Annotated in this window: 347 protein-coding genes, 3 tRNA genes and 1 pseudogene (1 of these 351 cut by a window edge); 183 read left to right on the top strand and 168 right to left on the bottom strand. The window is 35.2% G+C overall.

Annotated features, from left to right (window positions below; all coding sequences use genetic code 11):
• The first annotated feature begins 236 nt into the window (after positions 1–236).
• The 9 genes from IEV84_RS04130 to IEV84_RS04090 all read left to right on the top strand — a co-directional run bounded on the left by IEV84_RS04130 (position 237) and on the right by IEV84_RS04090 (position 7,161).
• Positions 237–1,064 carry a hypothetical protein gene (locus tag IEV84_RS04130; protein ID WP_188492689.1) on the top strand — a complete coding sequence of 276 codons (828 nt, stop codon included), beginning with the start codon at positions 237–239 and terminating at the stop codon, positions 1,062–1,064.
• Positions 1,065–1,106: 42 nt separating this feature from the next.
• A complete protein-coding gene (locus IEV84_RS04125; protein WP_188492687.1) occupies positions 1,107–2,216 on the top strand; it encodes a helix-turn-helix domain-containing protein in 1,110 nt (369 codons plus the stop codon).
• A 115-nt stretch (positions 2,217–2,331) separates the two neighbouring features.
• Positions 2,332–2,670 carry a hypothetical protein gene (locus IEV84_RS04120; protein ID WP_188492685.1) on the top strand — a complete coding sequence of 113 codons (339 nt, stop codon included), beginning with the start codon at positions 2,332–2,334 and terminating at the stop codon, positions 2,668–2,670.
• Positions 2,671–2,765: 95 nt separating this feature from the next.
• A complete protein-coding gene (locus tag IEV84_RS04115) occupies positions 2,766–3,116 on the top strand; it encodes a hypothetical protein (protein WP_188492683.1) in 351 nt (116 codons plus the stop codon).
• Between the two features lie 51 nt (positions 3,117–3,167).
• Positions 3,168–3,824, top strand: coding sequence for a DUF6134 family protein (locus IEV84_RS04110; protein ID WP_188492681.1), 657 nt, complete (start codon positions 3,168–3,170; stop codon positions 3,822–3,824).
• A 3-nt stretch (positions 3,825–3,827) separates the two neighbouring features.
• A complete protein-coding gene (locus IEV84_RS04105) occupies positions 3,828–4,556 on the top strand; it encodes a CPBP family intramembrane glutamic endopeptidase (RefSeq protein ID WP_188492679.1) in 729 nt (242 codons plus the stop codon).
• Positions 4,513–5,508 carry an NAD-dependent epimerase/dehydratase family protein gene (locus IEV84_RS04100; RefSeq protein ID WP_188492677.1) on the top strand — a complete coding sequence of 332 codons (996 nt, stop codon included), beginning with the start codon at positions 4,513–4,515 and terminating at the stop codon, positions 5,506–5,508. The genes IEV84_RS04105 and IEV84_RS04100 overlap by 44 nt, the downstream gene beginning before the upstream one ends.
• The gene (locus IEV84_RS04095) at positions 5,498–6,346 is read left to right on the top strand and encodes an SDR family NAD(P)-dependent oxidoreductase (RefSeq protein ID WP_188492675.1); all 849 of its coding nucleotides are present in this window, start codon (positions 5,498–5,500) and stop codon (positions 6,344–6,346) included. The genes IEV84_RS04100 and IEV84_RS04095 overlap by 11 nt, the downstream gene beginning before the upstream one ends.
• A gap of 11 nt (positions 6,347–6,357) precedes the next feature.
• Complete coding sequence (locus IEV84_RS04090) at positions 6,358–7,161, top strand: hypothetical protein (protein ID WP_188492673.1); 804 nt, start codon at positions 6,358–6,360, stop codon at positions 7,159–7,161.
• On the opposite strand, the gene recO is transcribed toward IEV84_RS04090, so the two are convergent.
• Together recO and gdhA are read right to left on the bottom strand one after the other, a co-directional pair.
• A complete protein-coding gene (gene recO, locus IEV84_RS04085; protein ID WP_188492672.1) occupies positions 7,101–7,814 on the bottom strand; it encodes a DNA repair protein RecO in 714 nt (237 codons plus the stop codon). The genes IEV84_RS04090 and recO overlap by 61 nt on opposite strands.
• A gap of 230 nt (positions 7,815–8,044) precedes the next feature.
• Positions 8,045–9,388, bottom strand: coding sequence for an NADP-specific glutamate dehydrogenase (gdhA, locus tag IEV84_RS04080; RefSeq protein WP_188492670.1), 1,344 nt, complete (start codon positions 9,386–9,388; stop codon positions 8,045–8,047).
• 249 nt (positions 9,389–9,637) lie between these two features.
• Between gdhA and IEV84_RS04075 the strand changes: the two genes are divergently transcribed.
• Positions 9,638–10,444 carry a THC0290_0291 family protein gene (locus tag IEV84_RS04075; protein WP_188492668.1) on the top strand — a complete coding sequence of 269 codons (807 nt, stop codon included), beginning with the start codon at positions 9,638–9,640 and terminating at the stop codon, positions 10,442–10,444.
• Positions 10,445–10,452: 8 nt separating this feature from the next.
• Complete coding sequence (locus IEV84_RS04070; protein ID WP_188492666.1) at positions 10,453–11,193, top strand: DUF3298 and DUF4163 domain-containing protein; 741 nt, start codon at positions 10,453–10,455, stop codon at positions 11,191–11,193.
• A gap of 55 nt (positions 11,194–11,248) precedes the next feature.
• Here the strand turns inward: IEV84_RS04070 and IEV84_RS04065 are convergent, their stop codons facing one another.
• Positions 11,249–11,704: a DinB family protein gene (locus IEV84_RS04065; protein ID WP_188492664.1), complete on the bottom strand. Its 456-nt coding sequence runs from the start codon at positions 11,702–11,704 to the stop codon at positions 11,249–11,251.
• Between the two features lie 81 nt (positions 11,705–11,785).
• On the opposite strand from IEV84_RS04065, the gene IEV84_RS04060 reads away from it, so the two are divergent.
• From IEV84_RS04060 to nadD, 4 genes are all read left to right on the top strand, one after another.
• Positions 11,786–12,142 carry an arsenate reductase family protein gene (locus tag IEV84_RS04060; RefSeq protein ID WP_188492662.1) on the top strand — a complete coding sequence of 119 codons (357 nt, stop codon included), beginning with the start codon at positions 11,786–11,788 and terminating at the stop codon, positions 12,140–12,142.
• A 181-nt stretch (positions 12,143–12,323) separates the two neighbouring features.
• A complete protein-coding gene (locus tag IEV84_RS04055) occupies positions 12,324–13,184 on the top strand; it encodes a YicC/YloC family endoribonuclease (RefSeq protein WP_188492660.1) in 861 nt (286 codons plus the stop codon).
• A 104-nt stretch (positions 13,185–13,288) separates the two neighbouring features.
• Positions 13,289–13,861, top strand: a complete 573-nt coding sequence (gmk, locus tag IEV84_RS04050) for a guanylate kinase (RefSeq protein WP_188492658.1) — start codon at positions 13,289–13,291, stop codon at positions 13,859–13,861.
• A gap of 100 nt (positions 13,862–13,961) precedes the next feature.
• Positions 13,962–14,555: a nicotinate (nicotinamide) nucleotide adenylyltransferase gene (gene nadD, locus IEV84_RS04045; RefSeq protein WP_188492656.1), complete on the top strand. Its 594-nt coding sequence runs from the start codon at positions 13,962–13,964 to the stop codon at positions 14,553–14,555.
• Between the two features lies 1 nt (position 14,556).
• Here nadD and IEV84_RS04040 read toward each other — a convergent pair whose 3' ends face one another.
• Positions 14,557–15,453 carry a LysR family transcriptional regulator gene (locus tag IEV84_RS04040; protein WP_188492654.1) on the bottom strand — a complete coding sequence of 299 codons (897 nt, stop codon included), beginning with the start codon at positions 15,451–15,453 and terminating at the stop codon, positions 14,557–14,559.
• An 85-nt stretch (positions 15,454–15,538) separates the two neighbouring features.
• Here IEV84_RS04040 and IEV84_RS04035 point away from each other — a divergent pair, with 85 nt between their 5' ends.
• The 3 genes from IEV84_RS04035 to IEV84_RS04025 all read left to right on the top strand — a co-directional run bounded on the left by IEV84_RS04035 (position 15,539) and on the right by IEV84_RS04025 (position 18,714).
• Entirely contained in the window at positions 15,539–16,288 is a 750-nt protein-coding gene (locus tag IEV84_RS04035) for a type 1 glutamine amidotransferase domain-containing protein (protein ID WP_188492652.1), read from the top strand.
• Position 16,289: 1 nt separating this feature from the next.
• A complete protein-coding gene (locus IEV84_RS04030) occupies positions 16,290–17,447 on the top strand; it encodes an iron-containing alcohol dehydrogenase (protein WP_188492650.1) in 1,158 nt (385 codons plus the stop codon).
• Positions 17,448–17,718: 271 nt separating this feature from the next.
• Positions 17,719–18,714 carry an NAD(P)H-dependent glycerol-3-phosphate dehydrogenase gene (locus IEV84_RS04025; RefSeq protein WP_188492648.1) on the top strand — a complete coding sequence of 332 codons (996 nt, stop codon included), beginning with the start codon at positions 17,719–17,721 and terminating at the stop codon, positions 18,712–18,714.
• Between the two features lie 183 nt (positions 18,715–18,897).
• Here IEV84_RS04025 and IEV84_RS04020 read toward each other — a convergent pair whose 3' ends face one another.
• The 5 genes from IEV84_RS04020 to IEV84_RS04000 all read right to left on the bottom strand — a co-directional run bounded on the left by IEV84_RS04020 (position 18,898) and on the right by IEV84_RS04000 (position 21,796).
• Complete coding sequence (locus IEV84_RS04020) at positions 18,898–19,212, bottom strand: GIY-YIG nuclease family protein (RefSeq protein ID WP_188492646.1); 315 nt, start codon at positions 19,210–19,212, stop codon at positions 18,898–18,900.
• Between the two features lie 188 nt (positions 19,213–19,400).
• Complete coding sequence (locus tag IEV84_RS04015; RefSeq protein ID WP_188492644.1) at positions 19,401–19,619, bottom strand: hypothetical protein; 219 nt, start codon at positions 19,617–19,619, stop codon at positions 19,401–19,403.
• A gap of 168 nt (positions 19,620–19,787) precedes the next feature.
• Entirely contained in the window at positions 19,788–20,195 is a 408-nt protein-coding gene (locus tag IEV84_RS04010) for a hypothetical protein (protein WP_188492642.1), read from the bottom strand.
• A gap of 114 nt (positions 20,196–20,309) precedes the next feature.
• Positions 20,310–21,329: a phenylalanine--tRNA ligase subunit alpha gene (gene pheS / locus IEV84_RS04005; protein WP_188492640.1), complete on the bottom strand. Its 1,020-nt coding sequence runs from the start codon at positions 21,327–21,329 to the stop codon at positions 20,310–20,312.
• A gap of 110 nt (positions 21,330–21,439) precedes the next feature.
• The gene (locus IEV84_RS04000) at positions 21,440–21,796 is read right to left on the bottom strand and encodes a hypothetical protein (protein ID WP_188492639.1); all 357 of its coding nucleotides are present in this window, start codon (positions 21,794–21,796) and stop codon (positions 21,440–21,442) included.
• Positions 21,797–21,939: 143 nt separating this feature from the next.
• Here IEV84_RS04000 and IEV84_RS03995 point away from each other — a divergent pair, with 143 nt between their 5' ends.
• Positions 21,940–22,449: a CvpA family protein gene (locus IEV84_RS03995; protein ID WP_188492637.1), complete on the top strand. Its 510-nt coding sequence runs from the start codon at positions 21,940–21,942 to the stop codon at positions 22,447–22,449.
• 137 nt (positions 22,450–22,586) lie between these two features.
• On the opposite strand, the gene IEV84_RS03990 is transcribed toward IEV84_RS03995, so the two are convergent.
• From IEV84_RS03990 to IEV84_RS03825, 34 genes are all read right to left on the bottom strand, one after another.
• Positions 22,587–24,476, bottom strand: coding sequence for a peptidase U32 family protein (locus IEV84_RS03990; protein ID WP_188492988.1), 1,890 nt, complete (start codon positions 24,474–24,476; stop codon positions 22,587–22,589).
• A 293-nt stretch (positions 24,477–24,769) separates the two neighbouring features.
• Positions 24,770–27,205 carry a glycoside hydrolase family 2 TIM barrel-domain containing protein gene (locus IEV84_RS03985; RefSeq protein WP_188492635.1) on the bottom strand — a complete coding sequence of 812 codons (2,436 nt, stop codon included), beginning with the start codon at positions 27,203–27,205 and terminating at the stop codon, positions 24,770–24,772.
• 82 nt (positions 27,206–27,287) lie between these two features.
• A complete protein-coding gene (locus tag IEV84_RS03980) occupies positions 27,288–30,779 on the bottom strand; it encodes a malectin domain-containing carbohydrate-binding protein (protein ID WP_188492633.1) in 3,492 nt (1,163 codons plus the stop codon).
• Between the two features lie 105 nt (positions 30,780–30,884).
• Entirely contained in the window at positions 30,885–33,617 is a 2,733-nt protein-coding gene (locus IEV84_RS03975) for an alpha-d-galacturonidase (protein WP_188492631.1), read from the bottom strand.
• 133 nt (positions 33,618–33,750) lie between these two features.
• On the bottom strand, positions 33,751–34,644 hold the full coding sequence (locus IEV84_RS03970; RefSeq protein WP_188492630.1) for a sugar phosphate isomerase/epimerase family protein: 894 nt from the start codon (positions 34,642–34,644) through the stop codon (positions 33,751–33,753).
• 163 nt (positions 34,645–34,807) lie between these two features.
• Positions 34,808–35,953: a sialidase family protein gene (locus tag IEV84_RS03965; RefSeq protein WP_188492627.1), complete on the bottom strand. Its 1,146-nt coding sequence runs from the start codon at positions 35,951–35,953 to the stop codon at positions 34,808–34,810.
• A 41-nt stretch (positions 35,954–35,994) separates the two neighbouring features.
• Positions 35,995–38,748, bottom strand: coding sequence for a glycoside hydrolase family 78 protein (locus tag IEV84_RS03960; RefSeq protein WP_188492625.1), 2,754 nt, complete (start codon positions 38,746–38,748; stop codon positions 35,995–35,997).
• 140 nt (positions 38,749–38,888) lie between these two features.
• The gene (locus tag IEV84_RS03955) at positions 38,889–40,454 is read right to left on the bottom strand and encodes an MGH1-like glycoside hydrolase domain-containing protein (protein ID WP_188492623.1); all 1,566 of its coding nucleotides are present in this window, start codon (positions 40,452–40,454) and stop codon (positions 38,889–38,891) included.
• Positions 40,455–40,578: 124 nt separating this feature from the next.
• The gene (locus IEV84_RS03950; RefSeq protein ID WP_188492621.1) at positions 40,579–43,056 is read right to left on the bottom strand and encodes a glycoside hydrolase family 95 protein; all 2,478 of its coding nucleotides are present in this window, start codon (positions 43,054–43,056) and stop codon (positions 40,579–40,581) included.
• 98 nt (positions 43,057–43,154) lie between these two features.
• Positions 43,155–44,567 carry an alpha/beta hydrolase family protein gene (locus IEV84_RS03945; RefSeq protein WP_188492619.1) on the bottom strand — a complete coding sequence of 471 codons (1,413 nt, stop codon included), beginning with the start codon at positions 44,565–44,567 and terminating at the stop codon, positions 43,155–43,157.
• 41 nt (positions 44,568–44,608) lie between these two features.
• Positions 44,609–47,404, bottom strand: coding sequence for a glycoside hydrolase family 78 protein (locus IEV84_RS03940; RefSeq protein ID WP_188492617.1), 2,796 nt, complete (start codon positions 47,402–47,404; stop codon positions 44,609–44,611).
• Positions 47,405–47,527: 123 nt separating this feature from the next.
• Positions 47,528–49,402 (bottom strand): sialidase/neuraminidase family protein, encoded by a 1,875-nt coding sequence (locus IEV84_RS03935; protein WP_188492615.1) that lies wholly within the window; start codon positions 49,400–49,402, stop codon positions 47,528–47,530.
• Between the two features lie 85 nt (positions 49,403–49,487).
• The gene (locus IEV84_RS03930) at positions 49,488–50,402 is read right to left on the bottom strand and encodes a glycoside hydrolase family 43 protein (protein WP_188492613.1); all 915 of its coding nucleotides are present in this window, start codon (positions 50,400–50,402) and stop codon (positions 49,488–49,490) included.
• A gap of 165 nt (positions 50,403–50,567) precedes the next feature.
• Entirely contained in the window at positions 50,568–52,145 is a 1,578-nt protein-coding gene (locus tag IEV84_RS03925; RefSeq protein ID WP_188492611.1) for a glycoside hydrolase family 28 protein, read from the bottom strand.
• A 107-nt stretch (positions 52,146–52,252) separates the two neighbouring features.
• Positions 52,253–53,656: a glycoside hydrolase family 140 protein gene (locus tag IEV84_RS03920; protein WP_188492609.1), complete on the bottom strand. Its 1,404-nt coding sequence runs from the start codon at positions 53,654–53,656 to the stop codon at positions 52,253–52,255.
• A gap of 3 nt (positions 53,657–53,659) precedes the next feature.
• Entirely contained in the window at positions 53,660–56,818 is a 3,159-nt protein-coding gene (locus IEV84_RS03915; protein ID WP_188492607.1) for a DUF6298 domain-containing protein, read from the bottom strand.
• A 60-nt stretch (positions 56,819–56,878) separates the two neighbouring features.
• Positions 56,879–57,526, bottom strand: a complete 648-nt coding sequence (locus IEV84_RS03910; RefSeq protein ID WP_188492605.1) for a DUF3826 domain-containing protein — start codon at positions 57,524–57,526, stop codon at positions 56,879–56,881.
• Entirely contained in the window at positions 57,526–59,211 is a 1,686-nt protein-coding gene (locus IEV84_RS03905) for a thrombospondin type 3 repeat-containing protein (RefSeq protein WP_188492603.1), read from the bottom strand. Before IEV84_RS03905 ends, IEV84_RS03910 begins: the two co-directional genes overlap by 1 nt.
• 160 nt (positions 59,212–59,371) lie before the next feature.
• On the bottom strand, positions 59,372–60,040 hold the full coding sequence (locus tag IEV84_RS03900) for a DUF3826 domain-containing protein (protein ID WP_229732588.1): 669 nt from the start codon (positions 60,038–60,040) through the stop codon (positions 59,372–59,374).
• A gap of 189 nt (positions 60,041–60,229) precedes the next feature.
• Positions 60,230–61,948 carry a polysaccharide lyase gene (locus IEV84_RS03895; protein ID WP_188492601.1) on the bottom strand — a complete coding sequence of 573 codons (1,719 nt, stop codon included), beginning with the start codon at positions 61,946–61,948 and terminating at the stop codon, positions 60,230–60,232.
• A gap of 124 nt (positions 61,949–62,072) precedes the next feature.
• Complete coding sequence (locus tag IEV84_RS03890; protein ID WP_188492599.1) at positions 62,073–64,067, bottom strand: RagB/SusD family nutrient uptake outer membrane protein; 1,995 nt, start codon at positions 64,065–64,067, stop codon at positions 62,073–62,075.
• Between the two features lie 19 nt (positions 64,068–64,086).
• Positions 64,087–67,440: a SusC/RagA family TonB-linked outer membrane protein gene (locus IEV84_RS03885; RefSeq protein WP_188492597.1), complete on the bottom strand. Its 3,354-nt coding sequence runs from the start codon at positions 67,438–67,440 to the stop codon at positions 64,087–64,089.
• Positions 67,441–67,793: 353 nt separating this feature from the next.
• Positions 67,794–69,812, bottom strand: a complete 2,019-nt coding sequence (locus IEV84_RS03880) for an aceric acid hydrolase (protein WP_188492595.1) — start codon at positions 69,810–69,812, stop codon at positions 67,794–67,796.
• A 110-nt stretch (positions 69,813–69,922) separates the two neighbouring features.
• Positions 69,923–72,391 carry a pectate lyase family protein gene (locus IEV84_RS03875; RefSeq protein ID WP_188492593.1) on the bottom strand — a complete coding sequence of 823 codons (2,469 nt, stop codon included), beginning with the start codon at positions 72,389–72,391 and terminating at the stop codon, positions 69,923–69,925.
• 61 nt (positions 72,392–72,452) lie between these two features.
• Positions 72,453–74,783 (bottom strand): DUF5703 domain-containing protein, encoded by a 2,331-nt coding sequence (locus IEV84_RS03870; RefSeq protein WP_188492590.1) that lies wholly within the window; start codon positions 74,781–74,783, stop codon positions 72,453–72,455.
• Between the two features lie 159 nt (positions 74,784–74,942).
• Positions 74,943–76,367 (bottom strand): sialate O-acetylesterase, encoded by a 1,425-nt coding sequence (locus tag IEV84_RS03865; RefSeq protein ID WP_188492588.1) that lies wholly within the window; start codon positions 76,365–76,367, stop codon positions 74,943–74,945.
• An 84-nt stretch (positions 76,368–76,451) separates the two neighbouring features.
• Positions 76,452–79,877, bottom strand: coding sequence for a glycosyl hydrolase (locus IEV84_RS03860; protein WP_188492586.1), 3,426 nt, complete (start codon positions 79,875–79,877; stop codon positions 76,452–76,454).
• 59 nt (positions 79,878–79,936) lie between these two features.
• On the bottom strand, positions 79,937–83,239 hold the full coding sequence (locus IEV84_RS03855) for a glycoside hydrolase family 2 TIM barrel-domain containing protein (RefSeq protein ID WP_188492584.1): 3,303 nt from the start codon (positions 83,237–83,239) through the stop codon (positions 79,937–79,939).
• A 79-nt stretch (positions 83,240–83,318) separates the two neighbouring features.
• Positions 83,319–84,449, bottom strand: coding sequence for a glycoside hydrolase family protein (locus tag IEV84_RS03850; protein ID WP_188492582.1), 1,131 nt, complete (start codon positions 84,447–84,449; stop codon positions 83,319–83,321).
• 57 nt (positions 84,450–84,506) lie between these two features.
• The gene (locus IEV84_RS03845) at positions 84,507–86,189 is read right to left on the bottom strand and encodes a glycoside hydrolase family protein (protein ID WP_188492580.1); all 1,683 of its coding nucleotides are present in this window, start codon (positions 86,187–86,189) and stop codon (positions 84,507–84,509) included.
• A gap of 137 nt (positions 86,190–86,326) precedes the next feature.
• Positions 86,327–88,507: an alpha-L-rhamnosidase-related protein gene (locus IEV84_RS03840; RefSeq protein ID WP_188492578.1), complete on the bottom strand. Its 2,181-nt coding sequence runs from the start codon at positions 88,505–88,507 to the stop codon at positions 86,327–86,329.
• A gap of 1 nt (position 88,508) precedes the next feature.
• Positions 88,509–90,092 (bottom strand): sodium:solute symporter, encoded by a 1,584-nt coding sequence (locus IEV84_RS03835; RefSeq protein ID WP_188492576.1) that lies wholly within the window; start codon positions 90,090–90,092, stop codon positions 88,509–88,511.
• Positions 90,089–91,153 (bottom strand): Gfo/Idh/MocA family protein, encoded by a 1,065-nt coding sequence (locus IEV84_RS03830; protein ID WP_188492574.1) that lies wholly within the window; start codon positions 91,151–91,153, stop codon positions 90,089–90,091. Before IEV84_RS03830 ends, IEV84_RS03835 begins: the two co-directional genes overlap by 4 nt.
• A gap of 247 nt (positions 91,154–91,400) precedes the next feature.
• Entirely contained in the window at positions 91,401–93,914 is a 2,514-nt protein-coding gene (locus IEV84_RS03825; protein WP_188492573.1) for an L-rhamnose mutarotase, read from the bottom strand.
• A gap of 285 nt (positions 93,915–94,199) precedes the next feature.
• Between IEV84_RS03825 and IEV84_RS03820 the strand changes: the two genes are divergently transcribed.
• Complete coding sequence (locus IEV84_RS03820; RefSeq protein WP_188492571.1) at positions 94,200–95,150, top strand: helix-turn-helix domain-containing protein; 951 nt, start codon at positions 94,200–94,202, stop codon at positions 95,148–95,150.
• 165 nt (positions 95,151–95,315) lie between these two features.
• On the opposite strand, the gene IEV84_RS03815 is transcribed toward IEV84_RS03820, so the two are convergent.
• Positions 95,316–96,272: an HU domain-containing protein gene (locus IEV84_RS03815; RefSeq protein WP_188492569.1), complete on the bottom strand. Its 957-nt coding sequence runs from the start codon at positions 96,270–96,272 to the stop codon at positions 95,316–95,318.
• 102 nt (positions 96,273–96,374) lie between these two features.
• Here IEV84_RS03815 and dprA point away from each other — a divergent pair, with 102 nt between their 5' ends.
• Complete coding sequence (gene dprA, locus IEV84_RS03810) at positions 96,375–97,475, top strand: DNA-processing protein DprA (RefSeq protein ID WP_188492567.1); 1,101 nt, start codon at positions 96,375–96,377, stop codon at positions 97,473–97,475.
• 67 nt (positions 97,476–97,542) lie between these two features.
• On the opposite strand, the gene trpS is transcribed toward dprA, so the two are convergent.
• Together trpS and IEV84_RS03800 are read right to left on the bottom strand one after the other, a co-directional pair.
• Positions 97,543–98,520 (bottom strand): tryptophan--tRNA ligase, encoded by a 978-nt coding sequence (trpS, locus tag IEV84_RS03805; RefSeq protein WP_188492565.1) that lies wholly within the window; start codon positions 98,518–98,520, stop codon positions 97,543–97,545.
• 129 nt (positions 98,521–98,649) lie between these two features.
• Complete coding sequence (locus IEV84_RS03800; protein ID WP_188492563.1) at positions 98,650–99,015, bottom strand: GxxExxY protein; 366 nt, start codon at positions 99,013–99,015, stop codon at positions 98,650–98,652.
• Positions 99,016–99,143: 128 nt separating this feature from the next.
• Between IEV84_RS03800 and IEV84_RS03795 the strand changes: the two genes are divergently transcribed.
• On the top strand, positions 99,144–99,905 hold the full coding sequence (locus IEV84_RS03795; protein WP_188492561.1) for a lysophospholipid acyltransferase family protein: 762 nt from the start codon (positions 99,144–99,146) through the stop codon (positions 99,903–99,905).
• 52 nt (positions 99,906–99,957) lie between these two features.
• On the opposite strand, the gene IEV84_RS03790 is transcribed toward IEV84_RS03795, so the two are convergent.
• The 6 genes from IEV84_RS03790 to IEV84_RS03765 all read right to left on the bottom strand — a co-directional run bounded on the left by IEV84_RS03790 (position 99,958) and on the right by IEV84_RS03765 (position 104,509).
• Positions 99,958–100,404, bottom strand: a complete 447-nt coding sequence (locus IEV84_RS03790; protein WP_188492559.1) for a hypothetical protein — start codon at positions 100,402–100,404, stop codon at positions 99,958–99,960.
• 248 nt (positions 100,405–100,652) lie between these two features.
• Positions 100,653–101,060 carry a hypothetical protein gene (locus IEV84_RS03785; RefSeq protein ID WP_188492557.1) on the bottom strand — a complete coding sequence of 136 codons (408 nt, stop codon included), beginning with the start codon at positions 101,058–101,060 and terminating at the stop codon, positions 100,653–100,655.
• A 147-nt stretch (positions 101,061–101,207) separates the two neighbouring features.
• Positions 101,208–102,215 (bottom strand): recombinase RecA, encoded by a 1,008-nt coding sequence (gene recA, locus IEV84_RS03780; RefSeq protein ID WP_188492984.1) that lies wholly within the window; start codon positions 102,213–102,215, stop codon positions 101,208–101,210.
• A gap of 180 nt (positions 102,216–102,395) precedes the next feature.
• Positions 102,396–102,905 carry an acyl-CoA thioesterase gene (locus IEV84_RS03775; RefSeq protein ID WP_188492555.1) on the bottom strand — a complete coding sequence of 170 codons (510 nt, stop codon included), beginning with the start codon at positions 102,903–102,905 and terminating at the stop codon, positions 102,396–102,398.
• 66 nt (positions 102,906–102,971) lie between these two features.
• Positions 102,972–103,355, bottom strand: coding sequence for a DoxX family protein (locus IEV84_RS03770; protein WP_188492553.1), 384 nt, complete (start codon positions 103,353–103,355; stop codon positions 102,972–102,974).
• Positions 103,356–103,360: 5 nt separating this feature from the next.
• Positions 103,361–104,509 carry a DNA polymerase III subunit gene (locus tag IEV84_RS03765; RefSeq protein ID WP_188492551.1) on the bottom strand — a complete coding sequence of 383 codons (1,149 nt, stop codon included), beginning with the start codon at positions 104,507–104,509 and terminating at the stop codon, positions 103,361–103,363.
• A gap of 584 nt (positions 104,510–105,093) precedes the next feature.
• Between IEV84_RS03765 and IEV84_RS03760 the strand changes: the two genes are divergently transcribed.
• The 3 genes from IEV84_RS03760 to IEV84_RS03750 are packed head-to-tail and all read left to right on the top strand — an operon-like array spanning position 105,094 to position 109,044.
• On the top strand, positions 105,094–105,780 hold the full coding sequence (locus IEV84_RS03760; RefSeq protein WP_188492549.1) for a hydrolase: 687 nt from the start codon (positions 105,094–105,096) through the stop codon (positions 105,778–105,780).
• A gap of 53 nt (positions 105,781–105,833) precedes the next feature.
• A complete protein-coding gene (locus tag IEV84_RS03755) occupies positions 105,834–107,621 on the top strand; it encodes an amidohydrolase (protein ID WP_188492547.1) in 1,788 nt (595 codons plus the stop codon).
• A gap of 58 nt (positions 107,622–107,679) precedes the next feature.
• Complete coding sequence (locus tag IEV84_RS03750) at positions 107,680–109,044, top strand: alginate export family protein (protein WP_188492545.1); 1,365 nt, start codon at positions 107,680–107,682, stop codon at positions 109,042–109,044.
• A gap of 94 nt (positions 109,045–109,138) precedes the next feature.
• On the opposite strand, the gene IEV84_RS03745 is transcribed toward IEV84_RS03750, so the two are convergent.
• From IEV84_RS03745 to IEV84_RS03730, 4 genes are read right to left on the bottom strand one after another with little or no spacing between them, the layout of a single operon-like run.
• Positions 109,139–111,661 (bottom strand): glycoside hydrolase family 95 protein, encoded by a 2,523-nt coding sequence (locus IEV84_RS03745; RefSeq protein ID WP_188492543.1) that lies wholly within the window; start codon positions 111,659–111,661, stop codon positions 109,139–109,141.
• Positions 111,662–111,717: 56 nt separating this feature from the next.
• A complete protein-coding gene (locus tag IEV84_RS03740) occupies positions 111,718–112,062 on the bottom strand; it encodes an L-rhamnose mutarotase (RefSeq protein ID WP_188492541.1) in 345 nt (114 codons plus the stop codon).
• 20 nt (positions 112,063–112,082) lie between these two features.
• Positions 112,083–113,993: a glycoside hydrolase family 97 protein gene (locus IEV84_RS03735; protein ID WP_188492539.1), complete on the bottom strand. Its 1,911-nt coding sequence runs from the start codon at positions 113,991–113,993 to the stop codon at positions 112,083–112,085.
• A gap of 46 nt (positions 113,994–114,039) precedes the next feature.
• Complete coding sequence (locus tag IEV84_RS03730) at positions 114,040–115,686, bottom strand: alpha-L-fucosidase (protein WP_188492538.1); 1,647 nt, start codon at positions 115,684–115,686, stop codon at positions 114,040–114,042.
• Positions 115,687–115,926: 240 nt separating this feature from the next.
• On the opposite strand from IEV84_RS03730, the gene IEV84_RS03725 reads away from it, so the two are divergent.
• From IEV84_RS03725 to IEV84_RS03655, 15 genes are all read left to right on the top strand, one after another.
• Positions 115,927–116,811 (top strand): helix-turn-helix domain-containing protein, encoded by an 885-nt coding sequence (locus IEV84_RS03725; protein ID WP_188492536.1) that lies wholly within the window; start codon positions 115,927–115,929, stop codon positions 116,809–116,811.
• A gap of 357 nt (positions 116,812–117,168) precedes the next feature.
• Positions 117,169–117,612: a hypothetical protein gene (locus IEV84_RS03720; protein ID WP_188492534.1), complete on the top strand. Its 444-nt coding sequence runs from the start codon at positions 117,169–117,171 to the stop codon at positions 117,610–117,612.
• A gap of 106 nt (positions 117,613–117,718) precedes the next feature.
• On the top strand, positions 117,719–119,008 hold the full coding sequence (locus IEV84_RS03715; protein ID WP_188492532.1) for a beta-helix domain-containing protein: 1,290 nt from the start codon (positions 117,719–117,721) through the stop codon (positions 119,006–119,008).
• Between the two features lie 73 nt (positions 119,009–119,081).
• The gene (locus IEV84_RS03710) at positions 119,082–120,527 is read left to right on the top strand and encodes a T9SS type B sorting domain-containing protein (RefSeq protein WP_188492530.1); all 1,446 of its coding nucleotides are present in this window, start codon (positions 119,082–119,084) and stop codon (positions 120,525–120,527) included.
• A gap of 3 nt (positions 120,528–120,530) precedes the next feature.
• Positions 120,531–123,512, top strand: coding sequence for a PorP/SprF family type IX secretion system membrane protein (locus IEV84_RS03705; protein ID WP_188492528.1), 2,982 nt, complete (start codon positions 120,531–120,533; stop codon positions 123,510–123,512).
• A gap of 245 nt (positions 123,513–123,757) precedes the next feature.
• Positions 123,758–137,719 carry a T9SS type B sorting domain-containing protein gene (locus IEV84_RS03700; protein ID WP_188492526.1) on the top strand — a complete coding sequence of 4,654 codons (13,962 nt, stop codon included), beginning with the start codon at positions 123,758–123,760 and terminating at the stop codon, positions 137,717–137,719.
• A 42-nt stretch (positions 137,720–137,761) separates the two neighbouring features.
• Positions 137,762–138,736 carry a PorP/SprF family type IX secretion system membrane protein gene (locus tag IEV84_RS03695; protein WP_188492524.1) on the top strand — a complete coding sequence of 325 codons (975 nt, stop codon included), beginning with the start codon at positions 137,762–137,764 and terminating at the stop codon, positions 138,734–138,736.
• A gap of 117 nt (positions 138,737–138,853) precedes the next feature.
• On the top strand, positions 138,854–139,912 hold the full coding sequence (locus IEV84_RS03690; protein ID WP_188492522.1) for a sensor histidine kinase: 1,059 nt from the start codon (positions 138,854–138,856) through the stop codon (positions 139,910–139,912).
• A complete protein-coding gene (locus IEV84_RS03685) occupies positions 139,906–140,595 on the top strand; it encodes a LytR/AlgR family response regulator transcription factor (RefSeq protein WP_188492520.1) in 690 nt (229 codons plus the stop codon). The genes IEV84_RS03690 and IEV84_RS03685 overlap by 7 nt, the downstream gene beginning before the upstream one ends.
• Before the next feature lie 134 nt (positions 140,596–140,729).
• Positions 140,730–141,488: a dioxygenase family protein gene (locus IEV84_RS03680; protein WP_188492518.1), complete on the top strand. Its 759-nt coding sequence runs from the start codon at positions 140,730–140,732 to the stop codon at positions 141,486–141,488.
• A 17-nt stretch (positions 141,489–141,505) separates the two neighbouring features.
• Positions 141,506–142,189, top strand: coding sequence for a pirin family protein (locus IEV84_RS03675; RefSeq protein WP_188492516.1), 684 nt, complete (start codon positions 141,506–141,508; stop codon positions 142,187–142,189).
• Positions 142,186–142,686: a hypothetical protein gene (locus IEV84_RS03670; RefSeq protein ID WP_188492514.1), complete on the top strand. Its 501-nt coding sequence runs from the start codon at positions 142,186–142,188 to the stop codon at positions 142,684–142,686. Before IEV84_RS03675 ends, IEV84_RS03670 begins: the two co-directional genes overlap by 4 nt.
• 211 nt (positions 142,687–142,897) lie before the next feature.
• Complete coding sequence (locus IEV84_RS03665) at positions 142,898–144,085, top strand: phosphoglycerate kinase (protein WP_188492512.1); 1,188 nt, start codon at positions 142,898–142,900, stop codon at positions 144,083–144,085.
• A gap of 109 nt (positions 144,086–144,194) precedes the next feature.
• Positions 144,195–146,183: a LysM peptidoglycan-binding domain-containing protein gene (locus IEV84_RS03660; RefSeq protein WP_188492510.1), complete on the top strand. Its 1,989-nt coding sequence runs from the start codon at positions 144,195–144,197 to the stop codon at positions 146,181–146,183.
• 171 nt (positions 146,184–146,354) lie between these two features.
• Positions 146,355–147,374 (top strand): DUF4837 family protein, encoded by a 1,020-nt coding sequence (locus IEV84_RS03655; RefSeq protein ID WP_188492508.1) that lies wholly within the window; start codon positions 146,355–146,357, stop codon positions 147,372–147,374.
• 3 nt (positions 147,375–147,377) lie between these two features.
• Here IEV84_RS03655 and IEV84_RS03650 read toward each other — a convergent pair whose 3' ends face one another.
• The 3 genes from IEV84_RS03650 to rnpA all read right to left on the bottom strand — a co-directional run bounded on the left by IEV84_RS03650 (position 147,378) and on the right by rnpA (position 150,292).
• Positions 147,378–148,181, bottom strand: a complete 804-nt coding sequence (locus IEV84_RS03650) for an OmpA family protein (protein WP_188492506.1) — start codon at positions 148,179–148,181, stop codon at positions 147,378–147,380.
• Complete coding sequence (locus IEV84_RS03645) at positions 148,181–149,815, bottom strand: S41 family peptidase (RefSeq protein WP_188492504.1); 1,635 nt, start codon at positions 149,813–149,815, stop codon at positions 148,181–148,183. Before IEV84_RS03645 ends, IEV84_RS03650 begins: the two co-directional genes overlap by 1 nt.
• Before the next feature lie 66 nt (positions 149,816–149,881).
• Positions 149,882–150,292 (bottom strand): ribonuclease P protein component, encoded by a 411-nt coding sequence (gene rnpA / locus IEV84_RS03640; RefSeq protein ID WP_188492502.1) that lies wholly within the window; start codon positions 150,290–150,292, stop codon positions 149,882–149,884.
• A gap of 123 nt (positions 150,293–150,415) precedes the next feature.
• On the opposite strand from rnpA, the gene IEV84_RS03635 reads away from it, so the two are divergent.
• The 7 genes from IEV84_RS03635 (at position 150,416) to IEV84_RS03605 (ending at position 159,485) form a co-directional block, all read left to right on the top strand.
• Entirely contained in the window at positions 150,416–151,150 is a 735-nt protein-coding gene (locus tag IEV84_RS03635) for a lysophospholipid acyltransferase family protein (protein ID WP_188492500.1), read from the top strand.
• A gap of 14 nt (positions 151,151–151,164) precedes the next feature.
• Positions 151,165–152,151, top strand: a complete 987-nt coding sequence (locus tag IEV84_RS03630; RefSeq protein WP_188492499.1) for an acyl-ACP desaturase — start codon at positions 151,165–151,167, stop codon at positions 152,149–152,151.
• Between the two features lie 166 nt (positions 152,152–152,317).
• Entirely contained in the window at positions 152,318–152,971 is a 654-nt protein-coding gene (locus IEV84_RS03625; RefSeq protein ID WP_188492497.1) for an HD domain-containing protein, read from the top strand.
• A 135-nt stretch (positions 152,972–153,106) separates the two neighbouring features.
• Positions 153,107–153,535 (top strand): hypothetical protein, encoded by a 429-nt coding sequence (locus IEV84_RS03620; RefSeq protein WP_188492495.1) that lies wholly within the window; start codon positions 153,107–153,109, stop codon positions 153,533–153,535.
• Positions 153,536–153,692: 157 nt separating this feature from the next.
• Complete coding sequence (locus IEV84_RS03615) at positions 153,693–154,775, top strand: efflux RND transporter periplasmic adaptor subunit (RefSeq protein ID WP_188492493.1); 1,083 nt, start codon at positions 153,693–153,695, stop codon at positions 154,773–154,775.
• Between the two features lie 23 nt (positions 154,776–154,798).
• Complete coding sequence (locus tag IEV84_RS03610) at positions 154,799–158,041, top strand: efflux RND transporter permease subunit (RefSeq protein ID WP_188492490.1); 3,243 nt, start codon at positions 154,799–154,801, stop codon at positions 158,039–158,041.
• Entirely contained in the window at positions 158,034–159,485 is a 1,452-nt protein-coding gene (locus IEV84_RS03605) for a TolC family protein (protein ID WP_188492488.1), read from the top strand. Before IEV84_RS03610 ends, IEV84_RS03605 begins: the two co-directional genes overlap by 8 nt.
• A gap of 143 nt (positions 159,486–159,628) precedes the next feature.
• Here IEV84_RS03605 and IEV84_RS03600 read toward each other — a convergent pair whose 3' ends face one another.
• The 8 genes from IEV84_RS03600 to IEV84_RS03565 form a co-directional block, all read right to left on the bottom strand.
• Positions 159,629–160,027, bottom strand: a complete 399-nt coding sequence (locus IEV84_RS03600) for a hypothetical protein (RefSeq protein WP_188492486.1) — start codon at positions 160,025–160,027, stop codon at positions 159,629–159,631.
• A gap of 64 nt (positions 160,028–160,091) precedes the next feature.
• Positions 160,092–160,874 carry an enoyl-CoA hydratase/isomerase family protein gene (locus tag IEV84_RS03595; protein ID WP_188492484.1) on the bottom strand — a complete coding sequence of 261 codons (783 nt, stop codon included), beginning with the start codon at positions 160,872–160,874 and terminating at the stop codon, positions 160,092–160,094.
• A 9-nt stretch (positions 160,875–160,883) separates the two neighbouring features.
• Entirely contained in the window at positions 160,884–162,299 is a 1,416-nt protein-coding gene (locus IEV84_RS03590; protein ID WP_188492982.1) for a sensor histidine kinase, read from the bottom strand.
• A 122-nt stretch (positions 162,300–162,421) separates the two neighbouring features.
• Entirely contained in the window at positions 162,422–162,979 is a 558-nt protein-coding gene (locus tag IEV84_RS03585; protein ID WP_188492483.1) for a CopD family protein, read from the bottom strand.
• Positions 162,980–162,994: 15 nt separating this feature from the next.
• Positions 162,995–164,008, bottom strand: coding sequence for a ferrochelatase (hemH, locus tag IEV84_RS03580; protein WP_188492480.1), 1,014 nt, complete (start codon positions 164,006–164,008; stop codon positions 162,995–162,997).
• A 146-nt stretch (positions 164,009–164,154) separates the two neighbouring features.
• The gene (locus IEV84_RS03575) at positions 164,155–165,021 is read right to left on the bottom strand and encodes a helix-turn-helix domain-containing protein (protein ID WP_188492479.1); all 867 of its coding nucleotides are present in this window, start codon (positions 165,019–165,021) and stop codon (positions 164,155–164,157) included.
• A 136-nt stretch (positions 165,022–165,157) separates the two neighbouring features.
• Entirely contained in the window at positions 165,158–165,697 is a 540-nt protein-coding gene (locus tag IEV84_RS03570) for a YceI family protein (RefSeq protein WP_188492477.1), read from the bottom strand.
• 16 nt (positions 165,698–165,713) lie between these two features.
• The gene (locus tag IEV84_RS03565; protein ID WP_188492475.1) at positions 165,714–166,082 is read right to left on the bottom strand and encodes a hypothetical protein; all 369 of its coding nucleotides are present in this window, start codon (positions 166,080–166,082) and stop codon (positions 165,714–165,716) included.
• A 148-nt stretch (positions 166,083–166,230) separates the two neighbouring features.
• Between IEV84_RS03565 and IEV84_RS03560 the strand changes: the two genes are divergently transcribed.
• From IEV84_RS03560 to IEV84_RS03495, 14 genes are all read left to right on the top strand, one after another.
• Complete coding sequence (locus IEV84_RS03560; protein WP_188492474.1) at positions 166,231–166,620, top strand: OB-fold protein; 390 nt, start codon at positions 166,231–166,233, stop codon at positions 166,618–166,620.
• Positions 166,621–166,655: 35 nt separating this feature from the next.
• Positions 166,656–167,495 (top strand): DUF5777 family beta-barrel protein, encoded by an 840-nt coding sequence (locus IEV84_RS03555; RefSeq protein ID WP_188492472.1) that lies wholly within the window; start codon positions 166,656–166,658, stop codon positions 167,493–167,495.
• Positions 167,496–167,630: 135 nt separating this feature from the next.
• Positions 167,631–168,059: a hypothetical protein gene (locus IEV84_RS03550; RefSeq protein ID WP_229732586.1), complete on the top strand. Its 429-nt coding sequence runs from the start codon at positions 167,631–167,633 to the stop codon at positions 168,057–168,059.
• Between the two features lie 18 nt (positions 168,060–168,077).
• A complete protein-coding gene (locus IEV84_RS03545; RefSeq protein ID WP_188492470.1) occupies positions 168,078–168,659 on the top strand; it encodes a globin family protein in 582 nt (193 codons plus the stop codon).
• Between the two features lie 393 nt (positions 168,660–169,052).
• Positions 169,053–170,309, top strand: coding sequence for a glutamyl-tRNA reductase (gene hemA, locus IEV84_RS03540; RefSeq protein ID WP_188492468.1), 1,257 nt, complete (start codon positions 169,053–169,055; stop codon positions 170,307–170,309).
• Between the two features lie 60 nt (positions 170,310–170,369).
• On the top strand, positions 170,370–170,777 hold the full coding sequence (locus tag IEV84_RS03535; RefSeq protein WP_188492466.1) for a GxxExxY protein: 408 nt from the start codon (positions 170,370–170,372) through the stop codon (positions 170,775–170,777).
• A gap of 76 nt (positions 170,778–170,853) precedes the next feature.
• Entirely contained in the window at positions 170,854–171,780 is a 927-nt protein-coding gene (gene hemC / locus IEV84_RS03530) for a hydroxymethylbilane synthase (RefSeq protein ID WP_188492464.1), read from the top strand.
• On the top strand, positions 171,780–172,448 hold the full coding sequence (locus tag IEV84_RS03525) for a uroporphyrinogen-III synthase (RefSeq protein WP_188492462.1): 669 nt from the start codon (positions 171,780–171,782) through the stop codon (positions 172,446–172,448). The genes hemC and IEV84_RS03525 overlap by 1 nt, the downstream gene beginning before the upstream one ends.
• A 41-nt stretch (positions 172,449–172,489) precedes the next feature.
• Complete coding sequence (gene hemE, locus IEV84_RS03520; RefSeq protein ID WP_188492460.1) at positions 172,490–173,515, top strand: uroporphyrinogen decarboxylase; 1,026 nt, start codon at positions 172,490–172,492, stop codon at positions 173,513–173,515.
• Positions 173,516–173,565: 50 nt separating this feature from the next.
• Positions 173,566–173,940 carry a hypothetical protein gene (locus tag IEV84_RS03515; RefSeq protein ID WP_188492458.1) on the top strand — a complete coding sequence of 125 codons (375 nt, stop codon included), beginning with the start codon at positions 173,566–173,568 and terminating at the stop codon, positions 173,938–173,940.
• Positions 173,940–174,848 carry an oxygen-dependent coproporphyrinogen oxidase gene (gene hemF / locus IEV84_RS03510; protein ID WP_188492456.1) on the top strand — a complete coding sequence of 303 codons (909 nt, stop codon included), beginning with the start codon at positions 173,940–173,942 and terminating at the stop codon, positions 174,846–174,848. Before IEV84_RS03515 ends, hemF begins: the two co-directional genes overlap by 1 nt.
• Before the next feature lie 114 nt (positions 174,849–174,962).
• Positions 174,963–175,421 (top strand): IS200/IS605 family transposase, encoded by a 459-nt coding sequence (gene tnpA / locus IEV84_RS03505; protein WP_188492454.1) that lies wholly within the window; start codon positions 174,963–174,965, stop codon positions 175,419–175,421.
• An 84-nt stretch (positions 175,422–175,505) separates the two neighbouring features.
• On the top strand, positions 175,506–176,501 hold the full coding sequence (gene hemB, locus IEV84_RS03500; RefSeq protein ID WP_188492452.1) for a porphobilinogen synthase: 996 nt from the start codon (positions 175,506–175,508) through the stop codon (positions 176,499–176,501).
• Positions 176,502–176,563: 62 nt separating this feature from the next.
• A complete protein-coding gene (locus IEV84_RS03495) occupies positions 176,564–176,962 on the top strand; it encodes a c-type cytochrome (protein ID WP_188492450.1) in 399 nt (132 codons plus the stop codon).
• Between the two features lie 112 nt (positions 176,963–177,074).
• On the opposite strand, the gene IEV84_RS03490 is transcribed toward IEV84_RS03495, so the two are convergent.
• A complete protein-coding gene (locus IEV84_RS03490) occupies positions 177,075–177,782 on the bottom strand; it encodes a class I SAM-dependent methyltransferase (protein WP_188492448.1) in 708 nt (235 codons plus the stop codon).
• Positions 177,783–177,873: 91 nt separating this feature from the next.
• On the opposite strand from IEV84_RS03490, the gene IEV84_RS03485 reads away from it, so the two are divergent.
• The 9 genes from IEV84_RS03485 (at position 177,874) to IEV84_RS03445 (ending at position 186,690) form a co-directional block, all read left to right on the top strand.
• Positions 177,874–178,767, top strand: a complete 894-nt coding sequence (locus tag IEV84_RS03485) for a LysR family transcriptional regulator (protein WP_188492447.1) — start codon at positions 177,874–177,876, stop codon at positions 178,765–178,767.
• Entirely contained in the window at positions 178,757–179,245 is a 489-nt protein-coding gene (locus IEV84_RS03480; protein ID WP_188492445.1) for a methylated-DNA--[protein]-cysteine S-methyltransferase, read from the top strand. The genes IEV84_RS03485 and IEV84_RS03480 overlap by 11 nt, the downstream gene beginning before the upstream one ends.
• Positions 179,246–179,411: 166 nt before the next feature.
• Positions 179,412–180,569, top strand: a complete 1,158-nt coding sequence (locus IEV84_RS03475) for a serine hydrolase domain-containing protein (protein WP_188492443.1) — start codon at positions 179,412–179,414, stop codon at positions 180,567–180,569.
• A gap of 7 nt (positions 180,570–180,576) precedes the next feature.
• Positions 180,577–181,290: a 3'-5' exonuclease gene (locus tag IEV84_RS03470; protein ID WP_188492441.1), complete on the top strand. Its 714-nt coding sequence runs from the start codon at positions 180,577–180,579 to the stop codon at positions 181,288–181,290.
• Positions 181,291–181,358: 68 nt separating this feature from the next.
• Complete coding sequence (locus tag IEV84_RS03465; RefSeq protein ID WP_188492439.1) at positions 181,359–182,435, top strand: winged helix DNA-binding domain-containing protein; 1,077 nt, start codon at positions 181,359–181,361, stop codon at positions 182,433–182,435.
• Between the two features lie 100 nt (positions 182,436–182,535).
• Positions 182,536–183,975, top strand: a complete 1,440-nt coding sequence (locus tag IEV84_RS03460; RefSeq protein WP_188492437.1) for a spore maturation protein — start codon at positions 182,536–182,538, stop codon at positions 183,973–183,975.
• A 96-nt stretch (positions 183,976–184,071) separates the two neighbouring features.
• Entirely contained in the window at positions 184,072–184,257 is a 186-nt protein-coding gene (locus IEV84_RS03455; RefSeq protein ID WP_188492435.1) for a hypothetical protein, read from the top strand.
• 118 nt (positions 184,258–184,375) lie between these two features.
• Positions 184,376–184,840 (top strand): FKBP-type peptidyl-prolyl cis-trans isomerase, encoded by a 465-nt coding sequence (locus IEV84_RS03450; protein WP_188492433.1) that lies wholly within the window; start codon positions 184,376–184,378, stop codon positions 184,838–184,840.
• A 248-nt stretch (positions 184,841–185,088) separates the two neighbouring features.
• Entirely contained in the window at positions 185,089–186,690 is a 1,602-nt protein-coding gene (locus tag IEV84_RS03445; protein ID WP_188492431.1) for a fumarate hydratase, read from the top strand.
• Between the two features lie 96 nt (positions 186,691–186,786).
• Here IEV84_RS03445 and IEV84_RS03440 read toward each other — a convergent pair whose 3' ends face one another.
• The 6 genes from IEV84_RS03440 to IEV84_RS03415 all read right to left on the bottom strand — a co-directional run bounded on the left by IEV84_RS03440 (position 186,787) and on the right by IEV84_RS03415 (position 194,232).
• Complete coding sequence (locus IEV84_RS03440) at positions 186,787–187,446, bottom strand: CoA transferase subunit B (RefSeq protein WP_188492429.1); 660 nt, start codon at positions 187,444–187,446, stop codon at positions 186,787–186,789.
• A gap of 128 nt (positions 187,447–187,574) precedes the next feature.
• Positions 187,575–188,276: a CoA transferase subunit A gene (locus tag IEV84_RS03435; protein ID WP_188492427.1), complete on the bottom strand. Its 702-nt coding sequence runs from the start codon at positions 188,274–188,276 to the stop codon at positions 187,575–187,577.
• A 121-nt stretch (positions 188,277–188,397) separates the two neighbouring features.
• Entirely contained in the window at positions 188,398–190,704 is a 2,307-nt protein-coding gene (locus tag IEV84_RS03430) for a penicillin-binding protein 1A (RefSeq protein WP_188492425.1), read from the bottom strand.
• A 6-nt stretch (positions 190,705–190,710) separates the two neighbouring features.
• Positions 190,711–191,190, bottom strand: a complete 480-nt coding sequence (locus tag IEV84_RS03425) for a gliding motility lipoprotein GldH (protein WP_188492423.1) — start codon at positions 191,188–191,190, stop codon at positions 190,711–190,713.
• A complete protein-coding gene (locus tag IEV84_RS03420) occupies positions 191,174–192,475 on the bottom strand; it encodes a PSP1 domain-containing protein (RefSeq protein ID WP_188492421.1) in 1,302 nt (433 codons plus the stop codon). Before IEV84_RS03420 ends, IEV84_RS03425 begins: the two co-directional genes overlap by 17 nt.
• Positions 192,476–192,738: 263 nt before the next feature.
• Positions 192,739–194,232 carry a S41 family peptidase gene (locus tag IEV84_RS03415; RefSeq protein WP_188492419.1) on the bottom strand — a complete coding sequence of 498 codons (1,494 nt, stop codon included), beginning with the start codon at positions 194,230–194,232 and terminating at the stop codon, positions 192,739–192,741.
• A gap of 51 nt (positions 194,233–194,283) precedes the next feature.
• Between IEV84_RS03415 and IEV84_RS03410 the strand changes: the two genes are divergently transcribed.
• A complete protein-coding gene (locus tag IEV84_RS03410; RefSeq protein WP_188492417.1) occupies positions 194,284–194,664 on the top strand; it encodes a hypothetical protein in 381 nt (126 codons plus the stop codon).
• Positions 194,665–194,743: 79 nt separating this feature from the next.
• On the opposite strand, the gene trhO is transcribed toward IEV84_RS03410, so the two are convergent.
• The 7 genes from trhO to IEV84_RS03375 all read right to left on the bottom strand — a co-directional run bounded on the left by trhO (position 194,744) and on the right by IEV84_RS03375 (position 206,174).
• Positions 194,744–196,102 (bottom strand): oxygen-dependent tRNA uridine(34) hydroxylase TrhO, encoded by a 1,359-nt coding sequence (trhO, locus tag IEV84_RS03405; RefSeq protein ID WP_188492415.1) that lies wholly within the window; start codon positions 196,100–196,102, stop codon positions 194,744–194,746.
• 104 nt (positions 196,103–196,206) lie between these two features.
• Positions 196,207–198,477 (bottom strand): helix-turn-helix domain-containing protein, encoded by a 2,271-nt coding sequence (locus IEV84_RS03400; protein ID WP_188492413.1) that lies wholly within the window; start codon positions 198,475–198,477, stop codon positions 196,207–196,209.
• Between the two features lie 116 nt (positions 198,478–198,593).
• Positions 198,594–199,160, bottom strand: coding sequence for an OmpH/Skp family outer membrane protein (locus IEV84_RS03395; RefSeq protein WP_188492411.1), 567 nt, complete (start codon positions 199,158–199,160; stop codon positions 198,594–198,596).
• 248 nt (positions 199,161–199,408) lie between these two features.
• A complete protein-coding gene (locus IEV84_RS03390) occupies positions 199,409–200,257 on the bottom strand; it encodes a class I SAM-dependent methyltransferase (protein WP_188492409.1) in 849 nt (282 codons plus the stop codon).
• 218 nt (positions 200,258–200,475) lie between these two features.
• Complete coding sequence (gene mnmG, locus IEV84_RS03385; protein ID WP_188492407.1) at positions 200,476–202,347, bottom strand: tRNA uridine-5-carboxymethylaminomethyl(34) synthesis enzyme MnmG; 1,872 nt, start codon at positions 202,345–202,347, stop codon at positions 200,476–200,478.
• A 120-nt stretch (positions 202,348–202,467) separates the two neighbouring features.
• Positions 202,468–202,887: an rRNA maturation RNase YbeY gene (gene ybeY, locus IEV84_RS03380; protein WP_188492405.1), complete on the bottom strand. Its 420-nt coding sequence runs from the start codon at positions 202,885–202,887 to the stop codon at positions 202,468–202,470.
• Complete coding sequence (locus IEV84_RS03375; protein ID WP_188492397.1) at positions 202,884–206,174, bottom strand: DUF4175 family protein; 3,291 nt, start codon at positions 206,172–206,174, stop codon at positions 202,884–202,886. The genes ybeY and IEV84_RS03375 overlap by 4 nt, the downstream gene beginning before the upstream one ends.
• Before the next feature lie 168 nt (positions 206,175–206,342).
• Between IEV84_RS03375 and gltX the strand changes: the two genes are divergently transcribed.
• Entirely contained in the window at positions 206,343–207,848 is a 1,506-nt protein-coding gene (gene gltX, locus IEV84_RS03370; protein ID WP_188492395.1) for a glutamate--tRNA ligase, read from the top strand.
• Positions 207,849–207,891: 43 nt separating this feature from the next.
• Here gltX and IEV84_RS03365 read toward each other — a convergent pair whose 3' ends face one another.
• A complete protein-coding gene (locus IEV84_RS03365) occupies positions 207,892–208,533 on the bottom strand; it encodes a PorT family protein (RefSeq protein WP_188492393.1) in 642 nt (213 codons plus the stop codon).
• Between the two features lie 77 nt (positions 208,534–208,610).
• Between IEV84_RS03365 and IEV84_RS03360 the strand changes: the two genes are divergently transcribed.
• On the top strand, positions 208,611–209,591 hold the full coding sequence (locus IEV84_RS03360; RefSeq protein WP_188492391.1) for an SPFH domain-containing protein: 981 nt from the start codon (positions 208,611–208,613) through the stop codon (positions 209,589–209,591).
• A gap of 20 nt (positions 209,592–209,611) precedes the next feature.
• On the opposite strand, the gene IEV84_RS03355 is transcribed toward IEV84_RS03360, so the two are convergent.
• From IEV84_RS03355 to IEV84_RS03340, 4 genes are all read right to left on the bottom strand, one after another.
• Positions 209,612–209,866, bottom strand: coding sequence for a DUF6327 family protein (locus IEV84_RS03355; protein WP_188492389.1), 255 nt, complete (start codon positions 209,864–209,866; stop codon positions 209,612–209,614).
• 4 nt (positions 209,867–209,870) lie between these two features.
• Positions 209,871–210,221, bottom strand: coding sequence for a competence protein (locus tag IEV84_RS03350; protein WP_188492387.1), 351 nt, complete (start codon positions 210,219–210,221; stop codon positions 209,871–209,873).
• A 29-nt stretch (positions 210,222–210,250) separates the two neighbouring features.
• Positions 210,251–210,553: a YtxH domain-containing protein gene (locus IEV84_RS03345; RefSeq protein ID WP_188492385.1), complete on the bottom strand. Its 303-nt coding sequence runs from the start codon at positions 210,551–210,553 to the stop codon at positions 210,251–210,253.
• Positions 210,554–210,969: 416 nt separating this feature from the next.
• On the bottom strand, positions 210,970–213,087 hold the full coding sequence (locus IEV84_RS03340; protein WP_188492383.1) for a glutamine--tRNA ligase/YqeY domain fusion protein: 2,118 nt from the start codon (positions 213,085–213,087) through the stop codon (positions 210,970–210,972).
• Positions 213,088–213,214: 127 nt separating this feature from the next.
• Between IEV84_RS03340 and folB the strand changes: the two genes are divergently transcribed.
• Positions 213,215–213,574: a dihydroneopterin aldolase gene (gene folB, locus IEV84_RS03335; RefSeq protein WP_188492381.1), complete on the top strand. Its 360-nt coding sequence runs from the start codon at positions 213,215–213,217 to the stop codon at positions 213,572–213,574.
• A gap of 106 nt (positions 213,575–213,680) precedes the next feature.
• Positions 213,681–213,751, top strand: a tRNA-Cys gene (locus IEV84_RS03330).
• 162 nt (positions 213,752–213,913) lie between these two features.
• On the opposite strand, the gene IEV84_RS03325 is transcribed toward IEV84_RS03330, so the two are convergent.
• Genes IEV84_RS03325 through rnr form a run of 3 tightly spaced genes read right to left on the bottom strand, consistent with a single transcriptional unit; the run spans position 213,914 to position 217,501 of the window.
• Positions 213,914–214,591, bottom strand: coding sequence for a LysE family translocator (locus IEV84_RS03325; protein ID WP_188492379.1), 678 nt, complete (start codon positions 214,589–214,591; stop codon positions 213,914–213,916).
• Between the two features lie 37 nt (positions 214,592–214,628).
• Positions 214,629–215,297 carry a head GIN domain-containing protein gene (locus tag IEV84_RS03320; protein WP_188492378.1) on the bottom strand — a complete coding sequence of 223 codons (669 nt, stop codon included), beginning with the start codon at positions 215,295–215,297 and terminating at the stop codon, positions 214,629–214,631.
• 11 nt (positions 215,298–215,308) lie between these two features.
• A complete protein-coding gene (rnr, locus tag IEV84_RS03315; RefSeq protein WP_188492376.1) occupies positions 215,309–217,501 on the bottom strand; it encodes a ribonuclease R in 2,193 nt (730 codons plus the stop codon).
• Positions 217,502–217,618: 117 nt separating this feature from the next.
• On the opposite strand from rnr, the gene IEV84_RS03310 reads away from it, so the two are divergent.
• The 3 genes from IEV84_RS03310 to IEV84_RS03300 all read left to right on the top strand — a co-directional run bounded on the left by IEV84_RS03310 (position 217,619) and on the right by IEV84_RS03300 (position 220,296).
• The gene (locus IEV84_RS03310) at positions 217,619–217,858 is read left to right on the top strand and encodes a putative signal transducing protein (RefSeq protein WP_188492374.1); all 240 of its coding nucleotides are present in this window, start codon (positions 217,619–217,621) and stop codon (positions 217,856–217,858) included.
• Between the two features lie 669 nt (positions 217,859–218,527).
• Positions 218,528–218,959 carry a ribose 5-phosphate isomerase B gene (gene rpiB / locus IEV84_RS03305; protein ID WP_188492372.1) on the top strand — a complete coding sequence of 144 codons (432 nt, stop codon included), beginning with the start codon at positions 218,528–218,530 and terminating at the stop codon, positions 218,957–218,959.
• A gap of 197 nt (positions 218,960–219,156) precedes the next feature.
• Positions 219,157–220,296 carry an ATP-binding protein gene (locus tag IEV84_RS03300; RefSeq protein ID WP_188492370.1) on the top strand — a complete coding sequence of 380 codons (1,140 nt, stop codon included), beginning with the start codon at positions 219,157–219,159 and terminating at the stop codon, positions 220,294–220,296.
• Here IEV84_RS03300 and IEV84_RS03295 read toward each other — a convergent pair.
• Positions 220,279–220,563: a DUF1294 domain-containing protein gene (locus IEV84_RS03295; protein ID WP_188492369.1), complete on the bottom strand. Its 285-nt coding sequence runs from the start codon at positions 220,561–220,563 to the stop codon at positions 220,279–220,281. The genes IEV84_RS03300 and IEV84_RS03295 overlap by 18 nt on opposite strands.
• A 54-nt stretch (positions 220,564–220,617) precedes the next feature.
• On the opposite strand from IEV84_RS03295, the gene IEV84_RS03290 reads away from it, so the two are divergent.
• Positions 220,618–222,741: a Tex family protein gene (locus tag IEV84_RS03290; protein WP_188492367.1), complete on the top strand. Its 2,124-nt coding sequence runs from the start codon at positions 220,618–220,620 to the stop codon at positions 222,739–222,741.
• A gap of 75 nt (positions 222,742–222,816) precedes the next feature.
• Here IEV84_RS03290 and IEV84_RS03285 read toward each other — a convergent pair whose 3' ends face one another.
• On the bottom strand, positions 222,817–223,005 hold the full coding sequence (locus tag IEV84_RS03285) for a twin-arginine translocase TatA/TatE family subunit (protein WP_188492365.1): 189 nt from the start codon (positions 223,003–223,005) through the stop codon (positions 222,817–222,819).
• Between the two features lie 212 nt (positions 223,006–223,217).
• On the opposite strand from IEV84_RS03285, the gene IEV84_RS03280 reads away from it, so the two are divergent.
• The 5 genes from IEV84_RS03280 to IEV84_RS03260 all read left to right on the top strand — a co-directional run bounded on the left by IEV84_RS03280 (position 223,218) and on the right by IEV84_RS03260 (position 228,959).
• Entirely contained in the window at positions 223,218–223,718 is a 501-nt protein-coding gene (locus IEV84_RS03280; protein ID WP_188492363.1) for a peptidase, read from the top strand.
• Between the two features lie 60 nt (positions 223,719–223,778).
• Complete coding sequence (locus IEV84_RS03275; protein WP_188492361.1) at positions 223,779–225,281, top strand: GH3 auxin-responsive promoter family protein; 1,503 nt, start codon at positions 223,779–223,781, stop codon at positions 225,279–225,281.
• The gene (locus IEV84_RS03270; RefSeq protein WP_188492359.1) at positions 225,278–226,957 is read left to right on the top strand and encodes a DUF6909 family protein; all 1,680 of its coding nucleotides are present in this window, start codon (positions 225,278–225,280) and stop codon (positions 226,955–226,957) included. The genes IEV84_RS03275 and IEV84_RS03270 overlap by 4 nt, the downstream gene beginning before the upstream one ends.
• A 46-nt stretch (positions 226,958–227,003) precedes the next feature.
• Complete coding sequence (locus tag IEV84_RS03265; protein ID WP_188492357.1) at positions 227,004–227,987, top strand: UDP-glucuronic acid decarboxylase family protein; 984 nt, start codon at positions 227,004–227,006, stop codon at positions 227,985–227,987.
• Positions 227,988–228,191: 204 nt separating this feature from the next.
• Positions 228,192–228,959 (top strand): glycosyltransferase family 2 protein, encoded by a 768-nt coding sequence (locus tag IEV84_RS03260; protein WP_188492355.1) that lies wholly within the window; start codon positions 228,192–228,194, stop codon positions 228,957–228,959.
• Here IEV84_RS03260 and IEV84_RS03255 read toward each other — a convergent pair whose 3' ends face one another.
• Positions 228,960–229,487 (bottom strand): ORF6N domain-containing protein, encoded by a 528-nt coding sequence (locus tag IEV84_RS03255; protein ID WP_188492353.1) that lies wholly within the window; start codon positions 229,485–229,487, stop codon positions 228,960–228,962. It abuts the gene before it with no gap.
• 42 nt (positions 229,488–229,529) lie between these two features.
• Positions 229,530–230,840 (bottom strand): phenylacetate--CoA ligase family protein, encoded by a 1,311-nt coding sequence (locus IEV84_RS03250; RefSeq protein WP_188492351.1) that lies wholly within the window; start codon positions 230,838–230,840, stop codon positions 229,530–229,532.
• Positions 230,841–230,991: 151 nt separating this feature from the next.
• Between IEV84_RS03250 and purD the strand changes: the two genes are divergently transcribed.
• Positions 230,992–232,266, top strand: coding sequence for a phosphoribosylamine--glycine ligase (purD, locus tag IEV84_RS03245; protein ID WP_188492349.1), 1,275 nt, complete (start codon positions 230,992–230,994; stop codon positions 232,264–232,266).
• 79 nt (positions 232,267–232,345) lie between these two features.
• Here the strand turns inward: purD and IEV84_RS03240 are convergent, their stop codons facing one another.
• Entirely contained in the window at positions 232,346–232,576 is a 231-nt protein-coding gene (locus IEV84_RS03240; protein ID WP_188492347.1) for a DUF6341 family protein, read from the bottom strand.
• Between the two features lie 135 nt (positions 232,577–232,711).
• Here IEV84_RS03240 and IEV84_RS03235 point away from each other — a divergent pair, with 135 nt between their 5' ends.
• Positions 232,712–233,641, top strand: a complete 930-nt coding sequence (locus IEV84_RS03235; RefSeq protein ID WP_188492345.1) for a DUF6427 family protein — start codon at positions 232,712–232,714, stop codon at positions 233,639–233,641.
• On the opposite strand, the gene upp is transcribed toward IEV84_RS03235, so the two are convergent.
• Complete coding sequence (upp, locus tag IEV84_RS03230) at positions 233,636–234,289, bottom strand: uracil phosphoribosyltransferase (RefSeq protein ID WP_188492343.1); 654 nt, start codon at positions 234,287–234,289, stop codon at positions 233,636–233,638. The two genes, IEV84_RS03235 and upp, sit on opposite strands and share 6 nt — an antisense overlap.
• 98 nt (positions 234,290–234,387) lie before the next feature.
• Here upp and IEV84_RS03225 point away from each other — a divergent pair, with 98 nt between their 5' ends.
• The 4 genes from IEV84_RS03225 to IEV84_RS03210 all read left to right on the top strand — a co-directional run bounded on the left by IEV84_RS03225 (position 234,388) and on the right by IEV84_RS03210 (position 239,889).
• Positions 234,388–234,993, top strand: coding sequence for a DUF4254 domain-containing protein (locus IEV84_RS03225; RefSeq protein WP_188492341.1), 606 nt, complete (start codon positions 234,388–234,390; stop codon positions 234,991–234,993).
• A 43-nt stretch (positions 234,994–235,036) separates the two neighbouring features.
• Positions 235,037–236,044 carry a glycosyltransferase family 9 protein gene (locus IEV84_RS03220; RefSeq protein WP_188492339.1) on the top strand — a complete coding sequence of 336 codons (1,008 nt, stop codon included), beginning with the start codon at positions 235,037–235,039 and terminating at the stop codon, positions 236,042–236,044.
• Between the two features lie 231 nt (positions 236,045–236,275).
• On the top strand, positions 236,276–239,056 hold the full coding sequence (locus IEV84_RS03215; protein WP_188492337.1) for an outer membrane beta-barrel family protein: 2,781 nt from the start codon (positions 236,276–236,278) through the stop codon (positions 239,054–239,056).
• A gap of 71 nt (positions 239,057–239,127) precedes the next feature.
• Positions 239,128–239,889, top strand: coding sequence for a GLPGLI family protein (locus IEV84_RS03210; protein ID WP_188492335.1), 762 nt, complete (start codon positions 239,128–239,130; stop codon positions 239,887–239,889).
• Positions 239,890–239,929: 40 nt separating this feature from the next.
• Here IEV84_RS03210 and IEV84_RS03205 read toward each other — a convergent pair whose 3' ends face one another.
• The 4 genes from IEV84_RS03205 to IEV84_RS03190 form a co-directional block, all read right to left on the bottom strand.
• On the bottom strand, positions 239,930–240,238 hold the full coding sequence (locus tag IEV84_RS03205) for a hypothetical protein (protein ID WP_188492332.1): 309 nt from the start codon (positions 240,236–240,238) through the stop codon (positions 239,930–239,932).
• Positions 240,239–240,307: 69 nt separating this feature from the next.
• Positions 240,308–240,607, bottom strand: coding sequence for a helix-turn-helix domain-containing protein (locus IEV84_RS03200; protein WP_188492330.1), 300 nt, complete (start codon positions 240,605–240,607; stop codon positions 240,308–240,310).
• Positions 240,591–240,980, bottom strand: a complete 390-nt coding sequence (locus IEV84_RS03195; RefSeq protein WP_306451640.1) for a type II toxin-antitoxin system RelE/ParE family toxin — start codon at positions 240,978–240,980, stop codon at positions 240,591–240,593. Before IEV84_RS03195 ends, IEV84_RS03200 begins: the two co-directional genes overlap by 17 nt.
• A gap of 131 nt (positions 240,981–241,111) precedes the next feature.
• Complete coding sequence (locus IEV84_RS03190; protein ID WP_188492329.1) at positions 241,112–242,161, bottom strand: ferredoxin--NADP reductase; 1,050 nt, start codon at positions 242,159–242,161, stop codon at positions 241,112–241,114.
• 127 nt (positions 242,162–242,288) lie between these two features.
• Between IEV84_RS03190 and IEV84_RS03185 the strand changes: the two genes are divergently transcribed.
• The 18 genes from IEV84_RS03185 (at position 242,289) to IEV84_RS03100 (ending at position 259,708) form a co-directional block, all read left to right on the top strand.
• Positions 242,289–242,624: a PadR family transcriptional regulator gene (locus tag IEV84_RS03185; protein WP_026712854.1), complete on the top strand. Its 336-nt coding sequence runs from the start codon at positions 242,289–242,291 to the stop codon at positions 242,622–242,624.
• Positions 242,625–242,634: 10 nt separating this feature from the next.
• Positions 242,635–243,306, top strand: a complete 672-nt coding sequence (locus IEV84_RS03180) for a hypothetical protein (protein WP_188492327.1) — start codon at positions 242,635–242,637, stop codon at positions 243,304–243,306.
• 160 nt (positions 243,307–243,466) lie between these two features.
• Complete coding sequence (gene porW, locus IEV84_RS03175) at positions 243,467–246,094, top strand: type IX secretion system periplasmic lipoprotein PorW/SprE (protein WP_188492325.1); 2,628 nt, start codon at positions 243,467–243,469, stop codon at positions 246,092–246,094.
• Between the two features lie 5 nt (positions 246,095–246,099).
• On the top strand, positions 246,100–246,492 hold the full coding sequence (locus IEV84_RS03170) for a bactofilin family protein (protein ID WP_188492323.1): 393 nt from the start codon (positions 246,100–246,102) through the stop codon (positions 246,490–246,492).
• A complete protein-coding gene (locus tag IEV84_RS03165) occupies positions 246,470–246,700 on the top strand; it encodes an AtpZ/AtpI family protein (protein WP_188492975.1) in 231 nt (76 codons plus the stop codon). Before IEV84_RS03170 ends, IEV84_RS03165 begins: the two co-directional genes overlap by 23 nt.
• A 622-nt stretch (positions 246,701–247,322) precedes the next feature.
• On the top strand, positions 247,323–248,486 hold the full coding sequence (atpB, locus tag IEV84_RS03160) for a F0F1 ATP synthase subunit A (RefSeq protein ID WP_188492321.1): 1,164 nt from the start codon (positions 247,323–247,325) through the stop codon (positions 248,484–248,486).
• 100 nt (positions 248,487–248,586) lie between these two features.
• The gene (gene atpE, locus IEV84_RS03155; RefSeq protein WP_026712861.1) at positions 248,587–248,778 is read left to right on the top strand and encodes an ATP synthase F0 subunit C; all 192 of its coding nucleotides are present in this window, start codon (positions 248,587–248,589) and stop codon (positions 248,776–248,778) included.
• Between the two features lie 122 nt (positions 248,779–248,900).
• On the top strand, positions 248,901–249,401 hold the full coding sequence (locus tag IEV84_RS03150) for a F0F1 ATP synthase subunit B (protein ID WP_071184333.1): 501 nt from the start codon (positions 248,901–248,903) through the stop codon (positions 249,399–249,401).
• A gap of 4 nt (positions 249,402–249,405) precedes the next feature.
• Complete coding sequence (atpH, locus tag IEV84_RS03145) at positions 249,406–249,939, top strand: ATP synthase F1 subunit delta (RefSeq protein WP_188492319.1); 534 nt, start codon at positions 249,406–249,408, stop codon at positions 249,937–249,939.
• A 37-nt stretch (positions 249,940–249,976) separates the two neighbouring features.
• Positions 249,977–251,554: a F0F1 ATP synthase subunit alpha gene (gene atpA, locus IEV84_RS03140; protein WP_188492317.1), complete on the top strand. Its 1,578-nt coding sequence runs from the start codon at positions 249,977–249,979 to the stop codon at positions 251,552–251,554.
• 81 nt (positions 251,555–251,635) lie between these two features.
• Positions 251,636–252,496, top strand: coding sequence for an ATP synthase F1 subunit gamma (gene atpG, locus IEV84_RS03135; protein ID WP_188492315.1), 861 nt, complete (start codon positions 251,636–251,638; stop codon positions 252,494–252,496).
• A gap of 204 nt (positions 252,497–252,700) precedes the next feature.
• Entirely contained in the window at positions 252,701–254,176 is a 1,476-nt protein-coding gene (locus IEV84_RS03130) for a lipopolysaccharide biosynthesis protein (RefSeq protein WP_188492314.1), read from the top strand.
• Between the two features lie 33 nt (positions 254,177–254,209).
• On the top strand, positions 254,210–254,644 hold the full coding sequence (gene dut, locus IEV84_RS03125) for a dUTP diphosphatase (protein WP_188492312.1): 435 nt from the start codon (positions 254,210–254,212) through the stop codon (positions 254,642–254,644).
• A gap of 91 nt (positions 254,645–254,735) precedes the next feature.
• Complete coding sequence (locus tag IEV84_RS03120) at positions 254,736–255,050, top strand: GIY-YIG nuclease family protein (RefSeq protein ID WP_229732584.1); 315 nt, start codon at positions 254,736–254,738, stop codon at positions 255,048–255,050.
• Between the two features lie 40 nt (positions 255,051–255,090).
• Complete coding sequence (locus tag IEV84_RS03115; protein WP_188492310.1) at positions 255,091–256,101, top strand: sugar phosphate nucleotidyltransferase; 1,011 nt, start codon at positions 255,091–255,093, stop codon at positions 256,099–256,101.
• A gap of 135 nt (positions 256,102–256,236) precedes the next feature.
• On the top strand, positions 256,237–257,595 hold the full coding sequence (locus IEV84_RS03110; RefSeq protein WP_188492308.1) for a tetratricopeptide repeat protein: 1,359 nt from the start codon (positions 256,237–256,239) through the stop codon (positions 257,593–257,595).
• Positions 257,588–258,367, top strand: a complete 780-nt coding sequence (gene lolB1, locus IEV84_RS03105) for a lipoprotein insertase outer membrane protein LolB1 (RefSeq protein ID WP_188492306.1) — start codon at positions 257,588–257,590, stop codon at positions 258,365–258,367. The genes IEV84_RS03110 and lolB1 overlap by 8 nt, the downstream gene beginning before the upstream one ends.
• A 24-nt stretch (positions 258,368–258,391) precedes the next feature.
• A complete protein-coding gene (locus tag IEV84_RS03100) occupies positions 258,392–259,708 on the top strand; it encodes a murein hydrolase activator EnvC family protein (protein ID WP_188492304.1) in 1,317 nt (438 codons plus the stop codon).
• An 81-nt stretch (positions 259,709–259,789) separates the two neighbouring features.
• Here IEV84_RS03100 and IEV84_RS03095 read toward each other — a convergent pair whose 3' ends face one another.
• From IEV84_RS03095 to IEV84_RS03065, 7 genes are all read right to left on the bottom strand, one after another.
• Positions 259,790–260,725, bottom strand: coding sequence for a transglutaminase family protein (locus IEV84_RS03095; protein WP_188492302.1), 936 nt, complete (start codon positions 260,723–260,725; stop codon positions 259,790–259,792).
• 5 nt (positions 260,726–260,730) lie between these two features.
• The gene (locus IEV84_RS03090) at positions 260,731–261,684 is read right to left on the bottom strand and encodes an alpha-E domain-containing protein (protein ID WP_188492300.1); all 954 of its coding nucleotides are present in this window, start codon (positions 261,682–261,684) and stop codon (positions 260,731–260,733) included.
• 41 nt (positions 261,685–261,725) lie between these two features.
• Entirely contained in the window at positions 261,726–263,162 is a 1,437-nt protein-coding gene (locus tag IEV84_RS03085; protein WP_188492299.1) for a circularly permuted type 2 ATP-grasp protein, read from the bottom strand.
• A gap of 449 nt (positions 263,163–263,611) precedes the next feature.
• Positions 263,612–264,466 carry a polysaccharide deacetylase family protein gene (locus tag IEV84_RS03080; RefSeq protein WP_188492297.1) on the bottom strand — a complete coding sequence of 285 codons (855 nt, stop codon included), beginning with the start codon at positions 264,464–264,466 and terminating at the stop codon, positions 263,612–263,614.
• Between the two features lie 8 nt (positions 264,467–264,474).
• Positions 264,475–265,503 (bottom strand): hypothetical protein, encoded by a 1,029-nt coding sequence (locus IEV84_RS03075; RefSeq protein ID WP_188492295.1) that lies wholly within the window; start codon positions 265,501–265,503, stop codon positions 264,475–264,477.
• A 167-nt stretch (positions 265,504–265,670) separates the two neighbouring features.
• The gene (locus IEV84_RS03070; RefSeq protein ID WP_229732582.1) at positions 265,671–266,126 is read right to left on the bottom strand and encodes a c-type cytochrome; all 456 of its coding nucleotides are present in this window, start codon (positions 266,124–266,126) and stop codon (positions 265,671–265,673) included.
• Positions 266,127–266,129: 3 nt separating this feature from the next.
• Positions 266,130–267,248: a PQQ-dependent sugar dehydrogenase gene (locus IEV84_RS03065; RefSeq protein WP_188492293.1), complete on the bottom strand. Its 1,119-nt coding sequence runs from the start codon at positions 267,246–267,248 to the stop codon at positions 266,130–266,132.
• A gap of 168 nt (positions 267,249–267,416) precedes the next feature.
• Here IEV84_RS03065 and IEV84_RS03060 point away from each other — a divergent pair, with 168 nt between their 5' ends.
• The 4 genes from IEV84_RS03060 to IEV84_RS03045 all read left to right on the top strand — a co-directional run bounded on the left by IEV84_RS03060 (position 267,417) and on the right by IEV84_RS03045 (position 274,132).
• The gene (locus IEV84_RS03060; protein ID WP_188492291.1) at positions 267,417–267,803 is read left to right on the top strand and encodes an NUDIX domain-containing protein; all 387 of its coding nucleotides are present in this window, start codon (positions 267,417–267,419) and stop codon (positions 267,801–267,803) included.
• A complete protein-coding gene (locus IEV84_RS03055) occupies positions 267,800–270,952 on the top strand; it encodes a DEAD/DEAH box helicase (protein WP_188492289.1) in 3,153 nt (1,050 codons plus the stop codon). Before IEV84_RS03060 ends, IEV84_RS03055 begins: the two co-directional genes overlap by 4 nt.
• A 672-nt stretch (positions 270,953–271,624) precedes the next feature.
• Positions 271,625–273,181, top strand: coding sequence for a sodium:solute symporter family protein (locus IEV84_RS03050; protein WP_188492287.1), 1,557 nt, complete (start codon positions 271,625–271,627; stop codon positions 273,179–273,181).
• 30 nt (positions 273,182–273,211) lie between these two features.
• The gene (locus IEV84_RS03045; RefSeq protein WP_188492286.1) at positions 273,212–274,132 is read left to right on the top strand and encodes a dihydrodipicolinate synthase family protein; all 921 of its coding nucleotides are present in this window, start codon (positions 273,212–273,214) and stop codon (positions 274,130–274,132) included.
• A 400-nt stretch (positions 274,133–274,532) separates the two neighbouring features.
• On the opposite strand, the gene IEV84_RS03040 is transcribed toward IEV84_RS03045, so the two are convergent.
• On the bottom strand, positions 274,533–275,402 hold the full coding sequence (locus tag IEV84_RS03040) for an AraC family transcriptional regulator (protein WP_188492284.1): 870 nt from the start codon (positions 275,400–275,402) through the stop codon (positions 274,533–274,535).
• Between the two features lie 262 nt (positions 275,403–275,664).
• On the opposite strand from IEV84_RS03040, the gene IEV84_RS03035 reads away from it, so the two are divergent.
• From IEV84_RS03035 to IEV84_RS02995, 9 genes are all read left to right on the top strand, one after another.
• Entirely contained in the window at positions 275,665–277,263 is a 1,599-nt protein-coding gene (locus tag IEV84_RS03035; protein WP_188492282.1) for a fucose isomerase, read from the top strand.
• A gap of 337 nt (positions 277,264–277,600) precedes the next feature.
• A complete protein-coding gene (locus IEV84_RS03030) occupies positions 277,601–278,749 on the top strand; it encodes an ABC transporter substrate-binding protein (RefSeq protein WP_188492280.1) in 1,149 nt (382 codons plus the stop codon).
• Positions 278,746–279,882, top strand: coding sequence for a CaiB/BaiF CoA transferase family protein (locus IEV84_RS03025; RefSeq protein WP_188492278.1), 1,137 nt, complete (start codon positions 278,746–278,748; stop codon positions 279,880–279,882). Before IEV84_RS03030 ends, IEV84_RS03025 begins: the two co-directional genes overlap by 4 nt.
• Positions 279,883–279,885: 3 nt before the next feature.
• A complete protein-coding gene (locus IEV84_RS03020; RefSeq protein WP_188492276.1) occupies positions 279,886–281,025 on the top strand; it encodes a CaiB/BaiF CoA transferase family protein in 1,140 nt (379 codons plus the stop codon).
• A complete protein-coding gene (locus IEV84_RS03015) occupies positions 281,025–282,254 on the top strand; it encodes an ABC transporter substrate-binding protein (protein WP_188492274.1) in 1,230 nt (409 codons plus the stop codon). The genes IEV84_RS03020 and IEV84_RS03015 overlap by 1 nt, the downstream gene beginning before the upstream one ends.
• Before the next feature lie 2 nt (positions 282,255–282,256).
• The gene (locus tag IEV84_RS03010; RefSeq protein ID WP_188492272.1) at positions 282,257–283,324 is read left to right on the top strand and encodes a Gfo/Idh/MocA family protein; all 1,068 of its coding nucleotides are present in this window, start codon (positions 282,257–282,259) and stop codon (positions 283,322–283,324) included.
• Positions 283,325–283,431: 107 nt separating this feature from the next.
• Positions 283,432–283,875, top strand: a complete 444-nt coding sequence (locus IEV84_RS03005) for a MaoC/PaaZ C-terminal domain-containing protein (protein WP_188492270.1) — start codon at positions 283,432–283,434, stop codon at positions 283,873–283,875.
• A gap of 20 nt (positions 283,876–283,895) precedes the next feature.
• Complete coding sequence (gene fucP, locus IEV84_RS03000; protein ID WP_188492268.1) at positions 283,896–285,197, top strand: L-fucose:H+ symporter permease; 1,302 nt, start codon at positions 283,896–283,898, stop codon at positions 285,195–285,197.
• Between the two features lie 151 nt (positions 285,198–285,348).
• A complete protein-coding gene (locus IEV84_RS02995) occupies positions 285,349–287,775 on the top strand; it encodes a DUF4982 domain-containing protein (RefSeq protein ID WP_188492266.1) in 2,427 nt (808 codons plus the stop codon).
• Positions 287,776–287,842: 67 nt separating this feature from the next.
• Here the strand turns inward: IEV84_RS02995 and IEV84_RS02990 are convergent, their stop codons facing one another.
• Positions 287,843–288,388, bottom strand: a complete 546-nt coding sequence (locus IEV84_RS02990) for a hypothetical protein (RefSeq protein WP_188492265.1) — start codon at positions 288,386–288,388, stop codon at positions 287,843–287,845.
• 211 nt (positions 288,389–288,599) lie between these two features.
• Here IEV84_RS02990 and IEV84_RS02985 point away from each other — a divergent pair, with 211 nt between their 5' ends.
• From IEV84_RS02985 to IEV84_RS02935, 11 genes are all read left to right on the top strand, one after another.
• Complete coding sequence (locus tag IEV84_RS02985) at positions 288,600–290,279, top strand: glycoside hydrolase family 28 protein (RefSeq protein WP_188492262.1); 1,680 nt, start codon at positions 288,600–288,602, stop codon at positions 290,277–290,279.
• 123 nt (positions 290,280–290,402) lie between these two features.
• Entirely contained in the window at positions 290,403–291,590 is a 1,188-nt protein-coding gene (gene pelA, locus IEV84_RS02980; RefSeq protein WP_188492261.1) for a pectate lyase, read from the top strand.
• 460 nt (positions 291,591–292,050) lie between these two features.
• Positions 292,051–294,030, top strand: coding sequence for a glycoside hydrolase family 97 protein (locus IEV84_RS02975; protein WP_188492259.1), 1,980 nt, complete (start codon positions 292,051–292,053; stop codon positions 294,028–294,030).
• 347 nt (positions 294,031–294,377) lie between these two features.
• A complete protein-coding gene (locus IEV84_RS02970; protein WP_188492257.1) occupies positions 294,378–295,661 on the top strand; it encodes a PAS domain-containing sensor histidine kinase in 1,284 nt (427 codons plus the stop codon).
• Entirely contained in the window at positions 295,658–296,089 is a 432-nt protein-coding gene (locus tag IEV84_RS02965) for a response regulator (RefSeq protein ID WP_188492255.1), read from the top strand. The genes IEV84_RS02970 and IEV84_RS02965 overlap by 4 nt, the downstream gene beginning before the upstream one ends.
• A 216-nt stretch (positions 296,090–296,305) precedes the next feature.
• Entirely contained in the window at positions 296,306–296,920 is a 615-nt protein-coding gene (locus IEV84_RS02960; protein ID WP_188492253.1) for an RNA polymerase sigma factor, read from the top strand.
• Between the two features lie 60 nt (positions 296,921–296,980).
• Positions 296,981–298,150 carry a FecR family protein gene (locus IEV84_RS02955; RefSeq protein WP_188492251.1) on the top strand — a complete coding sequence of 390 codons (1,170 nt, stop codon included), beginning with the start codon at positions 296,981–296,983 and terminating at the stop codon, positions 298,148–298,150.
• Positions 298,151–298,334: 184 nt separating this feature from the next.
• A complete protein-coding gene (locus tag IEV84_RS02950) occupies positions 298,335–301,619 on the top strand; it encodes a SusC/RagA family TonB-linked outer membrane protein (protein WP_229732581.1) in 3,285 nt (1,094 codons plus the stop codon).
• Between the two features lie 16 nt (positions 301,620–301,635).
• Positions 301,636–303,234 (top strand): RagB/SusD family nutrient uptake outer membrane protein, encoded by a 1,599-nt coding sequence (locus IEV84_RS02945; protein ID WP_188492249.1) that lies wholly within the window; start codon positions 301,636–301,638, stop codon positions 303,232–303,234.
• Positions 303,235–303,358: 124 nt separating this feature from the next.
• A complete protein-coding gene (locus tag IEV84_RS02940; protein WP_188492247.1) occupies positions 303,359–305,356 on the top strand; it encodes a glycoside hydrolase family 127 protein in 1,998 nt (665 codons plus the stop codon).
• A gap of 228 nt (positions 305,357–305,584) precedes the next feature.
• Entirely contained in the window at positions 305,585–306,412 is an 828-nt protein-coding gene (locus IEV84_RS02935; protein ID WP_188492245.1) for an SMP-30/gluconolactonase/LRE family protein, read from the top strand.
• 282 nt (positions 306,413–306,694) lie between these two features.
• Here the strand turns inward: IEV84_RS02935 and IEV84_RS02930 are convergent, their stop codons facing one another.
• The gene (locus IEV84_RS02930; protein WP_188492243.1) at positions 306,695–309,310 is read right to left on the bottom strand and encodes a glycoside hydrolase family 3 C-terminal domain-containing protein; all 2,616 of its coding nucleotides are present in this window, start codon (positions 309,308–309,310) and stop codon (positions 306,695–306,697) included.
• A gap of 280 nt (positions 309,311–309,590) precedes the next feature.
• Between IEV84_RS02930 and IEV84_RS02925 the strand changes: the two genes are divergently transcribed.
• The 21 genes and pseudogenes from IEV84_RS02925 to IEV84_RS02825 all read left to right on the top strand — a co-directional run bounded on the left by IEV84_RS02925 (position 309,591) and on the right by IEV84_RS02825 (position 358,452).
• A complete protein-coding gene (locus IEV84_RS02925; protein WP_188492241.1) occupies positions 309,591–313,940 on the top strand; it encodes a two-component regulator propeller domain-containing protein in 4,350 nt (1,449 codons plus the stop codon).
• 647 nt (positions 313,941–314,587) lie between these two features.
• On the top strand, positions 314,588–315,424 hold the full coding sequence (locus tag IEV84_RS02920) for a hypothetical protein (protein WP_188492239.1): 837 nt from the start codon (positions 314,588–314,590) through the stop codon (positions 315,422–315,424).
• Between the two features lie 41 nt (positions 315,425–315,465).
• The gene (locus IEV84_RS02915; protein WP_229732580.1) at positions 315,466–318,687 is read left to right on the top strand and encodes a SusC/RagA family TonB-linked outer membrane protein; all 3,222 of its coding nucleotides are present in this window, start codon (positions 315,466–315,468) and stop codon (positions 318,685–318,687) included.
• A 20-nt stretch (positions 318,688–318,707) separates the two neighbouring features.
• Entirely contained in the window at positions 318,708–320,603 is a 1,896-nt protein-coding gene (locus tag IEV84_RS02910; RefSeq protein ID WP_188492237.1) for a RagB/SusD family nutrient uptake outer membrane protein, read from the top strand.
• A 12-nt stretch (positions 320,604–320,615) separates the two neighbouring features.
• Positions 320,616–322,265: a DUF5123 domain-containing protein gene (locus tag IEV84_RS02905; RefSeq protein ID WP_188492235.1), complete on the top strand. Its 1,650-nt coding sequence runs from the start codon at positions 320,616–320,618 to the stop codon at positions 322,263–322,265.
• 96 nt (positions 322,266–322,361) lie between these two features.
• Positions 322,362–324,050 carry a glycoside hydrolase family 43 protein gene (locus IEV84_RS02900; protein WP_188492233.1) on the top strand — a complete coding sequence of 563 codons (1,689 nt, stop codon included), beginning with the start codon at positions 322,362–322,364 and terminating at the stop codon, positions 324,048–324,050.
• Positions 324,051–324,065: 15 nt separating this feature from the next.
• The gene (locus IEV84_RS02895; protein ID WP_229732579.1) at positions 324,066–325,292 is read left to right on the top strand and encodes a glycoside hydrolase family 88/105 protein; all 1,227 of its coding nucleotides are present in this window, start codon (positions 324,066–324,068) and stop codon (positions 325,290–325,292) included.
• A 195-nt stretch (positions 325,293–325,487) separates the two neighbouring features.
• A complete protein-coding gene (locus tag IEV84_RS02890; protein ID WP_229732578.1) occupies positions 325,488–327,164 on the top strand; it encodes a glycoside hydrolase family 28 protein in 1,677 nt (558 codons plus the stop codon).
• Positions 327,165–327,341: 177 nt separating this feature from the next.
• On the top strand, positions 327,342–334,391 hold the full coding sequence (locus IEV84_RS02885; protein ID WP_188492231.1) for a pectinesterase family protein: 7,050 nt from the start codon (positions 327,342–327,344) through the stop codon (positions 334,389–334,391).
• 76 nt (positions 334,392–334,467) lie between these two features.
• Positions 334,468–335,112 carry a hypothetical protein gene (locus tag IEV84_RS02880; RefSeq protein ID WP_188492229.1) on the top strand — a complete coding sequence of 215 codons (645 nt, stop codon included), beginning with the start codon at positions 334,468–334,470 and terminating at the stop codon, positions 335,110–335,112.
• Between the two features lie 260 nt (positions 335,113–335,372).
• Positions 335,373–340,826, top strand: coding sequence for a putative Ig domain-containing protein (locus IEV84_RS02875; protein WP_188492227.1), 5,454 nt, complete (start codon positions 335,373–335,375; stop codon positions 340,824–340,826).
• A 41-nt stretch (positions 340,827–340,867) separates the two neighbouring features.
• Complete coding sequence (locus IEV84_RS02870) at positions 340,868–341,740, top strand: PorP/SprF family type IX secretion system membrane protein (protein ID WP_188492225.1); 873 nt, start codon at positions 340,868–340,870, stop codon at positions 341,738–341,740.
• Positions 341,741–342,180: 440 nt separating this feature from the next.
• Positions 342,181–343,869, top strand: a complete 1,689-nt coding sequence (locus IEV84_RS02865) for a sodium/sugar symporter (RefSeq protein WP_188492223.1) — start codon at positions 342,181–342,183, stop codon at positions 343,867–343,869.
• A gap of 115 nt (positions 343,870–343,984) precedes the next feature.
• Positions 343,985–344,956, top strand: coding sequence for a pectinesterase family protein (locus tag IEV84_RS02860; protein ID WP_188492221.1), 972 nt, complete (start codon positions 343,985–343,987; stop codon positions 344,954–344,956).
• Positions 344,957–345,005: 49 nt separating this feature from the next.
• Positions 345,006–346,571 (top strand): glycoside hydrolase family 28 protein, encoded by a 1,566-nt coding sequence (locus IEV84_RS02855; protein ID WP_188492218.1) that lies wholly within the window; start codon positions 345,006–345,008, stop codon positions 346,569–346,571.
• 11 nt (positions 346,572–346,582) lie between these two features.
• Positions 346,583–347,500 (top strand): alpha/beta hydrolase, encoded by a 918-nt coding sequence (locus IEV84_RS02850; protein ID WP_188492217.1) that lies wholly within the window; start codon positions 346,583–346,585, stop codon positions 347,498–347,500.
• A 104-nt stretch (positions 347,501–347,604) separates the two neighbouring features.
• Positions 347,605–348,628 (top strand): annotated as a pseudogene (gene porV, locus IEV84_RS02845) (type IX secretion system outer membrane channel protein PorV).
• A gap of 761 nt (positions 348,629–349,389) precedes the next feature.
• Complete coding sequence (locus IEV84_RS02840) at positions 349,390–350,889, top strand: pectate lyase family protein (RefSeq protein WP_188492215.1); 1,500 nt, start codon at positions 349,390–349,392, stop codon at positions 350,887–350,889.
• Between the two features lie 494 nt (positions 350,890–351,383).
• A complete protein-coding gene (locus tag IEV84_RS02835; protein WP_188492213.1) occupies positions 351,384–355,952 on the top strand; it encodes a pectinesterase family protein in 4,569 nt (1,522 codons plus the stop codon).
• 5 nt (positions 355,953–355,957) lie between these two features.
• Positions 355,958–356,650 (top strand): glycoside hydrolase family 78 protein, encoded by a 693-nt coding sequence (locus tag IEV84_RS02830; protein WP_188492211.1) that lies wholly within the window; start codon positions 355,958–355,960, stop codon positions 356,648–356,650.
• 122 nt (positions 356,651–356,772) lie between these two features.
• Positions 356,773–358,452, top strand: a complete 1,680-nt coding sequence (locus IEV84_RS02825; RefSeq protein WP_188492209.1) for a rhamnogalacturonan acetylesterase — start codon at positions 356,773–356,775, stop codon at positions 358,450–358,452.
• 346 nt (positions 358,453–358,798) lie between these two features.
• Here the strand turns inward: IEV84_RS02825 and IEV84_RS02820 are convergent.
• The 4 genes from IEV84_RS02820 to rseP form a co-directional block, all read right to left on the bottom strand.
• A tRNA-Asn gene (locus IEV84_RS02820) sits at positions 358,799–358,875 on the bottom strand.
• Between the two features lie 327 nt (positions 358,876–359,202).
• On the bottom strand, positions 359,203–359,514 hold the full coding sequence (locus IEV84_RS02815; RefSeq protein ID WP_229732577.1) for a GIY-YIG nuclease family protein: 312 nt from the start codon (positions 359,512–359,514) through the stop codon (positions 359,203–359,205).
• Positions 359,515–359,554: 40 nt separating this feature from the next.
• A tRNA-Asn gene (locus IEV84_RS02810) sits at positions 359,555–359,628 on the bottom strand.
• A 134-nt stretch (positions 359,629–359,762) separates the two neighbouring features.
• Positions 359,763–361,106: an RIP metalloprotease RseP gene (gene rseP / locus IEV84_RS02805; RefSeq protein WP_188492207.1), complete on the bottom strand. Its 1,344-nt coding sequence runs from the start codon at positions 361,104–361,106 to the stop codon at positions 359,763–359,765.
• A 152-nt stretch (positions 361,107–361,258) separates the two neighbouring features.
• Between rseP and IEV84_RS02800 the strand changes: the two genes are divergently transcribed.
• From IEV84_RS02800 to IEV84_RS02790, 3 genes are all read left to right on the top strand, one after another.
• The gene (locus IEV84_RS02800; protein WP_188492205.1) at positions 361,259–362,332 is read left to right on the top strand and encodes an NADH:flavin oxidoreductase/NADH oxidase; all 1,074 of its coding nucleotides are present in this window, start codon (positions 361,259–361,261) and stop codon (positions 362,330–362,332) included.
• Positions 362,333–362,442: 110 nt separating this feature from the next.
• Positions 362,443–363,483, top strand: coding sequence for a Gfo/Idh/MocA family protein (locus tag IEV84_RS02795; RefSeq protein ID WP_188492203.1), 1,041 nt, complete (start codon positions 362,443–362,445; stop codon positions 363,481–363,483).
• A 237-nt stretch (positions 363,484–363,720) separates the two neighbouring features.
• Positions 363,721–364,935, top strand: coding sequence for an MFS transporter (locus tag IEV84_RS02790; RefSeq protein ID WP_188492201.1), 1,215 nt, complete (start codon positions 363,721–363,723; stop codon positions 364,933–364,935).
• A gap of 23 nt (positions 364,936–364,958) precedes the next feature.
• On the opposite strand, the gene IEV84_RS02785 is transcribed toward IEV84_RS02790, so the two are convergent.
• From IEV84_RS02785 to IEV84_RS02765, 5 genes are all read right to left on the bottom strand, one after another.
• Positions 364,959–365,585, bottom strand: coding sequence for a hypothetical protein (locus IEV84_RS02785; RefSeq protein ID WP_188492199.1), 627 nt, complete (start codon positions 365,583–365,585; stop codon positions 364,959–364,961).
• Positions 365,586–365,671: 86 nt separating this feature from the next.
• Positions 365,672–367,546, bottom strand: coding sequence for a M1 family metallopeptidase (locus IEV84_RS02780; RefSeq protein ID WP_188492197.1), 1,875 nt, complete (start codon positions 367,544–367,546; stop codon positions 365,672–365,674).
• 90 nt (positions 367,547–367,636) lie between these two features.
• The gene (locus IEV84_RS02775) at positions 367,637–369,259 is read right to left on the bottom strand and encodes a S8 family peptidase (RefSeq protein WP_188492195.1); all 1,623 of its coding nucleotides are present in this window, start codon (positions 369,257–369,259) and stop codon (positions 367,637–367,639) included.
• A gap of 155 nt (positions 369,260–369,414) precedes the next feature.
• Complete coding sequence (locus tag IEV84_RS02770; protein ID WP_188492193.1) at positions 369,415–370,044, bottom strand: MCP four helix bundle domain-containing protein; 630 nt, start codon at positions 370,042–370,044, stop codon at positions 369,415–369,417.
• Between the two features lie 123 nt (positions 370,045–370,167).
• Positions 370,168–370,743 (bottom strand): porin family protein, encoded by a 576-nt coding sequence (locus IEV84_RS02765; RefSeq protein WP_188492192.1) that lies wholly within the window; start codon positions 370,741–370,743, stop codon positions 370,168–370,170.
• 276 nt (positions 370,744–371,019) lie between these two features.
• Here IEV84_RS02765 and IEV84_RS02760 point away from each other — a divergent pair, with 276 nt between their 5' ends.
• On the top strand, positions 371,020–372,981 hold the full coding sequence (locus IEV84_RS02760; protein WP_188492190.1) for a transglycosylase domain-containing protein: 1,962 nt from the start codon (positions 371,020–371,022) through the stop codon (positions 372,979–372,981).
• Positions 372,982–373,139: 158 nt separating this feature from the next.
• Here the strand turns inward: IEV84_RS02760 and IEV84_RS02755 are convergent, their stop codons facing one another.
• The 3 genes from IEV84_RS02755 to IEV84_RS02745 all read right to left on the bottom strand — a co-directional run bounded on the left by IEV84_RS02755 (position 373,140) and on the right by IEV84_RS02745 (position 376,106).
• Positions 373,140–374,177, bottom strand: coding sequence for an aldo/keto reductase (locus IEV84_RS02755; protein WP_188492188.1), 1,038 nt, complete (start codon positions 374,175–374,177; stop codon positions 373,140–373,142).
• Positions 374,178–374,331: 154 nt separating this feature from the next.
• Positions 374,332–375,273, bottom strand: a complete 942-nt coding sequence (locus IEV84_RS02750) for an OmpA/MotB family protein (protein ID WP_188492186.1) — start codon at positions 375,271–375,273, stop codon at positions 374,332–374,334.
• Between the two features lie 68 nt (positions 375,274–375,341).
• The gene (locus tag IEV84_RS02745) at positions 375,342–376,106 is read right to left on the bottom strand and encodes an exodeoxyribonuclease III (protein WP_188492184.1); all 765 of its coding nucleotides are present in this window, start codon (positions 376,104–376,106) and stop codon (positions 375,342–375,344) included.
• Positions 376,107–376,247: 141 nt separating this feature from the next.
• Between IEV84_RS02745 and IEV84_RS02740 the strand changes: the two genes are divergently transcribed.
• Positions 376,248–378,053: a GNAT family N-acyltransferase gene (locus tag IEV84_RS02740; protein WP_188492182.1), complete on the top strand. Its 1,806-nt coding sequence runs from the start codon at positions 376,248–376,250 to the stop codon at positions 378,051–378,053.
• 133 nt (positions 378,054–378,186) lie between these two features.
• On the opposite strand, the gene IEV84_RS02735 is transcribed toward IEV84_RS02740, so the two are convergent.
• The 7 genes from IEV84_RS02735 to metG form a co-directional block, all read right to left on the bottom strand.
• Positions 378,187–378,372 (bottom strand): hypothetical protein, encoded by a 186-nt coding sequence (locus tag IEV84_RS02735; protein ID WP_128193136.1) that lies wholly within the window; start codon positions 378,370–378,372, stop codon positions 378,187–378,189.
• A gap of 80 nt (positions 378,373–378,452) precedes the next feature.
• Positions 378,453–378,971, bottom strand: a complete 519-nt coding sequence (locus IEV84_RS02730) for a ferritin (protein WP_188492180.1) — start codon at positions 378,969–378,971, stop codon at positions 378,453–378,455.
• A 141-nt stretch (positions 378,972–379,112) separates the two neighbouring features.
• Positions 379,113–380,615 (bottom strand): hypothetical protein, encoded by a 1,503-nt coding sequence (locus IEV84_RS02725; protein WP_188492178.1) that lies wholly within the window; start codon positions 380,613–380,615, stop codon positions 379,113–379,115.
• 33 nt (positions 380,616–380,648) lie between these two features.
• Entirely contained in the window at positions 380,649–381,338 is a 690-nt protein-coding gene (locus IEV84_RS02720) for an HAD family hydrolase (protein ID WP_188492160.1), read from the bottom strand.
• Positions 381,339–381,449: 111 nt separating this feature from the next.
• Complete coding sequence (locus IEV84_RS02715) at positions 381,450–382,085, bottom strand: hypothetical protein (RefSeq protein WP_188492158.1); 636 nt, start codon at positions 382,083–382,085, stop codon at positions 381,450–381,452.
• Between the two features lie 110 nt (positions 382,086–382,195).
• Complete coding sequence (locus IEV84_RS02710; protein ID WP_188492156.1) at positions 382,196–383,074, bottom strand: DMT family transporter; 879 nt, start codon at positions 383,072–383,074, stop codon at positions 382,196–382,198.
• A 139-nt stretch (positions 383,075–383,213) separates the two neighbouring features.
• A complete protein-coding gene (gene metG / locus IEV84_RS02705; protein ID WP_188492155.1) occupies positions 383,214–385,271 on the bottom strand; it encodes a methionine--tRNA ligase in 2,058 nt (685 codons plus the stop codon).
• Positions 385,272–385,544: 273 nt separating this feature from the next.
• On the opposite strand from metG, the gene IEV84_RS16465 reads away from it, so the two are divergent.
• The 6 genes from IEV84_RS16465 (at position 385,545) to IEV84_RS02680 (ending at position 391,875) form a co-directional block, all read left to right on the top strand.
• Positions 385,545–385,916, top strand: coding sequence for a DUF1016 N-terminal domain-containing protein (locus IEV84_RS16465; protein WP_229732576.1), 372 nt, complete (start codon positions 385,545–385,547; stop codon positions 385,914–385,916).
• Positions 385,917–385,939: 23 nt separating this feature from the next.
• On the top strand, positions 385,940–386,560 hold the full coding sequence (locus tag IEV84_RS16460; protein WP_229732575.1) for a PDDEXK nuclease domain-containing protein: 621 nt from the start codon (positions 385,940–385,942) through the stop codon (positions 386,558–386,560).
• A 50-nt stretch (positions 386,561–386,610) separates the two neighbouring features.
• Positions 386,611–386,784 (top strand): hypothetical protein, encoded by a 174-nt coding sequence (locus tag IEV84_RS02695; protein ID WP_188492153.1) that lies wholly within the window; start codon positions 386,611–386,613, stop codon positions 386,782–386,784.
• Between the two features lie 392 nt (positions 386,785–387,176).
• On the top strand, positions 387,177–389,981 hold the full coding sequence (locus IEV84_RS02690) for a peptidase associated domain and porin domain-containing protein (protein WP_306451626.1): 2,805 nt from the start codon (positions 387,177–387,179) through the stop codon (positions 389,979–389,981).
• A gap of 18 nt (positions 389,982–389,999) precedes the next feature.
• Complete coding sequence (locus IEV84_RS02685) at positions 390,000–391,337, top strand: DUF5689 domain-containing protein (protein ID WP_188492149.1); 1,338 nt, start codon at positions 390,000–390,002, stop codon at positions 391,335–391,337.
• A gap of 49 nt (positions 391,338–391,386) precedes the next feature.
• Complete coding sequence (locus tag IEV84_RS02680; RefSeq protein WP_188492147.1) at positions 391,387–391,875, top strand: FKBP-type peptidyl-prolyl cis-trans isomerase; 489 nt, start codon at positions 391,387–391,389, stop codon at positions 391,873–391,875.
• 91 nt (positions 391,876–391,966) lie between these two features.
• On the opposite strand, the gene IEV84_RS02675 is transcribed toward IEV84_RS02680, so the two are convergent.
• The gene (locus IEV84_RS02675) at positions 391,967–393,700 is read right to left on the bottom strand and encodes a glycoside hydrolase family 13 protein (RefSeq protein WP_188492145.1); all 1,734 of its coding nucleotides are present in this window, start codon (positions 393,698–393,700) and stop codon (positions 391,967–391,969) included.
• Between the two features lie 327 nt (positions 393,701–394,027).
• On the opposite strand from IEV84_RS02675, the gene hflX reads away from it, so the two are divergent.
• Entirely contained in the window at positions 394,028–395,257 is a 1,230-nt protein-coding gene (gene hflX / locus IEV84_RS02670) for a GTPase HflX (RefSeq protein ID WP_188492143.1), read from the top strand.
• A gap of 79 nt (positions 395,258–395,336) precedes the next feature.
• Here the strand turns inward: hflX and IEV84_RS02665 are convergent, their stop codons facing one another.
• The 10 genes from IEV84_RS02665 to IEV84_RS02620 form a co-directional block, all read right to left on the bottom strand.
• On the bottom strand, positions 395,337–396,188 hold the full coding sequence (locus tag IEV84_RS02665; RefSeq protein ID WP_188492141.1) for a DUF3078 domain-containing protein: 852 nt from the start codon (positions 396,186–396,188) through the stop codon (positions 395,337–395,339).
• A gap of 78 nt (positions 396,189–396,266) precedes the next feature.
• Positions 396,267–396,779, bottom strand: a complete 513-nt coding sequence (locus tag IEV84_RS02660) for a DUF2480 family protein (protein ID WP_188492139.1) — start codon at positions 396,777–396,779, stop codon at positions 396,267–396,269.
• An 88-nt stretch (positions 396,780–396,867) separates the two neighbouring features.
• Positions 396,868–397,191, bottom strand: coding sequence for an SUF system Fe-S cluster assembly protein (locus IEV84_RS02655; protein ID WP_188492137.1), 324 nt, complete (start codon positions 397,189–397,191; stop codon positions 396,868–396,870).
• Between the two features lie 163 nt (positions 397,192–397,354).
• Positions 397,355–397,774, bottom strand: a complete 420-nt coding sequence (locus tag IEV84_RS02650) for a SufE family protein (RefSeq protein WP_188492135.1) — start codon at positions 397,772–397,774, stop codon at positions 397,355–397,357.
• Positions 397,764–398,201: a hypothetical protein gene (locus IEV84_RS02645; protein WP_188492133.1), complete on the bottom strand. Its 438-nt coding sequence runs from the start codon at positions 398,199–398,201 to the stop codon at positions 397,764–397,766. The genes IEV84_RS02650 and IEV84_RS02645 overlap by 11 nt, the downstream gene beginning before the upstream one ends.
• A 9-nt stretch (positions 398,202–398,210) precedes the next feature.
• Positions 398,211–399,425, bottom strand: coding sequence for an aminotransferase class V-fold PLP-dependent enzyme (locus tag IEV84_RS02640; protein ID WP_188492132.1), 1,215 nt, complete (start codon positions 399,423–399,425; stop codon positions 398,211–398,213).
• A gap of 244 nt (positions 399,426–399,669) precedes the next feature.
• The gene (gene sufD / locus IEV84_RS02635) at positions 399,670–400,986 is read right to left on the bottom strand and encodes a Fe-S cluster assembly protein SufD (RefSeq protein WP_188492130.1); all 1,317 of its coding nucleotides are present in this window, start codon (positions 400,984–400,986) and stop codon (positions 399,670–399,672) included.
• Between the two features lie 77 nt (positions 400,987–401,063).
• Entirely contained in the window at positions 401,064–401,810 is a 747-nt protein-coding gene (gene sufC, locus IEV84_RS02630; RefSeq protein ID WP_188492128.1) for a Fe-S cluster assembly ATPase SufC, read from the bottom strand.
• 35 nt (positions 401,811–401,845) lie between these two features.
• A complete protein-coding gene (gene sufB / locus IEV84_RS02625) occupies positions 401,846–403,294 on the bottom strand; it encodes a Fe-S cluster assembly protein SufB (RefSeq protein WP_188492126.1) in 1,449 nt (482 codons plus the stop codon).
• Positions 403,295–403,404: 110 nt separating this feature from the next.
• The gene (locus IEV84_RS02620) at positions 403,405–403,734 is read right to left on the bottom strand and encodes a HesB/IscA family protein (RefSeq protein ID WP_188492124.1); all 330 of its coding nucleotides are present in this window, start codon (positions 403,732–403,734) and stop codon (positions 403,405–403,407) included.
• A 175-nt stretch (positions 403,735–403,909) separates the two neighbouring features.
• Here IEV84_RS02620 and IEV84_RS02615 point away from each other — a divergent pair, with 175 nt between their 5' ends.
• The 5 genes from IEV84_RS02615 to IEV84_RS02595 all read left to right on the top strand — a co-directional run bounded on the left by IEV84_RS02615 (position 403,910) and on the right by IEV84_RS02595 (position 409,060).
• Positions 403,910–404,869 carry a YjgN family protein gene (locus IEV84_RS02615; protein ID WP_188492122.1) on the top strand — a complete coding sequence of 320 codons (960 nt, stop codon included), beginning with the start codon at positions 403,910–403,912 and terminating at the stop codon, positions 404,867–404,869.
• 4 nt (positions 404,870–404,873) lie between these two features.
• The gene (locus tag IEV84_RS02610; RefSeq protein ID WP_188492120.1) at positions 404,874–405,941 is read left to right on the top strand and encodes a M48 family metallopeptidase; all 1,068 of its coding nucleotides are present in this window, start codon (positions 404,874–404,876) and stop codon (positions 405,939–405,941) included.
• A gap of 89 nt (positions 405,942–406,030) precedes the next feature.
• Positions 406,031–406,888, top strand: a complete 858-nt coding sequence (locus IEV84_RS02605; protein ID WP_188492118.1) for an MBL fold metallo-hydrolase — start codon at positions 406,031–406,033, stop codon at positions 406,886–406,888.
• Positions 406,889–407,042: 154 nt separating this feature from the next.
• Entirely contained in the window at positions 407,043–407,921 is an 879-nt protein-coding gene (locus IEV84_RS02600) for an AraC family transcriptional regulator (RefSeq protein WP_188492117.1), read from the top strand.
• Between the two features lie 86 nt (positions 407,922–408,007).
• The gene (locus IEV84_RS02595) at positions 408,008–409,060 is read left to right on the top strand and encodes an alpha/beta hydrolase (protein ID WP_188492115.1); all 1,053 of its coding nucleotides are present in this window, start codon (positions 408,008–408,010) and stop codon (positions 409,058–409,060) included.
• Positions 409,061–409,165: 105 nt separating this feature from the next.
• Here the strand turns inward: IEV84_RS02595 and IEV84_RS02590 are convergent, their stop codons facing one another.
• From IEV84_RS02590 to IEV84_RS02575, 4 genes are read right to left on the bottom strand one after another with little or no spacing between them, the layout of a single operon-like run.
• The gene (locus IEV84_RS02590; protein ID WP_188492113.1) at positions 409,166–411,568 is read right to left on the bottom strand and encodes a M20/M25/M40 family metallo-hydrolase; all 2,403 of its coding nucleotides are present in this window, start codon (positions 411,566–411,568) and stop codon (positions 409,166–409,168) included.
• 24 nt (positions 411,569–411,592) lie between these two features.
• Positions 411,593–411,943 (bottom strand): hypothetical protein, encoded by a 351-nt coding sequence (locus IEV84_RS02585; protein WP_188492111.1) that lies wholly within the window; start codon positions 411,941–411,943, stop codon positions 411,593–411,595.
• Positions 411,944–411,948: 5 nt separating this feature from the next.
• Complete coding sequence (locus IEV84_RS02580; RefSeq protein WP_188492109.1) at positions 411,949–412,500, bottom strand: YfiT family bacillithiol transferase; 552 nt, start codon at positions 412,498–412,500, stop codon at positions 411,949–411,951.
• 2 nt (positions 412,501–412,502) lie between these two features.
• On the bottom strand, positions 412,503–414,032 hold the full coding sequence (locus IEV84_RS02575) for a carbon-nitrogen hydrolase family protein (protein ID WP_188492107.1): 1,530 nt from the start codon (positions 414,030–414,032) through the stop codon (positions 412,503–412,505).
• Between the two features lie 197 nt (positions 414,033–414,229).
• Here IEV84_RS02575 and IEV84_RS02570 point away from each other — a divergent pair, with 197 nt between their 5' ends.
• A complete protein-coding gene (locus tag IEV84_RS02570; protein WP_188492105.1) occupies positions 414,230–414,565 on the top strand; it encodes a single-stranded DNA-binding protein in 336 nt (111 codons plus the stop codon).
• A 92-nt stretch (positions 414,566–414,657) separates the two neighbouring features.
• On the opposite strand, the gene IEV84_RS02565 is transcribed toward IEV84_RS02570, so the two are convergent.
• Both IEV84_RS02565 and IEV84_RS02560 read right to left on the bottom strand, forming a co-directional pair.
• Positions 414,658–414,939 carry a TM2 domain-containing protein gene (locus IEV84_RS02565; RefSeq protein WP_188492103.1) on the bottom strand — a complete coding sequence of 94 codons (282 nt, stop codon included), beginning with the start codon at positions 414,937–414,939 and terminating at the stop codon, positions 414,658–414,660.
• 81 nt (positions 414,940–415,020) lie between these two features.
• Positions 415,021–415,968, bottom strand: a complete 948-nt coding sequence (locus IEV84_RS02560) for a 2-hydroxyacid dehydrogenase (RefSeq protein WP_188492101.1) — start codon at positions 415,966–415,968, stop codon at positions 415,021–415,023.
• Positions 415,969–416,572: 604 nt separating this feature from the next.
• Here IEV84_RS02560 and IEV84_RS02555 point away from each other — a divergent pair.
• Positions 416,573–417,628, top strand: a complete 1,056-nt coding sequence (locus IEV84_RS02555) for a glycoside hydrolase family 43 protein (protein ID WP_188492099.1) — start codon at positions 416,573–416,575, stop codon at positions 417,626–417,628.
• Positions 417,629–417,735: 107 nt separating this feature from the next.
• Here the strand turns inward: IEV84_RS02555 and IEV84_RS02550 are convergent, their stop codons facing one another.
• From IEV84_RS02550 to IEV84_RS02495, 12 genes are all read right to left on the bottom strand, one after another.
• Complete coding sequence (locus tag IEV84_RS02550; RefSeq protein ID WP_188492097.1) at positions 417,736–418,332, bottom strand: hypothetical protein; 597 nt, start codon at positions 418,330–418,332, stop codon at positions 417,736–417,738.
• Positions 418,333–418,579: 247 nt separating this feature from the next.
• Positions 418,580–419,359, bottom strand: a complete 780-nt coding sequence (gene proC / locus IEV84_RS02545) for a pyrroline-5-carboxylate reductase (protein WP_188492095.1) — start codon at positions 419,357–419,359, stop codon at positions 418,580–418,582.
• A gap of 28 nt (positions 419,360–419,387) precedes the next feature.
• Complete coding sequence (mgtE, locus tag IEV84_RS02540) at positions 419,388–420,740, bottom strand: magnesium transporter (protein ID WP_188492093.1); 1,353 nt, start codon at positions 420,738–420,740, stop codon at positions 419,388–419,390.
• Entirely contained in the window at positions 420,730–421,509 is a 780-nt protein-coding gene (rsmA, locus tag IEV84_RS02535) for a 16S rRNA (adenine(1518)-N(6)/adenine(1519)-N(6))-dimethyltransferase RsmA (protein WP_188492091.1), read from the bottom strand. Before rsmA ends, mgtE begins: the two co-directional genes overlap by 11 nt.
• Before the next feature lie 67 nt (positions 421,510–421,576).
• Complete coding sequence (locus IEV84_RS02530) at positions 421,577–421,888, bottom strand: DUF4286 family protein (protein WP_188492089.1); 312 nt, start codon at positions 421,886–421,888, stop codon at positions 421,577–421,579.
• A gap of 109 nt (positions 421,889–421,997) precedes the next feature.
• On the bottom strand, positions 421,998–423,806 hold the full coding sequence (locus IEV84_RS02525) for a tetratricopeptide repeat protein (protein ID WP_188492087.1): 1,809 nt from the start codon (positions 423,804–423,806) through the stop codon (positions 421,998–422,000).
• 99 nt (positions 423,807–423,905) lie between these two features.
• Positions 423,906–425,177: a serine--tRNA ligase gene (gene serS / locus IEV84_RS02520; protein WP_188492085.1), complete on the bottom strand. Its 1,272-nt coding sequence runs from the start codon at positions 425,175–425,177 to the stop codon at positions 423,906–423,908.
• 294 nt (positions 425,178–425,471) lie between these two features.
• A complete protein-coding gene (locus IEV84_RS02515) occupies positions 425,472–426,863 on the bottom strand; it encodes a sensor histidine kinase (protein ID WP_188492083.1) in 1,392 nt (463 codons plus the stop codon).
• A 131-nt stretch (positions 426,864–426,994) separates the two neighbouring features.
• On the bottom strand, positions 426,995–427,534 hold the full coding sequence (locus IEV84_RS02510) for a DMP19 family protein (RefSeq protein ID WP_188492081.1): 540 nt from the start codon (positions 427,532–427,534) through the stop codon (positions 426,995–426,997).
• 439 nt (positions 427,535–427,973) lie between these two features.
• The gene (locus tag IEV84_RS02505; protein ID WP_188492079.1) at positions 427,974–428,597 is read right to left on the bottom strand and encodes a hypothetical protein; all 624 of its coding nucleotides are present in this window, start codon (positions 428,595–428,597) and stop codon (positions 427,974–427,976) included.
• Positions 428,598–428,601: 4 nt separating this feature from the next.
• Positions 428,602–435,204 (bottom strand): RHS repeat-associated core domain-containing protein, encoded by a 6,603-nt coding sequence (locus IEV84_RS02500; RefSeq protein WP_188492077.1) that lies wholly within the window; start codon positions 435,202–435,204, stop codon positions 428,602–428,604.
• Between the two features lie 3 nt (positions 435,205–435,207).
• Complete coding sequence (locus IEV84_RS02495; protein ID WP_188492075.1) at positions 435,208–435,660, bottom strand: T9SS type A sorting domain-containing protein; 453 nt, start codon at positions 435,658–435,660, stop codon at positions 435,208–435,210.
• Between the two features lie 363 nt (positions 435,661–436,023).
• On the opposite strand from IEV84_RS02495, the gene IEV84_RS02490 reads away from it, so the two are divergent.
• The 4 genes from IEV84_RS02490 to IEV84_RS02475 all read left to right on the top strand — a co-directional run bounded on the left by IEV84_RS02490 (position 436,024) and on the right by IEV84_RS02475 (position 443,175).
• Entirely contained in the window at positions 436,024–436,671 is a 648-nt protein-coding gene (locus IEV84_RS02490) for a hypothetical protein (protein WP_229732574.1), read from the top strand.
• Positions 436,664–440,038 (top strand): transcription-repair coupling factor, encoded by a 3,375-nt coding sequence (mfd, locus tag IEV84_RS02485; protein ID WP_188492073.1) that lies wholly within the window; start codon positions 436,664–436,666, stop codon positions 440,036–440,038. Before IEV84_RS02490 ends, mfd begins: the two co-directional genes overlap by 8 nt.
• A 174-nt stretch (positions 440,039–440,212) precedes the next feature.
• Positions 440,213–442,297: an ATP-binding protein gene (locus IEV84_RS02480; protein ID WP_188492071.1), complete on the top strand. Its 2,085-nt coding sequence runs from the start codon at positions 440,213–440,215 to the stop codon at positions 442,295–442,297.
• A gap of 20 nt (positions 442,298–442,317) precedes the next feature.
• A complete protein-coding gene (locus IEV84_RS02475; protein ID WP_188492069.1) occupies positions 442,318–443,175 on the top strand; it encodes a TorF family putative porin in 858 nt (285 codons plus the stop codon).
• Positions 443,176–443,244: 69 nt separating this feature from the next.
• On the opposite strand, the gene IEV84_RS02470 is transcribed toward IEV84_RS02475, so the two are convergent.
• The 3 genes from IEV84_RS02470 to IEV84_RS02460 form a co-directional block, all read right to left on the bottom strand.
• Positions 443,245–443,901, bottom strand: a complete 657-nt coding sequence (locus IEV84_RS02470) for an aspartate kinase (protein WP_071184243.1) — start codon at positions 443,899–443,901, stop codon at positions 443,245–443,247.
• Positions 443,902–444,018: 117 nt separating this feature from the next.
• Positions 444,019–444,378: a YraN family protein gene (locus IEV84_RS02465; RefSeq protein WP_188492067.1), complete on the bottom strand. Its 360-nt coding sequence runs from the start codon at positions 444,376–444,378 to the stop codon at positions 444,019–444,021.
• Positions 444,379–444,481: 103 nt separating this feature from the next.
• Positions 444,482–445,381: a S66 peptidase family protein gene (locus tag IEV84_RS02460; RefSeq protein WP_188492065.1), complete on the bottom strand. Its 900-nt coding sequence runs from the start codon at positions 445,379–445,381 to the stop codon at positions 444,482–444,484.
• Positions 445,382–445,614: 233 nt separating this feature from the next.
• Between IEV84_RS02460 and IEV84_RS02455 the strand changes: the two genes are divergently transcribed.
• The 3 genes from IEV84_RS02455 to amaB all read left to right on the top strand — a co-directional run bounded on the left by IEV84_RS02455 (position 445,615) and on the right by amaB (position 449,150).
• Positions 445,615–446,712, top strand: a complete 1,098-nt coding sequence (locus IEV84_RS02455) for an endonuclease/exonuclease/phosphatase family protein (RefSeq protein ID WP_188492064.1) — start codon at positions 445,615–445,617, stop codon at positions 446,710–446,712.
• Positions 446,713–446,948: 236 nt separating this feature from the next.
• Positions 446,949–447,488 carry a 3-hydroxyanthranilate 3,4-dioxygenase gene (locus IEV84_RS02450; RefSeq protein WP_188492062.1) on the top strand — a complete coding sequence of 180 codons (540 nt, stop codon included), beginning with the start codon at positions 446,949–446,951 and terminating at the stop codon, positions 447,486–447,488.
• Between the two features lie 108 nt (positions 447,489–447,596).
• Complete coding sequence (amaB, locus tag IEV84_RS02445) at positions 447,597–449,150, top strand: L-piperidine-6-carboxylate dehydrogenase (protein ID WP_188492060.1); 1,554 nt, start codon at positions 447,597–447,599, stop codon at positions 449,148–449,150.
• A 25-nt stretch (positions 449,151–449,175) separates the two neighbouring features.
• Here amaB and IEV84_RS02440 read toward each other — a convergent pair whose 3' ends face one another.
• The 7 genes from IEV84_RS02440 to IEV84_RS02410 all read right to left on the bottom strand — a co-directional run bounded on the left by IEV84_RS02440 (position 449,176) and on the right by IEV84_RS02410 (position 456,399).
• Complete coding sequence (locus IEV84_RS02440; protein WP_188492058.1) at positions 449,176–449,556, bottom strand: YegP family protein; 381 nt, start codon at positions 449,554–449,556, stop codon at positions 449,176–449,178.
• Positions 449,549–450,703, bottom strand: a complete 1,155-nt coding sequence (locus IEV84_RS02435) for a PAS domain-containing sensor histidine kinase (RefSeq protein ID WP_188492056.1) — start codon at positions 450,701–450,703, stop codon at positions 449,549–449,551. The genes IEV84_RS02440 and IEV84_RS02435 overlap by 8 nt, the downstream gene beginning before the upstream one ends.
• A 364-nt stretch (positions 450,704–451,067) precedes the next feature.
• A complete protein-coding gene (locus IEV84_RS02430; protein WP_188492054.1) occupies positions 451,068–451,718 on the bottom strand; it encodes a response regulator in 651 nt (216 codons plus the stop codon).
• A 19-nt stretch (positions 451,719–451,737) separates the two neighbouring features.
• Positions 451,738–453,444, bottom strand: a complete 1,707-nt coding sequence (locus tag IEV84_RS02425; protein WP_188492052.1) for a sensor histidine kinase — start codon at positions 453,442–453,444, stop codon at positions 451,738–451,740.
• 446 nt (positions 453,445–453,890) lie between these two features.
• Entirely contained in the window at positions 453,891–454,388 is a 498-nt protein-coding gene (locus IEV84_RS02420; protein WP_188492050.1) for a DUF6646 family protein, read from the bottom strand.
• A gap of 25 nt (positions 454,389–454,413) precedes the next feature.
• On the bottom strand, positions 454,414–455,139 hold the full coding sequence (locus IEV84_RS02415; protein WP_188492048.1) for a metallophosphoesterase: 726 nt from the start codon (positions 455,137–455,139) through the stop codon (positions 454,414–454,416).
• A gap of 120 nt (positions 455,140–455,259) precedes the next feature.
• Positions 455,260–456,399, bottom strand: a complete 1,140-nt coding sequence (locus tag IEV84_RS02410) for an ATP-binding protein (protein ID WP_188492046.1) — start codon at positions 456,397–456,399, stop codon at positions 455,260–455,262.
• A gap of 108 nt (positions 456,400–456,507) precedes the next feature.
• Here IEV84_RS02410 and IEV84_RS02405 point away from each other — a divergent pair, with 108 nt between their 5' ends.
• Positions 456,508–457,332 (top strand): DUF4382 domain-containing protein, encoded by an 825-nt coding sequence (locus IEV84_RS02405; RefSeq protein WP_188492044.1) that lies wholly within the window; start codon positions 456,508–456,510, stop codon positions 457,330–457,332.
• Positions 457,333–457,396: 64 nt separating this feature from the next.
• Here the strand turns inward: IEV84_RS02405 and IEV84_RS02400 are convergent, their stop codons facing one another.
• Positions 457,397–458,149, bottom strand: coding sequence for an SDR family NAD(P)-dependent oxidoreductase (locus IEV84_RS02400; RefSeq protein WP_188492042.1), 753 nt, complete (start codon positions 458,147–458,149; stop codon positions 457,397–457,399).
• Between the two features lie 382 nt (positions 458,150–458,531).
• Between IEV84_RS02400 and IEV84_RS02395 the strand changes: the two genes are divergently transcribed.
• The 3 genes from IEV84_RS02395 to IEV84_RS02385 all read left to right on the top strand — a co-directional run.
• Positions 458,532–459,536: an AAA family ATPase gene (locus IEV84_RS02395; protein ID WP_188492040.1), complete on the top strand. Its 1,005-nt coding sequence runs from the start codon at positions 458,532–458,534 to the stop codon at positions 459,534–459,536.
• Positions 459,537–459,625: 89 nt separating this feature from the next.
• Positions 459,626–460,489 carry a DUF58 domain-containing protein gene (locus IEV84_RS02390; RefSeq protein ID WP_188492038.1) on the top strand — a complete coding sequence of 288 codons (864 nt, stop codon included), beginning with the start codon at positions 459,626–459,628 and terminating at the stop codon, positions 460,487–460,489.
• A gap of 57 nt (positions 460,490–460,546) precedes the next feature.
• Positions 460,547–461,373, top strand: partial view of a BatD family protein gene (locus IEV84_RS02385; RefSeq protein WP_188492036.1) — the 5' portion only. Its footprint extends 805 nt past the window's final position; only the first 827 of its 1,632 coding nucleotides appear in the window; its start codon is at positions 460,547–460,549; the stop codon falls past the right edge of the window.

Below are 461,373 nucleotides of genomic sequence, written 5' to 3'. Positions count from 1 at the left end.
GTTTCCTGTTCAACAAAAAGAACCCATAGCATGAAACGGAACAAAAACACCTCTTTAATTCAAATCGAGTTTTAAACATAAAATATTAAAATTCAATTTATTATGATTAAATTTGATATAAGTTCCAAATAATTTAAAAAACCTGCAAACAATGTGTTATTTAAGATAATTTCTTCAAATCTCCCATAAAAAGACAATGGATTAAAAAGAATTTTATAACAAATAAAACTCAAATCATGTTACAATGTTTATTAATCATATTGTTCGCAACCTCTCTTTATTCACAGTCTTACCTTGAAGCTTTACATATTAAATACACTAATGCGTTTCAAAATCAGCTATACAAAAACTCCGTAATCAACACTTTTGAAATTAGCAGCGAACTTCCAATTGAAATTAACAAAGACCGCTATTTATTTTTGAGTCTGTCTTACAGCAACCATCAAATCAAATTGGATAATACCGAATTACAATTAGCCACAATCCATTCTTTACGCATACCGATTGGAGTGATTGCACCGATAGGAAATTCAAAATGGTCTCTCACAGCATTAGGCATACTGGGGTCAAACGGAGTCGAATTATTTAAGGAAAATAGTTTCCAATTTGGAACCATCCTTTTTACCACTTTTTCTAAAAATCCCAATAAAAAAATCCGACTAGGCGTTTATGCCAATAAAGAGTTCTTTGGCTGGTTTGTAATTCCCGTTGCCGGGGTAAATTGGCAAATAAATGATTCCAATGCTATTTTTGGATTATTACCCGGCCGACTAACATTTGAACATCAATGGAATTCAAAATTATATGGCGGACTGACTTTTCGTGCCCCAATGAACAGCTACCGAATAAACGACCAAGACTATATCACCCTATACGACAACCAACTTTCTTTGTTTTTAGATTATTACCTGACAAAGCCTATCTGCATTACCTTTGAATCAGGATGGGGGCTTTTTAGAAAAATCAGAACGAGTACAATAGAAAACAACATCAAAACTAATGAAACCAGTAAAATAGATGGCGCTTTTATCCGATTATGCGCTGCTTATCGATTAAAAATATAGCCTAAAACCAAGAGTAGTATTGACTAACAAATCTTTCAAAAAATGAAACAAGTATTTGATTTTGTGATGATATCAGGGGTACTGCTTGGAATTATTTTCATAATTACAACGCTGTGCTTTAAAAAGAAAACAGATAAGGCTATCCTTTATCTCAATCTTGTTATTGCCTTTTTGATACTTAACAATCTTCAGGCTTTTTCATTGGAAACATTTCTAATTGACGCTCCCTTTTTTATAAAAAGACTACAAATTCCCTGGTATGTTTTAATAGTACCCTCCTTTTATGTTTTTTTGACCTATTATCTAAAAATTGAAAAAAAAATTTCCTCATACGTGTACATCTCCTTTTCGATTTTTATAATCGAAATATTGATTCGAATTGCATTGTACCCCCATTATTATCATTTGGGGCAAAATATGTTTATTGCAAAATATGTACAGACAGAAGAAATCATCAATGCTTTGTACTCTATTTTTCTTTTTGTAAAAACACTGTTAATACTATTTAAATACACTGATTTATACCAACAAATATTAGTTTTTGACAATTTAAAATGGTTGCGAAATTTAATGTTTTTAGGAGTCATTATCATTCTCATGTGGGTTTGTGCCATTTTACTAAATCTGGACAAAACCTTAAATCCACAGGTGTTCATATATTATCCTTTACGCCTCAGTACTACTACATTGTTATACTGGATAAGCTATCAGGGCTTTTACAATTATTCTTTAATGACAGAACGTATTGAATTACGAAAAGCAATCTTAATTGAAGAAAAAAACAAAGAAGCTGCCCTTAATAACAATAACAACCATGCTAACGACAGCAAATTCAAACCTATTAAGGACTATATTGTAAAAAACAAACGCTATATTGATCCTAATTTTAGTCTGGAAAAACTGGCTGCTGAGATGAATATCAGCACCAGTAAATTATCCCACCTAATCAATCAGGAAAGTGGTTATAATTTTTCGGATTACATCAATTATTTAAGGGTTGAAAAAGCCAAAAAATATTTAACTAACCCTAATTATTCAGCTTATACAAATGTTGCTATTGGACTGGAATGCGGTTTTAATTCTAAATCAACTTTTTATACTGCTTTTAAAAAATTCACTTCCCAAACTCCTTCAGAGTATAAAGAAATGTAGGATTTAGTAGTCCTATATTTTTCAATTTATCCGGATTTCTGCAAAATAGACAATCTGGGATAACGCTTCTTTTTACCCACCATAATTTTGATATAGAAATTAAAACACCAAGATTATGAAAACTTCAATTATTTATCTTATCGCAATCTCTTTCTTATTCCAAAGTTGCTACACTTATAAAGCAATCGATTTGAAAGACGACGCTCTATTTTCAGGAAGCAATTACAAAATATCGCAAGCTGATAAATCCGAAAAAGTAAAACTACTATTCGTAAATGACAGCACTCTGGTTGTATCTAAAAACGATGTCCTAAAAAACATTCCGCTATCAAAAATTACAGAAATCAAAGAGGAAAAATTCTCAACTCCAAAAACCTTAGGACTACTGGCTACATTAGGATTAACTACATTAATTGTAGTTGGAACTATTGCAATGAGTGATTTTATGGAATGAGTGATTTTGACATAAGCAATTTTACAATTCCATCAGACTAAAGACTGGTAATCATATTAATACTTATTATTTTTTTCACTATTAAATTCAAGATCATGAAAACTCTTACTCCATCTTTAATCCTAATTTCTTTCTTGTTCAAAAGTTGTCATACTCACACAACTAATAATCCGAAAGAAACCTCATCATTTACAGATAAAAACCTCATCACAAAGCAAATACCTCTGTTTGAAGAAAACAAACTACAATCTGTAAATCACCGCTCCCTTGTTGTGCTCAATCACAATATTCAAAAAGACATTCTAATTACCGAAATCAAAACACAAAACACCATAACATCCGAAGAAATTATAGCCATAACTTCTTCTTCCCTATCTATTATTATCCCAATAACTACCTTAAACAGCGATTTTGTTTTTAATGATTACAGCTTTTCTAAAAATTAAATTCCGGCAATCATGTTAACGCTCATCATTTTTTCAATCTTAAAAAAATGTATGCCCCAAAATTTAACAGCTCCTTTTATAAAAACAGTCACTCATTTAAAAGTTTTTATTACCAAGATTCTAATTCATTTTTCCATAAAACTAATCACTTTTTTACCAATCATTTCCTTTGCTCAAAACTCACAACTTGATTACAATATAATATTTAACGGAGCGAATATTGGATGGCTAAAACTCGAAAAAAATGAAGTCGGGAACAAATCGAATCTTCAGTTAACTTCTGAAATTAAAACCAACATCCTGTTTCCTATCAAAGTGTTTTCTAAAGAAACATCTACTTATGAGAACGGCAAACTGATTTATTCATCACAATTGAGAAAAACGAACGGAAAAACAAAAATTGACAAAGAAATTAAACTCAATGAAAACCAATATGAAATCATTGAAAACAACAAAAAAACCAAACTCTCCTGTCCTGTGATCGACACAAACCTGCTGAGTTTGTTTTTTCAGGAACCTAAATACACTAAAGAAGTTTATTGCGACAATCAACAACGTTTTATAAAACCTATAAAAATGGAAGATGGTAGTTACAAAATGAAATTTCCTAATGGCAATTGCAACAGCTATTATTACAAAGAAGGAATCTGCATTAAAGTTAAGGTTGAACATAAGTTTTATGAAGCCGAAATAATTATCAAACGTTAAGCCATGCAAACCACAACTTTTTTACTGTACCTCAGCAGTTCTATTTTATTTTTTATTTTGAATTGGAAACAAATAAAAAAAAGAAGCCAAAGACTCATTGATGAAAACGGAAATTTCACTTCCAAACCAATGCAGCTGATAAGCAATCAGCTTTTCGGAGCCATTTTACTCGGAATTACCGCTGTAATTACATCAAAAAACGCAATTTTAAATACCTTAATTGATTTTGAAACAATTACAGCAAAAATATTGGTATCCTACCTGATAGTATTTGCCTTAATCCTTTTTCTGGCACTCAATCAAAGTAAAAATACATTTAAAAACAGAAATCAATCCCCAGAAAATGCAACACAGTTGTCAGTACTGTTTTTCTGTTCCTATTTTATAAGCCGGGCACTTTTTCTTTTTGCTTACGAATTATGGCTGAGAGGAAATTTACTCTTTGAAACCGCCAACAACTTTGGAATTCCTTTAGCGATTTTATCCAATGTATTGCTTTATGTTTTGCTGCATATTTTCAACAACAAAAAAGAACTGCTGGCCTGTATTCCTTTCGGAATTGCCGTATGTATATTCAACTTAGTCTTTCATGCTGTATGGCCGGCCATAATCCTGCACATAAGCTTTTCATTAGCTTACGAAATTAACTTTTACCGATTGAATTTAGTTCACTCCAAAACTCAAAGTCATGAAAATTTTAATCACGGGAGCTACGGGGCAAATAGGTCATAAACTGGCACTTACCCTAGCCGAACAAAATAACAAAATACACATATTGGTAAGAAACCCAAAATCTCCCAATATTCCTGTACATAAAAACATCCGCGTTTTTCAGGGCGACATAACTGATGTACAATCTATTTCTAATGCAATTCAAGGGTGTAATCAGGTGTACCACACTGCTGCTTTGGTAAAAATATTCAATACCGATGCGAGTCAATTTTATAAAATAAATGTAGAAGGTACCTATAATTTACTTGAAAAATCATTAGAATTTGGCATACAAAAATTTCTCTTTACCAGTAGCTGCAGTGTAATTGGACCATCAAACGGGAGATCGTTAACCGAAAATGATTCGCGAACAACTCCTTTTATCTGCGATTATGACAGCACCAAATATGAAGCAGAAAATTTGGTAAGAGAATATGCTTCCAAAGGTCTTCATACCATAATTGTAGCTCCGTCAAAAATCTACGGCTACAGTTGCACCGAAACAAAATGTATCAGTATGAATATTGTAATTCATAATTTCTTAAATGGTAAACCTACTTTTATCCCAAAACCGAGTCATCTGATAGCCAATTATTGTTTTATTGACGATGTAATTGAAGGTCACATTCTTGCTTTAAACAAAGGAAAATCAGGAGAAAATTACATTCTGGGAGGAGAAAATATTTCGTATAAAGATTTTTTCAACACCGTAAAAAATATTTCCGGGGTCAAAACCAAAATCATCGAAATCCCTAAAATCATTCTGAAAATCATTTCATTAATGCAATGGATCCGATTTTACACTACACACAAAGAACCTTTTGTTACCAATGAAAGTATCCAACAAATTTTTTGCAACAAACTCTTTAGCAGCAACAAAGCCATTCAGTTTTTAGGATATAAAATCACTCCTTTTGAAGAAGCCCTGAAACAAACTATTCCTCATCTAAAAAATCAACGTCATGAATACTAAACTTTACACCCTGATAACCGGCTCTAGCGAAGGATTCGGAAAAGCATTAGCCATTGAATGCGCCAAAAGAAAAATGAACTTAATTCTGGTTTCATTACCCAATTCGGGACTCAGCCAACTGACTGAATCTATAATCCAAAACTATAAAGTTGATGTGGTTCCTATTGAAAAGGACCTTTCGATTGAAGAAAATTGCGTATCACTTTTCAAAGAAGTAGAACAAATGAATCTCTCTGTTAATATACTCATCAACAATGTCGGCCTGGGGAGCACTATGTTTTTCAAAGAAGGATCTATCGATTTCTATCAAAAACAGGTCAAATTAAATGTAATGGTAGCTACATTACTCAGCAGTTTGTTTTTGGAAATGCTAAAAACCCATCAGCCTTCACATATTTTAAATGTAAGCAGCCTGAGCTGTTTCTTTTATCTGGCTAAAAAACAGGTGTATGGCGCTACAAAATCCTATGTTTATTCTTTTTCAAAAAGCCTGCGTGCCGAATTAAAATCAGACCATATCAATGTGAGTGTCATTTGCCCCGGAGGCATGAATACAAACCCAACAACCATAATGACTAATCAGTCTAATCATTGGTTGGCACGCCAATCTATTATGAACCCTGATAAAGTTGCAGCTATAGCCATCAGGGAATTATTAAATCAGAAAGAAATAATTATTCCGGGATTCATGAACAAGCTTTTTTTATTAATCGATAAATTACTCCCTGATTTTATTATCAAAATGATCGCCAACAATCATGTCAACAAGTTCAAATCTTACAATATCGGAAATAAAAATCACGGGCAACAACTCATAAGCCAAGCTTCCCAACCTTAAAAACTAACATCATGAAAACTATTTTACTCATTATCGTAATCCTCAGTTTAGGATGCAGCCCTGAATACTATGTTCCCAATTCACAAAATATACCCATAATGCAAGCCAAGGGACAAACTAACTTTGGAGTTGCTTACAACAAAAGTGAATATACCAATGGATTTGAAATCCAAACCGCTCATGCTATAAGCGATCACATAGCTTTACAGTTCAATGGAGATTGGGTAAAAAATGGTAATGGCGGATACTTAAGTGATTCCTCAGATGACTACAAAGCAACGGGAAGAATGCTGGAAATAGGTGCCGGCTATTTCAACAAAGTTGCTCCTCATTTTGTATTTGAAACCTATGGCTTACTTTGTTTTGGAAAACTTGAATTAAAAAATTACACTAACGAAAGCGGATATGATAATTTTTCGGCCAAATTTAATCGTGTAGGAATTCAGCCCAGTATCAGTTACAGTCGGAAATATTTTTCCACCTCTCTTTCTTCAAGACTTGTCCATTTAAAATACAAAGACATCAATGGCGATGACAACGCAACTAATTATGATGTTGCCTATTTAAAAACAAACAATGCTTTTTGGTTGTTTGAACCGGCACTCACTATTCGGGCTGGATTAGAAAATTTCAAACTTCAGCTTCAATATGTTTACAGTTTGAATCTTACGGATTCCTCATTCCCTCAGCAAAAAGATATTATCTCTTTAGGTCTCAAAATAAATTTAAACCCATCTAAAGCAACAAAAACAACTCAGGCAAAAACCTCCTTTAAAACCTCCAGTGACTTTGGTTTTTTAAAACCATCTAAATGATACGCATAATAATCAATAAAAATTTTCAAAAGCAATTGCCTTTCGATAACATGAAATACCTTCTGGTCGTTATCAAATTTTATAGCAATCAGTTTTTTGAACAATTGAGTTTCGTGTTCGCTTAAGGAATTTGTTCCTGAAAAAGGAGTAAAAACACCTTCATTCATTTCGAAAAAAGGCATATCCACATCAGAAGTATCAGGATAAAAACCGAGATACTTGGTCATTTCGAGCATTAGAATCAGATGAAAATTAGCAATTTCATCATGATTATCCAGCCAATGTAAGGCCGTTTCTAAAAAAGTAAAAAGCGACTCGTTTCTTTCTTCTTCGTGTATCGAATGATGTAAAATTTCAGAAAGAAACAGCACAATAGTACTCTTGTAAATATCCGAATGTATCGACTGAAATGGCGCTGCAATTTTAATTTCTTTAAAATGCTCCATCGTGCCTTTGTTCTTATGCGTCGCTTCTATTTCCAGAATAGTCATGGGTTGGAAATAAGCCATTTTTTGATTACTCTTTCTATTCGAAAAAGCATCACGAACAAAATAGGTTTTCAATCCATGCGACAACGTAAAGCATTTTACTATCAGGCTTTTTTCCTGATACTTTAAAGCCGAAATAACGATTGCCTTGGTTTTAATTTGCATGGATTTGATTTGAAATAAAAAGCAAAGATAGTACTTAGTCCTTAGTTTGAACACTACTAAGCCCGTAGTGCATTATATAAATATCTTTATAACCACCCCGCCCCTTGGGCACCCCTCCAAAGGAGGGGAATTTCGATCGCCATTCCCCTCTTTTAGAGGGGTGGTCGAAGACCGGGGTGTTTTTATTAGTTTTATATCATTAACTATAATGCTCTAAGGTTTACTAAAAACTAAACCACACCCTGCGCCAGCATGGCGTCGGCTACTTTTACAAAACCCGCTATATTGGCTCCTTTTACATAATCCACATAACCGTCGGCATCAGCACCATATTTTACGCAGGCTGCATGAATGTTGAGCATAATTTTCCTTAATTTTTCATCTACTTCTTCGGCAGTCCAACTCAATCGCAAGGAATTTTGCGACATTTCTAAGCCTGAAGTAGCCACTCCACCCGCATTAGATGCTTTTCCGGGTGCAAATAAAATTTTAGCATCATGAAAAACAACAACGGCCTCATAGGTTGAAGGCATATTAGCACCTTCGGCAACACAAATACAACCGTTAGCCACTAAAGTTTTAGCACTTTCTTCATCCAATTCGTTTTGAGTGGCACAAGGCAAAGCAATATCACATTTTTGCTCCCAGGGTTTGGCTCCGGCAATGTATTTTGCATTGGGATACCTGATAACATATTCACTAATTCGGGTTCGTAATTCATTTTTTAAATACATAACATGAGCCAACTTTTCAGCATCGATTCCGTCTGCATCATAAATGTAACCTCCCGAATCTGACATTGTAATTACTTTGGCTCCTAACTGAGTCGCTTTTTGAACGGCGTATTGCGCCACATTTCCTGAACCGGAAACCGTAACAATCTTAGCTTTCATATCATCCCCTTTAGTAGCCAGCATACTTTGTGCAAAATAAACCACTCCGTATCCTGTGGCTTCAGGTCTGATTAGCGAACCCCCAAAAGAAACGCCTTTACCGGTTAACACACCTGTAAATTCATTTCGAAGTCGCTTGTATTGCCCAAAAAGATACCCTACTTCTCTTCCTCCAACTCCAATATCTCCCGCCGGAACATCAATATCAGCTCCAATATATTTAGACAATTCAATCATAAAACTTTGGCAAAAACGCATGACCTCATTATCGGATTTTCCTTTTGGATCAAAATCCGAACCTCCTTTTCCCCCGCCCATAGGCAAAGTGGTCAAACTATTTTTAAAGGTTTGTTCGAAAGCCAGAAATTTCAAAACACTTAAATTCACCGTTGGATGAAAACGCAGTCCGCCTTTGTAAGGCCCGATAGCCGAGTTCATCTGGATACGGTAACCTCTGTTGACCTGAATTTCTCCTTTATCATCAATCCATGCCACCCGAAAAATAACAATTCTGTCCGCTTCTACCATTCGTTCTAAAAGCATCTTATTTTGATATTTTGCATTTTGCTCAATAAAGGGAATGACTGTTTCAGCCACTTCTAAAACTGCTTGTAAAAATTCAGGTTCGTTAGGATTTTTTAAAGTAACCCCATTTATAAAATCTTGAATCGCTTGAGACATAGTAATTTGGATTTTTTTAGTTAAAAAAACGTTTTGCTCCTTATACAAATATACATTTTATAGAAAAACACCGCTGATAATTAACTTAAAAAAAGAAAGAATTAACTTGTTTATTATAAGTAATGAATTCAAAATTTCATCCGGAAAACAGCCCGAAATCCGAAAGGAATTTTAGCCTAATTAGTTTACTATTATTTGAATAAGGAAATAATGTTTTTATATCTTTGTTCCTACTCGAATGCTACAACAATGCTCAGGAATAATTGGCTGACTTTATTTTCACTATTTCTATTACTTGGTTTTTCCAATAGCATCACTGCGCAACTTGGTTTTTCGCATGAAATAGGAGCTATTGCAGGTCCTGTTGCTTTTCAGTCTGATTATGGAGTACGCCACGACTTTGAGACTAACGCAGGAAATTCAGGAATTGGAGTTGGAATTATCCACTACATCAACTTCTCTTACACGGCAGAATGTGACTGTTACAGTCCTGAAACTTATTTTAACGATCACTTTAAATTAAGAAGCGAACTGTCTTACAACAAAACCAATTTTGAGCATTTTGGCGAATGGGTGAAAAAAAATTCCCTCGAAGCCATGCAATTACGAGAAATGAAAGGAAATAGCACTGTAACTAATTTAGGAATGCAATTAGAATATTTCCCTTTAAGTATCCGGGACTTCTCAGCAAGAATTGGAAGTCTTGGCCCTTTTGTAAGTCTTGGCGCCCAATTTAGTTATTACAACACCGAAGCTTATTCTACCATGGGACCTTTGGGAACACCTTTAACTACCTATCCCAAATACCTGACTCCAACAGATAATCGCCAATATGGTTTTTCCACCGAAGGCGGCAGCGTTTGGTCTGTTGTATCCAGTGTAGGAACGCGTTACAAACTAACTCCTCTGAGTGATTTAATGGTCGATTTGCGTTTTCAATATTATTTCTCTGACTGGGTTGACGGTTTAAAACCAAATCCGGATTTATACAAAGAAAACAAAGCCAATGACTGGTTAGTTTGGCTCAATGTAGGCTATATTTATTACTTACAATAACAGACGAAATGAAATACAGCATCGTTTTTATATTATTCTTATTGTGCATCAGTTGTTCCCAAGAACTCACTTTTGAAGTACAATCTTTTGAAAAAAAGACAACATTAGACTGCACCAAAAACTGTCCGACAATTCAATTAAAAATTCCTGTTGCCCAAAATAAGAACAGCATTGCCGACAGCATCAACAACAGCGTTTTTGCTGCTGTTAAATCAATAGTTAATTTTGAAGAAAAACCCAACAATTCAAAAGACTATAACCAACTGGCTGCTTCTTTTATCCAGGCATACGAAAAAATAAAAAAAGATTTTCCTCAGGATCATTTTGGCTGGGAAGCTACCATCGAAGGAAAAGTAAAATACCGTTCGGAAAATATTTTAAATATCGAAATCCAGCATTATACCTTTACCGGTGGAGCTCATGGCTATGGAGGCTTGCGTTCTTTGCTATTTGACCCAAAAACAGGCAAACAGATTCCAAACGAAAAATTATTTAAAAACTGGAAACTCTTTAAAGTTTTTGCAGAAACAAAATTCAGAAATCAATATAAGATTCCGAGAGACCAAGCCATAAACAGTACCGGAATGCAGTTTGAAGATGACGTTTTTCAGATAGCACAAAACATCTTTTTTACTAACGAAGGCATTCTACTGCATTACAATCCCTACGAAATTGCATCTTATGCCGACGGATCGAGAGATTTGCTGATTAAATACGAAGAAGCTAACGACTATCTGGTTACAAAATAAGAAGAGCCTCCAAACGGAAGCTCTTCAATTATCGATAATTTTTACTTTCGAAGTACTAAACCAATTTTCGAATAGCTAAAATTACTCCTATATGAATTCCTTCGTGGAAATTATTAAATCGCATCGAATCCTCATTGTTTTTTAATACAAATCCTGTAGATGTTGGGTATTCTGAAAAATTTTGGAACAAATTATTCTCAACATCTTTCTCTGTTTGCTCAATGGTCGAATGCAATAAAGACAAAATTTCATCAACTTCTTCCTGAGTAGCCACATGCTCGGTTTGCGTTCCTTTTTTGTATTTTTCGATCAATTCCTCAGAAACCATCACGGGTAAACCAGCCAGTTTATACACCAATAATTGTTGCGTAACCACAATATGCGCCACATTCCAAATTAAATTGTTTTTAAAACCTGCAGGTACTTTGTTCAATTGCTCTAAAGTATATCCCTGAATCAATTTAGAAACCATATTTCTACTGGTTTTTGTAATCTCTAAAATCTCTTTCATTGTATTGAATTTGTAAAATTTCGCGTAAAAATACACATTTAACGTCGTAAATGATTTTTCTTTGCATAAAGAAATAAAATTATGGCTAACAAAATATACTATCTCGCTTCCTGCGATACCTGTCGAAAAATCATCAAATCATTGCCGGAAAACAACAATCTTGTTTTTCATGACATCAAACAGAATCCAATCACCGAAGCAGAATTAGAAGAAATGTACCAGCTTTCGGGAAGTTACGAAGCACTTTTTAGCAAAAAAGCTCAATTGTACAAATCGATGGGTTTAAAAGACCAATCTCTAACCGAAGTCGATTTTAAAAAATACATTCTGGAACATTACACCTTCCTGAGCCGTCCCGTGTTTATTATTGATGGAAAAATTTTCATTGGTAACAGCCAGCAAAATATTCTTCAGGTAATGAAAGCATTGGAAAAATAATATACTCAATAAAGACAATTTCAAAGTTTTAAACCATTAAGGATTTCAGAGTATTAAAACTTATTTTCCTTAATTTCTTAATGGTGAAATTTAGATTATAAAAATGGTTTTTTCCGGCTGCCTGTTAAAGACTGCCTACTGAATACTTTTTCCTATCTTTGAGCACTTTTTAAGAAACAATATGATACAATCCATGACCGGTTTTGGTAAAGCCACTTTGCAATTACCAACAAAAAAAATAACAGTCGAAGTCAAATCTTTAAATAGTAAAGGCTTAGACTTAAATGTGCGAATGCCTTCGCTTTACCGCGAAATGGAACTGGGATTGCGTACACAAATTTCGGCAACATTAGAAAGAGGAAAAGTAGATTTTTCTATTTTTATCGAAAGTACTGCCGAGCAAACTTCGACGAAAGTCAATGTCCCAATCGTAAAAGCTTACATCAGTCAATTAAGAGAAGTCTATGCCAATGCCGATGAAACCGAATTGATGAAAATGGCCGTGCGTATGCCCGATACCATGAAAGTAGAAAGAGAAGAAATTGACGAAAACGAATGGAATCAGATAAAAGAAGTTATCAACGAGAGTTTGAACAACATTCTTTCTTTTAGAAAAGACGAAGGTGTTTCTCTTGAAAAAGAATTTCAGTTGCGAATCAGCAATATTCGTCAATATATGAATGATGCTCTGGCTCTTGATCCGGAACGTGTTCAAAACATCAAAGACCGTTTGCAAACTGCTATAGACGAATTAAAAGTAAACGTTGACGAAAACCGTTTTGAGCAGGAATTAATCTATTATCTTGAAAAATTAGATATCACCGAAGAAAAAGTGCGTTTGACTAACCATTTGGATTATTTCCTGGAAACCATAAAAGGAACGGAAGCCAATGGTAGAAAATTAGGTTTCATCACTCAGGAAATGGGACGTGAAATCAATACCATGGGATCAAAATCCAATCACGCACAAATGCAAAAATTAGTCGTTATGATGAAAGACGAATTAGAAAAAATTAAAGAACAGGTTTTAAACGTGTTGTAATATATAGCCACGAATACACGAATTAAAATCAATTTGGTTTTATTATTGAAAAAATCATTCGTGAAGTAGTGGCAAAAAAACTGAACTCAATTATTCAGCAGACAATGAAAAAAGGAAAATTAATCGTATTCTCAGCGCCGTCAGGTTCGGGAAAAACAACTATAGTTAGGCATTTATTGAAACAGCCAGACTTAAATCTGGAGTTTTCAATTTCGGCTGCAACACGCGCAGCCAGAGGTGAAGAAGTAAATGGCAAGGATTATTATTTTATCTCTTTGGAAGAATTTAAAAACCATATCAAACACGAAGATTTTGTAGAATGGGAAGAGGTTTACAGAGATAACTTTTACGGAACTTTAAAAAGCGAAGTAGAACGCATCTGGGCTTTGGGTAAAAACGTAATTTTTGACATTGATGTTGCCGGAGGATTGCGTATCAAACACAAATTCCCGGAAGAAACTTTGGCCGTTTTTGTAAAACCACCAAGTGTTGACGAACTCAAAAGACGTTTGAAAGAACGCTCTACCGAAAGCGAAGACAAAATCAATATGCGTATTGCCAAAGCGCACGTAGAACTGGCTACCGCTCCGCAATTTGATGTCATTATTAAAAATTATGATTTGGAAGTGGCTTTGAAAGAAGCAACTCAATTAGTGAGTGATTTTGTAAACAAATAGAGTTATTACACAAAGATTCGCTAAGAGAAACACAGAGATACACAAAAAATTTTGTGAATCTTCCTGAAAATCTTTGCGAATCTTTGCGAAACAAAATGATATGAAAATCGGACTGTATTTTGGCACTTTTAACCCCATTCATATTGGGCATTTGATTATTGCTAATCACATGGCGGAGCATACTAACCTGGATCAGGTGTGGATGGTGGTTACGCCACACAATCCGTTGAAGAAGAAAAGTACTTTGCTTGATGATTACCATCGCCTGCAAATGGTGTATCTCGCCACAGAGGATTATCCTAAAATCAAACCATCCGATATTGAATTCAAACTGCCGCAACCCAATTATACCGTAACTACTTTAGTGCATCTGGAGGAAAAATATCCGCATCATGAATTCTCTTTGATCATGGGCGAAGACAATCTGAAATCATTGCATAAATGGAAAAACTACGAAACCATTCTGGCACATCACGAAATTTACGTTTATCCACGAATTTCAACAGAAGAAGAGAATTTAGTCCCGACTTTTGGGGACAAAAATCATCCCAAAATTCACCTTATTGACGCTCCTGTGGTAGAAATTTCTTCGACTTTTATTCGGGAAAACATCAAGTTAGGTAAAAATATCCGCCCTTTGGTTCCCTCTAAAGTTTGGGCATATATTGACCATAATTTGTTTTATAAAAAGTAAACTAGCTTAATACTTCTTTTAATTCTTGAGAAATTATCTCAAAAAAAGCGTTCAGATTATTATTTTTAGCTGTTAATAAAAAAACATCAACTTCCGGCATCTTATCATTTTCCCATAACAATTTTAATTTATTTTCTTTAATAAACTGTTTAGCATTACAATTCCAGGTTATTGCAACACCTGAATTTTTTGACAGTATTTCAAGCATTTCGTAGGCTGAAGGAATAATATAATTAGGTATCATCGAGGGTCTTTTTTTATTAAATGCGTGTAACCAAAAGGATTTTATGTGTGGTATTCTTGCATCATGACTGTACCATTTTTGCTCATTTAACCACTGCTCTATTTCAATGAGGTCATTAGAATGCAATTTCTGATTGAATTCTGTTATGTCCTGTTGGACGGAAGTCATCATAACTAATTTCATTTTCCCAACTAGTTCATAAACCGTATCGAAAGTATCAAATCGCTTAGAAACAATGGCAAAATCAAGTTTTTTAGAATCTATCAATTCAAAAAGCATTTCATTTTCAGAGAATGTAAAATCTATAAAATCAAACTTTGAAATTAAGCCATTACCCAAACTGTTAAAAAGATTCTTTGAAATACCAATAGATATTAATCGATTCGAATTCTGAACTTTAGACCTAAATCCATTTTCAACATTTTCCAAACGATCCAATGCGTCAATAATTAAATTGTTGAGTAACTTGGCATATTCTGTCGCTTCAACTCCTTTTGATTTTCGATTAAATAATTTATAACCCACATGAGCTTCCAGCATAGAAATTTGCTGACTAACTGCTGGCTGACTGATGAACAATTCTTTGGCAGCCACTGAAAAATTACCATTTTTATACACTGATTTAAAAGTTCTGTACCATTCCAGATTAACCATGATATAAATATTTTTATCACAAACATAGTTTAATTTATTTTTACAAATATCACTTTGGTTGTAAATTCGCCTAAAAATTAATCTTATGAAAAAAATAGCATTACTTGCAATTGTAGCATTCACCGTATTGAACAGTTCTGTTTCAGCTCAAAAAAAAGTATTATTTGTAGTTACCAGTCACGATAAACTAGGAAACACAGGAGAAAAAACCGGATTTTGGACCGAAGAATTGGCTGCCCCATATTATGAATTAGCCGATAAAGGAATTCAAATTGACATTGCGACTCCGCTGGGCGGACAACCGCCAATTGACCCAAGAAGTGCTGATCCTGCATCGGCTACTGAAGACACTAAAAGATTTGATGCCGACACTGCGTTATTAAATAAATTAAAACATACGCTAAAATTAGCTAATGTTAAAGAGTCTGATTACGACGCTGTTTTCTACCCTGGCGGACACGGACCATTATGGGATTTGACAAAAGACAGAAATTCGATTGCATTGATTGCATCCTTCTACAATCATAACAAACCGATTGCTTTTGTTTGTCACGCTCCCGCGGTACTAAAAGATGTAAAAATAAACGAGGAATATTTAGTCAAAGGAAAAAAACTGACCGGCTTTTCAAACACCGAAGAAGCTGCGGTAGGATTGACTAATGTCGTTCCTTTTTTACTGGAAGAAGTACTTCAGGCACACGGTGGTATTTATTCTAAAACCGAAAACTGGCAGCCGTATGCTGTCGAAGACGGATTGTTAATCACCGGTCAAAATCCGGCTTCATCCAAACTGGTAGCACAAAAATTATTACAACAATTAAACACTCAAAAATAAGATGTTAAACTTCGAATTATACAACCCAACTAAATTAGTTTTTGGTAAAGGACAAATCAATAAACTATCCGAATTAGTTCCGCAAGGTGCTAAAATATTATTGGCTTACGGTGGCGGAAGCATTTTCAAAAACGGAATTCACCAACAAGTAATCGACAACTTAAAAGGTTTTGAAATTGTGGAATTTGGAGGTATTGAACCTAATCCGCATTTTGAAACTCTGATGAAAGCGGTTGAAATTATAAAAACTGAAAACATCAATTTTATTCTGGCTGTTGGTGGCGGATCAGTAATTGACGGCGTGAAATTCATTTCGGCAGCAGTTAATTTTGATGGAAATCCAATTGATATTTTGCAAAAACATATTCTGATAAAAGAAAATGCGATGCCTTTTGGAACAATTCTAACACTTCCTGCAACGGGAAGCGAAATGAATTCCGGATATGTGGTTACAATTGAGGCTACTCAAGAAAAATTAGCTTCAGGTGGAAGTGCTTTATTCCCGCAATTCTCGATTTGTGACCCCACAGTTATTGAATCTTTACCAAAAAGACAATTGCAAAACGGAGTTGTAGATGCTTTTACCCACGTTATGGAGCAATATTTGACCTATCCGCACGACGGTTATTTACAGGATCGAATTGCCGAAGGAATTTTACAAACACTGATCGAAGTTGGTCCAAAAGTGGTTGAAAATCCTTCCGATTATGCCCTGGCTTCCAACTTCATGTGGAGCTGTACGATGGCTTTAAACGGATTAATCGCAAAAGGAGTTCCAACTGACTGGGCAACCCACATGATTGGTCATGAATTAACAGCTTTGTACGGAATTGATCACGCCCGAACATTGGCTATTATTGGCCCTAATTTGTACCGGGTTTTATTCGAAACCAAAAAAGAAAAATTAGCGCAATACGGAAAACGTATTTTTAATTTGGAAGGAACGGTTGACGAAATTGCCAACGAAGCCATCAACAAAACCGTGGCATTTTTCCACACCATGGGAATCGACACTAAATTGTCACAATACACCGAAAACTACAACAAAACAGCCGATTTTATCGTGAACCGTTTTGACGAAAGAGGCTGGAAAGCTATGGGAGAAAGACAAAATATTACGCTTGAAAAGCTAAAAGCAATTGTAGAAATGAGTTACTAAACAACTCGTTTCTACTAAATAACAAAAAAGGCGTCTCGAATTCTATTCTTAGACGCCTTTTTAAATAACACCAAAACTAAATTAACTAATTCTAACTATATTAAAAAACACAAATTCCTAATACATAAAAAGTTAGAACTCCAAACATCTCTTTTTTATTGTGTGATACACTTAAAAAATTTAAAATATTTTTTGCCCAATTTCAGACTAAATCAATAAGCCTTTCTTCATTACTGGATTTTTAAGTACTTTTGATTAAATTTTTAAAAAAATGAATCAAAATATAAAGTTTGCAGTAATTGGCGGTGGAAGCTGGGCAACGGCTATTACAAAAATGCTTTGTGGAAATCTTGATGAAGTTTCCTGGTATATGCGTAATGAATCGGCAATTGAGCACTTAAAAAACCACAAACACAACCCAAACTACATCAGCTCTGTAGAATTTGACACCAAAAAACTCAAACTAACTAACGATATCAACGAGGCTGTTGCCTATGCTGACTACATCATTTTTGCGATTCCTTCTGCCTTTTTAGACGCCGAATTACAAAAACTGACCGTTTCGCTAAAAGATAAAATCATTTTCTCTGCCATTAAAGGAATTGTTCCGGAAACAAGTTTAATTGTGGGTGAACATTTTCATTTTCAATACGACATTCCTTATTACAATATTGGCGTAATCACCGGTCCCTGCCACGCCGAAGAAGTCGCTTTAGAGCGTTTGTCTTATCTGACGATTGCTTGTGGCGACGCCGAAAAAGCAAAAATTGTAGCTAAAAATCTTGCTGGGAACTACATCAAAACAAAAATTACCGATGACATTATCGGGACTGAATATGCTGCGATGCTGAAAAACATTTACGCCATTGCAGCCGGAATTGCTCATGGTTTAGGCTATGGCGATAATTTCCAATCAGTGTTGATGAGTAACGCGATTCGCGAAATGAAGAAATTCATCCGAAAAGTCCACAAGATGAAACGCAACATCAATGATTCAGCTTATCTGGGGGATTTGTTGGTGACAGGATATTCTGTTTTTTCAAGAAACAGAATGTTCGGAAATATGATTGGGAAAGGTTACACCGTAAAAAGTGCGATGATGGAGATGAGTATGGTTGCCGAAGGTTATTATGCCGCTAAAAGTGCTTACAAACTTAATCAGGGTTATGGTGCCAAAACGCCAATTATAGACGCCGTTCATGAAATTTTGTACCAAGGTAAAAACGCCAGAACCGTATTTAAAAAACTGACTGAGAAACTGGATTAATGTCATTGCTTCGTTCCGATAGCTATCGGAACGAAGCAATCACATAACGAGAGTAACCGCAAATTTTAAATGTGAGTTTGCGGTTATTGTTTTTTAATAACAAACCCAATTCTTTTTCTACTTCTAAATCAGTTAACCCACAACTTGTCATTCCGACGAAGGAGGAATCTCCACAATCAAAGTTTATACAAATAGATAATTAAGAAACTCTAAATCAGGATTGATTGTTTTTATTAAATCCATCTTTTTCTCTCTACGCCAACCTTTAATTTCTTTTTCTCTGGCTATTGCTTCTTGAATCCAGGTAAATTTTTCAAAGTACAATAAATAATGAACATGGTATTTTGAAGCAAAAGTTTTATTGTCGAATTCTATGTTGTCTTTATGTTGCTGCAATCTAATTTTCAGATGATTTGTCACACCCGTATAAAAAACCGTCTTAGCTTTATTTGTAATAATGTATATATAATAGGTGTGATAACCTTCCTGAAATTGCATAACTGATCTTTGGGTTAATTACTTTGCTGAGATTCCTCCTTCGTCGGAATGACAAAACTGTGTGCATTTATTACTTAATGACGTCTTTTGCACATAGTGAGAGTTTGTTTTAACAATCTTTACGAGCCTTAAAATACATCCCAAAACTTCGGGACTGTCTGTGCAAACCTTGTGGTAAATCTGAGCTTCTACTCTAAAAACCTTCCTTCTTCTGAAATATTAAGTGAATTACTTAAAGTAAGAATAAATGAATCTCTTTCCGTTTCATCTTCAAATTTACAACTTATTATTTTTCCAAAATGACTATCTTCAATTTCATAATTTATTTTTGGCTCAATCAAATTTATAAATTCTGCGATTTTTTGAGTTGTATAATTGGAATCTGACTTAAAACTATATTCTATCATAACCTCTTTTTATTAGTTATTACAAATATAGATATTTTTTATTAAAAAAAAATATTAATAACAAAAATCTATAATATGTGATTTAAAACGGTTATTTATCAAATAAAAAAACCGCAAATTCGCATTTATAATTTGCGAATTTGCGGTAAATATTTTTTAGCTAAAAGCTTATCGAACGATTACTCCATCCACAAACAAAATAGGCACTTCTTCAGTGTTATTTTCATTAATGGAATTGGCTTTAAAAATAAATTTCTTGTCGTATAATGTGTTTCCAATGAAATAAGTCAGCATGAATTCGTTATTCAAAGCCAAAAGACTTTTTTCAATCATTTCTATTTTTATCACTGAAACGGCCGGAACTTCCACAAAAGCATGACGCAGAATAGAAGTTTTTCTCATTTCGCCATCGATAGTTCCAAAAGCTTTAGAAACCACCATCGCACTTTCGATATTGAAATCACTGTCGTTAACTAAATAAGCATACCACACTTTCTCCATAAAATCGTCGCTCCATTCCTGAACAGCGGCAATAAATACGTTTTCTACTTCGGGGATTGTAATATCTTTTTTCATGATAGTAAAAAACTTTGTCAACGTTTAAAACATTGACAAAGTTGAAAGATTTATTAAAATTATTTATTCCAATATTCTACCTCGTTGCCCCTCCTTTGGAGGGATTGGGGAGGATTATATTATCGATTTAAACTGCTCTAAGAAACGTACATCGTTTTCATAAAACATACGGATATCACCTATTTGGTACAACAACATCGCAATACGCTCTACTCCCATTCCAAAAGCAAAACCGTTGTATTCGTCAGGATTGATGCCGCAGTTTTTCAAAACATTTGGATCTACCATTCCGCAACCACCAATTTCTAACCAACCGGTTCCTTTGGTAATTCTGTAATCGGTTTCGGTTTTTAATCCCCAGTAAATATCAATTTCGGCACTTGGCTCCGTAAATGGGAAATAAGAAGGACGCAAACGGATTTTAGATTTCCCGAACATCTCTTTAGTGAAATACAATAAGGTTTGTTTCAAATCAGCGAAAGAAACCTCTTTGTCAATATACAAACCTTCCACTTGGTGAAAAATACAGTGCGAACGTGAAGAAACGGCTTCATTACGGAAAACGCGTCCCGGAGAAATCGTTCGAATAGGCGGTTTATTGTTTTCCATATAACGCACCTGCACCGACGAAGTATGCGTACGCAACAAAATATCAGGATTTGTCTGAATGAAAAAAGTATCCTGCATATCACGCGCCGGATGGTATTCTGGCAGGTTCAACGCAGTAAAGTTATGCCAGTCATCCTCAATTTCCGGACCTTCAGAAACATTGAATCCAATGGTAGAAAAAATATCAATAATTTGGTTTTTCACAATCGAAATCGGATGACGTGAACCAATAGTTACCGGCTCGGCAGTACGGGTCAAATCGCCATAAATCCCTTTGGATTCTTCCTTGCTTTCTAAAGCTTCCTGAATGGATTTTACCTTATCCTCAGCTGAAGTTTTCAGCAGGTTAATTACCTGACCAAATTCTTTCTTTTGCTCATTAGGCACATTCTTAAATTCAGCAAAAAATTCTTTTAGAATTCCTTTACTTCCTAAAAATTTAATTCTAAATGATTCTAATTCGGCAGTATCCTGAGTTGAAAAAGCTTGTGCTTCACCAATATATTCTTTTATCTTATCTATCATTTTCGTCCAATAATTGAGAGTGCAAATTTAAGTAAAAGTTGTGAGTTATGAGTTATGAGTTATGAGTTTTTAAAGCAAATCTAAAATCTAAAATCGTTACTCTGCAATCATCAATCAATAAGTTCTTTTTCGATAAAATAACTCACTATTGCCTCTTTCATCAAAACGGTTTGTTCTCCTGCTTTTAAAGACGGTAATGCTTCTTTTACTTTGTAATGTGGCCAACCTTCTTCATCAAAAAAGTCGAATTCATAAAAACCATAAGGCTCTAACAAGCGACAAATGGCAATGTGCATCAGGTTTAGCTTTTCGTCTTTTTTATATTCACGATGTACCTGACCCAATTCCTGAACTCCAATTAGAAAAATAATGGCATCCAAATCCAAATCTTCGCCCTGCGAAAACTGATTAGAAAGTATATCGACGAGCTTTTCCCAGCGCTCTTTAAGTTGTGTGTCTCTTGACATTTTTTTTAGATTTCTGATTTTAGATTTCTGATTTTAGATTTAGAATTTTCAATCTAAAGTCTAAAATCTTAACTCTAAGATTTTAGGGCAAAGATACCAACATAATTCTTTTATCTTTGCTCTTTATTATTTTCTATTTTATTATGGGTTTTTTAGATATTATTTTGGGCGCTTTATTGGCATTTGCCTTATACAAAGGAACGGTAAACGGTCTTTTTATTGAAATCGCATCATTTTTCTCCTTACTTTTCGGTGTTTATTTAGCCGTAAAATTCTCGGTTATTACGAAAGACATTCTTTCGGGATTTGTACATTGGAATCCTAACACTATTCAGGTTACTGCCTTTATACTTACTTTTATTTTAGTTGTAATTGGCATTCACTTTCTAGCAAAAATACTTACCGGAATAGTGGATTTTGCTTTTTTAGGATGGATAAACAAACTAGGCGGCGGGTTATTCCGAACCCTCAAAACAGTATTAATCGTTGGAATTGTTTTTTCTGTTTTCGAAAAAATAAATTACAATCATTTTTTTGCTAAAAAAGAAACATTGGACCAATCAACTTTTTACTATCCCATCCAAAAAACGGCAGCTTTTATGTATCCGTGTATTACCGAATGGTATGGAACAATAAAAAAAGAACAACAATAAACTATTGAAACAATTCAAGTTAGTTATATTTTCTGTAAAATTCACAACAAAAAAAGCCGCAATATAGCGGCTTTTATAAGTTTACAATACTTTTTGTTATGGCTTCGACAAGCTCAGCCTGACACAAACTAAGAGTATTATCTTCTTTTCACATAATCCAATTGTTCGTCCTGATCGATAATTTCAAATTCGGCGTCTTTTTCCCAAATTTCCATCTCACAAGGTTTGCAGTTGAATTTCAGTTTGTATTCGTTTTCTCCGTGTTTCAGTGTTAGCGGTTCAGCCACTTTTTCTCCCATGGTTTCACGTTGGAAACGGGCACATTTGCCCAACTCATATTTCACGCAATATTTAGTCGTCATCACACGTGCTTTCCCCGGATCCCATTGCAATTCGAATGCTTTTTCAATCTCGGTTACGCCGTGTCTTTTATAAAAAGCACGAGCCAATTTATTCGAAACATTAAAAGTAAAATCTAATTTTTCGGTTGGATAAGGATGATCTGTCGGCACGATTTGGAATTCTTCTCGGTGGTATTCGTTGATTCGAATATCAATCAATTGTTCCAAAGCAATTCTTCTAACTTCATTTACTTTCGAAATTGGTAAAAACCAATTCTTAGAAAATTCCACTTCGATAGCATCCACAATAAAAGGTGTATTTCCTGTTTTGGCTAAGTTTTTCGAAATATTCGGAATTACAGACTCCTCGCTTTTAGCCATTTCTTTTTCGGTAACTAAAGTCGCCACGCTTTGGTGTCCGTCTTCATCGTTAACAATCAATTGGAAACCTTCAGCAGTTTCAACAAATCGCATTTCAACTCCAATCTTTCTAACTGCAGCATTTTCTTTTTCAACAATTCGGTTGAATTCCGCATCCGAATTACGATAAATCATCGTTCCTACCGGAATATTTTTGAATGTATTTGGCACTACAATATCATTGACGATAATGTTAATTTGTACCCCATCAGCAATACCTTCAGCATTGATAAAATACAATCCGTCACCGTTGTTCAGCTTTTCGAAATTTTCAATTACATAACCATTGGCTTTGATTTCGGTTACTTTACCAATGTGCTGTCCTTGTGATTTTGGACTTTCCCAGTTCCCGATTTTCTCTTTTCGCTGATTTACAAAATAATCAGTATAGCCTCTATTAAAACTTCTGTCCATTTCCGGTTCGAAATTATAGAAAGTTCTTCCAGAAGAAGCTTTTTGGAACGAATCATTATTTTCTAAGAAAGCATCGAGTTTTTTTCTTAAAAACGAAGTGTTATTTTTTACGTAAACAATATCTTTTAATCGCCCTTCAATTTTAAACGAAGTAATTCCCGCCTCAATCAAATTAGGCAATTGGTCACTTAAGTCCAAATCTTTAATCGAAAGCAAATGACTTTCGGTCAACAAAGTCGTTCCGTTTCCATCAATCAGGTTATACGGCAAACGACAGTTTTGCGCACAAGAACCGCGGTTAGCACTGCGTTCTCCTCCGGCAATACTCATATAACAATTCCCGCTAAAAGAAACGCAAAGCGCCCCCGAAACGAAGAATTCCAATTCTACATCAGTAGCTGCGGCAATATCTCTCACCTGATCCAAATTCAATTCTCTGGCCAAAACCACACGTTGCATCCCTACATCTTTCAGGAATTTTACGTGTTTTGGTTCACGGTTATTCGCTTGTGTACTGGCGTGAATAACAATCGGTGGCAAATCCATTTCCATAATGGCCATGTCCTGCACAATCAGCGCATCGACACCAATATCGTATAATTGATAGATTAACTTTTTACAATCTTCTAATTCGTTGTCGTATAAAATGGTATTGATCACCACAAAAACCTGAGCCTTAAACAAATGGGCATATTTCACCATTTCGGCAATATCTTCAACAGAATTGGTTGCATTGGTACGCGCTCCATAATGTGGTGCTCCAATATATACAGCATCTGCACCCGCATTGATAGCGGCAATTCCCTGAACCAGATTCTTAGCCGGAGCCAGAATTTCAACTTTCTTTTTCATCATACCTTTACCTTAATTCCTCATTTTCCGGAATCAGGCTGCAAAAGTATAAAATAGTTCTCAAAAAATCAGGGGTTTAGAAATATTAAGATTTAAATAGATTGAAAAACAGCTATTTGCACAAAAAAACAAGCAGTGTGTCATTCCGACGAAGGAGGAATCTCATGACGAGAATAAATAATGAGATTCCTCGCACCTCGGAATGACAAGTTTGCGGTTATTCTCTTCTTAACTCTAACAAAAAAGCACGAACATAAATCCGTGCTTTTAAAAATTAAGTAAATTGAGAAAGATTACTCCACTTTAATAGTCACAGTTCCTAAACTGATATTCCCTGCTGTGGTAGCTTCCAATGTTATGTTCTCTGCTTTTTTATTGGATTGTAAAATTACTAAGCATTTTCCATTGTATAATTTGCGATAATCAGCTTTGAAAGGTTCCAAACTGGCCTGGTAACCATTGTCCACTCCTACAATTTTAGCTCCACCGGAAACTTTAAAATTAATTAGGTTATCGGCAGTAGGCAAAGCGTTTCCGTCTTTATCCTGTAAAGAAACTGTAACGTAAGCCAAATCGTAACCATCATTTTTAATTGCAGTTTTATCTACTTTTAAATTAATTTTTGCTGCTTCGCCTGCGGTATGAATTTCAGTTTCCTTCACTATTGTACCTGCTTTTCTGGAAACGGCTTTTAGCGTTCCTGCTTCAAAAGGCACTTTCCACGCAATATGCAATTCGTCTCCTTTTTTAGATTTCGAACCTAATGATTTTCCGTTTAGGAATAATTCTACCTCATCTGCATTGTTGTAATACGCCCAAACATCAATTAGCTGTCCTGCTTTCCAGTTCCAATGTGGCAATAAATGCAACACATTCTTATCGCTCCATTCGCTTTGGTACATATAATACACATCTTTCGGGAAACCTGCTAAATCTACAATCCCAAAATACGAACTGCGCGCCGGATAAGGATACGGATCCGGTTCGCCAATGTAATCAAAACCGGTCCAAACGAATGTTCCCGCTATAAAATCATATTTTTTTGCTGCTTTCCAGTTTTCCTCATGCGTTGTTCCCCAATAAGAAGCGATATTATCATAAGCCGTAACCGTTAAATCAGAATTCCCGTCAAAGGTTTCTCCGTATTTTTTGGGCCAAAATCTAATTTCATCGGTTGGCATATCATAATGTCCGCGCGTTGCATAAGCCGAAACACTCTCGGAAGCAACGATTTTTTGCCCTTTAAAACGCTCCGGAAATGTAGCATAATCGGCATGTTTGTAATTAAACCCTAAAAGATCTAAAGCTCCCGATTGATAGATAAAATTCTTCTGTGGCTCATTCTCTGTTAAAGCCGAAGTTACCGGTCTGGTTTTGTCTAAGGATTTTACAATTTGAGCTAATTCTCTGGCAATACGAACACCGGTACTGTCAAACTGCTCACGAATTTCGTTACCAATACTCCACATCATCACCGATGGATGGTTACGGTCTCTTTTGATGAAATCTTCAAGATCCTGTTTGTGCCACGCATCCCAATCTTTGTGGTAATCGTTGGTTACTTTTTTCTTTTTCCAGACATCAGTAAATTCATCCTGAACAATAAAACCCATTTCGTCGCATAGTTTCATCATCTCCAATGAATGCGGATTATGAGACATTCGGATGGCATTCGTACCCATTTCTTTCAGCAAAGTCAATTTTCTTCTGATAGCGTGAATGTTCTCCACCGCTCCCAAAGCACCATTGTCGTGATGCAGACAAACGCCTAATATTTTCGTTGGTTTTCCGTTTAATGAAAAGCCTTTTTCGGCATCGAAATTGAAATAACGAACTCCAAGCGGTGTTTCATAAGTATCAACTACAGTCGAACCATCATAAACCTTTGTTACAATCTTGTATAAATACGGATTCTCAGTATTCCAAAGAATTGGGTTTTCTATCTTAGTGTTTTGTTTAACTTGTAAAATTGAATTTGCTGGGATATTTCCATCAGAGATTGCTTTTGCAACTTCAACATTATTTTTATCTAAAATTGTCGAGACTAACTTAAAAAGTTTATTGATACCCAAACCATTTTTCACGTCAACACCAATATCAACAATAGCTTTTTCTTTGGTGATTCCACGCGTAGTTACATACGTTCCCCATTGAGCTACGTGCAGTTTTTCGCTTGCCACCAATCGTACATTTCTGTAAATCCCGGAACCGGTGTACCATCTTGAATTGGGTTGTGCATCGTTATCAACTTTTACAGCGATGATGTTTTTCTGAGTTCCAAAATGTAGATAAGGAGTTAATTCGTAGGCAAATGAAATGTATCCGTTTGGTCTAATTCCCAATGAATGTCCGTTGATAAATACTTCGCTGTTTTTGAAAACACCGTCAAATTCAACCGAAATCGATTTGTTTGAAAAATTTTCAGGCAATGTAAACACTTTGCGGTACCAGCCTTTTCCTGCCGGTAAAAATCCCTGCGCCTGTTTGGTTTTACTGTCTTTATCGAAAGTACCTTCAATACTCCAATCATGCGGCAAGTCTAATGCACGCCAATCATTAGCATTGAAATCAGCCTGTATAGCGGTGGGATAATCACCCAATTTAAAATTCCAATCCGGATTGAAATCGGTAACTATTCGGCTTTCTTTTTTTGTTGACGCACAGGCAACCAGGAACAACAACACAATTGCTATTCCTCCTTTTTGTAAAACACTTTTATCTAAATTCATATATCTATTTTTTACCGCAAATTCGCAAATTTAATATTTCGTCTTTCGATTAATAATTTGCGAATTTGCGGTCGATTTAATTTTATTGAAACTCAAAAGACTCCAAACGCAATCCTTTCATGTTGTCCGATTCGATTCTGACTTTATATTTTCCTGCATTGATATAACCTCCCGAAGTGGTATTTAAAAGCTTCCATTTTTCGGTTGGCGCCGGAAATTCTATCACATCATTTCGCAACAGGATTCCGTAAGCATCCTCAATAATCAGCTTTACTTTTATCGGTTCGATATTCATGTTCATGTATCTAAAACGCATTAAATACACATTGGCAACGCCCGGATTGACTTCAAATTCGATGCTGTTTGGATTACTTTTGGTAAATTCAACATAATCGCTGGATTTGAAATTGCCTTTTACAATTCCGTCTCCCTTTGTTTTTGCGGCTTCGGCTTCCAGTTTTAACGAAGGACGGTCATCCTTATTTTTCCCCATATCCGATGTTGGAACTACCACAATAGTAAACGCAGCAGTACCATCGCCTTTATTACCAAAAAACACTTTTTCACCTTTTTTCACTTCTTTTTCGAAAATAGAAAAAACAACTCCTTTGCTGTTTTTAGCCGTTGCTTCTGCTTTTTTATAATCAGCAAGCCAAGGTAAAGTTTCTTTTATATTCGAATCTACCAAAACTGATACTGTTGCATTTTCTTTCGAAACAAAAGAACCTGTTGTATTGTTTTTATCTGCAAAACGAATATAATCGGCAGCATACAAACTCGCTGGTAATTGCGTAAACGTTACATCTGAATTTGAATATTGTTTCGAATTCAGGTTCAGCCAGGAACCAATTTCAAATGACACATTTGCCGTAACATCCAGAATATTCTTTGGCGAAGGCGCTGCCCCTTTCACCGATTTGTCTTTGGAAGCAATGGCAATTGCCGAAATAATTCCTTCTCCAGAAGTCACTTTTGGAAAAGAAATCACCAGCTGACCGTTTTTGCTTTTTACCACAAAGGTTTTCTTTACCGCTTTCGCAAAACCAACTTCATTCCAAATATCGAAATCTTTGAGAACTACTTGGTCATTAATTGCCACATCAAAAACGCGCCAGTCTTTGCAATCCAATCCGCCTCCGGTTCCGTACCAAGGCTCAGAGAAATACAAATCAACCAAATATTCACCATCAGGAACAGGAAATTCGTATTTTAACTTATTCATTCCGTAACGGAAATTCTGAAATAAAGCATCATTTTGAGTGCCATCCACTAAGTCAGAAGTACTGCGCTGACTCGCAAAATAAGCCGGTACATTTTTAAAATTATCTGTCCAGGACAAAGAACCCCAAGTATTAGCTTCGGTTTTATGTACATCGGCTAACCATAAATTTCCTGCTTTATCTTTAAAATCAGCACCACCACAATTCACGCGGTAGATGTAATTGTAATTGGCTTTTGACCAAACTACCTCTTCTTTCGAACTTAACGATTTCAAATGAGGCGCTTCAGGCAGATTGTTCAGCACAATATAATCCTGAGCTACTTTTTCCCCATCCACATAACCCACGGCGTACAATACATTGTAAGCAATATTGACATTATTCCACTGAAAATGCTGCCCTCTTCCCGGATTTTTCAGTTTCCCTAAAGACTGATTATTGACATCATTGAATAATTCAACCTCATCACAATTGGAATACACATCGATTCCGTTTTTGATTCCGGCAGACTCCCAACGGTTTGGCCAGGTATGCGAAACGATATACACCATCGGATTAGTTTTCTTCGACGCATAATTAGCGCGGTACATATAATAAGCATCCAAAGGCTCTCCCCAAATGCTGAAAAGTCCTTTATAATTTACCGGTCCAACCTGGTCAATGGCTCTAAATCCTTCCCCATTTTGTTCCCGTCCCGGATTTTCATGCGAACTGAACAACCAATTGAATTGTCCCGCCACCTTATCTTTTACCGATTCAGCTTCGCGAACTTTAATCTCCATTAATTGCGAAAAACGGTTTTCGCTCAGAATTCCTTTTTGGTCAAATTCGCCTTCGGTATGCAAATCGTGCGAACGCCAGGCACCATATTCCCCATTCAGTAATTGCTCTGAAAGCTCCACATGATAATTAAACGGATTTCCACCATAAGTTCCGGACCAGTTTTGTACCACATTCCAGTCGGTTCCTTCACCGCCGTTGCAAGTGGTAACTTTTCGCTGCGATGAAGCCGTTGGATCCATTTCGCGAATAATCTTTGTACATTCTTCGGCAAATTCCTTCGGAATGGTACTTTCATTTTGCAATCCCCACAACACTACCGATGGATTATTTCTTCTTTCTTTAATCCATTCGCGCAATAAGGTTTTGAAATTAGCTTTAAATTCAGGCGTATCATACCAAACGTGAGCCGAAAACTGACTCCAGAACAAAATACCACTTTCGTCTAAAAGTTGCTGGTATTTCAAATTGTGCGGTTGGTGCGCTTCTCTAAAAGAATTGAATCCTGCCGCTTTGATTTGTTCGATTCTGGCTTTGATTTGGGTATCTGAAAAAGCATGACTTTGACCAATCTGGTGTTCGTATTCGCAAGTTCCATTGATAAATACAGCTTGATCATTAATAAAAAATCGCTTGTCATCTCCCGCTCTATCAATAGGCCAGGAAACCCAACGGATTCCATAAGGCGTAGTGATTTTATCTACAACCTTATTTTTTTCCAAAATAGTAGTCGAAAGGCTGTACAAATACGGACTTTCAGGCGACCATAAATTAGGATTTGAAATCTTAGGTAATGTCTGCTGAATCTCTTTAGTTGCTGCCGAAAGCAAAACTGAATTCTTAGCCGAAGCTACTTCTTTTCCGTTTTTATCCAAAAGCGAACTAATCACCGTAATGTTTCTATCCGACAGACTGTAATTTTGAATTTCAGTGGTCGTATGTAAAATGGCCTGTTCCTTATTAACTGATTTGTCATTCCAAATATGAACTCCAAAAGGAGCCACACGAACCTCATTGGTAATCACTAAAGTTACCGGACGGAAAATCCCCATTGGTTGTGAACCTTCTGAAAATCCCCATTCGCCAGAACAACCACCACAGACCCAAGGCAAATCGGAAATAAAAGCAGGATGAGCCGCTTTGACCACAATTCGGTTGTTCGCATCATATTTTACCGCATCAGTTATGTCTAAGGTAAAAGTAGTCCGGCCGCCTTTATGCTGCCCTACTTCTTTTCCATTCACCCAAACCGTGGCATAACTGTTCACACCTTCAAAAAACAAAAAGTATCTTTTCCCTTGCTGCTGTTTTCCAATTTTTAAGTTTTTAGAATACCAGGCTGTTCCGTGCAAATTGCCATGTTTCATTTGACGAAAGCCCTCATACTGATCCCAGTTGTGAGGCACATTAACATCCTTCCAATTGGCATCCGAATGATTCACAAAATCCTGCTCTGAACTTGGATTGGAATCCACCATCGTAGTTTTCCAATTGGCATTCAAAGAAATTTCTTCACGGGTTTGCGCCCATGAAAAAGAGGTAATTAAAAATAATATGTATAGTAATTTCTTCATTTTTTTTAAACCATAGAAGGCATATAAGTTCATTGAAGTTGGAATATTTTTATTATTTCAAATATCACACTTCGACAGGCTCAGTGTGACATATCGTAATTCATTTTAATAAAACAACCAATCTACAGCTTCTTTTTCACCTGCATCAATAAAACCTACATCACGACTTGTAATAGTTTGGTTGGCATCGATAAAACCTAAAATCAGCACTCTTCCTTTGCCTAAATCCAGTTTGTGCTCTCCTGGCTGAAAGGTGTAAGTATGAATATTAATTCGTGGCAATTCTTTCAAATTCATTGCACTCGCCAAAACAACCTCAGCCTGACCATAAGCATTTCCAGCCGCATCTGTTTCTAAACTTGGCGGAAATAAAAACCTTTTTTGATCCGAATTGAAATAACCCACCACCAGTTTTACGGCTTTGGTATTTTTAAATTTCAAATGCGTTCCTTTTTCATTTTGAGAAGTTTCGTCAAAAGCAATTCCCTTGAGATTTTGTAATTCAGGAGCTACTTTTGTCAATTCAGAAATTGGTGTTCCATATACTTTTGTTCCATTTTTCACCGCATAAGTTCCTTTGTTTTCACTCAACAGAGTCACGTCGGCTGTTTTCCACGGTTTGCCTTCTTTAGTTGCGATTTTACCGTCTTTTGATGTTTTCAAAAGTTCTAAATTTCTCTTGAAATTAGCCAACTCCCTTTCGTAATGCGGTAATAATTCCGCCCAGGTTTTATTGTTTCCGTCGTCACCTCCAATTGGAATACGGCGTTGTGCGGTTTGCATACTATTGGCATACCAATAATGATCTTTGGTTAAATTCACCAATGATTCATAGTGTTCAATACTTTTTTCCAAATGTGGCAATGCCTTATCCAAATCGGCTATTTCATTAGAATAACTGTAACGCAACACTAAAACAGCCGCTTTTACTTTTTCTGAAAAGAAATCGGCAAAAGCTTTGTAAGCGTGCATATCGTTTTTAAGACGCAGGAATTCTTCTTTATCTTTGGTTACTTTCACCTCTGCTTTATCAATCGCTTCAACAGCTAAACGTCCGTGTTCTGTAATTTCGGCAATAATTTGCGTAGGCAATTCACCCACATGTGGTTCTTTGTTCCATTCTTTTTTAGCGTATTCCAAAAGCAATTCGCCTACAGGTCCGCAAGATTCATGGAATCCCGGGTACACGCGCCATTTAGCCGGATTGACTAATTGACTTTCGAACATCCCTAATAATAACGTTTGACGATTTCCTTCAGTAATTCCAAAACGTCTCAATGTTTTTGGAGCGATTTCTCCTGCCTCTTCGTATGCTTTTAAGATATTATTAGCTGCTTCTGCATCTGTTCCAAATTTGGCTGCCAAATCATTATCCCAATATTTAACCTCATCCTTTCTGTCTCTTTTACTGTCCCAGGCATATCTTGCCCAGGCTTTGTACCAAATCCAGTCGCGATCCATTTCTAATAAACGCTCACCCGATTTCGTTTTATCTGCCGAATAAGGCCAATCCCAATAGGATGCCTGCGGATACAAATGCAGTGCATTAGCTCCGTGAATGTTGTGCATAGCCTGAACCGTTTTCTGGATAAAATCCGGAGAACCGTAACGGAAAGGTTCCAAATTTGCCAGAATATGTACGTTTGAAATGTGAACCGAATTCAAAGAACTCAGCTTTTTATGGATTTCACCCCAGGGACCACGTGGCGTATAAGTTGTTAATGACTCCCCATTGTACTTGTGCATGGTGTATAAATTTTTATACAACGGCAATGATTTTTCCATTACCAAAGGTGCATCTGTATCATGAGCACGAACAATAATTGGCGGTTCATTCGTTTTTCCTATCGCTTTCAAACCATCCTGAACCCCCGGAATAATGGTTTTGGTAAACCATTCTACGTCGTCCTCAACTGTATTGATGGCTTCTCCTAAACATACCAACAAACCTACGTTTGGATATTTTTCAATAAATGCTGTGATTGATTTTTTTGTGTAATCGGCAATTTCAGGAGTAATCGGGCGGGAACGATCCTGTGTTTTAATGTTATAATGCTCCGCAAATGGTTTGGAAACAAGAATATTATAAAACATCTGGATGACCCAAATTCCTCTTTTATTGGCTTCTACGGTAAGGAATTTATAGATTTCTTCGTTCTTTTTAAAATCTTCTTCACTTACTTCCAAAGCAAATGGATAATCTTTTAGTTTTACCAAAGAAGCAAAAGGATGTCCGTTCCATAAATACAAAGAATTCATTCGGTTATCAACCATCATATCCAGGTATTTTATCCAAAGCGATTTATCATAAAACCAAGGAAAAGACTCAGGTGTATACGGATATTCGTAAACATCTCTTCCGGGAAGATAGACTGGTTTTTGAATCCCAACACAAGTTCCTCTCAACACCATTTCCGGACTGTCCTGAATATTGATTTCTGAAGGGATTTCACCCAAAGTATTAATTCGGTCAGCCAATTCTAATGCTCCGTACAAAGCTCCGGTAGCATCGGTTCCTTCTACATAAATAGTATTTTTTTGAGTACTGATTTGAAAACCTTCTTTTTTAGTCAGATTCGAATCGTTGATTTTAGCTGTTTTCGAATTGGCTTTCCAAAAATCAGTTCCTTTTTCGCCAATGACAATTACTTTATCTTTTGATTTTTTAGGCGCTTTATCCGCAAAAACTACTTTGAATCCTTTTATTTTTGCTATTTCCGATAGTTTTTCGGCTCCAAATTGCGCTCGGGGTGCATTGGCATCACGAACAATCGTAAGGCTTTGCGCCGTTGCAAAAGAGACGTAAAAACTTAAAAAAAGTAAACTTATATATTTCATTGTATTTTTTATTTTTTGACCACAAATTGCACAAATTAGCACAAATTATAATCTTGATTTTTTGCCACAGATTTTAAAGATTTTCACAGATTATAGAAATCCTTTTAATCTTTAAAATCTGTGGCTAAATAATTTAATTCTGAAAAATTTTCTTCAAATAGGCCACATTTGCCCCGTAATTCCCTTTTACATTATGTACATCAGTAGTGTCTCGAGAGCGCTCTACAATCAACCAGCCTTTCCAATTCATTTTATCCAAAGCAGCTTTGATTTTAGGCATATTTATCTTTTTGTCATTCTGTAGCCAAAAACCATCGGTGTTCGATGCATGAATTTGAGCCAAATTCTTTTTTCCTAAAATTTGTAATTCTGTCGCAATGTCTTTTCTATTTTCTATTGCATTGGAAAAATTGAACGAACTCTTAATGCGATTACAGTTTACCTCTTTCAAAAATGCTTTTTCGGCGGTGGCATCCAACGTGGTTTCAACAGCGATAACACCACCTATTTTAGCTACCTGTTTTCCTGCCCATTGCAGACGTTCGATAATAACAGGGCGCAATTCGGGATTTTTCTTCAAATCGCATTGATTTCCCAATGGCAAATAAGCCACTTTTACATTCATAGTTTTCATGGCATCGATACAATCCTGAACCATTTTTTTTACGGTTTCACGCTTCGCAAATGATTGTCCGTAAAAACCAGACATCGCAATAGACGAAATCCCTACATTAAATTCCTTAGACTTATCCTTGAATTTCTTCACCTCAACAGGATTAGCTAATTTACTGTCAAAAGTTTCACGATTACCTAGACCTCCCATGTCTAATTCAATTCCATCGGCATTCAGTTGGCTCGCTAATTCAAATGCTCCCAACTTCTGTCTTTTTAAAATCATCCAGTCGCAAACTGCCACTTTGTAATTTTGCTTTTTTGATGACTGAGCAGAAATTGAATTTGTAAACGTTGCTGCAAAAACAACCAACGTCGCAATAATTAAGTTCTTTAGAAAATTAATTGACTTCATAATTTATTACGTTTTTTTGCCACAGATTAAAGGATTTCCACAAATTAGAAATCTGCTTTATCTGCAAAATCTGCGTGCTTATTTTTTTTTCACGCAGATTTATAATGATTTATGCAGATTAAAAAAAATCCTTTTTAATCCTATAATCTGTGGCAAATTTTTTTTACTCTTCCTCAGCCTTAACCGCTTTTACTTCAACACCTTCTTGTCCAGGCCAGATTCCGTTCTTGATAGGAATAGCTTTCAATTTTGTTGGATCGATTTTTACATATTTCAATCGTTCTCTTCTCCAGGTATAAACTACATGCACCATTCCGTCAGAAGACTGAATCATTGACGGATACGAATACTGACTGATTTTCGAATCTTCTAAAACCAATGCTGCTTTCCAATTGATTCCGTCATTAGAAATTGAAACGTTCAATGGTGTTCTTGGTCCTTTAGCTTCCGTTCCCGGAGGCAAAACGTGATTGTAAACCAATAGGTGTTTTCCGTTTTTCAAAGTCACCGCATCGGTTCCTGAATTATTTTGCGGCAATCCAATTAACTCTAAATCAGACCAAGTTTTTCCGTTGTCTTTAGAAAATGTACTAAAAACAGCTCTATTTCTGGTTCTTCCAATAGCCTGAATACTTCCGTCTTTGTGGAATAAAATACTTGGTTGAATCGCATTGATTTTTTGTTTTCCTCTTGATAAAGTATCGCCCATAACCCATGTTTTTCCAAAATCAGGAGTCGATTCCATACGCAATCTCCATCCGTCACCTTCAATACTTGATGGAAGCAATAATGTTCCATTGCTTAACAAAACCGGTTTGTTTTTGATAGGTCCTAAAAAGCCGTCAGGCATTTTTTCTGCTTCTGACCAGGTTTTTCCACCATCTTTAGATCTTCTTAGCATACCCCACCATTCGGATGGTTTTGGTCCAATTTTATAAAACAACATCAAATCGCCACCCGGAATTTGGTAGAGAACCGGATTCCATGTTGGTAATCTTGGTCCTTCTTTCATTACACCATCGGCAACCTGAATTCCTTCCGTCCATTTATCGCTTCCTTTTGGTTTACGAGCTACATAAATACAAACATCCGGATGTCTTTCGTGTGTTCCTCCAAACCAGGATGCTACTAAATCACCATTCGTTGCTTCAACAATAGTTACCGCATGACAGGAAGGATAAGGTGCTTTATCATAAATAAATTCATCTACTAAGATGCCTTCTTTCCAGGTTTTATTTTTTAAAGAAACGCTGCAACTTCCTAATGTTATTATTCCAATCAGCATTAATGCTATTTTTAATCCTTTCATTATTATTTTTATTTATGTTATGTATTTATTAATTCGTATTTCTAGTTTACTTTCAATGTATAATTTCCTGATGGCAAGGTTAAAACATGTTGGTTTCCTTCCATTTTATGAGCAATCGAAGTTTTATCTAATTTTGATTTATTGACGCTGATTTTTTTAGAATCTGCTGTTGGCAAATACACCAAAGCAGTAGTATTTGCCGGAATTGTAATATTCCATTCTAAACCACTCTTTTCCTTTTTCCAATTACTTTTTATCAATCCATGAACTGATTCATAAGACGCATTTACAAAAGTCAATCCAGCGTTGAAATCAGGTTTCATGATGATTTGTTTGAAGCCCGGAGTTTCAGGATTGCTCTTGATTCCCGCCATATTTTCATAGTACCAAATCAGTAAATCGCCCAAAAGCATCACGTGGTTTTGCGAATTCATCGATGGATCAGCAGTATTTCCGTTCCATAATTCCCAAATAGTGGTAGCACCGTTTTCGACCATGAAACCCCAACTTGGATAGGTTTTATTTGAAGCCAGTTTATAAGCCAAACCCCCTCTTCCAAAATTCGTCAGCGTTCGCATCAAAAACTGCGTTCCGATAACACCCGTACTAATATGACCCTGCTTAGTTACTTCAACTTCGTGAACCATACTTTGGAAAACTTTATCTTTTAAATTTTCAGGAACCATCCCGAAAGCCAAAGGCAGTACGTTTGCCGTTACGGTATTGTTAGCGTAGTAGTTTTTCTCGGTATTCAAAAATTTGGCATTGAAAGCTTTCTTGATTCTGCTTGCCAAATCATCATAATGGGCAATATCGGCATCGGCTTTTGCGATTACGGCAAACTTTTTCATAATGCCCAACAGCTGATAATAGAAAGCGCTCGACAACAATTGACCATCAGTCAAACGCGCAGGATCTTTGGAACGAATCAATTCCAATGATTCCGGCGGAACGCACCAGTCACCGTATTTGTCCTTGTCCATTAAATCATTTTGAAGATAATTTTCCTCCATATACACCATCCATTTTTTCATGGTAGGGTATTGTTTTTTAATCACTTCCGCATCGCCAAATTGTTGGTACAACATATCACCCACCGTGATGTAGGTTCCCGGCCAGGTCACATTGTCACCGTAATAACGCCAGAAAGCCGGTGCCACATCGGGCAATCCCCCGTCCTGTGTTTGGGAATATTTGATATCGTCCAGCCATTTGGCATACAAAGTCTGGTTATTGAACAAAAAACTTTCGCCATAAGCACCTGTTGTCCTGTCTCCCAACCAAGGCTGACGCTCGTTTCGCTGTGGACAGTCAATCGGCATTCCTTTGTAATTTCCGCTAATGCCCCACCAGGCATTTTTGAAAATCTGGTTCATTGTTGCATCCGAAGATTCAAAAGTCCCCGTGGTTTTCATATCGTCATACACCACTTTCCCAACAAAATTTTCTAAAGTTGGTTTGGTCGGAAAACCTGAAATTTCTACAAATCGGAAACCGTGAAATATAAAACGTGGTTCCCAGACTTCTTCGCCTTCACCTTTTAGCGTGTACACATCGGTAGTTTTGGCGTCACGCAAATTGGCAATGTACAGCGAACCATCTGCCTGCAAGGATTCGGCAAATTTCATTGTAACCTGATCGCCACTTTTTCCTTTGACTTTCAGTTGCAGCCAGCCTACCATATTCTGACCCATATCGAGAATATAAGTTCCTTTGGCAGTTTGCTTGATCGAAATCGGTTTTACTTCGCCTTTGATTTTCATATTCGGTGTCATCTGCGCTTCATAAAAACCGCCCGGTTCCTGCACGTATCTGGCATTTACCCAATTTTTATCATCAAAATTAGTCGTTGCCCAGCCTTTCATTTCCTTGCGGGCATCGTATTCTTCACCGTCGTATTCGTTGTTGGACAAAATCGGTCCGTCAGTGGTTAATTTCCAGGTGTCGTCTGTTCTGATGACTTCTTTGCTTCCGTCTGTATATTCTACAAACAACTGCAAAGCCATTTTTGGCAAACCAAATGATTTGATTTTATACGGTTTGTAATCCTGACGCATTGCAAAAAAACGTCCGTTTCCTAAAATCGTTCCCAGCATATTTTTGCCTTCCTTCAATTGCGAAGTCACATCAAAAACATTGTATTTTACGTTTTTGGTATAATCCGTCGGAACGGGAGCCAATACCTGATCGCCAATTTTATTCCCGTTGATATACAACTCATACAAACCCATTCCCATGATGTAAACTTTAGCATTTTTGACCTGCTTTTTTACATCAATTTCTTTTCTTAAATAACGGGCTGATAATTTCGAATATTGAGAAATGCTATCATCTTTCGACAATTTTTCATAACCAATCCAGCGTGTCGATTTCCAGTCGGCATAGGTTAAAATCCCAATGCTGAAATGAGCTTTCTCATTAGATTTTACTTCGCCTTTATTCGTAAAAACAATTACTTTCCAAAACGCATTATCTCTATCTCTAAGTTTTTTTCCGTTGTAAATAACATTGACAGATTCATCACTTGCTACTTTCCCGCTATCCCATAAATCAGCTTTATTCGCGTTCAGGTTTTCCAAAGTCGAAGCGACCAAAATTTGATAGGCCGTTTGTTTTACATCATTGACATCTGCTTTTATTTGCCAGCTCAAACGCGGTTGCAAAACATCAATTCCTTCCGGATTGTTAAGCATTTCGCATTGCAAATTTGTGACACTAATTTTATTTTGGGCTTGCGCCAAAGAAAAACAGAGTGATGCAATAAGAAGGAATGTATGTAGAATTATTTTTTTCATAGTTTTTTATTTACTACGGCTTGAAAATTTTCAAGTATTTGTTCTTTTTCTATAAATTATATTCATTTTTAATCTGCCGAATCTGCTAAAATCTGCGTGCTAATTTTTTCACGCAGATTCCGCAGATCTTCGCAGATTTACTATTCAATCACTAATTTTTCTAATTTTTCAGAAACAGCAATTTCCTTTCCATTTTTAAAAATTCTGAAACCTTTTCCCTTACCATATTTTTCTCCGGTTTTGTCCCAAAGAATCGTAATAATATTTCCGTGATATAACACATTATCCAGACAGAACCAATCCCATTTTTCTTGTGGAATCAACGGATTCACTTCAATTTTTTCATCGGCTCTTGGGCGTAAACCCACCAATCCTGTAATCATCAAATCGTTAAAAGTCGAATGGTTGTAATAACGGCTTCGCTCTCTGTCTCCCATTAACCAATAGCCTGTCGTTTCGTCCAGATACTCGCCAATATAAGGTCGGCCACGATAGTATTGCGATTCAACATACAAATTCATCTGTTTGAAATAATCGGTTTTGGCAACAAAGTTTTGGTTGTAATTATTCAAAACATTAGCCAGAGCCGTCAACGTCTGTGAAGTAGCAAAAGGCCAGATCGCTCCGTCCCATTCGCAGGTTCCGGTTCCGTGAGTCCTGAAACGTGGACTTCTTCTTTCAGCTGTTGTCAAACCAAAAGGAGCCGAAAACCCTTTTTCATCCTTAATTTGTTCCCAGGCTTTTTCAAAACCTTTATTTTGCTCTGGCAAATTAAAATACCAAGGAATAAATCCGATAGCTTCTCTCACCTGCGCCAAAGTATCTTTTTCAGTAAAGGTTTCGAAAAATTCACTTTTCTTATTCCACAATTTGGTTTCTATCAATTGTTTCAGGACATCAGCTTTGGCTTTGAATTTGGCTTCCGCTTCTTTATCGCCTTTCATTTCGGCCATTTTCGAAATCGCCATCGCATTGCCGTACATATAGCTGTTAATTGTTGGGCGTGCATTTTGTACTTTACGTCCGCCACTCAGCGATTCTTCCATTCCGTCCTTTACATCGTGTTGCCAAAACAAACCATCCTTGCGCTGACGGTCTTTTTCCCAAACGGCATAATCCGTCACCATATCCGGATACATATCCAATAAGAATTTTTCATCTTTGTTCACCAAATAGCGATTGTACAAAGCATCGGCAGTCCAGCTACTGAATTTGTACAATTTGTTCATCGGTTTCCCATCATTGCCACGGTACCAGATTTTCACATCCTGTTCAATGTATTTTGGATCGTGAACCCAACGAAATTCGTTGATGTGATGCCCAACAGCACAAGCAATTAAATTGTATTTATCGGCATAGGAACGATCGACCAAAAACTCGGTAATTCCATAACCAAGAGGCGTTTTCTTGATGTGTTTTCGAGCCGTCCACCAACGGTAATAATAGATTTCCTCAAAATTTTGCTGCGGACATTCGAACAACGGAATATTCTTTTCCATCCATGCCCACGCACTATCATTCGGAATCGCAAATTTCAGATTCTCGTCTTCCATCGTGTTGAAATAATCCACATAATGTTTGAAATTATCGGATTTCAACACAGCTCCTTTTCCTTTTGAGGAATATCCCACACCCGATTTACAACTGCTTAATGAAGCAACCAAAACTGTAAAAGCTATTATTTTGTATTTAAAATTTGTCAACATTTTAATTTATTTTTTCATTTTATTATTCCCCTCTTTTTAAGAGGGGGGGCTGAAAGCCGGGGTGTTTTTTCCCACCCCATCCTTCGGGCACCCCTCCAATGGAGGGGAATATTCTGTTGAATTATTAATTCCCGTAAAATGTATAGGTTTCCCCCGCTTTCATCTCCACATCGTATTCATTGTACTTTGGCAATTGCACTTTAGGCAATTTCGCTTCTTTAGAAATGATTGGTTTCTTCACCTCAACATCATAAAACAACGGATTCGGGTTTTTCCCTTTTGCTTTTTTAAGCGTAATTCCTTTTTCAGCTTTCAAAGTGTTTTCCAGTTTCAATCGGCAGTTTCCTCTTAATTTTGAATACACTTTCAAAGTCGAAACTTTGTTATTTTTCCATTCCATGTCGATTACAAATCCACCACGGGCTACTAATCCTTTTATCGAGCCGTTTTTCCAAACGGTTGGCAAAGCTGGCAATAAATGAATCGCTCCTTCCTGAGATTGCATCAGCATTTCGGCAATTCCGGCGGTGCAACCAAAATTCCCATCAATCTGAAATGGCTGGTGTGCGTCCAACATATTCGGATAAGTTCCGCCACCTTTTCTTTGATCTGCGGTTACCAAATGCAGTTGATCCTGAATTAATTTGTAAGCGTGATTTCCGTCTAATAAACGAGCCCATAAATTCACTTTCCAACCCATTGACCAACCAGTTGATTCATCGGTTCTGTAAATCAACGATTGTTTCGCTGCTTCAAACAGTTCAGGTGTTTTGATTGGCGAAATTTGGTTACTAGGAAACAAGCCGTACAAATGTGAAACGTGACGGTGATTGTCTTTTGGATTATCCCAATCTTCCTGCCATTCCTGTAGCTGATTGTGTTTTCCCACTTTCATCGGAGGCATTTTAGCCAGAGCTTCTTTCAGTTCTTTAATAAAAGCTGCATCAGGCGAAACTAAAGCCGAAGCTTTCATCACATTGGTAAACAAATCAAAAACCAATTGGTTATCCATTGTCGTTCCCGAAGCAATAGTCGATTTTCCGTCCTCGCCGGCATGCACATTTTCAGGCGAAGAAGAAGGCACTACAACCAAATAATTGGTATTCGGGTCGACAACCATAAAGTCTAAAAAGAACTGTGCTGCACCTTTCATTATCGGATAAATCTCTGCCAAATATTTTTTGTCGCCAGTGTACAAATAACGTTCCCACAAATCCTGACAAACCCAGGCACCGCCTGTAGGCCACATTCCTGAAGCTGCCTGATCTACCGGTCCTGTAATGCGCCAAATATCGGTATTGTGGTGTAAGACCCAACCGCGGGCGTTGTACATGGTTTTAGCTGTTTCGGCACCAGTAACACTCAATTCTTTTGCCATTTGGATAAAAGGCTCGTGCATTTCAGAAAGATTGGTAAGCTCGGCCGGCCAGTAATTCATTTCGGCATTGATATTTGTTGTGTATTTACTATCCCAGGGCGGCGAAACCATATCGTTCCAAATCCCTTGCAAATTTGCTGGTTGCCCACCCGGTTGCGAAGACGAAATCAACAAATAACGACCAAACTGAAAATACATGGCTGCCAGTTGCGGATCAAATACTTTAGCAAAATCACGAATGCGCTCATCGGTAGGTTTCTTTACATTTTCATTTGAACCCAAATCCAAACTCACCCGATTAAAATATTTTTGATAAAAAGCTACATGGTTCTTTTTGATTGTTTCGAAAGATTTTGGCAAAGCAGCCACTAAATAGGATTTGCATTTTGGCGTTTGGTTTTCGTCCAAAGTTTTATAATCCACAAAATTAGTTGCTATTGAAATGTACAAAGTCGCTTCATCGGCGCCATTGATACTTATAACTCCGTTTTTAGAAGTTACTTTTCCGCCTTTGTTTTGAACTGCCAGACGGCCTTCAAATTTTACTTTTCCTTTTACACCTTCAAAATTAGTTCCCGTTCCGGTCATCACAATTTCGTTCTCATCCGAGAAAGAAAGTGTTTTATCAATCGGGCTGTTCATCATCACATTACAAGTAATTTTCCCGGCTTTGCTTGCCGATAACTTTACTGCAATCACCTGATCGGCAAAAGCGGTCAATACTTCCCTTTTATAAGTAACACCATCCACCTCATATTGTACCGAAGCCGTAGCATTGGCAATATCTAAATCACGGTAGTAATTTTTATAATCATTATGCCCGTTGAACGAAATGTACACGCTCCCAAAAGTCTGATACGGCATACCATCATTGGTTTGCGACATGATATCACGGGTTGCCAAATCCTGCGCTTCTTTGTATTTTCCTTCGAAAATTAATTTTCGAACAATTGGCAAAGCCTTAATCGATTTATCATGCGCATTGGTATTAGGAGAACCCGCCCAAATGGTTTCTTCATTCAATTGCAAACGCTCAACTGAAGGGTCGCCAAAAACCATCGCTCCCAAACGTCCATTACCCAATGGCAAAGCTTCGTTCCAGATTGCAGCAGGTTTATTGTACCATAATTTTAAATTGTTTTTAGTTTGTGCCAAAATATTGTGGCTTCCTAAAACGATTAGAATCCCAACACCAATTTGTTGTATTTTATTTTTTAACTTCATATAGTTGTTTTTTTAGCCACAGATTAGAAAGATTAAAAGGATTTTCTAATAATCACTTTACTTAATCTGTGATAATCATTTTAATCTGTGGCAAAATTCTATTTTTTAACCTCGTAAACCTTACCATTTTTTTCTCCGAACAATTCATATAATTTGTTGATGTCTTTCAAAGCATTTTTAGGCAAATTTTCACCTTTAGCTCCAAAAACATACATCTTTTCATAAGGCTCAATCACACAAGTCGATTCGTCAATTTCTCCTTTTTCATTTTGCACTTTTTTCAAATCCAATCCCAAATACTTTGCCATAAAAGGATACATTGCCATACGTTTGGACTCGCCATAATTATGCCCTTCTTTAGGGAAATGAGCATTTTCGACCAAGCTTTGTTTTCCATACAAACCATAAGTTTTTTGGATAAACGGAAATTCTAATTCCGGCACAGTCGCTGTCCAATCTCCACCATCGGAAACAATCAATTGTGGTTTAGGAGCCGCCATTGCTGCAATTTCAGCATTATTAGTTCCGTTGCCGCAAAGATGCAAACCACGACCGCTTTCGCATGGACAACCACCCACAAAATGAGAAGAAGTCATCACCACCGGAATCGAAACAGTAATTCTGTCATCAATCGCAGCCAAAAACATGGTTTGAGAGCCACCGCCTGAACCACCGGTAACTCCTACTCGATTTTTGTCAATATACTTTTGCGAAAACATGTAATCTAATAATCGCTCGGCACTTAAAACCTGAATGGTTTGTGCAATGCTGTTTCTATGCAAAGTGGCATCAAACTGTAAAGTAGATTCTCCCCAGGCAAACAAATCAAAATCGACTACAACCGCTCCCATTTTAGCCAAAACAGCGCAACGCAATTGCTGGTCTTTTCGATATCTTCCATCCCCGAAATGCCCATTAGGCGTAATCACCACAGGGACTTTTCCTTTTAAAGGATACGGTTTATAAATAGAGCCTGTTGCATAAACTCCCGGTATGATTTCCAATCCAATATTTTCTACACTGTAATCTTTATAAATTCTTTTTGAAGTCAAAATTGGTTTTGTCTTTGGCATTGCCGGAGCTTTGTCTAAACCAATCGAACTGATAATACATTGTTTTAATTCGGCTTTTCTGGTTTCCCAGGCTTTTAGATTAGGATACAAATCAGCCAAATATTCCAAACGTTCTTTGCCCACAGTTACCGATCTTCTGGCATATTCAAATTTTCGAATCACATAAGTCGAATCGTTTTCTTTGAAATAAGTCAACTCAAAAGGAGACAAAACCGCTGTCAATGAAACTTCTAAATTCCCCTGACGGATTCTCCAATCGGCATAATCCAATTCTTTATCTTTAAGCAAACCATCTTTATCATTGATAGTCACTTTAAAAATAGAAGCAATCGTACTGATTGTTTTTGCTATTGGCGCTCTGTAATTGTTATCTGATGTCTGAGCCTCCATTTTTGGCACAGCCAAAAACAAAAACACCATCAGCAACAGCCTTTTCATTTGATTCCGTTTCATCCTTAAATTTATCATTTTATTTTCATTTACAAAGCACACTCTAACACATATATACCTGAACCTAAGACAAATGAAGGTTTTTCTTCATTATCCAAAACTTTCAGAACGTTTTTAGAATCGCTTAGTATATTTCCATTTACTTTGATAACAGCGTTCTTTTTTACCGGCATTTTTATTGTTGCCGTAGTATTAACAGGAATTTCAACTTTCAGAATTAATCTTCCATCTTTCTTTTCCCAAGACGAAGCAATTTTTCCATAAATCGATTGGTAATCCGCTTTCGCAAAAGTCATATCGCCTACCAACTCCGGTTGGATAAAGAAATGCTTAAACCCCGGATTTTCAACATCCGGAACAATCCCTACCAGACTTTTATAAAACCATTCTTCGATTTGTCCCATCATAAAATGGTTCCATGAATTTCCTTTTCTTGGATCCCATTGTTCTGTGAGAGTGGTCAAACCAAATTTGATTTGAAAACCATAACCCGGTGCATCATAATGATTGTTCATTTTGTACATCGTTTCGTTTTCGCCATTTTGTGCCAATGTCTGAAACAAATAACGGTTCCCTACATCTCCGGTTGTCAATCGGTCGCCTTTGGCTTTGATATCGGCCAACAAATTTTGCATTACCGCTTGTTTGTATTGTGGTTCTACGATATCCATAAAAATCGGAACGGCGTTACTAAACTGACTTCCCGTACCGTATTGTTTGGTTTCCGCATTAAAAAATTTATCGTTAAATGCCTTTTTAATTTCCGAAGTCAGGGTTTCATATTTCGCAATATCTTCCGTTTTATTCAGCAATTTCGCCGCTTTGGCAAGCAAACTTGCTCCATAGAAATAATGGCTTGTCGCCGAAAGTGCAATCGGACTATTTTTAGAATACCCCGCTGCGTGTGTCCCGTAATCATACCAATCGCCCAATCCGTGTGACACGATATGGCCTGTGGCTTTTGTGCCTAAATAATCTACATACTTTTTCATTACGGGATAATAGTTCTCCAACAAAGAAACGTCGCCATAATATTCGTAATACATCCAAGGCAAAATCACTCCCGTCACACCCCATTCAGGCGAATCGGTAAAATCACCTCCAAAGACAACATATTCAGGAACAATCGTTGGAATTAAACCATTGTCACGTTGTGAATCTGAAATATTCTGCATGGTAGCCGGAATGAAACTTTCCAGATTGTAATTAAAAAACAATCCTGGTCCGTTTAAATGAATTTCCTCAATCCAACCCAATTTTTCACGTTGCGGACAATCGGTGAAAACACTTTGAAAATTACTTTTTATAGCATTATTAATCAGCCAGTGTGTTTTGTTGAAAATGTCATTAGAACATTCAAAAGTTCCCGCTTCGCCAGACGAATTGTAAATGAAATTTGATTTCAAATCAACCAATGTCGGAAGATTTTTGTCCTTGTCTTCTTTGTAATTGATGTTCTCAATCTGAACGTATTGATAACCATAATAACTAAAATTAGGTCGCCATTCTTCGATGCCTTCGCCTTTTAAAGTGTAATCATAATAATACGGCTTCCCTGTTTTTCCCTGACCCACAGTTCCGTCTTCATTCAGGCTTTCGCCCACCCAAACACGAACCGTTTGTCCTTTTTTTCCTTTCACTTTAATAGTTGGAAAACCGGAAAGATTTTGCCCCATATTAAAAATATAAAAGTTAGGTTTCAGTTCTTTTGCTTCCTTAACCTCATATTGTTTTTGAACAATAATTGGTGATGCCGTTTGTGCTCTCAAAATTCCTTTAGGCGCTTCCTGAACAACCACTTTTTTCCAATTGGAATCATTGAAACCTTTGTTGTTCCAACCTTTTTGTTCCAAATTAGCATTGTAATCTTCGCCTCCAAAAATGCTGTTATAGGTAATCGGGCTTTTGCTGTATTTCCAGCTTTCGTCTGATTTAATAATTGCTGAAGAACCATCTTTATAAATCACTTTCATTTTGAAAAATAAAGTCGGTGGTCCAAAACTCACATAAAACTTCGAATAGCGTTCGGCAAGCGTGTTATACATTCCATTACCCAACAAAACTCCAATTACATTTTCACCTTTTTGCAATTGCGAAGCATTTAATTCGTAAGTATTGTAATTGACGGTTTTGTCATAATCGGTCCACAAAGGTGCAAACTCGCTGTTGCCAATTTTCTTTCCGTTTATCGTCAATTCATAATGTCCCAAACCGGAAATGTAAACTACAGCTTCCTTGATTTCTTTTTTAACTTCAAAAGGTTTGCGAATCATAATACTTCTGCGTGACAACGAATCAGCAGCGTTGATTAGCGATGCTTTTTTCTCTTTGTTGAAAGTTGCCGTATGGTAATTTCGGCCTTCCGGTAAATGACTATCTGCCTTTGTAATCGCCCCAATCCAAATAGGATTTAAATCTTTTACGAAAGGTGCTATTCTAAAAGAAGCCGGACTGCTCCATCCTGAAGCAACACCATCCTGATTCCAGACTTTGACTTTCCAGAAATATTTCGTTTCGTTCTTTAAAGAAGATTCGCCGAAGTCAATTTGCAGATTTTTAGTTGAAATTACTTTTCCGCTGTTCCAGATATCGCCATTGTCTTTTTTCAGTTTTTCTTCAGAAGAAGCTACCAAAATCTGGTAAGCTGATTGGGATACGTTGTTTTCTTTTGAAACCAATTGCCAGCTTAATCTTGGTTGATTAGTATTTATCGCCAATGGATTTTCATTCATTTCACAAGTTAAATGACCAGCAGTAATCTGTCCGTTAGTTATGGAAACGATTAGAAGTGAAAATAAGAAAAATATGTTTTTTATATATTTCATAATTTTTAGTTGCACGCAGATCTTGCAGATTTACGCCGATTTATTTTTGTAGATCTTTAATTAAGACATTAATATCATTAGGTGCATTCAGCTAAATTTCCTTAATTTCTTAATGGTAAAAAACTATAACTTTTTTGTGACCAATGATTTAATATTAAAAACAGCATCCGGGATTTCCATACCTGTGTTTTTTAAATCATCATAATCTTCTGTATCAGGCGCTGTATCCGGATTTGGATTGTAACGTTGTTCCCCGGTTCTAAACATGATGCGTTCAAAACCATCAACTGGAGCATAAAAAATACGTGTTGATTCTTTACCATCATTTACTTTTACTGTGTAAGAACGTGTTTTTACATCTAACTTAACCGTAACGGTATATTCTTTCCCAGCTTCGTATTTGGCAACACCGCCAGAGCGGGCACCATTTTTTGCCGTTATTTCTCCATTCGAATCAAATACTAATCGTACCGCAGGAAGTCCTTGACGGTTTTGAAATTCAACTTGTAATACACCGTGATTATTTTGTTCCGGTTTTACTGTAAACGTAGCTTCCATTTTTTGAGCAAAAGGAATCACTCGCTCCACACGGGAATAATCAAACATGTCGTGGTCTCTTAAAGTCAGCCATTTTACGCCATCGGCTTTCTTTTCAATTTTAGCCGAAGCCCAAGAAAGATCATAGGTATTCCACATCTTCAATTCTTCGCCATTAGCCAAATTATTGAAAACATCGTTTACATTTTCTTTCACAACTGAAGTCACCGGAACTGGAATCGAAGCCACCCAAATGTCTTCTTTGTTCACGCTATAACCTACCCAAATTTTTCCATCAGGCGGTGTTCCGTTATCTTCGGTAATTCCGCGAACATATTGCGGACCAGCTGATTTATAGTTTCCTCCGTATCGCATTGGGCTGATTTCTCCATGAACCAATAATAAATCTTTATAATTTAACCCATCGTCAGAAGTTGAAATAGCCAATGGCCAACGATATTCAGACGGATTGTACAAGGTAGCATAACGATTATCCGATGTTTTTTGTCCCCAGATTTTAGCATTACTGTTCACAAAACCGGGTGCGCGTAAAGGTGTATATCCCCAGGTTTTCCCGCCATCTTTACTCACCGAAGTTAAAGCGTGTTTCCATAAACCTACTACGTTTCCATTTGGCAAATGGTAATAACTAAAAGCTTTATACGGTTTTTGTAACGGAATCAATTCGTCATCGCGATCGGCTTCTTCCACCCATTGTTGTAAAACCAGTGGTTTAGAAAGGATTTCGGCACAAGCTTTCTTCAAATATTTGTCATTTGACTGCGTATAAAATGGAAATGCCGATTTAGATTTATCCCAGGTTTTATTGTATCGAATGAAATAAATAGGACCAAAACTTCCGTCTTTCTTGATCTCACGAATCACACGACCGATTCCTTTTCCGTCATTCGGATCGTCTTTTTCATCCATCGCAATGCCATAATATCCTAAGGCGTACAATTTTTTATCCGAAGAAGTATAAAATCCCATACGCTGGTGCATGATGGCATCCAAATTTTTAGCTACACCTTCCACACCTTCTTTTTTCCAACCGTCAGGAATGCGATAGATAGGAAAAATCACCTTAGGCTTTGTCCAGATATTTCCATCTTTAGAAGTCATAATCAGCGTTTGACTTGGCGGAATATGTTCTCCCGATGGATCACTCAGATAATGCAAATAAAAAGTATTATTCCAATAGGCCATCATCGGCTGGTGATTGTAAGTCCAGCCAAAACCGTCGGCTTTTTCAGGATGTTCACGGCTGGCACGCATAATTTGCGTAGCATGAACTCCCACTGCCGGACTCAATTGCCCATGATGATAATCGATATTAGAAAGGGTTTTTCCAACATATTTTACCGTATCGTTTTGTGCAACAACAGATTGGATTGCTCCGCAAGTCAACAAAATTGTTGTTGCCGTTGCAATATTGCTTTTTATGTTTTGAAATAAAATCATTGTTATTTAATTTTTTTTGCCACAGATTTCACGGATTTTAAAGATTTCTAATCCTTTTAATCTGTAAAATCTGTGGCATTGTATTTTACTTTTTTTCTATTAGCTTTTTCAACTTTTTCTTTGAAATAGTTGTAATCGTTCCGTGCTTGTGTCCTTCCGGAAGTTGAATTTTTGAACTTACGTTTTCAAAATTCTTGAAATCCGAAGTACGGATTGCCTGATAATTTTTGGCTCCGTAATTATCATAATAAATCAACCAATCATTATCTTTCTTTAAAACTGTAGGTCCTTCAGAAAGATAAGCTGTTAATGGTTCAGAGATATTTTCGAATGGCCCTAAAGGTGTTTTTCCAAAAGCCACTTTTATGTTTCGCATTGGTCGGGTGTTGTCTTTTAAAACCAAAACATAATCGTTTTTAGCTCGCTTTAAAAGTACACAATCAATCACACTGAAACCAGGTTCGAAAAACAATTTGGTATCCGAAAACGTTTTGAAATCTTTAGTCGTAACATAATACATACGATGATTGTTTTTCTCTTCTTCCTGTCCTTTTGCATATCGAAACGGAATGGTAGAAGCCCAAATAATGATGTATTGATCCTGCTCATCATCATAGAAAATTTCAGGTGCCCAGACATTCACCACTTCTGGTTCGTTTTTCATCACGTGAATGTATTGTTGCTCTGACCAATGAATTAAATCCTTGGAACTGGCATAGCCAAAACCGTCTCCACCTTTCCAATCGGTAGTCCAAACCATGTGATACACATCATTTTTACCTTTTACAATGGAAGGATCTCTCATGATTTTACTTTTCCCAGCTTCGGGTTTTAAATAAGGACCGCCCAAATCTTTCCAATGGTAACCATCTTCGCTGGAAGCCAGATATAAACCTGCTGTTGCCGGTTCCCTGAAAGAAGTGAACAGATAAGCTTGTTTCGAATTGGAACAACTCAAAACAGATAAGCTAACTATTAGTATAAGTATTATTTTTTTCATTACTAATTTCTGTATTAATACATTTGGAATGACTAAAAAAAGGTTCAATTTATTCTCCAAAACTATCCGTTTGTCATTTCGAGGAACGAGAAATCACATAATGTGAGTACTTAATGAGATTCCTCCTTCGTCGGAATGACAAATATTATGTCTAAAAAACATTTCTTATTCAACAACAGCACCATCACTCAAAGCAGCTCCTTTATTGACTACTTTCTTCACATTATTAAAAACGTTGTTTTTCAAATAGATTCCTTTAGTTTTAGCACCATCAGCTTCTAAGAAAACATCCGTAGCAAACATTGGGAAGTTATTATTAATCATCACATTAGAAACATCCGTTAATTTAATCAATGGTGTATTGACAATCGGTTTCATGGTAGCTACATTATCCAAAATCAAATTATTGGAAATTTCAATTTTAAATGAAGCTCCCATAGTAGTAGTGATTTTTGCATCATGAAATTCTACATTATCAGCGGTGTTCAATGAAAATCCATCTTCTGCCTGAATGTTGATATTGGAAAAAGAAACATTTTGAACCGGCATTTCAGTAATTCCATTAATCGTTCCTGCTTTTTTAACCTTCGTTCCGGTTAAATTACTAATATGGATGTTTCTAAAAATAGGTGTTCTTTCCGAAACCGGTTCTTCTTTGCTTGATTTATCGTAGAACAAATCCATTATAATAGCATTTTCTTTGATGTTGTTCATCACAATATTATCCACACGGATATCTTCAACAACCCCACCACGACCACGAGCCGATTTCAAACGGATTCCTCTGTCGGTACCATCGAAAACACAGTTGGAAATCGTAATTTTTTTAATTCCGCCCGACATTTCGCTTCCAATCACCACTCCACCATGACCACTTAACATTGTACAATTGGTAATCGTAACATTTTCAGTCGCCATGCCATATTTTCTACCATCGGCATCTCTTCCTGATTTGATGGTAATACAGTCGTCACCCACACTAATATGACAATTAGAAATATGAACATTTTTGCAGGAAGACGGATTGATTCCGTCGGTATTAGGCGAATGCGGGTTGTTAATCGTAATTCCTGTAATGGTAACATTATCGCAAAACTCCGGATTTATGGTCCAAAAAGGAGAATTTTTGAACGTAACTCCTTCGATCAATATATTTTTACAATTCAGCACCTGGAAAAAAGAAGGTCTGAAAAAATGCTTATCAATAGTTCTTTTGTAATAAGCCTCATACTCAATTCCTTTATTTTGTTCAACCCACATAGTTTGGTATTTAGTCTCCGGAATTGGACCTTTGGCACTTTCAATTCGGTACACTTCATTCCACCAGGCTTTCCCCTGTCCGTCGATAACACCATTTCCTTTGATACTAATATTTTCGGCATCTTTAGCGTAAAATAATGGTGAAAACGTTTTCATCATAATTCCCTCGTAACGCATTTCTACATAAGGGAGATAATGATCAAAATTATCAGAGAATTTTAAAACAGCCCCTGCATCTACATAAATACAGATATTACTTTTTAATTTTAAAGCTCCTGTTAAATATTCTCCGGCAGGGAAATAGATAGTTCCGCCTCCATTTTTAGAAGCTATATCAATGGCTTTTTGGATGGCTTCAGTACAAAGAAGGCCTTTGTTGTTTCCGCCTGCATTCAGAATGTTGATCCAACCTTCATTTTTAGCATTGGCAACATTGAATCCGATAAGAAAACAAAGTACCAGTAGTATATTTTTAATTCTCATAGTATGACTTTTAAATATGTGTTCTAACAAAAACTCTTCAGGAACCTCACCCAATCCCTTTCCAAAGGCAAGGGAATCGAAACCGAAAAAATATCGTTTATATAGCTTTATTTTGATTTTAAAATTAATACCCAGTCATTTCCGTCTTCTTTTTTGCCGGAAGACTGGAATTCTTTAATTCCTTTATTTTCAAAAGTTCCTATTTTAGTTTTTTGTCCGTTTCTTGGATTGTACCAAGTTGCCGTTACTTTATTTCCTGCAATTTTACCCATATTCACGGCGATTTTTCTGCCTGTGTATGTGTAAATAAAAGCGTAATTTTTCCCTCTGGTTGCTATCAGATAATCGTATTTCTCTCCTTGATTAGCAACTAATGATTGATCCGGAACACGTTCTAAATAAGGAAATTCCAGCATTAATTTTTTGATGTACACCATTTGTCCCGCTCCCGGTGCATTAATAGCTGATGTCCATAATTCTTTATTGCCGTAGGCTGGGTTGTCTCCTTTTCTAAACATTTGCATTACGGCATTGTGTCCGTAAGTATAACCTGCACCACCTGCAAAAACAGACCAATATCCATAACGTCTTACGTCACCGGCATTCCATTTTGGTTGTAAGGTATCGTGCAAACCGTGTGGAATTCCTTCATAAGATGGCTCTCCGTCTAATGTTGGTTTTGTTGGTTTTAAATCCCAATCTCTATGCACAAATTTGTAATTGTCTTCTTTGAAAGCCGTTTTTACCGTATCCTGATCGTATCTTCTGTGACCGGATTGGAACATATTGAAATCCAGCCAACTTGCATTATGATAATTTTCAGAAGAATCCGTGCGACCAAATGGATGGAAAGTCACTAATTGATCCGGATTATTCGTCTTTAAAATATTCCCTATAGCATTCCAGATATCTGTGAATTTATCGCCATAAGTATCACCTCCGTTAAGCCAAATCACATTGGTTCTGTTTTTATATCTATCGGCTAAAAATTTTGCATATTTTTCAACCTGAGCCAAAGTTACTTTGCTGTCTTTACTGCTAATATTAGTTCCCCAAACCGGTACCATGGCAACATAGATTCCGTTTTTTTGAGCCACATCCAAAGTATAGTCAACATGATCCCAATAATCATATTCTTCCTTATTATTGAAATCATTGCCTGGAGTGGTTATTGGTCTTGAGACATCATCATTGACCAAAGCTTTATCGCCATATACATTCACTGCATTGATGTTGTGCAAAACCATCACCTGAACTACATTGAATCCTTTTGCCTTTCGATCCTGCAAATACTGAACAATGCCGTCTCTGTCTAATTTTCCAAAGGCTAACCAGCCTGTATCACCCAACCAGAAAAATGGTTTTCCATCTTCAGTAACAAAGTAATGTTGGTTCTTAGAAACTTGAAGTTTTTGTAAAGGTTTCACCGATTTCTGTGCCTGAGCAGAAACTGTTACCAAACTCAATCCTACAAGAGTAATTATTCTTCCAATCGTCTTAGCTAATTTCATTTTTTATTTCTTTTTAATATATGCTACAATTTTAGTTTCTTTTGCCTGCGGTGCTGTTAAAGTAGCAATGTTTTTCCCCTGAATTGTTTCTTTGGAAATAACATTTCCGTTTTCAGGATTAATCCAAAACACCTCATAAGTACCTGAATATTTTGCTAAATCAACAGACGTTTTATTGGTTTTTGACAGATAAAAAAGGTATCCTTTGCCTTCCTCTTTTAAAGTCCAAACAGCACTATCGTAATTTTCATCCTGAGCAGTTTTCATGTTTACCAGTGATTCATAAAAACCCGGAACAGTAATTTTAGGAAGCGCAGGTAATGAACCTCCTGCCATTAAAACTGACCAACCCAATCTATTAGCTCCCGGAGTGTTATAAATTACGGCTTTATCAACATATTTATCACGGTATTCACGAACTGCTCTGTAAGTTTGTACCTCGGTTTCTTTGCCCACTTTCATTTGTCGGGCGTGCTGTCTTGGTGCTAAATTTTTACCCCCTTCCGGAGCATACAGGCTTCCGTCTTCTTTGTAATACCAATATCTGATATCAATTACGTCAACTGCAGCGGCTCTTTTTGAATCATTCAAGATGGCATCCTGAACATCTTTAGTAGCACTCAAAGCTATTTTAGATTTACCGGAATGTGTTTTTTGATAATTAGCTGCTACATCTATCCAAAATTGCATAAACGTTAACGGTCCGGTATATTCGGCACTGGTAAACTGCAATACATTGGAATTATCTTTAAAATTGTCTAAACTTTTTTCGATAAAACCCTGATGTAATTTTTTGATATTTTCGTTTTTAACATCATAAAATTGTTCTGCAATAAAGATTCTCTTATCCCCCATATAAGGCGGCGGTTCAGGAAGACCTGTATTGTTGATATTATTGGCCGGACGCCAAGGTGAGCTGGACCAGTGTGCTCCTGCCTCTAAAATATTATGCTGAAAATACTGTTGGTTCATCAATATTTTATTTTGTTGAGCCGCCAAATCAGCAAAAGTTTTCAAACGCTCCCAATACCAGGTATTGAATCTCGTTAAATCGTATTTACTCAAATGATCCCAAGCCGTTCCCTGACCGGTTCTGTCGAATGGCTGTTCGTAAAACGGAGCCCAGACATCGGCATCCATTCTTCGAATGCGTTCGTGATCGGCCATACGTTGTTCGTACCATAAACCATAATTATGATCCAAAGCCACTTTGTTATTATCCACTAAAAACTGAACCGTTTCTGATAAACTATCAGTATACCCCAATCCGTAATGTCCCGGTACAAAACGGGTAATATGTGGTCTTGATTTTGCAATTTCAGATTCACGCAAACTTCCTCTCCACCAAGGCACATCGATAGTTTCGCCTGTAAGCAATCCTTTATCCGAAACTAAAAGTCCGTTTTTAATGGTTATTGTTGCAGCAACTTCGGTTGATTTAGCTCCTGACTTTACTTCATTAAAAACTTTTGCTTTTGAGGGATTCACAGCAATTGGATTTCTAACCGCGGCCTCAATAATCCATTGCTTTAAAGTAGTTTGTGGCTTTCTCGATTCGGCTGTTAAAATTGCGGCTTGTTGAACTGTTGGGCTCGAAGAAGGTTCAGTACCCAAATCTAAAATTTGAGCGGGCATTGGTAATTTACCCAAACGTTGTTCCAATAAAGCATAATACAAACTTCTAGGCGAAATGTGATTGTTTACATCAGCCCAATGACCGTTTCCAGCCCATTGTGCCCAAACTCCAAAAGCCCAGTTGTCAGCCGTAGGCGGACTGTAATTTTCAATTTTTGAAGCCGAAGATTCCCAGATGACACTATTAGCAGCGTTCCATCCCAGTCCGCGGGCATCTTGCTCTTTGTTTTTAAAACTAATGGCATTTCCGTCAATTAATACTACGTCAAAAAGTATTCCTGTAGCCCAACTTCCTATAGAACCACTGAAACTATATGGCAAATAGGATTGGCATTGTAAAAAGACATTTGGTCCTGCTGTAGCATAACCGCCAACCGCAAAATCATTATAACCATATTCCGAATAGCAACGTTGAAATAAAGTTTGTTGCCCTTCGGTATAAAACGTATTTCTTCTATGTGCTGCGATTTCCGAAATGGGATTCAACGAAATACAATCTTCAACGGTGATTCTTTTTACCGATTTCAAAATCGAAACGGCGCCACCGGCAAATTGTTCAAAATTAATTTGTCTTACCCAAATATCCTCTGCATTTTGAATCGAAATTCCATGCCAGCGATGTTGTTCGTCTTTTGGATTTGTTGTGTCAAATTCCGATTTTAAAGTCAAATTTTCAACACCCACATTATGAATTCGTCCAGACCAATTGTAAACCACCACTTCTGATTGCGATAATTTTTCGTCTAAAGCATTCGTCAATGGAGCATCAATAGTAATTTTGTTACCCTGTACCTGAGTTACTTCCCTATCGGCACGAATGACAAAATCATCTTTTTTCCAACCAATCCATCCTGTTTCAGCTCCAAAATCAACCATGCCTAGTTTATCAATCCATTGTTGGGTGATAGGAGTATTCACTAAAATACGATCGCCTTTTTTAATATTCGCAGTATTTTTTAAAGCTAATGTAGTCGCACCTAAAGCTGTAAATTCATCGGCTAATTGAAATTTATCTTTTAGGACACGATTGTTTATTCCTGAAATATTGACAATAGCTTCTCTATTCGTTCCGGTTCCTAATAAAACTGTTCCGTTATTTCCGGCTCCGCTTCCTCTTAAAACAATTCCGCTTTCTTTTAGTTCCAAAACACCAGAAACCTTAAAAATTCCTTTGTCCAGAAGTACGGTTCCTCTAAAACCGTTGGCATCGGGTTTGAGTGTGGCCACATAATCTATTGCTGCCTGAATTGTCGCTGTAGCATCTCCTGAAATGTGTGATACATAAGCTTTAACAGCTATGCCAGGAATTGCTTCTGCTCCCGCACGATAGCCTGCGAAAGAAAAGTCAGGAATTTGATTTCCTGAATTGTCCTGAGTTCGGACTACTTTTGATGTTTTATCTTTAACTATCGTTGGAAAACTATTTTGCGCAAAACTATTTTTGAAACTAAAGAACAAAACAAAACAGGAAATAATCATTACATCCTGTTTTGATAGTATTCTGTATTTGAGTTTTATAAAATTCACGTTAAAGTGGTTTTAATATTTGATTTAAAAGAACTATTTTGATAATTCTTTTTTCTCTAATTACTTTTTTTCCCAAGCTTTGCTGGTATGATGCAATTCTATTCCTTGCGAAGCCAGAATGTTATTTATTTTTCCTCTGTACTTGGCAAACCATTGAAACTGCCATTTATGAGTTCCCACATTCATAGCATTTTCTCTTGCCTCCACCAAATGATCATAAATCATCTTTTTTTGCTCTTCATTGAGATTCTGAAACATGTCCAGAAAGTTAGCATAGGTTTTTGGCATTACCTGATAAGTCATTGCGTCTTTGACTTGAACTATTTGCGATTCGGTCAGTTTTTTAGACAGTTTATCCAAATAGTCATCATGCAATTTACTAATCGAAACCTTGTATTTTGTCCAAACTTCCTCTGATTTTATTTTCTGTTTCTCCTGATCAGCGATTGTTTTTTTTAGCTTCTCTAATTGAGCATCTCTTTTAGCTTCAATTTTTTCAATATGAACATACTGTTTAAGAACAATTCCTTTGATTTCCTTTTTATCAGCATCGTTTATATCCAATTGGGATACAATAGCCGAAGCCCGTTCATCAATATCATTGATATAATCCTTAACCTCATGCTGTTGTGCATTGGCAACAAAACAAATACACATTAAAAATAACAGCTGTAATTTATTGATTTTTTTCAACATAAATACATCCATTAGTTTAACAATGAATGATTTAAAGTTTCCTTGTTATTCACCGGATTAGTCCAATCTGTTTTTTGAGTAGGATCGATTCCGTTAAAATATTTTTCAATATTAGTGTAACCGTCTCCATTCAAATCGTTATTAGCATCAGAAGCATCCTTAGGATTCAAACCAAATTTCTTTTCCCAGGCATCTGGAATTCCGTCATTATCTGAATCTTTGTAGGCTTTCCCTTTGTAATTAGGATAACCACCTACCTGATCCGGATGTGTTATAATTCCTTTTTTATAAGAATCAGCAGGCAATCTTCTTTTGATGAATGCTGCACCTATGCTGTTTTCTAAACCGTCTTTGTACTCAATCGTTCCTGTACGAACTTGTTTAATCACCCTTTCATCAACGGCATCTCTTTTTGGCAACGTAGCTCCTACATTGTTCAACACAAATTCATAAGCTGCTTCTGCACTCATTATTGTAATCTGCGGCATCGGGAATGCTTTATTTTGTTTGATATAAGCCAATTTATCTTTGGATTCTTCAAAAGAAAGATTCTCTAATTGAATCCCGCCGTTCCAGTTGTCTTTAGTCACTTCAGGAACACCATCAATATAATTTCCGTTGACATAAGCACGTCCAAAAGTTTTTGGAACCATATAACCTGATTCCGGTTTTAAGATTCGGTAACGGATTGGCTCATCTTTAGGAGTGATAGGGCCCGGCTTGAAATAATTGTTAATGATATTAAACATCGAACGATAATCGCCTCCATCCAAAGAACGATTCCACCAGTTGAAAACGACATTGTTGACAAAATTAAAATCGCCATACATCCCGATAGAACAGTTTCTGGAGATATTATTAGCCCAAAGATTACGCATAAAAGTACTGTTCAATCCACCAATGGTACTTCCGAAAGCATGATTGTAAGTATCTAAGCCTTCTGACGAAATGGTATTTTGAATGGTAATATTACAAGCCGGTAATTTCTCCAATTTAGATGTTGGATTAGCCTGAAACTGGTGGCGGTACAACGAAATATTTTCGTCTAATCCCCAACTTACCGAACAATGATCGATAATAACATTCCCAATTACATTTCCACCCAGCGCATCATCTCTGCGAGTTACCTCGGTAGCTCCTCTTCTAAAACGCATGTGCCTGATAACAACATCATGAGTATCTATCAATAATGATTCTCCGGCAATACAAATTCCGTCACCGGGAGCCGTTTGGCCTGCTATGGTAACATAAGGAGCCTGCATGGTGATTGGTTTCTTTAATTGGATAATTCCCGAAACATTAAAAACAATGGTTCTTGCTCCAACAGCTTCACAAGCTTCTCTAAAAGTTCCCGCACCACTATCTTCCAAACTTGTAACTACAAATATTTTTCCGCCTCTGCCTCCCGGGGTAAATGCTCCACCACCTTCGGCTCCTGGAAAAGCAGGAATACTGGCATGTACAAAATCTTTTGGGTAAGATGCCCAAGGCAAATAAGGACGACCTTGCAGTGTCTCTTTTTTTATTACTTCAGCATTATCAGCCCAAATTTTGGCCAATCTTGCTTCTTCCTGTGCTAAAACAGCATCGGTTTTGTCCTGAACTTCTTTTGGAATATCCGGATATTGAGCGTAAATAGCCGCAGAACTTAATAAAATAATTCCAAGGCTGAAAACCGTTTTTATAGTGTATTTCATTTGAGGATTTTTTAGGATTATTGCTAATTGAGTACAATAAATGGAATAAGATAAACAATAAGATTTTGTCATTCCAAAGCATTAGGAATCACAGCAGGTACTCACGTTATGTGATTCCTCCTTCGTCGGATTGACCAAAAATCGATTAAATCAATTTAAACTATTTTTTGTTTTTCTGTCTTTCTTCCAAACGTTTGTGCCAATCAGCACTTTCTTTGTTTAAGTCGTAACCCTGTTTAGAAAGATAATTATTGATTCTTCCTTTGTATTTACCAAACCAGGCGTGCTTTTCCTTAGAAGTTCCTCCATCCATAGCGTGCTCTCTGGCTTCCACCAAAGCATCGTAGATGTATTTTTTTTGCTCAACAGTTAAATTAGGCAACATATCGTTGTAACCTGAAACGGTAATTGGCAATACGCCATAAGTCATTCCGTCTTTTACCTGAACAATCTGGCTGTTCGTTAGTTTTTTGCTTAGTTTTTTCAGATAGGATTTATGAAGCGACAGGATTTTTTTATCGGCATCATTTTTTAGTTTATCAACTTGCTTTTGTTGTTGTTCTTTATCGCTAACTGCTTTTTTAACTGCTTCAATTTTTGCATCACGGGATTCATGAATAGTATTCAAAGAACGATACTGCTCAGCAATTATATCTCTAACAGCTAATTGATCTTCTTTTGAATTTAATTTCAAATCGTCAACAATTTTTTGTGCTCTTTCATTGGTCACTTTTACATATTCCGGATCAAATCCCTTTTGTGCCAAAAGGATATTGGAACCCAAAAAAAGGAATAAAGCAACTGCTACTAATTTTTTGTACATTTTCATCTGTTTGGATTTTAATTTTTTTAATGATGACAGATTTATCGCCTTTTTTAAATCATTGCTATTTGCTCGCGCAAAGATTTTAATACTGGCGATTTCATCTTCTTTGTTTTTAAAACTTTAATATTATAAAGCAAAATTCTTGCTTCATCGGTTACAGACGAAGCAAGAAGTGTGCCATTTACAATTAAATTATTTCTTATATTCAGCTAATCCTTGTTCGATTTTAGCCAAAGTATCTTCATTATTATCCAAGTTTTTCCAATCTACTTTTTTAGTAGGATCTATGCCATTAATGTACTTTTCAATGTTAGTATATCCATCACCGTTCAAGTCTAAATTAGCATCAGAAGCATCTTTTGGATTCAAACCAAATTTCTTTTCCCAAGCATCAGGAATTCCATCATTATCCGAATCTTTATACGCTTTTCCTTTGTATTCAGGATAACCGCCTACCTGAGAAATATCAGTTATGATTCCTAATTTATACGAATCCTGACCTAAACGACGGTGTTCAAACTGATAGAACGATTTTGGATCCAAACCTTCGGCATATTCAGGCTTTCCTGTTTTTACCACTCTTACAATTCGCGTATCAACTTTGTCTCTGATTGGCAATGTAGCACCTACATTTTTAAGTACATAATCATAACTTTCGTTAGCCGACATGAATTTTTTCAACCATGGCATTGGCATCGGTTGTTTTACTCTCATCTTAGCAAAATAAGTCGAAGCTTCTTCATAACTCATTGCTTCTCCTTTTTTATTTTCTAATTGTACTCCGCCATTCCAGTTATCTTTAGAAACTTTTTCGTTTCCTTCTACCACATTTCCTTCTACAAAAGCACGGCCAAAAACCACATAAGGCAATTTACTTCTTCCTGATTCCGGTTTTAAAATTCGGTAGCTAATTGGTTCATTCAAATTAGTAGCCGGTCCCGGTTTGAAATAGTTGTTGATAATGTTGTATTGCGCTGTATAATCACCTCCATCAATAGAACGGTTTACCCAGTTAAAAATGACATTATTAGCAAAATTAAAAATACCATTCCAACCAATTGATGGATTTCTACCCGTATTAGAAGACCATAAGTTTTTAACAAAAGAACAATTTTCACCACCTAATGTACTACCAAAAGCATGGTTATAAGTATCTAAACCTTCCGCAAACAAACTGTTTTGAATAGTAACATTTACTGTTGGGAATTTTTTCTCAGCAATACCTGTTCCATCATCATACATGTGTCGGTAAAAAGACATGTTTTCGTCTAATCCCCAGGTAGCCGAAACGTGGTCGATAATAATATTTCCAACCGGATTTCCTCCAATAGCATCATCGCGACGACCTACAAAAGTTTCTCCTCTGCGGAAACGCATGTGACGAATCACAACATCATGAGTATCAATCCAAATGGTTTCTCCGGCTACACAAATTCCGTCTCCGGGAGCTGTTTGACCTGCAATAGTAACATAAGGCGCACGAACAATTAACGGACTTTTTAATTTAATAATCCCCGAAACATTAAAAACAATGATTCTGGCTCCACCTTGCTCCAAAGCTTCACGCAAAGTTCCTTTTCCTCTGTCTTCCAAACTGCTAACGGTATAAATCTTACCGCCACGTCCACCAAAACTATACATTCCTCCTCCTTCAGCACCTGGAAAAGCAGGAATGGATGCCTGTGGTAAATCAGTAGGTCTGGATGCCCATGGGACAAAAGGTTTTCCTTCTCTTTCTTGCTGTTCTACAATTACTTTTGCTTTTTCCCAAGCCTCATTAGAAAGCTTTTCCGCTTCTGCCTTAATCGCATTTTCTCTTGCCTGAACCTCAGGAGATATTTTTGGATATTGTGCAAAACAATTCGCACTTCCCAAAACTAAAAAAGCCAATAAAAAATTTAATTTGTTCATTTTAAAATTATTCTTAATTAATAAAAAAATTGGGTTAGAATTGCTATTAATTAGATTAAAGTTTGGTTTTGTAAAAGAAGAAATGCCTGATTTATTTCAGGCATTTCTTTTGTTTTAAAATTTATTATTCTTGGTAATCAAAAGTTCCTAGATTACCAGAAGCATCATTCCAGCCCTTAGTTTGAGTCAACCATGGATTTTGAGACAAAACTGTAAGATTAAGTCCCATAATGTAATAATGTGATTTCCAATCAATATTAGTTGCCACATTACCTACTTGATCCATTGGTGCTGGAGGAGAACGTAATTCAAAATTATTTGTATAAAAAGTTGCCAAAGCCGCAATTTGAGTAGCAAAATTTGCAGCATCCGGATCTACTGAAATCGAAGCACGTGCAGCAGTCAATGGATCTGTATTAGCAGCACTAGTCCCAAGTTTATAATGTAAATAGTTACCTATACGTTGCGTACCATTTATTACAGGAATACCAAGCTTAGTATTTGTATTATCATTTATAGCAGCATCATCACTATACAACATCCAACGTTGTATATCATAAAAACGTTTCCCTTCATAAGCTAATTCTACTCTACGCTCATACAAACAAGCTTCTAAAGCAGCATATTTAGTTGCTAATGTACCAATACCATAATTGTTAGCAGCAGGAATTCCTACACGGTTTCTAATCTTACCTAAATACTCTAAAGTTTTTGAAATATCATTTTTAGCTGCATAACATTCAGCAATATTCAACAACAATTCGGCATAACGGTATTCAATAATATCGGTACCTGAAAACTGGAAATTAGAAGCATTACTAACAGTAGGGCTTGACATTTTACGAACAAAAGCTGGACTTGACACATCATTACCCATACTATAAGCTACACCTGTAGTTGCATTAGTTGACCAACGGTATGCCCATACTGTCGGCTGAGTAGTATTTCCAAGGGTATTATTATAAGGCCATACACAACCAGAAAAACCAAATGTTCTGTAAAAACGAGGATCACGATCCTTAAAGAAAAGGAATGGATCATAATTAGTCCCAGCCACAGGTCTTGCTCCGGTATTTGTTGGAAATAAATCAATCATACTTTTTGGAACATCAACACCTCCACTACCTTGACCACCTTGACTAGCCAAACGAATTGTTCTCTCCCAAGAATTATTTGAAAACAATGACCCTGTATTACCATCAGATAAAAGTTTAATAGTAATTGCCTCTTTGTTAAAAGCATTATTATTAATATAAAACATTTCACCCCATTGTTTTGCATTTGTTCCATACAAGCCATAACCATCTTGGGTTAACTGAGTTTCAGCTGCTAATCCGGCTGCTAAAGCAGCATCCCAACGACTATTATCAGTGTCCCAGTTTTTATTAAACAAAGGACTCGCATAAGTCAATAATACACGAGATTTTTGAGCCATTGCTGCACCTTTTGTAAAGCGTCCATAATTAGCATTATCCCAGTTTGGAGGCAATAAAGCAGCCGCCTGATCTAAATCAGCAACTATCTGATTCACCACTTGCGTCACCGTAGCTCTAGGCAATTTGATAGATTCATCAGTATTTGTAGCGACCTGAACCTTTGTTACAATAGGCACTCCACCAAAAGTACGCATTAAATCAAAATATTGTATTGCTCTTAAATAATACAACTGACCTTTAATTCTATCACGGAAAAGCTGTGGCAAATTACTCCCTAAGACATCAATATTTTCTAACATAGCATTACAATCTCTAATTCTATTGTAAGGCACATTATCAAAAGCATCTCTCAAGGCTGGTCCATAATAACCTGAACCATCTTGTGCATTTACCAAAGTAACATTAGGATTAATTAGATTTGAAATCCCCCCTACTTCTTCTGTATATGAAGTTTCAGTTGTAGTAAAAGAACCTACTCTGATTGCTGTAGGTGTTTTATATCCGTCAAAAAAATCATAATATAAATTATTCACATACTGAGTGACACGATCTTCACCTTGATAAAACTCTTCGTCATAATACTTATATTGCTTTTTATCTTCTAAAAAATCATCACTACAAGAAGAAGTCCCCAGAACCAGCAAAAGCGATAGTACTATATATTTATTAATTTTTGTTTTCATAATTGCAATTAAATTAAAATTAGAATGAAACATTCATACTCAATGACCAAGTTCTTAGTGTAGGATATTTTGTAGATGAATCATCGTACATATTACGGTATTTATCAGGATATGGATTATATAAATCCCATAGATTCTGACCTGTAATACCAAAATTAAGTCCATCAATTTTTATAGATTTAAGCGCCTCTTTTGGAATAGCGAAACCTACTGTTAAATTTCTCACCACACATCTGAATGTATTCAACTGCCAGAAATCGGATGGTGCAAAAATATAATCTTGTTGCCCCATATTAGGGTATTTACCGTCAGGATTATCAGTAGCATCATACATATCAGTCCAAAAACTTTCATGCGCCCAATCATTGTGGGCAGAAGAAGTTCCTTGTTTTACCATATCTAAACTATTGTAACCACCCCAAGAAGTTGCAATTTGGGTTCTCATATAAAAACTTTTGTATTTCATTCCTAAGTTTGTTGTAAACCCATAAGTCCTGTTTTGATTGACTAACTTTTGATAGTCATCATTTCTAGTAATTTTTCCATCAGCTGGACGTCTTTGACCGGTAGCTGCATCAAAAGCACCTCCAACATCTTCATATGCAAGCATCCCTTTTCTCATATTGGTTACACTTGTAATATTCATATAATTTGGAGTTCCCCCAACTGCCGTAGCACGCTCTGTTAGATATTGCCAATAGTTAGCAACATCTTCATCTGTACGCAAAATACCGTCTCCAGTTGAAGTTTCTTTCCACGTTTTGAATCCCCAAACTGGAGTTATTAATGAGTTACCTGCAACCCTAGGATTAGTCGAAGGATCAGTCAAAGCTGCCTCAGGATACTTTTTAATTTCATTATTAGAAAAACCAAAGTTCACTCCTACATTATAACTGAAATCATCTTTTATATTGTCTCTCCAATTTACACTGAACTCACTTCCCCACGTATTCAGTGCTGCATAATTTGACTCAGCTGTTGCACCTCCTACAGAAATAGGAGTACCGGCCTGACTGGCTAAAGTAACCAGCATATCTGTTTTCTTATCAAAATAATAATCTGCAGTAATTTGCAACCTATTATCTAATAGAGCTAAATCAATACCGTAGTTATGTTTTATCGTAGAGTCCCATCTTACATCTCTATTAGGAGTGACTCTAGGCGTTATACCTGTTCCCAAAGTACCTCCGGCTGATCCAAACTGAGCTCCTTTATCAACAATTGGCTCCCATAATTGTAACCAACGCCACATCTGTAAATTATCATTTCCTGTTTTACCAATAGAGTAACGTAATTTCAAATTATCTATCCATGATACATTATCTGCAAACCAATTTTCTTTTGAGACAACCCAACCCACTTGTGCACCTGGGAAAAAGCCCCAATAATTTTCTGGAGCAAATTTTGTAGAAGCATCACTTCTAAAAATCAATGATAACAAATACTTATCTTTATAACTATAGTTCAAACGCCCTAAATAAGATAGTGTTCCAGCCTCTCCCTTGTCGGAAAGTGAATTTGAACTCAGAGGCCCTGCAGAAGTACTGGAACCTAAATAATCTTTACCAGTTCCTTCATAAGCTAAACGTACTGTTTTAAAATCTGACTCCGAACGCTCCATACCCACCATAGCGTCTACAGAGTGATCTCCAAAAGTTCTTGAATAATTAGCAAAAATATTAGCTTGCTCTAAATTAGTCAAATCAGTATTATAATACACTCTTGATCCACGAATGTTAGTCTCAGGATTACCGCTATTCGCATAAGTAGAATTAGGATTCAAAAGATGATTACCCTCTAAATGATGATTTGTAATTCTAAGCAAGTCATAAGGTAACTGAACTTGTTCAGTATTGGCACTAGATTGACTTCTGGCATAACTTCCTTTAACCGACATCCCTTTAACAAAAGGCACTTTATAAGTCAAATTCAAATTCACATTGTATGAGAATTCCTGATCGATTTGTTTACCAGCTTCCTGTGCAGCAAAGTAATTCCACCCTGCAATAGTTGTATTTGCATTAGCACTACCTAAGTTACGATCTGTACGAGGGAATGGAGACATCCAATACTCTCTTCCATTATAAGTTGTTTGCCAAGGCACATATTTAGGCATATGCAATAAATACATGTAATCTGCTTGTTCACCTCCTCCTAGTGATCCAAAACTACTATCATTCAAGTTTGCCGAAGCTTTTGAAAATGATTTTTGCAAATCTAATGTACTAACAGCAATAGAAGCTGAAAAATCCAAACTGTTACTTACTTTTACATTAGTTCCTGTACGGAAATTCCATTTATTATAATCCTGTTCTCCTAAGTTAGCTCCCTGAGTAAAATAAGTTAATCCTGCAAAATAAGTAGCCTTATCTGTTCCACCACTCACATTCAACACATGTCTTTGTTGTGTAGCCGGTCTCCATGCTTCTTTCAACCAATCATAATCTAAACCCTTCATTTGTTCTAACTCATCAGCAGAAAAATAATTAGCCGGAGTTGGATTCAAATTAGAATTTAAAAATCTATTTTTCCAAATTCCATGCTCATAAGCACTCATCGTTTTTACATGACTAATAGCATCGTTAACTGCAAATTGAGAATAATAAGTAAATTTAGCCTTTCCTTCCTTACCTCTTTTAGTTTTCACAATTATTGCTCCTTGTGAAGCTCTAGAACCATAAATTGCAGCAGAACCGTCTTTTAAAATAGTAATACTTTCAATTTCTGATGGATCTAATCTATTAAAAGTTTCTTGTGTTGGTTTTCCTGTCTCCGGATCAATCTGAACCATATCATCGATTACAATTAATGGAACATTTGAATGCCCATCTTTAGAAAACCCGTAACTTTGACGAATTTGAATATCTGCGGCTCCACCCGGACGACTCGATCCATTAGCACTACTAACTGACAGTCCAGGAATCAAACCTCTCAATGATTCTGACAAATTAGACACTGGTAAATCCTGAACTGTTTCCGGATTAATTGTTGCAATAGCACCTGTTAAATTTGCTTTCTTCTGAGTACCATAACCTACTACAACTACCTCATTCAAAGTCGAAGTATCATCTAACATAGTTATATTAATTGTTGTAGCTGTACCAACAGTTCTTTCCTGGGTTTTCATACCAACAAAAGTGAACTGCAATATCGCTCCTTTAGGAACTTGAATTTTATAGTTACCATCAATATCAGTCAAAACAGCGTGTTTTGTTCCTTTTTCGACAACATTAAGGCCTATAACTCCCAGCCCATCTTTATCCACCACCTTTCCAGTGATTGCAGTCCTTTCGGCTGCATTTTGAGCAAAACCATTCAGACACATAATACTGAACAGTAATACACTAAACACCATTTTAAATGCTTGTTTCATAAGTGTGTTTCTTTTTGGTTAAAAAATTAATTATTTAAGTTTGGTTTATTATTTCTGTTTGTTACTGAGAAATCGAAAGTAAAATTTTGCATGCTGTTTATTTTTTAAAAGGTTTACTATTTTAAGAGTAAAACAAATTTGTAAACGTTTACATTTTTTAAAAACCACTTAACATTTAATCATTACTACAAGCTAAGTAAATAGAATGTAAACGTTTACATTTATCAAAAGTAATAAAATTTTATTACACCACTCCTTTTTATCTATTTTTTTTTAAGTTTATTTTAAGTTTTCGTGTTTTTTTTATGTTAAAATTTCATTATCACAATATTTCGCCCTTTTTAACAAGTCTTTTAATGTGAAAACCATACGCTCATTTCTTTGGCTGTTCCATTCCCCCAGGAAAAATACGGAACTAATCGTAAGAAAATTTTCTCTTTACTCTGATTTAAAGGCTGATACAGTTTCTTATTCCATGAATTATTGTCTAAAAAACCTTCAGTTGTTATCGCAATCAGACTTCTATTGCTCTTTTGGATGGGCTCAATTTTAAAATCAGAATTGGTATTCAGCACGATATTATTAATTGAAGCCTCCTTAGAAATCCCGTCTGACTCTAAACAATACACCAATGGTCCGCGCTTAACGGCTAGCTGATTTTTAGTTTCTTCTACTAAAGGATTAGCTTCAATCAATTGCACCGGCATCGGAATATTCAAGGCAATAACATCTCCCTTCTTCCATTTACGATTAAGGCTTACATAAGATCCGGAAATAACATTACTTTCCACCTTTTGATTATTAACTAAAATTGTAGCTCCATTGCTCCATCCCGGAATTCTTAAAAATAAAGCATAATCCTCTTTTGGAGCTTTATCAATCGTAATTGTAATCGCCCCATCCCAAGGATAATTGGTTTGCTGGTGTAATTGAATAGCAGCACCATCTTTAGTCGTTGTATTCAAATTATTACTTCCGTAAAGATTCACATACAAACCTTCTTTAGACAAACTATAGGCATAATTACTCACTTCAGGAATAGTTCGGGTTACATTAGGAGCACAACAATTGGACAAAGCAATGTAGCCTTCCCGTTCGTTACTCCATCTTTGTTCGAAAGGCAAATCGACTGAAACGTTTAGCGGATTGTTATAACAAAACTTATTTCCCTCCAAATTAATTCCGGACAAAACGCTATTATATAAAGCCAATTCTAAAACATCAGTATATTTTGCATCAGCTGTGATTTGAAACATTCTCCAGTTCCACAATACATTACCAATATTAGCACAGGTTTCGGTATGGGCTGTAGCATTAGGTAACTGATACGGACGCCCATAAGCCTGGTGAATTTTTTGCACTACGCTTGGATCATAAGAAGTTCCGTCAGGAGAAACGCCATCATACAAAGCACCACAAGCACCTGTAATATACATTTTACGATAAGCTACATCATCCCAGATTGACTCTAAATTATCCAATAGTTTTTTTTCTCCTGTTTCGGCATACAAATCGGCAACTCCGGCATACAAGTAATTCGCTCTTACCGCATGTCCCATGGCAGTGGTTTGTTGTCTGAACGGAATTCGATCCTGATTATCATCGGTTCCATCTGCTGTAGTTCCTTTAATATCAATTAAATTTTTAGCCAGCTCCAGGTATTTTGGATTCTTTGTAGTACGATACATTTCGACAATTCCCATGTAATGTGAAGGACAAATCGCATTTCGGGCTAATTCAGGCGAAGCTTTTTTATAGAAATCATATAAAAAGTCAGCTACTCCTTTGGCGACATTCAAAAAATTGGTTTTACCGGTAGCACGATAGTGCACACAGGCCGCAGTCATTAAATGTCCCATGTTGTATTTTTCAAAACCCAATTGTTTTTTCACTTCTTCAGGTCCTAAAGTTCCCCAACGCTGGTCAATTAAAACCGGAGTATGTAAATAGCCGTCCTTGCGTTGCACTTTTGCAAACATAGCAATGGCTTCATCCATTTGCTTATCCAATTTTTTGTCTTTGGTTACGGCATAAGTCGCCGCTAAGCCTTCAAAAATCTTATAAAAATCTCCATCATGAAAAGAAGGCCCTTTGAAAGTTCCTTTTCTGTCTCCGGCAGCTATTTCAAAATTGGCGTAAGCATGTGAAACTTCATCATTATGATACAAGTCCCACATAAAAGGCAGGGTTTCCTTGTTCTCGACGTTCAATTGTTCTTTCCAAAATCCATTAGTCCAGTTTACATCCTGCAAACCTACACTTCTCAATTTAGAATAAGGACTCGCCGAATTATCTACCAAACCTTTGTTTTGGGCAAACGCGATTGAACCAGTAATAAATAAAATTGACGATAGGATAATATATCTATTCATTTTTTATGTTTTTATTTTATCTGTATAAATCTGCTAAATCTGCGTGAAATAATATGGCACGCAGATTAAAACAGATTCTAGCAGATTTTTATCTTAATAAATGTTTTTCTTTATTTTACAAAAAAATTAACTGTACGGTTCATTGTATCTCCATCAACATCTTTAACTGAAATTACCAATGAAGCAAATCCTTTTTGGTTTGCTGTAAACTCCAATTCTTTTCCTTTTAAAACAGCTTTTCCATTGTTTACTTCTGAAAAAGAATATATTGGTTTTTTCTCATATCCTTTAAAATAATCCGCAACAGAGAAAGTCAATTTTTCTCCCGCATTCACAAAATAATGTGGCTGTGCCATCCAGTTTAAATAATCTTCTAATTGGGTGTAACCATTTCCGGTTCCCGCATTTGCATCAGCGAAATCTACCTGAGCCGAATTTGGATCCAAACCTTTTGACTCTTCCCACCAGTTTGGCAATCCGTCCTGATCGGTATCCCAATTAGCATCACGGGTTTCATTTGGATAGTTTTCCCAGCTTCCGGCATCATCCTGATGATCAATCATTCCACCTAAACCGCTTTTACTTCCTTTATATGTATAAGCTCCTTTTAAAGTTTCTTTGATAATTCTTTGATCATGGATATCAAATACCGGCTGATTAGCTCCTACATCAGACAATACATTTTTATAAGCTGCTTCTGCAGATTGTGTGTTTACATGTGATTCGAAGAACGGTTTTGGTAAAAACACATCATAATCAACTATTGCTTTATTAGACACGGTAAACTTTCTTCCTTTTTCCTGATTTTTAACATCAAAATAGCCAGGCATTACATTTCCATCAAAATAATATTGTTGTTTTCCTTTCCCTACACCTTCTATTTGGGCATTTAAAGCCACAAATATTTTAGTGGCAATTCCCGGTTTATAATAATTATTGACAAAGTTTACCTGATTAGCTCCTCCATCGGTAGCACGTCCACCCCAATTGTACACCACATTATTACGGATATCAATTTTTCCTCCATAATAACCATCACCATTTAATCCGCCACCGATACTCCAGTTACGACCGTAATTATGCGCTAATAAATTATGATGAAAACTACCTACATCACCACCAATAGTTGCTGCATAACCGTGCATTTTTCCGGCTGCATATTTATCATGACCTGCCACATTCAAGGCTTCAGCAATTAAAGTACGTTGTAAACTAATATTATGTGCTCCTCTTGAACTGAATGATTCATCAATAGTCCAGCTAATAGAACAGTGGTCAATAATACTATGATTAGCACCTGTTAATCCCATTCCGTCATACGTAGTTCCTGCTCCGATTCGCACTCTTAAAAATCGGATAATACCATCATTTCCGGTCAAGCCAATAGGCGCTCGGCTAATCATGATTCCTTTTCCGGGAGCCGTTTGCCCTGCAATAGTTACGTTAGGCTGACTCACCACCAAACGGGATTTCAACTGGATATTTCCGGAAACATTAAAAACAATAGTCTTAGGTCCTACTTGCTGATCTACGGCATCACGCAAACTTCCGGGTCCGCTGTCATTCAAATTAGTTACTGCAATTACTTTTCCACCTCTTCCGCCAATGGCAAAACGGCCATAACCTTCGGCACCCGGGAAAGCAATTTGTGCCGGTTTAAAAAACCATACTTTTCCCTTAGTCACTTCTTTAGCACCGTCAATTTCATCAACTCTCCAGTAATAATTTTTCAAATTACTTAATGAAGCCTTATCAACAATTGCTTCATTCTTTGTTAAATTGCCTTTGAATTCCGGTGAATTATGATTGGCTTCGGCAACTTTCTGTTCATTTTCTCCAAAATAAAAATCACGAGAAACAGTTCCTTCAGGTGAATTCCATGTTAATTTGAAATTATCATCTAAAATCACGTGTTGGTCATTATTAGCCGGACTTGGTGTATTAGCCTGCTTTTTTAAGTTTGGCAAATCCAATTCGAAACCATTAATGACTACTTTCTGTATTTTCCCTGCAGCTTTTGTATCAGCTTCAAATCGAATAACTACCTCTTTTCCGGCTTCGGCAGTAAAATTAACATAAGCAGTAGCTGCCTGAATACTTGCTGTCACTCTGTTTGTAGGCTGAATTGTTTGTGAAAGCACACCGTTTACATACACTTTTACAGGAGCATAATTAGCCAGCTCAGGGCTATCAAAAGTATTGCTAAAAACCAACAAACTGTGTTGTCCTTTTGACAATCCGCTAATAAGCATTTCAAGATTTTTGTCAGCAACTATACCATCACTTGTTAAACGAGCATAAAATGGCGCCTGCATTCCTGTTTTGTACCAACTAGAATTAATCGCTCCGTTCACCGCTACTTTTATATCTCCAAAAGCTTTTTCAAAATGAGTTCCTTCGCTTATTGGCCAGGAAATATAATTAGGATCATTTACTTCTAAAGTCCTGCGTGATGCTAAGTCAAAATCTACTTTTAATGATTTTGTAGCCGAATTTACATTCTGATTTTGCGCGCTCAAAATCGATGTAAACGTTATCATTGTTCCTGCACAAAAAACAAGTTGTTTAACTAAATTCATATAATTATTTATTTTAGGGTTTTATATAAATCGTCTCATTTCAAAGTGACGACAACATATTCTATTTTAAATTTTCTTTTTCGGTCAGACTTTTTCCTAACAGATTAACAATGTCTTTTTCTCGCTCTTTTGGGAAAACTTTCAACAAAGTTACCTTTCCTTTTTCCAATTGCACTTCAACAGTTGTATTTTTTGGTGCATGCAATTTAAAATGTACATCCCAATGTGCTGGCCATGCCGGGAAAAGATAAATAGCATCTCCGTTGGTTTGCAGTACCATTTCCTGCATTCCTATCATTCCTGAACCTCCCCAGTTATGATCCGGAACCCAATCAAATCCCGGTCCCCAAAAAGTTGGAAATCGTCTATCAGCATTTGCCATTTTCAACAAATTATACTTAGCTGCTTCATCAGTCAAACCTAATCGGGCTGCAAAAATATTATCCTGTTTCCAGCCTACATGACTTCTAAATTTCAAAGCATCTGTATCGTACTTCCATGTATTTACAGCCGTTTGTAAATCCGGTTTTCCAATACCATAAATTCCCCACGGATAAACAGGATACAACTGCGGCACTTCGGTATTATTGATTCTTTCCCATGTTTTGGCCGGAGCCAATGTTTTGTGTCCATCAAATTCTCTGAAATTCAATGGTGGAATTCGGGTTTGAAATCCTTTCAAATACTCCAAATCTTCTTTTGACAATTCGTTTTCCGATAGTACCAAAAACTGTTCCGTAATTACTTTTAAGGCTGAAATTGTACTATTAGCATTATTAGCCATTTTATACGTTTCAACTGCCGAACCCGGAAACAATACCAAATGCCCGTTTCCATCCAACGCTTTTCTACCTCTCTGCTTTGCTAAATACTGATAATGTTCATCGAAAAAACGAAGACAACTAATGATAAACGGATTGTATTTTTGAATGTCTGCTCCCGCAAATTCTTTTTGTTGCAACATCATTTTACAAAACTCAAAAACCGTATCCCATTCGTATTCCAACCAGGCATTGTATTCCATTCCCGGATCATAATCTGCAGGGCGTTTCCATTCGTATTCGGCTGGATTTGGTAATCCAAAATTTTCCAATTGTTCTGTAAAGGAAGCGCCTCCATGTTTCCAATAAACTTCCGAACGCAATTCGGCATTTTTTTGCAGACTCAAATAATAATCCAATTGCGATGGCATCATATCAAAATCACCAGCTTTCACCATTGGATGATAAACTAGTCGCTGATTTTGAGCTGTCATCGTTCCGCCTCCCCAATTTCTAAAATCAGGAGTAAAATTCAACTCTTTATTAGTATGCACCGGATCAACCGTAAACAGTCCGCCGTTGAATTTCGTTGGATATTTTCCATACGCATTACAGCCCAACATATAACGGAATAACTGATAGTTTTGTCCTATTTGGTAAATCGAATCTTTTTCCGTTTTGGATTTTTGCGTGTAAATAAAACTGCGATTCCAGAAATTATTCCACCAGTTAATCGTTTTTTTCTCCGTCTTATTTTCTATTTTTTTATAACTCGAAATCTGATTTTTCAATTCTTTATTCCACAAAGTTGCATCTGCGGATTGATTGGTATGCAATTGGATTTGGAACTGATGTTTTTTAGCAGCTCTTATAGTCGAAAGAACAAATCCTTTAAAATCCGTATCCTGATAGATTCCGTTGTAAGTTCCGTTTGCTTTTAAATTATTTCCAAAAAGCTGTCCTCCAAAAGTGAGATTGGCAATAGGATTCAACATTTGGTCTTTAACCGATTCCATTTTTTGCTGCTTAACCGTTACATCAAAAACAGTATTGGCTCTGTTTCTATGATAAAACTGAATGGCATTATTTTCAAAAGAAATCGAATCCTTGTAGGTAATAATATCGCCTTGCGGAGCCCATTTGTATGAATTGGCATTGTTAGCCTTTCCTTTAGAATCCCTGTTTTTATATCTCCAACTTTCATAAGAAACTTTCATTTCGGTTGGAACTTTACTGTTCACATCAACATGAATCACCGGATTGAAAACGTCAACCCATAATTTTACAGTTGATCCGTTTTGCGAAACGGTAATAAATCCGTCTTTCAAAACCAATTCCTGTTTGAAACCCTCATTATCTTTAAAAGGATTCGGACTAAGACTCATCTTTACACGACCTAATTTTAGTAAAGTATTGTGTTCATCAAAAGTTCCGCTTCTGGAAAAATAGAAATACAAATCCCCTTTTTCTACCCAAACATTCGCACCAATATCACCGCCACCTAAAGGCATAGATTCTGAGGAATTTTTGCTTTGTGTATTCCAAACCTGATTGTAATTTTCAAGCATGGGAATTTGCGCTTTGACACAAAGCGTTAAGAAAAAAGCAAATAGGAATATTGTATTTTTCATTGTTTTTTATTTAACCATATAAGTCATAAAAGTTTTTCGTTCTAACCTAAGTTACTTTTCTAGTTCATTTAAGTCAAAACTTATATTAACTTCTCTATTAAACTTTTTACACTTACACCTTATATGACTTATATGGTAAAAAATTATATATTAATTATTTTACCAACTATCCGTTCTAAAAGAAGAAACTGGCAAACCACCCGCACTAAACAATTCGGCTTTTGCAAAATCTTTAAACAAATAACGAACAGCAACAGGCTTCGTCACTTTATCCGAAGTCAAAACCACTGATTTTCTTCTGACAACCGTTTTTGCAGGATGGAAAATCTTGTCTTCTCCTGCCAATTCGAATCCTAAAACTTCCTTATCATACGATGTAATTCCGTTTTCGACATTATCAAAAGAAACCGTTACCGCACCGTCTTTTATTTCCATCGATTTGTATTTTGGACTTTCAAATTCAAATCCTTCTACACCATACGTTTTTGCCAAAGCCTGAAACGCTAATCGGTTTCCACCTTTTTCTTTATCCATTGGATGAATATTATTGAATTCACCAACATCCATCAAAACCGCCATTCCTGAATTCGGAATTACTGATGCGGCTTTCAATTGAGCTTCTCTCAAATAAGCCGAATTGTATTCTTCTTTATTGTCTTTTGGATGAAATTGAGCATAATTAAATGGGGCGATTTGCGCATAATAAAACGGAAATTCACCCTGATTCCAAAGAGTTCTCCAGCTTGAAACCATTTTATTCATTAAAGCCATATATTCTGAAGCTCTTTCATAATTTGATTCTCCTTGATACCAAATACAACCTTTAATTCCGTAACCAATAACTGGCGACAACATTCCGTTAAACAAAGTCGTTGGCACTCGGTTTGGGTCTTTTACCAGTTCTTCTTTTGTTGTTGGAATTTTTGCACTTGCAAAATCTTTCAGCATTTCCTGATTCATCCAGGCTTCCATACTCGATCCGCCATAAGAAACATGAATTAATCCCACCGGAACATTCAATACTTCCTGCAAAAGTGTTCCAAAATACCAAGCTGTCGCACTAAAATTAGCCGTCGATTTTGGTGAAGCTACTTCCCATTTTCCTTCAAAATCGTCTTTTGGTTCTAAAACTGTAGCACGCGGAATGGTAATCAATCGAATGTTTTGATTCGCTGATCTTACAATAATTTCGTTGCCGTTTTTAATTGGCTGTCCCTGAAATCCTTTCAAAGGCATTTCCATGTTCGATTGTCCGGAACACAGCCAAACTTCACCAATTAATATATTTTTAATTGATTTGTTTTCCTTCCCGTTCGAAACCGAAATTTCATAAGGACCACCGGCAACCGGAGTTTTTAAAGCAATTTTCCATTTTCCTGCATCATCGGCTTTTACTTGATAGGTTTTAGAATCCCATGAAGTTTTGATTTTTATCTTTTGATTTTTATCAGCCCAACCCCAAATTGGAGCATTGCTTTGCTGCTGCAGCATCATATTATCCGAAAACAAAGCCGGCAATTTGATTGTAGCATTCACTTGAAAGCTTGTTAAAATCACTAAAAATGCAATAATTGAATTCTTCATTTCTTTTCTGTTTTTTTGCCACAGATTAAAAGATTTTAAAGGATTTTTAAATCTGTGTTAATCCTCTTAATCTGTGACTAAATTTTATTTATTTTCTTGTTCTAAAGTCACCGGTCCTAACAAACCTGCTTTTAATAAATTCTCAGTTTCAACTAACCTGTAAGGCGCCGTTGTCCATGTTAGTCGTTCCTTTTCCGGTAATTTTTGATCACCAATCAATCGGTTTGCCCAGGTATTTGTAACTTTAATTACTATTTTGTTTTTGCCTTTTTGTAATGCTTTCGAAATATCAGTACGATATGGGAAAGTCCAGATTGTTCCACAATCTATTCCGTTCACACTCACTTCAGCCAAATTTGCTATCGAACCTAAATTCAGATAAACAGCAGTATTTGTGTTTTGATTCCAAGTAAACTCTTTGCTATACACCGCTGTTCCTGAATAATATTTAATATTTTCATTTGCCGATGTACTCCAGTCAAACAATTTGTTAATCTTCAATTCTTTTTCAGGTCCTTTGAAACCAGCATCAAATTGTAATTTCCAATTTTCATCTAAAGTTTGAACGGCTTTTAAATCAAACCAATTCGTTCCTTTCGCAACACTATTTTCTCTACTTCCATTTTTAAAAATCACAAAACAAGACTCATTTTTATCCAGCTGCAACGGTATAATTGTTCGACCGTTTTCCACTTTCCATTCTTGTAACGCAATAGTTTTGTCTGTTACAGGATTGTACATTTCCGGTTTTTTACCGTTTTCGCGAAAAGACACCATAATCATTCTTTTTTCTTCCAACTGATTCGAAAGGAAATAAACTTCTTCATCAGCACTTCGTCGGTGTGTCCAGGCAATTGTTCCTCTGTCATTATGCTTCAAATCCGAAAACAATACATCTGGTGCAATTCCAATTTTTGTAAAATCAGCACCTAAAAACGGAAGTTCAATAACTGTACCTTTTCCTAATTTCCAGGAAACAGATCCATTTTCGTTTTTAGTTAGTTCCTTTCCTTCAGTCCACAATTCATCAACAATTGTCTGCCATTTTTTAACTTCTAAATCCGATTGAAAACTTGGCGTATCAATTGGTTTTTCGTCAATAAAAACGGTGGCTCCTTCTTTTACCAATTGCAATATTTTTTCGGCTACAGCCAAAGACATAATTTTATTCGGTGCCATTCTTCGGCTTCCCGGAAACAATAAAGCCGCATATTCAATGCCTCCTCCAAAATCAACTTTACCATTCACCACTTTAGCTCTGTTCAACAACACATCAGCATTAAAAGAGTCGTATTGATAGCCATTCATTGGGTTTACCCATTGTGATAAATCGGTATTGTTTTTAGAATAAGTCACTTCCTTAGGCATTTTGGCTGCTGGTTGCCCCACATTTTCCAATCGCATTTTTTCACTTGCCACTCGCTCTTCTCCAAAAACATTCGGAATAAAAGGAAACAAACGGTCTGGGACTAACGAACGCGAAGGCAAATCTTCGCCAATAAAAACCGCTAAATCTATCACAGGTTTTCCTTTTTGCAATTGCAACTGCACTCTTTGGCAATAGTCAAACCATGCTTTTCCTTGTTTCCACCAGGTTTGGTCTCTCTGGAAAAAAGTTCCAATATCGTCCAAAGTCATTCCCGGTTTTCTGTCCGTCCAAGGATTATGAACAAAAACATGATAGAAAAAACGATTAATTCCTAGTGCATAATTTCTATCGGCCAAGGTTTTCAAATTCCCCGGATGTTCATCCCAATCCATTCGCAAAGCCGTAAAAGCTTCCGCCTGAATAATGTCTTTTCCATAAATATGTCCGCCTGAAATGGCATCCAGCATATCAAAAGGTTTGTCGTGCGTAGGACTTTTTAACCAAAATTCCCCACTCGGATAATCGACATGTTTAAAATGCAATAATCCGTCGCTCATCATCGTTGGCGCCACATTCTCAGAACTGAATTTTACATTTGCTTTTTTAGCAATATCAGCAAGAGTCACATAAAAATTATCCGCTATTAATTCGGAGATTGTTTTTCGAACATCGTATAAAACTTTTTCAGAAGTCGAAACACTTTCGATAGGAATTCCTGCCATTACCGGCAAATAATCTACTATATTATAACCACGACGTTTTAAAAACTCAGCCTGAAAAACGGAAGACCAATTCTGGCTACCGCATTCCCAACTGTCCAAATGTAAAATCTCCAATACTCTTGAGGCCAATTCAGGACCGGCAATACGAATGGCTTCGCCAAACCAGTGATCCAATTGGTAACGAACTAACTCAGGATTGAATTTATCCACTTCCAAGCCTTTTCCCGCTCCTCCGGTTGCATTTTCATGTCCGGTTGAAGTATGTCCCATTCGGATAATTTTCCATTTTCCTTTTGGAGCTTTCCATGTTAAATTTCCGTTGGCATCAACAAATTTAGAAATATTGATAATACCGGATTTTTTGAACGCATCCGAATTTGGAATTTGTTCTTCGGTGATTGTTGGACTCAATCGCCATACCGCTCCCGATTTTCCTTCATAATTATCAATTAGCGACTGGTTCGAAAGTGTAATTTTACTCACTTTCAAATTATTCTGTTTCCATTTGGCAAAATCCAAATCTTCGGCTCCGGGTTCTGTCCCAGTAACATCATACACGAATCGGAAATATTTTGCCGTAACGGGTTTAATTGTATGTGTATGGTGCACATCCATATCCTGCCAGCCGTGACGCGGTGGAATCATTCGTTCGTGAAACTTAAAACTCACTCCGTCATTACTTACTTCAACAATTAAACGCTGTGCCTGAAAATCCCTTCCTTTGGTTTCAATAACAATCGATTTGCACGTAAATGGTTTTTCGAATTCGTATTGAATCCAACCGTTTTCGCCCAATCTAAAATTATCCTCTTTTTTTGCATCGGCTAAAAACGAAGCATCGCTGTTATTAGAAGTCGTAACCTTTGGCAGCTGTTGTTGCGAAGTAATTGTGTTTTCTTTTATCGGAATGGCAAAAGTCGCAATGTCTTTATAATACTCTTTATAGTGTTCCGGAGTGGCTAACTGAATATTTTGTTTTTTACCACCAAGGATTTCTGTTGTTGACCAGACTACTTTTTGCATCGACATTTCAGGCGTTATCCAAGGTCCTCCGGCAACAGCAAAACCATCAGCAGCATGAAAAGCAAGTTTTAAGCCCAGACGATCGGCTTCTACAAATGCCCATTTTACCATATCCCAAAATTCAGGACTCAACTGTAAAACCGGCGGATCAATCAATGGCGGATTTGCCGGACCTTTAATCGTCATCAAATAAGCACCTGCAATTCCGGCTTGTTTCATCGCTTCTAAATCGGCAGTGATTCCTTCTTTAGAATAAGCCGATTTCATCCAATACCAATACACCCAGGTTTTTGAGGATTCTAGTGTGGATTGAAATGATTCTTTTTTATGGACTTCCTGTGCGGAAAGCATTCCCACAAGAAATAAAAAAAGAAAGAGGTACTTTTTTTGAAACATTGTTGTTATTGTTTTGTCATTTGGAGTTCCGATAAATATCGAAACTCGCAATGACCTCATTAATACTTAAATTTCTTCAAATTAGTTTCTAATCCGTTTTTTGAATCTGAAAAAGGCATCAAATAAAAACTATAATTATAATCCTGTGCTTTAATTTGATATTTTTCCAAAGGAGCTGCTACCGGTGACCAACTGTCGTTTCCTCCCACTCCCATTTGCAATAAATCAATATTCAATGTTAAAAAACCGGGATTTTCTAACTCATACGTACGTTTTGCCTCGTTTAGGTTTTGCTGTGTAAACGGCCAGGCACTCATCTGTAACAATTGATTTTTATGCGAAATCAGTAATCCTTTATTTTGATTTACTGTAGATAATGCCATCCAACGCACTTCCATTCGATTCCCATTTTCCTGCGGTTTTTGATAAGGCTCAATAAATTTCTCAATTGGCAATGAATAACGCCCCACGGTAAAGCCAAAACTGCGGTCACAATAATTTTCTAATTCGCCTTTTCCATACCAGGAAATTTGATTGAAAGCATTCGGAACTCCCATTTGCATACCTACTTTCGGAATATTTGGTAATGGATTTTTAATTTGTAATTGGTAATCTACCTGAATCGTTCCGTTGGACTGAATCAAATAATCCACACGCACCGAAGCAGAATCTTTGACCACTTCGTAATCACTACTGATTTTGATTTGGTTCGCACTGCTTTCTGAACTCACTTTGGTCAGTTTCGGAACTGCTGTGTACCATTGTTTCAACAGCTTATTCGGTTTCCAGCCTTTTCGGTCGTTATCAGTCATCGGACGGGTAAAATTCGGTAACAAAGGCGCAAAAACCTGTTGTTCCTTTTTGTAAATATACGAAGTCAAAGCACCGTTAGACTTATCAATTGTAATTGTAAAATCAACTCCCGAAACTTTAAAATCAGAAGCAGATTCCATCAGTTTTGGACTTCCTTTTAAAGATAACACCGGACTTTGACTTTTTTGCAACAAAAATTGATCTGTGGCGACTGCATAGCCTTTCTTCTCCCAAAATTCCTCTTTCGAAAGTTGGAATTCGATATTCAGAAAATATTCTGAATCCGATTTCATCTTCGGAAGGTATTTTTTAATATCCAACGTAAAATCATTTCCGGCCGGAATATCAATTGGTTTCAATACTTCGGTTTTAATGACAATTCCGTTTTCCAAGACCTTTATCACCGGAATAAAATCGCTTAAATTTTGAACAACAGATCGGTTGTGGATTTTTATTGAAGTTCCGTTTTCTAAGGTTGAAACAGCGGGTTGGTAAATCCATTTGTTTTCATACATCGCAGCTTTGGCTCTTCCATCAGCCGAAACCAATCCGTTGATATTAAAATTACCATCGTGTTTTTTCTCGCCAAAATCACCACCGTAACCTAAATATTCTCTACCGGTTTTAACATCTTTTCGAAGTAAGCCCTGGTCTTTTAAATCCCAGATACAGCCACCTATAACACGAGGCGTATTGCGGAATTCATCCCAAAGTTCTTTTAAATTACCCGTAGAATTCCCCATAGAATGCGAATATTCGACAAACAAAATCGGACGGGTATCTTTATTTTGCTCCACTAAAAATTTAGGTGTAAAAACACCCGGATAAAAACGGCTTACCATATCTACATAAGGCTCATCCTGTGGATTTTCAAAACGGTGGGAATGATCCACTGTTTTTGGATAACGCGAATCTAACGGATCAATATACCCGTCTAAACGTGGATTTCCCTGTGCCGGTTCGTAATGTACTGGACGCGTAATGTCGTAATCGTGTGTCCAGCCCGCCATTGCAGCATGATTGGGTCCTTTACCTGCTTCGTTACCCAAACTCCACATCACAATACTTGGGTGGTTTTTGTCACGATGCACCATTCGGGTCATACGCTCCAGGTAAGCATACGTCCATTGCTGGTCGTTACTTAAAAAACCGCCTAAACCATGGGTTTCCAAATTGGCTTCGTCCATTACCATCAAACCGTATTTATCACATAATTCATAAAAATAAGGATCATCCGGAAAATGAGCCGTCCGTACAAAATTGAAGTTATATTTTTTCATCAGCTTTACATCTTCTTCCAAATCCTGATGATTGACTGCTTCGCCACGGGTTGGATGATGCCCGTGATGATTAACCCCGTACACATAGGTTTCTTTGCCATTGATAAGCATTTTACCGTTTTCTTTCGAAAATTCAATTGACCGGAAACCTAATTTACAGCTTTTTACTTCGCTAATTGTTCCGTCAGGATTTTTTAACGTCATCACCAAGGTGTACAGATTCGGTTTTTCGGCGCTCCATTTCAATGGATTTTTAATGTTTTCCTGAAAAAACCCAAAACGCACTTTATCCAAACGAGGTGAAACTTCGCTGATAATATCAATGGCTTTTCTGCTTAAAGCTTTTTCAAATAAAGGTTTATTTTGAGCATCATACAATTGTACTTCAAAAGTGTGATTTTTAATGGTATCTCCCGTTTGATTGTCTAAACGTGGACGCAATTGAAAAACGGCATCCTGATATTTTTTATCCAATTTGGTTTGGTAAAAGAAATCGGCAATACGCAATTTGGGTTCTGCCATAATAAATACCTCGCGCTGAATCCCGCTCAAACGCCAATGATCCTGGTCTTCTAAATAAGAACCATCGCTGTAACGAAAAACACGAACCGATAAAATATTTTCTCCCTTTTTTAGATAAGGTGTAATATTGAATTCCGAAGAATTAAAACTATCTTCTCCATAACCCACAAATTCACCGTTAATCCAAACCTGAAATGCCGAACTTACGCCACCAAAATGAAGCGAAACAGTCATCCCATCCCAATTTTCGGGTACGGTAAATTTGCGTTGGTACGAACCAACAGGATTATCATCCTGAGGTACAAAAGGTGGATTTACCGGTCGGAACGAATACACAGCACTTTTATAAATAGCCATTCCATAACCTTTCATTTCCCAATTGGAAGGCACTTCGATTTTGTCCCATCCTTTTACTTCATTTTTATAAAAATCCTGAGGCGCTTCCTGAAAGTTTTTGGCAAATTTAAAGTCCCAGTCACCATTCAGCATTTTGATTCGGCTTTTTTCACGTTTCCCTTCTAAAGCATCGGCAACCGTAGCATAAGAATAAGCCGTAGCTCTTGCAGGCTCTCTGTTGATACTGGTTATCATAGGATTTTCCCATGGTGTATCAACATATTTTTGTTGCACTCTGGGTACTCCAGCGGGTTCTCCCGTAACCAGTTGAGCTTGGCTAATACCAATACCAAACAAACAGCATACTATCGAAAATCGAAACCTTAAAAAATTATGAATTGACTTAAACATTGATTTTATTTTTTAGTGTTCTTGTCATTCCGACAAAGGAGGAATCACAAAATTTGTCTTAATTCTTAATACTTGGTACTTAGTTCTTCTTAACTTTCACCGGTGGAGCAACAAAATTCATTTGGCTTTTCCCTAAATCTTTCGAAGTAGCTACTGCAATTCCTCGCTGTTCCGCTTTATTTACTGCACAATAAAAATGATATACTACTCCGTCGTGTTTTACCACAAATGATTTATGGGCAAACATATTATCATACGGTTCAGAAGATTCAATTAAATTATCGCCTTTCCATTCTTTCCAGTTCACCAAATCGTTGGAAACTGCAAATCTGTTAAACGCTCCCTGATTCCAATCTCTCCAGAAAGCACCAAAATAAAACATCACCCAAGTATCATTAACTCTTTGTATATAGGCATCGCCAGTAATTCCTCTATGGTGATTCAACAATGCTTTTTTTCCGTAACGTTTCCAGGTTTTCATATCGTTAGAAACTGCCATCCCAATACGTTCTGCACCTTTAGCCGGATTCAAACTATCGCCACGGGCATTATAATACATGATAAATTTACTTCCGGTAATGCGTTCTTTGTCTTCAATAACCGAGTTTTTATACATCGTACTGTTATCCCAAAAACTTACATCAGTATCTTTTGGTGTTAAAACCGGTTTCGGCAAACGTTCAAATTCGTGTGCTTTTGTTGGAGACTCTTTCGTATAAGCCATCCCGATTGATAAAACCCCAGCTTCATATCCTGTGGTATTTCCACCAAAATAACTCATCCAATATTTTCCATCATATTTATTCCATTTGTAGCTTCCGCCCCAAGTCGGATCCTGCAATGAAATATATCCTGCTTTTTGGTTCACGTCCCACTCCTTTTCATCTTTTGAAAATGACATTACTTTTCCTAAATGTTTCCAATTCAATAAATCATCACTTTCAGCCAACCAGGTTTCGTAACCTCTTCCATCATAAATCAAATAAGTCATAAACCATTTTCCGTCTTTTCGAAAAACCGAAGGACAGTCCATTTTATAAGAGTTATCCGTTGGCACCATCACCAAACCGTATTTGTAGGGCGTTTTTATTTCATTATAAATTTCATTCATTACCGCATCGGTGATTTCCCTTTTCTTGTATTTTGTGGCGCAACTGGCTAACAAAATTGTTGCCATTGCAATAACGAAATATTGTACTGAATTCTTCATTTCCTACTTTTTTGGACAATTCTTTTGTCTCTTATCTTTGTTCTTTTCTCTCTATTCTTATTTCAATTCTTTCAATCGGGCATCCATCACCTCACGATTCAATTTTAATTTCACCATCCCAGTCGGGTGAAAACGTCGTTTCAAATCGATAGCGTTATACACAATCGTATACACATCATTTCCTTCAGGAATCAGGCACAAAGGCGTACGCATGATGTCCCACCATTTGTCTACTTTGGTTTCAATAGGCCAATAACGAGCTTCCGACCAATTGACTCCGTCCTTAGACAAAGAATAGCCCATCATATTAGGCAAATGATGTCCCCAACCGTCGGGACCTCCATCAAAAACAGCAATGTATATGCCATTTGGTAGCTGACTCACAATTGGATTTTCCACAAACATGGGGTGAATGGATTTTATAGGTTCCAAACCTTTGTTCATTCGTATCCAAGGGCCTTCCAAACTATTGGATTCGGCCAAAGCCACAAACCAGCCTTTTCCGGATTTTTTAGGATAATCTTTCCAACTTTCAAAAGGATAAGCACCGCTGTAAAATCCATAAAATTTATCCCCCACTCGGTATGGAAAGAAAGAAGCTACTCCCTGACGTCCTTCCCAAGGTTGCGAATCCAATCCTGGTTCCATGATGATGCCGATATCTTTATATGGTCCAGCAATTCCGTCAATCCCTTCTACCGTTGACTCGCAACGCCAAATACGACCAAAAGAGTGATTTGGCTCAATTTCTTTATGAACAGTATAAGCCAAATAATAACCATACCATTTGTTTGCTTTTGCATTGAAAACCGGCATATACGACCAAATGGCTGCACGACGGTCATTCATCGGATTATCATCTTCGGTAATGGCATAGGTTCCGCTGGCCTGTAAAATGGTTGATTCGCGTTTCCAATGAATGGCATCTTTACTGGTCCAATGTCCGATTTTAGTTTTTACACGGTCATAATAATAAGGCACTCCCATTTCACCGGCTCTTTCGGTTGGAAACATATGGTAAGTATCGCCCACTTTTACCACACGACCGCCTTCAAAACCACCTTGAATGCCGTCCACCCCTGGAAAACCTTCGTCAATAACCGGTTTATTTTCTCCACCGATAATTTCGAATAATGGTTTCTCATCTGAAAATCCTTCGACGATAAAAGTTGGATTCCACAGTTTACCATCTGGAAATTCGGCGTTTCTGAATGTTAAATTTTGATTGCTTTTCACAGCGCCTAAAAGCACAAACAATCCTTTTGCATTTGGTAAAATAGTGTGAGTCCCTTTTGCGAAAGCGACAGCATACACATTTACCGGTGGTAAGCCTGTAATAGTAACTCCATTTTCTAGGACTAATTTAGCTTTATCGGAACTAGCAATTTGCAAATAATCTTTATTGTCTTTTTCCTGAAAAACACCAATAAGCAATTGCACATTTTCCTTGAATTTCAATTTCAAAGGAGCGTTGGTTCCGCTTTTATAACTATCCAAAGGCAATTCGACTCCTTTCAAACCTTCTAATTCTGAAGCTAGACGAACAATATTGCTTTTACTATTCGAAAAAACATGCGCGTATTGCGTGGTTTTGAAAGTTTTGTAATTGGATTTTATTACTTCAAAAGAGGCAGCTTGCCAAGCTTTATTTTGTGCTCTTGCAAATTGAGTACAGATTGCAAATAGCACTAAAAAAGCAGTCATTAATTTGAAATTGTATGTAGTGTTTTTTGAAAACATTTGTTTTTATTTTTAAAAAGGCTTCTAATTACTGAAATTAACCTCAATTTTGTCATTCCGACGAAGGAGGAATCTCCGCAACGTGAGTAACCAACGAAGATTCCTCCTTCGTCGGAATGACAAACTATGTGTAAATATTAAATCGCTTTATAACTCACTTTATACTCAACATTTGGTTTAACCGTTAATTGATATTTGTTTTTTGCTAACTCAACAATCGTTCCTGAATTGGTTTTTGGCTTGCTTTTACTATCAATAATTAATTTTCCTTCACCTTCAGCAGCTTTTACCTTTATTTCAGATTTGCTTACATACAATGCAACTTCGCCTTTTGGTGTTGGAACTTTACCTTGCATCCATTGTAATCCGCCTAAATTTGGTTTGATTTCGTACTCAGCATAACCAGGCGCAGTTGGTTTTACACCCAAATAGTATTTCCCTAACAAATAAATTGGACTGGAACCCCAGGCGTGGCAAAGACTTTTTCCATAAGGGCGTCCATACATTTCTAAATGTGCTGCCCCTTTTTTGGTTGGGTTGTATTCTTCCCAAAAAGAAGTTGCTCCTTCGTTTAACATTCCGCCCCAATAGTCTTTCATTTCTTTCAAAACATAATCCTGTTCACCCATAGCGCATAAGGCTTCCAACTCGTAAAAACGCATATATGGTGTAGTGATTTGAAGAACATCTTTGTTGAGTAACACCTTATTTTTTATACTTTGTTTTTGTTCTTCATCAAAATAATTGAAGAAAATACCGAACATATTAGCGTATCTGGTTACAATATCCTGAATTTTACCATCGATACGCTGGTGCTTCATGACGTTTTCTTTTTTGTCCCAAAACACCTCAAACAATCTGGTTTTAAGATCATCAGCTAATTTATCATATTGCTTTTGATCCTCATTTTGACCGGCAATTTTGGCACTCACCGCCATAGCTTCCAGACTTCTGGCCAAAAGCATTTGTTCAAAACTCACTTCGCCGGTTTTTGGCAATCCGTTTGCCCAATCAATAAAAACCCAGTCGCCTTCTAATGGTTCCAGGAATCCGTTTTTGTTTCTTCTCTCTAAGCAGAATTCCATCAGTGATTTCATTCTTGGATAGAAGGTTTTGATAAATTTGGTATCGCCGGTATGCAAATAATAATCGTAAACACCTACAAACCAATATAAGGAATAATCCATGATGATATTGATATGCGCCGTCACCGGTTCTTTGCCACGAAGAGCCAACAAAGTACGTTCTACTGAAGCCGAATCAAAGAATAAATAATAATTCATTAGATAACTTTGATAAGCATCGCCAGACCAAACCCAACGATCACGCTTAATTCCGTCTATAAAAAATTCGCGTGAGGTTAAATGCATGGTGTAAGCCGAGACATCCCAAATTTTATTCAATTCCTGGTCCGAAGATTTGAATGCCCCGCGATATTCTAATGGCAAATATTCATAATCCATTGAAATGGAATCGTATTTTAAAGCAGGATCTGCTTGTACCTGAACATAGCGGAATGCTTTGGATCCAGTATGTGTATAGGTTTCGGCTTGCTTTCCATCAAATGATAAATGATCTAAGGTTTCACATTTGGCTGTATCCAAGGCTTCCTCACGGGACTCGCCATAATATAAGGCTATTTTTCCTTTGCCTTTTAGACCGTGAATTTTGATATAACCAAAAGTTTCTTTACCAAAATCCACCAATTGACCGGCAGCAGTTTTCTCTGTTTTTTTGGCATTCCAAGGAGTCGTAGCCAATCTAAAACCAGAAGGCTTATTTTCTGGCGCATCAAAATTCCAGGAACCCACAGGCACCCATGGTGTACCGGATTGTTGTGCTTTTCCATTTTCATCAATCCAAAGTTTATCTTCATTAGTAACCTTCCATGAAGAATCGGATTTGACAAACTTACCAGCAATATAAATAGCCGGCAACACTTCCTGATTGTATACTTTAAAGGAAATCTTGTGTTTCCCCGCAGGAATTTTTAATGATTTTGGCTGTCCGTAAATTTGAACACCATCTAAAAGTAATTGAAAAGGTCCTTCGGTGAAGATTTTCACCTCATCTGCTTCCGGAATATCAACTTCTGTTTGAAAAGTTACCAGAGCATACGGGCTGTAATATTGCCAAAGCGGTGGAAATACTGCTTCGCGTTCCGTACGTCGTACCTGCATTTTATTGCTCAACCAAACTTCAAAATCGCCTGGATACCAAATCCAGGTTTGAGCTGAAGCCGCTTCTGACAAAAAGAATAAGGCAAAAACGCAAACAATCGTTTTAAAACTCTGACGTAAAGAAGAAAATAGGTTCATATTAATTAAAATTAAAAATGAGATATAAAACGATAATTGTTACTCCTAATAAACCAAACAACAACTTCACTTTTTTGCTGGTTTTAGGAACATCAGTTTCGCTTACAAAAGTAGTTTCAGGATTTTTATCCAATAACGAAATCATAATTGCCGATACCAATAAAACTAAAAAGATGTAGAATGAAATTAGTAAAAAGTGGGGCCAAATTGCGTATTCATCTGCCGGAAAAATCCATAAATACAAAACCCCAACGAACAAACTAAAGGCTGAACCCCAAGACAAAGTTCCATTTACCGCTTTTTTGGTAGTACGTTTCCAAAAAATACTCAATAAAAACACCACAGATAATGAAGGTGCTAAGAAACCTAAAACAGCCTGAAAAATATTGAATAAATTCTGTCCTTTGATATTATCGATAGCTATTGCAATCAAAATAGAAAACACGCATCCGGCAGCAATTGTCAAACGTCCAATTTTGATTTGATCTTTAATAGTTGCCTCCGGATTGATTTTTTTCACATAAATATCATTGGTAAACACCGTACTCAAAGCATTCAAAGAAGAACCAATCGTCGCTACTAATACGGCAATCATCACACAAATAACTAAACCGTTCATTCCGCTTGGGAATAAATTCGTAACCATAGTCATATAAGCCAAATCTGAATTTTCTCCTAACTCAGGATACAACACAGCACACAAAATCCCCGGTAAAATAAATAACGGCAACGCCATTACTTTCAACCAACCGATAAAATTCACTCCTAATTGTCCTTGTTCCAAATTTTTGGCTCCCAATACACTTTGTACCATCGATTGGTCAGTACAAAAGAAAGCTACCGCTGCGACTGGATAACCTAATAAAATGGCTGGCCACGGATAATGGGCATCATCTGCAGGACGCACTAAATTCCAAAAATTCGAAGGCGTCTTAGCAATCAATGCATCAATTCCACCTACTTGTTGTAAACCTAAATACGATAAGGTTAGCGAAACCACAATTAGCAAAATCATCTGAAACACATTTACCTTAGCAATCGCTTTTAATCCTCCTGCATAAGTAAAAATCCCAGAAAAAATAACTAAAACGGTTACACTTTGCCACATTGGAATTCCTAAAATTTGGCGGACTAAAACTCCTCCACTAAATAATCCTAATGACAACCAGCTTACCAAAATTTTCACCATGGCATACCAGGCCAAAATAGTCTGCGTACTATCGCCATAGCGTTTTCCCATATATTCGGGCATTGTACTTACTTTGCTGGCAATATATTTTGGTGCAAAAACAATAGCTAACAATAATAAAAACACAAAAGCATACCATTCAAAATTTCCGGCTACAATTCCTGTAGTGTAACCAATACTTGCAAAAGCCAATAATGACGAAGGCCCCACATTAGTTCCCCACATATTGAATCCGATGTTGTACCAGTTCAATGAATTTCCGGCCATGAATAGGGTTTCGTTCTTCTTACTTTGTTTGACACTAACAATGTATCCAATAACTAATAATATCACTAAATAAACAGCAACAATTATAAAGTCTAAAGCAGTTAATTTATCGTAGATACTGTTATTCATAGGTTGTATTCTTTTAAAATATCAGCAATTTTTACTGGCATTCCTGTTTGTAATGTTCTGTCCATTGCCTGCAATAAAGCTACGGTTCCAATTCCTTCTTTCATATCCGGATAAGCAGTAAAACCTTGTTCAATACTATCAGCAAAATACTCTAAATAGTTTTGGTATTCCCCTCCATGATGACTTTGTCCCTCAAAACGGAAATAATATTTTAAAGTCGCATCACCCCAAGTGATTACTTTTTCTTCACCGGTTTTGTCGGTCACCGCATAACGCAATTCGTGATAATCAGCTTGACTGGCACCTTCAGTAGCTCTCAAAATAGTGCTCATTCCGCTGTCTCTTTGAGCTGGCTGTGTTGGCGAAGTATAAACACCACTCACTCTGGCAATTCTTCCGTCAGTCGCTTTGAAGATAAAATGCATTGTATCTTCATTCTTCAATCCCGCCGATTTTCCGTTGCTGCTAATCATTCCGTAACCCATCACTTCTTCGATATTGGGCAAATACCATCTGATAAAATCTACTGGATGGCTCAAACCACCGTACAACCATTTGAAAGATTGTAACAAAGACCATTCTTTCTTCAAAAACCATCTGTGGTCAGCGTGATATTGCGCTTCAATCGTGATCAAATCACCTATTAAACCAGCTTCATAATCGGCTCTTTGTCTTTTTGCTGGTTCAAAAAATCTGGAACTTTGTCCGATGAAAACCTTTTTCCCAGTTTTCTCGCTCAGTTCCAATAATTCCTTCGCATCCGAAAGATCATCAATAAAAGGCTTGGTACAAACTACGTGTTTTCCATGCAACAACGCTTGTTTTACATGTTCAGCATGCAAATGATCCGGCGTGTAAATAGCAATGATATCAATAGCCTCGTCTTTTAACAAATCGTCATAATTTGTAGTGTAGTGCGGAAAATCAAATTCCTTTGCTCTTTGTTTGCACAATTCTTCATTTCTGTCACATACTTTTACCAGTTCTACTTTGCTGCTTTCTATCGCTGCCGACATGGTACTACGTCCTTCTCCAAGACCTAAAATGGCTATTTTTAACATTGATTTATTTTATTAATTAATTTTTTAAACCATTAAGAGATTAAGTTTATTTAGATTTTTCAGCCTTAATTTTCTCAATTACTTAATGGTCAAATTTTAAATTCTTACTGTTTATTTTATGTTTTTTCAAGAAAACCTAAAGGTTTTTTAAGCTGTCGGATTTCAATTTTCAGCCACAGATTAAAAGATTTTAAAGGATTTTTTTAATCTGTGTTAATCCATTTAATCTGTGGCTAAATATTTTAATCTATTTTTTTTCTTCAAGTTTTTTCAAAAAATTCCAAACTTCTCCGGGTTTTGTTCCTTCAACTCCAGTTTGGTATTTTTTCATTATCGCATTCCATTCATCGACACGTGGATTGTTTTCGGTCGTTTTTGGATTTAACTTATCCAAACTTTCTCCTTTTGGAATACTAATCACCAACATTAATTGTCTTCCGTTTTTGAAAACCTGCAATTGTTGGAAATCGGCATTACAAAAACCTTTGGCTACTTCCGGCCATTTTTCAAATTGGGTTTTATGGTAATCCAGATATTCCTGTTGCATTTTTGGATCTTCAACCAAATTAGCGGTCAAAACAATATTTTCCCATTCCGAAGCTGGTTTTACTCCCGGACATCTTTCAAAATTTTGAAAATCATAAACCGGATTTTCATAAATTTTTATTTGCAATGCCGGGAAAGCCAAAGCCAGTTTCTTTTTGGTTCTTTCCGGCTGATTCATCAATCCGTAAATCACCAAATGATTTTCCCATTGGTACAACTCTTCACCTACAATTCGGAAACCTTTTATAGTCGATTTGATTTTTTCGATATCAAAATCTTTTCCAACTAATTCAATCGCAACCGACTTAGGCATTTCCTGTAATCCCCAGGTTTCGTCAACAACCACTTCCTTTTTCAAATTAGCATAAGGAGCGCGAACACCTGCATTTTCCTTGATTTTTGGATCAACAAAAGCATAATTATCTTTCCAGATATTTCCTGCAGGTCCATTGTTGTTTTTTAAGATTTTCTGAATCGGAATCCAGTTGTTTTGAATAGTAAAATGCTGTGATCCTTCATCGGTGTACAAATACAACCATAAAAACGGATCGTGTGCATACGGACTGAAATACACTTTGTCAATGTAGTTCTCTTCAATTCGGCTGTCTGCCTGAGAAGAAAGCGTATAAATTCCCGCCACATCATGCAGATGTTTGGCATAATGATGGATTTTATTGGCCAATATTTTATTGTTGCGCATCACATTTTCAGTATGCGTCCAACCCCATCCCATCGAAATCCCGCTGTAAGCCACATCCGAAATCTCGTTGTGTTCAATGGTCAGACCTTTAACAAAACCGGCTGCAATTCCTAAACATCCCCAATCTTCATTGGCAACATTGGTAATCATATTATCAGCCACCAATTCGTCAGAACAAACTTCTCTTTCGTCTTTTACAACCAATGGTAAATGGGCTTCAAAAGGCTCTTCGGAGAAAACGCCCAGATTAATTCCGTTTCCGCCAATGTCTTTAAATAAATTTCCCTGAACACGATTGTGGTTAGTTCCCTTATTGAAATCTAAACCAGTAGAAGACAAATGCTCAAAACTACAACTTTCAAACGCTGTATTATTGGCAAAATTCACTTCAACAGCAGCACGTGGTCTTCCCACCCAAGCCTGATTTTCTAAATTAGCCTGATTTGGCGTTCCCGGAACTTTTAACTTATAAGCATCCAGCAAATACATTCCCGCCTGCAATGGCACATGACCTTGTTGGGAAGGACGCAACCAATTACTGTATTGAAACGAAATTCCTTTGAATTTAAAATAACTTACTGGCGAATCGATGGTACCTTTTACATCCACTAAATTCTCTAATACAGGTGCAGTAACTTTGGCGGAAGCCATATTTTCCCCTGCTCTTGGGATATAATAGATTTTGGCTTTTTTTCTATCCAAAAACCACTCTCCTGCCTCGTTCAATAATGACATCCCATTATTCAGGAAGAATGCCGAATTTCCGTTATTCTTAGAAATCCACGGCGCAGGCCACGGATGCTCACTCTGAATACGGCTTTCCGGCTTTTCGAATGAAAGTCGGGCGCTGTCTTTGACAACTTCGATATTTTTAATACGTAAATTAGCAATAGCCCACCATTGTACGATGAACATTTCCATTCCCGGCTCAAACTTAACCGACTTATCTTTAAAAGGAATCCAGCAAGTCTCCGTTTCCTTATCCCAGGACAAAATGCGATCCATTTTGTCTCCGGCAGTACTTTTAGCACGCACCGCTTTTACATCGTTTACCCAAAGTTGGCGGTAATTGATTACTTCGCCTGCAATTTGAGGAGCATCGGCTACCCAAACAGCTCCGGCTTTTAGTCCATTGATTGTCGTAGTTGTTTTTTTCCAGTTTTTAATTTGAATCCCTCCGTGAAATATTGGTTTTGCATTCGCATCGGCTTCAATAGTAGTAGGACTATCTGCAGTTCCTGAATCTTCAGGTCTTACAAATAAAGGTTCGTCAAAATAATAAGTTCCGTCTTTTATAATAATATGAATTCCACCTTTTACCGAAGCATCTTTCAATCGACGCAGTTCTCTGGCTTTTCTCAACGCCATGTGTACCGTTGCCAGCGGACTGGCTTTTGTACCTTCATTAGCATCATTTCCGTTTGTAGCTACCCAAATGTCAGCAGCCTGCATTGAAAACGCAGTGAAAAACACCACTAAAAAAGTCAATAAAGAATGTCGATTTTTTAGAAACATAAAATATATTTTAAATTATAAATTGAATTCTGGTTCTCCTCAATTATAATACCATATTAGTCTTCGAAAGAAACAAAATGTAAACGTTATCATTTTTGAAATAAAAAAAAAGTCTGTCGACTCTAATTATACTCTTGATAATAAATTAATTGGGCTGGGCAAGATACCTATTTTAATACAAAAAAAATCATATTTTTAAACAACGGTCGATTCTATAAAAAAGGATAAAATTCTAATAAATAAATTTAATAATTATCTTTATACCAATTTAATATAAAATATTTTATGAATTCCTTTTTATTACCAAAAAGCTTAAGCGAAAAAGACGAACATGGTAATTATGGTGTTTGGTGGCACGAAAACAATCCCGGACCTTTAAAAAAACTGCCTTTTATACGTCAGTTTGGTAGCATGAAATTTTCCAAAGTCCGCATAGACGACACCATGCGACCTCATTTGAATGACGGAATCGAAATCCACTATGTCAACAGCGGAAAATACGACTGGGTAATCGAAGGCAAAGAAATCGAATTGCTACCTGAGAATTTATCGGTTACCGCGCCCTGGCATGAAAACGGCAGTATTTCAGGAATTATGGATATTGGTCAGATCAACTGGATTATTATCAAACCATCTGAATTCTCAAAAGAAACTGCTTTGGACTTTGGTAACTGGAGTAAATTATCTAAAAAATTCCAGCAAAGTTTGGGAGAAATGATTGGCGATGCCAGCAATTCAGTATTAGAAAAAGCGAAGAATTTTAAAAAATATTTTGACGAATTAAGAAATGAATTAGCTTATCAGGAAGAAGGTTTTGAAATAAAAGTCCAAAACATTCTGGAGAATCTTTTCATCGATTTACACCGACAGCTTTCAAATAAAATCCAAAAAAGTCAGGAAGACGACAGCTTTATTGAAAAACTGACCCAATTGCTTCAAAACGACTTAACTAAAAAATGGCATATTGAAGATTTGGCTTCAGAATTTAATATGGGAAAAACCAAATTTACCTATGAAGTAAAAAAACTTACCGGTTTCCCGCCTAACAGTTTTATTATAAGTTTAAAACTGGAAAAAGCTATCGAATTGATTCAGAATAACAAAAATAGCAGCATGGCAGATATTGCTTTTGTATGCGGATTTTCGTCATTACAGCATTTTACCTCAACTTTTTCACAGCGTAACGGAATCAGCCCGAGGAAATTCCAAATTCAACAGCAGAAAAAAAGGAAATAACAGAAGAACATATCCCAAAATTGTCATTCCGACGAAGGAGGAATCTCATCAAGTATTATTTTATTTTTATTATGTAATTCCTCCTTCGTCGGAATGACAAACTGAACGGTATTCGTTTGCTCTAAAAGCAAAAAAACCTATTCTGTTACGAATAAGTTTTCTAAATTATAATGATTCCACCAGCAACCAGGCTTCTGGATTTTCTGATTCACGAACTTCATTTTTAAGTTTCTGAGCTTCGGAATAGGTAGCAAAACTACCATAAAGTACCGGATAAAGACCGTGTTTGTTTATTTCTAACCTTCTGGCTTTGTATCCTTCTTTCACCAATTTCTTATACACCTGCTGCGCATTTGCTTCATCTCTAAAAGCACCTGCCACCACATGATAAGGCATTTTTACTTCCTCTAGCTCTTTTTTATCTGATTTTACAGAAAGCGTTACAGGAGCCATTGGACTTTTGATAAAAAAAGTCGCTTCCTGAATTTTAGACTCTACTTTTTTCTGAACCGCTTTTTCAACTAAAACCGTTTGCGTTTCAATTTGATTATTCCAAACAGAGTAAGCTGCCGTACCCGCTAAACCTAATCCTAAAATAAAAATAGCTGCGTATTTCAAATACGAACGTCCACTTCTTTCTTCGCTAACTAAAGAAACAACTTCTCTTTCTTCGACAATTTCTTCCTGTACTTCCAAAGATTCTCTTTTAACCGCCGGAGCAATAAAAGAGGATAATCCAAAAGAAGAAGTCAAATAATTCTTTTGATCAGAAGGGGTGAAAATCAGATTATCGGTAGCATTCAAAACAAAACTACCTACATTTTTAACCATTAAGGCTCTGTTTTGTTCCAATTCTTTTTTCCAGTTCAACACCTGATATTGAATAGCACTAATAGCATATTCATAAGATGTTTTTTCAGCTCTGGCAATATGATTCGCTAATAAACCATCATTGTTTTTAATATTGGTGTTAAAAGAAATCAATTTTTTAGGCGGATAAAAAGAATTCGCATTCTCAACCCATTGTGCCGATTGGATTTCAGTCAAAAAAGCGCCAAAACCAGGAACGGTAACGCATTGATAACGATATAATAGTTGGCTTATGTAATGTTCTATATTCATACATACAAAGTTATACATCCAATATAGTTATCAAAATTTTATTCACAATTTTTATTAACAATCCGGAAGAAAATTTATACATTTCAATTTCAAATATTTAGCATGGAAGTATCTGAATTATTTTACACACTAGCCTTACTAAAAGTAGAAGGTGTAGGCGATATTATGGCCAAGAAATTAATGAATCACTGTGGTTCGGCAGAAGCAGTTTTCAAAACAAAATCCCAACAGTTGGCAGCCATTGATGGTGTTGGCACCATGCTACTTAAAAATTTGAAAGACCAAAGCTTTTTTGATAAAGCGAATAAAGAACTGGAATTTATTCAAAACAACAACATTAATACAGCCTATTTTCAGGAGGAAAACTATCCCGACAAACTTAAACATTGCGTTGATGCACCGGTTTTGCTTTTCACAGCAGGAAATATCGATTTAAAAAACCGAAAGATTATCAGCATTGTGGGAACGCGCCAAATAACTTCGTATGGAACGGAATTTTGTAAAAAGTTGATTGAAGATTTGATACCACTCAATCCGGTTATCGTCAGTGGATTTGCTTATGGAGTTGATATTGTTGCGCATCAATTAGCAATGGAAAACAATCTCCAAACCATTGGTGTTTTAGCTCATGGCTTAAATCAAATTTACCCAAAAAACCACAAGAAATACATGGCTAAGATGGAACAAAACGGCGGTTTTATGACAGAATTTTGGAGTTCAGCCAATCCGGACAAAGAAAATTTCGTCAAGCGAAACCGCATTGTAGCCGGAATGGCAGAAGCTACCATAGTTATCGAATCGGCGGAAAGAGGCGGATCCTTAATTACCGCCAATATGGCCAACGATTACAACCGGGATGTATTTGCGGTTCCGGGTCGCACGACCGACAAATACAGCACAGGCTGCAACAACCTTATCAAAACCCAAAAAGCAAACGTACTCACCAGTGCCGCCGATTTAATTTACATGTTGAATTGGGACATTAAAGAAGAACCCAAAGCCGTCCAAAAACAATTGTTTGTATCCCTCGACAATGACGAACAAAAAATTTACGATTACCTAATCAAAACAGGCAAAGAATTAATGGATATTATCGCCTTAGAATGCGAATTTCCTATTTATAGGGTTTCCAGCATTTTATTGAACATGGAATTAAAAGGTGTGATTAGACCTTTGCCTGGGAAATTGTTTGAGGCGATATAACTAAAAAGACAAACCCGACAGGTTTCAGAAACCTGTCGGGTTTATTATTCTTCAATTTTTCTAAAATTTATCTTGCTTCGAAACCTAATTTTTCTCTTACTCTTCCTAAAACCCCATTGGCCACAGCAGAAGCTTTCTCAGCTCCTATTTTCAACAAAGCATCTACTTCCTGAAGATTATTAATGTAGTAATGGTACTTTTCTCTTTCGGTTTTGAAAGTTTCACAAATTAATTCAAACAAGGCTTGTTTGGCGTGACCGTAACCGTATTTTCCCCCTAGATAATTAGCACGCATTTGTGCAATTTGCTCTTCATTGGCTAACAAAGAATAAATAGCAAAGGCATTACAAGTATCCGGGTTTTTTGGTGCTTCCAGTGGAGTACTGTCGGTTTCGATGCTCATTACCTGTTTGCGTAAGGCTTTATCTTCAAGGAAAATATTAATGATATTATTAGCCGATTTACTCATTTTCCCTCCATTCGTACCCGGAATCAACATACTATCATCCTGAATTTTGGCCTCTGGCAAAACGAAGGTTTCCCCCATTTGATGATTAAAACGGGAAGCCACATCACGCGTCATTTCCAAATGTTGCAATTGGTCTTTTCCAACCGGAACAAACTCGGCATCATACAATAAAATATCAGCCGCCATCAGCATTGGATAGGAAAACAATCCTGCATTGACATCATCTAATCGATCGGCTTTATCTTTGAACGAATGCGCCAAAGTCAATCTTTGGTAAGGGAAAAAACAGCTCAAATACCAAGACAACTCTGCTGTTTGTGGCACATCCGACTGTCTGTAAAAAACTACTTTGTTCACATCTAAACCAAAAGCCAACCAAGCCGCAGCTACGCTATACGTATTATTTCTCAACGTCTCCCCATTTTTTATTTGGGTAACCGAATGCAAATCGGCGATAAAAAGAAAGGATTCATTTTCAGAATTATTTGATAATTGAATTGCCGGAATGATTGCTCCAAGTAAGTTTCCTAAATGCGGAGTTCCAGTACTTTGAACTCCCGTAAGTATTTTTGCCATTATATATTTTTCTCTAGCTGAAATTTTAAACCGCAAAGGTTGCAAAGTTTTCGCTAAGTTCGAAATGTTATTTTATTTTAACGCAAAGAAAGCAAAGTTTTTCTCAAAGTTTAAAGTTTTACAAATTATTTACAACTCGTCTGATTCCGTTTTTAGAAGCACTTCGTTAAAATTTATAAGCAATCCTAATTTATAATTCCCCAGTCTTAAATAAGTTAAAGTTTGTGCTAAATGAATCACAGTCAAAGACTCCACACTTTTTAGTTCCACAATTAGTTTATTTTCAACAAACAAATCAACCCGATATCCGCAATCTAATTTTACCTCTTCAAAAATTACCGGCATTGATTTCTCTTTTTCAACAAAAAGCCCAGCTTTATTTATTTTATAAAACAAACATTCCTTATAAGTATTCTCAAGCAAACCTGGTCCAAGTGCTTTATGAACTTCAATTGCTAAACCAATAACTTTTTTTGAAATTTCATTTTCTGTCATAATCACTTTTTTACTTTATGTATTAAACCTACAAAAATTAATTATCTATAATTAAAATTAGGTGCTTAACTTTTATTCTTTGCGAAAATCTTTGCTTTCTTTGCGGTTAAAAAAGTAAATTTGAAAACATGAAAAGCATCAAAATAATTTTTTGGATTTTATGGCGCATATGGTTTTATATCCTAATGGCTGTTCCTATTTTCATTATGTTTCCGTTTTTAATACTTTCTATTCTTTCTGAAAAAGGCTATCCTTACTTTTTTATTATGGCTCGAATTTGGGCTAAATTCATCCTCTTTGGTATGGGGTTTTATTATAAAGTAGATAGCGAACAACAAATTGACTCTCACAAAAGCTACATGATTGTAGCCAATCACACTTCGATGACCGACATCATGCTAATGTTAGCCATTGTTAAAAATCCTTTTGTATTTGTTGGCAAACAGGAACTGGCTAAAATCCCCATTTTTGGTTTTTTCTACAAAAGAACCTGCATTTTAGTCGATCGGAAAAATTCTCAAAGTCGTATGGCCGTTTTCACCAAAGCCCATAAACGAATTGAACGCGGACTCAGTGTGTGTATCTTCCCCGAAGGCGGCGTTCCCGATGACGAAGCGATTCTTTTAGATCATTTTAAAGAAGGCGCTTTTAAATTGGCCGTACAACATCAAATCCCGATTTTACCCATTAGTTTTGGAGACAATAAAGAACGATTCCCTTATACTTTTTTTGCCGGAAGTCCGGGAATCATGCGGGTGAAAATCCACAAACCGGTTGAAACCTTCGGAAAAAATGAATCGCACAGAAAAGAAATCAGGGAAGCAGTCAGAACGACTATTTACACACAATTACTTGAATTTGAAAGCGAAAAAAAAACTGAAACCGCTTAAAACAAAAAAATCACCCGTTCAAGGTGATTTTTTTTTGTACTTTATCAAATGATTAAGAGTTAGTAACAACAATATCGACTTCTTCAAAGAGGTCTTCTTCTTTATTTCCATCTCCATCAGCATCATCCTCATCGCTTCCTTTGTAAAATTTAAACGTATAAGTACCCGCTTCCTGAGGAACAAAATTAAAATAAGCGTCCGATAATGGCGGTAGTTCTTCGGCACAAACGTCGCCTACTTTTGTATTAGCATTAATACCTATTGTTCTGGTAAATGAATCTGCTCCGGTACCATAAACATAATATACTCCTCCGTAATTGTAACAAACCGTGGGTCTTTGGTACTTCAACTCAATTTTGTGAGACACTCCTACTTTGAAAGTTGAAGGCATAGTATAACTTTCAACAGGTAAAACATAAAAATTATACCTATCCGGATCATCTAAACTACAACTTAACAATGTGGTCATCAAGACTAAAAATAATGCGATCTTTTTCATGTTTTTTTATTTTATAATTAACTATTTTATTATTGGTTCTTCCTATAAAGAGTACAACAGATAAAAAAGGTTGCTTTAGAAAACGGTTTTTTTTCAAAAAAAATTGCATCTAAATTCATTTGAGGCAAAAAAGGACAAAAAAACAAACGAAATTTAATCTTTCAGCATTGATTATTTTAACATAAGAGTCTAAAGAAAACATAAAAGAGGTTGTCTCATTTTTAATGAAACAACCTCTTTTATAAAATTTAGGAAGCCACGCTCACAACTATGGTTTGAGTTACAAACTCTGTTGCTGATTTTTTGAACTTCAAGATATAAGTTCCGGCCGCAGTAGCTTTGAACTTGTATGAAGTTTTTTTAGTAGCTGCAGTTGTCCCACAATTACTTCCTTCGTATTTAGTTTGTACTTCAATTGTTTTGGTGTTTGCTGCAGTAGTTTCAATAAACTTATTGAAAACACCACAATTGTTTTCTACTGCATAAGTCACTTCAAGTGTGATTTCCTGATTTACAGTTGCAGTAGTTGCTCCGGTTACAACAGACACAAACGCCGTTTTAGTTTCCACTGATGGTTCGTCGTCATTATCACAAGAAACAAATCCTGCTGATACGAACAATACTAATGCAACTACTTTCAATTTCAAATTTTTCATTTTATAAATTTTATAAGTTAATAATTACTTACAAGATGGTTGTAAAATGAAAAGGTTGCTTACAAAAAAACTTCAGACTCTAATTTTTTGTAAAAAAAATGCCCGCCAAATTGACGAGCATTTTGATTTATAACACAATACGAATTTTTAATTCTCTGCCAATTCTTTAATTCTGGCTTTGATTTTTTCTTCTAATTCCTCTGCTAATTCCGGATTGTCTTTGATTAATGTTTTCACAGCATCACGACCTTGTCCTAATTTCGTTTCACCATAGCTAAACCATGATCCTGATTTTTTCACAATTTCGAATTCTACAGCTAAATCTAAGATTTCTCCTGTTTTAGAAACTCCTTCGCCATACATGATATCAAATTCGGCTACTTTAAACGGCGGCGCTACTTTGTTTTTAACAATCTTAACTTTAGTTCTGTTTCCAATAACATTCTCTCCATCTTTAATTTGAGAAGAACGACGAATATCTAAACGCACCGAAGCATAAAACTTCAACGCATTACCACCTGTAGTCGTTTCAGGATTCCCAAACATTACCCCTATTTTCTCTCTCAACTGGTTGATGAAGAATACAGTACAGTTGGTTTTACTAATCGTCCCTGTTAATTTTCTCAAAGCCTGAGACATCAAACGTGCATGAAGACCCATTTTAGAATCTCCCATTTCGCCTTCAATTTCGCTTTTTGGAGTCAAAGCAGCAACCGAGTCAATAACCACAATATCAATAGCTCCCGAACGAATCAGGTTTTCAGCAATTTCTAAAGCCTGCTCACCATTGTCAGGCTGTGAGATAATTAAGTTTTCGATATCTACATTTAATTTCTCTGCATAGTTTCTGTCGAATGCGTGTTCCGCATCAATAAAAGCAGCTATTCCACCTGCTTTTTGCGCTTCGGCAATAGCGTGAAGCGTTAAAGTAGTTTTACCTGAAGATTCCGGACCGTAGATCTCAATAATTCTACCTTTTGGATATCCACCTACTCCCAGTGCTAAATCCACACCTAAAGATCCCGAAGAAATTACCTCAACTTCTTCAATGGCCTTATCTCCCATTTTCATAACCGTCCCTTTTCCATAGGTTTTATCCAGTTTATCAAGGGTAAGTTGTAACGCTTTTAATTTGGCTTCTTTCTCTGTACTCATCTTCTCTTTTAGCTTTTCTTTCATTAAGTTAATATTGTTTTTATAGCTAGTAGAAATTAAAAAAAGCTATTTGCTTCCTCTAATTCCTATTACATATCATTTTTTGTGTTCGTAAAAATACTTCTTTTTTTGATGCAAATTTTTCGTTTAAAAAGATTTTATAACCAAAAAAAACAAAGTTTACATAAACAATGCTTTCAGCTCCGTAGCTTCTTCGGGTTTCATTTTTCCTGCCAATACCAAACTCAGCTGTTTGCGTCTTAAAGCCGCATCATACCGTTGTTTTTCTAAATCGGTTTCAGGAATGATTTGGGCAACTTCTACGGGCGTTCCTTTTTCGTCAACGGCAACAAAAGTATAAATGGCCTCATTAGCCTTGGTTTTAACTCCCGAGTTCCTGTCTTCAACCCAAACATCAATATAAACCTCCATCGAAGTTTTAAACGCTCTGGAAACCTTAGCCTCAATAGTTACCACACTTCCCAGTAAAATCGCTTTAGTAAAAGCCACATGATTCACCGAAGCCGTAACCGAAATATTTCTCGAATGACGCTGCGCCGCAATACTGGCCGCGCGATCCATTCGGGCTAATAATTCACCTCCAAAAAGATTATTAATATGATTGGTCTCACTTGGCAAAACCAAATCAGTCAAAACAGTTAAAGATTCTGAAGGATGTTTTGGAGTCATCTGATTCTAGATTTTATTATTGAAATTGATATTGCAATTGTCATTGATTTTTGTCATTGACATTGCCTAACTCAACCAATACACCGCCATTACTGCAGGAATAAAATAAATAACGATGGTTCTGGCACCATCGTAATCCTTGGCTAATCGCTGGCCAAAAAGCATCATCAACAAAGTAATCGCCGAAAATAACGCCCCGTAATAACCAAAAAGTCTTCCCTTATTTACTAATAATTCGATGCAACCCACAAAACACAAAATAGTCGAAATCAGTTCCATTACAACCAAATTGATTAAGGCTAATTTCACGTGGTTTTTCAATCTGGTTTTCGCAAAATGCTCTTTTAACCAGTTTACATTATCTTCCCAATAAAACAATTTTTCGTAACTGGACTGCAAAAAGGTAATTCCGAAAAATACAAGCAATAAAAGCGAAGCCGGATTATTCATAATCGTTATTTTTTGTGAATTAAACGTGTGAGTTTGATTGATAAATCGGTTAAAATTATTTTAGCATTTCCGTTGCGCTCAATATGGTACATGGCATCCGAAAGTTCTTTAAAGATATCCTGAATATTGTTACCATTGACAAATGGGGCAAAATTTTCCAACTTGAATTTATCGACTTTTGGTTCGAAATATACTAAAGTTGGCGTTTCGTAATTAATCAACAATGCCTGACGGAACATTTCCATACAGAACTGCAAGAATTTCTTTTGGGCTTCTCTTCCCAAAGCAGCAATTTTTTCACTCCAAAGAATCAAATCCTGAATAGCTGCTGCATCTTTTTTGGCTTTAAAAGCCGCACGAACCCAGGTTACAAACCATTGTTCAAACGGATGTTCCTCGTCATTATCATGCAATAAATGCAAAGCCGCATTGAAATTTCCCTGTGCCTGATGGGCTAATTTTGTTGCTAATTTTAAATCAATTTGTTCACGGGCAACCAAAGCTTCAGCAATAACCGCTTCACTCAAACCATTAAAATGCAATACCTGGCAACGCGAACGAATGGTTTGAATGATATCTTCTTCATTTTCGGAAATCAGAATAAATATTGTTTTTTCAGGTGGTTCTTCCAGTAATTTCAGTAATTTATTGGAAGCGGCGATATTCAATTTATCAGCCATCCAGACAATCATGATTTTATAACCGCCTTCATAAGCTTTTAAAGAGAGTGATTTCAGGATTTCCTGAGCATCATCAACACGAATTTCTCCCTGCTTGTTTTGCACCCCTAAAACGGCATACCAGTCAAACAAGCCTCCATAGGGATTTTGAAGTACAAACTCCCTCCAGTCGGCAATAAAATCAATACTCTTAGGATTTTTCTTTACCTCATCGGTGGTAACGGTAGGATAAGCAAAATGCAAATCGGGATGAGACAGTTTTTGAAACTTTATGTTACAGGCATGATTTTCTCCATTGTTTTCCCCGTTTTGATTACCACACAAAATGTATTGCGCATAAGCAATGGCCATGGCTAAAGTCCCACTACCTTCGGGACCTACAAACAATTGTGCGTGGGGAATTCGTCCCAAATCAGCGCTTCGGCTCAAATGGTTTTTAATGTGTTCCTGCCCTAAAATTTCAGAAAATTGCATAAGGCAAAGATAGCAGAAAATGGATAAGTCTAAAATTTTAGATTATAAAGTTTCTGGTCTAATAGAGTAAAATGATCTTAGCATTTTCATCTGAAAAAACGCATCATACTATCCTAGTTTTATTTCATAATCTAGATTAAGTTTAAAACAAATGCTAACCAACTAATTTTGGATTTAGAAATTAGGAATGATAAAAACAATATTTTGACAATTGGAAAAAACATCAATTCTAAGCAGAATTCATTTCATAATCTAGGTTAAGTTTTAATCAACAAGCAACCAACTAATTTTGGATTTTGAAAATGTGAATGATGAAAAACAAAAAATAGATTAACAAAAAATTAAACGGATTTTTATTTCATAATCTAGATTAAGTTTCAAACAACAACTCATCAACTAATTTTGGATTTTGAAAATAAGAATGATAAAAAACAGAATTTTCAATAAGAATAAAAACATTCTTGTTCTGGAATAAAACAAAACAGAACAAGCAACAAAAATGAAAGTGTGTACGGGAAAAGCTAGCTTCTCAAACTCAATTTATAAACAAATAATAATTAACAACAATTTTAAATTTTAACAACATGAAAAAAATAATCTTATCCCTAGTTTTAGCTGTAACGTCTTTATCAGCATTTGCTCAAAAACCAAGTCCAAACTTATTAAACCCTACAAACCATACTTTGGTGTTAATAGATCATGAAGGTCAAATGGCATTTGCTACAAAAAGTATCGATGCTATCGATTTAAGAAACAATACAGGCTTAGTTGCCGGTGCATCAAAAATTTTCAATGTACCTACTGTGGTAACAACCGTTGCTGAACACTCTTTTAGCGGCCCTGTTTTTCCGGAAATTTTAGAAGCCTATCCAGACAGAACAAAATATATTGACAGAACAACAATGAATACCTGGGAAGACGTAAACGCTCACAAAGCAATTACCGAAAAAGGTAAAAAGAAGATTGTTTTTGCAGGTTTATGGACAAGTGTTTGTATTGTAGGACCAACATTATCTGCAATAAGCGAAGGATATGAAGTGTATGTAATCACAGATGCAAGTGGCGATATTTCTACAGAAGCGCACAATCAGGCAATTACAAGAATGGTGCAGGTAGGCGCAAAACCTATTACATCTTTACAATATTTATTAGAATTACAAAGAGACTGGTCTAGAAAAGAAACTTACAAAGCTGTTAACGATTTAGCTGTAAAATACGGTGGGGCTTACGGTATTGGAATCCAATACGCAAGGGAAATGTTAAAACACTAAATAAAACCCTGAAGGCGGACTTCATGTCCGCCTTTTTTATAAAATAGCTAAAAATGAAAACAAGAACTAAAATAATCACTTTACTACTTACAATATTAAGTGGTTTAGCTTTCTCACAAAAAAAGACAACTCCTTCACTTATTATTTTTAATGCCAAAATTCATACTCTGGACAATCAAAATTCTATTGTACAAGCTTTAGCGGTAAGCGATGGTAAAATTTTAAAATTGGGCAAAAATGAAACTATTTTAAAATTAAAATCAGCTCAAACAAAAGTAGTTGACGCTAAAGGAAAAACTATTATTCCCGGATTATTTGACAGTCATTCGCATGTAATTCGCGGTGGAAGATTTTTTAACACTGAATTGCGTTGGGACGGTGTTCGTTCGCTAAAACGTGCATTGCAAATGTTAAAAGAACAAGCACAAAGAACTCCTGATGGACAATGGGTTCGCGTAATTGGGGGATGGAACGCTTATCAGTTTGAAGAAAAAAGATTACCAACATTAGCAGAAATCAATGAAGCAACTGGAAATGTTCCGGCATTTATCCTTCATTTATACGGTCATGCTTATTTAAACAAAGCAGGATTAGCCAAATTAAAAATTGACGGAAATACCCCAAATCCTAATGGCGGTCTTATTGAAAAAGACATACAGGGAAATCCAACCGGATTATTGGTTGCAGAGCCTAATGCTTATATTTTATATTCGAATATTGCTAAACTTCCGGAATTATCTGCTGAAGAAAAAATCAATTCGACCCAACAATTTTTGACAGAAAACAACCGCTTTGGAGTTACTGCTGTGATGGATGCAGGCGGCGGATTTCAAAATTATCCGGATGATTACGGAATTACCGGAAAATTAGCTTCTGAAAACAAACTTACGGTTCGTTTGCCATTTTATCTTTATCCGCAAAAACCGGGGCAGGAACTAAATGATTTTACCAAATGGATTAGCGAAGTAGAAATTGGCAGTCACGACGATGATCACGGAGATCATTTGGAATATCATGTTCAGGGTGGCGGAGAAAGTCTTGTAGCATCAGCGGCAGATTTTGAAAATTTCGAAAAACCAAGACCTGAATTATCTCCTGCAATGGAAGGACAAATGAAAGAAGTTTTAAGTAAATTGGTTAAAAACAAATGGCCATTTAGAATTCATGCTACTTACAACGAAACCATTACACGATTTTTAAATGTAATTGAAGAAGTAAATAAAGAAACTCCTTTAAACGGTTTAACATGGTTTTTTGATCACGCTGAAACTATTACAGTTGAAAATTTAAAAAGAGTAAAAAACTTAGGCGGCGGAATTGCAATTCAACACCGAATGGCTTTTCAGGGTGAAGCATTTATTAAAAGATATGGTAAAAAAGCTGCTGAAAACACACCTCCGGTAAAAGATATGATTGAAATGGGAATTCCGGTTGGAATGGGTTCTGATGCAACCCGCGTTAGCTCCTACAATCCGTGGATTGGTTTGTATTGGTTGTCTACCGGAAGAACTGTTGGAGGAACAAAACATCAGGGCGAGAGAAATATTTTAGACCGAACATCTGCATTGAAATTGTATACACAAGGAAGTGCAAAACTGGTAAAACTGGAAAGCGACAGAGGAATATTAAAAGAAAATTATCTTGCAGATTTTGCTATCTTATCGGATGATTATTTTAGTACAGCCGATGAAAAAATACTGGATATAACTTCTGATTTGACAGTTGTAAACGGACAAATTGTTTATGCTGACAGTATTTTTAAAGGATTAATAAATCCGCTTCCAAAAGCAATTCCGGATTGGTCTCCAATAAATTTCTTTGGCGGATACCAAAAAAACTAATCTTAATAATTCAATTCATCATCAAATTGGATAACACTTTCATTTGACAGAAAAAATCATGAAAAAACTAATTCTCCTGTTTCTTATTACAATTCAATTTGGATTAGCACAAAACCGTCTGGATTTTAAATCACTACGCTACGACGAAGATTATTCTAAAATCGAAAATGATTCTGACAGCACATTTTTAGACAGAATAAAATATATTCCATTGACAAAAGATGAGAATTTAAAGTTGTCTTTAGGAGGAGAATTACGTTCCCAATATCAATATTTCAACAATGAAAATTGGGGCGATGTGCCAAATGATTCTGATGGATTTTTATTAAACAGAGCTCTTTTTCATTTGGATACAAAATATAAAAAAAGCTTTCGACTGTTTGCACAAATTCAAAGCAGCACCGCAATTAGTCGAATTGATCCGAGTCCGGTTGACAAAAACGAACTGGATATTCACCAGCTTTTTATGGATTTTAACTTCCAATTGAATGAAAATGATTTTACTTTCAGAGTAGGAAGACAGGAATTTATGTACGGATCGCAGCGTTTGGTTGCTGTGCGTGAAGGTCCAAACAGCCGACAAGCTTTTGATGCTGTCAAAATGATTTGGAAACATAAAAATCTAAAAAGTGATGTATTTTACAGCCAGTTTGTAAAAAATACTTTTGGAAACTTTAATGACCGATTGAACCCAAACACTATATTTTACGGTGTTAACAATGTAATTAATAAAATCCCGCTGATTCAAAATATTGATTTATATTATTTAGGATTAGATAAAAAAACAGCTTCATTCAACAGTATTTCCGGAGAAGAAAAAAGACATTCCATTGGAACCCGAATCTGGAGTAAAAACAAAAACTGGAATTATGATTTTGAAACGGTTTACCAATTCGGATCAATAGAAAATCAATCCATTCAGGCCTGGACCGCTTCGTTATATACGAATTATCAGTTTAACCAATTAAAATTCAAACCTAAATTAGGCTTAAAAACGGAGTTAATTTCGGGAGATAAATCTACTGATGACAATAAGCTTCAAACCTTCAATCCGTTATTTCCACGTGGCGCCTATTTTGGTTTGGCTGCTATTTTAGGACCATCAAATCTATATGATATTCATCCTTCGATTGAATTAGCAATCAATGATAGAATGAGTTTTGCCGCAGATTATGATTTCTTTTGGCGTTTTAGTAAAAGTGATGGGATTTATCAGCCAAATACAACTTTGATTTATTCTTCAGCAAATTCTACGCAAAGATATATTGGTTCACAATTAGGAGCATCGATAGATTATGATATTCAAAAATGGTTTTCGCTAAAGATTGAAGCAACCTGGTTCAAAGCAGGAAGTTATTTAAAAGAGGTAAGTACCGGAAAAGATATTTTTTTCACGGCAGCTACACTAGCTTATTATTTTTAATGTAAAACAAAAACCTATTGCAAACTGTAAAAAGCAACAATAGGTTTTTTTACAAATAAAGCATTAATTCACAGAAAATTATATTAATAACTCGTTATAATTTTTCTATTTTATAAGTTTTACCTTTAGTTGTTTTGAACGAAATTTGATATCCGTTATCTGCTTTTTGTGAAACGATATTTGAATTTTTGATTTTTACAGGAACGTTAGTTCTGATAATACATTCGGTTCCGTTTAATGATTTTACAGTTGCATTGTTTAACTGTTGTTTGGCCCAATTCATAGCTATTTCAAATCCACCTCTGGCAACAAGTCCTTTTACTTGACCTTCGCTCCAGGCTTTAGGTAAGGCAGGCAATAATTGAATATAATTGGATTGACTTTGCAAAAGCATTTCAGCCATACCAGCAGTTCCTGCAAAATTTCCATCAATTTGAAATGGCGGATGTGCATCAAAAAAGTTAGGATACGTACCTCCGGCACGTGAATTACCACTTGACGCATCAACATAATTTAAAAGCTGTCTGATCAGGTTATAAGCGTGATCGCCGTCTTGCAATCTTGCCCACCAGTTAATTTTCCATCCTTTACTCCAGCCCGTTCCTTCATCTCCGCGAACTTCAAGCGATTTTTTGGCAGCATTAAAAAAGTTGGTTGTTAAAGGAGTTATTTCTCTTCCCGGATGCAAACCAAACAGATGAGAAGCATGACGATGGTGAATATCTGTTTCTTCGAAATCCTTGTACCATTCCATTAATGTTCCGTTTTTACCAATTTGCAAAGGATATAGCTTCGCTCGTTTTGCAATTAAAAGTTCTCTAAAAGATTTATCAGTTCCTAAAGTTTCAGATGCTTCAATTAAATTATCAAATAAATCTCTGATGATAGACATATCCATCGTGGTAGCAACAGATACAGATTGTTCTTTTCCTTGTTTGTCTTTAAATTTATTTTCAGGAGAAGTCGAAGGAGCAGTAACCAAATAGCCATTTTTGTCCTCAACCAACCAGTCTAAAGAAAATAATGCAGCTTCTTTCATAACCGGATAGGCTTTTTCAGCAAGAAATTTTTTGTCTCCTGTAAAACGGTAATGTTCGTAAAGATGCTGTGAAAGCCAGTTTCCGCCCATCCACCAGTTCGCCCAAACAGGATCTCCATCGCCTTTATCACCAACAGGATTACTCAATGCCCAAAGGTCAGAATTGTGATGTGCTACCCAACCATTGGCATTATAAAATTCACGTGCAGTAACTTTTCCGGTTTTAGCCAGATTTTGAATCCAGTCTAAAAGTGGTTGGTGCATTTCAGACAGGTTCGTTACTTCTGCCGGCCAATAATTCATCTGAGTGTTTATGTTAATTGTATAATTTGAACTCCATGGTGCACGAAGTTTTTGGTTCCAAATTCCTTGTAAGTTAGCCGGAGGCCCGCCTGGACGAGATGAAGAAATAAGCAAATATCTTCCGTACTGAAAATACAAAGTCTCTATTTCAGGATCATAAGCACCATCAGAGTAGGCTTTCAATCTTTCGTTAGAAGCTAATTTAGTTTTAGCCGGATTATTGACCGTATCTTTTACAGCAAAAGAAACTCTGTCAAAATACTTTTTGTAATCAGTTGTATGTTTACTAAATAATTGAGCATACGTTTTTTTAATCGCTTTATTAATTCGTTCTGAAGCAATTTTATTTTCGTCTTTTCCATCTTTATCCGGACATTTATCATATCCGTTAAAACTGGTTGCTGCAGCGATATAAAGTACCACTTCGCTGGCATTTTTAATTGTAATTTCCGAATTATTTACTGAAACACTTCCGCCCTGATTAATTGCTTTAATACGGTATTGATAACGCATTCCATCGCATCCGCTAGGATCTTCATAAGTAATTGGTTCTTTTCCTTTCGGATTATAATAAGACGGATTTACATTAGCAGGCGCTTTTCCGCTAACAATAAGTTCGTTGTCATCTTTCGCTGAAGTGGTATATTTCAATAAACTTTTCGAAGAAATAGAAAAATTAAGAGCTGCTTTTTGGTTGGCCGAAATTCGAACCAACATTACATTATCCGGCGCAGAAGTGAAAATTTCCCGAATGTACTCAACACCGTTAATGGTGAATTTTGTGGTTGCAATTGCGTTCTGAATATCTAAATCACGGTAGTAAGCAGTAGGTTTTGCATTATTGAAATCCTGTTTGATAATAATATCTCCTAAAGGCAAGTACGACTGTGAATACAATCCTTGCATTTTTCGTGTAAGCTGATTGGCTTTCGAATAATCTTCATCCTGAAATAAAGCTTCTCTGATTTTGGGTAAAAAACTACTGGATTCCGGATTGACATTCGTTTTTACAGGGCCGCCGCTCCACAATGTACTTTCGTTGAGTTGTAGCAATTCTTCTTCGACACCGCCAAATATCATGGCACCAATTTTTCCGTTTCCTACCGGCAAAGCTTCCACCCATTTCTCCGAAGGTTTGTCGTACCATAATTTTAGGTTTTGTGTATTAGAATCGGTTTTGTTTTGCGCATCAGAAAAAGGAATAAATAAAATCTGGATAGCAATTAACGAAACAATTTTTAATTGGTTTGGTTTGTTTTTTTGAAAAATATACATAAAAAAGTTTGGTTTAAAAATAGAAAAAAATAATAAAATTATCAGGAGTTATTAATTTAAGGCAATTTATAAATCTGCTCCATCGGCAGCCATTTTTCACCTTCTTTTGCTCCCGGTGGTGCCAGCTGAAATTGCCACATTAATTTTTCCCATTCCTGAACTTTTGGGTTCGCCGCATCCATCATTTGTTTACGTTCCGGAGTAAAAGTTTCATCCACTTCCATAATCATAAACAAGCGATTTGCCAATATGTAAATTTCCAAATCAATAATTCCGGAATCCCTGATGCTTTTAGTAATTTCAGGCCAGGCATTTTCCTTAGCATGATACCGTTTATATTCTTCTATCAGTTTTGGATCATCAACTAAATCACAGACATAACACAATCTCTTTGCATTCATAAAATTCAATTTTACTACATTTATTTTTCCAAAACAGCTACAAATCCGCCTCTTGGAAGACATTCCACATTTACAACATCCCCTCTTTTTACTTTTATTACTTCAACAGCAAATGATTTGTCGTTTACTCCATCCTTGATGAGCTTTAATTTATAATCAGCCTTATCTAAAAAACCAAAATCAATTTTTAATGTTTGTTTTTCATCCTTACCATTAAGTCCCCCTAAATACCTTTGATTTCCTTTTTTTCGAGCCATAATAACTTTCTCTCCGGGATATCCATCCAAAAGTTTGGTCTCATCCCAAGTTACAGGAACATTTTTTAGGAATTCTTTAGGCTCTTTTGGCAAATTATTATATGCTTCAGGTCTATCCGCAAAATGCTGAAAACCGGATTCAAAAACCACCGACAAAGCCAGTTCATGCGCATAAGAAGTAATATGAGGATGCTGCGAATTTGAAAAAGTTACCGGAGTATAATCCATTGAACCAATAACATTTCGGGTAAAAGGAAGCGTCGCATTATGTGCCGCAGCCTTATTGGTAAGTGTTGGTTTATTGTTATACCATTCCGCACCGTAAACTGCTTCAGTTGTCATCAAATTGGGATAGGTTCTAGCCCATCCTCGCGGAGCTGTTGCCCCATGAAAATTAACCATTATCTGGTATTTTGCAGCATCTTTTAAAATATCAATATAATATTTCATCATATCTTGTTGATCGCCATTAAAAAAATCAACTTTGATACCATACACTCCAATTTCTTTAAGCCAAGCCAATTCTTTAGCTCTTTTTTCAGCTGTTAACATACGGTCATTAGGAGTTGGTTCAAGCCAAGATGTGCCTGAATTATACCACATCAAAGTTTTAATTCCTTTGCTTTTGGCATAATTTACAGCATCAACCAAATTTCCACCGTTGCTCATCACGTCCCATTCCCAGTCAATCAAAGTATAAGGCCATTTCATTACGACAGCTAAGTCAGTATATTCTGCGACCTTTTTATAGTCTTTTGATCCGTGATTATTAGCCCAATAATTCCAGGAAACGGCTCCCGGTTTTATCCAATTGGTTTCTTTTAACTGATTTGGTTCACTAACATCGGTAATTAAAGTCGATTCGACTACATCAGACAATTCACCAATGATTAAAGTATGCCATTGTGAATTCCAAGGTAAAGTTGTTTTAACTCCAGTTTGCTTAAAATCATCTCTTGGCGAAGGATAAGTCACTTTGTACTCATTTGGATTCTTCAAATTACTCAATCTGGCAGCACAATTATTTGCTGTAATATTAGCTTCAGAAATCAACATCCAAACAGGATTATTATTTACCTTAAACAAGGCAGGAAATCCCCATTCCTGTTTTTTATTATCTGTTTTGCCGCTATCTGAAAAAGGAAAAAATCCTTCATAAGAATCTATGAACTCTTGTAACCAACGATTAGTATTCGAAGGAAAAACATAAGTAGTAGTTTCATCAATGACATTTACTAATGAATTCGTTTTGTCGGTGAATTCATAACGAAATGCAACACCATCATTATAAACCCTAAAAACAATATTTAGGGGTTTATTATTCGAATTTACATATTGAAAAGTCTTCTCATTACCCAAATTTGTACACAGTTTTCGCTTACCGGAAATCATTTCATATTTTTGGTTCACCTCTTTTGATTGTGATTCACCAATGAATTTTAGATTATCCGTAAACTGCTGATCCTCTCTGGTAATTCCCATTGGAGAATTGGGTAATACTTCGACATATTCCGTTTTGTTTTTATACAAAATCTTAAAATATACTTGTCCAAAAGAGGTATTATCAGCAGTAACAATCACCTTAATTTTTTTATTTGGCGACAAAATTTCCTGAGCATTTATTGAAAAAATACTTGAAATAAATAGACATACGATTAAACTAATGCATTTCATTGTTCCTTATTCGGTTTTGTGATTAAAAAATGAATTTGAAATTTAATTATGAAACAATCTCCAAAGCATTAGCATAAGAAGCCTCCGGTTTTTGACTTGGGAAATACACCTCAAGACCCTGTTCAGTTTGTTTAAACTTCAATTTTTCTCCTGTACTCACTAATTTTATCCGTCTGATTTTTTCAATATGATGTGGATTAGATTTCCCTAAACTTTTTATAGCAGCCACGCCATTCTCCGGCCAGGCCATTACGGTAGCATACAGTTTTTTGTCTTTTTGAGCAAAACGAATATCTTCGGCTGTATAAGGTTTTCCTTTTCCTTCGTTGAAACCCTGAGCGGTTAAAGCTCCGGCACTTGCCTGCTGCGGACCTTCACCAAATATTTTCCAGGGACGCGTACCATAAATGCTTTTGCTGTTCAGTTTCATCCAAACACCAATTTCTTTTACAATTTCGCGTTCCAATTCATCAATGCTACCATCTCCGCGAACTGGAATATTCAACATCAGATTTCCGTTTTTACTCACGACATCAATTAGTGTATGAATGACAGTTTTGGCTGATTTATAACGTTTGTCGTTATACAGCCTTCTGTCGTAATGCCAGTTTCCAATGCAGGTATCCGTTTGCCAAGGCAAAGGTTCGATATTGTTACTTTGTCCTTTTTCAATATCCCAAACCATCGTTTTACGTTGTTGTTCGGTTAGAATTTTACCCGTAATAACTGCCTGAACCGTTTTATTTTTTTGCAGACTTTTATTATACATATGAGCTGCTATACGTAAACCGGCATCACTCACAGGCCATAATGGAAATGCGGTATCATCAAAGTAAATCATATCTGGATTGTATTTCTCAATCAGATCTATTGTTCTGTCGTGGAATTTTTCACAATAGTCTTTGGTTGGCACAGAAGCTCCATCTCCCCAGTCCCATTGACTATGAACAGATGAATTTCCGGATGGTTTCGCACTTAATTCATGATTTTGCGCATACAAATCCTGAGGGTCTAAACCTTCCCACCAAGTTCCTTTTCCATCTGCTTTAGTTAGCTTTCCATCATAAGGCACTCCAGCCAAAGGACCGTTTTTATCCGCTCCTTGAGCAGTATCAAACCAATTCCAGGCATGAGCCGCATGTACACTCACCGCAAAAGGCAATCCTGCTTTACGAGCAGCTTTTTCCCATCCGGCAATGATATCTTTTTTAGGACCTACTTTAGTCGAATTCCATTGTGGTTGGTATTTGCTATCGTACAAATCCAAATTATCATGATGATTGGCCATCGCCATAAAATATTTGGCTCCGGAATCTTTATATAAATTCACCAATTCTTCCGGATTCCATTGATCAGCTTTCCAAACATTGATTACATCTTTGAATCCAAATTTTGATGGATGTCCATACTTTTCCAAATGGTATTTATACTGCCTTGAACCTTCTTCATACATCCCTCTTCCGTACCAGTCTCCTGCTTCAGGTTCACACTGAGGTCCCCAATGTGCCCACATCCCGAATTTTGCATCACGAAACCAATCCGGAACCTGATATTTTTCGAGTGAATCCCATGTTGGTTCAAATGGTCCTTTGAAAGCTGGGGTATTTAAAATTTTCGAATAACCTAACATTGGCGACAAATAGAGTCCAGCTAATGCTGATATCCCTAATTTCAAAGCGTTTCTTCTTTCCATTTTTTACAATTTAGAATCTATTTATATATTTCCGATTTTTAATTTTTTATAAAAACCTTAATAAAGCAACAAAACAAACTAACAAGTATTTTTAAACTACGTATTTTATCTATATTTTTGATTATTAGTTTTTTTTAGACTTTATTTTTAAACAAATGTAAATCTACATGAAGACATAAATTTTATTCAAAAACGATTTTTTATTATACAAAAACGATTTTTTCATCTTTTTATATCATTATGCCTAAAAATGTTTTCAAACATTCTTTTTCTTTATTACACATTGATTATGTGAAACTTAACCACAAATGGAATTTCAACAATGTAATTAGCCCTTACTACCGCTTGTATTATATTGATGAAGGATTAGGAACCATATCGACTAATTCAGAAAAAATAATTTTGGAACCCGGCTACTTATATCTTATCCCAAGTTTTACAATTTGTAATTTGAATTGTGAAGAATATCTAAGCCAATATTTCATCCAGTTTTTCGAAGAATCCCCAGATGGAATTTCACTTTTTAACCAAAATAGAAATGTAATAAAATTAGCCGCAAATGAAACTGACATTATTCTAATCCAAAAAATGCTTCAGGGCAATCCCGGAAGAGGAATTAACCGATCAGACAATCCGAAAGAATACGAAAAAGAGGCTTTTTACAAAGAGTACCGTTCGCTTAATGACACTATGAAAACGCACCTGAAATTTGAAAATCAAGGAATCCTGCTTTTACTAATTTCCAGATTTTTGAACGATAAAAATTTCAAACAAAATGCTCCGCAAAGCACACCTTCAAAAATTCTGGACAGCATGAGCTACATTCAGCTTCATTTAGACAAAAACCTAACGGTTGCCGAATTAGCCCAAAGAGTGAATCAAAATCAGGATTATTTTTCAAAACAATTTCAACTTCATACCGGACAACGTCCTTTAAACTACATTCATGAAAAAAAAATAGAACGGGCGCAATATCTTATTGCCACAACCACTAAAAGTCTTTTAGAAATTGCACTGGATACCGGATTTTCTAATTTACCGCACTTTTCAAAAATATTCAAACAAATAGTTAGTCTAACGCCTGGCGAATACCGCAATAAAAATGATTTTTACCTCAATAATTAGATTGTTCCGAACAAAAAAGAAAAACTAATTATTATACTCCCAAAACACTGCCTTAAAAAAGCCGTCAGACGATTATTTTTTTACAAAGTAACACGCTATTTTACAACAAAATAAGATAATTATTAATAAATTAAAATTCATTACTTAAAACGTAATTCATTATCAAAAAATTAGTAACAAACACCATTTCAAAGGACTTCTCAAGGCACACAGAACTTAAAATGTCGTTTAAAATACAAATTTATCCGACAAAATACATTTTTTTTCAAGTTTTGTAATCTTTTTATAATTAAAAACAAGATTTTAAAGCAGTAATTGTATATTTTTGTTTATCATTATTAATTTTAATCCTATTTTATGAAAAGTAAAGCCTTTTTTTTCTGCCTGTTTTTTTTCGTAGCTATGAATATTGTCTCAGCTCAAGACAAAAAAACGAACCAAAGTATCATTAGTACTACGGCAACAATAAGAAAGTATTATGATTTAAAAGAACTACAAAACTTAAAAAAAGGAGAATTATTAGAATTGTACATTGAACGTATAAACGTTCTTGTAAAAACATTGCCTTATATAGCATTGGCAACAAAACCAGGAGTAACATTAACCGATTTAGGAATTCCTAATGATAATGATAACAAAAAAGTATTAACTGAACAGGAAGAAATCACCAATGATTTTCTAAATACTACAGTTGCTTTTCAAAGAAAAATGACCCCTTATTCAGATACAAAAAACCTAATAGCGGCTATTTTATTCTACGAAAACACCTTAAAATCATTACATGAATTCAATGAAATGTAATTAAAAACAATATATGCACAAAATTACAAAATCACGAAAAGCCTCATAACAAGCTACAAGCCCCAATTTTACAACAATTAATTTAATCATTTAAACTTTAAATCCCATGAAAAGTGTATCCCAAATTTTAAGCATATTTCTTTTGGTAGTTTTAGGGGCAAACGCACAACAGGAAAAAGGAATAACTGGTTCAAATAATTGGCTAAATAACTGGACAGAATTCAGACCAAATAAAGTAGATTATGGCGAAGCTAATCAGATTTTAACAGGTATTATTTCTGTAAATACCAAGTTGATTAAAAAGAACAAATACATACTCCAGGGAAATGTCTATGTTACCAATAATGCAACATTAACAATAGAACCCGGAACAACTATTATTAGTGACTCTCAATCGAATGCCGCTTTGATTATCACAAAAGGAGCTACAATAATTGCCGATGGACTTGAGACGGATCCAATTGTTTTTACTTCAAATAAAAGCATTAAAAAAGCCGGAGACTGGGGAGGATTAATAATTCTGGGGGATGCTCCTATCAATAAGTTTGGAAATTCTGCATCAGTAAATTTAGGACTAGACACTTCGTTAACTAATTATGGTGGCAACAACGCAGAGAGTAATTCCGGAGTTTTAAAATTTGTCAGAATTGAATTTGCAGGAAAAAAAGTAAGCGGAGAGGAAAATTTTAATGGCTTATTATTAGCAGGTGTGGGCAACAAGACCATTCTTGAAAACATTATGGTAAGTTATGCTGCCGGAGATTCTTTTGAAATATTTGGAGGCGACCTAAAATTAAAAAAAATGGTGTCTTTCAAATGCAACAGGGATGATTATAAATTCAACTACGGTACACAATGTAAAATCAGCAATTCATTAGCCATCCGTACTTCGTATTTAACCAGTAGTTTAGGTGCCAGATGTATTAATGTTGCTTCTTATGACAAAAAAGAAGAAGTAGATTTTTCTAAAAATCAAACCCTGGTTACTGCTTCTAATTTAACCCTAATAAACAACAGCAACAATATAGAAACCGACATACAGTCCGGCTTAATTAAAGAAGCTATTTACATAGGCGAAAATGCCGCAATTAATTTCGAAAAAACAGTAATATCCGGATTTAATCCAGCTGTAATACTGAGCGACAAAATTGCTGTTAACCAGGAAAATTTACAAAAAATACGTTTTGAAGCAATGTATTTTAATTCATGTAAAGGAAATATTTTCACAGAATTCAATGAAAACAATGAAGATTTAGAAAACTGGTATGGAAACAGCATTTTTTTCAATGTTTATTCCAAAGGCAACAACGCAGATACATTCATCGATTTTGCTAACGAAAAAATCCCAGACTATAGATTGCGTATTGGAAATATTACCGCTTCTAATGATGATTAATATTTTTAAGGCATAAACCCGTTACTATAACTCTTAATGTAGTTGAGTAGTATAACTAAAAACTGCAAAGAATATGAACAAAATTACCCCAATCTTTTTTTTCTGTTTCATATTATTTCTTTTACCGTCGAGAAGCAGTGTTTACGCACAATTCTCTATTGGTAATCCTTCTTTGCAATTTAGTCAAATTTGTGCCAATGCATCTTTTAACAACTTTAGTGTAAGTTTTACCTTTTCATCGCCTGCATCATTAAGCCCTACAAATCAATTCATTGTAGAACTTTCTGATGCAACTGGCTTTTTCAGCAACCCAACAGTACTCGCCACTACTAATCCCGGAGCTGTTACCACTTCTCCAGCCACAATATCTTTTTCAGTTCCAACAAATACAGCCGGAGAACAATATAAAATACGCATAAAAAGTACTGGTCCGGTAGCCAGTAGTTCTAATTCATTGGCTTTTTCCGCCTATTATAAAATTCAGGATTCACAATTCACCATAAATAATTTTAAATCAATAGCTACTTATTGTGCCGGCGGAAGTTATCTGCTAACTATTGACAATCCAGGTACGGGAACCAATGATTCCCCTTTAAAATATCCGTCTTTAACATACAATTGGTACAAAGAACCGAGTTTGACTCCCATTGCAACAGGACAAACGCTCACTGTAAATCAGCCCGGAACCTACTATGTAAAAACCAATTATGGCTCCTGCACGTCTGATTCCTATTCGAATAAAGTAACCGTAAATGAAGCAACCAGCGGAACCAGCACCACAATTACATCCAGTTTAGGAAATCCATTTTGTTCTAATCAAGGCAGTACAACTCTAACCACAGTTATCGGAAACAGTTATCAATGGTACAAAGACAACAAAATTATATCCGGAGCAACCAATCAAAGTTACATTACGAATCAGTCCGGACTCTACAGTGTAACTGTTAATTATGGCGGTTGTGTTGCCAATGCTTCTATAGATTTAAAAACTAACTCTTTTAGCAGCAGCATTAATATTCCTGCTACAAACTATATAGATACTGAATCAGGAGAAACTTTATCAGTATCTGTAACATCATCTGCTTCTAATCCGGAATACAAATGGTATTTAAACAACACCATTATACCTAATGCAAACGGAAGCAACTATGATGTAAATACAATCGGAAATTATAAAGTAGTTGTTTCACAAACATCGGGCTGTGTTTCCTCTGAAGAATTAACTTTTACAGTTCAAGCTTTAATGAATTCTAATGCTACCGAAATTCCTAATTTAATTAGCCCTAATAATGACGGAGTGAATGACACCTGGATTATACCTCAGGAATATACCAGCGGAACCGAAACAGAAGTTTTAATAATTAGCGCTATTGGAGAAATCGTTCTCAGAACAAATAATTATCAAAATAATTGGCCGGAAAATGCAACTAACTTCAAAAATGTAAATCCGGTATATTATTACATAATTACCACAAAAGATGGCCAAACAAGAAAAGGATCTGTAACGATTATTAAATAATATATGAGAAATATTTTTTTAATAATCGGTATAATACTTTGTTCATTTCAACAAGTTTCCTGTCAGGAAGACGGCGTAGTCTCTTTTAGACTTCCAATTCGAAATTCTTTAAAATTTAACCGATACCTCATCAATCCTGCATTCAGCTTTGTTCGGGAACAAAGTTCATATATCAGTTTTTATACAAAAAGGCAATGGGCGCAATTTGACAATGCCCCACAAACTTACTTATTTGGATATTCCGGCAGAATTGCCGAAAATCAAGGCGTTGCTTTAGGTTTATTTCAACAAAACTATGGGGTCCTCTCCACTTTTGGAGGAGTGGCCAATTTTGCTCAAAACATTATGCTTGAAGAAGACAGCAATTTGACATTCGGGTTAAATGTTGGCTTTTATAAAAGCGGAATCAACAAAGGAAAGATAATTACTAATTATCCTGATCCGTCCTTAGACAACATTCCTTCTAATGCGTTACTTACCGTAAATCCCGGAATCAATTACGGAACCGCATTCCTTGATTTTGGGGTTTCAATCAACAATCTCATTTTATACAATCTTAAGACTTCCAAAACTATAGCAGACGATCCCGAAAAAAGCATCGAGGCGCATATCATGCACACAGGCTATCTGGACACCTATGGTTTTTTTGACAAAAGTAAATTTTCAGCCTTAGTTAAATCCGAGTTCAAAAAAGACAAAACTGTTATTTCGGGTTTGGTACAATTTAGCATTCCTAATGGGGTTTGGGCTCAGGCCGGATATAACTCTGTTTACGGAATGTCTGCCGGCGTTGGATTGAATATTTCAAATAAGATTTCCATTGAATACAATTTTGAAAAAGGAACAGGCAATCTGTCCAATTTCGGACCTTCACATGAAATCGTTTTTGCCTATAAATTCAAAAACAAAACATTTGACTACGGCGATGATGATGATGATGACGAAGGAGCCATTATTCCATCAGCAAACAACAGAAAATACGTTCCTGTAAAATCAAAACAGTCTAAAGTTACTCCTGCTAAAAACGATCAAAAATTAAAAGCCGAATTAGAAGCAAAAAGACAGGAAAAATTAAAACAAATGGCTGCTGCAAAAGCTAAAGCTGATTCTTTAGCTAAAATCAAACAACTCGCTGAAACTAAAACAAAAACCGAAACAATAGTTCAGGCAAAACAGGCTGCTAACGCCAAATTAAGAGAAAATGCTAATGCTAAAGCCGATTCAATATTAAAAGCAAGACAAAAAGCCTATGCAGAAATTAAAGCCAAAGCCAAGGCTAAAAATGATTCAATAATAAAAGCCCGACAAAACGCTTTAACCGCAGCTAAAACCATTACGAAGTCAGCAGTTACATCAGTACCAACTCAAACAAAAATTGTTACCGATAATAAAACAAAAGCTGATGCATTGGCAAAAGCAAAATTAGCTGCTGATGAAAAAGCGAAGGCTGACGCATTGGCGAAAGCAAAACTAGCCGCTGATGAAAAAGCGAAGACCGACGCATTAGCGAAAGCAAAATTAGCCGCTGATGAAAAGGCAAAAGCTGACGCATTAGCGAAAGCGAAACTCGATGCCGAAGAAAAAGCAAAAGCTGAGGCATTGGCCAAAGCGAAACTTGCAGCCGAAGAAAAAGCGAAAGCAGATGCATTAGCGAAAGCGAAATTAGCCGCTGATGAAAAAGCGAAGGCTGACGCATTGGCGAAAGCAAAACTAGCAGCTGATGAGAAAGCCAAGACTGACGAATTAGCGAAAGCAAAATTAGCCGCTGATGAAAAAACGAAAGCTGACGCATTAACGAAAGCGAAACTCGATGCCGAAGAAAAAGCGAAGGCTGACGCATTGGCCAAAGCAAAACTTGCTGCTGATGAAAAAGCGAAAGCAGATGCATTGGCCAAAGCGAAACTCGATACCGAAGAAAAGGCTAAAGCTGACGCATTGGCGAAAGCGAAACTCGATGCCGAAGAAAAAGCGAAAGCAGATGCATTAGCGAAAGCGAAATTAGCCACTGATGAAAAAGCAAAAGCCGACGCATTATTCGCGAAAACAAAACTCGATGCCGAAGAAAAAGCAAAAGCTGACGCATTGGCGAAAGGAAAACCTATAACTCCTCAAAACGACGAAAACGCTAAATCGATGGATAATTTAGCAGGGATGATTAAAGAAATAAAGAATAACCAACAGGATTTATTAAAAAGATTTAACGAAACTGTTGCTATAAAAGATAAGGATCTTAAAGATTTAAAAGAAGAAAATGACTTAAGTGAGAAAGGTATTTTTAAAGCTCCAAAACCATTTAGAAGTGTTTCGGCCGAAAACAAAGCTTTGGAATCATTAAAAGCCGAACTGGAGCAAGTTAGAAGCAGTCAAAAAGAAAAAATCAACGAGTTAGAACGCATATACCTTTTAAGGCTTAAAAAAGTATCTGACAAAAACGATGAGTACAATCAATTCTATCGTGAAACTCTGGACAGATTAAAAAGAGAGCAATTGGAAGTTGGACAATCCATTCAAAATCTAAATGCTTCTTTGGAAAAAATAAACTCGGAAACCGAAATAGAGAAGAAAAGAAGAATCAAACGTGCATCATTTGAAAACGATCAGGAAAGATATGCAAAAGACAGAGCAACATTAAACCAAATTAAGGAGAAAACTCCTTTTAGTGCAGCTCCGTTAAAAGCTGAAGATTTTGATTATGGTGAAGAACAATCTTCAATGCAAATTGTTAAGAATGTCAAACACACAGAAAACGGTTATTATTTAATTCTTGCTGTGCACAATGATGTGACTAAAAGAGACCAGTTTTTAACAAAAACAGTTGCCTCAGGACAATCTAACGTTGATTTCTTTTATGATGTAAATACGAGTAAATATTTTATTTATCATGAAAAATTCGATGATTTAGAAGAGGCTAAAAGAGCATTAAAAAATAAAGACAACAAATTATATAATGCTAAATTATCAATAGTTAAAATAGAAAATAATTAATTTAAAAAAGACGGTACTATTTAAAAAATAAATAAACACAGTTTTTTACTGACATTGGTTTTCATGCCCCTGAAAATCAATGTCAGTAGAAAATTTCGATACAATTATTATGGAATATTAATTCCCCTAACATGAAAAAAAACTACCTACTAATAGCAATACTAAATACTATTAATAAACCTTTCTTTTTTTTACATAAGATAAAAAAAACTGGTTTTTTAAATATCCTCCTATTCTTTTTAGGATTGTTTCTGAATACAAACTCCAACGCTCAGACTTTTAACACTTTTGACATTAGATATGCTACCGAATTAAAAGGTGACATGCTTGTAATTGGGAATAATCTTCTTGGAAAAGACAACAACCCTTTAAATGATAACACCACTAATGAAAGTGTGTCAATGCAGTATATCGATATTGACAGTGATGCTTCTACTTTTAATTCCAGCAGTGCCGATTTAGCTGTACCAAATACTGTTGATTGTTTTAAAATTGCTTATGCCGGATTGTATTGGGGGGCTTTAATTAAAACTGGTGACAGCAGAACGGACATCAATAAAGTTAAATTTAAAACACCCGGAAGTTCAACTTATACAGATGTAACTGGTGAACTTATATATGATGCCAATGTAGCTCCAATTGTTCCTGATGAAAACAAACCGTATGCCTGCTATGCAGATGTGACCTCTATAATTTCCGGTTTAACAAATCCTCAGGGAACTTATACAGTAGCTGATGTAAAATCAAGTACAGGACTTAATGGTTCTACAGGTTTAGCTGCGGGATGGACACTGTACGTGATTTATGAAAACCCAAAAACAACCACCAAATACATGGTTTCTTATGATGGTTTTAGTGCTCTTTATGATGGTAGAACACTTGACATTCCTATTTCCGGATTTAGAACACCGTCTTCAGGATCAATAAATATAAAATTTGGTTTTGCAACATTAAATGGGGACAAATCTTCAAATAACAGCAATAAAACTAAAGTTGAAATTAATAATGGTACTGCGAACGGTACATCTTTAACCACGACTCTAAGACCATCAAATTATTTTTTTAACAGTTCTATCACTAATTTAGATAGTTATTTTACTTCAAGAAATCCTAATGGCACTAACAGTTTAGGATATGACACCGGTATTGAACAACTTTTGAATGTTAATCAATCTACAATTGGAAATAATGCAACAAGTGCCCAAATCACTCTACAAGTTGCAAGGGGTCAGGCTAATCCAATATTTAGTTTTTTCAATGCCTTTCAGGTCAATGTTATTGCTCCGGATATCTCCCTTACTAAACTAGTGAAAGACATCTCAGGTAATGATATCGGAAATACTGATGTTGCTCTTGGAACCAATTTATATTATGAAATTGGTTTTCAAAGCACCGGTAATGACAATGTAACTAATTTCACCTTAAAAGATGTTCTTCCTAATAATGTAATATTTAACTATCCTTCGGATATTATATCATTACCTACAGGTGTAACACATAGCTATAATGCTACAACAAGAGAATTACTCTTTAGTATTCCAAACAATTTAGTAGAAGTTGGCGATGTTAGCCAAACCATCCGTTTACATGTTCAGGTAGTTTCCAGTTATAAAGACTTATTGGATGCCTGCTCAAATGAAATCAAAAATCAGGCTTTTGCCAGTTATCAAGGTACTATCAATACAACACCAAGAGTTGATGAAGGTAGTTTTGCTTCAACAGTTTGTAATTTTGGCACACCATCATCTACTAATTTTTTAGTAAATATTAATGGGCAAACCTTTAGTAGTAATGAAATACTATGCGGAGCCAGTGTACAATTATCAGGACCTAGTGGCTATAGCTCATACTCCTGGTCTACAAGTCCTACAGGAACTCCGGTTATAGGCACTAATCAAAATTATAACGCTACGGCTACCGGAACCTATTATATTACCTCTACATCTCCCTGTGCTACGGTAACTGAAGCTATAACAGTTAATCCTTTTGGTAATACAATTACCAATCCTGTTATACCATTTGCAGATGAAGTAGTTGTTTGCCCTAATAATGGAAAGGATCTTCCAAATATTTTTCTTTGTGGTGCCAATGCAACCCGATATATTCAAACTAATATATCGGATGCTTCAACAATTGTATGGGAAAAATTAAATGAAAACAGTTGTACCGCTGTTACAGTACCTAATTGTGCCAATGAAAGCACATCATGTCAATGGAATACCGTTGGAACAGGGCAAAATTATACTGCAAATACATCAGGTCAATTTAGAGTAACCATAAATTATCCGGGTGGTTGTTACAGTATTTTCTATTTCAATGTATATCAAAATGTACTAAATCCAACTGCTACCACCAGAGATATTATTTGTAATAAAAATGGAGAAATAACGATTGGCGGAGTTCCTTCAGGATATGAATATAGTCTGAATGGTTCTACTTATCAATCGTCTAATGTTTTTTCTATCCCTACTGCAGGTGCTTACACAGTTTATATCAGACAGGTGGGTGTTACGACCAATCCTTGTATTTTTTCAGTAACTAATATACTTATCAGACAAAGAAATTTTACAACTTCTACAATTGTTACTCAACCACTTTGCTATGGAGATAAAGGTGCTATTAAAATAGCTGCTCAAGACGCCTATCCCCAATATTACTACAGCATACATCAAGACGCAACTTTAGTAAACAGTGTAGGTCCAATATTGGCTAGTGATTATGAGTTTGCCGGTTTAAATCCGGGAACCTATACTGTACGTGTATGGACAGATGATGGTTGTGATTATTCCACTACTATCGATATAATTCAACCTGCACTATTGTCAGCAACTTCAGCATTGACAAAACCACTTACCTGTACTGATGGAGAAATAACTATTTATCCTAGTGGCGGAACGCCTCCTTATGCTTATTATGTAAATGGCTCGACTTCTTCGCAATCAACTCCACAAATTACAGTTAGCAGTGCAGGAACATATTCAATTCAAATAATAGATAGTCAAAATTGCAGCACTACCACTTCCATTACCGTAGCTGCTGTTCCGGCTCCTGAATTTACTATCAGTCAAACAAATATTTTGTGTTATAATGATACGACAGGAGCAATCAATTTCAATGTTACTAATGCCAATGGTTATACTTTGACCTATAGTATTGATAACGGCTCTACTTATTCAACTAATCCAACATTCTCCAACCTAAGCGCAGGGACTTATAATGCCATTGTAAAATATTCTTTGGCAGGAACTGACTGTTTTACTACAGCCCAAACGATAACCATTACACAGCCGGCTACTGCAGTAACAGCATCAGCAGGAGTATCTGAATTAGCAGGTTGTGGACCATCTGGAGAAGGAAAAATAAGAATTACCAATCCACAGGGAGGTATCGCTCCATACCAATATAGTTTTGACAACCAAACAACATGGACTACAACCAATGAGACTTATCTGGCTCCGGGAACTTACACCGTATACGTTAGAGATGCCAATGGTTGTATCTATCCAATGTCTAATATTGTGATAGATCCTGTACCGGTTGAACCTACAATTGATGTAGAAAACCCAGCTTTTAATTGCGACGGTACCGCTACATCTACAGTTACTGTAACGAATAATGGAGGCACAAACTACAGTTACGAATACCTTATTGACGGAATTCCAAACACTAATGTTCCGCCTAATGTTTTCACCAATGTACCTTCCGGAACGCATACAGTGAGCGTTTCGTACCAATTATTGGCTGTACCAACCTACAGCAATTTATTAAAAGAAGATTTTGGATCCGGTTCAGAAGTTGCTTCACCGGGAATCAATCCTGCTTTTTGTTTTGAAATGCAAAATTTCTTAACCTGTGATCAAAACGGAACCTTAAACAACGGAGAATATACGGTTACCAATACTATTAAAAACGGAATATACAGCGGATGGCATAATCCTGTTGATCATACTGCGGGAAGTGCCACCGGAAGATATTTAGCGGTTGACGCCGGAAGCGCTATCCCGAATAACGCTGTTGTGTACCGAAAAACCATCCAGGACATTATTCCAAACCAACCTATTCAGGTACGTTTCTTTGCTACCAATTTATTGAAAGTAGGGAATACCCAACCTAATGCCTCACTGACTGTTGAATTACAAAATGCATCCGGAGTTGCCTTATCCTCAGAATCTACCGGAGGAATACCAAAAACGAATGGTTGGATCGAATACAACAAAACCATTAACCCGGGAAACAACACCACATTAGACTTTGTATTACGTTTAGAAATAGCTCAGGTTAATGGAATCGATTTTGCAGTTGACGATATCGAAGTTTACCAATTACCAAAAACCTGTATTACAACGAAAGATTTTACTGTAATTATCCCAACCGATGAAGCCTTTACAGCATCATTAGTAAATGTTAAAAATCTAAACTGTTCCGGATCTAATGACGGTGAAATCACCATTGCAGCAACTAATTTTGATACTACAAATGGCTATCAATACTCTCTTGACAATGGAGCAACATGGAACACACAAACGGCTTCTCCATACACGATTACAGGATTAGCTGCAGCTACTTATAATTTGAAAATTCGTTATGGTGCTACTGCAGGCAATACTTGTGAACAATCATTTACTGCTACAATTACTGCCCCTTTACCTTTAGTTATAACTGCCAATGTAAGCAGTCCGGCTAGCTGTGCGGGTGGGGCTACAATTTCTGCTTCGGCAACAGGAGGAACAGCTGCTTACCGTTACGAATTATGGAATGCTACAGTAACAACTATTATTGTTTCTTCACAAACTTCAGGTACATTTACTAATGTTACTCCGGGAAGCTATATTGTTCGCGGATACGACGCTAATAACTGTACCGATGACAGCCCAGTGATTACTGTAGTAGCTCCGCCAACTTTATCAGCTAGTTTAGATCCAAGTTCGGATTTTTGTTATGATAGTCTCAATCAGGCAACATTAGTAGTAACTACTTCCGGCGGAACAGCTCCTTTTGTTTACAGTCTGGATGGTGCTCCTGCCCAAAACTCTAACACTTTTAACAATGTAAGCCCGGGAACTCATCAAATAGTAGTAACGGATAGTTTTAATTGTATAGCAACTATAAGTAATATCAGCATTACTCCACAATTAACAGCAACCATCCCAAGTGTCAAAGAATTAGATTGTACTTCTAATCCGAATGCAGTTATCAACGGAAGTATTTCCGGTGGTTATGCTCCATACACTGTTACGCTTATTTCAGGTACGGGACCCGGAACCATTGAACAGACTGGCGCAACTACTTTTACTTACACCACGGCAGTTGCAGGTACTTATCAATTTCAAATTCAGGATGCTCAAGGCTGTACGACCACAACATCGGCAACGATCAATCCTTTAGTTCCAATAACAGCTACATTAATTACAATAAATCCATTATGTAATGGCGATGCCAATGGTTCGGTTCAAATTATTCCTTCGGGAGGAGTGGGCCCTTATACCTATAGTTTTAACGGAAGTGCTTTTTCAACTACAAGCCTTTATTCAGGATTAAGTGCCAATATTGCTTATACTTATGAAGTTCGTGACAGCAAAAATTGTTCTTTTACCGGAACTATCACTTTAACCGAACCTACAGCTTTAACCACTACTGCAACAGTCATTCCGTTTAGCTGTAACACTTCTAATACCAAACAATCCGCGACAATTACGATTGTAGTTCCTACAACCGGAACCGCACCTTACACCTATAGTTTCAACGGAAATAGCTATAGCAATTCCAGAGTCTTAACTGTAAACGATACTGGTTTAGATCAAAATGTAGATTATTCTGTTAGAGATGCTAATGGTTGTATATTTACAGGCAGTATTACTCTGAACAAACTAAACCCACCAGTTGCGGGAACCATTGGAACAACGCCGATCACCTGTAACACAAGCACAAGTACAGTCACTGTAACTCCCGCATCAGGAACAGGTGTGGGAACATTAACCTATGAAATTATTTCTCCGGCATCCACTGCTCCATCCAATACTACAGGAGTGTTTACGGGATTATTACCGGGAACTTATATTTTTAAAGTAACCGATGCAAATGGCTGTTATTACACCCAATCACATAATGTATTGCCGGTGACTCCAATCGCAGTTACAGGAAATGTTACCAGCGATGTTTTATGTAAAGGAGGAAATACCGGAAGTGCTGTATTTACCGTTTCAGGATTTTCAGATAAATACAGTTATAGTATCAATGGTGGAACGTTAATTACAGCACAAACTGATGCAACTATCAATATAAGCAATCTAACAGCAGATACTTATACAATCAATATTACAGATGAAGCAACTTCTTGTACTGCTACTGCAACCGTAACTATTAAAGAGCCTACAGCCCCTTTAGCATTAACAGCTACTGCAACCAACATCAATTGTAACAATGATAACGCTCAGATTACTGTAAACGCAACGGGAGGAACTCCTAATTATTCTTATGCAGCTGTTGTTACTGGTACTTCGGCTCCAACAACTTATACTTCTAACAATGTTGTTACTGTTGATACCAATTCAGGAAGTAATTTATCCTGGGATGTTTACGTAAAAGACACCAATGGATGTACTGAAATGACAACTGTAACTATTGCAAGCGATCCGATGCCAACGGTGACAACTCCAACTTTGGCTTCCAACCAATGTACTGTTTCAACTGGGTTTACTTTTACAGCAACAGGTACCGGAGTAGCTCCTTTACGATACAGTATCAACGGAGGTACCACTTACCAAAGCAGTCCTACTTTTACAGTTAATACCCCGGGCAGTTACACTGTAACGATTATAGACGGCAATGGTTGTACGGATCAAAGTGATACTCCAACCATCATATACCCAAGATTAACGCTAAATGCTGTGTTGAATAAAAATATAAGCTGTGTTCCCGGAGACGAAGCTGCTCAAATTACTTTGACCGCAACAAATGGAAATAGTACTTCGTATACGTATTCTTATTCTACAGATGGATTGACATTTACCAATATGGCTTCCAATGTATTTAATACTACTACTCCTGGAAGTTATACCTTCAGTGTAACAGATGCTAATGGCTGTACAGCCATAACTACTAACCCAATTGTATTGACAACCCCTGTTAATCCGGAAATTATAGATCATACACAAACACAGGATATTTATTGTAATGGTGAATCGACTGCATCTATTAGAGTGAATATTAATAGCGCTGTAGGATTAGCTCCATTTACCTATAGTATTGACGGAACGAATTTCCAATCTTCTAATATTTTCTCAGGTTTAGCTGCTGGTAACTACACCATAACTTTAAAAGACGCAAATGGTTGTCCCGATACTTATCCTATTACTATTAACGAACCAACTGCATTAAAATACACCCTTTCAGCAACCGAGATTCAATGTGCTAGTACATCTTTAGGTTCAATCACAGTTAATGTGGATGCCTTAGGTTTAGGAGGAACAGCACCTTATACATATATTTTAACAAATAATGTAGGCGAACCAACACAAAGTATACCGAATGCTACTGGAACAAATTATACTTTCTCTAATTTGAACTTTGGGACTTATTATGTAACTGTAGTGGATGCCAATGGCTGTTCTCTAAAAACCACCACAAAAGTTACCTCTCCACCAGATAATTTAGACATTGTAGTAGAATCTACTGCCGACTGTGCTTCAGGAGGAACAGTATCTGTTACTGCTACGGGTCCTTTATTAGGAAGTGGTCCTTTTTACTTTGCTAAATACGAAAAAGATCCAATAACGGGATTATATCCAACAGCTCCAACTTTTATAGCTGGAGTTGTCCAACCTCCTTTTCAGAAAGAAGATACTCCGGGAACTCCTCATACATCAACATTTACTGGTTTAATCCAAGGAGTTATTTATTCGTTTATAGTATTTGATGATGCAACAGACTGTTCTTATATCAAAGAAGCCTCTGCTCCAACCATAAAAGCAACAAGCTTGGCCACTTTAAGAGTCGTAACAGATGTTACTTGCGTAGGAGCCAATGACGGGACGGTTTCAATTACCTTAAATACCGATTCAACAGATCCTTTATATTCTCCTCCTACATCCGTAGATTATGCCGTTTATGATTCAAAAACAAACATGCCTTTAACACCTGCAAATGAAGACTTTGGAATTGCTGTTGGTTCTTATCCATTTGTGATGCCACTAATTGGAGGTCTTGCACCGGGTTCTTATTATGTAGTCATTACCGAACACGGAGGAACCAATAATGGCTGTATGAGTGCAACCTTACCATTCGATATTTATGAGTCGGCAACAGCATTAGAAGTAACAGCAACAGTTGTGAAAAATGACAGCTGTAATCTTAATGCTGGACAAATTGTAGCTATTGCAAAAGGAGGAACTACCATGTCCCGTGAAGATGCATTAGCAGTTCCACCTCAGGTAGCTACTCCAATACCATATCAATATCAAATTTTACCGGATACAGGAGTCACTGGTGATATTAGTGATGACACACCACCTACATCAACAGATACAAATTGGGGAACAACCAATACTTTCTACAAAGAAGCGGGTTATTATATTGTTTATGCGATGGATGCCAATAAATGTATTCAGGCCTATCCTATTCAATTACTATCAGATGATGCACCAACAATCGATACTCCGGCTCCAATTTGTTACAATGGTAATCCATTTACAATAAGCATTAGCGGAACGGTAGATCCGGACATTGTGGGTAATAAAACCTATAGTATAAACGGAAGTGCTTTCCAAAGCGGCCCTGATTTTACATTCAATGCTGCAGGAACTTATAATTTGGTAATCAAAGACGGAAATGGTTGTACCGCTGATGTTGACTATGAAGTCTATCCGCAATTGGTGCTTGATGCTGCTTTAACTAAAGAGTTGGATTGTACAACACCAAATCCTGATGCAGCAATCACTTTAACTGCTACAGGTGGAAACACCTCTCCTGCGCCTAGTTATGCTTATGAATCTTCTAATGATAATGTAAGTTGGTCTACAATGCCTTCTAATGTATTTACTGCAACAACAGCCGGAACCTATTATTTTAGAGTGACCGATAACAACAATCCAACAAGTTGTCAGGCTACTTCAAGTTTAACTGTTGATCCTAAAACGCCAACTGTTTTCACTACTATTGAAACGGATGTTTTGTGTAATGGTGGAAATGAAGGGACAATAACAGTAAATGTTACTTCAGGTGTAGGTCCTTTTGAATACAAATTAGATGGTCCTGTTCCTTATGGATACCAATCATCCAATCAATTTAACTTATTGTCTTACGGTACAAATTATATAGTAACGGTTAGAAATAGTAAAATGTGTGAATTTACAAGTGCTCCAATTACTATTGATGAACCTACTCCATTAAGTGCAAGTTCGGTATTGACTACACCTTTAAGCTGTGGTGCAGGCAATGCGGCACAACCGGCAACGGTAACGGTAACAGGAATTGACGGAACCGCTCCTTATAGCTATAGTTTTAATGCTGGCGCAAGTTATACCTCATCAAATACCTACCAGTCTTATACGGGAACTACGTTTGATGTTTTGATAAAAGATGCCAATGGATGTATTTTTACATTACCAAATGGGGTTGATATTCCAGTATTAGACCCACCAACGGATTTAGACTTTAGTGGAACAGCAGTAACTTGTAATGCAACTACTAGTGATGTTACTTTAAGTACTACAGACGGAGTATTACCTTTAAGTTATGCTATTGTATTCCCTACATCTGCAACAACTAATACTACTGGTGCTTCAACTGGAATCTTCACAGGATTAGCACCGGACACTTACTTATTCCAGGTAACCGATGCCAATGGTTGTACCTATCAGGAAGCCTATACTGTGAATCCTGTAACCAACATAACCGTTTCCGGACAGTTAATTAGTGATGTGACCTGTAATGGAAGTTCCAATGGTGTGATTGAATTTACCGTTGCTAATTTTGCGGGAACATACAGTTATGTATTTAATGGGGAAACACCAGAAATTGGACAAAATTCGACAACAATTACTAAAAACAATTTAGCCGCAGGAACGTACCTAATTACAATTACTGATGAAACCACAGGCTGTGAGGCTACAACTTCCGTTACAGTTTCAGAACCAACAATATTAACATTAATACCAGGTTCTAATATCAAAGCGAATTGTAATTTCGGCGCTCAGGTTAGTGTAACCGCTTCAGGCGGAACTCCCGGTTATACTTATGCTTTTGTTCTGGATGCAGTTATTCCTGTTGCAACAGATTATACCACTAGTAATTCGGCTGTTTTAGACCCAGCAGTTAACACACAATGGGATGTCTGGGTAAAAGATGCTAATGGTTGTGTAATTTCAAGTCCTATAGCTATAACAATTGCTACTGATCCGTTACCAACGGTAACTGTAAATTCGTTTAGTCAATGTCCATCGCCAACCGGAGAATATACCTTTACGCTTTCCGCAACAGGTATCGCACCATTTGAATATAGTATTGGCTCAGGATTTCAAAGTAGTCCTACCTTTACCGTAAATACTCCTGGAACTTATAATGTAACCGTTAAAGACAAAAATGGATGTACTACTACAGCAAATGCTTTAATAAACATCTTAGCTGCCTTGCAACTGGAGGCGGATATTACTGCGTTGCCAAGTTGCTCCAATGGTGATGGAACATTAACGCTTACAGCCACAGGAGGATCAGGGAATTATGAATACAGGATAGATTCTGGTGCTTATCAGGCATCTGCAAACTTTACTAATCTATTTGCTGGTTCTCATACAGCAACTGTCAGAGATATTACCACAAGCTGTACTTTTTCTATTCCGGTAAGATTAGAAGCTGCAACTCCGGTAACTGGTTTTGCGCTATCAAAAACTGATGTGAGTTGTAACGGAGGCAGCGATGGAGTCATTACAGCCACAATGGCTACTCCTGCTCCGGGCATAAATGACAATCCGGTGTATATGTACAGTCTTTCCGGTAGCGCAGTAAGACCAGCACAATCCTCCAATATATTTAGTGGATTGATAACGGGGAATTATACTGTTACGGTAACTTCAGCAAGAGGTTGTACAGCAACTGAAAATATTAGTATAGCAGAACCTGCTATTATTACAATTCCTGCTCCGGATGTTGTTCAATTTGGATGCACCAGCGGTTCGAATACTACTAATTTTGCAACAATCACTGTTAACGGAGTAACAGGCGGTTCAGGAATTTATAACTATGAATTTATCAAAGGCGGAACAAGGGTTCAGTTTGGAACAAACAATGTATATACCGAAACCAATTTATTAGGCGGAAATTATACAATAAATGTTTATGATAACAAAGGCTGTACAGCTAGTGTTCCGGGAAGTATAAATATTAATCCATTCATTGCTTTAGATAAAATTACTGTTAATGTAAACAATGCTATCACTTGTACTAATTTAGAAGACATTACTGTATTAGTAAGTACTACAGGAGGAACTCCAACCAACTTACAATACACCCTGGTTGACTATAATGCTACTACAGGAGTTTCAGGTGCTAAATATCCATCACAATCTAATACAACAGGGGTTTTCACCGGTTTAGTAGTTGGAGATTATTTAATAACCGTGCTCAATCCAGACACAGGCTGTAGCATAACATCAGTACATTATGTAAATGAACCAAATACTTTCGATTTAAATATTAATAATATTACTGATGTAAGTTGCTACGGAAGAACTAACGGAAGCGTTGATATTACTTTCATTGACCGTGTACCAACGCCAACCAATGATGCCGGAGGTTTTAGTTATACTATTACAGGTCCGGTTGGAAGCACAGGTATTTCACCAACAGCAGGCCCATATACGATTACTAATTTAGCAGCAGGTATTTATACCATAACGGCTACATTAACGAATAGTCCGTACTGTTCGGTTACTAAAAACTTTAGCATATCTCAACCTTCTGCAGCTTTAACAATTGCTGAAACACATACCGAAATCACCTGTATATCAGGAAACAATGACGGAAGTATTTCAGCAACGGCAACAGGTGGATGGCCTGGTGGTTACGAATACCAATTACTTTTAAACGGAACAGAACAAGTTGCATTCTCATCTCAAAGCACTTTTATAAATCTGACAGCCGGAAACTATATTGTTAATGTAAGAGACAGTAAAGGTTGTGTCGCTTCCGCTAATGTGACTTTGGTTAATCCAACACCAATTACTATTACAGCAAGTTCAGATATTGCAATGGTGAATTGTTTTGGTGACAAAACAGCAACCATTACTGTAAACACTACCACTGGTGGTCAGGGTTCTAATTACATGTACACCCTAAACACAACTTCGTTGACTCCTGCTACTTCAAGTGGTCCGCAGGCATCTCCGGTATTCTCAGGTTTAGGAGCCGGAACTTATACAGTAAGTGTAACGGATGGCTACAGCTGTACCGCTACTACTACTCCTATTGTAATTACTCAACCATCAAAAGTAATTGCCAGTTTAGTTGTTGCCAGTACGCAAACTTGCTTGATTCAAACTACGTTGACATTAAGTGCCACAGGCGGAACAGGAACTTATAGTTATAGTACCGATGTTAACTTTACAACTGTTTTAGGTTCATTCGTTTCATCGGTTAATTTCCAGATTCCACCCGGAACCTATACTTATTATGTCAAAGATGCTAATGGATGTATTTCTAATGTTTCTAACCAAATTAAAATAGATCCGTTGCCTGCATTAAAAATAAATGTTGACATCAGAAACGCAGTAATAAATTGCGCCGGAGATAATACCGGAGTAATCGTTGCAACTGCCGAAGGAGGATTAGGAAATTACAGCTATAGTTTGCTGGATGGTTCGGGAACAACTATTCAGGGACCAACTGCTTCGGGTAATTTTACCAGACTATTTGCAGGAAATTATCAAATTAAAGTCGACAGTGGTGATTGTACGACTACCTCATCAACAATAACTATTACACAACCTTTGGCACCGTTAACAGCCACTTATGTGATTACTCCGGTTAGTTGTAATGGAGCCAATAATGGCGTATTTACAGTTAGTGCTTCAGGAGGAACGGGTATCATCAAATATGCAATTTCGCCTAATTTGAATCAGTTTTTCGATTCTAATATTTTCGATAATCTTGCTCCGGGAAATTACAATGTAATTGTTCAGGATGTACTGGGATGCTACGTGAAAATCAATTTTGATATGACCGAGCCAACCCCAATCCGTGCAACAACTATTGCAAGTTCTGTAATTCCTGAAGTTTGTTATGGGGATAAAGATGGGGCATTTAGTATCAATATCACCGGAGGAGTTCTACCTTACAGTGTTAACTTAGACAATCCAACAGGAACCTATACTACGGGTACAGCAACTCAAACGCAGTTTGATTTTACCGGATTGACCGGAGGTAAACATACCGTGTATATTTTAGATGCAAATGGTTGTTCTTTTGAATGGGATGTTATCATGGATGAATCGGTCAAAATAAACCCGGTTGCTCTTGTTGATTATGGATGTGTTAATAATTCTGCCAGTAATTCGGTTACAGTTACAGTTGATGCCAGCATAACAAACCCATCTGATTTGGATTATTCTTTAGACGGAGGCAATTATCAGGCAAGTAATGTATTTACAAATGTAGCTGCCGGAACGGACCATTATATTGATGTAAGACATACCAATGGATGTATCAAACGAACTGCTGATTTCAATATTCTACAAATTGATCCATTGACTCTAACATTAACTGATGGCGGTCTAAACGAAATTATTGCCACAGCAGCCGGTGGTGGCGGTGGCTACCAATACACTTTTAACGGAGAAGACAACGGCACTAAGAACAGCTATATCATTTACAAATCAGGAGATTATACCGTGCAGGTAACTGACGCTAATGGCTGTGTGGCCAGCGCTACCCGCTATTTTGAATACATCGATGTGTGTATTCCAAATTACTTTACTCCCAACGGAGATGGAGTAAATGACGGATGGGCTCCGGGATGTACCGAAAACTATAAGGATTTAACATTCGATATTTTTGACCGATACGGACGAAAAATTGCCACTTATCGTACAGGACAAAAATGGGATGGAAAATATAATGGTAACGAACTGCCTTCGGGAGATTATTGGTATGTTTTAAAACTCAATAACAAAAAAGACAATCGGGAATTTGTGGGTCATTTTACACTTTACAGATAACAAAAAGCCAAAGCCATGTGGACCCAAATTAAAAATAGTACGATGAAAAAAACAGCATTATTAATTTTTCTCCTGATGATAACTTTTGGTTATTGTCAGGAGATGAATATACCTGTTCACACCCAATATTTAGCCGATAATCATTTTGTCATTTCACCAACCTTTGCCGGAATTGGAGATAATCTAAAAATTAGAGCCAATGGATTAACTCAATGGGTTGGCATTAAAGATGCGCCAAGAAATCAATCCATTTATGCCGATTTTAGAATTGCGGATCGTTCCGGAATAGGAGTTTCTTTTTACAATGATAAAAATGGAAACACCCGACAAACGGGAGCTAAATTCTCATTTGCCCAACATCTTATTTTAGATTATTATACAAAACAATATTTGTCTTTGGGAATTTCGTACAACATCAATAATTTTAAAATTGACATCGAAAATTTTAATACCACTTATGAAATTCCGATTTTAGACCCAAGCGTAACCGACAATCGTTTTAATTCAAACAACAACTTTGATATTGGTGCTTTGTACCGCTTCGATAATTTTTATTTCAGTTTCAATGCCAGTAACATCCTGGCAAAAAATATTGACAAATACTTTGGTGCCGAACCCGATTTGCTTTTAAATTATCAAATCTATTCCGGTTATGTGATTAAAGGACCTGCAAACAGCCGGGTTGAATATGAACCTTCGGTTTATTATCAGTTATTTGCCAGCGATAAACGTTCCAGTACAGACATCAATATTAAATACCGAAAATTCAATAAATACGAAGATTACTATTGGGCCGGAATATCCTATCGTTTCCTTAATGATCAGGTTTTCAAGCCTCTTAATTTAGGTCCTATGTTAGGTTTTAAAAAGTCTAATTTCTACTTTGGGTATTCTTATCAGGTTACACTAAACCCTTTAATGGCTTTCAATTCAGGAACCCATATGATTACTATAGGAATGGATTTCTTTGCCGGAATTAGCAATTGTCCTTGTACACAAAGCCCTGTTCATGATTGATATTTGACCAATAGAATTGAGGTTCTAAAAAAAGTAATCGCAGGAATTCTGTTTTTTACCTCAATAATTAGAAAGCTAAAAATAAGAAGCTTAAATTTGAGGAGTAAACTTGTTTTCATGAAAAAAAACATTACTTCTTATCTATTAATTTTTTTCGTGTGCATAGCATTCATGCTATTGCCTTATATGTTTACATCTAACGGAGGCGTTTTAAACCTGCCTAATTTAGTCAACAATCCTCATGATCGAATTTACTTTTTCATCTATTCGATGTTGCTGATTTTCTTTCTGTTTAATTATTATTATCTCATTCCCCGAATTTATTTTTCAAAAAAACAACTGCTGTATTTTGGAATAATTGTTTTGTTTTTACTCTTCTTCCTTTGGATTTCAACTTATTTTGACCATCCGGAACGCAATTTTTTAGATTTTGGAAACCAACCGCATTTTCAAAACAAAACACCACACATTCCTCCACCTGACTTTGGCAAAAGAGGTGGTCCTCCTACCCAATACAGCCATACTATTTTAGTGTATTTAATTGGTGTTATTTCCAGCCTGCTATTTGCCATTAATAATCGGTTACGAAAAGTTGAAAAAGAAAAAATGCAATCGGAATTGTCTTTCCTCAAAGCCCAAATCAACCCACATTTTCTGTTCAATACGCTCAACAGTATTTACGCTTTGGCAATAAAAAAATCTGATAAAACTGCCGATGCGGTAGTACAATTGTCTGAATTAATGCGTTACATTATCACCAATGCTAATGATGATGTCATTTCCTTAGACAAAGAAATCAACTACATCAGTAATTTTGTTGAACTTCAAAAAACGCGTTTAGGAAACACCGTAACAGTTAATTACAAAGTGGAAGGAAACCAATATGGAAAATGTATTACACCACTGATTTTAATTTCTTTTATTGAAAACGCTTTTAAACACGGAGTTAACCCCAATCTGAATTCAGAAATCAAAATTCACATTAACATTGAGGAAGAAAATTTGAATTTATTGGTTTCCAATAACAAAGTAAAATCCAATTCGTCCGAAAGCGGCATTGGATTACAAAACACCATAGAAAGATTGACTCATTTATATCCCGAAAGCCATGATTTAAGAATTGATGACAATCAGGAAACCTACAGCGTTACATTAAAAATCAAAGTAGCATGTTAAAAGCAATTGCACTGGATGACGAGCCACTGGCACTAGAAATTTTGCAAAGTTTTTGCAACCAGATTGATCTGGTTGAACTTGAAAAAACATTCACCAAATCAGACGATGCTTTTAAACATCTAAAAAAATATCCTGTTGATTTATTATTTCTGGACATCAATATGCCGTCGATTTCAGGGATTGATTTTTACAAAAAACTCCCTCATAAAACGATGGTGATTTTCACCACTGCCTATTCAGAATATGCTGTGGAAGGATTTACATTAAGCGCCACCGATTATATCCTGAAGCCTTTTACTTTTTCAAGATTTCAACAGGCTGTAGAAAAAGCCTATTCCCAATGGAAACTGCAAAATCAGAATCCGGAACAGCAATATCTTTTTATCCGTGCCGATTACAGCCTGATAAAAATTCTATTCTCGGATATTTTATTCATAGAAGGTTTAGATGATTATCTAAAAATCCACATCCAGAATCAAAAAACCGTTGTGGCCCGAATGACCTTAAAAGCACTTTTAGAAAAACTCCCTCAATCGGAATTTATTAGAGTGCATCGTTCTTTTATTGTTGCAATTTCGAAAATAGAAAAAATCAGAAACAAAATCATCTCTATCAACGACGAAGAAATACCCATAAGTGCCAGTTATGAAACTGCTTTTTTCGAACTATTAAACCGGAAATAATTGTTAAATTATTACAAACTAGCACTATAAACCAACTCTTTCACCGCATAAATAGCACCAAACACCTCAAATTTTTCATCATCAAAAGAGCTTTGAATACTTTTAAAATCTAAAACCTCTAAATCAAAAAGATTATGGAAAGAAAAGATTTTTTAAAAGGATTAGGACTAGTAGGATTAGGATCTTTGGCTGTCCCAATTATCAACGCATGCAATAGTGATGATGATGCATCAACTGATTCCAGCGCAACTGATACTACCGAAGCTACCGATACTGGCAGCTCTTCGGGTTCTTCAACTTGCTCAGTTACACCATCAGAAACAGCTGGACCGTTCCCTACCAAAAGTCCGTCGTCATTAGTAAAATCGGACATTACCAGCGACAGAACCGGAATTCCGCTTACGATAAATATCACTATTCAGAACAAAAATGCCAGTTGTGCAGCACTAGCTGGGGCTATTGTAGATATTTGGCATTGTGACAAAGACGGTTATTACTCTGAATACGGAGGAACCGGAATGCAATCGGCAGACTTTACCTCTGTTCATTTTTTAAGAGGAAGACAAACTACCAATGCTAACGGACTGGTTAATTTTACTTCCATTTTCCCAGGCTGGTACAGCGGAAGAGCCACACACATTCACGTGCATATTTACAATTCTTCAGGAACTTCTTTATTGGTTACCCAAATTGCTTTTCCCGAAGGTTCCGGCAGTGCTGTAGTTTTAGTCAATGCGTCTACTGCCAACGGATATACCAAAGGCATGAGTGGTTATACTTATAACGCTAATGACAATGTTTTTTCTGACGGCGTAAGTGCTGAACTGTCAACAGTAACAGGAAGCGTTGCTGCTGGCTTTGTATTAACACACACCATAAACGTAGCCGGTTAATTTAAAAACCTTAAAGCATGATTAATCAAAGTCAGGCTCAAATCTATCTTGCAGCATTAAGAGGAAAATGGCAAACTCAGGACTACAATTGTTGGTCAACTTTTAATTTTGGTAACTATCAGGAAGAATCCCGAAAAGCCTTTGGCTCCTTATTTCTTTTCAATTATTACATTTTAGCGCCAAAGCAAAGCTTAACAATTGCAGTCCAAAAGGATAGCTTACAATATATTTTACCGCTTTATGGCGGAATTGAATATAAAGATGAACAACAAAATGATAATCTGATTGTAACTGAACAAATCCAGCAAATTGTTTCCAATACGAAAAGCAGCTTTGAAATTTCGAATCCTTTTGACAAAAATGTGAGCTTTTTGCAGATGGGCTTCAACACAAAACCCAGCGCATTTACAAGCGCCTTTTTAGGATTTGACTTTAAAGAAAAGAACAAACTCATTTCGTTGTTCGAAAACAACACAGCCTCTGCTTTCATAGCACAATTCGGTGGCAGAGAAGAATTGCATTATCAACTAAAAAACAAAGAAAATGGTATTTTTATCTTTATAATCAGTGGCGCATTCGAATTTGAAAACAGACTTCTTGAAACAGGAAATGCCCTAAGCTTAAAAGCAATAGAAGTTGTAGAATGGGAAGCTCTTTCCGAAAATGCCATGCTATTACTCATCGAAATACCATTAGTATGAACTATAAATCCAAAATAAGATTAGCTTATCGGCTAGTAATTGACAATAGCTCGACTTTTGTTTGGGACAAATATGTTTTTGAAGATACTTATCAGGAATATTTACTGCAACACCAGCAATTTAATTCGAAAGAAAATCCACAAAACACTTTCCGAGAATTATTATCCGAAAACGAAAAAGCAGTTCAATTGCATTATCTCGTGGGTATTTCGGCGGATAATTATGTCCAACAATTAAAAGGAAATTTATACCGAATTACAGATATTTTAGGCAACAATTATTTTCCCTTTACCAATTATCGTTTCGACATTATCAACACCGATATTACGGATATTTCCAAACACAAAATAGGCATTACTTTTTATTCACCCCTGCTTACTTATCTGGGGATGATTGACAATCATTTTTTACTTTCAAAAAACACCGAAGAAAGTAATGAATTTGAAACTTTTATGATTGCCCAAGCTAATTTATCAGTTTGTTATTTAAAAGAATAATAAGTCATTCTTTGTTTGATTTCCGGATTCAGACAAAATTTAACTTTTTACAACTGATTTTTTAAATTAAAGAACATTCATAAAATTATTTGTGAGTTTACATCGTTTTCGTTGCTAAAAATTGATTTTTTTAGAATTTTGAAATTTAATACTACTAGAAAAGTTCTATATTTGTTTCACTTTCAAAAAAATAAACTAAAAACAATACCTAATGAAGACTTTAAACGATTTTAATTTCGCTAACAAAAAAGCAATCATACGCGTTGATTTTAACGTGCCTCTTGACGAAAATTTTAATGTTACTGATACTACACGTATCGATGCTGCAAAACCTACTATTGATAAAATTCTTGCCGATGGTGGAAGTGTAATTTTAATGTCTCATTTAGGTCGTCCAAAAGGAGCTGAAGAAAAATATTCATTAAAACACATCTTAAAAACAGCTAGTGAAATTCTTGGTGTATCTGTGAAATTTGCTGCAAACTGTGTAGGCGAAGAAGCACAACAAGCTGCAGCAGAATTAAAAGCCGGTGAAGTTTTATTATTGGAAAATTTACGTTTTCACGCTGAAGAAGAAGCAGGAGATGTTGCTTTTTCAAAAGAATTGGCTTCATTAGGAGATATTTATGTAAACGATGCTTTTGGAACTGCTCACAGAGCGCATGCTTCAACTACTATCATTGCTCAATTTTTCCCAACAGCTAAATGTTTCGGTTCTTTATTAGCTAAAGAAATTGAAAGCATTGATAAAGTATTAAAAAACAGTGAAAGACCTGTAATTGCTATTCTTGGAGGATCTAAAGTATCTTCAAAAATTACAGTTATCGAAAATATCCTTGACAAAGTAGATCACATGATTCTTGGTGGCGGAATGACTTTTACTTTCATTAAAGCACAAGGAGGAAAAATTGGAAATTCTATTTGTGAAGACGACAAACAAGAATTAGCTCTTGAAATTTTAAGAAAAGCAAAAGAAAAAGGAGTACAAATTCATATTCCTGTTGATGTTGTGGCGGGAGATGATTTCTCTAATAATGCCAACACTCAGGTTGTTGATGTAACTAATATTCCTGATGGTTGGGAAGGTATGGATGCCGGACCAAAATCATTAGAAAACTTCAAAAAAGTAATTTTAGATTGTAAAACTATTCTTTGGAACGGACCTTTAGGTGTTTTTGAAATGGAAACATTTGCTAAAGGAACTATTGCTCTTGGCGACTATATTGCTGAGGCAACTGCAAACGGAGCTTTCTCACTAGTAGGTGGTGGAGATTCAGTTGCAGCAGTAAAACAATTTGGTTTTGAAGACAAAGTAAGTTACGTTTCTACAGGTGGAGGAGCTATGCTGGAGATGCTGGAAGGAAGAACTTTACCTGGAATTGCAGCAATTTTAAACTAAATGTGATAATTTTAACAATTTTTATTGATTTTTTTAGTTGTAACCTATTAAGTTTGCATAAATGATTTTGTAATCACTTAAAATTAAGCACGTTGACAAATAAAAAAATATGAATATAAAAAAAATAAGCATATCATTTTTTCTATTATTAACAGTTCCCTTGTTTTCGCAGGAAGTTGCCGAAAGCAAGGGAACTGCTGTATTAGAATCTAAGATATCGTATCTTGATTCTATAAAAAGTAGCTTTGTTAAAGATGATATAGCAAGTTGTGTTGACAGCTTGTGGACAAAAGAACTGACTGATTTAGATTTGTACAATGACATCACAAAGGATATTGCAAATATCAATACAGATGAAAAAGTAGATTATGAATTACCTACTGAATTGTTAAAATCCAGGCTCGAAGCCATGAATGCTAAATCTCCGTTTAACATTCAGTACAATCAGGGATTAGAAAACATCATTAAATCGTTTTTAAAAAACCGAAAAAAATCTTTTGAACGTTTGATGTCAATTTCAGAGTATTATTTCCCAATGTTTGAGGAAACTTTTGCCAAACAAAACGTACCATTAGAAATAAAATACTTAGCCATTGTAGAATCGGCATTAAACCCGAAAGCAGTATCTAAAATGGGTGCTACAGGACTTTGGCAGTTTATGTACCATACTGGAAAACAATACAATTTAAAAATAGATTCGTATGTTGACGAACGCAGCGATCCGTTAAAAGCAACTGCAGCTGCGGCACAATACATGTCCAATATGTTTAGCATTTTTGGTGATTGGGAATTGGTATTAGCTTCCTATAATTCAGGTCCCGGAAACGTTTCTAAAGCAATCAGAAGATCAGGCGGACAACAAAATTTCTGGAGTATTAAACCGCATTTACCTAAAGAAACTCAGGGTTATGTTCCTGCTTTCTTAGCAACCATGTATCTATACGAATATCATAACGAACACGGAATCAAACCTAACAAAGCCATCGTACAACACTTTGCTACCGATACTGTAATGATAAAAAAGCAGATGTCGTTCAAACAAATCTCTGATTTACTGGACGTTCCTGTCTCGCAATTACAATTACTCAATCCTTCGTACAAGCTCAATGTAATTCCGCGCTATAACGATCAAAATCATTATTTACGATTACCAAAAGACAAGATAGGTGTTTTTGTTTCTAACGAAGATAAAATTTATGCTTACATACAGCACGAAGCGGAACTTAAAAACAATAATCCTTTTAGAAACGCTGCTACCGCTGTTGCCGTAGTCGAAAAACCATCTTATCCAACAGGAAGTACAACCCAATATTACAAAGTAAAACAAGGAGACAATTTAAGCAGTATTGCAAGACAATACCATATTAGCGTTGAGGAATTGAAAAAATGGAACAAACTAAACTCAAACACGGTTGCATACGGCAAAGTACTGACCATAATAACTACCGAAACAAATACAAATACAGCTGTAGCTTCGGCAGAAAACAAAATCAACAAAATTGAAAAAATAAAAAAGGAAGTTAAAGAAGATACTTTAATTACTCATAAAACAACAAATTATATCGTTCAAAAAGGAGACAACCTAAGTGATATTGCAGAACAAAACAATGTAACCGTTGCCCAACTTAAAGAATGGAATAAACTTTCAGGAAATGTTATTCAGGCTGGTACCAGCTTACAAATTGCTGAAAAAGAAATTGAAACCAAAGATGCTGTTGCCGCAACTCCTGAACTTAGAAACATTGAATATACCGTTCAAAAAGGAGACAATCTAGGAAACATTGCTAAAAAATTTGGAACTCCTATTGCTGATTTAAAAGAATGGAATCAGCTAACGGACAACAACATTATGTTAGGTAAAACTCTGATTGTAGCTAAAAACGAAATTGCTATTAACACTTCAAAAGCCACCGCAGCTTCTTTCAAGAAAAATAAAATTGAAAAAACTTCACTGCAACAGGATTATTTAGTTAAAAAAGGAGATTCATTGTTTAGCATTGCAAAAAAATCCGGAGTTACTGTTTCAGATATTAAAAAGTGGAACGACATCAATACTGAAGACATCAAACCGGGAATGAAATTAAAAATAGGAGGATAATCAACCTCGAAATCATATAAAAAGGCTTTATTTTCTAACAGAATAAAGCCTTTTTTTTATTGCAAAACCATTAAGTAAATCATTTTTATCTCAGTTTTTTAAAAAATGGAACGATATTAGCTGGTTAAATTATTACATTAACACAATAATTCCAGTCCTAATAGGTACAAAATGAATAAAATCCATTTTATATTGCTTTTCGTTTCCATCTTTTTTATCTCTTGTCAACAACAAAACACGGCTCCTAAAAAGACTAATGGAAAAATCAATAACATTTCGGTGATTATCGATGATTTGTTATGGAATGGTGAGATTGGCGATAGCATCCGAAACAAATTTGCTTCACCGGTAATTGGATTACCTCAGGAAGAACCACTATTTACTATCAATCAATATCCGGTAAAATTAATGGAAGGTTTTATGACCGATAACCGAAATATCATTGTCATCAAAAAAGACACAAAAGAAGATTTTAAAATCGAAAAAAACAAAATAGCTACTCCTCAAAATGTGTTCTACATTTCAGGAAAAGCAGCTAATGACATTCTGTGTTTAATTCAGACACATTCCGCAGAAATCATCAAAATCATGCACCAAACAGAGATTGAAGAATGCCAACGCATCAACAGAAAAGCACTTTTGAGTACTAAATTCCTCAAAGACAGCTTCAACATCAAAATTGAAATGCCTGCTAACTACGAATTAATGCTTCAAAAAAACAATTTTGTATGGTTCAAAAAAGAAATCATCAGCGGAAACAACAGCATTTTAATTTATCAAATTCCGATTAACAGCCTTGAAACAAAAAGAGACAAAGTATCCGGAATTATTAAAATGCGTGATTCCATTGGTAAACTATACATCCACGGCAAGGAATTAAATACTGATATGATTACCGAAGAAGCTTATGCTCCGTACTTTTCGAATATAGTTCTGGATTATAAAAAAGCTTATGAAACTAAAGGTACCTGGGAATTAAAAAACGATTTTATGTCGGGGCCTTTTATCAATTATGCAATAGTTGACAAAGACAATGACCGCATACTGGTTTTAGAAGGTTTTTGCTATTCTCCTTCAAAAGAAAAAAGAGATTTGATGTTAGAGTTGGAAGCCATCATAAAATCGGTTAAAATCGATAAAAAACAAAACCCCAAAGAAACTTCAAAAATCATGGCAATGTTTAGCAGGTGAAAACTAAATCTTAGTGATCAGGAATTCTACTCTTCGATCAAATTCATCTCCCCTGCCCAGAGGAAATTGATTTCCCAAACCTTTATAAATCATTCTTAAACTGCTCACGTTTTTAGAAATTAAATACATAAAAACACTTTTAGCCCGGTTTAAAGACAATTTTCTTTCCTTAGTTGCCCTGTCTATAGCATCTTTGTAATAATCAGGCGTACAACAAACATGACCCCGAATTTCAAACTCAATTTTTTTGTTCTTCTGAAGAATTTCTGCAATTCTATCCAGTTCTTTTTGAGAAGCCACTGTAAGTTTACTGCTTCCCAATTCAAAAAAAATATTTTCCAGAAAAATTCGGTCTCCTACCTCATGTTTATCCTGAAAAGACGTGTAAATCCCTTTTCCGAAACTATTTTTCTTTACAATCAGCAAATCAACCCGTCTGTTTTTAGAGCGAATATCCTCTAAACTTCCTCCCGAATAATCATCTAAAAGTACCCGCCCTTTGCCTTCAACAATTACAATTTTGCTTTTATTAAATCTATTGGCAACCAAAATACTTTTTACTGAATTGACTCTGTTTTGAGATAATTTCAAATTATAATCGTTATTGCCCCGATCATCACAATAACCGTAAATCTGTATGGTTTCGACTGTCGCTGTATCAATTTTACTAACAAAATCAACCAACATTTGTTGCTGAACAGCATCAATATTTGATTTGTCAAATTCAAAATAAACAGTACTAATCTTTTTTTCCTGAGCAAATAGCCCAAAACAAAAAAAAGCAGTAATCAAAATTGATTTAAACATTAGATTTTCAGAATGTTTTTATAGGCTGCACCGTCATTCAAAATACCCACCGCTTTTTTTATCTCCGAATTGGTTTTCATATAATACTGATAAAAACCTTCCTGATATTGGTATCGTTTTATAATTTCTTCTAAAATCAAATCCTTAATTTCTTTCTGATGATTATCTAACTGACTGGCTTCACTTTTTTGAACAACCGCTAAAAGCTGTTTGTATTCGTTGATAATAGCTCCGTCAAGAGCCTCTTTTTTGGCTGCTGCCAAAGTGTTTTTCAACGCCTCTTCGGTTTCGGTATCAAAAGATATTTGCTGATTTTTTAAATACTGTTTGAAATCCTGAAAATCAGCATCAGTAAAATTCGGAATTTGATTACCTAAGTTTGGATTTTTATAATAATACACCGTGGCATAATTAAAAATAGCATCGTTTTTAATCAGCGCATTCGCAATCACACTTGTTTTTGATTCGTCTAATTGCACATCGGGCAAAATACCTCCCCCATCATAAACCGTTCTGCCTTTTCGGGTTTTAAACGAATTGTAATTGGTTTCTTTAGTGCGTACAGCCAATCCGTTTTCTTTATGAGCATAATCCAATGCCTGAATACAGCGTCCCGAAGGCGTAAAATATCGGGAAATTGTAACTTTCAGTTGGGTATTATAGGTTAAATCAATTGGTTTTTGAACCAAACCTTTCCCAAAACTTCTGCTGCCTATAACTACGGCACGGTCTAAATCCTGTAAAGCTCCCGAAACAATTTCTGATGCCGAAGCACTTTTGTCGTTCACAATAATCACTAATGGAATTTCTAAATCTACAGGATCTGCAGCAGTTTTATAAATATTATTGTGTTTTTCGTTAATGGACTTTGTGGTCACAATCACTTCATTTTTAGGTACAAACAAATTGCAAATATTAATGGCTTCGCCTAAAAGTCCGCCCGGATTGTTTCTTAAATCCAAAACAATACGCTCAGCGCCCTGTTTTTTAAGTTCTAATAAAGCTTCTTTAGTTTCATTTGAAGCTTTTTTATTAAAACGACTCAAAACAATATAACCTGTTTTTTCATCAATTTTAGCATAAAAAGGAACCGATTTGATTTCGACTTCATCGAGTACAATTTGGGTTAAATTGGTTTTCCCCTGACGAATGTAACGAATGTCAATTTTAGTGTTTTTAGCACCTTTCAGCAATTGGGAAGCGTCCTCTTTAAAATCCGACAAAAAAACATCACCAATTTGAATAATTTCGTCTCCGGCTTTGAATCCCGCTTTATCTGCCGGGAAATTTTTATATACTTCACGAAGAATCAACTTGCCTGATTTTTGGGTAATCAAAGCTCCAATTCCGGTATATTCACCCGTATTGTTAATTTTAAACCGCAGCACATCCTGTTCGTTAAAATACACGGTGTACGGATCTAAACTGGCGAGCATTCCTTTGATGGCAGCATCCATCAATTCACCGGGATTAGTCTCGTCCACGTAATTGGTGTTCAATTCTTTAAAAAGCGTGGTGAAAATTTCTAATTGCTTGGCAATTTCAAAAAAATCGTCTTTGAAACTCACTCCAACATATAAAAATGCGGAAGCAACTACGGGAACCAGATATCTTTTTTGTAAAAGGCGAATCATGAGATAAATATATAATTGACTACTAAAATAGGAATAAATCAATAATAAAACTGACTATAAAGTTGATTATTTCAAAGAATCATCTTTCTTTTCCGAAGATTCTTTTGAGGTATTTTGAGCTACAAATTTCTCAAACAACTGAATGGTTTTGGTATTGATTTCTTCATACGACAATCGCTCTTTGGTTTGATAAAAAAACATAAAAGCATAGGGTTTATCTAAGTTATCCAAAAGAATATGCTTATTGAGACGATAGGTTTCACGAAGAATACGTTTGAAACGGTTTCTGTCAACGGCTTTTTTAAAGTATTTTTTAGAAACCGAAACACCCATTTTTATTTTTTCATTCTCGCTTAAAGAACCCGAATGATACACCAAACGCAAAGGGTATTTTGAAACCGATTTCCCTTCAGAGAACAACAATCCAATAGTGATTTTACTTTTTAGTTTTTCGTTTTTGGGATAGTTAAAGCTCATTTTTACAGGGAAAACACATATTTTTAGAGCACAAAGGTACAATTTAACACTTAACCTATTATTATTTAGGAATTAAATAGCACTAAAAATTTATTTCTTACTTTTGCAGCTAATTTTTTAAGAATGCAAAAACTTATTTCGTATCCAATATCCATAATTTATTATTTGTGTTTTGGACTTACGTTAGTGATTTTTCACCCTATTCAATGGCTTTGCCTGAATCTTTTTGGTTATCAGGCACACAAAAAAAGTGTCGATTACCTGAACTTTTTTTTGTTAAAATGCACTAACTTAGTAGGAACAACTTATACATTTGAAAACAGGGACATCATACCTCAGGGAGTTCCGTTGATTTTTGTGGCTAATCATCAAAGTATGTACGATATTGTGGCTATGATTTGGTATTTGCGACGATTTCATTGTAAATTTGTAAGTAAGAAAGAGTTAGGCAAGGGAATTCCAAGTGTTTCTTATAACTTAAGACATGGCGGCGGTGCCTTAATTGATAGAAAAGACCCGAAACAGGCCATTCCAGAAATAAAAAAATTATCCGAATACATCGAAACCAATAAACGTTCGGCGGTAATTTTTCCGGAAGGAACACGAAGTAAAACAGGGAAGCCTAAAGAATTTGCTCAAACCGGCTTAAAAATTTTGTGTAAAAATGCCCCTTCGGCTTATATAATTCCTGTGAGTATTAACAATTCATGGAAAATGGTAAAATTTGGTTTTTTTCCTGTAGGTCTGGGAAATCATCTTACCTTTGTAGTTCATAAACCTTTAAAAGTGAGTGAATTTAGCTTTCCTGAATTAATGGAAAAAACAGAAAGCGCAGTAGTAAAAGGAATACAATTTTAATATATATAAATAAAATGTCTATAAAAAACATTCGATTAGAAGTTATGCAGTTTTTGGAAAAAAACGTGACTGGCTATATGGATCAATATTTGATTCCGGTGGAACAAATTTGGCAGCCATCTGATTTTTTACCTAATTCTGAAGGCGATAATTTCTTAGAAGAAGTAAAAGAATTACGCGAAATATCTAAGGATTTACCTTATGATTTTTGGGTAGCTATGGTGGGTGATATGATTACTGAAGAAGCACTTCCAACTTATGAAAACTGGTTAATGGAAGTAGAAGGAGTTGATAACGAAGAGAGAAACGGATGGTCGGCCTGGGTACGTCAATGGACTGGTGAAGAAAATCGTCATGGCGATTTATTGAACAAATACCTGTATTTATCAGGGCGTGTAAACATGCGAGAGATAGAAATGACCACCCAACACCTTATCAATGACGGATTCGACATTGGTACCGGTAGAGATCCGTATAAAAACTTTGTTTATACCAGTTTTCAGGAATTAGCTACTTATGTCTCTCACAACAGGGTTTCGCAGTTAGCCAAAAACTATGGCGACAAAAAGTTGTCTAAAATGTGTAAAATGATTGCCGGAGACGAAATGCGTCACCACCACGCTTACAGCCATTTTGTAAGCGAAATTTTCAAAGTAGATCCTAGCGAAATGATGCTTGCTTTCCAATACATGATGAAAGCAAAAATTGTAATGCCAGCGCATTTCCTGAGAGAATCAGGTCAAAAAATCAGTTCGGCATTCGAATTATTTTCTGATTCTGCGCAACGTATCGGTGTTTATACAGCCAATGATTATGTGGAAATCATGCAAAAATTGATCGACAAATGGGAAATTGAAAAAATTAGCGGATTAACAGACGAAGCTGAAAAAGCCCGTGATTACCTGATGAAATTACCGGCAAGAATGGCTCGAATTTCGGAAAGATTAGTAATCCCTAAAGAATCCCATATTTTTAAATGGGTAGAGCCGGCGAGACTTTAGATTTCAGTCCCGATAGCTATCGGGAGCAGATTTTAAATCTTAGATTTATAATTGAAATTGATTTTTGAAATTGTCATTGCAATTAAAATACAATTTAGTTAATTTAAAATGTTGATTTTTGAAGTTTAAAACCTTTAAAAATCAACATTTTTTTTAAAACAATAACATGAACAACAACGACATTATCAGCAAAACCATAACTTTTGTAAAAGAACAACTCAATAATGCCGAAGGCGGTCACGACTGGTTTCACATCGAAAGAGTGTATAAAAATGCTTTATTAATTGCTAAAAATGAAAGTTGCAATTTGCAAATAGTACAACTAAGCGCTTTGCTTCACGATATTGCCGACAGTAAATTTCACAATGGTGATGAATCTGTAGGACCAAAAGTAGCACGGGAATTTCTGGAATCTCAAAATCTCACCGAAGAAGTTATCGTTCATGTTATCAATATCATCGAAAACATCTCTTTTAAAGGCGGTAATTTCGAAAAGAAATTCAGTTCCATCGAATTAGACATTGTTCAGGATGCAGATCGTTTAGACGCTATTGGAGCCATTGGAATTGCCAGAGCGTTCAATTATGGCGGATTTAAAAACAGAGCGCTCTACGACCCTAAAATTGCACCAAACACTAACATGAGTACTGAAGAATACAAACGCAGTCAGGCACCAACGATTAATCATTTTTACGAAAAGTTATTATTACTAAAAAACAAAATGAATACCGAAACCGGAAAAAACATCGCAAAGGAAAGACATCGTTTTATGGAAGTCTATCTGGCTCAGTTTTATGCCGAATGGGAAGGGGAAAAATAGTTGGCAGAAGGCAGTAGCAATTTGCACAATTCCGGGTTATTCAGCGAAGAATGAATGAGTTTCACCCATATTAACAAATATTTATTAACTAATGCTTGCCAGAATGCTTTAGTAGATATAGATTTGCAACATTAGATGAAGAAGGCAATACAACACATTATCCCTTTATGTATGCTGCTGTTATTTAGCAACAGTTCTTTATTTGCCCATACACTAACAAAAAAAGCTTTGTTAGCGAATTCAAAAGAAACAATATCGAAAGAAACCGCTAATCAAACTGACTTAGAAAATCTTTTTAACAATCAAACTGCTGTATCTGACGCAGTATTTGAAACTTACCATAAGAAAGAAATCCTTAGTTCTGACAATGAAGAAGAAGATTCAGAAACTATGGCTCCAAAAAAGTCTATAGAAAAACAATCTTACCAACTTTCTTTTTTCAAACAGCAGACGCTATCCGTTTTTATATCATACGTCAAAAAAACTCAGGCGTTCTGCAAAGAGCTTTCCTACCTACCCTCCCGTAATTCACTTTACATTATATTCGAGGTTTTCCGAATTTGATCCCAACTTTTTAAACAAACACATTAGCATTTATTTGCTTACACTCTATTTCTTATCTCTGTTCTGATTGAGATAAGCCAAATAAGGTGCATGGGTCGTTGTTTTTATTACTTCGACTTAAAAAATCATCCCATTGTTTTAAAAAGTTAAGAATATCATGAAAAAAAACGCAATTTTCATTGGTCTTATGACCGCGTTATGCACTATTGGTTGCAACTCTCATAAAGAAGAAAAAAAAGAAGAAAGCACATTTAATGTTACTAATCCTGTGGCAATGGACACTTCTCTTACTAAAGAATATGTGTGCCAAATTCACTCTATTCAGCATATTGAAGTTAGAGCTCTGGAAAAAGGATACCTTCAGAAAATTTTTGTAGATGAAGGCCAAAAAGTAAAAAAAGGTCAGGCATTATTCGGCATTATGCCAAATGTCTATAAGGCAGAATTACAAAAAGCAAAGGCCGAAGGAAATGCCGCTTTAATAGAATACAAAAACACCAAACTTCTTGCTGACAACAAAGTAGTTTCGGCAAACGAATTGGCTATTTCTAAAGCCAAATTAGACAAAGCCAATGCCGAAATAAACTTAGCCGCAACTCATCTTGGCTTTACTAATATCAAAGCTTCATTTGATGGTATCGTTGACCATTTATTGGCTAGAGAAGGAAGTATGCTTGAGGAAGGCGAATTATTAACTTCTCTTTCTAACAACAGCAAAATGTGGGTGTATTTCAATGTTCCTGAAGCAGAATATTTGAATTACATCATGAGCGCCGATAAAAATAAAAAGCAAAAAGTGAATTTGCGCATGGCAAACGATATGCAATTCAATCAATCCGGTATTGTAGAAACTATTGAAGGAGAATTCAATAACGAAACCGGAAATATTGCCTTTAGAGCAACATTCCCAAATCCGCAAGGTATTTTAAGACACGGAGAAACAGGAACAATTTTAATGACTGTTCCGCTTAAAAATGTGTTGCTTATTCCACAAAAAACAACTTTTGAAGTTTTAGATAAACGTTATGTTTTTGTAATTGATAAAAACGGAATTGTTAGACAAAGAGAAATTACTATTGGAGCTACTTTAGAAAATTTATTTGTAGTAAAAAAAGGTCTGAGTGCTAATGATCATATTCTGTTAGACGGACTACGATTGGTAAAAAACAACGAGAAAGTAAAATACAATGTTGAAAAGGCTAAAAAAGTATTATCACATCTTGATGTTTACGCTGAGTAAAAAACCCTTTAAAAAAGAACAAAATGTTTAAAAAATTCATTCAAAGACCGGTCTTAGCGATCGTTATTTCGGTGATTATTGTATTTATGGGGTTGCTTGCCATTAAACAATTACCCATTTCTCAATTTCCGGAAATCGCACCAACAACAGTAAATATTTTTATTGCCTATCCGGGTTCCAGTTCGGATGTATTGGTAAAATCAACATTAATTCCGCTGGAAACAGCCATTAACGGAGTTCCCGGAATGCGTTACATTGCCTCCGATGCAACCAGTGCGGGAGAAGGAACCATACGTGTTATTTTTGAACCGGGAACCGACCCCAACGTCGCCGTAATCAGGGTAAAGACAAGGGTTGACCAAGTAATGCCTTTATTACCAGATTTGGTACAACGTGAAGGAGTTATCATTACTCCCGTTCAGCCAAGTATGTTGATGTATGTTGATTTGTACAGCAAAAAAGGACATGAAGTAGACGAGAAATTCCTTTACAACTATGCTTATACCAACATGCTTCGCGAAATACAGCGTATCAACGGAATTGCCAGTGCACAAATTTTAGGAAGCCGTAAATATGCTATGCGTATTTGGTTAAAACCGGACAGAATGCGTGCTTATAATATTTCTGCCGAAGAAGTAATGAAAGCCATGCAGGAACAAAGTATTCTGGCAAGACCAGGAAGACTTGGACAAAGTTCCGGAATAAAATCACAATCGCTGGAATATGTATTAACATATAGAGACCGATACAGTGAACCTCAGGAATACAAAGACGTGATTATTCGAGCCAATGCAAATGGAGAAGAAATCAAATTAGGAGATATTGCCAATGTAGAATTAGGAAGTGAATTTTATGATATTTATGATAATTTAGACGGAAAACCATCTGCTTCTATCGTTTTAAAACAAACGCTGGGAACTAATGGTAGTGATGTAATTAGAGACGTAAAAGCCAAACTAAAAGAACTGGAAAAAGACCTTCCGCCGGGAGTAGGTTATAAAATTAGTTATGATGTATCCAGTTTCTTAGATGCTTCTATCGAACAGGTTTTAGACACACTTAGAGATGCTTTCGTATTAGTATCAGTTGTAGTATTCCTGTTTTTAGGAGACTGGCGTTCGACATTGATTCCGGTTATTGCCGTACCGGTTTCGTTAATCGGAGCCTTTTTTGTAATGCAAATTTTTGGTTTATCTATCAACCTGATTACCTTATTTGCATTAGTATTAGCCATTGGAATTGTAGTCGATGATGCGATTGTCGTCGTCGAGGCTGTCCATGTAAAAATGGAAGAAGAACATCTCTCACCCTACAAAGCTTCAAAAGCGGTTTTAGGTGAAATTGGAGGAGCAATTATTGCAATTACTTTAGTAATGGTTTCTGTATTTATTCCTATTTCGTTCATGACAGGACCAGTTGGAGTATTCTATCGTCAATTCTCTATCACCATGGCGGGATCAATTATTATTTCTGCCGTAGTTGCTTTGACGCTTACGCCTGTACTTTGTGCGATGTTATTGAAACACAACCACGGTCCAAAGAAAAAATCGCCTATTGACCGATTTATTGACTGGTTCAACAAAGGATTTGAAAAATTGACCGGACATTATGTGGGCATTTTAAAATACATTGTGAACCGAAGAGTAATTACTTTCGGAATTCTAATTGGATTTAGTGTTGCCACTTATTTTACAAATCAAACTCTTCCTGCCGGATTTATTCCAAGTGAAGATCAGGGAATGATTTACGCCATCATTCAAACACCTCCGGGAACAACATTAGAGCGTACTAACGATGTTGCCAAAAAACTAACACAAATTTGCGAGAAAATTGACGGAGTAGCTTCTGTTTCTTCTTTGGCTGGTTATGAAATCATGACTGAAGGTCGTGGATCGAATGCCGGAACTTGTATGATTAACCTGAAACCTTGGGACGAAAGAACGCATTCCGTACAAGAAATCATGGAAGAATTAGAAAACAAATCCAAAAACCTGGGTGCGGTTATCGAATATTTTGAACCGCCGGCAGTACCTGGATTTGGTTCATCAGGAGGTTTCTCTTTGCGTTTATTGGACAAAACAAATGGAACTGATTATCAGGAATTCCAAAGAGTAAACAACGATTTCCTTGCTGCTTTAGAAAAACGAAAAGAACTAACAGGAGTCTTTACTTTTTATTCTGCCAATTATCCTCAGTTAAAACTGAATATCGACAATAAAGCAGCGATGCAAAAAGGCGTTTCTATTGGTAAAGCCATGGATAACCTGAATATTCTTATTGGTAGTACTTACGAACAAGGATTTATCAAATTCGGTCAGTTCTTTAAAGTGTATACTCAGGCAGCTCCTGAATACCGAAAAATCCCTTCGGATTTGGAGAAATTATTCGTAAAAAATGAAGCTGGAGAAATGGTTCCTTATTCGGCATTTATGAAAGTCGAAAAACAATTAGGACCAAATGAGATCACGCGATATAATTTGTACAATTCAGCTTCTATTCGAGGATTACCGGCTAAAGGATACACTAGTGCCGATGCAATTAACGCTATTAAAGAAGTGGCTCACATCAATCTGCCAAGAGGTTATGATATTGCCTGGGAAGGATTGTCGTATGATGAAGCCAACAGAGGAAACGATGCTTTGTACGTTTTTGGTATTGTATTGATATTCGTTTATCTGGTTTTAGCAGCACAATATGAAAGTTTTGTATTGCCATTTGCTGTATTGTTATCATTACCTGTGGGATTCTTTGGTTCATTTGCCTTATTACAATTAATGGGATTATCAAATGATGTGTATGCCCAAATTGGAGTCATCATGCTTATTGGATTACTCGGTAAAAATGCCGTATTGATTGTAGAAGTCGCCGTCCAGAAACGATCCCAAGGAATGAATATTGTGGATGCTGCGATGGAAGGTGCTAAACTGCGTTTCAGACCTATCCTGATGACCTCTTTTGCCTTTATTGCCGGACTTATTCCGTTAGTTATTGCTACCGGTGCGGGAGCCATTGGTAACAGAACCATCGGTGGATCGGCTATGGGAGGAATGATTATAGGAACGCTGTTTGGTGTTTTTGTCATTCCGGGATTGTATTACGCATTTGCAAAAATGAGCGATGGTCGCAGTCTGATTCAGGATGAACATCATGAATCAGTAACCGAAGAATTCATGAAAGCGAGCGAAGGAGAAAGCAAACTCCAATTACGCCTCAAAGCCATGAATAAACAATTGAAAGAATTAATAAAAAGAAACAACAATGAATAATGTAATTTTCAAATATAGCAACATAAGGTCAGTACTAGCGCTGACCTTATCCTCCCTATTATTTCAAAGCTGTGTACCAACAAAAACAATTCGCGATGAAAAAAAGGATTTACCGGAACAATTTCAAAACGTAGTTTCAAAGGATACGACCAATTCTGCCAACATGAAATGGAAGGAATTCTTTAATGACCCAAAACTAACCGCACTTATTGACACCGCTCTTGTAAACAATCAGGAACTGAATATTATGCTGCAACAGGTTGACATTGCTAAGAATGAAATTCAGGCCAGAAAAGGAGAATATTTACCATTTGTAGGCATTCAGGCTGCTGCCGAAGTAGAAAAAGTGGGACGTTACACCAGCCAGGGTGCTAATGATGCCAATACCGAAATTAAACCCGGTCAAGAATTCCCTGAGCCACTACAAAATTACAAAGTGGGTGCATTTGCAACCTGGGAATTAGACGTTTGGAAGAAACTCCGCAATGCAAAAAAAGCTGCTGTAATGGAATATCTTTCTTCTGTAGAAGGAAAAAACTTTATGGTTACCAATTTAATTGCTGAAATCGCCGATTCGTATTACGAATTGCAGGCTTTGGATAATAAACTGGCTATTCTGACACAAAACTTAGAGTTACAAAACAACGGTTTGAAAACCATTCGTCTTCAAATGCAGGCAGCCAAAGCAACTGCTCTTGGTGTACAAAGACTGGAAGCGGAAGTGTTCAAAAACACCAGCGAATTGTACAACGTAAAGCAGGATATTGTGGAAACCGAAAACAAATTAAATTTCTTAGTAGGTCGTTCTCCTCAACACATCAACCGCGATTCAGATCGTTTTATTGATCAAAAAATAGATACTATTTATGCCGGAATACCTTCTCAGCTCTTAACCAATCGTCCTGATATTAGACGGGCGGAATATGAATTGCAGGCCGCCAAACTGGATACAAAGGTTGCCAAAGCTAATTTTTATCCGTCATTTACGTTAAGAGCTGGTGTAGGATTAGAGTCGTTCAAGACAAAATATATTACTACAATGCCTGAATCATTATTATATGGTCTTGCTGGCGATATGGTAGCGCCATTAATAAACCGAAATGCAATTAAAGCAGCTTATTATAATGCTAACGATAAGCAATTACAAGCGATTTTTGATTATGAAAAAACCGTATTAAATGCACATATCGAAGTGTTAAATGGTTTATCTAAAATTGATAATTTAAAGAAAAGCTACGAACAAAAAGAACAGCAAGTAGTAGCTTTAACTAATTCAATTGAAATTACCAATAAACTTTTCAGTGCTGCCAGAGCTGATTATATGGAAGTTTTATTAACGCAACGCGATGCTTTAGAATCGAAATTGCAACTGGTAGAAACCAAACAAAAACAATTGACTGCTAAGGTAAACATGTATAAATCCTTAGGCGGCGGATGGAATTAATTGCCATTTTGCAAAATTTAATATTATTCAAACCCTAATTACGCAACAAAGCCACTCTGTAATGGAGTGGCTTTGTTATTTAATACCGAAAATATTTAGCTACTGCAACAACTGATTACTAAAAACTGAACACTGAACACTTTTTAAATTCCCTTCTCTTTCATTTCCAGAATCACATCCGAAGCACTTTTAAAAGTAGGTGCCTGCTCCGTAATACTTCCTGCCCGTTTTTTATTCAGTTTAAAAACCACATCGTTTTCTGTAGTAAATAACAAAGCACTTAAAAAAGGATTATTCATATACGAAAACAAAACAGGATAAGTATCCTCCAGACTATGAAAACTCTCAATTTCTTCAGTTTTATATCGGGCAATGACAGACATTTTCATCATATCATTTTCCAGCAAAACCGGACGAACATAAACATTCTTAATTTCGGTATCGCCAATGGTTTTTGCTAAAGTTAATTTAGCAAATGTTTTATCCTGAATACTTTGTTTCACTCTTTCCCAAAAAAGGGCAAATATAGGCTCGTATGACATTTTATTTAATTATTTATTCTGTAAACTGCTACTGCTTTCTGCAAACTGAACACTGAACACTAAACTACTCTCCTGTAAAAACTGCTTTTCTTTTTTCTAAAAAAGCTTTGGTACCTTCTTTGAAATCTACTGTTCCAAAACATTTCCCAAAAGATTTTATCTCGGTTTCAAAGCCATTTTCGCCTTCTTTATAATTAGCATTAACCGCATTAATTGCCATACCAATCGCTGCCGGAGAGTTTTTAATTATTTTTTGTGCTATTTCATTACAGTAGGGTAATAATTCCTCCTGCGCTACTACATAATTCACTAAACCTGTTCGGTAAGCTTCCTCAGCAGTAACCATTCCTGCGGAAAGTATCATTTCTAAAGCGCGTCCTTTACCTATTAATTGCGGCAAACGTTGTGTTCCCCCATATCCCGGAATTATCCCTAATGACACTTCAGGAAGCCCCATTTTAGCAGTATCAGATGCTACACGAATATGACAGGCCATAGCCAATTCTAATCCACCGCCAAGAGCAAAACCGTTGATGGCAGCAATAACAGGCACTCTTAAATTTTCAACAAAATTAAATAAGGTATCCTGTCCCTGTGCAGCTAACTGTACTCCTTCTTCAACCGAAAAACGAGCAAATTCAGCAATATCAGCTCCCGCAACAAATGCTTTCTCACCACTTCCTGTTAAAATAATGGCGCGTGTATCCTGGTTTTGTTCCAATTCAGAAAAAGCGTGATGCAGTTCCTGAATAGTAAGTTTATTTAAAGCATTTAATTTTTCAGGACGGTTAATGGTAATAGTTGCAACAGTATGCTCTTTTTCAATCAAAATATTTTTGTAGCTCATGGTATTGATTTAAGAGTTAATAATTGGGAGAGCAACTGTAAAACAAGTTCCTTTTCCATATTGAGTATCAAAGACAATTGTCCCTTTATAGTTTTCAATAATATTTTTTATAATACCTAATCCAAGTCCCATTCCACTGCTTTTTGTGGTAAACTTTGGTTCAAAAATCCGATTGATATCTTCGGCTTTAATTCCTATTCCATTATCTTCAACCAGAATTAGCACATTATTGGACTCTTTTTTCACAGTTACTTTTACTGTTTTATTTTCCTGTTCTTCAGGAATGGACTGAATGGCATTTTTAACTAAATTAGTAATAATTCGGATAAGTTGTGTTCGATCTATTTTAGAAATTATTTCAGGAGAATCACTTTCAAAAATAATATGTTCCTCATTAAAAATATCCAAAGCTAATTCGACAACCTCCACCACATTCAAAGTCTCATTTTGTTGTGCCGGCATGGAAGCAAAATTTGAAAAAGCCGAAGCGACAGCAGTCATGGTATCAATTTGCTGAATTAAAGTTTCGGAGTAATCCTTCATCTTTTGCAAAATATTAGGATCGTCCGGATTAAATTTTCGCTGAAAACTCTGTACCGTCAATCGCATCGGTGTCAATGGATTTTTGATCTCATGCGCCACCTGTTTTGCCATTTCGCGCCAAGCTTCTTCCCGCTCACTTTGCGCTAATTTAATGGCACTTTTTTCCAGTTCGTCCACCATTTGGTTATATGCTTTAATCAATAAATTGATTTCTTTACTGCTGGCAGTGAGTAAAATCTTTTCGTTTTTTTGATTCAAACTGGTTTCATTCAATTTGTCTGAAATGGTTTTCAGTGATTTTGTAATATAAGACGAAAGAAAATAAGCCAGAGCAAAAGCCACAATTAACATAAAAGAATACACCTGACCTAAACGAAGTAAAAAGCTGTTTAATTCCCTGTCATAAAAACCATCGTCTTCCTGATAAGGTAGATTTAATACCCCCAATGGCTTGAATTTATCATCTTTTATTTGGGTAAACGACGACCTGTTCTTTATTCCGTTAATGGTTTTGATATCCTCATAACGCTTTTCAATCGAAGAACGAACTAATTTAAGAATGTATTTAGGAATAGGTGCTGCCGTTTTATCTACTGAAAAAGATTCTTTTGAGGATTTCAAGAGTTTGCCTTCTAAATCATAGACATTGATTTCAGTATTATGAATATGCGCTAATTCATGAATTTTATCCTTAAAAATCAACTCCAGATTTTCAGTTGTCAGCGGATAGGTAGTAGTTGAAAGTACATAATTGATATGTTCCCGAACCGCATTTTCCTTACGTTCTAATCGTTCGCGATGGTACTCTTTGGCTTCATTTTTAAATTGAACAATAGAAATTGAGGCCAATAAAATCGAAGAAACAATTATCACTACGATCATCGAAAGAAAAATTCGAACTCGCAACGAAAGCATGGATAATTTGAAGATTTTCAGCATTTTTTAGTGTTCAGTGTTCAGAATTCAGTATTCAGTATTCAGTTTCAGCTTTGAACCGAATACTGCTACTTTTTACTGTTTTTCTCTCTTATTCTTTTATAAAATTTAAAGCCCAGCATAATTAAAACCGAAAACAATACAATCCCGATTACACCGTAAATCCAGTTGACGGCATTTTTTAAAATTACTAAAAAAACCACTGCAAAAAGAATGATAGTAGCTCCTTCATTCCACAAACGCATAAAATTGGTTGTGTATTTTACCTCATCATTTTGCAATTGTTTAAATATTTGCTGGCATTTTAAATGATACAAATACAACACAAAAACAAAGCCAAGCTTTACGTGCATCCATGGCATTTGCAACCAGGCATTACCCATTTCTGTAAAAAACAACATCCAAAATGCAAAAATACTGGCTAAAATTGCCGAGGGCCAGGTAATTATATACCACAGCCGATAACTCATAATTTTGAATTGTTTTTGCAATATTTCTTTTTCGGGCGAAGGTTTATCGGCTGCTTCAATTTGGTACACAAACAAACGTACAATATAAAACAAACCCGCAAACCAGGTGATGACAAAGATTAAATGCAGGGATTTTAAGTAGTTGTAATATTCCATTAAAAGTCTATTCTCTTATTTTGCCCAATCATTTATCCAATTCCCAACTGTTTGACACCATTGATCGTCATCATTCAAACACGGAATCGCTAAGAATTCTTCACCACCGTTTTCTTCAAATTCTTCTTTAGCGCGCATAGCAATTTCTTCTAAGGTTTCTAAACAATCGGATACAAAAGCAGGAGTTACTACCGCTAATTTTTTGATTCCTTTGGCAGGCATTTTATTGATTTCAATATCGGTGTAAGGTTCCAGCCACTTATCACCTGCTAATCGGGATTGAAACGTCAGGCTGTATTTATCCTTAGGAATTCCTAATTGTTCAATTACCAGTTTTGTAGTTTCATAACACTGATGACGGTAACAAAATTCATGTGCCGGCGAAGGCGTATTACAACACGAACCGTCTATTTTACAATGGGATTTGGTCACATCAGTTTTACGAATGTGACGCTCCGGAATTCCGTGATATGAAAACAACAAATGATCATAATCAAAACCATCTAAATGCTTTTTCATTGAATCAGCCAGATTTTTAATATAATCGGGTTTATTATAAAAAGCCGGAACATCCGTAAAGGTCATTTGAGGGAATTTCTTTTTGCGAATTTCTTCTGCTTTCACTAAAATCGTCAAAGTTGAAGCCATTGCATATTGTGGATACAACGGAAAAAGCAATACTTCAGTAACACCTTTATCGTGCAATTCCTGTAAACCTTTTTCGATGGTCATGGTTCCGTAACGCATAGCCAGTGCCACAGGAACATTAACCAATGGTTGTACTTTTTGCTGCATTCTTTCTGAAAGAACTACTAAAGGCGAACCTTCATCCCACCAAATTTTGGCATAAGCGTGTGCTGATTCTTCAGGTCTTTTTCTCAAAATAATACCTCTCACTAATAAAGCACGCAACAAATACGGAACATCGATTACGTATTTGTCCATTAAAAATTCGTCTAAATATGGCTTTACATCTTTGGGAGTTGGACTTTCCGGTGAGCCTAAGTTTACTAATAATACGCCTTTCATATTTTGTTTTTTTAACCCTGTCAGGATTTTAAACGCTGACAGGGCTGTGTGTTTAAATTTTCGTCAAAAGTAGTACAAGCCACTTTTTAGAAACATGATAATTGTTATTTTTTATTTATGTTTTGATATATAAAACCAATACTGTTTTACATATTTGTATTTATCGACATTAAATATTTCTTTGGTGTAGTTCCAAATTTCTTTTTGAAAGCGGCAATAAAATGGCTTCCGGTGCTGTAACCTATTTTCAAACCTACTTCGTTGACATTATAAGAACCACTGTCGAGCAGTTTTCGGGCATAATCCATTTTGTAATCAAACAGAAAACCATAAACAGTATCGCCATAAATTTGTTTGAAACCCATTTTTAGCTTTTTCAAATTCAGTCCAACCTGATCGGCTAATTCCGGCAATCCGGGAGGTTCGGCCATATTAGCAATAATAATTTCCTTGGCTTTCTTGATTTTCAGTACGTTTTCTTCATCAACTAAAAATGGACATTGTTCTGCATTCGGGTCTTCATTTCGATTAAAAAAGAGACTTAACAATTCGTATCCTTTGCCTTTGTAATACAAATTTTTGATGGAAGGATTCAAATTATAATGAAACATCTGGTTCAAAACAATAGCCATCGACGGACTGATATCACTCTCGTTATAATACTTTTTTTCCTGATTTTCTTTGCTTAAAAACGGAATATGCTCGGCATCATTGGTGAACAATCCGTGGAATTTTTTAATGGAAACAAATATGGAAATCAGCCAGGTTTTAGGCGCAATTTCTACGTTAAGAGGCAATTCTTTTTCGGTATTATAAAACAGTAATGCTTTTTCTTCTTTTAAATTCAGCACATAATTACCCTGATTAAAAATGTAGTTAGCGCTACCTTTTAAGCCAAAATGAAATTGTATCAAACCCAACTGTACAGGACGTTGAAAAGTTAAAACCTCATCAGTATTATTTTGAAAACGAATTAAAATAAAATCGTCGTCAATTTTTATTTCTTCCTCCATTTTTTTGATTTAATTAATACAATGTATCGATTGCCGTTTTTTTAATTGAACGTCTTTGGTCTTTCAAAATTAAATCTTTTTGATGGTTTATTACAACTTCGGTCTAAATTTATAAAATCTTTATTGTTTTGGTTTCTTATTTCAACAAAGCGCTAAGTTGAATATTTATTTTATTGGACACTTTATTCTTAACCACCGCCGGAATCGAAATGTCAAAATCGCTGGCGTTAACCGAAAAATCAGCATGCAAATTAATCCCGGAATTCAACTGACTTATTTTTGCTAAAACACTAATACCAACTGTTTTTCCGTGCAATTCCAGTTGGCCATTGATATTAAAATTCTTAGGCGTTGCCGTTAAATTCTGAACATTAAAATTTTGAATTTTTCCTTTAAAAATAGCTTTCGGATACTTATCGCTTTCTACATAATTTTCATTAAAATGTTCTTCCATCAAAGCTACTTTAAACCGAAAACCTTTCATCAAAGCTAAACTGGCAATTTCTCCGGTTTTAGGATTTAAAACCAGAGTAACGTTGTTGTTTGTTGCTTTAACCTCTTCGAATGAAGGAACCGAAGCTTCAAATGTAATCACCGCCGATTTGCAAATTAGTTTTTCCTGAGCAAAACCCATTGCTGATATCCAAAACACAGCTATTAATATGATTTTTTTCATGTTATAATTTTTAAAATTATTCTTCTAACAATCCGTCCTGTTGCCATTGCGCTACAATATCAATTGTTGTCTGAGGCAATCGTGGTCCTCCCTGAGGCATCAACAAACTATTGCCATTATTCAAAGAAATTCTATTGAGCAATCCCCGGTTTTGAATGGCATTTTTTACCTGAGCATAAGTCACTAAAGACATGGGAGCTCCATTTACAGGTGTTGCCGCATGACAGGAAATACAATTATTATCAATAATTGACTTTACATTTTGCTTATAGGTAACAGCATTTTCATTAGGAATATCTTCCATCAAAGTATCCGGATTATCATTCGAACAAGCCATTAAAAAGCCAGAAAACACCAGCAGCGAAAAAAGATTTTTTAGTTTCATAACAATTGGTTTTTTAGATTAAAAGTTCATTGTAAATGATATACGTTGAAATTCCTTTTCCAGTTTTCACGAAACAATTCTTTTTTCAAGCAAAACCAATCTTTCTCTTTTTCCGTAGATAATTCTGAAGACCTAAACAACCCATCTTATGAACAAAAAGATACTATTCGGAATTTTAATCCTGCTGATAACTGCTATTGCAATCTATCATTACACCTATCAGGATCATCGGAATATTAGCACCGAAAAAGCGACTTATACCCTTACTATTGCTGTATTAGAAAAAGAATTTGCTAAAAATGACAGTCTGGCTTCAGCCAAATACCAGGATCAAACCATCGAACTCACAGCAAAAATTACTGCAATAGATATTGAGAACAAAGCAATTATCCTGGATAACAAACTCTTTGCAAGCTTCAATGACAGCTTATCCAAAGATATTTCTTCAGGTAAAAAAATTACCCTCAAAGGACGATTTCTAGGCTATGACGAATTACTGGAAGAATTCAAAATGGATCAAAGTTCCATTATTCACTAAAAAATTACTTGACTAACAAACCTAAATTATCATTTATGAAAAAGCTCATTTTACTCTTGTTATTTGTTCCAATAATATCCTTTTCACAGGAAGATTTATTAAACGGAATAGATTCTGTTTCTGAAAAAGAAAAAGTATCTGCCGCCTTTAAAGGCTTAAAAATTGTCAATCTCGAATCGACTAAACTAGCTGCAAAAGGCGATTTGTATTTTATTGTTGCTCACAGGTTTGGCTCCGTCAAAGATGGTTTTGAAGGTTTCTTCGGATTGGACAATGCCAATACGCAATTAAAATTTGTCTATGGATTAACCGATTGGCTGACCATTAGCGCCGCCAGAAGTGAATTAGCCTATGATTTTTCTACAAAATATACTTTAATCCATCAAAAAACAGATGGTTTTCCGGTAAGTATTGCCGGTTTTTCAAGTTTAGCAATCAATAACACATTGAAGGAAAGCCTCTACCCCAAATTAACTTTCGATGATCGATTTACTTATGTGCAACAATTATTGATTTCCAGAAAATACTCTGAAAAGTTATCACTGCAATTAGCACCAACAATTTTCCACGAAAATTTTGTTGACAATGCGCAACAGAATAATACACAATACGCCATCGGAATTGGAGGACGCTATAAATTATCCAAACGCTGGTCACTTAATATGGATTATGCGGCACATTTAAACCGAGCTTCTAATTCAGTTTATAAAAATCCGCTTTCTATAGGTTTTGATTTAGATACCGGAGGACACGTTTTCCAGATGCACTTTACTAGTTCTCAAGGCATTCATGAAGCAGGATATCTGGGTCAAACAACCGGAGATTGGACAAAAGGCGATGTTTTCTTTGGGTTCAATTTGCTGAGAGTTTTCTAAAAAAATTGACTTTTCTCCACATTCCAAAAATAAACAGTATTTAAATCGATTCTAAATTAATCTTTTTCTCATAAATTCTAAAACCATGTTGAGGAAAGTCTCGTAAATAATTTTCAAAACCTAAAAATTATTAAAATGAATACAATCTTCAAAAAAGTAGTAATCGCAGTAACGGTAATTGGTGTATTGTTTATGTCCATATTACTGTTTCACATCATCACTGCAAAACCGGCAGTTTACGAAAATGCAAATTTACAAGTGAGTCGAATTGATTTTAAATCCAATATCGATTCGCTGCAAGCCAAACAAATTTGCGCCGATTTAAGAACCATCAAAGGCCTAACATCCGATTCTATTATTGTCAAAAGAAACGTCGTAGTGTATTTTCACAATAATAAAATCACTAATTCTGAGAAAGTTTACAACGAATTGATGAGTAAAAGACCTTATGAAGCCGAACGCTTTATTCTACCAGCCAATATGGCAAACAAAGAAGTTTGTCCTGTGGATCAAAATAGCGTGAGTTATAAATTATCCAAATCAATAAATCAATTTTTTAATTAATCCTTAAATTCAATTATTATGAGAAATTTTTCTAAACTTACACTAAGTGTATTACTAGTAGCATCGGCGGCATTTACTTCTTGCAGTGACGATGATGATCCAAAACCAGCAGAAGCATCAATCTACAGTCGTTTAGGCGGAACAACTATGGTTGCCGATCCTGATAATTCAGGACAAATGATTGAACAAGGTCGTTTAAGTTTTCGAAAAGTAGTAAACTCTACTGTAGGACTTATTGTGGCTGATGTACAAGCAAATGCATCAGGAAACCTTGGAGCACATTTTGCCCCTGTTCTTGCAGAAGTTGGAGCCGGTAACACAACTAATTTAGCAAAATTAGTGGACAACCTGACTGATTTCTTTTCATCTGCTACAGGTGGAACTAACGCTGTAAATACCTATTCCGGTTTAGGGATGGTAGCAGCTCATAATCCAGCAGTAAATGCTCGTATGGGAGTAAAATCCACTGATGCCGATTATACCAAATTTGTAGGTTATGTAGGTGCTGCCGCAAATGCTAATGGCGTTGCTTCAAATACTGATTTATATGCCGATATTGTTGTTGTTTTAGAATCATTGAGAGATCCAATTGTTCAATAATAACCAATATGCAAAATAAAAAACGCTACCTTTTACTTTTGTAGGTGGCGTTTTTATTTAAAATTCAACTGAACTCAATCACTTAACTTTTCGAATACAGTTGTTATATAATTTAAAAAAGTGTTTTGCAAAGTTATTTTTACAACACTTTTCAAGAACTCTAAGCGATATTTTTTCGTATATAATATGGAAATCAATCGATGTTGTTATTTAGAACAAATCTACATAAACAACTAAAAAACACCTGATTTTGCTCTATTTTTAAATATAATCGATTTTGTAATTGCTATTTTGAATCAATTTATCCCGAAGCGATACAAAAAGAACTTACAGCGTTGTTTTTATAAAATAGTTAATAATAATTTTGTTGAACTTTTTAAGGAAGGTATAATCATGGAAAATTTTAACATGTCCAGAAACACCACTTTTTACGCTTTAGGTTTAAGTTATAAAAAAGCAGATGCAACCATTAGGGGGAAATTTAGCTTAGACGCTAAAGCACAGTCTATCTTATTAACGCAAGCTGAAGCCGAAGGAATCGAATCATTGATTGTTACTTCAACTTGTAACAGAACTGAAATCTATGGCTTTGCTAATCATCCTTACGAATTAATAAAATTACTTTGTGAAAACAGCCAAGGTTCGGTTCAGGAATTTCAGGAAGTAGCTTACATTTATAAAAATCAGGAAGCCATTAATCACATGTTTCGTGTAGGAACCGGATTAGACAGCCAGATTTTAGGTGATTTTGAAATTATCAGCCAAATTAAAAACGCTTTCAACCAAAGTAAATCTTATGGTTTAGTAAATTCTTTTATGGAGCGTTTGGTAAACTCGGTGATTCAGGCGAGTAAAAAAATAAAAACGGATACTGAAATTTCTTCTGGTGCAACCTCTGTATCCTTTGCATCAGTTCAATATATTATCAAAAATGTAGAAGATATTGCCAATAAAAATATCCTGCTTTTCGGAACAGGAAAAATTGGCAGAAACACCTGCGAAAACCTGGTAAAACACACTAAACACGAGCAAATTACCTTAATTAACAGAACCAAAGACAAGGCCGAAAAATTAGCCGAAAAATTGGATTTAGTTGTTAAAAATTATTCCGATTTACAATTGGAAATACAAAAAGCGGATATTTTAGTAGTGGCTACCGGAGCACAAAACCCTACTATAGACAAAGCCATTTTGAATCTGAAAAAACCATTATTGATTTTAGATTTGTCTATCCCTAAAAACGTGAATGAAAATGTAAATGAAATAGAAGGTGTTACTTTAATTCACATGGATCATTTATCGCAAATGACCGATGAGACTTTAGAAAACAGAAAGAAACACATCCCTGCTGCCGAAGCGATTATCGAAGAAATAAAAGACGAATTTAGAACTTGGACTAAAGGCCGAAAATTTGCTCCAACTATTAACGCATTGAAAGCCAAACTAAACGATATTAAAAATTCGGAATTAGATTTTCAAAGTAAAAAAATAGCCGATTTTAACGAAGAACAAGCCGAAATCATCAGCAACAGAATTATTCAAAAAATCACTACTCATTTTGCTAATCACCTCAAAGACGAAAACACTATGGTAGATGAAAGCATCGAATGGATTGAAAAAGTGTTCAAAATTGAAGCAATGGTTAAATAAGCGTTTTTCTCACCATTAAGAAATTAAGTTTCATTTAGTTTTAAGCCAAACATAGATAAAATGACTAAAAAAGAAATAACTCAGTTATCTTTTGAAATCACGGGTTATGCCATAAAAGTTCACAAAAAACTTGGCCCTGGGCTTTTAGAAAATGTTTACGAACAATGCTTAAAATATGAATTAGAGAAAAACGGTTATGATGTAAAACAACAATTGATAGTTAAAATAGAATATGATGAATTAGAATTAGAATCTAATTTAAGAATCGATTTATTAGTAAATGACTTAATTGTGGTTGAATTAAAATCAGTTGAAAACATATTACCAATTCATGAAGCACAACTATTAACGTATATGAAAATATTAGAAAAGCCTCAGGGATTACTAATTAACTTCAATACAACTAACATAACAAAATCATTGAAACCATTCGTAAACGAATACTTTTCAATGTTAGATGAAAATTAAGAACAAACCTTAATGAAGCTTAATTTCTTAATGGTTTAAAAAAAGAAACAATGTTCACATTGTTTAAGTTTAAAAAATGGCAGAAAAAACAATACGTATAGGTACAAGAGATAGCGAACTCGCTTTATGGCAGGCACATACTGTTCAAAACAAACTAAACGATTTAGGTTATAAAACTGAAATTGTAGCCGTAAAATCCCAAGGCGATATCATCCTTGACAAACCCCTTTACGAATTAGGAATCACCGGAATTTTTACCAAAACATTAGATATTGCGATGATTAACGGCGATGTGGATATTGCGGTACATTCGATGAAAGATGTTCCTACTGCCCTGCCCAATGGAATTGTACAAGCAGCTGTTTTAGAAAGAGCCAATACTTTGGACATTTTAGTTCACAAAGGCAATCTTGATTTTCTGGAATCTACAGGAACTATCGCTACCGGAAGTTTGCGTCGTCAGGCACAATGGTTGAACAAATACCCTAATCATACCGTAGTTGATTTGCGTGGAAACGTAAATACCAGAATGCAAAAACTTCAGAAAAGCGACTGGAACGGAGCTGTTTTTGCGGCAGCCGGACTGGAAAGAATCAATATAAAACCGGAAGATTTTATTGATTTAGACTGGATGATTCCGGCACCGGCTCAGGGCGCTATGTTAGTGGTAGCAATGGCTGATGACGACTATACCCTGGATGCTGTTTCTCAACTAAATGATATCGAAACGGAAGTTTGCACCTATATTGAACGCCAGTTTTTAAGAACTTTAGAAGGCGGTTGTACCGCTCCTATTGGTGCTTTAGCAAAATATAATGAAGACGAAGATACCATACATTTTGATGGCGTTTTATTCTCATTGGACGGAAAACAAAAAATCGAAATCAACAAAGTGGTTGATATTTCAGAATGGAAAAAACTGGGATTCTATTCCGCAAAAGAAATTCTGGAAAATGGTGGAACCGAATTAATGGCAGCAATTAAAACTAATTTGAAAAAGTAATGAGTCAAATAAGTATTCTGTCAACCAAAACCTTATCAGCTGAGCAAAGACAAGTATTTCTTGATGCCAATATTGACCTTTTAGAACAAGATTTCATCGAAATTAAACACTCCATTTTCGAATTAGACAAAATCAATACTAATTTGATTTTCAGCAGTCAAAATGCAGTTTTAAGTTTAATAGAACAAAGCGGCTGGGAAATTCTTAAATCAAAAAATGTTTTTTGTGTTGGTATAAAAACCAAAGATTTGTTGGAACAAAATGGTTTTAAAGTAGAAGCCTATATGGATTACGCATCGGATTTGGCAGAAATTATTACTCTAATCTACAACAAAGAAAGCTATACTTTTTTCAGCGGAAATCTTCGCAAAGAAACCCTGCCAAAAGCATTAAAAAACGCAGGCATCATTTTCAATGAAATTGAGGTTTATAAAACCGAATTAGCACCTTTTAAAATTTCCAAACAGGAAAAGTTTGATGGAATTTTGTTTTTTAGCCCTTCAGCTGTAGAAAGTTACCTGACCAATAATAAAATCACAAAAGAAACTTGCTTTTGCATTGGCGAAACCACCGCATCAGCATTAGAAAATAAAACCAAAAACATCATCATCGCTGAACAACCCACAATTGAAGATGTGATTGAAGCAGTAATCGAAGAATATAAATAATCCCCTAACCCCCGAAGGGGGAATTAGAAAAAATAATAAAAATGATAAAGAACGACCTATTTTTAAAAGCACTAAAAGGAGAAACAGTACAACGTCCACCGGTTTGGATGATGCGTCAGGCAGGAAGATATTTACCGGAATTTAGAGCTTTACGTGACAAATATGATTTTTTCACCCGTTGCGAAACTCCAGAATTAGCTGCCGAAATCACCGTTCAGCCTATTCGTCGTATTGCTCCCGATGCTGCCATTTTGTTTTCGGATATTCTTGTAGTGCCAAGAGCCATGGGAATTCACGTGGAATTAAAAGACAATTTAGGTCCAATTATCCCAAATCCTATTCGTACTATGGAACAAGTAAATCAAGTTTACGTTCCAGATGTAAATGAAACTTTAGGTTATGTTTTTGATGCCGTGAAATTAACTAAGGAAATGCTGAACGACGAAGTACCTTTGATTGGTTTTGCCGGTTCTCCGTGGACAATTTTCTGTTATGCTGTAGAAGGAAAAGGTTCGAAAAGCTTTGATACGGCTAAAGGATTCTGTTTCTCAAATCCAGTTGCAGCTCATACTTTATTGCAAAAAATCACCGATACCACTATTTTATACTTGAAAGAAAAAGTAAAATCGGGTGTGAATGCCGTTCAGATTTTTGATTCCTGGGGAGGAATGTTGTCTCCAACAGATTATCAGGAATTCTCTTGGAAATACATCAACCAAATAGTCGAGGCTTTGGCTGAAATTACACCGGTAATTGTTTTCGGAAAAGGATGTTGGTTTGCTTTGAACGAAATGGGAAAAAGTAAAGCTTCTGCACTAGGAGTTGACTGGACTTGTTCGGCCAGAAATGCACGTTATTTATCAGGCGGAAATGTTACTTTACAAGGTAATTTTGATCCTTCAAGATTGCTTTCGCCAATTCCAACCATCAAAAAAATGGTTCACGAAATGATTGACGAATTCGGTAAAGACAAATATGTGGTGAATTTAGGTCACGGAATTTTACCAAACATTCCAGTGGATCACGCCAAAGCGTTTATTGATGCGGTGAAAGAATACGGGAATTAATCAGCAGTTCTCAGTTTGCAGAAAGCAGAAACCAAAAGAACAATCAAAAAATGCTAAACAAAGGCTTAAGAGACCAGGAAAGTATACGAATAGACAATGTGCTCCAAACGTTGCATTCGTTGGTTTTTGTACCTGAAAAAGCATTCGATAAAGACCAAATTGAAGGAGCGCTGAAAGATTTCGGGCTGAATATTGAAAGTTTAATCGCAATTACACCAAATGACTTAATTCTACTTTTAGAAAGATTGCATCTGGACTGGAATCAAAAAGAGCAATTTGCCGATTTTTTAGTTGGCTTTTCTAAAGAAAATCAATTTGATTTCGCAGAAAAAGCCATTAGTATTTACAATCACATCCAAACGGAAAGCAAGACTTTTTCGTTTGGAATTTTTAATAAAATAGCTTCCGCAAAAGCCAATTTATAATGAAAGAACAATTTTACGCCTACATACAAAAACTCCAAGACCAAATCGTAGCAGGACTAGAAGCGGTTGATGGTGAAGCCAAATTTAAAGAAGATCTTTGGAAACGCCCGGAAGGCGGCGGCGGAAGAACCCGCGTAATTGAAAACGGAAAAGTTTTCGAAAAAGGCGGAGTGAATATCTCTGCAGTCCACGGTAAATTACCGGATTCAATGCAGAAATTATTCAACGTAGGCGAAGCCGATTTCTTTGCCTGCGGACTGAGTTTGGTCATTCATCCTAAAAGCCCAATGGTGCCAACAGTTCATGCCAACTGGCGCTATTTTGAAATGTACGATAATAAAGGTAATGTAATCCAGCAATGGTTTGGCGGCGGACAGGATTTAACGCCTTATTATTTGTTCGAAGAAGATGCAATCCATTTTCACCAAACCTGTAAAACCGCTTGCGACAAACATAATCCGGAGTTTTATCCAAAATATAAAAAGCAATGTGATGCCTATTTCTGGAATGCACACCGCAATGAAGCCCGTGGTCTTGGCGGATTGTTTTTCGATTATTGCAAAGCAACGGATGATATGAGCATGGAAAACTGGTTCAATTTCGTCACTGAAGTTGGAAATAGTTTCCTGGAAGCTTATGTTCCAATTGTAGAACGAAGAAAAGATTTGCCCTATACAGTTGCTCAAAGAAACTGGCAGGAAATCCGTCGTGGTCGTTATGTGGAATTCAATTTAGTTCACGATAAAGGAACTTTATTTGGCTTAAAAACCAACGGTCGAATAGAATCTATTTTGATGTCTTTACCACCACATGTACAATGGGTTTACGACCATTATCCGGAAGCAGGAAGCGAAGAAGAAAAATTGATAAAAGTGTTAGAAAAACCGGTTGATTGGATAGCTCTGTAAGAGCGATATATTTATAGAAACAATTCATTGTGTTCATTTGAGCTCCGTAGGAGCGCCATATTTATAGCAAATAAATAATATTTTTCAAAAGAGCACCAGCGGTGCGACATTATAATGGCAAATACCTATTCTCAATTATATATTCAAATTGTCTTTGCTGTCAAGGGAAGACAAAATCTGATTTCCAGTAAATGGAAAGACGAATTGTATAAATATATAACCGGAATTGTTACAAATGAAGATCAAAAATTAATTGCCATTAACGGAATGCCTGACCATATACACATTTTAGTTGGGCTAAAACCCAATAAAGCACTATCGGATTTGATAAGAGATGTAAAAGCCAATTCATCTCGATTTATTAATGAAAAAAGATGGATAAATGGTAAATTCGAATGGCAAACTGGATTTGGAGCATTCACTTATAGTCATTCACAATTGACGAGTGTTATTAATTATATTCAAAATCAGGAAGAACATCATAAAACAAAAACATTTAAAGAAGAATATATAGAATTTTTAAAATTGTTTGATATTGATTTTAAGAATGAATATTTATTCGAAGATATATAAGATGCCGCTCCTCTGGAGCTAAAAAACAGAACTGAAAACAATCTATAAATATTACGCTCCTACGGAGCTTGAAAAACTATAATTATGTTCCCACTACAAAGAGGCAGAAGATTAAGAACCAACGAATCCATTCGTTCTTTAGTCCGTGAAACAACCTTAAGTCCTTCGGATTTTATGTTTCCGATGTTTATTGCCGAAGGCGAAAACGTAAAAGTAGAAATTCCATCGATGCCGGGGATTTTCCGTCGTTCGATAGATTTAACGGTGAAAGAAGTAAAGGAATTATTCGCTTTGGGCATTCGTGCGGTAAATATCTATGTAAAAGTATCTGAAAATCTAAAAGACAATACCGGTAAAGAAGCCTGGAATCCAAACGGATTGATGCAACAAACTATCCGCGCCATTAAAGCGGCTTGTCCGGAAATGATTGTAATGCCTGATGTGGCTTTAGACCCTTATTCCATCTACGGTCACGACGGAATTATTGCCAACGGCGATGTCGAAAACGATGCAACTAACGATGCTCTGGTAAAAATGGCGGTTTCACATGCCGAAGCCGGTGCCGATTTTGTAGCACCTTCGGATATGATGGACGGGAGAGTTTTAAGATTACGTCAGGGATTGGATTCTGCGGGCTTCCACAATGTTGGAATCATGAGCTATTCGGCTAAATATGCTTCGGCATTTTACGGACCTTTCCGTGATGCTTTAGATTCTGCTCCAAAAGAAGCTGACGTTGTTGTTCCAAAAGACAAGAAAACCTACCAAATGGACTATGCTAACCGCATTGAAGCAATCAAAGAAGCGCTGTGGGATGTTGAAGAAGGTGCCGATATGGTCATGGTAAAGCCCGGAATTGCATATTTAGACATCGTTAGAGAGGTTAAAAACGCCGTGAATGTTCCTGTAACGGTTTATCATGTTTCGGGTGAATACGCAATGATTAAAGCCGCTGCCGAAAAGGGATGGCTTGACAATGACAAGATCATGATGGAGCAATTAATGTGTATTAAAAGAGCCGGAGCGAGCTTGATTTCGACTTATTTTGCCAAAGAAGCAGCAATACTTTTAAAGAAATAAACAGTTTTTAATTTAAAACCAAAAAATAATTTATTTTTGGAATCACTAAAAACGAAAAACACATGAAAAAACTAGCATTTTTAGCACTAATTGTTCTTGCCTTTGCTTGCAAAAAAGAAAGTCAGGAATCTTTTGGAAAAGAAGACCAAAACACTACTGTTGCTGCTGAAGAACCGGAATTAACTCCCGAAGAACTGGGAAAAGTAATCTTTGAAGGCAAAGGAAACTGTATTTCCTGCCATCAGACCGATCAAAAATTAATTGGTCCCAGCACAAAAGAAATTGCTAAAATTTACAAAGATAAAAATGCTGACATGGTTGCTTTCTTAAAAGGAGAAAGTGAGGCTATTGTTGATCCTTCGCAATTTGCCGTAATGCAAGCCAATTTAAATTTGACAAAAACCTTTTCAGATAAAGAATTACAAGGTTTAGAAGCTTATATTTATTCGAATCTAAAGTAGTCGTAATATTAAAAACACAAAAACCATTCAGAACATTGAATGGTTTTTGTGTTTTATAATAACTTCTTTGCGTACTTAGCGAAAAAACTTTGTGACCTTTACGGTTAAATACCTACTTTATCCCCCCAAAAGCCCCAAAACAGGCATTTTTATGCAAAATTTCAACACTAGAAAAACCTACTCTTTTCATCAAATCCAATTGGTACGTCATTGATCTGGGTGTATCTTCTTTTTCGATATAATCAAAAACTTTCTGCTGGTATTCCCCTCCTCCATGCTCATTCAAATAATTCGCATACATTTTCCAAACCAATTGATTAACTCCCGGATGATCCTGAATCAACAAATCGGAAATCAAGAAACAACCACCTGGCGTTAAACTATCATACAATTTTTGAAAAACCATTTCCCAGTCGGAATCGTCACGTAAATGATGCAAAACCGCTCCTGCCAAAATAATATCGAAATGATTTTTGGGTAATTCAATATCGCGAATATCACCCTGAATCGTTTCCACTTTTCCGCTTGTTGCTACCGAAACCCGTTCCTGAGCTTTATCCAACATATTCTGACTCAAATCAATCAAAGTACAATCCAAATCAGGCACTTTAGATAACATTTTCAAGGTATAATTCCCGGCTCCGCAACCTAAATCTAAGATAGTTTTGGCTTCCGGTTTTACTGCTCTTGCGGTACAAGTAATCAATTCTAAAGCAATTTTAGCATCCATCGTTGCCACCTGCCCTGTTTCTAAATTGGAGAAACGTTCGACCTCATTGTCAAAACGTTCCCTGATTTCTGTAACTGTTGATTTTTTCATGATTATTGGTTTTTATTTTTACAAACCTAAAACTTTCATTTATGACTTAAAAATGCTTATTTTGTCAATTATTAATACTTAAAAGGTATTTATGGAATTACGCCATTTAAAATATTTCCTGAAATTAGCCGAAGAACTAAGCTTTGTTCGTGCTGCCGATAAATTATTCATTTCCCAACCGCCGTTAAGCAGACAGATTAAAGAATTGGAAACCGAACTGGGTGCCACACTTTTTGAGCGAAATAACAAACGCGTAATTCTAACCGATGCCGGAAAGTATTACCAAAAAGAAATTCAGGAACTGGTTCAAAATTTGGAACGCATTAATCTGACAACCAAAAAAATAAGCAAAAATCAAAGCGGCGAATTCCGGATTGCTTATGTGAGTTCGACGTTTTCGGGAGATATTTCAGAGCTGTTACAATTTCTATCTGATAAATATCCCTATGTCAATTTTCGTCTTTACGAAGTACCCACAGTCAAACAAATTGACGCCTTAGAAGAAGGGAAAATTGATTTTGGAATCATCCGCGCTCCTTTGCATTCGCCAAAAATAGATTCGCAACTCTGGTTTAAAGACAGTTTTTCGTTAGTATTTAATCGAAATAAATACAACATCGCATCCGAAGAAGATTTGATACATTTGAAAGACGAAACTTTTGTATTTTTTAATAAACAATATGCGCCTTATTTTTACGATGCTTTATTGCAAATTTGTACCCAATATGGTTTCAAACCCAAAGTAGTGCATGAATCCAATAATATTTCGTCAATTATCCAGTTGGTTAAAAATGGATTGGGTATTTCGATAGTGCCAACCGCCATTAAAAAAAGTCATAATTATCCCGAATTAGAATTCGTAGAACTCAAAAAAGTGGCTCTTTTTACCGATATTTTATTGGCTACGCCAAAAGGAAATCCTTCAGAAATTTCAAAAGCTGCAATAGTATTCTTAATGGAACAAAATAGTAAAAATGAAAACTAACGACCAAACTATAACTTACTTTAAAACACCTCTGGGAATCGCTAAAATCACAGGCGATGAAAATGGTATTTCGGTTATTTCAATTGCTGATGAAGGCACCGTTTCCGATACAGTTCCTGAAGTTTTACAGCAAGCCGTTTCTCAGTTGAATGATTATTTTGAAGGAAAAAGGACTGATTTTAATTTTAAACTGAATCCTGCAGGAACTGAATTTCAGCAGAAAGTTTGGAAAGCATTACTTGAAATTCCATTTGGAAAAACCTGTAGTTATATGGATTTGTCTAAAAAATTAGGAGATGTAAAAGCTATTCGGGCTGTGGCTTCCGCCAATGGAAAAAATCCGCTTTGGATTGTGGTTCCTTGTCATCGCGTAATTGGAACCGATGGTTCGCTAACCGGTTATGCAGGCGGTTTATGGCGTAAAAAATGGTTATTGGAACACGAAAATCCTTCACGGAAACAAGAATTATTATTTTAAACAATAACAAATACAGCTAACCTTTAATAGACATTTTTTACCATTAAGGAATTCAGTAAATTAAGCTTATTGAAACTTAACTCCTTAAAGGTTTAATAAAAAACATATTTGATATTTTCCCGAATAATTTTTTATGTAAATTCGTACTGAAGCTAATTCAAACCCCATGAAAAAACTCAAAAAATTTCTCTTCGGATTGCTGATTCTTATAGGCACTATAATTCTTTCACTTTATATTTTCAAGAAAGACTATTTGTTAAGGGCTGTAAAAATCACTTATTTCAACGGACACTCAACTGCTTTTTTAGATGATTATCAGTATTTTGACAATCGAATTATTCAAAAAAATAACCAACCACAACCTTGGAATATAGCCAAAGATTACAATCTGGTAAAACCAACCGAAAGACTTGAAAAACTGCATGAGGAAATTGGCACAGTTGCTTTTTTAATCATCAAAAACGATAGTATCTGGAACGAAAACTATTATGATAATTACAGCAAAGATTCTAAATCCAATTCTTTTTCTATGGCCAAAAGCATTGTAACCGCTTCGTTGGGAAAAGCCATTATGGAAGGGAAAATCAAAAATTTAGACACAAAAGTAGGTGACTTTTTTCCTGAATTTAAAAAAGGAAAATCGGCACAAATGACTGTGGGCGACTTGGCTTCCATGTCCTCAGGATTGGATTGGGATGAAGCCTATTACGACCCATTTTCAATTACGACCCAGGCCTATTTTGATAAAAATTTAACACCGGTCATTTTAAATTTGAAAAGCATTGAAGAACCGGGAAAAACATACAAATATTTAAGCGGCAACACCCAACTTCTGGCTATGTGTATTGAAAAAGCTGTTGGAAAAAGCCTGGCCGATTATGTTTCGGAATCTTTCTGGAAACCCATGGGAGCCGAAAGTGATGCTTTTTGGCAAACCGATAAAAAAGACGGAATGGTAAAAGCCTTTTGCTGTATTGCCGGTAATGCCAGAGATTTTGCCCGATTTGGAAAACTCTATCTGCAACATGGAAAATGGAATGGTCAGCAAATTTTAGACAGCGCTTTTGTAGCCAAATCAATAACGCCAAGATTTAAAGATTCACCCCAATACGGCTACGGCTGGTGGTTGAGTACTTTTAAAAACAAAAAAGTTTTCTATATGCGTGGGCATTTAGGTCAATATGTAATTGTAGTTCCGGAAGATCATGTAATCATTGTTAGATTAGGACATCACGACATAAAAAGCACCAATGGAACACCACATAGCGATGATTTTTATGTCTATTTAGAAGAAACTTATAAAATGCTGCAACAAGCCAAATAATAAAACTATGATTGAAAAGATAAACCTCAACAACATTCTTTTTCTGGACATTGAAACGGTTCCGGAAACAGCTGATTTCAATGAGTTAGATACAGAAATGCAGGCACTGTACGAACAAAAAACCCAATACCAACGCAAGGAAGAAATCTCCGCCGAGGAATTTTATGATCGTGCGGGAATTTGGGCCGAATTCGGAAAAATTGTCTGTATCTCAGTTGGTTTTTTTGTGATTAAAGGCGATATCCGCAACTTTAGGGTGACTTCTTTTTTTGGAGAAGAAACCAAACTTTTAAAAGATTTCAATAATCTGTTGAACAATCATTTCAACGGTCCGCAACATCTTTTATGCGGACACAATGCTAAGGAGTTTGACATTCCGTTTCTGGCGCGCCGCATGATTATTAATCAAATTCCTATTCCGGATAAATTGAATTTATTTGGCAAAAAACCATGGGAAATTCCGCATTTGGATACTTTAGAGTTGTGGAAATTTGGCGATTACAAGCATTTCACTTCGTTAAAATTAATGTGCAAAGTCCTCGGAATCCCTTCTCCGAAAGGCGATATCGACGGCAGTCAGGTAGGTCACGTTTTTTATGTAGAAAAAGACATTGACCGCATTGTGACTTATTGCGAAAAAGACACCATTGCCGTAGCACAGATTTTTCTTCGACTGCGAAGAGAGGAATTATTAATTGAGGATGAGATTATTCATGTGTAATTTTTAAGTTGTTAAGATTTTGAAATGCCAAACTTTAAATGAACTTATATGATTAAAACATTTTTTCAATGACACATCAGGAAATTTCACATCATCGCCTTGTTTCTCAAAAGCTTTATAAGACATGTTCAGATTCTCCGCAAGACATTGTGAAGCATTTAGGTGCTGTACAGGCTCAGGATTATGCCATGGCAAAATGGGCAATTGGTTCCCGATGTGGAGCTACTGAAAAAGAAATTGAAGAAGCGATAAACGCTGCAAAGATTATCCGCACCCATATTTTAAGACCAACCTGGCATTTTATTGCTGCCGAAGATATCTATTGGATGCTTGATATTTCCGGACCTCAAATCAAACGTATTATTCTTGCCGAAACCAGAAAATATGGTTGTGATGAAAAAGAGTTTGACAAGATTAATTCATCCATAGAGAAAATACTCGCAGGAAATAATAATTTAACGAGAGAGGAAATCATACACGAACTTAATATCAAAAAGTTTTCCTATGATTATAATTTAAGTCCTGTTCTTATTATGATGTATGCAGAATTAGAAGGTCTAGTTTGCAACGGCAAAATGAAAGGCAAAAAAATGACATATGCCTTACTGGAAGAAAGGCTTCCAAAACCTCAGTCCAAATTGACCAAAGAAGAAGGCTTGGCAAAATTAGCCAAACGTTATTTCGAAAGTCACGGTCCGGCAACCGTTGGTGATTTTTCATGGTGGTCGGGTTTTTCGATGACAAGCTGCAAAACAGCTATCAATTCGATTAAATCAGAATTAAATTCGGCTGTAATTGAGGAACAAATGTATTGGTTCGGAACTGATTATTATAAAGAAAGCAGCTTTCGCGAAAGCGTACACTTTCTTCCTGCTTTTGATGAAATTTTGATTTCCTATAAAACCCGTGAAGCTTCTATTTTAGCGGAACATCAGCCTAAAGCATTTACAAAAAACGGAATTTTCAAACCTGTTATTCTTGAAAACGGAAAAGTCATCGGCACTTGGAAAAGAACTTTAAAAAAAGATCATGTCAAGATTGAAACAGATTTTTTTAATGAAACCAAAAGTCATCAAAAAGTAGTTATTTTTGAAGGAATTAAACCTTTTGAAAATTATATGGAAGCCAAAATTATAATCGAATGAGAATTCAAAAAAAACAAATTCAATTAATCTCTTTCTCTCTTTGCGAAAACCCTTTGTGAACTTTGCGGTTAAATATTTACATTTACAAAAATTATAAATTATGGTATTAAGCAGATTTTGGTTAGTTATTTTTATTTCGTCAATTGTATTTGTGATTTTCAGTTTGTTTTCTGGTCAAAATTATACCATTGACCATGTTTTGAATGGAAAAAAGGACGATCCTATTCTAATTTCAGAAAAATACATCGATCAGATTCCTGCTTTTATCAAAGACAGCATCAATACATCGGAAGAAAAAACCTTTATAATCAACAGAGATACGCTTAATGCGGATACCACTTATGTTTACAAAAACAAAACCGTAAAAATTTTTAGCGGTGTTCAAAAATCAGATGGTTTATTACCTACCTGTAAAAGTACTTTACTGGATTTGATTCTTCCTCTTATGGCGTACTTAGCCTTTTTCTGCGGATTGATGGAACTTTTAATTATCTCCGGAGTATCCGAAAAACTGGCAAAAGTATTGAGTCCGGTATTTGTAAAAGTGTTTCCAAGTGTTCCTAAAAACCATCCTTCTATATCCTACATGACCCTGAACTTTGCTGCTAATTTTCTGGGATTGGATTCGGCTGCAACGCCTTTTGGATTAAAAGCGATGGAGAGTTTACAAACCATAAATCCCGAAAAAGACAAGGCCAGCGATGCCCAAATTATGTTCATGTGTTTGCATGCCTCGGGACTTACCTTAATTGCCACTTCCATCATTGGCTATCGTGCGGCAGCAAATTCGGCTAATCCTGCCGATGTGATGTTACCTTGCATTATTACTTCTTTTATTGGTACAATCGCTGCATTTTTGATTGTTGGAGCAAGACAAAAAATTAATTTCAAAAGTGCTTCTTTACTTATGGGATTAATGGTATTAATTGCCGCCATTGTTGGTTTGCTGATGTATGTAAACCATTTGGATTTAATTGGCAAAAACTATTTTACAACTAATCTTTCAGCTTTAATATTAATCGGGATTATTGTTGCTACTTTGATTTTTTCTTTTGTAAAGGAGAAAAAATTTACTGAAGCCAATACAACCGTTTATGAAGCCTTTGTAACAGGAGCCAATAATGGTGTTAAAACCGGAGTTACTATTTTTCCTTATGTTTTAGGGATGTTGGTGGCTATTTCATTGTTTAGAAACAGCGGCTTGTTTGAAATCATCAGCAACGGACTTGGATTTGTTTTCTCGAATATGGGAGTAAATAAAGAAATTGTAGATGCTTTGCCGGTTGCCTTATTGAGACCTTTTAGTTCAGCAGGATCCAGAGGATTTTTGATTGATTCGATGAATACTTTTGGCGCCGATTCTTTAACAGGACGTTTGAGCAGCATTTTCCAGTGTAGTGCCGAGAGTACTTTTTATGTAATTGCAGTGTATTTTGGTTCAGTAAATATCAAAAATACACGTTACGCCTTAGGCACGATGCTTTTGGTTGATGTGATTTGTGTGATTACAGCGATTTTTGTGGCAAGCTGGTTTTTTTAGAAAATCATAACCACAAAATAATAGAAAATTATTGCCGTTATCTTAGGGATTTTAATCTATTTTTCATTCTTTTGAATTTTAAACAAACAAATAATAATGTCAAAATACACTAAATACATCGCTATAGGATTACTCATCTTGTTTTTACTAACGAGCTTATTTAGCTGCAGTGTTTTCTATACCAGAAATAATTCATCATCAGGTAAAATTCCTCCGGGACAAGCTAAAAAAATGACGGGAAGTAAAAGCGCAAAATACTATGCGCCAGGTCATAATAAATAGTATAATAATCACTTTAAAAAAATAAAAAAATGTCAAAATACACTAAATACATCGCTATAGGATTGCTAATTCTATTTTTAGTTACCAGCTTATTATCTTAAAACAAATTCAATTCGTTATGAAATATTCTTTTTTATTCCTTTTAACCGTTCTTTTTACATCTTGTATCAATAACGATATTGAACCTCAGGTAGCGAAAGACTATACCGTTGAAAACGAAACTGAAATTATAGATTATATTGAAGAAAACGATCTTAATGCGACAAGAACATCCTCTGGTTTGTATTATGTTATTGACGAAGAAGGAACAGGAGAGCGACCTACAACAACTTCAAATGTAACAGTGGCCTACAAAGGTTATTTTACAGATAAAGTCGTTTTTGATCAAAGTTCAGAAGCGGGCGTTTCCTTTAATCTGAATGGAGTCATAAAAGGATGGGTGGAAGGAATTCCTCTTTTTAAAGAAGGTGGAAGCGGTATTCTTTTGATTCCTGCCCATTTAGGCTACGGAAGTTTCAATTATTATGGTATTCCTGGAGGTTCGGTTTTAATCTTTAATATTAAACTCATTTCAGTTAATTAAAAATAAAAAATGTCAAAATACACTAAATACATCGCCATAGGATTGCTAATTCTATTCTTAGTTACCAGCTTATTAAGCTAGTTTTTAAAACATTAATCGAACAAACAAAGAGATGGTATTGCATAAATACCATCTCTTTTTGCTTGTTTTTATAACAAAAAGTTTGATTTTACGAAAGAATCACAGTTGTTAAAAGACTGTGGCTACGCTAAATAATTTTTATATTTGTCAAAAAAATAAAAACACCAATGGACTTTATTTATCAGGATCCTTATCCAATTTTAAAAGACGATACCCAATACCGTAAAATAACTTCTGACTACGTAAAAGTAGAAAAACTAGGAGACCGCGAAATCCTAACTGTTGACCCAAAAGGTTTAGAATTACTTTCTCAGGAAGCCATGAAAGATGTTTCTTTTATGTTGCGTACTTCGCATCTAGAAAAATTAAGAGCTATTCTTGACGATCCGGAAGCAACCGACAACGACCGATTTGTAGCTTATAATTTATTGCAGAATGCGGTAGTAGCTATTGATGGTGAATTGCCTTCCTGTCAGGACACCGGAACAGCGATTGTAATGGCCAAAAAAGGAGAAAACGTATATACAGGCGTAGATGATGCCGAATGGCTTTCTAAAGGTATTTTTAATACTTATATCGAAAGAAACCTGCGTTATTCTCAAATTGTACCGATTAGCATGTTTGAAGAAAAGAACTCAGGTTCTAATCTTCCGGCTCAAATTGATATTTATGCTAAAAAAGGCGCTTCTTACGAATTTTTATTTTTAGCAAAAGGAGGAGGTTCGGCTAACAAAACCTATTTGTACCAACAAACAAAATCCTTATTAAACGAAAAATCATTAGATGCTTTCATCCGTGCTAAAATAATGGATTTAGGAACTTCTGCCTGTCCGCCTTACCACTTGGCTTTAGTGATTGGAGGAACTTCTGCCGAAGCAACCTTAGCAGCTGTTAAAAAAGCATCTGCAGGTTATTATGATTATTTACCAACTACAGGAAACATGGCAGGTCAGGCTTTCCGTGATTTAGAATGGGAAAAAAGAGTACAAAAAATTTGCCAGGAAAGTGCCATTGGAGCGCAATTTGGAGGTAAATATTTCACTCATGACGTTCGCGTAATCCGTTTGCCTCGTCACGCAGCTTCTTGTCCGGTAGGATTAGGAGTTTCTTGTTCTGCAGATAGAAATATCAAAGGAAAAATTACCAAAGACGGAATCTTCGTAGAGCAATTAGAGGTAAATCCTAAACGTTTGTTGCCTGCAACGCCACCACATTTAGAAGAAGCCGTTGAAGTTGATTTGAACCAACCAATGAGCGAGATTCTAAAAAAATTATCGCAATACCCAATCAAAACCCGTTTGAAGCTAAACGGAACTTTGATTGTGGCTCGTGATATTGCTCACGCAAAAATCAAAGAATTATTAGATGCCGGAAAACCAATGCCGGACTACTTTAAAAACCACCCGATTTATTATGCTGGTCCAGCTAAAACACCGGACGGAATGCCATCGGGAAGTTTTGGTCCAACCACTGCCGGACGTATGGACGTGTATGTAGAAGAGTTCCAAAAAAATGGCGGAAGTATGGTGATGCTTGCCAAAGGAAACAGAACTAAAGATGTGATGAATGCCTGCAAAACTTACGGTGGATTCTATCTGGGTTCTATTGGTGGTCCAGCAGCTATTTTGGCTAAAGAAAATATCCTTTCAGTAGAAGTAGTTGACTTTGAAGAATTAGGAATGGAAGCCGTTAGAAAAATCACGATTAAAGATTTCCCTGCTTTCATAATTACTGATGATAAAGGAAATGATTTCTTTGAAAACCTATAGAATTTAAACGCAAAGGACACAAAGTTTTCGCAAAGTTCGCTAATTTTTTTTACCGCAAATTCGCAAATTAAATCTGTGAATTTGCGGTTTATTTTTTTAATTGATTGTCATTTCGGGGATTTCTCCTTCAATGATTAATTCTGCCTCGGTAGAAGTAATAATGTGTTCTACAGTTATTCCGGGAGCTCGTTCAAGCAATTTAATTCCTTTTGGAGTAATTTCCATCACGGCTAGTTCGGTTACGATTTTTTTAACGCAAGCTACTCCGGTTAAAGGCAAAGTGCATTTTTTAAGAATTTTACTTTCCCCTTCTTTGTTGACGTGCATCATCGCCACAATAATATTTTCGGCTGAGGATACCAAGTCCATCGCCCCGCCCATTCCTTTCACCATTTTACCGGGAATTTTCCAATTGGCTATATCGCCGTTTTCAGCCACTTCCATAGCGCCAAGAATCGTTAAATCGACATGTTTGCCGCGAATCATCCCAAAACTCATTGCCGAATCAAAGAAACTTGCTCCGGGAAGCGTAGTAATCGTTTGTTTACCCGCATTGATTAAATCAGCGTCTTCTTCGCCCTCAAAAGGAAACTGCCCCATGCCCAAAACGCCATTTTCGCTTTGTATTTCAACGTTTATTTCTTCCGGGATATAATTAGCTACCAAAGTAGGAATTCCTATCCCTAAATTCACAAAATAGCCGTCTTGTAGTTCTTGGGCAATTCTTTTTGCTATATCTTCTTTTGTTAAAGGCATAATTTTATTTTTTAAAACATATAAGTCATATAAGTTTTCTATTCAAATAGAACATTTTTAAACCATGTAAGAAATTGAAGGTCATTTAAGCCGTTTCCAAACTGGACACTGTGACTGAATACTGAACACTATTTTCTTTCCCGAACTGTTCTCTTCTCAATCCTCTTTTCATATTTCTCACCCTGAAAAATTCGCTGTACAAAGATTCCCGGAATGTGAATTTGGTTAGGGTCTAAAGTTCCGGCTTCGACCAATTCTTCGACTTCGGCAATGGTTATTTTTCCGGCACCTGCCATTACAGGATTAAAATTTCGGGCTGTTCCTTTAAAGATAAGGTTTCCGGCTGTATCGCCTTTCCAGGCTTTTACAATAGCAAAATCAGCATTGAAAGCCTGTTCCATCACATACATTTTTCCGTTGAATTCGCGGGTTTCTTTTCCAATGGCAACTTCGGTTCCAAAGCCTGCCGGCGTGAAAAAAGCCGGAATTCCCGCCTGGGCCGCACGACAACGTTCGGCGAGTGTTCCTTGCGGAATCAGTTCTACTTCGAGTTCTCCGGTTAACATTTGGCGTTCAAATTCAGCATTTTCCCCCACATAAGAAGAAATCATTTTCCTGATTTGTCTCTTTTGCAAAAGTAATCCTAAGCCAAAATCATCGACTCCGGCATTGTTAGAAATACAGGTCAGATTTTTGATTTCTTTTTTCACTAATTCAGCTATAGAATTTTCGGGAATACCACACAATCCAAAACCGCCCAACATTAAAGTCATTCCATCTTCAATACCCAAAAATGCTTCTTGAACAGTATTTACTTTTTTATTAATCATAACGAAATAAATTACTTTTGATTCTTAAAAATAAAGCTTTATTTCCAAAAGAAAAAACAATAATCAGATTTCGTTATTAAACATAAAAAAACCTCCCAATCGGGAGGCTCTATTATTAATTTTAAAATTCAAACTCGTCTGTATCCTGAATTACAGCGGTAGTATCTTTTTCTACTTTTGGACGCGGCTGATAACAATCAACCTTGATAGAAAGATTAGCAGGACGCTCAAAAGGCTCTTTAGAAACTTTCAAATTAGGGTCTTCATAACATAATTTCATAAAATATCCCCAAACCGGTAATGCTGCCGTAGCTCCTTGTCCATAAGTCAGACTTTTAAAACGAGCCGAACGGTCTTCGCAACCTACCCAAACTCCGGTTACTAAATTAGGAACCATTCCCATAAACCATCCGTCAGATTGATTTTGTGTTGTTCCTGTTTTACCGGCAATTGGGTTTTTAAACACATACGGATAGCCTGTCCAACGGTTGTCTCCGCTTCCACCGTATTCGGTTCTTAGTCTGGAACCTGAACCTCCTTCGGTAACACCTTCCAGTAATTTAACTACTGCAAAAGCAATATCTTTATTCAAAACATCATGTGATTCCGGTATTGGTTCATAAATAACTACACCACTTTTGTCTTCAATTCGTGTTAAAAATTGTGGTTTATTATAAACTCCCTGATTCGCAAACGTACTGTAAGCAGCTACCATTTCTTCAACGGTAATATCTACAGCTCCAAGTGCAATCGATGGTTGTGCGGGAATTTCAGTTTTAACTCCTAATTTATGCGTTAGTTTAATTACTGCTTCCGGACCGGTTTTATCAATCAATTTAGCCGAAACGGTATTAATCGAATTGGCCAATGCTTTCTTCAAAGTAACCATTCCCAGATAAGTATTGTTAGAATTCCTTGGTGTCCAGGTTTCGGTCACATGATGGCGCCCTACCGGAATTGTAAAAGGTGCATCAATAATAGAATCACAAGGTGACATATTCAATTGCTCAATAGCCGTTGCATATACAAAAGGTTTGAAAGTAGAACCTACCTGTCGGGCTCCTTGTGCTACGTGATCGTATTGAAAATATTTGTAATTAATTCCACCTACCCAGGCTTTGATATTTCCCGTTTGAGGCTCCATTGCCATCAGTCCGGATTGTAGGAAGTGTTTGTAGTATCGGATAGAATCCAATGGTGTCATCAGTGTATCTTTTTCTCCTTTCCAGGTAAAGACAGTCATTTTTACTTTTTTATTGAAAGACTCAATGATTTCGTCCTCTGATTTTTCCATTGATTCCATTACAGTCCAACGGTTTGAAGCTTTCATGGCTAATTTTAAAATACGATTGGTTTCTTTCTCAGAAATACCAACGAAAGGCGCATTTTTATTAGTTTTTGCCTCTATAAAAAATTGTTCCTGAAGATTTGCCATGTGTTCAGTTACTGCTTTTTCGGCATGCAATTGCATTCTGGAATCGATAGTAGTGTAAATTTTCAATCCATCTTTATAGATATCATAATCAGAACCGTCCGGTTTTTTATTGGTTTCGGCCCATTTTTTCATGTAATCACGCAAATATTCTCTGAAATAAGTCGCCATACCTTCACGATGACTCTCTAACTTAAAACGAAGATTTAAAGGCAATTTCTTTAATTTTTCTTTTTGGGCTTCAGTAATCATATTTGATTTTTCCATTTGTCCCAAAACCACATTTCTACGATTTTTTACTCCCTCAGGATTTCGAATTGGATTATACAAACTGGAATTTTTAAACATCCCAACTAAAATTGCCGATTCATCTATGGTTAATTCTTTTGGTGTTTTTGAAAAATAGGTTTGTGCCGCCGAACTTACCCCTACAGCTGAATTTCCAAAATCATATACATTGCAATACATGGCAAGAATCTCATTCTTTGTGTATTGTCTTTCTAATCGAATGGCAATAATCCACTCTTTTGCTTTTTGGACGATACGAAATGGCAGGAATTTAGAACCTTCTCCGTGAAATAATTGTTTAGCCAATTGCTGTGTTAACGTACTCGCACCGCCGTTTGTTCCTAAACTTACAATGGCTCTTAAAGTTCCTCTTCCATCAATACCTGAATGCTCATAAAAACGTTCATCTTCGGTTGCAACTAGCGCATCTACAAGGTTTTTAGGTAAATCCGAATACTTTAATTGCGAACGATTGGTTTGGAAATACTTTCCAATAACTACTCCATCAGCTGAAATAATCTCGGTAGCCAGATTAGAATCCGGATTTTCTAAGTCTTCAAAAGAAGGCATAGAACCAAAAAGTCCCCAGGAAGCAAAAAGGAAAAACAGCATCAATCCTGCCATTCCATAAAAGAAAAACTTCCAGAATTTTTTGGTGTAATACTTAAAATCGTGTGCTGTGTTATTTGTTTTTTTATTAGTTGCCATAACTATTTATTCTTTTTTTTCAATTCTTAAACCTACTTCGGTAATCCCTTCTAATTGGGTAACTCCGGGAACCTTACCTCCTTCTCTGACTGCTTGTTTAATATTGAGTTTGTATTTTCCTCTAAATTTTACATTCTCTTTAAAATACAATCTACTCTCTTTAATATCGGTAAATCCATTACCAAGCAAAGTCCCGTCGGGTGCAGCCATTTGATATTCTAAGGTATCTACTTTAGTATAACCATTTGGTTTTTCAAGGGTTACAATCAAAAAAAGATTACTAAAAGGGTAATTATTATTATCTCTTATATTAATAAATACATCGTATCGTTTGGTAGAGTCCAATTCAGGCAAATTAAAAGAAACAACACTATCTTTATGCCAGGCACTACCAACAGATTTGTATTCATCAAAAACTCTTTTTTTATCACAGGAGAAAAAAAGTATGCTTACTAAAAGTAATACAACGCTATTTTTTAGCCTCATTTTTTTTAATAATTATAGGTTTTCTGGGTCCTTTTGGTTTCTTGTCAGACGATTGTTTCGGTGCTGATGGAGCCGCAGTCGCATTATTATTGTTATTATTTACCGGTTTGTTTTGCTGCTTTTTAGCATTTGGTGCTCCGGCATTATTTTCAACTGTCTTTTTTGGTTTTTTATTGTGTCTTTTGCTCTTTTTCGGTTGATCAAATCGAGTTAAACTTTCTTGTCCCATGGCATTATTGAAATCTTTTTCAACCTCAACGGTAACTTCAATGGCAAAATCTTCTAAAGAAGCAACTTTCTTTTTTAACTTATTTTCGGCAACAATTTCTTTAACCTTATCAATTTTTAAAACATGCCAATTGGCGAAATTGTTGGTATAAGCAAACCACATTAATCCTTTAAAAATATCTTGTTTTTGACAAACTGCATCTCCTTTTTCGGTAATTAATTTGGTGTCAAAATCAGGAAAACCTTTCAGGGCATCCATGTAAGTATCTAATTCATAATTCAAACAGCATTTTAATTTACCACATTGTCCGGCTAATTTTTGAGGATTTAAAGACAATTGCTGGTAACGTGCTGCCGAGGTATTCACACTTCTAAAATCAGTCAGCCAGGTAGAACAACACAATTCTCGTCCGCAGGAACCAATTCCTCCTAAACGGGCAGCTTCCTGACGGAAACCTACCTGTTTCATCTCGATTCTGGTATTGAATTCTTTAGCAAAATCTTTAATTAATTGTCTAAAATCCACACGATCATTAGCCGTATAATAGAAAGTTGCTTTCGAGCCATCTCCTTGAAATTCAATGTCTGAAATTTTCATTTCCAGTTTTTGTGCAATGGCTAATTCACGTGCACGCACTTTCATGGGTTCTTCTTTGCTTCTGGCAGCTGTCCAAATATCAATATCTTTTTGAGATGCTTTTCGATATACTTTTGGTACTTCGTTGCTGTTAGGATCAACTCCTTTTTTCTTCATTTGGATTCTTACCAATTCACCTGTAAGTGTAACAATTCCAATATCATGACCCGGAGAAGCGACAGTTGCCACAATGTCTCCCATGCTTAATGTTAATTTTTCGGTATTGCGGTAAAATTCTTTTCTTCCATTTTTAAAACGAACTTCAACGCAATCAAAAGGAGCTTCACCACCGGGTAAACTCATATTAGAAAGCCAGTCAAAGACCGTTAATTTATTGCAGCTATCGGTGCCGCAAGTCCCATTATTTTTACAACCTTTTGGTGCGCCACCATCAGAGGTTGAACAACTTGCACATGCCATAATTTTATATGTAGTGTTGTGACTGGCACAACTTAAGTTCTTAAAAACGATTAATCGGTAAAGATAGTATTTTTTAATCTTAAGATGCAAAATTAAGCATTCTCCAAAAAATTAAAATTTTTATAAAAAAACCTGTTTCCGAAAAACAGAAACAGGCTTTAAAATAATTTGTGACTGAATTTTTAGTCTAAAATTTCAGATCGTTTATCAGACAAACAAATTCTGAAAGACAATTAAAACTTTCGTCCAACTTATACTAATTCTTATTTTCCGAAACTTTTAAAATCTTCAATATACAATCCTTTGGCAGCATTTGTAGGATTGAACGAAGCAAGATTGTTGTTTCTAAAAGACGATGAGGCATCGGCATTTTGAGTTTTAGTGCGCAAAGTTTGCCCGGTAATCAGTTCGAGAGCCTTTTTTAAACAAGGGTCTTTTACGTTTCCAAATTCAACCAGATTTAAGAAAGTATCGTAAGGATTAATATCATGATCCGGTGTAATTTTTGCCGGATTTACGTCTTTGTCTTTATTGAAATAGGTAAATGTAATGGGTTGCAATTGCCATTGATGTTTCGTACTTCTATTGGCGAATGAGGTATAATTTGATGTAGGAGAATCATACAGCGTATTGGACCCAACAAATTTACCTACTGTTTCATCACCAATTGTAATTACGTTAATGTATTTTTTTAAACATTGAATAGTGAGTTCGCTCGCAGAAGCCGTTTGAAAACTTACTAAGACATATATTTTTGTCAAAGCAAGGCTATTGATACTTTCGTCTCTCTGAAAAGTAGGTTCGTTATCAACCAAGTTGAAAACTCTAACTTTGTCTGAAAGGTTTTCAAAGCCATCTTCGCTATTGTGTTTGTTATTAAAGTCTAAATAAACATAAGGCTTAGTGGTAAAACTTCCATTAATCATTTGTGCCAAAGCTACTGCAGTTTCTAATGATCCGCCTCCGTTGTATCTTAAATCTAAAACCAATTCGTTAATTCCATCCGATTTCATTTTAGCGAAAGCAGCATTCAATTCATCATTATAATCGGATTTAAAACCATTAAACACCAAATATCCAATATTTTTACTGCCATATACTTTCTTTTCGTAATAAGCAACCGGGTTTTCATCAATGTCGGTTTGGGCTACAGTTACAGTTCCCGATTTATCTGTGGTTACCAGACTAGAGATTCCAAATCCCACACTTGCTGCTAAAGTAAGTGTTACTTGTGTGTTCTCTAACTGATTATAATTATTTGAAGTAAGTTGAGCCCCATTTACTTTTGTAATAACGTCACCTCTTTTCAATCCTGCTAGAGCTGCTGGTGAATCTGGTACAACATAATTTATCAGGGCTACCAAATTTACATTATTCAAATCTTTAGGATAAATACCATAACTAAAACCGCCACTTTTTTTGACTTCGGCAATTTTGGAAACATTCACAACTTCATTATTGTTTTCAATCCAGGAAAATCGATCAACAGTTCCTCTTTGATAAAGGAGCGAATAAAACAGCGCATCGGGAGTTTTTCCGTTAATAAAATTAGCATAATTATTGGTAGAAGCAATTTTGCTATCGGATAAATTGGCAACATTAGAATGCCAATAATACCAGGAATTCATCGCTTTCCAAACAAAGTCATTAATCTCGTCTGGCGTGGTTGTTGCTGTTTCATCAGAATCAGAATCCTTACTGCAAGAAGTAAAAGCCAATCCCATAAGCAATGTTAAAAGGACATATTTTAATTTCATTATAATTCAATTGTTTAAATTAGATTTGTAGCTATTAAAAACTCTAAAATTATGAAAAATATTACATCAAAAGCCATCTATATTTTACTTTCATTTGGATGTTTCTTTCTCTTATCCTGTTCCAAGCAGCTTTTAGACATTAAAAACCAAACTTATAAAAGCTATAACAGAAACAGTGAAAAAGGATATATCGTTAGTTTTGAACTGAATAACACCACAATAATTCCAAAATCGATTGTGATCAACGGAATTGTACAAAATATCTCAATTGAAAATAAAATGGGTACTACTTATCAGGTAAATATAATTGCACAAACCTCTTTAATTCATAACTACCAGGTAAAATTAGAGGAAAAAGAAAATGGAATCTATTTTGAGAAAGATTCAAAGTTGTTTTTTCAAGCGGTAAAATTCAAATTAATCAAGGATTAATTTTTCGTTACTCTAAAATGCACAAAAGCCTGTTTCCGAAAAACAAAAACAGGCTTTATAATAATTTATGACTGCTATTTTAGTCTAAAATCTTATATAATTTATCCGACAAACGAATTCGGAACGGAACAGCAAAAGTTAATTTATCACCAGCCTTAGCCTGAGTTCCTTCATAACCATTGACGAACATTTTTTCTAAAATTAATTCCTGGTTTCCGGTTGTTGGTCCTGAAATTAAGATCTTATCTCCCAAATTCAATTCGTTGTTTTCAATAGTAAAAAGTCCAATTTGCGCTTTTACATAATAATGCTCTGCTTTTCCAACTAAGGTCTTTTTTACTTTTATCTTTTGACGAATATCATTTGTTTTTGCAGCAGTTGCTAAAGCGTTGTCAGACAACTCACCCGAATGTTTGAACTTCAAACTTTCTGATTTTCCTTTTCTAAATACTTTATTTCCTACCTGTTTACCACTTCTTAGTTTAATTTGCTCTTCGTATGGTAAATGGGTAATTTCCTGACATTCTGATGAGCAGCAATTTTCCATAGCTGCCTTACATTCATCACATTGGATAAACAATAAATGGCAGCCATCATTAGCACAATTGGTATGATTATCACAAGGTTTTCCACATTGATGGCATTGTGAAATAATATCATCAGTGATTCTTTCTCCAAGACGATTATCAAAAACGAAGTTCTTTCCAATGAATTTACTTTCTAAGCCTTCTTCTTTCAATTGCTTGGCGTAATTGATAATTCCGCCTTCTAATTGGTAAACATTTTTAAAACCCTGGTGTTTAAAATAAGCACTCGCTTTCTCGCAACGGATTCCTCCAGTACAATACATTACCAACTTTTTATCTTCTTTAAAATCTTGTAATTGTTCGTTGATTATTGGTAAACTTTCTCTAAAAGTCTCTACATCAGGAGTGATGGCTCCTTTAAAATGACCCACTTCGCTTTCGTAGTGATTTCTAAAATCAACAACAATTGTGTTTGGATCATCCAGAATTTCATTGAATTCTTTGGCTTTTAAATGCACGCCTTTGTTGGTAACATCAAAAGTATCATCATTCAATCCGTCAGCAACAATCTTGTGACGCACTTTAATTGTCAATTTCAAAAATGCGTGATCGTCATGTTCTACGGCTACATTCAAACGAATGCCTTTCATGAAGTCATACACCTCTAAAGTTTCTCTAAAAGCTTCAATATTTTCGGCAGGAACGTTCATTTGAGCGTTAATACCTTCGTGAGCAACGTAAATTCGACCCAGAGCATCTAGTGCGTTCCAGGCTACAAATAAATCGTCGCGAAATTTTTTAGGATCTTCAATTTTGGCATACGCATAGAAAGACAACGTCAAACGTTGTTGACCAGCCTGATCAATTAGTTCAGCTCTTTCTTCTGCGCTTAAGGTGTTGTACAGTTGCATGCTATAAACAGTTTAAGTTTAGAATATTTTTTGCAAAAGTATAAAAAATAAATGGTTTAGTTGTTAAAGGATTAGTGAGATTGCTTCGTTCCTCGCAATGACTTTTAGTTCAAACTCGCTTTGAACATTCGCAATTCTTCCCATGAGTATTTGTTACCAAATTGTTCTTTCATAGGAGTTAGCGATTCTTCTTTGTAGAATTTAAAAGCTTCGGCTAATTCGTCAATTTTATCCTGAGGCAAGACTTCACTTATCGAAATTCTTTTTCCCTGAATTAATTTTACCAAATGACCTTCAATAGTTTGGACGGTTAACTTTCGAATATCGGCAATATCCTGAATCGAATTTTTAGCAATCCATAAATCGAAAGTTTCCTCAATAGTAGATTTTTTGGGCGCTGCCTTGTCCTTTTTCTTCGAAATATAGCGGTTCAAATCGGCTTCGTCTTCAATTAAATTCACATGAGTTTCTTTGAATTGATTTTGGATGGCTTCTTTTTTCCTTGAAAGGTATTTCTTGATTTCTTCTGAAGTCAGTTTTTCTTTCGAAATAGGCTCATTGGCAATAACCGTTTCAATTAAAAGTTTGGTTTTCATCAATCGCAAAACCGCTTTCGACTGCAATTCTTCTAATTCCGACAATTCTTCAAAATAAGCTTTGGCTTTCTTCAGACGTTTCACTTCTTCGATTTTCCACAAAATTTCAAAAACCAAATCGTCCATCGGTTTGAAAAAGTAATCAAAAGCCGCCTGAATTCGGGCAGAAACATGAATTAAATCCACGGTTTCATTGGCAAATATTTTATTCAATTGGATGATGAATTTTTTGGATGGATCCAAAAGCGATTCAATACTTTCCAATTGCTTGGCTGCCCAAAGCGCATTTTTAGATTTTGCCGAAGTTTCCGTTTTATCCGAATAACTGAATTTATGGTTGCGCCATTCCTGAGCCAGATTGTACCAATCAAAACTGTTAATCAAATAATTATGAATGAAATTCTTGGTTTCAAAATGCAGCGAATTCTTCAAAACTTCTTCTGAAGCTTTATTTTGCGCATATTCCATCACATCCTGGTCGTTAGAAATACCGTTCATTCGAAGCGGAGAAAGCAAAACCAGCCCTTCTAACGAACGCAAACGCGATAAAGCTACATAAGCCTGTCCAGGCATAAAAACCTGCGAAACATCGATTGCTGCTTTGTCAAAAGTTAATCCCTGACTTTTATGCACCGTAATGGCCCAAGCCAGTTTGATAGGATAATGCACAAAAGTGCCCAAAACCTCTTCCTCGACTTCTTTGGTCAAAGGATCAACTTTGTAACGAATGTTTTGCCATTCGTAACGCTCTACTTCTATGGTTTTATTTTCTTCCGGAAAATGAACAAGTATTTCCTGACTGGAAAGTGATTTGATAATTCCCATTTTACCATTGAAATAGTTTTTTTCGAAATTCAAATCGTTTTTAACAAACATGATTTGAGCTCCCACTTTCAATTGCAAATTGTGTTCGACAGGAAATATTTTCTCAGGGAAATCACCTGTAATTTCAGGTTTATAAGTTATTAATTCTCCTTTCAAATCTTCTAAAGCCTGAGCATTCATAGCATCGGCTTTGGCATTGTGAGTCGTTAAAGTGATATAACCTTTATTGGCTTTTAAATCAAAATCAGGTTTTACATATTGGTTCAAAACCTGAACATCTTCGGGAGTAATTTGGTTATTCCTTAAATTATTTAAAACCGAAATAAAACTGGTATCCGTCTGACGGAAAATCTTAGACAATTCGATATACAAAGGCGGACTTTGCTGAACAACATGCGAATGAAAAAAGAATTTTCCCTTGTAATAATTGCGCAAAGTGCGCCATTCCTCATCCCGGATTACTGGTGGCAATTGCAACAAATCGCCAATAAAAAGCACTTGTACACCGCCAAAAGGAACGGCTTTTTTCCGAACGGTTTGCATCATATAATCCATCGCATCGAGCAAATCGGCACGCAACATACTCACCTCGTCAATCACCAGCAATTCCATATTTCGAATTACCGATTTTTTTACCCCATTCATTTTAAAATGCCTGCGCAAACTTTCTTTAGTTTCAAATTTTACCGTTTCCGAAAATTGCGATTCGGCTGTATGAGAAGGAATAAATCCGCTAAACGGCAATTGGAACATAGAGTGAATCGTAACACCACCGGCATTTAAGGCCGCAATTCCCGTAGGCGCTACCACCACCGTATTTTTATGAGTAGTTTCAATTATTTCACGAAGCAAAGTAGTCTTACCCGTACCTGCTTTACCCGTCAAAAAAACCGAACGCTGGGTTTGATTGATGAACTGTAAAGTATATTTAGCGGCTTCGGATAGAGTTTGCATTTTTATATATTAAATATAAGTATTTTCTTAAAAAGAATTTTAATGCTAAAAGTAAATAAAAAATGCCTTCAATTCAAATTAGAAATGAAGGCATTTTGAATTTTTATAAAAAAGAATTATTTCTTTTCAGCTGTTTTTTCTTCAGCTTTAGCAGATGATTTGTATTTGTCATTCAATGCTTTAATGATTTCTTTAGTGATATCATATTTATCTTCAGCATATAAAATTGAAGCAGCATCCCCTGTTCCATAGATATAGGCATATCCTTTTTCCTTACCGTAATCCTTAATAAATTTTTTAACTCCTTTTATAAGAGTATCCATTTCAGCACCGCTTGCTTGTTGTAACTGTTGTGCCAAAGCTTGTTGAGCATAACCTAATTGTTGTTCTCTTTTTTGCAATTCAGCTCCTCTTTTTTGAGCCCATTCCTGACCATTAGCCTGAGCCTGACTCTGGAAATTAGCAGCATCCTGTTTAAAACGATTAATTTCAGCTTCTAACTGTCTTCCTTTTTCTTCAGACTGCGCTTTATATTTTGCTTCTAAATCTTTCGCCTCTGTATATTCTTTCATTAATTCCGAAGTATCTATATAAGCAGTTTTTACTTCTTTAACTTCTTCTGTGGTTTTGTTACAAGCAACAACTGAAATAGAAATTGCGATAATTAATAATACTCTTTTCATTTTTTCTAAATTGTAATTAAATAAGTGTGTATGGGCAAAAATATAAAAAAATAGATAGCATCCTAGAAAACATCCAAAAAATGGGAAAATTTTACATTATCAGATTTCACTATAAACAAAATAAAACCTATAATCTAAGACTATTAAAAACAACTTCTATAAATTAAAAATAAGGCAAAAACAAAAAACAACGAATAAACGACACCATAAACCACCTAAAACGCGCTTAAAAAGCCTTAAAATAAGTTTTAGCTATTTTTTAAGACATAAATTAACGAAGAATACTCCGAATTTTGCTTTGCTTTCCAATTTGACTGGAATCCGACAAAAAAGGCTTTCACAAAATTCATTTTTCCGTTTTTATACTTTTCTGAAAGCAAACTCACATAAAAAGAATCAAACTTCATAGGAAGCACTTTTTCTAATTTTATATTTTCTTTTTGGAAAAGCATTTGAATTGATTTTTTAGAAAAATGCCAAAAATGAATTGGCACATCAAAAGCAGCCCAAAAAGTTCCGTAATGTTTTGCATCAAAAGATTTAAAATTTGGAACGGCAACAATCAAAGTTCCGGTAGGTTTCAACAAACGTTTTAATTCTTTAATCTGAAAATCCAAATCAGGAACATGCTCTAAAACATGCCACATGGTAATTACATCAAAAGAATGGTTTTCTAAATCAACTGTATTTTCTACAAATGAAATTCCTTTGCTGATTGCAATTCCTTTAGCTCTGTCGCTAGGTTCAATTCCGACAGTTTGCCAACCGTCATTTTTTGCCACAGCTAAAAAATCACCTGTTCCGGCACCAATATCAAGAATTTTCCCTTTTTGTGATTGCTGCGAATTAATTAAATTCAATTTATTTTTAAGTGCAATCCCTTTTACAAAGTGATAGGCTTTTTCAAACAAAGATCTTTTATTATCGGTGTGTGAGATATAATCTTCACTTTCGTAATACTTACCTAAATTTTCTAAATTGGGTTGCGGATGTGTAATTAACATATCCAAATCTTCATCATAATACAATTCAAAAGTTTCTTTGGAAACAGAATGATCTTTTACAGTAAGAAGATGTTTTTTGTTTGAAATATCCATTATTATAGTTTTCAGTGGTCAGTTTTCAGTGGTCAGTTTCATTTGATTGTGAAAACAAAATTTTTAATATTTTGAAGTTCGTGAAATTTAAAAATTAATTTTCTTAGCAATATCAACACTTCCGAACGTAGTTTCACGTGGAACAAAAAATATTCAGTGGTCAGTTTTTTAATAAGCAACTAAACTGATTACTAAAAACTGACCACTGAATACTCCCTTTATCTTCCCATATAAATCAGTAATACTGAAATATCACTCGGAGAAACTCCGCTTATTCTTGAAGCCTGAGAAATAGTTACAGGACGAATCTTGTTCAATTTTTGTTTTGCTTCAATAGACATCGACTTGATTTTATTATAATCAAAATCCTCAGGAATTTTTACATCTTCCAGTCTGGTTAATTTATCAGCATTATTTCTTTCCTTTTCAATATAACCTGAATATTTAACCTGAATTTCGGCTTGCTCTAAAATTTCCTGATCCAAATTATTTTCGTCAACATAATTTTGCACTTTTTCAAACTTGATCATGTCTTCTAAATCAATTTGCGGACGAGAGAAAATCTTAAACATCTTATCGCCCTGAGAAATTGGTGCACTTCCCTTCGATTCTAAAATAGGATTGGTCTCTCCTATTGTAACGCTGGTTTCTCTGAAGAACGCCACCATTTTTTCCGATTCATTCAGCTTGCGTTCCATTCTTAGCAAACGAGCTTCTGAAGCTAAACCAATTTCGTGCGACATTGGAGTCAATCTAAAGTCGGCATTATCCTGACGCAATAACGTTCTGTATTCAGCTCGTGAAGTAAACATTCTGTATGGCTCTTCAGTTCCTTTGGTAATTAAGTCATCAATTAAAACCCCAATATAAGCTTCATCTCTTTTTAAAATCAACGGCGCTTTTTCGTGTACTTTTAAATGCGCATTAATTCCGGCCATCAGTCCCTGAGAAGCTGCTTCCTCATAACCTGTAGTTCCGTTAATCTGTCCGGCGAAATATAAATTATCAACCAACTTCGTTTCCAAAGTATGCTTTAATTGAGTAGGCGGAAAATAATCATATTCTATCGCGTAACCAGGTCTGAAGAATTTTACGTTTTCAAAACCGGCAACAGTACGCAACGCTTTGAACTGAATATCCTCAGGAAGCGAAGTTGAAAATCCGTTTACATAAACTTCACAGGTATGCCATCCTTCCGGTTCAACAAATAATTGATGACGCTCCTTATCAGCAAAACGGTTAATTTTATCTTCAATAGAAGGACAGTATCTTGGACCCAAACTTTTAATTCGACCATTAAACATTGGCGAACGATCAAAACCTGATCTCAAAATATCATGAACTTCTAACGAAGTATAAGTCATGTGACAAGACCTTTGATGCGTCAACGGAGCAGTCAAATCCGAATATGAAAACTTATCCGGTTTAGCATCTCCTTTTTCTTCATTCATTTTTGAATAATCTAACGAACGACCATCAACACGAGGAGGTGTTCCCGTTTTCATTCTTCCGGATTCAAAACCTGCCGCAACTAAGTCTTCGGTAATTCCGTAAGCAGCGCTCTCACCTGCTCTGCCCCCGCCAAATTGTTTTTCTCCAATATGAATCAATCCGTTCAGGAAAGTTCCATTGGTCAACACCACCGATTTGGAGCGAATTTCAATTCCAAGTGAAGTTCGAATTCCTTTTACTTTGCCATTTTCAATAATCAAACCTTTTACCATTTCCTGATAAAAATCAAGATTTGGAGTTCCTTCTAACATCATTCTCCATTCTTCGGCAAAACGCATACGGTCACTTTGAACACGCGGAGACCACATTGCAGGTCCTTTTGATTTGTTCAACATCTTGAATTGAATTGCCGTTCTATCAGAAACAATTCCTGAATAACCACCCAGCGCATCAATCTCACGAACAATTTGACCTTTTGCAATTCCACCCATCGCAGGATTACAGGACATCTGGGCAATGTTCTGCAAACTCATAGTAACCAACAAAGTTTTGGAACCCAAATTTGCAGCAGCGGCGGCAGCTTCACAACCTGCATGCCCAGCACCCACAACAATTACATCATACTCTTCTAGAAACATTTTTTCTTTCGTTTTAGATTTTGGTTTTTAGATAATTTACAGAACCTCAATCTATATTTTATTATACTTGTTCCACGTGGAACATCATTATATTTTCTTCTGAAAAAATTCGAAATTTATTCACTGTTCCACGTGGAACATAGCAATTTTTTCATCTTCTTTTAAACGCATTAAGCGTTCGTCCTCTTCACCTTTATCCTTGTAGCCGCAGTAATGCAACACACCATGAACCAATACACGTTTTAATTCTTCTTCAAAAGAAACATTAAAATCATTTGCATTATCCTGAACACGTTCAACTGAAACAAAAATATCTCCGTTTAATTCATTACCAACTGTATAATCAAAACTAATAATATCCGTAAGTGTATCGTGGTTTAAGTATTCAAGATTTATTTTATGAAGATAATCATCATCACAAAAAATATAATTAATCTCTCCTTCATTCTTTTTTTCAGATACAATTACAGCAGATAACCAAGCTGCAATTGCTTCTTCATTATCTAAATTAAAGTCATTTTCGTAATTAAAATTTATCATTTCGTTTTAAAATATTCTTGAACCTTGCGGTTAAAATTGGAGCGCAAAGGTAATGATTGTCTGTTTAATATCTCTATGCTATGTAAATATTCTAACAAAGAATTAGGTAAAGCTCGAGATTGATTAAGAAAATCTTTATTATTAGTTTCTGACTGTCTTCTGTTTTCCTCACCCTGTTGTTGAACGGCATTATTCAGTTTTAATAATTCCTGTTTAATATTTATCACTTTTTGAAGCGTTTCATTTTTGAAACCTTTATTCAATAACTGCTTTTCTAATTGCTTCATTTGTTCTAAGGCATTCTCTCCTTTATTCCCCAAACCTTGCTTTTTTAATTCGCTGTCTAAAGCTTCACGGAGTTCTTTTTGCTGTTTGTAAATTTCCATGATAGCTTTGGCATCTCCTTCTCCACCATCGCCTTCATCTCCTTTTCCGGAATTTTCTTTTCCTTCATTACCCTCACCAGGTTTAACACCTTTCTTTATTTTATCTCCTAAAGCTTGTTGCTTGGAAATAATATCCGGTAATTGCATACCTTCTCCCTGTCCCGGTTTAGGTTTTCCCTGACCCATAGAAGACAAAGAAATTTGCATACTATTGAGTAATTCGCTTAAAAAATCTCCCAACTTGTTTGCAGAAGCAACAGCATATTGCTGATGTGATACCCCTTTAGGAATTTCAGAATCGGATAATTTATCAATAGCTTTATCGATATTGTATTGTACATTTCCAACTTCTTTAGTAATATCTTCCGTGAATTTAGGATTACGTAAAGACATTGCAAACAAACTGTCATCAACATGTTTGAATTGAATACGTAAATCCTGTTGCAGTTTTATATTCTTATTGAAAGCAGGAGAAGCAGAATTTATCGATTTAAAACTCTTCATTACCGATTCCTGAGACAAAGAAAAAGCTAATAGATTATCTAAAATCTGGCGCAACATTTTTACATCTTCTTCCATCTGTTCTATCTCAGCTCCATCGATTCCCTGATCCATTTTTTTGGACATCGCTTTCATTTTCTTAGCAGCACTTTTTTGATTAGGTTTTACTTTTGAAGTATTATTTTTTTGCAATTCTTCAGAAGCTTTCTTCAAATCCTCATCAATGCTTTTTTCAGTTTTATCATCTTTAGGAATATCTAAAGGTGATTTTAATTGTTTGTTGTCTTTATCCAATTCATTCAAATCTTCCTGAATTTTATCAAAATCTTTATTTATTTCCTGTTGCTTAGAATTGGTATTTTCCTTTTCATTCTCCGAAAGCTTGTCTTGTTTATCGGATAATTTATCTAATTTATCAGCAATTTGTTCAGCCTTTTTCTGAACGTAATACTTCTTAGTCAACTCGACTAATTGTTGAAGATTCTTAACTTGGTTTTTAGTCTTTTGCTTAAACTGATCTAATTTTTCAAGTAAATCTTCATTCTTTAATTTATCGTTCAAAGCTTTTAATTCATCTAATAATTTTTTATTCTTTTCTAATTCTTCGTTATTGTTTTCAATCCGTTTTTCTAATTCTTTCTTGAATTCATCCTTAGCTTTAGTCCCGATAGCCATCGGGATAGATTCCTCTAAATTATTTTTCATTTTATCCATGAAATTACGCATCATTTCATCCTGTTTTTTTTGCTGTTGGATAAAATCATTTACTTTCTGTTGGTCGTTGAATTCAAAATTTTCTTTTTCTTTTCCTGATTTCTGAATCTTATCCAATTGAGAAAATTGTTTATCCTGACGCTGCAATGATTTTTGCAAGCCTTGGATATTGTCATTTTGTTGTTTTAAAACCAAATCCTGCTTTTCCTGAGTAGTTACAATTCGATTAGAAAATACAGCCGACTTTGAACTTTTGAAATTATGTAACGCATCATTATCAAAAACTTCAAAATAATAATCATAAGTCACCCCTTCCACAACAGGGAGATTAGCAGGAAAAGAAAAAACAAACTGATCAAAAACTCCTGACTTAACAGCAATTGTTCCACGTTTGGCAGTAGCTGGTTTATTGGATTCATAATAGACCACCTGTAATTTAGATAAACCGTAATCATCCCCTATTTTTCCTAAAAGATAATTAACAGCAAGCTTTAAACTATCCGGAGCCTGGTTAACAGTAATCGTTGGATACTGATCTTTAATAACTGTTAACTGATAATTCAATTTTTCAAAGTTAGAAACTGCATTATTCGAAGTAATTATTTGATAATCTGTATTTTCTGAAACTTTTTTTGATAAAAAAAAGCTGTTTTCTGATTTAGAAAACGGAAAAATAGTATTTGCATTGGAGAACACTACTTTTTGAGTTGCCTGTGTACTCATTTTCCAGGTTACCATTGTGCCTTCCGGAATAATAGCATTACCAGTTCCTTTAATTATTTCAGCTTTTCTTTTTAGATGCGAAGGGAAATTCAATTGCATTTCGAAATTTAAAATCGAAGGAACAGCAACAACTCTTAGTTCATAGTCTTCAGAAGAAACTGAATTTCCTTTAATATAAAACGAAAGATTTTGAGTTGGTTTTTCAATCTTAAACTCAAATTCTCCAGGCTTTGTGTTTTCCATAAAATAACTTTCATCATTAATGAAAATCATCGCATTTTCAGGAATCACTTTTCCAACCGTTTTTACTTTTACAACAAAATCTTTGTTTTGTTCCGTTTGCAAATTCGAATTCAAAAGCACAAATTCAAAAGGAGCCGGAGGTAAAAAAGAAACATTAAAATGCACTACCCTATTTAAACTTTGAGTTAGCATCGAATTATTCCCTGAAAGATAAAACGAAGCAAAAAGCAAAATTGGAATTAAAGCAAGTGGAAGATATTTTTTATTCGAATTAAAATTAATAGCATTTGAAAAAGGAATGGGTTGCAAAGCATTCGCTTTTTGTTCAATAGAAGCCAAAAGTAATTCGGACTTATCAGTAGTATTATCAAGATTTGAAAGCTGAATAAAGTTCAGTAATTTATCTTTTACATCCGAAAAATGGTTTCCAATTATAGCCGAAGCATCATTGTAATTGATTCCTTTTTGGAATTTAAACAATTTAAAAATTGGAAATAAAATAAAACGAAAAAGCAAAAACACTTCTACTCCAACAAAAGTCCAAAACAAAATGGTTCTTCCGAGAGGCTTCAGCCAAAGGAAATATTCAATAAAAAGCGTAAAAAGAAAATACAGCAAACCCAAGCCAATAAAGAGAATAACGCCTCTTATCAGTTCGTTTAAATAATACTTTCTAATAAAAGCTTCTAATTTTTGATATATGAAATTGGAACTATTCAAAGTTTTTATTCTTTTTAATAACCCATAAAAGTAATAATTATAACAGAACCAATATCAATGTCAAAAAACAATTTCAATATCAAAACAAAAGAGAAATATTGAAAAACTTCTAACTTCTAACTTCTAACTTCTGACTTCTAATTATCTTTGTGTCAAAATTTATAAAAGATGTCAAACCCAATTCGTGTGCGTTTTGCACCTAGTCCAACGGGACCTTTGCATATTGGCGGAGTTCGTACTGCCTTATTTAATTATTTGTTTGCCAAAAAAAATGGTGGAACTTTCTTTTTAAGAATTGAAGATACTGACCAAAATCGTTTTGTTCCGGGAGCAGAACAATACATCATGGAAGCTTTGGAATGGTTAGGAATTGCTCCTGATGAAACCATTGGTAAAAATGAAAAATTTGGTCCTTACCGTCAAAGCGAAAGAAAAGAATTATACAAACAATATGCCGATCAATTAATTAATTCAGGTTGGGCTTATTACGCATTTGATACTCCGGAAGCTTTAGACGCTTACAGAAAAGCGGAAGAAGAACAAGGAAAAACTTTTATTTACAATCATACTAACAGGGAGAAACTGGATACTTCTTTAGTAATTTCGAAAGAAGAAACAGCTCAAAGAATTGCTAATGGAGAACATTATGTTATTCGTTTTAAAACTCCTGTTGACGAAATTTTACATTTAAAAGATATTATTCGTGGTCATGTAAAATTTGAAACTAATCTTTTAGACGATAAAGTTTTGTTTAAAAGTGACGGTATGCCAACCTATCATTTGGCTAATATTGTTGATGATCATCTAATGCAAACCACGCATGTTATTCGTGGTGAAGAATGGTTACCATCGATGCCATTACACGTTTTATTGTATCATGCTTTTGGTTGGGCAGCTCCTGAATTTGCTCATTTACCATTGATTTTAAAACCGGTAGGAAACGGAAAATTATCAAAACGTGATGGAGATAAATTAGGTTTTCCAGTATTTCCTTTAGAATGGAAAACGGAAGAAGGCATTTCATCAGGATACAGAGAAAAAGGTTTTTTCCCGGAAGCAGTTGTTAACTTCTTAGCTTTATTAGGATGGAATGACGGAACTGATAAAGAATTATTTTCTTTAGAAGAATTAGTAAAAGCTTTTGATTTAAACCGAGTTCATAAAGCAGGAGCTAAATTTGATCCGGAAAAAAATAAATGGTTCAATCACCAATATTTAGTTCAGGCAAATGATGAAAAATTAGCAACAGATTTTGCTATACTATTAAAAGAAAAAGGGTTCTCTCCTACTCTTGAATTGACAACAAAAATTGTATCCTTGATTAAAGAACGAGCTAATTTCGTATCTGAATTCTGGGATTTAAGTGATTTCTTTTTTGTAGCTCCATCAGCTTATGATGAAAAAGCAAAGAAAAACTGGAAGGAAGAAACACCGGCTTTAATGCAGGAATTAATTTCAGTATTAGAAGAAATCACCGATTTTACTTCTGCCAATATTGAAACCATTGTCAAAGACTGGTTGACTAAAAACGAAATTGGAATGGGTAAAGTAATGCAGCCATTTAGACTAAGTTTAGTAGGAGCTTTAAAAGGTCCTCACCTATTTGACATTGTTGAAATCATCGGAAAAGATGAAACAATTTCAAGACTTCAAAAAGCAATTGAAACCATATAAAACTAAAAGTCCCGTCCCGATAGCTATCGGGACGGGACTTTTTTTATAAATAAAGAAGAATATTTCCGTTTAAAATTCCGGGATTTCCTTTAAAATGATAACCCAGATTTTTAGTATTCAGATTACCTAACATATTTGAAATTCCGTATTGATAGGAAACATTAAATCTAAAATGCTTCACTCCTGCTGTAATTCCTACCGTAGGATAAAAATTAAATTTACCAATATCAACAATGTCTTTGGCTAATAATGTAGTTCCTGAAATAACATTATTTTCTTTGTCGGCATCAATTTTGAATTTTCCATTAATCTGAACCAAAGAACCAAATTCCACACTTAAGTGATTTTCGATTAAAATGTAACTCAACTGCAATGAGATTTGAGCGGAAGGTAATTTGTAATTCACATCTTCATTAATCAAAAGCGACCGATTAGTGGCTACAGAAAAATTGTTCTCAGAAAACTGAATGGCATACACCATATCCCAATTATCATAAAAATTTCCACGTATAGAAAGACCTGCATTCCATCCCATTTCGGGTTTGGTTTCAAAATTATTGGTATTTAGAGTAAATTGATTTACTCCGGCATTAATTCCAATACGGTTTGAATCGCGATAACCATATTGCGAAAAAGAAAATACTGAAATTAAAAGAAAACAAAAAGAGAATGTTAGCTTTTTCATAATGTGTGTTTTAACAAGCACAAACCTAAAGTTTTTTTGTAATTTAACAGAAAAATTTTAACTAAATGTAACATCTTATGAACACATCATTTATTTTCTTCTTATTTATCGCACTTTTTATCTTCCTTTCGGCTTTCTTTACCGTGAAACAGCAAACGGCAGTTATTATTGAGCGTTTTGGAAAATTTTTAAGTATCAGACATTCGGGACTTCAACTTAAAATTCCTTTGATTGATCGAATTGCCGGACGGGTAAATTTAAAAATTCAACAATTAGATGTCATTATCGAAACGAAAACAAAAGATAACGTATTTGTAAAATTGAAAGTTTCCGTTCAGTTTATGGTTGTTAAGGAAACCGTTTATGATGCTTTTTACAAATTAGAATATCCGCATGATCAAATTACATCTTATGTGTTTGATGTGGTTCGTGCCGAAGTTCCAAAGTTAAAATTAGACGATGTTTTTGAACGAAAAGATGATATTGCTGTAGCAGTTAAAAGAGAATTAAATGAAGCCATGACAACTTATGGTTACACCATTATCAATACTTTGGTTACTGATATTGATCCGGATATTCAGGTAAAAAATGCCATGAACCGAATTAATGCAGCCGACAGAGAAAAAACAGTTGCCGAATTTGAAGCGGAAGCATCCAGAATTAGAATTGTAGCTAAAGCAAAGGCTGAAGCAGAAAGCAAGCGTTTACAAGGACAGGGAATTGCCGATCAAAGACGTGAAATTGCCCGAGGATTAGTAGAAAGTGTTGATGTTTTAAATAAAGTGGGAATCAATTCTCAGGAAGCTTCTGCCCTGATTGTGGTAACACAACATTATGATACTTTACAAGCTATTGGTGCTGATGCAAATTCTAATTTAATTTTATTACCTAACTCTCCACAAGCCGGAAGCGAAATGCTGAATAACATGGTAGCTTCGTTTAGTGCATCCAATCAGGTGGGCGAAATGATGAAGAAAAACAAAAAAGTTACTCCTAAAAAAGCAGAACCAAAATCTGAAGAACCTGAAAATATTTCAGATGAAACAGATGAAATATAATTACAAATAAAAAAGAGGCTCTAATCGCCTCTTTTTTTGTTTCTAAACCATTTGAAAATAATTGGTATCAAAAATCTTAAAATTGTGCCGTAGGAGCTAAAAAAAGTACTTTTTACAGTATCTATCACATTAGAGCTAATGTTTAGAAAAGAAAAGCTTTCTTTCGTTTTTTGGATGCTTAAAACTAACTTTTGATAGCTAATTTCTTTTTCAACTTTCAGAATTTCTAATTCGCTATCAATTTGAGCATAAGAAGAATATTTTTTTGTTTGCATATTGTTAATCATTAAAAAAGATTTCTGAAAATTTCTCTAAAATAGGTCCTTCCACAATTTTATCTTTTATTAAAAACAATAAAGCAGTTATTACAACATAGATAAGACCAACACTAAGAAAACCAAGAGTATAACTTCCAAAATAATTACTTAAAGCAAAAGCTAATCCAATAGAACAAAACAATAAAACCATACAAATACACAGCAAAATTAAGGTGAACTTAAAAATCATCGTAGTTGATTTCATAGCCATCTTAAATGCTAATAATTTATAGTAAGAAAGATTCTTTTCTATATATTCTTTAGTTTGTTCCTGAATATTTTCTGTATGTTCTTTTAAATCATCAAAAGCCATAATGTTCTTATTTCTATATTCTAAAGAATTTAATTTTTATGAAGTTTGGCATTTTGTTCTTTTAAATCAGCTAATTTTTTTTCTAAAAAAGTGATTACATCTTCTGTTTTATAACTCATATTAGAAAGTAATTCTTCATAAGTTTCTTCTAAATCTACTTTGGCATTAGCTAATTTAGTTTTCATTCCTTTTTCTAAATCTTTATATCCATCTTTAATTTTTTGTCTGGTTTTATCTCCTTTATCAGGAGCAAACAAAATTCCTAATACAGCTCCTATTGCAGCACCACTAGCAAGAGCTATTAAAGTTTTTCCTGTATCACTTGTTGCCATAATATGTTCTTTTTTAAGTTATCATATAAAGATACTAATAAATTTAAAACTAAAAGTTTAAAAATTTATTATAAAAAAACTTCCAATATTTTTTTATCTTATAAAGATTATAAAAATATCCAAACTCAAAAATTCAATTGTAAAAAGTAGCAATAAACCAAAACAACAGCATCATCAATTCAATTTTCTTAATGAAGCATCAAAAGAAGATAAAAAAACAGTAAAAATTAAAATCAAGCTTTCTGTTTAACTAAAAATTAAAAGACGACTATTTTATTAAATCATTTAAAAAAATGGCTTAAAACTAAAATATGAAAGCTGTTTTTAATTATAAAATTCTATAGTTATTTTATAAAAAATAGATTTTTATAATAATAAAAAAAAGCGCTAATTAAGCGCTTTTTGATAGTTATAATTTATTTTAAAAATTCTTCTATAAATTCCATTTCTCTATCGGTAGAACTTTTAGGAGGATTTGATTTTAATTTTAAAATTTCATCTTTAAAGGAATTTTTGAACTCCGAATCAAAATCTAATTTGTTTAAATTTAAAATAGTTCTGGAACGAACAAAAGTAGATTCACTTCTTAATGACATTGAAAATAATTTTGAAAGTTCTTCTTTATCATAATCGGAAGATTTTAAAGGAGCATATTTCAGAATTAAATTAGCAAACAACAATGAACTTTTGTTATTATTAATATTCTTCTTGAATGAATTTTGCAATAAACTGTAATTAGAAATTCCTGCTAAGGTCTCTCCTATTGCTTGTCTGATTGCAATTCGCTCTTCGCGTGTACCAACTTTAAAATATTTATTAATGTCTTTCAGCGCATTATTAATGCTATTACTGTCTTTTTTACCTTTTTCTTCCCAGGCATCTTTTAAACCTACAGTCTTGTTAAATACTAATTTAGAAGAACTTGAATCCTTATCAACATTAAAATAACCCAAACGTTGAAACTGGAATTTATCTCCCGAAACAGCTGTAGATAAGCTTGGTTCCACAAATCCTTTTATAATTACAAGCGAATTTGGATTGATAAATTCTAAAAAGTTTTTCTCTTTATGGCTGTCTGGTGCCTCATCAATAAACAAACGATCGTACAAACGAACTTCTGCTTCTACCGCATGCTGTATAGAAACCCAATGTAAAGTTCCTGCTACTTTACGTTTAGAAGCTTCTGTCCCACTTCCACTTAACGAATCCGTATCATAAGTTACATGAATTTCGGTAATATTTCCATCAGCATCTTTTACAACACTTTCTCCTTTAATGATATAAGCATTTTTAAGACGTACTTCATTACCCAAACTCAAACGGAAAAATTTAGCCGGAGCCTCTTCTAAAAAGTCTTCTCTTTCGATGTATAATTCTTTAGAAAAAGGTACTTTTCTGTAACCTGCAGTTTCATCTTCCTGATTATTTTCGGCATCCAAAAGTTCTTCTTTTCCTTCAGGATAATTAGTAATAATAACTTTAACAGGATCTAAAACCGCCATTACACGAGGCGCAGTTTTATTCAAATCATCTCTTAAACAAAACTCTAATAAAGAAAAATCTATAATATTTTCTCGCTTTGCAACTCCAATATTGTCACAGAATTTTCTAATAGAAGCAGCTGTATAACCTCTTCTTCTTAAACCAGAAATAGTTGGCATTCTTGGATCATCCCAACCGTTTACTACATTTTCCTGAACTAATTGTAACAGTTTTCTTTTACTCATAACTGTATAATTCAGGTTCAAACGAGCAAATTCGTATTGATGTGGTCTAACTAAATTTTCATCATAAATTTGATCTAAAAACCAGTTGTATAACTCCCTGTGCATCACAAATTCCAGTGTACAAATAGAGTGCGAAATTTGCTCTAAATAATCACTTTCTCCATGAGTATAATCATACATTGGATAAATACACCAATCATCTCCCGTTCTATGATGTTCTTTGTGTAAAACGCGATACATAATAGGATCACGCATCAACATATTAGAAGAAGCCATATCAATTTTAGCTCTCAAAACATGGGTTCCTTCTTCAAAATCACCGTTTTTCATTCCTTCGAAAAGAGCTAAATTCTCTTCTATAGAACGATTTCTATACGGGCTATCAATTCCAGGCTGGGAAGGTGTACCTTTTTGTTCCGCCATAGCCTCAGAAGATTGACTGTCAATATAAGCTTTACCGTTTTTAATCAATAAAATGGCCCAGTCATACAATTGTTGGAAATAATCAGAAGCATATAATTCCTTATCCCATTGGAATCCTAACCATTGCAAATCTTCTTTAATAGCATCTACATATTCCTGTTCTTCCTTGGCAGGATTAGTATCATCAAAACGTAAATTTACCGGTGCATTGTACTTTAAGCCTAAACCAAAATTCAAACAAATTGATTTAGCATGTCCAATATGTAAATACCCATTAGGCTCTGGTGGAAAACGAAATCTTAATTTATTTTGTGGAAAACCATTAGTTAGGTTTTCTTCGATAATTTGTTCTATAAAATGCAGTGATTTTTCTTCGGTTGACATGTCTTAGATTTAAAACAACAAAGTTATCAAAATAGTTCATTAAATAAGAATTCATAGAATTGCTTATTTGCTTAAAATCTATAAATTTCAAATATATTTGCACTTTTCAACAAAATAAAACATATACATGCAAACTATTAAATTAAAAAATATCCGCACTTTTTCCTATCATGGCTGTTTAGTTGAAGAAGGAAAAATAGGTTCTGAATACACAGTTAACTTAGAAATTAAAGCCAATTTACAACAATCTACCCAATCAGATAACTTAGCTGATACTGTGGATTATGTTCATTTGAACCAAATTGTAGTCGAAGAAATGGCTATTCGTTCCCAATTATTAGAACATGTTGCCAAAAGAATTAACACAAGGGTTTTAGCCGAACTTCCAATGGTAATGAAAACTACTGTTGAAGTTTCTAAAATCAATCCCCCTATTGGTGGTGATGTTGAATCAGTTACCATTATATTAGAAGAAAGCAGAAATTAAATTCTAAAATCCCAAATTCTAAATAAAATACATAATTGTATTATTTTGGAATTTGGGATTTGCTTTTTGTTTATTTTATATTACCTTTGCAATCCATAAAAACAATGGCGTCGTGGCCGAGCGGCTAGGCTGGGCTCTGCAAAAGCTCCTACTCCGGTTCGAATCCGGACGATGCCTCAAAAAGAGATACAGAAATGTGTCTCTTTTTTTTTATGTTTAGTCATTGCGAGCGCAGCGAAGCAATCCTACTTTATTATTCACGCTATGTGATTGCTTCGCTACGCTCGCAATGACATAAAAAAACCGCTCAATTAGAACGGTTTAATTATGAATTTTATATTACTTTTCTATATTCTCAAAAGCCTGTTTTACCATTTCTTTTTCTTTTGGAAACCAACCCTGAATCATTAAAACAATCCCAAAAATCATTAAAACAATACTGATTCCTTTTTTAATTCTGAGAATATTTCCCGGAGTCATTTTAGACTGTAATTGTTTAGCTAATAGTATTTTAATGCAATCAACTAATAGATAACTGATAATTACAGTGCTAAAAAAAGTCATCATTCTGGATGTTTTCATATCTAATTTAGGTCCGACAGAAATAATTACAGCCAGCCAAAAACCTAAAACACCAATGTTGATAACATTCAAAAAAAGACCTTTTACAAACAAACCTAAATAGTCTTTTTTAATGATTTCATTATCTATTTTTTTGGTATTAATTCGTTTTTCTTTGTGTAAACCGATATACGAAATCACTCCGTAAGCCAGCATTAAAATACCTCCAAAAATAAAAAGAGCCGGTTTATCTTTTAGACTTTGAATCAACCTAAAACTCCCTAAATAAGCAATTGCAATAAAAATAATATCTCCCGAAACTACTCCTAAATCAAAAACAAGAGCGGCCCTGAATCCTTTTACAATACTGGTTTCCAGTAAAATAAAAAAAACAGGACCAATCATAAAACTCAGGAAAATTCCCCAGGGAATACCCGATAAAATATCGTTAATCATTAATTTTAGAATTTTATCGAATAAAAATACATCTTTTTTATTCTTTTTCTTCGATTTTTCCTCCTAAAATTGTTTGTTGATTGATTTGCTTTGGTTTTCCATAGATAGAAACTGTCCCTCCTGCTTTTACTTTTGCATCCACTAAAGTACTGGCATAAATCTCGGCATTTCCTCCGGCTGAGAGATTTACAGTAGTTTGAGAAGTATGTAAATTTCTGGCTTTCAATATACCACCTGACATGATAACCACATCCTGATTAGCGGCAGCTCCACTCAATTCAATCACTCCACCGGTTACCGCTTTTACATTTACTTTTTGAGCATCAACTTTTAAATTAATTTTTGCTCCTTCTTTAGCACTTAAATCAAAAATAGTTTGTTTAAAAACAGCATCACTGGAAACTACAGCACCTTCATTAGCCGAAATATCATCAATATTTTTGTAATACAATTTTATTGAAATGTCATCTCCGGATAATAATTTAGGGAAAGGCATTCTTAATTTTAATTCGCCATTGTTATTGACTACCTCTACTTCTTTCTCTCTGGTTCCACTAATAACCACCTTATTTTCAGTGGAAGCTATTAATTTCACTGTAAGTTTATCAAATACTTTTACGGCATTAAAATCGCCTAATTTTTTGGTTACCTGAGCAAATGTAGTTTGTGATACAATTGCAATTGCTACTAAAAATAATTTCTTCATTTTCTTTTTCATTAATTTACTGTTTCTTCTGATCTTCTTAAAAAATTAAAATCCAATTGTTTTTTAACTAAATCGGCATTTTTAACCTTAACGTAAATTTCGTCTCCTAATTGTAATAATTTGTTTGAAGTTGCTCCAACCAAGGCATATTGTTTCTCATCGAAAGTATAATAATCTTCTTTGATGTCTCTGGTTCTGATCATTCCTTCACATTTATTTTCGATAATTTCAACATAAATTCCCCACTCAGTTACACCCGAAATAACACCTAAAAATTCCTGATCCTGATGATCCTGCATGTATTTTACCTGCATGTATTTGATAGAATCTCTTTCGGCATTGGTAGCTAAACCTTCCATCGTAGAACAATGCAAACATTTAGTTTCAAACAATTCCTCATCTGCAGATTTTCCACCATCTAAATAATACTGTAACAAACGATGTACCATAACGTCAGGATAACGACGAATAGGCGAAGTAAAATGAGAATAATATTCAAAAGCTAATCCGTAATGACCAATATTATCCGTAGAATATTTGGCTTTACTCATACTTCTGATTGCCAGTGTATCAATTAAATTTTGTTCTTTTTTTCCGCTTACATCTTCCATCAGTTTGTTCAACGATTTGGAAATATCACCCGGATTTCGGAAATCAATTTTATAACCAAACTTTGCAATTACATTTTGCATAGCAATTAATTTATCTTCATTTGGTTCGTCGTGAATTCGATAAACAAAGGTTTTCTTTTGTTTACCTATAAATTCTGCTACTCTCCTATTAGCCAAAAGCATAAATTCTTCAATCAGATGATTGGCATCCTTAGCTATTTTAAAATAAACGCCTTCCGGTTCACCTTCGGCATCCAAATTGAATTTTACTTCAACCTTATCAAATGAAATAGCTCCTTCATTCATTCTTCTTTTGCGGAAAATTTTAGCTAATTCGTCCAATTTAAGCGTTGCTGAGACAATTTCTGGAGAAACCTGATAAGAAGCTCCGGTTAATGAAATTTCTTCCGGAATCACATCGTTTTTAGTTTCTATAATGTATTGTGCTTCTTCATAAGCAAATCGCTGATCAGAATAGATTACTGTTCGACCAAACCATTGATTAACCACCTGGCATTTTTCGGTAATTTCGAAAACAGCTGAAAAAGTATATTTCTCTTCCTGCGGACGTAACGAACAGGCAAAATTAGACAACACTTCAGGCAGCATTGGCACTACTCTATCTACCAAATATACTGAAGTGGCTCTTTGATACGCTTCATCATCAAGGATAGTTCCTTCTTCCAGATAGTGCGAAACATCAGCGATATGAATACCTATTTCGTAGTTTCCATTTTCTAATTTTTTAAATGAAAGCGCATCATCAAAATCCTTTGCGTCTTTAGGATCAATAGTAAAAGTAAGAGTGTCTCGCATATCGCGACGCTTAGCAATTTCAGCCTCAGATATCGAAGTATCAATTTTTTGAGCATAAGTTTCAACTTCAATTGGAAATTCAGCAGGCAAACCATATTCGGCTAAAATTGCATGAATTTCAGTATCATGTTCTCCTGGTCTTCCCAGAACTTTAGTCACTTTTCCAAAAGGGCTATCGGCTCTTTTAGGCCAATCTTCGATATGAACCAATACCACATCCCCATCCTTTGCCTCTCCTAAATTATCTTTTGGAATAAAAATATCAGTGTACATTTTTGGATTGGCAGTCGAAACAAAAGCAAAGTTTTTTTGAATATCAATTACGCCAACAAAATCAGTTTTAGCTCTTTCTAAAACTTTAATAACCTCACCTTCAGCACGTCTTCCCTTTCTTCTATTATAAACATAAACGCTTACTTTGTCTTTGTCTAAAGCACGATTTAAATTATTCGTTGGAATAAAAATATCTTCTTCAAATTCATCACAAATAAAATAAGCCGTTTTACGACTGGTCATATCAATCGTTCCTTCGTAATAGTCCTGACTTACGGCTTTGATTAAATATTTTCCCGGTTCCGATTCTGTAATTTTCTTTTCAGCAGCAAGAATCTTTAAATCTTTAATAATCTGATTTCTGCTTTGAGTATCATCTTTATCTAAAATAGCTGCTATTTGCTTATAATTAAAGGCTTTATTAGCACTGTTAGATAATATTTTTATAATTTTATCAGAGAAATTTTTCTCTTTCTTAGCAGGCTTTCTTAATCTTTTTCCCATACGTCTTTTCTTAAAAGTCGAAAATTACGAAATAGTTAGCCAGTTCTAAAGAAAAGAGTCAGTTTTAAATAAAATATAACGTAATACAATAGTTCCAACTTTGTAAAACAATTCAATATGGAAGCTTTTATCATTATCGCTACTTTTGATTACATTCATGAAATAGAAATCCTGAAACATCGTTTAGATCAGGAAGGGCTTCAATATTATTTTGAAAACGAAATCATGTCTTCCATCGCTCCGATGTATTCCACAGCTTTAGGCGGAATCAAATTGAAAATTCATCCTAACGATTTTGAAACTGTAAAAGCAATTCTTGAAGAAATGAGAAACGATAACAATCTAAAAATTGTTTAATTTTTCAAAGTTGTCAACATATACTATTATTATAAAAAAGAAATTTTAAAATTTAAAAAAATATTTATTGTTATTATAGTGTGTTAATAGCCGCAATAATTTTTTTAGAATTTGTTTTTAAATGAAGTTTTCCTTCGTTATCAAGAGTTATTAACATAGTTATTTTTAGCTAAATATTTAATTTTTAAGGATTTTTAAATTGTAATTAACAACCGTTGATAACCTGAAATTAATTTAAATTGTAAATAAGTTCGTTGTTAATAAATGTTAATAACCTCAATTTTGAATATTGATAACTATTCTAAAAATTCAGGAAACTTTGTTTGGTTTTTTAATCCCGGTTTTTGATTATAAATTTTTTCTTTTCAAGCAAAAAAAACTTCTAATTTTCTTTCTATACTTATTAACATTTTATGTTAAATTAAAGTTATTTGAAAATCAGCTAATTATGAATTGCTATTAACAATTTAAAATTTTAACAAATTAATTATAGGATACTAATTGATTTACAGTAATTTATAAATTATCATAAATGTTAATAAAGTACTTATCTAGCTCAAAATGTGCTAATTATAAGTTAAAAATAGCTTGTTAATTTCCCTTATTTTAAATAAACAATAAAATACAAATTAGTTTTGGTAAATTTGCTGCAAATTAAATACATATAAAATGAAAATTTCAATAGGAAACGATCACGCAGGACCAGAATATAAAAAAGCAATTGTTCAATATTTAGAATCAAAAGGACATCAGGTAACTAATTATGGAACTGATACAGAGTCTTCTGTAGATTATCCTGATTTTGGTCATCCTGTTGCTAGTGATGTTGAAGAAGGAAAAGCTGATTTTGGAATTGTTATTTGCGGAAGCGGTAACGGAATAGCGATGACTGTTAATAAACACGCCGGAGTTAGAGCTGGTTTATGTTGGACAAAAGAAATTGCTTATTTAACACGTTTGCATAACGATGCTAATGTTGTGAGTATTCCGGCACGTTATACATCAATTCAACAAGCTGTTGAAATTGTGGAGACTTTCTTAGAAACTGCTTTTGAAGGTGGAAGACATCAAAATAGAGTAGATAAAATTGCTTGTCAATAATTAAAAAAAATCGCGGTGCTTCGCACCAATTATATAGTATAAGCTCGGTTTTAACCGGGCTTTTTTTGTTTTCTACTGACTGAATTAATGTAAATTCAGTCAGTACATTGACTGAATTTACATTAATTCAGTCAATGTACTGACTGAATTTACATTTTTTAACTATATTTGTATCTAAATATTTAAAATTCAAGACGATGAATTTTTTAGAAAGAGGAATAGATACAGTGTTTTCCAAAAAGGTTTTACCTAATAAAGTATTGATTTTATTGGGTGCAAGGCGTGTGGGCAAAACAGCTTTCATTAAAAATTATCTTGCTACAATTCCAAAAGAAGATTATTTACAATTAAATGGCGAAGATATTCAAGATGCTGCTTTACTACAGGAGCGTTCAGTTGTTAATTATAAACGTCTTTTAGCTAATGTAAAATTGTTAGTTATTGACGAAGCACAAAATATTCCTGAAATAGGATTGATTTTAAAATTGATTGTAGATACTATTGAGGATATAAAAGTTATTGCTACCGGATCTTCGGTTTTTGATTTATCCAATAAGTTGGGCGAACCTTTAGTAGGCAGAAAAAACACCATTTATTTATTTCCATTAGCTCAAATGGAGTTTGCGAAGTATGAAAATTTCAAAGAAACCACTCAAAAATTGGAAGAACGATTGCTTTTTGGCTCTTATCCAGAACTGGAACAATACCCGGATTGGGATGATAAAATCAATTATTTAAAAGAGATTGTGAATTCCTATTTATTGAAAGATATTTTGGTTTATGAAGGTATTAAGCAATCCAATAAAATTCTGGATTTATTAAAATTAATTGCTTTTCAGGTAGGGCAGGAAGTGTCTTTGCAGGAATTAGCGAAACAATTGGGTATTTCTAAAAATACGGTCGAAAGTTATTTGGATTTACTTTCTAAAGTTTTTGTTATTTATAAAGTACCCGGTTTCAGTAGAAATTTACGCAAGGAAATTACTAAATCGAACCGATGGTATTTTTATGATAATGGTATCCGAAATGCTATAATTGCTAATTTTAGTCGTTTGGATTCGAGAATTGATGTAGGTTCATTATGGGAAAATTACTTGGCTTCAGAACGAATTAAATTTCAAAACTATACCCAAAAAGTGATTTCAAATTATTTTTGGCGCACTTATGATCAACAAGAACTAGATTGGTTAGAAGAAGAAAACGGTATTTTACACGGCTATGAATTCAAATGGAATGAAAACCGAAAAGCAAAAATTCCTACCGCTTTCGCCAAAGCCTATCCGGAAGCTGGTTTTGAAGTGATTAACAAGAGTAATTATTTAGATTTTATAGTCTAAAATTTCAAAATGAAAACTGAGATAAATTATTGCAATTTGAATAAAAACAATAGTCCAAAACTTCCATAAATAATTTGTTTTAGCCGTTTTATGTCTAAAAATCAACATTGCTAATCCAGAACCTATCGTTCCTCCAAAAAAGGTAAAACTTAAAAGAGTGCGTTCTGGAATTCTTTTTTTTCCTTTTTTAACTTGCCATTTATCAAAAGCAATTTGGAAAAATGTAAAAAAATTTAACACTAAAAAATAATACAATAAAATAGTCATTAAGCTCAAATTAAGTTCCAAAGATATTATTTTAGCTGTTCGAAAAATATCAAAATGACTAACATACAATTCATCGCCAAGTCTGTTAACACAGCAGCTATAAACATTCAAAAAACAGTTCAATTATTGGAAGAAGATTGTACCATTCCTTTTATTTCTCGTTATCGAAAAGATATGACCGGAAATTTGGACGAAACGGTAATTGAGCAAATTGCGAAACTGCAAAAAGAGTATGAAACTATCGTAAAACGAAAAGAAGCCATTTTAAAATCAATTGAAGATCAAAACGTACTTTCACCTGAATTGAAACAAAAAATAGAGCAAAGTTTTGATTTACAGGATATAGAAGATTTGTATTTGCCATATAAAAAGAAAAAACGCACCAAAGCCGATGTTGCCCGTGAAAATGGTTTGGAACCTTTGGCTAAAGTTATCATGGCACAAAATAATGATGATATTGATTTCCTGGCATCAAAATATTTGAACGAAAATGTAATTAATGAAGATGCCGCTTTGCAAGGCGCGAGAGATATTATTGCCGAATGGATTAACGAAAATATCTTTGTTCGTAAACAACTGCGTCGATTGTATCAGCGAAAAGCAACGATTTCAACAAAGGTTGTAAAATCGAAAAAAGAGGAGGAGGGAGCACAAAAATTCAGTCAGTATTTTGATTGGTCAGAACCAATTTCGAAAGCACCGGCTCATAGATTGATGGCGATGTTACGTGCCGAAAATGAAGGTTTTATCAAGTTTAAAGTCGAAACAGATATTAATGAAGCTTATGATATTATTGACGAATTAGTGCTAAAAGGACAAAATAATTGTACACCTCATGTACAATTGGCTATTGAGGACAGTTATAAACGATTATTGCAACCGGCTATATCCAATGAAATTTTACAGGAGGCGAAAGCCAAGGCTGACGGAAATTCTATTCAGGTTTTTGCTAATAATTTGGGACAATTATTGTTGGCGCCACCTTTAGGTGAAAAACGAATTTTAGCTATTGATCCGGGTTTTAGAAGTGGTTGTAAAGTGGTTTGTCTGGATGAAAAAGGGGATTTATTATACAACGAAACCATTTATCCACATGCACCGCAGAACGAAAGTGCAATGGCAATGAAAAAGATAAAATCCATGGTGAATGCGTATCAAATTGATGCCATTTCAATTGGAAACGGAACGGCTTCGAGAGAAACGGAATTCTTCATTAAAAAAATTGCTTTTGATAAGCCGGTTCAGGTTTTTATAGTTTCTGAGGCTGGAGCTTCGGTGTATTCAGCTTCTAAAACGGCCCGTGAAGAATTTCCAAATTATGATGTAACGGTTCGTGGTTCGGTTTCTATTGGTCGTCGATTGAGTGATCCTTTGGCAGAATTGGTAAAAATAGATCCTAAAGCCATTGGCGTAGGCCAATATCAGCATGATGTGGATCAGACTAAGTTGAAAGAAGAATTAGATACTACAGTGATTCGTTGCGTGAATTCTGTTGGAGTAAATATCAACACAGCCAGTAAACATTTGTTGAGTTATGTGAGTGGAATAGGAGAGAAGCTGGCCGAAAATATTGTGCAATACCGTTCTGAAAACGGTCCTTTTGAAGATAGAAAACAATTAAAAAAAGTACCTCGTTTGGGAGATAAAGCCTTTCAGCAGGGAGCGGCATTTATCCGAATTGCGAATGCCAAAAATCCGTTGGATAATTCGGCTGTACATCCCGAAGCTTATCCAATTGTCGAAAAAATGGCTAAAGATTTAAAGTTAAAAGTAACTGATTTGATTGCCAACAAAGAAAAAACGGCCTTAATAAAAGTTGAAAATTACATCACGACCGAGATAGGTTTGTTAACTTTAAAAGATATTATCAAAGAATTAGAGAAACCGGGATTAGATCCTAGAAAAGCAGCTAAAGTTTTCGAATTTGATGCCAATGTAAAATCGATTAAAGATGTAAAAACAGGAATGGTTTTACCCGGAATTGTCAATAACATTACCAATTTTGGTTGTTTTGTGGATATTGGAATCAAGGAAAGCGGTTTGGTACACATTTCTCAGCTCAAAGCAGGCTTTGTAAGCGATGTAAACGAAGTGGTAAAGTTACACCAGCACGTTCAGGTAAAAGTGACTGAAGTGGATGAAGACAGAAAGCGTATTCAGCTGACAATGATTTTGTAAAATTCCAAAATAAAAAAATCCCAAAGTCCATTATTATAATGGATTTTGGGATTTTCTAATAAAAAATAGAATTTCTTATTTAGTTTCTTCTTCTTTGTTTTCTTCTTTTTTATCAGCTGGTTGTTGATCTTCTTTTGCGGCATTTTTAAATTCTTTGATTCCGCTTCCTAAACCTTTCATTAATTCCGGAATTTTTTTACCTCCAAAAAGTAACAAAACAACTGCCAATATAACCAGGATTTCTGTAATACCAAATCTTCCCATGATTGAATAATTTATGCCTAAGCAAATTTGTAATAAATCTCGATGCAAATGTAAATAGAATAAATTAATAAGGATTCAATTTCTCCCAATTATTTAATTTAGATAACGTTAAAAATTATTTAATTTTTTTCAAATATTTATAATCATTAGCTAATAGCTGTAGCGTACATTGATTGACATTAATTATTATATTTGTGAAATAAAGAAAAATCATGTCGGGGAAAAGATTAAAAAGAAAGAAACTTCACAGTAAATTATTCACTAAAAACCGATTGGTTATTTTGAATGAAGATACTTTTGAGGAAACTTTTTCTTTAAAACTGACTTTAATGAATGTTTTTGTGGTAGCATCATTAGGAGCTATTTTCCTGATTTCGGTAACTACTTTTATCATCGCTTTTACGCCTTTGCGCGAATTCATTCCGGGTTATTCTTCTACTCAATTAAAAAAAGACGCTGCCGAGCTGGCTTTAAAATCGGATTCTCTGACTAACGTTTTAAAGAAAAATCAGGCTTATATTTCATCCATACAAAAAGTATTAACAGGTGAGTTAGATTATGCTAAATTTAATAAAGATTCCATTTTAGCAGCAACCACAGATACTATTCCAAAAGCAGATTTATCGCCTTCTGAAGAAGAATTAGAACTGAGAGCCGAAGTGGAAAAAGAAGAGAAAAAAGCGCAACAATCTACGGTAAAAAAGAAGAAATAGGTATTTGATTTTATGAACTAAATCCATTTTTCTTTAACAAATTATAATCAGCAAAACGAAATGTCAATCAAATCAATAGCGGCAAAACTATTTGCTAAAAATATTTATAAAAAAACACAGCTTTGGGCAAAAAATCCTATTGTGACTCAACAGGCGGTTTTTGAATCATTGATAAAAGACGCACAACAAACACAATTTGGGAAAGACCATCATTTTGACCAGATTAAAACCGCTGCCGATTTTGCAAAACAGGTTCCCATTCGTGATTATGAAGATTTAAAACCCTATGTTGAAAAAGTAGTTAAAGGAGAGGAAAATGTGTTGTGGAAAGGCAAACCCTTGTATTTTGCCAAAACTTCGGGAACTACATCCGGGGCTAAATACATTCCGCTTACCAAAGAATCTATGCCCTATCATATTGAAGCGGCCCGAAATGCGATTTTGAGTTATATTCATGAAACCGGCAAAGCCGATTTTGTAGATGGAAAAATGATTTTTTTGCAGGGAAGTCCCATTTTAGAAGAAAAACACGGAATTAAATTTGGGCGACTTTCAGGAATTGTGGCGCATTTTGTTCCAAGATATTTGCAAAAAAACCGAATGCCTTCCTGGGAAACTAATTGCATGGAAGATTGGGAAGCAAAGATTGATGCCATTGTCGAAGAAACTTTTGATGAGAATATGACGGTGATTTCGGGGATTCCTTCCTGGGTACAAATGTATTTTGAGAAATTACATCAAAAAGGAGGGAAGCCTGTTGGTGACATTTTCAAAAACTTCAATTTGTTTATTTACGGCGGTGTCAATTACGAACCATATCGTGCCAAATTTGAAAACCTAATTGGTCGAAAAGTAGACAGTATTGAATTGTTTCCGGCTTCGGAAGGATTTTTTGCCTATCAGGATTCTCAAAAAGAAAAGGGAATGTTGTTGTTATTGAATTCGGGAATTTTCTATGAATTTATCAAGAGCGAAGAATTTTACAATCAAAATCCCAGACGTTACACAATCGGTGAAGTAGAATTAGGCGTGAATTATGTGTTGATTATTTCTACTAATGCCGGACTTTGGGGCTATAATATTGGTGATACCGTTCAGTTTACATCTTTAGCACCTTATCGTGTGATTGTTTCCGGAAGAATTAAACATTATATTTCGGCTTTTGGTGAACATGTTATTGGTAAAGAAGTGGAAAGTGCCTTACAGGAAGCTATGGAAGGAACGAACATTCGGGTAAATGAGTTTACGGTGGCACCACAAATAAATCCTGCCAGCGGATTGCCGTACCACGAATGGTTTATTGAATTTGATCCCGAAGCTTCGGGAGAACCGGACAATTTGGAGCATTTTGCGGAAGCGATAGACAACGCCATGCGCAAACAAAATATTTATTACGACGATTTGATAGTAGGGAATATTCTGCAAAAAGTAGTTATTACCAAAGTGCCTAAAAATGGTTTTCAGGAATACATGAAATCCATTGGGAAATTAGGAGGACAAAATAAAATTCCAAGACTTTCCAATGATCGAAAAATTGCTGATTTTTTATCTCAAAATATATGAAAGAAGCTAAAAACATATTAAGAACCAGAGCTCAGGAATCCTCGGCGGCTATTGAAAAAATGTACATTACCATGCGTCATTTGTTCAATAGAGGTTTTTACAAACCGATGGGCGTTTCGGGCGATACTTTGCGTGAAGCATTGATGACTTTACGCCCTGAAATTTATGGGAATATTGCTGATGAAAAAGTCGAATTAAAAGGACTTTTGTATGTTATTGAGCGTTTGCCTTTAGGCATAGAAGAATGTCGTTTTATCAATTTGACTTCGGATGAAGGTTATTCTAAATCGCATTTTCAGGCGATAGTTCCGCCAAAAAGAAGACGCAATTGTTATCGAATTGATGCCGAACAAATGAATATCGAAATTACCCGTGGTCGTTCGGATATTTACGATATTTTGACACATTTGACGTTTATTTTTATCGAATCGCATAAAATAAAAGACCGCGTTTTACTGGACGATGGAGGTGAAGTTTCCCGCGATTGGCAAAAATTAGAGCAGGCGGTTTTGCATAATGAAAGATTAACATTGGTCGAAAAAGAAATTGCCATTTCGCATGCGGCCAATATTTTGGGCAGAACCTTTGAAGATGTATTGGATATTTATGACGATTTTGGTTCAGAGGAAGCTCCGGATCGTTTTTTACATATTGTTTTTTGGTTAGGAAAACTAGCAATTGAAGAAGTGGTCCACAACGACAAAAGAACTATTACTTTTAGCCCCATTCTCAGAGAGCGTTTAGGACATCATATTCATGGCGAAATATGGGCAACTAACATCAAGGAGATTTTAAAAGAAAATCAGCTTTTAGAGCGTCCTATTCATATTATCAGTGCCAATATGCACTCGGTTATGAATTCTATTTTTGCTAAAAATGCTTTAAAATCCACCTTCAAAGGTAAGTCGGATTTTGAAATTTTTGAAGAATTAAGTAAATCTACAGCCAATGGATCCAGAAATAAGGTTGTTGAAGAAGCTATAAAACAAGGAATGATTTCCTTACCGGAAAAGGCAGGAACGAATATTGACGTTCAAATTTTTGATACTGCTAAAATCGATTGGGCGACTAGTGCTTTTCCGGAAGCTTATTTTGAAGGAGAAAAACCGGTGCTTATTGTAATGGATTATGCTTTTGGCGAACAAGCCTATGAAACCGTCGATGAGTTGTTAAAACCTTATAAAAAGAATATTTTCTTAAATGTTCAATCGGTTTCAATCATGGGAAAAGCAGGAATTCTTGAAGGTGGAAAAGGTGATATTATGATTCCTAATGCCCATATCAATGAGGGTACGGCTGATAATTATTTCTTTGAAAACGAATTAACTCCCGAAATGTTTCAGGGCAATCATATTTCGGTTTTTGCAGGTTCTATGGTTACCGTTTTGGGAACTTCGTTGCAAAATAGAGATTTGCTGAAATTTTTCCACGAATCGACCTGGGGTGTGATCGGATTGGAAATGGAAGGTTCGCATTATCAAAAAGCGATACAATCGGCCTCAAAAATCAGAAAAAGCATTCCTAAAGATGTCAAAGTGCGTTATGCTTATTACGCATCGGATAATCCACTGGAAACGGGAAGTACTCTGGCTTCGGGCGGATTGGGAACAACCGGAGTAAAACCTACTTATTTGATTACCATTAAAATATTAGAACAAATTTTTAATATCATTTAGAATAAAAAGAGGAACAGATTGTTTTGTTCCTCGCAATGAAATAGTTATGAAAAGAATATTGATTACAGGGGCGGCAGGATTTTTAGGTTCTCATTTATGCGATCGTTTTATCAAAGAAGGTTATTTTGTTATCGGAATGGATAATCTCATTACAGGAGATTTAAAAAATATCGAGCATTTGTTCAAATTGGAGCATTTTGAGTTTTATCATCATGATATTACCAAGTTTGTTCACGTGCCAGGACAATTGGATTATATTCTGCATTTTGCTTCTCCGGCCAGTCCAATTGATTATTTAAAAATTCCAATTCAGACTCTGAAAGTGGGTTCGTTAGGAACGCATAATTTGTTAGGTTTGGCAAGGGTAAAAAAAGCACGAATTTTGATTGCTTCCACTTCTGAAGTTTATGGAGATCCTTTAGTACATCCACAAACGGAAGAATATTACGGAAACGTAAATACGATAGGTCCAAGAGGAGTTTATGACGAAGCCAAACGTTTTCAGGAATCCATAACCATGGCTTACCATACTTTTCATGGTGTAGAAACCCGTATTGTGCGTATTTTTAATACTTATGGACCAAGAATGCGTCTGAATGACGGACGTGTCATTCCGGCGTTTATAGGTCAGGCTTTGCGTGGTGAAGATTTAACTATTTTTGGTGATGGAATGCAAACACGTTCATTTTGCTATGTGGATGATCAGGTGGAAGGAATTTTCCGTTTGTTGCATTCTGATTATGTTTATCCCGTAAACATTGGAAATCCGGACGAAATTACCATTAAAGATTTTGCTGAAGAAATCATCAAATTGACGGGAACCAACCAAAAAGTGGTTTATCATCCGTTGCCAATAAATGATCCGTTACAACGTCAACCGGACACTACTAAAGCTAAGGAAATTTTAGGTTGGGAAGCTAAAGTTGGTCGTGCAGAAGGGATGAAAATTACTTATGAGTATTTTAAATCTTTGTCTCCTGAAGAACTTTCAAAAGAGGAACATAAAGACTTTACGGATTATATTAAGTAAATATGACTATCCGCTTTACAGTCCAAGCTTCATTTTCAGCCACGAATTCACGAATTGCTCTTTTATAAATTATTCTTAGATTACATTAATATTGACAAATTCAATTAGAATTTGTGAAATTTCAGAACATTTAATTCATCCACAATTAGTGAATTCGTGGCTAAAAAGAGATTAGTACAATAGCGGACAGTTATATAAGTAAAAATGGAAAGACCTTTAGTATCTGTAATTATTCCCACATTCAATTCTGAGAAATACATTTCAGATACTATTATTTCTGTCCAAAATCAAAGCTATCAAAATTGGGAAATAATCTTAGTTGACGATGGTTCGACAGATGCAACCCGAACGATAATAACTCCTTTTCTAACGGATAAAAGAATTCAATTTTATCCGTTAGAAAATAATTCAGGTACAGGAGTGGCACGAAATTTTGGAGTTTCTAAAGCTATCGGAAAGTACATTGCTTTTTTGGATGCAGATGATTTGTGGAAACCTGAAAAGCTAGAAAAGCAAATTAATTTTCTGCAAAAGAATAATTTACCGTTTACTTTTTCATTTTACGATTGTATTGACGAACAAGGGAATTCATTAAATAAAAGGGTAGAAGCACCACGAAATTTATCTTATACACAGCTGTTTTTCTGTAATTATGTGGGCAATTTGACTGGAATTTATGATGTTGATTTTTTTGGAAAAATTGCCATTTCTACCATCAGAAAAAGACAGGATTGGATGCATTGGCTTACTATTTTAAAAAAGATTAAAACGGCAAAACCGGTTCCTGAAAGTTTAGCTATCTATAGAATTCGGGAAAATTCACTTTCGACTTCTAAAATTGCTTTAATCCAGTATAATTTTGCAGTTTACAGGCAATTTCACGGCTTCAATTTTATAGTTTCATGTTTCTGTATGATTGGATTTTTGTTTACGCAATTAGTGATAAAACCATTTTATTCTAAGAAGATTTAATTATTTTTTGTATCCGATTTTTGTTCGAGGTTTATCATTCTCTTTTTTATCGGTTAATTCATCTAAATAAGAGAAAACCAATTCGATATTTTTACCCTGATTTTCCAGTTTTTTTTGAATTTGAACAATATCTAATTTCATTTCGGTAGTGTCAAGAAGCATTTGTCTTACTTTGACAAAAATGCGCATAATTTGAATATTCGTTTGAATAGCTTTATCGCTGTTCAAAACACTTGATAACATTAGAATTCCGTGTTCTGTGAAGGCCATTGGAGCGTAACGCAAGCCCATTTTATCTGAATTGGAGGTCACAAATTGTGATCTCCAATTTTCGAATTCTTCTTTAGACAATTCAAACATAAAATCTTCTGGAAATCGAGATAGATTTCTTCTTACCGCTTGTTTTAAGACTCTGGTTTCAATGCCGTAAAGTGTTGCTAAATCCCTATCCAGCATCACTTTTTGATTTCTAATATAGTAAATGGTATTAGAAATTGTTTCATCTGAAAGTATAAGATTTGAGTTCATCGCTTTATAATTTGAAAATACTAATATACGATTTTATTTACATCATAAGAAAGAAGTAAACTGTTTCAATTTTCCTCTGGCGGTTCTTTCCAAAGTCTTTTTTCTAATAAATGCAAAGTGCAAATTGGGTTCTAAATACAAAGTAATAGCTTCTTTTATTTTTTGAATTTGTACCAAATCTAATTCAGTTTCGCTTACATATTCAATCTCAAAATTGTCAATTTTAGTTTGTTTGATGACAAATTCTTTAACGTTTCCGTCGTCTTCAATAATGGATTTGGTAACATAATAAAACGTCAGTCCAGGCGATTTTTTTCCACTTGGAAGCAACGCAACATCATTGGTACGACCAATAAGTTGTTTTAAAATTGGCTTTTCCAATGTGCTTTTTTCGTCTAAAATGCCAATATCGCCAATGTCATAACGAATAAACGGATGCGCTTTGTTGAATAAAGAAGTAATCACAATGCGGCCTGCTTCGCCACAAGGCAAAACCCGATTGTTCTCGTCCAGAATTTCCACAAATAAGGTTTCGGAATTCACCAGCCATTCTTTTTGCGGTGATTCAAAAGCAATTAAATCCAGTTCAGAAGCGCCGTATTCGTTGATAATTGGGATCCCAAATTGGGATTCTAAAAGGATTTTATCGTCTTCAAAAAGCATTTCAGAAGTGACCATACAGACTTTTAGCGTAGGACAAATTTCTTTTAAGATGAGGTTTCGCTTTCGTAAAAATTTGGCAAATAAAACAATCGAACTGGTATAACCGTTGAGGTATTCGAATTTATTTTTTTCGAATTTTTTCAGCACTTTTTCTAAAGCAGAATCAGATAAATCGAAAACAGGAAATCGAAAACGTTTACTTAAAAAGTCCTTGAATCGTTCTTTTTTGTATCCAATAAAATCCAACGGAATGCCATAAAACCGAGCCTGAAGCGAACGGTTAAAATTGATTCCAAACCAACCAAAACGGTACATATTAGAAGCCCAGGTCAAGGCATGAGTGTATTTGTCTTTGGCAAAAATAAAAGGCGTACCACTGGAACCCGAAGTTTTGTTGATATAGCTATTTTTTGCTGAAAAACCTTTTGAAAGCCGGTTTTGTAATGGAGATTGAAGATTGCTTTTGTTTAGGACTGGTAAATCTTCCCAGTTTTTATATTCTTTCGAACCAACTAGTTTTTGATAAAATGGATTGTTTTGTAAATGATATTCAACAATAGCTTGTTTTTGATTTTCAATAAATTGTTTTTTTTCTTCGGTGGAAAGTGCTACTATTTTGTCCAAATCGGATTTAGCTTTCCGGATAGGAAAACCATTTAATTGCAGCGAAATGTCGAAAATAGAAAACATGAAAGTGGTTATTTCTTCAAAAATAATATTATAACAACAACTAAACGTGGAGAATCGACAACTTTTTAATAAATAATTATTTTTTACGTTCAAAAGCAATTATTTTTGCAGCACTCTAAAAAATGAGTTTTTGCAACTAAAATTAAAAGACATGAATATATTACTATTGGGTTCAGGAGGAAGAGAGCATGCGTTTGCATGGAAAATGGTTCAAAGTCCGCTTTGTGACACTCTTTTTATGGCACCTGGAAATGCCGGAACTGCTGAAATTGCAACGAATGTAGCGATTGCCGTAACCGATTTTGAAGCGATTAAAGCTTTGGTTATCAAAGAAAACATCGAAATGGTTGTTGTAGGTCCTGAAGATCCGTTAGTAAAAGGTATTTATGACTTTTTCTTGAACGATGCAAGTTTGAAAAATATTCCTGTGATTGGTCCGTCAAAATTAGGAGCAACATTAGAAGGAAGTAAAGAATTTGCCAAAGAATTTTTGGTAAAACACAATATCCCAACAGCAGCTTATGATAGTTTTACTGCTGAAACAGTAGAAAAAGGATGTGATTTCTTAGCCACATTAGCACCGCCTTATGTATTGAAAGCTGATGGATTAGCAGCTGGAAAAGGAGTTTTGATTATTCAGGATTTAGAAGAAGCTAAATCGGAATTAAGAAATATGTTGGTTGGACAAAAATTCGGTGCTGCGAGTTCAAAAGTAGTTATCGAAGAGTTTTTGGACGGAATTGAACTAAGCTGTTTTGTACTGACTGACGGAAAAAGCTATAAAATTTTACCAACTGCCAAAGATTACAAACGAATTGGTGAAGGCGATACAGGATTGAATACAGGTGGAATGGGAGCGGTTTCTCCGGTTCCTTATGTTGATGCGGTGTTGATGGAAAAAATTGAAACACGTATTGTAAAACCAACTATTGCAGGTTTACAAAAAGACGGAATTCCATACAAAGGATTTGTTTTCATTGGGTTAATCAATGTTAAAAACGAGCCATTGGTAATTGAATATAATGTGAGAATGGGTGATCCGGAAACTGAAGTAGTTGTTCCAAGATTAGAATCTGATTTAGTAGAATTGTTCCTGGCTGTAGCCAATGAAAAATTAGACGAATTTGAATTGAAAATCGATCCTAGAAGTGCTACAACAGTAATGTTAGTATCTGGTGGTTATCCTGAAGATTTTGAAAAAGGAAAAGTAATTTCAGGTTTGGAAAATGTTGAAAACTCTATTGTTTTCCATGCAGGAACAAAATTTGACAACGGAAATGTAGTAACTAATGGTGGTCGTGTGATGGCAATTACTTCTTATGGAGATTCTTTCCAGGAAGCTTTAGCACAATCGTATAAAAACGTTGCCGAGATTAGCTGGGAAAATGTTTATTTCAGAAAAGACATTGGTTTCGATTTAGTATAATCGAAACCAGTTTTAAGCATAAAAAAACGTCCCGATTACAATCGGGACGTTTTTTTATTTTTAAGCGTTTTGTACTATCTTATTTTAAGAAAGAGTGCGCTGTAGTATCTTGATTTTCAGTTCCGGCATCATCAAAAATACGTAATTGTTTAATCCAGTAAACGATTGCTGCTGAACAAATAATCATAAAAATCCAGTTTAGAAAATTTGCGCCAAACCAAGAAACTAGTTCTAATGAACGTAACCAATCTAATGGTTTGAAAAGAAAATCTACAAAAAGAGATTGTATTCCTTCGAAAAATGCTTTCATGATATAGAATTTAAAATTTTATTAATGTTGTTGGGTAAATACGAAAATGATTATCCGAATAATAATTTTGCTATAACTCGTTTCCTTTTTTGAACAAGTAGTATATTTACAGTCACAAAAGTATAAAATATCCTTATGATTACAAGTGTTTTTAAAAAATCTACACTATTAAATTTTTCTTTAGTAGTATTTTTGATATTGTTTTTTGATTTTATATATCAAATTCAGGATTTAGCTTGGTCAAATTCGGCTGTTTTGATTTTAAAAAAATCAGTAATAGGAGTTGTAATTTTGTTTTCGGGATTGATTACTAATTTTGTGTCTAAAAGAAATAGTATCAGCAAAGACAGTGGTTACAGCATATTGTTCTTTTTGTTGTTACTACTTTTTTTCCCAACACTTTATGACAATATCAATCTGGTTTTTGCTAATTTTTTTATTCTTTTAGCACTTCGCAGATTGATTTCGTTACAATCTCAAAAAGCATCCAAAGAGAAAATATTTGATGCTTCTTTATGGATTTTTATAGCATCTTTATTTCATTTTTGGTGTATTATTTTTTTGGTTTTAGTATTTATTTCTATCATTTCCCATGTTTCCGGTGATTATAGAAACTGGCTTTTACCTTTCATCGCTTTTTTTGCTATAGCAATTATTTTTGCCATGTATTCATTAGCATTTAATACCGATGCCATAAGTTATATTACCAATGGAATTGCAACTAATTTTAGTATAGATTATTTTACCAATAATTATCAAAATGCAGCCTTGTCTATTTATGCAACAGTGGCTTTGTTTTTTGTTATTTCGATGGTAATGACATTGTCTTCCAGACCATTATTGTTGCATACTTCGTTTAAGAAAATTTTGTTTGCGTTTTTTATAGCAGTTATTATTTATGTAATTTCAGATAATAAAAGCAATGATTTATTAGTGTTTACCATTGCTCCTTTGGCTATGATGGCAACAGCTCATATCGAAATGCCGCAACAAAAGTTGAATCAGGAATTGGCTTTAGGAGTTTTGATATTGTGTAGTTTGTTCGCTTTTTTCTCCCAGTTATAATTTAATTCCGTAAGCTAAGTCACCGGCATCACCAAGTCCGGGAACAATGTAGCTGTGCTCATTTAGTTTTTCGTCTAATGCGCCAATCCATAAATGACAGTTTTCAGGCAAATGTTTTTCCAGATAAGCAATACCTTCAGGAGCGGCAATGGTTACAGCAATGTGCAAGTTTTTTGGTGTTCCTCTTTCCATCAATCGGTTATAAACGGCAACAATGGATTGTCCGGTAGCCAACATTGGGTCAATTAGTAAAACACATTTATTATTGATATCGGCAATGGCCTGGTATTCGACTTTTATTTCAAAATAATCGTCGTTATTTGGATGATATCGGTAGGCTGAAATGAATCCGTTTTCGGCCTGGTCAAAATAATTTAAAAAGCCTAAGTGCATGCTCAAACCCGCTCTCAAAATGGAACAAAGTACAACGGAATCGGCAATTTGAGTAGTTTTTTTGATTCCAAGTGGTGTTTGAATTTCGATGGTTTTGTATTCTAAATCTTTGCTTATTTCGTAGGCAATAATTTCACCAATGCGTTCTATGTTTCGTCTGAAACGCATGGCATCTTTATGAATGTTAACCTCACGTATTTCAGCTAGAAAATGGTTCAGAATGCTGTTTTTTTCAGATAAATAATGAATTTGCATGGCAGAATAATTTTGGTTAGAAATGACAGTGAGAAAGTTGGAATCTAATTTTTTTATAAAAGTATAAAAAGTATCTTTGTCCAAATAAAAAGATAAAGATGTTTTCAAAATTAGCCTATTCCGTTTTTGAACAAAGTATAAAAGATTATCACCAATTTGATAATGTGGATCAACCTATAAATAATCCTTACCCAAAGGATCAGTTCGAGCATTTATTGTATTTAAAAAACTGGATTGATACGGTTCAATGGCATTTTGAAGATATCATTCGTGATCCACAAATTGATCCTGTTGCGGCTTTGACTTTAAAAAGAAGAATCGATGCTTCTAATCAGGAACGTACGGATATGGTGGAATATATTGATAGTTATTTTCTTCAAAAATACAGTAAAGTTCATGTAAAAGAGAATGCTAAAATCAACTCCGAAAGTCCGGCTTGGGCATTTGACCGTTTGTCAATTTTAGCATTGAAAATTTATCACATGACTGAAGAAGCGACTCGTGCTGAAGCTTCACAAGAACACAGAGATAAATGCCAGGAAAAACTAAATGTACTTTTAGAACAAAGAACTGATTTGTCAACGGCAATTGATGATTTGTTGACGGATATTGAAAACGGCGATAAATTCATGAAAGTGTACAAACAAATGAAAATGTACAACGATGATGAATTGAATCCTGTTTTGTACCAGGGGAAGAAATAATTTGGAGAGTCAGTTGACTTCAAAAATTCAACATATAGCCGTCATGAGACTCTCCGCAATGGGAGATGTTGCTATGACGGTTCCTGTTTTACGGGCTTTTGTAAAACAGTATCCTAATATTAAAATAACGGTCATTTCCCGACCGTTTTTTAAACCTTTTTTCGAATCGATACCTAATGTTACTTTTTTTGCTTTTGATGAAAAAGAACGACATAAAGGCTTTCCGGGTCTGATTCGATTGTTTAATGATTTACGAAAGTTAAAAATTGATGCTTTTGCCGATTTGCATAATGTACTTCGTTCTAAAGTTGTGAGAACACTTTTTGCTTTGAGCGGAAAAAAAACAGCTTCTGTTGACAAAGGAAGAGCCGGAAAAAAGGCCTTAACCAGATCCGAAAATAAAGTATTCGTACAATTGCCAACAATGTTTGAAAGACATGTAAAAGTGTTTGAAGAACTTGGTTTCAAGCTTGATTTGTCTAATCCAACATTTCCTGAAAAAGCTGTTTTAAATGCTGATATTCTGGAAATAATTGGCGAAAATCACGAAAAATTAATCGGAATTGCACCTTTTGCACAGTATGATTCTAAGGTGTATCCTTTGGATTTAATGCAGGAAGTTATTGCACAATTGGCACAAAACCAAGATAATAAAATACTTCTTTTTGGTGGCGGAAAAAAAGAAATTGAAATCTTAGATTCTATTTCGAAACCTTATGAAAACGTCATCAATATGGCTGGAAAAATCAAATTTCAGCAGGAATTACAACTCATTAGCAATCTTGATGTGATGCTTTCTATGGATTCCGGAAACGCTCATATTGCAGCGATGCTTGGCGTAAAAGTCATAACACTTTGGGGTGCTACACATCCTTTTGCCGGTTTTTCGCCTTTTAATCAGTCCTTGGAAAATGCCTTGGTTGCCGATAGAAATTTGTTTCCAAAATTACCTACTTCGGTATATGGAAATAAAAAAGTGGAAGGCTATGAAGATGTTATGCGTACCATTAGCGTTGATTCCGTTGTGAAAATTTTAAATAATTGTCAATAAGTAAATTAGGCTACATTCTTACTCAAGCTTGATATTTCCTCAGTTTTTTTATTGAAAGAATAATTTTACCAATTATTTAACAAATAGCTTTTAAATTATAAGTGTAAAAAATACTATTTTGGCTCTCTGTGAGTTAGGTCTTACAACTCTGGATTAATTCAGGAAAAAGAGGAACTTTTTTTATCAAGTTGCTTTTTTAGATGTTAATACAATATAAACAGAAACTATTTTATGCCAAAAATTACATTAACAATTGCAATTTTGTTCTTATTCTCTTTTTCAGCATTTTCCCAAAAAGCTACTATTTCAGGTCTTATAACTGATAGTAAAGATAAAACTCCGGTTTATAATTCGGTTGTGGCTTTACTTACTCCTGTCGATTCTGTTTTATATAAGTTTACCCGATCGGACCAACAGGGTAAATTTAATTTTAAAGATGTAAAATCAGGAAATTATATATTGATGACTTCGCATAGTCAATATGCTGATTATGTAGATGCTGTACTTGCTAACGGAGGCGATATAAAACTGGGAAATATTGCTTTGAAAAGTAAAATAGAAGTGCTTCGGGAAGTAGTTGTAAAAGCCGGTTCAATCAGAATTAAAGGCGACACTACCAGCTACAGAGCCAGTGATTTTAAAGTAGATGCTAATGCTAACGTTGAAGAATTACTTAAAAAACTGCCGGGAATACAGGTAGATAAAAATGGAGTAATCAAAGCAATGGGTGAAACGGTACAAAAAGTATTGGTAGATGGCGAAGAATTTTTTGGTGATGATCCGGGTATGGCGGTAAAAAACTTAAGAGCCGATGCGGTGAAAGAAGTTCAGGTTTTTAATAAGAAAAGCGATCAGGCCGAGTTTACAGGAATTGATGATGGTGAAACTAAAAAAACAATTAATCTGAAATTAAAGGAAGATAAAAAGAAAGGTTATTTTGGTAAAATAGATGCGGCAAATGAACCATTTTCGGATGCAGATTCCCGATATAACACCAATTCGATGTTTAGCAGTTTTAAAGGAAAAAGAAAACTGTCGGCATTTTTATTGAATGGAAATACCGGGCAGGATGGATTGAGCTGGCAGGATAGCGATCGATTTGGAGGTCGTGATGATATCAGCATGAATATGGACGACGATGGAAATGTAAGTTATGAATGGACAGGCGGCAATAATGACGAAGAACCTTATATAAATACTCAAAATGGTTTTATCAAAAACACTAATGCAGGATTGCAGTACAGCAACAAGTGGAATGATAAACAAACATTGAATGTGTCGCCAAAATTCAATAATCAAATTTACAATAACAATAATACCAGATTTACCCAAACACGAATAGGAGAAACCCAATTAAACGAAAACACATCTACAGTAAGTAATGTAAACAGAAGTAATTTTAAACTAAATGCTACTTATGATGTAAAATTAGATTCTTTAAACTCTATAAAATTTACCGCCAGAACTAATTTTTATGATACTGAAAGTGATGAATTTACTAACGGAACCACTACCGGAGCAGATGGAGTGCTGAAGAACAAACAGCAAAAAACATTTACTACAAATTCGGATAAGGAATCTTTGTTTGCGAGTATTTTGTTTAAACATAAATTTGCCAAAGCCCGTCGTACATTTTCGGTAAACGGGAGTTGGAGCAGCCTGAATACCAATTCAAATAATTTTTTAAAGTCTTTCAACGAAAGTTATGAAGGAGGTGTTTTTGCTTCCAGAACCGATGTGAATCAAAATAAAGTAGGAGAGAGAACAAATCAAAATTTAGCTGTAAATGTTACTTATACCGAGCCGTTGAGCAAGCAATTCGCATTACAATTTGCCTATCAACTTACTTATAATACGGGTAAAAGCAATTATCTAACCTATGATTATTCTGAAGATACCAGCGAATATGATGTGGTTGTAGATGCTTTATCAAACCAGTTCAAACAGGAAATAACAACTCACAGGCCCAATATAAAATTGAGTTACAATGCTAAAAAAATCAATTATAGTTTTGGAAGTGGTTTTGGTTTTACTTCATTTGATTTGTTAGATCAAACCATGGACAAAGAATACAAGCGTAATTACACTAATCTTTTCCCGGCTGCCAATTTTACTTATAAGTACAAAAGCAACAGTAATTTGCGTCTTGATTATCAGGGAGCAACCAGACAGCCTACAATAGATCAATTGCAACCTTTAAGAAACAATCAGGATTTCTTTAATCAGGTTGTGGGTAATCCGGATTTAAAACAATCCTTTAGCAACAATATAAGAATATCGCACAGTAGTTATAGTATTTTGACAGAATCGCATTTTTACCAAAGTATTAATTTTAGAACGACTTCTAATTTAATTACCTATAACAGAGATATAGATCCGGAAAGCGCTAAAACAATTTCCACACCTATAAACACAAACGGTAATTTCTCGGGTAATTTTTATTTTGGATATGGATTTAAGATAAAAAAAATAGATTTACGTGTCAATCTTAATCCGTCGCTTAGCTATAATAAATCAGTACTTAGTATTAATAACAAACTCAATAATTCAAGTAATTTGAATTCAGGATTTTCGGTTTATTTAAATAAATTCAAAGAAAAGAAATACGAATTCAGTTTAAGTAATAGTTTTTCAAATAACCGAAACCGTACTTCTCAAAACGATGAAATAAAATCATTTAACACCAATAATTTAAGCTTGGATGCCGGAATTTATTTCAGAGAAAAGTGGAAACTTTCTACCGATTACAATTTGAATACCAGACAAAAAACGGCTGATTTTCAGGACAATCTTAGTAATCAATTGTGGAATGCAAGATTGCAACGCACCTTTAAAAAAGACGAGTTTACGGCTTATATCATGATACGGGATATTTTGAATCAAAACGTAGGCATAAACAGATATAATTATGAAAATATTGTAGGAGAAGAACAAAACGACAGGCTTAAAAGATATGTGATGGTAGGCTTTACCTGGAATTTTAAAAACGGAAACGGAACAGAAAAAAAATAATGAGTTGTAACGACTGGAAATTTCAATGAGAATTTCACAACTTATAACTTCTAATACATAATTTACAAACGATGAAACCAATACTTTTTTTTATAGCAGCATTTATTTTTACAAGCACATTACAAGCGCAGCAATTTGTAGATAAAGCTGTAATTGAATATGAAGTAAGTACCAATCTAAAAAAAACGATGTCTAATGACAGTTGGGACGAGATGCTGAAAGAGAATCTGTCTGACCTGAAAATATCCTATTTCAATTATACTTTCGCCGATAATAAAAGTCTATTCAAATTTGACAGATGGAGTCCAAAAACAAGAATACCAAAACACGAAAAAGATGCTGATGAAGAAAACAGCTGGTATTTTGATTTTACAACCGGAACTATGAGTATGCAAAAACAAATAGTAGGAACTAATTTTGTTATAGCTGATAGTATTCCAAAAATTGAATGGAAAATCACCAATGAAAACAGGGAAATAGCCGGTTACAATTGCCGAAAAGCCGTAGGTAAAATCATGGACGATGTATATGTATTTGCTTTTTATACGGATGACATTACCATTTCGGGCGGTCCTTGTTCCATTTCCGGTTTGCCGGGTATGATTTTAGGACTTACCATTCCACGATTATATACTTCTTATATTGCTACTAAAGTTGATGTAACATTCACTAACGCTTCCGAAATAAAACCCATTACAGCCAAAAAAATGTATGATTTAAAAGGATTAAGAACAATGATTGAAGAAAAAACGAAGGATTGGTTTAGTTATGGCGATGATAAGGAAGAAAACAAAAGACAGAAAAACATGTTCTTTTGGAATGCGTTTTTGTAGTAAATCCTAATTTTTATGCCGTTGGAATTTGGAATTTCATTTACAAATAAATCTTTTCGTCTTTACATCGCTCATAAATATAGTTTTTTAGATTCGAAATGGTTTCCTGATAATCGGGTGCGGGATAACCATAACGGTCGTGTTCCATTTGCTCTTTTTCGATGGCGTTGCAGCCTTTAATCACTTCTTTGAGCATATCAAGCATGGCGAGTTCTTTATTGTCTGTTTTTTGAAATTTAAACTCCACAATTTCGTCTTGTAATTCTTCACAATAATCTATAAGTTGTTGCACTTCCGGTTCGTCCAGAAGCGAAGGATTGTTCTTGAATATTTCCCGAATGGATTTCATGGTGTGTATAGATTAAAAATTAGATATTAAATCTTTACAAACTAAAATGCTTGCACTAGTTTGTAATTTTTAAGCTATTGAAATAGAAATTTTTTTTCCTAATCCAATTTCTAATAATCGATACAAAGTAGAAAGTTGAATATCTGTATGACCATTTTCAATTCTTGAGATAAAACTTTTTTTAGTTCCGGTTTTATCTGCTAGTTCTTGTTGAGTTAAATGGGCTAGTCTGCGCTCTTCTTTTATCAATTCGCCAATTGCAAATGCTTTAGCTTTAATTTCAAAATTGATTCTTTCTGAACTTCCTGGCTTTCCATATTTGGATTCTAAAAGTTCATCAAAAGTTGTAATGTTATTTTCTTTTTTCATTGTCTTTTATCTTAAAATAGGCTTCTTTAAGTTTTTCCGCTTTCTCTATTTCACTTTTTGGAGTTTTTTGAGATTTCTTTTGGAAACCATTAAAAAGGACAATTAGTTTGCCTTCGTCAAAACAACAAAATATTCTAAATATATTGCCTCCAAATTCAATTCTAATTTCATACAAACCATTTGTTCCGCTCAAATGATCAAAGAATTTTTTAGGAATTCTTTCTAAAACAGTAATCATAAAAAGAACTTCATCAATTTTCTTTTGAACTTTTTCGTTTTGAAGATTATAAAACTCCAAAAAGTAATCTTGATAAAATATGATTTGTCGAATTTTTTCCATAGCAAAGTTAACTAATAATGTAACAAAAATCAATATTTTGTTTAAAACTCTTTGCTAATATAAGAAAAACCCCAACATCCTTAAAACAAAAAACTTCCCTTTTCAGAGAAGTTTTCGTTAAATATTTAATTTTTGAAATCTGCAATCTAAAATCTGCCATCTGATTAAACATCATCATAATCCACATAGATAGTATCTGATGTTGGATGAGCCTGACAGCTTAATACTAAGCCTTCGGCAATTTCTTTATCGGTTAGGATAGAGTTTTTCTTCATTTCGGCACTTCCTTCTGTCACGCGGCAAAGACAGCTGCTGCAAATTCCGCCCTGGCAGGAATAAGGTGCATCGATTCCCTGTTTTAAAGCGGCTTCCAGAATGGTTTGTTTTTGAGACATTTCGAAAGACGTCTCTTCGTCGTCCACCATAATGGTAATTTTCGAATGTCCGCTCAACTCTTTGATTTCATTTTCAAAAGCGGATGCCGTGAACAATTCAAACTTAATGGCCGAATCTTTTACGTTTTTCTCTTTCAAAATTCCCGAAACCGTATCAATCATTTGTTCAGGACCGCACAAATAGAACTTTTCAAATTCTAAGGCAGCGTGTTTGTTATTCAAAACATAATTCACCACCGATTTATCAATTCGACCAAACAAAGCTTCATCAGCCTTGGCCTGACTATATACATAATGCACAAACAATCTGTTTACATATTGCAGGTGCAAGTCATGTAATTCCTGGTGAAAAATGGTTTCTTCAGGCGATTTATTTCCGTAAACCAATACAAAAGAACTTTTTGGTTCGCTTTTTAAAACCGATTTCAGTATAGACAAAACTGGCGTGATTCCGCTTCCTGAAACAAAAGCAACATAATTTTTTTGTTTGTGTGCATCGGGTTCAAAAGTAAATTTTCCTTCCGGTTTTCCTACTTCGAGCATATCGCCTGCTTTTAACTGGCTATTGGCAAATTGAGAAAACAAACCATCTTTTACGGCTTTTACGGCAATGCGCAATTCGCCACTTTCAGGCGAAGAACAAATGGAATACGCACGACGAATTTCTTTTCCGTCCAATGTTAATCGGATATTTACGTACTGTCCCGCAATGAATTTATAATTGTCTTTTAATTCTTCAGGTACATTAAATAGAATCGAAACGGCAGCGGCGGTTTCTCTTTTAACCTCTTTTATAATGAGTTTCAAAAAATTGGGCATGTGATATAATTTTTGACAAAGATAGCAAACGGAATAGCTTCTTAAAATCAAAAGATAAAAATTTAATACCTAAATTTGTTATGTATAAGAAACTTATGTATGTTTGTTATTCAAAATGAAAGCGATCATGAAAAACTCACAATTATACAAAGGCAGTCTAAATACCATTATCATGAAATTATTAGAAGAAAATGGTAAAATGTATGGTTATGAAATTACCCAAAAAGTAAAAGCTATTACGCAAGGAGAATTGAATATTACCGAAGGGGCACTTTATCCTGCTTTGCATAAACTGGAAGCCGATGGTTTTCTTGATGTAGAGATTGAAAAAGTAGATAATCGTATGCGAAAATATTATAAACTAACAGAATCGGGAGAAAAAGAAACCGTCAATCGACTCTCGGAATTGGAAGATTTTATTAGAAATATGCAGAGTTTAGTGAATCCAAAATTAGAATTTTAATTTTCGAGCTATGAAATTAACCAACGAACAAATTGCAATTATTGACCAAACGTTAATAGATAAAGGTGTGGTTTATGAAGAAATTAAACTGGAATTACTGGATCATATTGTAACGGATATTGAATTAGAAACCGAAGAATCTAATTTTGATGTTGCTTTTTCTAAAGCTATGCTTAAATGGGAAAGAGAATTGGAAGAAATTAATCCTTCAGGAAAATTTGCAGCTCCAAGAATAGTTATGGAAAAGTTTTCTTCATTTTTTAAAGGTCAATATAAATTCTTGTTTCCAGCTGCTGCTATTTTTAGTTTTTTAATAGCAATCATTACAACGTTATATCCAGAAGAATTTGTTTATAATACTGTAAAACTAGTTTTTTATTCGGTATATTTTTTATTTTGTTTTGGCGGAATAATTAGTCTATTTTTTATTTCGAAAACAAAATCAAAAACAATTTCTGGAAAATTGATTCAAAAGAGTTGGTGGTTTCTTGTTTTACAATTTTGCGTTATTTACGTATATTCAAGTAGCTATAGTCGTTTGTATCGCCATTATAATAATGAACCGTTTTTGGGAAAATTTATCGAATGGTTAATGCCTTTTTACTTTTTTTTGAACGCCTTCCATTTAATTATGATTGCAATAGAACATTTTAGAACAGTCAGAAAATATAAATTGGTTTGATTTTTTGCAAAAGATATAAAATCAATAAGTTAATAGCGTAAAATGATTCAATAGAAAAGAATAGATGTTTAAATTTCTATATTTCAAAAAGAAACGTATTTTTACCAGTCATTATACTAAAAAAACTTTTTAAAAGTTTAATGATAAAAACTGCGAATCATTGAAAACCAATAAATTTAAATATTCAATTCCTTTAGGATGTTTGTGTGTTTTGGTAGCCTGTTCTACTAGAAATGATACTTTTTTGGCTAGAAATTCACATGCTTTAAGTACTCAGTACAATATTTTATACAACGGTCAAATAGGCTTAGACAAAGGAATTAAAGGCATCGAAGCCAGTAACGAAGATAATTTTTGGGAGCGTTTGTCTATTGAACCCATGCACATCAACGAAGATATTGTAGTAGATACCACAAAAAATGCCGATTTTAAATTGGCAGAAGCCAAAGCTACTAAAGCCATTCAAAAACATTCGATGAATATTGGCGGCAAAGAACGCAATTCGCAAATTGATGAAGCTTATTTATTGTTAGGAAAATCCCGTTACTACGATCAGCGATTTATTCCGGCGCTGGATGCATTTAATTATATTTTGTACAAATATCCCAATAGCAGCCGAATTGAAGAAGCTAAAATTTGGCGTGAAAAAACCAATATGCGTTTGGGTAACGATGCTTTGGTGATCAAAAATATTAGCAAAATGATCAAAGAGCACAAACCTCAAAAACAGGTTTTGGCTGATGCTAATGCACTTTTGGCAGCTTCTTTTTTAAACTTGGAAGAAAAAGACAGTGCCATTGTCAAGTTGAAAGAAGCCGTAATCTTTACAAGACGAAATAATGAAAGAGCCAGATACCGTTTTATTCTGGGACAACTGCACGAGGAAATTGGTCAGAATGAAATCGCAAAAGAGTATTATCAGGCGGTTATCAAAATGAATCGAAAAGCCGATAGAAAATACATGATGCAATCTCAGGCAAGATTAGCGGCATTATTTGATTATCAAAATGGGGATAAATTTGCCTTTGATGAAAAATTCCATAAACTTTTAGAAAATCGTGAAAATCGTCCTTTTTTGGATATTTTAAATTACCAAATGGGCGTTTTCTATGACAAGCAAGGCAAGGACGAGAAAGCTTTGCAATATTACAATGCTTCTTTAAAAAAGGCTAAAACCGATAATTATTTAATAGCGTCCGACTACAGAAATATTGGAAATATGCATTTTAGAAATGCACGTTATCCATTGGCTGCTAAATATTACGACAGTACTTTAGTAAAACTAAATCCTAAAACCAGAGAATTTATTCATATTGAAAAAGTGCGTAAAAATCTCGATGAAGTAATTTTCTATGAAGACATAGCTACCAGAAATGACAGTATTCTGAATGTGGTTGCCTTACCTGAACCCGAAAAAACGGCTTATTTTAACGGTTACATCGAAAAACTAAAAAAGTCAGATGAAGCCAAAAGAATTTTAGAGGAAAAAGAAGCCGAAAAGCAAAAGAATATCGAGAGAAACAGTAAATCATCTACGGCTGATGTTGCCGTTTCGGCAAATGGAAAAGCAGCAGCTGTGGCTGCATTTACTCCGCCTTCTATGGCTGGTCTTGGAGCAGAGAGCAGTTTTTATTTTTACAACCCTTCAACGGTATCTTTTGGAAAAATTGCCTTTAAGAAAAATTGGGGAAAACGTACAGCAACTGGATTTTGGAGGCTTTCTTCATCGACTAATCTAAATGCTAATGTAGCTGTCGCTACAGATTCACTTGAAGTTCAGGAACAGGAAACAATAGTGGAGGAAACTTCGAAAGAAAAAGAAAAAGTAACAGAACCAAAATATACGGCTGAGTTTTATGTACAACAACTTCCGGTTTCAGCAACAGCCATTGACAGTATTGCCAAAGAGCGCAATGATGCTTATTATCAGTTGGGACTTATTTATAAAGAAAAGTTCAAAGAATACGATTTAGCTGCCAAAAAATTAGAGCAGTTATTAGCCAATCAACCCGCAGAAAAATTAGTGCTTCCGAGTTGGTATAATTTGTATAAAATTTATCAAATTACCAATAATGACAAGGCTGAGGAAATCAAAAACCGGATTAAAGCTCAATATCCATATTCGCGATATGCGCAAATTTTAAACAATTCCAATGTAATTGTTGAAGAAGGAAGTCCGGAGGAAGTTTACAAAAAACTGTACCAGCAATATAACAACGAAGAGTTTGAAGCTGTTGCAGCAAAAGTGGACGGATTAATCAATCAGTTTTCGGGAGAAGAAGTCGTGCCTAAATTAGAACTGTTAAAAGCCAATACCATTGGAAAACAAAAAGGATTAGTTGCTTATAAAACTGCATTGGAATATGTGGCTGCGACTTATCCAAATACTGAAGAAGGTAAAAAAGCACATACTATTCTGGCAGAGCAAATTCCGTTATTGGAACAAATGGATTTTGATTTTAAAGTATCAAGCCATTGGAAGATTTTGTATCCGGTAGCTACAAATGCTGCTGCTGATAAAAAAGCCATTGAGGAAAAAATTAACAAATTTATCAATGCAGAGAATGCTCAGAAATTAAATCTGGCTTATAATTCTTATGCTGAGAACGAAGGTTTTGTTATCGTTCAGGGTATTTCCACGCAGGAATATGCAAGTAGTGTGGCGGGTGTTTTAAAAGAAAATCCAAGTTACCAAATAACGACTGCTCCTATAATTATTTCTAACGAAAATTATAAAATAGTTCAAATTAAGAAAAACCTAAAGTCTTATTTAGAAGCCAAAAAATAATTGTGATGTTTAATAAAAAAGAAAAACCCTACACCGACCTTTTAGGAAAAACCAACAGAATTGTGGAAGGAACAATCATAAAAGGAGATATTATTTCGAAGGCTGATTTTAGATTAGACGGCGAACTGATAGGGAATTTTCAGTCAATGGGAAAGTTGGTCATAGGGCCTACGGGAAGTGTTACGGGAGACATTAGTTGTAAAAATGCTGATATTGAAGGAAAATTTAACGGAACAATTGCCGTAGCTGAATTGTTAAATATTAAATCCAAAGCAAGTATTCAGGGTGCTGTTACCGTGGGGAAATTAGCCGTAGAACCCGGAGCCGATTTTTCGGCTTCCTGTATCATGAAAGAAAGCAGTAGTATAATAGATGATGGAAACGAAGCCCAACAATAAGAAACCGGGCAAGTGGCTCGCTTTGATTAATATTCCCATACAAATGGGAGTAATTATTTTTTTGTTTGCCTATCTGGGCGACTGGCTCGACGAAAATCATCCACATCCTAAGATTTATTACAATAAAATATTGGTTATGGTGGGAGTCTTCTTAGCACTATATAATGTAATAAGGCAGGTAAACGAGATTAATAAAGACAAAGAATAAATTTTCTTTCCCCGCGTCGCTAAAAGGTGAAAAAATTATTTAAAATTTATCAAAATTACACTCTTAGAGACGGGGAAATTAATTTTGATGAATTTTTGGACAAACAACAATTATGATTTTAAAAAATTACAAAGACCTTCTTTTTTTATTTATTTCGGTAGTCGTAGCTTATGTGGTGCATAAGTTGGTTTTTTATTTTTTTAAAATCAATCAGGAGACTTTTTATTACAGCATAGAAAAATTGTATGCTATCTTTTTTTTGTTGTCGCTGTTAATCATTTTTATTCTTTTAATGATTAAAAAACGCAATTTCGATCAGTTAGGAATGTCTTTTTTGTTGTTAACCAGCAGCAAACTTATTTTCTATTATTTGCTCTTAAAGCCGATTTTAAATATCAGTCATTACGACATTAGAATAGAGAAGATTAATTTTTTTGTACTATTTGTCCTTTTTTTGACAATTGAGACAGTTGTAACTATAAGAATATTAAGCAAAAAGCCTTAAATTTGAGGCTTTAATGAGAGATTAAAAAAAATATATTTTTATATCCTTTTAGATATTAAATAATAATGTACCTTTGCGCCAAATTTTAGAAACGTAAATATAACATATTTAGTAATTATGGTGATTTTAAAGAGACCACTTAGATTTATAATAGCAACATTTTTAGCGTGTCTTCCATTGGTAAGTTTTGCAAATCAAGAAGTTGATTCGGCACAAGTAAAGGTAGAAGCCACTCACGAAGTAGCAGCCGAAGGGCATCATGAAGGAGCTCATGCTGAACCAACAGATTTAAAATCTAAAATTAAAGCGTTCATTGGTCACCACGTTTTAGATTCTCATGATTTCTCATTAACTCAGGATGATGAAACCGGAGAAAGCTGGGGATTCCCATTACCGGTTATTTTATGGGATAATAATGAATTACACGTTTTTTCTTCTGCAAAATTCCACCATGGAAAAGAAGTAGCAGAATCTAAAGGTAACTATTATGCTATCAACCACCACGATGGTAAAATTTACAGAACAGATGCTTCAGGAACAATTCATGAAAATGAAGAAACTGGTTTCCCTACCAATGTTCGTCCTATTGACTTCTCAATTACTAAAACAGTAGTTTCAATTATTGCCGCTGCTATATTGATGTTTTTCATTTTTACAAGTCTGGCTAAATCTTACGCTAAAAACGGAGGAATTGCTTCTGGAGTAGGTCGTATTTTTGAACCATTAGTAGTATATGTTCGTGACGAAATTGCGATTCCAAACATTGGTGAGAAAAAATACAAAAACTACATGAGTTATTTATTGACAATCTTCTTCTTTGTATTGTTCTTAAATATCTTCGGATTAACTCCACTGGGAATTAATGCTACAGGTAACTTAACAATTACTTTCTCATTAGCATTTTTAACTTTCTTAATTACAAACTTAACAGCTAATAAAAACTATTGGGGACACATTTTCTGGATGCCGGGTGTGCCAAAACCAATGCGTATTATTTTAGCACCAATTGAGTTGTTAGGTGTTTTCATCAAGCCTTTCTCATTAATGATTCGTTTGTACGCGAATATTTTTGCAGGACACATTGTATTGATGAGTATTATTGCTTTAATGTTTATCTTTAAAAGCTGGATTGGAAGTCCGTTATCTTTTGGATTAGCATTTGCACTTTCTATCCTTGAAATTTTAGTTGCATTCTTGCAGGCTTATATTTTCACAATGTTATCGGCACTTTATTTTGGTGCGGCTGTTGAAGAACACCACCACGAAGAAGGGCACCACTAAAAAGCAGATTTAAGATTTAAGAATTTAGATTTCATAAATCTAAAATCAGAAGTCAAAAATCTAAGATTAATTTGAATGTTTAATTTTTAATATATATATCATGGAAATTCCACAAATTATTGGAGCTGGATTAATCGTTATCGGAGCAGGTTTAGGTATTGGTAAAATTGGTAGTTCAGCAATGGACGCTATTGCTCGTCAACCAGAAGCTTCAGGAAAAATCCAAACAGCTATGCTTATCGCTGCTGCACTTATTGAAGGTATTGGTTTCGCAGCTTTATTCGCAGCTTAATTAAAACTAAAAAAAGCAATAGTTGCAACGGTTGGTTGTAACTATTGTTTTAAAATTAAAACATTACATTGCAGCAATGCAACAAGATTAAATTTAGAATATAAAACTTAGAATTATATATAATGGAAAAGTTAATAAATCAGTTTGAGTTTGGTTTGTTTTTTTGGCAAGTATTAATATTTGTTGGATTAATATTATTATTGAAAAAATTCGCTTGGAAACCTATTCTTGATGCAGTTAATGAAAGAGAAGAAGGAATCAAAAACGCATTAGAATCTGCTGAAAACGCAAGAAAAGAAATGCAAAATTTGCAAGCTGACAATCAAAGAATTTTGAACGAGGCAAGAGCGGAGCGTGATGCGATGTTGAAAGAAGCTCGTGAGATGAAAGAGAAGATGATTGCAGATGCTAAAGGTGAAGCTCAGGCACAAGGTGAGAAAATGATTGAGCAGGCTAAAGCAGCAATTAACAGCGAAAAAAATGCAGCTATGGCTGAATTGAAATTGCAGGTTTCTACTTTGTCATTGAGTATTGCAGAGAAATTATTGAAAGACGAATTATCTAACACTGAAGCTCAAACTAAATTAGTTGAGAAAATGTTAGGTGACGTAAAGCTAAACTAAGATTATGGCAGGTACAAGAGCAGCAATTCGTTACGCAAAAGCGATTCTTAGTATGGCAGACTCAATAGGAGTTGCTAACGAGATTAATAACGATATGGTTTTAATTGCTTCAACTATTAAAAGTAACTCTGAATTAAATACGTTTATTCAAAGTCCAACTATTAGTGTTGATGTAAAAGAAAATGCACTATTGGAAGTTTTTGCTAATGTTAATGGTGTAACTAAAGGTTTCTTTCATTTATTATTCGAAAATAAAAGATTTGAAATCCTTGAAGCTATTGCAGTAGCATATTCTGAATTATTTGATGAGGCTAATGGTTTAGAAGTAGCTGTAGTAACTACTGCTATCCCTATGGATGCTGGTTTAGAAGCTAAAGTTTTGGCTAAAATCGAATCTTTGTCAGATAAAAAAGTAACAATTAAAAATGTAGTAGATCCGGCAATCATTGGGGGATTTATTTTAAGAATAGGCGATAAGCAGTACAATGCTTCTATCGCTAACCGATTACAAGTATTAAAAAGAGAATTAAGTAACTAGTTTTATTGCACATTAAGTGTCTAAATTATAAATTAAGATGGCGGAAATCAAACCTGCTGAAATTTCAGCAATATTAAGAAAGCAAGTAGAAGGTTTTGAATCTGGCGCTACGCTGGAGGAAGTAGGAACGGTACTTCAAGTTGGAGATGGTATTGCTCGTATTTACGGGCTTTCAAATGTACAATACGGAGAGTTAGTAGAATTTGAAAATGGTCTTGAGGCTATTGTATTGAACTTAGAAGAAGATAACGTAGGTGTGGTACTTTTAGGACCATCTACAGGAATCAAAGAAGGTTCTACTGCAAAAAGAACACAACGTATTGCTTCTCTTAAAGTAGGAGAACAAATGGTAGGACGTGTAGTAAACACTCTTGGTTTTCCAATTGATGGAAAAGGACCAATTGCTGGTGAATTATATGAAATGCCTTTGGAAAGAAAAGCTCCTGGAGTAGTTTTCCGTCAACCAGTTACTGAGCCATTACAAACAGGTGTAAAAGCAGTAGATGCTATGATCCCGGTTGGTAGAGGTCAACGTGAGTTGGTTATTGGTGACCGTCAAACAGGTAAATCAACTGTTTGTATTGACACTATCTTAAATCAAAAAGAATTTTATGATGCTGGTAAGCCAGTATTCTGTATCTATGTTGCAATTGGGCAAAAAGCTTCAACTGTAGCAGGAATTGCAAAAATGTTAGAAGAAAAAGGAGCAATGGCTTATACAGTTATCGTTGCTGCTAATGCTTCTGACCCTGCTCCAATGCAGGTTTATGCTCCTATGGCAGGTGCTGCTATCGGAGAATACTTCAGAGATTCTGGACGTCCGGCTTTAATTGTTTATGATGATTTATCTAAACAAGCTGTGGCTTACCGTGAGGTATCTCTTTTATTAAGAAGACCACCGGGACGTGAGGCATATCCTGGAGACGTTTTCTACTTACACTCTCGTTTATTAGAGCGTGCTTGTAAAGTTATCGCTGATGATGGAATTGCTAAAAACATGAACGATTTACCAGAGTCTATCAAAGGAATCGTTAAAGGTGGAGGTTCATTAACAGCTTTACCAATTATCGAAACTCAGGCTGGTGACGTTTCTGCATATATCCCAACAAACGTAATCTCTATTACCGACGGACAAATTTTCCTTGATGGTGATTTGTTCAACTCTGGGGTTCGTCCTGCAATCAACGTAGGTATCTCTGTATCTCGTGTTGGAGGTAATGCTCAAATTAAATCAATGAAAAAAGTATCTGGTACTTTAAAATTAGACCAGGCTCAATTCCGTGAATTAGAAGCTTTCGCGAAATTTGGTTCTGATTTGGATGCTGTTACTTTAAACGTAATTGAAAAAGGAAAAAGAAACGTTGAAATCTTGAAACAAGGTTTGAACGACCCTTATACTGTTGAAGACCAAGTAGCAATTATCTATGCTGGTTCTAAAAACTTATTGAGAAATGTTCCTGTTGCTAAAGTAAAAGAATTCGAGAAAGATTTCTTGGAATTCTTAAACGCTAAGCACAGAGCTACTCTTGATGCTTTGAAAGCCGGAAAATTAACAGACGAAATTACAGACGTAATCGAGGCTGTGGCGAAAGAAGTTTCTGCAAAATATAACTAAGAAAAAAGTTAGAAGCTGGAAGTTAGAAGTTAAAATCTAACTTCCTACTTCCATCTTCCAACTCCAAACTTTTACAAAAAAATGGCAAATTTAAAGGAAATCCGTAATAGAATTACTTCCGTTTCATCTACGATGCAAATCACATCGGCGATGAAAATGGTTTCTGCAGCTAAGCTTAAAAAAGCTCAGGATGCAATTACAGCCATGCGCCCTTATGCCGAAAAATTAACGGAATTATTACAAAATCTTTCTGCAACTCTTGAGGGAGGAGTAGGAGAAGAATTCACTACACAACGTGAAATCAAAAAAGTTTTATTAGTAGCTATTACTTCTAACAGAGGTTTATGCGGTGCTTTTAATTCAAATGTAATTAAAGAAGTTAAAAATCGTGCTGCATTTTATGAAGGAAAACAAGTTGACGTTTTTGCCATCGGTAAAAAAGGAAATGATGTTTTAAGTAAAACCAATACAGTAGTTGCTAATCAAAGTACTGTTTTTGATGATTTAACTTTTGATAATGTAGCTGCTATTGCTGAAACATTAACTCAAAAATTTGTTGATGGAGAGTACGACAGAATCGAATTGGTTTACAATCAATTTAAAAATGCTGCTACTCAAATCGTTCAAACAGAACAATTTTTACCATTAGCTCCTGTTAAATCAGATTTAAATGTAGCTGCCGGAGATTATATTTTCGAACCATCAAAAGAAGAAATCGTGTTGACATTGATTCCTAAATCATTAAAAACACAATTGTACAAAGGAATCCGTGATTCTTTTGCTTCTGAGCACGGTGCGCGTATGACGGCTATGCACAAAGCAACTGATAATGCAACTGCGTTGAGAAACCAATTGAAATTAACGTATAACAAAGCACGTCAGGCTGCGATTACTAATGAGATCTTAGAGATTGTTGGTGGAGCAGAAGCATTGAACGCTTAAGAATATTTACTTTATATACTAAGGCGGTTGAATTTTTTCAACCGCTTTTTTTGTTTTTATAGCCTGTTCATCAAACACTTTTAAAAGTCTAAATGAGTTAATTTTAAACTATTAAAAGAAAAAATAATCATTAGAAATCGAATACTGAATAACCAAAGATTTCGTTATTTTTGTTTTTGTAAAAAAAATAATAAACACCATATTTTGGGATTATATAAAAATCTTTTTAAACAAACGGCCATTTACGGACTTGCTACGGTTGTTCCTAGGATGTTTAGCTTCCTATTAGTGCCCTTATATACCGATTTGCTTCCCAAAGATGAGTACGGGAAAGTCACCATCATATTTGCCTGGATGATTTTTTTCAATGTGATTTTGGCTTACGGAATGGAAACGGCCTTTTTTAGATTTTACAACAAGGAAGAAGATAAACAGTCGGTTGTTGAAACCTCAATGGTTTCCATTTTTTGGACAACTATGATGTTTTTAGTTGCAGCTCTTTTATTCCGAACTACATTAGCCGATTGGTCCGGTATCGACTCACAATACATTACTTATGCCATTTGGATTTTAGTTCTGGATGCTTTGGTAATTATTCCTTTTTCTAAGTTAAGAGCTTTACAGAGGCCAATAATGTATGCTGTTATTAAAATTGGAAATGTCTTAGTCAATCTTTTGCTAAGTGTTTTGTTTTTAGTGTACTTGCCTAAATTATCGGATTTGAATCCAACAGGTATCGTTGGTTCTTTTTACATTGAGAATTTTCAGGTAGGCTATATTTTCTTAGCCAATATTATTGCCAGTTTATTGACTTTTGTTGTTTTGTCACCGGATTATGTTTTCTTAAAATGGAAGATTAATTTTAATCTATGGAAACGAATGATGGTCTATGGATTGCCTATTTTGGTAGCCGGAATCGCTTTTGCCATCAACGAACAATTTGATAAAATTCTATTGTCTAAATTACTGCCAAAAAGTATCGCTGATGATGAAGTAGGGGTTTATTCAGCCTGTTATAAATTAGGTTTGTTTATGGTTTTGTATCGTACGGCTTATACACTTGGAATTGAGCCATTCTTTTTTAGCCATGCTAAAAATGAGAATGCACCGAAAACTTATGCAATGGTAACGAAGTATTTTGTCATCTTTGGTTCGTTTATTATGTTAAGTGTGATTGTATTTGCTGATTTGTTCAAATTCATCATGATTCGCGACGAATCCTATTGGGTAGCGATGAAAGTGGTTCCTTTGATTATTCTGGCCAATTTCTGTTTGGGAATTTATACGAATCTTTCTGTTTGGTATAAGTTGATTGATAAAACCTATGTGGGTGCTTATATTTCTATTGTAGGAGCAATTGTTACTTTGGTACTTAACTTTATGTTGATTCCTTCAATGAGTTATGTAGGTTCGGCTATAGCAACATTGGCGGCTTATGGAAGCATGATGTTGATTTCGTATTATCTTGGAAACAAATATTATCCTATTCCTTATGATTTCCAAAAAATTGGAGGTTATTTAGGTTTGTCGGTTTTGTTTTCCGTGATTTCTTTTTATCGCTTTAGAGAAAATTACTTTGTTGGAATCAGTTTATTATTGTTGTTCCTTTATTTTATTTACCATAACGAGAAAGAAACTTTAATAGGCCTTCTTAAAACTAAAAGCAAACCGCCGCAATAAGCGGATATTTGTTTTTATAACAATATTTATAATATGAAAATAAACATTATCAATAAATCGCAACATGCTTTACCAAGTTATGAAACCATAGCTTCGGCAGGAATGGATTTAAGAGCAAATTTAACCGAATCGATAGTCTTACAGCCTTTAGACAGAACCATCGTTAAAACCGGTCTTTTTATCGAATTACCGATAGGTTATGAAGCGCAAGTGCGACCAAGAAGCGGACTGGCGGCCAAACACGGAATTACGGTTTTGAATAGCCCCGGAACGGTTGATGCCGATTACCGCGGAGAAATAGGAGTCATTTTGGTGAATTTATCCAATCAGGCTTTTGAAATTCAAAACGGAGAAAGAGTTGCCCAATTAATTATTGCTAAATACGAACGCGCCGAATGGATTGAAGTGGAAGAATTAACTGAAACTTCAAGAGGAGCAGGCGGTTTTGGCAGCACAGGGGTAAAATAATTCCTGCGAAAGCAGGAATCTTGTGTTCAATATGGGAAGCAGAAAACTTTCTTCTAAAGCAAAAAGTTTTAAAATAAATTAAATTTTTAAAATGAAATTATGGTTTGTTTATATTATGTCAAATAAACATAAAGGAGTAATTTACATTGGAGTAACAGATAATTTAATAGAAAGAGTTAAAGAACATAAACTAAAAGTTTATTCAAATTCTTTTACGGCAAAATATAATTGTGATAAGTTAATTTATTTTGAAGAATGGGAAAATGGTTTTGATGCTACAAAAAGAGAAAAACAATTAAAAAAATGGAAAAGAGATTGGAAAGTAAAATTAATAGAAGATATGAATCCAACGTGGTTGGATATAAGCTTAAATTGGAATTTCAATTTTAATAAAATAAGAGAATAAAGTTTAATTTAAAAGATACCCGCATTCGCGGGCAAGAAATATGAAAATAATCGTTCCAATGGCCGGACGTGGTTCACGTTTACGCCCACATACATTAACCATTCCTAAACCATTAATCCCGGTAGCCGGTAAACCAATTGTTCATCGATTAGTGGAAGATATTGCCGGAGTTTTGAATCAGGAAATTGAAGAAGTTGCTTTTATTATTCACGAAAGTTTTGGTGAAAAAGTAGAACAGGATTTAATTGCTATCGCCGAAAAATTAGGCGCGAGAGGAACTATTTATTATCAAAATGAAGCTTTAGGAACAGGACATGCGATTATGTGTGCCAAAGATTCGCTTTCGGGTCCTGCAGTAATTGCTTATGCCGATACTTTAATCAGAGCTGATTTTGAATTGGATCCAACAGCTGATTCGGTAATCTGGGTAAAACAAATTGAAAATCCGGAAGCCTTTGGTGTGGTAAAATTAAATGAGAAAAACGAAATCATCGAATTGGTTGAAAAACCAAAAGAATTCGTTAGTGATTTGGCAGTTATCGGGATTTATTATTTCAAAGATATAGCTGTTTTAAAACAGGAATTGCAAAACGTTTTAGACAACAACATCCAAAATGGTGGCGAATACCAAATTAACGATGGTATTAAAAACATGATGGCCAACGGAAAAATCTTTAAAACCGGTGAAGTAAGTGCCTGGATGGATTGCGGAAACAAAAATGTAACGGTAGAAACCAATTCCAGAATGCTGGCTTTCCTGGCTGAGGATAAAGAAAGTTTGGTTTCTCCAAAGATAAAAATTGAAAATTCAACCATTATTGAGCCTTGTTTTATTGGCGAAGATGTAGTTTTGATTAACGCTACAGTTGGTCCTAATGTGTCTTTAGGAAATGGCTGCCACGTAATTGACAGCAGTATTAAGAACAGTTTGGTGCAAACACATGCGCATATTAAAAATGCTAATCTGGACAATGCCATGATTGGGAATCACGCTAGTTTTGATGGTAATTTCACCAGCATTAGTATAGGTGATTATTCGGTATTAGAATAATTTAGGACACTAAAACTGTATGCTTTTGTCATTTCGACGAAGGAGAAATCACACAAGATATTTGTTCTCGTTATGTGATTTCTCCTTCGTCGAAATGACACAAAAAAGCATATATAATGTGATTAATTCGGGAAAATGAAAAAGGCAGTCTCTTTACTGATAATGTTGGTTTTGCTAAGCAATTCGGCTTTGTCATGGGGACAAACGGAACCTGAAGAAATTAAACCCGAAGAGAATAAGTTTAAAGAGTATTTTTTTGAAGCTTTAAAGCAAAAAGCAATTGAAAATTACGACAAAGCCATTACGGCTCTCGAACGCTGTTTGAAATTAGATGTCAATAATGCTACGATTTATCATGAATTAGGCAAAAATTATTTGGCTTTAAAAGATTATAAAAATGCCTATTCTTCATTCGAAAAAGCCAATAGTTTAGATCCTAAAAACAAATGGTTTTTGATAGGAATGTATGATGTGGATTATGCCACCAGGGATTATGCCGATGCCATTAAGGTGATTAATAAGCTGATTCTGTTTGATCCCAAGTTCAAAGAAGATTTGACTTCGTTGTATATGAATACCGCTGAATTTGATAAAGCTTTACTGCTTATCAATGAGTTGAATGAAACGGTTGGAAAATCAGAAAGGAGAGAAAATTATAAGCTTCAGATTTTGTCTCAGGGAAAATACCAGGATGGCGAAATAACGAATCTGGTTGAGCAAATTAATAAATATCCCAAGGTTGAGGAAAATTACATTGCGTTGATTTACTTGTATTCAAAAAAAGACGATTTGGAAAAAGTAATGGAAACGGTTCGAAAACTCGAAAAGGAAATTCCGAATTCCGAATGGGTACAGGTCAGTTTGTTTAAAAACTATTTAGTTGTCAATGATAGTGAGAAAGCGGTTAAAGCTATGAATACGGTTTTGGCAAGCAAAACAATAGACAGTAAAATAAAGCATCGTGTTTTTAATGAATTTTTGATTTATGTCAATAATAATCCACAATTAGAAACCGATTTAGACAAGGCAATTGCTTATTTTGACGAAGATAAAAATGTGAATGTTGCTAAGGAAATAGCTAAATATTACCACAATAAAAAACAATGGAATAAAGCGATAAAATACTATCAAATGGCACTCAAAAAAATGGGTGAAGCCGATGTAGAAATTAATCTGCTTTTGATTGATGTCTATTCTCAAATGGAGCAATTTGATAAAGTTGCTAAAATTGCCCAAGAAATGATCGAATTGTATCCGGTTCAGGCCCAATTTTATTATTTTGCAGGATTAGCTTACAATCAGTTGCAAGAGTTTAAAAAAGCTAAGGAAATCTTAGAAATGGGCATGGATTATGTGGTGGAAGATTTGTCGTTGGAAATTGGTTATAATATTCAACTGGGAGAAGCCTTTAATGGTTTAGGTGATAATAATAAAAAAGAGTTCTATTTTTCGAAAGCTAACGAACTATTAAAAAAGAAAAAACAAAATGAATAAGTATTTAGCAATAGCAGCCATTGTTTTTATGGTTTCCTGTAAACCTAAGGCTGTTGCAACGTCGGCAACGGTTACTGAAGAGGTTGTTGATGATATGAAGGCAACTAAAATAATAGATAATCATTACAACAATAAAAGTGATTTTTCTACATTATACATTAAAGCTAATGCGCGTTATGCTGATGACAAACAAGCCCAAAATGTAACGGCTGAAATTAAAATTAAGAAAGACCAACAAATTTTAGTCAGTCTTCGTTTTCTGGGTATAACAATGGCAAAAGCTTCCATAACTCCTACATCGGTAAGTTATTACGAAAAAGTAAAAGGGACTTATTTTGATGGTGATTTCAGCGCATTGAGTCAGTGGTTAGGCACCGATTTAGATTACAGTAAAATCCAAAACATGTTGACAGGAGAAGCTTTGGATGATTTGAATAAAGGAAAATACACCAAAATTCTGTTAGATAATTTGTATCGATTAGACGATTCAAATAATGGAAATACTAAAAAAAGTTATTATTTTAACCCAACTGATTTTAGTGTAAACAAACAGGAAGTAACACAAACAGCTGAAAACAGAAGCATTCAAATTACTTACCCGGAAAGAGTAACTCATAAAGAAGCTAATTTGCCTGCCAGCGTTGAAATTAAGACGGCTCAGCCTAAAGGAAAATCAGAAATTAATCTGAATTACAATTCGGTTTCATTCAACGAAGAACTTTCTTTCCCATATAGTATTCCTGATGGTTATAAAAGAATAATAATTAAGTAAATTTGCCCAAAAATAGTTTTTAAGATGCCAAAATATCTCCTTAGTCTGTTATTTCTGTGTTTGACTTCTACTATGTGGAGTCAGTCGCAGCAAGAAAAATTAGAACAACGCAAAGCTCAAATTCAAAAAGAGATTAGAGAGAATGAAAAGATGCTGAAAAGTGTCAGGTCAAAGGAAAAATCGGCTATGAATGTTTTTTTGATTCAAAAGAACAAGATTAGACTGAAAGAAAATTTGATTCATACTACCGAGAAGCAAACCCGCCTTTTAGCGAATGACATGTATTTGAATCAGCTTAAAATAAACAAGCTGAACAGAGAATTGAAGGTTCTAAAAGAAGATTATGCCAAGAAAATTGTCAATTCATATAAAAGTCGTTCTGAGCAAAGCAGGGCGATGTTTATACTTTCGTCGGAGAATTTTTTACAGGCTTATAAAAGGGTACAATATTTAAAACAATATACCAGTTTTAGAAAATCCCAAGGAATAGAAATTAACGCTAAATCGACAGAATTAGTTCGTTATAACGAAAAATTAAAGCTTCAAAAAATTGCCAAGCAAAAGTTACTGGCCGAAAATCAAAAGGAAAGAGAAACGCTTGTAAAAGAAAAACAGGAACAGGAAAAATTGGTTAATCAGATTAAAAAAGATAAAAACCGAATTGTTTCTGAAATTCGAAAAAAACAAAGAGAGTCCAGAACTATTGATGCCCAAATTAACCGTTTAATTCGCGAAGCTATTGCCGAAGCCAACAGAAAAGCAGCTGCCGAACGTGCTAAAGCCGCTGCATTAGCCGCCGCCGAGAAATCGTCCAAATCTTCTTCGAAATCTTCAACCACAAAAGAGGTCAAAGAGGTCAAAGAAACCGTTTCAAGAGCTTCAGTGTCCTCTTCAAGAATTGAAATGACACCGGCAGATAAAGTTTTAGCGGATAATTTCAGAGCAAATCGTGGGAATCTTCCCTGGCCGGTAGAAAAAGGATTTATCTCTCTGGGCTATGGCGATCAGCCACACCCTATTTACAATACATTAGTGGTTCATAACAGCGGTCTGGAAATAACGACCAATGACGGAGCTAATGCCCGTGCGGTTTTTGGTGGAGAAGTAGCCAGTGTGATGGTTTTATCGCCTGTAAACAAGGCAGTAATGATTCAGCATGGAGACTATTTTACTATTTATCAAAACTTAAGTACCGTTAATGTAAGTAAAGGGGATAAAGTAGGTATTAAACAAAATCTGGGTAGAATTAGAACCAGTGGTGATACAGGTAAAACTGTAATTAAGTTTTTATTGTTGCAAAATACAACTTATATGAACCCTCAGGGATGGTTAGCTAACTAACTCAGGTTTAGATAAAATACAAAAAGCGAATCGGATTTCTGATTCGCTTTTTTTGTATTTAGGAGTGGATTTTATATAAAACTACTGCTGCTGCTGTTGTTCGGCATAATCCAATTGTTGTTGAAATTCAACAGAATTTTTTTCTAATTCCACATCGTTGATTTCTTCAAAATGCCTTCCGTCTTCATAACCAATGGAAACACAAACAGAGAGGGTTTGTTTAGAAACACCTTTGAAAGTACCTTTTACAGGCGTACAATCTATAAAATGATGTCCTACGGCAAGTTTAACATGGTTGTCCATTGTCCAAATATTATTAGTGGGGTCAATGCCAAGCCAGCCTTGTTTTGGAGTATAAATTTCAACCCAGGCGTGGGTGGCGCCTTCGCCTCTTAGACCGCTTTCGTTCGGACAAATATAACCACTTACATATCGGGAAGGAATACCGGCAGTTCGTAATAATTGTAATAACACATTGGCAAAATCCTGACAAACGCCTTTGCGATGTCCCAGAATTTCATCAACGGTAGTTTCTATGTTGGTGATGCCTTTGGTGTAAGCAAAATGGGTATAAATGTATTGACTGCATTCGTAGGCAATTTCGATGATGGATTTATTGGAACAATCAATTTCTTTTAGAATGGCATCAATTTCATCCTGTTTTGTGATGGTTTCCGGATAACAAAGACGCAATAGATAAATATCGTTGTACAAATTCAAATCAGAAACCTTAGTATGGTCAATTTCAGGAATTTTAAGCGAATGATTGACACGTACGAGCATTCTTGATTCAATCGTCATTTCGGTATGGGCTTCTAGGGTGTTAAAATTCCCTACTCTGTTGCCATGATAATCGTTGGTGTAAGCTACATTAGGGTTTTGTGTAATGGAAAGCTGGTATTGCAATACATCCTGATTTTCAAAGTTATGCGGAAACAAACGAATTTCGTTAATGCTCTCTTTGATGGGCAGGTTGTATTGGTATTTGGTAATATGAATGATATTGAAAACGGCCATTGTTTTTAGGTATATGAAAAGAATAATTTAGAAAAATCCATTGAAAATTCATTTAATTGGTCTTTGGTGTTTTTGAGTACCTGCTCTAATTGATAGTTGCTAAGATGATGGTAATCGGTGTATTCAATGTAGCTTTTTAAACGTCCAAATTGGTTACGCATAGTACGCGCTTCCATAAGGTTATTGTTTTTGAAAATACATTCTAAATAGGTTTCGATTAATCCTAAAGTAAATATCACCGAGTGGGCAAAATCAGGATTGAAAATCACATGTTGGATTACTTTTCGGTTGTGCGGAATGTTACTGTAACTTTTAAGGTATAATTCATAACCGGATAAAGACAATAATAATTTTCGCCAATAGAGTAAATCTTCTTTTCCGTCTAAATTGTATTCAATAGTGGCATAGTAAGATTGTGTCATCGAAATGGTTTGCAAACATCTTTCGATATGTTTACCAATGCTTGAAAAACACCAGCCTAAACCTCGGGGCATGGTAACATGAAAAATACCGTTGTAAAGCAGGAAATCTTTATTGAGTTTGGCCAAAATGTTAATGGCTTCGGGTGTTTCCAGTCTTTTAGGCAAATCGGCCGAGTTGATATAATGGTACATCGAATTGATGTGTTCCCAAAGTTCTTTGGTAATTTTATCCTGAGAGCCTCTGGCATTTTCACGGGCTTTGGTAATGAGGTTGCGAACAGAGTTGATGTTTTTGTTGTCGCAAATGACGTATTTCAATACAAAATTAGTATCATGCTGGAATTCGGCTATGTATTCAGGAGGCAAATCGGTATAATATTTTAATAGCGGTTTGTATCCCTGATAATCATTTGTTTCCTGATCAAATGACATGATATAGAGGGTATTGAGGGTAAGCAGCATTCCATCGGTTCTTTCCATGTATCGGTTAAGCCAGAACATTCCGTCGGCTACACGACTGAGCATATTTACTTCCATAGCAATTTCTTTAATAGTTTAAAAAACAATTTCGACTTCATTTATTTCATAATCCAGGTGTCTTTACTTCCGCCGCCTTGTGATGAATTCACCACCAGAGAACCTTCGGTCAATGCTACTCTGGTAAGTCCGCCGGGAACAATTTTCACGCCGTTAGGACCACATAAAGCATAAGGACGTAAATCCACATGACGCAGTTTTAATTCGCCGTCAATATAACAGGGAACGGTGCTCAACTGAATGATAGGCTGCGCAATAAAGTTTCTGGGATTATTTAAAATAGCCACTTTGGCTGCTTCGAGTTCTGCTTCGGTAGCTTTGTTTCCCATCACCATGCCGTAGCCACCACTTTGATTGGTCTCTTTGATAACCATATTTTCCATGTCGGCAAAAACCAGTTCACGTTCCTCGGGATTTTCCATTTGATAGGTGGGAACGTTTTTTAAAATAGGTTCTTCGTTCAGGTAATATTTAATCATTTGCGGCACAAAAGCATAAATGGCTTTGTCGTCGGCAACCCCGTTTCCTACGGCATTTACCAGAGCCACGTTACCCATTTTGTAGGCACTAATCAATCCCGGAACTCCCAGTGCGCTATCGGGTTTAAATACTAACGGATCCAGATATTCATCGTCCAGACGGCGGTAAATCACATCAACCTGTTGCAGACCCGAAGTGGTTTTCATATACACTTTGTGATTGTTCACTACCAGATCCCGACCTTCTACCAGCGGAATTCCCATTTGTCTGGCTAAGAAAGTATGCTCGTAATAAGCCGAATTGTAAACGCCCGGAGTTAGTAAAACCACATTGGGATTAGGAATACTTCTGGGAGAAAGTGAAACTAAAATGTTATGAAAAATCATAGGATAGTTGGCCACCATACTCACATTGTTAGCACGGAACATTTCCGGAAAAATACGTTTGGTAATTTCCCTGTTTTCCAGCATATAGCTCACGCCACTGGGACATCGCAGATTGTCTTCCAGTACATAAAATTCGCCTTTTTCTCCTCGTATCAAATCAATACCGGCAATATGAACATGAATGTTATGCGGCACCTTGATACCATGAGCTTCCGGCAGATAATGCGGACAGGAAGCGATTAATGAAGCCGGTATTATACCGTCTTTAATAATGAGCTGTTCGTTGTAAATGTCTTCCAGAAATAAGTTTAAGGCTTTTAATCTTTGTGTAATTCCGGTTTCAACTTCAATCCATTCGTTTTTAGTGATGATTCTCGGGATAATGTCAAAAGGAAAGATGCGTTCTATCCCCTGATTATCATCACTATAAACCGTGAAGGTAATCCCCTGATTCATAAAAATATCCGAAGCCTGTTTCTGTTTTACATTCAGTTTGTCAAGATTTAAACTTTCTAATGTTTGTAACACTTGTTTGTAAGCATCTCTTACTCCGTCTCTGGAGAACATTTCATCCCATCCTTTTGGGCTTAATTTAGGTGTTAAATTTACCATCACAACATTATTGAAAAATTAATAAAAACAAAATTTGATTAAAAAAATATCAGCTTTAAGGCTAATTTAACAAATTTTTTAATAAGTAATTTTGTTTTTGTTGCGAATAATGTAATTAATGCAACATTCTTTTTTTGCTGCTGTGTTTTTTGAGAAATAGTGTTTTTAAACTCATTTTTTTTCAAATTTCTCAACAGTAAAATCAGTTCGTAATACAGCTATAAGTATTGGAACACAGATTTCACGGATTACACCGATTTTAAGAAAATGTTTTTGGATTGAGATAAAAGAGTTCGAGAGTATTCGCCTTACTGATAGATTATTATTTCTGCCACAGATTATAAGGATTAAAAAGGATTCTCTTTTGTTAATGAAAAATCTGTGAGAATCTGTGTAATCTGTGGCAAAAAGCAGCTGTTTTATTCGAAAGATTTTAAAATCTAAAATGATTATTTCGTGTTTTTAAAAGTAGCTTCCATTGCTTCCATCATGCGTTCGCTGGTCCAGTTTCCGGATACAATCATCCGTCTTACCGTATAAAGCGGATCAATCGAATCTCTTTTGGTCGAAAGGATAAAAGCCATTTTATAGCCACTTTTTTTAATTTCAGGAATGGCTTCCTTATTCCATAATCCAAAAGGATAAGCAAAGTAATTGATCGGTTTTCCTGTGGTTGCTTCGAGTTTGGCTTTTGGTTTGACCAATTGTGTTTCCCAGTCCTCACCGGTATATTTGGTAACCATGTGATGATCCCAGGTGTGGGCTGCAATGGTATGTCCGGAATCGGAGAGTGCTTTAATTTCTGTTGCGCTTAAATAATTCGGACGGTTGATGGAAACAGTCATCACAAAGAAAACGCCTTTGAAGTTGTATTTTTTCATTTCGGCTGCGCCAATGCTGTATTGTTCGCCTCTGGTGTCGTCAAAGGTAATCATCACAGGCTTTTCCGGTAATGGTTTGTTATGTACCAAATAGTCATACAATTGGTCGGGCAGAATACTTTGGTAGCCCGCATCGGCTAAGGCTTTCATCTGTTCAGCAAAGTTTGCCGGTTTTACCGTATAAGTTTTGGTCATTTCGCCTGCAGAATCTGAGAAATCTTTGATATTATGATAACACAAAATGGGCACTTCTTTTCGGGCCAAAATTGCAGCGGCATCGTTTAGTATTGGTTTTTCAGCCGTTTTAGGTACTGCTGTTTTTTCCGGAATTACAGCTTCTTTTTCAGCGGGAATTTCCTTGTTTTGTTGGCAGCTTAATGTTAAACAAAGACCAATTGCAGCAAAGAATAGGGTTGTTTTCATTTCGAAAATTATTGAAATTGAATGTAAATCGGTTTTGGAGTGAATTGTAACAGTTGCTCAGGTGTGTACATTTTCCAGTCGTTCCAGTTGTCGTTTTTGTAAAATAATTTAAAACCTGTAAACTGAACCGGTTCTCTGAAAATGTATCTTAAATAAGTAGAACGTTTTAAAACCTGACTGCCAAAACCATCCATGTGCATCACTATCTGAACTTCGGGAACGGTTTTAATGGCTTTGTAATTGGTCACCATACCTTGGGTAAAACGGTGTACTACTAATACTTTTGGAGGCAGTTTCTTTTCACGGACAATTTTAGCCAGAATGTCTATCGCATCATTAATGTCATCAGAAGAGAAAGTTCCGATTTTTTTACCGGGAACATGACCTTCTTTCATGGAGAATTCCGGATCAATGCCCAAATGAACATTAGGCAAAGCGAGATAATCGACCAGTTGACTTACTTCATCTTTTACATTACTATGCCCCACCTGAATATCTAAAAAAACCAAGGCATTGATAGGTTTTGCCCAGCTTAAAAGGGTATCAATTTGTTTAAAAGGCATGCGCATATTGTATCGGTTTGCCTTTCCCGGCTGACTTTGAGCCGAAACAGCAATGTAATGAAAGGCCGGAATGGTATTCACAGTAGTATCGGCAGCCTGCCATTTGGCCACTTCTCCCTGTAGTTTTTCAATCATTTCGTTTTTCGGATATTCGCCTAAAACTCCCATTCTTTTCGAATACAAATTTCCGTAAAACGCAATGATTCTGTTGTAGGGCAATAGTGCTCCCGGCAACGGATAAGGCGTTTTTACCGGCCATCTTCCCGTAGTGTCTTTGTTGCTTAAGGCAATCATTCTTCGGTTGTAATCCACCGTGTCAATGGCAGTGATGGATTTTTTCTTAATGTCTTCTTTTTTGATTAAAACAGTATCCTGCGCTGTTCCTTCTTCGGGATTGGATTTGTTTGGATTGCAATTTGAAAAAAGTAAAAATAAAAAAGGGCAAATAAGGCTTGCTAAAGTATAATTTTTCATGAAAAAGCGCATTTGGGTTTACTACAAATGTAAAGTATTTGAACGCTATTTTGGAGTTTAAAGTATGATTCAGCCACCGAATTGTAATTAATAATTAACCGCTAATCCGCAGTTTTTTTAATCTGCGAATTAGAGGTTTTTATTGATGTTTGATAATGGTTTCTTCCTTAAGGTTTTACCGATGTAACTTCTTTGATCGTAACCATTTTTTTTGTTTTATTACTCCAGGAATTCATTATATAATTCATTACATCGGCAACTTCTTCATCGCTTAAACCCGCCGGAGGCATAATGCCGTTGTATTTTTTTGCGTTGACGGTTATCTCGCCTTTTTGACCGTATTTGACTGCATGAATGCTTTGTGTTCTTTTGTTTTTCAACCAGTCGGAACCATCCAAGGGAGGGAAGGTAGTTCCGTTTCCTTTTCCGGTTGCCATGTGGCATTGGATACAAAAATCAGTATAAATGTCTTTACCACGGGCGATGCTTTTTTGTAGCGGAGTTTGCTGTTGCGGTTCAGTTATAGCAATGTAATTTGAATTTGAAGTGAGAGCAGTTGCATTTGAAAAATACAAAGCACCCAAAAATAGTAGGCTTAGGCCCATATTTATTTTAGTAATCATCGTTTAATTAGGTATAATTTTTACAATTCCTTTTCCTTCTACGCCCATGTAGATAAAACCATCAGGTCCTTGTGTTACATTGCGTAGGCGACCAACATTTGTCGCGATTTTTTGTCGGCCAATGACTTTGTTTCCGTCTAATTTTACCAATTCCAGATATTGGAATTTTAGCGATCCTACCAATAAATGTCCTTTCCAGTCCGGGTATTTGTTGCTGGTTATGAAAGCCATGCCACTAGGAGCAATAGAAGGCGCCCAGTAATAAAGAGGATCTTCAATGCCTTCTTTTTGTTGGATGTTGCTGATACTACTGTTGTCGTAATCAATGCCGTAGGTCACCACCGGCCAGCCGTAATTAGCTGCTTTTTTGATAATGTTAATTTCGTCGCCACCCTGAGGACCGTGTTCGTGTTCCCAGATAGCGCCAGTCACGGGATTTTTTGCCAGTCCTTGCGGATTGCGGTGTCCGTAAGAATAAATTGCTTCTTTGGCATTGGCTTGTCCCACAAAAGGATTGTCTTTGGGGATGCTTCCATCGTCATTCAGGCGGTAGATTTTTCCGTTATCTCTTTTAATATCCTGCGGATTCACAAAATGATTGCCGCGTTCTCCTGCCGAGAAATACAAATAACCGGCGTTGTCAAAAACAATTCGTGAACCAAAGTGCTGTCCTCTGGTAGTATTCGGACCGCATTTGTATAAAGATTCTATTTGGACAAGGCTTTCGTTTTCGAGTTTGGCTCTGATAAGTTTGGTGTTCCCACCTTCGCCTTCGCCCTCGGTGGAAGCGTAAGTAATGTAAATCCAGCCGTTTTGTACATAGTTAGGATGCAACACAATATCCATCAAACCGCCCTGACCACGATTATAAACCGCAGGAAGGTTTTTGACTTCGGTTTTTGTGCCGTTTTTAAAATGATATAAAATACCTGATTTCTCCGTAATTAACAGCGAACCATCCGGCAAAAAAGCCATTCCCCAGGGATTGTTAATACCATCAACAACGGTTTCTAAGCTGTAGTTTTTCGCATCTTCCTGAAGCGAAATCGCATTATTTGTTTTTAACTGTGCTTCACAGCTGAAAATGACAAAAGAAAAAATAAATATCGCTAATGATCTCATGTTTTGGGAATTAAAAAGTGGTTTTAAAGGTAATAAAAAGTTTGATATGGGTGTTGTTTAAGATAATTAAGCCTTTTTAAGTTGAAAATTAAAAAAATGAAAATTTACTTTTAACAAGTAATCGTTTATTTTAAAATTAAATTTTAAGTTTATAGAAAAAATGAATTTATGATTAATGTTACTTGTGCTATAATCTTTGTTGATAAAAAAATCTTAGTAACTCAAAGAGGTGAAGATATGAAATTGCCTTTAAAATGGGAGTTTCCAGGAGGAAAAGTTGAGGAAAATGAAAATGAAATAGAATGTATTAAAAGAGAAATTAAGGAAGAAATAAATATTGAAATAGATGTTTTTAGAAGACTCTCAAATAGTATTTATGATTATGGAACTTTTAAAATAAATTTAATCCCTTTTTTAGCAAATTACATCTCAGGTGGCATTATTTTAGCTGAACATAAAGATTTTAAGTTATTAGATAAATCGGAATTATTAGATTTAGATTGGGCAGAAGCAGATTTGCCAATTGTTGAGGAATTTTTAAAACTTGAATTATGAATCAAGGACTGTATGAAGAATTGGTAACCAAACTAATTAGTTATAAAATTAATGAACTTGATAAAGATAAATTTCAAGTAAAAAAAACTACAATAGATAAAGCAGAAGCATCTCAATTGTTATCTCAGCATATTGGGAAAGTGATTAGACATGCTTTAGAAAACCTTCCAAAAGGAAAAGAAATTGATTTAATAGATAATCAAATAAAAGTCTCGAATAAAATTATTCAATTTTTAAAAGAAGAATTGAATAATGAAGATTTTGAAGATGACTTAATTGATACAGAAGGGAAAATTTTAAAAGCTGTTTTCACAAAAATTGATTCACATTTTACCGATTTAGATTTACATTTAAAAGAGATTACACCTTACACAAGATTAATTTATAGTGAACTTTTTACAGGTGGAAACTCAGGTACAACTTTAGAAAGTGAATTACGAAAAGAAATATTGTCATCAGATAAAATTGATTTATTGGTTTCTTTCATAAAATGGAAAGGAATTAGAATTCTTGAACGTGAATTGAGAGAATTCACAGAGAGAGGAGGGAAATTAAGAGTAATTACGACTACATATATTGGTGCGACAGATTCAAAAGCAGTTGAATTTTTAGCTTCTTTAAAAAACACCGAAGTAAAAGTTTCATACAATACAGGTAATGAAAGATTGCATGCAAAAGCTTATTTATTTCAAAGAAATACTGGTTTTCATACAGGTTATATAGGCTCTTCTAATTTTTCTCGTTCAGCATTAACAGATGGATTAGAATGGAATTTAAAAATTACAACTAAAGAAGTTGGACATATTATTGATAAATTCAAGAAAACATTTGAATCGTATTGGCAAAATCCAGAGTTTGAATTATACAATAAAAATATTCATTCTGTTAAATTGGTAGATGCTCTTAAGCAAGGGAAATTTTCAAAAGAATATACTTTTACAACATCTTATTTTGACATAAAACCTTTTCATTATCAAAGTGAAATACTTGAAAAATTAGAAGTTGAAAGATCAGTTCACGATAGATTTAGAAATCTTTTAGTTGCCGCTACAGGAACAGGAAAAACAGTCATTTCGGCATTTGATTATAAAAATTTTAAGAACAATAATCCGTCTTCGAAGTTACTTTTTGTATCTCATAGAAAAGAAATTTTAGAACAAGCAAGAGCAACTTTTCGAGGTATTTTAAAAGATAATAACTTTGGGGATTTATGGGTTGATGGTATTGAACCAAATTCTAATGAATATGTTTTTGCTTCGGTTCAAACTTTAAATAATAGACTTAAAGGAATTAAACTTTCTTCTGAATATTATGACTTTATTATTATTGACGAAGTGCATCATATTGAAGCTAAAACTTATAGACCAATCATAGATTATTTCAATCCTAAAATATTATTAGGATTAACTGCCACACCTGAAAGAATGGATGGTGCTGATATATTAAAAGATTTTTGTAACCGTATTGCTGCTGAGATTAGGCTTCCAGAGGCATTAAACAAGAAATTATTAAGTCCTTTTCAGTATTTTGGAATAACAGATAGCATTGATTTAACCAATGTAAAATGGGAGAAAGGTAAATATGTAGCAAGTGAATTGACAAGTTTGTATACCAAAAATAATATTCGTGTAGGACAAATAATCGACAATCTTAAAAAGTATACAAATGATATAAATGATGTTCAAGCTATTGGTTTCTGTGTGACTGTTGAACATGCTGTTTTTATGACTGAAAAATTCAATTTAGCTGGTTTAAAAGCAGAATATTTAACTGCAAAAAATTCTAGTGAACGAAATAGAATTAGAGAACAATTCAAGAAAAAATCATTCAATTATTTATTTGTAGTTGATATTTTTAATGAAGGAGTAGATATTCCAGAAATTGATACGGTTTTATTTTTACGGCCAACAGAAAGTTTAACAGTTTTTCTTCAGCAATTAGGGCGCGGTTTGCGTTTGGCTGAAGGGAAAGATTGTTTAACAGTTTTGGATTTTGTTGGAAATGCAAGACCTGAATATGATTTTGAAAACAAGTTTAGGGCTTTAATTGGAAAAACAACCACTTCAGTTCGAAAAGAAATCGAAGATGATTTTCCACATTTACCATTAGGCTGTTCTATTGTTTTAGAGAAAAAAGCAAAAGAAACAATACTTGAAAATATCAAAAAAGCAACATCATTAAATGTAAATCAATTAATTAATAAGATTAGAAATTTTCAACATCAAACTACATTATCATTAAGCTTAGAGAACTTTATGGAGTTAAATCATATTTCAATTGAAATGATTTATTCAAAAAAAGAAACTTGGTCAGGATTATGTAAGAAAGCAGGAGTGATTGAGGATTTTGATAATACGAACGAAAAACAAATTTATTCTGCAATAAGTAATAAATGGCTCTCGACTAATTCGACGAGTTATTTTAGTTTTATTCTTAAAATCGCAAAGCAAGGATTTAATATTAGTTTAAATGATTTTGATGAGAATGGGAAAACTATGTTGCTTATGTTGTACTATGATGTTTGGCAAACGCATGGTTTATTTAAATCATTAGAAGAAAGTATTAGAGCAATTGGAAAAAATAAAATTTTAGTAGCTGAGATTATTGAGGTTTTAGAAATATTAATTGATAAAGTTGACTTCAAAGAAATAGAAATTGAATTGCCATATAATCAGCCTTTAAAGTTGCATGCTAGATATACAAGAGACCAAATCTTATCAGCTTTTAGATTAAGTACATTTTATAGAAAGTCACCAAGTAGAGAAGGTGTTGCAGAGAATACAGATTTGAATACAGAATTGCTTTTCATCAATTTGATTAAATCAGAAGAAAATTTTTCTCCAACTACAATGTATGATGATTATGCAATTAGCGAAACTTTATTCCATTGGCAAAGTCAAAATTCATCAAGACCAGATATTGGCAAAGGATTATCTTATGTTAAACATCAAGAAAATGACAAGAAGATTTTGCTTTTTGTAAGAGAAAAAGCAAAAGATGGAAATGGAAATACAATGGGTTATGTTTTTATTGGAGAAGGAAATTTTAAAGAAAATGAAGGTGAAAAACCAATGAACATTAAATGGGAACTAAATGAGCCATTACCAAATTATCTTTGGAAGGAATCTGCAAAAATGTCAATAGATTAATAAAAATGAAATTTCATTTCTAAATCATAGCCCTGACCGGAGTGCAACTTCTGATGCGGGAGGCTTGTGATTTTTTCTTCTGCCAAAAGAGCGACTGGAGGAATACCGATTATGTATTCAATATAGTCCAAAAAAAATGGACTATTTTCATACTATATCGGCATTATACCTTTACATATTGGAGCAAAAAATGAATAGAATTTGTATAAGCTCCTTTTTGGCGCTTAGAAAAATACAAGACTACAAATAAGAGTGAAGCGAAGGGCAGGAACAGCTTCTTATACCATTTTTAAACACTCAGTTTGTCATTCCTAGGGACGAGGAATCACATCTAGTATATCGATTCCAATTGTTCCGGACTTGTTTTAGTGCGATTGCTTCGTTCCGATAGTTATCGAAACTCACAATGACTTTGCGGTTATGTTTTGGTTAATTGTAACTAACTGTTAATGTGTTTTTTCGGGTGTTTTTGGTTTGAAAAAATTTGTTTTGATCGGGAATTTGACACTTCATAAGCGTATATCCAACACTTTATGATAATATCCTATAATATTCTGAAAAAATCTCATAGGAAATCGTTGTAGTTTTGGGATAAATTTGTAAAATCATCAATAAGTTGTACGATATACTTATTGTTGAGGAGAATTGAATTTAAAATCCCATCTTTAATAAATGAAAAATTTACCATTATTAGATATCGCTATTATTGTACTCTATTTGATTGCAATGGTGGGCGTGGGAATTTATTTCTCCAGAAAAAACGAAAGTTCAGAGCAGTACACTAAAGCCTCCGGTAAGATTCCGGGCTGGGCAATAGGATTGTCAATATATGCTACCTTTTTAAGCAGCAATACTTTTTTAGGTGTTCCCGGAAAGGCGTTTGGAGGAAATTGGAATGCTTTTGTTTTTAGTATTTCGATGCCATTTGCAGCCTGGGTGGCGGCTAAATATTTTGTGCCGTTTTACCGCAGCACGGGAGAGGTTTCGGCTTATACTAATTTAGAGAAACGTTTTGGTCCCTGGGCAAGAACTTATGCTGTGGTTTGTTTTTTGCTGACACAAATTACCCGAATGGGTTCGGTGTTTTTTGGAATTTCCCTTACACTGCAAGCCCTGACGGGTTTTAGTATGGAAACCATTATGTTGGTTACCGGTATTTGTATTGTGATTTATACGGTATTGGGTGGAATCGAAGCGGTAATTTGGACCGAAGTGGTTCAGGCCGTTTTGAAAACAGCGGGTGCTTTGTTAATTCTGTATTTGATTGTTTCCAAAATGCCGGGAGGTGTTTCTAAAATTATAGCCATTGGTCAGGAAAGTGATAAGTTTAGTCTGGGCAGCTTTGCACTTGATTTTACCACTTCTACTTTTTGGGTGGTATTGTTATATGGGTTTTTTATCAACCTGAATAATTTTGGAATGGACCAGAATTATGTACAGCGTTATCATGCTTCGTCTTCGGCTAAAGAGGCTTCAAAGTCAATTTGGTTGTGTGTTTGGATGTTTGTTCCGGTTTCGTTGGTTTTCTTTGTAATTGGTTCTTGTTTGTTTGCTTACTATCAAACAACTCCTTCGTTGATTGAGCCAATTAAATTACAGGCAGCTGCCGAACATCTTGGAGCAACGGCTTCTCAAATTGATATTGCCAATTATGCAAAAACATTACAACCATCAGATTATGGTGATAAGGTGATGCCTAATTTCATGGTCAACATGATTCCTACGGGTTTATTGGGACTAATAGTTTCGGCGATTCTTTCGGCGGCTATGAGTACTATAAGTTCGGGAATGAATGCTTCGGCAACAGTGTTTTCAGAGGATATCTACAAGCGTTATTCGAAGAAAAAAATCAGCGACAAACAAAATATGCGTTTGCTGTATATCGGAACCGTTTTGTTTGGATTGGGCGGAATGGCCTGTGGTATCGCGATGATTGGGGTAAAAAGTATTCTGGACATCTGGTGGCAATTGTCAGGCATTTTTGCAGGAGGAATGCTGGGGCTTTTCCTTTTGGGTATTATCAGTAAAAAATCAGGAAATACCGAGGCTATGGCTGCAACGATTATAGGAATTATGGTGATTCTTTGGTTGTCGCTTTCGAGCCTGATTCCGGATCGATATGATTTTTTAAGAAGTCCGCTTCATGCTAATATGGTGATCGTTGTGGGAACGCTTTCGATCTATCTTACCGGAGCAACTATAGCAAAATTTAGAAGCGTAAAAGCTTAATTATATAATAAAAGAAGAAAATAGAATACGATGAACAATTCAAAAAAGGGATTTATTCCGGTAATGTTAACGCCATTTAATAATGATGGTAGCATTGATTACAAAACACTAACGGCTCTTACGGAGTTGTATTTAAAGTCCGGTGTTACTGGTTTATTTGCCAATTGTTTGTCTAGTGAAATGTTTGAATTATCCGAAGCAGAACGTCTTCAGGTAACAAAACACGTGGTTGATGTAGTGGCGGGTCAGGTGCCAATTGTAGCTACAGGGACTTTTGAAGGAACGATTCAGCAGCAGGCTGATTTTACCAATAAAATCTACGGAACCGGAATCGATGCTGTGATTTTAATTTCAGGTTTATTGGCTAAAGAAAATGATTCGGATGAAGTCTTTGTAAACAATGTACACCAGTTATTGGATTTGACTCCGGGAGTACCAACAGGATTCTACGAATGTCCGGTTCCTTATAAAAGAGTATTGTCGGCTTCACAATTAGAGGATTTTGTAAATACAGGAAGAGTAATTTATCATAAAGACACCAGCTTAGATATCAATCAGATTAAAGCCAAATTGAGTGTGGTTAAAAATCCGGAATTCGGTTTGTATGATGCGTATATGGTGCATGCGATCGAATCCTTAAAAGCAGGTTCGGCAGGATTGTCCTGTATTCAGGGGAATTTCTTTCCTGAACTGATTGTTTGGATTTGCGATAATTATAATGACGCATCTAAAGCTGATGAATTAGCGGCGGTGCAACAGTTTTTAGTGACAAATATGGGTGTTATGCACGATGTGTATCCTATTGTGGCTAAATATACTTTACAACAAAGAGGTTTGTCTATTTCTAATTTTACACGCAGAGAAGTAGGTGATTTTACTCCGGTTGTTAAAAATGCAGTGGATCAACTGCAAAAAGAGTACGATATTCTCCAGAATGAGTTGTCATTCTAGTTTATATATTTTGGTTAGTGTTAGTGATTATTAAGTCGTCTGTTCGATTGTTTTTATGCAATGTCCTCTCCTCCCATTTTTTGGGCATTGCATAGGGATGTAAGAGTCTTTTTTGACCATAATTTGGGCTCTGAATACAATTTCTGTACAGAAGTTTTTCGGGCAGATGGGTTAATAATTGATAAAAAAAATTACCGCAAATTGCTTCGCCTGTTCGCTATCGCTCGGGTCGCAAATTAATTTTTGGAACACAGATTAGAGAAATAAAAGAAATTTAAAAAAAATATCTTAGCGCTTCTTTGCAGTTTTCTCTGTGAATCTTTGCGAGAACAATTCCGGTTTCGTCTATTTTCTTTTATCTATTTTCTTGCCTCTTTTCTCTTGCTTCTTGCTTCTCCTTTCAATTCGACAAATACCTTTTCTTATATTCCATAGGAGTAATTCCGGTGACTTTTTTAAAATGGCGGTAAAAGTTGGAAACATTATTAAAACCACATTCAAAACAAATCATTTCGGTTGGGATTTTATTTTCAATGAGTAAACGGCAGGCATGACTGATCCGGATTTCTATCAAAAAATCATAATAGGTTTTCTTAGTCATCAGCTTGAAATAACGGCAAAAAGAGGTCACACTCAAGTTGCTGAATGCCGCGATTTCATTCAGTGTGATTTCTTTTTTATAATTCGAAAGCGTATAACTGCATATTTTATTGAGTCGGATGGAATCCGATTCATTCGATTGATAAAAAGCATGCGAAGAAGTGATCTCGGTATATTCTTCCGTTTCTGAAAGTATTTTTAAGATAGTAAGAAGTATAATCAACTTGTCAATTTGATTCACATTGGGGGCTTTCTTCATTAGCTCTATCAATTCTTCTTTGGCTTTTCCGTTGAAAATCATTCCCTTTTTTGCCTTATCGAATAGTTTCGGAAGCATAAATGATTCCGGCAGGTTTATAAAATCTTTGCCTAAACAATCGGGTAGAAAGTGAATTACGATGGCTTCAACATCAAGAGCGGAATTATTTTGATAATACTCTTCATGACAACGCCAGGTATGAGGCAGGTTTTCGCCAAGCAAAATAACTTCTCCGGAGCTGAAATTACTGATGTTGTCACCAATAAAGCGCACTCCTTCACCCTTAGCAACAAAGTGCAATTCGAGTTCAGGGTGGTAATGCCACAGCTTTCCAAAATTAGGTTTCTTATCATGTCTGACTTCAAAAGAACTTTGGATACTGGTTGGGACTTTATGGAATAATGGCTTCATATACAATGCGTTTGGAATGATTTTGCTAAATTAGTGTAATTTTTACAATTGAAAACATTTTTATGATAATATCCTATAAATAGTTGCAAATAACCAACAATGACAAAATGCTAATTTTTAGCATATTTGAAAATAGACTTAAAGTTCTGAAATTGAAATTTAGAAAGTCGGGAAATAACAAATAATCACTAATTGCATATCACAAAACAGCCTGGAAAAATTCAGATTGTCTTGTGTTTTATGCATATAAATAATTTAACAAATGAATATCTATTTAGTAGCAAGTGGCGATTTGCGTTTATCGGCCAATCAGGTATGTTGGGATGCACAAGCCCAAATGGAGCAATTATTATCAGAAGCGGTGGCTGAGGCTGGCGGAAAAATCATCAGAGCGCATGCTTATGATGAGCAAAAACAACACGGTTTTATTGACAGCCAGAAAATGGGAATGCAGGTTTTTAAAAACATTGACCCAACTGCGCCATTAATTGTTGCTGAAAGTGTTTGGCAATATTCGCACCACGTTTTGGCAGGTTTGATAACGCATCAGGGACCAATTTTAACGGTGGCTAACTGGAGCGGAGAATGGCCTGGACTGGTAGGAATGTTGAACTTAAACGGTTCTTTGACTAAGGCGGGAGTAGAATACAGCACGTTGTGGAGTGTAGATTTTAGTGATGATTTTTTCAAAAGTAATTTGAAAAACTGGTTGCAAACCGCTACCGTTCAACCGGATTTGAGTCACGTAAAAGCTTTTGATAAAGCACTAATTCCTGCTGACGAATTAGCAAAAGGAACTGCATTTGCAAAAGCATTCCGAAAAGAAAAAGCCATCATGGGGGTTTTCGACGAAGGTTGTATGGGAATGTTCAACGCCATTGTTCCGGATCATTTGTTGCATCCAACAGGAATTTATAAAGAAAGATTATCGCAATCATCGCTTTACGCAAAAATGCTAACGGTGAAAGACGAAGAAGCCGAAGCAGTATTAGCATGGTTGCTTGATAAAGGAATGCAATTTGACTGGGGAACGGATGAAGCAACTCAATTAACCAGAAATCAGACTTTGTTACAATGCAAAATGTACATTGCTGCAGTACGCATTGCAGCTGAATTTGGTTGTGATACTATTGGGATTCAATACCAACAAGGTTTGAAGGATTTAGTTCCTGCAAGTGATTTGGTGGAAGGATTATTAAACAATCAAAACCGCCCTCCTGTTTTTGACGAAGCCGGAAACGAGTTGTTTGCCGGAGAGGCTTTGCCACATTTTAACGAAGTGGATGAATGTGCCGGAATTGATGCTTTGGTAACCTACAATTTGTGGCGTTCTATGGGCTTGAAAGGTGAAAATACCCTGCATGATTTGCGTTATGGAGAACACTACAAAAATAACGGAATTGACGGATTTGTCTGGGTATTCTTAATTAGTGGAGCAGCACCGCCGGAGCATTTTGTAGGCGGTTATGAAGGAACTTCCAGCGAAAGACAGCCGGAAATGTATTTCAGATTAGGAGGAGGAAGTGTGAAAGGTGTGAGTAAACCGGGATCAATTGTTTGGAGTCGTATTTATGTGATGGATGATGCTTTGCATTGTGATATGGGAATTGGGGAATCAGTCGATTTACCAAAAGAAGAATTAGACAGAAGATGGAATATGACTACACCACAATGGCCTATTATGAATGCGGTTTTAAAAGGAGTGAGTCGCGATCAGATGATGGGACGCCATAAGGCGAATCACATTCAGGTGGTATATGCTGAAAATGAAGCGGAAGCAAACAAGTGTTGCCGAATCAAAGCAGCTGCTTTACAGGAATTAGGAATTCAGGTGCATTTTTGTGGGGATGTAGCGGTGTAATAAAACGTTATTTAAAACACCCCGGTCTTCGACCACCCCTCTGAAAGAGGGGAATGGCGCTCGAAATTCCCCTCCTGGGGAGAGCTTGTCCGAGAATTCGGGAGGTGCCCAACGGGCGGGGTGGTTAAAAAATAATATGTCAATTCGAGTGTTTTTTGTTTCGTTATGCTACAAAAAAGCACTCGAATTGTTGTTTTAATAACTATATTCACAGTTGTTTTTGCAGATGAAAAACAGATAAAACCTAGATAATAACGGATAAAAAAGGATAAGTTAGTTTTCTTAATTTTAACTTTGGAAAACTGCGTTCCGATAAAAAATAGAAAAGTAAAAAAAAATGAAGAAATTGAAAGGGATTACATGGAACCATACAAGAGGGCTTTTGCCAATGGTTGCCACTTCTCAGCGTTTTACTGAGCTGTATCCAGATGTAGAAATTAGTTGGGAAAAAAGAAGCTTACAGGAATTTGCCGATGCTTCGATTGAAGATTTAGCTAAAAGATTTGATTTATTGGTGATTGATCATCCGTGGACAGGTTTTGGTGCTGCTACCAATACGATTGTTCCTTTGTCGGATCATTTTTCAAGTGAATATATTAAAGACCAGGAAGTAAATACCGTTGGTAAATCATACGAAAGTTATGTTTTTCACAACAAACTTTGGGCTTTGCCTATTGATGCTGCTACTCCGGTAGCTGCTGCACGTTTGGATATTTTAGAAAAAAACGGTTTAAAAGTTCCTGAAACTTACGAAGATTTATTGGCTTTAGCCAAAAAAGGACTGGTTGCATTTGCCGGAATTCCGGTAGATTCATTAATGACTTTTTATTCGTTTTGTTGTAGTTTGGGCGAAGCTCCGTTTTTGTCTCAGGAAACTGTGATTTCAAAAGAAACAGGAATTAAAGCTTTGCAAATGCACCGCGAATTAGCGCAATTAATGGATGCTGCTAATTTCAACAGAAACCCAATTCAGGTTTATGAGGCAATGGTAAATACTGATGAAATTGCTTATTGCCCGTTTGCTTATGGCTATTCTAATTATTCAAGAATTGGTTACAGCAAACATTTACTTCACTTTTATGATTTAGTAAAGTTGAACGATCAGCCTATGATCAGCTCATTAGGAGGAACAGGTTTAGCAGTTTCTTCTTTCAGCGCGAATCTTCCGGAAGCTTTAAAGTATGCTGAATTTACAGGTTCTTCTCATGTTCAGCAGAATATTTTTGCCGATAATGGCGGACAACCGGGACATTTACAAGCTTGGAAAAGCGACAGAATTAACGGAATCACTCACGATTATTTCAAAAATACCTTACCTGCCTTAGAGCGTGCTTTCCTTCGTCCAAGATATGCAGGACATATGTATTTCCAGGATCATGCCGGTGATGTAGTGCGTGATTATTTGATGAACGGTGGTGATGAAGTAGCTGTGCTTGAAGCAATGGACGCTTTGTATGTAAAATCACTTAACGAGGCAACAGTATGAGGCCTTTAGAAGGTTTAGTTGTTTTAGAGTTTTGCCAGTTTTTGGCAGGACCTTCAGCAGGATTAAAACTCGCCGACTTAGGTGCCAGAGTTATTAAAATAGAAAGACCCGTAAAAGGAGAGGCTTGTCGTCAATTGAGTATTAAAGACTTATTTGTTGACGAAAGCAGCTTGCTTTTTCATACCATCAACAGAAACAAAGACTCTTTTGCTGCCGACCTTAAAAATCCGGACGATTTAGAATTAGTAAAAAAATTGATTGCCAAGGCTGATATTATGACCCATAATTTCAGACCGGGTGTTATGGATAAAATTGGTTTGGCTTTCGCCGATGCCATTGCCATTAATCCAAAAATTATCTACGGAGTTGTTTCAGGTTATGGTGAAGAAGGCCCTTGGGCTAAAAAACCGGGACAGGATTTATTGGTACAATCGTTATCAGGATTGACATGGTTGAGCGGAAGAGATAGCCAGGGGCCGGTTCCTTTTGGTTTATCAACTGCTGATATTATGTGTGGCAATCATTTGGTACAAGGACTTTTGGCGGCTTTATTAAAAAGAGCCAAAACTAATAAAGGCGTTTTGGTTGAAGTTTCTTTAATCGAATCGATATTAGATGTCCAATTTGAAGCCATTACTTCGTACTTAAATGATGGTGGACAATTGCAAAAAAGAGGTGATGTTGCCGGAAGTGCTCATGCTTTTTTGAGTGCGCCTTATGGTGTTTACAAAACTCAGGATGGTTATCTTTCGCTGGCTATGGGCGATTTAATGTATATTAGCGAATTGCTCGAAGTGAATTTGGAAAAATACCGAGAAAAACAGCTGTGGTTTGAATTCCGTGATGAAATCAGAACGCTTTTAAGCGAGCGTATCATTCAAAAGTCAACCGATCACTGGTTGGATTTATTGATTGGAAAAGGCGTTTGGTGTGGAAAAGTATTGAATTATCAGGATTTGGACGCAATTGATTTTGGTATGCCAATGAAGCAGACAATTGAAAATGCCGAGCATAGAAAGATAGTTACTACCCGAAGTCCGATTCAGTTGGACGGACAAATTTTGACCAGTACTAAAGCAGCACCAAAAGTAGGTGAGCAAAATAAAATAATTCTTGAAACTATTATAAATTAGAAGATGAAACCATTAGAAGATTATTTAATAATAGATTTCAGCCAGTTTCTTTCGGGACCTTCAGCCAGTTTACGTCTGGCCGATTTGGGTGCCCGTGTCATTAAAATTGAGAAACCGGGAACAGGCGATATTTGCCGAACCTTATATACTTCGGATTTGATTATGAACGGAGAATCCTCTGTTTTTCATACTATAAATCGAAACAAAGAATCCTTTGCGATTGATTTTAAACAGCCGGAGGAATTAGCAAAATTGAAGAAATTGTTGGCAAAAGCCGATGTGGTAATGCATAATTTCAGACCGGGTGTTATGGAACGCATTGGATTGAGTTATGAAGAAGTACAAAAAATAAATCCTAATGTGGTTTATGCTTCGATAAGTGGTTACGGCTCAAAAGGTCCTTTTAAGGATTTGCCGGGACAGGATTTATTGTTACAATCTTTAACGGCTTTGACCTGGCTGACAGGAAACGAGGGCGATGGTCCGGTTCCTATGGGATTGTCTATTGTCGATATGTTGGCGGGAGCGCATTTAGCCCAAGGAATTTTGGCAGCTTTGTATCGAAAAGTGACTCAGAATGTTGGAGCTCAGGTAGAGGTAAGTATGTTGGAATCGGCGTTTGATTTTCAGTTTGAAACTATTACCACTTTCTTTAATGATGGTGGCGAATTGCCTGTTCGAACAAAAACTAACAATGCCAATGCTTATTTAGGTGCGCCTTATGGAATTTATCAGACTAAAAATGGCTACATGAGTTTAGCCATGGGGTCAATTCCGGTTTTGGCAGAATTGTTAAGCTGTGAGGCATTGAAGCAGTTTCCCGAAAATAAATTTACTTTAAGAGACGATATCAAATCGGTTTTAGCGGCACATTTACAAACACAGGATTCTGAATATTGGTTAAATATTTTAGAACCTGCTGATATTTGGTGTGCCAATGTATTGAATTATGAGCAGCTTTTTGCTCAGGATGGTTTTCAGGTTTTAAATTTTGTACAACAGGTGGAAATGCTTGACGGCTATAGTTATAAAACCACAAGATGCCCTATTCGAATTGATGGGGAATTATTTATTTCTGATAAGGGCTCGCCTAAGTTGGGTCAGGATAACGAACGTATTTTAGAAGAATTTATTAATTGCTAATGGAAAACTCAACATTTAGAATTGCGGTTAGAAAATTTGGCCCTTTTGAAAGTGCCTTACAGAAATTATGGGATGCGTTTTGTTTAAAATACAATATTAGCATTGCTGTCGAAATGATTCCGATGGAGCTGCATGATTTGTACGAACAAACCATCACCGAAGAAGGTTTGAAAAAAGGCGATTGGGATATTGCCCATATCAATACCGATTGGATTTTTGATGCGGTTCAAGCCAAGGCAGTGCAGGATTTAACTCCTTTTATTACTAATAAAGCGCCAAAGGATTTCCCTCAGGGCTGGCACAATTCGTTGTTGCATTTGCAGGAAATTGAAGGAGGCATTTACGGATTACCGTTTCATGATGGTCCGGAATGCTTGATTTACAGAAAAGATTTATTCGAAAATCCGATTGAAAAAGAGAACTTCAAAAAGCAATACGGTTACGAATTGCATCCGCCTAAAACATGGGAGGAATTCACCCAGATAGCTACTTTCTTTAATCGTCCTGACGAAAAATTATACGGCTGCGTTTTTGCCAATTATCCTGATGGGCATAACATGGTTTTTGACTTTTGCCTGCATTTATGGACCCGTGGCGGTTCTTTATTGAATGCCGATAATCAAATAAATATTGATACACAGGCGGCAATTGACACCTTAGATTATTACCGTTATATAGTTAAAAATACCAATGCTGTTCATCCGGGTTCGATTGATTTTGGTTCGGTTGAAGCAGGTATGGCTTTCGCCAATGGAGAAGCTGCGATGACAATAAACTGGTTTGGTTTTGCTTCGATGTGCGAAGTAATTGCCGAATCAAAAGTTAAAGGTAAAGTAGATATTACCACCCTGCCTTTTGCCGATGGCGGAAAAACAGCTTCACTGAATGTCTATTGGTTATACACCATAGGAAAAGGAAGTAAAAACAAGCAATTAGCCTACGATTTTTTACGATTTGCCACCACTGCCGAGAGCGATAAATTATTGACAAATGAAGGCGGAATTGGTTGTAGAAAATCGACATGGAACGATCCTGAAATTAATGCCACAATCCCTTACTACCACAAATTAGAAAGTTTACACGAGAATGCCCTGACCTTGCCACAGATAGCGGTTTGGCCGGACATCGCCATACTGATAGACCAGTTGGTTTTGCATGCAATACAAACCACAACTCCGTCTGCAGTTTTATTAAAAAACACACAAATTGAAATTGAAAAAATACTATAATTATGCAAATTCCTTATAAGCCACAACTGCCAAAAACCAACCAACCTATAGTCATTATTGGCGCTAGCGGAATTGTAAAAGATGCGCATTTGCCTGCTTATAAAATGGCCGGATTTGAGGTTTTCGGAATTACCAACCGAACTTTTGCCAAAGCACAGTCAATGGCTGCTGAATTTGGAATTCCTCATGTTTTTGAAACAGTGGCTGATGCCGTAAAAAGTGCTCCTGCCAATGCTGTTTACGACATTACGGTGATGCCGGAACAATATATTGAAATTTTAGAGCAATTGCCTGATGGTGCTGCGGTTTTAATCCAAAAACCAATGGGGAATGATTTGGCTGAAGCCAAAGAAATCCTTGCTGTTTGCGAAAGAAAAAATCTGGTAGGAGCTATTAATTTCCAATTGCGATTTGCTCCATTTGTGGCTGCGGCACGTTATTTGATAAATGAAGGAATCATTGGTGAATTGTATGATTTGGAGTTCAAAGTAACTGTAAATACACCTTGGGAATTGTTTCCATTGGTTAAAGTACATCCAAGATTGGAGATTTTATTCCACAGTGTACATTATATAGATTGCATTCGTTCGTTTGTAGGAGATCCAAAAAGTGTTTTAGCCAAAACCTGGAGACATCCATCGAAAGATTTATCATCTTCACGTTCGACTATTATTCTGGATTATGGCGACACCATGCGTGCAGTAATTAATACCAATCACGATCACCATTTTGGACCGGAGCATGAAGAAAGTTACATCAAGTGGGAAGGAACGAAAGGAGCTGTCAAAGCTAAGATGGGCTTGTTGATGAACTACCCTGCCGGACTGGAAGATGTTTTCGAATACTCAGTACAAAACGAAGCAGGAAAATACGAATGGAAGAAAGTACAACTGGAAGGTTCCTGGTTTCCGGAAGCTTTTGTGGGAACAATGGCTAACCTGATGCGTTATAAAGAAGGTTCGGACAGCGAATTGTATGCCAGTGTTGAAAATGTGTTAGGTACAATGCAAGTAGTTGAAGCCTGCTACATCAGCAATAAAAATGGAGGAATTCCACAAGGAGAATTATAAAAAAATAAAAATTAAACCATTTAAGACATATAAGTTCATGTAAGTCTAATAAAAACAGAACTTAAATGGTCTAATATGACTTATTATGGTAAATAAACTAAAGAAACATGTATTTTAAGTCAACATTTTTTGAAGATTACCAATTAGGAGATAAGCGTGTAACATTGGGAAGAACTATAACTGAGACTGATTTTGTAGTTCATGCAGGACACACAGGCGATTTTTTTCCGCACCATATGGATGAAGAATGGTGTAAAACACAGCCTTTTGGACAACGTATTGCTCATGGAACCATGGTACTTGCAATTGGGGTAGGATTGACGGCATCAGAGATTAATCCGGAAGCTTTTTCTAAGGGTTATGACAGAATGCGTTTTGTAAAACCGGTACACATTGGTGATACGATTCACTCGGAAATTACCATTTCAGAAAAAGGTGATGCTAAAAGACCGGAGATGGGAACGGTAACGGAGCACTTGGAAATCATTAATCAAAGCGGAGAAGTAGTGATGGTTTGTGACCATTTATTACTCGTAAAAAGAAAAAATTAACCAACCAATAAATATAAAACATGCAAGTAACCAATCAGTTGGGAGACCAACATTCAGTGCCTACCGAAAAAGGTCAGGGACCAAATTATGTATTACCTTTTATTTTAATTACGAGTTTATTTTTCCTTTGGGGAATGGCTCATAATTTGGATTCAATTTTGATTCCACACCTTAAAAAAGCCTGTCAGTTGAATAACCGTCAATCGACATTGATTGATACTTCGGTGTTTTTGGCTTATTTCCTGATGGCAATTCCGGCGGGAATGATTATCAAAAAAGTAGGTTATAAAAACAGTATTATCATCGGACTTTTGGTTTTTGCAACAGGCGCTTTCCTGTTTGTTCCGGCAGCGAATACTCAGGCTTACGAATTGTTTTTAGTTGCCTTATTCATCATTGGATGCGGACTGACTATTCTGGAAACCAGTGCTAATCCTTATGCAGCTATTTTAGGTCCACCGGAATCTTCGTCTAAACGATTGAATCTGGCTGCTTCTTTTAATGGTTTGGCTGCGATGGTAGCGCCAATTGTGGGTTCGATGTTTATCCTTTCCGGAAAAAGTTATACTCCTGAACAAATGGCTGCTATGCCTGAAGCGGAAAGATTATCTTATTTAGCGGGTGAAGCTGCTGCTGTAAAAATGCCTTATATTGTTTTAGGAACAATATTAGTTTTAGTGGCAATTTTGTTTTACTTTATGCATTTGCCATCAATGAAACCAGCACATACAGAGGTGGAAGTAAAACCCGGTTTTTTCTCGGTTTTAAAACACCGTCATTTAAGTTGGGCAGTTGTAGCGCAGTTTTTCTATGTAGGCGCTCAGGTTTGTGTTACGAGTTTCTTTATCAGAATGGCTGAGCAGGGAGCCGGTATGGATGAGATTACAGCGGCTTATTATTTAGGACTTTATGGGGTGTTGTTCATGGCAGGAAGATTCATTGGGACTTTCTTTTTGAAATATGTAAAAGATTATGTACTGCTGTCAATTTATGCTGCATTGAGTACTATTCTTTGTGCTGTAGCTATTTACGGAACAGGTATTTATGTAATTTATGCTTTAGGAGCAATCGGATTTTTTATGTCTATTATGTTTCCTACTATCTTTGCTTTAGGTTTAGTAGGATTGAAAAATAATACTGAAACCGGTTCTTCCTGGTTGGTAATGGCTATCGTGGGAGGAGCTATTTTACCTTACGGAATGGGAACTCTGATTGATATGAATCATGACGATATTCAATCGGGTTATTTGATTCCGTTAGTGTGTTTCCTGATTATTCTTTATTTTGGAATGTTTGGTCACAAGGTGAAAAAAGCAGCTTAAATTTTTTCTGTAAATAAGTTATTTAAACCCGACTACTATAAAAGTGGTCGGGTTTTTTTAATAACTGATATTGTATATTCTAATTTACAATTAGAAAGTAGCTATTTTTATCGTTTTTTATAATTCTTAAACAACCAAATAATAAAATTAGATGACACAGTTTAGATTTTTCTTCTTAATCTTTTTTATAAGTATATCAATTTCTTTCTCTCAGGTGCGAACTGTGAGGGAATTAGAAAGTAATTGGAAGTTCCAAAAAGGAGATTTTGAAAACGCTTCCCAAACGAATTTTAATGATTCAAAATGGCAAAAAGTAAGTGTGCCGCATGATTGGGCTATTTACGGTCCATTTGATAAGGAAGTTGATAAACAGACTGTAGCGATTGTTCAAAATGGCGAAAAAACAGCTTCTGAAAAAACGGGAAGAACCGGGGCGCTGCCTCATATCGGGACGGCTTGGTACAGAAATAAGTTTTCGATTTCGGCTGCTGAGAAAGGAAAGAAAGTAATTCTGCTTTTTGAAGGTGCTATGAGCGAACCACAGATATATCTAAACGGGAAAAAAGTGGGCGAATGGGCTTATGGTTACAGCTATTTTTATTTTGATGTTTCTGATTTTCTACAGGAAGGCGAGAATACTTTGGCGGTAAAATTAACAAACAAGGAGTTTGCTTCACGTTGGTATCCTGGTGCGGGTTTGTATCGAAAAGTTAGTCTGATTATCAAAAATAAGGAAAGTATTGAACAATGGGGAACTTCTATAACAACGCCATTAGTTAGCAAAGAAGTTGCCAAAGTAAATGTAAAAACAAAGGCTACAGGAGAAAATGGGTATTTAGTAACTACAATTTTTGATGCCAATGGACAAAAAATAAGTTCGGATAAAGCCACTACAAAATTCGGAACTGAATTCGAACAAAATATCAAAGTCGATAATCCGAAGTTGTGGAGTCCTGAAAGTCCGTATTTGTATAAAGCCGTTTCGCAATGGTTTGTTGGTGACGAATTAAAGGATGAGGTTACAACCCGTTTTGGAATCCGTGAGATAAAATACGAAGCGAATAAAGGATTTAGTCTAAATGGCGAAGTACGAAAGTTTAAAGGCGTTTGCTTGCATCACGATTTAGGACCTTTGGGAACGGCAATAAATAAGGCAGCTTTACGCCGTCAATTGACCATTTTAAAAGATATGGGCTGTAATGCTATTCGAAGCTCTCACAACATGCCATCATTGGAACAATTAGAATTATGTGACGAAATGGGATTCATGTTCTTAGCCGAAAGTTTTGACGAATGGGCAAAGCCAAAAGTGAAGAATGGATACAACCGATTTTTTGAAGCCTATGCCGAGAAAGATATCGTAAATTTAGTTCATGCTACCCGAAATCATCCTTGTATCGTGATGTGGAGTTCCGGAAATGAAGTTCCGGATCAACACGGTGAAGCTGGAGTAAAACGTGCCAAATGGCTACAGGAAATTTTCCACAGAGAAGATCCAACAAGGCCGGTAACTGTGGGTATGGATCAGGTAAAAGCAACTATGGAATCAGGTTTTGGAGCTTTGTTAGATATTCCGGGATTGAATTATCGTGTGCATTTGTATGAAGAAGCTTTTAAAAAATTCCCTCAAGGATTTATTTTAGGTTCTGAAACTGCTTCGACTGTAAGTTCAAGAGGAATTTATAAATTTCCTGTGGTAAAAGAAAAAAACAAACAATATCCGGATTTTCAGTGTTCTTCTTATGATTTAGAAGCCTGTAGCTGGTCGAATGTACCTGATGAAGATTTTGTGTTACAGGATGACAAGCCTTGGGTTATAGGTGAATTTGTTTGGACCGGTTTTGATTATTTGGGTGAGCCTACGCCTTATGATGAGAAATGGCCTTCCCGTAGTTCGTATTTTGGGATCAGTGATTTAGCAGGTTTGCCTAAAGACAGATTCTATTTGTACAGAAGCCGTTGGAATACAGAAAAAGCAACTTTACATATTTTACCGCATTGGAATTGGGAAGGACGCGAAGGTCAAACTACACCTGTTTTTGTCTATACGAGTTATGATAGTGCCGAGCTTTTTGTAAACGGAAAAAGTATGGGAATCCAAAAAAAGAATACCGCTACTCCGCAAAACAGGTATCGACTGATGTGGATGGACGTGAAGTACGAACCGGGAACGGTAAAAGTAGTTGCTTTTGATAAAGACGGAAAAGCAGTTGCCGAAGAGCAAATCCAAACTGCCGGAGATCCATATCAAATTGTGCTTAACGCCGATCGAAATAGCATTCAGGCCGATGGCAAAGATTTGTCTTATGTTACCGTTTCAGTAGTGGATAAAAATGGAATTCCATGTCCTACAGCTACCAATCAATTGCAGTTTAAAGTCAAAGGAAAAGGAAAATACAGAGCGGCTTGTAATGGAGATGCGACTTCATTGGAACAATTTCATTTGCCAACGATGAAACTGTTCAGTGGAAAATTAGTGGTAACCTTACAATCAGTTGAAGAAGCCGGAACTATGGAATTAACCGTTAGCGGAAAAGGATTAAAAACAGCAACTTTAAGTGTTAATGCTGCTAAATAAAAGTAGTTTCTAAAAAATTAAATCCCCTTTTTTCAGAAATTGGAAAGAGGGGATTTTTTTGTTATGTTTATTTTTTTATCGGTAGTGGTGGAGGTGGTGGAAGTACATACTTTGCTGTAATAAAATCTAATTTTTTAGTTGTTTCTATCAATTTTGCTTTTGTTTTAAATTGATACAACCAAGCACCTAAACTATCTAATTCATTAGGAACATTATTATAGCTGTGAACTTTAATTAATTTTTTGACTGAATCTTTATCAATAAATATGGAATATGTTCTCCCATCAACATAATTTTCATAATAAATGGAGTCACATTTTTTAAGTTGAATTTTCGAAATTAAGTAGTTTAGTACTTTTCGCTGTTGTTGACTAATTATTGCTATATAATTTGTTTTTTCTCGTGGAGGAGATATACTATCCCAAACGGTTTTTGAATTCCAATGTTCTCTAATATAAATACTATCGTTGGGTCTAAATTTTAAAGAGAAACAACTTCCAAAAGTATTGTCAAATGAGAATTCAAAATACTTATAATTTGGCTTTTCTTCTTTTTTGGAACAAAAACAAAAAAGAGAAAATGCAATGAGCGACAACAATTTTATCCTTTTCATGTTTTAGTTTTTTAATTTAGTCTAAAATAAGAATTTTCCTTTATGTTGCGAAACAAAATAATTTTAAATGTTTTCGATAATGATTTTAACACAAGTATTTATAAATGGAATGAAAGTTGTGGGATAGAAAACCAAATAAATTAAATATATTTGTAAGGCAATCGATTACATTAATTGTTATAACCAAAAAATAACCTATAAAAAAAGAAGAATGAAAAATAAATCAAGGAATTTTTTAATTGCTGTTTTTGCTATAATACTTTCGGGCTTGCCGCAAAACAGTATCGCTCAAAATTCAAATTCTGAGGAAATTTATCCGGGAATTGAATTTAAAATGGCTAAAGTTCAGGAACCTAAAATCCCTAATTATGCAGTAAATATTAAAGATTTTGGTGCTGTCAATGGTGGTTATGTTTTAAATACCAAAGCTTTTGCCGATGCTATTGATGCGGTGTCTCAAAAAGGGGGCGGAAAAGTAATCATTCCTCCGGGAATTTGGTTAACGGGTCCGATTATCCTGAAAAGTAACTTGGAATTGCATGCCGAAAGAGGTGCTTTGATAAAATTTTCGACCGATAAAAGTTTGTACCCATTAGTAGAAACCAGTTTTGAAGGATTAAATACCTGGCGTTGTATTTCGCCTATTTATGGTAAAAATTTAGAGAATGTTGCTTTTACCGGAAGCGGAGTTTGGGACGGTTCAGGCGAAGTGTGGAGACAGGTGAAAAAAGCCAAACTTACCGAAAGTCAATGGAAAAAATTTGTTGCTTCAGGCGGAGTTGTAAATAAAACACAAACAAGTTGGTATCCATCAGAAGTTTTCATGAATGCATCAGAAGGTGCGGATCAAAATGTACGTTTGGATTTGAAAACTAAGGAAGATTTCGAAAAAATTCACGATTTTCTTCGTCCGGTGTTAGTGAGTATTCAAAACAGTAAACGAGTATTATTTGACGGACCTGTGTTTCAAAATTCACCGGCATGGAATATTCACCCATTAATGATTGAGGATTTAATTGTTCGCAATGTAACCGTTCGTAACCCTTGGTTTTCTCAAAACGGAGACGGTCTTGACGTAGAATCCTGTAAAAATGTTATTGTTGAAAATTCCAGTTTTGATGTGGGCGACGATGCAATTTGTATCAAATCAGGAAAGGATAAAGACGGTCGTGATCGTGGCGTTCCCTGCGAAAATATTATCATCAGAAATAATATTGTATATCATGGACACGGCGGTGTAACTGTGGGAAGTGAAATGTCCGGTGGTGTCAAAAACATGCACGTATCGAATTGTTCTTTTATGGGAACTGACGTTGGATTGCGTTTTAAAAGTAACCGCGGACGTGGCGGAGTTGTCGAAAATATCTTTATTTCAGATGTTTATATGACCGATATTCCATCACAGGCTATTTCTTTTAATTTGTATTATGGAGGAAAATCAATTGCCGAAACTTTGGAAGAAGGAGGAACTCCGGTTGAAAACAAAATGATTCCAGTTGATGAAAAAACGCCTCAGTTTAAAAATATTTCGATGAAAAACATCACCATTGCCGGAGCGCAACAAGCGGTGTTTTTGCAAGGTTTGCCTGAGATGAATCTGGAAAATATTTCTATTTCTAATTTGCTTGCCAAAGCCGACAAAGGAGTTACTATTATTGATGCCAAAGGAATTAAAATTAGCGACGCCAAATTTGATATTAAAGAAAGCACTGTTTTTGATATTTATAATGTAAAAAACAGCTTTTTGAAAAACGTCGAAATCAATTCGACTTCTCCTAAGGCTGTTACGATTAATGGAGCAGCCTCTGAGAATATTGATTTAACATCTTCAAATTTATCTAAGAAAACGTTCATAGGTGAAAAAGTCTCTAAAAAAGCAGTAAAATTCTAATTGAAATCTGAATTTTTAAAATCTCCAAAGTAGCCTGATTTTGGAGATTTTTTTTATAAAAAGCTTAAACTAAATACGTTTTTATAATTCTAAGCTATTACCACCCTTAAAAACCAAAAAACCATGAGCCTAACAAAAATCAATTATTTGGCATTACTTCTGGCATTTTTGCTGTCCGGTACTTTTGTAAAAGCGCAATCGGATAAAAAAGAGACTCCTATAAGTACCAAACCATTTGGCGATAGCGAGAGACATTGGTACGGGATTAAAGATGAAAGTAACTTAATAAATCCGGTTCCTAACCAACCTAAATATCCCGAATCGGATTACACTAAAATTGCTGATAATATGATTTTGTTTCAGCGTTCTAACGGTGGCTGGCCAAAGAATTATGATATGAAGGCAATATTAACGCCGGAACAAGTAGAGAAAGTAGCTTCTACAAAAGCGATTTTACATACCACATTTGACAACGAGACGACTTATACCCATATTTACTATTTAGCACAGGTTTATACCGCTACTAAAATTGAAAAGTACAAAGAAGCCTGTTTAAAAGGAATTCAGTTTATTTTGGATGCACAGTATGCCAATGGAGGCTGGCCGCAATATTTTCCGTTAGAGAAAAATTACAGTCGTCATATAACTTTTAATGATGGGGCTTATATGGGGATAATGAATTTGTTGGACAAAATAATTTCTGACAATCCTAATTTTTCTTTTTTGGATGAGAATATGAAATCTAAGGTGATAAAGTCTTATAATAAAGGTTTGGACTGTATCTTGAATATGCAAATAAAGGACAACGGTAGATTAACTGCCTGGTGTCAGCAACACGATGAAGAAACTCTGGCGCCTGCCTGGGCACGTAAATTTGAACCGCTAAGCATTTGCAATGGGGAAAGTGTGAATGTCGTTTTGTTTTTGATGAAAATAAAAAATCCCAATGACAAAATCATTCAGGCGATACAAAGTGCCGTAAAATGGTTTGCCGATTCCAGAATTCACAACACCAGAGTAGAATCTTTTGAAATTGATGCATTCGAATCCAAATACAAAACCGTAAAACGCGATATTAGGGTAGTAACCGATCCGGCAGCTCCGCCCATCTGGACCCGTTATTATGAGTTAGGTACTGATAAACCTTTGTTTTGCGATCGTAATAGTGAATTTTTGTATTCCCTGGCTGAGGTGAGTGTAGAGCGCCGCAGTGGTTATTCCTGGTACACTTATGAACCTCAAAAAGTTTTGGATAAATATCCCGACTGGCAAAAAAAATATGCCGCAGCTAATGATGTTTTGCAGCCATAAACAATATATTTTGGAAATACTAAAAGACAGTGAGAGCTGTCTTTTTTTATGTACCGAATTTCTATTGTCCTTAGCTTCCGCAGTCGAGTGTCAAATGTTTGAAGAATACGTAAAAAGAAAAGCTGTTTGAGTCCCGAAAGCTTTCGGGACGAGTTCTTTTCTTTTAGTATTCGAAAACTAATTTGACCGACGAGGAAGCGCAAGACTTGAAATCGAAGATTCATGAATACCGAAAAACAATTTTAATGCATGAATATTTTTTTGTTTCTTTTTTGATCAAGCAAAAAAGAAAGTTAGTAAGTTCAAATTTTATATTTAAAAATGGTTTTGGCTCTGGTCGACTTGATAATGCAAATCTTCTTTAGCAAAATAGAATAGTGTTAAATCTACACTTTATTCGTGTAAAACGAATAAATATTTGGTATTTTTGGCTTTACTAACCTAAAATATAAATTTTAAAATGACTATTTCTGTTGTAAATCATTTGAAATTAACGCATTTCAAATTCTTTTTGTACCTCTTTTTATTCGGTTTTTTTGTAACTAATGCGCAAACACAACAACTAAGCAGTCCTGACGGAAAATTGACCGTCAATTTAGTTGTAAATAGCGGAACACCCACTTATAGTGTTTCTTACAATGGAAAATTGTTTTTAGAACCATCGTCTGTAGGTTTAAAAACCAATGTAGGTGATTTTAGCACGGGATTAGCATTAAGCGATAAAGTAATCCAAAATAAAATAGATGAAACTTATGAGTTGCCAAATATCAAACAAAGTAAGGTTCATTATGTAGCTAATGAAGCGGTTTTTTCTTTGACCAAAGACAACAATGCAGCGATTGATATTATTTTTAGAATAAGTAATCATGATGTAGCTTTTAAATACAAAGTGTATCCACAAAAAGAAGCACTTACTACTGTTGTTAAAGAAGAAGTTTCAGGCTTTTTATTTCCACAGGGAACAACTAGTTTCTTGTCGGCTCAAAGCAAAGCGATGGCGGGTTGGAAAAGAACGATGCCCAGTTACGAAATCCCGTATGTTGTAGATGCGGCTTTGGGGAAAAATGGCGACGGAGAAGGCTATACTTTCCCATGTCTTTTTAAAGTTAAAAATGACGGCTGGGTTTTAATTTCTGAAACAGGAGTGGACAGTCAGTATTGTGCCAGCAGATTAATTGGTCATGAAAAAGGTTTATATACCATTGGTTTTCCAATGGAAGGTGAAAATAATGGAAATGGAACATCGGCTCCGGCAATTGCACTTCCTGGTGAAACACCTTGGCGAACGATTACTGTAGGCGAAACTTTAGCACCTATTGTAGAAACCACTGTTCCTTTTGATTTAGTAAAACAAAAATATGAGGCTTCTCAAAAATACCAATATACTAAGGGAACCTGGAGTTGGATCATTGGTATGGAAAAAAGTATGAACTACGATGAGCAAAAAAGATATATTGATTTTAGTGCTGACTTAGGGTACAAAACACTTTTAGTGGATGCGCTTTGGGATACTCAGGTGGGACGTGATAAGATTGAAGAACTAGCTAAATATGCCGCGACTAAAGGAGTTAGTTTTTACTTGTGGTATAATTCTAACGGACATTGGAATGATGCGCCGCAAACGCCAAGAGGAATTATGAATAATGCTATTCTTCGCCGTAAAGAAATGGCTTGGATGAAAAGCATAGGTGTGACCGGAATTAAAGTCGATTTCTTTGGTGGAGACAAGCAGGAAACGATGAAGTTGTACGAAGATATTTTATTTGATGCCAATGATTACGGAATTGCGGTTATTTTTCATGGAACGACTTTGCCTCGTGGTTGGGAAAGAATGTTTCCTAACTATGTTTCCAGCGAAGCAGTGTTAGCGAGCGAGAATCTTTATTTTGGTCAAAAATATTGCGATGCAGAAGCATTCAACGCTTGCTTGCATACTTTTATACGTAATACGGTAGGAAGTATGGATTTTGGTGGGAGTGCTTTGAATAAATTTTATAATGAAAACAATACGCTAAACAAAGGTTCTAAACGCATGACTTCTGATGTATATGCTTTGGCAACGGCAGTTTTGTTTCAAAGTAGTGTGCAACATTTTGCTTTGGCACCAAATAATTTAACCGATGCACCAAAATGGGCAATCGATTTTATGAAAGAAGTGCCTACTACCTGGGATGAAGTTAAATTTATTGACGGTTATCCGGGTAAATATGCTGTGTTGGCTCGTCGTCATGGAGATAAATGGTATGTAGCCGGAATTAACGCTCAGAAAGAAACCGTTAAAATTAAAGTAAAATTGCCAATGATTAAGTTAGGAACTGAATTGAAGCAATACAGTGATGATGCACAATTGAACGGAAAAGTAACAACTGCAAAACTGAATAAGAATCAGGAAATGGAAGTAACAATTCCTTGTAATGGTGCTGTAGTTTTGGTGAATTAGGAAAATAGAAAGATTTTTTTCAAACCTATTAGGGTTGTAAGAAATGTGGTTTAGTCGCATTCTTACAACCCTTTTGCTTTTGGAACGCTAAGAGTTATTGATAAATTTTAAAAAAACCGCTATTTGTTAGAAAAAGTAATTTATTATTTACAAAAATATTGTTATATTAGCACAAGACTTCTCAAGTACCCCAAAACTTAACAGAAGCAACAGTTTTGTATTTGTATTTCAATGATTAGAGATTGGAATGCAGAAAATAAGAATTGTATTTCAATAAGGATTTGCAGCAAGAATCTTTATTTTGACACCTACTATTGTAAGACAAAAGGAATTAATAATGATAGGTTATGAAAACACAAACAGTTGATTTCCAGAAAATATTTTTATCTGCTCCGAGCTTGTTTTTAATTTTATCTACTGATTTTACCATCTTAGACCTGAATGACTCCTATGAAAAGGCAACAATGAAGAAAAGAGAGGAAATGATTGGTCGCAACTTATTCGAAGTCTTTCCTGACAATCCTGATGATAAGTTGGCAGACGGAGTTTCTAATTTATCCCGGTCACTTCATGCTGTATTAAAAGAAAAAAAACGACATGTTATGGCCGTACAACGATATGATGTACAGGGACCTGACGGAATTTTTGAAGAGCGGTATTGGAGTCCGATAAACATTCCGATATTGAATGCTGAAAATGAGATGGATTGTATTGTCCACCGGGTGGAAGACGTAACAGAATTTATGACGTTAAAGAGTGAGAAATCCAAAAGCGAAAATATTACTCTCGACTTACAAAAAAAGGTAGATGAGATGGAGGTTGAAATTATCAAGCGTTCCAGAGAAATTCAAAAATTGAATTTCGAATTGGAACAAAAGGTAAAAGAACGAACAGAAACTTTGTTGAAAAGAGAAGCGCTCCTTGCTGAACAAAACAGAAAACTGAAAGAACAAAATAAGGAACTGGAACAATTTACCTACATCACTTCTCATGATTTACAGGAACCTTTGCGTTCATTGGTCAGTTTTACCGAGTTGCTCGAAAAAGAATTTGCAGGAACATTAGACGGAAATGGCAATCTCTATATTGATTTTATTTCTCAGTCTTCCCGACGTATGCAGACATTGGTCAAAGGACTGTTAGATTACTCCAGAATAGGCCGAAAAAAAGAGTTGGTTGAGGTAGATTGTAATCAAATTGTGAATGAGGTACTTTTAGACATAACCATAACTGTTACAGAAAGTAAAGCCAAAATAACCGTTGGCAATTTACCACAATTAAAAGGCTATTCAACAGAATTAAGACAGCTTTTTCAAAATCTTATCAGTAATGCTGTAAAATTCCGAAAAAAAGAGGTATTGCCCGAAATCCAAATTTTTGCTCAGGAGCAGGATAACGATTGGCTTTTTTCGATTCAGGATAATGCGATAGGAATTGAGGAAAAAGACATGCACAAACTTTTTGTCATTTTTAAAAGATTACACGATCGCGATGAATATGAAGGAACTGGTATTGGTCTGGCACATTGTAAAAAAATCGTGGAACTACACGGTGGCACGATTTGGGCCGATTCAAAGTGGGGCGAAGGGAGTACATTTAATTTTACAATTCCAAAACTTAAAGAACTATGAAAAAGAAACTCAATTGCGTATTATTGGTGGATGATGACAAAGGGACTAATTTTATCAACGAGATGATTATAAAAAAATCAGGTATAGCCGAGAGGATTCAAACCGTATTGAACGGCAAAGAAGCACTTGATTTTATTACCAATAAAGGAAAATATGAAGCCGCGGGAGATGTGTTTCCGCAGCCTATGCTGACCTTGCTTGATATTAATATGCCGGTAATGGACGGTTGGGAATTTTTAGAAGCTTATCATGCGTTGGAGGAGCATCAAAAAGGAAAAATCATTATTGTTATGCTCACCACTTCATTAAATCCTGATGATAAAACCAGAGCCGAAGGCATCTCTGAGGTTTCTGATTTTAAAAACAAACCACTCTCTCGCGAAGCCTTTGCCGATATTATTAAAACCCATTTTCCGGATTATCTTTAGATTTTAAATGAATACAATTTGCAATTTATTTTTAGTTGCTTTTTTGATGTTTTATAGGTGGTATTCCAAACTTTTCAAAGGGATTTCGCCAAAACTTGCTTATGTGCAAACGGTAAAATTTTTATCCTTATAATTTATTTTTGTGTAAGCTGAGGTATTTTAATTATGTTTGCTTCAATCTTATTTACACCAAAATTAATTGCCAATCATATAAAAATGAACCTTTCAAATGAATCTGCACTTTTATTGCGTATTGCATCTGGCGATGAACTATCCTATACCCGGCTGGTTGAAAGATACTGGCAAAAGGTGTTACAGCATGCTTTGAGTTTTGTGAAATCATATCCGATTGCTGAGGAATTAACCCAAGATGTTTTTATTCAGATTTGGGAAAAACGACACAAATTAGCTGAAGTAAATAGTTTTGAAAACTACCTTTTTATAGTGAGCCGCAATTTAATTATTAGTCATATTAGAAAAAAATTGGTAGAAACAGATTCGCTGAAAGATCAAAAACTACAAGAGTTATTTTTTAAACCGGATGAACAATATGAGTTTGAGGAATTAGTTAAAATTTTAAACGAAGGAGCTGCACTTTTGCCGGAACCCAGACGCTCTGTTTTCCTGTTAAGCCGCATGGAAGGAAGGGATGCCGACTACATCAGTAAAAAATTAGGTATAGCAACAAGAACTGTTCGCTGGCATTTACTACAGGCTTTAAATTTTCTTAGGAATTACTTACACAATCATTATATCATCAGTCTTTTAGCCCTAATTTTATTAGGGTTATTTTTTTTTAATAATTTTTTTTATTTTTCATTGCCACTTTAGTGGCCAAACCTCGTCTTTATAATTGAACGGCTTTTAATGTCGTCCCAAAATCTCTATTTTATGTATCAAAAAGAAGTATTTAAAGAACTTATGGAGCAGTTTATTTCAGGAGAAATCACTCCTGAAGGTAAAACAATGCTACTCTCGATGTTGGATAATCCCCAATATTCGGAGGAAGTGAATGCGATTCTTCAAGAAAATTATGACTCAGTAGAAATTCCTGTTGTTAGTCCTGAATCAACTAAAAAATTCATGGACGAACTTAAGAGTAAAATGAATTCTTCAAAAGTAAAAGAGCCGTCTGTTATAGGTTTATTCAATTGGAGAAAAATAGCTGTAGCTGCCAGTGTTTTAATAGCCATTGGTATTGGGTCTCTTGTTTTTTTTCAAAAGAAGGATTCATCTCCTGTAATGGTAGCAGTAAAACCAACTCAGGATAAAGAACCTGGAAAAACCGGAGCAATATTAACTCTTTCTAATGGTTCTAAAATTGTTTTGGATAGCGTAGGGAATGGGGTGTTAGCTAATCAAAACAATACGACTGTTTCAAAAAAGAATGGCAGACTGGTATATAAAGCAGGCAAGGATGCTCAAGTGGTATTCAATACGATGACCACTCCCAGAGCGCGACAATATAATTTGGAATTATCAGATGGTACAAAAGTCTGGCTAAACGCATCTTCGTCAATTACTTTCCCAACTTCTTTTGCGGCAAACGAAAGAAAAGTAACCCTAACTGGAGAAGCTTATTTTGAAGTAGCCAAAGATAAAAAGAGACCTTTTAGAGTTGCTGTTAATGATATGCAGGTAAATGTATTGGGAACTCATTTTAACATAAATGCATATGATGATGAGGCCAGCGTAAATACTACTCTTTTAGAAGGAAGTGTGTTAATTACTGAGAAAGCCAAAAAAGTACTGTTGAAACCAGGGCAGCAAGCCCAGAAACAAAAATCGGGTGCTATTACTGTAAATGATAATGTGAATTTAGAAGAAGTGATGGGATGGAAAAACGGTGTGTTCTATTTTGAAAATGCTAATCTCCAAACTGTTTTGAGACAACTAAGTCGCTGGTATGATGTAGATGTAGTATTTGAAAAAGGAATACCTGCAAGAACTTTTGAAGGAGAAATACAAAGAAATTTACAATTATCACAGGTATTAAAAATTTTAGAAAAGAATAAGGTTCATTTTAAAATTGATGGAAATGTTTTAAGAGTGATGCCATAATTTAGATTAAAACGGGGAAACCCTTTTTTATAAATATGTATTTGTTATCCATAAAAAAAGCCAGCAGATGTTGGTAGCATTTGCTGGCTTGTTCCTAAAATTAAAAAGGAACAGTTAATGGAAAAACAGATAGATAAACCAAGCAAGGAGAATTTATTATTAACCAAAAACCATTACCAAAAGTATGAAATTATTACCAAAAACCAAGCCGATAAACCATTGGCCAATTACTAACGCCTGGAAAGTTATGAAGTTAACCTCCATTTTAGTTGTTGCATTAACTTTTCAAGTTTCGGCAGCAGTATCCTCACAAACCATTACTTTCTCCGGAAAAAATGTTCCGTTTAAAAAAGTAATATCGGTCATAAAAAATCAAACTAATTATGTTTTTTTCTATGACATGGCTATTTTAAAAAATGTTAAGCCAATTTCTATTAATGTTGTAGGTGCTCCCATTGAGAAAGTGCTGGAACAAGCTGTTGCAGAAACACCCATTACCTGGATAATTGAAGGGAAAACAATTTCGTTCATTCCTAAAACTGAAAGACTAAAAGAATCTGCTAATTTGTTTTTAGTACAGCAAAATGTAGTCAAAGGTAAAATTACTGATCAGCAAGGATTTCCATTACCAGGAGCTACCATTCTGGTAAAACGAACTAATAAAAGCACTACTACAGATTTAGACGGAAATTATACTATTGAAGCTTCGGGAACTGATGTTTTATCGTTTTCTTACATTGGATATACTACAAAAGAAATTACAGTTTCAAGCCAAAAAACAATTAATGTAAGCTTACAGGAAGACATAGCTGATCTAAAAGAAGTTGTGGTTGTAGGTTACGGAACTCAGAAAAAGGGAGACGTAACCAGTGCTGTGGCAAGCGTAAAGGCAAAAGATTTTAATCAAGGTCAGGTAAAAGATGCTGGTCAGTTGATACAAGGTAAAGTAGCTGGTCTTGCAATCACTAATAATAGTGGTGATCCTACAGCAGTAACATCTATTAAACTTAGAGGAAATAATACACTTTCTGGTGCTTACACAGATCCGTTGGTACTTATTGATGGAATTCCGGGTGCTCTAAATACTGTTGCTCCAGAAGATATAGAAAGTATTGATGTACTTAAGGATGGATCTGCCGCTGCAATTTATGGAACACGTGGTACTAATGGTGTAGTTTTAATTACCACGAGAAAAGCAAAAGGAGGCGAAATTGATGATGTTCAATATACAGGTTATGTAAGTACATCTAGTATTGCAAGTAAATTAGATATGCTTTCCAGTCAGCAATTTAGAGAACTTTATCCACAGTATGACAAAGGGAGTAATGTAGACTGGCTTGATCAAATTAGCCGTAAGCCTATTACGAATGTGCATAACCTTTCTATGAGAGGAGGAAGTTCTAAAACTAATTATTCAGCTAATCTTAATTACAATAGTCAGCAAGGTATTATGCTTAAGTCTGATAATAATACTTTTAGAGGTCGTATTGATATTAACCATCGTATGTTTGATGATAAGTTGTTGGTTAGATTTTCTATTTTAGGAAATGAAAATAAATTTGCTTCAACAACAGACGCAGGCAGCTTTAACGGTGGGGCTTATTGGCAGGCATTACGTAGAAATCCTACCGATCCTATTTATAACGCAGATGGTACTTATTATCAAAATAAAGATAAATTGGATTATTTGAATCCTATAGCTTTATTAAATGAAGCTGATGGGAATGTTAAGACATCAGAAATCAGATATAATAGTACATTGACATACAATCCAATTAAGGATTTAACTCTTAATGCCCTTTTCTCCTATGTGAAAGAAAATAGAGCAACCGGTTATTCAGAAACACTTCAGCATTCATCAGCAACAGTATATGGTTTTCCAGGATATTCGTCTATTTCAGGATTAAATCGAATGGAAAAACAAACTGAACTTACTGCTAAATATGATAAAACAATCGATAAGAATAAATTCAGCGTATTAGGTGGTTATAGTTATATTGAATCTGATATTGAAAGATCTAATATGTCTAATTACGGTTTTCAGGATGATTATTTTGGTGGATGGCATAATATAGGAGCGGGATCAGCACTTCCATTAGGTCTTGCAACAATGAATAGTTCTAAAAATCATGCTAATCTTATCAGTTTATTTGGTCGTTTGACTTATGCCTATGATGATAAATACCTTTTAATGGCGAGTTTACGTCATGAAGGAGCCAGTCAGCTTTATGGTACCAATAATGCCTGGGGTACATTTCCAGCGGTATCTTTAGGATGGAAAATAACCAGTGAAAATTTTATGAAAAATCAGACTTTGTTTGACGAAATAAAGCTTCGTGCCGGTTATGGTGTTACTGGTTCGCAACCCGCAAATTCATTTCTGGGTGTAGCATTATTACAATATGGAGATTTTACTTTGGTAAACGGACAATGGGTTAGAACAATTACGCCTGCTTCAAATCCTAATCCCGATTTAAGATGGGAAGAAAAGAAAGAAACGAATATTGGGGTTGATTTTTCAATGTTTGGTGGTCGTCTTTCAGGATCTATTGATGCTTACAACCGTAATGTAGATGGATTGTTGTATTCTTATAATGTGCCTACACCTCCTAATTTATATCCTACAATTGTTGCTAATGGTGGTACGATGCAAAATAGAGGTTTAGAAGTTTTAGTATCTGGAATACCAGTGAAAACTAATGATTTTGAGTGGACAACTACAGGAACCTACTCGACTAACAGAAATGAACTTAAAAGTTTGGATGGAGCCTTTAAGACGCAGTTTGATTATTTTGATACTGGAAATGTAAATTTTGAAGGAATGACAACTTCATCCCACAGAGTACAGGTTGGTCAGCCAGTAGGTAATTTTTATGGCTTTAAAGTGGTAGATGTAGATGAAGAAGGTAAGTGGGTATATTTAAATGCTGCAAATGAAAGAGTAAATTATGATGATTTTGCTCAGAGTCCTACAGACAGACGTGTAATAGGTAACGGATTACCAAAATGGTATGCCAGTTGGATTAATACATTTAGATACAAAAATTTTGATTTAAATATGAATGTTCGCGGTGCCTTTGGTTTCCAGGTAGTTAATGAGGCTCGTATGAACTATGAAGGAACTCAAAATGGATATGCTGATAATCGTCTTTCTTCAGTAAATGATTTGGTTTTTGGAAAAGCATTATTGAATAATACGATAGCACCTCAATTTAATAGTTATTATGTCGAGGATGGAGATTATGTTAAAATTGATAACATTACGCTTGGTTACTCATTCAAAGAAATGAAATCTTCTGTTTTTAAATCAATAAGACTTTATAGTACAGTAATGAATGTATTAACAATTACAGGCTATAAAGGAATTGACCCTGAGGTTAATACATCAGGTTTGAATCCGGGTGTAGACAGCAGGAGTAGATATCCTACTATAAGATCATTTACTTTAGGAGTGCAAGCTCAATTTTAATTCAAAAAGAGATATAATGAAAACAAAATATATATTTTTAGCAATAAGTACTATCATGTTATTTAGTACCTTTTCGTGTACTGAGTTAGTTGACGATAGTTATGGATCTGTTATTTCAGAAAATTATACCCCAAGTACAGAAACAGACATCAGTGCATTAGTAAATGCAGCATACATACCTTGGAGAAAAACAATGCTTTTATGGAATGGAGTTGTAAGGGCTCAGGAACTTCCCGCTGATCAGGATGTACTTCCTGCACGTACAGGTATAGGTTGGGTAGATGGATATGTTTATAAAAGAATGCATGAACATACATGGACTTCAAGTGATGATGGTGTTTTGCAGCCATGGAGCCGTACTTTTGAAGGCGTTAATACTTGTAATCGAATAATATACCAAATTGAAACTGGCAAAATTGCTGTTGAAGATGAGAGAAAAACAGCTCTTTTAGCTGAACTTAAAGTACTTCGTGCTTCTTATTATTACATACTTGTGGATTTATATGGTAATGTACCAATTGTTACTGATTTTAGTGATACAAGTTTGCCAAAACAGGCTACAAGAGCTGAAGTTTTTGATTTTATAGTAAAAGAAATTAAAGATAACATAGGAATCTTATCAGAAACCCCAAGAGGTCTTTATTATGGACGTATCAACAAATGGGTAGCAAATACTTTATTGGCTAAGATGTATCTCAATGCTCAGGTATGGCGTGGACAAGCTATGTGGGCTGAATGTATAACTGCTTGTGATAACGTAATAAATTCGGGTCATTATTCTTTAGAAGCAAATCAAAAAAATGTATTTATAACTGAGAATGAAAATTCAAATGAAATAATTTTTGCACTTCCTTTTGATGAGAAATATGTAAAAGATTGGAATGCATTTGACTTTCATATGTATACCTTGGCAAGTGAAAATCAAAAGACCTATCAATTTACAAATTCTCCATGGGGTGGAGTTTGTGCAACTCCACAATTTATAAATTCATATAATCCAAATGATGCTCGTTTAAAAGAGAATTTTATTGCTGGACAACAATATGCTATTACTGGCGAGCCATTGTCAATTAATTATACAAATGCAGTTCCATCAATAGATGAATCAGATAAAGATGATGGACTTCGTTGGGGCAAATTTGAATATGCTATTGGCGCTACAAATCGTTTAAGTAATGATTGGCCAATGTTTCGTTATGCAGATATATTACTTATGAAGGCCGAGGCTTTACTAAGATCTGGTCAGCCGGGAGCAGGTACTTTGGTAACAGAAGTTCGTGCAAGAGCATTTACAAGTAATCCTGCATTGGCTGTAGTAACCGATGCGCAATTGATGCTGGGAAGTAATTATGATTATGGAAGACGTGATAAAAATTCTCAGACTTTTGAAGGTGGCGCTGATATTGTTATGGGAAGATTTCTTGATGAGTTAGGTTGGGAGTTTACACAAGAAGGACGCCGCCGTCAGGATCTTATCAGATTTGGTGTGTTTTCAACAAAATCATGGTTTTCACATAATGCAACTAAAAATAGTGATTTTAATTTATTTCCGATTCCTAATAATGTATTGTTGACAAATTCTAATTTGGATCAAAATCCGGGTTATATAAAATAAATATCAAATGGCGGACTTTTGTCCGCCATAATTATTAATTAACTCATTTTGAAATCAGGAGTAGAATTCAATAGACTATCGAATCATTAGATAGAAATTGTGCTATTTAATAAACGCAACAATAATGATAAATTATAAATATTTAGGGATTACGTTTTTAGCCACGCTCGTAATAGCCTATTCGCAAATAAAAAATAAAACTGAAGCCCGGACTGAAAAAACGGCAGATAAAACGATATTAATTTCGGGTTATCCCATTAAGCCGGTAGCAATTAGTAAAGTAAAAATCACAGATAATTTCTGGCTGCCAATTATAAAAAAAGTACAGGAAAAAACAATAGAATATGCTATTCAGAAATGTACAGAAGAAGGTCGTTTTGAAAACTTTCTGATTGCAGGTGGCGTAAAAAAAGGTACAGTAAAAGGTAAGATGCCATTTGATGATTCAGATGTTTATAAAATTATTGAGGGAGCATCAAATTCGTTGATAAGTTCCCCGGATCCAAAACTTGAAGTATTATTGGATTCTCTGATAGCTATTATAAAAATAGCTCAGGAAAAAGACGGTTATCTTACTACCTGGCGCACTATAAATCCTGCTAAACCACCTGCTGACTGGGTTAAGGTTGATAAGGGGGTACGTTGGGAATATATGAATATGAGCCATGAAGAATATAATGCGGGACATATGTATGAAGCGGCTGCTGTGCATTTCAAGGCAACAGGAAAGCGTAATTTTTTAGATATTGCCCTTAAAAATGCCGATTTTTTTGTAAAAACCTTTGGAGAGGGTAACGGACAGATTTTAGCAGTACCGGGACACCAGATTATTGAAACCGGATTAGTAAAATTATACGAAATTACCGGAAAGAAAGACTATTTAAAACTAGCCAAATTCTTTTTAGACCATAGAGGGGATTCTAATAAAAAGGAAAACTATAAAGAATATGCACAGGATCATAAGCCTGTAGTGCAACAGGATGAGGTGGTAGGTCACGCTGTCAGAGCCGTATATATGTATGCAGGTATGACTGATATTGCCGCTATATATAAACACAAAAGTTATCGTGAGGCAGTAGATAAGCTTTGGAATAATATGGTGGAGAAAAAAATATATGTTACCGGCGGTATTGGAGCCAAACACGATGGTGAAGCTTTTGGTGCAAATTATGAGTTGCCTAATCTTACCGCTTACAACGAAACTTGTGCAGCTATTGGAAGTGTATATTGGAATAATCGCCTTTTTAATTTTACCGGTGATGTAAAATACAATGATTTACTGGAACGAACGATGTACAATGCAGTGATATCGGGTATGTCATTAAAGGGGACAGAATTTTTTTATCCTAACCCTCTTGAATCTGATGGTAAATACAAATTTAATATGGGGGCATGTACGCGCTCAGGCTGGTTTGATTGTTCATGTTGTCCAACTAACTTAATCCGTTTTATACCTGCTATACCTGGTCTTATTTATGCGCAGGAAAAAGAAACGCTTTTTGTAAATCTGTATATGAGTAATAATGCTGATATATCCCTTGCCAATAACAAATTGAAAATAAGTCAGGAAACTAATTATCCTTGGGACGGAAAGGTAAAACTCGACATTAACCCTGAAAAAGCATCCGTGTTTACTATAAAATTACGAGTTCCCGGATGGGCCAGAAATGAGGTGATGCCCGGAGGTTTGTACAGTTATAAAGACAAATCGACTGCTTTGCCAACATTGATCATTAATGGGAAAAAGCAGGATGCCGTAATTACGAATGGTTATTTTGTAATTAACCGTAAATGGAATAAGGGAGATAAGATTGAAGTTAATTTTCCGATGGGTATTCGTGAGGTGATAGCGAGTGAAAAAATTGCAGAAGATCAAAATAAAATAGCTTTAGAATACGGACCGCTTGTTTATGCGGTTGAAGAGGCTGATAATGCTGATGTTGACGGTATAACGGTAAACAGCAAAACTTCGTTAAAAGTTACGGTACAACCTGATTTGCTACACGGAGTTCATGTAATTCAGGGTTCAAATGATGAAAAGAAATTTACTGCAATCCCATATTACAGTTGGAGTAACAGAGGTATTGGCAAAATGAAAGTTTGGCTTCCGAAAAAGGAATAAGTTTAAATATTTAGAAACTAGTCAGGTATTGTTAAAGTAATTTTAATTATAAAAAGGTTGGTTAGATGGTGTTAAACAGCAGATTCGTTTGGTTAGAATCGAATTGTTTACACATAATGCCTGTCGGTGTGGTTTCCGACAGGCTTTTTTTATGGAAGTAATTGAATAAATTTTATTTTTGTTATTAATGCAGAGTCAGCTCATTTAAAAACTAAAGATTATAATATTATGAAATACAAATTTTTAATCCTATCCGCCTTTATGGTGCTAAGTTTAACCACAAAAGCCCAGCAGCTTTCAAAACCAATTTGGGAGAGTCAAAATCTGGCTGTACCCGAATCGGTGTTGTATAGCGCAACTGAAAAAAGTTTATATGTAAGTCTGATTGACGGAGCGGGCAACGTAAAAGACGGAAAAGGAGGCATTGCAATTCTTAATATAGACGGTAGTGTGAAAAAAGCCAACTGGGTGGAAGGCTTAAACGCACCCAAAGGTCTGGCACTTTATAAAAAAACGCTTTTTGTGGCAGATATAACCGCTGTAATAAGTATTGATATTGTAACTGGAAAAATTATTAATAAACTGGAAATTGAAAATGCTGTTTTCCTGAATGATGTAACAGTAGATAATAAAGGAGTGGTTTATGTATCCGATACGCGTACGAATAAAATACACCGCATAAAAAATGGACAAAGTGAACTTTACCTGGAAAATGTAACCAATGCCAATGGTTTAAAATGGATTAATAAAAACCTCTATGTTTTGGCTGGAACTGAGCTTTGGAAAATTGACGAAAATAAAAACAAAACTGTTATTGCCAAAGGTTTTGAAAAGCCCGGAGATGGTGTGGAGCAACTTAAAAATGGCGATTTTATAGTTACATGTTGGGCAGGTTTAATTTATTATGTAAAAGCCAATGGCGTAATCAATAAATTACAGGATGTACAAGGACAAATGAATACTGCTGATTTGGGTTATAATGCAAAGGAAAACCTCTTGTATATCCCAACGTTTAACCATAACAGTGTAATTGCTTATAAATTGTTGATGGATTAGAAATTAGAGAGCTTTATAACAAAAAATAGCCTTTGCAGTAATGTAGAGGCTTTTCTGTTTTTAAAATGGTCAAGGTGAAAAATGAAGCAAGTCCAAATATATCTAAAACAAAAAATCCAGTCTAAATGAATAAACTGGATTTTTCTAAAAAAGCTCCCCAAAATATTGTTTTTTCGAACCGATTTATGGATGATTTTGAGAGGTTGTATGTTTTGAGTGTTGAATATAACGACTGGTAATTATTAGTAAAAGACTCCTGATAAAGTGTAGGCTTAAAAAAGTCTATTTTTCCGCAAGAATTAATTTGTCATTTATTTTAAATCTAGTAATCTGATTGTCATTTGATCCATCCGGAAGTTTACCTCCTACAGATACTGTAAACCATCCCGGTTCTACAACACGTTGGTCTTTGTTATTGATTAAAGAGAGTTGCCTTGGTGTAATTGTAAAACGCACCGTTTTAGTTTCCCCTTTTTTAAGATGAATGCGTTCAAAACCTTCTAATTGTACAATAGGTCGTGGAGTAGAGGCTTTTTCATCTTTTAAATACAACTCAACTACTTCATCTCCGTCATAGTTACCGGTATTAGTTACATCAACCGATATTTCAAAATCTTTTTCAGCATTAATATTACTTGGAATTTGAAGATTATTGTATTTGAATTGGGTATAACTCAAACCAAATCCAAAAGGATATAGCGGTTTTTTATCAAAATAACGATACGTACGGCCTTTCATATCATAATTTTCAAAATCAGGAAGCTGGTTTACTGATTTGTAATAAGTAACCGGCAATCGACCGGCAGGATTGTAATCGCCAAAAAGAACATCGGCAATGGCGTTTCCACCTTGCTGACCAGGATAACCAGCCGTTAAAATCGCCGGAACATTATCATTTGCCCAATTAATGGAAAGTGCGCTTCCGTTGATTAAAACCAAGATAACAGGTTTTCCTGTGGCTACAATAGCTTTCATCAATTCTTCCTGATTGGACGGCAAATCAAGACTGGTACGGTCTCCGCCATCAAAACCATCGGCTTCTACTTTCATTTCTTCGCCTTCCAAGCGCTCATTTAATCCCAATACAAGAACTACAGCATCCGCCTGATTAGCCACCTGAACCGCTTGCTGTAATACATTCTCTTGGGGTTCTGCCCATAAAAGTTGAGCTATAGCATCGCCATAGAAGTTTTGGTATTTTACCTCTATTTTGTATTTTTTTCCTGCTTGTAATTCAATTTTTTGTGAACGAATACGAGGACTATGGTTGTTTTTTCCGCCGGTACTTTTTCCACCTTCAATTTCAACAGTCATAAAGGGTTTTGACCATTCCGAAATGGAGTAGGTTCCCGTTTTTGGAGCGATTAGATAACCCGTCCATCGCACACTGTAATTACCCATTTTTAAACGGGAATCAGGAGTGTCAATGTCCCAATGAAAATCGATATTGTCATCTGTTCTTGTAAATAAAGGTTTTCCTTCCCATTTGCTATTATCAAAGTATTCTGCTGTTAAGCCCTGTATACCGTTTTCATTTTGAAAATAAACGGACGGAATAACATTCATTTCAGGAACTCCTTTAGCAAGATCGGTACCTTTGGCATACAATACTTTTGCATTTGGCTCTAATTTGTTTTGGATTCCTTTTAATACCGTGATTGGATTGCTTGGAATACCGCTGTAATTCCCCCATAAGGATTGTACATCATTGGCATTAGGCCCAATTACAGCTACAGTTTTGATGTTTTTTGAAAGTGGAAGTGTCTGATTTTGGTTTTTTAAAAGAACGATACTTTTTTGCGAAGCTACCCGGGCCAGATAGTTGTGCGCATCGTTGTTGTTTACCGAAAAAGGAATCTGCGCATAAGGAACAATTGCTTCCGGATCAAACATTCCCAGTTTAAAACGGGCTGTAAACAAACGTTTTAAGGTAATGTCAATGTCGGCTTCTGTCAGCAATTTGCGGTCAAGAGCTTCTTTTAATGATTTATAACTGCTGCCGCATTCTAAATCCAAACCTGTTTTTACAGCCAAAGCTGAGGCTGTTGCAGCATCGGGAGTAATTTTGTGCCATTTCCAAATATCGGTGACAGCTCCGCAATCGGAGACGATATAACCATTAAATCCCCATTTGTTTCTAAGGATATCAAATAAAAACGGACTGGCGCTGGCCGATTCTCCTCTGAAACGGTTATAAGCTCCCATTACCGAGTAAACCTGACCTTCTTTGACCAAAGTTCGGAAAGCAGGAAGATAAGTTTCGTAAAGATCCCTGTCACTGGTTTCAGCATTAAATTGGTGACGCGATGGTTCCGGACCTGAATGTACTGCATAATGTTTAGCGGTAGCAATAACTTTCAGGTATTTTTTATCAGTACCCTGAAGGCCATTCACATAATTGAGACCTAATTGCGAGGTAAGAAAAGGGTCTTCTCCATAGGTTTCGTGTCCGCGTCCCCATCGAGGATCACGAAATATATTAACATTTGGAGACCAAAACGTCAATCCCTGATAGATGCCATGTTGGCCTCTTCTTAAATATTCGTGATGCTTTGCTCTTGCTTCATCCGAAATGGCACTGGCAACATCAAAAATTAATTGACGATCCCAGGAAGATGCAATGGAAATAGACTGTGGAAACACTGTTGCATATCCCGCTCTTGCCACTCCATGAAGTGATTCGTTCCACCAGTTGTATTCCGGAATACCGAGACGTTCTATGGCAGGTGAAGAATCCATCAATTGGCTGATTTTTTCGTCAACAGTCATTCTTGAGACTAAATCATTGACACGTTGTTCAACAGGCAAGGCAGTATTGGTAAACTTAAAATCCTGCTGTGCAAATGTGGTTATTGTTGTAAGACTAATAATAAACACTAATGAGTTTATTTTTTTCATATCATTTTTTGAGATTAATATTTAGGTTGATTTATATTAATAATGGTTTCTAATTTAGTAAAGATTTGACTTACTTAAATATAGGCAAAACAAAATTAGGTGATTGCGTTTCATTGTGTTGGGGTAAATCGCTATTTGAGGGATGTTGTAAAGCTTGAAGTTGTTTTTTTTGATTTTTAGGTTGTCCGAACGGTAGTCAAATTGCTATTTAAGTAGGTGTATTTAGCTAGGAAAAGCAGTTGTTTCAGGTTCGGACAGGAATTTTGATACTTTTGTAATTATGAAGATTTTAAAAAGAAATATAATTTTTATCCTTTGCTTTCTGATTTCAGGATTCTCTTTGGCTCAGCCATTTGGGGTTTTGAAACGTTTTATTGCTGATGCCAAGTTAAGTCAGTCGCGTATTTTAGAAATTCAACAAGATGAAAAAGGATTTATTTGGTTAGGAACATATATTGGTTTAATAAGATATGATGGCAATACTTTTCAAAATTTTGAAGTAAATCAAAGAGGCAAGTTAAATTTATTATCCAATCGCGTTTCGAGTTTTAAATTTGATAAAAACGGGCGAATTTGGATTAAGTCAGAACAGGATGAAATTTATTATTTTGACACTCAAAACTTAAGTTATCATTCCCCTTTAGAAGCCTATTCTAAAAAATATTCTAATAATTCATTTAAGCAATTCAGGCTGATGTCTTCGGGTAGAGTATGGTTGTTTTCAGATAATAAAAACGAAGCTGTTGCTTTTGAAAGAAATAAGGGAACCAGACTGGTTTATTTTGACCGGACTAAATTGAAAGGGGAAGGAATTCAGGAAATCTATGAGGATAGTATGGGGACAACCTGGTTTTTAACTAATAAAGGTATTTGCAGGTTAAAAAAAACAGCTGAGGTTCCTGAATATTTCTTTTTTAATATGATGAGACCTTCGGGCAAATCATACTCCTATAATTCGGTTTTGGAAACTAAAGACGAATTATGGTTTGCCGGAACTGCCGGTAAACTAACCCGTTATTCTAAACAGTCCAGTGCTTTTTTTGATGTTCCACTAGGAATAAAGGCCGATATTGATAAAATAAAGTACGTGCCTGGAAGTAAGGTAATTATCGTAACTAAGACACAGGGAATTGGTTATTATGATATAAAAACGGCTAAACTGGATTTATATAACAGTAAAACGGCATCAGGTTTCCCTGATGCCAATATTAAGTATTTGGGATTGACCCATTCCAGATACTTTTGGTTTGAAACCTCGGCTTCAGGAGTATATCGATTTGATTTAATTAGCAGAAAATTAAAACATTTACAAGTTGATTCCAGTGATCCTGCACAAGTAAATGTAACAAGAAAAACATTTCTGATTAAGGCTCCTGATGGAAGTATTTGGGTTCAGCCCAATGGCGGAGCATTAGCTTATTGGGATAAAAAGAGAGATAAGTTGTTGTCGATATCACATGCGATGGATGAAACTGCTGAGCTTGTTTCTGATGTGATGCACGCAGCCACATTTGACAGGCTGGGGAATTTATGGTTTTGTTCTTATCGACAAGGTTTGAATTTAATGACTTTTGATAACAAACATTTTTCAACTTTAAAATTAGATGTATCGTCTGGCAGAAAAAAAAATAATGTCAGAAGTTTAATGGCTGACAGAAAAGGTAATCTTTGGGTAGCCAGTCGTACGGATAAAATCACATTATTTGATACTAAAAAAAGAAAGATAGGTGTATTAGGATCAGATGGAACTATGTCTGCGGGAAGTCCTGGCTGGGGTGCTGATATTTATCACATGATGGAGGATAATAAAGGACGAGTTTGGGTTGGTACCAGAGGTAACGGATTGTATTGTTTGCTGCCAACAGCAAAGGCTTTTAATTATAAAGTAATTCATTATAAGTACAATGAGGCGAATCGATACAGCATTAGTTCGGATGATATTTATAGAATTTTTCAGGCTGGTTCAGGGCAGATTTATCTGGCTACCTGGGGTGGGGGTGTCAATTTAATCAGAGAGTCCAATTCTAAAATTTATTTTGTTAATTATAGAAATGAATTGAAAAATTACCCGATAAAATCGGCTGACAGGGTTCGTTCTATTGTTGAAAGTAAAAATAAGCAACTGTTTTTTATTTCCTCTTATAAGTTATTTTCTTTTTCCGGAAAAAAACAATCTCCCAATACATTACAATTTAAGGAATATCCGCAGGTTTCAGGTAATGATATTCTGGATATGCTGGTAACATCAGAAAATAAATTAGCCTTGGCAACTAATGGAAAAGGGATGTTATTGGTTGATTTGAATCAAAAAAAGGAATTAAAAGTACAATCTTTTGGCGAAGAAACCATTGGTTTTCCAATTGATGGTGTTGTGGCTATGCAGGAAGATCGATTGGGGAAAATATGGCTTATGGGAAGTAATCAGATTGTACGATTTGATCCTACGAACAATTCTTCGGAAACTTTTCCTGAAATAAAATCCCTTATTGGCAACGAAATATTCTCCGAAGCAACTAAATGTCGTCTTCCTAATGGAGAGATTGTATCCGGTTATTCCAGCGGTGCCGTGGTTTTTAAACCCGAAAATATTAAACCTTTTAGATTCAGACCATATTTAGCAATTAGTAATTTCACCGTTAATAATAAGGAGTTGCATGAAATAAATCCTGAAACACCAGCTAATCCTGATTTATTAGAGGAAGTCAGATTGGAGCACGACCAGAATTTTTTCAGGGTTCAATTTTCGGCATTGGATTATGTGAATAACGAAAATATAATGTATCAATATAAACTAGAAGGTATTGATAATCAGTGGAATTATGTCAAAGGAGGGCAGTCTATTAATTATACTAATTTGAGTCGGGGAAAATATACGCTATTGATAGCATCTACAAACGATCATAATTTGTGGGTGAATAATGAGCGAAAAATTAAAATTACGATTCTGCCTTCGATTTGGTGGACTAATTTGGCAATAATGTGTTATATTTTGCTGGCAATCGCTCTTTTTAGTTTTATCAGACGTACTTTTTCTACCATCCTGAAATTGCGAAACGATGTTCAGATTGAGAAACAGGTATCTGAATTAAAGATGAAATTTTTTACTGATATTTCACATGAAATTCGAACGCCGCTTACCATGATCACCGCTCCGGTTGAGAAAATGTTATCGGATAATAATATACCCGAATCAGTAAAAATGCAACTTCAGGGAATTGAGCGAAACAGTAATCGTTTATTGAATTTGGTGAATCAGATTTTAGATTTAAGGAAAATTCAAAATAGAAAATTAGAAGTCAGAGCTATTCATTTGGGCGAATTTGCGGCTAAAGTATGTGAAAATTTCAGAGAAATAAGTTTACAGAGCAAGATACGTTTAGAGCTAAAAGTAAATGCTGCAACTCCTATTGTTTGGGCCGATGCCGATAGTATGGATAAAATTTTGGTCAATCTAATTTCAAATGCTTTTAAGTATTGCCATAAAGGCGATACAGTGGAAGTAGTTGTAGAGGAAACTGAAAAACAAGTTCTGATAAAAGTGAGCGATAATGGACCGGGAATCAATCCGGTGATTCAAAAGCGGTTGTTTGTGCGTTTTACTAATTACAACGAAAATCCAAATAATCCCAGTACGGGAATTGGTCTTTCGATAGTTAAGGATTTAGCCGATAAACACGGAGCAACCATTTTAGTGGATAGTGTGGCGGGTAAAGGGAGCAGTTTCCAGCTATGTTTCTTAAAAGGTTTTCACCATTTTAATGAAGATGTGGATATTTTATTTGAGGTAACTGATGAAGAGGAAACAGGAGGTACAGAATTTGAAAATGAATCTGTTATGGAAAAATCGGAAACGGAGGGCAAAGGGAAACCGGTAGGTTTAGTCGTGGAGGATGATCCTGAATTAAGGGATTTTATAGTATCGGTTTTAGAAGAAGATTATACTATTCATGTTGCTGAGAATGGTATTGAAGGTCATTTAAAAACCGCCAGATTGTGTCCTGATTTTATAATTAGCGATATTATGATGCCCCAAATGGATGGGATAGAAATGCTTAAGTTAATCCGCAAAAACATTGCAACAAGCCACATTCCGGTAATCCTGCTCAGCGCTAAAACCGCAATAGAAAACAAATTAGAAGGAATGGAATATGGTGCCGATGAGTATATGGTTAAGCCTTTTAATGTGAGTTATTTAAGAGCGCGTGTGAAAAATGTTTTGGAACAGCGCAAACGACTGCAACTTCTGTATTCCAGTGGAAATATAGCTGAGATTTCAGTTGAAGAGCCTTTGCAAATTTCAAATCAGGACCATAAATTTATGTTTCAGGTCATTAAATTAGTCAAGGATAATGTGTCTAAAACCGATTTTTCAGTGGAAGAATTAGGAAGGCTAATGTACATGTCGCGTGCCAGTTTTTTCAATAAATTAAAGGATTTAACCGGAGTATCACCTGTGGTTTTCATTCGGGATATTCGCCTGAATGAAGCTGCCGAGATGCTTAAGAATGAAGACATGCTTATAAAAGAAATTTGTTTTGAGGTTGGTTTTAGTGACCTGAAATATTTTGGAAAATGTTTTAAAGCGAAATTCAATTATACTCCTGCTGAATATCGAAAGCTTTATAAATAAATAGTTTTAGTTATTAGTTTTTTGTGAGATCCATAAGCAATGTAATAATTGTTTATGGATCTTTTTTATAGCCTAACTTATTTCCTGTTTTTTAATTAATAAGTCACTAAATAGTCTTATTAGTTACTCAGTAGATTTGTTATCAGTTATTTTTTTGGGGTATTTTTTTGTTATTCGTTTTTAAACTGAATTATTTTTAAGGTTTTATTGTTAATTGATTGTTTTTTTAAGTTTGTGGTTGATTTTATTTGGAATTTATTTGTAAGAAATACTATCTAAAACCATTATATTTAGATAATTACCCCTTGTTATTTATCAATTCGACTCCCCTTTTTTTTAGTTTTTGGGATTTGCAAATCCTCTTAGTAAAATCACCCGTATCGAAAAGCAATTTTTCTACCTGATTCGGATAGACTCTTTTTAGTTTTACATCGAACCAAAAAGTCTTTCGAGACAGTTTTTTTAACTAATCATTAATAAATAATTAAACTTATGGAACAAACAAACACTTGCATACTGCTGCTGTTTCTGCTCGGGATGTTATTAGTGTCTTACATCAAAAGTCGCATGCTGATAACCAAATTATCTCTGATAAAAAAAAGGACAGCTCAACACTTTAGAAACTTTCAATTTTAAATTGTATTATGATGAAAAAGATACTAAATAAGATTTTGGGATACGGGGTACTCCTTATGTTTATTGCCGCTTGCAATAATGATGAAGAAAAATACAATACTTCAGTTGTCCGTAATTTTGAAATTCAGATAAATGATGAGCCTTATGTTTTAAATACTGGGATCTCAACAAAATTTATTTTTATTTATAAAAATGATGGCGATTTTTTTGCGAATTACAGTTCTCATTTTCGTTTTGCTCTTGAAAATGGAGCGTACAAATTTCTCGCTACCGATCTTCCGGAGCAAATGGTTCCTTCGCCGGTGAATTTAAACGATTTGATTATTCCACAGGCTATTCATGCAGATCAAAAAGTAAATATTTCGGCAGCTATGCCTTATAAGTCTCCTTTCGAAGATTTGCTTACAATGAATATTCTAACCAGAACTGGAACATTACGTTTAAAGGCATTGGATAAAACGGCTGATCCGGCTTATACTAATATTAAAACAACTGTTGAGGTCAAACGAAGCGGTTACAAAGTGGCTGACGAAACTTTTATTCAGGAAGATATGGAGGTTTCAAGGACTAAAAAAACTACCACAGGGGGAATCAATTATACCGATGATTTTATAGTTTTCCAAACAGATGAAGCGGCTAATAACGTAAGTATTCGTATTGAGTTTATGAATAATGATATGGAGGTTGTTAGTACAAAAGAAATTTCAGGTTCTTTTCCAATTGTAGCAAATGCAGTCACCCAAATTAATTTCAATCTGAATGAAGCTGATACTCCAGTTATTGAAAACTATGAGGTAACTGTAAATGGAGAAGTCTATACGACAGCAAAGAAGATCAATCAGAAATAATAAACAGACTTAAAAATAACTTTAAATAAAATATTGTAGTTATGACGATAAAAAAACATATCGTGAGTGTTTTAGCTGTTTTGCTTTTTGCATTTAATAGTTATGCTCAGGAAAAAGTAACTGTAACAGGAATTGTAAGAGACCAAACAGGATCGATACCTTCTGCCACAGTTATTGTAGTAAATCAAAATACCAATACAACCACAGATATAGATGGGAAATTTACTGTAAAGGTAAATGATCCCAAAACAGCAGTTTTGTTAGTTAGATTTATAGGGATGAATGATGTTACAGTGCCTTTAAAAGGACGTACTTCAAATATAGATATTCAAATGAAAGAATCTACCAGCGAATTAAATGAAGTAGTTGTAATTGGGTATGGAACACAAAAAAGAGGAAATCTTACTGGAGCTATTTCCAGTATTAAAGGTTCTGAATTGGCTAAAGTTCCTACAGCTTCAGTAGCAGAAGCTTTAGTAGGGAAGTTACCGGGGGTGCAAGTTACTTCAGCAGATGGTTCTCCTGGGGCTGAAATAATGATTCGTATTCGTGGTGGAGGCTCGGTTACTCAGGATAATTCACCATTAATTTTAGTAGATGGATTTGAGGTTGCCAACTTGAATGATATTCCACCAACTGACATTGAATCTGTTGAGGTATTGAAAGATGCTGCATCAACAGCAATTTATGGAGCCCGTGGAGCTAACGGGGTAGTTTTAGTGACTACAAAAAAACCGAAAGCAGGTAGAGTTTCGGTTAATGTTAATAGTTATATGCAAATGAAAACGCTGGCAAATCGTTTGGATGTGATGGATCCTTATGAATTCGTAATGATGCAATATGAATATGAGCGTCAACGTAATTCTAATCCAACAGCTTTCTTTAATCGTTATGGTCGTGCTAATGAATTATACATTTATCAGGGAAATAAAGGAATAGATTGGCAGGATGAAATTTTTGGAACTAATCCTGTTGCAAAATATACTGATCTAAGTGTTATTGGAGGAAACGAGAGTACTAAATATAAATTTGCTCTTGTGAATCAGGATCAGCCTGGAGTATTAATTGGCAGTGGAATGAGACAAACTAATTTGAACTTCATGATGACTACTAAGTTATCGGATAAATTTTCTTTTGAATTACAAAGCCGTTTAATTAATCAAACTATAAATGGTTCAGGTACTGAAGGGGTTAGTTTGTTAGATGCTATACGTCAGGCACCAACATTAGGTTTAGAAGAATACATGACTTTACCTGAAGATGATACTTATTTTGACCCTGAAGAATATCAGCCTACAGTGCGTTTTAACCCTAAACAAGAAGCAGAAAAAAATTATAGAAATCGTAACAGCCGTACATTTAATACTGTTGGAGCTCTTACTTGGAATATTATTAGTGGTTTGAGTCTTCGTAGTATGTTCGGGTATGAATATAAATACAATGAAGAAGGTCGTTTTTGGGGAACTGATACAAGAACAGCTAATGATAATAACAATCAGCCGGTGGTATATTATGGAACAAACCAAAGCCCAAGATGGCAATTAAGTAATGTTTTAAATTATACTTTCAAATGGAAAGATGCTCATGATTTCCAAATGATGTTAGGACAGGAGATGAAAAATCAGGAAAGCTTTGGTAAGTACTATCGTAGCCGATATTTTCCAGAAGACATTACAGGAGCTAAAGCTTTAAATAATTTAGCATTAGGAACGCCTTATGAAAATGGTTCGTCAGCAGGATCTCCAAATCGTATATCCTCATTTTTTGGTCGTGTAAATTATGGTTATGATGATAAATATTTAGCCACCTTTACGGCTCGTACTGATGGCTCAACTAAGTTTGGTCCGGGTAATCGTTGGGGAGTTTTCCCAGCTGCAGCATTAGCCTGGAGAATGTCTAACGAGGATTTCCTGAAGGACAGCAATGTGATCTCAAACCTAAAAGTTCGTTTAAGTTATGGGGTGTCCGGTAATGATAGAATTAATGGTGATTTATATGCTAAATATTATGGGGTATCTCGTAATCGTTCTGTAGGTTGGGGTGAAGAGAATCATTACTACTATAATTTTTATAATACCAATTTCTTAAATAATCCTGATGTAAAATGGGAAACTACCTATACGCGAAACTTAGGTTTTGATTTCGGATTTTTTAAAGGACGTATTAGTGGAAATTTAGAATTGTATAAAAATACAGTAAAAGATTTGTTAGTGCCTTCTGATATCCCGGGAACTGCAGGATTTACAAAAATCATGAAAAACGTAGGTCAAACATCTAATAAAGGTATTGAGTTTGCTGTAAATGCAAACGTAATTCAGAAGAAAGATTTTCAGTTAGATGTGAATTTCAATATTGGATTTAACAAAAATAAAATTGACAAACTGGCTAGTGGTGAAGAAGAATGGATATTAAGTTCAGGATGGGCCGGAGCGCAATTGTTAAATGATGATGATTACCGTGCTTATGTAGGTGGACAAAAAGGCTTAATCTATGGTTTTGTCAATGATGGTTTCTATACTATGGATGATTTTGAATCTTTTGATCCGCTTACCAGAAGCTGGAAATTAAAAGAAGGGGTAGTTAATTCTAAAAACCTTTCAGGAGATCCAAGACCTGGAAATGCGAAGTTCAAAAAATTAACTCCAATTGATTTAACAGACCCTAATACTTTCGTAATTGGTGATCAGGACAGAAAAGTAATTGGAAATACAAATCCAAAATATTCAGGTGGTTTTGGGTTAAATGCCACTTGGAAAAACTTCGATTTTTCAACTTTTTTCAATTTCATTGTTGGCTTTGATGTATATAATGCTAACAAAATTATGATGACTTCCTGGTATCAAAACAACCAAAACAATTTAGGAATGGAAGTGGGATTAGATAAACGTTGGAGAAACTATGATGATATGGGTAATGAAATTCGTTATCAACCGGAAGTTTTGGCCAAGTTCAATGAAAATGCAACCATGTGGAATCCAACTTCGATTGGGCGACCTATTGCGATGTCTTATGCTATTGAAAAAGGTACTTTCTTACGACTGAACACACTTACAATTGGTTATACAATTCCTCAAAATTGGACTAAAAAAATTGGAATCAGCAGAGCTCGTTTTTACGCTACAGGTTCAAATTTATTTGTTTGGACTAATTATTCAGGGTATGATCCGGAAGTTAATTTAGAAACCGGTTTAACACCTAATATCGATTATAACGCCTATCCAAGAACTAGAAATTACACTTTTGGAGCACAGTTATCATTTTAATGAAATTAAATTATAAAAAGATGAACAAAAAGATATTATATAGTCTTCTGTTAAGTTTTGCAATGTTTTTTACATCATGCGAAAACTATTTAGAGGTACAACCGGATACAGGTTTTTCGACAGCAGAAGTTTTTAAATCAGAGAAAGATATACAATCTGCCGTTGCTGGGGTTTACACACTAATGCTTACTGATGATGCTTACTCAAGCCGTCTTGCTTTTGTGTTCAACATGAATACTGATGTTGAAATGTCAGGAGTAACCACAAACACGGTCAATGTAAATGGTTCTGACCTTGCTTGTTATGATCCAAAACCATATTGGACAACATTAAATTCCACATGGAATGCCATGTATAAGATTATCAATCTATCTAATGATGTAATTGAAGGAATAGAACAATCAGATCTTTATAAGTCGGCCAGTAAAGATACACCTTCTGCTGTTACCCAACTTTATGGAGAAGTAAAAACGCTTCGTGCAATGGTGTATTTAGATATGATCCGTATTTGGGGGGATGTTGTATTTAGAACGAAATCGTCTTCCGGTGATGAAAACTTTTATGTAGGAGTAACAGATAGAAATGATATTCTTGAATTTTTGATTGATGATTTGAAATCGGTGGAGCCATTGATGCAATATGCTAATCAATTGGATTATGGTGTAGAAAGAGCTTCAAGAAGTTTCAACCAGGGATTAATTGGATTACTGGCGCTTACACGTGGTGGATGGACTTTACGTCCTGATGAAAATAATCCTGCAAGTATTGGTCAGATGGTAAGAGGTGATAATTACGAAATGTATTATGATACTGCGATTGAGTATTTAGGAAAAGTAATCCAGGATCAGCATCATGATTTAAAGTTAAGTTTCCGTGATTTTTGGGTGAAACAAAATAATTGGGAAACACCAGTTGATGATGATGTAATGTTTTCATTGCCGTTATTGAAAAACTCTGCAGGTCAATATGCTTATTATTTGGGTATTCCTATTACCGAGGGAAATCATCCATATGGGGGGGCTTCTGGAAATTTAAGTTTGTGTGGAACCTATTTATACTCGTTTGACAAACAGGATGTAAGACGTGATATGACTTGCGCTCCTTTTTCTTACAACGAGAATCTAAATCAAGTAATTCGTTTGGATTTGGCTCGTTTGGCTGTTGCTAAATGGTCAAAGTTGTATATGAATGATCCTCTTGGAAGTACTAGTAGTAGTGGTACAGGTGTCAATTTTCCATGGATGCGTTTTGCTGATGTTTTATTGATGTATGCAGAAGCAGTAAATGAGCGTTTTGGACCTCGTAATGATGCACAGGAATGTTTAAAACGCGTAAGAAGAAGAGCATTTGCAGAAGTTAATTGGGGAGAAAAAGTAGAAAATTATGTGAATTCCAAAACTACTAAAGAAAGTTTCTTTCAGGCTATTATGGACGAACGTGCCTGGGAGTTTGGAGGGGAGAGCAAACGTAAATTTGATTTGGCTCGCTGGAATAAATTTGGTGAAGTAATCTACAATCAATACCACAAATTAATTAATTGGGGTAAAGTAGCCAATGGTGCTTTTGTTCCAGGAATCGATCAGGTTCCGGGAAGTGTTTATTGGAAAAATATACCAGACCCTAATAATGCAGCCAGAACCATTTTAGATATTCAGGGTATTGACGAAATTTTGCAGGCCCGTCCGGCAGGTTATACCGAGCAGGTTTTTGCTACAAGCTGGTATTCACTCAATAACGAAACTGCATCCTATGAACCTCGAAATGATATTAAATGGAGTTTTAGAGGTTTTATAAACTTCAATAACGCTTCGAGTGTATCTCCTAATGAGCCACTTCGTTATTTATGTCCATATCCATCAAAAGTGATTACGGATCACCGTGGTGCCATTAAGAATTATTATGGTTTTAACTATTAAATCCAATAGATTATGAAAAGTTCAAAAATAGTAACTAAAATTTTATCCTTCATTAGCTTATTGCTAATGGGGGTAATGTTAAAATCCTGTCAGGCTGACAATTTGATTTACAACCGACAAGACGATTTATTTTCACCAAAATTTGTATTAGCAGCTCCATTGGTTGAAAGTAACTCCATTGCTCTAGTTTGGTATAAAATAAATGATGCAGAATCTTATACGGTAGAATTACATACTGATAATTATTATAAAAGTTTGTATAAATCATTTACTGTCACTGATACGCAAATTTTTATGGATGACATTCCATATAAAACACAGTTTTATATTCGTCTTAGAGCGAATCATGCTGATGCTGTTCACAATTCGCAATGGGCTTATACCAGTGCTTTAACAGAAGAGCGTCCTCCTTATGCATCGATACTTAATAAGGTTGAAAAAATTAATATTGGTGAGAATGAAGTAAAGGTTAGTTGGATTATTGATGCACAAAATCCGGTAGACAGTATTTCGGTTGAACCTGCAATTAATAAAGATGTTCCGGCAGTTGGGCGTTATTTAACAGCCGAAGAAATTTTAAAAGGAGAGGCAATATTAACAGGTTTGGAAAAAAATACCTTATATAATCTGAATGTCTTTGATAACAATAAACCAAGACGTTATGATAAACCTTATAATCAGGTAAGTTTCCGTACAGCAGGTCCTTCGGCAGAAACAATTATTGTAACGGCAGGTATGGATTTAGATGCATTATTGCGTCAAAATAATGCAGATCCAGCTATTCCGGAAGGAACAGAATATTTTCTAGAAGCAGGTACTTTGTTTAAAGTAACACCTTTTGAAATTCTTAAAGGTTTTAAATTAACAGGAGGTACTCAGGGGGAAAGACCACAAATTGAACTTAATGGAGCATGGAATATTGCCCAAGGATCCGTGATATCAAGTATTTCCTTTGAAAATATTCGTTTTTATCAAACCATTGATGCCAGTTATTTCTTTAATAGTGGAAATTCATGGACAGTGGATGAAATTTCTATTTACAATTGTGTTTTCAATTATTTCAAAAGAGGTTTCTGGAGACATCAGGGTAGTGGAAAATACAAGGAAATTGGAAGTTTTGACATGAGCTATTCTACATTAGACGAAGTAGGAGGTCATACCGGTCCTTACGGTACTTTTGTTTGTGGTTCTGGTGGTGCTGATAATATTAAAAGTGCTGTATTCTCTAATTGTACTTTCATGAGAGATCATTATCAAACGACCGATTTGAATCGAAATTTCAAAAACTTATTTGATTATGGTACTTCTGCCTATCCAATTCATTTGGAGTACCAAAACATCACTTTGTATGATTATGCTTATAACAGATCTTTAATCAATATTCCTTCGGCAGTTGGTTCTACATTAATATTTAAAAATGTATTGTTAGCCTCTGCCAGCGGTAAAGTAATTCAGGCCATTGCTGCCAATACAACTACCACTTATGGAAATAATTATACTACCACTAATTATTTGCTTGGTGCTTCGGCTATTCAGGGAACTGAGTTAGGTATTAGTGCACAGGATTTATTTGTGAATCCTACACAAGGAAATCTAATGATTAAGGATTCTAATTCTCCAATTGTTACAAACAGAGTAGGAGATACCAGATGGCTGCCTTAAATATGTACTATTAACAATTTCTAAATAAAATAGGTTTAAAAAGGAGTATCCGCAATGGATACTTCTTTATACCTATTTGATTAAAAAACATTTAAAATGAGATTAAGACACTTACTACTGTCATTAAGTTTGACAGTTTGTGCGCTAGAGACAAATGCTCAGGTATGGAATGCCGATTTAGGCAATGGGAAGTACAAGAATCCAATTATCCATGTTGATTATTCAGATCCGGATGTATGCGCAGGCGAGGATGGCTATTATATGACTGCTTCGAGTTTTAATAGTTCTCCTGGGCTGCCTATTCTTCATTCAAAGGATTTGGTCAATTGGAAATTAATTGGGTATGCTTTACAAGAACAGGTTCCTGTTGATCATTATCGCACCGTTCGTCATGGCGATGGGGTTTGGGCTCCATCTATTAGATACCATAACGGAGAGTATTATATCTATTGGGGTGATCCGGATTTTGGAATTTATATGGTGAAAACCAAAAATCCCGCAGGTATTTGGGATGAGCCGGTATTGGTAAAAGAAGCAAAAGGAATCATTGATACTTGTCCGTTTTGGGATGAAGACGGTAAAGCCTATTTGTCTTATGCTTTTGCAGGCAGTCGCGCCAATGTAAAAACCGTTTTGATGTTGTCTGAAATGGCTGCAGATGGAACTAAATTAATTGGAAATCCGGCTTTGGTTTTTGATGGTCATGATGGTCATACAACTGCAGAAGGAACTAAAATTTATAAAAAAGAAGGTTATTATTGGATTTGGTCTCCTGCAGGAGGGGTAAAACCGGGTTGGCAATTGGCTATGCGTTCCAAGAATATATGGGGGCCTTATGAAGTGAAAATTGTTTTAAATCAAGGGAATTCAGCCGTAAATGGACCTCATCAAGGAGCCTATGTTGAAACAGCAAACGGAGAGGGCTGGTTTATCCACTTTCAGGATCGTTGGGCTTATGGACGAATTCTTCATCTGCAACCGGTAACTTGGAAGAATGCCTGGCCAATTATAGGCGTTGATACCAATAATGATGGTATAGGTGAACCTGTTGAAGAATGGAAAAAACCTAATGTAGGGCGCAATTATCCCATAACTCCTTTAGAATCTTCAGACCAGTTCAATTCGCATCAGTATGGTTTACAATGGCAGTGGCAAGCTAATCAAAATCCTAGTGAACAATGGGGATGGTCTTCTGCTAATTTAGGTTTTTTAAGACTGAACTGTATTCCACGTCCTGAAGAAATGAAAACCATGTGGATGATGCCAAATTTGTTTTTACAAAAATTTCCGTCTGATAATTTTACGGCAACAACTAAAGTAACTTTTGAGAATAATCCAGATGCCAAAAAATGCAGTACGGGACTTATCATATTTGGTGAAGATTATGCCTATATCGCTATTGAGCAAGACAATGAAGGAAAGCTCAAATTAGTACAACGTTCGATGAAAAATGCCCGTACTTCTAAAGAAACCGAAATTGAATTAGCCTCACTGCCTATTCAACAAAAAGAAGTCTTTTTTAGAACAAAAGTAGAAATGATTCAGGACAAAGAGCCTTTTGATGCTAAGGTTACGTTCTATTACAGCTTGGATGGTAAAAAATTTAATGTACTTGGAAAATCTTTTAAGCCGGCTGCCGGTCGTTGGGTTGGAGCCAAAATAGGACTTTTTGCAACTGGAACCAAGACTGTAAATGATAGTAGTTATGCTAATTATGATTGGTTCGAAGTAGTGAGTAATAATGATGTTAAAAAATCGTCATTATCAATTAGTTTACAGGAGTAAATACATTTTGTAATTATGAAAAGTAAAATTAAATATTGCCTTTTTTCTTTACTCTTTTGCCATTTGATTTCATCAGGGCAATCAAATCAGAAAGTTAGTTTTCAGGGAATTCCACCCATTGAGTGGTCTAAAAAAATGGCCGATGCTGATCAAAAAAGAGTCCCTAATCCGGTATATCTGGATGGTGTGAAATTTCCGAAGTGGAATTATACTAACGGTTTAGTGTGTCTTGCTAATCAGAAATTATTTGATTACACCAAAGAACAAAAGTATTGGGATTACGGACTTAGTTATGCGGACCAATTGATAGATAAGGATGGAAAAATTCTTGGAGGTTATGCACTAGAGAAGTACAATCTTGATTTTGTAAACTCCGGAAAAATACTTTTTGAAATTTATAAGAAAACAGGAGCTGAACGTTACAAAACAGCAATGGATGTACTCCATAAACAATTGGAAACACATCCAAGAAATTCTGATGGAGGTTATTGGCACAAGAAAAGTTATCCGTGGCAAATGTGGCTTGACGGGGTTTATATGGCCGATCCGTTTTCGGCAGAATATGGAGCTGTTTTTAATGTTCCAAAAGCAATTGATGATGCTATTTTACAAGCAGAATTAATCCAAAAACATACGTTTGAACCTAAAACAGGTCTGAATTTTCATGGTTATGATGAAAAGCGTGAACAGTTTTGGGCCAATAAAACAACCGGAACCTCTTCTCATGTTTGGGGTAGAGCGCAAGGCTGGTACTGTATGGCCTTGGTCGATATTTTAGATTTTGTACCTCAAAATCATCCGAAACGAAAAGAGTTGGTACAAATTGTTCAAAAAGTATTTGCAGCTGTTTTAAAAGCTCAGGATAAAGATTCCGGAGTTTGGTGGCAGGTAATGGATCAGCCTCGTAAGCAAGGTAATTATTTAGAATCAACCTGTTCAACCATGTTTATTTATTCGTTTGCCAAAGCCTATAACAAAGGATATGTTGGATTAAAATACCTAAATGCTGCGAGGACTGGTTTTGAAGGAGTTTTAAAACAGTTCATCAAAGAAAATCCTGATGGAACAATTTCTATTACAAAATGCTGCGCCGTTGCCGGATTAGGGGGTAAAAATCCTCAGGATAGAGACGGTTCATTCGAATACTATATCTCAGAACCTATCAGAGATAACGATGCTAAAGCGGTTGGACCATTTATTATGGCAGGGATTGAATTGCAAAAGATTTTAGACAAAAAATAAAAATGACTGTCCGCTTCGGACTAAATAAAAAAAATAGGCCACAGATGACACTGATTGAACAGATAAAAACGGATTTTTCATAGCTCTTTGGTAAATCACAATCTGCGATAATCCATTAAAATCCGTTTCATCTGTGTGCCATTCACAATAATTGGTAAAAGAAACGGATAGTCATAAAAAATAAAATAGAGATTAATGATGATAAAAATTAAAACCAACTTCTTTATTGCTGTGCTAATGTTTTCAGCTATTTCTTATAGTAATACAATTTTTGCTCAAAATAAGCCAGCTGTAAAAAGTAATCTTCCTTTTGAAATGCCTGCGGTACAGATTCCAAGGTTTAAAGCGGATACTTTGAATATTGTTGATTTTGGTGCCGTTCCAAACACCGAAGAACTTTGCACTAAAGCGATTAATGCTGCAATCACAAAATGCTCTGAATCAGGTGGAGGAGTAGTTGTTATTCCTGCTGGTTTATGGACTACCGGCCCTATAAAAATGAAAAGCAATGTGAATTTGCACACTAAAAATGGTGCTTTCATATCTTTTACCAGCGATTTGAATCAGTACCAACTGATTGAATCTTATTTTGAGGGAAATAAGGTGCTTCGTTGCGAATCTCCTATTATGGGAGTGGGCTTGGAAAATATTGCCATTACCGGTCAGGGTATTTTTGACGGAAATGGTTCAGCCTGGCGTCCGGTTAAAATTGGTAAAATGACCGCAGGTCAATGGGGCGAATTGGTGAAATCAGGAGGCGTTTTGTCTAAGGATGGTAGAATTTGGTATCCGTCAGAAGGTGCATATATAGGGAACGAAGAAAAAGATAAGCTACCTAAAACACCTACGGTTGAAAATATGTCTCCTTACAAACAGGCACTTCGCCCTGTAATGGTAAGCCTTGTTAATTGCAAAAAGCTGTTGCTAGACGGTGTAACTTTTCAAAATTCTCCAGCCTGGAATGTCAATCCGCTGATGTGCGAACATTTAACTTTAAGCAATCTAACAATTCGCAATCCCTGGTATTCTCAAAATGGTGATGGACTGGATATAGAATCCTGTAGAATAGGAACAGTAACCAATTGTCGCTTTGATGTGGGTGATGATGCCATTTGTATCAAATCAGGAAAAGATAAAGAAGGAAGAGACCGTGGAAAACCAACCGAATTATTTGTAATTACCGATTGTGTAGTCTATCATGCTCATGGTGGTTTTGTGATTGGCAGTGAAATGTCAGGAGGAGTTAAAAATATATTTGTTAAAAACTTAACCTTTAACGGTACCGATTGTGGTTTGCGTTTTAAGTCTGTCAGAGGCAGAGGTGGTGTGGTTGAGAATATTTGGATGGAAGATATCCGAATGAATAATATTCCAACCGATGCCATCAATTTTAACCTGTACTATTTTGAAAAATCGATTAAAGAAGATCCGCAAACAGGCGAAGTAATTGTTGATAAAATGCCAGTTTCAGAAACCACTCCGGCATTCAGAAATATGTACTTCAAAAACATTTATGTCAACGGAGCTAAACAAGCATTGAAAATTATGGGAATTCCCGAAATGCCTGTTGAAAATCTGCAATTCAAAAACATGATTATCCGCTCTGATATTGGTATCCAAATGAATTATGCCGGCAAAATTGATTTTGAAAATATCGATTTAAGACTCGACAAACCGGGAATTGCAGCGAGTATTTCTAATAGTCAAAATGTAAAAATTAAAAGTTTTAAAGCCACAGGAGAAAACCAATTATTCTGGGTGGGTGGTGCTGAAACCAAAGCCATTTCGTTGCAATCAACTACTAATAAAATCGCTTTCGATAAAGTGAAATTAGAAGAAGCAGTTAAAAATCAGGTAAAAATAATCCAGTGAAACAATCCAGCTGTATTGCTTTTGCCTAATTAAAATAAGCAATTACTAACACTTAAATCTTAAAAATATGAATTAAAAAAACTCTTGAATCAAGTTAATAAACCTTATCAATTTGAAATTATTGAAATTTAGAATTAAGGAGGAAATAAAAACTATTTAACTAAACTAAACCAAAAAATGAAAAAAAAATACGTTATGTTCTTATTGCTGATGCTTTTTTCAGTAATGGGATTTTCGCAGACCGTTCAGCGGATTGAAGCAGAAACTTTCAATCAGGCTTCAGGAGCAAGGGCTGAAACGAATACAGCTCTCTCAGGAGGAGGGAATGTAGGTTACATTAAAAATAACACCTGGATTAAATTTACCGGACATGTTTTTAATCAATATGATAGTCGTTTTGATGTAAGAGCTGCCGGTGCTACAGGAGGAACAGTCGAGTTTAGACTGGATGCTGCAGATGGAACTTTGATAGGTACAGCAATAGTGTCGGGAAGTACAGGTTGGTCAGATTATAAAACTTTTTCAACCAGTATCACTTCTACCACAGGTACACATGATTTGTATCTTGTTTTTAAACATCCTACAAATACAGGATATTTATTTAACGTAGATTATTTTGAAAAGGTAACTAACGATCCTAGTGCGGTACTTTATACTCTTACAACATCAGTGAGTCCAACTGCGGGAGGTTCAATTACAGCAAACCCAGGGGGAACTCAAATTAATCAGGGTACAGCAGTAACCTTGACAGCCAATAAAAATTTCGGTTATAAATTCACAAGATGGACAGATGGAAATGGAACTACGGTTTCTACAGCCAATCCATATACTTTTACTATCACGGCAAATACTAGCTTGGTAGCTGAATATGAAACTTTAGAAACTTTTACTTTGACAGTAAATGTTGCCGGAGCATTCGGCTTAGGAGATTATACTATTAGTCCTGCCGGAAAAGATGGAGCTTTTTCTATTTATGAAAAAGGAACCGATGTGACAATAACAGCGGTTGAAAATGACCTTATAAAATTCAGTAATTGGGATGATGGATCAACTACAGTGAGTAAAGTGGTTTCTTTAAATTCAAATACTACAGTCACTGCTAATTATGCTAATGTACCTTTTATTGCAGGTTGGACTTTTAAAAATGACCAATATGCACATCCTAGGGTTGCTGAATTGTATTCTAAGGTTGAAAACAGACCACAACTTTTTGGTTACCATGTTTCAGACAACACCTTAGCAGCCAATGTGAGATTGCAAAACAGAGGAGGTAAAAATGGTTTTTGTGTTTGGAATTCTGACCGTGGACAATTCTTTTATTTTATGACTACTTTATCTACGGTAGGTTATAAAAATATTAATGTGTCTTCTGGTTTAATAGGTTATTATTATGGTGCAGATCAATGGACTTTTCAATATTCTTTGGATGGGGTGAATTTTGTAAATGTGTCTGCATTAACAACAATAAATACAAATTCGATAACCTCAATAGGTGGGGTATTACCAGCTGAAGCTGAAGGGAAAGAAAAAATTTATTTGAGATGGTTCCCTAATGTGGATGGTCCAAAACATGGGGTTCTAGCTCAAGACCCACAAGATGTTACAGCTACAATTATTTCAAACGTTATTGTAAAAGCCGATGAGGTTTTAGTAGTGGATACTACTGCTCCGGTATTACAAACCAGTATCCCTGTTGAAGGTGCTACAACAGCTAGTGCCAGCGGAACGATTATTTTAAATTATGACGAATCAGTACAATTAGGTGCAGGTCAGGCAACTTTAAACGGAAAAAATCTGACTGCAGAATTTGTAAACAAAACGGTAAAGTTTAGTTATTTTGGATTAGAATATAACAAACAATATACTTTTAGTTTGCCTGCAGGATTTGTTAAAGATTTATCAGCTAACAATGCAGCAGCTGTAAATCTATCTTTTACAACGATGCAGAAACCAATTCCTGCTAAGCGTAATTTTGATTTAATTGTTGATGCTAATGCAACTGATGATCAGATAGCTTCAGGTAAATATGTAAAAACAATTGCAGAAGCTTTTACTAAAGCTCCGAGTAATTCAGCATCCAGATATTTGGTGTTTATTACCAATGGAACTTATAATTTAGGTGGTGATGGAACCAATCCACAATCAGTATTGTTAACGCTTCCTGCCGGAAAAAATAATGTCTCTTTGATTGCTCAATCTAAAGATGGTGTTATCCTTCAAGGTAATCCAGGATGGGGGATTAAGAATGCAGTTTTGGCCATTGAAGCCAATGACTTATATATGGAAAATGTAACCGTTGAACATAAAGATGGAATTACTACATCAGGACAACGTCCTGCAATAAATCCTGCCGGTGACCGTAATGTTTATAATGGTGTACGATTAAGAAGTAAGCAGGATACAGAAGTTACAGGTGGTAACAGAACGTTCTATTATAATTCGACCATTGAAGGAGATGTTGATTTTATTTGTGGAGGAGGAACACATTGGTACGAGCAATGTAATTTAGTTTCAGTAGCTCCAGGTTATATCGTGGCTCCAAACCATGATGCTAATGTACAATATGGGTATATTTTCAATAACTGTACTATTTCGGCTGCAACAAGTTATTATTTAGGCCGTCCTTGGCAAAATTCACCAAGAGCAGTTTATTTGAATACTAAAATGTTGGTGGAACCAAATGCCACTGGTTGGGCGAGTATGGGAACATTACCGGCTCTTTTTGCAGAATATAATAGTGTGAATGGAAGTGGAGTAAAAGTAAATTTAGACAACAGAACCAATGTGTTTTTATTAAATGGTGTTCCTACAACTGGAAATTATAATCCAGTATTGACTAAAGAGCAAGCAGACGCTTATACCATTGAAAATGTATTAAGTGGTGCTGATAAATGGAATCCGTTAGAAATTGTTGAGCAAATTGCTGCTCCAGCCAATTTAGTAATGGGACAGAATAATGCTCTTTCTTGGAATGCTAATCAGTACGCTATTTGTTATGTGGTTTGTAGAGATGGAAAATTCTTAGCTATTACAACAGATGCTACTTATACAGATACTGAAACACTTACAGGTTCTCATGAATATACTGTTCAGGCAGCCAATGCTTATGGAGGTTTAAGTGCTTTAAGTAAGGTTACAGTTGGTGGAGTAGTGACATCTTCAATTAATTATATGAATTCAATTGGGAATGTTGCAATAGCTAATTTAACTCCAATAACTTATACAGAAGGTACAGCGGTAACATTGCCAACACCTGCATTAGAAGGTTATACATTTTACGGATGGTCAACTTCAGCAACAACGCCTAATACAATTACTGCAATAGCAACTACTGCTACAGGAAACCAGATATATTATGCTTTTTGGGGTGAAAATGGAAATAATCAGCCTGATTCGGTAATTCCACCAACTAATTTTGATTATGTATTTACAGGAGCTACAAACAAAAGTTGGGATGTTGCAACAAACTTTGACCCAGCAGTTTTCCCTGAAGCGGGTAAACAAGTTTCCGTGACAAAGGAAATTGAAACAACCGCTACTATTTTTGCTGCTGATCTTACTTTTTCAGGCAGTGGAAAATTACGTTTAAGAGGTGCTCATAAAGCAACAGGAAGTTTAATCTTAAAAGAAGGTACTAGTATGTATTATTATACCGGCGCAGCCGGAATGTCACTGGAAGCACCACTGGTGATTTCAGGGAATGTGAGATTTGATATGCAATCTACCAATGCTGATCAAACTACAATGACATTGTCAGGGCCAATTTCAGGTAACGGAAATATAATTCCACTCAATATAGGTCAGGGTAGTGTAGTAAATACAGGAGTATTACTTATAAAAGGAGATAATACAGAGTTTAACGGTACTTGGGATTTAACACAGAAAAGTACTAAATATGATGGGCTTAATTATATCACTGCATTAGAAGGATCTTCAGCTAATGCATTTGGTTCCGGAACTATTAATGTAGGTCAGGATAATCAGGTTATTTTTAGCCATGAGCAGGCAGCCGGAGAAAACCTGAACATTAATTTTACAGAGACAGGAAAAGCTGTTTTAAATACGATTGTTAAGGTTAAAACATTTACACTTAATGGCGTTGAATTAGCTGAAGGATCCTATGATAGTACAACCCATCCACAATTTTTTACAGGTTTTGGTAAGATTGATGTAAGCAGTAGCAATACTGGAGGGGGGGGTAGTCCAACCGGAGTTCCTGCCTTCCCGGGTGCCGAAGGTTATGGTAAATATGTAACCGGAGGTCGTGGTGGTAAAGTGATTTATGTGACTAATTTGAATGACTCTGGTGCTGGTTCTTTACGTGCAGCGATTAATACAAGTGGTCCTAGAATTGTATTGTTTAAAGTCTCTGGTAACATTAAGTTACAAAGTGAATTGAATATTACAGATAATATTACCATTGCAGGACAATCAGCTCCGGGTGGAGGTATTTGTTTACAGGATTACAATGCTAAAATTCGTGGTAACAATGTCATTGTGCGTTATATGCGCTTTAGAATGGGGGATACTCATGATATAGAAAATGATGCTTTAGGAGGACGTTTCCAAGAGAATATTATGATTGACCATTGTTCTGTGAGTTGGTCAACCGATGAATGTGCTTCTTTTTATGAAAATAAAAATTTCACCATGCAATGGTCTGTAATTTCGGAGAGTCTTCGTAATTCGGTTCATGCTAAAGGTGGCCATGGTTTTGGTGGAATTTGGGGTGGTTTAAAAGCATCTTTTCATCATAATTTGATAGCGCATCATGATAGCCGTAATCCGCGTTTAGGGGAGTACGCAGGTCGTACAGTACCTTTAGAAGGCTTGTTAGATATTCGTAACAATGTGATTTACAACTGGGGATCGAATAGCTGTTACGGTGGTGATGCCATGAACGTGAACTTGGTAAATAATTATTGGAAACCAGGGCCGGGAACTTCTAATTCTACCAAGGAAAGAATACTGTCCACAGGTAGAAGTTTAGACCCAACACATGCTCTCTATGGTATTTGGGGTAAATTTTATATAGATGGTAATTATGTTGTAGGATCTACACGTGCTACTCAGGACAACTGGACTTATGGAGTATATGACCAGTTTCACTACAGCCAATTACCAGTAAGTGATGCTGATAAAGCGGCTATGCGTACTGCTACTCCGCATGCACCAGGTGAAATTACAACTCATAGCGCAACCAAAGCGTATGAATTAGTTTTAGATTATGTCGGGGCAAGCTTATATAGAGATGAGGTGGATCAAAGAGCCGTTAATGATACTCGTAATGGAAATGCAACTATTATGAATGGAGGTAACGGTAGTACTAATGGGTATATTGATACTCCTTCTGCTACAGGTGGATGGCCTGTTTTACCTACTGCACCTGCGCCTGTAGATACTGATGGTGATGGGATGCCTGATGATTGGGAAACGGAAAAAGGTTTGAATCCTAATAATCCGATTGATGGTAATTTAACTACTCTTGATGGTCAATATACAAACGTTGAAGTGTATTTATACGGAATAGTTAAAAACATCACAGATAATCAAAACGGGAGTTTAGATGTTTATGTTAATCCAACTGATTTTGTTGAGAAATACAATAAAGCCGAAGATGGTAGTAAATTTATTATGGCTGCTGGTACCTATACTTCGACAACTCCATTAGCTATTACAAATAACAAATATCGTTTTGTTCCGGATGGAAGTGCTAAGCCAATTTTAGCAACTACTTTCTATACTGATAATGCTACAATTGTAACAGCTGGTTTCAGTTTCGATGGAGTGGCTATTGATTTAACTAATGCTAATTCAAACTTTATTCAATTAAAAAATGGAGCTAGTTTGTCTTCATTAGAAATCAAAAATGCTACTATCAAAGGAATCAAACAAAGTTTGTTATTAACGGAAGGTAGTAGTGCAAATGCGATTGATGCAATCACTTTAGATAATTGTATTGTAGATGGTTCGGCTGCATTAGGCTATAATTTTATCCAACCGGACGCACATTTGCTAAAAGCAATCACTGTGAAAAATTCGACGATTTACAATTTCGACAAAGCGTTGAACTTCATTGCATTGCAAAACAGTGCCAACACTGCTCAAGCAATCAATGTTCAGATAGAAAGTAATACCATTTATAATGTAGGTAGTATGGATACGAATGCTTTAGTATATGTGAATAATCCTTATGCTTCGGCTTCTGTCTATAGTTTCAAGAATAATGTGATGCAACAAAAATTGGATAGTCCAAAAGCAACTTACATGTTCTATTCAAACCATGCTAGTGGTGCAGGAGCAGCTACTTTAGATAATAATTTAGTGGATGGGGTTACTTCTATTCTTGTAAAAGGAACTGTTACTAAAACGGAAACTAATGTGAAAACAGTTAGTGGATTGGGTCTTACTGCATTGGTGTTCCCAAATCCAGCTCTAGGAGATTTTAGTTTTTCTCAAAATTCGCCTTTGGCAACCGCTTCTTCAACCGCTGGAGCTATTGGAGATCCAAGATGGTTAAAAACAACGGCTACATTTTCTCCAATTACTTATCTAAATTCAATTGACGGACAACCTATAACAGGTCTTGCGCCGGTAGAATACAGACAAGGTGGTGTAACATTATTACCAACTCCGGTCTTAGAAGGATATACTTTCTTTGGTTGGTCAAATTCGCCAACAGTACCTGGAGTAATAAAGTCTATCGCAGCAACCGCTACAGGAACACAAACATTGTACGCTTTTTGGGGCGATGGGGGTAATAATAGACCAATCAATGCGGCGCCAACAACTTATACGGTTTCATACTTAAACATGCCTAAATTGGCAATCAATTCTAATTTGAAAACAATAGAAATCGGATCAACTTACGAGTTGTTAGATGCTGAGTGTAGAGGGTATCGTTTTATGGGTTGGTTTTTAGATGAGAACCATTCAAATCCAGTAACTGGATTTGATGCAAATCAAACAGAAAATGTTTCTGTATATGCACGTTGGAAAAAATTAAAAGAATTTTATGCTTATCCAACTGTTGCTAAAAGTAATGTTACATTAAAATCTTCTGTTGAAAATGATACTGTGAATATAGTTTCTATAACTGGTAAATTGGTTAAACAAGTAGAAACTAAAGATGTTGAAACTGAGATTTCTGTGAGTGATTTGCCTTCAGGATATTATCTTATTCAAAGTGCTAAAACAGGAATGTCTACTAAAATTATCATAAAATAAATTTTAAAATAAGGAGGTAAAACGTATGGTTTTGCCTCCTGTATTTTAGAATGCATTTTTAAAATCTAATTCAATTATGAAATCTTTAATCAAATTATTTTCATTGGTTTTAGTTACTTTTTTTATCGCTTGTTCTAGTGATGATAGTAATCAAAACACAAATAATCAGGGGGCTCTCACCATGGGTGATCAAACTGTTAATCTTACTCAAGGCTACATAGAAAATTATGGTAAGGTAGGTAATGCTTATAATATTGACTTTACGGTACGTTCTGAAACGCTTTCGGGAGCAGGGGAAACTTCTGCTGTTGTTTATTTTGAATTATTAACATCAACTGATAAAAAATTAGCTGTTGGGACTTACAATTTAGGTGAGTTTTCAGAAGGAACTCCCTTTACTTTTACATCATGGAGTGAATCTATTTTAGGATTGAATATTACATCTACTGATAAGGGTTTAATGGTAGCTAATGGCGTTAGTATAAAACCAACTAGTGGTGTTTTTACTGTTGTTGAAAATAGCAATAACTATGAAGTAAATTTCGTAGGTAAAGGTGTAGCTAGTCATTATACAAATAGTAAATTGGTTTCTACTGAGGAAGATATCGATTTTACTTTTGAATATAGTGGTGCGGTAAAATCATATACAAGTACAGAATTTACTGCTAGAACAGTGAAGTCAAAGGAACGTATCCAAAAAAAACATCAGATTCTTTTTTAAAAAACATTTTCTTAAAATATTGATTAGTAAGGCATTTTAAAAATGATTTAAAATGTATGGGATACCTATGCTTTATTAAAACCGTTTTTTGAAAAAAACAACAAGTATTGTCTTGCTATAAATATTGAGAGAAGTACAATAAAAAAATACAAATTTTATAATAACTAAAAAATAATAAATCTATGACAAACTACTAAACTTCGGATTTTCATAAGAATCTCCGGAGTTTTTATAACTAACAATTAAACTAACCAACCAAGATGAAAAATAAATTATTAATTACCTTGTTGCTGTTGTTTTTTACAGTGATGGGGTACTCGGAAACCATTACCAGATATGAAGCCGAAAATTATAGTGCTTTTAATGGTGTGTCTATTGAAAACACAGCAACTGCATCAGGAGGTAAAAATATTGGAAATCTAAAAAATGGATATTGGGTTAAATTTGCAGGGCTTGAATTTAGTCAATATGATACCCGATTTGATGTGGCAGCAGCAAGTAGAGCTTCTACAACAGTGGGTACTGCAGTGGGTACCATTGAATTTAGAATTGATGCTGTTGACGGTACTTTAATAGGTACTGCAAATATAAAAGCAACAGGTTCTTGGACTACTTATCAGATTTTTTCAGCAGCTATCACGCAAACTACAGGAACTCATGATTTATATCTGGTTTTTAGGCCTGCGGTAGGATATACGTATGTATGTAATGTCGATTATTTTGAAAAAGTTACTAATGATGCTAGTGCAGTATTATATACATTATCAAATTCTGTGACTCCATCAAATTCTGGAAATATTGATGCTAATCCGTCAGCGGCATCATACACCGCTGGAAGTTCAATAACTCTTACAGCTACTAAAAATTTCGGATATGCATTTTCGAGATGGACTGATGGAAACGGTACCACAATTTCAACAGCAAATCCTTATACATTTACTATTAATGCCAATACTATTTTGATTGCAGAATTTGCAGCAATCCCAACGTATACGTTAACAACTACTTCTCTGGGAGCATTAGGATTTGGAGAGTTTTCAATTGCGCCTCCTGGAAAAGATGGGGGCTTCTCGATCTATGAAAACGGTACAAATGTAACGGTTACTGCTCTGCAAAATCCAATTATTAAATTTAGTAATTGGTCTGATTTCTCTACGGATTTAAGTAAATCCGTTACTATAAATTCTAACACAAACGTTACTGGTACATTTACTAATGAACCTTTTATTGCAGCTTGGACATTTAAAAATGATCAATATGCTAATCCTAGAGTGGCAGAATTGTATGCTGAGGCTTCTAATAGACCTACTCTTGCTGCTTATCATGTTACGGACAATTCTGTAGCGCCAAACGTTAGACTTCAAAACAGAGCTGGGACAAATGGTTTTTGTGTCTGGAATAACGATAGGGGAGAATTTTTCTATTTTATGACAACTTTATCTACGGTGGGTTATAAAAATATTAATGTGTCTTCTGGTTTAATAGGATACTATTATGGATGTGATGAATGGACTTTTCAATATTCTTTAGATGGTGTGAACTTTGTCAATGTTTCAGCTTTGACAACTATTAATATAAATTCTATCACTTCAATAGGTGGAGTTCTTCCTGCCGAAGCAGAAGGAAAAGATACGGTTTATTTACGTTGGTTTCCTAATGTAAATGGTCCAAAACATAATGATCCTGCTGATGTAACAGCCACAGTTTTATCGAATGTTATGGTCAAAGCAGATAAAGCTACTATTGAGGCTCCATCTGGGTTGAGTTATACCACACCAAATGTATTTACAAAAGGAACAGCTATCACAGCTTTGACTCCAACAGTAAGTGGAGGAGCAGTAGTGAGTTATAGCGTAAGTCCAGCTTTACCGACAGGACTAAGCTTGGATACTACAACCGGAGTAATTTCAGGAACACCATCTGAATTACTTACAGCTACAGATTATACAGTTACCGCAACCAATACAGGTGGAAGTATAATAGCTACAGTATCGATTACTGTAAATGATATTGCACCAAGTGCATTGAGCTATTCTACACCAAATGTGTTTACTAAGGGAACAGCAATCACAGCTTTGAACCCAACAGTAAGCGGAGGAGAAGTAGTAAGTTATAGCGTAAATCCAGCTTTGCCGGCAGGATTAAGCTTGGATACTACAACAGGGGTAATTTCTGGAACGCCAACAGTAGTTATTTCAGCTGCTAATTATGTAGTTACCGCTTCTACTACTGGAGGAAACTCTAGCTTTACAGTATCTATTGCAGTAAATGATATTGCACCAAGTGCATTGAGTTATTCAACTCCAAACGTGTTTACAAAGGGAACAGCAATCACAGCCTTGAACCCAACAGTAAGTGGAGGAGCAGTAGTAAGTTATGTTGTAAATCCAGCTTTACCGGCTGGACTAAGCTTGGATACTACAACAGGGGTAATTTCTGGAACGCCAACTGCGATTGCAGCAGCAGCGAATTATATAGTTACCGCAACCAATACAGGAGGAAGCACTAGTTTTACAGTATCTATTGCAGTAAACGATGTAGCACCAAGTGAATTGAGTTATTCAACTCCAAATGTATTTACTAAAGGAACAGCAATCACAGCCTTGAACCCGACAGTAAGCGGCGGAGCAGTAATGAGTTATAGCGTAAATCCAGCTTTACCATCAGGATTGAGTTTGAATACTACAACCGGAGTAATTTCAGGAACACCAACAGTGATTGCAGCAGCAGCAGATTATGTAGTTACAGCAACGAATACAGGAGGAAGTACCAATTTTACAGTATCTATTGCAGTAAATGATATTGCACCAAGTGCATTGAGTTATTCAACTCCAAACGTATTCACAAAAGGAACAGCTATTACAGCCTTGAATCCAACAGTAAGCGGTGGAGCTGTAGTAAGTTATAGTGTAAGTCCAGCTTTACCAGCAGGACTAAGCTTGGATACTACAACAGGGGTAATTTCTGGTACGCCAACAGTAGTTATTTCAGCTGCTAATTATGTAGTTACCGCTTCTACTACTGGAGGAAACTCTAGCTTCACAGTATCTATTGCAGTAAACGATGTAGCACCAACTAATTTAAGTTATTCAACTCCAAACGTATTTACAAAGGGAACAGCTATTGCAACTTTGAACCCAACAGTAAGCGGAGGAGCAGTTGTAAGTTATAGCGTAAATCCAGCTTTACCGGCAGGACTAAGCTTGGATGCTACAACCGGAGTAATTTCAGGAACACCATCTGAATTACTTACAGCTACCGATTATACAGTTACCGCAACCAATACAGGAGGAAGTACAATAGCTACAGTATCTATTGCAGTAAATGATGTTGCGCCAAGTGCATTGAGTTATTCAACTCCAAACGTGTTTACAAAAGGAACAGCTATTACAGTCTTGAACCCAACAGTAAGTGGAGGAGCAGTTGTAAGTTATAGCGTAAGTCCAGCTTTACCAGCAGGACTAAGCTTGGATACTACAACCGGAGTAATTTCAGGAACACCAACAGTGATTGCAGCAGCAGATTATGTAGTTACAGCAACGAATACAGGAGGAAGTACCAATTTCACAGTATCTATTGCCGTAAATGATGTTGCGCCAAGTGCATTGAGTTATTCAACTCCAAATGTATTTACTAAAGGAACAGTTATCACAGCCTTGAACCCAACAGTAAGCGGAGGAGCAGTGTTAAGTTATAGTGTAAATCCAGCTTTACCATCAGGATTGAGTTTGAATACAACAACAGGGGTAATTTCAGGAACGCCAACAGCGATTGCAGCAGCAGCGAATTATGTAGTTACAGCAACCAATACAGGAGGAAGTACCAATTTTACAGTATCTATTGCCGTAAATGATGTAGCACCAAGCGCATTGAGTTATTCAACTCCAAACGTATTTACTAAGGGGACAGCTATAATAGCCTTAATTCCAACAGTAAGTGGAGGAGCAGTAGTAAGTTATGCTGTGAATCCTGCTTTACCAGCAGGTTTGAGTTTAAATACTACAACAGGGGTAATTTCTGGAACGCCAACAGTAGTTATTTCAGCTGCTAATTATGTAGTTACTGCAACCAATACAGGAGGAAGTACTAGTTTTACAGTATCTATTGCAGTAAATGATATTGCACCAAGTGCATTGAGTTATTCAACTCCAAACGTGTTTACTAAAGGAACAGCAATCACAGCCTTGAACCCGACAGTAAGCGGCGGAACAGTAATGAGTTATAGCGTAAATCCAGCTTTACCATCTGGATTGAGTTTGAATACAACAACAGGGGTAATTAGTGGAACACCAACAGCGATTGCAGCTGCAGCGAATTATGTAGTTACCGCTACCAATACAGGTGGAAGTACCAATTTTACAGTATCTATTGCAGTAAATGATGTAGCACCAAGTGCATTTATTTATTCAACTCCAAATGTATTTACTAAAGGAACAGCTATTACAGCCTTGAATCCGACAGTAAGCGGAGGAGCAGTGGTAAGTTATAGTGTAAATCCAGCTTTACCAACAGGTTTGAGTTTGAATACTACAACAGGAGTAATTTCAGGAACACCAACAGCGATTGCAGCTGCAGCGAATTATACAGTTACCGCAACCAATATAGGAGGAAGTACAACGGCAACAGTATCTATTACTGTAAATGATGTTGTACCGAGTGAATTGAGTTATTCTACACCAAACGTATTTACTAAGGGAACAGCTATTACAGCTTTGAATCCAACAGTAAGTGGAGGAGCAGTGGTAAGTTATAGTGTAAATCCAGCTTTACCAGCAGGATTGAGTTTGAATACTACAACCGGAGTAATTTCAGGAACGCCAACAGCGATTGCAACAGCAGCGAATTATGTAGTTACTGCAACCAATACAGGAGGAAGTACAACGGCAACAGTATCTATTGCAGTAAATGATGTTGCGCTAAGTTCTTTGAGTTATTCAACTCCAAATGTATTTACTAAAGGAACAGCTATTACAGCCTTGAACCCAACAGTAAGCGGTGGAACAGTGGTAAGTTATAGTGTAAGTCCAGCTTTACCAGCAGGATTGAGTTTAGACACAACAACAGGAATTATATCTGGAACACCAACTACAGTTACAGCTGCGACTGATTATACCGTTACAGCGACTTTATTGTCAGGTAGTATTGTTACATATGTATCCATTACTGTTAACGATATTCCTCCTGTTGGGTTATATTATTCAGATTCAATTACTTTTAAAAAGGATAAAGTAGTTATGGCTTTTTTCCCTACAGTAGCTGGAGGTGCGGTAGTAAGTTATTCTGTAACACCAAGTTTGCCTCCAGGTCTAAATTTGAATACAAATACAGGTGAAATAAGTGGTAAACCTAAGTATATTACTCCAGAAGCAGATTATGTTATTACAGCTACTAATTCAGGAGGAAGTGTTAGTACTACTTTTACGTTTGAAATTCTTGATTCTTCATTACAAGTACCTCAGGCAATTACACCAAATGGTGATGGAATTAATGATTATTGGGTAATCCAAAATATAGAGGAATATCCAAATACAGTTGTTAGGGTCTTTAATACTAAAGGAGTTCAGATATTTTCTTCGAATAATTACCAAAATCAATGGGATGGAAGAAACCAACGAAACAATCAGTTTGTGCCAGTTGGAACTTATTTTTATCAAATTGATTTAGGGGGAGATGGAAATATCGACTCACAAGGTTGGTTGTACATTGCTAAATAATATGCTTAAAAGGAAATTAATTAATGAATACAATTAATAAAATGGTAATATGCGCACTACTCGTAATGAGTAGTGCAGCATTTGCTCAGAAAGAAAGTGTCTCGGCTTTTTATCGTTATAATATGAACATTGTTAATCCAGCTTATGCCGGTGTCGACAATGAGACAATAGTTAGTGGTACACTTAGAAGTCAATGGTCTGGTATCGAAGATGCCCCAGAGACACAAACCGTATTTTTTTCAACTCCTTTGGGTCATAACTTAGGAATAGGTCTTGATGTACTCAACGATAAAACGTTTATTGAAAAGCAAACTTACTTAGCTCTTGATTTATCGTATAAATTAGATTTAGGAACAAATCAGTCTATCTATTTAGGGATTAAAGCAGGAGGTAATTTTTATAATGTAAATACGGCTGGTTTACAAAATTACGGAGTAGAATCAGATCAAGCTTTAGCATCAATCAGTAATTTTAATCCAAATGTTGGTGTTGGAGCGGTTTACAAAAACGAATCGATGTATGTGTCTTTATCAGTTCCGATGTTTTTAAAAACAAATAGGGCAGCTAATAAATCAGATTATGCAATGGTTGTTTCACAGAGTCCACAATTTTATTTGAGTGGAGGATATGATATTAAGCTTAATAGTTACAGTACTGATTTAATTTTAAAACCATCAGTAATGATGCGTTATTCGAAAGATAGTTCTGTTATAGCAGATTTTACAACTATGTTAGAAATTGAAAATAATTTTAATATTGGTGTAATGTATAGAACATCTAATTCTTATGGATCACTTGCATCAGTACTACTTGGAAAACATTTTCTGCTAGGTTATTCGTTTGAGATAAGTACGATGCCTCAGCTGGCAAGTGCCAAAAACACAAATGAAATCTTGTTGCAATATAAGTTTTAAGAAAGTGTATTTCTAATATGAAATTAATAAAGTTCATACAAAAGATAAGGTTTCTAATTAGGCAAAAAATAGAGGGATTAGATGAAAAATGGGGCTCTCAAAAATTGTAATAGTTACTATGTTTATTCTGTTGCAATCAAAAATAAAATTATGTATACAAATAGTATAGTAGGGTATAATTAGCTTATAGATAATGTCTTATTCTGTTTTGTAAAAGGAAGAAATTAAAAAAGGAAATAATGATTAGGAGACCTAAACAAAATTGTTTTCAATAAGAAGGATTGTAATTGCGTAGCTGTAATATTAACTTTTAGAAAAATCAATCAATATTTTTAATCAATAAAGGGGCAAGAATTTTTCAATATAATAATGTTTGTTATTTGCTGCTTTTTTTATTCGTGAACATTAATATTAACTTAAAATAATTAAACAACAAATTTATGAACTCACTTCAATTAGCCGATTATATGGTTTTTCTTGTCTATTTTTTTATTGTAGCAGGATATGGTTATTCGGTTTATATACGTAAAAAAACGCAATCAATTTCGGCATCCCATGATTACTTCTTAGCAGAAGGTTCTTTGACCTGGTGGGCAATTGGTACATCATTAATTGCTTCTAATATTTCATCAGAACAATTTATTGCTATGTCTGGTAATGGTTTTAAAATGGGATTAGCCATTGCTACTTACGAATGGATGGCAGCCTTGACATTAATCATTGTAGCAGTATTTTTTATTCCGGTTTATTTAAAGAATAAAATTTATACCATGCCACAATTTTTAAGTGAAAGATACAATGAAAATGTGGCCATGATTATGGCGGTTTTTTGGTTGTTGCTGTACGTAATAGTGAATTTGACCTCAATCCTATATTTGGGTGCCTTGGCTATCAATGGTATTTCAGGAATTGACTTGACACTTTGTATGTATGCATTAGCATTTTTTGCTATTGTTATTGCATTAGGGGGTATGAAAGTTATTGGTTATACCGATGTGGTTCAGGTGGTTTTCCTAATTTTCGGAGGATTAGTAACCACTTATTTAGCCTTAGACAAAGTGGCTGAATTGAATGGACAACACGGAATAGTACAAGGATTCAATTATATGATGAATCAATCTGGAGATCATTTTCATATGATTTTCAAAAAAGACAATCCTAATTTTCCAAGTTTACCAGGCTTAACAGTTTTATTAGGAGGAATGTGGATTGTAAATTTAAATTATTGGGGTTGTAACCAATACATCACACAGAGAGCTTTAGGAGCTGATTTGAAAACAGCCCGAACCGGAATTTTATTTGCAGCCTTTTTGAAATTATTAATGCCTGTTATTGTAGTATTGCCGGGTATCGCTGCTTATGTAATTTATTCAAAAGGAGGATTGCAAACTGAAATGTTAGGTCCTGACGGAGTAATGAATCCGGATAGATCTTATCCTGTACTATTAAATTTATTACCAGTAGGTTTAAAAGGTTTGTCATTTGCAGCTTTAACAGCAGCTGTAGTTGCTTCATTGGCAGGTAAGGTGAATAGTATTTCTACCATTTTTACATTGGATATTTATAAAAATAAGTTGAATGTTGATGCTACCGAAAAGAAATTAGTTCAGGTGGGTAAAACTACAGTTTTGGTTTCAATGCTTATTGCTGTAATTATTGCACCAATGTTAGGAATTGATAAAAAAGGAGGTTTTGAATTTATTCAGGAATATACCGGTTTTGTGAGCCCTGGAATTTTTGCCATGTTTATTTTAGGTTTCTTCTGGAAAAAAACAAGTTCTAATGCGGCAATGTTTGCAACAATTGGAGGATTTGTATTATCGGTAATTTTTAAATTCCTACCTAATATTATGAATTTGGAATTTTTGAGTAGTACTGGATTTGCAACATTAGTAGAACAGGAGGACAAATCTATGGTTTATGAAATTCCATTTTTGGACAGAATGGGATTTGTATTCGTAATCTGTGTATTACTCATGATTTTGATAAGTCTAATAGATGAAAAAAATGGAAAGAAAGCAAAAGGTTTAGAAATCGATACAAACATGTTTAATGTCAGCAGAGGCTTTGCAGTAGGAGCAATGATTATTGGGGGTATATTAGTAGCTTTATATTCAGCGTTTTGGTAGAAAATTGTAATCCAGTGCAAATAATTGAATCTTTCAAGTTGCTAGTTTGAAAATTAAAAACAAAAGTAATAATAGATTCTAAATTTTTTATTCTTTCTTTTTATTTAAGCGAACAATGAAAATAGTTAAATTTTTTTATTTGGTTGTTATAGCAATGCTGATTACGGGTAGTTCTGTTTTTGCAAAAAATGACAAAAATAATTTAGTAGTTGCTTTAGATGGCTCAGGAGATTATAAATCAATTCAGCAAGCGATCACCGCTTGTGGAGCTTTTTCTTCCACTCAGAAAAAGATATTTATTAAAAACGGAGTCTATAAAGAGAAAGTACTAATAGATTCTTTTCATACTAATATTAGTTTGATAGGAGAGAGCAAAGAAAAAACGATTTTGACCTATGATAATTATGCAGGACAGCCTTCTATTGGAACTTTTACAAGTTATACTTTAAAAATTTCAGGCGATCATATAAGAATAAAAAATTTAACTGTTGAAAATACAGCAGGAAGAGTTGGTCAGGCTGTAGCGCTTCATGTTGAAGGCGATTATTTTGTTGCCAAGAATTGCAGTTTGTTGGGAAATCAGGATACTTTATATGCTGCAGGTCAAAATAGTCGACAGTATTTTAAAGATTGTTATATAGCTGGTACAACCGATTATATTTTTGGATCTGCCACAGCTATTTTTGATTCATGTGAGATTCATAGTAAATTGAATTCCTTTATTACAGCAGCGAATACCCCCAAGGAATCTCAATTTGGTTTTGTCTTTTTTAAATGCAACTTAACTGCTGATCCAGAAGTTGATAAAGTGTATTTAGGAAGACCTTGGAGGGAGTATGCTAAGGTGGTTTTTATTGATTGTTTTCTGGGAAAGCATATTCTTCCAGAAGGCTGGCATAATTGGGAAAAAACAGAACAGGAGAAGACTGTTTTTTATGCTGAATATGGAAATAAAGGACCAGGATCCGATACTTCAAAACGAGTTAAATGGGCTCACCGTTTGAAAAAAAGCCAACTAGCAAAATTTCAATTAAATGAAATTTTTAAAGTTGAAAGTGAATGGTCACTGGATGCAACGAAGTTGTAGGTTATTCTAAAATCTTTTTGGGTTAAAATAAATAATAAAAAATATAATAATGAAAAAGACCTTGATTCAAAATCTCTGTTCCGTAATTATACTGTTTTCGTCTATTACAGCAAATTGTAAAAATTATGATATCAGAGCATTGGGGGCAGATAATACAGCAAAAATAAAATGTACTGATTTAATCAATAAAACTATTAATCAGGCAGCAAAGGAAGGAGGAGGAACTTTGTATTTCTCTTCAGGAACTTATCTAACTGGGGCAATTACCTTAAAAAGTAATATTACAATTTATCTTGAAGCAGGAGCTACGTTAAAATTTTCTTCTGATTTTAAAGATTATTTGCCTTTTCAAAATGTGCGTTATGAAGGAGTATTTATGAATACATTCGCCCCTTTGATTAATGCATATAAAGCGGACAATATTACTATAAAAGGGGAAGGTACTCTTGATGGTAATGGCTTTGATTGGTGGAAGGAAGAAATGAGAATTTTTCAGGAAATTAAATTGAAAAACGGTATCGAAAAACCAAATGATTTGCAAAAAATGTGGACTGCTGCCAATAAAGATTTAAAAGTAGAACCTTATTACCAAGGAATATTTAAGAAGCAATTTTTTCGTCCTCCGTTTATCCAGTTTTTAGAGTGTAATAAAATAAGAATTGAAGGAATACGTATTCAAAACTCTCCTTTTTGGACGATTAATCCTGAAGGCTGTAATGATATTGTGGTACATAGTGTTACGATTTTTAATCCTGCAAAAGACCCGCATGGTCCTAATACTGATGGGATCAATCCTTCGTCATGCAGTAATGTTAGAATTTCAGATTGTTTTATAAGTGTAGGCGATGATTGTATCACCATAAAATCAGGACGGGATTCAAATGGTAGAAATTATGGGAAGGCCTGCGAAAATATCACGATAACTAATTGTGTAATGCTAGCCGGTCATGGTGGGGTTGTGATTGGTAGTGAGATGTCCGGAGGTGTGAAAAATGTAGTTATTTCTAATTGTGTTTTTGACGGAACAGATGCCGGAATTCGCATGAAAGCATCCAGAGGAAGAGGAGGCGTGGTTGAAAATATCAGGGTTTCTAATGTTGTAATGAGGAATATTAGTCGGAATGCATTCACTTTTGATTTGTTTTATGACCGCGCATCCAAACCGGAACCGGTTTCCGATCGTACCCCAATATTTCGAAATATTCATATAAGTGATGTTTCAGGTGTTGGTATAAATAAAGCAGGGGAGATAAAAGGTATTGAAGAAATGCCTATTAGTGAGTTGTCTTTTACTAATATTAACTTGGAAGCTCAGCAGGGTTTCAGTTCGGATTTAGCGAAAAATTTAACTTTTAATAATGTTGATATCAGTACTGAAAAAGGATCTTCTTTTGAATTTAAAAATTGTGATGGTTTGGTTTTGAATGCTATATGGGCTAAAAAACCTATCGTAAATCAGCCAGTAATAAAAGTAAGTAATTCTAAAAATGTTTTGTTAAATAATTGTTTTCAAAAAGAGCCAGTTGATGTTTTTTTAGAGTTTAAAAATTCAGAAATCATAGAAGGAAATAATTTTCTTTCTAAAGTAAAAGAACCAATTAGAAAAATCCAATAATAGTAAAAAGAATGAACACTAAATATATCGTACTGAATTTATTATTTGTATTGGTATCATTCACGGTATTGGGACAGGAGTATATACCGCTTTGGCCTGAGGGAAAGATGCCTAATTCTAATGGTATGGAGCTGCCACGGATAGAGAAGCGTGAACGTGTTACGCAGGTTGATGTACCTGGAATGTATGCTTTTTTTACTTCAAAAGAAGAAAATACAAGAACGGCAGTTTTAATTTTTCCACCCGGAGGCTATCAAAAATTAACGTATAATATTGCAGGAATTCAATTGGCCAAATGGTTCAATACATTTGGTGTTAATGCTTTCGTGGTGATGTACAGAATGCCTACATCGCCCGATTTGAAAAATCCGGCTTTCGGACCTATAATGGATGGACAAAGAGCGGTTAAATTAGTTCGTGAAAATGCTGAAAAATGGGGAATTGATAAAAATAAGATTGGAGTGATGGGCTGTTCAGCAGGTGGAGGTCTGGCTGTAAATCTTGCAACCATAAATACAGATTACACAAAGATAAACGATGCTTTAGATACAATTCAATATAGACCTGATTTTCAAATTGTAGTTTCAGGAGCTATCAGTATGAGGCAAAATGCACATAAAGGAAGTCATGACGCTTTGTTAGGTAAGAATCCTTCTCCGGATACCGAGATTCTTTTTTCGGGAGAACTAAATGTAAACAGTACAACTTGTCCTGCTTTTGTAGTTTGTGCAGCCAATGATCCGGTAGTTAATTCATTGAATAGTATTTCCTATTATGAAGCGCTTTTAAAAGCCAATGTAAAATCGGCTTTGCATATTTTTCCACAGGGAGGGCATTCAATTGCTCTAAGAAACAATCCCGGATCTACAGAACTTTGGACGAGTTTGTGTGAAGCCTGGCTAAGAGAAATGGGCTTTTTACATAAATAAAAATCGTTTAGTTTTTTTATTAAGAATAATTCTCTATTAACTTTTTTAAATCAAAATTATCAACCAAAAATGAAAAAAAATTAGTAATTATTTGTGTACTTTCGATGTATTTGGCCAAAGCTCAAGACAGAGTAATCAGCCCGGCAGTCCCTTTTTTGTCAGTTTCAGCTGATGCTCGTGCAGCTGGTATGGCTGACATAGGAGTAGCTTCATCTCCGGATGTGTATTCTCAGCAGTGGAATCCTGCTCAATATGCTTTTGCAAAAGAAAAGAATGGAGTTTCATTAAGTTCACTCCATACCTTACAAATCTTGTTAATGATGTTGCTCTAGGGCAATTGACTTATTATAATCATATAAATGAAAGAAGTGCTTTTGCAGTAAGTTCTAGGTATTTTGGTTTGGAGAGATTGAATTGCGTCAAACTAGAGATCCGGGTGAGGTTGTTTCTGTTATTAAACCTAGCGAGTTTGCTTTGGACGGTTCTTATTCATTACAACTCAGTGAAAAATTTTCAATGGCTATTGCGGGTAGATATATTCATTCAAATTTAAAAGTTGCAATTGATAACAGTGACGCTACTTCGGCGAATTCATTTGCAATTGATATAGGGGGATTTTATCAGTCTCAAGAAATTACATTTAATAAATTTAACGGGAGGTGGAGAGCAGGTTTTAATGTGCAAAATTTAGGACCTAAAAGGAGTTATGATAATGATGAAATTAGTGCCAATTTTCTTCCGGCAAATTTAAAATTAGGGGGAGGCTTTGATTTTATTTTTGATGAAAGTAATACTTTGTCTGTAAATGTTGAATTTAATAAATTATTAGTTCCGACCCCTAAGTATGGAGTTGATTTAAATGGAGATACTATTGTTAATGATGATGAAATAGCTACTGATGATTATCGTTCCACTGGTTTGTTTTCGGGAGTTTTTAATTCATTTGGAGATGCTCCAAATGGATTTAGTGAAGAGTTTAAAGAGATTACTTATGCAATCGGTAGTGAGTACTCTTTTAAAGATGCTTTTGATATGCGTTTAGGGTATTTTCATGAAATTATAATAAAAGGGGCTAGACAATTTTTTTCACTAGGAACAGGTTTTAAATATAAATGTATTAAAAATTGATGTTTCCTATTTGGTTTCTGCCTCAAAAGTTGCTAATCCTTTAGAGAATACTCTTCAATTTTCACTTAGTTTTAACTTTGGTGATAAATAGCTTTGTTCCCTTTGTTTTTAAGTGATATTTTAAGATAAGACTGGGTACAAAGATGCTTTTTTGATTTTGATTTTTTTAAATTTATTAAAATAAGAAATTCATTTTTCAAGTTCAAGAATTTTTATGTTTTAGCCTACTGTTTTTTTTGTAAAGGTATATAAAACATGAGTTTTAGCGATATGACCTCCATTGTTCAGCGTTTTATCCCCATATTGTTTCAATCTGCATAAATACATTTGCTAAGATAGAAATGGATTAAAAATTGATTTTTTTGACGTATCTGTTTTTTATCTCTTTTTATTTTTAAATATATGTTTTTATGTTCAATTTTTTAGACAATTATATTATGAATGAGTTTCGAATATAACTCTTTTGTTGGGTAGAGAATTAATAGATATTGAGATAAATAATTACATCTTATTGATTTAAGTTAATTAAACCAAAAACCATGAATAATATCTTGTCAAGGAAATAAAATGGTGTCGGTAATATTTTTAGAAAGAAAGTATTTAGTAGTTATTAAGATGATATTTTTTGGCAATGTTTATCTGTTAGAAAAATTTCGTTACCTACATTTTTTTAGTTTCGGTTATGTTCCAAAAGGACAACTGAATTCTTTTTGGGTTTACAATCATTAAATCAAATAAAATTATTAAATAAAAATAGAACCATGAAAAAGTGTGTTTTAGGTATTCTTTTTTTCGCTAGTATTTGCCTATTCAGTTTTCCTGCATGCACATCGTCAGATAAGTCGGATGATAATCCTGTTGAAAACGATAACAATAACAATTCAAATAGTCCTGTAGTTGAAGATCCTTTTGCTTTTCCAGGAGCAGAAGGTGGTGGTATGAATGCAACCGGAGGTAGAGGAGGTACTGTATATAAAGTAACATCTTTGGAAGATACTAATGCACCAGGTACATTGAGATATGCTGTAAATAAGACAGGTCCTAGAATAGTGGTGTTTGATGTTTCAGGTACGATTTATCTAAATTCTAAATTAACTATTTCTAATAATGATATTACAATTGCAGGACAAACGGCACCTGGAGGAGGTATTTGTTTGGCTTATTATCCGGTAAGTATTAATGCTGATAATGTTATTTTGAGATATCTAAGAATTCGAATGGGTGATACTAAAGCATTAGAGGATGATGCTTTAGGGGGGAGATTTCATAAAAATATTATTGTAGATCACTGTTCGATGAGTTGGTCCACTGATGAATGTGTTTCTTTTTATCAAAATGAAAATTTTACGTTGCAGTGGAGTATTATATCCGAAGCGTTAAAAAATTCAGTTCATGATAAAGGTTCCCACGGATTTGGAGGTATTTGGGGTGGAAAGAATGCTTCATTTCATCATAATTTGATGTCTTCTAATGATAGTCGAAATCCTCGATTAGGAGAATATGCTAATGATGCTTTTGCTCTTACGGATTTGATTGACTTAAGAAATAATGTAATTTATAATTGGGGAGGAAACAGCTGTTATGGAGGAGAAGCGACGAATGTAAATATCGTAAACTGTTATTATAAACCAGGTCCGGCAACATCCAGAAAGGATCGTATTATATCAATAGATAAAAATACTAATACTGATGTTTCTCCAAATCCTGTATATAACATTTGGGGTAAATTTTATATTAACGGAAATATTGTTGAAGGCTCAACATTAGCAACACAAGACAATTGGACTTACGGAGTTTATAATCAATTTCATGGCAAATATGGTATAGTTTCGGATGCAGATAAAGCCGCTATGAAATTAAGTATTCCTCATAATGCTCCTCCGGTAACAACTCACTCTGCCGATAAAGCATATTCTTTAGTATTAGATTTTGCTGGTGCTTCATTAGTTCGTGACGCTGTAGATGAGCGAATAATTAATGATGTTCGTAAAGGTATTGCAACAATAATGGACGGTGGTAAAGGTAGTACGAACGGAATTATTGATACTCAAACTGCCGTTGGTGGATGGCCTGTATTAGCATCCGGTACAGCATTGAAAGACACTGATAATGATGGTATGCCTGATGAATGGGAAAATAAAAAAGGATTAAATCCTGAAAAAAATGATGCTAGAGGTAGAAATTTGAGTACTGCTTATGACAATATAGAAGTTTATATTAACAGTATTGTTTCAGATCAAGTTTTACAGCAAAAAGGATAGAATTATTCTTAAAAATCCTGTACAGATGTTGATTTCAAAGTTTCTGTGTAGGATCCTTTACAAGTAACCCCAAACTTGATTTTGTTTTAAAGCATGTTTATATATCATTTTAACTAACAACCAACAAATGGTAAATATGAAGAAGGAACAATTGTAAATACGACAGCAAATGGTAACAGGGTTGTTAATTTTTTTACAATGGCAAGATATTTCTGCAAATGCAAGCAGATTATTGTTGTTGTCAACAACCTAGAACAGCGGCGTAAATATAGTTTTATACCACATAAGTTGTCAACAATGCAAATGCTAAAACTGGATATATGACAACTTTTTTTGCGTAACATGAGTAATTAACATTTAAACTTTAAATATATGAAGAAAAAAGACTCTTAAATTGAACTAATAGGCCTCCAGTATGGATTTTAATTTGTTAAAATTTATACGCAGGACAAAATATAAACTATTTAGCAAAACCAAAAAAAACCAAAAAAATAATGAAAAAACAATACTTTATGTTCTTGTTGCTGATACTCTTTTCAGCAATGGGATTTTCGCAGACCATTCAAAAAATTGAAGCAGAAAGTTTTAATACAGCTTCAGGCGCAAAAGCCGAAAATAATGCTGCACTTTCCGGAGGAAAAAATGTTGGGTATATTAAAAACAATACCTGGATTAGTTTCACCGGGCATGTATTTAATCAATACGACACTAGTTTTAATATAGCGGCAGCCGGAGCAACCGGAGGAACTATTGAGTTGCGATTGGGTTCATCCACAGGAACTTTAATTGGGACAGTCACAGTATCCGGATCGACATCATTTAGCGATTACAAAATGTTTTCGACAACAATCATTCCTACAACCGGAACACATGATTTATTTTTGGTCTTTAAGCATCCAACAAATACGGGTTACTTATTCAATTTAGATTATTTAGAAAAAGTAACGACTATTCCGGGTGCTATTACTTATACGCTGGCAACTAATGTGAGCCCTGTTGCATCGGGCACAGTTTCTTCGAATCCCGGAGGAGGTAATTTTGTTGATGGAACGGCAATTACGGTAACCGCAAATAAAAACTTCGGATATAATTTTGTTAGATGGACAGATGGTAACGGAAATCCTGTTTCAACAGCAAATCCATATACTTTTACAATCACTTCAAATTCAACTCTTGTTGCAGAATATGCTGCAGTGAATACCTATACCTTAAGCGTAAACGTAGCAGGCGCTTTCGGTTTAGGTGAATATACAGTTTCCCCGGCCGGTAAAGATGGCGCGTTTTCTGTTTACGAAACAGGAACTAATGTTACCATAACAGCTGTTGAAAATGATATTATTAAATTCAACAACTGGTCTGATGGCTCAACAGCTTTAAGTGCTTCGGTACCCATGACTGAAAACAGAAGTATCACAGGAACTTATGATAATGCAACATTTATCGCAGGCTGGACCTTCAAGAATGACCAATATGCTAATCCTAGGGTGGCCGAGTTGTATTCTAATGTTGATAATAGACCACAAATATCCGCTTATAATGTTGCAGACAATGTTTTTGCTCCCAACGTGAGACTTCAAAACAGGGGTGGAAAAAATGGGTTTTGCGTTTGGAATACTGATAGAGGGAATTTTTTCTATTTCATGACTTCATTTTCAACGGTTGGATATAAAAATATTAATGTCTCGTCTGGACTTATTGGTCTCTATTATGGCTGCGACGAGTGGACTTTCCAATATTCGCTGGATGGCGTGAACTTTATAGATATTTCTAGCTTAACTACCATAAATAAAAATACAATCACACCAATTGGCGGAACATTGCCGGTTGAGGCAGAAGGAAAAGCAAAAGTGTATCTCCGATGGTTTCCTAATGTTGCGGGTCCAAAACATGGATTACCCGCAGACGGAATCACATTTGACGTTACAGCGACGGTTTTATCTAACGTTATTGTAAAAGCTGATGAGGTTTTAGTTATTGACACCATTGCTCCAATTCTTCAATCTACTCTTCCTGCGGCAGCTTCAACTACGGTTGGTACTTTTGGAAAAATTATTTTGGCTTTTGATGAGAAAGTTCAAATTGCCCCAGGGACTACGGCTACATTGGGAAGTAAAACCCTGACTCCTGAAGTTGTGGGAAAAACAATTAGTTTTCCTTACGTGGGCTTGGATTACAATACCAATTATACTTTTACGCTTACTGGAAGCAAGGTGTCTGATTTGTCAGGAAACACCTTGACTACGCCTATTTCTTTTAGTTTCAGTACTTTGAATAAACCAACAGTAACTAAAAAAAGATACGATTTTATAGTGGGTGTTGATGGCGATTTTGCTGCAGCAAAGGCAGCGGCTATCGCAGCAGCTCCAAGCGGAAACAGGTTTTTTATCTTTTTGCCAAATGGAAATTATGATTTAGGCCTTTTGACTGGAGATGCCAAAAAAGAAACCAAGATTTCAACTCCAAATATATCTCTCATTGGACAAAGTATGGATAAAACAATCCTTTTTAATAAGCCTCTATTGGCCGATGAAGGTTTTGACGTTTCAACAATTAATTTAACAGAAACTGCAAATAATATTTACATGCAGGATTTGACTCTTATGAATAACTTAAGTTATGGTACAGGTGAATTTGGTGGACGTGGGCTTGCTCTTGAAAATATTGGAAATAAAAATATTTTGAAGAATGTGGCGCTGTTGGGAAATCAGGACACCTTTTTTACGGCTGGCCAAAAGATTTATCTTGAAAACGGTGAAATCCACGGTACGGTAGATTTTATATACGGAAGCAGCGATGCTTATTTCAAAGGATGTTTACTCTATTTAGAAAACAGAGGCGGTAATGTTATTACAGCTGCATCAACTCCTGCAACTGGTAGGGGATTTGTTTTTAGTGACTGTACCATAGATGGAGCTGATATTAACAAAGGAACATATAGCTTGGGTCGTCCTTGGCATGATGCTCCACAAGTGGTTTTTATCAATACTAAAATGAATGTATTGCCCAAGGCTGAAGGTTGGTCTGCATGGGGAACTTTACCCAAAGTTTATGCAGAATACAATAGTATGACTGCCACAGGCGGTCTTGTCGACTTGACCAACAGAAAATCTTATTATACTAATTACGATGGTGGTTCAGTAACTCTTAATCCAGTACTTACACCAACAGAAGCAGCTAATTATACTGTTGAAAATGTTTTGGGGAGTGACGGATGGCAACCTAATCTTTATACGGATCAAATCACGGCACCAGTTGTAACCAAGACTGCAACATCATTAACATGGGCAGACAATAACTACGTTTTAGGTTGGGCAATTTTTAAGAATGATATTTTTGTTGATTTCTTGACTACCAATAGTTATAATTTTACTGCAACGGGAACTTATAAAGTTAGAGCTGCCAATTCCATGGGAGGACTTGGAACTGCATCAAATGAAATAAATGTTAACTGTTTTGGTGCTTCAGCCAACCCTATCAGTTCAGCGGCAAATAGCACAGAAGTTAATGTGGGCAGTACACTTCAATTATCACATGAAATTACCGGTGGGTCATGGACAAGTAGTGCAACTGATAAAGCGACTATAGATGCAAATGGTTTAGTTAGCGGGCTGGCTATAGGAACTACTACAATTACGTATACATTATGTAATAATTCAGTAACAAAAGAGATTGTTGTTATAGCACAAAACTTAGATAATGATAATGACGGGGTGAATAATAGTTTGGATTTATGTCCGAATACTCCGGCAGGAGAAACAGTTAATGCATCGGGTTGTTCTGCGAGTCAGTTAGACGATGATAATGACGGAGTGAAAAACAATTTAGATTTATGTTCGAATACACCAACAGGAGCATCAGTTAATGCTTCAGGATGTGCTCAAAGTCAATTAGACGATGATAATGACGGAGTGAAAAACAATTTAGATTTATGTTCGAATACACCAACAGGAGCATCAGTTAATGCCTCGGGTTGTTCTTCAGGTCAGTTGGATGATGATAATGACGGGGTGAAAAATAACTTAGATACTTGTCCTAATACTCCAACAGGTCAAACTGTAAATGCTTCAGGATGTGCTCAAAGTCAATTAGACGATGATAATGACGGTGTGAAAAACAACTTAGATACTTGTTCTAATACTCCAACAGGTCAAACTGTAAATGTTTCAGGATGTGCTCAAAGTCAATTAGACGATGATAATGATGGCGTGAAAAACAACTTAGATACTTGTCCTAATACGCCAACAGGAGAAACTGTTACTACTTCTGGTTGTTCTTCTAGTCAGTTAGATGATGACAATGATGGAGTTAAAAATAATAAAGATCTATGTCTAAATACAACATCTGGTGCAACAGTTGATATTAATGGTTGTTTTACATTGCCTTCCGATAATTTTACCATTGAAACTGTCGGAGAAACCTGTGCTGGTAAAAAGAACGGTAAAATAATCATAACAGCTAAAAAAGCATTGAATTATACTACAGTGATTAACGGAGTAACGTATAGTTTTACTACTGCCAAAACAATTGAAAATGTACCCCCTGGAATTTATGATTTTTGTATTGATGTTGCTTCTGATTCTTATAAGCAGTGTTTTAATGTTGTAGTGGAAAGCGGAACGAATGTTTCAGCCAAAACTACAATGGTTTCAGATAAACTTTCGGTAGATATCGAGCAGGGTACGGCTCCATATACAGTTTTGGTAAACGGGAAAAATGTTCTGGAAACCACTGCTTCTTCTTTTTCTGTAGATGTAAATCCCGGTGATGTAGTTCAGTTACAAACAGCTATCGCTTGCGAGGGAATAATCAATTCAAAAATTGATGTATCAGGAGTAATTGCATTTCCAAATCCGACTAAAGGACTTTTTGAGATAGCTGTTCCGGTTATCCTGGATAAAGTAAAAGTGGAAGTTTTCGACGTTAATTCTCAACTGATTTCTTCTGATGTTTACAAAGTAAATAATGGAAAAGTACAAATGAATCTTGAAAATAGAGCTACAGGGGGGTATTTTGTAAAAGTGTATTTGGATGAGCTAGTGATTTTAAAAATTATAAAACAATAATAAAAATGAAAAAGTATATACTGACCTTGTTTATTGGATTATTACTTATTTCTTGTGGAGGAGGAGATGATAGTTCGGATGTTACTAAAAAAAATAAAGCCCCTTCAATTCCAACTTTAATTGCTCCGGCAAATAATTTACTATGTATTGATAATTCTGTTGCTTTTCAATGGAATGCTGCATCTGATCCGGATTCAGACGCCATTACTTATCAAATTGAAATAGCAAAAGATAATCAGTTTTCGCAAATTAATTATACCAATTCCAGTACGACTCCGGGTAAAACAATTTCACTGGGAAAAGGTGTACGTTATTACTGGAGGGTAAAGGCAATAGATTCTAAAAACTTGTCAGGTAGTTATTCTTCTGTATTTCAATTTTATACTGAGGGTACTGCTTTGACCAATCATTTGCCTTTTGCCCCGTCTCTTGTCAAACCTGAATTGTCGTCCGTTGTAAGTGATAATTCGGTTGTGTTAGAATGGATTGCTTCTGATGTAGACGCGAATGACGTGCTGACTTATGATGTATATTTTGGAACGACAAATCCGCCTACAGCAAAAGTTTCTTCCGGTCAAAGCTTAAAAACCTATACTCAAAGTTTAAATGCTTCAGGTACTTTTTATTGGAGTGTAGATGTTAAAGATAATAAAGGAGGAATATCAAAGGGACAAGTGTGGCAATTTGTTAAGAATTAATTGCTTTTTAAAAGTATATAAAGCTATTTGGAATTAATTTTTCGAATAGCTTTATATTTATATTTTTCTAAAATCAGTATGTCATCTGGTTTAATATTTATTACAAAATAGAATAATAACGAATGAATAGAATTAAAATTATTGTTTCTTTTTTCTTAATGTTTCAGATGTATGGAATGGATAAAGATATTGAATCAAAAAGAGTTGTCAGGCTGCATACAATTGGTGATTCAACAATGGAGGAACAAAATCCAAATGTAAAAGATCAAAGGGGTTGGGTTCAGATGTTACCCAATTTTTTTAATGAGAATTTGGTACTGGTTAATCCTGCAAAGTCAGGTACAAGTACAAAATCCTATTACAATGGAGGTTACTGGGAACGAGCAAAAAAAGCGATTATGCCAGGCGATTATGTGTTGATTCAATTTGGTCATAATGATGAAAAGCATAACGGGTTAGATGGGGAAATAGGTACAGTTCCCAGTACAACTTATCGCCACTATCTCAGACTTTATATCAATGAAGTCCGAGCATTAAAAGCCTACCCTGTATTGTGTACGCCTGTAGTACGTAAAATGTTTGGAAAAGATCATATGTTAACCAGAAGAGGGAAGCATGATCTAGGCGAATATTATGCAGAACATATTAATACTTCATTTGATGTCAAAGATACCATCGCATTAAATTATTCTGTTAATATGGCTTTGGTGGCAAAAGAATTGAACTGTCCTTTAATTGATATGACGAGTGCCACCAAGGAGTTAGTTAACTCAATTGGCGATAAAGAAGCTGCACGACAAATTTATTCTTTACCTAATGACGGAACTCATTTTGGATCGAATGGCGCTTTACTTTTTTCAAAACTTTTTATAAAGGAATTAAGGAAAAATAATCTCCTTACCACCTACCTGAAACCAGAAGGAGGATTGATTACAAATACATCGGTAATTTCCATGAAAGACATTTATCTGGGAACAGAAACATATCGTGTTTTTGACTTGATTTATGCAGCAAAAAATAAAAAGATACAAGGGAAAATAAATGTTGAAGCGATTGGAGATTTTGAAGTTTCCACTAAAAAAGATATTGGTTTTACCAAAATTAAAGAACTATTGCTTGATAAAGATTCTTTAAACGATTTTAAGCTGCATATCAGAATAATTCCCAGACAAACGGGAGATTTTAAAGATCGTATAAAATTATACGGACCCAACAGTGAAGTTCAATATATTGAGTTGTCAGGGAATGTTTTAGCTGTGCCAGACAACAAGCCTATAAAGTTATTTTATACACTCTCAAATAATAATAAGCCTAATGTGGACGGTCCAATTCTGGGATTTGTTCAAGACTGGAAAGGATTAAGTTTGGGAAAATATGCTGTTTTAGAAAATGCAGCGGATAATTTTAAAACTACAAAAGTCCAACACCTCAATTTGACCAGTGAAAAATGGCCAAATAATGAAATAGACCTCGTTCGTTCCCGATATATTCAGTTTGGATTTAAAACTTCTGAAAATGCAAAAGTAGTAACGAAATCCGTAGATTTTTTTATAGGTGGTGGATCTAATTTTAGAATTATAGCTTCAACGGATAGTGATTTCAGTCATGAGATTGTAGTTGGAGAAGAAACAAATATTACTTCTGACACTATGAAAAAGTATTCTTATTTAATGAATCAGAAAATTGAAAGTGGACAAAGTTTATATGTGCGAATTTACCCATGGACGAATCAAACAATAAAACATCAATCGATTAGTATAAGTAATTTTACAATTGACGGAATGAGTTTTAAAAACAAATAAATTAGAACAGAATATAAATCTACTCCTTATGTTTTCCTTTACTATTAGTATTTTCGTTAATAGGTGTAAATAGTGGAATTAATGTTTTCAAATCGACAGCAAATGATACATGATTTTTGCCACAATGATAATAAGCGAAAAAAACATCTTAAAAAATGACTATTTTAGTAAGAATGAAAAAAAATAAAAGACTGAAGTATAATTTACCCTGAAAATTTAATTATAGAAAATGACGGTTTTCGAACCAATTCCCGTAATGAGGTAATCGACGTCATGTCCAGTATTTGCGGTAGTTTGGAGAGTATGGAAACAAAAAAAGCCATTCTGAAGAATGGCTTTTCCAATATGGCTCCCCCTCTTGGGCTCGAACCAAGGACCCTCTGATTAACAGTCAGATGCTCTAACCAACTGAGCTAAGGAGGAAACTGTATATTTAATATGCGTAAGGAACGTATTTGTTTGCCAGAGCAATTAACTCTTAGCGGTTGCAAATATAAGATGTTTTTTGAATGTGGCAAACAAAAGAGTTGTTAATTGCTAATAGAATTCAGAAAGTTTAGCGCAAAAAAAAAGACCATCATTGCTGATAGTCTTTTCTAAAAAAAAAGCTTCTCCGCCGCGGCGGACTCGAACCTGGTTCGGAATATGTCTAAAACAAAAAATCCAGTCTAAATGAATAAACTGGATTTCTTTAAAAAAGCTCCCCCTTTTGGGCTCGTTCCGATAGCTATCGGAACAAGGACTCTCTGATTAACGATATTTAAGTAGTAGTTTTTCGGAAATTTCAGGATATTTTTTGAGATTAGAAATGTATGTTTTGCTTTTCATGTCTTTTATGTGTCGCTCTATTTTTCTTGCTTGAAAAATATCGGTACATTCAATAATATGAAATAATACCCAGTCATTGGCTATTTTAGTGTATGAGTTTTCAAATATACCAGAGTTGTGCCATTGCAATCGAAGTTCAGTATCTGAAGTTTCACCTATGTAGAAAGTATCTTTATCTGAAGAATAAATAATGTAAACAAAGTGCATACGATTCTCGTCAATAAGTTTAAACAAAAAAAGCCACTCAATTTCTTGAATGGCTTTCTAAAAAAAGCTCCCCCTCTTGGGCTCGAACCAAGGACCCTCTGATTAACAGTCAGATGCTCTAACCAACTGAGCTAAGGAGGAAACTGTATATTTAATATGCGTAAGGAACGTGTTTGTTTGCTAAATTTCAGCTGTGAAAGTTTGTTCTTAGCGGATGCAAATATAAGACGTTTTTTGAATGTGACAAACAAAAAACGAAATTTTTTCCATTTTTTTTACTTGCCGACAACCGCCTTGTAAATATCGTTTCCGTTAGCAAATAGCAACAGGGTGATAAGTAAAACGAAACCAACCATTTGAGCATTTTCAAGGAATTTGTCACTTGGTTTTTTGCCTGAAATCATTTCGTACAATAAGAACATCACATGACCCCCGTCTAAGGCAGGAATAGGCAATAAGTTCATTACTCCAAGCATAATTGATAGTAAAGCGGTAATAGTCCAGAATACTTCCCAGCTCCAGGTATTTGGGAAAATATTATAAATAGCAGCAAATCCACCTACTTGCTTGTATGCTCCGGTGTCAGGATTAAAAATCATTTTCAATTGTTTCCCATAACCAATTAATTGATTTTTCCCTTTTTCAATTCCTACAGGAATAGATTCAAAGAAACCATAGTTTTGAACACTTACTTTGTAATAGCCTAGCTTTTCCAGAGAGTCGATTCCTAAGCGTGCTGTTTTAACACCTAGTTTTCCTTCCTTGTTCACTATAACCTGAACTTGTGTTTCTTTTTGGTCACGCAAAACAACAGCTGGAATTGTTTTTCCTTTGTTGCTCTCTAAAATAGTTTTGGCCTCATCAAAGTATTTTGTTTTTTGACCATTCAATGAAAGTACAATGTCTTTAGGTTCTAAAGCGGTGTTTTTAGATTCTTCGGTGACAGCACCAATTACAAGTGGCATACGGATAGAAACAATAGGACTTTTTTCATGTCTAGATAATTGGTCAACAATATCATTAGGCATTGTTATCGTTTGTTGAACTCCGTTTCTTTCAATCAGAACTTCTTTACCCATTATGATTTTCATGTTGATATCATTGTCAAATTTTGCAATTTCACTTCCATCTACAGCCAGAATTTTATCTCCCGTTTTAAAACCGGCTTTAATCATGGCAGGGTTTTCAATTAAAAGTCCGTCTTTTAAATCAGCATTCGCAATATAAGTATCGCCATAAGCAAATGCCATCCCGATGTAAATGATAAAAGCCAGAATAAAGTTTACTGTAACTCCGCCCAACATAATAATCAAACGTTGCCAGGCCGGTTTAGAACGAAATTCCCAAGGCTGTGGAGGCAAAGCCATTTGCTCTTTGTCCATGCTTTCGTCAATCATTCCCGAAATTTTCACGTAACCACCCAGTGGTAACCATCCAATTCCGTACTCGGTTTCGCCAATTTTCTTTTTTAGCAGCGAATATTTTACGTCAAAAAACAAATAGAATTTTTCGACTCTGGTTTTAAATAATTTAGCAGGAATAAAATGTCCTAACTCGTGTAATATAATTAATAATGATAAACTCAATAAAAATTGAGAAAGCTTGATAATTATTTCCATTTTTTAATTTCGGTTCTTAATATATTCGGCTAAAGTAACATTTTCTGTTTTAGTGGCAAAAATTTAAAATTAGCTTGGGTAATAAATGTTTGTTAATAATTTTCATTTTGCTTTGCGAAGCGTAACTTTACGTTTCTCTAAAAATAAATAGTATGGCATCTTTATTATTTTCTCCACTGTCGATAAAAAGTATTACGCTAAAAAACAGAGTTGTGATTTCTCCAATGTGCCAATATTCATCAATTGATGGTTTTGCTAACGATTGGCATTTGGTGCATTTAGGCAGCCGAGCCAGCGGCGGAGCGGGGTTAGTTATTCAGGAAGCAACGGCTGTTGCTCCCGAAGGACGGATTTCACCTGAAGATTTAGGAATTTGGAAGGACGAACATATAGAAAAATTGAAAGCCATTACCGCTTTTATCAAAAGTCAAAATGCTGTTCCGGGCATTCAATTAGCGCATGCCGGACGAAAAGCCAGTGTTTCGTCGCCCTGGAAAGGCAATAAAAAACTCCAGTCTTCAGAAGGTGGTTGGCAAACTATAGCTCCATCTGCGATTCCTTACCATGATACCGAAGCTTTTCTTCCGGAAGCTTTGGACAAAAACGGAATCCAAAAACTAATTTCCGATTTTAAATCGGCAACCAAAAGAGCTGTCGAGGCGGGTTATGAAGTATTGGAAATTCATGCCGCTCATGGTTATTTGAATCATCAGTTTTTATCGCCTTTATCGAATAGCAGAACCGATGAATACGGTGGTAGTTTTGAAAACCGAATCCGTTTTACAATGGAAGTTCTCGAAGCAGTACAATCCGAATGGCCTGTTGATTTGCCTTTATTTGTTCGAATCTCAGCTACCGATTGGGCAGAAGGAGGCTGGAATATCGAAGAATCCATTCAATTTTCTGAAATTTTAAAAGAAAAAGGAGTGGATTTAATCGATGTTTCTTCGGGAGGTTTGGTTTCGCACCAAAAAATTCCGTTGGAGCCGGGCTATCAGGTTTCTTTTGCTGAAAAAATTAAAAAAGAAACAGGGATTTTAACCGGAGCCGTTGGTTTGATAACTGAAGCAATTCAGGCAGAGGCAATTTTGCAAAGCGAAAAAGCTGATTTGGTTTTATTTGCCCGGGAATCGTTGCGAAATCCTAATTTGGGATTGGATTTTGCGAGAGCATTAGGAGATGATGTGGTTTGGCCTCCACAATATGAAAGAGCGAAACAAGAATAATTTAATAATTGAAACCATTAAGACATTAAGTTTTTTAAGACTTAAGCTTAATTTTTCTTAATCGCTTAATGGTGAAAAAATAATTTTTAATGTTTTACAAATAAAAAACTATGAAAAAAATAAAAGCAGCCTTACTTTCTTATGGGATGTCGGGGAAAGTGTTTCAGGCACCTTTTTTAGAATTGCATCCGGGTTTTGAATTATTAGGTTCCTGGGAAAGAAGTAAAAAATTAATTCAGGAAGATTATCCTGAGGTAAAAAGCTATGCGTCTATTGACGAAATATTAGCTTCAGATGCGGATTTGGTAGTGGTAAATACGCCAATTGATACTCATTTTGAATATGCAAAAAAAGTCCTTGAAGCAGGAAAACACGCGATTGTCGAAAAAGCTTTTACGACAACTGTAGCCGAAGCGCAGGAATTGGATGCTTTAGCTAAAGAAAAAGGATTAAAGTTAGCTGTTTTCCAAAACAGAAGATGGGACAGTGATTTGAAAATGGTACGCCAAATTTTATTAGATGGGGCTCTGGGCGAAATTGTGGAAGCCGAATTCCATTTTGACCGTTACAATCCGCTTTTGAGTCCTAAAGCACATAAGGAAACCGTGAATTCAGGTTCCGGAATTTTGAAAGATTTGGGTCCGCATTTAATTGATCAGGCTTTGTATTTGTTTGGTTTTCCAAAAGCTGTTTTCGCTGATATCAGAACTACCCGTGAAAACTCGGTAGTAGATGATTGGGTAGATTTATTATTGTATTATGATGATTTGAGAGTTCGCCTGAAAGCGAGTTTCTTTGTGCGCGAACCGAATCCTGCTTATGTGATTCACGGTAAAAAAGGTTCGTTCTTAAAACCGCGTGGTGATGTTCAGGAAGACGATTTGAAAGTAATGAAAAAACCAAATTTGGATTCCTGGGGAACAGAACCGTTGGACAAAGAAGGTTTTTTACACACTGAAATTGACGGCAGAATCATGCACGGAAAAATACCTACGCTTAAAGGGAATTACTACGACTTTTTTGATGGGGTTTACAATTCGATTGTTAATGATACAGCCGAGCCTGTAACCGCTGAAGATGGCGCAAAAGTGATGCAAATTATTGAAGCTGCCATCCAGAGTAATAAGGAAAAAAGAGTAGTCGATTTATAAAATATTTCAGTTACAATTTATAACCGCAAATTCGCAAATTAAATGAAATCTGCGAATTTGCGGTTTTTGTTTTTATTGAAATCTGTGCTAATCTGCTAAAATCCGTTTCATCTGCGTTCCATCTGAGCATAAACTTATAAACGATAACGATGTATTATTGCCTGCTTCAGTCAAATTAACAGGCTGTCAAAATTGCTTTTCGTATTTTTGCAGTTCAATCCCTAAAACACAAAGCCTTTGTTACGATTAAATTTTATAGGAAGCTTCAGAGCACAAGGAAAAATCAAAAAGAGTTTTAGAAATGCGAAACTTTCTTATTTGAACAGAGTCCGTTTTGCCGTGGCTTCTTTTTATTTCGGAATGGGATTGTGTTTTGCCACTTGGGCGAGTAGGATTCCGGATATTAGGGTAGCACTTGATCTTAGTGATGCCGATTTGGGATCTATTCTTTTTGCTTTACCGGTGGGGCAGTTGACCATGATGGCTTTTTCGGGAAAATTGGTTACTCGTTACGGCAGTCATCGTTTGGTGGTGTTATCATTGAGTATGTATGCTTTTTGTCTGACGAATTTAGGTTTGGCAACCAATGCCTGGCAATTGGCTTTGGGATTGTATGTTTTTGGGATGTTTGGTAACATGAACAACATTGCCGTAAATACTCAGGGCGTTTATACTGAACAGCTTTTTAAAAGAACTATTATGGCTTCGTTTCACGGCGTTTGGAGTTTTGCCGGTTTTACCGGAGCTTTGGTTGGACTGGGAATGTTGGCTTTGAATATGACTCCGTATCATCATTTTATTATTGTGGCAATTATCACGGCATTGCTTATTATTTTCAATTATAAATATTTGGTCAAAGCCAAAGAAAAACGAAAAATTGCCGAGAAGAAAAAATTGTTTTCAAAACCGGATTCGGCTTTAATCTGGCTGGGAATCATTGGTTTTGGTTCGATGGCCAGTGAAGGAATTATGTTCGATTGGAGCGGACTGTATTTTAAAGATATTGTTCAGGCACCAGGACCTTTAATCATTTTAGGTTATACTTCTTTTATGATTATGATGGCTACCGGACGTTTTCTTGGTGACGGGATGATCAATAAATTTGGCAGAAAAACAGTATTACAAACAGGTGGGATTTTAATCTCAACCGGACTTTTTACAGCTGTATTTTTGCCGTTTTTAATTCCTTCAACCATAGGTTTTATGTTGGTAGGATTAGGCGTTTCGACTATTGTACCTACATTGTATAGTTTGGCCGGAAAACACCCAACAATTCCTCCCGGCGAAGCTTTAACGGCGGTTTCCAGTGTGAGTTTCCTTGGGTTTTTAATGGGGCCTCCCGTAATTGGTTACATCGCCGAATTGATGGGCCTCCGATTTTCATTTGCTTTTATTGGAATTTTCGGAATTCTGATTGCCTTTTTAGTGCCAAGAATCAAGGTAATTCAATAAAATTGAGCTAATTTATAATCATTTTATTTGCGGTCATAATTGGGTGAGAAGCGTATCTCTTCTTTATTCTTTGTTATAACCGAAATACGGGTTTGTTTCAGGCAGGTTCCTTTTTCATCTTTGGTTTCACAACGTACTAAGATTTCATCAATAAGTTGGTTGTTTTTGTCTTTGACAACAATTCTGGAAAGTTCATTATTGGTGTAATAAAAATAACGGGTGTAGAAAGTTGTAAAATTATCTGCTATTTTATTGATGGTTCCGTCAGTATTGTAATGATATATGCTTTCGTTTTCCTTGTATTGTTTTCGGGTATAGCAGCTAATGCGTTCCCGTTGACCGGGTTTCCATCGTGTTTTGCAATAATAGGTTTCCTTACCGGGGTATAATTCGACAATAAACCATAATTTCTTTTTGGTTTCCTGCAATACATTGCCGTTGATATCCATCGTTTTAGAATGTTTGATGCGACCATTTGCAGTAAAAGTCATTTCTTTTTTTTGCAAAAGTTGTTGCTGATTATCGACTACTTTGTATGTTTCTTCCGTTGCCGATTGTAGGCCTTCGGGTAGCAGCTGTGTTTTAATGTACTTTTTTGTAGCACAGGATTGCAGTGTCAGAGCCAGGATAAAGAAAAATAAAACTCTCATAATCATAAAGTTTAGCGGAATACTAAGTTACGGATTTTAAAAGTTTTAAATTTCAGTTTACCAAAAAACATATTGCAAGGTTGAATTTATTTCACTTCAAAACTATTATTTTCTAATTTAACATCGGCCATTAAACCGCTGGGGTCAATGGTGATTTTTTTGATGCTGTTTTTAGGTTTTGGAATCGTGAATTCATATTTTGGATTTGCCCAGGTCCAATCATTTAAAACGGTTCTTTTGATGGCCGGATTAGGATTGGCTTTTTCAAAATACATCATGCGCAGCGGAATGTAAAAACTTTCTATCGTTCCATCCACATATTCGAGCTGTATGTCAATTGGCATGGGTATTCTGCCAATTCGTTCTAAATTTACAATTGTTTCTTGGCCATTTTCTGTAATTGCTGTAATTCCGTAATCGATGGTATTGGTGGTTTGTGTCCAGTCGGTTAAATACCAATCGAGTTCCGCTCCCGAAACTCGTTCGGCAGTTCGTTTAATATCATTGGGTGTAGGATGTTTGAATTTGAAATCCCTGTAAAAACGTTTAATAGTTTCTGCTAATTTATCCTGACCTATTAAATAGCCTAATTGCGACAGGAAAATACTTCCTTTGATATAAGACGAAATACTGTAAGGTCGGTTCTCGTCGTATCTGTCGCTATGGGTGGTTTGCGGCTGTTCCTTGCCTGAGTTTACTAAATTAGTATAAAGAAGGTAATTTTGTTTAAAGGGATTTGGTGCTTTTACAACCGCCATTTCATTTTTAATTAAATTTTCGACATAAGTGGTAAAACCTTCGTCCATCCAGGGGTGTTTGGATTCATTAGATGCTAAAATATGCTGGAACCAGGAGTGTCCCAGTTCGTGCGTTGCGGTACCAAAAATTCCTTCCAGTGTACCGTTTCCCAGAATCAAAGTACACATGGCATATTCCATTCCGCCGTCACCACCCTGAATAAATGAATATTGTTTGTAGGGATAATTGCCAATATTTTTATTGTACAAATCCATTGCTTTCACCATTAGTGGTTGCAGTTTTTTCCAGTTTTCAATTATTTTTGGGTTGTTTTTGTATAAAAAATGCAAATCCACATTGTTAGGACCTTTGACTATATCATGCAGGTATTCCTTGTCGGCAGCCCAGCTAAAATCATGGACCATAGGAGCTATAAAATGCCAGCTTAGTTTTTTGGTTTTCTTAGGATATACTACCTGAACTCCTTTGTCCTGATAACCATGACCTATCTGGTTAGGATTTTGCAAATAACCGGTGCCTCCCAAAACATAGTCTTTGTCAATGGTGATTTTTACATCAAAATCACTCCAGACTCCGTGAAATTCTCTTGCAATATAAGGATCGGTATGCCAGCCTTCGAAATCAAATTCGGCTATTTTAGGATACCATTGCGTCATAGAAAGTGCCACACCTTCGGAATTATTCCTGCCCGAACGGCGAATTTGAACCGGAACCTGTCCGTCAAAATCCAAAGTGAAAGTAGTTTTGGAATGGGGTAAAATGGGCTTAGCCAAAACGACTTCTAAAATTGTTCCTGTTGTTTTTATTCCCGTTGCAATACCGTCTTGTTTAAAATTTCGGATGTTTAAATAACCTATTTCATCAGCTTTTAAATTTTTTAAGCGGCTTTCTTTTACTTCAACGCCATCAATATTGGTTTTAGTTATCATTCGGGCATCGGGATCTTTGATGTTTCGGACTCTGAAATCCATCTCACTTCCCGGTTGAAAAGCATTATTGTACAAATGGTAATATACTTTTTTTAAAGTATCCGGAGAATTATTGGTATAAATTAATTGCTGTTTCCCTTGATAACGGAAGTTATTTACGTCCATAACAACATCCATTTTATAATCTGCTTTTTGTTGCCAATACGTTGTGTTTTGGGCAAAAAGTGAAAAACTATTCCATACAATACAAGCTGTTAAAAGGATTGTTCTCATAGATGTAAAAAATTATTCTTTCCCGATTTCATTTGTATCCAATAAAAAAATGGAAGAATGTTGTCGTTCTTCCATTAGATTATTATGTTTTTATTTTTTTGCCATTGTATTAGCCATTAAAATGGCATTGTAGGCGTTTACTATTTTTCCTGTTTTAGATAATTCATTAAACGGACGAATGTCTTTTGCATTTCCACCTACAATTACTTCTTTATTAATTGCCACCCCCGATTCCATTATAATCTGTTTTACCTGAGCTGCTTTTAATTTAGGATAATAAGAACGGATTAATGCTGCAACTCCGGCTACATTAGGCGCAGCCATTGATGTTCCTTTTAAAAATTTATATTCGTTATTTGGAATAGAAGCATAAATTTTTACTCCCGGAGCAAAAACATCCACATTGATTTTTCCAATGTTAGAAAAACCGGCTATAATGTTAGTTCCATATTCAAAATTTAAGGCGCCTACTGTAATCAGATTGTCTGAAAACTCGATTTTTTTATCTTCAGAATCATTAGGGAAATTGTCAAAATAGTCAATGTTTTTAGCGTCATTTCCTGCGGCGTGAATGATGAGTACATCTTTTTCGGCTGCGTATTTTATGGCATCAAATACCCATTTTTTGTGTGGCGAAAAGGATTTTCCAAAACTTCCGTTGATTACTTTTGCGCCATTATCTACCGCATAGCGAATGGCCAGAGCAATGTCTTTGTCGTATTCGTCTCCGTCAGGAACAGCGCGCACGGTAAGAATGGCCACATTGTCGGCAATTCCGTCACCTCCTATATTGTTATTTCTTGCCTGAGCAACAATTCCCGCCACATGAGTTCCGTGAAGTGCTTCTTCTTTATCAGGCCCTATTACATTATTGTTACCATATTTAGTATCCGAAATATCATTTGGATTGTCACCAAGTACCTTTCTGTAATCCGGTTTTAGGTTGTCGCCGTTTATGATGGATTCATTTTTTTCGATTTCTTTTTTGAAAAAGTCTTCCAAAGCTTTTGTACTCATGCCGTAAGCAAACATCTTTTTCATGACGGCTTTGCTTTTTTGAACCAAATCATCCTGCGATTCTATTGCGTCCAATTCTGCTGCGGTATAAACATTTTTCGATAATTGTTGTGCGATAACCTTATCGGCTTCCTGCATTTCGCTCAAGAGATTGGCGTAGTGGTTTTTATACAAAGGAGCTTCGGCTACAACTTTGTCGTTAAATTTTTTGGCTGCCTGATAGGTTGTTTCGTCAGTAATGCTTTTGTCTTTAACAATTCTTTCGTATTCTAAATTTTCTTTGGTAATATCGCCTAAAAAATTCCATCCGTGAATGTCGTCAACATAGCCGTTTTTATCATCGTCAATATTGTTTCCCGGAATCTCTTTTGGATTGGTCCAAATGACCGATTTTAAATCTTCGTGTTCAATATCTACGCCTGAATCGATAATGCCAACAATTACTTTTTTTGCTTTTCTGTTTTGTAATAATTCGGCATAAGCTCTGTCCACACTCATCCCCGGAACAGTATCTTTTATAATGTCAAAATGACTCCAACGCTTTAATTCGGTTTCAGTTAAAGGCTTTTTTTTAGTAATACCTCCTGTTTCGGTTATCGCTGTAAACGATTTGTAATTAGGTAGTTTTTGAGCTCCACATCCGGCTAAAACCAAGGCCGACAATAGTGAAAGAAAGAGGGGTTTTATCGTATTCATACAATTCGCATTTTTAGTCCATTTCAAATATAGATTAAAAAATAATTTTTCTATTCTAAAAATAGCGGGATTAACACTAGATTAAGATATGTTCAAAAGAAAAACATGCAGGAAATTTTGATTATAATGCGTTTTTTCAAAACGGGAAGTTGGTCTTAATTCATGCTTGGTTCTTCGGGGATTTTTATTTTGACTTTCATTTTTTTCAGCACGAGTAAATAAGCCGAAAGACAGGCTAGAATGATATACAATGCAATCTCAAATTGCGCAAAAAACCGATTGCCATCATGCAGGGCATTGGCTATTATCAGTGCCGTTTTGCCTTCATCAACCTGAATTCGGGCTAAAATTTCTAAACTAGCTAAAGTTTGTTGGTTTAATTGGATTATTTTTTGCCAGTTTTTGTCTTTATTTTGGTTTTGTATAGCAATACATTGATTTTGAAAAATCCGAAATTGTTTTTTTTCTTCCGGAGTTAAAATCGTTTTCAGGTATTTTTTGTCAATTTCATGGATTGTTTTTAAACGGTTCCGAACCAATTGCTGCTTATCCGAATCGATTGTTTTTAAGCTGCTTACCGTTTCTTTAATTTGATAAATTGCATGAGTATATTGAAGAATATAATGGCTAACCATTAAGCGATCATTGTAGATTGCCTGAATCGTTTCATTGGTTTTTTTGGAATTCAATCCCATGAAATAATTGCTTATTAAAAGCAAAATGGTTACAAAAATCAGCACTGCTGCCGCTTTTGTATTTCTGTTAATGCTATTGATATCTTTCATGGATGGTGTAGTTTAGTTATGAAAGATAAGCCTTTGTTTTTGATTTTAAAACACTTAGCTGTAACTAAGCATAAAAAAAACCACGCGATTGGCGTGGTTTTTAATCAGTATTTCTATAAAAAATTAGAATTTATATCCTACAGAAGCCTGGATTCCAAAACGATTATTTCCTTTTGGACCGTTTTGTAAGTCTAAGAAATTATAGTTGTATCTTGCCTGAATAAAAATTCCGGAGTTAAAATCATAAGCTAAACCTGAAACAGCAGCAATGTTGTATTTTCTTAAAATATCATTAGCATCCTCTCCGTTTATGTCAGATTTTACAATAACACCCGCTTGTGGTCCTAATTCCAAAGACAAACCTTTAACAAGGTAAAATTTAGCAATAACCGGCACAGCGATTTCGCTAATTTCTAATTCGTTGCCACTGTTGTTTCCATTTCCGTCAAAACTATATTTAGAAAAAGAATACAAAATCTCAGGTTGGATAGCAAAAGCATCACAAAATTTGAATTCAGCAACTAATCCTGCATGGTATCCTACTTCGGGACGTAAATCATAAACAGATTGGCTTCCTGTTGATAACCAGTCGTAATTAGCTCCTGCTTTAACTCCTAATTTTACAGTTTCTTTTGTTTCCTGAGCATTTGTAAATGCAAATGCTAGAACGGCTACTACCGATAAAATAACTTTTTTCATGTTTATTTTTAATTTTTTTTTGAGTGTGCAAATTTAGATAAAAACACTCATTAACCCCAGTGTTTTCGGGGGTTTTAACATATTTGTATAGCTTGTTGAGTCACAGTGTTTTATTCGTAAAATAGCAGTTGTGACACTTAGAAACTAAAAATTTTTAGATTTTTTTGTTTCTAAATTTGTCTCCAATACAAAGCATTTCCTAAACTTTAAGTTAAGTTTCTGAATCCAATAAAAAAAGTTGCTATTTTAGCTTTTTGCCAAAATGTTATCCAATTCATGAAAACCCGAAGACAAAAAATAATCTTAGTTGCTAAAATTCTTGTTGCTTTTTTATTCATTACCATCATTGGACTTTTTAGTTTCAGAGAAATGCTTTTGCAGCAAATTATCACTAAAACGGCTAACAAGATGGAAGTGGATTACAACAGCCGTTTTGTAGTAAAAAAAGCTGCTTTCGAAGGACTTTCGGGTATCAATCTTACCGATATTACTTTGGTTCCCAGAAATGCTGATACCTTGTTTAATATCCAAAAAATCAGAACGTCTGTTAATATTTGGCGATTAATATTTGGCGACGTTCAATTAGGAACTTTAGAAATTAAAAACGGTTATGTTCAGTTAACCAAAAAAGGAAAAGTCAAAAATTTTGCTGCTTTTTTAAAAAGGAATAAAGATGAAGAACAAAGTACCGATAAAAAAGATTATGCCGCTTTTGCCTATCGTATTATTTCCAGAGTACTCAATTTGATTCCCACTGATATGGACGTTGAAAATTTAAAATTCAAACTCAACGACAACGGGAAAAAAGCGACTATCGACATCAAAAAATTAGTATTGGCGAATAAAGAATTAGAAACTTCGATACATGTAAAAACCAATACTTTTGCTCAACGCTGGAAAATAAAAGGTTTTGCCGACCCAAGACGCAAAAAAGCGGATATTCGATTTTTTAACATCGATACAGGTGCCATTAAAGTACCTTATTTTGACGAACGATACAATTTGATTTCGAGCTTTGATTCCATTCGGTTAAATATTGAAAATATAGATAAAAGCGGAGGCGAGCTCCATATTGACGGCTTTAGCTCGATAACCAATTTAAAAATCAATCATAAACGAATTGCTCAAAAAGATGTACTGATTAAAAATGCCCGTTTTGATTATCGCCTGCTTTTAGGTTCTGATTTTGTTTCGGTGGACAGCAGTTCTACGGTGCAATTTAATAAAGTAAAATTTCATCCTTATCTGGCTTACGAAACAGAAGAAGATACTATTTATAAGCTCAAAGTCAATATCCCGAAAATGAAAGCGCAGGATTTTATCACTTCGCTGCCTGATGGTTTGTTTACGCATTTTCAAGGCATGGAAGCCGAAGGAACTTTTAATTATAATCTGGATTTTGAATACAATAAAAACAAACCCAACCGTTTGATTTTTGACAGTAATTTAAAGAAAGAAAATCTCAGAATTACAAAGTATGGCGAAGCCAATTTAACTAAACTCAACGGCGAATTTGCTTATAGAGCCATCATTAATGGTGTGTTGCAGCGTCCGGTTTTAGTGGGTACAGCCAATGCGAATTATACGCCACTTGACCAAATTTCGCCTTATTTGCAAAAATGTGTTCTGACTACCGAAGATCCTTCATTCTTTTCGCATCGTGGTTTTATAAACGAAGCCTTCAAACAGTCAATTGCTAAAAATATCAGAACCAGAAAATTTAGTCGGGGAGCAAGTACCATTAGTATGCAATTGATTAAAAATGTTTTTCTGACCAGAGAAAAAACGCTGTCCAGAAAACTGGAAGAAATTTTATTGGTTTACATCTTGGAAAACAACCGAATTGTGAGCAAAAACCGTATGTTGGAAGTGTATTTTAACATTATCGAATGGGGGCCAAATGTGTATGGAATAGGTGAAGCAGCACAGTATTATTTCCAAAAAATGCCGATTGATTTGACTTTTAACGAATGTTTGTTTCTGGCACGTGTTATTCCAAGTCCGAAAAAATTCATGTATCAGTTTAATGACGAAGGCAATTTGAAAGCATCGGCAATGAATCAGGTTTCTTTCCTGACTAATCTGATGATAAAACGCGGATTGCTTACGGTTGATGATACTATTTTCAAAAAACAACAAACGGTTTTAACCGGTCCCGCTAAATCACTACTTCGCATAAAAGTAAAAGATACAGCTGTTGTTGATTCTCTGAAAATTGATGAAGAATTTGAGTTTTAATTTTTGTTTGAAACATTCAAAAAATTTGATAAAATAAACCATTAAGAAATTAAGTTTATGAAGAAGAGTTTTTCTTAACAATCTTAATTTCTTAATGGTTTGTTTAAAAAATTGGTGTGTCTTTGCGTAAAGACTTGGTGCCCTTTGTGGTTAAAAAATTAAGGTGCCGGATCAGGAATTACAGCATGAACGGCATTGATTTCGTTGATAATCTCCTCTGATAAAACCACATCAATTGAAGTGATGTTTTCTTTCAGTTGTGCCAAATTAGTCGCTCCAATAATATTACTGCTTACAAATGCCTGTTGGTTTACAAAAGCCAGAGCCATTTGTGCTAATGAAATGCCGTGTTTTTTTGCAATCTGGCTATAGGATTTAGTTGCCTCAGTACATTCGGCACTATTATATCTTGAAAATTGAGGAAAGAGTCTGATTCGGGCATTAGGATGATCAAATCCGGTTAAAAATTTTCCGGACAAAACTCCAAAAGCCAATGGAGAATAAGCCAGTAAACCTACATTTTCTCTCATGCAGATTTCGGCTGAACCTCCTTCAAAAAGGCGGTTTAGTAAAGAATACGGATTTTGAACCGTTTTAATTTTTGGCAAATGTTTGTATTTACTTTCTTCCAGAAAACGCATGATTCCCCAGGGTGTTTCATTCGAAAGTCCGATGTGTTTGATTTTCCCTTCTTTGATGAATCCTTCTAAAGTTTCCAGCACCAATCGGATGTTGTCTTCCCAAACATCATCCTGAACTTTAAAACCGCGTTGCCCAAAGAAATTGGTTTTTCGCTCCGGCCAGTGCAATTGGTACAAATCGATATAATCCGTTTGTAAACGCTGCAAACTCTTATCTAAAGCGTATTTGATGCTGGCAGGCGAAAAATCATTCTTTTCACGCATGTAACCAAAGTTTGGATTAGGTCCGGCAATTTTTGAAGCCAAAACAATCTCCTCTCTTTTTCCTGATTTTTTAAACCAGGTTCCGATAATTTTTTCGGTACTTCCATAAGTTGCCTGACGCGCCGGTACCGAATACATCTCGGCGGTGTCAAAAAAATTAACTCCTTTTTCCAGAGCATAATCCATTTGGGCATGACCATCGGCTTCTGTGTTTTGTTCGCCAAAAGTCATTGTTCCCAAACATATTTTGCTCACTTTTATATTCGTATCAGGTAAGTTTGTGTATATCATTTTTTTTTAGATGCTAAGTTTCTAAGGGACTAAGTTAATTGAAAACAAATATAAAAATTAGTTATTCTGATTACGATTGCCCTTTTTATATTTTTAACAAAAAAAGGTTCGAAGCAGTACTTCGAACCTTTTTAGCTTTTATTTTAATAAATCTCTAATTGATTTCGTTCAACATCTCGGCAATTTCGTCTAACCTTGGTGTTAAAATAATCTCGATTCTGCGATTCTTCGCTTTTCCGTCAGCCGTTTCATTAGTAGCCAAAGGCGAAAATTCCCCTCTTCCGGCGGCAGTCAAATTCTTTTTGTCGATTCCTTTGTTTTCGCTCAAAATCCCCACAATTGCAGTGGCTCTTTTAGTTGATAAATCCCAGTTATCAGCAATTGGTCCTGAACCGCCATAAGGATCGTTATCGGTATGACCTTCAATAAGTACGGCAATATCCGGATTGTCAGCTAGTACTTTTCCTAATTCAACTACTGCTTTTTTACCTTCTGAACTCACTGCCCAACTACCGGAATTAAAAAGCAATTTGTTCTCCATAGAGACATATACTTTTCCGTTTTTTTGTTCTACTGTCAAACCTTTGCCTTCGAAACCGTTTAAGGCTTTGGATAAGGTTTCTTTTAGTTTTCGCATCGTAGCTTCTTTAGCCGCAATCATGTCTTCTAATTCTTTCAGGCGTTGTGCACTTTTGCTTAAGCGTTCCTGTTCAATAGACAGCGCTTTTTGTTTGGCTTCCAATTCTGCTAATAAATCACGATTCTTTTTCAAGTTAGATTGCAAAGCATCGTTGCTGTTTTTTTCCAAAGCATTGTAAGAATCCTGCAAACGGGCTATTTTTTCGTTTAATGCTTTTTGATCGGTGGTTAATTTATCACGTTCGGATTTCAATTTCGCCAAATCGTTTTTCAAAGCATCACGCTCTAATTCCAATTGATTTTTATCTTTCAAAAGCGCCTCATTTTCATCCGATAAACTTCTGTTTTCTTTCTTTAAATCGGTGTATTTGTTTTCTAAATCGGTGTAGATTTTTTTAGAAACACAAGAGGTTGAAAGCGCTAAAACTAACAAGCCTAAGGAAATTTTTTTTATCATTTTTATTTAATTTTATTGGAACCTAATTGTTTTTTGACATTGTCATTGATATTGCAATTGGTATTAATTTATTCTATATCTACAAGAACGGGACAATGGTCAGAATGTTTTGCTTCGGGCAAAATAAGTGCTTTTTTAATTCGGTCTTTCAAAGGTTCGCTAACCAAACAATAATCAATACGCCAGCCTTTATTATCTGTTCTGGCAGTTTTTACACGTACTGTCCACCAGGAATAATTGCCGGGTTCTTTGTTTAAAAACCGGAAACTGTCAATAAATCCATTTTTAAGAAAAGCATCCAGCCAGGCACGTTCTTCGGGAAGAAAACCGGAGACTTTTGCATTTCTAATTGGGTCATGAATATCTATGGCTTCGTGACAAATGTTGTAATCACCACAAATGATAAGATTTGGAATTTCCTTTTTCAAATCATTGATATAATTTTGAAAATCATCCATAAACTGAAACTTATGGTTGAGTCTTTCAATATTAGTCCCTGATGGCAAATAAAGGCTCATAACTGAGAAATCATCAAAATCAACACGAACATTTCGTCCTTCGAAGTCCATGTGCTCAATTCCTGTGCCATAAATTACATTTTTAGGTTTTGTTTTTGATAAAATAGCAACACCGCTGTAGCCTTTTTTTGTAGCCGGAAACCAATAATGATAAGGATATCCTGCCATTTCAAAATCCATTAACGGAAGTTGATCCGGTGTGGCTTTAATTTCCTGAAGACAAACCACATCGGGTTTTGCCTGTTCTAACCAATTGATAAATCCTTTTGAAATTGCCGCCCGAATTCCATTGACATTATAAGATACAATTCTCATTTATTTTCTTTTTTTGATTCCCAAAAATACTAAAAAATATATCGGCCGGACTATAAAAACTTTAAAATCAAATTAGGCTCATAGTCGGATAATGGAGTTTTTTTCTATCTTTGTTTTTCTCTCAAAAAAATAAAAAAATAAATGGGTTTAGTTACCGCCAAAGAAGTTGCAAAAGCAATCAATGTTGAGAAATACGGAGCCTTGGGGACTTTTTCAGGTTGGCTATTAATGAAAGTGCTGAAGATTTCTACTTTAAATAAAGTGTATAATCGCAACAAACATTTAAAAGAAATTGATTTCTTAAATGGAATTGTTGATGACTTGCAAATAAAATTTGAAATTCCTGAAGAAGATTACAAACGTTTGCCTAAAGACGGAGCTTATATTACCATTTCTAATCATCCGCTGGGAGGAATAGATGGGATTTTGTTGTTGAAATTAATGCTCGAAAGAGAGCCTAATTTCAAGATTATTGCTAATTTTTTATTGCATCGAATTGCGCCTTTAAAGCAATATATCATGCCGGTAAATCCTTTTGAAAATCATAAGGATGCCAAATCCAGTGTTTTAGGAATCAAAGAAACATTGCGTCATTTAAGTGATGGAAAACCGCTTGGAATGTTTCCGGCCGGAGAAGTTTCCAGTTACAAAGACGGACAACTTGTTGTTGACAAACCCTGGGAAGAAGGTGCTATTAAAGTAATCAGAAAAGCACAGGTTCCTGTTGTACCGATTTATTTCCACGCCAAAAACAGTCGTCTTTTTTACATTCTTTCTAAAATTAGTGGGACTTTGCGTACGGCTAAATTGCCTTCGGAATTATTTAGTCAAAAAAACCGTGTGATTAAAGTTCGTATTGGAAAACCTATTTCAGTAGCTGAACAAAATGAATACGAAAGTATTGAAGCTTATTCGGAATTCCTGAGAAAGAAAACCTATATGCTGGCGAATCCTTTTGAAAAAGAAAGCAAATTAATTACAACACCTAATTTAAAAATTACCCGAAATCCTAAAGAAATTGCAACACCTGCTAATGGTGAAAAAATTATTTCAGAAGTAAATTCTTTGAGAGATACTGATTGCCGATTGTTGCAAAGTAAGAACTATGAAGTTTTCTTTACGCAGGCTAACAAAATCCCGAGTATTTTACATGAAATAGGTCGCTTGCGCGAAATTACTTTTAGAGAAGTAGGAGAGGGAACCAATGAATCTATAGATTTAGACAAATTTGATCAATATTACCATCATCTTTTTTTATGGGATGATGAAGCAAAAAAAATTGCAGGTGCTTATAGAATGGGATTGGGTTCAGAAATTTATCCTAAGCATGGAATAGAAGGTTTTTATCTGAACGAACTCTTCCGTTTTGAACCGGAATTGTTTGAAACGATGCACCAATCTATCGAGATGGGGCGTGCTTTCATTATCAAAGAATACCAGCAAAAACCAATGCCATTATTCCTGCTTTGGAAAGGAATTATCCATACTACATTGCGTTTTCCGGAGCACAAATACCTTATTGGAGGTGTGAGTATTAGCAATCAATTCTCTGATTTTTCAAAATCACTGATGATTGAATTCATGAAATCAAACTATTACGATCCTTATATTGCGCAATACATTCATCCAAAGAAAGCATATAAAGTAAAACTGAAAGATGCCGACAAAGATTTCATTTTTAATGAAACAGAAGCTGATTTGAATAAATTTGATAAAATTATTGACGAATTAGAGCCGGGTATTTTGCGTTTGCCGGTATTGATTAAAAAGTATATCAAGCAAAATGCAAAAGTGGTTGCTTTTAATGTTGATCCATTATTCAATAATGCTGTAGATGGATTAATGTATATTAGAATTGCTGATATTCCCGAAAGTACCATGAAGCCGGTTATGGAAGAATTTCAGGCTGAACTGGAACGGAAACTTAATGAAAAAGGAGAGTTGTAGTTGCTCTCGTTACAGACAAAAAAATCGCTTATTATTTAAAATAGTAAGCGATTTTTTTTATGATCATCAGGGTGCAGCTGGTTATTAAAAACAGAAAACCCATCAATTGCTCGATGGGTTTTTATATATAAAATTAGGCTACTTTTTGAATCAAATCATACATAGGACAACGTTTACAACGTTTGTTTTCTGATTTTTTGAATTTTTCACAACAGGAAGATTTACAGTTTTCTACTTTCTTGATGACATTAAGAGCTTCTTTTTTCTTTTTGTCTTTCTTCTTGCTTTTCTTGTCTTTCTCTTTATCCTTCTTGCTCACCTTTGCTTTTGCTTTAAAACTGAGGCAAATATAAAAAGAAAAATGTTATTTTTATATATTCTAAATAAAATTTAACGTTTTTATTTTGGGTTTATAGCAACAGAACTTGTTACTGTTAATTGCTGAATATCACGATCAAATAAGTACAATCCTCCTTTGTCGTCCCCAATCAGGTTGATTTTATCTAAAATAGTTTTTGCTGTTGCTTCTTCTTCAATTTGCTCAGACACATACCATTGTAAGAAATTATGTGTTGCATAATCTTTTTCAGAAAAAGTAATATGAACCAATTCGTTAATGGAATCAGAAACGAAAATTTCGTGTTGGTACAAAGCTTCAAACATTTCTTTAAAGGTAGTATAAGTAGTTTTTGGAGCCTTCAAATCGGTAATTTGTGCATGACCGCCGCGTTCATTCACATATTTAATTAGTTTCAGCATGTGAGCGCGTTCTTCGTCAGATTGGGCGTACATAAATTGAGCAATTCCTTCCAATCCATTTACTTCTGCCCAACAAGCCATTGATAAATAAGTCTGTGAAGATTCCGCTTCAATGCGGATTTGTTTGTTTAATGCAGTTTCTATATTTTTTGACAACATAATCGTAAGTTTTTTGTTAAACGTAAGGTAAAGTTACTAAAAAGCGTATAAAAATAAGCGGTAAAACCCAATTTGATTTTTATTTAACAGTAGTTTTAATTTATTCTGTGTCTTTCAAAACTAAAATAAAATGATGCTTTTTTAGAAATCAAAACCATCTGTGAATTTTCGCATCACATATTTTTTTGCTTTTGCATCATAATAGCCTAAAACATAATAGTCTTTAAGTTTAAAGCTGTTGCTTAAAACTATTTTTTTGTTTTTACTTAAAAAATAAGACAGTTTATCAAGTGCAAGTGGCGATTGATTACGGACAACAAGCTCCAGGTTTTGATTCAGAATACCCTCAAAATAAGCATATTTAAAATGATAAATTGCCGGGAAATCTATATCAGAAAACTCGTCATCAAGGAAACTGTTATGAAACCTATTAGACTGAATAAGTTTTCCTCTATCTTCTGTCATTGGAATTCCGCCTATAGAAATATAAGTATTTCTTTTAGCATTATAAACGGTCACTCCTACATCTAAATCGTTCAGATGCTGTAAAAATTGTTTTGGTTTTTTAATGTCTTTCGGTTTTCGGGAATCTTTTTGAATGAAAAGGGGAATGTTGTTAAAGTCTTGATCACTTTCGTTTAAAACACTATTCTTTTTTAGAATTTGGCCCGAGTTAAAATCTTTTATTTCCAAAGTGAGTTCTGATTCGCTTGCATTAATCTGATACAGTTTTCCGAGGTGATAAAAGGAATTACTCTTTTTCTTTGCATCCTGAAGAACAGATTGGGGGAAGTTCTTTTCAGTTAAATGACCATTTTCCAAATTAAGATCAAATGCCTGCGTATTTTTAGGGGTGTAATCTAAGGTGAGGATAATGTGATTATCCTGGATGTAAATTTTACTTTTCTGAGCCGTTTTATCCAAAATATTATAGTCATTAACGTCCATTTTTTCAATTGGATAAGCATTTGTAAGGTTATTAAAGTTTTGCATTTTACCATTTTTATTCTCAAAAGTAAAAGAGGATAAATCAAAAACTTTCTTAGCGACTTTAGGTTCCTCAAAACTGTAGACAATCAATGCCTGCATAATGCGATGCTGTGCCAAAATATGAAAGGAATTATTCATTTGGAAAGTTGTTACAACAACATCGGTAGGAGGTAGTTTAGTGCTGTAAAGTGTATGCGTTTTATTTTCTAAATCAAATTTTAAGGTTAAAATGAAAGCTAATGAAGCTTTATTGCTAGGTAAATTAGGCGATAGATAAAGGTTTGGATTTCCATTTTTGCTAAAACTACATCCGGTTAATTGTACGTCTTCTAAATTTTGTAGCGGAAATACATATTTACTATTTAAAAATAAGGCACGATTGTATTTTAGAATCGTAATTTTCTCGCTGTCCTTTATAAAAACAAATACTTCGTGGGTATTTTCATTTTCAACATGCAGAATTTGATTGTTTTTTTTGGAGTAATTAGATGTGGCAGAGACAACGATTTGATCTAGTGATCTTAGGCGCTCAAAATTTGATTCTTTATCATTTCCTTTAGGATTGTTTAAACTAATAGTATAAGAGGTGAGTACTGTTTGACTAAACAGTACAGAGGAGCAAAACAGGAATAAAAAAAGGAATGATTTTTTCATGAGTTTTTACTTTCAAAAACCATTCCAGATTTTTTAATGTTCTATTTTTTTTAAAATATCAGTAATTTTTTCAATAGTACTAAAGTTTTGGTGTTTCACTTCATGATCAATTTTTTCATGTGCCCAAGTGGTATGAAACGGTACATGAGCGGCATGCCCGCCAATAGCTAATACCGGTAAAACATCGGATTTTAAAGAATTTCCAATCATAAAGAATTCAGAAGGCTGGATTTCTAAACGTTTAATTAAATCCAGGTAATCCTGTTCCTGTTTATCGGACATCACTTCGATATGGTGGAAATATTTTCCCAATCCGGAGTTATGCAATTTGCGTCTTTGGTCCAGTAAATCGCCTTTGGTAGCTACAACTAATTTGTATTTTCCATGTAAAGCTGCCAGAGTTTCTTCAACACCGTCTAAAAGCACTATAGGTTTTTCAAGCAGTTCTTTGCCGTACTGTATTATTTTTTCGATAACTTCAACCGAAATCGTATTGTTAGAAATAGTCATTGCTGCCTCAATCATCGAAAGAATGTAGGCCTTAATGCCGTAGCCATAAATTTTTAAATTAGCAATCTCTATCCTGAAAAGCTCTTGCGAAAGACCTTGCTGGGACAGATAGTCACTCATTAATTCGCAAAATTTTTCTTCTGTTTCTGAAAAATAGGTTTCATTAACAAATAAGGTATCATCGGCATCGAAGGCAATTACTTTAAAGGACATAGTATTTATTTTTTATTGCAAATTCGGGATTTATTTTCTTTTAAAGAAACCATTTCTTAAAAAACAAAAGAGGCCCAATGAGCCTCTTTCGGTGTGTATTTAAAAAATAAATTAACTTTTTTCGTAAGGAAAATTACGTCCCACTTTTCGCATCATGTGTTCCATCATAGCCTGAGGATTACTCATTACATCTTCATCCATTTGTTTGTAAAAACGCCATAATAAATCGCCGTCTTTTGCATTGTAGATATTCATTGTTAAATCGGAAGTGGCTACTTTTCCGGTTCCAAAACCTATTAGTAAACTTTTTACAATTGCACCACCTTCGCTACCTGTTTTTTGGTAAGCATAGGTACATTTGATAACAGCATCAACGCCTAAAATTTTAGCCAAAGCATCTGGAGTTAGGTCATCAACTTTATCAAAATTCCCGCTTTGTTTCAATAAAACATTTGTTCTTTCTGGATCCTGTACAGTAACAGAATAATCAGATGACTTTCTTAATAAATAAGTATATAATCCTGATTGAAGGCTAAGTGCCGATTTTTTTTCTTCCTGAGCATTTGTCTCCGGATTGAAATTTTTTGGCAGTCTTTTGTACGAAATAGTAGATTTGAAAGGTAGTACTGCTATTGTTTTGTGCGTAGTAATCTCTTCTTTTAATTTTGGAGATTCAAAAATTTGTTTGGTTTGCGCCTGAAACAATGCTGTTGAAAGGATACAGGCAAATAAAATAATTTTTTTCATTTTTCGGTTTTGATAAGATAGTTAATATGCTTACAAAAGTATTATTTTTCTTAAATTAAAAAATTATTTTGATGATTTATTTCAAAAAACCGATTATAAAAATGATTGGTTTATCTATTTTTTCTTAACCCAATGGATTGTGTGTAAAAAGTGATTCGTATTCCTAAAAGTAGAAAAACAGCACCCATAATCCGAAGCCAACTCATTTTTTCGTCTAAAAATAACCAGGCGAGTAGTGTAGCTAAAACCGCTTGTCCTAATAGACTCAGTGAAACTCTGGTGGCTTGTAAATGTTGGGTAGCATAGCTGATTAATAACCAGGCAGTCAGTTGGCAAACTGCGCCTTGAATAAACAAAACCAGCCAGGCTGTGTTTGAAAAACCGATAAAACTTTCTCCTGTAATTCCACAAATCAAACCTAAAAATAAGCTGGAAGAAACCAGGACAATGCTCATAAAAGAGAGTATGTCTATTTTAGACAATATGTTTTTACTGATTAAGATGTAAGTAGCATACAGCATTCCGGACAAAAGCGCGAGAACAAAAGCCAAGTCGAAGTTGAGCTGCCTGAAAGTTTCAAAACCAACCAAAATAACCATTCCTAAAAGAGCGATGACTGTTCCAATCCAAAAATTAATCGATGGTTTGTTTTTTAAAACCAGAAAAGAGCCGATACCCACCCAAACCGGAGATAAATTAGCCAATAAGGTAGCCTGTGTAGCACTTGATTTTTGGATGGCAATATTCCAGATTGCAATATCCGTTGCAAATACAATTCCGCTGACTACAGCTAGTAATGTAATAGTGGTGGGTGGTAGTTTGAATTTTTTGCTAAAAATGACATAAGGTAATAACAGAATAGCTGCAATAAACATTCGGTAAAATGCCGAAATCAATCCGTTAGTCAATTGCAACCGAACCAAAACAGGGAAGATAGAAATACAAAGTATTCCAAGTGCTAAAGCTAATTTGGGTTTTGCATTTTTCATTTTTTCACAGAAAACAGTTGTGCTTACAATTAGTAGTCATTCATCTCAAAGGCAAAACTTAGGCTTATTTTTTTACCGCAAATTCGCGAATTATTCTTTCAGAACTTCAAAATAAAATTTGCGAATTTGCGGTAATTTATTAGTTGATCGTCTCTCCGTTCCCAACACCATCCGCATCTGGATTTACAAAAACCAATTTTCCTTCGGCATTGTTGGTCATTAAAATCATTCCCTGACTTTCAACACCACGAAGTGCTCTTGGAGCTAAATTTGCTAAAACAGTAACACGTTTTCCAATAATATCTTCGGGTTTGAAACTTTCAGCAATTCCCGAAACAATCGTACGAACATCAATACCTGTATCGACTTTTAGGATTAAAAGTTTGTTGGCTTTTGGCATTTTTTCAGCTTCTAAAATCGTTCCAACTCTCAAATCCATTTTGGCAAAATCCTCAAACTGAATCAAATCTTTCTGTGGTTCAGCTTTTTTATTTTCGGCAAGGTTCGCCGTTTTAGTGGCTTCCAATTTGTCTATTTGTTTTTGAATGGCTTCGTCTTCAATTTTAGCAAATAATAATTCAGCTTCGCCAATTTGGTGACCGGCTGGTAATAAATTCCAATCTTCAAATTCCAAATTCCAATTGTTGATTTTGATGTTTAACATTTTCAACAATTTCTTAGAAGTAAACGGAAGGAAAGGCTCGCAAAGCGTACTTAAAGCAGCGGCAATTTGCAAAGCCACATACATTTGGGTTTTGGTGCGTTCCGGATCAGTTTTGATCATTTTCCAAGGCTCTTCGTCAGCCAGATATTTGTTTCCTAAACGAGCTGCATTCATCATTTCGCCTAAAGCTTCTCTAAAACGGTATCTTTCGATAGAACTTGAAATTACGGCAGGATAAGCCTGTAATTCCGCTAAAGTTTGCTCATCCACTTCCGAAAGTTCGTTTGGAGTTGGAACAACACCATTGTAATATTTATTGGTTAACACCACCACACGGTTGATGAAATTTCCAAAAATGGCTACCAATTCATTATTATTTCTCGCCTGAAAATCTTTCCAGGTAAAATCGTTGTCTTTAGTTTCCGGAGCATTCGATGTTAAAGCATAACGCAACACGTCCTGCTGATTTGGGAATTCTTCCAAATATTCGTGTAACCAAACTGCCCAGTTTTTAGAAGTCGATAATTTATTTCCTTCCAAATTCAGGAACTCATTTGCAGGCACATTGTCCGGTAAAATATAACTTCCTTCGGCTTTTAACATCGCAGGGAAAATGACGCAATGGAACACAATATTGTCTTTTCCGATAAAGTGAACCAGTTTAGTCCCTTTGTCTTTCCAGTAAGGAGTCCAGTCTTTTCCTTCTCTTTGAGCCCATTCTTTAGTTGACGAAATGTATCCAATTGGCGCATCAAACCATACATATAATTTTTTTCCTTCGGCACCTTCAACCGGAACATCAATTCCCCAGTCTAAGTCACGGGTTACCGCACGAGGTTCTAATCCGCCGTCGATCCAGGATTTTACCTGTCCGTACACATTCGGTTTCCAGTCGTTTTTATGACCTTCCAAAATCCATTCTCTCAAAAAAGCATCGTATCGATCTAATGGTAAAAACCAGTGTTTGGTTGATTTCAACACAGGAGTTTCCCCCGTAATGGTCGATTTTGGATTAATCAAATCGGTAGCATTCAAAGTCGAACCACATTTTTCGCATTGGTCACCGTAAGCTTCTTCGTTGCCACATTTTGGACAAGTTCCCGTTACAAAACGGTCGGCTAAGAATTGGTCAGCTTTGACATCATATAATTGTTCGGTTACTTCTTCAATGAAATCACCGTTTTCGTATAATTTTCTAAAATAGTCCGAAGCCGTTTCATGGTGAATTTTAGCCGAAGTTCTGGAATAATTATCAAATGCAATTCCAAAATCAGAAAACGATTTACGGATAATTCCGTCGTATTTATCGATTACTTGTTGCGGTGTAATGCCTTCTTTTTTGGCTTTCATTGAGATGGCAACTCCGTGTTCGTCGCTTCCGCACACAAACAACACATCGCGGTTTTGCAAACGCAGGTAACGCGAATAAATGTCAGCAGGAACATAAACTCCCGCCAAATGCCCAATATGAATAGGTCCGTTAGTATAAGGCAAAGCCGCCGTAATCGTATATCTTTCTGGATTTTGTATCATGATTCAATTTTATTGCGTGCAAAAATAAGGAATTTTATCATAACGAAGGGACAGCTCGCGAGCTGTCCATACAGAATGGGATATTATTTGTGTTTTTTAAGGCAAAATATAAGTATATAAAGGTTTCATGTTTTTTTGTTAAGGATTTATAAATTACAATGAATTTTACAATTACGTCCTCACTGCTGATGCAATTCTGTTTCACAATATAAATCAACTAAAAATCTCCATCCTTTTTTAGTATGTTTGTAACACATCCATAATTCATTTCAAATGCTTCAAAATCAATCTATAATTCCAGATATAAAGGCAATTATTGCTACTGCACGAGACAAAGCAATTAGAATCGTGGATAACGAACGAACGCTTATGTATTGGACAATTGGCAAACGTATTTTTGAAGAACAACAACAAGGAAAAGACCGCGCCGATTATGGAACCTACTTGATAAAATTTCTTGCTGAACAATTGCAACCAGAATATGGCAGTGGTTTTTCATACCGTCAATTAAATTGGTATCGCCAGTTTTATCGCACCTTCCCAATTGTGTCTGCACTGCGGACACAATTGAATTGGACACAATATAAGTTGTTCTTTCACTTGATAATGAAGACAAAAGAGAATTTTATATTGCCGAAAGTGTAAAAAATAACTGGACATCAAGACAGTTGGAACGTCAAATCAATAGCAGTCTTTGGGAACGTCTTTTGATTAGTAGAGATAGACAGGATGTTTTGGCAGTGGCTAGAAACGAAAAATTGCCCTCGGATGCCAGACAAATTATAAAAGACCCAATGGTTTTAGAATTTTTGGAGTTAAAACGGGAGGCTTCTTACTATGAAAGAGATTTAGAAACGGCTATTATTACGCACTTACAAGATTTTTTGTTGGAGTTGGGGAATGGTTTTACCTTTATTGCCAGACAAAAACGCATTCATATCGATGGCGATGATTTTTTCGTGGATTTGGTTTTTTACAATCGTTTATTGCAATGCTTTGTAATCATCGAAATCAAAACCGAAAAATTGACTCATCAAGATATTGGTCAGTTGCAGATGTATGTTAACTATTACGACCGAATGGAGAAAAATGACAACGAAAACCGAACTATTGGAATCTTGCTTTGTGCCAATAAAAATGATAGTGTGGTTAAATTTACATTGCCCGAAAACAATAAAAATATTATAGCCAGTCAATATAATTTATACTTACCAACCGAAAAACAATTATTAGAAGAAGTAAAAAAAGAATTGCAAAATTTCGAAGAAGATAAAGAAACAAAACGATAAAATTTACATTGTAATAGAGGAAGTTGTTTTGTATCCAATAAAAATAAATCATGCCCAAAGGACCTGAAAAAAACACCAAAAACAAGGCTTTACATACCAAGTTATTGAACAGGAAAAAAGCTAAATTGCTGGAAGAGAAAAAAGAAAGAGCCTTGCGTTTGAAAGCGATAGTTACTAAAATGAATCAGTCAAAGAATGCTGATGAATCTACCTTCGAAAAATAATCTCATAACTCGAAAAACAGTAGTTTTTAAAGGCATTATAATCCAATTTTACCATAACAGAAAATATTCTCACCGAATTTTTAATGTAATACTCACAAAAAAACAATTATTAATGGTTTTTTTGTTAAAAGTTTTTCTTACTTTTATTTTATCGGAAGTGCTATTTGACTTTGATAAGTTATTTAATACCACCACTTTCGGTTTTTAAATCTATTTCCAAAAACAGCAATCCTAAATTGTTACCAAAAATATTCCTTTTTCGGGATATTTTGTTGTGTTCAGCAATGCTTTTTCATGTTATGTTAGCTGGTCGTTTTCTTTTAATCAAAAGAAATACTGCCGATAATTCTATGGAGTTTATGAAGTGTTTTTTGGGTTTACTTTTCTGCATTGTGTCCGTCAATTTGGTATTGGCACAAAATCAGGCTCGAATTTCGGCCAGAGTTTTAGATGCCAAAACACTAAAACCTTTAGTTGCTGTGGTGGTTTCAATTCAGAATACCAATTTTACACAGTTGACTAATTCAGAGGGAATTATTGTTTTTGAAGCTATTCCATCAGCCGATTATTTAGTGCTTTTTCACAGTCAGGGTTACAAAGATGCTTTGTTTCCGGTGAGTGTACAAAATACTCTGTCACTGGATTTAGGAGCTGTTTTGTTAGAATTAGATCAAATTTCGGATCAGCAGGTTTCCGTAATTCAGCTATTTGAAGACGATTTAACCGATGACAACAGCAGCTCCGAAAGTACTTCGGGATTATTGCAATCTTCCAAAGATGCTTTTCAGCAGGCTGCTGCCTTCAATTGGGGACAGGCGCGTTTTAGAATTCGTGGTTTAGACAGCGAAAATGCTGTTACGATGATTAACGGAATTGCGATGAACAAACTCTATGACGGAAGGCCACAATGGAACAACTGGGGCGGACTCAATGATGCCACGCGAAATCAGGAATTTTCAATTGGAAGCACTCCGTCCGATTATACTTTTGGAGGGATTCTGGGAACACAGCAAATTAATACCCGGGCTTCTGTTTATCGATCAGGAAGCCGGATTAGTTTTGCGGGAACCAATACTAATTATAGTTGGCGGATGATGGCTAATTATGCTTCGGGCATGAGTAATTCGGGTTGGGCTTACGTTCTTTCGGCAGGGAAACGTTATGCAGAAGAAGGCTATTTTGACGGAACAACTTATGATGCCAATTCACTTTTTATAAGTGTCGAAAAGAAATTGAACGACCAACATTCGATTAATCTCACCGGGTTTTATACGCCAAACGAACGCGGGAAAAATTCGCCCAATACCGCTGAAGTAACTAATTTAACCAGCGAAACCTACAATTCCTATTGGGGTTATCAAAATGGTGAAATCAGGAATTCGAGAGTAAGAACGGTCGAAGAACCTATTGTGATGCTGAATCATTATTTTAAAATAAACGATCACAGCAACCTGAATTCGGGATTGATGTATCAGTTTGGAAAAATAGGTAACAGCAATATCGATTATCAAAATGCCAATAGTCCTGATCCTACTTACTTTAGGAAAATGCCCAGCTACTACAGTTCGATGTATGCGGCAGATAACGGAGAATTCTCAGGCGATTTCACTCCTGATTATGATAATGCCGGGAAAAACAGAATTACTTTTTTAGCGAATCCGCAAATAGATTGGGAAGCGATGTATCGGGCAAATCAAAATCCAATTGTCGATAATAATTCAAATATAATTGGTTACGAAGCTGCCCAAAGTCATTATGTGTTGTACGAAGACCGAAATGATGATAAAACAATCGCAGTGAATTCTAACTTTAATTCGCAGTTAAACGAGAATTTGATTGTCAATGCGGGTATTGCATATCGCAATTTGCAATCGCATAATTACCAAAAATTATTGGATTTATTAGGCGGTGCTTTTTTTGAAGATATTGACGGTTTTTATAGCGGAACTCAGGCGCAATCGGATTTGAATCATCCCAATCGTCAGGTCAAGGTTGGCGATAGTTACGGATATAATTATAAGCTTTCGGCTCGGGTTTTGGAGGCGTTTACACAGTTTAAGTTTTCTTATGATAAAATCGATTTTTATCTGGCTCAATCTTTTTCCAGAACCAATTATCAACGAAATGGCTTGTATAGAAACGGAATTTATCCGACGATTTCTTTTGGCGAAAGCCCAAAACTGAACTTTGAGAATTTTGGTTTTAAAGGCGGAATGCTTTTTAAGATTTCGGGTAAACAATCGTTGCATTTTAATGCGGCATATTTGACCAAAGCGCCTAATTTGAGAAACAGTTTTTCGAATGTGCGATTGAATAATACCATAGTTGATGGTTTGGAAAGTGAAACGCTGAACAGCCTTGATGCGACTTATGTTTTTAGGACACCAAAAATTAAAACCCGAATAACAGCTTATTATTCGACGATAAAAAATGCCACTAAAATATCGTTTTTCTATGCCGAAGGAATTTTTGATAATGAAGCAGGATATACCAATACGAATGCTTTTGTGAGTCAGACTTTAACGCTTTTGGACCGGAAGAATTTAGGAGTCGAATTGAGCCTGGAATACCAAATGAGTCCAACTTTAAAAACTACTTTTTCGGCGGCTTATGGGCGATATACTTATGACAGTAATCCGAATGTGAGCATTAACAACGATGCGGTGGCTACGGTAGAAAACACCAATCCATCGTATGATTTTGGTACAGCATTTTTAAAAAATTACAAACAGGCGGGAATGCCGCAACAGGCTTATAGTTTGGGTTTGGAATACCGCGACCCAAAATATTGGTGGATTGGAACTAATATGAATTATTTGGCTGACACTTATATTGATGTTTCACCAATTTCCAGAACCAGTCGGTTTTATATCAATCCCGCCAGTGGCTTTTCTTTTCCGGAAGCTACCGAAGAAAGAGCGGCGGAATTATTGAAACAGGAAAAATTGGATCCTGTGATTTTGCTCAACTTAATTGGTGGAAAATCCTGGCGGATTAAAGGAAAGAATCTTGGGCTTTTTGTAAGTGTTAATAATCTGCTTGACAGCAAATACAAAACGGGTGGTTACGAACAAGCTCGAAATGCTAATTTCAGGCAGCTCAATCAGGATGTTTCCAGCGGTACTCCTTCGTTTGGGAACAAATATTTTTATGGCTATGACAGAACCTATTTTGTGAATCTTTATCTCAGTTTCTAATTTAAAATTTTAGAAGTTATGCAAAATTTTACTTTTCGATTATTTTTGATACTAGTCTTGGGTGCTTGTGCCAATGATGCAACGGAAATTCCGAAGTTAGTGTGCAATCAGCCCGATTTTACAGTAAACAAAACCGTAGCGAATATCAAAGAAACTTCAGCTGAAATTGTTGTCCAATATCCTTATGACGATGTGATAGAAGGCTATGTGGTTTCCAGTGATGAAAACGGGAATTTCTTTAAAACAATTTCGTTTCAAACTCTGGCTACCGCTACAACTCCTTCAATTGGGTTTAGTGTTCCAATTGATGCGACTAATTTGTATGTGGATTATCGGATCGGGAATAAGGTGTATGTAAAATTAAAAGATCAATACACCGATTTGTATTATGGTGGTTTGCGAATTGGGAGTTTGTATGTAAATGCTTTTAATCAGGGTGGTGTGGGGCGACTTTCGCAAAACGATTATAAAAAGATATTAAATGCTTCTTGTACTACTGTGAAAGAAGAGCAATTGGTTCGGTCGATTGGTTTAAGTGAAATTAACGATAGTCATTTGAACACACTGATTGAATTATCGGATGTGCAGTTTACCGAGCCGGCAATCGGGCGACATTATTATGAGGAAACGAATGATGTAGGTGGTGCGACCAATTGGAATTTAGTGGACAAAAGTGGAAATCAGCTTATTTTCAGGACGAGCAGTTTTGCTGATTTTTCAAAAAATACGGTGCCAAACGGAAGCGGAAAAGTGCGGGGCGTTCTAACTAAATATGCGACCGATTACCAATTAATTGCCAGAAAGGAAGCCGATGTTCAAATGTCGGGAAAACGAAATATTCCTTTTTTTGTGGAAGATTTTCAATCGGTTTCTGATGGGACAAATTTGAGTTTGCCGGGTTGGAATAACATCATACAAGCAGGAGCCATAGTCTGGAAAGGCGGAATTTCATCCACTAACGGTTATGCCGAATTTGCAATAACGGGAACTAAGGTTGTGTCGAATATTGTTTGGTTGATTTCGCCTAAAATAGATATGGATTTGCATACTAATGAAAGTCTTTCGTTTAGAACGGCGCAACATCATCTCGATGTGGACTCTCCGTTAAATACGCTTGAAGTTTATGTTTCCACTAATTTTGACGGGCTTGATATTAAAACGGCTACCTGGACTAAAGTTGCGGCAAGAATTCCAACTCAGGCTACACCCTGGAATGAGTTTATTGGTTCGGGGGCGATTGATTTGTCCAGTTATACAGGAAAAATCAATATTGCTTTTAAATATATTGGTTCGGGTAGAAATTTAGCTTTAGATGGTGCTTTTTTAGTGGATGATGTTCAGGTTTATGGAGATTAGGTTTTCATTATTTTATTATATTTGGCTTCTCTTAAAAAATAATTTAATTATGAAACATTTATTATCGGCACTATTGATTATGACACTTTTTATTTCTTGTAAAAAAGAAAATAGTGAAACTAGCGAAAGTAGTAGTGTAGCTCCAAGCGAGATTCCTTACATTGCTAAAAATGAAAAAGAAATTGAAGACTATGTTGCTAAAAAAGGATTAAAAGGAACTAAAACGGAGTCTGGATTATACTATGTGATCAATAATCCGGGAACAGGAAAACAAGCCACTCCGGCCTCTAATGTAACTGTAGCATACAAAGGCTACTTTATGGACGGAAAAGTATTTGATCAAAGTGATGACAAAGGAATTTCTTTTGGTTTGAGTCAGGTGGTTAAAGGCTGGACAGAAGGAATCTCTTATTTAAAAGAAGGCGGAAGTGCTTTATTAGTTATTCCTGCCAAACTAGGATATGGCGGAAGTGATTATGGTAGTATTCCGGGAGGTTCGGTACTGATTTTTGAAGTAAAACTGATTTCGGTAAATTAGTTTATTAAAAAAACATAAAACAATTAAAATGCCCCAAAGAACATTAACTTTTTGGGGCATTTTTATGGAATAAAAGTCAGATACAATTCGTTTATAATTCGTACAGAACGGCTTCATAAGGTCTTAAAGAGCCATCTTTAGTGACGTTACCATAATTTGCAATCAGGACTTTTGCTTTTTTGATGTTCAAATTAATATTCGCCTTCGTATTTTTTTCTGAAAAATTGAGTAGTACCAGTACTTTTTTTCCTTCTAATTCTCTTGTATAGGCAAAAACATCCGGATTTTCTTTATCTAATAAAGTGTATTTGCCATAAATTAAAATTGGGTTTGCTTTTCGGACTTGAATCAGTTTTCTAAAATAATTTAAAACCGAATTGGGATCTTTTTCCTGTGCTGCTGCATTGATTAGAGTGTAGTTTGGATTTACTTTTAGCCATGGAATTGCTGTTGTAAATCCGCCATTTAAAGAATCATCCCATTGAAAAGGAGTTCTTCCATTTTCTCTTGCCGTTTGTTTTTGTTCTTCTAAAAAGGCTTTTACATCTCCACCGCGGCTTTTAAGTCCAAAATATTTATTTCGTGTATCAACATCGTGATAATCATTAATGGAATCAAAGCGAATGTTAATCATTCCCAATTCATCACCATTATAGTAATAGGGTGTTCCTCTCATGGTCATGACAAAGGTTGAAAGCATTTTGGATGATATTTCTCTGAATTCAGGTGTATCATTTCCAAATTTACTGACCATTCTGGGTTGGTCATGATTGGCAATAAAAATGGATAACCATCCCTTGTCTTTGAATTTTTCGTCATATCTGGAGAAAATTTCTTTGTATTTAACTAATCCAAAATCCTTAACATGTTTACCAATGTCAACACTTTCAAAGTGATAGGCCATATTAAGTTCTTTACGGTCTGGATCTACAAATAGTAAAGCATCATCAGGAGAACTACCAGCACCTTCGGCAACGGTCATTATATCGTATTTACTAAAAACTTCTCTATTCATTTCTTGCAGGTATTCGTGCAAATGAGGACCTACACCATAATATTTGATGATGTTTTTTTCAAATCCTTTTGGCAATTCAGGCCAAGTGGTGTCTTTGGAAGCAAATTGAAAAGCGTCCATTCGAAATCCGTCGATTCCTTTGTCGAGCCAAAAACGCATAATGTCATATACCTCCTGTCTTACTTTAGGATTTTCCCAATTCAAATCAGGTTGTTTTTGTGAAAAATAATGCAGGTAATAGGAATTGGTTTGTGCATCATATTTCCAGGCATCACTGTTAACATCAAAAAAACTCCATCTGTAAGGAGGTTTTCCATTTTCGGCTGGCCACCAGTGGTAATAGTTTCGATAAGGATTGTCCCTCGAACTTCGGGATTGTTTAAACCATTCATGTTCATCACTACTGTGGTTAACCACTAAATCCATGATAAGCTTAATATTGCGTTTGTGCATTTCTTTTAGCAATACATTAAAATCTTCCATAGTTCCAAAATCAGGCATGATTTCACGGTAGTTGCTTATGTCGTAACCATTATCATCATTTGGTGAAGCGTATATTGGATTAAGCCAGACAGCATCTATTCCTAAACTCTTTATATAATCGAGTTTTGATATAATCCCTTTTAAATCTCCTATTCCATCACCATTGCTGTCTTTGAAACTTCTGGGATAAATTTGATAAACTACCGCTTCTTTCCACCATTTCTGGTCAGGGATTGATTTGTTTTCTTGCGCAAAGCTTTGGCTGGTTTGTTGCAAGCCTAAGAAAACAGCGGTAAAGGCAAAGCATTTTAAAAATTGTAGTTTCATCTTTTGGTTATGTATTTTAAGGTTGAAAAATTGGATTAATAAAATTAAAGCCTTTATTGCTGTGTGATTTTTGTTGTTATAAGAAAGTAGGTTTAATTAATTATAAAGTTAATATAATCAATGGTTTGTGTTGTTTTCTATAGGTAAAAAAGTAGTGGTTGTAGAACAAGAAAAAGCTGAATTGGTTAATAAATGGATAAAAATGGATGCAATTAGTATTGATAAAAAGCTTTTTGATTGTTATAATGAAGAATTATGTTTTTATAAAAATATAATTTCTAATACTATATCCGCCAAATCATTAAATTTGTAGCCTTATTTAAAGACATGTTAGAAAAAGAAGTAATAAATTTTGAAAAATCGGTCATTGTAGGTATTGTGACCCAAAACCAGAGCGAGGAGAAACTTAATGAGTATTTGGATGAACTGGAGTTTTTGACCTTTACCGCAGGAGGACAGGTGGTGAAACGTTTTTCGCAAAAAATGGATAAACCGAATCCTAAAACTTTTTTAGGTACAGGAAAAATTGAGGAGATTCATTATTATGTAAAAGAAAATGGTATTTCCACAATTATATTTGATGACGAATTAACGCCTTCGCAACAAAAGAATATTTCCAAAATTATCGATTGTAAAATTTTGGACAGAACCAATTTGATTCTGGATATTTTTGCGCAACGCGCCGAAACTTCTTATGCTCGTACCCAGGTGGAATTGGCACAATGTCAATATTTATTACCACGACTTTCTGGATTGTGGACACACTTGGAGCGTCAAAAAGGAGGAATCGGGATGCGTGGTCCCGGAGAGACTGAGATTGAAACCGACCGTCGTATTGTACGTGACAGAATCTCTTTGTTGAAAGAAAAAATCAAAGTTATCGACAAGCAAATGGGAACCCAACGCAGCAATCGCGGTGCTATGGTTCGTGTGGCTTTGGTGGGTTATACCAATGTGGGTAAATCTACTTTGATGAACGCCATTGGGAAAAGTGATGTTTTTGTCGAAAATAAATTGTTTGCCACGTTGGATACTACGGTTCGAAAAGTGGTGATTAAGAATCTTCCGTTCCTGCTTTCGGATACAGTAGGATTTATTCGAAAATTACCAACACAATTGGTTGAATCTTTCAAAAGTACACTGGATGAGGTTCGCGAAGCCGATTTGTTATTACACGTAGTCGATATTTCACATCCTGATTTTGAGGATCATATTGCTTCGGTAAATCAGATTTTAGTGGACATTAAAGCCAGCGATAAACCTACTTTGATGGTGTTCAATAAAATTGATGCCTACCGTCATTTAACTATCGATGAAGATGATTTAATGACTGAAAAAACCACCAAACATTATACGCTTGACGAATGGAAATCGACCTGGATGAGTCGTGTAGGAGAGCAAAATGCTTTGTTTATTTCGGCTACTAATAAGCAGAATTTTGAAGAATTCAGAGAAAGAGTTTATGAGGCTGTAAGGCAAATTCATATTACTCGTTTTCCATACAATAAATTCCTGTATCCGGATTATAAGGATGTTGTTGAAAAAGAAGAGGAATAATACTTTTTTTAAATTACAAAAAATCCCTTTTTAGATTCAGTTCTAAAAAGGGATTTTTTTGATGTATAATTATGAAAATTTAAAAACCATAATTTACGCCTAATCCAAATATTTCTCTTACCTGAACTGCTTTGATGGCGTTATCATCGTAGATGGTTTGCAAGGCAATATTTGCCGAGAGGTATTTGTTGATTTTCATCACCACATTCATTTGATAGTCGATATCCACATTTTGTGGGTCTTCCAAATAATTTGAATACATATTCAAACGATTTTCGATGGACACATTAGTAATGGCATTGAATTTAAAATAAGCCGAAACACTTGCTCCAAACTCTACCCGGGAATTATCTCCCTGTAAAACTCCAAAAGAAGAGCCGAGTTCGGTAAAATGTTTGTGTACCAAAATTAATTTTCCTGCGGCAGGAGCAATGTTAACACTTAAATTATCGTCTTTTTTCCATAAAAAACCGGGACCAAGCTGAAAATAAGCTGGAGAGAAAAAGTGAGATATTTTTAAGTTGTTTTTGTCAACTCCGGTGTCCATCTGGGATCTAAAGTTAAAATACATCGAATAATACCAGTTTTTAGCGGTTGATTTTTTACCCCAAAGTGAATTTAATTCAAGACGGTCATCGGTTTTGGCTGTTCTCTCGTTTCCTTTTATTTTACTTAGTCCGTAAGCCAGAATAAATTTGTTGTCCCAAACCACATCCCCTTTTTTGTAATTAAAATCGTAGTTTAAATTAAAATTCCCTGCTACATTAGAAGTTCCGCCGCCCAGCCATTGCCTGTTATAAGCTGACTGACTTAATAATAACGACATATTGCCTTTTTTTGTCCAAAGTTTAGTGGTGTCTTTTATGGTTTCTTGGGCTTTTGTATAAAAAACAGAAAATGTAAATACGAATATTAGAAGTAGATTTTTCATATTTAAAGTGATTTTTGAATAGTAAATATAAAAAAAATGCTACTGGTAAAGTAGCATTTGATTCAATAAATATAGCTTTTAGGCTTTTTTAGGCGCTTTGTACAGCGGAACTGCCGAACAAGCTTCACCATACATAATACTTCTGGCAAAAGGCTGTAAATGATGTGCCGCCAAAACATAAGCACGCATAGGTACCGGTTTCTTAGAACAGCCTTTAATAATCACCGATTTGTTGGTGTAAGTGGTATAATCCAGTTTAGGAAGTAATTCTTCATACAATGCTGCCTCTAAATCTTCTTTGTTTCCATTGATGATTTTTTTGGCAAAAGGAGCCAGTTGTATGGCAACTAAAATGGATGCCCAAGCCGGAACGATAGCATCGGTACTGCAATAGATAGCAACATAATGATCCTGATATTGCGTCCAATCATGATTTTTAAGTTGCTCTCTAAAGTCTTTTTCTTTTAATAAAAATCCTTCGAGTAACCATTGCGAAATATCAATTTGCGTACGAATGCCTTTTGGATAGTAATCTTCGAGATCGAATACTTCCAAGGCACTGTTAGCTACTTTGTTAATTATTTCTTCCATTTTTTTAATATTAAGTGGTCAGTATTCAGCTTTTTAGTGGTCAGTAAAATAACTGAATACTAAAAACTTGTTCACTGAACACTCTTTTTTAAAGCATTCCTAATTCTAATTTAGCTTCTTCGCTCATTAAGTCTTTGCTCCAAGGCGGATCGAAAGTAATTTCTACTTCAGCACCTTTTACACCCGGAATGGATTTAATTTTTTCTTCTACTTCTCTTGGTAAACTTTCCGCTACAGGACAGTTTGGAGAAGTAAGTGTCATCAGGATTTTTACTTCGTAATCAGTGTTTACCATTACATCATAAATTAATCCTAATTCGTAAATATCTACAGGGATTTCCGGATCGTAAATGGTTTTTAATTTTTTTACAATTGATTCTCCTAATTCGTTGGTATCTATTTCTTGTTCCATTTTATTTCTATTTTTGTTAAACTATATGACTTGTTTTTTTAACATATAAGTCATTTAAGTTTTTGATTTATTTTTTAAAAGTTAATATAAGTTAGCGTGGCTTTTTTTGAACCATATAAGTTTATAAGAGTTTGACTTATATGTTCTTTATGGTTAAAAAAAATTAATTTTTTACATTAAATGCCAAAGCATACATCTTAATATTCTTAATCATCGAAACCAAACCATTGGCTCTGGTAGGCGATAAATGCTCTTTTAATCCTATTTCATCAATAAAACTCATGTCTGCATCAATGATGTCTTTTGGAGTCTGATTTGAAAACACACGAATTAAAATCGCAATGATTCCTTTGGTTAATATGGCGTCGCTATCTGCAGTGAAAATAATTTTGTCATCATTTTGTTCTCCTTGTAACCAAACTTTGGATTGACAACCTTTAATTAAATTTTCGTCAACTTTAAATTCTTCTTTGATTAATGGAAGGTTTTTTCCTAATTCGATGATGTATTCATAACGCTGCATCCAGTCGTCAAACATCGAGAATTCGTCAACAATTTCGTCTTGTATATCTTTAATTTTCATTGTTTTGTTTTGCAAATGAATTTATTTTAGTCACTATTTTTTTTATTTCATTGGGCGGAAATCCATGGTCAAAACTTTGTGATTCATAGCTTTTTCCTCCATAATTTATCTTCAAATTCGCTATAGCCGCACCATCGTAGAAGCGTTTTTCAGTTGGCGATTTTAAATTTTTTATTTCTTCTAAATCGACTTTCTTAAAAAGAACAATTAGTTCTTTCCAGTCGGTATCAGAGATTTTTGATTGAACTGCTTTTCCTTTTCTGTCTTTTTTTACACTGACAGTATGTTTTTCGATGCTAATTTCCTGAAAAAATCCTCTGCTGTTAGCGGTATAGATAAGTTGAGCCGTTTCTATATTTTGTTGAGAAACTCCTTCGCAGCCTTTGCCTAGAAAAATGGTTAGGAATAATAACGATAGTAGTTTCATGTTTTGATTTTATGATAACATCATTTGGGCTTTTTTAACAGCTTCTACCAAAGCATCGATTTCTTCTTTTGTATTATAAAAAGAAAACGAAGCTCTTATGGTTCCCGGAATACCAAAGAAATTCATAATCGGTTGCGCACAGTGGTGACCTGTTCTTACAGCTATTCCTAATTTATCAATAATACTACCAATATCATAAGGATGAATTCCTTCTATATTAAACGAAATTACCGAGGTTTTATTCTTAGAATTTCCATAAATGCGTAAACCTTCAATTTCTGAAAGTTTTTGGGTAGCATAGGCTAACAATTCTAATTCCTGTTGTTGAATGTTTTCAAAACCTACCTCATTCATATAATCGATAGCTGTTCCCAGTACAATTCCTCCTTCAATATGCGGTGTTCCGGCTTCAAATTTATGAGGTAGTTCGGCGTAAGTAGTTTTTTCGAAAGTAACTTCCTTAATCATTTCGCCACCACCCTGATAAGGAGGTAATTTGTTCAACCATACTTCTTTTCCGTATAAAATTCCGGTTCCTGTTGGACCACACATTTTATGTCCTGAAAAAGCATAGAAATCACAATCCAAAGCCTGAACATCCGGTTTTAAATGCGGTACCGATTGTGCTCCGTCAATCAGGATTGCAGCACCCACTACGTGTGCTTTATCAATCATGTATTTGATAGGATTGATAGTTCCCAAAGCATTAGAAATATGATTTACTGCAACGATTTTAGTTTTATCAGAAAGTAATTTGTCATATTCGGCCATAATCAATTCGCCGTTTTCATTCATAGGAATGACCTTTAGATTAGCTCCGGTTTTTTCGCAAAGCATTTGCCAAGGCACAATATTGCTATGATGCTCTAAATGTGAAACAACAACTTCGTCGCCCGGTTTTAAAATCGCAGCAAAACCATTGGCAACCAAATTGATTCCAAAAGTAGTTCCTGAAGTAAAGAGCACCTCATGAGCGTGTTTGGCATTAATGTGATTTTGCACTTTGCCACGGGCAATCTCGTAGGCATCGGTTGCTAATTGACTAAGGGTGTGAACACCGCGGTGAATATTAGCATTTATTTCCTGATAATATTTTGATATAGCATCAATAACTACCTGAGGTTTTTGCGAAGTGGCTCCGTTGTCGAAATATACTAAGGGTTTTCCGTTCACTTTTTGATTCAGAATCGGAAAATCGGCTCTTATTTTTTGAATGTCTAACATAACTTATTTAGAAAAAATCTACTTTACAAAAGTACTAAAACTAAAATTGTTTTTAACTGCAATTATTTGTTTTGATTGATTGTGATATCAGTTTAATCTATAGGAGCGATTTTTATAGTTATAAATTGACCACAAAGCACACAAAATAAAATCACAAAGGACACAAAGTTCGGTAAAACTCTGTGCCCTTTGCGTATCATCCTGAGTCTGTCGAAGGACTCATTTAACTTTGTGGTTAAAAAAACTACAAATCAAATCCTAATTTCACACCTAATTTATTGGCGATAATAGTAGTGATTCGTTTTTTTAATTCCGGTATTTTGATGTTTTCGATAACTGCGTTAGAGAAAGCATACATCAACAAGGCTTTGGCTTCTTTTTTAGGGATTCCGCGTTGTTGCATGTAGAATAAAGCTGTTTCGTCTAATTGACCCACAGTACAACCGTGAGAACATTTTACATCATCGGCAAAAATTTCCAATTGTGGTTTGGCGTTAATACTAGCTTTGTCGCTCAAAACAATGTTGTTGCTTTTTTGGAACGCATTGGTTTTTTGTGCTTCTTTCTCCACATATACTTTTCCGTTGAAAACTCCTGTGGAACGATCAGAGAAAATTCCTTTGTAGTCTTGGAAACTCTCGCAATTTGGTTGCGCGTGATTTACTAAAGTATAATGATCTACGTGTTGCTTTTCGCCAATAATTGTGATTCCGTTCAGTGTACTCGTCAATCTTTCGCCGAAATGGTAGAAATTCAGGTTGTTTCGGGTCAGGTTTCCTCCAAAAGAGAAAGTGTGAACAGATACGTGACTTTCTTTTTGTTGTGAAACGTAAGTATTGTCGATTAAATTAGCTTCAAGGTCGTCATTTTGGATTTTGTAATAATCCACAATAGCGCGTTTTTGAGCAAAAATCTCCGTAACTGAATTGGTCAAGACAGGATTTTCGCTTAAACTTTGGTGACGCTCAATAATTTGCACATGTGAATTCTCGCCTACAATGACTAAGTTTCTTGGCTGAACCATCAAAGCAGCTTCATTTCCTGTTGAGAAATACATAATCTCAATAGGTTTGTCGGCAACCTTACTTTTTGGGATATTAATGTAAGCTCCTTCTAAAGAAAAAGCAGTGTTTAATGTAGTTAAGCTGTCGTCTTTGCTTGCAATTTTGTTAAAATAGTTATCAATAACCATTTTATATTTTGGTTTTGTCAATGCCGAAGACATCAAACAAACATCAATTCCGTCGTGTGTGGTTGATGATAGGTGTGAGCTAAAAATACCGTCGATAAAAACAACTTTATAAGTATCAATTTCGTGAATAAAGTATTTTTTTACCTGATTGAATTCTATAGCGCTGTCTTTTTTAGGAAAAACGGTAAAGTCATTTTTCAGAATGGCATTTAGCGAAGTATATTTCCAGGCTTCTTCTTTTTTAGTTGGAAAACCTTTTATTTCAAAGTTTTTTATAGCTGAAGTTCTAACATCATGCAGTTCAGAATGAACATCAACGCGCTCTTCAAAAGCCATAAAAGACGATAGTAATTTTTCTTTTAATTCCATTTTTACAATGTTTATGGTTTATGGTTTTTTGTTTATCGTTCTTGCCTGAACAACAAACTATAAACTATAAACAAATTTTAATTTTCTGCTTTAATCCAGTCGTATCCTTTGTCTTCTAATTCATGTGCCAATTCAGCTCCGCCAGATTTTACAATTTTTCCATTGTATAAAACGTGAACAAAATCAGGAACGATGTAATCTAATAATCTTTGGTAGTGTGTGATAACGATGATAGCGTTTTTATCACTTTTCAATTTGTTAACACCATTGGCAACAATTCTTAAAGCGTCGATATCTAATCCTGAATCGGTTTCGTCAAGGATAGCTAATTTAGGCTCCAACATAGCCATTTGGAAGATTTCATTACGTTTTTTCTCTCCACCAGAAAAACCTTCGTTAAGAGAACGAGATAAAAACTTACGGTCGATTTCTAACAATTCTGATTTTTCACGAATTACTTTTAGCATTTCGTTGGCTGGCATTTCTTCCTGACCATTAGCTTTACGGGTTTCGTTGATAGCGGTTTTCATGAAGTTCGTTACCGAAACTCCCGGAATTTCTACCGGATATTGGAAAGAAAGGAATACACCTTTGTGCGCTCTTTCTTCAGGAGCTAATTCTGAGATATCTTCATTGTCTAATAAGATTTCTCCTTCGGTTACTTCATAGTTTTCGTTTCCGGCAATAATTGCAGAAAGGGTACTTTTTCCTGCTCCATTAGGGCCCATTATGGCGTGAACTTCACCTGCTTTTACTTCAAGGTTAATTCCTTTAAGAATTTCTTTATCGCCTATTGAGGCTTGTAGATTTTTTATGCTTAACATTTTTTGAATGTGTTTTTTATACTTTAAACTAATTTTTATCCTACTGAACCTTCTAATGAGATTTCTAATAATTTTTGAGCTTCTACCGCAAATTCCATTGGTAACTTATTCAGTACATCTTTACTGAAACCGTTTACAATTAACGCAATGGCTTTTTCAGTAGGAATACCACGTTGGTTGCAATAGAAAACCTGATCTTCACCAATTTTAGAAGTTGTTGCTTCGTGTTCAATTTTAGCTGATGGATTTTTACTTTCGATATAAGGGAAAGTATGTGCCCCACAATTGTTACCCATTAATAAGGAATCACATTGAGAAAAGTTACGGGCATTTTCGGCACGTGGGCTAATTTGAACTAATCCTCTGTAGCTATTTTGTGATTTTCCGGCTGAAATACCTTTGGAAATAATAGTCGATTTAGTGTTTTTACCTAAATGGATCATTTTTGTTCCGGTATCCGCTTGTTGGAAATTATTAGTAACGGCAATCGAATAGAATTCACCTACCGAGTTATCTCCTTTTAATACGCAAGAAGGGTATTTCCAGGTTACGGCAGAACCTGTTTCTACCTGAGTCCATGAAATTTTAGCGTTTGTTTCGCATAAACCTCTTTTGGTTACAAAGTTGAAAACACCACCTTTTCCATCTTTGTTTCCAGGAAACCAGTTTTGAACTGTAGAATATTTAATCTCTGCATCGTCCAGAGCAATTAGCTCGACAACCGCAGCGTGTAATTGATTTTCGTCACGACTTGGGGCAGTACAACCTTCCAGATAAGAAACATAACTTCCTTCGTCGGCAATAACTAAGGTTCTTTCAAATTGTCCTGTTCCTGCCTGATTGATACGGAAATAAGTAGAAAGTTCCATTGGGCATTTTACTCCTTTTGGGATGTAACAAAAAGATCCGTCAGAGAAAACAGCTGAATTTAATGCAGCATAAAAGTTGTCTCTTTGAGGAACCACTGTTCCTAAATATTTACGTACTAAGTCCGGATGTTCTTTGATAGCCTCAGAAATACTCATGAAGATAATTCCTTTTTCGCCTAATGTTTTTTTGAATGTTGTAGCTACCGAAACCGAGTCAACTACAATATCCATGGCTACATTGTTCAGCTTTTTTTGCTCATCGATTGAGATACCTAATTTTTTATACATTTCCAATAATTCCGGATCTACATCGTCCAGTGTTTTATTTGGATCGGCTTTTTTAGGAGCTGAATAATAGGAAATGGCCTGAAAATCCGGTTTTTCATAACGTACATTAGCCCATTCCGGTTCAATCATTTCTTCCCAAGCTCTGAAGGCTTCAATACGCCAGTCGGTCATCCATTGAGGTTCGCCTTTTTTCTGAGAAATGGCACGAACAATGTCTTCATTTAAACCAACAGGAAACGTCTCCGATTCAAGATTGGTATAAAATCCGTATTCGTATTCTTTGTTTTCGAGTTCGATTTTTAAATCGTCTTCAGTATATTTACTCATTTTGTTTATTTAAAGATTATTTCGTCCATTCGCTTTACAAGCTCAGGTGAATAATTTAAAGACTAAAAGTTCTTTAAATTGGTTTTAATCATTTATTCGATTCAAAAGATTTATAGAGAAAAACTTTCTCCGCATCCGCAAGTTCTGGTTGCGTTTGGATTGTTAAAAACAAATCCTTTTCCGTTTAATCCTCCTGAAAACTCTAAAATAGTTCCAGCGAGATATAGAAAAGACTTTTTTTCTACAGCAATAGTTATACCGTTGTCTATAAATATTTTGTCGTTTTCGTCTTTTTGTTTGTCGAACTTTAAATCATAAGATAAGCCCGAGCATCCGCCGCTTTTAACACCTACTCTTACATAATCTGTGGCGGCATCAAAACCATCTTCTGTCATCAAGTCGATGATTTTCTTTTTGGCAGTATCAGAAACCTTTATCATTGTGTGTTGATTTTGTCTAAATTAACTGCAAAGATAAGGCATAAAAACCGTATTCTACAACAGATAACATTTTTATAACTAATAAGGAAATAGATAATAGTTATTTTTTTCGTTTAGTAAAAAAAATAGTATATTTTTATAATCTATTTTTTAATCAGAAAAACAATAAATAATTATGGAAGAATCTTTAGAAAAAAGAGTAGCGTACTCATTAAATTACAATGGAAAGGGAAGTGATTTTTTTGGAATTATAATGGTCAATTGGTTATTGACAGTAATTACTTTAGGATTTTATTATCCCTGGGCAAAAGCCAAACAGCTGCAGTATGTTTATAATTCTACTTCTCTTAATGAAGATTCATTTGCTTTTCATGGCACTGGTAAAGAAATGTTTAAAGGGTTTTTAAAAGCGATTTTGGTGTTTTTAATATTGTATGGGGTGCTTTTTTTGTGTATTGTTCAACAAATGCCCGGACTTGGTTTGTTGGTGTTTTACATAGGTTTAATTGCTATACTTCCAATTGCAATTCATGGTTCATATCGTTACAGAATGTCTCGCAGTTCCTGGAGAGGAATTCGTTTTGGATACCGGGGCGATAGAAAAGAATTTACATTGTTGTTTTTTAAATGGATTTTCTTTACCATCATTACTTTAGGGATTTACGGACCCTGGATGGCTATGAATATGCGAAATTATTTACTAGGAAATGTTCGTTTTGGAGATGTTGAATTTCAATATGATGGCGACGGTGCAGAGTATTTTGCTCTTAACATTAAAGGTTATTTATTAACGATTGTTACTTTAGGTATTTATAGTTTCTGGTGGCAAAAAGAGTTGTTTGAGTATTATGTAAATAATTTAAGTTTAAAAAGAGGCGATGCTAAGATTTATCTTAATTCAACAGCAACGGCTGGTGGTTTTTTCAAGCTAATTGTAACTAATATTCTGTTGTTAGTCTTTACTTTAGGATTGGCTTATGCCTGGGTTGCAACCCGCACCATAAAATTTATTTTTGAAAACATTGAGGCCGAAGGCAATATTAATTTGGACGCTTTAACTCAAACAGAAGAAAATTATAAAGATGCAACTGGCGAAGATTTAAGTGATTTTTTAAATCTTGACACCATAATGTAATGTTATGAATAATACAACAACAGCTGTTTTTTATGACGGAAATTCGTCTGTTCCACAACAGATAACATTGACATTGAACAGTTTTAACAGAACATTGGAATTTCAGTCAGCTGATGGTTCAACATGTAAATGGCTTGTTGCAGACATAACGTTTGAAAAGCGTTCTTCAGGATTACACTTGGAACATGGAGCAGAAGTTTTGCAGCATATTAAAATCCAGGATGCCAATTTTATTCATTTAATTCAAAATTTCAGAAAAGCTAATGGACAAATTGGCTGGTATCAAAAGTTGATTGATATCGGTTTTGCGGCACATATGGGTATAGCTGTAGTTATTATGGCGCTTATAGGTTTGTGTTATGTCTATATTATTCCTTGGGCGGCTGAACAATCGGTGAGTTTAATTCCTGAAGAGTATGATAATGAATTAGGAAATTCGGCTTGGGTAGGAAATCAATATTTTATGAATGTTGATTCGACAAAAACAAAATTACTAAATGATTTTGCAAAGGAATTGAAGCTACATAACACAAAGAAGCTCAAATTTACCGTTGTAAAATCTAATGAAATAAATGCTTTTGCCTTACCTAACGGAAGTATTGTTGTTTTTACTGGCATTCTCCAAGAGATGAAAAATTATGATGAATTAGTAGGTTTGTTAGGTCACGAAGCTTCCCATGTTAATAACCGTCATTCGATGAAAATGCTTTGTCGCAGTTTGTCGGGTTATTTGTTTATTTCGGTAATTTTAGGAGATGCTAACGGAATTATGGCAACTATAGGAGACAATGTAAACAGCTTGCAATCTTTGTCTTTTTCGAGAGAATTTGAACATCAGGCCGACGCTGATGGTTTTAAAATATTGTTGGAAAACAAAGTTAATCCTCAGGGAATGGCTAATTTGTTCAAACGATTGCAACAGCAACATTCTTATACAATACCAGAGTTTTTAAGTTCACATCCGGTGACCGAAAACCGAATAGATTTTATTAATACAATGATTAAAAATAAAAAATTTCAAACAATAGCTCATCCTCAATTGGAAAGTTTATTTGCCCAATTAAAGGAATAAAACTTTTGTTATAAAAAAGCATACGGATTCAACAATGAAACTACAATTATTTAGTAGTTTTATTGTTGAATTTTTTATTTGATACTGCAATGAATCTTTACCCTATAGAAACAGGAAATTTTAAATTAGACGGAGGAGCAATGTTTGGTGTAGTGCCAAAAACCATTTGGAACAAAACCAATCCGGCCGATGTTAATAATTTAATTGATATAGCCGCCCGTTGTTTGTTGATTGAAGAAGGCAATCGCCTGATATTGATTGATGCCGGAATGGGTAACAAACAATCCGAGAAGTTTTTTGGGTATTATTCACTGTGGGGAACGCATTCTATGGATCAGTCTTTGGCTCAATATGGTTTTCATCGGGATGATATTACCGATGTTTTTTTGACTCATCTTCATTTTGATCACTGTGGTGGAGCGATTCAATGGAATAAGGACAGAACAGGATTTGAACCTGCGTTTAAAAACGCCAAATTTTGGACCAATGAAAATCATTGGAAATGGGCTACCGAGCCTAATTCCCGTGAAAAAGCTTCTTTTCTGTCTGAAAACATTTTGCCAATGCAAGAAAGTGGTCATCTACATTTTATAAAAAGAGCCGAAGGTGATTTTGTGGAAAGATCCGAGTTGGATTTTGGGATTTTCTTTGTCGATGGTCATACTGAGAAGCAGATGATTCCGCATATTCAATATCAAGGGAAAACCATTGTTTTTTGTGCCGATTTGTTGCCTACAGCCGGACATATCCCTATTCCTTATGTGATGGGATATGATACCAGACCATTATTGACCATGGACGAAAAAACAAAGTTCATGAACGCTGCTGCCGATAATAACTACTATTTGTTTCTGGAACATGATGCGCACAACGAGATTATCACCGTGAAACATACCGAAAAAGGCGTGCGATTATCGGAGGTTTTTTCTTGTGCGGATATTTTGTAGGATGTAATATTTTAGGCCAACTGCATCGAAATAATACTAATAATGTTAGTGGAAACTCTAAAACCGATACCAATAAAAAAAACCGACATATAATTGTGAAGAAAGTTTTAAATAAATGTGATGTGTTATTGTTTGAATCTCTTAATTTTGCTGAATGAAAGAAAAACAGATAAGAGTATTGTCGGAATTTAATAACGAACTTAAATTGAAAGGCTTTCGGGCATTTAAGATTGATGACGACAGTAGTGCAACTCGGATTTATAGCAGAAAGGATTTTTATAAAATATGCCTAACAACAGGTAAAAGTAAAATTCATTATGCAGACAAAAGTTTTGAGCAAGAAGGAAGTATTTTGTTTTTTGGTAACCCACATATTCCCTATTCTTGGGAAACATTAACTACTTATTATGTGGGTTATACCATACTTTTTTCGGAAGAATTTTTAAAACAATCCGAACGTTCTGAAAGTTTACACAATTCTCCATTTTTTAAAATTGGAGGAACGCCTGTTCTAAAAATTTCGGACGAAAAGCGGTTGTTTTTGAATACACTTTTTGAAAAAATGATTGAAGAGCAAAAAAGTGATTACACATACAAGGACGAACTTATTCGCAACTATATCAATTTGATAATACATGAATCATTGAAGTTGCAGCCTGCTGAAAATATGAATCAAAATAAAAATTCATCGGCAAGAATTACAAACGTATTTTTTGAATTATTGGAAAGGCAATTTCCAATTGAAACAACCGACCAACCGCTAAAATTGAAATCAGCACAAGATTATGCTCAACAGCTTAATATCCATGTCAATCATTTAAACCGTTCTGTAAAAGAAGTTACCGGTAAGCCAACTACTGCACATATTACTGAACGAGTTGTGGCGGAAGCAAAAGCTTTGCTTCAACATACCGATTGGAATATTTCTGAAATTGCCTACGCACTTGGTTTTGAGTATCCAACTTATTTTAATAATTTTTTTAAAAGAATTACAGGAACAAATCCAAAAACTCTTAGAGAAAAATTTGTTTGAAATTCTTAATTTTCAATTTGATTTTTATTAACAACGCCTTATTGATCTGTTCTAATTTTGCCTCTGTAATTTAAAACAAATTAGTGATGAAATTAAAAACAGTAGTAATGATACTTTCCTTTTTATTTATTGGACAAGTATTTGCACAAAATAAAGAAGTTAATTTAAATCAAAATAAAATGACAGCAACAGAACATTACACCTTTCAATTAAGTGATAAAGTAACCAGACAAAAAGTAAGTTTCAAAAACCGTTATGGAATCACACTTTCAGGTGATTTGTATTTACCCAAAAATGTAGGAACAGAAAAGTTAGCTGCATTGGCAATTAGCGGACCATTTGGTGCGGTAAAAGAGCAATCATCAGGTTTATACGCTAATCAAATGGCAGAACGTGGTTTTGCAGTGGTTGCTTTTGACCCATCTTACACAGGCGAAAGTAGTGGCGAACCAAGAAATGTAGCATCGCCTGATATTAACACCGAAGATTTTAGTGCAGCAGTAGATTTTTTAGGATTACAAAAAAATGTGCATAGAGAAAAAATCGGCATCATAGGAATTTGTGGTTTTGCTGGATTTGCACTAAATGCAACGGCTATCGACAAAAGAGTAAAAGCTGTAGCCGCAACAAGTATGTACGATATGACAAGGGTAATATCCAAAGGGTACAACGATATAGTAACACTTGAACAACGCACCAAAACATTGGAACAATTGGGACAACAGCGATGGAAAGATGCAGAAAGTGGCGATTTTGAATATCCAACTACTCATCTTCCGGGAAAATTAACAGGCAGTGAACCACAATTTGTGAAAGACTATTTTGACTATTATAAAACCGTAAGAGGATATCATGAACGTTCATTAAATTCAACAAAAGGTTGGCGATTAACAAATGCTCTTTCATTTATGAATATGCCGATATTAACGTACATCAAAGAAATATCTCCACGTCCGATGTTATTAATAGCAGGTGAAAAAGCACATTCACGCTATTTTAGTGAAACAGCCTTTATGAATGCTAACGAGCCTAAAGAATTAATGATTCTTCCAAATGTGGTTCATGTAGATTTATACGACAATGTTAACATTATCCCATTTGACAAATTAGAAACTTTCTTCAAAACGCATTTGAAATAATAACCAAAAACAAATGAGCAACTGCTAATAAGGTATTGGCAAAAGCGAGACTGAAGTAATTCATACCCAAACCGATTAAAAAATCAAAAATATTACGGTAATCAATTACTCGATTATTGTGCTATCAACCGAAGTGTTAACGGTTTTGTATGAATTTCGAACTGTTGATTGCTGTTCTGTAATTGGTGTCGGTTTTTGAACTACTCTTGAGCCCGGACGAATAGTCTTTTTAATTGCCACGGCATCATTCAGTACAAATGGTGTTGGCATCATCCAGTCGGCACGTTTTTTCATGTTGAATAAAGGATTTTGCATTAAATCAAAGGAGCTTTCCAGTAGTTTCATGTCAAAAACTGTGGCTACATTGATGTTGAATTCCAGAAGTAAAGGTTCGTTATCGACTACATAATAGCTGAGTAATTTTTTGCCCTCTCTTTTAAATATCTTTCCGTTTTGTTCTAAATGCGAAACGCCATTGGTTTTGATATTGTATATATCCATTTTCTCATTGGCAAAAATATCATAGCGATTGACTTTTCGATTCGGTGAAATTCGAATCTTTAAATAGCGCAGATTATCAGCAATACTGTCGGTCAGGAATTCGATAGTAGGCTGCGGAATCCTTTGTATAGGCGCTGGAGCTGCAAAGGTAAATTGCGAATCGTATTTGCTAAAAAGCGGAATATCACTAATGTTTTTGGGAGTTTTTGGGTCTTCGCCCAAATAGTTTTTCGTCCAGGAATCCAGGTTTTTATCATAAGTTAACCATTGCGCATTATTGGTATCGGCATCATAAAGGTAAACCAGGCTGTTTGATTTTGCTTTTCCTTTTTCGTAATCAGCATTAGAGTGTGCTTTGGCAAAAAAGCCAATAGCAGCCAATAAGAAAAGAATAGACCAGCTTCCTTTTTGAACATAATTACCCAAAGTAGGTAATAGTAACCCAAAACATAAAACGGTTAAAACGGCACTACCAAACAATACTTTTAGTCCTAATCCTACCGGAAACATTTCGATAAAGGGAGCAATGATTAATAAGGCCGGAATACTTAAAATAAGGTTGAAAACAGGGCTGTATTTTTGGGTAAGGATGTAAAAACCAAACATAAAAATGCCAAAATAAACAGGAATAATTAAAAATCCGGCTCCCTGTAAATTAAAAGCAATGCCGGTATTGATGAGTAACCAAATGAAAATAGGAGCTACAAAATGATTGGCAGTAATTTTATTAGGTGTGAAAAAATGGTAAAAAGCAAAACAAATGGCAATGCTTAATAAAACGAAAGCGGCAATATAAGCGTGTCCGTTGTAGGTGAAGCCATTTAGTAAATCATTGTATTGCGGGTAGATTTGTAATAGTATTTTCCAGCCCAAAAAAGTAATTAATCCAGCCGAAAAAACGGCACCCAATAGCGGAATGAATCCTTGAAGCATTTTTGGGAATGTTAGAATTCTTTTGGCAATTCCTAAGAAAATAAAGAAAAAGAAAAGACCGAAAGCAATGATTACCATTGGAATTACCCAACTAAAAGGATAATTGATAAAACTAAAAGGAATCGAAAAATAGACATAATCTTCAACGGATTTGGTAGTATTCAAATCAGAATTAGAAAAATGATTCAACAAAGGCATCAGGTAAGAACCCTGATGAGCCAAGGAATTTGGGTCTAAATTATTGTAGTTGTCCTGCGCAGTGTGGTAGTTGTAATGTCCGTCGATAAAAGCAAAATTAAATCCCTGAATATTGCCTTGTTCTCTAAAAACAGTCAAGTCGGTGTCGTTAGGCAGCATTTTGTAAATGCTGTACATTAATGAATTAGATACCGGAAAAGTAGGATTTGCGGCGGCGAAATTTTGAACCATTCCCGCGTTTCCATTGTTGGTTTCCATCAACATATAACTTGGACCTGAGCTTCCGCGAGCTTCAAAGTTAAGTACTAAACCCACATCTTTTGCCCATTGATGCTGAGTTGCAAAAAGAGCGGCACCGTTGAGACCTAATTCTTCGGCATCGGTAAATAAAATAATAATGTCATTTTGATGCGGAGTTTTATTATGTAAAAAAGCACGAAGGCTTTCTAAAATAGTTGCAATTCCGGAAGCATCGTCACTGGCTCCGGGTGATGCCGAATGTGGAGCACTGTCATAATGCGATAATAATACTAAGGCTTTAGTGTTTTTACTTCCTTCAATTCGGGCGATTATGTTTTTGGATTTAGTTAAATTTCCCCAATCGGTTAAGGTGTATCCTTCCTGAATGCTTGGTTTTAAACCTAATTTTGTCAGTTCGTTTTGCAGATAATTGGCTACCTGATTGTGGTTTTCCGAACCTACATAATGAGGTTTTTGGCTTATGGTTTTTACATGAGTCAAAGCTCTTTTTGTCGAAAATTCTGTTAGGGTTTCTTCGTCTGTAAAAGTCCATCGGGGCATTATGCTGAGATAAATCAGGCTCAGAACGGCTATAAAAAATAAGGTGTAAATTACAGAAGACAGGTCTTTTTTCATTTTGGTTAGGTTTGGGGTGGGCGACTAATTGTCTTTTTTGACAAGAATGTATAAATCATTTTCTAATAACATATAACCCTGATCATATAGGAAATAGTATGTGTTTCCGGTTTTAGTTTTTAAAATATTGGTAAAAAAATCAAAATCGAAGCCTTTACTTAATAATTTGGTTTTAGTCGTTTTTGATTTTCCTTCGGTATTGAGTTCGCTGAGGATACGGTAATTCTTGCGCAATTTGTTGTTGACATTGCGCATAAAGTTGTTACTGTCTTTATTCATTTTGTTGTTGTAGGCATTGCGACAGCCATCACTGCAAAACTTCTTGTCTTCGCGACCGATAATTTTTTCACCGCATTCTAAACAGTTCTTTACCATAAATTTTAAAATTGTCCCTTGTACAACAAGGCTTGTTCTATATGTGCTAAATGATGATTGCAGTGCCATGCATAAATACCTATAACTTCCTCTAAGCTTAAGGTTTTATTTGTTGCCGGATGGATAAATAGTCTTTTTAATTCCTTTTCTCCCAATGATTTTAATAGCAAAACCCAACGCGCATGAACGCCCCGAATTATTTGCAGCGAAGCTGTTACATCATCCGAAACTCCATCGATAAGTTCAGCCCATCGGTCTTCCTCATAAGGTTTAATTATTGGATTTTCTTCAGTGAGTGCCAATTTAAAACGAACAAAACTATTGATATGACTATCGGCACAATGATGTACTACTTGTTTTATTTTCCAGCCATCGGGTCTGTAAATCCAGTTTAACTCTTTTATCGAAAGGTTTTTAGTCAGTTCATCTATTTTTTGAGGAAAACTTTCAATAGCTGAAATCCATTTGTCCAAATGATCCTGAGTTATAGCATTCGGTTTTAGAAATTCTCCTATAGGAAACCGTAAATTTTCTATGTCATACAATTGGTTGTTCATAGTTAATGTTTTAGTTTTTTAATTCGATACAAATCGTGACGACGGTCTTTTAATATTTTAACACTGCCGTGTTCGTGTAATTCTTTTAATAAATCTAAATCGACATCAACAATCAGGGTCATTTCGGTATTTGGAGTGGTTTCGGCTTTGATACCATTGCTTGGGAAAGCAAAATCGGCAGGTGTAAAAACAGCTGTTTGCGCATATTGAATGTCCATGTTGTTCACTTTTGGTAAATTTCCCACACAACCGGCAATGGCAACATAGCATTCGTTTTCTATGGCTCTTGCCTGTGCGCAGTGTTTTACTCTGGTGTATCCGTTTTGAGTATCGGTAAGAAAAGGAACAAATAAGATATTCATGCCTTCATCGGCCATTAATCGGGAAAGTTCCGGGAATTCTACATCATAGCAAATCATGATTCCTATTTTTCCGCAATCGGTATCAAAAGTCTGAATGGTATTGCCACCTGTAATTCCCCAGTGAAAAACTTCGTTTGGTGTGATGTGGATTTTAGTGTAGGTTTCGAAAGTACCGTCTCTTTTGCAAAGAAAACCACTGTTGTATAGCACTCCGTCAACTAAATTAGGCATGCTTCCGCTAATGATATTGATGTTGTACGAAATGGCTAATTCCTGAAATCTTTTACGGATGGGTTCGGCATATTTTGCTAATTCCCGAATGGCGTCGGCTTCAGATAAATGATTGTAATCGGCCATTAAGGGAGCTATGAATAATTCAGGAAAAACCGCAAAATCACTGCCGTAGCCCGAAACGGCATCAATAAAAAATTCGGATTGTTCAAACAGCGCTTCCAGGTTTTTCAAAGGGCGCATTTGCCACTGAATTAAACCCAGTCGGATAACTGTTTTTTCGGTATTAATAATACTAGGACTTTCAATGTAATAGATGTTATTCCATTCTAATAAAACGGCAAATTCTTTGGATTTTCTGTCGCCTTCCAGATAGTTTTTCATCACCCGCATGATATGGAAATCATTGCTCAATTGAAACGATAGTACGGGATCGTGAATTTCTTTTCTTTTAACTTTATCAATATAGGTTTTAGGATTAATCTCATGGGCATATTTGGCATAATTCGGAATTCTGCCGGCAAACACAATAGATTTTAGATTGAGCTGTTCGCAAATTTCCTTTCGGGCATCGTACAAACGACGTCCTAAGCGTAAACCACGGTATTTGGGCACCACAAAAACATCAATTCCGTATAAAATTTCGCCTTTGGAAGTATGGGTAGAAAAAGTATAATTGCCTGTAATTTTAGCGTAATCATGGTTCTGATCTACTAAATCTTCCGGTACAATAATCGATAATGCTGCGCCTACTACAATATCATCGACTAAAATAACCAGCTGTCCTTCGGGAAATATTTTGAGTAATTTTTTAATATCGGCTTCTCTCCAGTAGTCGTCAACCATTTCCGGATAAGATTCAATCATCGAATTTTTTAATTCTTTATAGTCTTGAATTTTCAGATTTCGTAGTTCGACTTTGTTGATTTCTGCTTGCATAAAAGGATTGATTTGCTGAAAGATACGAAAAAAAAGTATCCGTTTACAAACGTTTACAAATATTTATAGTCGAAAGTAAATAGATGCTAACCGAATAAATGTTTGCGTTGGTTGCAACTTTGTACTGTCGAAAAGCAAGAATAGCAACGACAATTCTAATATCATTTTATTCATTAACAATTTAAATTTTATACGCCATGAATGCATTAAGAAACAAAGTACAGTTGATCGGTCATTTAGGAAATGAACCAGAAATCAAAAATTTTGACGGAGGTAAAAAGTTAGCCAATTTCACCTTGGCAACTAACGAAGTTTACAAAAATGATAAAGGTGAAAAAGTAGAAGAAACCCAATGGCATCGTTTAATTGCCTGGGGGAAAACCGCCGAAATCATAGAAAAATATGTTACTAAAGGAAGGGAAATTGCCATTGAAGGTAAATTAACCCACCGCAGTTATGAAGATAAAAACGGAGAAAAACGTTATGTGACCGAAGTAGTGGTTTCTGATTTGCTTTTATTAGGTAAGCAATAAAAACGGATTACAAGTAGTAAGTGTTTTGTAAAAAACGGAGAGTAAACAAAAATTCCGCAAAGTCAACTGGCTTTGCGGAATTGTATTTTTATTTAAAACCAGGGTTTTCGTCCTAGTTGATAAGTTCTAAAAAATTCATCTTCTGATTTGGTCAAATAGATTATGCCTTCTATAAGCCCCAAAAGACCGGTTAATGCTCCAAAGCTAATCAGACTCAGAAAAAGCCAAATAACTCCTTCTTTGGTGTAACCCAATAGAAATTTATGAATTCCCAAAGGTCCCAGAATGATGGCTAGTAAACCGGCAGCCAGTCTTTTATTGTCTTCTTCAAAAGATTGCGGTTGATTCCAGTGTTCGTGTTTTGAATTTTCCATAATCATAATATTTAGCTGATTATCAATCATTAAATTTATGAATTTTTATCCAAATACTAAAGCGACACCATCTGATTTACTTTAATTAAAGTACAACTGCTTAATTTTATCGACAATTACCTGTGCTAATCGCTCGTGACTTTCAAATGTCCAGCCGGCCACATGGGGTGATAATAGTACATTATCGGCTTCTAATAAATACTGAAAAGCTTCCGGAGTAGTTTTGTCCTGAAATAAGGTTTCAAAAGATAATTTTTCATATTCTAAAACGTCCAGTCCGGCACCTAAGACTTTTCCCGATTTTAAAGCAGCTACTAAATCGGCTGTTACAATGTTTTTTCCTCTGGAGGTATTCAAAATCCAAAACGGTTTTGCAAAAGCATTGATAAATGTGGCATTGACCATTTTATCGGTATCCGGAGTCCAGGGAATATGTAAACTCAATACATCCGTTTTTTGTTGTAATTCGGCTAAAGAAACCTGCTTCGCATTGGCATCGGCTACATTTTCCTGAATATCATAGCAAAGTACTTCTACATCAAACCCTCTTAATTTTTTGGCAAACCATTTTCCCATATTCCCATAACCGATAATACCCACGGTTTTTCCGTCCAGTTCATGCCCACGGTTGCTTTCTCTGTTCCAATGACCGGAACGGATTTCTCTGTCGGCGCGGTTTAAATTGTTAAAAAGCGATAAAATCATTCCTAAACTATGTTCGGCAACTGCGTTTCGGTTACCCTCGGGAGCGGCAATCAGTGCAATATTTTTAGAAGTAGCATAATCACAATCAATACTTTCCAAACCTGCGCCAACCCGGGCTATAAATTGTAAATTGGTAGCCTTGTCTAAAAAAGTTTTATCGATTTTAAATCGGCTACGGATGACAATTCCATGATAATCCTGAATTTTATTTTCGATTTCTTCCTTTGACGAAGTAAAGTCTTCGTGATTGATAAAACCCAATTGCTGTAATTGGTTCATCATTATTGGGTTATTACTATCGATGTGAAGAATTTTAATATCCATAAGTATTTTTATGTTGAGCTTTCAAAAATACTAAAAAAACAGAGTTATTAGTTTATCCCCAATGATTAGAATCTCCTAAGAACAAAAAACCATTTCTAAATTAAAATTAATTCAGAAATGGCTTGTTGTTGGATGACCCAAACTTAAAGTAATGTTTTTTGCATACGCTCTTTTTTTACTGATACATAGTTTTGTTAATATCTCGCCATAGTTTCGTCTCCGAATAAAAAGCGGGAAATCCTGTCGTAAATCATGTTGAATAACTTTTTCATAATAATGTATATTTAATGTTAGTTTTTAACTTAAACCATTGATTAAGAAAAGTCAAGTAGCGATAGATTGGGTTTGCTTCTATAAAATTACAGCTATTTTTAATTGTATAAAAGCAACTAACTAAATTTTCGATGTAACGCATTTTTATTGGATAAAATACCTGATTTTCAATTGTTTGAATTATTTTATTTACAAAAAGCAAACTTGTAATCAATTGTTTACGATTTGTAATCAAAATTTATAAAAACTCGCAGTCAATCAACATTATTGCTATCTTTGTTAAAAATGTATATTTTACATTTAAACTGACGACTATCCAATTTTTATTAAAATGAACAAGAATTTGAACTTTTTACAGCTGACTTTTCTATTGGCTTTTATAGCTGTCGGAATATCGGCGTATTCGCAAAAACTGAAAAAAAATCAATTCAATAATCCATTGGCGCTTCAGCGCGCTGATCCTTTTGTAACCAAAACGGCTGATGGAACCTACTATTTTATTGCAACAGCTCCGGAGTATGATCGCATAGAAATTCGCAGTTCTAAAACCATTAATGGAATCAAAGATGCAAAAGCAGTTGTGGTATGGCGTAAACACGACAAAGGGCCAATGGGCAACCATATTTGGGCTCCTGAATTGCATCGAATTGACGGCAAGTGGTATGTTTATTTTGCTGCCGGATCAGCCGAGGACAAATGGAAAATCCGCATGTATGCATTATCAAACCCTTCTGAAGATCCAACCAAAGGCGAATGGAAAGAAGAAGGTCAAATTGTAACTAAAAAAGACATTTTTGCTTTAGACGCAACTACTTTTGAACACAAAGGACAGCGTTACCTTATTTGGGTTGACAGAGGTCCCGGAAATGTGGTTAATACCAGTTTGTACATTGCCAAAATGACAAGTCCAACTAAAGTTGACGATAAGCAGGTGGTGATTAGCCAGCCGGATTACGACTGGGAAATGCACACTTACAAAGTAAATGAAGGTCCGTCGGTGTTAATTAGAAACGGAAAAGTTTTCCTGACGTTCTCCGCCAGCGCAACTGATGCAACTTATTGTTTAGGTTTGCTTTGGGCAAAAGAAGGAGCTGATTTACTGGATCCAAAATCATGGAACAAATTAGACAAACCGGTTTTCTTTACCAATGAAAAATTCAAACGCTATGGACCCGGACACAATAGTTTTACCGTAGCTGAAGACGGAAAGACTGATATCATGATTTACCACGCCCGTGATTACGAAAAAATAAAAGGAGACGCTTTATCCGATCCTAACCGTCACACCCGAGCCAGAGTATTGAAATGGACTAAAGAGGGTATGCCTGATTTTGGTCAGGAATTAGATGATAATGAAATGGCGTTGAAACAGCCGAAAAAAAACTAAGAAAAAATAGAATTTTTTATTTATTGGAATATAAAAAGGGTCTTCTCATTATGCTGAGAAGACCCTTTTTGTATTGGATTTGACCCCATAAAACACATTGATTTTTATTAAAAAGTGTATCCAATCCCTACACGTAAATAAGGAATATATTGGTTTCTTTTTTGGGCACCATCTACATTTTGAACATTACCATTCGTATAATTGGCTTTCAAATATACTACTCTGTATCCTAATCCTAAAGCGGTTTCATATGTAAAATGATTCCCTATTTGGCGTTTGATACCCCAAGTAGGAACAATTGCCAAATCGGCTGTTTTGGTTACATTATCGTCTAAATTAATCACAAACCAATCCGGATGGTAACTTGTTTTAATCGAAATGTAGTTCCCGCTGTTATTGACGGTATTTCTTCCTTTAGAATTCCTTTTGACTAAATTGTAATAATACCGAGGTTCAAGCGTTAAGACAGGCTGTAAAATAAAACCCGCTCCGTCATAATGATCACCAACCGTAAAATCATTTTCTAATCCTATCTCGCTTCTTAAGGCGATGCTATTAGACAACCTACTTTCATTATTTACCCAAATCCCTACTCCTGATCCTAACCCGACTTGTATACCAAAAATTGATTTTTCAACACTAGCCTCTTGAGCGTTTGCATTTAGATTGAGTCCTAAAATTAGGAATACCAATATTTTTTTCATTCGTCAGTTATAATTAATCTATTTGTAATTATGTTTAATATAAAAAACACCGTAAAGCCTGAAGCGTTTGCGAAATGTGCGTAATAAATTCTTTAAATCCACATTTTACTCATGCCAAATATATAAAAAATGTATTACAAATCACTTGTTGTACATTTATTTAAAGTAATGCACCACAACAAAGCACAATATAAAAAAGGGCTTCCCGTAAATGAGAAGCCCTTTTTGTATTTTTAAAAGAAAGAATTTAAACTCCCTTAATTTTCTTTACAGCCGCTTTAATTCCGCGGATTAATGAGGAACTGAATCCGTGTGATTCCATTTCGCTTAATCCGGTAATGGTGCAACCTTGCGGTGTAGTTACTCTGTCGATTAATTGTTCCGGATGGATTTGTTCTTCCATGACCATTTCGGCAGCTCCTTTTACAGTTTGTGCCGAAATTGCCAAAGCCGTTTTCCAGTCAAATCCAATTTCGATTCCTGCCTGCATCGAAGCTCTGATATAACGCAACGCAAAAGCTGTTCCGCTGGCTGCTAAAACCGTTGCCGCGTCCATTAATTTCTCGTCAATAACCGGAGCTGTTCCTAATTCTTTGAAAATAGTTACTAATTTTTGCCCTTGTTCTGCGTGTTTTTCGTTGAAAGAAATACAGGTAGCCGAAGCACCGTATTGTGCCGCAATGTTAGGCATAATTCGGATGGCCTGATGGTCTTCGCCAATTTTATTTTGCAAAGCTTCAATAGACAATCCGCTCACTCCCGAAGCAATAATTTTATTAGAAATAACAGGAAGAATTTCAGTTAAAACAGTATCCACCTGATACGGTTTAATCGTCAAAATAATAACATCTGCTTCTTGTATGTTGTGTTTATTGTCAGAAGAAACGGTTACGCCTAATTTTTCTAAATAGAGAATACTGGCTGTATTTCTTCTGGTTACAGTAACTTGGTGTTCGCTGGCATTTTTTGCCATTCCTAATGCAATAGCTGCTCCTAAGTTACCTCCTCCAATGATATGTACTTTCATGTTGTTCGTATTTTTTATCTTCTAAATATTAAAAACCTAAAATCATTTTGGCAATTGAAAAATAAATCAGAATTCCGCAAATATCGTTGCTTGTGGTGATAAACGGTCCTGTTGCCAAAGCAGGGTCGATTCCGAATTTATCCAATAATAAGGGAATAAAAGTACCTATTAACGAGGCAATTACAATTACCGAAACTAAGGCTGTAGTTACTATAAGACCTACAATAACTTCTACATTGAGTAAAAAATGACTTCCGATAAATAAGATGCTGGCCAGGATAATACCGTTTAGTAAACTCAGGGAAATTTCTTTTATCAATCGGTTAAATAGAGATCCGCTTAATGTGTCATTGGCTAAACCCTGTACAATAATTGCCGAGGATTGTACGCCAACATTTCCTGCCATTGCCGCAATTAGTGGCGTAAAAAAGAATAGATTGCCATGTTCCAGCATAGCACCTTCAAACAATCCTAAGACTCTTACTGTTATAAAGCCGCCAAGTAAGGCTAAAACTAACCAGGGTAAACGGGCTTTAGTCAATTCCATGATACTGTCATCGGCTTCAACGTCCTGAGAAATACCCGCTGCCAACTGGTAATCCTGATCGGCTTCGTCCTTGATTACATCTACGATATCGTCGATGGTGATTCGTCCAACCAAGCGTCCTAATTCGTCCACTACCGGTATGGCCTCCAAATCGTATTTTTGCATAATACGGGCTACTTCAACATCTTCGGCATCTACATTGACATAATTTAATTTTCGAATATAGACGTCGCTAATGGCTGTTTTAGTGGAAGTAGTCAATAAATCTTTGAGGGAAAGACGACCTTTTAAACGTCCTTCGTCATCCACTACGTAGATCGAATGCACTCGGGAAATATTCTCGGCCTGAATACGCATTTCTTTTACACAGGTTAGTACATTCCAATTTTCATTGACTTTTACCAACTCTTTGTGCATGATTCCACCAGCGGTATCTTCTTTGTAACGAAGCAAATCGACGATGTCTTTGGCATGCTCAACGTCTTGTAATTCGGATATTACTTCGGCTTTGATTTCTTGGGAAAGTTCGGCAATAATGTCGGCTGCATCATTGGTTTCCAATTCATCCAGCTCTTCAGCAATCTCTTTTGGCGAAAGCCTGCTTAATATGTTTTCACGCAAATCATCTTCTAATTCCAGAAGAATTTCTGCTGTTTTATCACTGTCTAATACCTTAAATATATAAGTGGCATCATCAAAATCAAGTTCGTCTAAAATTTCGGCAATATCAGCATGGTGAATGTCATTCAATAAAGCTTCCAGTTTTAGGTCGCTTTTATTTTGAATGAGTTCCTTTACTTGTTGAATTAATTCCTTGCTGATTTTAAACTCCATCGGCTTCTATTTTTTGAGTAAGTTCGATAAACTGTGCCACGTCCAGTTGCTCCGGACGGAGGTCAAAGATACTATCTTCTCTCAAATTATCCGATAAATCAAGTGTTTTTAAACTGTTACGTAAAGTTTTACGGCGTTGTTGGAAAGCTGTTTTTACTACCGTAAAGAATAATTTTTCTCCACAAGGCAAACTAAAATCTTCTTTTCTGCGCATACGCATCACACCCGATTTGACCTTTGGCGGCGGGTTAAAAACATTTTCGTCTACAGTAAATAAATATTCGGTATCGTAAAATGCCTGAGCCAAAACAGACAAAATTCCGTAAGTCTTACTTCCTTTTTTCTCGCAAATGCGTTCGGCTACTTCTTTTTGAAACATACCCGAAAATTCCGGTATTTGTTCTTTAAGTTCTAATACTCTAAAAACAATCTGACTCGAAATGTTATATGGGAAATTACCAATGATGGCAAATTGTTTGTTTTCGAAAACTTCGTTGATATTGTATTTCAGGAAATCCTTAGAAATGATTTTTCCGTGCAATTTTGGATAATGTGCATTCAAATATTCCACCGATTCGGTGTCAATTTCAATCACATAAGTATTGATTGGCTTGTCCAACATATATTTGGTCAAAACACCCATTCCCGGCCCAATTTCCAATACATCATCATACCCATCCAAACTCAAAGTATCTGCAATGTCTTTTGCAATACTTTCATCTTTTAAGAAATGTTGTCCGAGGTGTTTTTTTGCTTTTACTTTATCCATGTTTTTTGCTTTTAATGTGAAAACAGAATGAATACTGCTTTCTTAATTCTGCATTCTGAACTCTAAATTAGTGTTCAGAAATGACTTGTAATTCGGTTTTGAAAGTCAGCATTTTTTCACCAAAAAGCTTTTGACCTTCAGCCTGAAGTACTACATCATCTTCCTGATAGAATTTTTCTAAAGTGGCTAAACTATCGGTAGTAAACTGAGCTGAATAAGTCACTCCGCCCATTTCTTCTTCAACCAAGACACGAACTAATTTAGCACTGGTAAATTTACCTGTAGCCAGCATTTCCGGAATGTGTTTGTGTTGCATCCAGATCATCCATTGATCGTGAACGCTTTCGTGTATGTTTGTGGTAACGTTGTATATAATCATTTTAAAAAAAGTATTAAGATTGGAGTATTAAGTATTAAGATTTGAACCAAAATTCTTTATCATCCAAGCTGTAATTGATAATTGCTTTTTGCAATTGATATTGTTATTTTTAAAGGTTTTTATCGCCTCTTAATTCCCGGAATTTCTTTCTCGCTTCCACAAAATAAATACTATCCTGATGATTGAATATTATTTTTTCATAAAGTGGTTTTGCCTTTTCAGGGTCATTTAGCTTTTTACTGTAAATTTCTGCCGAAAAAAACAGCGCTTCATCTATATAAATCCCGTCACTATGATGGTCGATTATCGATTGATATTGGCTTAAAGCCAAATTATATTCGGCTGTTTTTTCATAAATTTTACCCAATCGCAACTGGGTTACGGCTTCAATTTGCTTCGCCTGTTCGGGCATAGCCCTCGAGTCCTGACCTTTAAATGTCTTTAAAACCAATTGAAACTGTGTAATCGCTTCCTGATTTCTGTTTTGATACAACAGATAATCGCCTTTTGCAAAAGCCTTCAAAGCCGTTTGTGTCGAATCGGCAACAGTGTTGTCATTAATCAACAAAAAATATTCTAAAGCATCATTGGCAATCAACTGTGTATTTGCCGATTTGAGCTCTTTAAACTGTTTTAATGCCCAGTTAAAATCACCTTTAAAATAGCTTGTTTTTGCCGCTTTCAAACTAGCTTCATGAGCTACTTCATCATTTTTTAAATCCGTTTCAATTTGCGAATAATACAATAACGCCTGATTGAATTTTTCTTCGAAAAGAAAAATATCGGCCAGTTCCATTTTGACCTGAGCCACTTCGTAATCGTTCAATTGTAATTCCAAAGCTCTTTTTACAATAGCTCTTCCTTGTTCCGGTTTTTTTAGATTGAAAGCCACAAAATGCGCTTGAATCAGCTGCAAAGATAAGCTAAAAGGACTTATTTCAAATTGTTTCAGCAAAGCCTCTATTTCGGTATTGATTGCAGCGTAATCTTTCTCAGTAGCTTTTTTAATTTTCAGCTCCATCAAATACGAATGCGCCTGAACCAATAAGCCTAAATCCTTGGTGTTTTCAATGATAAAATCCAGAATTTCCTTAGCTACTTCCTGATTTTCTTCCTCAATAGCCAAATTAGCTAAATTTAGAATAGTCGAAAGCGACTCGGGATTGCGCTTGTAAATGGCTTTTTCCTGAATAAAGGCCTTGGCAAACTCTTTTTGTTGAATATAAAACCAACTCAAATACCGACTCCAAAACAAATCCTGACTTTTTTGAACCTTCAAAACCAAAGCTTTTCGCAAAGCAGTGCTAAAACTCACATTGGCTTCATCTGTCATAAAACGGGACAATTGATTCTGAATCAAAATAGAATTCTGCGGATTGGCATAGGCTTCATCCAAAAAAGTAGTAATCATCATTTCGAAATTACCTAATTGCCCATACAACAAACCTTGCTGGTAATTAAAATTAAAATTGGGTTGGATTTCGGTAGCCGTTTTATAGGCTTTCAAAGCATATTCTAATTGCACTTTCTTGTCGAATGTATTGGCAATTCCATACACTTCATTAGGGTTTTTACGAATGCGTTCTATTGCCTGATCGTAATAACTTTTGGCTTTGACATCATTCTTTTGCAATTGGTAATTATAACCCAATTCAATTAAAAGACTGCCCTGATTGTATTTGGTAAATCGATTCTGAATGGCTTTTTCAGCAACGTCAAATTGTTGTAATTGCTGATAACAATCTACGGTTCGAAGAAAATATTGCATGTTTTGAGGAACATTTTCCAATAATTCCTCATAACTGATTTTGGCTTTTTCAAAATCGCCTTTGTCGTAGTAATACTGTGCTAATTGCTCGTTTTGAGAGAAACAAATCAATGAAAAAAACAAGGCGATATGTAGAAGTAGTTTTTTCATTATTCGATTTATTTCGAAAATATTTACCGCAAATTCACAAATTTTATTTTTATTAAACTTAAAAAATAATTTGCGAATTTGCGGTAAACAGAACTAAAATTAGTCAATAATATCAAATCCGCAATACGGACGCAACACTTCCGGAATTACGATTCCTTCCGGAGTTTGGTAATTCTCTAAAATTCCCGCAAGAACTCTAGGTAAAGCCAATGAACTTCCGTTTAGGGTGTGTGCCAATTGGTTTTTACCATCTTTATCTCTGAAACGCAATTTCAAACGATTGGCTTGGAAAGTTTCAAAGTTAGAAACAGAAGAAATTTCTAACCAACGATCCTGTGCTGTAGAAAACACTTCAAAATCATAAGTCAATGCCGAAGTGAAACCCATATCGCCTCCGCAAAGGCGTAAAATACGATAAGGTAATTTTAATTCGTCCAAAATTCCTTTTACGTGTTCCACCATTCCGTCTAAAGCTTCGTATGATTTTTCAGGATGTTCAACACGTACAATTTCTACTTTATCAAATTGGTGCAAACGGTTCAATCCTCGAACATGCGCTCCGTAAGAACCTGCCTCACGACGGAAACATGGTGTGTAAGCCGTAGTTAAAATTGGCAATTCATTTTCGCTCAGGATTACATCTCGGAACAAGTTGGTTACCGGAACTTCAGCCGTTGGGATTAAGTACAAATTATCGGTAGCATCATGGTACATTTGCCCTTCTTTGTCCGGTAATTGTCCCGTTCCGTAACCTGATGCTTCGTTTACTAAATGCGGCACCTGCACTTCATTGTAACCTGCAGCGGTATTTTTGTCTAAGAAATAATTAATCAAAGCACGTTGCAAACGAGCTCCTTTTCCTTTGTAAACCGGAAAACCGGCACCGGTGATTTTATTTCCTAATTCGAAATCAATAATATCGTATTTTTTTACCAATTCCCAGTGAGGTTGAGCTCCTTCATGCAAAACCGGCACTTCGCCTGCTTCAAAAACGTTTAGATTTTCCTCCGGAGTTTTTCCTTCAGGAACAATATCGGCAGGAAGGTTGGGTAAAGTATATAATTTATCTGTAAGTTCAGCAGCAATGGCATCGGCAGTTTCAGCCAGTTTCTTGCTCTTTTCTTTATTAATAACTGTTTTTTCTTTTAAGATGGCTGCTTTTGATTTTTCGCCCGTTTTCATCAATTCGCCAATATCTTTGGACAATTTATTAGATTCAGCCAGAATGTTGTCTAACTCTACCTGCGTAGCACGACGACGCTCATCAAGTTGTACCACTTCTTCCACAACGCTTTTGGCATCCAGATTTCTTTTTGCCAAAGCTTGGATCACTTTTTCCTGATTTTCTCTAATAAATGCAATTTGTAACATAGTTTGATTTTTATAACTATTAAATTTCTAATAACGGTAGCAAATTTAAGGAAATGTTTGAGACTTATAAGACAAAGTTTTGAGGAAAAAAATCATTTCGCAAAGCAGCACAAAGCCAACACAGAGATTCGCAAAGTTTTTTTTAAATTTCTTTAGATTCTTTATTCTTTTCCTATGATTAGGATTATATTTTAGCACGCAGATTTACATAAATTTCAGCAGATTTTCTTTTGTTTTTATAAAGAAATACTTTGTGTGTATTTGTGTTTTATCTTTTAGAATCTCTGCGATATTCTATAAATTATCGGGGATACTAAAACTAAAAACACTTCCTTTTCCCGGCTGACTTTTAACCCAAATTTGACCGCCATGTTTCTCGATAAAATCCTTGCACAGCATCAATCCTAATCCGGTTCCGGTTTCATCATTGGTTCCGGAGGTTGTGTTTCTTTTGTTTATAGCAAACAGATTGGCAATTTTTCCGGCAGGAATTCCAATGCCGTTGTCCTGTACAGAAAACACCATTCGGTCTTTTTCTTTTATCATCGAAACAATTACTTCACCGTTGGTATTGGTAAATTTAATCGCATTTGAAATCAGATTGCGAAAAACGGTTTCCAGCATATTTTTGTCGCCAACCATAAATTGTTTGGCTTCAATTTCGGAGCGAATGTTTATGTTTTTGGTTTTAGCGATATTTGCCAGTAAATGGATCGTCTTATCAATTATCGAATTTATTTCCAGTTTTTTAGGCGTAAATTGAATACTTCCTGTTTGAGATTGCGCCCAGGTTAACAGATTATCCAACAATGAAAAAGCACTCTTTGACGATTGGTTGATGAGTTGGATGAATTCATTTGTCTCCTTGTTGTTCAATTGATTATCGTTTTCCAAAAGTAATTCTGACAGTCCAATGATTCCATTAAAAGGGCCTCTTAAATCGTGTGCAATGATAGAGAAAAATTTATCTTTATCATCTAATAATTGTTTGATTTGCAGTTCTTTTTCCTCCTGTAGCAAAAGCAAATAACCTACTCCGCTGATAATCATCATCAGAAATATAATCAGGAAAATGATTTTTTGTGTCGGATCGGCAGAGTATAGCGTTGTTGAGGTTTTGAAAAGCGGATAAATTGTTCTGAAAACCAATGTTGTCAACAATATGACGTAATTAAACCCCAGTATTTTTTTAAATAAACTGCTTCTGGTTTCGGTTAAAAATCGGAGAGAAGGCACAATTAACAGCGCAAAAATAATGAACGATGCCATTGAAACACGGATATTGGCAGCAGCCTCAAACCACACTGTACTGTAAAAAAGCAAAAGGGTAGTGACAAATAATACTAACTGTACCCGATAAGATTTTTTAGAACTGCCTTTCACCATCATTAGCATTGCGATGGACTCAAGATAGTAACTCGTAAAAATTAAAGTGTTGGTGATGATGATATTAATTGGACTAATTGTAACGGTGTCTGTTCGAAGAAAAAAAGCCAGCCACGCAAAAGACTGGAAAATTTTAGAACAACCAAATATCAGTAAATGAGTCTTATTATCCTTGCTGAAAAGTGCAAAACGAAAGGTAAAAACCAGAGTGGCTAACGCAAAATTTCCCCAAAACAATAATCCCATTGTATTGCGAATATCCAATACAAATAATTTCGAAAATTGATTCAGAATCTCCATAGGTTAGTTACGCCTTCTTTTTTCTAATTAATCAAAGTGCTTGTGGTTCAGACAAAAATATACTTATTTTGATATTATTTTGAAAAAAAAGCCACAATTTAGACATTAAGAAGTCAATTTAGATTCATTATCTATTCTCGGTTTATTTTACGACCTGCAAATTCTTCTAAAACAGTAAACATTTCATCCACCGAAAGTACTTCGGTATCGGGATGCGATTTTAAAAAAGCAGCGTTCAGTTCCACTAAATTTTCCTCTAATTCGAAAAATGTATCGTTGTTTAAAGCGTCTCTTATTGGGTTTACGCCTTCGAGTTTGCCTTTGAGAAATTTAGCTAATTTTACACTACTCATTAAACGGACTTTTTTAGCCTGCGCCTGAAATAATTCCAAATGCTTTTCGGCACCAATTAGCTGCAAGCCTTCTTCAATTAGTTCGTTCAGTTCTTTGTTCCAACCCGAATTGTAAACAAATTGCGCAAAATTGCCCTTAGTGTATTGTGAAGTATAATAATCTAAATAATAACTCATCAGGGCGTCTTCATGAATTGCATCGTCATCGATTTTTTCCTCACGCATCAGATTGATTACCGAAATATTTGAGTTGATAACGTCTTGAGGATTTTCGCTGTTGGCTGCGGTGTCTGAGATGATGATTTTGCCGAATTCCATGTGAGTTTGTTTTTAGAAATAAATGGCAAATTTCGGGTAAAATAATGTAACTAATCAAGTTTTCAAAAAATAAACTACTAACCTGTGTTCACTCCAATTAAAGCCCAATATAAAACTATTTTTATCTTTTTATTTATAACTAAAAAAGTTGTAACTCTTTTTATAGTTACAACTTTCTTTTTCTGCATTTGCTCATCTTTGTAATCACAGGCAAAAGCCTGCCTAACGAAGCTGAATATCTGAACGATCGGGTTTCAATTCTCCATTGTTAGCCTTAACAACACTGGCATAACCAGTAAAAATTGCAGCAGCAATTGTAACCTATGTGATAAAAAAATGTGTAATCAAACGAATTCGATTTCACATTTTTAAATTAAAATTATTTTCACAAGAACTTCAATCTGTATTCATTTGCACGAACATAACCATATAATTTCTTCTATAATATTTCCTCTAATTTATCACTCAAAGGATTTATCTCAAATGGATCGTGAGTAATCTTATAAACATTTTTATCGATATCTATCCCTAAGAAATCTCCATCTTCCAGATCCTTTAAATGATAATAATCCTTATCTTTTAATTTTACTAAATATATTTCTGATGGATTTAATAATTCTTTTTCTCTTGGTGTAAAAATTTTAGATATTTTATCATAATCAATAGTGTCAAAATATATTTTTTGAACTCCATCTGTATTAATGTTTGAAATATCGAGTTTATATTTCCCATTTTTTTCAACAGAATATCCATTTATAACTCCAAAAGAAAAATAAATTGAAAGATTTAAATATTTGTTGGACTTAATATCAAATACTTTAATGTTTTCAAATTTGAAATTTCTACCGTTTTTATCATAAAATTTATTATAAACTTTTGAGTTATATGAAAACCCAACATACCCATGTATATCACTAACTCCAATTAAAACACCTCTGAGCAATCCATCATTAATTTGACGAATAAAAAACATGGAATCATTAATAGAAACTTTATTAAAGACATTAATTAATAAATTTGTTTCCCAACTTTCTATCTTCGTTCTTTTAAATAATCCTAACATAATATTAAAATTTAGTAAACCAATTATATTGTCCAAACCATCCTACTTGTGGTTTAATTCCTGCTCTCAAGAAATTATATCTATATGGATCAACTAGCGAATGCTGAATCGTATTTAATTTAAAAACATTAATTCTATTATTTACCATCCAATTTGGCAAATTATAAGCTCTTTGCATTCGTTGGGTTATAAACATATGATGAAACTCAGTACTAATTCTTTGTACACCAGTAGATGTTTGTATATGAGCTAAAGTTTCGGTTCCTCCTCTTGCAATTTTGTACTGCGCAAAGGTTTTACCTCCATTAAAAATAGCAGCCTCACTAGCATTAGTAACAATACTAGCTGCTTTTGTCATAGGGACAGCACTTACAATTTTCATACTAGACTCAAAGCCTGATAATGCATTACCGTATCTGTCTGAACCTGTAATATGCCCTTTTATTCCATCCCATGCAAGGGCTATCGGATTGAATTGGTCTGTTTCATAAACAAATCTACTAAAATAATCTAAAAAACTACCACTTCCATCACCTCCATAATATTGTCCACCACTAGTTTGTGAGGTAGAACCTGAATTATTATTAGAGATATACGAATGAGTATTATTACTCTTGATATCTCCTATATTTATCGAATTACCTGCTATTTCAGGAGGTTTATTGTAATTAACAATGTATTCATTTGCATAATTTGTTGCAACAGTAGATAATCCGAATGATGCTCCACCTAAAGCAGCATTAGTCCATGTAGTGGAATTCCATTTAGTAGGATTCAATTCTCCATTACTAGCCTGAACACCACTTACATACCCTGTAAAGATCGCACCTACAACAAATTGCCAAAATTCACCACTTGGGTCTGTATATTTCAGCGGGTTATTAAGAACGTAACCGTAACGATTAAAGTTTTGAGTATTAAGTGGATCTTGAATATTGTTATCTGGTTGTAGAAAACGGTGTAATTTAGGATCATACAAACGCCCATTCATATGAATAAGATTGACACTTTGCAAATGTTCGTGTCCTGTATAACCTCTATCCAATATAGTAAGATCATTTAATGTATTTCCTGCACCGTCTTGTACTCTTACAATACTACCCCAGGCATCAAAATGACGTTTTTCTACAATTGCTCCCGCCTCATTACTAATTGCTAAAATACTCCCTTGGTAATCTCTATGCAAATATAAATAATTCTGGGTGGTTCCATCACTTTTTAATACTACTGAGGCTGTATAGGCATCTCCATCTATGTAGGTGATAAACTCCATTGCTCCAGTCAGCATATTATGTTTAATCTCCATACTACCATCGGCACTATAGTATTTACGTAATGGTCTTGATAGTTTATCAGTATCTAAACTACCATAAAACATCGCACTACGACTGTTATTATCATTATAAGTAAAATTTATTTTATCTTTTCCTACTTCCTCAATTTGATAAGGACTTTTGAAGGTATTATATGTAATATTTTGCTCATGATTAATAGTATAATAGTTTTTTGCATCTGGATTTATATCTACCGATGTATTTTGGTAAACTTTGGAAGCATTGGTGTAGTTATAAGTTCCTATTGCATTTTGCGTTATTCTACCTCTATCGTCATATTCTTGGGGGTTATTGTTAAATATCCTTTTAGCAATAACATTGTTTATAGTAAAATCGTTTATTCTTGTAGCGTTAACATTCTCTATTCTTAAAGTCAAGATTGCATCCTGAGTTGAAGTGTGATTTATATTTATTATTCCTGGAGAGGCTAAAGTTTTAAAGTATTTAGTTATTGCTCCTGTAGTTCTATTTTGTTCTTGAATATATACGTTCAATGTGCTATTTCCTAATACTCTTTGAAAAGAAAAACTCAATTCTATTTTTTCTCCTGTACTAGCATCTGCCAAAAGTGTTTTTTTAACTGTAGCTCCCGCTGTACTTGCTTTTACATTGAGCAATCCTCCTGAGCTCGTTATTGTAGCTCCTCCTTCTACTTCGTAACCTTCAACTGATGTTGTATCAAACGTATTGTATAAAAATGTGTTGTCAGTAATAAAATCTGTAAGTCTATCTAGATTGTCATAATCAAAAGTTTCAGAATAATTAAACAAATTATTATTTCTGGATATTAAGTTGCTTTTCTGTGAATCAAATGTATTGTTTAATGTCATTACGTTATCACTTCCTTTGTCATATTTAAACTTGGTAGCAAAACCATACGAATCATAAGTATTAGTTATACTAATACTATTTCCTAATTGTGCTGAAAGAATTTGTCCTCGTCGATTTAAATTGTTAATTTGCCACAGTATGGGGCCGAATCGACCATTATCCTGTATTTTCAAATGTTGTCCATTTTGATAAGTATGCATAATAGTTTTTGAACTTGTTTTTCCGTTTGCAGTTCCTGTTATAGTTTCAAACCTAACATTCCCATAATCATCAAAAGTAAATTGTTTTAAAAAAGTAGCATAAGGAGTTGTTTCAGTCGATTTATACAATCTGTTATAGGAATCATATTCAAAACTATTATTAGTAATCATATCTCCTTCAAAAATATCTTTAAAAAGAGTCGAAGTAAGTAATTTAGTGGTTGTGTCATAATTATAAGTTGTTTCACTATTTGTTTTAGACCCTACAATTGTTTTTTTAATTAGTTTTCCTACTGCAGGATCTAAAGTATAGGTAGTAGTTCCATTTGGAGTAGTTTCACTAGTAGTTTCTCCCAATGAATTATAAGTATAGGTATAAGTGCCTGCCGAAGGGTCTATCAATTTCGTTTTTCTTCCCCACCCATCTTGCTCTATTGTTGTCACTACTCCATCATAATCAGTAGTTTTTAGATTACCATTAGCAAAATAAGTATAGTAAATCGTTCCTCTAGGAGAATCGGTCATAATTACCACATTTCCCAAGGAATTTTTAGTAATCAATTTGGTTTTAGTACCTTCATCTATTGTAGTAGTTAAGCCAGAATAGCTAATATTAATAGTTTTTCCTGTAAAAAGAATATTTTGAATTGGTCTACCATATTCATCAAATTTTACCTCATTCCATTGTGTAGGAAAACCTCCGTAATAAGGTTCGCTTACTTTGATATTTCTATCGTATATATCGTAGGTGTATGAAATAACACTTGGTGTGTCTGTAACATCTCTGACACTTGCTTTTATTTTTCGTCCTAAATCATCATATCTTTCTTGGCTATAACTACCATCGTCACAACTTATCGATATTTGTGTTTCTTGTGCAAGTTGAAAATATTGATAGGTAGCGTTTTTTCCTAAATAATCGGTGGTTTTTATTTTTTTGAACCAAGAGTCATATATATAAGTTGTTGTTAATCCATAAGGATTGGTTTCTGAATTTAGTAATCCATTGGCTGTGTTATAGCTGTAAGTGGTAGATAATCGTTCAACATCAATACTTTTGGTTAAAAATCGTCCTGAAGTATCGTACTCATAATCAGTTACTCTGGGACTGAAATCAGAACCAGAAATTGTTTTTTTAGTGATATTCCCAAAACTATCATAGTCATTCTTTTCAGTAATAAAGTTGGTATTATGTCCTTTCTTTTCTATTTTAGTTAATAGATGATTTGTATACGTGTACAATTCTTCATTACTCATTGTATCTCCTGATACGGTAATAGTTGTTACTTTTTTGGTTGGACGCCCTATATAATAAGTTGCTCCTGTGGGTTGGTTATCATAATCAATATTAGTTATTGTAGTTTGCTCAGTGACTCCTCCATTTTTCAAATAAGTTGTATTTGTTGTGGGATTATTATAATTATCATAACTCGTAGTTGTCTCACTACTGGTATTTTCTAAACTATTAAACTGCTGTGTTGTAGTGTTTTTTAGTTTAAAAACTTTGTTTGGTAATAATTGACTATCATACGTCAATATCGATTTATTTATAAAATTAGTTGGTGTATTCTCTGGTGATGATAAGCCTAAAACAGAATAGTTTTCAATATTAGCACCTCTTAAATTAATATCATTTTTAGCAATATATGATATAATTTGCGTATTATCATCGTGCCAATTAGTACGCATAGTTGCTCTAAAACCAAGAAAACCTAATCCTTCTAAATTAGAAACTCCCCCATAATAAGAGTATAATTGTTTCTTATAAGAAGTTGAGCTTTGTTGCTCTATTTTGACAACAACTTTATTATTAGGTAAACTTAGTATATCCAAATCAGGATAATTTTCAATATTATGACTAGCAGTATATATGGAATTATTATTATATTTAGAAGTAGGATCCATTGATAAATAAGTAATTGATTCTTTTACTCCGTTACCAATCGTTACTTTTTTAAGTAATTTATCATTATTAGAATTATTTGTATGTTTTATTCTTAAAATTCCATCTCTACCTATTAAACATAATTCAGGACCTTTATCTTCATCTTCAGATGTTAAAACAGTAGGTATCAGTGTGCCATACATGCTTTTACTATCTAAGAAAGAACGAGTTATCATAAATGAGGTAATTTCAGAATTTTTAAAATCCCCATTATTCTTGTTGTTATTATACTTCAAATTAATATCTCCATTATTAGAATCAACTGAATAATATAAAATATCTGTTTTACCATCTCCATTAAAATCAAAGAAAAACTTCGTAAATGAAGGATGATAATAGGAGCCTATATTATTAATAACAAAAGAATTGCCTGTTGATGTAAAGATTCTATTGTCATCATTCATAATATCAACTTTACCATCACCATTAAAATCTCCAGCAATCAAATCTGTACACATGGTTGATAACCCCAGAAAATCTGTCGTACAAATTTTTGTCAACATATTTGATTCATTCAATGAATAAACATCAATACCTAAAAATGGATAATAAGAACTTATCCCATTGTCATAATAATGATTTCTAAAAACAATTAAATCAGTTTTACCATCACCATTAAAATCTCCAGTTAACACTTTTTGAACTACAGAAAATGAATCACTACTAAGGCCAGTATTAAGTTCTTGATATTCATACTTTTCTAAGTACCCCGAAAAATTTACATTATTTAAGCTACGCTTATCTAAATTTACAAAAAATGTTTGACCTACTATATCTAAATCACAACTGGATCTATCATTCAAATTCCATGTTCTTGATCCTGTTTCTAAAGCAATAATATCTGTTATACCATCACCATTAAAATCTCCAGGATAATACATTACATCAAACTTCCTAAACGCAGTTCCTGTATAACTAGATTTAGGAAAGATATATTCAAAAGAAGATTCTAAGTTTACTGTATTATCTTTATTTCCTGATGAAACATTAAACTTAGTAGCTTTGGTGATAGGATCCGTCGAAATAGAACACCATCCTCCGCTTAGATGGATATTAGAATTATTCTGTACGTCTCCTTTCAAATAATTTACTGCAAATATACTTTTAACTACTCCATCAACATCAAAACAATTCCCTTGATTTATGCTGCTACTTTGAGAATCTAAATTTTGAAAAAGCTGAACGGTTGGTTTATAGGTTGCTGGTATCTCCTTATAAAACAAATTTGGGTCATATGTAATAACATCAATCTTACCATCATTATCAAAATCTCCTGTAATCGCTGAATTATGAAGATCATTGGAAATCGTTGGACAATCTCTAGTTATTTTAGTAATGTTTGGAGATATTAAAACTTCATCATTTATATTTTCATATTCAAAAACCGTCGGATTATAACTTTTAGAATTATCTCCGTTTTTCTCAGTAATACTTATAAGGCGCTCATAATTCAAAGAAGTTTTGTCATATTCTAAAGCATAATTTCTATATCCTTCTCCATTTCCTATTACTGCAATACCGCTTAAAATAGTGTTATTTATAATACTTTGTCCACCTACATAAATTTCCTCTAACCGTTCCCTTGTTTTATAAGTAAATTGAATTTTATTAATCCCTTCAACTCCCCCTATAGAACCGAAATTAATACTGTTAATACTTAGGTTATTGTTTGAATTATTATAATTATAATTAACTCGTACGCCTTGTGCGTTTTCCCAATAGGTAATTGCCCATGCTGAAATAGAACGAGAATCAGTTGAACTGCCATAATAAGCTTTAGAACCATCTTGATATTCTACTTTAAAATAAGCCGGTCCATAATTTGCTCCATAAGGATGTACACCATAGGATGTTATCCTTGTATTGGAAAAATTTTCAGTTTCATACTCTGTATTGTCAGCTCCATATAAACCATTAGTTCCATTTTTTATCATTAAACGTTGTCCGTCTAAACTAAATCTGTCTAAATCATCAAAGTTAATTTCATCAACTTTTCCATCATGAAACTTTGTGGAAGCTATGCGCGTTATTGTTGACAAGCCAGAAATATTCCATCCATAACCAGCAATACCATTATTTCCTTGACTATTATATGACAAACCTACTTTTGGTTCAACTTTATTGATACCCGGAGGAACATTTATTGGAATATCATAAATTGCAGCACCTGAAAGAGATACTGATAGCTCTCCTTTTGTTAACCCCACTTCAGTAGAATTACCTGTAGGACCAGTGGTTTGGGCAGAAATAAATAAGCTATATCCGAAAATTATGAGTAAATAGTAAAATTGTTTCATATCTTATTTTTTAACGATTTTAATTGATTTTTGTTCTCCGTTTTTATAAAACAATATTACCGCATACATTCCTGTTGGATAATTTTGAAAAGCAATGTTTTGATTGTTTTTTTTATCCAGATTAGAAAAAGTACCAAGTACACGACCATTCAAATCATAAAGTTGTATTGAAGAAACCGTGTTGCCCTCAATAAGTTCCCATTGGAGATACAATTCTTCTTTTACAGGATTAGGATAATAAGAAATAAGATCTTCAGGGAAGAATTTTTGCAAGTCTTCGTCTTCTAATGCAGTGATTTCTCTTATCTTTTCCTCTGTCATCTTTGATGTTGTGCAATTAATACATAATAATCGCTGTGTTTGATTACCTGCATCATCATAAGAAAAAGTAATTCGGTCTTGTGCCTGAGCAATACAACAGTATAAAAACAGTAGGAAAGTGAGAATTTTATTCATTTTAGAGTGTTTTTAGAAAATTTTCGCAAAATTATTTGGCTAAAATTGTTTTCGCAATACCCACTTTAGGTGATATTTTAATCAAAAAAATAGTTTATTAAGGGGTTTTTCTTATGTTTTTGCGTTTTTGTTTCTTAGTTTGTTGTTTAAAAATAGGTTATACGTGTATTTTAGGGATTGTTTCGTTAGTTCGCAGCGTTAGGGATTGCAGTGGAAATCCTTTTATTTTTTTAGAAAAAAAAATAAAAGATTGAAACGAAAAGCCCGACCCTTAGGGTAACGCCCGAAACAAAATTTGAATAGCAATTTTGCCTCTTTTAATATTAATTTACTTTGTAACTTTGCGCTTCAATGAAAAATTCGATGAAAAACAAACTATTATATTTTTTTAGCCTGCTGATGGTATTGGTTTCCTGTAATAAGGAAGCTAATCAGCAAAGGATTGCCGAAAATGCTAAAGACGCTAAAAAGAAAAAAATCATTTTTGAAAATATTCAGAAAGGCTGGGATTTTTATGACGAGCCTATTAATGAGGCTACTGAGGAGAGTATAACAATTTGGGTTGATTTGCGGGCATTTATGCAGGAATTAGGTCAAAAACCAAAGAAAACAATCAGTGCTTATCAGCAAAAATCCGCTGCTATTTCTAAAAAAGCGATGGTGTTGAATATGAATATTCCAGTATTGTTTGATAAACCACAAATCAAAAGTCGTATTTCGGTTTTAATTACTAAGGTGCGATTACTGGATATGTACATTCATCTGAATAATATTCCTGATAAAAAAGTGGTGCAATTAGTGGGCGAAATCAATAAAGAATTGGCCACTTTGCAACGTCAAATGGATATTCTTACCGAGAAGAGCAAAATTCCGGTTGAGGAAGGTGAGGACGAGATGAGGCGTATGTTGTTGGATTCAGCCAGAGCTATTCCTAATAATACGGTAATGCCAACGGTTATTTCGGCAGCTACGAGAGGAATTATTAATCCAAATGATGCCCGAGTTGAGTAAGAAAGTCTTATATAGCATTTACGATTCTTCGCCTAAAATCCAACAAATTTCGGCAGCTTTACAGCAAAGAAATCAGCCTAAATTGCACCTTAGTGGTTTGCTGGGTTCGGCGGTTTCTTTTGTGATTCGTTCGGTTTTTAAAAAAGCCGAATTGCCTTTTCTGGTGATTTTAAATAACAAAGAAGAAGCGGCTTATTATCTGAACGATTTGGAACAAATGATAGGCGAAGAGGATGTGTTGTTTTATCCTGGTTCTTATCGTCGTCCGTATCAGATAGAGGAGGTTGACAATGCCAATGTGTTGCTTCGTGCTGAAGTATTAAACCGAATCAATTCCCGCAAAAAACCGGCTGTAATTGTCAGTTATCCCGAAGCGCTTTTTGAAAAAGTAGTTACGCGTCAAAACTTGGATAAAAACACACTAAAGGTAAGTGTGGGCGACAAAATTTCGATTGACTTTATCAACGAAGTTTTATTCGAATATGAATTCAAAAGAGTCGATTTTATTACTGAACCTGGAGAGTTTTCGGTGCGTGGAGGAATTGTCGATGTGTTTTCTTTTTCGAATGATAACCCATACCGAATCGAGTTTTTTGGCGATGAGGTCGAGAGTATCCGAACCTTTGATGTGGCAACGCAATTGTCATTGGAACAGAAAAAGAAAATCACCATTATTCCCAATGTAGAAAACAAGGTTTTTCAGGAAAACAGGGAGAGTTTTCTGGATTATATTTCGGAGCAAACTGTGATTTGTATTCAAAATACCGAAGATTTACTAGCCCAATTAGATAAACAATTTGCCAGAGCCGAAGAAGCTTTTGAAAAATTGTCTAAAGATATCAAACACGCTACTCCTGAGGATTTATTCCTGAATCAGAAGACATTTATAAAGCGTGCTTTGGATTTTTCCATTGTCGAGTGGAGTTCAAAAGCTATTTTTAGAACTACCGGGAAGTTCGAATTCCATATTCAGCCGCAGCCTTCGTTCAACAAGCAGTTTGATTTGTTGTTGAATAATCTGAGTGAAAATCATTTTAACGGATTTAAAAATTATTTGTTTTGTTCGAATGAGGCGCAGTCCAAACGTTTTCATGATATTTTCGAAACTTTAGACGAAGCCAATTCAGAGAATATCCGAAAGCAATACAATACCATTGTTTTGCCAATGTATCAGGGTTTTATTGATGAAGAAAACCAAATAAGTTGCTACACCGATCATCAGATTTTTGAGCGTTATCATAAATTCAGCATCAAAAACGGTTATTCTAAAAAGCAAAATATCACTTTAAAAGAACTGACAACGCTTTCTGTGGGCGATTATGTAACGCACATTGATCACGGAATCGGGAAATTTGGAGGTTTGCAAAAAATTCAGGTCGAAGGTAAAACGCAGGAAACCATTAAACTGATTTATGCTGATAATGACATTGTGTATGTGAGTATTCATTCGCTGCACAAAATTTCGAAATACAATGGCAAAGACGGAACGCCTCCTAAAATATACAAATTAGGTTCGAATGCCTGGAAAGCCTTAAAACAAAAGACTAAAGCCAGAGTCAAAAATATTGCTTTCAATTTGATTCAGTTATATGCTAAAAGACGATTGGAAAAAGGCTTTCAATATGCGCCGGACAGTTATTTGCAAAATGAATTAGAAAGTTCCTTTATTTACGAAGATACGCCGGACCAAATCAAATCGACTGCTGAAGTAAAAGCCGATATGGAAAGCGATCGCCCGATGGATCGTTTGGTTTGTGGTGACGTTGGTTTTGGAAAAACGGAGGTGGCTATTCGTGCCGCTTTTAAAGCTGTAGATAATAGCAAACAAGTGGCGATTTTGGTGCCAACAACTATTTTGGCGTACCAACATTTTCGTACTTTTTCGGAACGATTGAAAGATATGCCGGTAAAAATTGGCTATTTGAATCGTTTTAGAACTGCCAAACAAAAATCGGAAACCTTGAAGGAATTAGCCGATGGAAAACTCGATATTGTTATTGGAACGCATCAATTGGTGAACAAAAATGTCGTTTTTAAAGATCTTGGTTTGCTGATTGTTGATGAGGAACAAAAGTTTGGAGTTAACGTAAAAGACAAATTAAAAACCATCGCTGCCAATGTCGATACGCTGACATTGACCGCTACGCCAATTCCGAGAACTTTACAGTTTTCATTAATGGCTGCGCGAGATTTATCGGTAATTACAACGCCTCCACCAAATAGATATCCTATTGAAACAAATGTGGTTGGTTTTAATGAAGAGGTGATTCGCGATGCCATTTCGTATGAAATTCAGCGCAACGGTCAGGTGTATTTTATCAATAACCGAATTGAAAATATCAAGGAAGTGGCCGGAATGATTCAGCGTTTGGTTCCCAATGCTAAAGTAGGAATCGGTCACGGACAAATGGACGGCAAGAAACTCGAAGAGTTGATGCTGGCTTTCATGAACGGGGAATTTGATGTTCTGGTGGCTACTACTATTATCGAAAGTGGTTTGGACGTGCCTAATGCCAATACCATTTTTATCAATAACGCCAATAATTTTGGTTTGTCTGATTTGCACCAAATGCGTGGGCGTGTGGGACGAAGCAATAAAAAAGCATTCTGCTATTTCATCTGTCCGCCTTATTCATCAATGACTGAGGAAGCCCGAAAACGTATTCAGGCTTTGGAACAGTTTAGCGAATTGGGAAGCGGATTTAATATTGCGATGAAGGATTTAGAGATTCGTGGTGCCGGTGATTTATTGGGTGGTGAGCAATCTGGTTTTATTAACGAAATTGGTTTTGATACGTATCAAAAAATCATGAATGAGGCTATCGAAGAACTGAAAGAAAACGAATTCAAAGATTTGTATCCGGTTGAAAATGATATTGAGACTAAGGAATATGTAAAAGATTTGCAAATTGACACCGATTTTGAGTTGTTGTTTTCGGATGAATACATCAACAATATTTCGGAGCGAATGAATTTGTATAACGAGTTGAGTGCGATTAAAAACGAAGAAGAATTGCAGGTTTTCCAAAATAAACTCATTGATCGTTTCGGGCCGTTGCCTCCGCGAGCAAATGCCCTGATGAACAGTATCCGAATTAAATGGGTAGCAACGCGTGTAGGAATAGAAAAACTGGTGATGAAACAAGGCAAGATGATTGGTTATTTTGTGTCGGACCAGCAATCGGATTTTTACCAATCCAATCGTTTTCATAAGGTGTTGCAGTTTGTTCAAAAACATGCTTCACTTTGTAAAATGAAAGAAAAACAAACCGCTAACGGTTTGCGTTTATTATTGACTTTTGATAATGTAAAATCGACAAGAAGGGCTTTGGAACTGATGGAGCTATTGGGTGGAAAAGAAATATAAAAACCGTGTTTTTTTACGTTTTTGTTAAGAAGTTTATAGAGTCTGTAAATACTTGTTTATTTGTAGTATTTTAGATTAAAAATAGTGCAGCATATCGAATAGTTTTCAAATAGGTTTTGATATGTGTTTATTTTTAGTAACTTGATTTTTTAATCTAAGTTGGTATTAAAATCTATGACATTAAAAAAATCGTCCCCTAAAATACTTTTTTTAATCGTTTCCTCCAGCATTGTTTTTTTGCTGCTTTATGCGGTGTTGTTTTATTATATCAACCAGACCGAAAAAGAAGCCTATCGAAATTCGGTTGAATTGTTTGATGGTAAAGTCAGTCAGCTGTTGATATTGGAATCAAAACCTATTTTGACAGCTATAAATAATGATACCAACTGGGATGAATTTGTAAATTTTACAGTTACTAAAGACAGTGTTTGGTATCATGAAACCATTAGCAATGAGTTAAATATATATGGAGCCGATTATTTAGGTGTTTATGATAAGCGCAAACAGTTTATCATGCGCACTCCAACTCCAACCATTAAAACGCTTGATTTTATTCCTAAAGAATCCATGTTTTATTTGGACAAAGTGGGTATTGGAAAGTTTTATCTTCAAATTCCCGAAGGAATTGTCGAGGTAACGGGAGCTACAATCCATGCTTCAGATGATCCGCTTAAGAACAAATCTAAAACCTCGGGTTATTTCTTTGCTGTCCGATTAATCAATGCTAAATTCATTAAAAACTTAGAAAATATTACTTCTTCCAGAATTAAAATTATTGGTGTTGATGAAGTTATTCCGGAACAAAGACACGTGGTAAGTTCTGTATTTCCTTTGAAAGATGCTAAAGGGGCATTAATAGGCAAGCTTCTTTTTGAGCGAAAATTTGAAGTTTATTTTGAAAACACAATTACTATTCTGTACGCTATAATTGTGGTTTTTTTAATCTATCTGGCAGTAAGTTTGTTTTATACTCAAAAGTTGGTCTATCGTCCTCTTTATTTGGTTCGAAAAGCTCTGGAAAAAGGCAGTAAAAGTGCTATTAATGAATTGAAGAAAACAAGCGGAGAGTTCAGTTATATTGGGAATTTATTTGAAGAAAACAGCAATCAAAAACTGGATTTAATAAATGCAAAGATCAAAGCAGAAGAAGGCGATTTGTTAAAGGCTTCTTTCCTGGCTAATTTATCCCATGAGATACGAACGCCAATGAATGCCATCAATGGTTTTACTGAGCTTATCCTGAATACCGAACTTAGCAAGGAAGAAAGTATAGAATATCTCAATGTGATACAGAATAACGGTAAAAATCTGGTATCTATTATTGATGATTTGATAGAAATGTCTAAGATAGATTCCAATCAGATTTCGCCTAATTTCAGCGAAATCAATTTAGAATCCTGTATCGTGGAGCTTTATAAAACCGTTAAAGTAACGATTCCAAAAACGAAAGCTGTAAAATTCAAATTGATAAAAAGTCCTGTTGCGGCAGCCTATAATATTGTAACAGATGAGATTAAACTGAAACAGGTAATTATTAATTTGCTGACCAATGCTATTAAATATACCGATGAAGGTTTGGTGACCTTTAGTTATGAAATTGACGAAAAAGAAAACCTGATTCATTTTACCATTCAGGATACCGGTGCCGGAATTGACGAAGATCATCACAAGCATGTTTTTGATCGGTTTAAACGAGTGGAAAACGATAAATCCATTCAAGTAGGAGGTTTAGGATTAGGACTTTCGATTTCAAAAGCTTACATAGAAATTTTGGGAGGAACCATCAGTTTAGAGTCGGAAGTAGGAGTTGGTTCCACTTTTTATTTTTCCATTCCGTTGCAATATGCTAAAGTAGAGCATATAGTAGTGAGGCCAATTAGAGAGAAAGAAATTGTCAAATCAGAAAACAAAGTCATTTTGATTGCGGAAGATGATAATATCAATTTCTTGCTGTTTCAAAAAATGATGCAAAAAATGCCCTATACTATCATAAGAGCTCATAACGGTCAGGAAGCGGTTGATATTTGTATTAATAATTCGGATATTGATTTGGTGTTAATGGATATAAAAATGCCTATAATGAATGGTTTTGAAGCTATTGAACAGATAAGACCCATTCGCCCGGAATTGTCGATTATAGCACAAACGGCTTATTCTTCTTCAGAAGATGAGGTTAAAATTAAAAAAGCGGGATTTGATGATTATATAACCAAACCGTTGAATAGAGAACGCTTGTTTGAACTCATAAATAAGTATTAGATAAATTGATTTACATAAAAATGAATAAAGCTGTTTGGGTTTTAATGCTGGGATTGCTGTCGGTTACTGCTTTTTCTCAACAGCTTAAGGATACAGCTGCAGTTAGAGAAAAAAAGCTCAGTTTGAATATTGATATTATAAGTCGTTATCTCTGGCGCGGACAATGTTGGGGAGGCAATTATGTAGCCATTCAGCCTACGATAGAATATGAAATTGTTCCAAAGTTAACCTTAGGTTTTTGGGGAACGACCAATTTTAAAAATGAATATTTTTATCCTGATGGCGAAACTTTGTACAAAGGATATCAGGAAATTGATTTTTATGCGGCATATCAAATTAATGATTTTTTAGAGTTCCAACTTTGGAATTACTATTGGCCTTCGGTATCAAAAGTGGAAGGGGTGAGTAATCGGTTTTTTGATTTTGGACCTACAAGTTCACAGACAGTTGATGCCATGCTTTGCTTTGATTTTTCCGAAGGTTATCAATATCCTTTTAATGCCACTATAAGCACATTAGTAGGTGGAAATGATTATCGTTATGATGTTAATGACAATCCAAAAAGAAATTTTACTACTTATTTAGAATTGGGATATACCTTTGAATTATTCGAAAATTCAACCTGTAAAACGATTCAAAATATAGAACTGGCCGCTGTGGCCGGAGCGGTATTAAACAATAAGGCTGAATATTATAATTTTGCCGATTATGACAAACCTTCTTTTGTAAACTTAGGAGTAAAAGCAACTAAAGAATTTGATTTGGGATCCGGAATTACAATGCCTTTGTCGTTGAATTATGTTCATAATGCGGCAACAAAAAACACTGATTTTTTTGGTAAGGATTTTTTGGTTGCAGGAATTAGTTTTGGGTATTAGTCTGTTGGTATCAATAAAAAAAGCTGCCAAATTTGACAGCTTTTCAGTATTTTATAGTTAATTGAAAAATTAGTTTTTCAAATCTTTGATTACTTTAAAAGCAACATCTACCTGTTCTTCGCTAACTAAAATAGTAAATTCATTAGAAGTCGAAATTACCTCATTGATGATGATTCCTTCCCAAGCCAAACGTTGGAAAATGAAATAATAAATTCCCGGAATTACAATATTTTCTTTTGGTAACTTAACGGTAATAGAAGCCAGATTGTCTAATTTCTGAATCAGTTTTTCGTTAGAAAAATGTTTGTCAACCAGTTTGTTAACCGTGTTGCTTACCACAATATTAATTTCGTTTACTCCTCTTGAAGAAGTGTAAAAAACATCTGGAAAACCATTGATATCAGAGATTAATTCGGCTTGTTTGTTTAAAACGGTTTCTGAAACCGCAAAAGTATAATCAGTAAGGGCAGAACGAACAGTGATTTCACCTATATTTTTGATGACTTTGTTGATTTTGTGATTCAATCTAAAATCCAATTCTTCTGTTAGTCTTTTTAAAGACATTACAACAGCGCCTTGTTTTACTTCTTTTCCAAATTCACTCTCTAATTCCGACATGATGTTTCTGGATAAAGAGGTTAAATTGATAATTCCCAGTGACAAAGCATTCAATAAAAATGGTTTTGTTTTGATGTAATTCTCGACAATTGAAGAAACTGTTTTCATAATTATTAGGTGTTTTTACTTAGTTTTTAAGTCGATTTACTTAGATAAATCGTTAAAAATTTATGCAAATATAACTAAAAAAACAATTTGTTACAAAAATAACATAAAAAAATATCGTTAAAAGTGGAAAAAAGCATCTGTAAGGTGTTCAATTACAAAAGATTTGTCTGTTTTTTGGATGGCAATAATGTCAAATCTGACATTTATATCGAGATTTTTTTCGACTACGTAGTTATCTACGGCTTTCGTAAGTAGTTTGATTTTTTTTGATTTTACAAAATCCTGAGGCAGACCAAATTCAATCGAAGAACGCGTTTTTACTTCAATAATAGCCAGCGTATCTTCTTTTTGAGCAATAATATCCACTTCGGCTTTTTGAAAAGTCCAATTGGTTTCCAGAATAGTATAGCCGTCTTTTTGCAAAAAATCAACGGCCAGTTCTTCTCCCAGTTTTCCTAATTCGTTGTGTTCAGCCATTAGAAATAGTGTTCAGTAGTCAGTATTTAGTGTTCAGTTTGCAGTGGTTGAATATTCTGTTATTTAAATTGCTATTGATTTTTGCTATTGCTATTGAAAATGATTATTCTTCAAATTTCAATGTACTCTTCTCAGGAGTGACTTCCATAGAAACCGTATTTCCTAAAATCAACGCTCTGTTGTCCTGAATGTGTCCTGCCGGGAAATTATAAATCACGGGAATCTGGTATTTTTTAGTCACATCTTCAATAATTTCGACTGCATTTTTTCCCCAGGGAATTTCATTGTCTTTCATTTTAGTCATCGAACCTACAATAATTCCTTTGATACTTTCCAAACAACCATTGCGTTTTAAGTTCATCATCATACGGTCGATATGATAGAGGTATTCGTCTAAATCTTCGATAAATAAAATTTTATCTCTACAATCAATCGCCGATGGTGAACCGAACAAACTATACAAAATAGATAAATTTCCGCCTACTAATTCTCCGGTTGCTGTACCTATGCGGTTCATTGGATCTGATGGAATTTCGTAATTTAAAGGTTCTTTAAACAAAGCTCTTCTTAAGGTTTCGACAGCTTGCGGAGTGGCTCTGGGAACAGTAACAGGCATGATTCCATGAATAGTTTTATAGCCTAAAGTATTCAGATGATTGTGTAAAACAGTAATGTCACTAAAGCCCACAATCCATTTTGGATTTTGCTTGAACTGAGTAAAATCCAATGTGTCGATGATACGTACGGTTCCATAACCGCCTTTTACACACCAGATGGCTTTGATATTAGGGTTGTCCAGCTGCGTTTGAAAATCGGCAGTTCTTTCTTCGTCTGTTCCGGCAAGTTGGTTATTGTCCAGTCCAATGCTTTTTCCAATAACAACTTTCAATCCCCAGCTATGTAACAAGTCGATGGCAGGTTGAAGGTGGTTATCGGTATATTTTCTGGCGGTGGCTACTATAGCAACGGTGTCTCCTTTTTGTAAAGCGGCTGGTGTAATCATGTGTTGTTGGGCTTGACTGTTGAAAGATTGAAAAATAAAAATCAGCAATACACAAAATGTTCGGTTTATAGTTAAAAATCGAGGAGTAAGCATATTGGTGTTTTTCCTGAGTAAATAAAATTTAAAATGCTTTTGCGAAGCATGAAAACAAAGATAGCTAAAATCAAAAATAATTTACAGATAGTTATATGAAATGTACTATTTTTACTAATGTCCTTAAAAAAGAGTTAGTTATGCGAATACTAAGATTGGTTTTTGTACTTGCTTTTCTGTTATTGTTTCAAATTGGCTTTTCGCAGCCAAAAAGTTACCGGATTCATACGCTGGCTTTTTATAATTTCGAAAATCTTTTTGACACCATCAATAATCCCAATACCAATGATGACGAATGGACACCAGAGGGAACACAGCGCTGGACTTCTAAAAAATACCATCAAAAACTGGAAAATCTATCTCGGGTTTTACTTGAAATTGGAACAGCTGAAAGCAGTAATTCACCCACTTTTATTGGCGGTTCCGAAATTGAGAATCGTGGAGTTTTGGAAGATTTAGTCCAACATCCTAAAATGGCAATACAGGATTACGGAATCATCCATTTTGATTCTCCTGATAAAAGGGGTATCGATGTGGCTTTGTTGTTTCAAAAGAAATATTTCAAACCTACTTCTTATGCTAATATTCCATTGTACATTCATAAAAAAGAAAATCAGCTGGCTGCTTCAATTTCTGATGAAACGGATAATGATATTGCAGAGAACAGTTATCAAAATCGGATTTTCACCCGTGACCAACTTTTAGTTAGCGGTTTTTTAGATGGCGAAGAAATTCATATCATAGTCAATCACTGGCCGTCGCGAGCAGGAGGGGAGAAAAAATCGAGTCCGTTTAGGGAAGCTGCGGGAATCTTGAACCGAAAAATTATTGATTCTTTGCAAAAAATAAATCCCGATGCCAAGATAATTACATTGGGCGATTTGAATGACAGTCCTTTCAATAACAGTATTAAAAAAGCGCTTGCTGCCAAAGGGCATAAGCAGGATGTTCCTGAATTTGGAATCTACAATCCTTTTGAAGAAATGGCACGAAAAGGTTTGGGAACTATTGCGTTTCGGGATTCATGGGATATTTTTGACCAAATTATGGTAACGCAATCGTTGATTAAAAACGATTTTTCGACCTATCAATATTGGAAAGCAGGGATTTTCAATAAGAGCTATTTAATTCAGAATTCGGGACAGTATAAAGGCTATCCCAAAAGGCATTCGGCTACCGAAGTGGGTTTTAGTGATCACTTTCCCGTTTATATTTATCTGATTAAAGAAGCTAAATAGATTTTGGATACACGAATTACACGAATTACCACAGATGATATTGATTTTTAAATGGAATTACACGAAGTTATTGAATAGATTTAAAAATTCGTGTAATTGAAGCAGATTGTATTTTGTGTTAATTTGTGAAATCTGTGTTTTTATTTTTTTTAAAGTGAATGCTGTATTCTAACCTCAAATGCGGTTTTAAAAAGTATAGTTTTTCGTACCTTAGCTTTTCTTAAAAACAACTCAAAATGGCAATTTCAAGACCTTTTAACCTGACTAAATGGATTGATGAAAATCGTCAATTGCTAAAGCCGCCTGTGGGTAACAAGAATTTATATGTAGATTCAGGCGATTATATTGTGATGATTGTTGCGGGACCCAATGCCCGAAAAGATTTTCATTACAATGAAACCGAGGAATTGTTCTATCAGCTTGAAGGTTCCATTCAGGTAATTACTCAGGAAGATGGCGAGCGCCATGTGCTGGAACTCCATCCCGGTGATATGTACCTGCATCCGGCTACGATTCCGCATTCTCCCATTCGTTCCGAAGGATCTATCGGATTAGTGATTGAGCGAAAAAGAGCCAAACAGGGTTTTGTAGATGGTTTACTTTGGTTTTGCGACAATTGTAATCATAAATTACACGAAGTCTATTTTGAACTTATCGATATTGAAAAAGATTTCCTGCCTCATTTTGAGCATTTTTACAATTCAAAAGAACTGCGCACTTGCGAAAAATGTGGAACTGTTATGGAAGCAGATCCAAGATTTATAGCTAAAAAATAATTTTTTCAGGAGCTAATCCCGTTATCCGCTCTATCTTTATGTCCTTAAAGAAAGGACATAAAGGATGCCGCTCCTACCGGGGCTAAAACACAAAACGTACTAATTACCATGACAACAATCGCAACACAATTTGGAATCAAAGCTGCTTTGGCACAACTTGGAATCCAGGATATAAATGAAGGAACATCAACAGGAACGCAAAGTTTTGCTACAGGAGCAATTCTGGAAAGTTATTCGCCGGTGGATGGTCAGCTGATTGCAAAAGTAAAAACGACTTCGGCAGCTGATTATGAAAAAGTAATGCAGGCAGCTATCGAAGCTTTCCAGTCTTTCCGATTGATTCCTGCTCCGCAACGCGGTGAAATGGTGCGCCAGTTTGGAGAAAAATTACGACAAAATAAAGAAGCTTTAGGTAAATTGGTTTCTTACGAAATGGGGAAATCCTTGCAGGAAGGCTATGGTGAGGTACAGGAAATGATTGATATTTGTGATTTTGCCGTTGGACTTTCGAGACAATTACACGGTTTGACTATGCATTCGGAGAGACCGAATCACAGAATGTATGAACAATATCATCCGTTGGGTGTGGTTGGAATTATATCGGCATTTAATTTTCCGGTTGCTGTTTGGTCCTGGAATGCTGCTCTGGCTTTGGTTTGCGGTGATGTTTGTATTTGGAAACCATCCGAGAAAACTCCACTTTGCGGTATCGCCTGTCAAAATATTTTATCAGAAGTTTTGAAAGAAAATAATCTGCCGGAAGGAATTTCGTGTTTGATTAATGGTGATTATAAATTAGGAGAATTGTTGACAAGCGATAGCCGAATTCCTTTAATTTCGGCTACCGGTTCCACCCGAATGGGGAAGATTGTGGCACAAACCGTCGCTGGACGTTTGGGTAAATCTTTATTAGAATTAGGCGGGAATAACGCCATTATCGTTACTCCTGATGCCGATATCAAGATGACTGTTATCGGAGCTGTTTTTGGCGCAGTAGGAACTGCGGGACAACGCTGTACTTCGACCCGCCGTTTGATTATTCACGAAAGTGTTTATGATAAAGTTAAAACTGCTTTGGTTGCGGCTTACCAACAATTGCGTATCGGAAATCCATTGGATCAAAACAATCACGTTGGCCCATTGATTGATACTGATGCCGTAGAAAAATACAATAAAGCCTTAGAAAAAGCAGTTATAGAAGGCGGTAAAATTTTAGTTGAAGGTGCAGTGCTTTCCGGTTCCGGATATGAAAGTGGTTGTTATGTACAGCCTGCGATTGTTGAAGCCGAAAATTCATTTGAAATTGTGCAACAGGAAACTTTTGCACCCATATTGTATTTGTTAAAATATACCGGAACTGTGGAAAATGCAATTGCCATTCAAAACAGTGTTGCTCAGGGATTGTCTTCGGCAATTATGACAACCAACTTGCGCGAAGCCGAATTGTTCTTGTCTACAGCCGGCTCTGATTGTGGTATTGCCAATGTAAACATAGGAACTTCTGGTGCCGAAATTGGCGGTGCTTTTGGCGGAGAAAAAGAAACCGGTGGTGGTAGAGAATCCGGTTCTGATGCCTGGAAAGTCTATATGCGTCGCCAAACTAATACCATTAACTATGGTAGCACTTTGCCTCTGGCACAGGGAATTAAGTTTGATTTGTGAAAAGAAAAACAATGGCTTTTAGAAATTAAGCCATTGTTTTTAATAATAGTTTTGAATAATCTTCAACAGGAGCATCAGCCGATATAATTTTTACTAATTGGATTGCGTCTTCTCGTGTGGCTTTGTCTTTGTATATTTTGCTGGTGCCTAAAATTTGTCCGTTAGAGGATTTTAGATTGAAATAACATTCATTTTCAGTAGTTCTTTTTCGGTAGAATTTGGAATCGTCCTGAGCATTCCGTTTTATCGATTCGATTACTTTTAAGCACATGGCTTTGTTTTTATAAGCTGATTTTTCTAAAATTACTTCTTCATTGTTGTTTAGAAATTCATATTTGAATTCGCCATTTGTGTTTTTGCTAATTATAAATTTTCCCATTTTGAGTGAATTAATTTGATTAATCATTAAAGGTAATTTTGAAAGTAGTTCCTTCATTTACTTTACTTTCTACGCTAATTTCTCCATTCATAGATTCGATTTGATTTTTTGTGATGTACAAACCGATACCATTTGCATTTTGATGTTTATGAAAGGTTTTATACATGCCAAATAACGAATTTCCGTGTTTTTCTATATCAATGCCCAAACCATTGTCTTTGATGGTTAAAATCTTCTTTTGATTTTCTGTGAAAAACTCAAATTTGAGGACAGGAAATCGGTCGGGATGTGCATATTTTACAGCATTGGTACTGAAATTCAACAAAATACTTTCAAGATAAGCTGCGTTAAAATTGATAGTACTTCCTTTTGGAATTTTGTTTATGATGGTAACATTATCTTCAAGTCCGTAATTGTTAATTATGGCGTTGTTTTTCTCCAAAAAGCTATTCAAATCCAAAGGTTCTTTAATAGCGTTTAAGTTGTTTTGTCTATGTACAATTTGAGACAAACGATGGATCGTTTCATTCAAATTGTTTGAAACTGTTCGTAAATGATTGAGGTATTCTTTACCTGTTTGTGGATTTTCTTCATTATCAATAATGTCCAGCAACATTTTGATGTTTCCGGCATGTGTGTTTAAATTATGGGCAGCGATATGAGAGAAATTTAACAGACGATTATTGTGTTCGCTGTACAATTTAATGGTTTGTTGTAGCTCTGTGATGTTGATTGTTGTGTTGTTCTGCAACACTTCTTTTTCGGAAACAGGAATTGGTTTAAAAAAAGTGACATAGAATACAGTATCGCCTTTAGTGTTTAATTTGGTTTTAATATAGGCTTTAAATACATGCAATCCTTTTTTAGGAAGTTGACATCTAAATTCTATTTCTGATTTTTCTTCTGTTTTTTTGAGTTGCAGAAACAGACGAAGTACTTTGATTTTATCTTCCGGATGAATTCTATTATAAACGATAGGAAGGATGGTGCCTGAGATAAGATTATTTGGCAATTCAAATATTTTATATATCGACTTGTTTATGGATAATTTATGAAAATGATTGTCGGCAGATATTTTAAATATGAACATTTCTTCGGTTACATCTTTAAATAATTTTTCCTGAAAATCATTTGAATTTTTAGAATCATAGCTATTGTGAAAATGTGATCTCATACTATTATTAGTTTTAGAAAAATCAAGAAATAATCTGGTTTTAAAATGAAATCTTTCAGTCATCGAATAGATTAGTACTCTTTTTAAAGTTATTTATAACGATTGTCTAAAAGAAAAGAGAATAACCAACGGATGTTTAGGATATAATTTGTCTTTTTAGGTTGCATTGATAGATTGTTTTTAAGCTCATAGATTTTGATATTACAAATATAAATCCAGTAAAATCAATGCTTTGTAGCGGATGTAGTAATGGAAAGTAGAATTATTTCTACAAGGAGTAAAAAAAATAGTTATCAATCAATTCGATAACTATTTTGTGTTTATGAGACAGAGATTCTAATTTTTGACAGATGAAAAAAGTAAATTATTTCTTTTCATCATTATACAGTCGGAAAAGTTCAATAAGAGCAGCGAGATTATCAATCTCTAATTTTTCGAAAATTCTGTTTTTAAAAGTGCTTACAGTTGTTTTTTTGATGTTTAAAAGGTCTGATATTTCCAGATTTCCCAAGCCTTTAATCAACATTCGGGCTACTTCTAATTCTCTGTTAGATAATTGTTCGATAGGATTTATAGGAGATTTAGAAATATAAGAATCTAAAATTCGATCCTTTACGTTTTGAGTTAGATATTTTCCGGATAAAATCATGCTGGTCAACGCCTGTTTCATTTCTTCCTCTGAACTGCCTTTGCTTAGAAAACCGGAAGCACCCGAGTTTAAATAACGTAAAGCGTAGATGTCTTCATTATATGCCGTGAAGATTAAAATTTTGATTTCGGGTTGGATGTTTTTTATATCCTTAATAATATTGATGCTGTTTCCTTCGGGAAAATTAATGTCTAAAATCAACAAATCAATTTTCGTTTCGTTCATGATTTTAAAAGTATCCTTGAAATTTCCTGATTTATAAATTTTAGGATTTAAAAATAATTCGTTAATAAGCATAGAAATTCCCTGTCTTACTATGCTGTGATCGTCTGTAATTAAAAAGCTGTAATTGTTTGGTAATTTCATTCTTTTTCTAAAATTAACATTAAACTTTGCTCAATATTAAATTGAATTTTACAGTTGTTCCTATGTCTTCTGTGCTTTGAACCGCAATTTCACCATCAAACAATTCAACTATTTCTTTGCATAAATTTAGTCCCAAACCTACGCCTAAATTATTTACTTTGCCGGAAACCGTTCCCTGGTAGTAGGATTCGAAAATGTTTTCTAAATCATTTGGGTTAATTCCCATTCCATCATCGTTAACTTCAACCTGAAGGTTCATTTCATAATCTGAGTCGCTTAAGTTGTTAATGCTAACAATTATGTTGCCATTTTCGGTAAACTTATTGGCATTGCCAATTATATTGTAGAATAACTGATGAATTTTAGTTACATCAGTATATACTTCACAATCAGAGTCCAGGTTAGAAAGGATTTGTATTTTATTTCCTTTGACTTCTGCAAGAGCGGTCATGGATGAGATGATTTGGTATATTTCGGTTTTAATAAAAAGATTTTTGTTTTTTAGCTCTAACTTTTTGTCTTCATCTTTAGAATATTCTAAAATTTGATTGGACAATAGCAGTAATGAATTGGTTGTAAATTCTATGGATTTAAAATGGTCTTTTAGTTCTTTTTCTTTAATCAAAGAACGAACTTTTCGGCTGTACATTGATATGATATTTAATGGCGATCGTATCTCATGACTAATCATGCCGATAATTCGGTTTTTAAAAATTAAACTCTGGCGTATTTGATTTTGGGCAGCAATCAGTCTTTTTTCATATTCAAAGCTAAGATGCGTAAAACTCAGGAGAATGATAGAGACAATAAACATGATGACAATTAAAAATAGTATTGAATAATTTCTAATTGTTTTATTCAATTTATATTGATTGATTATGTTGTTCTCGCTGTCTGTCTGAAGTAAATCGGCCGAGTTTTTATAGTTCGAAATTACGCTTTGGCTTGTTTTTAGTAATTCATTATTTAGGGCAATTAGTTGAGCATCTTTGTTTTCCAGGTCTAAAAACGTTTTTTTTAAATTAAGAAATTCATTTTGGTAATAGTTGTTGGTTTTATTAAAAACCGTTTTTAATTGATCTTCGATACTTCCTGTAATTACTTTGTCTTTGTATTTCATTGTTACCACAGTGTTCAGCTGTTCTTTCTGCACATTAAGTCTTCCTGCAAAAGCATCTCCCAGTCTGGCTAGTAATCCTTTTCGGGATATACTATCGACTTTGATGTAAGAATCGGTTTTAACGCTGTCTAGTATTTTTTTAGATTCGAATTTTGTAAATTTTAAAAGATTTGAATTCTCATCATGATTTTTGTTGGTCTCTTTGTTGATAATGGAATCAATGGTTGCTTTTAAAGCTAAAATCTGAGTTTGGGTTTGGTCTTTTTTTGAAATTATTTTTTTGTAAATGAGTTTTTCGCCATGAAGTATTTGTAAACTGTCAAGTAAATGGTTGATGTTGTTTAATGAAGAAGAGTATTTTTGAAATGTATTTTTGTCTTTATCGTTAAGATAATTGCCAAAATGTTCTTGCGATTCAATTAAGGAATTATTTACCAGATAAGTATAATTAATTATTTTTTTTGAAGAAGTAATGTCTTCTATCGTATTTGATAATTTAGTTTCATTTTTAGTTTCATTATACCAAATTATAATTGCTGTGATTTGCAATAAAATGACACAGGCTAATAAGGTGTAATGAATGATTTTTCTATGCTCAAATTTCAATTTTTTCAAGTAGAAAGTACGTGATGCAGAGGGAATTTTAATCAAAGCTTATTTAATATTAAAAAGAATAATTAAGAAATAACGATTGTTTTTTTAACGGTAATTATGCAATAAATACATTAAAAATAACTTGTTAATTGTTTCTCATTTGGTCGCAAAATAGTATTAATTAAACATTTATAGTTAAATTGTTTAACTAAACAAGAGATTCGTATTAAATAATTAAATAGGGCAGTTTTAAAAAATAGATTGGGGGCAAATCTTTATTTTGTTAAAAAAAATTTTTCTTTTTTAGTACGGTACAAAATTAGGTTTATTCCTTACAAAGGCTGTAAAACATTATAAAATATCGTGTAGAATTAATTCTACAAACGAGTTTTTATAAATGACTGATGTTACTTTTTAAATAGTTAAAATTAATTATGTATTCTAATTATTAGCTGTTTTTACAAATTAAACGAAGCACCAATATTAAACACAAACTGATTGTTTAAGCGTTCAAATCCGGTTGCTTCGGGTTTGTATTTCGCAATGGGGAAACCTATTTCGCTAACAATTCCAAAACCGTCTGTAAAGAAATAACGAACACCTAAATGTCCTCCAAAGTTTCTAAGACCTAAATCCAGTCCCGGATAAATATCTACTTTTTCGTCTATATTAAACACATTGCCCAGATTAGCATTGAAACGGGCTTTGATGTCAATTCGGTCTCCAAAATCGGGTTTTTCACCTAAATTATTTTTGTTTACAGATAGAAGATAAGAAGTTACTACTCCAAGAGAAATATTATCTCCCAGTCCATAATCGTTAGCAATACGAATTCCTGAACCTCCGTTTTGAATGTTGGCGGCAATGTCAAATTTAATGTCTCCTTTGCCTTTATAAGCCTGAGCATTTATTAAGCAGCTAAAAGTCAATAATAGTAAGCTAAAAGTCTTTTTCATAAGAATAATTTTTATGCAAATGTACTTAATTTCTTCCTTTTTCCTCGAAATATAATTGGTGTAGCGGTTCACTTTGCCAGAATTCTTTGGTATCAATGTCCATAATGGTTAGCGGACCTTTAAAAGCAGCTCCTGTATCAATATTCCAAACACAGGCTTTGTTTATGGGAATCGTTTTCCCAATTCGGGAAACGGGAGTGTGACCAATATAAATTTCGTTGTATAAAGTTAGTCTTCTGGGGTACAATAAATCAGTAGTACTCATGTTTTCATCTAAGGCCAAAGCCGTTTCCCATAAGGTTCGGTCCCAATAAAATAACCTTGGAAAATATTCATAATTTACGCCGTTCATGTTGGTAAAACCTGCGTGAATAAACAATCGTTGTTGGTCGTCGAGGTGGTAGTCTTTTAGCGATTGTAAAAATTCAATATGGGTTTGTTTGATTTCGTTACTCACTTTTTCATACGCTATTACCGTAGCTTCACCACCATGATCGTACCATAAAAGATTATCGGTGCTGTCTTTTAACCAATGCAGTAATAATTCGTCATGATTTCCTCTTATGAAAATACAGTCGTTTTTTGTGTTCAAATCAATCAAATAATTCAGCACTTGCGGTGATTGGCTCCAGCCATCAACATAATCACCCAGAAAGATGAGTTTGTCTTTGTGGGTAACCTGCGCTCTTTCCATGATTTGATGCAAAGCTCGTAAACCTCCATGAATGTCTCCTATTACTAATGTTCTCATTTTTTAAACGGTACTTTTAATATGGTAATATAATAAAAATAGCTAAAAGTGATAAAAAAAGGAGTGGCTTTCTGTTTTTTTGTCTTTTAAGAATTCAGTTTTTGTGGGTTCAGTTTAAAATTAACGAACATCGTATTTCATTTTTCGCAATACCCTCATGGCTTCTTTGAAAGACAAATACACTGAAGGAAAGGGTTTTAAGAAAGTTTTGGCTTCAATTAATTTTCTTTTGGCATCCTCAAAACCGTTGAGGTAACAAATCATAAAGGTTGAAGGCAAATTTTCGAGATCTTTTAGTTCCCGGTTAGTGAGTTGCATTTCTTTTTTAAGTTTATTGATTAATGCCTGATTGTTATTGTAGATATGAAAAAGCATTTTTTTATTGAATGCTGGTGGTTCAAACAGCATTTTGCTTTCTATTTTGTAATAACCATTTTCGAAAAAATAAATGGTTTGCTGTTCCAGCGGATAATAACTGGTTTTGTCGTTTAAACCCAGTGGAACATATTCGGTAATGGTAAAAGTATCTTCGTCAGACGAAATAGTAACAACATCCTGAGCTGAATAAAACAGTTTGATGTGTTCGTTAATGAGTTCAATATCTACACGGGACAAGAAAGTTTTATCCCGAACGGTTTTAGGAATTCCGGCCCAGCAAATGATAAAGAGTTCTTTGAAAACCTTATATTTCGTTGCCATATCTTTGTGTCTGAAATTGATGAAATCGAAAACGCCGTCAAGGGTGTATTTAATGTTGTTGCGCGAATTGTTTTCGAGATCAATTACGGTTTCGGTATTCAGGTAGTTTTTTTCAATTTTATCTTCGGTAGGCGTGGTATTGCTGCCGCGTCGGATAAAAACACTATGAGCCGGAATAGTGTGAATTCCCTTTTTGAACGACGAAATTTTATTTTTGGGTTTAATAGTTACCAGACCAATTACCTTGTCCTTAGGCAGATTAGGGAAAGGCACGTTTTCATACTGAATTTTAGGCGGATTTTCTAAATACGCATTGATGAGATTTTGAATGTGACTGTCGTCAAAAAAATCGACTCCTATAATTTCATTATCCTGATCTTCGACCCCAACCACTATATAGGAGTTATTGGCTGGATTTGAATTAGAAAGGGCACATATATGCTTTAAAAATTTGGATTTCCCTTCTTTTGTGTGTAAATTTAACTGACGTTTTTTGTCGTAAAAACTATTTTCGTCGTTATGAGCAAGCAAATTCTTTATTAAAAGTCGTTTGTTAATCATTTGAAAATAAGATTTACGATTTTATATCTTGAAAAAACAACGTTGATTCAGCAATTTTTTTGTTCTTATTGCGTTGTGAATATACTAATTTTAAACAAATAAGAAAAAATGAAAAAGATTAAATTTTGCCCCCAATTGTTTTTTGTCATTGTTCTTTTAGCTACTTTTTTTACAGCATGTAATGATAATGACGACAGTAACCAAACCGCAAGAATGGTGGTTCGAATGACTGATGCTCCCGGAGATTATGATGAAGTAAATATTGATGTACAGGATATTATGATGAAGACTTCCAGCGATTCAGGAGATGAAGGTTGGGTAAGTATCGTAAGTGATGAATTCACACCCGGAGTATATAATTTATTAGATTTAACAGGAGGAGTAAGTCTTTTATTGGCTGATAATTTAGTCCCTGCCGGATTTGTGGGTCAAATTCGATTGGTTTTAGGAGATGATAATACCCTTGTTAAAGGTGATGAGGTAATAGAATTGAATACGCCAAGTGCTCAGCAGTCAGGGTTGAAGTTAATGGTGAATCAAACTTTGCAGGCCGGAGCTACTTATGAATTTCTTTTGGACTTTGATGTAGCTAAATCGATTGTAATGGCAGGAGGTTCTGGTATTTATAATTTAAAACCGGTAATACGTGTTTCAGCTACGGCTACTTCAGGTGTAATAAAAGGTGTGATTGATCCTGTTCTTGAAGGTTATCAGGTTGAAGTTTCGGTATCGGTAGGCGATACAACTATTGCTGCTTTTGCTAATGAAGAAACAGGAATGTTTCAATTAAATGGTGTACCGGCAGGAACTTATACTGTAAAACTTACTCCGGATGTGGCTTCAGGAAAAGCTGTGAAAACAATAACAGACGTGGTGGTTGTAAATGGAGAAGTGAAGGATTTGGGTGCTGTTACTTTAGACGCTGTGCCATAATTATTGGAGAAATAGTAATATGAAAGCAAAACAGCTCCAATCCGGAGCTGTTTTTTTATGAAAATTAATCTCTTTGAATAATAGTTGCCGAACCTTGCGCTGTACACATCACAACTAAATCTGAGATGTTAACGTGATAAGGTCTTGAGATGACAAAATGAATAATATCGGCTATATCTTCGGCTTTTAGAGGGGTAAAACCTTTATAAACATTCGCAGCTTTTTCGTTATCACCTTTAAAACGCACCTGACTGAATTCGGTTTCTACCAGTCCCGGATGGATGGCTCCAACCCGAATTCCGTATGGATTCAAATCCATTTTCATGCTTTTATTGATGGCATCAACGGCGTGTTTAGTAGCACAATACACATTTCCGTTAGGATAAACCTGCTTGGCTGCCGTAGAACCAATATTGATAATATGTCCTGATTTTTGGGCAATCATTTTTGGAATTATCGCTTTCGAAACATATAAAAGTCCTTTTATGTTAATGTCAATCATAGCTTCCCAGTCGTCAATATTTCCTTCCTGAATAGGATCCAGACCATGAGCATTTCCCGCATTATTAATTAAGATATCTATTTTGGAAAAAGATTCCGGGAGCGAGTTTATTTTTTCAAAAACGCTTTCTTTATTTCGGATATCAAATTGAAGGCAGTGAACATTTGCGAATGAACTAAGCTTTTTTTGAAGTTCCTCCAATCGGTCTCCGCGTCTTCCGCAAATAATAATATTGTAGTTGTTTTTAGCTAAAATTTGAGCAGTTGCTTTTCCAATTCCGCTGGTAGCTCCTGTTATTAATACTGTTTTATTCATGTTTTTTTTAATAGATTGGAATTCTTAAAAAACTTTAAAGAGGCCAGATACTGAGTAAAAGTCAAATTAAAAGTTTTTCCTTTTTTTAGATTAATTAAAAAGAGTGCTGTTGTTTGAGGATAGTAAGGTTGTAATGTGTTTAATTTGTGATGTTTAACTTTTGTTTTTCAATGTTTTTTGTTGGAATAAAAACAATTGTTTAAGTATTTAAAAGTATAAATCTTAAAGTTCTTAAAATTATGGAAATTGTATCATAATTCGTCCTTAAAATTGCAGTATTGGCAGAAGTTTTAACCATTTTTTAACATCTTACCTTTAAAAAAAAATTCAATTTGCACTCTCAAAACTAAGGCATTAAATTCAAGAGATTAAAAATAATTTTATGGAAGAGAATACAGCGACTTTAGACATTAGAGCAATCAATGAAAAGATAGAAAGAGAGAGTGCTTTTATCGATCTTCTTACTATGGAAATGAACAAGGTGATTGTGGGTCAAAAGCACATGGTTGAACGATTATTGATTGGATTATTAGGTCAGGGACATATTTTACTGGAAGGTGTTCCGGGATTAGCTAAAACTTTAGCGATTAATACGCTTTCTAAAGCGGTTCATGGTTCGTTTAGCCGAATCCAGTTTACACCGGATTTATTGCCTGCCGATGTTGTAGGGACAATGATTTATAACATTAAACAAAATGAATTCTCGATAAAAAAAGGACCTATTTTTGCTAATTTCGTTCTTGCCGATGAGATTAACCGTGCTCCGGCAAAGGTACAATCTGCATTGTTAGAGGCTATGCAGGAAAAGCAGGTTACTATTGGCGATACTACATTTAAACTTGAAAAACCGTTTTTGGTTTTAGCTACGCAAAATCCAATCGAGCAAGAAGGAACCTATCAATTGCCGGAAGCGCAAGTCGATCGTTTTATGTTAAAAACGGTAATTGATTATCCAAAAATGGATGAAGAACGTTTGGTAATTCGTCAAAACCTGACAGGAAGTTATGATAAGGTAAATCAGGTAGTTTCTATCGAGCAAATTTTACGTGCGCAGGAAGCAGTACGTGAAGTGTATATGGACGAAAAAATCGAGAAATACATTCTGGATATTATTTTTGCTACTCGTTACCCTGAAAAATACAAACTGGCTGATTTGAAACCATTAATCAGTTTTGGTTCTTCACCTCGTGGTAGTATTAATTTAGCTAATGCGGCTAAATGTTATGCTTTTATCAAACGCAGAGGATATGTAATTCCTGAAGATGTTCGTGCTGTGGTTCATGATGTATTGCGTCATAGAGTTGGCGTAACTTATGAAGCCGAAGCCGAGAACATCACTTCTGTTGATATTATCAACAAAATCATCAATGAAGTAGAAGTACCTTAAATTGAGTTTGCAGTATTCAGTGTTAAGTCAGCAGTTTAGGCTGCTAAAATGACTGACCACTGCTCATTGATCACTGACCACTGAAAAAAATGGATACAAAAGAGCTTTTAAAAAAAGTACGAAAAATAGAAATCAAAACCCGAAGATTGAGTGATCATATCTTCTCAGGGGAATATCATACTTCTTTCAAAGGACGTGGAATGACTTTTAGCGAAGTGCGTCAATACCAATATGGAGATGATATTCGAAATATTGATTGGAATGTTACTGCCCGCTACAATGAAGCACACGTAAAAGTTTTTGAAGAAGAACGCGAATTAACCATGATGTTAATGGTGGATATTTCGGGTTCGGAAAGTTTTGGTTCTAAAAACCAATTTAAAAAAGACATCGTAACAGAGATTGCTGCAACGATGGCTTTTTCGGCTACACAAAACAATGATAAAATTGGCTTGATTTTGTTTTCTGACCAAATCGAATTATATATTCCGCCCAAAAAAGGAAGATCACACGTTTTACGTATTATTCGTGAATTGATAGAATTCGAACCTAAAAGCCATAAAACTGATATTGCCCAGGCATTGAAATTTTTGTCGAGTACGCAAAAAAAGAAAGCCATTGTATTTATGATTTCCGATTTTATGTCGGATGATTATGAGCAAACTTTGAAAATTGCTGCAAAAAAACATGATATTACAGGAATTAGAGTGTATGACATTCGTGAACAAAAAATGCCCAATTTGGGAATGGTTCCCATGCTGGATGCCGAAACGGGCGAAATGCAATTGATTGATACCGGTTCTAAGGCAGTTCGAATGAATTATGAAAAGTATTATCATGATCAGCTGAATTATTTCAAAGAAACTTTCAGTAAATCGGGTTCTGGCGTAGTAAATACAAGAGTTGATGAAAGCTATGTAACTAAATTATTGGGTTATTTTAAATCGAGGTAAGAATCCCTACCCAGCCTTCCTAAAAAGAAGGAGTTGAAAAACAAATGTTTTAAAAACATGAAAAAACAGATATTCTTCTTATTACTACTGATTTCTACCACTATTGTTGCGCAACAAAAAAGAGTAGCAACCAGTATCGATACTACAAAAAATAAAATTGGTGCCGAGTTTAAGTTAACACTAAAAACATCCGTAGATACTTTGTCTAAGGTGGTTTTCCCAAATTTAAAAAACTTTGGTGCTCTTGAGGTAATCCGGTCTTATCCTGTTGATACCGTAAAAAATAACGACCGTTATGAGTTGATTAAAAAGTACGGATTAACACAATTTGATTCAGGTCGTTATGTAATTCCCAGTGTCAAAGTACTTATCAATAATAAAACGTATTCAACAGAGTCTATTCCCGTTGAGGTAGCCAATGTTCAGGTGGATACTTTAAGACAAAAAATGTATGACATTAAGGGGATTCAACCGGCTAATGATTCTATTGGCAACTGGTGGAAATACCTTTTGGGATTTTTGCTTATTCATATAATTGCTGCGGGAGTATATTTCTTCTTAAAACATAAGCAAAAGAAAAAAATAGAAGAAGAAGTTTATAAAACTCCTATAGAAAAAGCCACCAGTTTGTTGAATAACTTAGAAAAGAAAGAGCTTTGGCAAAAAGGAGAAATAAAAGAGTATTATAGTGAACTGACTGATATTGCCCGAAATTATATTGAAGAAGCCATAGAAATTCCGGCGATGGAAAGCACAACATCAGAGTTGATTGCCGGATTAAGAGCCGCCTCTGTGAAAAAGAAAATGACGCTTACTCCCGAAACTATTGTAAATCTGGAAAGAGTTTTGAAACAGGCCGATTTGGTAAAATTTGCCAAATCCAA

The sequence above is a fragment of the Flavobacterium palustre genome (assembly GCF_014639535.1).
GTDB lineage: Bacteria > Bacteroidota > Bacteroidia > Flavobacteriales > Flavobacteriaceae > Flavobacterium > Flavobacterium palustre.
This window is presented reverse-complemented; position numbering and strand designations above follow the sequence as displayed.

Excerpts from the sequence above, each read along its gene's own strand:
- IEV84_RS03975 (WP_188492631.1), bottom strand. The coding sequence starts at position 33,617 with ATGAAATATATAAGTTTACTTTTTTTAAGTTTTTACGTCTCTTTTGCA.
- IEV84_RS03445 (WP_188492431.1), top strand. The coding sequence starts at position 185,089 with ATGGACTTTATTTATCAGGATCCTTATCCAATTTTAAAAGACGATACC.
- IEV84_RS02560 (WP_188492101.1), bottom strand. The coding sequence starts at position 415,968 with ATGGATATTAAAATTCTTCACATCGATAGTAATAACCCAATAATGATG.
- IEV84_RS03560 (WP_188492474.1), top strand. The coding sequence starts at position 166,231 with ATGAACAAAAAGATACTATTCGGAATTTTAATCCTGCTGATAACTGCT.
- IEV84_RS02550 (WP_188492097.1), bottom strand. The coding sequence starts at position 418,332 with ATGAAAAAAATATTGGTATTCCTAATTTTAGGACTCAATCTAAATGCA.
- IEV84_RS03940 (WP_188492617.1), bottom strand. The coding sequence starts at position 47,404 with ATGAAATATATAAAAAACATATTTTTCTTATTTTCACTTCTAATCGTT.
- IEV84_RS02765 (WP_188492192.1), bottom strand. The coding sequence starts at position 370,743 with ATGAAAAAAGTTATTTTATCGGTAGTAGCCGTTCTAGCATTTGCATTT.
- IEV84_RS03685 (WP_188492520.1), top strand. The coding sequence starts at position 139,906 with ATGTTAAAAGCAATTGCACTGGATGACGAGCCACTGGCACTAGAAATT.
- IEV84_RS03665 (WP_188492512.1), top strand. The coding sequence starts at position 142,898 with ATGAAGACTTTAAACGATTTTAATTTCGCTAACAAAAAAGCAATCATA.
- hemE (WP_188492460.1), top strand. The coding sequence starts at position 172,490 with ATGATAAAGAACGACCTATTTTTAAAAGCACTAAAAGGAGAAACAGTA.
- IEV84_RS03650 (WP_188492506.1), bottom strand. The coding sequence starts at position 148,181 with ATGTTTAAATCAATTTTGATTACTGCTTTTTTTTGTTTTGGGCTATTT.
- IEV84_RS03760 (WP_188492549.1), top strand. The coding sequence starts at position 105,094 with ATGAAAAAAATAATCTTATCCCTAGTTTTAGCTGTAACGTCTTTATCA.
- IEV84_RS02655 (WP_188492137.1), bottom strand. The coding sequence starts at position 397,191 with ATGGAACAAGAAATAGATACCAACGAATTAGGAGAATCAATTGTAAAA.
- pelA (WP_188492261.1), top strand. The coding sequence starts at position 290,403 with ATGAGCCTAACAAAAATCAATTATTTGGCATTACTTCTGGCATTTTTG.
- IEV84_RS03625 (WP_188492497.1), top strand. The coding sequence starts at position 152,318 with ATGAACAACAACGACATTATCAGCAAAACCATAACTTTTGTAAAAGAA.
- gmk (WP_188492658.1), top strand. The coding sequence starts at position 13,289 with ATGAAAAAAGGAAAATTAATCGTATTCTCAGCGCCGTCAGGTTCGGGA.
- IEV84_RS03555 (WP_188492472.1), top strand. The coding sequence starts at position 166,656 with ATGAAAAAGCTCATTTTACTCTTGTTATTTGTTCCAATAATATCCTTT.
- IEV84_RS04090 (WP_188492673.1), top strand. The coding sequence starts at position 6,358 with ATGAAAACTATTTTACTCATTATCGTAATCCTCAGTTTAGGATGCAGC.
- IEV84_RS02610 (WP_188492120.1), top strand. The coding sequence starts at position 404,874 with ATGAATAATACAACAACAGCTGTTTTTTATGACGGAAATTCGTCTGTT.
- IEV84_RS02590 (WP_188492113.1), bottom strand. The coding sequence starts at position 411,568 with ATGAAAAAAGACCTGTCTTCTGTAATTTACACCTTATTTTTTATAGCC.
- rpiB (WP_188492372.1), top strand. The coding sequence starts at position 218,528 with ATGAAAATTTCAATAGGAAACGATCACGCAGGACCAGAATATAAAAAA.
- IEV84_RS03210 (WP_188492335.1), top strand. The coding sequence starts at position 239,128 with ATGAAACCAATACTTTTTTTTATAGCAGCATTTATTTTTACAAGCACA.
- IEV84_RS03660 (WP_188492510.1), top strand. The coding sequence starts at position 144,195 with ATGAATATAAAAAAAATAAGCATATCATTTTTTCTATTATTAACAGTT.
- IEV84_RS03575 (WP_188492479.1), bottom strand. The coding sequence starts at position 165,021 with ATGGAGGAAGAAATAAAAATTGACGACGATTTTATTTTAATTCGTTTT.
- IEV84_RS03185 (WP_026712854.1), top strand. The coding sequence starts at position 242,289 with ATGAAAAACTCACAATTATACAAAGGCAGTCTAAATACCATTATCATG.
- IEV84_RS02930 (WP_188492243.1), bottom strand. The coding sequence starts at position 309,310 with ATGAAAAAAATAAACTCATTAGTGTTTATTATTAGTCTTACAACAATA.
- IEV84_RS03460 (WP_188492437.1), top strand. The coding sequence starts at position 182,536 with ATGGTATTAAGCAGATTTTGGTTAGTTATTTTTATTTCGTCAATTGTA.
- IEV84_RS04115 (WP_188492683.1), top strand. The coding sequence starts at position 2,766 with ATGAAAACTCTTACTCCATCTTTAATCCTAATTTCTTTCTTGTTCAAA.
- IEV84_RS03250 (WP_188492351.1), bottom strand. The coding sequence starts at position 230,840 with ATGTTTTCTATTTTCGACATTTCGCTGCAATTAAATGGTTTTCCTATC.
- IEV84_RS02800 (WP_188492205.1), top strand. The coding sequence starts at position 361,259 with ATGGCATCTTTATTATTTTCTCCACTGTCGATAAAAAGTATTACGCTA.
- IEV84_RS03960 (WP_188492625.1), bottom strand. The coding sequence starts at position 38,748 with ATGAAAAAAATAATTCTACATACATTCCTTCTTATTGCATCACTCTGT.
- hemA (WP_188492468.1), top strand. The coding sequence starts at position 169,053 with ATGGAAAATTTTAACATGTCCAGAAACACCACTTTTTACGCTTTAGGT.
- IEV84_RS03270 (WP_188492359.1), top strand. The coding sequence starts at position 225,278 with ATGAAAGAAGCTAAAAACATATTAAGAACCAGAGCTCAGGAATCCTCG.
- mnmG (WP_188492407.1), bottom strand. The coding sequence starts at position 202,347 with ATGTTTCTAGAAGAGTATGATGTAATTGTTGTGGGTGCTGGGCATGCA.
- IEV84_RS03860 (WP_188492586.1), bottom strand. The coding sequence starts at position 79,877 with ATGTTTCAAAAAAAGTACCTCTTTCTTTTTTTATTTCTTGTGGGAATG.
- proC (WP_188492095.1), bottom strand. The coding sequence starts at position 419,359 with ATGAAAGTACATATCATTGGAGGAGGTAACTTAGGAGCAGCTATTGCA.
- IEV84_RS02890 (WP_229732578.1), top strand. The coding sequence starts at position 325,488 with ATGATGATAAAAATTAAAACCAACTTCTTTATTGCTGTGCTAATGTTT.
- IEV84_RS03590 (WP_188492982.1), bottom strand. The coding sequence starts at position 162,299 with ATGATCGTAGTGATAATTGTTTCTTCGATTTTATTGGCCTCAATTTCT.
- IEV84_RS03390 (WP_188492409.1), bottom strand. The coding sequence starts at position 200,257 with ATGGATATTTCAAACAAAAAACATCTTCTTACTGTAAAAGATCATTCT.
- IEV84_RS03435 (WP_188492427.1), bottom strand. The coding sequence starts at position 188,276 with ATGATTAATAAAAAAGTAAATACTGTTCAAGAAGCATTTTTGGGTATT.
- IEV84_RS02620 (WP_188492124.1), bottom strand. The coding sequence starts at position 403,734 with ATGATAAAGGTTTCTGATACTGCCAAAAAGAAAATCATCGACTTGATG.
- IEV84_RS03070 (WP_229732582.1), bottom strand. The coding sequence starts at position 266,126 with ATGATTACTAAAATAAATATGGGCCTAAGCCTACTATTTTTGGGTGCT.
- IEV84_RS03470 (WP_188492441.1), top strand. The coding sequence starts at position 180,577 with ATGATTGAAAAGATAAACCTCAACAACATTCTTTTTCTGGACATTGAA.
- IEV84_RS02880 (WP_188492229.1), top strand. The coding sequence starts at position 334,468 with ATGAAATCTTTAATCAAATTATTTTCATTGGTTTTAGTTACTTTTTTT.
- IEV84_RS03025 (WP_188492278.1), top strand. The coding sequence starts at position 278,746 with ATGAGGCCTTTAGAAGGTTTAGTTGTTTTAGAGTTTTGCCAGTTTTTG.
- IEV84_RS02860 (WP_188492221.1), top strand. The coding sequence starts at position 343,985 with ATGAAAATAGTTAAATTTTTTTATTTGGTTGTTATAGCAATGCTGATT.
- IEV84_RS04070 (WP_188492666.1), top strand. The coding sequence starts at position 10,453 with ATGAAATACAGCATCGTTTTTATATTATTCTTATTGTGCATCAGTTGT.
- atpE (WP_026712861.1), top strand. The coding sequence starts at position 248,587 with ATGGAAATTCCACAAATTATTGGAGCTGGATTAATCGTTATCGGAGCA.
- IEV84_RS03930 (WP_188492613.1), bottom strand. The coding sequence starts at position 50,402 with ATGAAAAAAATAATACTTATACTAATAGTTAGCTTATCTGTTTTGAGT.
- IEV84_RS03410 (WP_188492417.1), top strand. The coding sequence starts at position 194,284 with ATGAAAAATATTACATCAAAAGCCATCTATATTTTACTTTCATTTGGA.
- IEV84_RS04035 (WP_188492652.1), top strand. The coding sequence starts at position 15,539 with ATGAAAAAAATAGCATTACTTGCAATTGTAGCATTCACCGTATTGAAC.
- IEV84_RS02715 (WP_188492158.1), bottom strand. The coding sequence starts at position 382,085 with ATGAAAAAAATTATTTTATTTGCCTGTATCCTTTCAACAGCATTGTTT.
- IEV84_RS02695 (WP_188492153.1), top strand. The coding sequence starts at position 386,611 with ATGCCCAAAGGACCTGAAAAAAACACCAAAAACAAGGCTTTACATACC.
- IEV84_RS03220 (WP_188492339.1), top strand. The coding sequence starts at position 235,037 with ATGAGACTCTCCGCAATGGGAGATGTTGCTATGACGGTTCCTGTTTTA.
- IEV84_RS03440 (WP_188492429.1), bottom strand. The coding sequence starts at position 187,446 with ATGCCTTTAACAAAAGAAGATATAGCAAAAAGAATTGCCCAAGAACTA.
- IEV84_RS03260 (WP_188492355.1), top strand. The coding sequence starts at position 228,192 with ATGGAAAGACCTTTAGTATCTGTAATTATTCCCACATTCAATTCTGAG.
- IEV84_RS02795 (WP_188492203.1), top strand. The coding sequence starts at position 362,443 with ATGAAAAAAATAAAAGCAGCCTTACTTTCTTATGGGATGTCGGGGAAA.
- IEV84_RS03355 (WP_188492389.1), bottom strand. The coding sequence starts at position 209,866 with ATGCAAACAAAAAAATATTCTTCTTATGCTCAAATTGATAGCGAATTA.
- IEV84_RS03635 (WP_188492500.1), top strand. The coding sequence starts at position 150,416 with ATGCAAAAACTTATTTCGTATCCAATATCCATAATTTATTATTTGTGT.
- IEV84_RS02615 (WP_188492122.1), top strand. The coding sequence starts at position 403,910 with ATGGAAGAATCTTTAGAAAAAAGAGTAGCGTACTCATTAAATTACAAT.
- IEV84_RS03290 (WP_188492367.1), top strand. The coding sequence starts at position 220,618 with ATGACTAACATACAATTCATCGCCAAGTCTGTTAACACAGCAGCTATA.
- IEV84_RS02970 (WP_188492257.1), top strand. The coding sequence starts at position 294,378 with ATGAAAACACAAACAGTTGATTTCCAGAAAATATTTTTATCTGCTCCG.
- IEV84_RS02775 (WP_188492195.1), bottom strand. The coding sequence starts at position 369,259 with ATGAATACGATAAAACCCCTCTTTCTTTCACTATTGTCGGCCTTGGTT.
- IEV84_RS02600 (WP_188492117.1), top strand. The coding sequence starts at position 407,043 with ATGAAAGAAAAACAGATAAGAGTATTGTCGGAATTTAATAACGAACTT.
- IEV84_RS02925 (WP_188492241.1), top strand. The coding sequence starts at position 309,591 with ATGAAGATTTTAAAAAGAAATATAATTTTTATCCTTTGCTTTCTGATT.
- IEV84_RS03340 (WP_188492383.1), bottom strand. The coding sequence starts at position 213,087 with ATGTCAACCGAAGAAAAATCACTGCATTTTATAGAACAAATTATCGAA.
- IEV84_RS03225 (WP_188492341.1), top strand. The coding sequence starts at position 234,388 with ATGTTTTCAAAATTAGCCTATTCCGTTTTTGAACAAAGTATAAAAGAT.
- IEV84_RS02850 (WP_188492217.1), top strand. The coding sequence starts at position 346,583 with ATGAACACTAAATATATCGTACTGAATTTATTATTTGTATTGGTATCA.
- hflX (WP_188492143.1), top strand. The coding sequence starts at position 394,028 with ATGTTAGAAAAAGAAGTAATAAATTTTGAAAAATCGGTCATTGTAGGT.
- IEV84_RS03855 (WP_188492584.1), bottom strand. The coding sequence starts at position 83,239 with ATGTTTAAGTCAATTCATAATTTTTTAAGGTTTCGATTTTCGATAGTA.
- IEV84_RS03190 (WP_188492329.1), bottom strand. The coding sequence starts at position 242,161 with ATGCCCAATTTTTTGAAACTCATTATAAAAGAGGTTAAAAGAGAAACC.
- IEV84_RS04020 (WP_188492646.1), bottom strand. The coding sequence starts at position 19,212 with ATGCAATTTCAGGAAGGTTATCACACCTATTATATATACATTATTACA.
- IEV84_RS02870 (WP_188492225.1), top strand. The coding sequence starts at position 340,868 with ATGGTAATATGCGCACTACTCGTAATGAGTAGTGCAGCATTTGCTCAG.
- IEV84_RS04010 (WP_188492642.1), bottom strand. The coding sequence starts at position 20,195 with ATGAAAAAAGATATTACAATCCCCGAAGTAGAAAACGTATTTATTGCC.
- IEV84_RS02475 (WP_188492069.1), top strand. The coding sequence starts at position 442,318 with ATGAATAAAGCTGTTTGGGTTTTAATGCTGGGATTGCTGTCGGTTACT.
- IEV84_RS04120 (WP_188492685.1), top strand. The coding sequence starts at position 2,332 with ATGAAAACTTCAATTATTTATCTTATCGCAATCTCTTTCTTATTCCAA.
- IEV84_RS02410 (WP_188492046.1), bottom strand. The coding sequence starts at position 456,399 with ATGATTAACAAACGACTTTTAATAAAGAATTTGCTTGCTCATAACGAC.
- IEV84_RS03065 (WP_188492293.1), bottom strand. The coding sequence starts at position 267,248 with ATGAGATCATTAGCGATATTTATTTTTTCTTTTGTCATTTTCAGCTGT.
- IEV84_RS03310 (WP_188492374.1), top strand. The coding sequence starts at position 217,619 with ATGGAAGCTTTTATCATTATCGCTACTTTTGATTACATTCATGAAATA.
- dut (WP_188492312.1), top strand. The coding sequence starts at position 254,210 with ATGAAAATAAACATTATCAATAAATCGCAACATGCTTTACCAAGTTAT.
- IEV84_RS03945 (WP_188492619.1), bottom strand. The coding sequence starts at position 44,567 with ATGAAAAGGCTGTTGCTGATGGTGTTTTTGTTTTTGGCTGTGCCAAAA.
- IEV84_RS03920 (WP_188492609.1), bottom strand. The coding sequence starts at position 53,656 with ATGAAATTAGCTAAGACGATTGGAAGAATAATTACTCTTGTAGGATTG.
- IEV84_RS03345 (WP_188492385.1), bottom strand. The coding sequence starts at position 210,553 with ATGGCAACAAGTGATACAGGAAAAACTTTAATAGCTCTTGCTAGTGGT.
- IEV84_RS03865 (WP_188492588.1), bottom strand. The coding sequence starts at position 76,367 with ATGAAGAATTCAATTATTGCATTTTTAGTGATTTTAACAAGCTTTCAA.
- IEV84_RS03985 (WP_188492635.1), bottom strand. The coding sequence starts at position 27,205 with ATGAATTTAGATAAAAGTGTTTTACAAAAAGGAGGAATAGCAATTGTG.
- ybeY (WP_188492405.1), bottom strand. The coding sequence starts at position 202,887 with ATGATAAATTTTAATTACGAAAATGACTTTAATTTAGATAATGAAGAA.
- IEV84_RS03750 (WP_188492545.1), top strand. The coding sequence starts at position 107,680 with ATGAAAAAACTAATTCTCCTGTTTCTTATTACAATTCAATTTGGATTA.
- IEV84_RS03450 (WP_188492433.1), top strand. The coding sequence starts at position 184,376 with ATGAAATATTCTTTTTTATTCCTTTTAACCGTTCTTTTTACATCTTGT.
- IEV84_RS03885 (WP_188492597.1), bottom strand. The coding sequence starts at position 67,440 with ATGAAACAAGCATTTAAAATGGTGTTTAGTGTATTACTGTTCAGTATT.
- IEV84_RS02975 (WP_188492259.1), top strand. The coding sequence starts at position 292,051 with ATGACTATTTCTGTTGTAAATCATTTGAAATTAACGCATTTCAAATTC.
- hemF (WP_188492456.1), top strand. The coding sequence starts at position 173,940 with ATGAAAGAACAATTTTACGCCTACATACAAAAACTCCAAGACCAAATC.
- IEV84_RS02895 (WP_229732579.1), top strand. The coding sequence starts at position 324,066 with ATGAAAAGTAAAATTAAATATTGCCTTTTTTCTTTACTCTTTTGCCAT.
- IEV84_RS03730 (WP_188492538.1), bottom strand. The coding sequence starts at position 115,686 with ATGGAAAGAAGAAACGCTTTGAAATTAGGGATATCAGCATTAGCTGGA.
- IEV84_RS02450 (WP_188492062.1), top strand. The coding sequence starts at position 446,949 with ATGGCAATTTCAAGACCTTTTAACCTGACTAAATGGATTGATGAAAAT.
- IEV84_RS03180 (WP_188492327.1), top strand. The coding sequence starts at position 242,635 with ATGAAATTAACCAACGAACAAATTGCAATTATTGACCAAACGTTAATA.
- IEV84_RS03585 (WP_188492483.1), bottom strand. The coding sequence starts at position 162,979 with ATGGAATATTACAACTACTTAAAATCCCTGCATTTAATCTTTGTCATC.
- IEV84_RS03740 (WP_188492541.1), bottom strand. The coding sequence starts at position 112,062 with ATGAATGCAAAGAGATTGTGTTATGTCTGTGATTTAGTTGATGATCCA.
- IEV84_RS03815 (WP_188492569.1), bottom strand. The coding sequence starts at position 96,272 with ATGAATATAGAACATTACATAAGCCAACTATTATATCGTTATCAATGC.
- IEV84_RS02525 (WP_188492087.1), bottom strand. The coding sequence starts at position 423,806 with ATGAAAAAACTACTTCTACATATCGCCTTGTTTTTTTCATTGATTTGT.
- purD (WP_188492349.1), top strand. The coding sequence starts at position 230,992 with ATGAATATATTACTATTGGGTTCAGGAGGAAGAGAGCATGCGTTTGCA.
- IEV84_RS03670 (WP_188492514.1), top strand. The coding sequence starts at position 142,186 with ATGAACTATAAATCCAAAATAAGATTAGCTTATCGGCTAGTAATTGAC.
- IEV84_RS03475 (WP_188492443.1), top strand. The coding sequence starts at position 179,412 with ATGAAAAAACTCAAAAAATTTCTCTTCGGATTGCTGATTCTTATAGGC.
- IEV84_RS03545 (WP_188492470.1), top strand. The coding sequence starts at position 168,078 with ATGAGAAATTTTTCTAAACTTACACTAAGTGTATTACTAGTAGCATCG.
- IEV84_RS03100 (WP_188492304.1), top strand. The coding sequence starts at position 258,392 with ATGCCAAAATATCTCCTTAGTCTGTTATTTCTGTGTTTGACTTCTACT.
- IEV84_RS04030 (WP_188492650.1), top strand. The coding sequence starts at position 16,290 with ATGTTAAACTTCGAATTATACAACCCAACTAAATTAGTTTTTGGTAAA.
- IEV84_RS02910 (WP_188492237.1), top strand. The coding sequence starts at position 318,708 with ATGAACAAAAAGATATTATATAGTCTTCTGTTAAGTTTTGCAATGTTT.
- pheS (WP_188492640.1), bottom strand. The coding sequence starts at position 21,329 with ATGATAGATAAGATAAAAGAATATATTGGTGAAGCACAAGCTTTTTCA.
- sufB (WP_188492126.1), bottom strand. The coding sequence starts at position 403,294 with ATGAGTAAATATACTGAAGACGATTTAAAAATCGAACTCGAAAACAAA.
- IEV84_RS03705 (WP_188492528.1), top strand. The coding sequence starts at position 120,531 with ATGAGAAATATTTTTTTAATAATCGGTATAATACTTTGTTCATTTCAA.
- IEV84_RS02945 (WP_188492249.1), top strand. The coding sequence starts at position 301,636 with ATGAAAACAAAATATATATTTTTAGCAATAAGTACTATCATGTTATTT.
- IEV84_RS02985 (WP_188492262.1), top strand. The coding sequence starts at position 288,600 with ATGAAAAATAAATCAAGGAATTTTTTAATTGCTGTTTTTGCTATAATA.
- IEV84_RS02720 (WP_188492160.1), bottom strand. The coding sequence starts at position 381,338 with ATGTCCTTTAAAGTAATTGCCTTCGATGCCGATGATACCTTATTTGTT.
- IEV84_RS02565 (WP_188492103.1), bottom strand. The coding sequence starts at position 414,939 with ATGGAAAATTCAAAACACGAACACTGGAATCAACCGCAATCTTTTGAA.
- IEV84_RS02470 (WP_071184243.1), bottom strand. The coding sequence starts at position 443,901 with ATGAAAACAGTTTCTTCAATTGTCGAGAATTACATCAAAACAAAACCA.
- IEV84_RS03720 (WP_188492534.1), top strand. The coding sequence starts at position 117,169 with ATGAAAAGTAAAGCCTTTTTTTTCTGCCTGTTTTTTTTCGTAGCTATG.
- IEV84_RS03050 (WP_188492287.1), top strand. The coding sequence starts at position 271,625 with ATGAAAAATTTACCATTATTAGATATCGCTATTATTGTACTCTATTTG.
- IEV84_RS03840 (WP_188492578.1), bottom strand. The coding sequence starts at position 88,507 with ATGAACCTATTTTCTTCTTTACGTCAGAGTTTTAAAACGATTGTTTGC.
- IEV84_RS02500 (WP_188492077.1), bottom strand. The coding sequence starts at position 435,204 with ATGAAACAATTTTACTATTTACTCATAATTTTCGGATATAGCTTATTT.
- IEV84_RS03280 (WP_188492363.1), top strand. The coding sequence starts at position 223,218 with ATGTCGGGGAAAAGATTAAAAAGAAAGAAACTTCACAGTAAATTATTC.
- IEV84_RS03240 (WP_188492347.1), bottom strand. The coding sequence starts at position 232,576 with ATGAAAGCATTTTTCGAAGGAATACAATCTCTTTTTGTAGATTTTCTT.
- IEV84_RS02605 (WP_188492118.1), top strand. The coding sequence starts at position 406,031 with ATGAATCTTTACCCTATAGAAACAGGAAATTTTAAATTAGACGGAGGA.
- IEV84_RS02855 (WP_188492218.1), top strand. The coding sequence starts at position 345,006 with ATGAAAAAGACCTTGATTCAAAATCTCTGTTCCGTAATTATACTGTTT.
- amaB (WP_188492060.1), top strand. The coding sequence starts at position 447,597 with ATGACAACAATCGCAACACAATTTGGAATCAAAGCTGCTTTGGCACAA.
- IEV84_RS02460 (WP_188492065.1), bottom strand. The coding sequence starts at position 445,381 with ATGATTACACCAGCCGCTTTACAAAAAGGAGACACCGTTGCTATAGTA.
- IEV84_RS03415 (WP_188492419.1), bottom strand. The coding sequence starts at position 194,232 with ATGAAATTAAAATATGTCCTTTTAACATTGCTTATGGGATTGGCTTTT.
- IEV84_RS04110 (WP_188492681.1), top strand. The coding sequence starts at position 3,168 with ATGCCCCAAAATTTAACAGCTCCTTTTATAAAAACAGTCACTCATTTA.
- IEV84_RS03325 (WP_188492379.1), bottom strand. The coding sequence starts at position 214,591 with ATGATTAACGATATTTTATCGGGTATTCCCTGGGGAATTTTCCTGAGT.
- IEV84_RS03400 (WP_188492413.1), bottom strand. The coding sequence starts at position 198,477 with ATGCAAACTCTATCCGAAGCCGCTAAATATACTTTACAGTTCATCAAT.
- IEV84_RS02900 (WP_188492233.1), top strand. The coding sequence starts at position 322,362 with ATGAGATTAAGACACTTACTACTGTCATTAAGTTTGACAGTTTGTGCG.
- recA (WP_188492984.1), bottom strand. The coding sequence starts at position 102,215 with ATGAGTACAGAGAAAGAAGCCAAATTAAAAGCGTTACAACTTACCCTT.
- atpA (WP_188492317.1), top strand. The coding sequence starts at position 249,977 with ATGGCGGAAATCAAACCTGCTGAAATTTCAGCAATATTAAGAAAGCAA.
- IEV84_RS03490 (WP_188492448.1), bottom strand. The coding sequence starts at position 177,782 with ATGAAAAAATCAACAGTTACAGAAATCAGGGAACGTTTTGACAATGAG.
- IEV84_RS03655 (WP_188492508.1), top strand. The coding sequence starts at position 146,355 with ATGAATAAAATCCATTTTATATTGCTTTTCGTTTCCATCTTTTTTATC.
- IEV84_RS03835 (WP_188492576.1), bottom strand. The coding sequence starts at position 90,092 with ATGAATAACAGTATCTACGATAAATTAACTGCTTTAGACTTTATAATT.
- trpS (WP_188492565.1), bottom strand. The coding sequence starts at position 98,520 with ATGGCAAAAATACTTACGGGAGTTCAAAGTACTGGAACTCCGCATTTA.
- IEV84_RS03465 (WP_188492439.1), top strand. The coding sequence starts at position 181,359 with ATGACACATCAGGAAATTTCACATCATCGCCTTGTTTCTCAAAAGCTT.
- IEV84_RS03265 (WP_188492357.1), top strand. The coding sequence starts at position 227,004 with ATGAAAAGAATATTGATTACAGGGGCGGCAGGATTTTTAGGTTCTCAT.
- IEV84_RS03645 (WP_188492504.1), bottom strand. The coding sequence starts at position 149,815 with ATGATTCGCCTTTTACAAAAAAGATATCTGGTTCCCGTAGTTGCTTCC.
- IEV84_RS02680 (WP_188492147.1), top strand. The coding sequence starts at position 391,387 with ATGAAACATTTATTATCGGCACTATTGATTATGACACTTTTTATTTCT.
- IEV84_RS03455 (WP_188492435.1), top strand. The coding sequence starts at position 184,072 with ATGTCAAAATACACTAAATACATCGCTATAGGATTACTCATCTTGTTT.
- IEV84_RS02455 (WP_188492064.1), top strand. The coding sequence starts at position 445,615 with ATGCGAATACTAAGATTGGTTTTTGTACTTGCTTTTCTGTTATTGTTT.
- IEV84_RS03425 (WP_188492423.1), bottom strand. The coding sequence starts at position 191,190 with ATGAGGCTAAAAAATAGCGTTGTATTACTTTTAGTAAGCATACTTTTT.
- IEV84_RS03300 (WP_188492370.1), top strand. The coding sequence starts at position 219,157 with ATGAATTTTTTAGAAAGAGGAATAGATACAGTGTTTTCCAAAAAGGTT.
- IEV84_RS03020 (WP_188492276.1), top strand. The coding sequence starts at position 279,886 with ATGAAACCATTAGAAGATTATTTAATAATAGATTTCAGCCAGTTTCTT.
- IEV84_RS02865 (WP_188492223.1), top strand. The coding sequence starts at position 342,181 with ATGAACTCACTTCAATTAGCCGATTATATGGTTTTTCTTGTCTATTTT.
- IEV84_RS03935 (WP_188492615.1), bottom strand. The coding sequence starts at position 49,402 with ATGATTTTATTTCAAAACATAAAAAGCAATATTGCAACGGCAACAACA.
- IEV84_RS02570 (WP_188492105.1), top strand. The coding sequence starts at position 414,230 with ATGAATGCATTAAGAAACAAAGTACAGTTGATCGGTCATTTAGGAAAT.
- rnr (WP_188492376.1), bottom strand. The coding sequence starts at position 217,501 with ATGGGAAAAAGATTAAGAAAGCCTGCTAAGAAAGAGAAAAATTTCTCT.
- IEV84_RS02465 (WP_188492067.1), bottom strand. The coding sequence starts at position 444,378 with ATGGCTGAACACAACGAATTAGGAAAACTGGGAGAAGAACTGGCCGTT.
- IEV84_RS03045 (WP_188492286.1), top strand. The coding sequence starts at position 273,212 with ATGAACAATTCAAAAAAGGGATTTATTCCGGTAATGTTAACGCCATTT.
- hemB (WP_188492452.1), top strand. The coding sequence starts at position 175,506 with ATGTTCCCACTACAAAGAGGCAGAAGATTAAGAACCAACGAATCCATT.
- IEV84_RS02955 (WP_188492251.1), top strand. The coding sequence starts at position 296,981 with ATGTATCAAAAAGAAGTATTTAAAGAACTTATGGAGCAGTTTATTTCA.
- IEV84_RS03360 (WP_188492391.1), top strand. The coding sequence starts at position 208,611 with ATGAACACATCATTTATTTTCTTCTTATTTATCGCACTTTTTATCTTC.
- sufC (WP_188492128.1), bottom strand. The coding sequence starts at position 401,810 with ATGTTAAGCATAAAAAATCTACAAGCCTCAATAGGCGATAAAGAAATT.
- IEV84_RS02405 (WP_188492044.1), top strand. The coding sequence starts at position 456,508 with ATGAAAAAGATTAAATTTTGCCCCCAATTGTTTTTTGTCATTGTTCTT.
- IEV84_RS02840 (WP_188492215.1), top strand. The coding sequence starts at position 349,390 with ATGAAAAAGTGTGTTTTAGGTATTCTTTTTTTCGCTAGTATTTGCCTA.
- tnpA (WP_188492454.1), top strand. The coding sequence starts at position 174,963 with ATGGCAAATACCTATTCTCAATTATATATTCAAATTGTCTTTGCTGTC.
- IEV84_RS03485 (WP_188492447.1), top strand. The coding sequence starts at position 177,874 with ATGGAATTACGCCATTTAAAATATTTCCTGAAATTAGCCGAAGAACTA.
- IEV84_RS04100 (WP_188492677.1), top strand. The coding sequence starts at position 4,513 with ATGAAAATTTTAATCACGGGAGCTACGGGGCAAATAGGTCATAAACTG.
- IEV84_RS03630 (WP_188492499.1), top strand. The coding sequence starts at position 151,165 with ATGTCTATAAAAAACATTCGATTAGAAGTTATGCAGTTTTTGGAAAAA.
- IEV84_RS03515 (WP_188492458.1), top strand. The coding sequence starts at position 173,566 with ATGCTAAACAAAGGCTTAAGAGACCAGGAAAGTATACGAATAGACAAT.
- rsmA (WP_188492091.1), bottom strand. The coding sequence starts at position 421,509 with ATGGATAAAGTAAAAGCAAAAAAACACCTCGGACAACATTTCTTAAAA.
- IEV84_RS03120 (WP_229732584.1), top strand. The coding sequence starts at position 254,736 with ATGAAATTATGGTTTGTTTATATTATGTCAAATAAACATAAAGGAGTA.
- IEV84_RS03715 (WP_188492532.1), top strand. The coding sequence starts at position 117,719 with ATGAAAAGTGTATCCCAAATTTTAAGCATATTTCTTTTGGTAGTTTTA.
- IEV84_RS02660 (WP_188492139.1), bottom strand. The coding sequence starts at position 396,779 with ATGGAAGAAATAATTAACAAAGTAGCTAACAGTGCCTTGGAAGTATTC.
- IEV84_RS03215 (WP_188492337.1), top strand. The coding sequence starts at position 236,276 with ATGCCAAAAATTACATTAACAATTGCAATTTTGTTCTTATTCTCTTTT.
- gltX (WP_188492395.1), top strand. The coding sequence starts at position 206,343 with ATGTCAAACCCAATTCGTGTGCGTTTTGCACCTAGTCCAACGGGACCT.
- IEV84_RS03205 (WP_188492332.1), bottom strand. The coding sequence starts at position 240,238 with ATGAAATCCATTCGGGAAATATTCAAGAACAATCCTTCGCTTCTGGAC.
- IEV84_RS03350 (WP_188492387.1), bottom strand. The coding sequence starts at position 210,221 with ATGGCTTTTGATGATTTAAAAGAACATACAGAAAATATTCAGGAACAA.
- IEV84_RS03110 (WP_188492308.1), top strand. The coding sequence starts at position 256,237 with ATGAAAAAGGCAGTCTCTTTACTGATAATGTTGGTTTTGCTAAGCAAT.
- IEV84_RS02785 (WP_188492199.1), bottom strand. The coding sequence starts at position 365,585 with ATGAGAGTTTTATTTTTCTTTATCCTGGCTCTGACACTGCAATCCTGT.
- IEV84_RS03165 (WP_188492975.1), top strand. The coding sequence starts at position 246,470 with ATGGAAACGAAGCCCAACAATAAGAAACCGGGCAAGTGGCTCGCTTTG.
- IEV84_RS04040 (WP_188492654.1), bottom strand. The coding sequence starts at position 15,453 with ATGGTTAATCTGGAATGGTACAGAACTTTTAAATCAGTGTATAAAAAT.
- IEV84_RS02685 (WP_188492149.1), top strand. The coding sequence starts at position 390,000 with ATGCAAAATTTTACTTTTCGATTATTTTTGATACTAGTCTTGGGTGCT.
- lolB1 (WP_188492306.1), top strand. The coding sequence starts at position 257,588 with ATGAATAAGTATTTAGCAATAGCAGCCATTGTTTTTATGGTTTCCTGT.
- IEV84_RS03830 (WP_188492574.1), bottom strand. The coding sequence starts at position 91,153 with ATGTTAAAAATAGCCATTTTAGGTCTTGGAGAAGGACGTAGTACCATG.
- IEV84_RS03870 (WP_188492590.1), bottom strand. The coding sequence starts at position 74,783 with ATGAAAAATACAATATTCCTATTTGCTTTTTTCTTAACGCTTTGTGTC.
- sufD (WP_188492130.1), bottom strand. The coding sequence starts at position 400,986 with ATGGAATTAAAAGAAAAATTACTATCGTCTTTTATGGCTTTTGAAGAG.
- IEV84_RS02745 (WP_188492184.1), bottom strand. The coding sequence starts at position 376,106 with ATGAGAATTGTATCTTATAATGTCAATGGAATTCGGGCGGCAATTTCA.
- IEV84_RS03785 (WP_188492557.1), bottom strand. The coding sequence starts at position 101,060 with ATGAAAAATTTGAAATTGAAAGTAGTTGCATTAGTATTGTTCGTATCA.
- IEV84_RS02755 (WP_188492188.1), bottom strand. The coding sequence starts at position 374,177 with ATGATATACACAAACTTACCTGATACGAATATAAAAGTGAGCAAAATA.
- IEV84_RS03255 (WP_188492353.1), bottom strand. The coding sequence starts at position 229,487 with ATGAACTCAAATCTTATACTTTCAGATGAAACAATTTCTAATACCATT.
- IEV84_RS03900 (WP_229732588.1), bottom strand. The coding sequence starts at position 60,040 with ATGAAAATGTACAAAAAATTAGTAGCAGTTGCTTTATTCCTTTTTTTG.
- IEV84_RS03980 (WP_188492633.1), bottom strand. The coding sequence starts at position 30,779 with ATGAAGAAATTACTATACATATTATTTTTAATTACCTCTTTTTCATGG.
- dprA (WP_188492567.1), top strand. The coding sequence starts at position 96,375 with ATGGAAGTATCTGAATTATTTTACACACTAGCCTTACTAAAAGTAGAA.
- IEV84_RS16465 (WP_229732576.1), top strand. The coding sequence starts at position 385,545 with ATGCTTCAAAATCAATCTATAATTCCAGATATAAAGGCAATTATTGCT.
- IEV84_RS03955 (WP_188492623.1), bottom strand. The coding sequence starts at position 40,454 with ATGTTGACAAATTTTAAATACAAAATAATAGCTTTTACAGTTTTGGTT.
- IEV84_RS03755 (WP_188492547.1), top strand. The coding sequence starts at position 105,834 with ATGAAAACAAGAACTAAAATAATCACTTTACTACTTACAATATTAAGT.
- IEV84_RS03735 (WP_188492539.1), bottom strand. The coding sequence starts at position 113,993 with ATGAAATGCATTAGTTTAATCGTATGTCTATTTATTTCAAGTATTTTT.
- hemH (WP_188492480.1), bottom strand. The coding sequence starts at position 164,008 with ATGAAAGGCGTATTATTAGTAAACTTAGGCTCACCGGAAAGTCCAACT.
- IEV84_RS02960 (WP_188492253.1), top strand. The coding sequence starts at position 296,306 with ATGAACCTTTCAAATGAATCTGCACTTTTATTGCGTATTGCATCTGGC.
- IEV84_RS02935 (WP_188492245.1), top strand. The coding sequence starts at position 305,585 with ATGAAATACAAATTTTTAATCCTATCCGCCTTTATGGTGCTAAGTTTA.
- rnpA (WP_188492502.1), bottom strand. The coding sequence starts at position 150,292 with ATGAGCTTTAACTATCCCAAAAACGAAAAACTAAAAAGTAAAATCACT.
- IEV84_RS02420 (WP_188492050.1), bottom strand. The coding sequence starts at position 454,388 with ATGAAAAAGACTTTTAGCTTACTATTATTGACTTTTAGCTGCTTAATA.
- hemC (WP_188492464.1), top strand. The coding sequence starts at position 170,854 with ATGGCAGAAAAAACAATACGTATAGGTACAAGAGATAGCGAACTCGCT.
- IEV84_RS02875 (WP_188492227.1), top strand. The coding sequence starts at position 335,373 with ATGAAAAATAAATTATTAATTACCTTGTTGCTGTTGTTTTTTACAGTG.
- IEV84_RS03875 (WP_188492593.1), bottom strand. The coding sequence starts at position 72,391 with ATGAATTTAGTTAAACAACTTGTTTTTTGTGCAGGAACAATGATAACG.
- IEV84_RS04065 (WP_188492664.1), bottom strand. The coding sequence starts at position 11,704 with ATGAAAGAGATTTTAGAGATTACAAAAACCAGTAGAAATATGGTTTCT.
- fucP (WP_188492268.1), top strand. The coding sequence starts at position 283,896 with ATGCAAGTAACCAATCAGTTGGGAGACCAACATTCAGTGCCTACCGAA.
- IEV84_RS02750 (WP_188492186.1), bottom strand. The coding sequence starts at position 375,273 with ATGATAAAAAAAATTTCCTTAGGCTTGTTAGTTTTAGCGCTTTCAACC.
- IEV84_RS02480 (WP_188492071.1), top strand. The coding sequence starts at position 440,213 with ATGACATTAAAAAAATCGTCCCCTAAAATACTTTTTTTAATCGTTTCC.
- IEV84_RS02920 (WP_188492239.1), top strand. The coding sequence starts at position 314,588 with ATGAAAAAGATACTAAATAAGATTTTGGGATACGGGGTACTCCTTATG.
- IEV84_RS03430 (WP_188492425.1), bottom strand. The coding sequence starts at position 190,704 with ATGGCAACTAATAAAAAAACAAATAACACAGCACACGATTTTAAGTAT.
- IEV84_RS02760 (WP_188492190.1), top strand. The coding sequence starts at position 371,020 with ATGAAAACCCGAAGACAAAAAATAATCTTAGTTGCTAAAATTCTTGTT.
- IEV84_RS04105 (WP_188492679.1), top strand. The coding sequence starts at position 3,828 with ATGCAAACCACAACTTTTTTACTGTACCTCAGCAGTTCTATTTTATTT.
- IEV84_RS02490 (WP_229732574.1), top strand. The coding sequence starts at position 436,024 with ATGAAAAACAAACTATTATATTTTTTTAGCCTGCTGATGGTATTGGTT.
- IEV84_RS02530 (WP_188492089.1), bottom strand. The coding sequence starts at position 421,888 with ATGATTATATACAACGTTACCACAAACATACACGAAAGCGTTCACGAT.
- IEV84_RS04075 (WP_188492668.1), top strand. The coding sequence starts at position 9,638 with ATGCTCAGGAATAATTGGCTGACTTTATTTTCACTATTTCTATTACTT.
- IEV84_RS04025 (WP_188492648.1), top strand. The coding sequence starts at position 17,719 with ATGAATCAAAATATAAAGTTTGCAGTAATTGGCGGTGGAAGCTGGGCA.
- IEV84_RS03765 (WP_188492551.1), bottom strand. The coding sequence starts at position 104,509 with ATGCAATTTTCTGAAATTTTAGGGCAGGAACACATTAAAAACCATTTG.
- IEV84_RS02940 (WP_188492247.1), top strand. The coding sequence starts at position 303,359 with ATGATAAATTATAAATATTTAGGGATTACGTTTTTAGCCACGCTCGTA.
- IEV84_RS03845 (WP_188492580.1), bottom strand. The coding sequence starts at position 86,189 with ATGTTTTCAAAAAACACTACATACAATTTCAAATTAATGACTGCTTTT.
- IEV84_RS02400 (WP_188492042.1), bottom strand. The coding sequence starts at position 458,149 with ATGAATAAAACAGTATTAATAACAGGAGCTACCAGCGGAATTGGAAAA.
- IEV84_RS03010 (WP_188492272.1), top strand. The coding sequence starts at position 282,257 with ATGCAAATTCCTTATAAGCCACAACTGCCAAAAACCAACCAACCTATA.
- IEV84_RS03365 (WP_188492393.1), bottom strand. The coding sequence starts at position 208,533 with ATGAAAAAGCTAACATTCTCTTTTTGTTTTCTTTTAATTTCAGTATTT.
- IEV84_RS03990 (WP_188492988.1), bottom strand. The coding sequence starts at position 24,476 with ATGAAAAAGAAAGTTGAAATTCTGGCTCCGGCTAAGAATCTGGTTCAG.
- IEV84_RS02730 (WP_188492180.1), bottom strand. The coding sequence starts at position 378,971 with ATGTTGTCAAAAAATATAGAAACTGCATTAAACAAACAAATCCGCATT.
- IEV84_RS03790 (WP_188492559.1), bottom strand. The coding sequence starts at position 100,404 with ATGAAAAAGATCGCATTATTTTTAGTCTTGATGACCACATTGTTAAGT.
- IEV84_RS02515 (WP_188492083.1), bottom strand. The coding sequence starts at position 426,863 with ATGGAGATTCTGAATCAATTTTCGAAATTATTTGTATTGGATATTCGC.
- IEV84_RS04095 (WP_188492675.1), top strand. The coding sequence starts at position 5,498 with ATGAATACTAAACTTTACACCCTGATAACCGGCTCTAGCGAAGGATTC.
- folB (WP_188492381.1), top strand. The coding sequence starts at position 213,215 with ATGCAAACTATTAAATTAAAAAATATCCGCACTTTTTCCTATCATGGC.
- IEV84_RS03605 (WP_188492488.1), top strand. The coding sequence starts at position 158,034 with ATGAATAATGTAATTTTCAAATATAGCAACATAAGGTCAGTACTAGCG.
- IEV84_RS02505 (WP_188492079.1), bottom strand. The coding sequence starts at position 428,597 with ATGTTAGGATTATTTAAAAGAACGAAGATAGAAAGTTGGGAAACAAAT.
- IEV84_RS02435 (WP_188492056.1), bottom strand. The coding sequence starts at position 450,703 with ATGAGATCACATTTTCACAATAGCTATGATTCTAAAAATTCAAATGAT.
- IEV84_RS02740 (WP_188492182.1), top strand. The coding sequence starts at position 376,248 with ATGGGTTTAGTTACCGCCAAAGAAGTTGCAAAAGCAATCAATGTTGAG.
- IEV84_RS02495 (WP_188492075.1), bottom strand. The coding sequence starts at position 435,660 with ATGAATAAAATTCTCACTTTCCTACTGTTTTTATACTGTTGTATTGCT.
- IEV84_RS03285 (WP_188492365.1), bottom strand. The coding sequence starts at position 223,005 with ATGGGAAGATTTGGTATTACAGAAATCCTGGTTATATTGGCAGTTGTT.
- IEV84_RS02675 (WP_188492145.1), bottom strand. The coding sequence starts at position 393,700 with ATGAAACTACAATTTTTAAAATGCTTTGCCTTTACCGCTGTTTTCTTA.
- IEV84_RS03950 (WP_188492621.1), bottom strand. The coding sequence starts at position 43,056 with ATGAAGTTAAAAAATAAAATACAACAAATTGGTGTTGGGATTCTAATC.
- IEV84_RS03115 (WP_188492310.1), top strand. The coding sequence starts at position 255,091 with ATGAAAATAATCGTTCCAATGGCCGGACGTGGTTCACGTTTACGCCCA.
- IEV84_RS02595 (WP_188492115.1), top strand. The coding sequence starts at position 408,008 with ATGAAATTAAAAACAGTAGTAATGATACTTTCCTTTTTATTTATTGGA.
- IEV84_RS03965 (WP_188492627.1), bottom strand. The coding sequence starts at position 35,953 with ATGAAAGGATTAAAAATAGCATTAATGCTGATTGGAATAATAACATTA.
- IEV84_RS03200 (WP_188492330.1), bottom strand. The coding sequence starts at position 240,607 with ATGAAAAAAGAAAATAACATTACAACTTTTGATGAACTTTTAGAATCC.
- IEV84_RS02650 (WP_188492135.1), bottom strand. The coding sequence starts at position 397,774 with ATGAAAATTAAAGATATACAAGACGAAATTGTTGACGAATTCTCGATG.
- IEV84_RS03675 (WP_188492516.1), top strand. The coding sequence starts at position 141,506 with ATGATTAATCAAAGTCAGGCTCAAATCTATCTTGCAGCATTAAGAGGA.
- IEV84_RS03420 (WP_188492421.1), bottom strand. The coding sequence starts at position 192,475 with ATGGCATGTGCAAGTTGTTCAACCTCTGATGGTGGCGCACCAAAAGGT.
- IEV84_RS03525 (WP_188492462.1), top strand. The coding sequence starts at position 171,780 with ATGAGTCAAATAAGTATTCTGTCAACCAAAACCTTATCAGCTGAGCAA.
- trhO (WP_188492415.1), bottom strand. The coding sequence starts at position 196,102 with ATGCAACTGTACAACACCTTAAGCGCAGAAGAAAGAGCTGAACTAATT.
- IEV84_RS02415 (WP_188492048.1), bottom strand. The coding sequence starts at position 455,139 with ATGAGAACATTAGTAATAGGAGACATTCATGGAGGTTTACGAGCTTTG.
- IEV84_RS03235 (WP_188492345.1), top strand. The coding sequence starts at position 232,712 with ATGATTACAAGTGTTTTTAAAAAATCTACACTATTAAATTTTTCTTTA.
- IEV84_RS02430 (WP_188492054.1), bottom strand. The coding sequence starts at position 451,718 with ATGAAATTACCAAACAATTACAGCTTTTTAATTACAGACGATCACAGC.
- atpB (WP_188492321.1), top strand. The coding sequence starts at position 247,323 with ATGGTGATTTTAAAGAGACCACTTAGATTTATAATAGCAACATTTTTA.
- IEV84_RS03095 (WP_188492302.1), bottom strand. The coding sequence starts at position 260,725 with ATGGCCGTTTTCAATATCATTCATATTACCAAATACCAATACAACCTG.
- serS (WP_188492085.1), bottom strand. The coding sequence starts at position 425,177 with ATGTTACAAATTGCATTTATTAGAGAAAATCAGGAAAAAGTGATCCAA.
- IEV84_RS02990 (WP_188492265.1), bottom strand. The coding sequence starts at position 288,388 with ATGAAAAGGATAAAATTGTTGTCGCTCATTGCATTTTCTCTTTTTTGT.
- IEV84_RS03825 (WP_188492573.1), bottom strand. The coding sequence starts at position 93,914 with ATGTTTCTAAAAAATCGACATTCTTTATTGACTTTTTTAGTGGTGTTT.
- IEV84_RS04015 (WP_188492644.1), bottom strand. The coding sequence starts at position 19,619 with ATGATAGAATATAGTTTTAAGTCAGATTCCAATTATACAACTCAAAAA.
- IEV84_RS03995 (WP_188492637.1), top strand. The coding sequence starts at position 21,940 with ATGGGTTTTTTAGATATTATTTTGGGCGCTTTATTGGCATTTGCCTTA.
- IEV84_RS03060 (WP_188492291.1), top strand. The coding sequence starts at position 267,417 with ATGATTAATGTTACTTGTGCTATAATCTTTGTTGATAAAAAAATCTTA.
- IEV84_RS03890 (WP_188492599.1), bottom strand. The coding sequence starts at position 64,067 with ATGAAAACAAAAATTAATAAATATATAGTACTATCGCTTTTGCTGGTT.
- IEV84_RS02555 (WP_188492099.1), top strand. The coding sequence starts at position 416,573 with ATGAACAAGAATTTGAACTTTTTACAGCTGACTTTTCTATTGGCTTTT.
- IEV84_RS03710 (WP_188492530.1), top strand. The coding sequence starts at position 119,082 with ATGAACAAAATTACCCCAATCTTTTTTTTCTGTTTCATATTATTTCTT.
- IEV84_RS02825 (WP_188492209.1), top strand. The coding sequence starts at position 356,773 with ATGAATAGAATTAAAATTATTGTTTCTTTTTTCTTAATGTTTCAGATG.
- IEV84_RS03395 (WP_188492411.1), bottom strand. The coding sequence starts at position 199,160 with ATGAAAAGAGTATTATTAATTATCGCAATTTCTATTTCAGTTGTTGCT.
- IEV84_RS02885 (WP_188492231.1), top strand. The coding sequence starts at position 327,342 with ATGAAAAAAAAATACGTTATGTTCTTATTGCTGATGCTTTTTTCAGTA.
- IEV84_RS03150 (WP_071184333.1), top strand. The coding sequence starts at position 248,901 with ATGGAAAAGTTAATAAATCAGTTTGAGTTTGGTTTGTTTTTTTGGCAA.
- IEV84_RS03090 (WP_188492300.1), bottom strand. The coding sequence starts at position 261,684 with ATGGAAGTAAATATGCTCAGTCGTGTAGCCGACGGAATGTTCTGGCTT.
- IEV84_RS03075 (WP_188492295.1), bottom strand. The coding sequence starts at position 265,503 with ATGAAAAATTATACTTTAGCAAGCCTTATTTGCCCTTTTTTATTTTTA.
- IEV84_RS03170 (WP_188492323.1), top strand. The coding sequence starts at position 246,100 with ATGTTTAATAAAAAAGAAAAACCCTACACCGACCTTTTAGGAAAAACC.
- IEV84_RS03275 (WP_188492361.1), top strand. The coding sequence starts at position 223,779 with ATGTCAATCAAATCAATAGCGGCAAAACTATTTGCTAAAAATATTTAT.
- IEV84_RS03795 (WP_188492561.1), top strand. The coding sequence starts at position 99,144 with ATGAAAAGCATCAAAATAATTTTTTGGATTTTATGGCGCATATGGTTT.
- IEV84_RS03040 (WP_188492284.1), bottom strand. The coding sequence starts at position 275,402 with ATGAAGCCATTATTCCATAAAGTCCCAACCAGTATCCAAAGTTCTTTT.
- IEV84_RS03925 (WP_188492611.1), bottom strand. The coding sequence starts at position 52,145 with ATGAGAATTAAAAATATACTACTGGTACTTTGTTTTCTTATCGGATTC.
- IEV84_RS02510 (WP_188492081.1), bottom strand. The coding sequence starts at position 427,534 with ATGGAATTCGGCAAAATCATCATCTCAGACACCGCAGCCAACAGCGAA.
- nadD (WP_188492656.1), top strand. The coding sequence starts at position 13,962 with ATGAAAATCGGACTGTATTTTGGCACTTTTAACCCCATTCATATTGGG.
- IEV84_RS02645 (WP_188492133.1), bottom strand. The coding sequence starts at position 398,201 with ATGAAACTACTATCGTTATTATTCCTAACCATTTTTCTAGGCAAAGGC.
- IEV84_RS03085 (WP_188492299.1), bottom strand. The coding sequence starts at position 263,162 with ATGGTAAATTTAACACCTAAATTAAGCCCAAAAGGATGGGATGAAATG.
- IEV84_RS04130 (WP_188492689.1), top strand. The coding sequence starts at position 237 with ATGTTACAATGTTTATTAATCATATTGTTCGCAACCTCTCTTTATTCA.
- IEV84_RS03015 (WP_188492274.1), top strand. The coding sequence starts at position 281,025 with ATGGAAAACTCAACATTTAGAATTGCGGTTAGAAAATTTGGCCCTTTT.
- IEV84_RS03775 (WP_188492555.1), bottom strand. The coding sequence starts at position 102,905 with ATGACTCCAAAACATCCTTCAGAATCTTTAACTGTTTTGACTGATTTG.
- gdhA (WP_188492670.1), bottom strand. The coding sequence starts at position 9,388 with ATGTCTCAAGCGATTCAAGATTTTATAAATGGGGTTACTTTAAAAAAT.
- IEV84_RS03895 (WP_188492601.1), bottom strand. The coding sequence starts at position 61,948 with ATGAACAAATTAAATTTTTTATTGGCTTTTTTAGTTTTGGGAAGTGCG.
- atpH (WP_188492319.1), top strand. The coding sequence starts at position 249,406 with ATGGCAGGTACAAGAGCAGCAATTCGTTACGCAAAAGCGATTCTTAGT.
- IEV84_RS03800 (WP_188492563.1), bottom strand. The coding sequence starts at position 99,015 with ATGACAGAAAATGAAATTTCAAAAAAAGTTATTGGTTTAGCAATTGAA.
- IEV84_RS03695 (WP_188492524.1), top strand. The coding sequence starts at position 137,762 with ATGAAAAAAACAGCATTATTAATTTTTCTCCTGATGATAACTTTTGGT.
- IEV84_RS03080 (WP_188492297.1), bottom strand. The coding sequence starts at position 264,466 with ATGAAAACAACCCTATTCTTTGCTGCAATTGGTCTTTGTTTAACATTA.
- IEV84_RS02395 (WP_188492040.1), top strand. The coding sequence starts at position 458,532 with ATGGAAGAGAATACAGCGACTTTAGACATTAGAGCAATCAATGAAAAG.
- metG (WP_188492155.1), bottom strand. The coding sequence starts at position 385,271 with ATGATACAAAATCCAGAAAGATATACGATTACGGCGGCTTTGCCTTAT.
- IEV84_RS04000 (WP_188492639.1), bottom strand. The coding sequence starts at position 21,796 with ATGTCAAGAGACACACAACTTAAAGAGCGCTGGGAAAAGCTCGTCGAT.
- IEV84_RS03495 (WP_188492450.1), top strand. The coding sequence starts at position 176,564 with ATGAAAAAACTAGCATTTTTAGCACTAATTGTTCTTGCCTTTGCTTGC.
- IEV84_RS03850 (WP_188492582.1), bottom strand. The coding sequence starts at position 84,449 with ATGAAGAATTCAGTACAATATTTCGTTATTGCAATGGCAACAATTTTG.
- IEV84_RS03820 (WP_188492571.1), top strand. The coding sequence starts at position 94,200 with ATGAATTCCTTTTTATTACCAAAAAGCTTAAGCGAAAAAGACGAACAT.
- recO (WP_188492672.1), bottom strand. The coding sequence starts at position 7,814 with ATGCAAATTAAAACCAAGGCAATCGTTATTTCGGCTTTAAAGTATCAG.
- IEV84_RS03035 (WP_188492282.1), top strand. The coding sequence starts at position 275,665 with ATGAATATCTATTTAGTAGCAAGTGGCGATTTGCGTTTATCGGCCAAT.
- IEV84_RS02965 (WP_188492255.1), top strand. The coding sequence starts at position 295,658 with ATGAAAAAGAAACTCAATTGCGTATTATTGGTGGATGATGACAAAGGG.
- IEV84_RS02830 (WP_188492211.1), top strand. The coding sequence starts at position 355,958 with ATGAAAAAGTATATACTGACCTTGTTTATTGGATTATTACTTATTTCT.
- IEV84_RS02440 (WP_188492058.1), bottom strand. The coding sequence starts at position 449,556 with ATGATTAATCAAATTAATTCACTCAAAATGGGAAAATTTATAATTAGC.
- IEV84_RS02835 (WP_188492213.1), top strand. The coding sequence starts at position 351,384 with ATGAAAAAACAATACTTTATGTTCTTGTTGCTGATACTCTTTTCAGCA.
- IEV84_RS02995 (WP_188492266.1), top strand. The coding sequence starts at position 285,349 with ATGACACAGTTTAGATTTTTCTTCTTAATCTTTTTTATAAGTATATCA.
- IEV84_RS03600 (WP_188492486.1), bottom strand. The coding sequence starts at position 160,027 with ATGTCATACGAGCCTATATTTGCCCTTTTTTGGGAAAGAGTGAAACAA.
- IEV84_RS04060 (WP_188492662.1), top strand. The coding sequence starts at position 11,786 with ATGGCTAACAAAATATACTATCTCGCTTCCTGCGATACCTGTCGAAAA.
- IEV84_RS02725 (WP_188492178.1), bottom strand. The coding sequence starts at position 380,615 with ATGAAAAAATCATTCCTTTTTTTATTCCTGTTTTGCTCCTCTGTACTG.
- IEV84_RS02640 (WP_188492132.1), bottom strand. The coding sequence starts at position 399,425 with ATGTTAGACATTCAAAAAATAAGAGCCGATTTTCCGATTCTGAATCAA.
- mgtE (WP_188492093.1), bottom strand. The coding sequence starts at position 420,740 with ATGGAGTTTAAAATCAGCAAGGAATTAATTCAACAAGTAAAGGAACTC.
- IEV84_RS03030 (WP_188492280.1), top strand. The coding sequence starts at position 277,601 with ATGAAGAAATTGAAAGGGATTACATGGAACCATACAAGAGGGCTTTTG.
- IEV84_RS02770 (WP_188492193.1), bottom strand. The coding sequence starts at position 370,044 with ATGAAAGATATCAATAGCATTAACAGAAATACAAAAGCGGCAGCAGTG.
- IEV84_RS03595 (WP_188492484.1), bottom strand. The coding sequence starts at position 160,874 with ATGAGCTACAAAAATATTTTGATTGAAAAAGAGCATACTGTTGCAACT.
- IEV84_RS03910 (WP_188492605.1), bottom strand. The coding sequence starts at position 57,526 with ATGGATGTATTTATGTTGAAAAAAATCAATAAATTACAGCTGTTATTT.
- IEV84_RS02580 (WP_188492109.1), bottom strand. The coding sequence starts at position 412,500 with ATGAACAACCAATTGTATGACATAGAAAATTTACGGTTTCCTATAGGA.
- IEV84_RS03680 (WP_188492518.1), top strand. The coding sequence starts at position 140,730 with ATGGAAAGAAAAGATTTTTTAAAAGGATTAGGACTAGTAGGATTAGGA.
- IEV84_RS03570 (WP_188492477.1), bottom strand. The coding sequence starts at position 165,697 with ATGAAAAAAATCATATTAATAGCTGTGTTTTGGATATCAGCAATGGGT.
- IEV84_RS03535 (WP_188492466.1), top strand. The coding sequence starts at position 170,370 with ATGACTAAAAAAGAAATAACTCAGTTATCTTTTGAAATCACGGGTTAT.
- IEV84_RS02950 (WP_229732581.1), top strand. The coding sequence starts at position 298,335 with ATGAAATTATTACCAAAAACCAAGCCGATAAACCATTGGCCAATTACT.
- IEV84_RS04125 (WP_188492687.1), top strand. The coding sequence starts at position 1,107 with ATGAAACAAGTATTTGATTTTGTGATGATATCAGGGGTACTGCTTGGA.
- IEV84_RS03690 (WP_188492522.1), top strand. The coding sequence starts at position 138,854 with ATGAAAAAAAACATTACTTCTTATCTATTAATTTTTTTCGTGTGCATA.
- IEV84_RS02780 (WP_188492197.1), bottom strand. The coding sequence starts at position 367,546 with ATGAGAACAATCCTTTTAACAGCTTGTATTGTATGGAATAGTTTTTCA.
- IEV84_RS03970 (WP_188492630.1), bottom strand. The coding sequence starts at position 34,644 with ATGAAGTCAATTAATTTTCTAAAGAACTTAATTATTGCGACGTTGGTT.
- IEV84_RS02390 (WP_188492038.1), top strand. The coding sequence starts at position 459,626 with ATGGATACAAAAGAGCTTTTAAAAAAAGTACGAAAAATAGAAATCAAA.
- IEV84_RS02665 (WP_188492141.1), bottom strand. The coding sequence starts at position 396,188 with ATGAAAAATCTACTTCTAATATTCGTATTTACATTTTCTGTTTTTTAT.
- IEV84_RS03295 (WP_188492369.1), bottom strand. The coding sequence starts at position 220,563 with ATGACTATTTTATTGTATTATTTTTTAGTGTTAAATTTTTTTACATTT.
- IEV84_RS02575 (WP_188492107.1), bottom strand. The coding sequence starts at position 414,032 with ATGCAAGCAGAAATCAACAAAGTCGAACTACGAAATCTGAAAATTCAA.
- IEV84_RS04055 (WP_188492660.1), top strand. The coding sequence starts at position 12,324 with ATGATACAATCCATGACCGGTTTTGGTAAAGCCACTTTGCAATTACCA.
- upp (WP_188492343.1), bottom strand. The coding sequence starts at position 234,289 with ATGCAAATTCATTATTTATCTGAAAAAAACAGCATTCTGAACCATTTT.
- IEV84_RS02905 (WP_188492235.1), top strand. The coding sequence starts at position 320,616 with ATGAAAAGTTCAAAAATAGTAACTAAAATTTTATCCTTCATTAGCTTA.
- IEV84_RS02915 (WP_229732580.1), top strand. The coding sequence starts at position 315,466 with ATGACGATAAAAAAACATATCGTGAGTGTTTTAGCTGTTTTGCTTTTT.
- IEV84_RS03615 (WP_188492493.1), top strand. The coding sequence starts at position 153,693 with ATGAAAAAAAACGCAATTTTCATTGGTCTTATGACCGCGTTATGCACT.
- IEV84_RS03905 (WP_188492603.1), bottom strand. The coding sequence starts at position 59,211 with ATGAAATACACTATAAAAACGGTTTTCAGCCTTGGAATTATTTTATTA.
- IEV84_RS03770 (WP_188492553.1), bottom strand. The coding sequence starts at position 103,355 with ATGAATAATCCGGCTTCGCTTTTATTGCTTGTATTTTTCGGAATTACC.
- IEV84_RS03550 (WP_229732586.1), top strand. The coding sequence starts at position 167,631 with ATGAATACAATCTTCAAAAAAGTAGTAATCGCAGTAACGGTAATTGGT.
- IEV84_RS03480 (WP_188492445.1), top strand. The coding sequence starts at position 178,757 with ATGAAAACTAACGACCAAACTATAACTTACTTTAAAACACCTCTGGGA.
- IEV84_RS03880 (WP_188492595.1), bottom strand. The coding sequence starts at position 69,812 with ATGAATAGATATATTATCCTATCGTCAATTTTATTTATTACTGGTTCA.
- atpG (WP_188492315.1), top strand. The coding sequence starts at position 251,636 with ATGGCAAATTTAAAGGAAATCCGTAATAGAATTACTTCCGTTTCATCT.
- IEV84_RS03005 (WP_188492270.1), top strand. The coding sequence starts at position 283,432 with ATGTATTTTAAGTCAACATTTTTTGAAGATTACCAATTAGGAGATAAG.
- IEV84_RS03565 (WP_188492475.1), bottom strand. The coding sequence starts at position 166,082 with ATGAAACTAAAAAATCTTTTTTCGCTGCTGGTGTTTTCTGGCTTTTTA.
- IEV84_RS03620 (WP_188492495.1), top strand. The coding sequence starts at position 153,107 with ATGAAGAAGGCAATACAACACATTATCCCTTTATGTATGCTGCTGTTA.
- rseP (WP_188492207.1), bottom strand. The coding sequence starts at position 361,106 with ATGGAAATAATTATCAAGCTTTCTCAATTTTTATTGAGTTTATCATTA.
- IEV84_RS02710 (WP_188492156.1), bottom strand. The coding sequence starts at position 383,074 with ATGAAAAATGCAAAACCCAAATTAGCTTTAGCACTTGGAATACTTTGT.
- IEV84_RS03055 (WP_188492289.1), top strand. The coding sequence starts at position 267,800 with ATGAATCAAGGACTGTATGAAGAATTGGTAACCAAACTAATTAGTTAT.
- IEV84_RS03745 (WP_188492543.1), bottom strand. The coding sequence starts at position 111,661 with ATGTATATTTTTCAAAAAAACAAACCAAACCAATTAAAAATTGTTTCG.
- IEV84_RS02585 (WP_188492111.1), bottom strand. The coding sequence starts at position 411,943 with ATGGTAAAGAACTGTTTAGAATGCGGTGAAAAAATTATCGGTCGCGAA.
- IEV84_RS03725 (WP_188492536.1), top strand. The coding sequence starts at position 115,927 with ATGCCTAAAAATGTTTTCAAACATTCTTTTTCTTTATTACACATTGAT.
- IEV84_RS03320 (WP_188492378.1), bottom strand. The coding sequence starts at position 215,297 with ATGAAGAAATTATTTTTAGTAGCAATTGCAATTGTATCACAAACTACA.
- IEV84_RS03610 (WP_188492490.1), top strand. The coding sequence starts at position 154,799 with ATGTTTAAAAAATTCATTCAAAGACCGGTCTTAGCGATCGTTATTTCG.